Source organism: Xanthomonas sp. NCPPB 3583 (assembly GCF_041475715.2).
Classification (GTDB): Bacteria; Pseudomonadota; Gammaproteobacteria; order Xanthomonadales; family Xanthomonadaceae; genus Xanthomonas; species Xanthomonas euvesicatoria.
Map to the genome: position 1 here is coordinate 4,400,001 of NZ_CM191263.1, position 461,373 is coordinate 4,861,373.

Annotated in this window: 365 protein-coding genes, 2 tRNA genes, 1 other RNA gene, 8 pseudogenes and 1 riboswitch (1 of these 377 cut by a window edge); of the genes and pseudogenes, 170 read left to right on the forward strand and 206 right to left on the reverse strand. The window is 65.9% G+C overall.

The window, feature by feature from the left end; genetic code table 11:
* On the reverse strand, window positions 1-952 hold the 5' portion of the coding sequence (gene tyrS, locus ACCQ07_RS18910) for a tyrosine--tRNA ligase (protein WP_122272238.1). 260 nt of this gene lie to the left of the window's left edge; 952 of the gene's 1,212 nt are visible here — the first part of the coding sequence; it begins with the start codon at window positions 950-952; its stop codon lies beyond the left edge, outside the window.
* A 170-nt stretch (window positions 953-1,122) separates the two neighbouring features.
* Here tyrS and ACCQ07_RS18915 point away from each other — a divergent pair, with 170 nt between their 5' ends.
* Complete coding sequence (locus ACCQ07_RS18915) at window positions 1,123-2,541, forward strand: M23 family metallopeptidase (protein WP_071118582.1); 1,419 nt, start codon at window positions 1,123-1,125, stop codon at window positions 2,539-2,541.
* Window positions 2,542-2,921: 380 nt separating this feature from the next.
* A complete protein-coding gene (locus tag ACCQ07_RS18920) occupies window positions 2,922-4,055 on the forward strand; it encodes an anhydro-N-acetylmuramic acid kinase (protein ID WP_029820812.1) in 1,134 nt (377 codons plus the stop codon).
* A gap of 41 nt (window positions 4,056-4,096) precedes the next feature.
* Here ACCQ07_RS18920 and ACCQ07_RS18925 read toward each other — a convergent pair whose 3' ends face one another.
* From ACCQ07_RS18925 to ACCQ07_RS18935, 3 genes are all read right to left on the reverse strand, one after another.
* Entirely contained in the window at window positions 4,097-4,324 is a 228-nt protein-coding gene (locus ACCQ07_RS18925) for a hypothetical protein (protein ID WP_003489057.1), read from the reverse strand.
* A 58-nt stretch (window positions 4,325-4,382) separates the two neighbouring features.
* Window positions 4,383-5,678, reverse strand: a complete 1,296-nt coding sequence (locus ACCQ07_RS18930) for an AmpG family muropeptide MFS transporter (protein WP_011348849.1) — start codon at window positions 5,676-5,678, stop codon at window positions 4,383-4,385.
* A gap of 319 nt (window positions 5,679-5,997) precedes the next feature.
* Complete coding sequence (locus tag ACCQ07_RS18935) at window positions 5,998-6,798, reverse strand: exodeoxyribonuclease III (protein ID WP_014091280.1); 801 nt, start codon at window positions 6,796-6,798, stop codon at window positions 5,998-6,000.
* Between the two features lie 126 nt (window positions 6,799-6,924).
* Here ACCQ07_RS18935 and pyrE point away from each other — a divergent pair, with 126 nt between their 5' ends.
* From pyrE to ACCQ07_RS18980, 9 genes are all read left to right on the forward strand, one after another.
* The gene (gene pyrE / locus ACCQ07_RS18940) at window positions 6,925-7,584 is read left to right on the forward strand and encodes an orotate phosphoribosyltransferase (RefSeq protein ID WP_011348851.1); all 660 of its coding nucleotides are present in this window, start codon (window positions 6,925-6,927) and stop codon (window positions 7,582-7,584) included.
* Window positions 7,585-7,633: 49 nt separating this feature from the next.
* On the forward strand, window positions 7,634-8,284 hold the full coding sequence (locus ACCQ07_RS18945) for a hypothetical protein (protein ID WP_122272236.1): 651 nt from the start codon (window positions 7,634-7,636) through the stop codon (window positions 8,282-8,284).
* 113 nt (window positions 8,285-8,397) lie between these two features.
* Complete coding sequence (locus ACCQ07_RS18950; RefSeq protein ID WP_008571190.1) at window positions 8,398-9,195, forward strand: ParA family protein; 798 nt, start codon at window positions 8,398-8,400, stop codon at window positions 9,193-9,195.
* Entirely contained in the window at window positions 9,195-10,121 is a 927-nt protein-coding gene (locus ACCQ07_RS18955) for a ParB/RepB/Spo0J family partition protein (RefSeq protein ID WP_122272235.1), read from the forward strand. Before ACCQ07_RS18950 ends, ACCQ07_RS18955 begins: the two co-directional genes overlap by 1 nt.
* 33 nt (window positions 10,122-10,154) lie before the next feature.
* Complete coding sequence (locus tag ACCQ07_RS18960; protein WP_008571192.1) at window positions 10,155-10,463, forward strand: helix-hairpin-helix domain-containing protein; 309 nt, start codon at window positions 10,155-10,157, stop codon at window positions 10,461-10,463.
* A gap of 204 nt (window positions 10,464-10,667) precedes the next feature.
* Window positions 10,668-11,633, forward strand: coding sequence for an SDR family NAD(P)-dependent oxidoreductase (locus tag ACCQ07_RS18965; protein WP_008571193.1), 966 nt, complete (start codon window positions 10,668-10,670; stop codon window positions 11,631-11,633).
* Window positions 11,634-11,985: 352 nt separating this feature from the next.
* On the forward strand, window positions 11,986-12,708 hold the full coding sequence (locus ACCQ07_RS18970) for a glycosyltransferase family 2 protein (protein WP_008571194.1): 723 nt from the start codon (window positions 11,986-11,988) through the stop codon (window positions 12,706-12,708).
* On the forward strand, window positions 12,708-13,049 hold the full coding sequence (locus ACCQ07_RS18975) for a lipid-A-disaccharide synthase N-terminal domain-containing protein (RefSeq protein WP_008571195.1): 342 nt from the start codon (window positions 12,708-12,710) through the stop codon (window positions 13,047-13,049). The genes ACCQ07_RS18970 and ACCQ07_RS18975 overlap by 1 nt, the downstream gene beginning before the upstream one ends.
* 379 nt (window positions 13,050-13,428) lie before the next feature.
* Window positions 13,429-14,001, forward strand: coding sequence for a hypothetical protein (locus ACCQ07_RS18980; protein WP_033478400.1), 573 nt, complete (start codon window positions 13,429-13,431; stop codon window positions 13,999-14,001).
* A 106-nt stretch (window positions 14,002-14,107) separates the two neighbouring features.
* Here ACCQ07_RS18980 and ACCQ07_RS18985 read toward each other — a convergent pair.
* From ACCQ07_RS18985 to coaBC, 3 genes and pseudogenes are all read right to left on the reverse strand, one after another.
* Window positions 14,108-16,410, reverse strand: a pseudogene (locus ACCQ07_RS18985) (phosphomannomutase/phosphoglucomutase).
* 13 nt (window positions 16,411-16,423) lie between these two features.
* A complete protein-coding gene (gene dut / locus ACCQ07_RS18990) occupies window positions 16,424-16,891 on the reverse strand; it encodes a dUTP diphosphatase (RefSeq protein ID WP_007964142.1) in 468 nt (155 codons plus the stop codon).
* Window positions 16,888-18,162, reverse strand: coding sequence for a bifunctional phosphopantothenoylcysteine decarboxylase/phosphopantothenate--cysteine ligase CoaBC (gene coaBC / locus ACCQ07_RS18995; protein WP_046932101.1), 1,275 nt, complete (start codon window positions 18,160-18,162; stop codon window positions 16,888-16,890). Before coaBC ends, dut begins: the two co-directional genes overlap by 4 nt.
* A 96-nt stretch (window positions 18,163-18,258) precedes the next feature.
* Between coaBC and radC the strand changes: the two genes are divergently transcribed.
* The 5 genes from radC to ACCQ07_RS19020 all read left to right on the forward strand — a co-directional run bounded on the left by radC (window position 18,259) and on the right by ACCQ07_RS19020 (window position 23,107).
* A complete protein-coding gene (gene radC / locus ACCQ07_RS19000; RefSeq protein ID WP_011348857.1) occupies window positions 18,259-18,936 on the forward strand; it encodes a RadC family protein in 678 nt (225 codons plus the stop codon).
* Window positions 18,937-19,023: 87 nt separating this feature from the next.
* A complete protein-coding gene (gene argS / locus ACCQ07_RS19005; RefSeq protein ID WP_071118584.1) occupies window positions 19,024-20,712 on the forward strand; it encodes an arginine--tRNA ligase in 1,689 nt (562 codons plus the stop codon).
* Window positions 20,713-20,890: 178 nt separating this feature from the next.
* Window positions 20,891-21,775, forward strand: a complete 885-nt coding sequence (locus ACCQ07_RS19010; RefSeq protein ID WP_011348859.1) for an SPOR domain-containing protein — start codon at window positions 20,891-20,893, stop codon at window positions 21,773-21,775.
* 6 nt (window positions 21,776-21,781) lie between these two features.
* The gene (locus ACCQ07_RS19015; protein WP_071118585.1) at window positions 21,782-22,315 is read left to right on the forward strand and encodes a hypothetical protein; all 534 of its coding nucleotides are present in this window, start codon (window positions 21,782-21,784) and stop codon (window positions 22,313-22,315) included.
* 36 nt (window positions 22,316-22,351) lie between these two features.
* A complete protein-coding gene (locus ACCQ07_RS19020) occupies window positions 22,352-23,107 on the forward strand; it encodes an SDR family NAD(P)-dependent oxidoreductase (protein WP_008572040.1) in 756 nt (251 codons plus the stop codon).
* A gap of 247 nt (window positions 23,108-23,354) precedes the next feature.
* On the opposite strand, the gene ACCQ07_RS19025 is transcribed toward ACCQ07_RS19020, so the two are convergent.
* The 5 genes from ACCQ07_RS19025 to speA form a co-directional block, all read right to left on the reverse strand.
* Window positions 23,355-24,485, reverse strand: a complete 1,131-nt coding sequence (locus tag ACCQ07_RS19025) for an acyltransferase family protein (protein ID WP_372164517.1) — start codon at window positions 24,483-24,485, stop codon at window positions 23,355-23,357.
* A gap of 137 nt (window positions 24,486-24,622) precedes the next feature.
* Window positions 24,623-25,954, reverse strand: a complete 1,332-nt coding sequence (locus ACCQ07_RS19030) for a glycosyltransferase (protein ID WP_372363548.1) — start codon at window positions 25,952-25,954, stop codon at window positions 24,623-24,625.
* Window positions 25,947-29,888 (reverse strand): non-ribosomal peptide synthetase, encoded by a 3,942-nt coding sequence (locus ACCQ07_RS19035; RefSeq protein WP_372364168.1) that lies wholly within the window; start codon window positions 29,886-29,888, stop codon window positions 25,947-25,949. The genes ACCQ07_RS19030 and ACCQ07_RS19035 overlap by 8 nt, the downstream gene beginning before the upstream one ends.
* A 620-nt stretch (window positions 29,889-30,508) precedes the next feature.
* Complete coding sequence (locus ACCQ07_RS19040; RefSeq protein ID WP_008574856.1) at window positions 30,509-30,679, reverse strand: hypothetical protein; 171 nt, start codon at window positions 30,677-30,679, stop codon at window positions 30,509-30,511.
* Window positions 30,680-30,816: 137 nt separating this feature from the next.
* Window positions 30,817-32,703 carry an arginine decarboxylase gene (gene speA, locus ACCQ07_RS19045; RefSeq protein ID WP_218502886.1) on the reverse strand — a complete coding sequence of 629 codons (1,887 nt, stop codon included), beginning with the start codon at window positions 32,701-32,703 and terminating at the stop codon, window positions 30,817-30,819.
* Window positions 32,704-32,940: 237 nt separating this feature from the next.
* Between speA and speE the strand changes: the two genes are divergently transcribed.
* Complete coding sequence (gene speE, locus ACCQ07_RS19050) at window positions 32,941-33,798, forward strand: polyamine aminopropyltransferase (protein ID WP_029820829.1); 858 nt, start codon at window positions 32,941-32,943, stop codon at window positions 33,796-33,798.
* A gap of 368 nt (window positions 33,799-34,166) precedes the next feature.
* On the opposite strand, the gene ACCQ07_RS19055 is transcribed toward speE, so the two are convergent.
* Together ACCQ07_RS19055 and ACCQ07_RS19060 are read right to left on the reverse strand one after the other, a co-directional pair.
* Window positions 34,167-34,778 (reverse strand): PH domain-containing protein, encoded by a 612-nt coding sequence (locus tag ACCQ07_RS19055; protein ID WP_104613791.1) that lies wholly within the window; start codon window positions 34,776-34,778, stop codon window positions 34,167-34,169.
* A 184-nt stretch (window positions 34,779-34,962) separates the two neighbouring features.
* Window positions 34,963-35,781, reverse strand: coding sequence for a hypothetical protein (locus tag ACCQ07_RS19060; RefSeq protein WP_041469861.1), 819 nt, complete (start codon window positions 35,779-35,781; stop codon window positions 34,963-34,965).
* Window positions 35,782-36,326: 545 nt separating this feature from the next.
* On the opposite strand from ACCQ07_RS19060, the gene ACCQ07_RS19065 reads away from it, so the two are divergent.
* Complete coding sequence (locus ACCQ07_RS19065) at window positions 36,327-36,983, forward strand: RIO1 family regulatory kinase/ATPase domain-containing protein (protein ID WP_014091297.1); 657 nt, start codon at window positions 36,327-36,329, stop codon at window positions 36,981-36,983.
* A 203-nt stretch (window positions 36,984-37,186) separates the two neighbouring features.
* Here the strand turns inward: ACCQ07_RS19065 and ACCQ07_RS19070 are convergent, their stop codons facing one another.
* Both ACCQ07_RS19070 and ACCQ07_RS19075 read right to left on the reverse strand, forming a co-directional pair.
* The gene (locus ACCQ07_RS19070; RefSeq protein WP_008574843.1) at window positions 37,187-39,172 is read right to left on the reverse strand and encodes a glycoside hydrolase family 84 protein; all 1,986 of its coding nucleotides are present in this window, start codon (window positions 39,170-39,172) and stop codon (window positions 37,187-37,189) included.
* A gap of 477 nt (window positions 39,173-39,649) precedes the next feature.
* Window positions 39,650-40,024 carry a P-II family nitrogen regulator gene (locus ACCQ07_RS19075; protein ID WP_008574841.1) on the reverse strand — a complete coding sequence of 125 codons (375 nt, stop codon included), beginning with the start codon at window positions 40,022-40,024 and terminating at the stop codon, window positions 39,650-39,652.
* A 153-nt stretch (window positions 40,025-40,177) separates the two neighbouring features.
* On the opposite strand from ACCQ07_RS19075, the gene ubiK reads away from it, so the two are divergent.
* From ubiK to ACCQ07_RS19090, 3 genes are all read left to right on the forward strand, one after another.
* Complete coding sequence (gene ubiK, locus ACCQ07_RS19080) at window positions 40,178-40,456, forward strand: ubiquinone biosynthesis accessory factor UbiK (protein WP_008574840.1); 279 nt, start codon at window positions 40,178-40,180, stop codon at window positions 40,454-40,456.
* 15 nt (window positions 40,457-40,471) lie between these two features.
* Window positions 40,472-41,992, forward strand: a complete 1,521-nt coding sequence (locus tag ACCQ07_RS19085) for a YifB family Mg chelatase-like AAA ATPase (RefSeq protein ID WP_008574838.1) — start codon at window positions 40,472-40,474, stop codon at window positions 41,990-41,992.
* 336 nt (window positions 41,993-42,328) lie between these two features.
* Complete coding sequence (locus ACCQ07_RS19090; protein ID WP_008574836.1) at window positions 42,329-42,838, forward strand: lipocalin family protein; 510 nt, start codon at window positions 42,329-42,331, stop codon at window positions 42,836-42,838.
* 223 nt (window positions 42,839-43,061) lie between these two features.
* Here ACCQ07_RS19090 and ACCQ07_RS19095 read toward each other — a convergent pair whose 3' ends face one another.
* Window positions 43,062-43,238 carry a hypothetical protein gene (locus ACCQ07_RS19095; RefSeq protein WP_008574834.1) on the reverse strand — a complete coding sequence of 59 codons (177 nt, stop codon included), beginning with the start codon at window positions 43,236-43,238 and terminating at the stop codon, window positions 43,062-43,064.
* Between the two features lie 379 nt (window positions 43,239-43,617).
* Here ACCQ07_RS19095 and ACCQ07_RS19100 point away from each other — a divergent pair, with 379 nt between their 5' ends.
* Window positions 43,618-45,180, forward strand: coding sequence for an EAL domain-containing protein (locus ACCQ07_RS19100; protein WP_071118211.1), 1,563 nt, complete (start codon window positions 43,618-43,620; stop codon window positions 45,178-45,180).
* Window positions 45,181-45,243: 63 nt separating this feature from the next.
* Here ACCQ07_RS19100 and ACCQ07_RS19105 read toward each other — a convergent pair whose 3' ends face one another.
* Together ACCQ07_RS19105 and ACCQ07_RS19110 are read right to left on the reverse strand one after the other, a co-directional pair.
* The gene (locus ACCQ07_RS19105) at window positions 45,244-46,365 is read right to left on the reverse strand and encodes a fatty acid desaturase family protein (protein WP_122273153.1); all 1,122 of its coding nucleotides are present in this window, start codon (window positions 46,363-46,365) and stop codon (window positions 45,244-45,246) included.
* 9 nt (window positions 46,366-46,374) lie between these two features.
* Window positions 46,375-47,451 carry a ferredoxin reductase gene (locus tag ACCQ07_RS19110; protein WP_014091301.1) on the reverse strand — a complete coding sequence of 359 codons (1,077 nt, stop codon included), beginning with the start codon at window positions 47,449-47,451 and terminating at the stop codon, window positions 46,375-46,377.
* A gap of 92 nt (window positions 47,452-47,543) precedes the next feature.
* On the opposite strand from ACCQ07_RS19110, the gene fabR reads away from it, so the two are divergent.
* From fabR to ACCQ07_RS19130, 4 genes are all read left to right on the forward strand, one after another.
* On the forward strand, window positions 47,544-48,191 hold the full coding sequence (gene fabR, locus ACCQ07_RS19115; protein ID WP_008574825.1) for an HTH-type transcriptional repressor FabR: 648 nt from the start codon (window positions 47,544-47,546) through the stop codon (window positions 48,189-48,191).
* Window positions 48,192-49,854: 1,663 nt separating this feature from the next.
* Window positions 49,855-50,979, forward strand: a complete 1,125-nt coding sequence (locus ACCQ07_RS19120) for a slipin family protein (RefSeq protein WP_008574821.1) — start codon at window positions 49,855-49,857, stop codon at window positions 50,977-50,979.
* A gap of 54 nt (window positions 50,980-51,033) precedes the next feature.
* The gene (locus tag ACCQ07_RS19125) at window positions 51,034-52,257 is read left to right on the forward strand and encodes an RtcB family protein (RefSeq protein ID WP_008574819.1); all 1,224 of its coding nucleotides are present in this window, start codon (window positions 51,034-51,036) and stop codon (window positions 52,255-52,257) included.
* 205 nt (window positions 52,258-52,462) lie between these two features.
* Window positions 52,463-53,263 carry a hypothetical protein gene (locus ACCQ07_RS19130; RefSeq protein WP_008574817.1) on the forward strand — a complete coding sequence of 267 codons (801 nt, stop codon included), beginning with the start codon at window positions 52,463-52,465 and terminating at the stop codon, window positions 53,261-53,263.
* Window positions 53,264-53,530: 267 nt separating this feature from the next.
* On the opposite strand, the gene ACCQ07_RS19135 is transcribed toward ACCQ07_RS19130, so the two are convergent.
* Together ACCQ07_RS19135 and ACCQ07_RS19140 are read right to left on the reverse strand one after the other, a co-directional pair.
* Window positions 53,531-54,400: an alpha/beta hydrolase family protein gene (locus tag ACCQ07_RS19135; protein WP_057681258.1), complete on the reverse strand. Its 870-nt coding sequence runs from the start codon at window positions 54,398-54,400 to the stop codon at window positions 53,531-53,533.
* Window positions 54,400-55,494, reverse strand: a complete 1,095-nt coding sequence (locus ACCQ07_RS19140; RefSeq protein WP_011348882.1) for a DUF3182 family protein — start codon at window positions 55,492-55,494, stop codon at window positions 54,400-54,402. Before ACCQ07_RS19140 ends, ACCQ07_RS19135 begins: the two co-directional genes overlap by 1 nt.
* 657 nt (window positions 55,495-56,151) lie before the next feature.
* Here ACCQ07_RS19140 and ACCQ07_RS19145 point away from each other — a divergent pair.
* The 8 genes from ACCQ07_RS19145 to ACCQ07_RS19180 all read left to right on the forward strand — a co-directional run bounded on the left by ACCQ07_RS19145 (window position 56,152) and on the right by ACCQ07_RS19180 (window position 61,902).
* Window positions 56,152-56,433, forward strand: a complete 282-nt coding sequence (locus tag ACCQ07_RS19145) for a hypothetical protein (protein ID WP_003486531.1) — start codon at window positions 56,152-56,154, stop codon at window positions 56,431-56,433.
* 43 nt (window positions 56,434-56,476) lie between these two features.
* Window positions 56,477-56,752 (forward strand): hypothetical protein, encoded by a 276-nt coding sequence (locus ACCQ07_RS19150; protein ID WP_008574808.1) that lies wholly within the window; start codon window positions 56,477-56,479, stop codon window positions 56,750-56,752.
* Between the two features lie 75 nt (window positions 56,753-56,827).
* On the forward strand, window positions 56,828-57,421 hold the full coding sequence (locus ACCQ07_RS19155) for a DUF4142 domain-containing protein (protein WP_011348885.1): 594 nt from the start codon (window positions 56,828-56,830) through the stop codon (window positions 57,419-57,421).
* A gap of 206 nt (window positions 57,422-57,627) precedes the next feature.
* Entirely contained in the window at window positions 57,628-58,515 is an 888-nt protein-coding gene (locus ACCQ07_RS19160) for a TIGR01777 family oxidoreductase (RefSeq protein ID WP_057681257.1), read from the forward strand.
* Window positions 58,516-58,661: 146 nt separating this feature from the next.
* Window positions 58,662-59,327, forward strand: coding sequence for a response regulator transcription factor (locus ACCQ07_RS19165; RefSeq protein ID WP_372363549.1), 666 nt, complete (start codon window positions 58,662-58,664; stop codon window positions 59,325-59,327).
* Window positions 59,324-60,508 carry an ATP-binding protein gene (locus ACCQ07_RS19170; RefSeq protein WP_372363551.1) on the forward strand — a complete coding sequence of 395 codons (1,185 nt, stop codon included), beginning with the start codon at window positions 59,324-59,326 and terminating at the stop codon, window positions 60,506-60,508. Before ACCQ07_RS19165 ends, ACCQ07_RS19170 begins: the two co-directional genes overlap by 4 nt.
* A gap of 376 nt (window positions 60,509-60,884) precedes the next feature.
* A complete protein-coding gene (locus ACCQ07_RS19175) occupies window positions 60,885-61,175 on the forward strand; it encodes a hypothetical protein (RefSeq protein WP_122273157.1) in 291 nt (96 codons plus the stop codon).
* A gap of 64 nt (window positions 61,176-61,239) precedes the next feature.
* Window positions 61,240-61,902 carry a DUF3313 domain-containing protein gene (locus ACCQ07_RS19180; RefSeq protein ID WP_014091311.1) on the forward strand — a complete coding sequence of 221 codons (663 nt, stop codon included), beginning with the start codon at window positions 61,240-61,242 and terminating at the stop codon, window positions 61,900-61,902.
* A 278-nt stretch (window positions 61,903-62,180) separates the two neighbouring features.
* Here ACCQ07_RS19180 and ACCQ07_RS19185 read toward each other — a convergent pair whose 3' ends face one another.
* Entirely contained in the window at window positions 62,181-63,032 is an 852-nt protein-coding gene (locus ACCQ07_RS19185) for a hypothetical protein (RefSeq protein ID WP_029820622.1), read from the reverse strand.
* A gap of 243 nt (window positions 63,033-63,275) precedes the next feature.
* On the opposite strand from ACCQ07_RS19185, the gene ACCQ07_RS19190 reads away from it, so the two are divergent.
* The 7 genes from ACCQ07_RS19190 to ACCQ07_RS19220 all read left to right on the forward strand — a co-directional run bounded on the left by ACCQ07_RS19190 (window position 63,276) and on the right by ACCQ07_RS19220 (window position 70,014).
* Entirely contained in the window at window positions 63,276-64,712 is a 1,437-nt protein-coding gene (locus tag ACCQ07_RS19190) for a Do family serine endopeptidase (RefSeq protein WP_005914355.1), read from the forward strand.
* 116 nt (window positions 64,713-64,828) lie between these two features.
* Window positions 64,829-65,191 (forward strand): hypothetical protein, encoded by a 363-nt coding sequence (locus tag ACCQ07_RS19195; protein ID WP_008574792.1) that lies wholly within the window; start codon window positions 64,829-64,831, stop codon window positions 65,189-65,191.
* Window positions 65,192-65,194: 3 nt separating this feature from the next.
* Complete coding sequence (locus ACCQ07_RS19200; RefSeq protein WP_372363553.1) at window positions 65,195-65,680, forward strand: phage holin family protein; 486 nt, start codon at window positions 65,195-65,197, stop codon at window positions 65,678-65,680.
* A complete protein-coding gene (locus ACCQ07_RS19205; protein WP_008574790.1) occupies window positions 65,677-66,060 on the forward strand; it encodes a hypothetical protein in 384 nt (127 codons plus the stop codon). The genes ACCQ07_RS19200 and ACCQ07_RS19205 overlap by 4 nt, the downstream gene beginning before the upstream one ends.
* 597 nt (window positions 66,061-66,657) lie before the next feature.
* The gene (locus ACCQ07_RS19210; RefSeq protein WP_029820624.1) at window positions 66,658-67,764 is read left to right on the forward strand and encodes an AI-2E family transporter; all 1,107 of its coding nucleotides are present in this window, start codon (window positions 66,658-66,660) and stop codon (window positions 67,762-67,764) included.
* Window positions 67,765-67,864: 100 nt separating this feature from the next.
* Window positions 67,865-68,602: an HAD family hydrolase gene (locus ACCQ07_RS19215; protein WP_372363554.1), complete on the forward strand. Its 738-nt coding sequence runs from the start codon at window positions 67,865-67,867 to the stop codon at window positions 68,600-68,602.
* A 41-nt stretch (window positions 68,603-68,643) separates the two neighbouring features.
* Window positions 68,644-70,014, forward strand: a complete 1,371-nt coding sequence (locus ACCQ07_RS19220; RefSeq protein WP_218552702.1) for a leucyl aminopeptidase family protein — start codon at window positions 68,644-68,646, stop codon at window positions 70,012-70,014.
* A 55-nt stretch (window positions 70,015-70,069) separates the two neighbouring features.
* Here ACCQ07_RS19220 and ACCQ07_RS19225 read toward each other — a convergent pair whose 3' ends face one another.
* Window positions 70,070-70,822: an anti-sigma factor family protein gene (locus ACCQ07_RS19225; RefSeq protein ID WP_057681253.1), complete on the reverse strand. Its 753-nt coding sequence runs from the start codon at window positions 70,820-70,822 to the stop codon at window positions 70,070-70,072.
* Entirely contained in the window at window positions 70,819-71,334 is a 516-nt protein-coding gene (locus tag ACCQ07_RS19230) for an RNA polymerase sigma factor (protein ID WP_372363555.1), read from the reverse strand. The genes ACCQ07_RS19225 and ACCQ07_RS19230 overlap by 4 nt, the downstream gene beginning before the upstream one ends.
* Window positions 71,335-71,494: 160 nt before the next feature.
* Here ACCQ07_RS19230 and ACCQ07_RS19235 point away from each other — a divergent pair, with 160 nt between their 5' ends.
* On the forward strand, window positions 71,495-72,586 hold the full coding sequence (locus ACCQ07_RS19235; protein ID WP_011348897.1) for a catalase family peroxidase: 1,092 nt from the start codon (window positions 71,495-71,497) through the stop codon (window positions 72,584-72,586).
* Entirely contained in the window at window positions 72,583-73,125 is a 543-nt protein-coding gene (locus ACCQ07_RS19240; RefSeq protein ID WP_372363556.1) for a cytochrome b, read from the forward strand. Before ACCQ07_RS19235 ends, ACCQ07_RS19240 begins: the two co-directional genes overlap by 4 nt.
* Before the next feature lie 224 nt (window positions 73,126-73,349).
* Here ACCQ07_RS19240 and ACCQ07_RS19245 read toward each other — a convergent pair whose 3' ends face one another.
* The 3 genes from ACCQ07_RS19245 to ACCQ07_RS19255 all read right to left on the reverse strand — a co-directional run bounded on the left by ACCQ07_RS19245 (window position 73,350) and on the right by ACCQ07_RS19255 (window position 76,228).
* Complete coding sequence (locus tag ACCQ07_RS19245) at window positions 73,350-74,138, reverse strand: ThuA domain-containing protein (RefSeq protein ID WP_209261442.1); 789 nt, start codon at window positions 74,136-74,138, stop codon at window positions 73,350-73,352.
* A gap of 227 nt (window positions 74,139-74,365) precedes the next feature.
* On the reverse strand, window positions 74,366-74,968 hold the full coding sequence (locus ACCQ07_RS19250) for a response regulator transcription factor (protein ID WP_008574779.1): 603 nt from the start codon (window positions 74,966-74,968) through the stop codon (window positions 74,366-74,368).
* 84 nt (window positions 74,969-75,052) lie between these two features.
* Window positions 75,053-76,228 (reverse strand): sensor histidine kinase, encoded by a 1,176-nt coding sequence (locus ACCQ07_RS19255; protein WP_014091321.1) that lies wholly within the window; start codon window positions 76,226-76,228, stop codon window positions 75,053-75,055.
* A 460-nt stretch (window positions 76,229-76,688) separates the two neighbouring features.
* Here ACCQ07_RS19255 and ACCQ07_RS19260 point away from each other — a divergent pair, with 460 nt between their 5' ends.
* The 5 genes from ACCQ07_RS19260 (at window position 76,689) to ACCQ07_RS19280 (ending at window position 82,787) form a co-directional block, all read left to right on the forward strand.
* Window positions 76,689-77,933, forward strand: coding sequence for an efflux RND transporter periplasmic adaptor subunit (locus tag ACCQ07_RS19260; RefSeq protein WP_029820628.1), 1,245 nt, complete (start codon window positions 76,689-76,691; stop codon window positions 77,931-77,933).
* A gap of 375 nt (window positions 77,934-78,308) precedes the next feature.
* Complete coding sequence (locus tag ACCQ07_RS19265; protein ID WP_014091323.1) at window positions 78,309-78,998, forward strand: ABC transporter ATP-binding protein; 690 nt, start codon at window positions 78,309-78,311, stop codon at window positions 78,996-78,998.
* A 12-nt stretch (window positions 78,999-79,010) separates the two neighbouring features.
* On the forward strand, window positions 79,011-80,171 hold the full coding sequence (locus ACCQ07_RS19270; RefSeq protein ID WP_014091324.1) for an ABC transporter permease: 1,161 nt from the start codon (window positions 79,011-79,013) through the stop codon (window positions 80,169-80,171).
* 7 nt (window positions 80,172-80,178) lie between these two features.
* Complete coding sequence (locus ACCQ07_RS19275) at window positions 80,179-81,504, forward strand: ABC transporter permease (protein WP_029820629.1); 1,326 nt, start codon at window positions 80,179-80,181, stop codon at window positions 81,502-81,504.
* 167 nt (window positions 81,505-81,671) lie between these two features.
* Window positions 81,672-82,787 (forward strand): alpha/beta hydrolase family protein, encoded by a 1,116-nt coding sequence (locus tag ACCQ07_RS19280; RefSeq protein ID WP_008574769.1) that lies wholly within the window; start codon window positions 81,672-81,674, stop codon window positions 82,785-82,787.
* A gap of 78 nt (window positions 82,788-82,865) precedes the next feature.
* Here the strand turns inward: ACCQ07_RS19280 and rarD are convergent, their stop codons facing one another.
* Complete coding sequence (gene rarD, locus ACCQ07_RS19285) at window positions 82,866-83,774, reverse strand: EamA family transporter RarD (protein WP_218505233.1); 909 nt, start codon at window positions 83,772-83,774, stop codon at window positions 82,866-82,868.
* The gene (gene yedA, locus ACCQ07_RS19290; protein WP_031424669.1) at window positions 83,771-84,715 is read right to left on the reverse strand and encodes a drug/metabolite exporter YedA; all 945 of its coding nucleotides are present in this window, start codon (window positions 84,713-84,715) and stop codon (window positions 83,771-83,773) included. The genes rarD and yedA overlap by 4 nt, the downstream gene beginning before the upstream one ends.
* 31 nt (window positions 84,716-84,746) lie before the next feature.
* Between yedA and ACCQ07_RS19295 the strand changes: the two genes are divergently transcribed.
* Window positions 84,747-85,220, forward strand: coding sequence for a Rap1a/Tai family immunity protein (locus ACCQ07_RS19295; protein ID WP_057681246.1), 474 nt, complete (start codon window positions 84,747-84,749; stop codon window positions 85,218-85,220).
* A gap of 336 nt (window positions 85,221-85,556) precedes the next feature.
* Here the strand turns inward: ACCQ07_RS19295 and ACCQ07_RS19300 are convergent, their stop codons facing one another.
* The 7 genes from ACCQ07_RS19300 to rocF form a co-directional block, all read right to left on the reverse strand.
* Window positions 85,557-87,209: a M28 family metallopeptidase gene (locus tag ACCQ07_RS19300; protein WP_425510583.1), complete on the reverse strand. Its 1,653-nt coding sequence runs from the start codon at window positions 87,207-87,209 to the stop codon at window positions 85,557-85,559.
* Window positions 87,210-87,610: 401 nt separating this feature from the next.
* Window positions 87,611-88,555: an MBL fold metallo-hydrolase gene (locus ACCQ07_RS19305; RefSeq protein WP_228729717.1), complete on the reverse strand. Its 945-nt coding sequence runs from the start codon at window positions 88,553-88,555 to the stop codon at window positions 87,611-87,613.
* Between the two features lie 128 nt (window positions 88,556-88,683).
* Window positions 88,684-89,973 (reverse strand): tryptophan--tRNA ligase, encoded by a 1,290-nt coding sequence (locus ACCQ07_RS19310; RefSeq protein ID WP_031424672.1) that lies wholly within the window; start codon window positions 89,971-89,973, stop codon window positions 88,684-88,686.
* Between the two features lie 166 nt (window positions 89,974-90,139).
* Window positions 90,140-90,349: a CsbD family protein gene (locus tag ACCQ07_RS19315; RefSeq protein ID WP_003486601.1), complete on the reverse strand. Its 210-nt coding sequence runs from the start codon at window positions 90,347-90,349 to the stop codon at window positions 90,140-90,142.
* A gap of 227 nt (window positions 90,350-90,576) precedes the next feature.
* Window positions 90,577-90,711, reverse strand: coding sequence for an entericidin A/B family lipoprotein (locus ACCQ07_RS19320; protein WP_005914328.1), 135 nt, complete (start codon window positions 90,709-90,711; stop codon window positions 90,577-90,579).
* 74 nt (window positions 90,712-90,785) lie between these two features.
* A complete protein-coding gene (locus ACCQ07_RS19325) occupies window positions 90,786-90,938 on the reverse strand; it encodes an entericidin A/B family lipoprotein (protein ID WP_011348912.1) in 153 nt (50 codons plus the stop codon).
* A 106-nt stretch (window positions 90,939-91,044) separates the two neighbouring features.
* Window positions 91,045-91,968 (reverse strand): arginase, encoded by a 924-nt coding sequence (gene rocF, locus ACCQ07_RS19330; protein WP_071117706.1) that lies wholly within the window; start codon window positions 91,966-91,968, stop codon window positions 91,045-91,047.
* A 320-nt stretch (window positions 91,969-92,288) separates the two neighbouring features.
* Here rocF and ACCQ07_RS19335 point away from each other — a divergent pair, with 320 nt between their 5' ends.
* From ACCQ07_RS19335 to tmk, 5 genes are all read left to right on the forward strand, one after another.
* Window positions 92,289-92,741 (forward strand): roadblock/LC7 domain-containing protein, encoded by a 453-nt coding sequence (locus ACCQ07_RS19335; protein ID WP_008576438.1) that lies wholly within the window; start codon window positions 92,289-92,291, stop codon window positions 92,739-92,741.
* A gap of 63 nt (window positions 92,742-92,804) precedes the next feature.
* Window positions 92,805-93,164 carry a roadblock/LC7 domain-containing protein gene (locus tag ACCQ07_RS19340; RefSeq protein WP_003486613.1) on the forward strand — a complete coding sequence of 120 codons (360 nt, stop codon included), beginning with the start codon at window positions 92,805-92,807 and terminating at the stop codon, window positions 93,162-93,164.
* A 96-nt stretch (window positions 93,165-93,260) separates the two neighbouring features.
* The gene (locus tag ACCQ07_RS19345; protein ID WP_008576439.1) at window positions 93,261-94,178 is read left to right on the forward strand and encodes a hypothetical protein; all 918 of its coding nucleotides are present in this window, start codon (window positions 93,261-93,263) and stop codon (window positions 94,176-94,178) included.
* Window positions 94,175-94,717 (forward strand): GTP-binding protein, encoded by a 543-nt coding sequence (locus tag ACCQ07_RS19350; protein WP_003486615.1) that lies wholly within the window; start codon window positions 94,175-94,177, stop codon window positions 94,715-94,717. Before ACCQ07_RS19345 ends, ACCQ07_RS19350 begins: the two co-directional genes overlap by 4 nt.
* A gap of 470 nt (window positions 94,718-95,187) precedes the next feature.
* Window positions 95,188-95,868, forward strand: coding sequence for a dTMP kinase (gene tmk / locus ACCQ07_RS19355; RefSeq protein WP_071117707.1), 681 nt, complete (start codon window positions 95,188-95,190; stop codon window positions 95,866-95,868).
* A 307-nt stretch (window positions 95,869-96,175) separates the two neighbouring features.
* Here tmk and ACCQ07_RS19360 read toward each other — a convergent pair.
* The 4 genes from ACCQ07_RS19360 to birA form a co-directional block, all read right to left on the reverse strand.
* Window positions 96,176-96,251 (reverse strand) — tRNA-Thr (locus ACCQ07_RS19360).
* Between the two features lie 30 nt (window positions 96,252-96,281).
* The gene (locus ACCQ07_RS19365) at window positions 96,282-97,193 is read right to left on the reverse strand and encodes an SPOR domain-containing protein (RefSeq protein WP_083347927.1); all 912 of its coding nucleotides are present in this window, start codon (window positions 97,191-97,193) and stop codon (window positions 96,282-96,284) included.
* 9 nt (window positions 97,194-97,202) lie between these two features.
* The gene (locus ACCQ07_RS19370) at window positions 97,203-97,931 is read right to left on the reverse strand and encodes a type III pantothenate kinase (protein ID WP_029820639.1); all 729 of its coding nucleotides are present in this window, start codon (window positions 97,929-97,931) and stop codon (window positions 97,203-97,205) included.
* Window positions 97,928-98,893 (reverse strand): bifunctional biotin--[acetyl-CoA-carboxylase] ligase/biotin operon repressor BirA, encoded by a 966-nt coding sequence (birA, locus tag ACCQ07_RS19375; protein ID WP_071118149.1) that lies wholly within the window; start codon window positions 98,891-98,893, stop codon window positions 97,928-97,930. The genes ACCQ07_RS19370 and birA overlap by 4 nt, the downstream gene beginning before the upstream one ends.
* 355 nt (window positions 98,894-99,248) lie before the next feature.
* Here birA and ACCQ07_RS19380 point away from each other — a divergent pair, with 355 nt between their 5' ends.
* Both ACCQ07_RS19380 and ACCQ07_RS19385 read left to right on the forward strand, forming a co-directional pair.
* The gene (locus tag ACCQ07_RS19380) at window positions 99,249-99,563 is read left to right on the forward strand and encodes a hypothetical protein (protein WP_008576447.1); all 315 of its coding nucleotides are present in this window, start codon (window positions 99,249-99,251) and stop codon (window positions 99,561-99,563) included.
* Between the two features lie 8 nt (window positions 99,564-99,571).
* Window positions 99,572-100,327, forward strand: a complete 756-nt coding sequence (locus ACCQ07_RS19385; protein ID WP_029820641.1) for a M90 family metallopeptidase — start codon at window positions 99,572-99,574, stop codon at window positions 100,325-100,327.
* Window positions 100,328-100,464: 137 nt separating this feature from the next.
* Here the strand turns inward: ACCQ07_RS19385 and ACCQ07_RS19390 are convergent, their stop codons facing one another.
* The 13 genes from ACCQ07_RS19390 to aroE form a co-directional block, all read right to left on the reverse strand.
* Window positions 100,465-101,649: a DUF1501 domain-containing protein gene (locus tag ACCQ07_RS19390; protein WP_029820642.1), complete on the reverse strand. Its 1,185-nt coding sequence runs from the start codon at window positions 101,647-101,649 to the stop codon at window positions 100,465-100,467.
* Between the two features lie 119 nt (window positions 101,650-101,768).
* The gene (locus ACCQ07_RS19395; protein WP_127167734.1) at window positions 101,769-103,358 is read right to left on the reverse strand and encodes a DUF1800 domain-containing protein; all 1,590 of its coding nucleotides are present in this window, start codon (window positions 103,356-103,358) and stop codon (window positions 101,769-101,771) included.
* A gap of 118 nt (window positions 103,359-103,476) precedes the next feature.
* On the reverse strand, window positions 103,477-104,847 hold the full coding sequence (locus ACCQ07_RS19400) for an ATP-binding protein (RefSeq protein ID WP_008576455.1): 1,371 nt from the start codon (window positions 104,845-104,847) through the stop codon (window positions 103,477-103,479).
* Between the two features lie 74 nt (window positions 104,848-104,921).
* Window positions 104,922-105,605 (reverse strand): response regulator transcription factor, encoded by a 684-nt coding sequence (locus ACCQ07_RS19405; protein ID WP_002808458.1) that lies wholly within the window; start codon window positions 105,603-105,605, stop codon window positions 104,922-104,924.
* 71 nt (window positions 105,606-105,676) lie between these two features.
* Complete coding sequence (locus tag ACCQ07_RS19410) at window positions 105,677-106,042, reverse strand: hypothetical protein (RefSeq protein WP_029820643.1); 366 nt, start codon at window positions 106,040-106,042, stop codon at window positions 105,677-105,679.
* 274 nt (window positions 106,043-106,316) lie between these two features.
* A complete protein-coding gene (gene dusA, locus ACCQ07_RS19415; protein WP_008576458.1) occupies window positions 106,317-107,321 on the reverse strand; it encodes a tRNA dihydrouridine(20/20a) synthase DusA in 1,005 nt (334 codons plus the stop codon).
* A 460-nt stretch (window positions 107,322-107,781) separates the two neighbouring features.
* The gene (locus ACCQ07_RS19420) at window positions 107,782-108,006 is read right to left on the reverse strand and encodes a hypothetical protein (RefSeq protein WP_008576462.1); all 225 of its coding nucleotides are present in this window, start codon (window positions 108,004-108,006) and stop codon (window positions 107,782-107,784) included.
* Between the two features lie 564 nt (window positions 108,007-108,570).
* Window positions 108,571-109,176 carry an ankyrin repeat domain-containing protein gene (locus ACCQ07_RS19425; RefSeq protein ID WP_218211802.1) on the reverse strand — a complete coding sequence of 202 codons (606 nt, stop codon included), beginning with the start codon at window positions 109,174-109,176 and terminating at the stop codon, window positions 108,571-108,573.
* Between the two features lie 58 nt (window positions 109,177-109,234).
* Window positions 109,235-110,740, reverse strand: a complete 1,506-nt coding sequence (gene katB, locus ACCQ07_RS19430; protein ID WP_031424697.1) for a catalase KatB — start codon at window positions 110,738-110,740, stop codon at window positions 109,235-109,237.
* A 557-nt stretch (window positions 110,741-111,297) separates the two neighbouring features.
* Complete coding sequence (gene dinG, locus ACCQ07_RS19435; protein WP_014091343.1) at window positions 111,298-113,433, reverse strand: ATP-dependent DNA helicase DinG; 2,136 nt, start codon at window positions 113,431-113,433, stop codon at window positions 111,298-111,300.
* A gap of 264 nt (window positions 113,434-113,697) precedes the next feature.
* Window positions 113,698-113,934 carry a hypothetical protein gene (locus ACCQ07_RS19440; RefSeq protein ID WP_029820647.1) on the reverse strand — a complete coding sequence of 79 codons (237 nt, stop codon included), beginning with the start codon at window positions 113,932-113,934 and terminating at the stop codon, window positions 113,698-113,700.
* Window positions 113,931-114,305 (reverse strand): hypothetical protein, encoded by a 375-nt coding sequence (locus ACCQ07_RS19445; protein ID WP_029820649.1) that lies wholly within the window; start codon window positions 114,303-114,305, stop codon window positions 113,931-113,933. The genes ACCQ07_RS19440 and ACCQ07_RS19445 overlap by 4 nt, the downstream gene beginning before the upstream one ends.
* The gene (gene aroE / locus ACCQ07_RS19450; RefSeq protein WP_011348929.1) at window positions 114,295-115,146 is read right to left on the reverse strand and encodes a shikimate dehydrogenase; all 852 of its coding nucleotides are present in this window, start codon (window positions 115,144-115,146) and stop codon (window positions 114,295-114,297) included. The genes ACCQ07_RS19445 and aroE overlap by 11 nt, the downstream gene beginning before the upstream one ends.
* A 64-nt stretch (window positions 115,147-115,210) precedes the next feature.
* On the opposite strand from aroE, the gene ACCQ07_RS19455 reads away from it, so the two are divergent.
* On the forward strand, window positions 115,211-116,092 hold the full coding sequence (locus tag ACCQ07_RS19455; protein ID WP_071118144.1) for a TolB family protein: 882 nt from the start codon (window positions 115,211-115,213) through the stop codon (window positions 116,090-116,092).
* Window positions 116,093-116,556: 464 nt separating this feature from the next.
* On the opposite strand, the gene ACCQ07_RS19460 is transcribed toward ACCQ07_RS19455, so the two are convergent.
* Window positions 116,557-119,091: a PepSY domain-containing protein gene (locus tag ACCQ07_RS19460; protein ID WP_372363557.1), complete on the reverse strand. Its 2,535-nt coding sequence runs from the start codon at window positions 119,089-119,091 to the stop codon at window positions 116,557-116,559.
* Between the two features lie 229 nt (window positions 119,092-119,320).
* Between ACCQ07_RS19460 and ACCQ07_RS19465 the strand changes: the two genes are divergently transcribed.
* A complete protein-coding gene (locus tag ACCQ07_RS19465; protein ID WP_029820651.1) occupies window positions 119,321-120,073 on the forward strand; it encodes a DNA/RNA non-specific endonuclease in 753 nt (250 codons plus the stop codon).
* A 374-nt stretch (window positions 120,074-120,447) separates the two neighbouring features.
* On the opposite strand, the gene hemB is transcribed toward ACCQ07_RS19465, so the two are convergent.
* On the reverse strand, window positions 120,448-121,440 hold the full coding sequence (gene hemB, locus ACCQ07_RS19470; RefSeq protein WP_014091349.1) for a porphobilinogen synthase: 993 nt from the start codon (window positions 121,438-121,440) through the stop codon (window positions 120,448-120,450).
* A 224-nt stretch (window positions 121,441-121,664) separates the two neighbouring features.
* On the reverse strand, window positions 121,665-121,907 hold the full coding sequence (locus ACCQ07_RS19475; RefSeq protein ID WP_017156266.1) for a hypothetical protein: 243 nt from the start codon (window positions 121,905-121,907) through the stop codon (window positions 121,665-121,667).
* Window positions 121,908-122,130: 223 nt separating this feature from the next.
* On the opposite strand from ACCQ07_RS19475, the gene ACCQ07_RS19480 reads away from it, so the two are divergent.
* Complete coding sequence (locus ACCQ07_RS19480) at window positions 122,131-122,601, forward strand: hypothetical protein (protein WP_008576484.1); 471 nt, start codon at window positions 122,131-122,133, stop codon at window positions 122,599-122,601.
* Between the two features lie 99 nt (window positions 122,602-122,700).
* Here ACCQ07_RS19480 and ACCQ07_RS19485 read toward each other — a convergent pair whose 3' ends face one another.
* The 4 genes from ACCQ07_RS19485 to ACCQ07_RS19500 all read right to left on the reverse strand — a co-directional run bounded on the left by ACCQ07_RS19485 (window position 122,701) and on the right by ACCQ07_RS19500 (window position 128,494).
* The gene (locus tag ACCQ07_RS19485) at window positions 122,701-124,491 is read right to left on the reverse strand and encodes a DUF885 domain-containing protein (protein ID WP_039418136.1); all 1,791 of its coding nucleotides are present in this window, start codon (window positions 124,489-124,491) and stop codon (window positions 122,701-122,703) included.
* 31 nt (window positions 124,492-124,522) lie between these two features.
* On the reverse strand, window positions 124,523-124,951 hold the full coding sequence (locus tag ACCQ07_RS19490; RefSeq protein WP_372363558.1) for a cytochrome c oxidase assembly factor Coa1 family protein: 429 nt from the start codon (window positions 124,949-124,951) through the stop codon (window positions 124,523-124,525).
* A gap of 283 nt (window positions 124,952-125,234) precedes the next feature.
* The gene (locus tag ACCQ07_RS19495) at window positions 125,235-127,472 is read right to left on the reverse strand and encodes a S9 family peptidase (RefSeq protein WP_372363559.1); all 2,238 of its coding nucleotides are present in this window, start codon (window positions 127,470-127,472) and stop codon (window positions 125,235-125,237) included.
* A gap of 332 nt (window positions 127,473-127,804) precedes the next feature.
* Window positions 127,805-128,494 (reverse strand): glutathione binding-like protein, encoded by a 690-nt coding sequence (locus ACCQ07_RS19500; RefSeq protein ID WP_008576488.1) that lies wholly within the window; start codon window positions 128,492-128,494, stop codon window positions 127,805-127,807.
* Between the two features lie 383 nt (window positions 128,495-128,877).
* Here ACCQ07_RS19500 and ACCQ07_RS19505 point away from each other — a divergent pair, with 383 nt between their 5' ends.
* From ACCQ07_RS19505 to ACCQ07_RS19525, 5 genes are all read left to right on the forward strand, one after another.
* The gene (locus tag ACCQ07_RS19505) at window positions 128,878-131,892 is read left to right on the forward strand and encodes a TonB-dependent receptor (RefSeq protein WP_011348939.1); all 3,015 of its coding nucleotides are present in this window, start codon (window positions 128,878-128,880) and stop codon (window positions 131,890-131,892) included.
* A gap of 187 nt (window positions 131,893-132,079) precedes the next feature.
* Complete coding sequence (locus tag ACCQ07_RS19510) at window positions 132,080-132,781, forward strand: SapC family protein (protein WP_008576490.1); 702 nt, start codon at window positions 132,080-132,082, stop codon at window positions 132,779-132,781.
* On the forward strand, window positions 132,771-133,784 hold the full coding sequence (locus ACCQ07_RS19515; protein ID WP_136732944.1) for a cupin-like domain-containing protein: 1,014 nt from the start codon (window positions 132,771-132,773) through the stop codon (window positions 133,782-133,784). Before ACCQ07_RS19510 ends, ACCQ07_RS19515 begins: the two co-directional genes overlap by 11 nt.
* Before the next feature lie 10 nt (window positions 133,785-133,794).
* Window positions 133,795-135,360, forward strand: a complete 1,566-nt coding sequence (locus ACCQ07_RS19520) for a tryptophan halogenase family protein (RefSeq protein WP_218499331.1) — start codon at window positions 133,795-133,797, stop codon at window positions 135,358-135,360.
* A gap of 139 nt (window positions 135,361-135,499) precedes the next feature.
* The gene (locus tag ACCQ07_RS19525) at window positions 135,500-136,510 is read left to right on the forward strand and encodes an energy transducer TonB (protein ID WP_046932079.1); all 1,011 of its coding nucleotides are present in this window, start codon (window positions 135,500-135,502) and stop codon (window positions 136,508-136,510) included.
* 154 nt (window positions 136,511-136,664) lie between these two features.
* On the opposite strand, the gene ACCQ07_RS19530 is transcribed toward ACCQ07_RS19525, so the two are convergent.
* The 5 genes from ACCQ07_RS19530 to ACCQ07_RS19550 are packed head-to-tail and all read right to left on the reverse strand — an operon-like array spanning window position 136,665 to window position 141,073.
* Window positions 136,665-137,858: an ABC transporter permease gene (locus ACCQ07_RS19530; protein WP_008571232.1), complete on the reverse strand. Its 1,194-nt coding sequence runs from the start codon at window positions 137,856-137,858 to the stop codon at window positions 136,665-136,667.
* On the reverse strand, window positions 137,855-138,601 hold the full coding sequence (locus ACCQ07_RS19535) for an ABC transporter ATP-binding protein (RefSeq protein ID WP_218533311.1): 747 nt from the start codon (window positions 138,599-138,601) through the stop codon (window positions 137,855-137,857). Before ACCQ07_RS19535 ends, ACCQ07_RS19530 begins: the two co-directional genes overlap by 4 nt.
* A gap of 31 nt (window positions 138,602-138,632) precedes the next feature.
* Window positions 138,633-140,234, reverse strand: coding sequence for an alpha/beta hydrolase (locus ACCQ07_RS19540; RefSeq protein ID WP_046932077.1), 1,602 nt, complete (start codon window positions 140,232-140,234; stop codon window positions 138,633-138,635).
* Between the two features lie 54 nt (window positions 140,235-140,288).
* The gene (locus ACCQ07_RS19545) at window positions 140,289-140,489 is read right to left on the reverse strand and encodes a helix-turn-helix transcriptional regulator (RefSeq protein ID WP_008575151.1); all 201 of its coding nucleotides are present in this window, start codon (window positions 140,487-140,489) and stop codon (window positions 140,289-140,291) included.
* Window positions 140,486-141,073 carry a hypothetical protein gene (locus ACCQ07_RS19550; protein WP_008575149.1) on the reverse strand — a complete coding sequence of 196 codons (588 nt, stop codon included), beginning with the start codon at window positions 141,071-141,073 and terminating at the stop codon, window positions 140,486-140,488. The genes ACCQ07_RS19545 and ACCQ07_RS19550 overlap by 4 nt, the downstream gene beginning before the upstream one ends.
* A gap of 461 nt (window positions 141,074-141,534) precedes the next feature.
* Between ACCQ07_RS19550 and ACCQ07_RS19555 the strand changes: the two genes are divergently transcribed.
* Window positions 141,535-143,097: a GH39 family glycosyl hydrolase gene (locus ACCQ07_RS19555; RefSeq protein WP_372363560.1), complete on the forward strand. Its 1,563-nt coding sequence runs from the start codon at window positions 141,535-141,537 to the stop codon at window positions 143,095-143,097.
* A gap of 118 nt (window positions 143,098-143,215) precedes the next feature.
* On the opposite strand, the gene ACCQ07_RS19560 is transcribed toward ACCQ07_RS19555, so the two are convergent.
* Complete coding sequence (locus ACCQ07_RS19560; RefSeq protein ID WP_008575145.1) at window positions 143,216-143,488, reverse strand: metal/formaldehyde-sensitive transcriptional repressor; 273 nt, start codon at window positions 143,486-143,488, stop codon at window positions 143,216-143,218.
* Window positions 143,489-143,640: 152 nt separating this feature from the next.
* On the opposite strand from ACCQ07_RS19560, the gene ACCQ07_RS19565 reads away from it, so the two are divergent.
* Window positions 143,641-144,192, forward strand: a complete 552-nt coding sequence (locus ACCQ07_RS19565; RefSeq protein ID WP_057681749.1) for a 3'-5' exoribonuclease — start codon at window positions 143,641-143,643, stop codon at window positions 144,190-144,192.
* Between the two features lie 92 nt (window positions 144,193-144,284).
* Window positions 144,285-144,387 (forward strand) — tRNA-Ile (locus ACCQ07_RS19570).
* Window positions 144,388-144,390: 3 nt separating this feature from the next.
* Here the strand turns inward: ACCQ07_RS19570 and ACCQ07_RS19575 are convergent.
* Both ACCQ07_RS19575 and ACCQ07_RS19580 read right to left on the reverse strand, forming a co-directional pair.
* A complete protein-coding gene (locus ACCQ07_RS19575) occupies window positions 144,391-145,017 on the reverse strand; it encodes an SEC-C domain-containing protein (RefSeq protein ID WP_081029745.1) in 627 nt (208 codons plus the stop codon).
* 45 nt (window positions 145,018-145,062) lie between these two features.
* A complete protein-coding gene (locus ACCQ07_RS19580) occupies window positions 145,063-146,115 on the reverse strand; it encodes a DNA-binding protein (RefSeq protein WP_057681750.1) in 1,053 nt (350 codons plus the stop codon).
* Window positions 146,116-146,494: 379 nt separating this feature from the next.
* Between ACCQ07_RS19580 and ACCQ07_RS19585 the strand changes: the two genes are divergently transcribed.
* From ACCQ07_RS19585 to ACCQ07_RS19615, 7 genes are all read left to right on the forward strand, one after another.
* The gene (locus ACCQ07_RS19585; RefSeq protein WP_372364170.1) at window positions 146,495-146,836 is read left to right on the forward strand and encodes a CopL family metal-binding regulatory protein; all 342 of its coding nucleotides are present in this window, start codon (window positions 146,495-146,497) and stop codon (window positions 146,834-146,836) included.
* A 126-nt stretch (window positions 146,837-146,962) separates the two neighbouring features.
* Complete coding sequence (locus tag ACCQ07_RS19590) at window positions 146,963-148,867, forward strand: copper resistance system multicopper oxidase (RefSeq protein WP_372363561.1); 1,905 nt, start codon at window positions 146,963-146,965, stop codon at window positions 148,865-148,867.
* A 5-nt stretch (window positions 148,868-148,872) separates the two neighbouring features.
* Window positions 148,873-150,009, forward strand: coding sequence for a copper resistance protein B (locus tag ACCQ07_RS19595; protein WP_372363562.1), 1,137 nt, complete (start codon window positions 148,873-148,875; stop codon window positions 150,007-150,009).
* A 65-nt stretch (window positions 150,010-150,074) separates the two neighbouring features.
* Window positions 150,075-150,896, forward strand: a complete 822-nt coding sequence (locus ACCQ07_RS19600) for a c-type cytochrome (protein WP_372363563.1) — start codon at window positions 150,075-150,077, stop codon at window positions 150,894-150,896.
* A 32-nt stretch (window positions 150,897-150,928) separates the two neighbouring features.
* Window positions 150,929-151,423, forward strand: coding sequence for a YybH family protein (locus ACCQ07_RS19605; protein WP_372363564.1), 495 nt, complete (start codon window positions 150,929-150,931; stop codon window positions 151,421-151,423).
* Between the two features lie 14 nt (window positions 151,424-151,437).
* On the forward strand, window positions 151,438-151,962 hold the full coding sequence (locus ACCQ07_RS19610) for a DUF411 domain-containing protein (protein ID WP_372363565.1): 525 nt from the start codon (window positions 151,438-151,440) through the stop codon (window positions 151,960-151,962).
* 80 nt (window positions 151,963-152,042) lie between these two features.
* Window positions 152,043-152,399 carry a four-helix bundle copper-binding protein gene (locus ACCQ07_RS19615; RefSeq protein ID WP_372363566.1) on the forward strand — a complete coding sequence of 119 codons (357 nt, stop codon included), beginning with the start codon at window positions 152,043-152,045 and terminating at the stop codon, window positions 152,397-152,399.
* A 119-nt stretch (window positions 152,400-152,518) separates the two neighbouring features.
* Here ACCQ07_RS19615 and ACCQ07_RS19620 read toward each other — a convergent pair whose 3' ends face one another.
* Window positions 152,519-152,671 (reverse strand): hypothetical protein, encoded by a 153-nt coding sequence (locus tag ACCQ07_RS19620; protein ID WP_372363567.1) that lies wholly within the window; start codon window positions 152,669-152,671, stop codon window positions 152,519-152,521.
* 129 nt (window positions 152,672-152,800) lie between these two features.
* Here ACCQ07_RS19620 and ACCQ07_RS19625 point away from each other — a divergent pair, with 129 nt between their 5' ends.
* From ACCQ07_RS19625 to ACCQ07_RS19700, 16 genes are all read left to right on the forward strand, one after another.
* A complete protein-coding gene (locus ACCQ07_RS19625) occupies window positions 152,801-153,199 on the forward strand; it encodes a heavy metal-responsive transcriptional regulator (protein WP_372363568.1) in 399 nt (132 codons plus the stop codon).
* Between the two features lie 116 nt (window positions 153,200-153,315).
* Entirely contained in the window at window positions 153,316-155,625 is a 2,310-nt protein-coding gene (locus ACCQ07_RS19630) for a heavy metal translocating P-type ATPase (protein WP_372364171.1), read from the forward strand.
* Between the two features lie 26 nt (window positions 155,626-155,651).
* Window positions 155,652-155,966 carry a hypothetical protein gene (locus tag ACCQ07_RS19635; protein WP_372363569.1) on the forward strand — a complete coding sequence of 105 codons (315 nt, stop codon included), beginning with the start codon at window positions 155,652-155,654 and terminating at the stop codon, window positions 155,964-155,966.
* A 65-nt stretch (window positions 155,967-156,031) separates the two neighbouring features.
* Window positions 156,032-156,730: a hypothetical protein gene (locus tag ACCQ07_RS19640; RefSeq protein WP_372363570.1), complete on the forward strand. Its 699-nt coding sequence runs from the start codon at window positions 156,032-156,034 to the stop codon at window positions 156,728-156,730.
* A 51-nt stretch (window positions 156,731-156,781) separates the two neighbouring features.
* Entirely contained in the window at window positions 156,782-157,285 is a 504-nt protein-coding gene (locus ACCQ07_RS19645; RefSeq protein ID WP_372363571.1) for a DUF305 domain-containing protein, read from the forward strand.
* A 216-nt stretch (window positions 157,286-157,501) separates the two neighbouring features.
* Window positions 157,502-157,906: a hypothetical protein gene (locus ACCQ07_RS19650; protein ID WP_372363573.1), complete on the forward strand. Its 405-nt coding sequence runs from the start codon at window positions 157,502-157,504 to the stop codon at window positions 157,904-157,906.
* A gap of 71 nt (window positions 157,907-157,977) precedes the next feature.
* A complete protein-coding gene (locus ACCQ07_RS19655) occupies window positions 157,978-159,285 on the forward strand; it encodes a TolC family protein (protein WP_372363574.1) in 1,308 nt (435 codons plus the stop codon).
* Window positions 159,282-160,793 carry an efflux RND transporter periplasmic adaptor subunit gene (locus ACCQ07_RS19660; RefSeq protein ID WP_372363575.1) on the forward strand — a complete coding sequence of 504 codons (1,512 nt, stop codon included), beginning with the start codon at window positions 159,282-159,284 and terminating at the stop codon, window positions 160,791-160,793. Before ACCQ07_RS19655 ends, ACCQ07_RS19660 begins: the two co-directional genes overlap by 4 nt.
* The gene (locus tag ACCQ07_RS19665) at window positions 160,790-163,954 is read left to right on the forward strand and encodes an efflux RND transporter permease subunit (protein WP_372363576.1); all 3,165 of its coding nucleotides are present in this window, start codon (window positions 160,790-160,792) and stop codon (window positions 163,952-163,954) included. Before ACCQ07_RS19660 ends, ACCQ07_RS19665 begins: the two co-directional genes overlap by 4 nt.
* Before the next feature lie 56 nt (window positions 163,955-164,010).
* Window positions 164,011-164,355 carry a hypothetical protein gene (locus tag ACCQ07_RS19670; protein WP_372363577.1) on the forward strand — a complete coding sequence of 115 codons (345 nt, stop codon included), beginning with the start codon at window positions 164,011-164,013 and terminating at the stop codon, window positions 164,353-164,355.
* Between the two features lie 95 nt (window positions 164,356-164,450).
* Window positions 164,451-164,861 (forward strand): copper-binding protein, encoded by a 411-nt coding sequence (locus ACCQ07_RS19675; protein WP_372363578.1) that lies wholly within the window; start codon window positions 164,451-164,453, stop codon window positions 164,859-164,861.
* 119 nt (window positions 164,862-164,980) lie between these two features.
* Window positions 164,981-165,328 carry an ArsR/SmtB family transcription factor gene (locus tag ACCQ07_RS19680; protein WP_130531482.1) on the forward strand — a complete coding sequence of 116 codons (348 nt, stop codon included), beginning with the start codon at window positions 164,981-164,983 and terminating at the stop codon, window positions 165,326-165,328.
* The gene (locus ACCQ07_RS19685; protein ID WP_372363579.1) at window positions 165,325-165,855 is read left to right on the forward strand and encodes an arsenate reductase ArsC; all 531 of its coding nucleotides are present in this window, start codon (window positions 165,325-165,327) and stop codon (window positions 165,853-165,855) included. Before ACCQ07_RS19680 ends, ACCQ07_RS19685 begins: the two co-directional genes overlap by 4 nt.
* A gap of 10 nt (window positions 165,856-165,865) precedes the next feature.
* The gene (gene arsC, locus ACCQ07_RS19690; protein ID WP_130552997.1) at window positions 165,866-166,279 is read left to right on the forward strand and encodes an arsenate reductase (glutaredoxin); all 414 of its coding nucleotides are present in this window, start codon (window positions 165,866-165,868) and stop codon (window positions 166,277-166,279) included.
* Window positions 166,276-167,001 (forward strand): arsenical resistance protein ArsH, encoded by a 726-nt coding sequence (gene arsH, locus ACCQ07_RS19695; protein ID WP_372363581.1) that lies wholly within the window; start codon window positions 166,276-166,278, stop codon window positions 166,999-167,001. The genes arsC and arsH overlap by 4 nt, the downstream gene beginning before the upstream one ends.
* 18 nt (window positions 167,002-167,019) lie before the next feature.
* Window positions 167,020-168,324, forward strand: a complete 1,305-nt coding sequence (locus ACCQ07_RS19700) for an arsenic transporter (protein WP_372363582.1) — start codon at window positions 167,020-167,022, stop codon at window positions 168,322-168,324.
* Between the two features lie 29 nt (window positions 168,325-168,353).
* Here the strand turns inward: ACCQ07_RS19700 and ACCQ07_RS19705 are convergent, their stop codons facing one another.
* From ACCQ07_RS19705 to ACCQ07_RS19730, 6 genes are read right to left on the reverse strand one after another with little or no spacing between them, the layout of a single operon-like run.
* The gene (locus ACCQ07_RS19705; RefSeq protein WP_074052285.1) at window positions 168,354-168,632 is read right to left on the reverse strand and encodes a hypothetical protein; all 279 of its coding nucleotides are present in this window, start codon (window positions 168,630-168,632) and stop codon (window positions 168,354-168,356) included.
* Window positions 168,629-171,826, reverse strand: coding sequence for an efflux RND transporter permease subunit (locus tag ACCQ07_RS19710; RefSeq protein ID WP_372363583.1), 3,198 nt, complete (start codon window positions 171,824-171,826; stop codon window positions 168,629-168,631). The genes ACCQ07_RS19705 and ACCQ07_RS19710 overlap by 4 nt, the downstream gene beginning before the upstream one ends.
* Window positions 171,827-171,834: 8 nt before the next feature.
* A complete protein-coding gene (locus tag ACCQ07_RS19715) occupies window positions 171,835-172,785 on the reverse strand; it encodes an efflux RND transporter periplasmic adaptor subunit (RefSeq protein WP_021201906.1) in 951 nt (316 codons plus the stop codon).
* Window positions 172,782-174,062 (reverse strand): TolC family protein, encoded by a 1,281-nt coding sequence (locus tag ACCQ07_RS19720; protein ID WP_372363584.1) that lies wholly within the window; start codon window positions 174,060-174,062, stop codon window positions 172,782-172,784. The genes ACCQ07_RS19715 and ACCQ07_RS19720 overlap by 4 nt, the downstream gene beginning before the upstream one ends.
* 56 nt (window positions 174,063-174,118) lie before the next feature.
* Entirely contained in the window at window positions 174,119-174,475 is a 357-nt protein-coding gene (locus tag ACCQ07_RS19725) for a hypothetical protein (RefSeq protein WP_057681760.1), read from the reverse strand.
* A complete protein-coding gene (locus tag ACCQ07_RS19730) occupies window positions 174,472-175,089 on the reverse strand; it encodes a cation efflux transmembrane domain-containing protein (RefSeq protein ID WP_057681761.1) in 618 nt (205 codons plus the stop codon). The genes ACCQ07_RS19725 and ACCQ07_RS19730 overlap by 4 nt, the downstream gene beginning before the upstream one ends.
* Window positions 175,090-175,194: 105 nt before the next feature.
* Between ACCQ07_RS19730 and ACCQ07_RS19735 the strand changes: the two genes are divergently transcribed.
* The 4 genes from ACCQ07_RS19735 to dmeF all read left to right on the forward strand — a co-directional run bounded on the left by ACCQ07_RS19735 (window position 175,195) and on the right by dmeF (window position 181,037).
* Window positions 175,195-175,608, forward strand: a complete 414-nt coding sequence (locus ACCQ07_RS19735; protein ID WP_014159616.1) for a MerR family transcriptional regulator — start codon at window positions 175,195-175,197, stop codon at window positions 175,606-175,608.
* Complete coding sequence (locus tag ACCQ07_RS19740) at window positions 175,605-176,876, forward strand: site-specific integrase (protein WP_081029750.1); 1,272 nt, start codon at window positions 175,605-175,607, stop codon at window positions 176,874-176,876. The genes ACCQ07_RS19735 and ACCQ07_RS19740 overlap by 4 nt, the downstream gene beginning before the upstream one ends.
* Before the next feature lie 23 nt (window positions 176,877-176,899).
* Window positions 176,900-179,893, forward strand: a complete 2,994-nt coding sequence (locus tag ACCQ07_RS19745) for a Tn3 family transposase (protein WP_057681762.1) — start codon at window positions 176,900-176,902, stop codon at window positions 179,891-179,893.
* Between the two features lie 142 nt (window positions 179,894-180,035).
* On the forward strand, window positions 180,036-181,037 hold the full coding sequence (gene dmeF, locus ACCQ07_RS19750; RefSeq protein ID WP_008575143.1) for a CDF family Co(II)/Ni(II) efflux transporter DmeF: 1,002 nt from the start codon (window positions 180,036-180,038) through the stop codon (window positions 181,035-181,037).
* A gap of 85 nt (window positions 181,038-181,122) precedes the next feature.
* Here the strand turns inward: dmeF and ACCQ07_RS19755 are convergent, their stop codons facing one another.
* Window positions 181,123-181,950 (reverse strand): ferredoxin--NADP reductase, encoded by an 828-nt coding sequence (locus ACCQ07_RS19755; protein ID WP_031424729.1) that lies wholly within the window; start codon window positions 181,948-181,950, stop codon window positions 181,123-181,125.
* A gap of 36 nt (window positions 181,951-181,986) precedes the next feature.
* Here ACCQ07_RS19755 and ACCQ07_RS19760 point away from each other — a divergent pair, with 36 nt between their 5' ends.
* The 4 genes from ACCQ07_RS19760 to ACCQ07_RS19775 all read left to right on the forward strand — a co-directional run bounded on the left by ACCQ07_RS19760 (window position 181,987) and on the right by ACCQ07_RS19775 (window position 185,548).
* Window positions 181,987-182,982 carry an ABC transporter ATP-binding protein gene (locus ACCQ07_RS19760; protein WP_011348950.1) on the forward strand — a complete coding sequence of 332 codons (996 nt, stop codon included), beginning with the start codon at window positions 181,987-181,989 and terminating at the stop codon, window positions 182,980-182,982.
* Entirely contained in the window at window positions 182,979-183,791 is an 813-nt protein-coding gene (locus tag ACCQ07_RS19765; protein ID WP_029820666.1) for an ABC transporter permease, read from the forward strand. Before ACCQ07_RS19760 ends, ACCQ07_RS19765 begins: the two co-directional genes overlap by 4 nt.
* Window positions 183,791-184,735: a 2-dehydropantoate 2-reductase gene (gene panE / locus ACCQ07_RS19770; RefSeq protein WP_031424732.1), complete on the forward strand. Its 945-nt coding sequence runs from the start codon at window positions 183,791-183,793 to the stop codon at window positions 184,733-184,735. The genes ACCQ07_RS19765 and panE overlap by 1 nt, the downstream gene beginning before the upstream one ends.
* Window positions 184,736-185,032: 297 nt before the next feature.
* Window positions 185,033-185,548 (forward strand): hypothetical protein, encoded by a 516-nt coding sequence (locus tag ACCQ07_RS19775; protein WP_029820668.1) that lies wholly within the window; start codon window positions 185,033-185,035, stop codon window positions 185,546-185,548.
* Between the two features lie 146 nt (window positions 185,549-185,694).
* On the opposite strand, the gene ACCQ07_RS19780 is transcribed toward ACCQ07_RS19775, so the two are convergent.
* The 9 genes from ACCQ07_RS19780 to mgtE form a co-directional block, all read right to left on the reverse strand.
* Complete coding sequence (locus tag ACCQ07_RS19780; protein WP_003487309.1) at window positions 185,695-186,096, reverse strand: acyl-CoA thioesterase; 402 nt, start codon at window positions 186,094-186,096, stop codon at window positions 185,695-185,697.
* Window positions 186,097-186,133: 37 nt separating this feature from the next.
* Window positions 186,134-186,586, reverse strand: a complete 453-nt coding sequence (locus ACCQ07_RS19785; RefSeq protein ID WP_057681230.1) for a hypothetical protein — start codon at window positions 186,584-186,586, stop codon at window positions 186,134-186,136.
* Window positions 186,587-186,623: 37 nt separating this feature from the next.
* The gene (locus ACCQ07_RS19790; protein WP_008575126.1) at window positions 186,624-186,950 is read right to left on the reverse strand and encodes a thioredoxin family protein; all 327 of its coding nucleotides are present in this window, start codon (window positions 186,948-186,950) and stop codon (window positions 186,624-186,626) included.
* 4 nt (window positions 186,951-186,954) lie between these two features.
* On the reverse strand, window positions 186,955-187,407 hold the full coding sequence (locus tag ACCQ07_RS19795; protein WP_008575123.1) for a flavodoxin: 453 nt from the start codon (window positions 187,405-187,407) through the stop codon (window positions 186,955-186,957).
* Window positions 187,408-187,977: 570 nt separating this feature from the next.
* Entirely contained in the window at window positions 187,978-189,021 is a 1,044-nt protein-coding gene (locus ACCQ07_RS19800) for a ribonucleotide-diphosphate reductase subunit beta (protein WP_005914812.1), read from the reverse strand.
* A 176-nt stretch (window positions 189,022-189,197) separates the two neighbouring features.
* Entirely contained in the window at window positions 189,198-191,696 is a 2,499-nt protein-coding gene (locus tag ACCQ07_RS19805) for a ribonucleoside-diphosphate reductase subunit alpha (protein ID WP_008575121.1), read from the reverse strand.
* 602 nt (window positions 191,697-192,298) lie between these two features.
* A complete protein-coding gene (locus ACCQ07_RS19810; RefSeq protein ID WP_008575120.1) occupies window positions 192,299-193,342 on the reverse strand; it encodes a DUF475 domain-containing protein in 1,044 nt (347 codons plus the stop codon).
* Window positions 193,343-193,447: 105 nt separating this feature from the next.
* Window positions 193,448-196,156, reverse strand: coding sequence for a bifunctional acetate--CoA ligase family protein/GNAT family N-acetyltransferase (locus tag ACCQ07_RS19815; RefSeq protein WP_078590409.1), 2,709 nt, complete (start codon window positions 196,154-196,156; stop codon window positions 193,448-193,450).
* A 115-nt stretch (window positions 196,157-196,271) separates the two neighbouring features.
* On the reverse strand, window positions 196,272-197,639 hold the full coding sequence (mgtE, locus tag ACCQ07_RS19820) for a magnesium transporter (RefSeq protein ID WP_008575115.1): 1,368 nt from the start codon (window positions 197,637-197,639) through the stop codon (window positions 196,272-196,274).
* Between the two features lie 626 nt (window positions 197,640-198,265).
* On the opposite strand from mgtE, the gene ACCQ07_RS19825 reads away from it, so the two are divergent.
* Together ACCQ07_RS19825 and ACCQ07_RS19830 are read left to right on the forward strand one after the other, a co-directional pair.
* Window positions 198,266-199,093: a carbonic anhydrase gene (locus tag ACCQ07_RS19825; protein WP_014091373.1), complete on the forward strand. Its 828-nt coding sequence runs from the start codon at window positions 198,266-198,268 to the stop codon at window positions 199,091-199,093.
* A 216-nt stretch (window positions 199,094-199,309) separates the two neighbouring features.
* A pseudogene (locus ACCQ07_RS19830) lies at window positions 199,310-201,120 on the forward strand (monovalent cation:proton antiporter-2 (CPA2) family protein).
* Between the two features lie 104 nt (window positions 201,121-201,224).
* On the opposite strand, the gene zwf reads toward ACCQ07_RS19830, so the two are convergent.
* From zwf to ACCQ07_RS19855, 5 genes and pseudogenes are all read right to left on the reverse strand, one after another.
* Complete coding sequence (gene zwf, locus ACCQ07_RS19835; protein WP_181388219.1) at window positions 201,225-203,075, reverse strand: glucose-6-phosphate dehydrogenase; 1,851 nt, start codon at window positions 203,073-203,075, stop codon at window positions 201,225-201,227.
* Complete coding sequence (locus ACCQ07_RS19840) at window positions 203,072-204,871, reverse strand: glycoside hydrolase family 15 protein (RefSeq protein ID WP_127167708.1); 1,800 nt, start codon at window positions 204,869-204,871, stop codon at window positions 203,072-203,074. Before ACCQ07_RS19840 ends, zwf begins: the two co-directional genes overlap by 4 nt.
* A 63-nt stretch (window positions 204,872-204,934) precedes the next feature.
* Window positions 204,935-205,232 (reverse strand): annotated as a pseudogene (locus tag ACCQ07_RS19845) (phosphotyrosine protein phosphatase).
* A gap of 26 nt (window positions 205,233-205,258) precedes the next feature.
* Window positions 205,259-208,579 carry an ankyrin repeat domain-containing protein gene (locus ACCQ07_RS19850; protein ID WP_372363587.1) on the reverse strand — a complete coding sequence of 1,107 codons (3,321 nt, stop codon included), beginning with the start codon at window positions 208,577-208,579 and terminating at the stop codon, window positions 205,259-205,261.
* On the reverse strand, window positions 208,572-208,832 hold the full coding sequence (locus ACCQ07_RS19855; protein WP_005914803.1) for a YcgL domain-containing protein: 261 nt from the start codon (window positions 208,830-208,832) through the stop codon (window positions 208,572-208,574). Before ACCQ07_RS19855 ends, ACCQ07_RS19850 begins: the two co-directional genes overlap by 8 nt.
* Before the next feature lie 219 nt (window positions 208,833-209,051).
* Between ACCQ07_RS19855 and ACCQ07_RS19860 the strand changes: the two genes are divergently transcribed.
* The 4 genes from ACCQ07_RS19860 to ACCQ07_RS19875 are packed head-to-tail and all read left to right on the forward strand — an operon-like array spanning window position 209,052 to window position 213,461.
* Window positions 209,052-210,251, forward strand: coding sequence for a beta-ketoacyl-[acyl-carrier-protein] synthase family protein (locus ACCQ07_RS19860; protein WP_057681279.1), 1,200 nt, complete (start codon window positions 209,052-209,054; stop codon window positions 210,249-210,251).
* Entirely contained in the window at window positions 210,251-211,024 is a 774-nt protein-coding gene (locus ACCQ07_RS19865) for a beta-ketoacyl synthase chain length factor (RefSeq protein WP_014091382.1), read from the forward strand. Before ACCQ07_RS19860 ends, ACCQ07_RS19865 begins: the two co-directional genes overlap by 1 nt.
* On the forward strand, window positions 211,021-211,842 hold the full coding sequence (locus ACCQ07_RS19870) for a glycosyltransferase family 2 protein (protein ID WP_031424756.1): 822 nt from the start codon (window positions 211,021-211,023) through the stop codon (window positions 211,840-211,842). Before ACCQ07_RS19865 ends, ACCQ07_RS19870 begins: the two co-directional genes overlap by 4 nt.
* On the forward strand, window positions 211,839-213,461 hold the full coding sequence (locus ACCQ07_RS19875) for an NAD(P)/FAD-dependent oxidoreductase (RefSeq protein WP_372363588.1): 1,623 nt from the start codon (window positions 211,839-211,841) through the stop codon (window positions 213,459-213,461). The genes ACCQ07_RS19870 and ACCQ07_RS19875 overlap by 4 nt, the downstream gene beginning before the upstream one ends.
* Before the next feature lie 722 nt (window positions 213,462-214,183).
* Here the strand turns inward: ACCQ07_RS19875 and fabG are convergent.
* A complete protein-coding gene (fabG, locus tag ACCQ07_RS19880) occupies window positions 214,184-214,915 on the reverse strand; it encodes a 3-oxoacyl-ACP reductase FabG (RefSeq protein WP_372363589.1) in 732 nt (243 codons plus the stop codon).
* A 182-nt stretch (window positions 214,916-215,097) separates the two neighbouring features.
* Here fabG and ACCQ07_RS19885 point away from each other — a divergent pair, with 182 nt between their 5' ends.
* The gene (locus ACCQ07_RS19885) at window positions 215,098-215,637 is read left to right on the forward strand and encodes a hypothetical protein (protein ID WP_008571166.1); all 540 of its coding nucleotides are present in this window, start codon (window positions 215,098-215,100) and stop codon (window positions 215,635-215,637) included.
* Between the two features lie 9 nt (window positions 215,638-215,646).
* On the opposite strand, the gene ACCQ07_RS19890 is transcribed toward ACCQ07_RS19885, so the two are convergent.
* From ACCQ07_RS19890 to xanC, 8 genes are all read right to left on the reverse strand, one after another.
* Complete coding sequence (locus ACCQ07_RS19890) at window positions 215,647-216,078, reverse strand: hotdog family protein (RefSeq protein ID WP_029820681.1); 432 nt, start codon at window positions 216,076-216,078, stop codon at window positions 215,647-215,649.
* Entirely contained in the window at window positions 216,065-218,431 is a 2,367-nt protein-coding gene (locus ACCQ07_RS19895) for an MMPL family transporter (RefSeq protein ID WP_372363590.1), read from the reverse strand. The genes ACCQ07_RS19890 and ACCQ07_RS19895 overlap by 14 nt, the downstream gene beginning before the upstream one ends.
* Before the next feature lie 138 nt (window positions 218,432-218,569).
* Window positions 218,570-219,217, reverse strand: a complete 648-nt coding sequence (locus ACCQ07_RS19900; protein WP_033837365.1) for a LolA-related protein — start codon at window positions 219,215-219,217, stop codon at window positions 218,570-218,572.
* Window positions 219,141-220,115: a lysophospholipid acyltransferase family protein gene (locus ACCQ07_RS19905; RefSeq protein WP_008571161.1), complete on the reverse strand. Its 975-nt coding sequence runs from the start codon at window positions 220,113-220,115 to the stop codon at window positions 219,141-219,143. Before ACCQ07_RS19905 ends, ACCQ07_RS19900 begins: the two co-directional genes overlap by 77 nt.
* On the reverse strand, window positions 220,112-220,399 hold the full coding sequence (locus ACCQ07_RS19910; RefSeq protein ID WP_011348971.1) for an ApeI family dehydratase: 288 nt from the start codon (window positions 220,397-220,399) through the stop codon (window positions 220,112-220,114). The genes ACCQ07_RS19905 and ACCQ07_RS19910 overlap by 4 nt, the downstream gene beginning before the upstream one ends.
* A gap of 11 nt (window positions 220,400-220,410) precedes the next feature.
* On the reverse strand, window positions 220,411-221,160 hold the full coding sequence (locus ACCQ07_RS19915; protein WP_218540109.1) for a lysophospholipid acyltransferase family protein: 750 nt from the start codon (window positions 221,158-221,160) through the stop codon (window positions 220,411-220,413).
* Window positions 221,161-221,213: 53 nt separating this feature from the next.
* A complete protein-coding gene (locus ACCQ07_RS19920; protein WP_008571156.1) occupies window positions 221,214-221,897 on the reverse strand; it encodes a COG4648 family protein in 684 nt (227 codons plus the stop codon).
* 37 nt (window positions 221,898-221,934) lie between these two features.
* Complete coding sequence (gene xanC / locus ACCQ07_RS19925; protein WP_005914783.1) at window positions 221,935-222,204, reverse strand: xanthomonadin biosynthesis acyl carrier protein XanC; 270 nt, start codon at window positions 222,202-222,204, stop codon at window positions 221,935-221,937.
* Window positions 222,205-222,507: 303 nt separating this feature from the next.
* Between xanC and ACCQ07_RS19930 the strand changes: the two genes are divergently transcribed.
* Both ACCQ07_RS19930 and ACCQ07_RS19935 read left to right on the forward strand, forming a co-directional pair.
* Window positions 222,508-223,857: an NAD(P)/FAD-dependent oxidoreductase gene (locus ACCQ07_RS19930; protein ID WP_014091388.1), complete on the forward strand. Its 1,350-nt coding sequence runs from the start codon at window positions 222,508-222,510 to the stop codon at window positions 223,855-223,857.
* Window positions 223,854-224,861, forward strand: coding sequence for a chorismate transformation FkbO/Hyg5 family protein (locus ACCQ07_RS19935; RefSeq protein WP_164738772.1), 1,008 nt, complete (start codon window positions 223,854-223,856; stop codon window positions 224,859-224,861). Before ACCQ07_RS19930 ends, ACCQ07_RS19935 begins: the two co-directional genes overlap by 4 nt.
* Before the next feature lie 308 nt (window positions 224,862-225,169).
* On the opposite strand, the gene ACCQ07_RS19940 is transcribed toward ACCQ07_RS19935, so the two are convergent.
* Window positions 225,170-226,513: an AMP-binding protein gene (locus ACCQ07_RS19940; protein ID WP_372363591.1), complete on the reverse strand. Its 1,344-nt coding sequence runs from the start codon at window positions 226,511-226,513 to the stop codon at window positions 225,170-225,172.
* Between the two features lie 592 nt (window positions 226,514-227,105).
* Here ACCQ07_RS19940 and ACCQ07_RS19945 point away from each other — a divergent pair.
* From ACCQ07_RS19945 to hemF, 4 genes are all read left to right on the forward strand, one after another.
* Complete coding sequence (locus ACCQ07_RS19945) at window positions 227,106-229,466, forward strand: S9 family peptidase (protein ID WP_372364172.1); 2,361 nt, start codon at window positions 227,106-227,108, stop codon at window positions 229,464-229,466.
* Window positions 229,467-229,899: 433 nt separating this feature from the next.
* The gene (locus ACCQ07_RS19950; RefSeq protein WP_057681220.1) at window positions 229,900-230,616 is read left to right on the forward strand and encodes a hypothetical protein; all 717 of its coding nucleotides are present in this window, start codon (window positions 229,900-229,902) and stop codon (window positions 230,614-230,616) included.
* A complete protein-coding gene (locus ACCQ07_RS19955; protein WP_372363592.1) occupies window positions 230,613-231,197 on the forward strand; it encodes a hypothetical protein in 585 nt (194 codons plus the stop codon). Before ACCQ07_RS19950 ends, ACCQ07_RS19955 begins: the two co-directional genes overlap by 4 nt.
* 402 nt (window positions 231,198-231,599) lie before the next feature.
* Complete coding sequence (gene hemF, locus ACCQ07_RS19960; protein ID WP_372363593.1) at window positions 231,600-232,499, forward strand: oxygen-dependent coproporphyrinogen oxidase; 900 nt, start codon at window positions 231,600-231,602, stop codon at window positions 232,497-232,499.
* Window positions 232,500-233,348: 849 nt separating this feature from the next.
* Here the strand turns inward: hemF and polA are convergent.
* On the reverse strand, window positions 233,349-236,150 hold the full coding sequence (polA, locus tag ACCQ07_RS19965; RefSeq protein WP_372363594.1) for a DNA polymerase I: 2,802 nt from the start codon (window positions 236,148-236,150) through the stop codon (window positions 233,349-233,351).
* Window positions 236,151-236,226: 76 nt separating this feature from the next.
* On the opposite strand from polA, the gene ACCQ07_RS19970 reads away from it, so the two are divergent.
* Window positions 236,227-236,517, forward strand: coding sequence for a DUF2782 domain-containing protein (locus ACCQ07_RS19970; protein ID WP_008571145.1), 291 nt, complete (start codon window positions 236,227-236,229; stop codon window positions 236,515-236,517).
* A gap of 355 nt (window positions 236,518-236,872) precedes the next feature.
* On the opposite strand, the gene tssA is transcribed toward ACCQ07_RS19970, so the two are convergent.
* From tssA to ACCQ07_RS20030, 12 genes and pseudogenes are all read right to left on the reverse strand, one after another.
* Complete coding sequence (gene tssA / locus ACCQ07_RS19975) at window positions 236,873-237,916, reverse strand: type VI secretion system protein TssA (RefSeq protein WP_008571144.1); 1,044 nt, start codon at window positions 237,914-237,916, stop codon at window positions 236,873-236,875.
* 49 nt (window positions 237,917-237,965) lie between these two features.
* Window positions 237,966-242,789, reverse strand: a pseudogene (locus tag ACCQ07_RS19980) (beta strand repeat-containing protein); the annotation flags it as partial.
* A gap of 57 nt (window positions 242,790-242,846) precedes the next feature.
* A pseudogene (locus ACCQ07_RS19985) lies at window positions 242,847-246,257 on the reverse strand (beta strand repeat-containing protein); the annotation flags it as partial.
* Complete coding sequence (locus tag ACCQ07_RS19990) at window positions 246,161-247,837, reverse strand: ShlB/FhaC/HecB family hemolysin secretion/activation protein (protein ID WP_029820696.1); 1,677 nt, start codon at window positions 247,835-247,837, stop codon at window positions 246,161-246,163. The gene ACCQ07_RS19990 and the pseudogene ACCQ07_RS19985, both read right to left, overlap by 97 nt.
* Window positions 247,834-248,295, reverse strand: coding sequence for a hypothetical protein (locus ACCQ07_RS19995; RefSeq protein WP_071118119.1), 462 nt, complete (start codon window positions 248,293-248,295; stop codon window positions 247,834-247,836). Before ACCQ07_RS19995 ends, ACCQ07_RS19990 begins: the two co-directional genes overlap by 4 nt.
* A complete protein-coding gene (locus ACCQ07_RS20000) occupies window positions 248,292-251,975 on the reverse strand; it encodes a protein kinase domain-containing protein (protein WP_372363595.1) in 3,684 nt (1,227 codons plus the stop codon). The genes ACCQ07_RS19995 and ACCQ07_RS20000 overlap by 4 nt, the downstream gene beginning before the upstream one ends.
* 4 nt (window positions 251,976-251,979) lie before the next feature.
* Window positions 251,980-252,696, reverse strand: a complete 717-nt coding sequence (locus tag ACCQ07_RS20005; protein ID WP_031424802.1) for a PP2C family protein-serine/threonine phosphatase — start codon at window positions 252,694-252,696, stop codon at window positions 251,980-251,982.
* Window positions 252,693-253,268, reverse strand: coding sequence for a type VI secretion system-associated protein TagF (tagF, locus tag ACCQ07_RS20010; protein WP_317719041.1), 576 nt, complete (start codon window positions 253,266-253,268; stop codon window positions 252,693-252,695). The genes ACCQ07_RS20005 and tagF overlap by 4 nt, the downstream gene beginning before the upstream one ends.
* Window positions 253,265-256,795: a type VI secretion system membrane subunit TssM gene (gene tssM, locus ACCQ07_RS20015; RefSeq protein ID WP_372363596.1), complete on the reverse strand. Its 3,531-nt coding sequence runs from the start codon at window positions 256,793-256,795 to the stop codon at window positions 253,265-253,267. The genes tagF and tssM overlap by 4 nt, the downstream gene beginning before the upstream one ends.
* Window positions 256,792-258,069 (reverse strand): type IVB secretion system protein IcmH/DotU, encoded by a 1,278-nt coding sequence (icmH, locus tag ACCQ07_RS20020; protein WP_372363597.1) that lies wholly within the window; start codon window positions 258,067-258,069, stop codon window positions 256,792-256,794. The genes tssM and icmH overlap by 4 nt, the downstream gene beginning before the upstream one ends.
* Window positions 258,051-259,385, reverse strand: coding sequence for a type VI secretion system baseplate subunit TssK (gene tssK / locus ACCQ07_RS20025; RefSeq protein ID WP_372364175.1), 1,335 nt, complete (start codon window positions 259,383-259,385; stop codon window positions 258,051-258,053). The genes icmH and tssK overlap by 19 nt, the downstream gene beginning before the upstream one ends.
* Before the next feature lie 499 nt (window positions 259,386-259,884).
* Window positions 259,885-260,775: an aldo/keto reductase family oxidoreductase gene (locus tag ACCQ07_RS20030; protein ID WP_372363598.1), complete on the reverse strand. Its 891-nt coding sequence runs from the start codon at window positions 260,773-260,775 to the stop codon at window positions 259,885-259,887.
* Between the two features lie 237 nt (window positions 260,776-261,012).
* On the opposite strand from ACCQ07_RS20030, the gene ACCQ07_RS20035 reads away from it, so the two are divergent.
* Entirely contained in the window at window positions 261,013-261,894 is an 882-nt protein-coding gene (locus tag ACCQ07_RS20035; RefSeq protein WP_209261785.1) for a LysR family transcriptional regulator, read from the forward strand.
* Between the two features lie 58 nt (window positions 261,895-261,952).
* Here the strand turns inward: ACCQ07_RS20035 and tagH are convergent, their stop codons facing one another.
* From tagH to ecfK, 7 genes are all read right to left on the reverse strand, one after another.
* Window positions 261,953-263,284, reverse strand: coding sequence for a type VI secretion system-associated FHA domain protein TagH (gene tagH, locus ACCQ07_RS20040; protein WP_277570873.1), 1,332 nt, complete (start codon window positions 263,282-263,284; stop codon window positions 261,953-261,955).
* Between the two features lie 319 nt (window positions 263,285-263,603).
* Complete coding sequence (locus ACCQ07_RS20045; RefSeq protein ID WP_008573306.1) at window positions 263,604-264,152, reverse strand: DUF6931 family protein; 549 nt, start codon at window positions 264,150-264,152, stop codon at window positions 263,604-263,606.
* Window positions 264,149-266,116, reverse strand: coding sequence for a type VI secretion system Vgr family protein (locus ACCQ07_RS20050; RefSeq protein WP_046935129.1), 1,968 nt, complete (start codon window positions 266,114-266,116; stop codon window positions 264,149-264,151). Before ACCQ07_RS20050 ends, ACCQ07_RS20045 begins: the two co-directional genes overlap by 4 nt.
* Window positions 266,117-266,265: 149 nt before the next feature.
* Window positions 266,266-267,597, reverse strand: a complete 1,332-nt coding sequence (locus tag ACCQ07_RS20055; protein ID WP_372363599.1) for a tetratricopeptide repeat protein — start codon at window positions 267,595-267,597, stop codon at window positions 266,266-266,268.
* A 232-nt stretch (window positions 267,598-267,829) separates the two neighbouring features.
* Window positions 267,830-268,144, reverse strand: a complete 315-nt coding sequence (locus ACCQ07_RS20060) for a PAAR domain-containing protein (protein WP_014091406.1) — start codon at window positions 268,142-268,144, stop codon at window positions 267,830-267,832.
* Between the two features lie 43 nt (window positions 268,145-268,187).
* Window positions 268,188-270,707, reverse strand: coding sequence for a serine/threonine-protein kinase (locus ACCQ07_RS20065; protein WP_008573299.1), 2,520 nt, complete (start codon window positions 270,705-270,707; stop codon window positions 268,188-268,190).
* Window positions 270,686-271,225 (reverse strand): ECF-type sigma factor EcfK, encoded by a 540-nt coding sequence (ecfK, locus tag ACCQ07_RS20070; RefSeq protein WP_014091408.1) that lies wholly within the window; start codon window positions 271,223-271,225, stop codon window positions 270,686-270,688. Before ecfK ends, ACCQ07_RS20065 begins: the two co-directional genes overlap by 22 nt.
* Window positions 271,226-271,576: 351 nt before the next feature.
* Between ecfK and ACCQ07_RS20075 the strand changes: the two genes are divergently transcribed.
* From ACCQ07_RS20075 to ACCQ07_RS20095, 5 genes are all read left to right on the forward strand, one after another.
* Window positions 271,577-272,104 (forward strand): RNA polymerase sigma factor, encoded by a 528-nt coding sequence (locus ACCQ07_RS20075; RefSeq protein WP_011349002.1) that lies wholly within the window; start codon window positions 271,577-271,579, stop codon window positions 272,102-272,104.
* Window positions 272,095-273,171, forward strand: a complete 1,077-nt coding sequence (locus tag ACCQ07_RS20080) for a FecR family protein (RefSeq protein ID WP_136732974.1) — start codon at window positions 272,095-272,097, stop codon at window positions 273,169-273,171. Before ACCQ07_RS20075 ends, ACCQ07_RS20080 begins: the two co-directional genes overlap by 10 nt.
* Before the next feature lie 461 nt (window positions 273,172-273,632).
* Window positions 273,633-276,518: a TonB-dependent receptor gene (locus ACCQ07_RS20085; protein ID WP_372363600.1), complete on the forward strand. Its 2,886-nt coding sequence runs from the start codon at window positions 273,633-273,635 to the stop codon at window positions 276,516-276,518.
* Between the two features lie 103 nt (window positions 276,519-276,621).
* Window positions 276,622-277,923, forward strand: coding sequence for a histidine-type phosphatase (locus ACCQ07_RS20090; RefSeq protein WP_372363601.1), 1,302 nt, complete (start codon window positions 276,622-276,624; stop codon window positions 277,921-277,923).
* Between the two features lie 71 nt (window positions 277,924-277,994).
* Window positions 277,995-279,299 carry a jacalin-like lectin gene (locus ACCQ07_RS20095; RefSeq protein ID WP_008573286.1) on the forward strand — a complete coding sequence of 435 codons (1,305 nt, stop codon included), beginning with the start codon at window positions 277,995-277,997 and terminating at the stop codon, window positions 279,297-279,299.
* A 619-nt stretch (window positions 279,300-279,918) separates the two neighbouring features.
* On the opposite strand, the gene ACCQ07_RS20100 is transcribed toward ACCQ07_RS20095, so the two are convergent.
* From ACCQ07_RS20100 to tssB, 14 genes and pseudogenes are all read right to left on the reverse strand, one after another.
* Window positions 279,919-280,653, reverse strand: a complete 735-nt coding sequence (locus ACCQ07_RS20100) for a hypothetical protein (RefSeq protein WP_014091413.1) — start codon at window positions 280,651-280,653, stop codon at window positions 279,919-279,921.
* 60 nt (window positions 280,654-280,713) lie between these two features.
* Window positions 280,714-281,373, reverse strand: a complete 660-nt coding sequence (locus ACCQ07_RS20105) for a CPBP family intramembrane glutamic endopeptidase (protein ID WP_338338595.1) — start codon at window positions 281,371-281,373, stop codon at window positions 280,714-280,716.
* 51 nt (window positions 281,374-281,424) lie between these two features.
* Complete coding sequence (locus tag ACCQ07_RS20110; protein WP_372363602.1) at window positions 281,425-281,814, reverse strand: DUF4124 domain-containing protein; 390 nt, start codon at window positions 281,812-281,814, stop codon at window positions 281,425-281,427.
* 459 nt (window positions 281,815-282,273) lie between these two features.
* Window positions 282,274-283,029 carry a hypothetical protein gene (locus tag ACCQ07_RS20115; RefSeq protein WP_372363603.1) on the reverse strand — a complete coding sequence of 252 codons (756 nt, stop codon included), beginning with the start codon at window positions 283,027-283,029 and terminating at the stop codon, window positions 282,274-282,276.
* Between the two features lie 310 nt (window positions 283,030-283,339).
* A pseudogene (locus ACCQ07_RS20120) lies at window positions 283,340-283,456 on the reverse strand (IS5/IS1182 family transposase); the annotation flags it as partial.
* An 89-nt stretch (window positions 283,457-283,545) separates the two neighbouring features.
* Window positions 283,546-284,427, reverse strand: coding sequence for a LirA/MavJ family T4SS effector (locus ACCQ07_RS20125; RefSeq protein WP_029820715.1), 882 nt, complete (start codon window positions 284,425-284,427; stop codon window positions 283,546-283,548).
* 43 nt (window positions 284,428-284,470) lie between these two features.
* Window positions 284,471-287,233 carry a type VI secretion system ATPase TssH gene (gene tssH, locus ACCQ07_RS20130; protein WP_372363604.1) on the reverse strand — a complete coding sequence of 921 codons (2,763 nt, stop codon included), beginning with the start codon at window positions 287,231-287,233 and terminating at the stop codon, window positions 284,471-284,473.
* Window positions 287,234-287,286: 53 nt separating this feature from the next.
* A complete protein-coding gene (gene tssG, locus ACCQ07_RS20135; protein WP_071118575.1) occupies window positions 287,287-288,327 on the reverse strand; it encodes a type VI secretion system baseplate subunit TssG in 1,041 nt (346 codons plus the stop codon).
* Window positions 288,291-290,174, reverse strand: coding sequence for a type VI secretion system baseplate subunit TssF (gene tssF, locus ACCQ07_RS20140; protein ID WP_372363606.1), 1,884 nt, complete (start codon window positions 290,172-290,174; stop codon window positions 288,291-288,293). The genes tssG and tssF overlap by 37 nt, the downstream gene beginning before the upstream one ends.
* A 4-nt stretch (window positions 290,175-290,178) precedes the next feature.
* Entirely contained in the window at window positions 290,179-290,682 is a 504-nt protein-coding gene (gene tssE, locus ACCQ07_RS20145; RefSeq protein ID WP_372363607.1) for a type VI secretion system baseplate subunit TssE, read from the reverse strand.
* 6 nt (window positions 290,683-290,688) lie between these two features.
* Window positions 290,689-291,483, reverse strand: coding sequence for a type VI secretion system accessory protein TagJ (locus tag ACCQ07_RS20150; protein WP_071118576.1), 795 nt, complete (start codon window positions 291,481-291,483; stop codon window positions 290,689-290,691).
* Window positions 291,484-291,694: 211 nt separating this feature from the next.
* Window positions 291,695-292,198 carry an Hcp family type VI secretion system effector gene (locus ACCQ07_RS20155; protein ID WP_008572542.1) on the reverse strand — a complete coding sequence of 168 codons (504 nt, stop codon included), beginning with the start codon at window positions 292,196-292,198 and terminating at the stop codon, window positions 291,695-291,697.
* A gap of 82 nt (window positions 292,199-292,280) precedes the next feature.
* Window positions 292,281-293,774 carry a type VI secretion system contractile sheath large subunit gene (gene tssC, locus ACCQ07_RS20160; protein WP_057680777.1) on the reverse strand — a complete coding sequence of 498 codons (1,494 nt, stop codon included), beginning with the start codon at window positions 293,772-293,774 and terminating at the stop codon, window positions 292,281-292,283.
* Window positions 293,775-293,778: 4 nt separating this feature from the next.
* Window positions 293,779-294,288, reverse strand: coding sequence for a type VI secretion system contractile sheath small subunit (gene tssB / locus ACCQ07_RS20165; RefSeq protein WP_008572540.1), 510 nt, complete (start codon window positions 294,286-294,288; stop codon window positions 293,779-293,781).
* A 313-nt stretch (window positions 294,289-294,601) separates the two neighbouring features.
* Between tssB and tagK the strand changes: the two genes are divergently transcribed.
* Complete coding sequence (gene tagK, locus ACCQ07_RS20170) at window positions 294,602-295,273, forward strand: transcriptional regulator TagK (protein WP_008572538.1); 672 nt, start codon at window positions 294,602-294,604, stop codon at window positions 295,271-295,273.
* A gap of 96 nt (window positions 295,274-295,369) precedes the next feature.
* Here tagK and ACCQ07_RS20175 read toward each other — a convergent pair whose 3' ends face one another.
* Window positions 295,370-295,816, reverse strand: coding sequence for a universal stress protein (locus tag ACCQ07_RS20175; RefSeq protein ID WP_008572535.1), 447 nt, complete (start codon window positions 295,814-295,816; stop codon window positions 295,370-295,372).
* Between the two features lie 250 nt (window positions 295,817-296,066).
* On the reverse strand, window positions 296,067-296,648 hold the full coding sequence (locus ACCQ07_RS20180) for a sugar O-acetyltransferase (RefSeq protein ID WP_031424849.1): 582 nt from the start codon (window positions 296,646-296,648) through the stop codon (window positions 296,067-296,069).
* 449 nt (window positions 296,649-297,097) lie between these two features.
* Here ACCQ07_RS20180 and ACCQ07_RS20185 point away from each other — a divergent pair, with 449 nt between their 5' ends.
* A complete protein-coding gene (locus tag ACCQ07_RS20185; RefSeq protein ID WP_218497530.1) occupies window positions 297,098-297,322 on the forward strand; it encodes a hypothetical protein in 225 nt (74 codons plus the stop codon).
* Between the two features lie 182 nt (window positions 297,323-297,504).
* On the opposite strand, the gene uvrD is transcribed toward ACCQ07_RS20185, so the two are convergent.
* Window positions 297,505-299,691, reverse strand: coding sequence for a DNA helicase II (gene uvrD, locus ACCQ07_RS20190; RefSeq protein ID WP_127167800.1), 2,187 nt, complete (start codon window positions 299,689-299,691; stop codon window positions 297,505-297,507).
* A gap of 331 nt (window positions 299,692-300,022) precedes the next feature.
* Window positions 300,023-301,426, reverse strand: coding sequence for an FAD/NAD(P)-binding protein (locus tag ACCQ07_RS20195; protein WP_372363608.1), 1,404 nt, complete (start codon window positions 301,424-301,426; stop codon window positions 300,023-300,025).
* Window positions 301,427-301,595: 169 nt separating this feature from the next.
* Here ACCQ07_RS20195 and ACCQ07_RS20200 point away from each other — a divergent pair, with 169 nt between their 5' ends.
* Window positions 301,596-301,991, forward strand: coding sequence for a VOC family protein (locus ACCQ07_RS20200; protein WP_029820723.1), 396 nt, complete (start codon window positions 301,596-301,598; stop codon window positions 301,989-301,991).
* Between the two features lie 10 nt (window positions 301,992-302,001).
* On the opposite strand, the gene cls is transcribed toward ACCQ07_RS20200, so the two are convergent.
* Both cls and ACCQ07_RS20210 read right to left on the reverse strand, forming a co-directional pair.
* Window positions 302,002-303,420 carry a cardiolipin synthase gene (gene cls / locus ACCQ07_RS20205; RefSeq protein WP_008572527.1) on the reverse strand — a complete coding sequence of 473 codons (1,419 nt, stop codon included), beginning with the start codon at window positions 303,418-303,420 and terminating at the stop codon, window positions 302,002-302,004.
* A 16-nt stretch (window positions 303,421-303,436) separates the two neighbouring features.
* Entirely contained in the window at window positions 303,437-304,741 is a 1,305-nt protein-coding gene (locus ACCQ07_RS20210) for a LysR family transcriptional regulator (protein WP_372363609.1), read from the reverse strand.
* Between the two features lie 101 nt (window positions 304,742-304,842).
* Between ACCQ07_RS20210 and ACCQ07_RS20215 the strand changes: the two genes are divergently transcribed.
* The 3 genes from ACCQ07_RS20215 to ACCQ07_RS20225 all read left to right on the forward strand — a co-directional run bounded on the left by ACCQ07_RS20215 (window position 304,843) and on the right by ACCQ07_RS20225 (window position 307,813).
* On the forward strand, window positions 304,843-305,514 hold the full coding sequence (locus ACCQ07_RS20215; RefSeq protein WP_031424863.1) for a 4-carboxy-4-hydroxy-2-oxoadipate aldolase/oxaloacetate decarboxylase: 672 nt from the start codon (window positions 304,843-304,845) through the stop codon (window positions 305,512-305,514).
* Window positions 305,507-306,562 (forward strand): 4-oxalomesaconate tautomerase, encoded by a 1,056-nt coding sequence (locus ACCQ07_RS20220; protein WP_372363610.1) that lies wholly within the window; start codon window positions 305,507-305,509, stop codon window positions 306,560-306,562. The genes ACCQ07_RS20215 and ACCQ07_RS20220 overlap by 8 nt, the downstream gene beginning before the upstream one ends.
* A gap of 228 nt (window positions 306,563-306,790) precedes the next feature.
* On the forward strand, window positions 306,791-307,813 hold the full coding sequence (locus ACCQ07_RS20225) for an amidohydrolase family protein (RefSeq protein ID WP_008572519.1): 1,023 nt from the start codon (window positions 306,791-306,793) through the stop codon (window positions 307,811-307,813).
* A 323-nt stretch (window positions 307,814-308,136) separates the two neighbouring features.
* Here ACCQ07_RS20225 and rpmG read toward each other — a convergent pair whose 3' ends face one another.
* The 10 genes and pseudogenes from rpmG to rsmG all read right to left on the reverse strand — a co-directional run bounded on the left by rpmG (window position 308,137) and on the right by rsmG (window position 319,625).
* Complete coding sequence (gene rpmG / locus ACCQ07_RS20230) at window positions 308,137-308,304, reverse strand: 50S ribosomal protein L33 (RefSeq protein WP_002809462.1); 168 nt, start codon at window positions 308,302-308,304, stop codon at window positions 308,137-308,139.
* A gap of 13 nt (window positions 308,305-308,317) precedes the next feature.
* On the reverse strand, window positions 308,318-308,554 hold the full coding sequence (gene rpmB / locus ACCQ07_RS20235) for a 50S ribosomal protein L28 (protein ID WP_002809459.1): 237 nt from the start codon (window positions 308,552-308,554) through the stop codon (window positions 308,318-308,320).
* Window positions 308,555-308,813: 259 nt separating this feature from the next.
* Window positions 308,814-309,461, reverse strand: coding sequence for a cation diffusion facilitator family transporter (locus ACCQ07_RS20240; RefSeq protein ID WP_008572494.1), 648 nt, complete (start codon window positions 309,459-309,461; stop codon window positions 308,814-308,816).
* Window positions 309,458-312,670 carry an efflux RND transporter permease subunit gene (locus ACCQ07_RS20245; protein ID WP_372363611.1) on the reverse strand — a complete coding sequence of 1,071 codons (3,213 nt, stop codon included), beginning with the start codon at window positions 312,668-312,670 and terminating at the stop codon, window positions 309,458-309,460. Before ACCQ07_RS20245 ends, ACCQ07_RS20240 begins: the two co-directional genes overlap by 4 nt.
* A gap of 534 nt (window positions 312,671-313,204) precedes the next feature.
* A complete protein-coding gene (locus ACCQ07_RS20250; protein ID WP_057680784.1) occupies window positions 313,205-314,476 on the reverse strand; it encodes an efflux RND transporter periplasmic adaptor subunit in 1,272 nt (423 codons plus the stop codon).
* Window positions 314,477-314,658: 182 nt separating this feature from the next.
* Window positions 314,659-315,930, reverse strand: coding sequence for a TolC family protein (locus ACCQ07_RS20255; protein WP_008577210.1), 1,272 nt, complete (start codon window positions 315,928-315,930; stop codon window positions 314,659-314,661).
* Between the two features lie 55 nt (window positions 315,931-315,985).
* Window positions 315,986-316,369 (reverse strand): DUF2946 family protein, encoded by a 384-nt coding sequence (locus ACCQ07_RS20260; RefSeq protein WP_372363612.1) that lies wholly within the window; start codon window positions 316,367-316,369, stop codon window positions 315,986-315,988.
* Between the two features lie 87 nt (window positions 316,370-316,456).
* A pseudogene (locus ACCQ07_RS20265) lies at window positions 316,457-316,733 on the reverse strand (hypothetical protein); the annotation flags it as partial.
* 120 nt (window positions 316,734-316,853) lie between these two features.
* Window positions 316,854-318,671 (reverse strand): DUF885 domain-containing protein, encoded by a 1,818-nt coding sequence (locus ACCQ07_RS20270; RefSeq protein WP_008575963.1) that lies wholly within the window; start codon window positions 318,669-318,671, stop codon window positions 316,854-316,856.
* Window positions 318,672-318,986: 315 nt separating this feature from the next.
* Window positions 318,987-319,625: a 16S rRNA (guanine(527)-N(7))-methyltransferase RsmG gene (gene rsmG / locus ACCQ07_RS20275; RefSeq protein WP_008575964.1), complete on the reverse strand. Its 639-nt coding sequence runs from the start codon at window positions 319,623-319,625 to the stop codon at window positions 318,987-318,989.
* A gap of 223 nt (window positions 319,626-319,848) precedes the next feature.
* On the opposite strand from rsmG, the gene ACCQ07_RS20280 reads away from it, so the two are divergent.
* Window positions 319,849-321,477 (forward strand): alkaline phosphatase D family protein, encoded by a 1,629-nt coding sequence (locus ACCQ07_RS20280; protein ID WP_372363613.1) that lies wholly within the window; start codon window positions 319,849-319,851, stop codon window positions 321,475-321,477.
* A 171-nt stretch (window positions 321,478-321,648) separates the two neighbouring features.
* Window positions 321,649-323,220 carry an alkaline phosphatase D family protein gene (locus ACCQ07_RS20285; RefSeq protein WP_372363614.1) on the forward strand — a complete coding sequence of 524 codons (1,572 nt, stop codon included), beginning with the start codon at window positions 321,649-321,651 and terminating at the stop codon, window positions 323,218-323,220.
* A gap of 16 nt (window positions 323,221-323,236) precedes the next feature.
* Here ACCQ07_RS20285 and ACCQ07_RS20290 read toward each other — a convergent pair whose 3' ends face one another.
* Complete coding sequence (locus ACCQ07_RS20290; protein ID WP_372363615.1) at window positions 323,237-323,833, reverse strand: 4'-phosphopantetheinyl transferase family protein; 597 nt, start codon at window positions 323,831-323,833, stop codon at window positions 323,237-323,239.
* A 126-nt stretch (window positions 323,834-323,959) separates the two neighbouring features.
* Between ACCQ07_RS20290 and ACCQ07_RS20295 the strand changes: the two genes are divergently transcribed.
* A complete protein-coding gene (locus ACCQ07_RS20295) occupies window positions 323,960-324,211 on the forward strand; it encodes a GlsB/YeaQ/YmgE family stress response membrane protein (protein ID WP_005914591.1) in 252 nt (83 codons plus the stop codon).
* A gap of 61 nt (window positions 324,212-324,272) precedes the next feature.
* On the opposite strand, the gene ACCQ07_RS20300 is transcribed toward ACCQ07_RS20295, so the two are convergent.
* From ACCQ07_RS20300 to ACCQ07_RS20320, 5 genes are all read right to left on the reverse strand, one after another.
* Window positions 324,273-324,710 (reverse strand): GFA family protein, encoded by a 438-nt coding sequence (locus ACCQ07_RS20300; RefSeq protein WP_008575974.1) that lies wholly within the window; start codon window positions 324,708-324,710, stop codon window positions 324,273-324,275.
* Complete coding sequence (xth, locus tag ACCQ07_RS20305) at window positions 324,707-325,486, reverse strand: exodeoxyribonuclease III (RefSeq protein WP_122272141.1); 780 nt, start codon at window positions 325,484-325,486, stop codon at window positions 324,707-324,709. The genes ACCQ07_RS20300 and xth overlap by 4 nt, the downstream gene beginning before the upstream one ends.
* Window positions 325,487-326,174: 688 nt before the next feature.
* On the reverse strand, window positions 326,175-327,902 hold the full coding sequence (locus tag ACCQ07_RS20310) for a cation acetate symporter (RefSeq protein ID WP_008575981.1): 1,728 nt from the start codon (window positions 327,900-327,902) through the stop codon (window positions 326,175-326,177).
* Window positions 327,899-328,216 carry a DUF485 domain-containing protein gene (locus ACCQ07_RS20315; RefSeq protein WP_008575982.1) on the reverse strand — a complete coding sequence of 106 codons (318 nt, stop codon included), beginning with the start codon at window positions 328,214-328,216 and terminating at the stop codon, window positions 327,899-327,901. The genes ACCQ07_RS20310 and ACCQ07_RS20315 overlap by 4 nt, the downstream gene beginning before the upstream one ends.
* Before the next feature lie 86 nt (window positions 328,217-328,302).
* Window positions 328,303-329,685, reverse strand: coding sequence for a DcaP family trimeric outer membrane transporter (locus ACCQ07_RS20320; protein WP_008575984.1), 1,383 nt, complete (start codon window positions 329,683-329,685; stop codon window positions 328,303-328,305).
* A gap of 296 nt (window positions 329,686-329,981) precedes the next feature.
* On the opposite strand from ACCQ07_RS20320, the gene acs reads away from it, so the two are divergent.
* Together acs and ACCQ07_RS20330 are read left to right on the forward strand one after the other, a co-directional pair.
* Window positions 329,982-331,925, forward strand: coding sequence for an acetate--CoA ligase (gene acs / locus ACCQ07_RS20325; protein ID WP_008575986.1), 1,944 nt, complete (start codon window positions 329,982-329,984; stop codon window positions 331,923-331,925).
* A 182-nt stretch (window positions 331,926-332,107) separates the two neighbouring features.
* Complete coding sequence (locus ACCQ07_RS20330) at window positions 332,108-332,776, forward strand: response regulator transcription factor (protein ID WP_008575987.1); 669 nt, start codon at window positions 332,108-332,110, stop codon at window positions 332,774-332,776.
* A gap of 285 nt (window positions 332,777-333,061) precedes the next feature.
* Here the strand turns inward: ACCQ07_RS20330 and ACCQ07_RS20335 are convergent, their stop codons facing one another.
* Window positions 333,062-333,970 carry a DUF4424 domain-containing protein gene (locus ACCQ07_RS20335; RefSeq protein ID WP_372164664.1) on the reverse strand — a complete coding sequence of 303 codons (909 nt, stop codon included), beginning with the start codon at window positions 333,968-333,970 and terminating at the stop codon, window positions 333,062-333,064.
* 210 nt (window positions 333,971-334,180) lie between these two features.
* On the opposite strand from ACCQ07_RS20335, the gene ACCQ07_RS20340 reads away from it, so the two are divergent.
* From ACCQ07_RS20340 to ACCQ07_RS20350, 3 genes are all read left to right on the forward strand, one after another.
* Complete coding sequence (locus ACCQ07_RS20340) at window positions 334,181-334,453, forward strand: hypothetical protein (protein WP_155767301.1); 273 nt, start codon at window positions 334,181-334,183, stop codon at window positions 334,451-334,453.
* A gap of 70 nt (window positions 334,454-334,523) precedes the next feature.
* Window positions 334,524-335,087, forward strand: a complete 564-nt coding sequence (locus tag ACCQ07_RS20345; RefSeq protein ID WP_014091440.1) for a peroxiredoxin family protein — start codon at window positions 334,524-334,526, stop codon at window positions 335,085-335,087.
* 3 nt (window positions 335,088-335,090) lie between these two features.
* On the forward strand, window positions 335,091-335,294 hold the full coding sequence (locus tag ACCQ07_RS20350; protein ID WP_005922076.1) for a hypothetical protein: 204 nt from the start codon (window positions 335,091-335,093) through the stop codon (window positions 335,292-335,294).
* 208 nt (window positions 335,295-335,502) lie between these two features.
* Here the strand turns inward: ACCQ07_RS20350 and ACCQ07_RS20355 are convergent, their stop codons facing one another.
* On the reverse strand, window positions 335,503-337,125 hold the full coding sequence (locus ACCQ07_RS20355) for a family 43 glycosylhydrolase (RefSeq protein ID WP_011349044.1): 1,623 nt from the start codon (window positions 337,123-337,125) through the stop codon (window positions 335,503-335,505).
* A gap of 72 nt (window positions 337,126-337,197) precedes the next feature.
* Between ACCQ07_RS20355 and ACCQ07_RS20360 the strand changes: the two are divergent.
* The 6 genes and pseudogenes from ACCQ07_RS20360 (at window position 337,198) to ACCQ07_RS20385 (ending at window position 343,037) form a co-directional block, all read left to right on the forward strand.
* Window positions 337,198-337,435, forward strand: a pseudogene (locus ACCQ07_RS20360) (hypothetical protein).
* Window positions 337,432-338,442, forward strand: coding sequence for an aldo/keto reductase (locus ACCQ07_RS20365; protein ID WP_008576000.1), 1,011 nt, complete (start codon window positions 337,432-337,434; stop codon window positions 338,440-338,442). The pseudogene ACCQ07_RS20360 and the gene ACCQ07_RS20365 overlap by 4 nt, the downstream one beginning before the upstream one ends.
* The gene (locus ACCQ07_RS20370) at window positions 338,439-339,311 is read left to right on the forward strand and encodes an amidohydrolase family protein (RefSeq protein ID WP_372363616.1); all 873 of its coding nucleotides are present in this window, start codon (window positions 338,439-338,441) and stop codon (window positions 339,309-339,311) included. The genes ACCQ07_RS20365 and ACCQ07_RS20370 overlap by 4 nt, the downstream gene beginning before the upstream one ends.
* Window positions 339,308-340,078, forward strand: coding sequence for an SDR family oxidoreductase (locus tag ACCQ07_RS20375; protein ID WP_008576004.1), 771 nt, complete (start codon window positions 339,308-339,310; stop codon window positions 340,076-340,078). The genes ACCQ07_RS20370 and ACCQ07_RS20375 overlap by 4 nt, the downstream gene beginning before the upstream one ends.
* Before the next feature lie 169 nt (window positions 340,079-340,247).
* Window positions 340,248-341,105, forward strand: a complete 858-nt coding sequence (locus ACCQ07_RS20380; protein ID WP_008576006.1) for a fumarylacetoacetate hydrolase family protein — start codon at window positions 340,248-340,250, stop codon at window positions 341,103-341,105.
* Window positions 341,106-341,714: 609 nt separating this feature from the next.
* Window positions 341,715-343,037, forward strand: a complete 1,323-nt coding sequence (locus ACCQ07_RS20385) for an L-fuconate dehydratase (RefSeq protein ID WP_372363617.1) — start codon at window positions 341,715-341,717, stop codon at window positions 343,035-343,037.
* Window positions 343,038-343,262: 225 nt separating this feature from the next.
* Here ACCQ07_RS20385 and ACCQ07_RS20390 read toward each other — a convergent pair whose 3' ends face one another.
* Both ACCQ07_RS20390 and fucP read right to left on the reverse strand, forming a co-directional pair.
* Window positions 343,263-343,622, reverse strand: coding sequence for an L-fucose mutarotase (locus ACCQ07_RS20390; protein WP_008571727.1), 360 nt, complete (start codon window positions 343,620-343,622; stop codon window positions 343,263-343,265).
* 2 nt (window positions 343,623-343,624) lie between these two features.
* Window positions 343,625-344,926: an L-fucose:H+ symporter permease gene (gene fucP / locus ACCQ07_RS20395; protein ID WP_218533370.1), complete on the reverse strand. Its 1,302-nt coding sequence runs from the start codon at window positions 344,924-344,926 to the stop codon at window positions 343,625-343,627.
* 180 nt (window positions 344,927-345,106) lie between these two features.
* Between fucP and ACCQ07_RS20400 the strand changes: the two genes are divergently transcribed.
* A complete protein-coding gene (locus ACCQ07_RS20400; protein WP_218490343.1) occupies window positions 345,107-345,856 on the forward strand; it encodes an IclR family transcriptional regulator in 750 nt (249 codons plus the stop codon).
* 265 nt (window positions 345,857-346,121) lie between these two features.
* A riboswitch (yybP-ykoY riboswitch) is annotated at window positions 346,122-346,282 on the forward strand.
* A gap of 12 nt (window positions 346,283-346,294) precedes the next feature.
* Window positions 346,295-346,879, forward strand: coding sequence for a manganese efflux pump MntP (locus tag ACCQ07_RS20405; protein ID WP_008571731.1), 585 nt, complete (start codon window positions 346,295-346,297; stop codon window positions 346,877-346,879).
* A 96-nt stretch (window positions 346,880-346,975) separates the two neighbouring features.
* On the opposite strand, the gene ACCQ07_RS20410 is transcribed toward ACCQ07_RS20405, so the two are convergent.
* Entirely contained in the window at window positions 346,976-350,428 is a 3,453-nt protein-coding gene (locus ACCQ07_RS20410; RefSeq protein WP_372363618.1) for a NahK/ErcS family hybrid sensor histidine kinase/response regulator, read from the reverse strand.
* A 723-nt stretch (window positions 350,429-351,151) separates the two neighbouring features.
* On the opposite strand from ACCQ07_RS20410, the gene ACCQ07_RS20415 reads away from it, so the two are divergent.
* A complete protein-coding gene (locus tag ACCQ07_RS20415) occupies window positions 351,152-353,794 on the forward strand; it encodes a glycosyl hydrolase 115 family protein (protein ID WP_071117871.1) in 2,643 nt (880 codons plus the stop codon).
* A 93-nt stretch (window positions 353,795-353,887) separates the two neighbouring features.
* Here ACCQ07_RS20415 and ACCQ07_RS20420 read toward each other — a convergent pair whose 3' ends face one another.
* Both ACCQ07_RS20420 and ACCQ07_RS20425 read right to left on the reverse strand, forming a co-directional pair.
* A complete protein-coding gene (locus ACCQ07_RS20420; protein WP_218556131.1) occupies window positions 353,888-356,287 on the reverse strand; it encodes a GH36-type glycosyl hydrolase domain-containing protein in 2,400 nt (799 codons plus the stop codon).
* Between the two features lie 2 nt (window positions 356,288-356,289).
* Window positions 356,290-357,672 carry an MFS transporter gene (locus ACCQ07_RS20425; RefSeq protein ID WP_008571735.1) on the reverse strand — a complete coding sequence of 461 codons (1,383 nt, stop codon included), beginning with the start codon at window positions 357,670-357,672 and terminating at the stop codon, window positions 356,290-356,292.
* Between the two features lie 157 nt (window positions 357,673-357,829).
* Between ACCQ07_RS20425 and ACCQ07_RS20430 the strand changes: the two genes are divergently transcribed.
* Both ACCQ07_RS20430 and ACCQ07_RS20435 read left to right on the forward strand, forming a co-directional pair.
* A complete protein-coding gene (locus ACCQ07_RS20430) occupies window positions 357,830-358,414 on the forward strand; it encodes a gluconokinase (protein WP_008571736.1) in 585 nt (194 codons plus the stop codon).
* An 835-nt stretch (window positions 358,415-359,249) separates the two neighbouring features.
* The gene (locus ACCQ07_RS20435) at window positions 359,250-360,980 is read left to right on the forward strand and encodes an outer membrane protein assembly factor BamB family protein (protein ID WP_008571737.1); all 1,731 of its coding nucleotides are present in this window, start codon (window positions 359,250-359,252) and stop codon (window positions 360,978-360,980) included.
* A 339-nt stretch (window positions 360,981-361,319) separates the two neighbouring features.
* On the opposite strand, the gene ACCQ07_RS20440 is transcribed toward ACCQ07_RS20435, so the two are convergent.
* The 5 genes from ACCQ07_RS20440 to ACCQ07_RS20460 all read right to left on the reverse strand — a co-directional run bounded on the left by ACCQ07_RS20440 (window position 361,320) and on the right by ACCQ07_RS20460 (window position 368,319).
* The gene (locus ACCQ07_RS20440; RefSeq protein ID WP_005914565.1) at window positions 361,320-361,547 is read right to left on the reverse strand and encodes a hypothetical protein; all 228 of its coding nucleotides are present in this window, start codon (window positions 361,545-361,547) and stop codon (window positions 361,320-361,322) included.
* The gene (locus ACCQ07_RS20445; RefSeq protein ID WP_031424894.1) at window positions 361,528-361,977 is read right to left on the reverse strand and encodes a type II 3-dehydroquinate dehydratase; all 450 of its coding nucleotides are present in this window, start codon (window positions 361,975-361,977) and stop codon (window positions 361,528-361,530) included. Before ACCQ07_RS20445 ends, ACCQ07_RS20440 begins: the two co-directional genes overlap by 20 nt.
* Window positions 361,978-361,987: 10 nt before the next feature.
* Window positions 361,988-362,416, reverse strand: coding sequence for a hypothetical protein (locus ACCQ07_RS20450; RefSeq protein WP_008571740.1), 429 nt, complete (start codon window positions 362,414-362,416; stop codon window positions 361,988-361,990).
* Between the two features lie 270 nt (window positions 362,417-362,686).
* Window positions 362,687-366,541: a translocation/assembly module TamB domain-containing protein gene (locus ACCQ07_RS20455; protein ID WP_071118401.1), complete on the reverse strand. Its 3,855-nt coding sequence runs from the start codon at window positions 366,539-366,541 to the stop codon at window positions 362,687-362,689.
* Window positions 366,538-368,319, reverse strand: coding sequence for an autotransporter assembly complex protein TamA (locus ACCQ07_RS20460; RefSeq protein ID WP_033482001.1), 1,782 nt, complete (start codon window positions 368,317-368,319; stop codon window positions 366,538-366,540). The genes ACCQ07_RS20455 and ACCQ07_RS20460 overlap by 4 nt, the downstream gene beginning before the upstream one ends.
* Window positions 368,320-368,556: 237 nt before the next feature.
* Between ACCQ07_RS20460 and ACCQ07_RS20465 the strand changes: the two genes are divergently transcribed.
* Window positions 368,557-371,247 (forward strand): TonB-dependent receptor plug domain-containing protein, encoded by a 2,691-nt coding sequence (locus tag ACCQ07_RS20465; protein WP_208596952.1) that lies wholly within the window; start codon window positions 368,557-368,559, stop codon window positions 371,245-371,247.
* A gap of 253 nt (window positions 371,248-371,500) precedes the next feature.
* Here ACCQ07_RS20465 and ACCQ07_RS20470 read toward each other — a convergent pair whose 3' ends face one another.
* The 3 genes from ACCQ07_RS20470 to glyQ form a co-directional block, all read right to left on the reverse strand.
* A complete protein-coding gene (locus tag ACCQ07_RS20470) occupies window positions 371,501-373,090 on the reverse strand; it encodes a tetratricopeptide repeat-containing sulfotransferase family protein (protein ID WP_218556129.1) in 1,590 nt (529 codons plus the stop codon).
* Window positions 373,090-375,318: a glycine--tRNA ligase subunit beta gene (gene glyS / locus ACCQ07_RS20475; RefSeq protein WP_372363619.1), complete on the reverse strand. Its 2,229-nt coding sequence runs from the start codon at window positions 375,316-375,318 to the stop codon at window positions 373,090-373,092. The genes ACCQ07_RS20470 and glyS overlap by 1 nt, the downstream gene beginning before the upstream one ends.
* 318 nt (window positions 375,319-375,636) lie before the next feature.
* Window positions 375,637-376,545, reverse strand: coding sequence for a glycine--tRNA ligase subunit alpha (glyQ, locus tag ACCQ07_RS20480; RefSeq protein WP_008577775.1), 909 nt, complete (start codon window positions 376,543-376,545; stop codon window positions 375,637-375,639).
* Between the two features lie 89 nt (window positions 376,546-376,634).
* Here glyQ and ACCQ07_RS20485 point away from each other — a divergent pair, with 89 nt between their 5' ends.
* A complete protein-coding gene (locus ACCQ07_RS20485) occupies window positions 376,635-378,449 on the forward strand; it encodes a GspE/PulE family protein (protein WP_071117935.1) in 1,815 nt (604 codons plus the stop codon).
* Window positions 378,450-378,842: 393 nt separating this feature from the next.
* Here the strand turns inward: ACCQ07_RS20485 and xopAD are convergent, their stop codons facing one another.
* On the reverse strand, window positions 378,843-387,497 hold the full coding sequence (xopAD, locus tag ACCQ07_RS20490; RefSeq protein ID WP_372364176.1) for a XopAD/skwp family type III secretion system effector: 8,655 nt from the start codon (window positions 387,495-387,497) through the stop codon (window positions 378,843-378,845).
* Between the two features lie 469 nt (window positions 387,498-387,966).
* Here xopAD and ACCQ07_RS20495 point away from each other — a divergent pair, with 469 nt between their 5' ends.
* Both ACCQ07_RS20495 and ACCQ07_RS20500 read left to right on the forward strand, forming a co-directional pair.
* Window positions 387,967-388,719, forward strand: a complete 753-nt coding sequence (locus ACCQ07_RS20495) for a glutamine amidotransferase (RefSeq protein WP_003484963.1) — start codon at window positions 387,967-387,969, stop codon at window positions 388,717-388,719.
* Window positions 388,720-388,778: 59 nt separating this feature from the next.
* Window positions 388,779-389,678: a BPSS1780 family membrane protein gene (locus ACCQ07_RS20500; protein ID WP_372363620.1), complete on the forward strand. Its 900-nt coding sequence runs from the start codon at window positions 388,779-388,781 to the stop codon at window positions 389,676-389,678.
* A gap of 184 nt (window positions 389,679-389,862) precedes the next feature.
* On the opposite strand, the gene tatC is transcribed toward ACCQ07_RS20500, so the two are convergent.
* From tatC to ACCQ07_RS20520, 4 genes are all read right to left on the reverse strand, one after another.
* Entirely contained in the window at window positions 389,863-390,600 is a 738-nt protein-coding gene (gene tatC / locus ACCQ07_RS20505) for a twin-arginine translocase subunit TatC (protein WP_057680805.1), read from the reverse strand.
* Window positions 390,597-391,223 (reverse strand): Sec-independent protein translocase protein TatB, encoded by a 627-nt coding sequence (gene tatB / locus ACCQ07_RS20510; protein ID WP_122272124.1) that lies wholly within the window; start codon window positions 391,221-391,223, stop codon window positions 390,597-390,599. The genes tatC and tatB overlap by 4 nt, the downstream gene beginning before the upstream one ends.
* Before the next feature lie 15 nt (window positions 391,224-391,238).
* Entirely contained in the window at window positions 391,239-391,466 is a 228-nt protein-coding gene (gene tatA, locus ACCQ07_RS20515) for a Sec-independent protein translocase subunit TatA (RefSeq protein WP_003484969.1), read from the reverse strand.
* A 72-nt stretch (window positions 391,467-391,538) separates the two neighbouring features.
* Window positions 391,539-392,447 (reverse strand): lipid-binding SYLF domain-containing protein, encoded by a 909-nt coding sequence (locus tag ACCQ07_RS20520; RefSeq protein ID WP_057680807.1) that lies wholly within the window; start codon window positions 392,445-392,447, stop codon window positions 391,539-391,541.
* A 154-nt stretch (window positions 392,448-392,601) separates the two neighbouring features.
* On the opposite strand from ACCQ07_RS20520, the gene hemH reads away from it, so the two are divergent.
* Genes hemH through ACCQ07_RS20535 form a run of 3 tightly spaced genes read left to right on the forward strand, consistent with a single transcriptional unit; the run spans window position 392,602 to window position 394,746 of the window.
* A complete protein-coding gene (hemH, locus tag ACCQ07_RS20525; RefSeq protein ID WP_057680808.1) occupies window positions 392,602-393,567 on the forward strand; it encodes a ferrochelatase in 966 nt (321 codons plus the stop codon).
* Between the two features lie 2 nt (window positions 393,568-393,569).
* The gene (locus ACCQ07_RS20530; RefSeq protein ID WP_057680812.1) at window positions 393,570-394,430 is read left to right on the forward strand and encodes an alpha/beta fold hydrolase; all 861 of its coding nucleotides are present in this window, start codon (window positions 393,570-393,572) and stop codon (window positions 394,428-394,430) included.
* Window positions 394,431-394,479: 49 nt separating this feature from the next.
* Complete coding sequence (locus ACCQ07_RS20535; protein ID WP_503256001.1) at window positions 394,480-394,746, forward strand: hypothetical protein; 267 nt, start codon at window positions 394,480-394,482, stop codon at window positions 394,744-394,746.
* Window positions 394,747-394,881: 135 nt separating this feature from the next.
* Here ACCQ07_RS20535 and ACCQ07_RS20540 read toward each other — a convergent pair whose 3' ends face one another.
* The 3 genes from ACCQ07_RS20540 to ttcA all read right to left on the reverse strand — a co-directional run bounded on the left by ACCQ07_RS20540 (window position 394,882) and on the right by ttcA (window position 398,116).
* Window positions 394,882-395,667: a YgjP family zinc-dependent metalloprotease gene (locus ACCQ07_RS20540; protein ID WP_008577754.1), complete on the reverse strand. Its 786-nt coding sequence runs from the start codon at window positions 395,665-395,667 to the stop codon at window positions 394,882-394,884.
* A 562-nt stretch (window positions 395,668-396,229) separates the two neighbouring features.
* Complete coding sequence (locus ACCQ07_RS20545; protein WP_003484983.1) at window positions 396,230-397,135, reverse strand: recombination-associated protein RdgC; 906 nt, start codon at window positions 397,133-397,135, stop codon at window positions 396,230-396,232.
* Window positions 397,136-397,198: 63 nt separating this feature from the next.
* Entirely contained in the window at window positions 397,199-398,116 is a 918-nt protein-coding gene (gene ttcA, locus ACCQ07_RS20550) for a tRNA 2-thiocytidine(32) synthetase TtcA (RefSeq protein WP_057680810.1), read from the reverse strand.
* A gap of 623 nt (window positions 398,117-398,739) precedes the next feature.
* Between ttcA and xylA the strand changes: the two genes are divergently transcribed.
* Entirely contained in the window at window positions 398,740-400,077 is a 1,338-nt protein-coding gene (gene xylA / locus ACCQ07_RS20555; RefSeq protein ID WP_372363621.1) for a xylose isomerase, read from the forward strand.
* Window positions 400,078-400,289: 212 nt separating this feature from the next.
* On the opposite strand, the gene ACCQ07_RS20560 is transcribed toward xylA, so the two are convergent.
* On the reverse strand, window positions 400,290-401,363 hold the full coding sequence (locus tag ACCQ07_RS20560; protein WP_014091472.1) for a LacI family DNA-binding transcriptional regulator: 1,074 nt from the start codon (window positions 401,361-401,363) through the stop codon (window positions 400,290-400,292).
* A gap of 176 nt (window positions 401,364-401,539) precedes the next feature.
* Here ACCQ07_RS20560 and ACCQ07_RS20565 point away from each other — a divergent pair, with 176 nt between their 5' ends.
* The 6 genes from ACCQ07_RS20565 to ACCQ07_RS20590 all read left to right on the forward strand — a co-directional run bounded on the left by ACCQ07_RS20565 (window position 401,540) and on the right by ACCQ07_RS20590 (window position 412,993).
* Window positions 401,540-403,735: an alpha-glucuronidase family glycosyl hydrolase gene (locus ACCQ07_RS20565; protein ID WP_372364178.1), complete on the forward strand. Its 2,196-nt coding sequence runs from the start codon at window positions 401,540-401,542 to the stop codon at window positions 403,733-403,735.
* Entirely contained in the window at window positions 403,732-405,696 is a 1,965-nt protein-coding gene (locus ACCQ07_RS20570; protein ID WP_372363622.1) for a sialate O-acetylesterase, read from the forward strand. The genes ACCQ07_RS20565 and ACCQ07_RS20570 overlap by 4 nt, the downstream gene beginning before the upstream one ends.
* Window positions 405,697-405,707: 11 nt before the next feature.
* On the forward strand, window positions 405,708-406,967 hold the full coding sequence (gene manD, locus ACCQ07_RS20575; RefSeq protein ID WP_109291755.1) for a D-mannonate dehydratase ManD: 1,260 nt from the start codon (window positions 405,708-405,710) through the stop codon (window positions 406,965-406,967).
* Window positions 406,968-406,990: 23 nt separating this feature from the next.
* Window positions 406,991-408,661 carry a glycoside hydrolase family 43 protein gene (locus tag ACCQ07_RS20580; RefSeq protein ID WP_039416556.1) on the forward strand — a complete coding sequence of 557 codons (1,671 nt, stop codon included), beginning with the start codon at window positions 406,991-406,993 and terminating at the stop codon, window positions 408,659-408,661.
* A gap of 2 nt (window positions 408,662-408,663) precedes the next feature.
* A complete protein-coding gene (locus ACCQ07_RS20585) occupies window positions 408,664-411,372 on the forward strand; it encodes a glycoside hydrolase family 3 protein (protein ID WP_372363623.1) in 2,709 nt (902 codons plus the stop codon).
* Between the two features lie 148 nt (window positions 411,373-411,520).
* Window positions 411,521-412,993, forward strand: coding sequence for a mannitol dehydrogenase family protein (locus ACCQ07_RS20590; RefSeq protein WP_372363624.1), 1,473 nt, complete (start codon window positions 411,521-411,523; stop codon window positions 412,991-412,993).
* A gap of 81 nt (window positions 412,994-413,074) precedes the next feature.
* On the opposite strand, the gene ACCQ07_RS20595 is transcribed toward ACCQ07_RS20590, so the two are convergent.
* Both ACCQ07_RS20595 and ACCQ07_RS20600 read right to left on the reverse strand, forming a co-directional pair.
* Complete coding sequence (locus ACCQ07_RS20595) at window positions 413,075-413,464, reverse strand: bleomycin resistance protein (RefSeq protein WP_011349093.1); 390 nt, start codon at window positions 413,462-413,464, stop codon at window positions 413,075-413,077.
* A 108-nt stretch (window positions 413,465-413,572) separates the two neighbouring features.
* Window positions 413,573-413,983, reverse strand: a complete 411-nt coding sequence (locus tag ACCQ07_RS20600; RefSeq protein WP_008577812.1) for a hypothetical protein — start codon at window positions 413,981-413,983, stop codon at window positions 413,573-413,575.
* Window positions 413,984-414,222: 239 nt separating this feature from the next.
* Between ACCQ07_RS20600 and ACCQ07_RS20605 the strand changes: the two genes are divergently transcribed.
* The 3 genes from ACCQ07_RS20605 to ACCQ07_RS20615 all read left to right on the forward strand — a co-directional run bounded on the left by ACCQ07_RS20605 (window position 414,223) and on the right by ACCQ07_RS20615 (window position 416,714).
* The gene (locus tag ACCQ07_RS20605; RefSeq protein ID WP_011349095.1) at window positions 414,223-414,381 is read left to right on the forward strand and encodes a DUF2256 domain-containing protein; all 159 of its coding nucleotides are present in this window, start codon (window positions 414,223-414,225) and stop codon (window positions 414,379-414,381) included.
* A 224-nt stretch (window positions 414,382-414,605) separates the two neighbouring features.
* Window positions 414,606-415,139: a hypothetical protein gene (locus ACCQ07_RS20610; protein ID WP_372364179.1), complete on the forward strand. Its 534-nt coding sequence runs from the start codon at window positions 414,606-414,608 to the stop codon at window positions 415,137-415,139.
* Between the two features lie 552 nt (window positions 415,140-415,691).
* Window positions 415,692-416,714 carry a Kelch repeat-containing protein gene (locus tag ACCQ07_RS20615; protein ID WP_008577993.1) on the forward strand — a complete coding sequence of 341 codons (1,023 nt, stop codon included), beginning with the start codon at window positions 415,692-415,694 and terminating at the stop codon, window positions 416,712-416,714.
* Window positions 416,715-416,846: 132 nt separating this feature from the next.
* Here ACCQ07_RS20615 and ACCQ07_RS20620 read toward each other — a convergent pair whose 3' ends face one another.
* From ACCQ07_RS20620 to ACCQ07_RS20705, 18 genes are all read right to left on the reverse strand, one after another.
* Window positions 416,847-417,593 (reverse strand): TetR/AcrR family transcriptional regulator, encoded by a 747-nt coding sequence (locus tag ACCQ07_RS20620; protein ID WP_029820776.1) that lies wholly within the window; start codon window positions 417,591-417,593, stop codon window positions 416,847-416,849.
* A 211-nt stretch (window positions 417,594-417,804) separates the two neighbouring features.
* The gene (locus ACCQ07_RS20625) at window positions 417,805-419,241 is read right to left on the reverse strand and encodes an aldehyde dehydrogenase family protein (RefSeq protein WP_218499241.1); all 1,437 of its coding nucleotides are present in this window, start codon (window positions 419,239-419,241) and stop codon (window positions 417,805-417,807) included.
* Between the two features lie 102 nt (window positions 419,242-419,343).
* On the reverse strand, window positions 419,344-420,483 hold the full coding sequence (locus tag ACCQ07_RS20630; RefSeq protein WP_033478785.1) for an MFS transporter: 1,140 nt from the start codon (window positions 420,481-420,483) through the stop codon (window positions 419,344-419,346).
* Window positions 420,484-420,561: 78 nt separating this feature from the next.
* Window positions 420,562-421,203 (reverse strand): hypothetical protein, encoded by a 642-nt coding sequence (locus tag ACCQ07_RS20635; RefSeq protein WP_008573857.1) that lies wholly within the window; start codon window positions 421,201-421,203, stop codon window positions 420,562-420,564.
* A 4-nt stretch (window positions 421,204-421,207) separates the two neighbouring features.
* The gene (locus ACCQ07_RS20640) at window positions 421,208-422,656 is read right to left on the reverse strand and encodes an aspartate aminotransferase family protein (RefSeq protein ID WP_029820780.1); all 1,449 of its coding nucleotides are present in this window, start codon (window positions 422,654-422,656) and stop codon (window positions 421,208-421,210) included.
* Window positions 422,657-422,667: 11 nt separating this feature from the next.
* Window positions 422,668-423,348: a class II aldolase/adducin family protein gene (locus ACCQ07_RS20645; RefSeq protein WP_372363625.1), complete on the reverse strand. Its 681-nt coding sequence runs from the start codon at window positions 423,346-423,348 to the stop codon at window positions 422,668-422,670.
* Window positions 423,335-424,981 carry a xylulokinase gene (locus ACCQ07_RS20650; RefSeq protein WP_008573852.1) on the reverse strand — a complete coding sequence of 549 codons (1,647 nt, stop codon included), beginning with the start codon at window positions 424,979-424,981 and terminating at the stop codon, window positions 423,335-423,337. Before ACCQ07_RS20650 ends, ACCQ07_RS20645 begins: the two co-directional genes overlap by 14 nt.
* On the reverse strand, window positions 424,981-425,898 hold the full coding sequence (locus tag ACCQ07_RS20655; protein WP_029820781.1) for a TorF family putative porin: 918 nt from the start codon (window positions 425,896-425,898) through the stop codon (window positions 424,981-424,983). The genes ACCQ07_RS20650 and ACCQ07_RS20655 overlap by 1 nt, the downstream gene beginning before the upstream one ends.
* An 82-nt stretch (window positions 425,899-425,980) precedes the next feature.
* Window positions 425,981-426,427, reverse strand: coding sequence for a DUF2147 domain-containing protein (locus tag ACCQ07_RS20660; protein ID WP_029820782.1), 447 nt, complete (start codon window positions 426,425-426,427; stop codon window positions 425,981-425,983).
* Window positions 426,428-426,938: 511 nt separating this feature from the next.
* The gene (locus ACCQ07_RS20665; RefSeq protein WP_218505726.1) at window positions 426,939-427,976 is read right to left on the reverse strand and encodes an SMP-30/gluconolactonase/LRE family protein; all 1,038 of its coding nucleotides are present in this window, start codon (window positions 427,974-427,976) and stop codon (window positions 426,939-426,941) included.
* Window positions 427,977-428,189: 213 nt separating this feature from the next.
* On the reverse strand, window positions 428,190-429,374 hold the full coding sequence (locus ACCQ07_RS20670) for an endo-1,4-beta-xylanase (RefSeq protein WP_071117571.1): 1,185 nt from the start codon (window positions 429,372-429,374) through the stop codon (window positions 428,190-428,192).
* Between the two features lie 47 nt (window positions 429,375-429,421).
* On the reverse strand, window positions 429,422-432,193 hold the full coding sequence (galB, locus tag ACCQ07_RS20675; protein ID WP_338339817.1) for a beta-galactosidase GalB: 2,772 nt from the start codon (window positions 432,191-432,193) through the stop codon (window positions 429,422-429,424).
* A gap of 84 nt (window positions 432,194-432,277) precedes the next feature.
* Window positions 432,278-433,696, reverse strand: coding sequence for a glucuronate isomerase (gene uxaC / locus ACCQ07_RS20680; RefSeq protein ID WP_218489040.1), 1,419 nt, complete (start codon window positions 433,694-433,696; stop codon window positions 432,278-432,280).
* Window positions 433,697-433,736: 40 nt separating this feature from the next.
* Window positions 433,737-434,714 carry an endo-1,4-beta-xylanase gene (locus tag ACCQ07_RS20685; RefSeq protein WP_008573839.1) on the reverse strand — a complete coding sequence of 326 codons (978 nt, stop codon included), beginning with the start codon at window positions 434,712-434,714 and terminating at the stop codon, window positions 433,737-433,739.
* A gap of 100 nt (window positions 434,715-434,814) precedes the next feature.
* Window positions 434,815-435,216, reverse strand: coding sequence for a hypothetical protein (locus ACCQ07_RS20690; RefSeq protein WP_372363626.1), 402 nt, complete (start codon window positions 435,214-435,216; stop codon window positions 434,815-434,817).
* Window positions 435,213-436,205, reverse strand: a complete 993-nt coding sequence (locus tag ACCQ07_RS20695) for an endo-1,4-beta-xylanase (protein ID WP_057682258.1) — start codon at window positions 436,203-436,205, stop codon at window positions 435,213-435,215. Before ACCQ07_RS20695 ends, ACCQ07_RS20690 begins: the two co-directional genes overlap by 4 nt.
* Before the next feature lie 9 nt (window positions 436,206-436,214).
* The gene (locus ACCQ07_RS20700) at window positions 436,215-437,528 is read right to left on the reverse strand and encodes an MFS transporter (RefSeq protein WP_011349110.1); all 1,314 of its coding nucleotides are present in this window, start codon (window positions 437,526-437,528) and stop codon (window positions 436,215-436,217) included.
* Window positions 437,525-437,653, reverse strand: a complete 129-nt coding sequence (locus ACCQ07_RS20705) for a hypothetical protein (RefSeq protein ID WP_372363627.1) — start codon at window positions 437,651-437,653, stop codon at window positions 437,525-437,527. Before ACCQ07_RS20705 ends, ACCQ07_RS20700 begins: the two co-directional genes overlap by 4 nt.
* A 335-nt stretch (window positions 437,654-437,988) precedes the next feature.
* On the opposite strand from ACCQ07_RS20705, the gene ACCQ07_RS20710 reads away from it, so the two are divergent.
* The 4 genes from ACCQ07_RS20710 to ACCQ07_RS20725 all read left to right on the forward strand — a co-directional run bounded on the left by ACCQ07_RS20710 (window position 437,989) and on the right by ACCQ07_RS20725 (window position 444,448).
* The gene (locus tag ACCQ07_RS20710; RefSeq protein WP_109291767.1) at window positions 437,989-440,922 is read left to right on the forward strand and encodes a TonB-dependent receptor; all 2,934 of its coding nucleotides are present in this window, start codon (window positions 437,989-437,991) and stop codon (window positions 440,920-440,922) included.
* A 98-nt stretch (window positions 440,923-441,020) separates the two neighbouring features.
* Window positions 441,021-442,508, forward strand: a complete 1,488-nt coding sequence (locus ACCQ07_RS20715; protein WP_109291770.1) for an MFS transporter — start codon at window positions 441,021-441,023, stop codon at window positions 442,506-442,508.
* Between the two features lie 32 nt (window positions 442,509-442,540).
* Complete coding sequence (locus ACCQ07_RS20720; RefSeq protein WP_372363628.1) at window positions 442,541-443,575, forward strand: glycoside hydrolase family 43 protein; 1,035 nt, start codon at window positions 442,541-442,543, stop codon at window positions 443,573-443,575.
* 339 nt (window positions 443,576-443,914) lie between these two features.
* Window positions 443,915-444,448: a lipocalin family protein gene (locus tag ACCQ07_RS20725; RefSeq protein WP_011349113.1), complete on the forward strand. Its 534-nt coding sequence runs from the start codon at window positions 443,915-443,917 to the stop codon at window positions 444,446-444,448.
* A gap of 58 nt (window positions 444,449-444,506) precedes the next feature.
* Here the strand turns inward: ACCQ07_RS20725 and ACCQ07_RS20730 are convergent, their stop codons facing one another.
* The 3 genes from ACCQ07_RS20730 to ACCQ07_RS20740 all read right to left on the reverse strand — a co-directional run bounded on the left by ACCQ07_RS20730 (window position 444,507) and on the right by ACCQ07_RS20740 (window position 446,102).
* Window positions 444,507-444,860 carry a ribonuclease E inhibitor RraB gene (locus ACCQ07_RS20730; protein ID WP_011349114.1) on the reverse strand — a complete coding sequence of 118 codons (354 nt, stop codon included), beginning with the start codon at window positions 444,858-444,860 and terminating at the stop codon, window positions 444,507-444,509.
* 213 nt (window positions 444,861-445,073) lie between these two features.
* Entirely contained in the window at window positions 445,074-445,472 is a 399-nt protein-coding gene (locus ACCQ07_RS20735; RefSeq protein ID WP_011349115.1) for a DUF5076 domain-containing protein, read from the reverse strand.
* Between the two features lie 57 nt (window positions 445,473-445,529).
* Window positions 445,530-446,102, reverse strand: coding sequence for a hypothetical protein (locus tag ACCQ07_RS20740; RefSeq protein WP_008573822.1), 573 nt, complete (start codon window positions 446,100-446,102; stop codon window positions 445,530-445,532).
* Window positions 446,103-446,254: 152 nt separating this feature from the next.
* On the opposite strand from ACCQ07_RS20740, the gene ACCQ07_RS20745 reads away from it, so the two are divergent.
* Window positions 446,255-446,458, forward strand: a complete 204-nt coding sequence (locus tag ACCQ07_RS20745; protein WP_169306459.1) for a YdcH family protein — start codon at window positions 446,255-446,257, stop codon at window positions 446,456-446,458.
* 297 nt (window positions 446,459-446,755) lie between these two features.
* On the opposite strand, the gene ACCQ07_RS20750 is transcribed toward ACCQ07_RS20745, so the two are convergent.
* Window positions 446,756-447,736 carry a zinc-binding dehydrogenase gene (locus tag ACCQ07_RS20750; RefSeq protein ID WP_218534432.1) on the reverse strand — a complete coding sequence of 327 codons (981 nt, stop codon included), beginning with the start codon at window positions 447,734-447,736 and terminating at the stop codon, window positions 446,756-446,758.
* A 259-nt stretch (window positions 447,737-447,995) separates the two neighbouring features.
* Here ACCQ07_RS20750 and ACCQ07_RS20755 point away from each other — a divergent pair.
* A non-coding RNA gene (locus ACCQ07_RS20755) (sX9 sRNA) lies at window positions 447,996-448,071 on the forward strand.
* A gap of 4 nt (window positions 448,072-448,075) precedes the next feature.
* Here the strand turns inward: ACCQ07_RS20755 and plsB are convergent.
* Window positions 448,076-450,742 (reverse strand): glycerol-3-phosphate 1-O-acyltransferase PlsB, encoded by a 2,667-nt coding sequence (plsB, locus tag ACCQ07_RS20760; RefSeq protein WP_011349118.1) that lies wholly within the window; start codon window positions 450,740-450,742, stop codon window positions 448,076-448,078.
* The gene (locus ACCQ07_RS20765; RefSeq protein ID WP_031424928.1) at window positions 450,742-451,713 is read right to left on the reverse strand and encodes a hypothetical protein; all 972 of its coding nucleotides are present in this window, start codon (window positions 451,711-451,713) and stop codon (window positions 450,742-450,744) included. Before ACCQ07_RS20765 ends, plsB begins: the two co-directional genes overlap by 1 nt.
* Before the next feature lie 410 nt (window positions 451,714-452,123).
* Here ACCQ07_RS20765 and ACCQ07_RS20770 point away from each other — a divergent pair, with 410 nt between their 5' ends.
* The 4 genes from ACCQ07_RS20770 to ACCQ07_RS20785 all read left to right on the forward strand — a co-directional run bounded on the left by ACCQ07_RS20770 (window position 452,124) and on the right by ACCQ07_RS20785 (window position 461,360).
* On the forward strand, window positions 452,124-453,176 hold the full coding sequence (locus ACCQ07_RS20770) for a LacI family DNA-binding transcriptional regulator (RefSeq protein WP_008571910.1): 1,053 nt from the start codon (window positions 452,124-452,126) through the stop codon (window positions 453,174-453,176).
* A 167-nt stretch (window positions 453,177-453,343) separates the two neighbouring features.
* Window positions 453,344-456,382, forward strand: a complete 3,039-nt coding sequence (locus tag ACCQ07_RS20775; RefSeq protein WP_372363629.1) for a TonB-dependent receptor — start codon at window positions 453,344-453,346, stop codon at window positions 456,380-456,382.
* A 316-nt stretch (window positions 456,383-456,698) separates the two neighbouring features.
* The gene (locus tag ACCQ07_RS20780) at window positions 456,699-459,734 is read left to right on the forward strand and encodes a TonB-dependent receptor domain-containing protein (RefSeq protein WP_218197012.1); all 3,036 of its coding nucleotides are present in this window, start codon (window positions 456,699-456,701) and stop codon (window positions 459,732-459,734) included.
* Between the two features lie 105 nt (window positions 459,735-459,839).
* Window positions 459,840-461,360 carry a tryptophan halogenase family protein gene (locus ACCQ07_RS20785; protein ID WP_372363630.1) on the forward strand — a complete coding sequence of 507 codons (1,521 nt, stop codon included), beginning with the start codon at window positions 459,840-459,842 and terminating at the stop codon, window positions 461,358-461,360.
* Window positions 461,361-461,373: the final 13 nt, after the last annotated feature.

Here is a 461,373-nt window from a genome sequence, read left to right on the forward strand (position 1 = left end):
CCACCGCGTGCCAGCCGGCAATGGCCTGCTCTGCGGTTGCGGCATCGTGAAACCGGGTGGCCAGCTCGCGTGCCAGGCGCAATTTGACCTCGCGCGGATGCAGCTCTCCCGCAGCGACCTGCTCTTTCAGGCGCGCCGCTTCGGCCAGGCTGATATCGAAGGACAGCAAGTCGATCCAGCGCCAGGTCAGCTCGTCGCCGATCTTCATCGTCTTGGTGACGATGTCGATGGCCGGCTCGTTGATGCCGATGTAGTTGCCCAACGACTTGGACATCTTGGCTACGCCGTCCAGGCCTTCCAGCAGCGGCATGGTCAGCACGATTTGCGGCGCCTGACCGTAATGCTCCTGCAAGCCGCGCCCCATCAACAGGTTGAACTTCTGATCGGTGCCGCCCAGCTCGACGTCCGCCTTCAGGGCGACCGAATCGTAGCCTTGCACCAACGGGTAGAGGAATTCGTGGATGGCGATCGGCTGCTGGCTGCCGAAGCGCTTGGCGAAATCGTCGCGTTCGAGCATGCGCGCGACGGTGTGCTGGGCAGAGAGCTTGATCATGTCGGCCGCGCTCATCTGGCCGAACCATTCGGAGTTGAAGCGCACCTCGGTGCGTTCGCGGTCCAGGATCTTGAAGACCTGCTCTTCGTAGGTCCGTGCGTTGGCCAGCACATCCTCGCGGCTGAGCGGCTTGCGGGTGGCGTTCTTGCCGCTCGGGTCGCCGATCATTCCGGTGAAGTCGCCAATCAGGAAGATCACCTGATGGCCAAGCTGCTGGAACTGCCGCATCTTGTTGAGCAGCACGGTATGGCCCAGATGCAGATCCGGCGCGGTGGGATCGAAGCCGGCCTTCACCCGCAGCGGCTTACCGGTGGCGAGCCGCGCCTGCAGCTGATCGAGCTTGAGGATCTCTTCGGCACCACGGCCGATGAGTGCGAGGGATTCTTCGATAGTGGCCAACCACAGACTCCAGCGGCGCTTGCCGTCAAAAACGTGAATGATGTTAAACGCGGGTTAATTCCGCGCCAAGTGAAAATAATGAACAGGCTCAATGGTTTGACGCGCTGTTACAGGCTGTCTATGGTACCGGCGATTGGGCTCGCACTTCGAGCCAGCGAGGAATTTGAACGATGCAGAACTCAGAGCAGGGCCGTGCACGCAAGCGGCGCTTTCACGAACGCCTCCACGTCCTCCACGATACTGCACTGCATCGCAAGCTCAAGGCGCATCTGCCGGCGGCATTCAATGACCGCTGGACCCGCCGTCACTGGATTCACGCCAGCCTGTTCGCCACCATCGGTGCGCTGGTCGCCACGATCGTGCCGGGTTTTTCCAACGCCATCGACGCACCGCTTTCCAGCCATTCCACGCTGGCATTGCCATTGCCGCCGCTGGTTCCCAGCCGCAAGCAGCTGGCACCGAGCACCGATTGGGAAATTCTGCAGGTCAAGCCGGGCCAGACCCTGAGTACCTTGTTCAGCGAGCTGGGGATCCCGACCACGGTGATGTACCAGGTATTGGCGCACCCGGGGACCAAGGAGGCGCTGACCAAGCTGCGTCCGGGTACCGAGATCGCCTTCGACATGCCGACGCCGGGGCAGCTGCGCGCACTGCGTTTTGATCGCGACGACAGTCATCGGGTGGAACTGCGCCTGCTGGGTGACGCCGTGCGCGAGAACGTGACCGAGCGGGCGACGACCACGCGCACGGTAGTGGCCAGCGGGGAGATCAGCAGTTCGTTGTATGCCTCGGCCGGCAAATCCGGACTGTCGCCGGCGGCGGTGGCGATCATGACCGACGAGATCTTCAAGTACGACATCGACTTCGACAAGGATCTGCAGCCCGGCGACCGGTTCAGCGTGGTCATGGATGAGACCTGGCGCGAAGGCGAGCGGATCAGCACCGGCGACATCCTGGCGGCGACGTTCACCACTGGCGGCAAGACCTATACGGGGTTTCGCTTCGAGCGCGCCGGCAAACCGGCCGAGTACTTCGACATCACTGGGCGCCCGCTCAAGAAGAGCTTCATCCGCATGCCGGTGGCCTATAGCCGGATCAGCTCCACCTTCGGTGCGCGCAAGCATCCGGTGCTGGGCACCATGCGCATGCACAAGGGTGTGGACTATGCGGCCGCCTCGGGCACGCCGATCATGGCAGCCGGCGATGCGCGGGTGGTGTTTGTCGGGACCCAGCGCGGTTACGGCAACGTGGTGATCCTGGATCACGGCAAGAACTACAGCACGCTGTACGGGCACATGTCGCGCTTTGGCAAGATCAAGGCCGGGCAACGCATCAACCAGGGCACGGTGATCGGCTATGTCGGCATGACCGGCCTGGCGACCGGCCCGCATCTGCATTACGAATTCCGCGTGGGCGGGCAGCAGCGCAACCCGATGTCGGTGACGATGCCGCCGCCGGAGCCGCTGCAGGGCGCCGAACTGGCGGCGTTCCGCGCGCAGACGGCGCCGGCCATGGCCCGTATCGAGGGCATGGAGAAGCTGATCTACGCCGACGCCGGCAAGCCGGCCAAGGGCAAGTCGCGCAGTTGAGGCCTGCGGCTGGTCACTGCCTCAGCTGCGTTGCGGCTGCGCAGGTGGGTGGCGGGCGGGTTCGGCGCTGCCTCCAGCCGTGTCGCCTGGTAGTTGCCGTGCAGCTACGGGTTGCGGTGCACTGCAGGTGCTGAACGCTGCGATGTCCCCATGCGGCACCTGGTCTTGGCTGTCGACCGACAGCTTCTGAGGCGACTGCAGACCTTGACGATGCCTGAAGTGGGCGGGGAATCTCGAGGCGTGGGTCATTCTCGCGGCAGCGATTGCAGCACGTGGCCCGACGATGACGCGCCCACTGCACGGCTGCCACCGGGGTAAGACCGGTTGACGGACCCGGCCCGGCTGCACAAGCTGGCCGGCCGTGTCTTTCTGGCTTCGGCATGTCTGTCTTGGAACACGTTGACTCCCCCTTGTATCTGGGCCTGATGTCGGGAACCAGCGCCGATGGCATCGATGCCGCGCTGGTGCGCTTTGCTGATGCCACCCACCGCCGCTGCGAATTGGTGGCCGGGACGACGGTGGCGTGGGAGCCGCAACTGCGCGAGACCTTGGTGGCGCTCGGCCAGGGCGCCGAGACGGTGGCCATCGATGCGCTGGGCCAGCTGGACGCGCAGGTGGGGCTGGCATTCGCGGCGGCGGCCAATCGATTGATCGGCGACAGTGGCGTGGAGCGCCGGCAGATTCGTGCGATCGGCTCGCATGGGCAGACCATCCGCCACCGGCCCAACGCCAATCCAGCGTTCACCTGGCAGATCGGCGATGCCAGCCGGATTGCAGAGCACACCGGCATTACCACGGTGGCCGATTTCCGCCGCCGCGATGTGGCCGCCGGTGGCCAAGGCGCGCCACTGATGCCGGCCTTCCATCTGGCCATGCTGGGCGCAGGCGATGAAGACCGCGCGGTGCTCAATCTGGGCGGCATCGGCAACCTGACCTTGATTCCGCGCGACGGCGCGGTGCTGGGATTCGATACCGGCCCGGCCAATGCGTTGCTGGACAGCTGGTGCCAACGCCATCACGGCACGCCGTTCGATGCCGAGGGTGCGTTTGCCGCCAGTGGGCGCGTGGATGCGGTTTTGCTGCAGGCGCTGTTGGCCGATCCGTGGTTTGCGTTGCCGCCGCCCAAGAGTACCGGCCGCGAGCAATTCCATCTGGACTGGGCCGTGCAGGCGATGGGCAGCGCGCGGTTGGATGCTGCCGATGTGCAGGCGACCTTGCTCGAACTCACCGCTGCCAGCGTGGCCGATGCCTTGTTGCGGCTGCAGCCAACCACGCGACGGGTCCTGGTCTGCGGCGGCGGCGTGCGCAACCCGGTGCTGTTGGCGCGACTGGCGGCGCGGCTGCCGGGCATGGTGGTGGAATCCAGCGCGCGATACGGACTGGACCCGGATTACCTGGAGGCGATGGGCTTTGCCTGGCTGGCGGCCGAGCTGCTGGCCGGACGCGCGGCCAACCTGCCCGCGGTGACCGGGGCGGCCGGACCTCGGCTGTTGGGGGCGATCTATCCGGCGTGAGCCCGTTGGCCTGTGCTGGCCGGGATGAAGCTGCGGCAGCGCTAGGGATTATTTCCCGCCGGCAGCGCCTTGAGCGCGGCAATCGCCTCGGCCAGGGCATCGACCTCCGGGTGCTGCAGGCCGCCGGTGACTTCGTATTCGCTGGCGAACAGGCCTTGTTCGAGCAGATGCATGACGGTCTGGTGCTGGGTCCAGCCCCGTGCGACGGAAATGCGGCGAATACGGTCCACCAGCACCGGGTCGATGTCACGCAATACCAGATCGGTCATGCCCTGCCTCGTGCAATGCGCTGCTCCGCGCGCATCATCGGCAACCTTGGCGGACGTTTCAATCCGGCCGCCTGTCGTGCGCCAATAGCCGCGGCCATAGCCAGGCCAGCAGCATTAACGTGGGAATGACGGTCAAGGCGCTGAGGATGAAGAAGGTGCTGTAGGAGGTCGCCTGGACGACGAACCCGGACACGCCACCGGCAAACTTGCCCGGCAGGTTGGCCAGCGAGACCAGCAACGCATACTGGGTTGCGGTGAAGTTGCGGTCGGTCAGCGAGGACATGAAAGCCACCAGCACCGTGGCGGCGAACCCCTGGAAGAGATTATCGGCACTGAGCGCGGCATAGAACGCCCACAGCTTGCCGGGGTTGTGCGCCATCAGCAGGAACGCCAGGTTGGACAAGGCCACCCCCAGCGCGGCCACCAGCAACATGCGCCGGAACCCGAACGCGGCAATTGCCGCGCCGCCAGCGAAGGCGCCGACAATGCCCATCCAGACGCCGAACAGCTTGGAGACGGTGGCGATATCGGCCTTGGTGAAGCCCGAATCCAGATAGAACGGACCGGCCATGACGCCGATCACCTGGTCGGGAAACTTGTACAGGCCCACGAACAGCAGCAGCACGATGCCCAGCGCCAGCCCATTGCTGGAAAAGAAGCTGGAAATCGGTTGCCAGAACGCACCGGCGACGTCCACGCGGCGCACGACCGTCGCCTCGGGCCGGTCGGGCTCGCGGCATAGCAAGGTGGTGACGATCGGCACCAGCATCAGTGCGGCCATGCCGACGTACGCCCACGTCCAGCCGAGGTATTGGGCCATGTACAACGCACCGGCACCGCCCAGGATCAGGCCGATGCGGTAGCCCAGCGTGTAGGTCGCCGCCAACGCGGCCTGCGCGGCATCCGGAGCGATTTCGATGCGGTAGGCATCCACCACCGAGTCCTGGGTCGCGCCCCAGAACGAGGCGAACAACACCCAGCCCACCAATCCCGTAACGCTCAGGTCCGGGCGCGAAAATGCCAGCGCAAACAGGCCGATGGTGACGCCGATCTGCGCCACCAGCAGCCAGGAGCGACGGCGCCCCAGAAACGCGGTGAGCGGAAACGCATAGCGGTCGATCAGCGGCGCCCACAGGAACTTGAGCAGATAGAAGAAGCTGGCCAGGCTGATCAAGCCGATGCTGCCCAGGTCCAGCCCCACATCGCGCAAGCGGGTCGACAAGGTCTGCGAGGCGATCAGCAGGAACGGCAAGCCGCTGCCGAAGCCCAGCAGTGCCATGGTCGCCGCCGATGGCGTGGCGAAGGCGCGCTGGATACCACGCCAGCCCTTATAGCCCGGTGCAGACGTGGTCATGCGTCACTCCGGCGAGCACGAACGCCAGTGGTCGTGGCCGGCGCGGCCCACGGCACCGCTGCATGCAGCCCGCCGCGGAGGGCCGTCATGGCGTCACGCGTCCTGTCTTGAGCGGTCTGTGCAGGACCGTAACGACGCACTCCCGTGCCGAAGCAGAACGTTGCGAAAGGCATCGGCCGACTGCGTAAGGGCCAATGAGAGCCGCCGCGCGTGCTGCAGTGGCCGAGCTGCCGCCGGATGGCGATGTTGCCGGCGAAGTCTTGGCCCCGTTCTGCAACATGCCGGCGCGCTATGACCGAAACCATAGCCTTGGCCTGCCTCACTGCGCGTAATCCACGATGTACGGCGCGTGGTCGGAGAAGCGCTCTTCGCGGTAGATCGAGCAGGCCTTCAAGGTGTCGCGCAGGCCGGGGGTGACCAGTTGGTAGTCGATGCGCCAACCGACATTGTTGGCGCGCGCCGCGCCACGGTTGCTCCACCAGGTGTAGTCCTGGCCCTGCGGATGCAGTACGCGGTAGCTGTCGACCCAGCCGCGGCCTTCGGCGGGGTTGGCGTCTTCTGGCGCGTCGGCGCACAGGCCGTTGAGCCAATCGCGCTCGGGCGGCAGGCAGCCGGAGTTCTTCTGGTTGGATTTCCAGTTCTTGATGTCCAGCGCCGTGCGCACGATGTTCCAGTCGCCGCACAGCACGTACTGGCGGCCACTGGCCAGCCACTGCTCCAGGATCGGCCGTAGCCATTGCATCACCTGGAACTTGTAGTCCTGGCGCAACTCGCCCGAGGAACCGGAGGGGATGTAGAAGGACACCACGCTGAGGTTGCCGAAGCGCGCTTCGATATAGCGCCCCTCTTCGTCGAACTCCGGCCAGCCCAGCGCGGTGCGCACCTCGTCGGGCTCGTGCCGGCTGTAGATCGCCACGCCGCTATAGCCCTTCTTGGTGCTGGCGTCGCGAAACCAGGCCTTGTAGCCGGTGGGCAGGAAGTCTGGCCCGGCCAGCTGATGCTCCTGGGCCTTGGTTTCCTGCACGCACAGCACGTCGGCGTCCTGGGCGGCGAACCACGCGAAGAAACCCTTGCTGGCGGCCGAGCGCAGGCCGTTGGCGTTGAAACTGATGATGCGCATGGATGAAGAGCCGGGATTCGGGAATGGGGATTGGAGATTCGTGAAAGCGTACCGCATCAGCGGATGCCGCAAGGCGCGACCGGCTATGCTTTCCAATCCCGAATCCCTACTCCCCAATCTCGTCACATGACCGACCACCGCACCCGTTTCCTGCAGCTGGCCCTGGACGCCGATGCCCTGCGCTTTGGCGAGTTCACGCTCAAGTCCGGGCGGCTCAGCCCGTACTTCTTCAATGCCGGGCGCTTCGATTCGGGAGCCAAGACCGCGCAGTTGGCGCAGTGCTATGCCGATGCGATCGATGCGGCCGGGCTGGACTTCGACCTGTTGTTCGGGCCGGCCTACAAGGGCATTCCGTTGGCAACCGCGCTGGCCTGCGCCTACGCGGGGCGCGGACGCGACCTGCCGCTGGCGTTCAACCGCAAGGAAGCCAAGGACCATGGCGAAGGCGGCACCCTGATCGGCGCGCCGCTGGCCGGCCGTAAGGTATTGATCGTCGATGACGTGATCACCGCCGGCACCGCGATCCGCGAGGCGCTGGCCATCATCCGCGCCGCCGGCGGCATGCCGTCGGGAATCGTGGTGGCGCTGGACCGGCAGGAGATCGCGTCCGATCAGGACCGCCGTTCCGCCGCCCAGGCGGTGGCGGCCGAGGCCGGCATACCGGTGATCGCGGTGGCCAACCTGGGCGACCTGCTTGCTTTTGCGGCAGGAAACGCCGACCTTGTGGGCTTCCAGGAACCGCTGCTGGCCTATCGTGGCCGCTACGGGACCGACACCACAGGCTGACGGCAGGCGACAGGGGGCTGCGATGATGCCAATACATACACGTTCGGCATTGTTCGCCGTTGCGGCGGCTGTCGCTGCGACCTTGGTCATGGCGGCGCCGGCCGGCGCGCAAGACAAGCCGGCCGGCAAGAAGCTGTATTGCTGGAACCAGAACGGCGCCCGCGTGTGCAGCGATACGCTGCCCCCGGAGGCGGTGAACCAGGCGCGCGACGAATTCAACGTCAAGAGCGGGATGCGCAGCGCCGAGGTGCAGCGCGCCATGAGCAGCGACGAGCGCGCTGCCGCTGCGGCCAGCGAGCAGCAACGCCAGGCCGATCTGGCCGCCGAGCAGATGCGCCAGCGCACCGACCAGGCGATGCTGATGTCCTATCAGAGCGAGGACGACCTGCGCCGGGTGTTCAAGGAGCGCATCGCCATCGTGGACAACAACATCCATACCGCGCGCTTCAACGTGACCAGCCTGCGCGAGGGGTTGGCCAGCCTGCTGCGCAGCGCCGGCGACCGCGAGCTGGCCGGCCAGGCAGTGGCTGACAAGCTGGCCGGCGACATCCAGCAGCGCCATCGCGATCTGATGGCGCAGTTGCGTCTGCAGATCAGCTTCGAGCAGCAACGGGTGGCGCTGGATGGCGAGATCGCCGACATCCTGCAGCGCTACCGGGCCATGAAGGAGCCACCCGCCGGCGCCCCGCCCGCCGGCTGACCGGCGCTGCGTCATCCCGGCCGTGCGGCGCACCGCCGCGGGCGGCATTTCCCGATCCGACGCCCTGCCCGCATAATGGCCGGTCTTACTCTTTGCCCACGAGGCTCTCCCGCATGGCCCGGATCATCGCCATTGCCAACCAGAAAGGCGGCGTCGGCAAGACCACGACCGCGGTCAATCTGGCGGCCGGCCTGGCGCGCGCGCCCAAGCGTGTGTTGCTGGTGGATCTGGACTCGCAGGGCAACGCCACCATGGGCAGCGGCATCGACAAGCGCGATGTGGCCGCCTCCACCTGCGACCTGTTGCTGGGCGAAAACACCGCCGCGCAGATCCGGGTGGCCGCGCCGGAAGGCTTCGACCTGCTGCCAGGCAACATCGACCTGACCGCTGCCGAGATCCAGCTGATGGACCAGGGCGAACGCGAACAGCGGCTCAAGCGCGCCCTTGCGCCGATCCGCGACGAGTACGACTTCATCCTGATCGATTGCCCACCAGCGTTGTCGTTGCTCACGCTCAATGCGTTGACCGCGGCCGATTCGATCATCGTGCCGATGCAGTGCGAGTACTACGCGCTGGAAGGGCTGACCGCGCTGCTGGAAACCATCGAAGCGTTGCGCGCCAACCTCAACCCGACGCTGGAAATCGAAGGCGTGCTGCGCACCATGTTCGACATCCGCAACAACCTGGCCAATGCGGTATCGGCCGAGCTGACCGAGCATTTCGGCGACAAGGTGTTTCGCACCATCGTGCCGCGCAACGTGCGCCTGGCCGAGGCGCCCAGCCATGGCCAGAGCATTGTCGGTTACGACCGCACCTCGCGCGGCGGGGTGGCCTACCTGGGCCTGGCCGGTGAGATCGTGCGCCGCCAGAACGACCGCAACAAGGCCGTCCGGCCCGTGGAGACCGTCTGATGAGCAAGCCGCCGCTGGCAAAGAAGCGTGGCCTGGGCCGTGGCCTGGAAGCGCTGCTGGGGCCCAAGGGCGCGGCCGCCGCCGCACCGGCCGGTGCCGACGAACAGGCCTTGCAGCCCGGCGATACCCTGCGCACCTTGGTGGTGACCCAGCTGCAGCCGGGCAAGTATCAGCCGCGCCGGGAGATGGACGAGGTCAAGCTGGCCGAGCTGGCCGAATCGATCAAGGCGCAAGGCGTGATCCAGCCCATCGTGGCGCGCGAGCTGATGCCGGGGCAGTTCGAGATCGTGGCCGGCGAACGCCGCTGGCGCGCTTCGCAGCTGGCTGGGCTGACCGAAGTGCCGGTGGTGGTGCGCGAGTTGGACGACCGCACCGTCATCGCGATGGCGCTGATCGAAAACATCCAGCGCGAAGACCTCAACCCGCTGGAAGAAGCGCAGGCGTTGCAGCGGCTGATCGACGAATTTTCGCTGACCCATGCCGAGGCCGCCGGCGCGGTGGGACGCTCGCGTGCGTCGGTCTCCAATCTGCTGCGGTTGCTGGAATTGCCGGTGGCCATTCGCGTGTTGCTGGAAACCCGCCGGCTGGAAATGGGCCACGCGCGCGCGCTGCTCACCCTGGCGCCGGAGCTGGCCAGCAAGCTGGCCCAGGAAGCAGCCGACCAGGGCTGGTCGGTGCGCGAGGTCGAACACCGCGCGCAGCAGTTTGCCGCCGGCAAGGTGCCCGGCTCGCTGCGCAAGGGCAAGCCGGCGCCGGTGGCGCCACAGGCCGATATCGCCTCGCTGGAAACCGAACTGTCCGAGTCGCTGGGCACCAAGGTGGTGTTCAATCACGGCCGCGGCGGCAAGGGCAAGCTGGTGATCCATTACACCGATCTGGACACGCTGGACGGCGTGCTCGAACGCCTGCGCATGCAGCGCAGCTGATCGCTTGCACATCCAACAGGATCCTCGTCGGCCATGAATCCCGCCAAGGTGGACCGCCAGCATCTGCTGCAGCTGACCGACCTGCCCAACGTCGGCCCGGCCTGCGAAAAGGACCTGCGCCTGATCGGCATCCGCGTGCCTGCGCAGCTGCGCGGTCGCGATGCCTACGACATGCACGCACAGCTGTGCCTGCGCACCGGCGTGCTGCACGACCCCTGCGTGATCGATGTGTTCCTGTCGATCGTGCGCTTCATGGACGGCGAGGCGGCGCAGCCGTGGTGGAAGTTCAGCGCCGAGCGCAAGGCCAAGCTTGCCAGCGAAGCGCCGCTCGCGCTGCGGTGAACGAAGACGCGTGGCGCGCTGCAGCCTTGATCTCGAGCACCGCATGCGCGGCGGCCGCGGCAAATCGCGCCTGGCACGCCGCGCACGGCAGGCGCGTTGGCAGCATAGAGATGCCGAACCCGCTCGCAGCGGCGCCTGCAATGCGCCGCGCATGCGCAGCCGGAGCGCCAGCCTTTTGTTTCCGCATTTCCCAGGATCACAGCCATGACCATTCTCGTCACCGGCGCTGCCGGTTTCATCGGTGCCTATACCTGCCGCGCGCTGGCGGCCCGCGGCGAGACGGTGGTGGGGCTGGACAACTACAACAGCTACTACGACCCGCAGCTCAAGCACGACCGGGTGGCGGCGCTGTGCCCCGGCATCGATATCCGCACGCTGGACCTGACCGATCGCGAGGGCCTGGCCGCATTGTTCGATGAGATCCAGCCGACCCGCGTGGTGCATCTGGCTGCGCAGGCGGGCGTGCGGTATTCGCTGGAAAACCCCCACGCCTACGTGGACAGCAACCTCGTTGGCTTCGTCAACATGCTCGAGCTGTGCCGGCACCGCGGCGTGCAGCACCTGGTGTATGCCTCGAGCAGTTCGGTCTACGGCGATTCGGCCACCCCGCCGTTTTCCGAAGACCAGCGCGTGGACCAACCGCGTTCGTTGTATGCGGCAACCAAGGCCGCCAACGAATTGATGGGCTACACCTATGCGCAGCTGTATGGCCTGCGCGCGACCGGACTGCGCTTTTTCACGGTGTACGGGCCGTGGGGCCGGCCGGACATGGCGCCGCTGATCTTCAGCCGTGCGGTGCTGGCGGGGCGGCCGATCGAGGTGTTCAACCACGGCAAGATGCAGCGCGATTTCACTTTCGTCGACGATATCGTGGCCGGTGTGCTGGGCGCGCTGGACACGCCCAGCACCGCGCCGGTGCCGCACCGGGTGTTCAACCTGGGCAACCACACGCCGGTGGAGCTGGAGACCTTCATCGACGTGATTGCGCAGGCCGCCGGCCGTGCAGCCGAAAAGGTCTACCGGCCGATGCAGCCGGGCGACATGATCCGCACCATGGCCGATACGCAGCGTGCGCAGGCGGCCTTCGGGTTCGATCCGGCGACCCCGGTTGAGCGTGGTTTGCCGCAGGTCGTGGAGTGGTGCCGGCAGTATTTCGGCGAGCGCACCTAACGCTTGGCGAGGCTTACGGGGGAGGTGCGCAAAGGCGTCGATGGGAGCGCGGAGCGCCGAGGCTGCCATGCGAGCCAGATGCAGGGCCTACCTTCCAGCAGCCGCCCGGGCGTACGACCGCATGGCAGCCACGCAATGCATGGCGATGTGCCAGCTGATGCACCGGAAGAGGACGCGTGATCGGCCCGCTGGCCCACGCCTTCGCAGCCCTGCCACGTTCCCACCGTACGCTACAGGCTGCTTCCAACCGGTCCAATGCGCATAACGCGTGCATGCTTCATGCCTGACTCAGAGAGTCAGGGCACAATGCCCGATCTTTTTCGCTCAGCCTTCATCCGGCTACCCCGCATCCATGAGCCAACCTCAGCTGTCCGTCGTCGTCCCGGTATTCAACGAGCGCGATAACGTCGCCACGCTGGTGGGCGAAATCGTCCGCGCCCTGCGCGGCGTGGTGGCCTTCGAAATCGTGTATGTCGACGACCATTCGCGCGACGACACGCTCGCGGTGCTGCAAGACCTGAAGAGCACCACGCCGGAACTGCGCGTGCTGCATCATGTGACCCAGAGCGGCCAGAGCACGGCGGTGCGCAGCGGGGTGAAGGCCGCGCGCGCCAGCTGGATCGCCACGCTCGATGGCGACGGCCAGAACGACCCGGCCGACATCCCCAAGCTGCTCATCGCGCGCAGCCAGGCCGAGCCGCAGGTGAAGCTGTTCGCCGGCTGGCGGGTCAACCGCCAGGATTCCGGCTCCAAGCGCTGGGCCAGCAAATGGGCCAATGCGATCCGCTCGCGCATGCTGCGCGACAACACGCCCGACACCGGCTGCGGCATCAAGTTGTTCGAGCGCGAGGCGTTCCTGGACCTGCCGTACTTCGACCACATGCATCGCTATTTGCCGGCGTTGATGCAGCGCGCCGGCTGGCGCACGGTGAGCGTGCCGGTCAACCACCGCCACCGCACCGCCGGCGTGTCCAAGTACAACAATCTCAATCGCGCCCTGGTCGGCATCCGCGACCTGCGCGGCGTGGCCTGGCTGATCACCCGCAGCAAGCGCACCGTGGTGCAGGAACGCTGATGGACCCGTCCTTGCTCGACCAACAACTGACCTGGCTGTACTGGACCGGCATCCATGTGACCGGGTGGAAGCTGATCGGCTATGTCGGCGCACTGATGTTCGGTGGCCGCTGGCTGGTGCAGTTCGTTGCCTCCAAGCGCGCCGGCAAGCCGGTGATTCCGCGCCTGTTCTGGTACATGAGCGTGGTCGGCAGCCTGATGACGCTGAGCTATTTCGTGTTTTCGGCCAAGCAGGATTCGGTCGGTGTGCTGCAGAACCTGTTCCCGGCGTTTACCGCGTTTTACAGCCTGTATCTGGATGTGAAGCATCGCGGGTGGAAACGCGACCGGGCCGGTCATTGAGGCGGGGATTCGGGATTCGGGATTCGCATTGCCTGGTCCGGATGGTTGCTGGTGATCGAACGCCGTTGGTGAGCCGTGGCGGGTTGAGATGATCCCGGTGCGCTGCAAAGCGCGTTGCTGCATCCGATGTTCGGTGATCCATCGTGGTTGGCGATGCCTCAGCGTACGCAAGCGATACGGCTGCACTGCATCTCACTGACAAGGTTTTGGGCTGCGATGCAGCGTGATTGATGTGCGCCTACGCGCCTTGACGCCACCTGCGGCATCCACCCCATGCAGCGCAGCTTGCCGGAGGCGTGGCGATAGCGCTGACCGCTGATGCCCGCTTTTCGGACACGCCATTGCGCGCGCGGCCGACGCGATGATGGACTGCCCGCCGATGTTGCCGCTCTCGCGCCGCGGGCAACCTGTGACCATGTCCACTGCGCTCCGTCATCGCCTCCTGTCCACGCCGACGCTTGAAGCCACGTATTGGCATCTGCGGCTGCCCACGCATCAGCACGTGCCGCTATTCGCCGATTGGCGCTGCGCTCGCGCCGCGGCGGCCAGCCTGGCGCTGCCACGCCATTGGCAAGGTGCGCAGTTGCTGTGCTGGGTGCTGTTGCCTGAGGCGTGGTGCGGGTTGCTGCAGGCACCGAGCAAGGCGGTGTTGCTGCAATTGGCCGCGACGGCGCGACTGAGGACCGCCGATGCAGTCAATCGCGCACGCGGGCGTGGTGGAACGGTGTGGCAGCCGCAGATGCAGGTCTCGGCGCTCCCGCAGCAAAGCGATCATCGACAGTTCGCGCGCACGCTGGTCGCATTGCCCCTGCGGGCGGGCCTGGCCGAGCAGGTGGGCGAGTATCCGTACTGGGACGCAGTCTGGCTATTGACGGACGGTCACGACGCCGCGTCGATCACCACGCACTGCGATCGTGCCGAGCCAACCGGAACAGGCGCAACACACGGTTGATCGCGTACACCGAAGCGAGCCGGATAACGGCCCGCCGCGTCGCCCGCCGGCCCAGCTGCGCTGCCCCTGCCCAGGCAACGCAGCGGACGGTCCGCGCATCCGGCGATCAAAACGCCAATGGATGCTCCGGCAACAACGTCTGCAGTTCGTTGCGGAACAGCGTGCGAATCCGCTGCAATGCGGCCTCGCTGTCGGCTTCGAACCGCAGCACCAGGATCGGCGTTGTATTGGAGGCGCGTACCAGCCCCCAGCCGTCGATGAAGTCCGCGCGCAGCCCGTCGATGGTCGACAGCCGCGCCGATTCGAACGGCGATTCTTCGCCGGTCTGCGCACGCGCGACAAAGCGCGCCACCAGCGCATGCGCATCGCCTTCCACCGGCACCTTGATCTCCGGCGTGGAGACGCTCTCGGGCAGGGCGTCCAGCACGTCGGAAGGGGTTTCCTCGCGCTGGGCCAGGATTTCCAGCAGGCGTGCGGCGGCGTAGATGCCGTCGTCAAAGCCGTACCAGCGCTCCTTGAAGAAGAAGTGGCCGCTCATCTCGCCGGCCAGTTCGGCATCGGTCTCGCGCATCTTGGATTTGATCAGCGAATGCCCGGTCTTCCACATCAGCGGACTACCGCCGTTGCGCAACACGTAGTCGGACAGCTTGCCGGTGCACTTCACGTCGTAGATGACCAATGCGCCAGGATTGCGCTGCAGGACATCGGCAGCGAACAGCATCAGCAGGCGGTCGGGGAACACCATCGCGCCTTCCTTGGTCACCACGCCCAGGCGATCGGCATCGCCATCGAACGCCACGCCGATATCCGCATCGAAACGCTGCACCATCTTCACCAGATCGTTGAGGTTGTGCGGCTCGCTCGGATCAGGGTGATGGTTGGGGAAGGTGCCATCGATGTCGCAGTACAACGGCACCACTTCGGCGCCGATCGCTTCCAGCAGGCGCGGTGCGATCTCACCGGCCACGCCGTTGCCGGCGTCCACCACCACCTTGATCGGGCGATCGAGCTGGACGTCGTCGGCGATACGCTGGATGTAGGCATCGCTGATGTCGCGCTGTTCCAGTTCGCCAGGCGTGGCGGCGGTATGCAGGCGACCTTCGTTGATGCGCTGGTGCAGTTCGGCGATGGCGGCGCCGGACAAGGTCTCGCCGCCGATCACGATCTTGAAACCGTTGTAGTCCGGCGGATTGTGGCTGCCGGTGACCGCCACGCAGCTGCCGGCACGCAGCTCGTAGGCGCCGAAGTACACCACCGGCGTCGGTGCCAGGCCGATGTCGGTGACATTGCAGCCGGCGCGGCGCAGGCCTTCGATCAGGCCGTTGCTCAGCTCCGGCCCGGACAGCCGGCCGTCGCGACCGACCACCACATCGCGCAGTCCCTGCGCTTGCATCACGCTGCCGATGGCCTGGCCCACCAAGGCGGCAACGCCGGGGTTGAGGTCCTTACCGACCACGCCGCGGATGTCGTAGGCACGGAACATCTCGGTGCCTCGGCGTCCAGCGCGCGTGCCTCGCTGGCAACGCTGGCGTCGTGCTGCAGGCTCTGACTGAAGGTGGGTTCATCGGCGCCGGATTGGTCGGCAACCCGGCGCCGTGGCAAGGCCACCTGACCCCGGCTGGCCAGCACCAGCAGTACCGCAATGATCAGCAGCAATGCCGCCACGATGGCGCAACCGACGGCGCCCAGGCCCAGTGGGCCGCTGTCGCCTTGCGGCACCGCCGCAGCCACGCGCAAGCCGCTGGTCCCAAGCGGCCTGGCCAGCGTTTCGGCCGCATCGGCCAGTGCCATATCGCCCTGCTGGGCCACGTTGTAGCTGCCCTGGCGCACGGCCAGGTAGGCGCTGTCCGGTGCCGCGATTGCATCCAGCGGGCCGGTCAGGCGCAGTAACGGCAACCGCGCATACGCCACCGCCGGCTGCCCGCCAAGGCGCACCGCGGCAGCCACGCCCAGGCGGACTTGTTTGGCCTCGCGTACCACCCGGACCTGCGCCCGGTCGGCCACCTGCGCCGATTCGAGCAGGCTCAGACGCGCGTAACCGAAATCCTTGGGGTTGGCATAGGCCGCGGCAAGGTCGCCAGGCAGCACCTGCACATCCTCGGCGCCCTTGAAGCGCTCGCGGATGGCCGATGCGGCCGCCAGCGCGTCGCCACCGGCCAACGCAGCGATGACCGGCGGCTGCTTGAGCACCGCGTCGAGCTGGCTGGCCTGGGTGGCCATGGCCTGGCCCACGTCCTGCACCGCGCGGTCGCGCGCCTGCTCCAGCCCTTGCGCCACCGCGTCCTGGCGCCATTGCGCATAACTGTTCCAGCCGAACCAGGCAGCCAGCAGCAGCAATATGCCTCCCAACACCGGACCACTCGTACGCACGCTGGACATCCCCTGCCTGCGCTCGTTCGCCTTGCTCATGTAATTTCCCCTGTCAGCGCACGCCGGTGTGGCCGAATCCACCCGCTCCCCGCGCGCTGTCGACGAAAGTATCCACCACTTGCAAGCCCATACGCACGATCGGCAGGATCACCAGCTGCGCGATGCGGTCGCCCGGCTCGATGGTGAAGGCCTCGCGGCCGCGATTCCAGGTGCTGATCAGCAGCGGCCCCTGGTAATCGGCATCGATCAAACCGGTGCCGTTGCCGAGCACGATGCCGTGGCGATGGCCCAACCCCGAGCGCGGCAGGATCACCGCGCACAGCTGCGGGTCGGCCAGATGGATCGCGATACCGCTGGGGATCAGCGCCGCATCGCCCGGCTGCAGCGTCATCGGCGCCTCCAGCGCGGCGCGCAGGTCCATGCCGGCGCTGGATTCGGTGGCGTAGGCCGGCAGCGGCCACAGATCGCCGAAGCGCGGGTCGAGCAACTTCACCTGCAAGGACTGGGTTGGGGGGCTCATGCCTGCAATCTCTCCGCGATCAGGGCCAGCAGTTGGTCTGCCAACTCGGTCTTGCTGCTGCTGGGGAACACACGCTCGCCGCCCTGCCAATAGGCCGTAGCTGCGTTGTTGTCGCTTTCGAATCCGCCGCCTTCGATCCCCACCTGGTTGGCGATGATCAGGTCCAGCCGCTTGGCCGCCAGCTTGCCACGGGCGTAATGCTCCACATCGTGCGTTTCGGCAGCAAAACCGACCACCAGTTTCAGCGCCCCGGTCTGCGCGGCGACCTCGGACAGGATGTCCGGGGTGCGTACCAGCTCCAGGGTCAACGTTTCGCCAGTCTTCTTGATCTTTTGCGACACCACCCGCTTGGGGGTGTAGTCGGCCACGGCGGCAGCGCCGATGTAGATGTCGGCCGGGAATGCACCCAGCACCGCGTCGCGCATCTGCGCGGCCGAGCGCACGTCGATGCGCTGCACGCCCTCCGGGGTGGTCTGATGCACCGGCCCGCTGACCAGCACCACATCGGCACCCTGCCTGGCAGCGGCGGCGGCCAGGGCGTAGCCCATCTTGCCGCTGCTGCGGTTGCCGACGTAGCGCACCGGGTCCAGGTCCTCGAAGGTGGGGCCGGCGCTGATCACGATGCGCAGGCCTTCCAGCTGGGTGCTGCTGGGGATGAACACGGGCGCGGCAACGCTCTTGGTGCCCTCCGGGGCTGCGCTGGCGACCGCCGCGCCGCCGGCCAGCGCCGCAAGGATCGCGGCCGGTTCGGCCAGCCGGCCGGGGCCGGATTCGCCCTCCGCCAGCGGGCCGTCGTCAGGGCCCACCACCGCCACCCCCCGCGCACGCAGGGTGGCGATGTTGGCCTGGGTGGCCGGATGCAGCCACATGCGGTGGTTCATGGCCGGCGCCACGGTCAGCGGCGCGGTCGTGGCCAGACACAGCGTGGTGACCAGATCGTCGGCCAGACCATGCGCCAGACGCGCCAGCAGGTCGGCGGTCGCCGGGGCAACGATCACCCGGTCGGCCCAGCGCGCAAGTTCGATGTGGCCCATCGCCTGCTCGGCGGCGCTGTCCCACAGCGTGGTGCGGGTGGGCTGCCCGGACAATGCCTGGAAGCTCAGCGGGGTGACGAATTGTTGCGCACCGCCGGTCATGGCGACCTGCACCTGCGCACCGGCGTCGCGCAGGCGACGGACCAGTTCGAGCGATTTGTAAGCGGCGATGCCTCCGCCGACGCACAGCAGCAAACGCTGTCCGTCCAGGGGGCGGGCCTGAGTGGAGCCGATCACGTCGGGGTCGTCCTACGGTTACAAGGACAACTAGATTAGCCGATGCCTCCGCTTGGCCTGATGGGCGTCGGCGATGAGCACCGGCAATCTCGCCATATGCACATACACGACTGGCCCACCCACGAACGCCCGCGCGAGAAACTTCTGGCGCGCGGGGCCACCGCCTTGTCCGATGCCGAGCTGCTGGCGATCTTCGTCGGCTCCGGCCTGCGCGGCCAGGATGCGGTGCAGACCGCGCGCGATCTGCTGCACCGGCACGGCCCGCTGCGTCTGTTGCTGGACCGCCCGGCCAAGACGCTGGCGCGCCTGCCCGGGCTGGGCCCGGCCTCGGCCTGCAAGCTTGCCGCCGCGATGGAGCTGGCCCAGCGGCACCTGATGAGCGCGCTGGAGCGCGGCGAGGCGCTCAGCGACCCGCCCAGCGTGGGCCGCTATTTCTCGCAGCGGCTGCGCGCGCGGGCCTATGAAGTGTTCGCCGCGCTGTTCCTGGACAACCGCCACCGCGCCATCGCCTTCGAGGAACTGTTCACCGGCACCATCGACGGGGCCGACATCCACCCGCGCGAAGTGGTCCGGCGGGCGCTGCTGCACAACGCGGCGGCGGTGATCGTCGGGCATAACCACCCGTCGGGTAATCCGGAGCCCTCCGAGGCCGACCGCGCGGTCACCAAGCGGCTGCTGGACAGCCTGGAGCTGGTGGATATCCGCCTGCTGGACCATTTCGTCATCGGCGATGGTCGACCGGTGTCGTTCGCCGAGCGCGGCTGGCTGGAATGAGCAGTGGTGCGCTGACCTGAACCATCGGTCGGACCCTGCGCCGCGCGGTCGGGTAAAATCGCTGGTTTGGTTCCAAGCAGATCCCACGTGAAAGCCCTACTCCGCGCACTGATCGGCCAAGGCATTGAAGCCTTGCGCGCCAATGGCACCCTGCCCGCCGACACCCTGCCGCCGGATTTTGTGGTCGAGCGACCCAAGACCCGCGAGCACGGCGACTTCGCCACCAATGCCGCGATGCTGCTGGCCAAGGCTGCGCGCAGCAATCCGCGCGCACTGGCGCAGGCGCTGGTTGCCGCGCTGCCGGCCAGCGACGACGTGGCCAAGGTGGACATCGCCGGTCCGGGCTTCATCAATTTCCATCTGGCCCCCACCGCGTATCAGCGCGAAGTGGCGCATGTGATCAAGCAAGGCCACGACTACGGCCGCGGGCTGGCCGGCAACGGCCGTTCGGTGGGCGTGGAATACGTCTCGGCCAACCCGACCGGCCCGCTGCATGTCGGCCACGGCCGCGCCGCGGCGATCGGCGACAGCCTGGCGCGCGTGCTCGACGCCAACGGCTGGAACGTCAAGCGCGAGTTCTACTACAACGATGCCGGCGTGCAGATCGAGAACCTGGCGCTGTCGGTCCAGGCACGCGCGCAGGGGCTCACCCCCGACAGCGACGGCTGGCCGGAAAACGGCTATCGCGGCGACTACATCGCCGATGTGGCCAATGCCTATCTGGCCGGCGACACCGTTGACCTGGAAGGCCATCTGGTCACCGGCACCAAGGACCCAGCCGATCTCGAATCGATCCGTCGCTTCGCGGTGGCGTACCTGCGTAACGAGCAAAACCACGACCTGGCCGCGTTCCGGGTCGATTTCGACATCTACTTCCTGGAAAGCTCGCTGTACAAGGACGGCAAGGTCGAAGAAGCGGTGCAGAAGCTGATCGCCTCCGGCCATACCTACGAAGAAGGCGGCGCGCTGTGGCTGAAGTCCACCGACTTCGGCGACGACAAGGACCGCGTCATGCGCAAGTCCGACGGCACCTACACCTACTTCGTGCCGGACGTGGCCTATCACCTGACCAAGTGGCAACGCGGCTACGAGCGCGCCATCACCGAACTGGGCGCCGACCACCACGGCTCGCTGACGCGCGTGCGCGCCGGCCTGCAGGCGATGGAACTGGGCATCCCGCAAGGCTGGCCGGAATACGTGCTGCACCAGATGGTCACGGTGATGCGCGGCGGCGAGGAAGTGAAGCTGTCCAAGCGCGCCGGCAGCTACGTCACCCTGCGCGACCTGATCGAAGAAACCAGCGCCGACGCGGTGCGCTGGTTCCTGATTGCGCGCAAGCCCGATTCGCAGCTGACCTTCGATATCGACCTGGCGCGCGCGCAAAGCAACGACAACCCGGTGTTCTACGTGCAGTACGCGCATGCGCGGGTGTGCAGCGTGCTGCGCCAGGCGCAGGAAAAGGGCTACAAGTACGACCAGGCCCACGGCCTGGCCGAGCTCGCATGCCTGGACGACGAACACTCGCTGGCGGTGATGCTGGAGCTGTCGCGTTACCCGGAAGTGGTGGAAATCGCCGGCCAGGCGCTGGAGCCGTACCAGATCGCGCAATACCTGCGTGAATTGGCGCACGCCTTCCACACGTGGTATCACAACAGCAAGGTGCTGGTGGACGATGCCGCCGAGCGCGACGCTAAGCTCACCCTGGCGGTCGCCACCCAACAGGTGCTGGCCAATGGCCTGGAACTGCTCGGCGTCAGCGCTCCGGAAAAGATGTAGACAGGCGGCAGCTCCCGGGTGCCGGCGCAGGCAGCGGCGCAGCGCATGGCACTGCGGCAGGCGCCGCCCTGCCACCTCGGGCGCCGATGGCGCCACCGGGCAATCAGCGCAGCGGCGCGCATTGCCACAGCAAGCCGGGCCAGCGGGCCCGCAACGACACGATTCGGAGAAGTGGTAGATGGCAGCACGACGCGGTAAGAGTCAGGCCCGGCGCAACACCAGCAATGGCACCCCCGGTTGGGTGTGGCTGGTGGCTGGCGCCGCGATTGCGGCAGTGATCTTCCTGGCCGCACCCAACCTGTTCAAGAAGGACGGCGACGGTTTCCTGCGCGTGGGCCCGCGTGCCAATCCGGATGCGCAGCCCGAGCCGGTGGCCGATGCCGACGTGGACACGCCGGCCGAACTGCCCAAGCCCAGCGCGCAGCCGCCCAAGCCGCAGGCCAAACCCGGCGATGCGCAGACCCAGTACGACTTCTACACCTTGCTGCCCGGCAAGGAAGTGCAGATGTCCGATGCCGAACTGGCGGCCAGCGCGCGCGCCGAAGAGGCCGCGCGTGCGCGTGCGGCGCTGGAAGGCAAACCCGTGCCCCCCGCACCCGGCGCCAGCGTGGCAGCCGCCACACCGGCGGCCAGCGTCCCGACGCCGTTGAAGGAAACCGCCGCCAGCGCACCCAAGCCGCTGCCGGAAACCGCACCGGCACGCCCGGCCGCCACGCCGGCTCCGGCCAGCACCGCCGCACTCACCACACCGGCCGCTGCCGCGCCCAAGCCCGCTGCAACCGCCGCCGCTGCAACAGCGCCCGCGGCTGCAGCGCCGGCGGTCGCCGACAACACCCGCTACATCCTGCAGGCCGGCTCGTTCGGCGCCTCCGGCGATGCCGAATCCACCAAGGCCAAGCTGGCGATGATGGGCCTGGCCGCACGCGTGGAATCGGCCGACATCAGCGGCAAGACGGTCTACCGCGTGCGCATGGGGCCCTATGGCAGTGCCAGCGAGCTTGCCGAGGCCAAGCAGAAGCTCACCGGCAGTGGCCTGTCCGCCATCGCGATCAAGGCGCAGTAAACGCCCGTGTTGCGACGTAGCGCTGGCGTGTTGCTGGGCGTGCTGGCGTGGGCCGGCCCGGCGCAGGCCACCGCTCAACTTCCCGACCTGATCCAGATCGACGGCCAGCAGGCGACGCTGCTGGCCGAACCCTTGTCCGGCCCACTGGACGACCCAGCCACCTGGAAGCGTTTTGTGGCGCACGCAGGCAGCGCGCTGGGCAGCTGCAGCGCCAACTGGCGCGGCTACCGCGCCCACTGGCGCCTGGACGGGCAACAGCTGGTGCTCGACCGCGTGGTCCTGGGCGCCTGTAACGACGCGCCGCCCACGCTGCCGCTGGATGTGCTGTTCCCCGGCCAGGCAGCGCCCGTGCCCGCCGTCTGGGTGGATGGCGAATTGCTCGTCGCGCTGCCCGCCACCGCGACGAGCGCTGCGCACGCACCGGCCCCGTACGTGGTGCTGCAGCTGCGGCGTGGCCAGGTCGTCGCACGCCAGACCCTGACCGAAGAGCGGCTGCGTGCGCGGCATGCGGCAACGGCGAAGCCGCGGCCTGCTCACTGAATCTGGTTCCCGCCCCCTGTCCCCCTGGAGTTCCCCATGTCCAAGACCGTCCTGATCACTGGTGCCACCTCCGGATTCGGCAGCGCCGCCGTGCGCCGCTTCGCTGCAGCCGGCTGGAAGGTCATCGCCACCGGCCGGCGCGCCGAACGCCTGCAGGCGCTGGCCGCTGATCTGCCGGCCGGGCAGGTCCACACCGCCGCGTTCGACATGCGCGATGCACACGCCTTGTCGGATGCGATCGACGCGCTGCCGCCGGCCTTCGCCGACATCGACGTACTGGTCAACAACGCCGGCCTGGCGCTGGGCACCGCGCCGGCGCAGCAGGCCGACCTGGCGCAGTGGCAGCAGATGATCGACACCAATGTCACCGCCCTGGTCACCCTCACCCACCGCCTGCTGCCGGCGTTGATTGCGCGCCGCGGCGCCATCATCAATATCGCCTCGGTGGCGGCAACCTACCCATACACCGGCGGCAACGTCTACGGCGGTACCAAGGCCTTCGTGCAGCAGTTTTCGCTGGGCCTGCGCTCTGACCTGCACGGCACCGGCGTGCGCGTGACCTCGATCGAACCGGGCATGGCCGAGACCGAATTCACCCTGGTGCGCACCGGCGGCAACCAGGCCGCGTCCGACACGCTGTACCGTGGCGCCACCCCGATGACGGCCGAAGACATCGCCGAACAGATCTTCTATGTCGCCAGCCTGCCGGCGCATTTGAACATCAACCGCCTGGAAATCATGCCGGTGACGCAGTCTTTTGCGGGGTTCCAGGTGGCCCGCGACGCGCAGTGAGGCGTGCACCGAAGCAAGGGCTTAGGCGGTGAGCGTGCAGTGCGCCAGCCGCACCCCCCGCTGCGCCGCGCAAGCCCTACCGAGCATCGAACGAAGCATCGAAAAGCCGCGTACTGCGCGGCTTTTCGTTACATCAGCGCTGCATGGTCGCAGCAACTGCGCAGACCGGTTGCCCGACACCAGGTGCTGCAGCGGCGGCCGCCACGCCGCCACCCGTGCACGCTCGCCGTTCTCCGCAACCATCGCATCACGCAAGTTCGGCATCGCGGCGCACGGCTGCGCGCCGCCGCAGCAACGCGCCGCGCAGCTGCAGGAACGGACGTTCCACCACGTAATGCAGCAGCGCACCCGCCGCCAGCGCCACCACGCCATACACTGCAAAGGCCAGGACACCACGGCCGTCCAGCGTGGCGCCGAGCCAGCCCTGGGTCACATGGAACATCGCCTTGTGGGTCAGATACACGCTGTAGGAAATGGCGGCCAACCAGGCGGCACCCGGCACGCGTAGCCGGCCCAGTGCGCTGTCGGTCGCGGTGCCTGCCAATACCAGCAAGGCCAGCCCCAGCGAAAGCACCGGCCAGCCCACCGCGTTGCCGATCAAACCGGTGCGCTCGCGGAACAACCACATCGCCAGTGCCAGCATGGCCACACCGGCCAGCGCCCAGGTGTTGCCGCGCTGCTGCAGCCATTGCCATGTGCGGGGGCGGAAGACCTTCGTCATTGCCAGCACGACACCGGCCAGCAAACCGTCCAGCCGGTTCCAGGTGGGGTAATAGAGATCTTCGACAAACCAGTTGCGCTGCTGGCCGCTGCCGATCTGATCCAGCGCCGTGTTGTGCAGCCACACGCTAGTGCGCAACGCGATGCCGGCGACCACCACCGCCACGCACACCGCGACCACGCGTGCCGCCGATGGACGCCGCAACAACAACAACGTGGCCAGCAACGGAAACACCAGATAGAAATGCTCTTCCACACAGAGCGACCATGCGTGCGAGAACGCCGCCTGCTCGGCGTAATCGACGAACAGATTCAAGGTGAAGGTGAGGAACATCCACCATGGCGCCAGCCCGGGCGATTCGCGAAAACCCGGCCATGCCATGTAGATCGCCAACACCACCAAAAACGCCGGCAGGATGCGGAATGCGCGGCGCAGGTAGAAATCGGCGAAGTCCAGTGGCTTGCCGCGCGACAGCGGGGTCAGCACCTGGGTGCCGATCAAAAAGCCGCTCAGCACGAAGAACAGGTCCACCCCCATCCAGCCGTAGCGCGACAGCCATTCCCAGTCCGGACCCAACCCGCCGACCACGAACGAATGGAACAGCATCACCCAGACGATAGCGATGCCACGCAACAGGTCCAAAGCGGGATAGCGCATGCGGGCCAGATCAACCGAGGGAGCCCGATTGTGCCGCATGCAGGCAGCGCGCAGGGCGTCGCCGCCAACCACGCACTGCTTCCACCGCGCCGCAGTGCGCGCATCAGCGCTGCGGCGGATGCGCAGCATCGCCATGCTTATGCGATGGCGTGCTGTGTGGTCCGTACGGCCGCCGCAGGCGTCACTGCCGCGGGTTCAAGCAATTGCCAGGCTTCCAGCTGATCGACCGCATTGCGGACGCCGTCTTCCTGGCCGATCCGTTGACCGAGTGCGCGCGCAGCCGCACGCATGGCCGGCGTGCCCGCCTGCCGGATGGCAGCGGCCAGGGCTTCGGGCTGCAGCCCGGCACGCGCCAGCGCTGGCGGCGCAACGCCGCGCTGGGCCAGGCAATGGGCCCAGAACGACTGGTCGTAGCCAAAGGGCAGCACCACCGAGGGAATGCCCGCCGCCAACGCGGCACCGCTGGTGCCGGCGCCACCGTGATGCACGGCCACCGCCACGCGCGGGAACAGCCAATCGTGCGGTGCCTGTTCCAGATGGAAGAAGCGCTCGGCATCATCGGCGACAGCGGCGTCCCCGGCCCCCAGACCGCCCCAGCCGCTGGCCAGCAACGCGCGCTGCCCGGTCAGTCGCACCGCTGCCTTGACCGTGGCAGTGAGCTGCGCGACCGCGCTGCTGGTCATGCTGCCGAAGCCGATATACAGCGGCGGCGGCCCGGCCTGCAAAAACGCCTGCAGCGCGGCCGGCGGTTGCCACTGCGACGGCGGCAGCTGCCAGAAGCCGCACACCTGCGCGCTCTCCGGCCAGTCCGGCGGGCGCGGACACACGTGCGCGCTATAGCCGTAGATCACGCGTAGTGCGCTGCGATCCGGACCGCTCCACGGATATCCCGGCAGCCCCAACGCCGGACGCACGATATCGTTGAAGGCCGGCCGCATCAGCTGCCAGCCGACAAAGCGCATCAGGCGATGCAATGCCACGTTGACACGTCCCGGCAGACGCAGGTTGGGCATCAGCATCAACGGCAGGTGGCGCGACTCGGTGAGCGGCTGCAACTGCGCAAACGCCACCGGCACGCCATACGCCTCGCCCAGGCTATGGACGAGGAAACTGGCACTGCCCACGCCCAGGATCAAGCCGGCATCGGCACACGCCGCGCGGCCCTGCGCGGGCCAATCGCGCGCCCACTCCAGCAACTTCTTGCGCAAGATGCCAGGGGCACCGCGCATCTCGGCAACGTCCGGATGGTCGTGCAACAGTTGCTGGAGATCGCCGCTGAGCGGGAAGAATTCCAGGCCGTGCGCACGGATCAACGACTCGAAGTTGGAACTGGTCAGCACCCGCGCCGGATAACCGCGCCGCTGCAGGCCAAGGGCCAGCGCAATGATCGGGCGCACGTCCCCATGCGTGCCAAGGGTGGCGATCACCACCGGGCGCTGGCGTGACGGATCGGCGCTGGACTCAGGCATATTCGGTCACTCCGTCGCCGGCGACCGCGCCACGGCCGGCCTGTCCCACCGGCCGCACAGCCCGGGTGGCCTCTGCGGTGGCCGCGTGCAGCAAGGTGCTGAGCGTGGCCGCATGCGTCGGCGAGAGCATTGAATGGTGGTCGCTGTCCAGAACGTGCAGCTGCAGGTTGCGCACGTACGGGTGCCACGCCTGGGGACGGTAATCCACCCACAGCGCATCGTCGCCGCCGGAGCTCATGCGCACGCTCGCTTCGACAAAGACCACATCCTGGTCCAGCTGCCTGGGCCGATGACGCCGCGCCAGCTGCAGGTGATGCTGGGTGAGGGCGCCCAGATCGTCCAGCAAGGTGGGACGTTGCTCCAGCAACTGGCGCACCGCAGGCAATTCGTTCAGCCCGTAGTGATCGCACAACAGGCTCGCCAGCTCGGCGACCGTGGTCGGCATCGACTGGCCCGGCGCCAGATGCAAGGCCAACGCGTGCACCGAGGCGCGCACGTTCTCCGATTCCGACAACGCTGCGGCCTGTTCCAGATGCGGGTAACTGTCGAGCATGGCCAACACCTCGACCTCTTCGCCCAGTGCATGCAATTCGGCGGTGATGGCGTGCGCGATCAAACCGCCCAGCGACCAGCCCAGCAGACGGTACGGCCCCCTCGGCTGCACGCTGCGCAGACGCGCCAGGTAATCGCGCGCGATCGCCTCGATGCTCTCCGGACGGTGCTGCGGGTCGCTCAAGCCCGGCGATTGCAGCGCATACACCGGCCACTGCGGATCCAGCTGACCCAGCAAGGTGAGATACGACCAGCCCAGACCGATGACCGGATGGATGCAGAACAACGGCGTGCTGCCGGCGGTGCCTGCACGCAGCGGCAGCAGCACGCTCAACGGGTCGTTGGGCGTGTGTGCGCTGCGCTTGATCACCTCGGCCAGGCCGGCGATCGTCGGCGCATGGAACAACGTGCCCAGCGGCAGTTCCACCCCGAACATCTGCGGGAAACGCGCGGCCATTTCCGCCGCACGCAGCGAATCGCCGCCAAGCTCGAAGAAATTGTCGTCCACGCCCACCACTTCGATGCCCAGCACCTCCTGCAGCATCGTTGCCAGCTGGCGTTCGAGCGCATCGCGCGGCGCCAGGTGCGCGCGTTGCGGCAATGCGCCAGGCGCCGGCAACGCACGCCGGTCCAGCTTGCCGTTGGGGGTCAGCGGCAACGCCTCCAGCGGCACCCACAGGGTAGGAATCATCGATGCCGGCAGGCGCTGCTGCAGATGCGCGCGCAACAACTCGATCGACGGCGCATTGCCGTGCTTGCCCACCACATAGGCCAGCAGTTGCAAGGCATGCTCGCCATCGCCGTGGCCCACCACCACCGCCTGCGCCACCTGCGAATGCAACAGCAGTGCGCTTTCGATTTCGGCCGGCTCCACTCGATGTCCGCGGATCTTCAGCTGCGCATCGGCGCGCCCGATGAATTCCAGCAGGCCATCGCTGCGTTGACGCACGCGGTCGCCGGTGCGGTACATGCTGCTGCCGTCGTCGGCGAACGGGTCGCGCATGAAGCGCTCGCTGGTCAGCTGGCGCTTGCCGCGATAGCCCTTGGCCACGCCTGCGCCACCGATATACAGCTCGCCGATCGCACCGGTCGGCAGCGGTTGCCGCTGCGCATCCAGCACATAGACGCGCGTATTGAGCAGCGGCCTGCCGATCGGCGGTGCGGCGGCATCGGTCAACTGCAACGGCATGATGGTCGACCAGATCGTGGTTTCGGTAGGCCCGTACAACTGGGTCAGGCGCCCCACCCGGCTGAGCAGTTGGGTGGCCAGTTCCGGCACCAACGCCTCGCCGCCGATCAACGCATGGATGCGATCCAGCACCAGATCCTCATTGGCCAGCAGGATGCGCCACAGCGATGGCGTGGCCTGCACCACGCTGATGTGTTCGTCGGCGATCAACCGCGACAGGCCGCGCGGGTCGTGGCTGATACCGGCCGGTGCAATGACCACGCGCGCCCCCACCAGCAACGGCAGGTACAACTCCAGCCCGGCGATATCGAAGGTGATGGTGGTGACGGCCAGCACACGGTCGCGCGGGCGCAATGCCAGCTCGTGCTCCATCGCATGCAGGAAATTGAACAGGTTGCGATGGCTGATCTCCACGCCCTTGGGCGCACCGGTGGAGCCGGAGGTGTACAGCACGTACGCGGTGCCGTCGGGCGTCGCCAGCGGTGCGATTGCCTCCGGCAACACGGCCGGGCGCGGATCCAGCCAGACCATGCCACCGAGCAGATAGCGCTCGCACAGCGCTGGCTCGCAGACCAGGCCAATGGCACCGGAATCGTTGAGCATCTGGCGGTTGCGTGCAGCCGGGCTCTCCGGATCCAGCGGCAGATACGCAGCCCCGCTCCACATCACCGCCAGCAACGCCACCAGCAATTGTTCGCTGCGCGGCAACGCCACCGCGACCACATCGCCAGGGCGCACGCCATCGGCCACCCATTGCGCAGCGATGCGCGAGGCAAGCTCGCACAGCGTGGCGTAGTCGAGCGTGCGGTTGTCGTATTGCGCAACCACGGCCGCAGGCATCAACTCGGCGCGTTGCAGCATGCCGTGCAACAGCGTGGCCGGTTCCGGCAGCGGCGCTGCGGTGTTGTTCCATGTATGCAGCAAACGCCGGCGCTCGCTATCGCCGAGCACATCGACCTGGCCAAGCTCGCATTCCGGATCGGCCAATACCGCGTCGGCCAGATGGGTCAGACGACGGCAGTGTTCGGCCAGCTCCTCGCTGTCGTACAGCGCCGGGTTGGCATCCAGATCGAAACGCAGCGCTGCCCCATCGCCGCGTTCGTAGCAGAAGATGGTGAGGTCATCGGCCGGGCCGTTGGAAAGGTTATGCGGCACCGCGTACGCCTCGCCGAAGCGCAAGGTGTAGTCGAAGGCCTCGATGTTCACCGCCAGGCGTGCGAACTTCTGCTCCATCCCGAACATGCCCAGATCGCGGCGCACGTCCTCGAAGCGATATTGCTGATGGCGCAATGCATGCCGAACCACCGACGACACCTGCGCGAACAAGGTATGGATGGGCTGCTGCGGGTCCATCTTCAGGCGCAGCGAAATCACGTTGGCCACCAGGCCTGCGGTTTGCCGGTAGCGCGCATTGATGCGGCCGGTCACCGGCATCGCCAGCACCAGATCCTCGGCACCGGTGCAGCGGTAGTAGTACGCGGCAATCAGCGAAATCAGCATCTGCGGCAGGCTGGCGCCGTACTCCTTGCCCAGCGCGCGCAGACGCACCACCTGCTGCGGCGAGAACTGCCCGGTGCCGCGCAACAACCCGGTGGACAGCTGATTGCCCGGCCGCGCCAGCGTCGCCGGCGGCGGCAGATCGGCCAACTGCTGCATCCAGTACTCGCGATCGCGCTGGAACCGATCGGAGTTGCGATAGTGCTGTTCCATTTCGAGCAGCGACAGTGCACTGCCGTACTGCGCAGGCGCAGGCTCCACGTCGGCCAGGTAGGCGTTATAGAGCACGGCCATGCGCTGCATCATGATCGACGCGCAATAGCCGTCCATCACCAGATGACTCACGCATTGCACCCACAAATGATGATCCTCGCCAAGACGGAACACCGCGCAATGCCATAGCGGCCCGTTCTGCAGGTCTTCCGGCTTGCGGATTTCTTCGTCGATCCAATGTTCGGCAGCATTACGCGGAGCAGGATCTGAGCTGACGTCGAAGTATGGAATCGTGCCGTTGTACGCGGGCAAGACCACCTGCGAAGGCACGCCCTCGCGCTCGACGATACACAGGCGCAGCGTATCGAACTCGTGCGTCAGCTGCATGCTGGCGCGGATCAGCACCTGGGGATTGAGCGGGCCGAACATTTCCAATACTTCGGCCAACATCAAGGTGTTGTCGGTATGCAACTTGTTGGCCACCCAAAGGCCACGTTGCGCCTTGGTCAGGGGAAAAACGGGAGAGGCGTCAGCGTGCATTGCGTGCATCCTTCTGGTGTGGCGCGCAGTCCGTCGACACCCCTCAACCGTCATACGGTCGATGGACGCCGAATCAGCACCTGGCCTAAGAAAACGAGGGGTAAGAAACACCGCCGACCACCGACAATTGCCGGTAATACGCGATGGAAACGCATGATGAAGACGCACAGCACAGCGACTCGCACAATCGAACCCCGGTGTGCGGGTGACTCGTTGAAGCACTTGTATCCCGACAAGTTAAACGAACACTAACAATTCGCGCGGGGCCGAAACCGTGCAAAAAATCACGGAAATCGCGTGATACCTAAAATTTTTTCACTGAAGTGTGATTTGAACTAGTGTTCTGCATGCATACATCCGATCAATTTCCGCGCCGCATCCGGCGTAGGGCATGGCCGACGATACGCATGGGCTTCAAGGCGAATATGCGCGCACCACGGCAGATAAAAAGCCGCATTGAATAAGACCAATTCCAAATCAGCGTTGCCGGAATTAGGGTATTCGGCAAATCACTTCAGGAGAAAAAAGACGCGTTCAACGCGTCTGCCTCGACAAGCGCACGATCACGCGATGGTCGCCTGATTGTCATCGGCATGCAGCACAAACGCGCGAAAAGCGTGAGTCGAACCGATCGACGGCGTCGCGCAAGGTAAGCGCAGGCGCTCTTGCTCGATGCGACGAAGCAGGTCGACTTGAAGTGCGAGATCGCACCCGACGTCGGCGCGATGGCGCATCGACGTGTTGCAGAACCTGCAGCGTCCATGCCGGTGATGTCCCTGCTGCTGCAAGCGGCGCTCGCGGCAGGAGCGCGTGCAAGATGGGCCATGTCGCGCACAGCCAGCGCTGCGGCCCAGCCGCAGCGCACTGCGGATCAGCTCAGCGGCTCGTCGGACAGATAGGTGTAGCCGGTCAGCCCCGCTTCCAACGCAGCGCCGAGTTCCTGCGCCCGCTCGGGCGACAGATTTGCGGCAGCAATGCGCTCGGCATAGGTGGCACGCAGCGTGTCCAGCTGATAGCCCACGTAGTCCAGCATCACGTCGGTGGTATCGCCGCGGCGCTGCTGTGCGATGCGATAGCCATCGCGATTCACCACGACTTCCACCGCATCGGTATCGCCGAATAGGTTATGGATATCACCCAGGATTTCCTGGTAGGCGCCCACCAGGAAGAAACCGATGCGATAGCTCTCGCCGGCATTCAAACCATGCAGCGGCAGCGAGCTGTCCAGGCTTTCGTTCTCGACATAGGTCTTGACCATGCCGTCGGAATCGCAGGTCATGTCGGCGATGATGCCGCGCCGCTGCGGCGCTTCGTTCAAGCGCTCGATCGGCACGATCGGGAACACCTGATCGATCGCCCACACGTCCGGGATCGATTCGAACACGCTGAAGTTGACGAAGTACTTGTCCACAAGCCGCTCGTTGAGCTCATCCAGCACCGGGCGATGGCTCTTCTCATCGAAGCTCAGGCGTGCGCGCACGCCATGTGCGATGGCGTAGAACAGATCGTCGATGCGCGCGCGCTGCGGCAGGTCGATCTGGCCCAGCGCATACGCGCTCAAACCTTCGGCATGGAAATGCTGGGCTTCCTGGAACAGCTCCACTGCCGGGCGCACATCGAGCTCGTCATGGATCTCGCGCAGGTGGCGGATCGCGGCCGGCTCATCGTCGTGCGCATCCGGCACGCGGCCTTCAGGCGCCTGCTCCACTTCCGACACATTGGCGATCAGCACCGCATGGTGCGCCGTCATTGCGCGCCCGCACTCGGTGACGATGCGCGGCGGAGCCAGGCCATGCTCTTCGCAGGCGCTGGCCAACGGCTGCACGATGTTGCTGGCATACGAGTGCAGGCCGTAGTTGATCGAGCAATAGCTGCGCGAGCGCGTGCCTTCGTAATCGATGCCCAGGCCGCCGCCCACGTCCACATGGCTGATCTTTGCGCCCAGGCGCGAGAGCTCTACGAAATAGCGCGTGGCCTCGCGCATGCCGTTGGCGATGTCGCGCACGTTGGAAATCTGCGAGCCCATATGGAAATGCAGCAGGTTCAGGCTGTCGGCGTACTCGGTGTCGCGCAGCGTCTTCCACAGGTCCAGCACCTGGCGCGGCGAGAGACCGAACTTGGCCTTGTCGCCACCGCTGTTCTGCCACTTGCCCGCGCCCAGCGAGGCCAGGCGCATGCGCACGCCCAGGCCGGGCTTGACGTCCAGCGCGCGTGCTTCTTCCAGCACCAGGGTCAGTTCGGAGGGCTTTTCGATGACGATGAAGGTCTGCAGGCCGAGTTTGCGGCCGATCAGCGCCAGGCGGATGTATTCGCGGTCCTTGTAGCCGTTGCACACGATCAGCCCGCCCGGACGCGACAGCGCCAGCACCGCCATCAGCTCGGGCTTGCTGCCCGCTTCCAGCCCGAAGCCCTCACCGTGGTGACCGGCCAGGGTGCCGGCCACGCCACGATGCTGGTTGACCTTGATCGGATACACCGCCGTATAGCCGCCGGCGTAATCCCACTCCGACTGCGCCTGCGCAAACGCTGCCTGCAGCTTGCCCAGGCGCTGGCCCAGGATGTCCGGGAAGCGCACCAGTAGCGGCAGCTTGGCACCGGCTGCGCGCGCGGCATCCACCACCTCGGGCAGCGACACCGCCGGGCCATCGGCGGTCGGGGTGACCACCACGTGTCCGGCAGCGTTCACATCGAAATACCCGTCGGCCCAATGCGGGATCGAATAGGTCTTGCGGGCTTGGTCGAGGGACCAATCGCTCATTTCGCTGTCTCGGCTGGAATAAAAAAGGGCGTGAAGTGTAACGCCTGGCATGCGCAGGGTCCGTTACAATCCGCGCCGACTTCACGCCCCTCTCCTGGTTGGAGCGGGGCCGAGCAAGGGTCAGCCGCCGCGCAGTTTGACTGCACGGGGCTGCGTCCAACCCTCATCCGGCGCTTTGCGCCACCTTCTCCCGCCGGGAGAAGGAACTGCCCGCTTCTTTTCGATTAGGACGTCCGCATGAGCACCAACGACAACTGGTACATCGAACACTTCCAGCCGACCGGCTCGGCGATCGGCTTCCGCGTCAGCGGCAAGCTGGACGAGGTGCAGTCCCCGTTCCAGAAGATCGAGATCTACCAGACCACCGATTGGGGCAAGCTGATGCTGATCGACGGCGCGGTGATGCTCACCAGCCGCGACAATTTCTTCTACCACGAGATGATCAGCCACCCGGCGCTGTTCACCCACCCTGCGCCCAAGCGCGTGGTGATCATCGGCGGCGGCGACTGCGGCACGCTGCGCGAGGTGCTCAAGCACCCGGGCGTGGAAAGCGCCACCCAATGCGATATCGATGAGCAGGTCACCCGCATGTCGGAGAAGTATTTCCCCGAGCTGTGCGATGCCAACCACGACACGCGCGCCGAACTGCTGTTCGACGACGGCGTGGCCTATATGGCCAATTGCCCGGCCGGCAGCGTGGACATCGTGATCGTCGATTCCACCGACCCGGTCGGCCCGGCCGAGGGCCTGTTCAACAAGGCCTTCTACGAAAGCTGCTTCAAGGCCTTGAAGGACGACGGCATCCTGGTGCAGCAGTCCGAATCGCCGCTGGCGCTGCTGGACCTGATCAACGAAATGCGCACCGAAATGGGCAAGGCCGGCTTCCAGTCGTTCAAGACCCTGCCGTTCCCGCAGCCGTGCTACCCCACCGGCTGGTGGAGCGTGACCATGGCCAGCAAGCAGGCCAACGCCGATTTCGCCTTCCGCCAAGCGGACGCGCAGGCCAAGGGCTTCGACACCTTGTACTACACCGCCCACTTGCACACCGGCGTGCTGGTTGCCCCGCCGTTCGTGGCCAAGGCGCTGGGCGAGTAATCGCGGTTGGCCGAGCATCGCCGGCAAAAAGCGCAGACGACATTCGTTGAATCGCGGCGCTCGGATGGACGTGGCGGGTTACGGCAGCCGGCCGCGTCCGCTTGGCGATAAGCCCGGCCGGTTTGCTAGTTTTTTTCGCGTGACATGGCCTGCGTGCTTACAGCGCGCGGGCTGATGCATTCGCACCGATCAGGCTGCCGTGGTCGCGCGGCGCTGCTGGAGCGTGAGGCCAGTGCGCGGCCAGCAGCCTCCTGGCGCGGCGATCCACCGACAGCGCCGCCGTGCAATGGACGCGTCAGTTGCTGCGTCACTGCGATCCATGGGCCGACGTAGTTGAAGCCGCCCGATGCGCGGATGTCCTGCGCACGCTATAAGCGCGCCAGCACCTCTGTCTTCTTGGCGTCGAATTCGTCCTGCGTGATCAGCCCCGCATCCAGCAATTGCTTGAGCTTGCTCAGCACCTGCACCGGATCGTCGATTGCAGGAACGGCACTGGCTTGCAAGGGCACTGCTGCGCCATGCGCACCAGGCGCATGCACCACCACGCCACCGGCCGCCGCGCGCAACTTGTCGATCTCCAGCTGCTGGCGCTGTTCGTAGGCGGATTCTTCCACCTGCTGCGCATAGGCGTACACGCGTCGCGCCTGTTTCTTGGGCAGGCTGTCGATGGATGCGTAGGCGCCCTGCGTGGTGCGGCACATGATGGTGGCTCCGAGCATCTGTTCGCTCATGTGCACATCGAGCACCTCGCGCCAGGGGAAATCGCGGAAGGTCATGCCGAGCAGCTTTGGGTAGACCACGATGAAGCGACGGTTGGTCAGCACCACCGCATCCGGCGACAGGTTCATCACCATCTTCTTCTGCACGGCGATGTACTCGACCTGCTCGTCGCGGGTCAGCAACTCGGTGATCTTGGGCAGGATCTTGCCCACCGCCACCGGGTCCTGTTCGTCTGTCAAGAACTGCGCCAATGCGTCCATCTGCCCTCGCCCATGGCTGAATCAGTGCGTTGACCAAGACACTACAGCAAGCCGCATGGATGGCTGTGCAATGCCGATGACCGTTTGCGGTGCAGCTTCAAATGGATTGCCGTCCGCGGCATCGCGCTGCATGCCGCGTGACGGGGAAGGGTGAGCGCTGCTGCCCGCCCTTCGACATCGCTAGTTAAAAGCGGACTTCCACTACTGCGTTCAGTACCTCTGCACGGTTGATGGTGGTGTCTTGAGCATAGTCGTAGTAGTCATTGGCGTAGACGTAGTTGGTGTACATCGCGCTCACGCTCGCATGCTTGCCGATATCGACGCCCAGGCCGAGGCTTGCGTAACCACCAAAGATTTCGTCGCTCATGTCTGCGACCTCGGCATACCATGAGCCGAGGCGGACTACCGCGAACAGCGGAGTGTCACCAAAATTGAAACGTGCCGTACCCCCGATGCCGCCAAACTTCACTGCGGGGATAAAGACATCGTCGGTTGTATCGCCGCGTTCCAGGCGTCCAATCGATCCCTCAAGTCCGATCAACGTGACCGAGCCAGCACGCCAGCGATAGCCGGCGCTGAGGCCAAGCATGTCTTGCTTATAGCCACTGAAAACCTCACCTCGACCACGCTGCACGCCGATGAACGCGCCCCTTTCAATGCGCGATTCCTCCACCCGTGTGTAGCGCGCTGCGGGGACAGGCGCTGCAGGGTAAGCAGCGGCAGGCTGAACTGCCACCGCCTCAGTCTGCTCGGTCACCGTAGTGAACCCGCCGGACGCACCAGGTTGGCTGCCGCTTCCACCGACAGCGGCCGGCGCTCCGCCAACGCCCGCTTGCGCCGGGCGCGAGGATGGCGCTGCAGGCGCGGTGGCGCCCTGGGTGCCGGTCTGCTGCTTTTGCTGTTGACGGTAGCTGTCCCAGCCGCGCGACAACGACTGCGCCGAGGCCTGAGCCGTGACGCCGAACGCCGTGCAAGCCAACAGCACTGTTGCGGTCCTTTTCATTGCATCCCCAATGAGTCGTACTCCATCGTTTCCGCATCCTTGCGCACGCAGGTGGCACCTGACGGCGTCTGGAAGTGGCGCAGTTGCGGTCGCATTCGGAGGCGCACCCGGCATCACCTGGATGTCGTACGACATCGATGCAGGCGACGCTCGAAGAGCGTGCCCGTGTTAACGCGTGCTGCAGCCCCCTGACCGCAGCCGGCACAGTGTCTGGAGTCTCAATCGCTGTCAAGAAGCGGCGTGACCGCTACCGCACGCCGGGTTGCGCTAACAGTGCCTGTCTTGAGGGAGGACGCAACGCTGGCGGGACGACACCATGGCCTGGAGTGGCAGGTCTGCATGCATTCGCTGGCACATGCCGATTCTGATGGGGTCCGCCAAACACCTGATTCCAAAAGCTGTTCCACTCCCGGAACATTTCATTTGTTAAATAAATATAATTTCCATACTCACAAGTTCTAAAATTGGGCAGACCGATCCTCGCGATCACCGTGAACCTGCGCAACGCGTGACAGCTCCGCGCCGCCAAGGTCTGGAGAACTGCCATGCACTACCAGCCGCTGGACGTGTCCAGCCTGCACCTCGTCACTCCCGTTCTGCTCAAGCAAGGCACCCGGCTGCTCGAGCCGGACGTCTACCGCACCCATGTGAACGGGCAACCGGCAGTGGTCAAGGACTACGGCCGCTATCGCCGCACGCTGTTGTCGCCGATCGCCCGGCTCATGGTGCGCCACGAGGCCAGGATGCTGCGGCAGTTGCAGGGTTGGCGGCATGCACCGGCCTTGCTCGGCACGCTGGGCGGGCTGGCGCTGGGCATGGAATTCATTCCAGGCGACACGCTCAGCGCCAGCACCGTCGTGGGCCAGGAGGTCTTCCAGCAATTGCAGCAGGCGCTGCGCAGGCTGCATGCGTTCGGCATCACCCATAACGATCTGCACGGCACCAATGTGGTGGTCAGTGCCGGCGTGCCGGTGCTGATCGATTTCACCTCCGCGTGGCGATTTCCGCGCTGGCTGCGGCGCGGCACGCTGGCGCGTCAGCTGCAGCGCAGCGACGTGGCCAATTTTCAGAAAATGCGCCAGCGCCTTGCCGGCATCGCACCGACTGCCGACGAATCGGCCCGCAGTGCCGAACCGCGCTGGGTGCAGGCGATTCGCAGCGGCTGGAAGCGGCTATATCGGCGTTTGAAAGGCAAGGCGTGATCAGCGCTGCTGGCTCACGGCGACTGGGCACACCGTTACGCCCAGCTACTGCGCTGATGTCTTCGGTTTGATCTGCAGCACAGACGTCCTTCCAGCGCGCCATGCCGGGTGCTGCGATGCAGTGGCAATGGCGCTCCCGCATTTGCAGGCACAGCGACGCGAGCAATTCCCGATGCGCGTCGCTGTGTTATTGCACTCCCCCATCACTTTGCTGCTGCCGAGTCGGCAACCGCCGGCACGCGATAGGCGATCAAGCGCGGCGCTTGCGCGATGAAGCGGTCGAGCACGCCGTCAGCGAGCTTGACCGGGCCGCCGAAGCGCGTGGCGCCGGGAATCGTTGGGATCTGGCTTGCGACGGCGGCGATCGCAGCCGCCTCGGCAAACAAGGCCGGCGCCTGCGTGTGGCCGCGATTTGCCGCATCCAGCCCGGCTGCCGTCTTCTGCAGGGCCTGGCCCCAATCCTCCATTGCCTCCAGCCAGGGACGCGATTGCTCGGCAAAGCCCTTGTCGGCGACGCCGTCGCGGATGATCTGCGGTGCCGCAGCCAGTTCGTCGGCAGCGCGTGCCAGTTCGGCAATCGCCTGCGTGCGCGTTGCCGCATCGCCAAGCGCGATTGCCTCGCGCACATGATCGAGCACGGCCTTCAAGCGTGGAGCCTGTTCCTGCCACGGCTGGCTGCCAAAGGTTGGCGCCAGATGCTGGGTGTCGAAGAAGGTCAGCAAGGCCGCAGCCACGCGCGCATCGCCGCCGGCCAGATCGCGCGCCGCCGCATGCCAGGTGCGTTGCGCGTCGTAGTCTTTGTCGTTCCAGGCGAACGCGGTCACACCCATCACCGCGACGCGGCTGGGCGCTTCCTGGTTCATCGGGTTGGAGACGATGCCCGACAACTCGGCCGACAGACCCGCCTCGCGCCGCGCATACGGCGCCATCAGCAGGCGCCCGGCCGACGTTTCGAAATCGTTGACCGGGTAGTTGTCCCACAACAGCGTCTTGCGACCGAACGCCTTGGTGGCCGCACGCGCATCGGGGATGGAAATGGCCGGCGGCACCACATCGGTGCCGGTCCACTGCACCACGATCTTCGGATCAAGATGCTTGCGCAAGGCTTCCTTGTACGGACTCTCTTTGGCGTCGTAGTACTCGGTCGGCACCATGATGAGTTCAGCGGCCGCATCGTGGCGCGCGACCAGATCGGCCTGCACCAGATTGAGCAGATGCGACTGCGCGATACCGGCCGCCTGCGCGCCGGACTCGCCAAAGGTGGTCTTGTCGCGTTCGCAATTCCACTTGGTGTATTCGATATCGTCCAGCGCCACGTAGAAGCTGCGCACGCCCAGCGCACGGAACGCATCGAACTTGCGCAACAAGGCCTTGGCATCGGCCGGATCGGAGAAGCACACGGTGGGGCCAGGCGAAATCGCATAGACGAAATCGACGTGATTGCGCTTGGCGGTAGCGGCCAGCTGGCCAAGCGCCTTCAAGGTCGCCCTCGGGTACGGCTCGCGCCAGCGATCGCGCGCGTAAGGGTCGTCCTTGGGGCTATAGATGAAGGTGTTGGCCTTGGTGCGGGCGAGGAAATCGATGTGCTTGCTGCGATCGCTCATCGACCACGGCGCGCCGTAGAAGCCTTCGATGGTGCCGCGGATCGGCATGGCCGGGTAATCCTGGATCGTCAACGTCGGGATGGCCGGCCGCTCGACCAGCTGCCGCAGCGTCTGCGCCGCATGGAACAGGCCATCGTCGTCGTGGCCGGCCAGCGTGATCAGGCTGCCGCGATCGAGCGCAACGCTGGCCAACGTGTAGCCTTCCTTATGGGTGTCCTGGGTCGCCTTGCTGCGCGTCAGCGCATCGCGCACCACTGCCGCATCGCCGGTGCCGAGCACGATGTGCGGGCGGTCCAGCGCGGCAGGCAGGCGTGTGGCGGTCGCAATCTTGGTGACGCCGGCGCTGTCGAGAATGCGGCGCACCAGCGCCACCGTGGCCTTGTCCGCGCCAGGGGCGACCACCAGCACCACCGAGCGGCCCAAGGTCACGGTTGCGCCATCCAGCGTGATCGAGACCGGCGTCGGATAGATCGCCGGCTGGGTGACCGGTTCGGTCACGGCCTGTGCCAACGCCGGAGCAGCCAGGCCCAACGCCACCAATACCGAAAGCAGGCGCACGCCCGGCGTACTGTTGCGTGGCTTCATCTCGAACTCCGGTATTGGAATGGTATTACGCCCTAGAGTAGGCAAGTCGGGCGGCGGCGACAAGCGCGGCCGGGATTTCCATCCTGGCCAGCGCTAGGCTGCCGCGCGGTGACTTCAGCCTGTTTCTGGATCGCAATCCAGAAAGGTGCGGCAGCGATACATGGCGGTATTGAAATGGTATGAAAAGTGGGGCGTTTGCGCCTGAGAGCGGCCTGGCGCGGATGCACCCAGCCGTGCATCAGCCGCGGTGATGCGCGCCACAGCCGACGCAGTCAGCGCAGGTGGCGCGCCGCAGGGCTTGGGCGGTCGGGTTCCTGTGAGCCGTGCAATGCCTGCAATGCGCCTGATCCAGCGCCACTAGCTGCGGTGCTGGATCAGCAATACGTGGCCCGGGCATCGTCGTTGCGCCGGCAGAGGGCAGCAAACCCCTCACCACCCACCGCACATCCGGCAAGCAGCGGGCGCCGCGTTGCGAACCTACAGCGCGTCGCTATCCAGCTCGCCGGTACGGATGCGTACCACCGTGCCCAGGTCGTACACGAACACCTTGCCGTCGCCGATCTTGCCGGTACCGGCCGCCGCGACGATCGCCTCGACCACACGCTCGGCCTGGTCGTCGGTCACCGCCACTTCGATCTTCACCTTGGGCAGGAAATCGACCACATATTCGGCGCCGCGATAGAGCTCGGTATGGCCTTTCTGCCGGCCGAAGCCCTTGACCTCGGTCACCGTGATGCCCGCCACCCCGCAGCCGGCGAGCGCTTCGCGCACATCGTCGAGCTTGAACGGTTTGACGATGGCCATGATCATTTTCATCGGTGCAGGTCCCAGGGCATGACGGCCGCGCAGCATACCGTGGACGGGCGCAACACTCATCCAACCGCGCGCCGCCATCACCGCGGACGACAGCCGAATGGGACTATCCTTACCGCCTGCCGACTGCCTTGCCGATGTCCCGCGTGTCCCGGCCTGCACTAGGCTTCCTACGGACCTGCGGAGAACACCATGATCGATTTCAACCAGCTCGACGACCTCGCCCGCCGCCTCAGCGACCTGGTGCCGCCGGGCCTGCGCCAATCGCGCGAAGAACTGCAAAGCACCTTCAAGGGCGCGCTGCAGGCCGGCCTGGGCAAGCTGGACCTGGTCACCCGCGAAGAGTTCGACGTGCAGCGCGCGGTCTTGCTGCGCACCCGCGAAAAACTCGACGCGCTGGAGCAGACCGTCGCCGCACTGGAGGCGCGCGCGCCCGGCACGCCACCCGCTGCACCGCCCACCATCCCCTGAGCGAAGGCCACCACCATGAGTCTGGCGCTGGTGCACAGCCGTGCCCGCGTGGGAGTGCATGCGCCTGAGGTTCGGGTGGAAGTGCATCTCTCCGGCGGTCTTCCTTCCACCCAGATCGTGGGCCTGCCCGAAGCGGCAGTGCGCGAATCGCGCGAACGCGTGCGTGCCGCCCTGCTGTGCGCACAGTTCGAATTTCCCGCCCGGCGCATCACCATCAACCTGGCACCGGCCGATTTACCGAAAGAAGGCGGCCGGTTCGATCTGCCGATCGCCCTCGGTATCCTGGCTGCCAGCGGGCAGATCGACCGCCAGGCCCTGGCCGATTACGAATTCCTCGGCGAGCTTGCGCTGACCGGGGAGCTGCGCGGCGTCGACGGCGTGCTGCCCGCGGCGCTGGCGGCCGCGCAGGCCGGACGACGGCTGATCGTCCCGCTCGCCAACGGTGCCGAAGCGGCCATCGCCGGACACGTCGAAGCCTTCACCGCGCGTACCCTGCTGGATGTCTGCGCGACGCTCAACGGCAGCCAGAAAGCGCCCGCCGCCGAGCTGGCAGTGCAGGCGCTCGGCGCCCGCGCCCTGCCCGACATGGCCGACGTGCGCGGGCAACCGCACGCCCGCCGCGCGCTGGAGATCGCCGCTGCCGGTGGGCACCACCTGTTGCTGGTCGGCAGCCCTGGCTGCGGCAAGACCCTGCTGGCCTCGCGCCTGCCCGGTCTATTGCCCGAAGCCAGCGAAGCAGAAGCACTGGAAACCGCTGCGATCACCTCGATCAGCGGCCGTGGGCTGGATCTGGCCCGCTGGCGGCAACGCCCCTACCGCGCCCCGCACCACACCGCCAGCGCAGTGGCCCTGGTCGGCGGCGGCACGCACCCGCGCCCCGGCGAGATCTCGCTGTCTCACAACGGCGTGCTGTTCCTGGACGAATTGCCCGAGTGGCAACGGCAAACCCTGGAAGTGTTGCGCGAGCCCTTGGAGTCGGGCGTGGTCACGATCGCGCGCGCGGCACGCAGCGTGGATTTTCCGGCGCGCTTTCAATTGGTCGCCGCCATGAATCCGTGCCCGTGCGGCTGGGCAGGCGATGGCAGCGGGCGCTGCCGCTGCAGCAGCGACAGCATCCGTCGCTACCGCAGCCGCATCTCCGGCCCGTTGCTGGACCGTATCGATCTGCATGTCGAAGTGCCGCGCCTCCCTCCGCAGGCGCTGCGCAGCGGCAACCTCGGTGAAGACAGCGCCAGCGTGCGTGCCCGCGTGGTCGCCGCGCGACAGCGACAGCTTGCACGCGGTGCGCTGCCCAATGCGCAACTGGACCAGGCCGACACCGACCGCCATTGCCGCCTGCAACACGACGATCAGGTGCTGCTGGAGCGCGCCATCGAACACCTGCAGCTGTCCGCACGCTCGATGCATCGCATCCTGCGCGTTGCGCGCACCATCGCCGATCTCGACGACAGCCCAGACATCGCCACACCCCATCTCACCGAAGCGATCGGCTACCGCAAACTGGATCGTGCGCTTGGCACCGCCAGCGCGGCGTAGCGTGCTCGGCAGGTCGACAGGCGCGCGCGATTCGCACGCCATCCGCTGGCGTGACACCTTGGTACCGCAAAGCGCCCGCATTGTCAGGGCATCGTTTCGGTTTCGGTGTCGATGTCGGTGCGCAACCTCATTCGCCACGGAGTTCATCGGATGCAGCCAATTGATCGCTCGCGCGGCATCGGCCCACGAGCGACATCGTGCCAACCGGCCGTGCGCACCGAGCCGGTGCCCTCGCGGACGCCCGCCCTCGCTGCACGACCGCTGGCGCCACATCCCAACATGCATTTCATGGCGCTACACGTACAACAGGCGCCACTCCATTGTGCAGAGGCCTGTATGAGCCACCATCCCGAACTCGCCACGGTCCCTTCGCTGGATCTGAATCGCTACCTGGGCACGTGGTACGAAATCGCCCGCCTGCCGACCCGCTTCGAGGATGCCGACTGCACCGATGTGTCGGCGCACTACACCCTGGAAGAGGACGGCAGCGTGCGCGTCCAAAATCGCTGCTTCACCGCGGAAGGCGAGCTGGAAGAAGCGATCGGCCAGGCGCGCGCCATCGACGACACGCACAGCCGCCTGGAAGTGACCTTCTTGCCCGAAGGTCTGCGCTGGATCCCTTTCACCAAGGGTGACTATTGGGTGATGCGCATCGATGCCGATTACACCGCTGCACTGGTCGGCAGCCCGGATCGCAAGTACCTCTGGCTACTGGCACGCTTGCCGCAGCTGGACGAAAACATCGCCCAGGCCTATCTGGCGCATGCGCGCGAACAGGGCTTCGACCTGGCGCCACTGATCCACACCCCGCATACCGGGCGGCTGACCGAGCAACCGCTTCCGTAGGCGACCCCGGCTGGTTGGGGAACTGGTCAAACCGGCAACGGCAGCACCGTCGCGCCTGCGACCCCGGTCGCATCGAGGCACCGACCAAGGGACGACAGGCACGCGATGCTCTCAACGACCAGCCAGACGACAGTCGCCCACCGACGCAATCGCCATGTCCACGGCCATGGCGACCCAGCGCACTGGCCTAGCCGTTCCATCGCGCAGGCCAGCGCTCGTCCTCTCAATCGTCGAGCGTGCCGAGATCCCTGGCAGCGGCCTGTGCACCTTCCAGGCTGTCGAAGGCCACGCCGGTATCGCCGACCACGTACTTGGTCAGCTCGCCGTCGCGTGTTGTTTCCTGCATCTTGAAGATCGGCACCGCATCGGTGCCGCCGACGCGTTCTTTCTGCGTTGTCATGCGTGATTCCTCCAGTGAAAGCGCCTTGCGTGGGACCGTTGTCCCGCCGCTCCCGGGCGGGAGCGCAGACGATCCGACCGTAGCGCGGTAGTGCGTGCAGTGGCGTGAATCCGCAGGCGGCCCCGACTGCCAGGATGCGACGCAGGACGATCGGAAAAAAATCACAGCCGCTTCGCTCCGCAAACGCGCGCAATGCACGCGTGTGTCGTACATTCGCGACGTGCAGCCTCATCAATCAATGCCGTGCGTCACCAATCGCTACGTGCGCCGTTCGCGCGTACCCGGTTGGCGTGCACCTTCCATCTGCCCAAGCCTGCGCTGGCGGCACTTCTCCAGGGGCCATGCGTGAACCGGCAGCACAGCCGTCGCAGGTGGTGAGGTGAAGCGCCAACGCATCATCAGTGTCACCGTGCTGCTGGTGTTGCTGAGCGCAACGCTGCCGATCGGCCTGTCCTACTACCTGGCCTGGCGGCTGGCCTTGGCGCGCGAAGAGGGCAGGCTGAGCCAGCTGGCTGCGCTGTCGATCCGGCGCACTGAAACCGCCTTCGACGAGGCGCATGGGGCATTGTTGAGCATGGCCGCCTCGCGGTTGCCACCGTGCTCGCCTCCGCACCTGGCACAGATGCGCGCCCTGGTGCTGACCAGCCACTACATCGTCGAGCTGGGACGGTTTCAACAAGGTCGCCTCAGCTGCACCTCATGGGGCCAACTGCGCAATACCATTCCGCAGCGCACCGCCGATTTCGTGGTCAAGCGCGGCATCGCGGTGACCACGCGGCTGCTGCCGTTGGCCAATCCGCAGCGTCCGCTGATGGCGCTGCAACTGGGCGACTACAACGCCCTGATCAACCCCGACACGCTGGCCGACATCAATATTCCGCCTGGCCTGCAACTGGCGATCGGCACGCCGGACGGGCAGATCCTCAGCAGCACCGGTACCGCCGCCGAACGCTTGCTGACCGCCCCCCCAGCCACGCGTGAGCCGGGCGACCTCTTGCTGTCGCAGGTGTTGTTCGGGCGCGACCGTCGTGGCGACTGGGCCGCGGTGGTCACCGAACCGGTGGCCTATCTGCGCGGGCCGCTGGCGGCGGCACGGTTGCAGCTGGTACCGGTCGGCATTGCAGTGGCGCTGCTGCTGGTCGGTGCAGTGCTGTGGGTCTCGCGGCGGCGGCTGTCGCCACTGGCGCGGCTGGAGATCGCCGTGCAGCGTGGCGAGTTCATCGTGCACTACCAACCGATCATCGCGCTCGACAGCGGTGCCTGCGTCGGTGCCGAAGCGCTGGTGCGCTGGCAGCAGCCCGACGGCGTGCTGGTGCCGCCGGACGCCTTCATCCCGCTGGCCGAACAAAGCGGGCTGATCCTGCCGATCACCGATCTGGTGGTGGCCGAAGTCATCCGCGAACTCGGCCCCACCCTGGCCGCCGATCCAGCGCTGCACGTGGCCATCAATGTCTCCGCCGACGACATCAAGAGCGGCCGCGTGCAGGGCGTGCTGGCGCAGGCGTTGCGGGGCACCGGCGTGGACAGCGGCCAGCTGTGGGTGGAGGCGACCGAACGCAGCCTGATGGACATCGATGCGGCACGCACCACCATCACCCATCTGCGCGGGGCCGGCCACACGGTCTCCATCGACGATTTCGGCACCGGCTATTCGAGCCTGCAGTATCTGCAGGGCCTGCCGCTGGACGCGTTGAAGATCGACAAGTCGTTCGTGGATACCATCGGCACCCACTCGGCCACCAGCGCCGTGACCGCGCACATCATCGAGATGGCCAAGACGCTACGGCTGCGCACCATCGCCGAAGGAGTCGAGCGGCAGGAACAGCTCGATTATCTGCGCGCCCATGGCGTGGATCTGGCGCAGGGCTGGCTGTTCTCGCGCGCGTTGCCGGCCACTGGTTTCATCGCCTACTACGCACAGGCACGCAGCGCGACGCAGTGAACCGGCAACAAAAAGGCCGCCATTGGCGGCCTTTCGATGTCGATCATGCGTTGCGCAATCCGATCACGCGCCCTGCAATGCAGCGCTGCTCTGCCGCACCGGCTTGGGCCGGCTCGGGAAGGCATGGCGCACGATTCGCCACATCACCTGGCCGAACTGGCGCGGCAGCGAGCCGGTGTTGTAGTGCTGGCCGTAGCGCGCACAGACCTGCTTCACTTCGACAGCGATCTGCGCATAGCGGTTGGCCGGCAGGTCCGGATAGAAGTGATGCTCGATCTGGTGGCTCAGGTTACCCGACAGCACGTTCATCAGCTTGCCGCCGGTCAGGTTGGACGAACCACGCAGCTGACGCAGATACCAGTGGCCACGCGATTCGTTGCGGATGGATTCCTTCGGAAACACTTCCGCATCGGCAGTGAAGTGGCCGCAGAAGATGATCACGAAGGTCCAGATGCTACGCAGCACGTTGGCCGCCAGGTTGCCCAGCAACACCGTCAGGAAGAACGGGCCGGCCAGCAGCGGAAATACGATGTAGTCCTTGAGCATCTGGCGGCCCATCTTGCGGCCGACCGGCAGGAACGAGGCACGCAATTCGGCCGCCTTCATCTTGCCGGCGAACCAACGGCCCAGGCGCAGGTCCTGGATCGCCACGCCCCATTCGAACAGCAGCGCGAACACCACCGCGATGAAGGGCTGCAGCAGATAGAACGGGCGCCAGCGCTGCTCGGGGAAGATGCGCAGCAGGCCGTAGCCGATGTCGTCGTCCATGCCGCGCACGTTGGTGTAGGTGTGGTGCTTGAAGTTGTGCGTCTTGCGCCAGTTGTCGCCGGTGGCAACGATGTCCCACTCGTAGGTGTTGCCGTTGAGCTGCGGGTCGCCCATCCAGTCGTACTGGCCGTGCATGACGTTATGGCCCAGCTCCATGTTCTCCAGGATCTTGGACAACGCCAGCAGCAGCACGCCGGCGATCCATGCCGGAATCAGCACGCTGTGCACGAACGCACCCAGGAACAGCAGCGCACGACCGGCCACGCCGGTCCAGCGCACGGCGGCCACGATGCGGCGGATGTAGCGCGCATCGGCGGCGCCCACCTGGCTCAGCACGCGCGCGCGGATGGCATCGAGTTCGTCGCCGAAAGACTGCAGTTCGGCAGCGGACAGGGCACGGTTATGGACTCGGCTCATGAAGATTCCTTACAGATCCAGGATCAGGTCAGTGCTTGGCGCACTAATGCACAGGCGCACCTGTGCGGTGGGTTCGTTACTGCGTTCACCGGTGAGCAGGTGCCGGGTGGTGCCGGATTGGCGCGGGCAGGCGCAGGTGTTGCAGATGCCCATGCGGCAGCCATGTTTGGGCCGCAGGCCTTGCGCTTCCAGCCCTTCCAGCAGCGACTGGCCGCGCGGCAGGGTCAGGGTACGGCCGCTGCGTGACAGTTGGACCTGCACCTGGCCGGTCTCGGCCTGGTCCAGTGCCGGCACGCTGAAGGCTTCGGCCTGAAATGCAGCCACGCGTCCCTGCAGCCGTTCGCGCGCGGCCTGCACAAAACCACCCGGCCCGCAGGCCATCACATGGCGCTGCTCCAGCGCGGCAATGTGGTCCAACGAATAGGTGTCCACGCGTTCTGCAGGAGTCTCGCCTTCGCGGGTGGTCAGCAGTTGCACACGCAGGCGCGGATGCGCCGCGGCCAGCGCGGCGAATTCGTCGACGAAGCAGGCTTCGTCGCGCTGGCGCACCCAATACAGCAGGTCCACGTCCATCGGCATGCCGGCTTGCGCGGCGGCCTGCAGCAACGCACGCATCGGCGTGATGCCGGAGCCGGCGGCCAGCAGCAGGAGCGGGGTAGGCGTGGTCGGCAGCAGCATGTCGCCGAAGGCCGGGGCCAGCGAGACCACCGTGCCCAAGGCCGCATCGTGCGCCAGGAAGCGGCTCACCAGCCCACCCTCGATCGCCTTGACGGTGATCGCCAGCCGGCCGTCGGCCTGCACCGTGGGGCTGTAGCTACGCAACAGCCGGCGGCCGTCGATCTCCACGCCCAGGCTCACGTGCTGGCCGGCCTGCAGGCCGCGCCAGTGGCCGTTGGGCTGCAACACCAGGGTCACCGCGTCCCGGCTGGCCGGGGTGCGCTGGACCAGCCGCGCCATCGGCTGTTCCAGCGTCCACAACGGGTTGAGCCGGGTTGCCCAGAAATCGAACAGTTGCGGCGACACCAGTCGGCGCGCCAGGCGTGCCGGCAGCGGGGACTTGGACTTACGAGGAGATGCCAGGTTCATGGGCCGCACTATACGCATGCATGCACACCCGTGTATACACTTGTATATTGCCAGAGGGGCTATGATTCAGGCCCACGCCCGGCTGCAGCCCCATGACCTCTATCGCCCTGCCTTCCCACGACGCGCCGCCGTCCCGCAAGCCGGCGATTTCACGGGAGGATCTCATCGCTGCAGCGCTGTCCTTGATTGGCCCGCACCGTAGCCTGTCCACGCTGAGCCTGCGCGAAGTGGCACGCGAGGCAGGCATCGCGCCGAACAGCTTCTATCGCCAGTTCCGCGACATGGACGAGCTCGCCGTGGCCTTGATCGATCGGGCCGGGCGTTCGCTGCGCACCATCATCGGCCAGGCGCGCCAGCGCGCGACCTCTACCGACCGTAGCGTCATCCGTGTCTCGGTCGAAGCCTTCATGGAACAGCTGCGCGCCGACGACAAGCTGCTGCACGTGCTGCTGCGCGAAGGCGCGGTGGGCTCGGACGCCTTCAAGCAAGCGGTGGAGCGCGAACTCACCTATTTCGAAGACGAGCTGCGCGTGGACCTGATTCGCCTGGCCGCGGCCGACAACGCCAAGCTGCACGCGCCTGCCCTGGTGTCCAAGGCGATCACCCGGCTGGTATTTGCGATGGGCGCGGTGGCAATGGATTCGCCACCGGAAAAAGATCCCGAGCTGATCGAGCAGATCTCGCAGATGCTGCGCATGATCCTGACCGGCGCGCGCACGCTGGGCACCCACGCAGGCTGATTGTCTGCACTGACGTTTGCGCGCGCGCTGGCGTGCGGGCGGAAGGAGCACCGCAGGCGGTCAGCGTCGTGCCGAATCACGGATCTTCAAAGACGTGGCGGGCGCGGCATCGCTCTTGCGAGCCACTCTGATCCAACACTTCAGGCCATCCTGCGTGACTGGCGACATGCGGGCGCACACAACGCGCGGTGACGTGTCGTCCCTCTGTCATCGGCACAGAGGCGAAACGGCCCGCAGCATCGATGCGCGACGAGCGATGCCTCGCCCAATGCGACGCATGCGGCATCTGGGCAAAAACTCTAGCTGCCGCCCCATTCTCTCGAAGCGATGGAAGCGCTGCAGGCGAAGGCTTACATGGCCTACAAGTCCACAAGGCTGCAGGCCGCGTGAGCGCGTCCAGTGTCCGCGTGGACATGGGGCGCGGGCTGCACCGGCCAACAGCGCGCCGCTTGAATTGCATGTCGATTGCTCGCCGCGCGCCGCGTCGGCTCGCCTGGTCCTGAATTTCGAAATCGTGGCATCGCTTGTGCCGACCATTCCACGCAATGGCTCTCGCCTGCTGCCGCGACGCGATTTTGATTCTGTTTCCGACGACCGACTCCGACCACCAGAGAGATAATCCAGAACATAATTGCATAAAGTGCTTGCATCGCTAAAAAGACACGGGTAATGTTCGCGCCCTCGGCAGCCACGTCTGCACTTTTACCCAATCGGCCTCATGTCCCTGCTCAACTCCGCCACACTCAACCGACTGCCCAGCGCCCACCGCGCGGCATCGTGTGTGCGCACGAAGAAAGCAGACGTGCGCATCACCCTCTTCGACTGATGTCCTGACAAGGAGATCGGTCACCCGATCTCCGAGGCAAGCGAACGCCCTCGGATGCAGCATCCGGGGGCGTTTTCGTATGCGTTCGCACCGACTCTTGTGGATGACCCTCCAGGTACCCGGGCATGGATTTCCCGACAGCACGGACGTTGCACGCGAACAGGCGTCAAAGCGCTATGTGCCGGGCACGGGTGGCGCGTGGTCATGCGCATACAAGAATTACCGTTTGAATAAAACGGTAATCAGAAACATTGCGAAAGATATTCAGCGGCCTGGAATTTATTCCAGCTGGTGCGCGCGGCAATGCCGTGGCGTATACCGAACTCTTTTTCGTGTTTCTCGCTACGGGTATCGGCTCCTGGTGGAGCGGCGGCGCAAGCCGTAGGCCTGGTTCAATTCCGGAATACCCACCACTGGATAGCTCAATTGGTAGAGCAGCAGATTTGTAATCTGTTAGTCGCGGGTTCGAATCCCGCTCCATGCATGACCTTTTCGGTCATTCCTCGGGACGCAAGTCCCTTTACGGAAACGCCCATGCCACAGGCAAACAGGCAAGCCATCGCCTGACTGCCTGCAGCAGCGGCGCCCCTGCCGGGCCTTTGTCCTGAACGCGCGTGCTGCGCCGTTCGCTGCCGTTGTGCAAGACATCGCACCGCATCAGCCACGCACCTGCAGGCGCCAACAGCGCATTGCGCCCCGCACGGCCGCCGTCACGGGCGTTTCCACCCTTCAACGCCGCGTTGCATCGGCACACGTTCCGCCAGCAGTCCGATCCGGGCGGCGGAACGCTTGCATTCCCGGATCGGACCACCAGAGCCAAACCTAAGGAGAAGTGCCATGTTCTGGACCAAGAGGGTCGTGATCGGTGACGGCGAGCGCGGCCTGGTGTATCGCAATCGTCGGTTCGAGCGGGTGCTCGTCCCCGGCGTCTATCGCCTGTTCGACCCGTTGGGTCGCAGCGAGGTCATCGTCCACGCCATCACGCAAGGCGCCTATGTGGGCCGCGATGCGGAGATGCTGATCGATACGCTCGGCAACACCCTGCCGCAACACTTCGTGCTGGCCGACATCGGCACCGCGCAGGTCGGCTTGCTGATCCGCAACGGCAAGCTCGAGGACGTGCTGCCACCGGGCACACGCACGCTGTACTGGCGTGGTCCGGCGGCAATCGAGGTGCAGACCCTGCCATTGGGCGATGGGCTGCAGGTGCCCACCGATGTGCAGCGCAGGCTGCGTCAGCTCGGCACGCTGTCGCGTGTGGCGGTCTGCATGGACGTGCCAGCCGAGTCGCAAGGGCTGGTGTTCGTCGACGGCAAGCTGTTTGCACCGTTCGGGCCGGGGGCGTATGCGTTCTGGAATTTCCAGAAGAACATCACCACCGACGTGATCGATCTGCGCGTGCAGTCGGTCGAAGTGTCCGGGCAGGAGCTGTTGACGCGCGACAAGGTGTCGTTGCGCGTCAACCTGGCCGCCAGCATGCGCGTCACCGATGCGGTGGCAACGCGCACGCGCGTGGCCAAGGCCGGCGATTACCTGTATCGCGAGTTGCAGTACGGCTTGCGGCGCGCGGTCTCGTCCAAGACGCTTGACGAGTTGTTGGGCGACAAGGCCTGCCTGGATGCGGATATCTTCGGGTATGTGCGTGGCAGCGTGAGCGGCTTCGGCATCGAGGTGCTTGGCGTCGGCGTCAAGGACGTGATCCTGCCGGGCGAGATGCGCGAGATCCTCAATGCGGTCGTGCAGGCGGAGAAGCAGGCGCAAGCCAACGTCATCCGTCGGCGCGAAGAGGCCAATGCCACGCGCTCGTTGCTCAACACCGCCAAGTTGATCGAAGACAGCCCGGCGCTGATGCGTTTGAAGGAACTGGAGGCGCTGGAAAAGGTCACCGAAAAGATCGACAAGCTCACCGTGTTCGGCGGCCTGGATGGCGTGCTGAAGCAATTGGTGACGATCAGGCAATGAAGGCTGCGCGTGGCGGAAGGATCTGCCACGCACTGCCGCAAGGCAATGACAACAATGAGTACATCACAACACTTTGAATTTCTGCATGCCGAGGGCAGCACCACCCCGATCAAGGGCTGGGTGCGCGGCGTGCCCCTGGAAGAGCAGGCGCATGCGCAGCTGCGCAATATCGCGGCGGTACCGTTTGTCGGTCCGTGGGTAGCGGTGATGCCCGACGTACATCTGGGTAAAGGCGCAACCGTGGGCTCGGTCATTCCAACCCGTGGCGCCATCATCCCGGCAGCGGTCGGCGTGGATATCGGCTGCGGCATGGCTGCGGTGCGCACCACGCTGCGCGCCAACGACCTGCCCGACAATCTGGCGCAATTGCGCTCCAGCATCGAGCGCAGCGTGCCGGTGGGTAATGGACGTGGCGGCGAGCATCGCAAGCTGCCGGACAGCATTGAGACCCGCATTGCGCAGTCCGGGCTGGTGCAGCGTCTGGATGCGATCAAGCAGCAGCACAAGCGCATCCGTACCGACAAGCTGGACTGCCAGATCGGCACGCTGGGCGGCGGCAACCACTTCATCGAGATCTGCCTGGACGAAACCGATGCGGTATGGGTGATGCTGCACAGCGGTTCGCGCGGCACCGGCAACCTGATCGGCACGTACTTCATCGAGCGCGCGCGCGAACAACTGGCGCATCGCGTGTTGGGTTTCCATCTGCCCGACAAGGACCTGGCCTTCTTCATGCAGGGCGAGCCGTTGTTCGACGAGTACGTCGAAGCGGTGTCGTGGGCGCAGGATTACGCCCGCGAAAATCGCGAGGCGATGATGGCGCGCGTGCTGGCCGAGATGCGTCACCGCTTGCCCAAATTCCAGCTGGAAAAGCTCGCAGTCAATTGCCACCACAACTACGTGCAGAAGGAAACGCACGCTGGTGAGGAATTGTTGATCACCCGCAAGGGCGCAGTGAGCGCTCGTGTCGGCGAGCTGGGCATCATTCCGGGCAGCATGGGCACGCGCAGCTACATCGTGCGTGGGTTGGGCAACGCCGACAGTTTCCACAGCTGCAGCCACGGCGCGGGGCGTGTGATGAGCAGGACCGCTGCACGCGCGCAGATCACCCTGGCACAGCATCGTCAGGCCACCGCACATGTGGAATGCCGCAAGGACGCGGCGGTGCTCGACGAGTCGCCTGCAGCGTACAAGTCCATCGATGCAGTGATGGCGGCGCAGCAGGACCTGGTCGAGGTGCTGCACACCTTGCGCCAGGTGGTGTGCATCAAGGGATAGAAAAGGGCCGCACCAGCGGCCCTCTTCGCTACAGACACGTTGCAAGTGCGAGTGAGCAACCTCATCCGCAATGCAATGCACAGTTCAGTCATGTCGCGATCGCGCTCACATCAAAGCACGCACGTTTCACTCTTGCGACGCCATCGTTGCGCCTCGTTCGCGGTCTGATCTACAGGGCGCATCCATCAGATAATCCGGAGGCGGTATGAGCAATCTTGACAAGCAGGAACGCAAGGAAGAAGCAAAGGACTTGAACCGCGACCCGATCTCCGGTGCGCCTGGTTCGCATCCGGTTGGCGTCGGTGTGGGCGGCATCGCCGGCGGTGCGGCGGCAGGGGCGCTTGCAGGCACGGTGTTCGGGCCGCTCGGCACCTTGATTGGTGCAGCGGCCGGCGTGGTTGCTGGCGCAGCGGCTGGCAAGGGCGTGGCCGAACGGCTCGACCCCACTGTGGAGACCGAATACTGGCGCCAGGAGCATCGCAACCGCCCCTACTACAAGGAAGGCACCGACTACGATCGCGACTACGCCACCGTCTACGGATTCGGTTTGCAGGCACGCGAAACCCGCCCGACCAGCACCTGGGAAGAAACCGAAGCCACGCTGGCCGGCGAATGGCCGCGTAACCGCGGGCAATCGCGCCTGGAATGGGATGAAGCCCGGCTTGCAGCACGCGATGCATGGGAGCGTGCGGACCGTACCCACACTGTCTATCGCGACAGCGACACGCATTACGCAGGCCGCTTCGACAGCGCCAGCTACCGCGATGTCGACTATTCGTACGACGACTATCGCCCGGCCTATCGCTATGGCATGCAGGCACGGCAGCAGCACGCCGGCCGCCAGTGGGACGACCACCTGGAACGCGATCTGGGCGATGGCTGGGACCGCTTCAAGGCCAATTCGCGCCTGAGCTGGGAAAAGGCCAAGCATGCGGTACGTGAGGCATTCGACTCGGATCATCACGATGCAGCGGCGCGCCGTCACCCGACCGACCCGCGCGTCTAACGCGTGATCGCAGCGGCGCGGTCACAAGTGCCGCGGCCAGCGCACGACGTTGAACCAGAACGGGCCCACTCGGGCCCGTTCTGCGTTATGGAGTAATGCGGGTTCCTGCTCACTCGGCGGCGCTCAGAAAAAAAGCAGTACCGAGATGATCTCAGGCTGACGAATCCACAAGGCAATCCGCGGGCCCACCGGGTCTTCAACACGCAGAAAGAAAAGAGCGACGCGTGCGCGACCCCATGGCTTTGCACGCCACGTTTTCCCGGATCACTACCCTGCGGTCTTCTCCACCGCACGGATGTCGCCGCGAAATACCGCAGTGGTCTGTTCCGACGGGGTCGCAGCAGCGCCCTGCTGATCCTTGAGCAGCTGCTTGCGCGTGGCCACCACCTCCTTGGCCAATGCAATGCGCCGGCCGACGACCATTTCGGTCAGCCAGTCGATCAGGGCACGCGTGTATTGCTGCTGGTGTTCCTTGATGCTGAGCGCATGGTCCGCGCCAGCGATGACACGCGATGTGAGCGAACGCGCCTGCACGAACGCGTGCGCATAATTGTGCAGCACCGGCTGCGGCACGATCGCATCGTGCTCGGCTTCCACCAACAGCACATCGCCCTTGTACTCGGCGCAGGCGGCCAAGGCGATGTTGTCTGCCGGACGCAGGCGCTGCTGCCGGTATGCCATCAGGTCCGGGTCGGCGTTGAGGCTGACCTTGGGTTGGTCCCAGTGGGCATCCTTGTAGAGCGCAGGCGAACGCAACGCCAGCCATTCCACCGAGCGCTCGCGCGTCAGCAATGCGGATAGATACCCACCGTAGCTCAGGCCGACCACCGCGATCGACTGCGCATCCACGTAGGGCAGACCTGCCAGTTGATCGTACGCAGCCTTGATGTCGTCCAGGTTCTGCGCGCGTGTCACGGTCTGGCGCATCGATGCGTAACCCTCATGCCCACGCAGATCGAAGGTCATGCAGATGCAGCCCAGGCCTGCTGCCTCGCGCGCACGTACCAGGCTGTGGTGCTGGCTGCCGCCCCAGCCGTGCACGAACAACACTGCAGGCATGCCTGAGGGCGTGAGCAAGGTGCCGCTGAGTGCGTCCTGGCCGACCGGAATGTCGATGCTGGAAAGTTTGGCTTCCATTACGTCGCAGAGATCCTCCTGTATTTGTAGCGCGGCCCTGGACCGGATTGGGTTGCGCGATAGTAGACCTGCGCATCGGCCGGCGGCTGGCCCTGATAGATTTCGTGTGTGGACGCCCTTACCCACTGCAATGCGGGATCTTGCTGAAAGGCGGCGATTGCAGCGAGTTCTGCCGGGGTTGCGCCACCGATTCGCCAGGATTGTTCCAGCACGCCGCATACCGGGACATCGCCAGCATCCTGACCGCTGACCACATCGTAGTTGCGGCGGGAAATCTGCAGCTCAGGATAAGCGGCGGTGACGCATCGATCGTACCTGCACGCCTGCTCGACCACCCGTCGCTCCAGCGAAGGTAAAGCTGTCGCCATCAGTGCCTCCAACGACCCGCGGTACACGCACAGCGACGAGCCGCCATACACGTCGCTGCCGTCCGCATCGGGCACGCTGCATTGCGTGCCGTAATACGCAATCTGGACGCCGGCAAGACACAACTCGCCTACGCTGTGCGTCGTTGGCTGCAAGATATTGCGTTCCAGCACGCCGCCATGCGTGCCTAGATAGGTATCGGGCAGGCTATCCAGTACCTGCGCCAGCTGCGATGCGTCGGCAATGCGCCATTGGTCGTTGCCGCCCACGCCGGTGGGCAGCTTCAGGCGCACGTCTCCACCATCAGACAGCGCCTCGAACGCATGCATCGCATCCGGGCGAGAAAACGCGGTGTAGCCCGGCAGCGTGGCGGGAATCAGCGACATGGCCAGCGCCTGGTCCCAGCCCGCAGTGCTTGCCGCGTCGTCAGAAACCAGTGGGTGACCGATGACCTTGGTGGCCAGAAACGCATGCGGCACGATACCGCCGAGCAAGTCACCGACGCCGTGGATGCCCAGCCCGCGCGCTTGCGCGGTAGTGAGCGTGTCATCGGGTACGTGGAATGTTCCAACTTCGATCACGCCATCGCCAGCGACGCCGGCATCGGGCACGCCCAGCAAATGCGCGACCTCGCGACAGACCCATGCGTGCGTTGCACGCTCATGACCATGCTCGGGCACCACGCGCGTGGCATGCCCAAGCACCTGCCGATAGTGCGTCTGTGCCATGACATCTCCCCTGCGGCGTGATCGCGCGTCGTTGCTGGCCTCGGTCGCAGCTGAGGGACGAGTCGTGGCAGTGGGTATCGCTGGAGCCTTACTTCAGTGCCAGATACAAGCCAAGCACAATCAGGAACACCACGATCAAACTGATGGCAATACGCCCGCCGCGCAACTCCAACAGGGCATGCCACCACACGCGCGCTTCAGGTGTGCCGCTTGCATGATGCGGCTTAGGGCTACGGGTCTCGCTGTCCTGCATCCTGGGTACTCTCGCTCCATTACGTCGCCGCCTACCTTAATGATCAGACGTTACACAGGTGTGGAGCGGTTCAGAATCTTCCGTGAAATGCGGCATTGCGAAAGCGATTTTGCCCGATCGGCGATCACCTGCCTGGTGTGATCAGGCCACGTTGCAGTCGTGACATCGAAACGCATGCGAGACCAACGCGTCGCTTCGACCACACGGGTTCAAACGCGTCACTTGGTACGCATTGACCACATGCACGCACCTGCATGCATTGCGTGTAGATGCACTCGAACAATCTGACCAGTTAAGCGTGCAATGCACCGAAGTGCTGCAATGGTCGGGTTCGATGATCAATCGTTGACATACCCGCAGTTACTCTGCAGGTCAAGTTTGTTTATACCGGAACACCCCAAGTCATGAGCAGAGATCCATCCGTCATCGATGTACAGGCCGAAATCGCGCATTGGCAGGCGCGGCATGCCCAGGGCAACCTCGGCGCAGGCAAGTTCAGCGAGTTGTCCCCGGTGGTGAAAATGGCCTGCGATATCTACCTGCAAGCCCCGCGTTCGAGCGACCAGGAACGTCTGCGCCTATTTCGGGACCGCTTGGAGCACCACTTCATTTCATCCAGCACGCAGTCCAACTACGAACAGTTGGCAACCGATTGCTGGCAGCGCTTGGGCGCGCGCAATAGTTGAGTCCGCAGTATCGAGCAACATCTGTTTTTCATTGGAGATCGTCATGAAAACCCCGTATCAAGTGCAGCAGGAGCTGGAACGACTGGAGCGGTTGGTACCGCACATCGTCAGCGACCAGGGCGACCGCGCGGAGGAAATCCTTGGCTTCCACGTGGCCAGTCTGTTGGGTAGCGCGCCGATCAGCGAACATGCGCTGATTCGCGAACGCACCGCTCGCATGGCACGTACCTGCCGCAGTGCGCAGGACGCCGTGCGCGCACCCAAGGCGCCCGCCAGACCATTGGGCATGGCGCCCGTTGCCCAGCCGCAGTGGGCCTGACCGACCTCCCCGGAGCCGCCTAGCGGCTCCTTTGCATTCCACCCCCGGCAATTGCCGATTCATTCCAGGATCTTCATGAAAGTCACGCTTCTCACCGCTTCGCTGTTGGCCATGCTCTCTCTGACTGCCTGCGACCGCCCCGGCGGCGATGCTTCGCGCACCGCGCCAGCGGTGTCGCCCGAGCCGACGGCTGCGCCCGTCAGCGGAAGCGGCGCGACCGAGCTGGCCAAGGGCGATGGCGCGGTGCTGGGCGTGCTGGCTGCGATCGACGACAACGAGATCGCACTCGCCAAGCAGGCCATCGAACAGGATCTGGGCGGTGCCACCGGCGAGTTCGCGCAGCAGATGCTGCACGACCACGAGGCCAACCTTGAAAAGACCAAGTCGCTTGGCGCAACCGAGAGCCCGCGCGCGCAGGCCATACGTGCCAAGGGCAAGGCGGCAGTGGAAGCGCTGTCCAAGACGCTGACCCTGCCGGACGGCAAGGATGCCTACCGCAATGCATTCATGCGCAACATGGTCATCGACCATGGCGACACCATCAAGATCATCGATTCGGAACTGCTGCCCGCCGCCGAAAGCGCGCCGGTCAAGCAACATCTGGAAGAGACGCGTCGCGTGGTCTCGGCGCATTTCGAACGCGCCCACGCGGTGTCTTCGTCCAAGTAAGCAGCAGATCAGGCGCTTGCCCTGCAAACGCGCCGGCCAGTCCGGCGCGTTTGCGTTGGGTGGACAGCACATGCGGCTGTCCTCGAGGTCGTTGGGCCACGCCGCAGGCTGACCCTGCAGCGCACGGCCGCATGCGCGCGCTAGCTTCACCTCGCTTGGCGTGATCCTGGCCTATCGTGCCGCATCGATTCGGCCAGGAGCCCTCCATGCATCTGCTCATCACCGGCGGCACCGGCTTCATTGGCCAGGCCCTGTGCCCGGCATTGCTGCAGGCCGGCCATCAGGTCAGCGTGCTGACCCGCGACCCGCACCGCGCCAAGCGCATCCTGCCCGGCACGGCCGCCGTGCATACGCTGGATGGAGTGCAGGCCGATGCGGTCATCAACCTGGCTGGCGAGCCGCTGGCCGCCGGCCGCTGGACCGATGCCCGCAAGCAGCGCTTCCGCCAATCGCGCCTGGGCATCACGCGCCAATTGCATGACTGGATTGCGCAGCAGCCGGCCGCACAACGCCCCTCGGTGCTGATTTCCGGCTCGGCCGTGGGCTACTACGGCGAACGTGGCGATACGGCGTTGACCGAGGCCGAGCCCGCCGGCGATGACTTCTCTGCCGTGCTGTGCCGCGACTGGGAAGCCGAAGCCAACACCATCGCCGCACTCGGCCCGCGGGTGAGCTGGGTGCGCACCGGGATCGTGCTGGATCGCGATGGCGGCGCACTGGCCCGCATGCTGCCGGCATTTCGATTCGGCGGCGGTGGGCCGTTCGGCGATGGCCGGCACTGGATGAGCTGGATCCACCGCGCCGATATGGCTGCGCTCCTGCTGTGGCTGCTGCAGCACGGCCAACCCGGCGCCTACAACGCCACCGCGCCCAATCCGGTGACCAATGCCGACTTCGCGCGCACGCTGGCGAAGGTGCTGCACCGCCCTGCCCTGCTGGCGCTGCCGGCCGGCGTGCTGCGGCTGGGCTTCGGCGAGATGGCCGACCTGCTGCTGATCAGCCAGCGCGTGCTGCCGCAACGCGCGCTCGATGCCGGCTTCCGCTTCCAGTACCTGCACCTGGACGCTGCGCTGCGCGCCATTCTGCAGCGCTGAGCGGCGGCCAGGGCCTGACCAGACGGGATCGAACGGCATGCATGGCCTGGCCTGCATGCGGTTCGGCCATGCCCTAATATTTGCCCAAACTTCATCACCGACAGTGCTGCGGATCTCGGACTGGCCCTGCGCACGGCAGAACACCTATGCATCTGCTCCTCGTCGAAGACGACACCATGCTGGCCAGCGCCATCTGCGACGGTGTGCGTCAGCAGTCATGGACCATCGATCATGTCGGTCATGCCAATGCCGCCAAGACGGTGCTGGTGGACCACCGCTACAGTGCGGTATTGCTGGATATCGGCCTGCCGGGCGAGTCCGGGCTGAGCGTGATCCGCTTCATGCGCAGCCATTACGATGCCACCCCGGTGATCGCGCTGACCGCGCGTGGCCAGCTCACCGACCGCATCCGCGGCCTGGATGCCGGCGCCGACGATTATCTGGTCAAGCCGTTTCAGTTCGACGAGCTGATGGCACGGCTGCGCGCGGTCACCCGGCGCAGCCAGGGCCGCGTGGTGCCCCTGCTCAGCCACGGCGACATCTGCATGGATCCTGGCAGCCGCAAGGTCACCAAGGACGGTAAATGGGTGGCGCTGAGCGCACACGAATATCGCCTGCTGCTGGCGTTGATGGAACGTGCCGGACGCGTGGTCACCAAGGATCAGCTGGAAGAAGGCGTCTATGGCGGCCCGTCCGAAGGCGGCAGCAACATGATCGCGGTGTATGTGCACCAGTTGCGGCGCAAGCTGGGCGATGCGCTGATCTCCACCGTCTACGGCCAGGGCTACATGGTCGGAAAGACCCCGGAATGAAGTCGCTGCAGGCACGCATGCTGGCGGCGCTGGCCGCGATCGTTCTGCTGAGCTGGTCCACCTCTCTATGGATCCTGGTCGCACTGGTCACCCAGGGTCATCACAGCGTGTTCGAGCAGGAACTCAACCTGCTCGGCGATCGACTGATGGCCACCTTGCCCGACGCGCTCCAGCACCGCTTCGATACGCAGACAGAGACGCCCGGCGCGGCAGCCACGTCGACCCCGATCGGCAACCCATCCTCGCGCATGAGCGTCAAGCAGACCCTGATTGCCGTGGTGCTCAACACCGTGCAATTGGGCATCCTGGGGCTATTGATGTGGTGGGCCGTGCGGACCTCGCTGGGGCCGCTACGCGCCCTGTCCGGCGCCATCGCGCAACGTACCGGCCTGGATACCGAGCCGGTGCCGCTGGCACAGGCGCCCGACGAAGTCCGCCCGTTGATCGCCTCGTTCAACACCTTGCTGGCGCGGGTGGAACAAGCCGTCCAGGCCGAGCGCGATTTCGTCGCCGATGCCGCGCACGAACTGCGCACCCCGCTCTCGGCACTGCATGCCTACGCCGAGGTCGCATTGCGCGCGTCCACACCGGAGGCCAAGGACGCCGCGCTGGGCCAACTGCTGGAAACCGCGCGGCGCAGCAACCGGCTGGCCGAACAATTGCTGGATCTGGCGCGACTGGATGCCGGCATCAGTTCAGCCGCCTATCATCAAGTCGAAATGGGCGAGCTGATCTCGCATGTGCTGGACGAATTCAGCGTGCAGGCCGACGCACGCCAGCTGCAGTTGCAGGTTGAGGCATCGCCCTGCCTGCTGCGTTGCGATGTGGATGCAGTGGGCATTCTGATCCGCAACCTGGTCGACAACGCCATCCGCTATGGCCGCCTGCATGGCAAGGTGGAAGTGAGCTGCGGCTATTGTGTGCGCGCTGACGTACTGCACCCGTTCCTGCAGGTCAGCGATGACGGTCCCGGCGTGCCCGAAAGCGCGCAGGCTTCTATTTTCGAGCGGTTCTATCGCGTGCCCGGCAGCGCAGTACAGGGCAGTGGCATCGGGTTGTCGCTGGTCGCCGGCATTGCGCGCCTGCACGGAGCAACGATCGAAGCCGGCGACGGCAACGATGGACGCGGCCTCTGCGTGCGCGTGGTGTTTGCCGGCAACCGCCCTGCCGGCGCGGCCTGAAGCCGCCTGCGCTGCAGCGCGAGAGCACTACGATACGCGGCCAACCAAACGACTGCGCAACCACGGGCTGGCGCGGCCAGTGCGCGGTGCGCGATGGACCAGCAGGGGTACGTGAAATGCGCGACTGCGCACGCACACGCCCAGCGCCCAGCGCGCAGCGCGAGACGGCCCATCTGACGCGTACATCGCGGCTCCCGAGCGCCGTCCACACCACCTGCTCGCTACATTTTGGTGGTCGCTCTGATGCCGACACCATTGCGTGCTGCAAAGAAATGTCGCGCTTTCGCCAAGCGGTGCGTTCGTCGCGTTGATCCAATAAGTTCCCAAAATCGCTTGCCTACAGTGCACTCACCGCACGCATCAAGGATGCCTGGTGATGCCTCATTCGATCCGTTTCACGCAACACTTCCCCACCGCGCCGTCGCTGCCGGTCGGGCAGTGCGCTGCCAACGACCCCGTCGCTGCGCATCCGCTGCCACTGCCTCTCGCGCCGGAATTTCGCTGCGGCTCTGCCGGCACGCGCAACCGCGACATCTGGTGCGCGTTGCCGGATATCCGCAGCGCGCGCGCTGCCCGCCGCCTGCAGCACCTGGCCAGGCGCGGCGTGTTGTTCACTGCCGCAACGGCCGTTCTGGCCTTGGCCGCTGCCAGCGTTCTACTGCACTGAACATCAGGTCACGCCAGCGCGCTGGAACTGCGCCCACTCGCCTTCTTCCACCAGGTAGTTCTCCATGTCGACTTCTTGCTTCGTTGGATACTGCGCACTCGCCGTCGTCAGCGTCAGCCTGATCGGCTGCGCCAGCACCCGCCCCACGCCCTATCGCCAACTGCCATCTTCGAGCTACCTGCGCCCCCACGATGGCAGCCGCGGCGGCCGCATGCCGTACGCGTATCACGGCCAGGTCGATTGGTCGCGGTATCGCACCGCATTGGTCGAGCCGGTGAGCATTTACCGCGGCGCGGACGCGCAATTCGAAGGGGTACCCGAGCAGGACAAACGCATGCTCGCCGATCTCATGCAACGCGAGTTCGGCGACGCGATTGGCCAGCGCTGGCAGCCCACCACCGCCATCGGGCCCGACACCTTGCGTGTGCGGCTCACCTTGACCGGCGCCAAACCCAGCAAGCGGGTGCTCGGCACCTTCATGAAGGTCGATATCGGAGGCGGCGCCTACAATGCCGTGCAGGCCGCGCGTGGCAAGGAGGGCGCATTCTCCGGCTCGGTCAGCTATGCGGTGGAAATCTTCGACGCGTCAAGCGATCGCTTGCTGGCGGCCTATGTCGAAAAGCAGTACCCCAATGCAATGAACATCAAGGCCAGCCTTGGTGCTTATGACGCGGCCAAGGCAGGGATCGGCCTGGGTGCGCAACAGTTGGTCGATGGCATGCGCTAGGCCCTGCTCCTTTTATTGCATGCGTGATGCCTGTACGTATCGAAGTGCGCGCACGCGATACGTTCGGGCAATCCTCCCGCGCAGTGCAGGGTCATCAGCGTGTTGGCTGCAGACGGGGAGCGCTGGCCAAAGCCGCTGCAGCAAAAACGCCGACGCTATGGAACAGCGCCGGCGTCTTCACCATTGCACAGGTTCGGTGACACCTATCGCGTGCGTTGCACGCCTTCCACGCTACCTGGCGACCCGCACATCGCACCCTGCGCCGCAGCGTGACAACCTCAGCGCGTGACGCGCTTTGCCGCTTTCTTGCCCACTGCCTTGCGCGCGGCGGTGGTCTTTGCCACGGCACGCGTGGCCGGGGTCTTGGTCACCTTGGCGGCTTTCTTCAACGCGGTCTTGGTCGCGGCCTTCTTGAGCGGGGCCTTCTTCACTGCGGCCTGCCTGGTCGCGGTTTGCTTGGCCACCGGCGCCTTCTTCGCTGCAGGCTTGAGCAACGTCTTCGTCGCTGCCGCCGGCTTGGCCACTGCCTTCTTCGCTGCCTTCTTCGCCGCCGTGCGTGCGTTCACCGTTGCGACGGCGGTCTTGCGTGCGGCGCTCTTGGCAGCCGTCTTGGCACTCAATGCGGCCGCTTCGGCCTTGGCATTGGCCTTGGCGGTTTCCAGCTTGCGCCTGGTAGTGGCCTTGGTGTCGGTAATCTTCTTCCTGGCCGCGGCACTGGTGCTGCTCAACTTCTGCTTGGCGGCCTGCGTGGTCGAGGTCAACGTTTGCTTGGCCGCGTCCTTGGTGGCGGCGAGCTTCTGCTTGGCGGCTTCCCTGGTGGCGACCAGCTTGTCCTTGGCAGCGTCCTTGGTGGCCGCCAGCGAGCGTTTGGTCTTGGCCACGCTGCGTTTCACTGCGGTGGCCGCAGTGCCGGCGTTCTTGGCCACGTTCTTTTCGACCTTGACCACCGCCTTGCGCGCTTTGGCCACCTGCGTCTTGACCTCTTCCACCGCCGTGCCTGCGACCTCCTGCACGCTGGCGACCGCCTCGCTGGCGGTGCTGGCGATGGTCTCGGTCAATTCGGTGGCGGTGCTTTTTACGCTATCGACGGCGTCGGACAGGGTTGCCGTTACGCCATTGCCGTTGCTCATAGACCCTCCTTAAGGGCGTCAGTGCGGGAAACTCAGGCGATGCGCGACCGCACGCAACATGCTGAACAGGCATCGGATCAAGCGGACGCTACGCCCGGCCCGTCGGGCTGTCAACGCAATCAGGGCAAGGGATGTGCGGCACTTTCACCGGCAGTTAAATTGCGCGCAGGCACTCTCGTTCAGCTTGATTTACGCAGTCAAACGCCCTATTCCTCATCCACCGCGTAACCCGGAATCCGTTCCATGCGACCGCTGCCTACCCTGCTGACTCTTTCGCTGGCTGCTGCCTTCGGCGGATTTGCCGCCACCGGCATCAACGCCTGGCTGGACAATCGCGCCGAAGCCACGCCCCCCAGCAATGCCGCCTTTACCCTGCCGACGGCCGCCGCATTGCCGGCTGCGGTGGCCGGCCAGCCAGTGCCATCGCTGGCGCCGATGCTGCAGCAGGCCATGCCCGCGGTGGTGAGCGTGAACACCAAACAAGTGGTGCGCGTCCGCAATCCGTTCTTCAATGACCCGATCCTGCGCCGGCTGTTTCCGCAGGTGCCACAGGACCGCATCAACGAATCGCTAGGTTCGGGCGTGATCATCGATGCGCAAAAAGGGTACGTACTGACCAATCACCACGTCATCGAAAACGCCGACGACGTGCAGGTGACGCTCGGCGACGGACGCACGGTCAAGGCCGAGTTCATCGGCTCCGATGCCGATACCGATATTGCGCTGATCCGCATCAAGGCCGACAACCTCACCGATATCAAACTGGCCGACAGCAACGCGCTACGCGTGGGCGATTTCGTGGTGGCCATCGGCAACCCGTTCGGCTTCACCCAGACCGTCACCTCCGGCATCGTCTCGGCGGTGGGACGCAGCGGAATTCGCGGCTTGGGCTATCAGAACTTCATCCAGACCGACGCCTCGATCAACCCCGGCAACTCGGGCGGCGCGCTGGTCAACCTGCAAGGCCAGTTGGTGGGCATCAATACCGCCAGCTTCAATCCACAGGGCAGCATGGCCGGCAATATCGGCCTTGGGCTGGCGATTCCGTCCAACCTGGCGCGCAATGTCGTCGAGCAATTGGTGACCAAGGGCGTGGTGGTGCGCGGCACGCTCGGCCTGGAAACCCAGAACCTCACCCAGCAGATGTTGCAGGGCCTTGGCGTGGATTCGTTGCGCGGTGCCTTGGTGACACGGGTGTTGCCGGGCTCCGCAGCGGCGGCGGCAGGCGTGCAACCGGGCGATGTCGTGGTAGCGGCCAACGACCAGCGCGTGGACAGCGCCGAGGCGCTCCACAATTACGAAGGCCTGCAGGCGGTTGGCAGTGCGGTGACCCTGGACATCCGTCGCGATGGCAAGCCGCTCAAGCTCAAGGCCACGCTGAAAGAGCAGGACCGCGCCGTCACCGGCGATATGCTGGACCCGCGCCTGACCGGCGCGACCTTCGTCGATCTCCCCGAATCGCTGCGTCAGTCAGGCATCACCGGGGTGATGGTGAGCGAGGTCAAGCGCGGCGGTCGCGCTGCCGCCAACGGCCTGGTCGCCGGCGATGTGATCGTGGCCAGCAGCGTGGGCGAGTTCGCCGACCTTGCCAGCTGGCGGGCCAATTTCCAGCGTAAACCGCAGCAGCTTGTCGTGCGCATCCTGCGTGGCAACGCGCAGTACGACGCGCTGATGCGTTGACGCGATGTGTACCGGGCGTTGCTTCCACTAACGCCTCCTACACCCCCCCGATGCTATTGCTACTGCTCGACCGCACGTGAGTGGCGGCTGCCATCAATGACCGAAGGAGATATCGCATGAGCCCCACCAATACCGATCAGCTGAAGGAAAACCTGAGCGAAGCCGGCACCCACCTGAAGTCGGCAGCGAGCGCCGCTGGCGAAGCAGTCAGGGGCGCCACCAGCGCCGCTGGCGATGAGCTCAAGCTCGGTCGCGCCAACGTCAAGGCCGAGCTGTCTGACACCGCGCTGGCCGGCATGGCCGCTGCCGAGTTCGGCGGTGCCGCTGCCAAGGAGCAGATGGACGTCCTGGTTGCCAAGGGCAACGATCTGCTGGAAAGCGCCACCGATCTGATCCGCGAGCGTCCGCTGGCTGCCTTCGGCGTTGCCTTCGCCGCTGGCTGGGTCATCGCCAAGCTGGCACGCAGCAACGACAACTAAGTCGTGAGCGATCAGGCCTCTCCCGCTGCCGGAACCGACGCGCCAGACGCGCGCGCGCAGACGCCAGGACTGGACGAAAGCGTACGTGCGGTCGGCGCAGCCGGCCGTGCAGCGCTGGGCTCGGCCAAGGACACCAGTCGCGCCTTGCGCCGGCTGGTGTCGGCCGATCTGCAACTGGCACGCAGCGCATTCGGGCGTGGCCTGGCCTGGGCCTGCGTAGCCGTGGTGTTCGGTGCCTCGTCGTGGTTGCTGCTGGCCGGTGCCATCATCGCCCTGCTGCAACGTGCCGGGTTGTCGTGGTTCCAGGCGATGTTTTTCACTGCGTTGGCGAGTCTGTTGGTGACCGGCATCGCGGCATGGCGCGTGTTTTTCTACTTCGACCACACCGGCATGAATGCAACGCGCCGTCAGCTCATCAAGCTGGGAATTTTCGATGACCCGAGCAAGGACGATGATGCGGCAACCTCTGCCAGTGGAGCACGTCCATGAAGTTTGGAACCCTGCGTCAACGCGTCGAACGCGCCGAGTTTCTGGTCGAAGGACGCGCGCAAGAAACGCGTTTGCACTGGAGCGAACTCCGCCGGACCTGGCGTGCCGGGTGGTCGCCACTGCGGATCGTGACGGTGGGCTTCGGGCTCGGCTTTGTCACCGGCCGCAACGAACCGCAGGCGGCATTGGGCAGCATCGCCAGCAAGCTTGGCGGTATTCCCAAGCTTCTGCAGATGATCAGTACCATCTCTGCGCTGTTCACTGCGCACCGTGCGCAGGAAGCTTCCGAGCAGGCCGAACGTGCGGCAGACAATGCCGAGGAAGTTGCAGCCGACCCGCCGGTGACCGTGGTGCAGGTCCCTGCAGATCGCGCCGCCTGAGCGCGGACGGTATTCACGGCGGCTAGCGCTTTGCCAGGCCGCCGTCGACAGCAGCGGATTACCTGTGCAAGGCATCGACATACCAGTGCCGCTTTGAAGAGGTGCCACCGCCACATGGCCATGTCTGGCCCTGGCGCTGCGTTCTGATCCCGGCGCTGCATGCAGTCCGCGCGTGCCGCGCTGGGTGACTGCTTGAAAGACCGCTGCACGACGGGCCCGCAATGCTGGCATCCGCGTTGTCTATTTCCGCTGGATAACTGCTCGCTGCGAAGGCTGACGGATATCAGCGCTGAAATGCGGGAATCGTGCGACGAATGGTCCTTTCCTCGCCAAGAGCTCTGACGCCTGACGGCTAATTCCGCACGGCATGCGTGCTGTCGCAGTCAGCAGCATGCGGCAGGATCCTGCGGTCGATGGCAATCCCACTTCGACAACCGACTCTGCGCCCCGCGACCTGCACAGGGGCGCTGCTGCCGAGTCCGCCAGACTAGCGTTGGTTCGCTGACATCCTGCCCACAGGCTCTGTGCGCGCCGTTGACGCATTGCGCCGATAATGGCGCACCGCTGGCAGCACGCCAGTCTGCTGCCAGGGCGCGCATGTCTCTTCCCGTCGACTCACCGGATGCCGTCACCGCGGCAGATTCGCTTCCGCCCGCACCGGCGCCCCGCCCGCGCGCGCCGGCCTCGCTGGTGGTGCTGGCCACGCTCGCCGTTGGTTATACCCTTTGGGCGGCGCAGACGATCATCCTGCCGATCATGCTGGCCGCGTTTTTCGCGCTGATCGGCAACCCCATCCTGCGGGGTCTGCGCAAGCTCTACATCCCGCGGTTTCTCGGCGCTTTGCTCATCCTGTGCCTAGGCCTGGCCGGCACCGTCACGTTGGCCACGCAACTGGCCGGCCCTGCCGCCGAATGGGTGCAACAGGCACCACGGCAGATGCGCCAGATTGCGCGCGATGTGCGCGATCTCACCAAGCCGGTGATGCAAGCCAACCAGGCAGCGGAAAACTTTGCACGCGCAGCCGGTGGCGAAGGCCAGCGCGGCGTGCAGATCGTACGCACGCAGATGGACGACCCTTACAAGGCGCTGGTCCGCACGCCCAAGCTGGCGGCTTCGGTGCTGGCGGTGGTGCTGCTAACGTTCTTCTTCATGGTGTATGGCGAAAGCCTGCAGCGGCATGCGATTGCCTTGCTACCGAACCGGCAGCAGCAACGGTTCACCACCGAGATCATGCTGGACATCGAGCGCGAGGTCTCGCGCTACGTGCTCACCATCAGCGTGATCAACACCCTGGTCGGGCTGGTATTTGCCGGCATTTTGTCTGTGCTGCAGATTCCGCTGCCCGAAGCGATCCTGTGGGGAACGGTGGTCGCATTGCTGAATTTCGCACCGTATGTCGGCCCGTTGATCGGCGTGATGCTGATGCTGCTGATGGGTTTTGTGGAATTTCGCACCACCTTGTCCTCGCTGCTGCCAGCGATCCTGTACCTGGCCCTGCACACGATCGAAGGCCAGGTGGTGACGCCGATCGTGCTGGGCCGACGCATGGCGATCTCGCCGCTGATGCTGATCCTGGCGCTGATGCTGTTCGGCTGGCTGTGGGGCATGGTCGGCCTGCTGCTGGCGGTGCCGTTGCTGGTCTGCATCAAGATGGTGCTGAGCCGGGTGGACGGGATGCAGCGCTGGGCGCGGTTGCTTGAGTAGCCGCGAATGGGGAATCGGGAGTTGGGAATCGCAAGCGCAGAGGCGCTGCTCTGCCCATTCTCGATTCCCGACTCTCTATTCCCGGCATTACAATCGTGCGATGAGCTTCCACATCCGCGCCATCACCCTCGACCTTGACGATACGTTGTGGCCCTTTGCGCCGATCGGGGCGCGGATCGATCAGGTGCTGTACGACTGGATGCGCGAGCACAGCCCGGTGACTGCCGAGCGCTTTCCGGTGGAGGCGATGCGCCAGTTGCGTGAGCGCAGCTTTGCCGACAACCCGCACCTGCATCACGACCTCAGCGCGCTGCGCCGATTGACGTTGGAAATGGCGTTGCGCGTGAGCGGCGGCGATCTGGCGTTGCTGGAGCCGGCCTACGAGGTGTTCTATGCGGCGCGTAACCAGGTGGAATGCTACCCGGATGCGCTCGACGCGCTGGCGCGCATTGCCGCCCATGTGCCGGTGGCCGCGCTCAGCAACGGCAATGCCGATTTGCAGCGCATCGGGCTGATGCACCACTTTGCGTTTCAACTGGGCTCGCGCGAACACGGCAGCGCAAAGCCCGACCCGAGCATCTTCCTGGCCGCCTGTGCCCGGCTCGAGGTGCCGCCTTCGGAAGTGCTGCATGTGGGTGACCACGTGCGCATGGACGTGCTGGGCGCGCTGGATGCCGGCCTGCGCGCCTGCTGGATCAATCGCGAGGGCGCGGTGTGGTCGCATCCCACCCAGCAGCCGGATCTGGAATTCGACAGCATGACCGGGCTGGCCGATTGGCTGGACGCGCAGCAGCCGCATCCAGGCCCGATGAACGCCGGCATCACCCTTCCCGCCTGAGCCACTCTGCGCGGCGCACGGCGCTGCACTCGAGGATTTCCATGTCGCACCTCACCGGTTTCACCGATCCCCATGCCGCAGCCTTGCCGCTGTATGTGCTCGACCGCGAGAACTTTACGCGCTGGTGCGCGGAGCAGCCCACCCGTGTGCTGTCGTGGGCGCAGGCACAGCGTTTCGATGCCGCGCCGGGCAGCGTGCTGTTGTTGCCGGGCGACAACGGGCTGGCCGGCGCGGTCCTGGGGATCGGCGACCGGGCCGATGCCTACGCCTACGCGCATGCGCCGATGGCCCTACCGCCGGCCAGCCGCTGGACGCTGGCCAACCCGCTGAGCGATGCCGAGCAGGCGTTGCTGCATCTGGGCTGGGGATTGGGCGCTTATCGCTTTTCGCGTTATCGCAAGGTGCCGCGCGCGCCGGCCGAACTGGCTGCAACGCCCTCGGCACAGACGCATGCACTGATCGAGGCGTGCCTGCGCGTGCGCGACTGGGTCAACACGCCCACCGAAGACATGGGCCCGCAGCATCTGGAAGAGGCCACACGCACGCTCGGACAGGCGCATGGCGCACAGGTCGATGCGATCGTCGGCGACGCGTTGCTGGCGCAGAACTTCCCCACCATCCATGCCGTGGGGCGCGCCTCGCATCGCGCGCCGCGACTGATCCAGTTGCAGTGGGGTGACACGGCGCATCCGCATCTGGTGCTGGTCGGCAAAGGTGTGTGCTTTGACACCGGCGGGCTGGATCTGAAGCCGGCCGATGGCATGCGCAACATGAAAAAGGACATGGGCGGCGCGGCGCATGCGTTGGCGCTGGCCGGTCTGGTAATGGCGCAGCAGTTGCCGGTGCGGCTGACGCTGCTGATTGCGGCAGTGGAGAACGCGGTGGGCCCGGATGCATTCCGCCCTGGTGAAGTGATCACCACCCGCGCCGGCGTGACGGTGGAAGTGGACAACACCGATGCCGAAGGCCGCCTGGTGCTGTGTGATGCGCTGAGCTATGCCACCGAGCAGCACCCGGATCTGATCCTGGATTTCGCCACGCTTACCGGCGCGGCACGCATCGCGCTGGGCCCGGACCTGCCTGCGCTCTTTGCCAACGACGATGCGCTGGCGCAGGCCTGGATCAGTGCCGGCGAACAGACCCGCGACCCGGTGTGGCGCATGCCGCTATGGCGCCCATACCTGCGTTATCTCAACAGTCATGTGGCCGACATGGCCAACGCCGGCTCGCGCATGGCCGGCGCCGTCACCGCCGCGCTGTATCTGGAACGCTTCGTGGCACCCGGCCGGCCGTGGGCGCATCTGGACGTCTACGCCTGGAATGACAGCGACCGTCCCGGCCGCCCCGCCGGCGGCGAAGCGCTGGCACTGCGCTCGGCGTTCGCCATGCTGCAACAACGCTACGGCGGCTGAGCGCGGGCAGCGCTGCAATCAGGCTGAGGCCAGCACAACGCTTGCGCTGCGCTGGTCAGCCCTGGCGACGCAACAATGGCGCGATCGTGCGCATGCGTGTCTGCGTCGCGGGGCCGACCAGCGCGAATGCGGTGTCGCCTTCGGCCCAGTACTGCGCCAACAGCCGGCCATCGCGGCGCTCGCCGGTCGGCATCGGGCCGCTGCGTGGACGCAGATACAGGCCAATGCGTGCGCCGTCGGCATCGCTGTAGACCAGCATTGCGGCCGCGCCTTCCGGTGTGGACAGCAATTGCCCACCGCGCAACGTATACCCCTGCGCACGCAGATCCGGCACCACGCCTGCGTTGCCGAAATGCGCGCGCAACCACGGTTCCAACTCGGCGCGGCGCTGCACGTCCAACCCAACGCCCCGATGCGCGTCCGCATCGGCGAACAGGCGGTAGGCGGCCACTGCATCGGCCATCGGCACGCGTTGGCTGGCGATCCGGCTCGCATGCAGCTGCCAGCCCAGCCCGGTACCCAGGCCAAGTGCCAGCACGCAACTGGCGGCCACGGCAAACGCGGCACGACGGCGCTGTTGCAGGCCACGGCGAATCGCCGCAGGCGTGAAGGCTACGGCGCCAGTCTCCGCCATCAGGCCGGCGTGTGCGGCACGCAGCGCTTCGGCATCGCGCTTCCAGCCCGCCACGCGCGCGGCCTGGGCGGGATGTGCCTGCAGCCAGGCTGCCACTGCTGCATGTTGCTCCGGCGTCAGGCGGCCATCGACGTAGGCGTGCAGCGCGTGTTCGTCGGGCGGTATGGTGGTCATTTCAGGATCCTCAATGCAGGTGCGTGATTCACCTGGCCTTCGTTCACGGCACGCAGGCGTTCGCGCGCACGCGACAGGCGCGACATCACGGTGCCGATCGGGATGCCGAGGGTATCGGCCACTTCGCGATAACTGAAACCGCCCACGCTGACCAAGAGCAACAACGCGCGTTGTTCGGCCGGCAATGATGCAAGGCTGGCCAGCATGGCACGGCCGTCGTGCACCTGCTCAGCGGACGCGGATTGGCTGGGCTGCTGCGGCGCGAACAGGCCCACGACCCGCTGCCAGCGCGCGGCACGCCGCTGCCCATCCAGAAACTGCCGGTACAGGATGGCGAACAGCCAGGGCTGCAGGGCTTCGGCGGTATGCCGGGTGTGCCACCGCCGCAGCGCGCGCTCCAGTGTGGCTTGCACCAGATCGTCGGCGCTGGCGGGCTCGCCGCTCAGCGAGCGCGCAAAGCGGCGCAGCGCCGGCAGCACGGCGCGCAGTTGGTCATCGTCCAGAGCATCCATTGGCGGGCGTGGTGGTGGCATCACACGGTAGACGCACTGGAGCGTGGATTATTCCCGCGATCGGTGCGTGCCACCGTCGTTGGTGGACGAGGGAATAACGCGGCTCGCATGTCGTCTCACTCGTATCAACCACTCACAGTATCGACCACCGGAGCCAGCCATGACGTTGCCACCTCCCTCGCCCCCGCGCGCGCGCCGCCCCGTGCTGCCATTGTTGGGGATTGCCGCCATTGCCGGCGGCGTTGCGCTTGCGTTTGCCTGGACGGCCGGCTGGATCGGTGGCGACCGGCTCACTGCCGCGCGCATGACCGACACCATCGAATCCAGCGGGCCGCCGCATCCGGGCTTTCGCCGCGCGCATACCAAGGGGGTGTGCGTGAGCGGGCAATTCCAGTCCAGCGGCAAGGCCACCTGGCTGTCGTCGGCACGCATCTTCAGCCAGCCCAGCACGCCGGTGCTGGGGCGCATGTCGATCGGCGGCGGCGACCCGCACGGGCCCGACGGGCAGGCGCGCGTACGCAGCATGGCGCTGCTGTTGCGCAGCGACGATGGGCAGGAATGGCGCACGGCGATGAACAGCTTCCCGTTCTTCGTGGTCGCCACGCCGGCCGGCTTTCAGGCGCTCAACGTGGCCTCCAAGCCAGACCCGGCCACCGGCAAGCCGGACCCCGAAAAACTGGCGGCGTTCGGCAAGCAGTATCCGGAAGCGGCCAAGTTCCAGCAGTGGGCCAAGACCGCGCCGTGGTCGGACAGCTGGGCCAATACGCAATACAACGGCGTCAATGCGTTCCGCGCGATTGCCGCCGACGGACGCGAACGCTACATCCGCTGGTCGATGCGCCCGCATACGCCATTCAAGGAACTGAGCGCCGCGCAACGCAAGCAGGCCGATGGCGATTTTCTCGCCACCGACCTGGACGCGCGGCTGGCGCACGGGCCGCTGCGTTGGGACATGGTGCTGACCATCGCCGAGCCCGGCGATGCGGTGGACGACCCGTCGCAACCGTGGCCGGAACGCCGCAAGCAGATCGTGGCCGGCACGCTCTCGATCGAGCGTGCGCAGCCGCAGGCCACCGGCCCGTGTCGCGATCTCAATTACGACCCGTTGATTTTGCCCAAGGGCCTTGCCGCATCGAATGACCCGATTCTGGCAGCGCGCTCGTCGGTGTATTCGCAATCGTTCAACCGCCGCGAGCGCGAGATCGCCAACGGCACGGGCAGCGCCGCCACCGGCCAGGGAGCACGCCAATGAGCCGCCGTACCCACTTCAATCTGCCAGCGCGCGTGCTGCACTGGCTGATGGCCGCGATGATCCTGACCATGCTGTTCGTCGGCGTGGGCATGGTGGCCTCGGTGACGCAGCGGCCGTGGTTGATCGATCTACATCGCCCGCTGGGCATCGCGATCCTGATCCTGGCGGTGCTGCGCCTGATCAACCGCTTGCGCCATCGCCCGCCGCCGCTGCCGGCCGATCTGCCGGCATGGCAAAAGGCTGCCGCGATTGCCTCGCATTGGCTGCTGTATGCATTGATGCTGGGCATGCCGTTGATCGGCTGGGCGATGCTGTCGGCCGGCGCCTACCCGATCGTGCTGTGGCCAGGCGCGAACCTGCCGGCGATCGCACCGCACGATCCTGCACTGTATGCCTGGCTGCGCAGCGCGCATGGCTGGCTGGCGTATCTGTTATTTGCCACCGTGCTGGGGCATCTGAGCGCGGCGTTGTTTCACGCCTGGGTACGCCGCGACGGGGTGTTTGCCAGCATGGCGCGTGGAGAGCGGTCTGCGCGGTGATGGGGTCGCGGTTGATGGTGGGCTGACGCGGCTCGGCAGATGATCGGCACACAGTGGCAGCACGCAGTTCCTTCTCCCTGGGACATCGTCTGCCCTTCATGGGGAAGGAGGTGCCCCGCAGGGGCGGACGAGGATGCGGGTGCAGCCGATTGAAGTAGGCCCACGCGGCTGGCCTCGCCCGTCGCCTTACCCACCCCTCTCCCGCCGGGAAGAGGGGCTGGTGCCTAACGCTGGCGTTTTGTTTTGGCCGCTGGCGCCGATGATTCGATGCCCTTGCCGGTGGCCGCCCAATAAATTCCACCGTACAAATGCTCCAGATAGCGCGGGTCGTTATAGGCTTCGGCCAGATGGCCCAGCGCAGTGGCGAAGATGCGGCCACCTTCGAAGTGGTGGTACCACGCCACCGGGTGCTGTTGGCCCATGCCCTTGGCGACCTGTCCTGGCCAGATCAAGGTGGGGTCATAACTGCGTTCGTCGACGGTGAGTAGCGTGACCAAGTCGTCGCTGTAGGGCGGATCGTATTCGTACCATTCGTCGCTCCATACCCAGCGCTTGGGCAGGCCGGCAGTGGCCGGGAAATTGGCGTCGGCCACATCCACCATCGCCGTTTGCATGTACGGATGGGTGCGGAACGAGCGGCCGATCATGTGGTCGTACCACTCCCATTCACCGCGCTTGATCGCAAAGGCCTTGTGCACCGCGACCACGCCGCCGCCGTTACGCACGTATTTTTGGAAGTTGGCCCGCTGCGCCGGGTCGAGATCGGTGGCCGGCGTATTGAGCAACACGATGGCCGCGTATTGCGACAGGTCGCCATCGAACGCCTTGGCATTCCACGCCCACACCATCTGGACATAATGCTTGCGCGCCATCGCTTCGAATTGCGGCTTGGCCACGGGGATATAGTCGTGGTGATACTGGTTGGGAATGGCAGCCACCAATATCTTGAATTGCTCGGCGGACGCGTTGAAGGCGCATATCCACAGCAGGCCCGACAGCCACAGAGATTTCATGCATCGCTCGCCGTGTTTTTCGATGCTGTGCAGTGTACCTGGGTGCAAATCGCATGCCTTCGCACGCGTTTGGAATAGCTGCAGATTGGCGGATGAAGCAACCGATGCACCGTCGTCGATGGCGGCTTTGTAGTGCGGTCGCGTCGATTAGGCGCGGCGCACCTGCATGCAATCCCGCACCCCGAAAACGTCAGCTTCCCGCACACGCAAACCACCGACTGGCTGCACTACAACCAGCCCTTCTGCCGCGCCAGGCGGTAGGCTTCGATGCGATTGGCCACGCCCAGTTTGCCGATGCATTCGGACAGGTAATTGCGCACCGTGCCGTGCGAGAGCTGCAACTGCTGGGCGATCTCGCTGGCGGAGCGGCCTTCGCCGGCCAGCCGCAGCACAGTCCGTTCGCGTTCGCTCAAGGGGTCTGCTTCCACCCACGCATCGAGGGCCAGCTGCGGGTCGATCACCCGCCCGCCGCGGTGCACCTGCCGCAACGCATCGACCAGCTGTTCGGCCGGCGCATCCTTGAGCAGATACCCGGCCACGCCGGCATCCAGGGCACGGCGCAAAAATCCCGGACGCGCGAACGTGGTGACGATCATGACCCGTACCGGCAACGCCTGGCGCTGGATCCGCTGCGCCAGTTCCAGCCCGGTCAGGCCAGGCATCTCGATATCGGTGACCAGCACGTCCGGCTGCAGGCGCTGCAGTTCGCGCCACGCACTTTCGCCATCGCCGGCGCTGCCGACCACCGCAATATCGTCCTCCAGCCCGAGCAAGGCCACCAGCGCGCCACGCAGCAAGGCTTGGTCTTCCGCCAACAACACCCGGATCATCGGTCGCGCTCGCATGCATGCAACGGTTGCGCACGATAACAGCGCCGACGCATGCCGTGCACTTGGCAGCGCAACCGGGGCGCGTTAGAGCGGCTGCGGCATCACCGGCGGCGTTGCGGGGACAACCGCAGGCCGCGGCAACGGCACACTGGCGCGCAATCGCATGCCGCGCGGCAAGGCCTGCACATCCAGCGCGCCACCCAGGCCGTGCAGGCGTGCGCGCATGCCGTCCAGGCCGTTGCCCGGCACGATCACGCCGCCGCGGCCGTCGTCGGTGATCTCCAGCACCGCCTGATCGCCGTGCGCGCGCAGTTGCACACGCACGCGTCTTGCCTGCGCGTGGCGCTGCACATTGGTGGCCGCCTCGCGCACCACCAGCGCAAGCGCGGTTTCGTGCTCGGGCGGCAAGGCCAGCGGCTCCAGCTGTTGCTCCAGCGCAATGCCGTCCAGGTCCAGCAGCACCCGCGCCGATGCCAGTTCGGCAACCAGGCCGGCAGCACGGATGCCGGTGACCGCGCGCCGTACCTGCGCCAACGCCTCGCGCGAGACCTGCGCCACCGCGTCGATCTCGTTGCGTGCGGCCTGCGGGTCGCGCTCGATCAGGCGCGCAGCCAGATCGGATTTGAGCGCCACCAGCGACAAGGTATGGCCAAGCAGATCGTGCAGGTCGCGGCCGATGCGCTCGCGTTCGGCAGTGGCCGCCAGACGACGAACTTCGTCCTGCGACAAGCGCAGCAACGCGTCCTTGCGTTCGTTGATGCTGTACACCGCGCCCACGGCGGCCATGCCCAGTACCGTCACCGGCATCCACACCAGCGCCTGCATGCTCAACCCGAGCCAGTGCGCCCAGCTCAGGTACAACGCGTTCATCAGCAGCAACATCGCAAAGTGCCGCCACAACCCAGGCCGCGTGGAGGGACGCAAGCTCAGGCAGGCAAAGATGAAGTAGCTGATGCCCGACGAATACACCGGCAACAAGGCAGCACTCATCACCGCCATCGCCCAGGCGTAGCGATACAAGGTGCCGCGTGGCGCCAGCAACATGCGTGCGTACAGCAGCAGGAAAACCGGATACGAAAGCAGCGTGCACAACAGCCAGGTCCTGTCGTAGCCCCGCGCAGAAAACACCGGCACCACGAATACCCAGGCCGACCACAGCAAGTGCACGCTGTCCATCCACGGCGATTGGCCCTGCGCCAGCCGCGCGGCAACCTGCGAACTGGCGGCGGGGCGAAGCCATGCGGGAAACCGGAGGCGCATCAGCAAAGGTCCGTGTGGATGAGCGGATTCTGCCACTGCCGGGCCCGCCTGCGTGCGGCTGCGTGCGGCTGCGTGCAGGACGATACGGGTGAGCGGCCTCATGCATGCTCCCGGTGCTTGCTGCGATGCGATCGCCCACCGGGGTTGCGATTGGCCTGCGCAAGCGCAAGCCAGATACGTGCAGTCTGCAAATGCAAAGGAAAGCATGCCGTTAGCGGATTGCCGGAGGAGCCGCCAGCATGGCCTGCCGCAGCGCTGGTGCACCAGTTGCCGGTGTCATGGTGTGCAGATGACAGCTGTCACTGGTGAGCGCGCCGCGCTGACTGCATGCTGCGCACCATCTGGCGGTGGCATCGGCGCATCGACCGTTCGTCGCCGCACCGCAGTTGGTGACTTCCGGCAGCTTGCGGCATCGCCTGCAGACCGTCACATTTCGCTCAGCCTTCCGTCCTGGTCATCGATGAACACTTCCGCCGATCTGCTCAAGCAACTCCGCATCGACCGCCAGCGCCCTGCCACGCCGCCGCCCGCCCGCCGTACCGGCTGGATCCTCGCCGCAGTGATCCTCGTCATCGTGCTGGCCGCCGCCGCGTGGTGGTTCACGCGCCGCCCGGTGGTGCAGGTGCAGACCGCGCCGGTGGTGGCGATCAGCGCCGGCAGCAGCAGCGCATCGGTGCTGGACGCCTCCGGCTATGTGGTGGCACGACGCATGGCCACGGTGTCGGCGCAAGTCACCGGCAAGGTGCGCGAGGTGATGATCGAAGAAGGCATGCGCGTCGAACAGGGCCAGGTGATGGCCACACTCGACCCGCTCGATGCCGATGCGCAGCGCAGCTTGTCGGCCTCGCAGTTGTCGGCCGCACGCAGCCAGGTCGACAACATGCAGGCGCAACTGGCGGTAGCCAACGCCGATGCCACGCGCCTGCAGTCGTTGGTGGGTGCGCAGCTGGTGTCGCGCTCGCAATACGACCAGGCCATTGCGCAGCGCGATGCCTTGCGCGCCCAGCTGCAGAACGCGCAGCGCAATGTGCAGGTCGCCTCCGACCAACTGGCCATTGCCGGTATCCGCTCTGACTTCAATGTGGTGCGCGCGCCGTTTGCCGGCGTGGTGACCGCCAAGGCGGCGCAGCCGGGCGAAATCGTCTCGCCGTTGTCGGCCGGCGGCGGGTTCACCCGCACCGGTATCGGCACCATCGTGGACATGGAATCGCTGGAAATCGAGGTGGAAGTGGGCGAGTCCTATATCGGCCGCGTGCAACCCAAGATGCCGGTGGAAGCGGTGCTCAATGCCTACCCGGAATGGAAAATTCCGGGCGAGGTCATCGCCATCATCCCCACCGCCGACCGCGGCAAGGCCACGGTGAAAGTGCGCGTGGCGCTCAAGGTCAAGGACCCGCGCATCGTGCCGGAAATGGGTGTCCGGGTCAGCTTTCTGGAGCAGGCCAAACCGCAGCAAGCAGCCAAGCCGCAGGGCGTGCGCGTCCCGGCCGCCGCACTGGTGGAGCGCGACACGCGCACGGTCGCGTTCGTGGTCGGCGAGCACAACACCGCCAGCGCGCATGCCGTCACTACCGGCACGGTGATGGGCGAAGACAGGCAGGTGCTCTCCGGCCTGGCCGCAGGCGACAGCGTGGTACTCAATCCGCCGCAAACCTTGAACGATGGCGACAAGGTGACCGAAGCAGCGCCGGACGCTGCCGAATAACGCACAACCAACACAGCGCAGGCGGTCACCACTCAGGGGAATACGGAAAGCGCGTTTGATGGAAACGGCAGCGACGCAGGCGCCTGCATCGCGCTGCGAGGGAACGCCGGTGAAATCCAGTAACGCGGCATCGGCTGTGCTTGCGTATCTGCAGTTGCGATGTTCGTCGATATCTCAGCCGTTGTCGTCGCAGGCACGTTTCAGGCATCGGCAGCGTGTGCCGCACAGGTGTCGCCACAGCAGTCGATGCCTTGCCTGCACTCGCCCCATCGCTTCATCGCATTTCAGCTCATCGTGTTACTGCAGTGCCGCACCACATCCGCAGTCGCTCTGCGCACTGCTGTCACCTCTTCCATCGCACCGCCAGGAGTTGCCATGTCCGCTCTCGTCAGTTTGCGCAACATCACCAAGACCTACCAACGCGGCCCCGAGCAGGTGCAGGTGCTGCACGGCATCGATCTGGACATTGCCAGCGGCGACTTCGTCGCACTGATGGGGCCGTCTGGCTCCGGCAAGACCACCTTGCTGAACCTGATCGGCGGGCTGGACAGCCCCAGCGGCGGCGAGATCGAGATCGAAGGCGAGCGCATCGACCGCATGAGCGGCGGGCAGCTGGCGACCTGGCGCAGTCACCACGTCGGTTTCGTGTTCCAGTTCTACAACCTGATGCCGATGCTCACCGCGCAGAAGAACGTGGAGCTGCCGTTGCTGCTCACCTCGCTCAATGCCGCCCAACGCAAGCGCAATGCCGAGATCGCATTGACCCTGGTCGGCCTGCAGGAGCGTCGCAACCACAAGCCCAGCGAATTGTCCGGCGGCCAGCAGCAACGCGTGGCGATCGCGCGCGCGATCGTCTCCGATCCCACCTTCCTGATTTGCGACGAACCCACCGGCGATCTGGACCGCCACAATGCCGAAGAAATCCTGCGCCTGCTGCAGGAGCTCAATCGCGAACACGGCAAGACCATCGTAATGGTCACCCACGACCCCAAGGCCGCCGAATACGCCACCCATACCATCCATCTGGACAAGGGCGAGCTGGCCGACGCGCCGCTTGCACTGTAAGGGAGCGCTGCCATGAAGTATCTCTCGCTGGTATGGGCGCAGTTGTTCCGCAGCAAGACCCGCACCTTGCTGACCTTGCTCTCGGTGGTCGCGGCGTTTTTATTGTTCGGCATGCTCGATTCGGTGCGCGTAGCCTTTACCTCCGGCGGCAGCGTCAGCGGCGTGGACCGGCTGGTGGTGGCATCGCGCTTGTCGATCACCCAATCGCTGCCGATCAATCTGGAAAACCAGATCCGCAGCGTGCCGGGCGTGCGCGATGTGACCTCGGCAATGTGGTTCGGCGGCATCTATCGCGACCCGAAGAACTTCTTCCCGAATTTTTCGGTGGCGCCCAATTTCTTCGATGTGTACAGCGAATACCAGTTGCCCAAGGACCAGCTCAAGGCGTTCCAGACCACACGCACCGGCGCGATCGTTGGCGAAAGCCTGGCCAAGGAAAATGGCTGGAAGATCGGCGACACCATTCCGCTGCAGGCCACCATCTTTCCGCGCGGCGGCAGCAACGACTGGCCGCTGCAACTGGTCGGCATCTTCCGCATGAAAGACCGCACCGTGGCCGCCAACCAGGAACGCCAGTTGATGATGAACTGGAAGTACTTCGACGAGTCCAACGACTACATCAAAAGCAGGGTGAGTTGGTACACGGTGACGCTGCGCAACGCCGACCAGGCATCGCGCGTGGCGCAGGCCATCGATGCGTTGTCGGCCAACTCCGACCATGAAACCAAGTCGCAGACCGAATCGGCATTTCAGCAAGCCTTCGTCAAGCAGTTTGCCGATATCGGCTTGATCGTCACCTCGATCATGGCCGCGGTGTTTTTCACCTTGCTGCTGCTGACCGGCAACACCATGGCACAGGCCGTGCGCGAGCGGATTCCGGAGCTGGCCACGCTCAAGACGCTGGGCTTTCAGGACCGTACCGTGCTGAGCCTGGTGATGGTGGAGTCGATGTTGCTGATCGGCCTGGGCGGGCTGATCGGCATGGGGCTGGCGGCGCTGGTGATCCCGGCGGTTGCAGCGCGCAGCGGCGGCCTGATGCCGACCCAGACCGTGCCGCTGCAGACCTGGCTTGTCGCGGTCGGGCTGATGGCCGGCATCGGCATCGTGGTGGGTGTGCTGCCGGCATTACGCGCGCAGCGCTTGAAGATCGTCGATGCACTCGCCGGCCGCTGACAGGAGCATGCACATGCAACGCAAATGGAAAGATCGTGGGGTCAACGCGCTGTCGGTCGTGCTGCTGGCAATCGGGCTGGCGGCCTGGATCGCACTGCCGTGGATGGTGCTGCTGCCGATCGGTGGATTGCTGGCGGTGTGGCTGGTGGCCACACGCAGCGGCAGGCTTTCGCTGGCGGCCGCACGCATCGGCATCGCCACGCTGCCGCAGCGCTGGGGGTCCAGCTCGGTGATCGTGGTCGGCATTGCCGGCGTGGTCGGCGTGCTGGTGGCGATGCTGGCAATGGGCCAGGGCTTTCAGGCCACGCTCAACAGCACCGGCGACGACACCACCGCGATCGTCCTGCGCGGCGGTTCGCAGGCGGAAACCAACTCGGTGATTACCCGCGACCTGGTGCCGCTGATCGGCAGCCTTCCCGGCATTGCCGCCGATGCCAATGGCCGCCCGATGCTGTCGCCGGAATTGTCGCAAGTGGTGAACATCGCCTCCCGCTCCGACGGCACCGACGTCAACGCACAACTGCGTGGCGTGGGCGAACAGGCCTGGGCCGTGCATGACAAGGTCAAGATCGTGCAGGGCCGCCGCTTCAACACCGGCCTGCGCGAAATGGTGGTGGGCAAGGGCGCGTTGAACCAGTTCCGCGGACTGGAGCTGGGCAAGACCCTCACGCTTGGCAGCCAGCAGTGGACGGTGGTGGGCGTGTTCGCCTCCGGCGATGCGCACGATTCGGAGTTGTGGACCGACGCGCAGACGCTGGCCACCACCTACAACCGCAGTGCCTATCAGTCGATCAGCGTGCGCACCAACGGCAAGGCAGGCTTCAGCGCGTTCAAGACCGCCATGGCTGCCGATCCGCGGCTCAAGCTGGATGTGGAAACCACCCGCGCCTACTACGGCAAACAGGGCGGCGGCCTGAACAAGCTGATCAACATCCTGGGCACGGTGATCGGGGCGATCATGGCAGTGGGCGCGGTATTCGGCGCGCTCAACACCATGTATGCGGCGGTGGCCACGCGCGCGCGCGAGATCGCCACCATGCGTGCGATCGGCTTTCGCGGCACGCCGGTGATCATGGCGCTGATGCTGGAAACCATGCTGCTGGCATTGCTGGGCGGGCTGCTGGGCGGCGCGATCGCCTGGGCGGTGTTCAACGGCTACACCGTCTCCACGCTGGGCAGCAACTTCAGCCAGGTGGTCTTCCAGTTCAAGGTCTCGCCGGAGCTGCTCTGGAGCGGGCTGAAGTGGGCGCTGGGCATCGGCCTGGTGGGCGGACTGTTTCCCGCGCTGCGTGCGGCGCGTCTGCCGATTACCACGGCGCTGCGTGAGGTGTAGGCGGGCCTTGGCCCGCCGGGAATCGGGAATGGTGACAGCCGCGGCAAAGCGCACGGCGGCGGCTGAACGTATTGCAGGCTGTCATGGTTCTGTCACCGCAGTGCGGTAGATGCGCCAGCCGGGCAGGCCGTAGCCTGCTCGGCCGTTTGCTCCATCGATCGATCGCCATGACGCGCCTGCTTCTGCTGGTCTGCGCCTGCCTGTGGCTGGCCGGCTGCTCCTCTTCTTCGACCTCGCTCAGCGAGCGCCTGGTTGCGCCCGGTGGTACCTCGCCGCTGCTGGACGAAGAACGCATTGCCGCCACCATCGCCACGGTGCCCAATCGCAGCGGGCATGTGGTGACGCGCGATGGCGTGCCGATCTTCTGGCGCGCGATCGACCCCGGCCAGTACGCCATGCACTATCGCTACACGGGGCAGCGCAGTGACCCGGCGCATGCGCTGGATGTGGATTTCAGTTTCAAGGCACCGACTGCCAAACCGCCGGCGCCGCGCGGCACCGTGGTGCTGCTGCACGGCTGGATGATGGATGGCGACTCGCTGCTGCCCTGGTCGCTGCAGCTTGCGCAGGCCGGCTACCGCGTGGTCACCATCGATCTGCGCAACCATGGTCATTCCGGCGGCGGGCCGTCCGGCTACGGCACGCGCGAGTCCGACGACGTCATCGATGTGCTCGACGCCCTGCAACCACGCGGCGAAATCCGCGGGCCGCTGTATCTGTTCGGCATTTCCTACGGCGCGGCCACCGCGCTGTTTACGGCCGACAAACTCGGCCCGCGCGTGACCGGCGTGGTGGCGATGGAATCCTTCGCCAATGCCGGGCGCGGCATCCGCGACATGGTGCCGCACCTGCTCGCCAGCCAGCCGCACGGGTGGCGTGGGCGGGCGGTGGCGGCGTATGCACGCTGGCGCTATGCCGACCAGAATATCGACGCGGTGATTGCAGCGGCCGACACCCAGCTCAAGCTGGACCTGGACCGTGTCGATGTCGCGCACGCCCTGGCCGACACGCGCAGCTGCGTGCTGCTGTTGCACGGCGATGCCGATCAACACATTCCGGTGGCGCACGGCCGTGCACTGGCCCTGGCCAGTGCGCGTGCGCATTACCTCGAACTGCCGGGCGAAAACCATTTGAGCCTGCCGCTACGGCTGGACGTGCTCGGCGGGCCGATCGACCAATGGCTGGCACAGGTGCACCAAGACCCCAGCCATTGCCCTGCACCGCAGGCGCTGCCCGCGTCCACGCTGGCCGTAACCAACCCCCTGGCGATGCCGCAGAGTTGAGCACGGCAATCGCGCACGCTGACGCGAAGCAATCGCACTGATGAATGCCACACGCACAGCGTGCAGGGTGGCGCTGACTCAGCGCGTCACCACCGGCTGCCGCGACCGCACCACGCTGTCGCCGACAAACAACAGCAAACCCACCCAGATCGCGGCAAAGCCCATCGCGCGCCCCTGATCGAACGGCTCGTGGAAGAACCACACGCCCAGCAGCAACTGCAGGCTCGGCGCGATGTATTGCAGGATGCCCACCAACGACAGCGGAATGCGCCGCACACCGTAGGCGAAACCGATCAACGGCAGCGCCGTCACCACGCCACCGAAGATCAGCATCGCGTCGGTCCGCAGGCTCCAGCCGCTCAGGAACGCGCCGCCGTGGCCCTGCTCGCCCCACGCCGCCAGCAGCAACGCCGGCACGAACAGGTACACGCTTTCCACGCCCAGCCCGGCCACCGGATCCACCGCCACCAATTTGCGCAGCAGCCCGTAAATACCGAAGGACACCGCCAGCCCCAACGCAATCCACGGCGGCGCGCCGGCATCGATGGTCAGCCACAGCACGCCCGCCGCCGCGCAGGCCACCGCCACCCACTGGATGCGACGCAGGCGCTCTTTCAACACCAGCACGCCCAGCAAGACGCTCAGCAGCGGGTTGATGAAGTATCCCAGGCTGGCCTCGATCACATGCCCGGCGTTGATCGCCCAGATGTACAGGCCCCAATTGAACGCGATCGCCACGCTGCTGCCGGCCAGCATGCCCAGCGCGCGGGGCTGCGCCGCGATGCTGCGCCACCAGCCCAGGCCCGAGCTCGCCAGCAGCCAGGCCACCACCAGCACCGTGCTCCACACGATGCGGTGGGCGATGATCTGCAGCGACGGCACCGCCTTGAGCAGATGCCAGTACACCGGCACCAGCCCCCACAGCACGAAGGTGGAGGCGGTGATCAACAACCCGCGGCGTGCTTCCTGCGACGACACCGCGCTCATCGCCGCGCCTTGGCGAAGGTGACCACCAGCACGCCGGCCAGAATCACCGCCATCGCACCGATGTCCTGCGCGCTGAAGCGCTCATGGCCCAACCAGGCACCCAGGCTGACCGCAATCACCGGGTTGACGTAGGCGTAGCTACCGGCGAGCGCAGGACGCACGTGATGCAGCAGCCACACGTAGGCGGTAAACGCCACGATCGAGCCGAACACGCACAGGTACGCCACCGCCAGCAGTCCTTGCGGGCTCGGCCACACCTGCGGGCGCTCGCCGATCAGCAGGCCGGTACTGACCAGCAGCACGCCGCCGCACACCATCTGCCCGGCAGCGGTCATGAACGGCGAAGGCAGATCGCGCCCGCGCGACCACACCGACCCGAATGCCCAGCCGATCGGTGCGATCAGCAGCAACACCAGGCCAACCGGCGTCGCGGTCAGGCTGCTGCCGGCGTTGAGCCACACCACGCCCACAAAGCCAATCACGATGCCCAGCCATTCGCCGCCGCTGGCATGCTGCCCGCGCAATGCGCCGAACAAGGCCATCCACAACGGCACCGACGCCACCGCCGTGGCGGCCAGCCCGGACGACACGCTGCGCTCGGCCAGCACCACCATGCCGTTGCCGAGCAGCAGCAACGCCGCACCCATCAGCGCCACGTTCTTCCACTGCGCGCGCGTTGGCGCCGCCACGCCGCGCCAGCGCAGCACGCTGTAGAGCACGCTACCGGCGACGATGAAACGTGCCCCGGACACCATCGTCAGCGGCTGCGCGCCACCTTCCAGCGCAAAGCGGATCGCCAGATAGGTCGAGCCCCACACCACGTAGACCAGCAACAAGGCGAGAACGACTAACCCGCTGCGCGCAGGCGCGGCAGCATCGTGAGAGGAAGACATCGGAACAGTGCCAGGCAGTGCAGCGGAACCTTCGATTCTAGAGCACATGCCAAAGCCCACGCCGCACCTCGGTCGCGCTATGGTGCACTTCCCACCGCATCCGAGCGTGCAGATGCAGCACCCTCTTCGCTGGCTGGCCCTGGCCGCCTTGTTCGCAACGTCCGCCACGGCATCGGCGCGTGCCCCCGAGCCGTGGGAACTCAGCGGCCGCAAGCTGATCGACGCCGGACTGGACGGATCGCTTGCGCCAGAAATCACCGCGCCGGAGCAACGCGAGTTCAAGGTGCTTGTTTCGGCCAGCCGCGCCGGTGCGTATCTGCTCGGCGTCGCCAGCGCCAGCTATCGCACCGGCTGGTGCATGCCGGCGGGCAGCACCGGCTCGCCCGATCTGCAGGCGGTCATCGCCGATATCGGCGCGCTGCCCGATACACGCCAGGACCAAGCCGCACCTGACTTGATCGTCCAGGCGCTGGCAAAGCGCTATCCGTGCAGCGGCGGCGACAAAAGCACGCGTGCCGGCGGCGGCAACTCACCCAACGCCGCCAAGCCGTAGGCACGCCTATGCGCAGTCGTTCAATGCCATGGCATTGATCACAATGCCAGCCTGTGTACCGAGCAACGACAAACGTCCCGAGCGGCCGTCTGATGAGCGTGGACGGCGCGCGGGATCCGCACACGCACAAGCAAATGCAGGCCACCGAGCAGCGGCTGCGTTCGCTTGGCGTCGCGCTCAGTCATCCGATGCGCATGGACAGCGTGCAGGACCCCGAATGTACGAGCGCACAGGCCGCATCGAATCCAGCTGCGCCCGTCTGGCGATCAGCGCAGTCGTCTTGGTCGCTGCGCTTGGCCTCGCTCGAGGGCACGGCGCCCTCTCGCTCCTGCGCGCTTACTTGCGCACCGCATCGCTCTTGGCACGGATCGCCTTGAATTCCGAGCCATCCTGCCAGCTCGGCCACTGCCGGCCATTGGCCAGCGCCACGCCCACGTCGTACACCAGCGTGGTATCGGCGGCATGGCCGCTGGCATCCCATTGCGGGGTCCAACGATCGCACGGCTGGTGGTAGCAATCGGCGAAATACTTTTCGCGCAGTGCCTTGCCTGCCGCGACGCCGCCGTCGAGCATGTCCAGGCCGGGGCCGGCGGTGATCGCCGGCACACCCATGCGCGCGAACGCGAAATGATCGGCGCGGTAGAAGAAGCCTGCTTCCAGATTCGGATCCGGCAAATAGCTGCGACCACGCGCCTTGGCGGCGGTTTCCAGATCGCCCTCCAGCGACACCCGCCCACGTCCCCACGAGGCGATGTCGCGGGTCGGGCCATCGGGGCTGAACATTTCCATGTTGAGCACGGCCACGGTCTTGTCCAGCGGCGCCAGCGGATGCGCGGCGTAGTAATTGGCGCCGAGCAGGCCTTTTTCTTCGGCAGTCAACGCAATGAAGTACAACGTGCGCTGCGGCTTGGGGCCGGCTGCGAACACGCGCGCCAGTTCCAGCACGCTGGCCACGCCGGTGGCGTTGTCCACGGCGCCGCGTCGAATCGTATCGCCACCGGCATCGGCCTTGCCGATCCCGAATGCATCCCAGTGCGCGGAGAAAATCACCGTCTCATCCGGATGCCGGCTGCCGGTGAGTTTGGCCACCACGTTATGCGTCACCACACGCTCGCGCTTGAGCTTGAAATTCACCGACAACGCCGCATCGCCCAGTGCCACGGGCGCGAAGTCGCGCTGCTGCGCACGCGCCTTGGCCTGTTCGAAATCCAGGCCGGCCTGCTTGAACAACGACACCGCCAATGCACGCTGCATCCAGCCGCGTACCGGCACGTGCTGCGCGCGGGCATCGGCATCGCTGCGCTCGATGTCGAACAACGGCGACATGCCCGAACTCTGCACCGTGGCCCAGCCATACGCCGCCGGCGCCGTCTCGTGCACGATCAATACCCCGGCCGCACCGCGCCGCGCCGCCTCTTCGTACTTGTAGGTCCATCGGCCGTAATAGGTCACGGCCTTGCCGTCGAATGCGTCCGGCTGCGGCGATTCGAAATCGGCATCGTTGATCAGCACCACCGCAATCTTGCCGCGCAGGTCCACGCCCTTGTAGTCGTCCCATTGGCGCTCTGGCGCACTGATGCCGTAGCCGACGAAGACCAGTGGCGCGTTCTTCAACGCGACCGCCTGCTGCGGACGCAGGCTTTGCAGGGTCACATCGTTGCCATTGACCAGCGCCTGGGTCTTGCCCCCGACGCGCAGGCTTGCGCGCACCGGGCCATCCACCTGCGCGCGCACCAGCGGCACGGCCTGGGTCCAGCTGCCCTGCTCGCCGCCTGGCTCCAGGCCAGCCGCCTTGAATTGCTCGACCAGGTAATCGACCGTGCGCTGCTCACCGGCGCTGGCCGGCGCGCGCCCTTCGAATTCGTCCGACGCCAGCAAGCGCACGTGACGCGACAATGCCTCGGCATCGATGCCACCGCCCGGCAGATCGTTGGCGGCCTGCGCCACACCTCCTACAAACAGGCAGGCAGACAACAGCAGGATGCGCATCGGATTCACGGTGAGGCCTTGCAACGGTAGATGACACATAGTTTACAAGCGTGCGACCAACACCGGAGCGCAATGACACGAGAATGCAGTCGATCGCATGCATGGCCAAGCGCGGATGATCTCCGGTGTGGCTGCAAGGCGCTTGCGCGTGCGCCATCAAGATGGTCGATGTGCACTGCTTTCAACAACACCACCAGCCAACGTTCTGGTGCGGTGTCCTCACCGATTGCGGGACCGTTGGCGGCATGGAGGCTGCCATCGAGCCCCCATGGACGGGTTCACGGCGTATCCCGCGAGCGGTGAGGGCAACCGCGCACCCGACTGATCCGGCCTTAGCTGCCCCAGAACGACGCGACCACGCACTACAGCGTTCGAGAGGGTGTGTCACCCCTCAACCAGCGCTAATGCATGCGCGCTGCACGATCCAGCCAACATCCCAACCCCTGTGCATTGAGCTCGATGTCCGTTGCCAGCAGTTGCTCCACGGCGGCATCGTCCAACCGACATCCATGTTGGCGTGCGCGTTCCAGATACAGTTCGGTCAATGCCGCCACCATGCAGCGATGCCGGTCCGGACGCTGCGCGCAGCCCAGCGCAATGTCGGTCATCGCATGAATCTGCTCGCCCAGCGCCCGCGCCAACGGTTCTGGCGAGGTGACACGGCCGTAATGGGTCAGATACATCGCCTCTGGTGCGGCGTCCATCAGGCGCGCGATCGACTGCAGCATGGCCTCGGGTTCGAATTGCACCGGCGAGGACGTCGGCACGATGAAAGCGCCACGCGCACTGTCCAACTGGCGATACGACAGGCCGAAGGTGTCGCCGGTGAACCAGCTGCGGCTGCGCGCATCCCACACGCATAGATGATGGCGCGCATGTCCAGGCGTCTCGACGGTGCGCAGCGCGCGCTTGCCCAGCATCACGGTATGACCCTCGCCGGCCGCGACCACACGCTCGGCCGGCACCGGCTCGATAACGCCGTAATGGCGCGCCATGTCCGCCTCGCCATACACCGCGGTGGCGCCGGCAATCAGCCGCGCAGGGTCGATCAGGTGCGGTGCACCGCGCGGATGCACCAGCACCTGCGCATTGGGCAAATGCCGCAACAAGGCTCCTGCACCGCCAGCATGATCCAGATGCACATGGGTCAGGATCAACCACTCCACCTGCGCTGGCGCCAACCCGGCCGCCTGCATCGCGGCCAGCATCTGCGGGACCGACAGCGAGGTACCGCAATCGATCAAGGCGGCCTGCTGCGCTTGGACCACCAGATACGCCGCATCGAATTGCACGCCGCCAAAGCCGGTATCGATGGTATGGATGTTGAACTCGGCTGTCGCTGTCATTCGCACCCCGCGGCGGTTGTCGGAACTGCAGTGTAGGCCCAAGCCTGGCGTCGCGGTCGCGCATGTCGCCACAGGCAGGACCTACGCAACCACAACAACCCACCTCGACGCCTGTTGCGCCGCGCAGCTCACGCCTCGCGCAAGGCATCCATCGCGGCAACAATCACGTCGGCATCCACCTGCGCATGCACGCCCGGCAGCTGCAGATCGCTGGCTTGGGTAGCCTGCTTCAACCGTGCGATCACCTGTCCGGCATCGCGTGGCGAAGCGAAGCCATCGCTCTGCAGCAGCAATGCACCCGCGCCATCGTTCAACTTGAAATAGAACTGCCCATCGCTTTCACGATATTGCTTGAACACCGGCAGTGCGACCTTTTCGCTGGACTGCACCGCCGCGGTGGCGGCCTGGCTGGACAGATCGCGCAAGCCCACCGCATCGCGCAACTCGGCCAGCAGGGGAGTGGCATAGCGCGCGCGCAGACGTGCACCACCGGCGCGCAGGATCGCTTCAATCTTGGCTGGCTCTGCCATCAACGCCTCGTAGCGCATACGCAGCGGCGCAATTTCTTGATCGATCCGCTCGAACAACTGCTGCTTGGCATCACCCCAGCCGATGCCGTCGGCAAACGCCTGCGCAAAGGCGGCAGATTCCTGCGGTGTGGCAAACGCCTGGTACAGCTGAAACAACGCCGACCCCTGCGTGTCCTTGGCTTCGCCCGGCGCGCGCGAATCGGTCAGGATGGAAAACACCAGCTTGCGCAATTCCTCGCGCGGTGCAAACAGTGGAATGGTGTTGCTATAGCTCTTGCTCATCTTGCGGCCATCCAGGCCTGGCAAGGTGGACACCTGCTCGTCGATCACCGCTTCGGGCAAGGTGAAAAAGTCGCGCCCGTAGACATGATTGAAACGCTGCGCGAAATCGCGCGCCATTTCGATGTGCTGGATCTGGTCGCGCCCCACCGGCACCTTGTGCGCATTGAAGATCAGGATATCGGCCGCCATCAGCACCGGATACATGAACAAGCCTGCGGTGACGCCGGCATCCTCGTCCTCGCCATCGGCGCGGTTCTTGTCCACCGCCGCCTTGTAGGCATGCGCGCGATTGAGGATGCCCTTGCCGGCCACGCAGGTCAGCAACCACATCAACTCGGTGGTCTCGGGCACATCGGACTGCCGGTAGAACCACACCTTGTCCGGGTCCAGGCCGCAGGCCAGCCAGGTGGCGGCGATTTCCAGTGTCGAACGCTGCGTGCGCGCCGGGTCCTGCGCCTTGATCAGGCTGTGCAGATCGGCCAGGAAATAGAAGCTCTCCGTATCGGCACCTGCACTGGCCTGGATGGCCGGGCGGATTGCACCGACATAATTGCCCAGGTGCGGGGTGCCGGAGGTGGTGATGCCGGTAAGGACACGGGTGGTCATCTACGTCATGCCAGGGTGGGGTAGCCCCCAAGTTTAGCGGTTCCGCACTTTTGCCACCGCCGCAGGCGCCGGGGAGTTGGCTCCACGCTCGAACGCAGAACGGGCCGCACCGGGCGGCCCGTCGTCTGCAAGCTGCTCGCCTCAACGGCGGCAGACCGGCGCACCCTCAGGTGTCGTCGCGCAACGACTTTTCGAACGCGCGCACTTCGGTCTGGGCGCGATCGCGGTCCCAGCCATAGCGCTCCTGGAGCTTGCCCTGCAGATATTCGGCATTGCCTTCGGCAACCTTGAAATCGTCGTCGGTAAGATCGCCCCACTTCGCCTGGGCCTTGCCCTTCAACTGGGTCCACTTGCCGGAAATGATGTCACTGTTCATGCGATGACTCCGCTGATGCGGTCGCGATTGACCGTGGCGCCAGCCTGCCCACGCGGGCGTTGGTCCGGGATCAAAAGGTGTCAAACCGCCGATCACCGCACTGAACCGTTGCCTACTCCCGCCGCTGGTCGCACTGCATGTTGCATGCGTCGACAGAAGCCGCCTTGTACGTAAAGCACGCACAAAAAACGGGCCTTGCGGCCCGTTTGTTTGCATGCGGCGTCGGATTACTTACGCGCTGCGTCTTCCACCTTCTCGCCAGCGCCCTGCACGTCCTTGCCGGCGCCTGCGACGGTGTTGCAACCCGCCAGCATTCCCACCGACAACATCGACAGCACCAGCAGCACAATTGCACGCTTCATAACACACTCCTCAGGGGTAAAGCGGCGCGTTGCCGCAGATCGATCAATTCAACAGGGCCACGCGATGTGACGGATCAGCACTTACCGTCGCTGCATTTTTCGGCCGTTTTCTCGACCTTGTCGCCCGCACCCTGCATGTCCTTGCCGGCGCCGGCCACGGTGTTGCAGCCCGTCATCACGCCGGCCGAAAACAGGCCCAGCACCATCAGTGTCAGCAGTCGCTTCATCGCTTGTCCTCGTTCTATCACGGTGCCAGCGCACCTGGCTTGGCGCCAAATCTGACTGCGCGGCCGTGGATTTGATGTGAACGCGTCCCGGTGCGCTCGGTCCGGATCAATCCCGCATCAGCGTCGACTTGCCGAACAGGCTCTCGACCAGATCCACCGCCAGTTCGGCGGTCGCATTGCGGTTGTCCAGCACCGGGTTGAGTTCGACGATATCCAACGAGCCCATGCGCCTGGTGTCGGCAATCATTTCCATCACCAGTTGCGCCTCGCGGTAGTTGGGGCCACCGGGCACCGTGGTGCCCACGCCCGGCGCGATGCTGGGGTCGAGGAAGTCCACATCGAAACTCACGTGCAGGTGCGTATCGGCGCTCATGCCCTGCAACGCAGCTTCCATGGTGCGCTTCATACCGGCTTCGTCGATGTAGCGCATGTCGTACACATCGATGCGGTGCTGCTTGATCAGCCGCTTTTCCTCCGGGTCCACCGAGCGGATGCCGATCTGCCGCACCTGCTCGGGCAACAACGCCGGCGCACTGCCGCCCAGGTGGGTCAGCGACTCGGGCCCCAGCCCGCACAGGCAGGCCACCGGCATGCCGTGCACGTTGCCCGAAGGAGTCACCTCGCTGGTGTTGAAATCCGAATGCGCATCCAGCCACAGCACCCGCAACGGCCTGCCCTGCTCGCGGCAGTACTTGGCCACCGCCGTGATCGAGCCGATACCCAGGCAATGGTCGCCACCGAGCATGATCGGCATGCGCCCGGCACGCAGTTCGGCGTAGCTGGCGTCCATCAGCGCCTGGTTCCACGCCACCACTTCGTCCAGATGCCGGTAGCCGGCCTGCGGCGCCTGCCAGGGATTGCGCGGACCATCCAGATTGCCCAGATCGCGCACCTCCACGCCGCGGCCGACCAGCGCCTCCTGCAAGCCGGCGATGCGTAGCGCCTCCGGCCCCATGCGCGCGCCGCGGTGGCCCGCGCCGATGTCGGTGGGAACGCCAATCAAGGAAACCGGCACGTACTGCGTTGCCATGCATTGCTCCAGTATCGATAAAGCCGTGCAGTCTAGTTGCCCGCCCGCACAGTGACGCGCGGCAGCGCAGCACGCATGTCGCCCGTACTGAACAGTGCGAGCAAACGCGAGGTTTAGATCTGCCTCTTCGCGCCGCTATCGTGACGTACCAAGGCACTTTGTGGCGCACCGGACTTTGCCGATTCTGCCTGTCTGACCGCCCAGTTAAGCACCACGGGCGAGCGTGACAGCCTGCTCGGATCCGGGTGGTATGGTGCGCCGCCCGGCGCGGCACACCACGCACGTACGCGCCCGGGCTATCACGCAACAAGGGGATTTTCATGCCGCACAACGCCGTCAACCAGGTCGTCAAGGCTGCCGTAGGCGAAGTCCCGCGGGCGTTGCATTTCTACGATCTGCAGCGCATCGGTCACGAGTTTGCGCAGACCATCGAACGTGAGCCGGGCATCCGCCTGTTGATGCTTTCCACGGCCGACGGGCGCGCCATCACCGAGCGTTCCAGCCTGGACGTGGACAGTCGCCGGCTTGCCGCGATGGCCAATTCGTTCCTGACCCTGGGCGAGACCCTGGCGCGCGAATCCAGCCTGAAAGAGGCCGATTACGCCACCGTCAGCACGCGTGCCGGGCAGCTGGTGCTGATCCGCATCCGCGCCGACAAGCCGCTGACGCTCACCGCAGTGGGCAGTGGCGACATCAATGCCGCTGCGCTGTTGTTCAATGCGCGCGATTGCGCCGGCCGCCTCGCCACCGTGTTGACCCCGCCGCAAGGCTGAGCACCTGGCACTGTTCGTGCATGCCGCAAGGCACCCATTCCTCATCGTTTCCAAGGACCACACGTGTCAAAACTCAATCTGGAACACCTGCATTCGCTGGCCGGCTTCGTCGGCGCGGCGCTGGTCGATAGCGACAGCGGCATGGCGCTGGGCATGACCGGCGGTGCCGAGCTCAACCTGGAATTGGCGGCGGCCGGCAACACCGAAGTGGTGCGCGCCAAGCGCCGCATCGCCGAACAGCTCGGCCTGAACGACACCATCGAAGACATCCTGATCACGCTTGCACGCCAGTACCACCTGCTGCGCCCGCTGGAAAGCAACAGCACGCTGTTCCTGTACGTGGTGCTGGACCGTGCCAAGGCCAACCTGGCCATGGCCCGTCACGAGCTCAAGGCGTTCGAAAAGACCCTCGATTTCGGTTGATGCCGACAGCGCGGTGCCAGCGCATCGCCTGATCCAGCCTGCCGGTGCAGACCGGCAGGCATCTCGTAATCCAATGCGCCGCTACGGCGCCAGCTCATGACCACACCCATCAACGCCATGCGGGTCGCCACGGCCGGCCTGGACCTGCTGCACACCACACGCCTGAAACTGGCGTGCTCGCTGCTGCTCGCCGACCGCATCGACGTGCAGTTGGGCCAATGGCCGCAGCACGCGGCCGATGTGGTGGTACTGGGCCTGGACAGCGCCGATGGCTTGGCCGCCTGGCAGGCATTGCAGGGTCAACCGGTGCGGGTGCTGGTGGTGTCGCGCACGCCCGTGGCTGGCGCGTGGATCAAGCACGGCGCCACCGTGCGCGAACTCAACGAACACATGCGCCTGCTGTTGTCCTCGCCGCACGCTACCCCGGTCGCGGAGCCGGCATTGCTGCTGCGGCACTGCCGTGGCGAATTCGGTGCCGGCGCAGCGACGCTGCAGCATGCGCAGTTGCAGGTGCGTGTGGACCCGGGCAATGGCTGCGTGCAGTTGCCCGCTGGCGTGGCGCTGGCGCAGGTCATCGCCGCGCTGGACCGCTCGGGCTGGCACGTCGTGCCCGACCTTGCCGCGACCGCGTTGCCCCAACGCATTTCCTTCGAAGCGCTGTTTTTCGCCCTGCCCGAGCATCTGCGCCAGGCGCTGCCGGCAGTGGAACCCGGCCATGCGCTGCAATTGCGCCAGTGGCCGGAATTGACTGCAGAGACCAGCTCGCCAGCCCAGTTGCTGGCCATCGCCCACCTGCATGCACGGCCCTGGCGCCCGCAGGCGCTGGCCAATGCTTGCAAGCTGCCGCTGCAAACGGTGGAATGCCTGTTCGCCGCTGCACTTGCCAGCGGCCTTGCCCAGACTGCGGAGATTCCCGTGCCTGCAACGCAGCGCCGCCCAGATGGCGGCAACACGCGGTTCTTTTCCTGGGTCGCACGTCGGTTCGGCCTTTCCCTCTTCCAGGCGCAGTCATGAGTCTTCCAGCCAACAAGCTGGTGTTCGTCGGCGGCATGGGCGCCGGCAAGACCACCGCAGTGCGCTCCATCTCCGATGTGGAGCCGGTCAGCACCGAAATGCCGCTCAGCCAGGACGCCTACGGCGACAAGACCTACACCACCGTCGCGCTGGACTACAGCTCGATCGAGCTGGAAGACGGCGAGCTGCTGCATGTCTACGGTGTGCCAGGCCAGAAATACCTGGATTTCATGTGGCCGCTGGTGTGCGACGGTGCGCTGGGTGTGATCGTGCTGACCAACGCACGCGACCCGCAGATGCTCACAGCCACGCTGGAGTTGTTGCGCGAGTTTTCGCAGATCGCACCCGAGGCCAGCCTGGCGGTGGGCATCACCATGACCGATGAAGTCGAGGATTTCCTGGTGCCGCCCTTTCGCGAGGCCTTGGTGGCCGAAGGCTTCCGCGTACCGGTCATGCGCGTGGATGCGCGCTCGGCCACCCAGATCACCTTCCTGGTGAAGTCGCTGCTGTCCTATCGCTACACCTCGGCGACCAGCTGATCGAAAGCGCGCCTGGCGCCGGCGCCGGGTACGGCCAGCAAGACAAGGAATCTGGTCACGACGGTGCCTGAGCGGGCGTCACGCGGGGGATGCCGCCTCTAGGGTGGCGGCGACGCGTCCGTCTTCCTTGAAGCCAAAAACACGACTCAGTCGCGAGACGCGTGTGCAGTGTGTCTGACTTGTTCAGTATGGCCCGCAGCCAGAAGTCAGGATATCGGGACATTTCCGACATCGCGCAGGACATACCGGCGATAAGTCTTTGGCAATATCCGCCACAGCGCACGTCAACTCATTCTGTTTCCTCCCATCGCGCGCCGCCGGGCGCGTCACCGCAACGCTGTCGCTGCATCGTCGCGTATGCCATGTGCTCCTGCGGCTGACTTTTGCCAGGCGCGTGTCGCGCAGACTGCACGCTCTTCATCGCCCTGCTGCCGGTTAGGTTCATCGCCACGATCAGCTAAAGTAGCGCGATGACAATCGAACTGAAGCCCGGCGGCTTGCTGATCGCCATCGAAGGCATCGACGGCGCCGGCAAGACCACGCTCGCTCGCCGCCTGGCCGCCACCCTGGACGCGGCCGGCGCGCGTGTCGTGCTGAGCAAGGAGCCCACCAACGGCCCATGGGGCACCCAGTTGCGCCAGTCCGCCGCCACCGGCCGCCTGAGTGCAGAGGAAGAAGCCGAGCTGCTCATCCGCGACCGCCACGAACACGTGGACACCCTGATCGCGCCCGCGCTGGCACGCGGCGACATCGTCATCCTGGACCGCTACTTTCCCTCGATGGTGGCCTACCAGGGCGCGGCCGGTCTGCCGCTGGACGAACTCCTGGAGCGCAACGCCTTCGCGCCGCGCCCGGACGTACTGCTGCTGCTCGACCTGCCCCCACCTACCGGCCTGGCCCGGATCCGCGCCCGTGGCGATGCGCCCAACCACTTCGAAACCCAGGACAACCTGGAACGCTGCCGCACGATTTTTGCCGCGCTGGACTTGCCCGGCAAACACGTGGTGGACGCCAGCGCCGATGCCGACAGCGTGCTGCGCCAGGCCCACGCCATCATCGTGGCCGCATTGGCCGACCGACTGAGCGGCGATGCACACACAGACACCGGCAAGGCCGCGCTGGAACTGCTCTCGGCCGGCCGCCCGGCCTGAGTGCTGCACCTCGCATGGCGCGATCAACATCGCGCGATGCGCGTGCCATGGTGCACGCCACTTGAAGCGGCGACCGAACGGGGCGAGCAGCCTTCAAAGTGAGCGTGGATAGCACGCTCAAAAACCGGAGCGCGACGCACCCTCCGGCTTACAAAACGCTGGGCACGCTAACGTACGTTGGGACAGATGGCGGCAGGCAACGCGCCATCGTGCCTGGTAACCAGTTGATGCAAAGATTCCACACCGCGTCGCGTGCCCGAACCGCAGCAACGTCAACTGTGATTGCCACGTCTGCGTGGATCGAAGATGGTGCCGACACCCGGATTCGAACTGGGGACCTACCGCTTACAAGGCGGTTGCTCTACCAACTGAGCTATGCCGGCGAAGGCAGGCGCGTCGCGCCGGTGCGCATTCTAGCGCAGCGCGGCGCAATCTAGCGAACGCTGACGGGCGGCACCGGCAGCCCCTTGCAGGGCGTTGGTGGCCGCACTGGTGCGGACATCGATCCACCACCGCGATTGCCCGTTGCCGCTGGGCACCAGTTGCGCCGGGAATCCTGCGCCGACCAGGCTGGCCTGACGCCGCTCGGCGCGCTCGCGGCTCTGGTACTGGCCCAGCGCCACGGTGTTGTCCTCGCCCTGCGCGATCACGTAGTAGTCGCCCATCCCGGCCGCGGCAATGCGCTTGACCAGGGCCTGCGCGGCCGCGCGATCGCCCACGTTGGGCAACATCACCCGAAACGTGCTGATGCCGGCGTCCTTGTCCTCGCGCACGTTGGCGCGACTGGCCTGCCCACGCACGCGTGCCAGCGCCGCATCGGCATCGGCGCGTGCCGCAAAAGGTCCCAGGCTGGCGCAGCGCTCCGCGGCAGGCGGGGATGGGGCGGGCGATGGTTGTGCCGCCGCCGCGGCGACGCCTTTGGCCGGTTTCGCAGCAGCGTTCGCCGCTGCCGACGTCTCAGCTGCACCGCGCGGCGCTTGCGCTGCGGCAGTGGTGGCCGATGTCGGCGCTGCAGACGTTGGCGCGGCGGGACCGGCAACTGCCGGCGTGGTCGGCGTGGGTACCGATGCAGGCCCGGATGCTGTCGATGGCGATGGCGCCGGTGCTGTCGACGCACTCTCTGCCGCAGACCCCGATCCCGTACGCGCTGCAGCCGGCAGCCCAGGCCCGCCAGCACCGGTCACTGTCGGCAGCAATTCCAGCCGCGCCACACCGGTCGGCTGCAGCGGCGCCGGCGGTGGTGCCGGTGGCGGCTGCAAGGCCCACCACAACGCCACCCCGGCATTGAGGACGATCAAGACGACGATGAGCGCGCGGACATACATGCGCCGATTCTACGGGGACGCCGCAGCGGTCGCCCACGTCGCCAGACCATCCAGCACCAGGGCCGCGCGGAACGAGGCATCGGGCAGCAGCGGCAGCAACGGCGGCGCGCCACCGCCATGCACCAGCAGCCGCACCGGAACGCCCAGGCTGCGTTGGGCGTGCTGCAGGCTGCGCTCGATCAGCGCCACCGCCGCGCCATCGCAGCCGGAGGTCAAGGCATCGTCGGTGTCGATGGCCAGCTCGACGTAATCGCCGCCGCTGGCCGGCAGTTGCACCGCGCGCGCATGCAGCGCTTCGCGCATGGTGGTCGGCGAGGCGGCGATGCGGCCGCCGTGATGCAGGCCATCGGCGCCGAGCACGTCGATGGTCAGTGCGGTGCCCACGCCGGCCACCAGCACCGGCGCATCGCCCCGCGCACCCAGCAACGCCAGAAAGCGGTCCACGCCGAAGCGGCTCGGGTCGGCATAAGCAATCCGGACGCCGGCGCATTCGGCGGTGGTCCGCACGATGCGCACCTGCGTAAAGCGCTCCTGCAGGCAGGCGATCATGCGTTGCGTCAATGCCGGCGCGGCCACGCTGGCAACATACGCAATACGCCCGGACGGCAGCGCCGCCAGCGCCGCCGCGTCCATCGCCTCGGCGCCATGCGCCCACGCCTGCACCTGGCCGGCACGGTTGCCGTGCAGTGGCGCGTACTTGAAGCGCGAATTTCCCAGGTCGAACAACCACTCGCTCATGCAGGTCTCACGCTCACTTCTCCGGAGTGGAACAGGCGCACTGTCTCGCCCAGTTGCACCCGCAACGCGCCGTCGGCCGCCAGGCCGAGCGCGACGCCACGATGGTGGGTGCCGGCTTCCTCGACTTGCACCGTACGCCCGTGCAAGACATCCAGGTCTGCATAACGCCCCAGGAACGGCGCCAGCCCCTGCGCCTCGAACAGGTCCAGCGCCGGCAGCAACCCGGACAGCACCGCTGCCGTCACCTGGTCGCGCGACACCGGGCCGCCGGCCAGGGTATCCAGGTCGATCCAGGGCTGGTCGATGCTGGCCGCTGCGGTCGCCGGCATGTGCACGTTCAAGCCCAGCCCGATCACTGCACGCGCGTTGCCGGCCATCTCGCCGCCGCCTTCGATCAACAGGCCGCCCAGCTTGCGCTGCCGCGCCAGCAGATCGTTGGGCCACTTCAGCCCGACATCGGCAAACCCGCAACCACGCAAGGCTTCGGCCACTGCGACCCCCACGGCCAAGCTCAGGCCTGCGAGTTGGCCCAGCCCGCCATTGAAACGGCGCGACGCCGACAGATAAATGTGCGCGCCCAGCGGCGAGGTCCATTGACGCCCGCGCCGGCCACGGCCGCCGGTCTGACGCTCGGCCAGCAGCACCGCCACGCCCTGTTCGGGCGCCGGCTGCGCCAGCAGGCTGGTGTTGGTGGATTCCAGCGTCCAGGCCACATCCAGCGCCGCCAGCCCAGCTGCCGCACCGGGGGCCATGCCGGCGCGAATACGCGCCGCGTCCAGCAGATCCAAGGGCGTGGCCAGGCGATAGCCGTCACCGGCCCGCCCTTCGATGTCGACGCCGGCCGCACGCAGATTCTGGATGCGCTTCCACACCGCCGCGCGGGTCAGCCCGGCATCGCGCGCCAACGCATCGCCGGACAACCGGCCACCGGCGAGTTTGGCCAGCAACGCACGGTCATCCACGGCTGCGGCGGGCGATGCGGCGTGAGGTGGCAACGGCGCGGGCTGCAGCACCCGGAAGAAATGCCTGCGCGACGCGGCCGGCGCGCCGCCGAGGCAACGCGTGTGATGCAGCATCGACAGCCCAGACCAGGCGTGCGGTGGGCTCGGTGACCGACCGCACCGGGCATGCGCCCTGCGGCTGACCGGCGCGCGCGCCCGACCAATCTCCCGCAGCGCCGGCGCCGCACTGCCGGCCGCCGGCGCCTTTCATCTCACAGTGCATTGCGCGCAAAGTCCCCGAATCCATCCGCCAAAGTATGCGCCAAGCCCTCCCGGGCGCCCAGCGCGGCTTGCGTGAGGGAGTGAAAAGCGCGTTATGATCGGCGACTCACGCCGCTTGCCCTGGATGTGGACGATGCGCCGAATCACGGTTTGCCTGCTCCTGTTGTTGGCTCCGCTTGCCGCCCTGGCATCGGACCAGCTGATCGACGGCGATCATGACAGCTGCATCAGCACCAACTCGGCCGCGCGCGGCAGGACACCGGCGCCCGAAGCCGCACCGGCACGCAACAGCCCGCACAAGGCCACGCCGTCTACCGGCGGCGGCGGCGGCAGCGATGGCGATTCGTTGTTCCCGCGCATGCGCACGATGCCGCGCTGGCACAGTTTCCTGCCGGGCATGTTCCGCTGATCCAGTGGTTGATGCGCTGGCTGCGCCGGCCGCCTCCAGACATTGCTGATGCGCTGTGGCAGCGGCTGTGCGGCAGTTGCGCCTGGGTCGCCGCGCTCGATCCACTCCGCCAGCAACGCCTGCGCGCATTGACCGCGCAGTTCCTGCAGCAAAAGACCATTTCGCCTGTCGACGGGCTGCAGCTGCAACCGAACGATCAACTCGTGCTGGCCGCGACCTGCTGCCTGCCGCTGCTGGAAATCGGCGCCGCCGGTTGGCGCGGCTGGTCGCAGCTGATTGTGTACCCGGATGCGTTTCGCGTGCAGCGCACCCACATGGATGCGGCCGGGGTGATGCATGCCTGGGACGACACCCTGATCGGCGAAGCCTGGGAGCAAGGTCCGTTGATCGTCAGCTGGGCCGATGTGCAAGCCGACCTGGACGACCCGCAGGCAGGCTTCAACGTGATCGTGCATGAGATGGCGCACAAGCTCGATGCACTGGATGGCGCGCTCGACGGCACACCGCCCCTGCCGCGCGATGCGCAACGCGCCTGGGCGCGCGATTTCCAGCATGCCTACGATCTGTTTTGCCAACGCGTCGATGCGGGTCAAGACACCGAGATCGATCCGTATGCCGCCGAAGCCCCGGAGGAATTCTTCGCAGTGGTCAGCGAATATCATTTCTCCGCACCGCGCGTGCTTTTGCGCACGATGCCGCAGGTCGCCTTGCACCTGGAACGGTTTTACGGGCGCTCACCGTTTGCAGATTCAATGCAACGTTGATGTGCCGCGTCGCGGAGCGGCGTGCGGTATCGCACTTGGCAGGAGCAACCTGCAGCCGTCGCCCGAAGCAGACGCCGCGGGATCGACACAAGCCGGCTGTCGATACCACGCACGGTGCGATCGCTCGCCATGCACACTCACACCAATCCAAGATCGCGTGGCTTGGCACCTGGGAATACCCGTTCCAACTGCGCTGGCGACAGCCCCCACAGACGGCCGAGCATTCCGCCGAACAGGCTGCGGTAGTTGTTGAGCACCGGGTAATCGCGGTTTTGCAGCAGCTGCGCCTGTTCGACCGCCACCTGCTCGCCAGCGATGCGGCCGCCGCGCACGCCACCGCCCAGCACCCAGTACGTTGTGCCATGGCCATGATCGGTGCCCTTGCTGCCATTCTCGCGGAAGGTGCGGCCGAATTCGGAGATGACCACCACCACGGTATCGTTCCAGGCCGGGCCCAACGCATCGGCATAGGCAGCCAGCCCTTCGCCGAGATTGCGCAGGTTGTTGGCCAGGCCACCTTCCACACTGCCCTGGTTGGCATGCGTGTCCCAGCCACCGACATCGACGAACCCCAGGCGATAGCGCTCGCGCATCAAGGTCGCCATGCGCCGGGTTTCATCGGCAAACGTGCGTGCACTGGCGGCGCCACGACCGGCTTGCTCCATCTCTTCGCGCAACTGCGCGGTGACCTGCTGACGCAATGCAAGACCATCGCGCGCAGCGGCGGCCAGCGGCGTGCTGTCGTACATCTGCGACAGGATCTGCGCCTGCCGCGCATCCAGCCCGCCTTTGCCGATACTCCGCAACGACACGTTGGGTAAATCGCCACCGCCCTGGAACGTCAGCGGCAACGAATCGGTGAACGCGATGGCCGGCACGCCACTGAGTACGCCAGACAGGCGCGCCATGAACCCGGAGCGGTAATCGCGGTGCTTGCCGGCCTGGCCGGATTCGATATCGTCCTGGGTTTCGAAGTGGCTGCGCGACAGATCGTCGGTGCCGGCAAACGGCACGAAGGCCACTTGCTTGCGTTCCCACAGTGGCAGCAGCGTCTGGCCTACCACCGGGTTGAGACCCCACTGCGCATCCAGCGCCAGGGCACTGTTTGGATTGGCGGCATCTGGCCGCGCAATCGCCAGGCTCGGCCGCGACTGGTAATAAAAATCGCTGCCATGCGGTACCAGCAGATTATTGCTGTCGTAGCCGCCACGCAAAAACACCACCAGCATGCGCGCGCTATCGCGTGGCGCAGCGAACAGACGGCCGGCCCACGGCATGCTTGCAGCGGCGGCAGAGGCAAGCAGAAATTGACGTCGTTGCATGGTGTACTCCCGCGGCATTGAGCGCCTGGCATTCGTTGGATCGCTGGATCGGTTGTTGTTGCATCTGCGAACGTGACGCGTGGGCCTTGAATCGGCAGATCCGACTCGGCGCCATGGCCTTAGCGATAATTGAAGTCTGGTGACGACAGCAAGAACCCATTCCATTCGACAGGCGAGCGCGCCTGCTCCAGCGCCTGCCGTGTGGCGGCCGACAGTGATGGCGCCAACCAGCGGTACGAGGGGTGCGTATCGATCTGCACCGGCGCAGGAATCGGCGTCTGGTTGTCGCCCTCCAGACGAAACAACTGCTTCGGTGCGCCGCCGATCGAACGCGCCACCTCGAACCTGCGTGCCAGCTGCCCGGAACTGGTCCAGGCCTGCGACTGCAGCGACCAACCATCGGGCGTGATGCGACCAAACAACGGTTCACCCAGCTGCTGCACCCAACTGGCCATTGGCGCGGCGTTGATCACCGGTTGACCCTCGTACGCCACCCGCATCGCCGACACCACGAACCGGTTCGGGTCCTTGAACTTGCGCGGTTGCGCCTGCGCAAACTCCGGCGACGCCAGCATGGTCTGCATGACCTTGGCGATATCGCCATCGCTGTGCTGGAAGGTATTGGCCATGCGCGTCACCAGCGCCGCAGGCGGGGCGTCGCTGACGAAGTACTCGGCCAGACGCTGCGAAATGAAATGCGCACAGGCCGGCTGGCGCACCAACACCTGCACGGCGTGTTCGATCTCATCCAGCCCACCGCTGGCAATGCGCTGGCCAAGCAGTATCTTGTCGCCGGGTTGGTGACGCGCCGGATTGAATTCGAACAGACCCTTGCGCACGACCTGCGCCTGCCCTGGCGCTGCAGGCGGCAACGGCGGCGCGCCATTGGCCTTGATCGGCACCAGGCCCGCGCCGGTGAGGATCAGCGCCAGTTGCTGCACATCCTGCTGGCCGTAGCCGCCGTGCACGCCCAGCGTATGCAGTTCCATCAACTCGCGTGCGTAGTTTTCGTTGACCTTGCCCTTGGCGTTCTTGGCGTTGTCCAGGTATTCCAGCATCGCCGGGCTTTCCAGCGTGGCCATCACCAGGTCGGCGAACTTGCCGGTGGCATTGGGGCGGATCGCATTTTCCATGTAGTCGGCCGCCATCCACTTCACCCGGGCCTTGTCGGCATACACGCTGAAATGATTGAGCCAGAACCACACCAGTTGCTCGCGCAGTTGATCCGGCGCGTACACCGCGCGCAACAGTTGCGCCTGCCGCGCCTGCACCAGCATCTGACCACCGCGCGCCTGCCATTCCTTGCGCAAGGCAACCTTCTCATCGCCATCGGGCATGGATTGCAGGCGGACCTTGTCGGCTTCGTACTGGGTCAGCAATGCCACCAGCGGGGTATGCAATGCGTCGAAGCGCTGCAGCTGCGCGCCTACCGCCGCGGGCAACGCAGCGTCGTCGCTGGGCTGCAACAAGAACGCACCAAAGCGCTTGGGGCCCAGCCGTGTCAGCTGCGTCGCGCTGCTGGCATCAACCCCATAGGTGGCCCGCTGCAGCCAGCGCATCTGCGATGGTGTCAGCGGCGTTTCGGCAGCCGTGCAGGTGAGCGCGTAAAGGCTGCCGATCAACAGCGGCAGCACACGCCATCCTCGCGTGCGCCGCACGTGCGCGACGCGCGCATCCACGCCTACGGCCTGGCCAACTTGCTCGAACATGCAGCCCCTCCATCGCAACGGCTTGCCCGCCCAGTATGGGTAAGCCAACGCGTGAGGCGTTAAACGGTTGTCGGAACGCCAGCGCACATTGGCCACGGGTTCATCGGCCCTGCGGCGGTCACAATCCAGGCGGCAGGGTCACATCGAAGCGGGCACCGCCCAGTTCCTGCGAGCGCACCACCTGCAGCTCGCCGCGATAGCCCTTGATCAGGTCCTGCACGATCGACATGCCGATGCCATGCCCTTGCACACGCTCGTCGCCACGCACACCGCGCTGCAGAATCTTGGCCACGTCTTCCGGCGCGATGCCGGGGCCATCGTCTTCCACCGACAGAATCAGCCCGGCACGACGGCTACCGGTGGTGGGTCCCGGTTTTGCGGTCAGCAGCACCCGGCTGCGCGCCCACTTGAAGCCGTTTTCCAGCAAATTTCCAAGCAGTTCCTGCAAATCGCCCGGCTCGCCGTGAAAGCGTGCTTCGGGCGAAATATCGAATTCGCACAACACGCCTTTGACCGAATACACCTTCTCGAGGCCACGCACGATTTCTTCGGCGGTCGGTTCGATGGGCAATGGTGCCGCGAACAATTTGTGCCCGCTGGACGCCGCACGCGCCAGCTGGTACGACACCAAATCGTTCATGCGGCGCAGCTGCACATCCATCTCTTCGTGCAGGTCGCGCTCGGACGCACCGCTATCGAGTTGTGTGCGCAAGACGGCAATGGGCGTCTTGAGGCTATGCGCAAGATCGGCCAGCGTGTTGCGCTGACGCTCCAGGTTGTCGCGCTCACTTTCGATGAAGGCATTGATGCTGTCGGTCAGCGGCTCCAGTTCGCGTGGATGCTGCTCGCTCATGCGCTGGATCTCGCCGCGCTGCACCTTGGTCAACTCGTTGATGACCCGCCGCAGCGGACGCAGGCTCCATTGCAGAATGAAGGCTTGCAATACCAGCAACACCACACCGGCGCTGCCAAGGTAGAACCACACTGCACCACGGAACACGCGCAGCTGCGCACCCATCGAGCGCGCGTCCTCCATCACGTAGATGGTGTACGGAATCTCGCCGCCGTGCTCGCGTTCGACATAGCTCACGCCCAGCCCGTAGCGATACAGCTGGCCCAGGCTGCCGTCGATCTGGGTCATTTCCAGCGGGCCGATGAATTCTTCCTGGCGCGGCTCCAGCATGCGGCCATGCGGAATGTTCGGGCCTTCGGCCGACATCGAGGTCCAGCTTTCGTCCGGGCGTACAACTTCAACATAGAGCCCGCCGCCAGGCACATCGAAGCGCGGGTCGGGCGGTTGCCCGCCGATGTACAGCGACCCGTCGCGTACGAAATCGATATTGGCCGCATACGCGGAGGCGTAGTTCTTGAGCCGCTCACGCAGGTTCTTCTCAGCGGTGTCGGCAAACGCCACGTCCAGCGCGTAACCCGCCAGTGCCAGGAACGCCACCAGGCTGAGGCTGGCGGCCAGCAGCTGGCGGGCCTGCAATGAGCGCGGCCGCCAGCGTCTATACCACTTGGAGCGGCCCGGCACTTGGTCTTCCTGCTCGCTGACGCGCTGACTCAGCCTTCGGTACGCGGAATGGCGAAGCGATAACCACGGCCACGCACGGTTTCGATCGGCTTGAGTTCGCCATCGGGGTCGAGCTTCTTGCGCAGGCGACCGATGAATACTTCCAGCACGTTCGAATCACGGTCGAAGTCCTGTTGGTAGATGTGCTCGGTGAGATCGGCCTTGGAGACCAGTTCGCCGGCATGCATCATCAGATACTCGAGCACCTTGTACTCGTAGCTGGTCAGATCGACGTTGGCGCCGTTGACGCTTACCGTCTGTGCCGCCAGGTCCAGCGCGACCGGGCCACATTCCAGCGTGGGCTTGCTCCAGCCAGCAGCACGCCGCAGCAGCGCGTTGACGCGCGCCAGCAACTCTTCGACATGGAACGGCTTGACCAGATAATCGTCGGCACCCTGCTTGAGGCCTTCGACCTTGTCCTGCCAGCTCGAGCGCGCGGTCAGGATCAGCACCGGAAACTTCTTGCCTTCATCGCGCAGGGCCTTGATCAGCTCCATCCCTGACATCTTGGGCAAGCCAAGATCGATGATGCCGACGTCGAATGGCACCTCGCGGCCCATGTAGAGACCTTCTTCGCCGTCCTGTGCAGCGTCGACCGCAAAGCCTTCGCGCTTCAGACGCGCCGCAAGGGTTTCGCGCAGCGGAGCTTCGTCTTCGACCAAAAGGATACGCATGCACTCTCCCTAGTTACGTTGTCGGCCAGCGGCCGGGGAATTTATAAGACTGAACGCAGAACTATCTACGTTCAGTGGTTATCGTCGCGTGGTGGCGCGTCGGGCGGCGGCAAGTTACGCGCAGGCGCAGCCTGCGTCTGCTCCGGCTCATACACGGTGTGCACGCGCCCATCTTTCATGTACTTGACCCGATTGAGATTGCCGCCATCGAACGGCACACGCTCGGCACCCAGGATCTGTCCACCGGTAGACCGCTGCACATGCCGAATGGTGTCCGACAGCGTGCGGCTATTGCCGCGTGCCGAGGGCGGCATCGCCTCGCGTCCGCTCTGCACCATCGGATAGCCCTGGCCCCAGGCCGACGGCGCGGCCATGGCAACCCAGAGGGCAACCAGAGCGACTTGGCGAGCGCGGCAGTGCATTTGGGTCACAAACAAATCCTAGCGGGTTGTTCAGAAACATTCAAAATTCGTGAAATCGACCACGCATACCTGAGGGTCGAGCATCGGAATCGAGCCAAATTCTTGATTTTTCGGGGTGAATCCGATCTGAACTTTTTAGCTTCACGTTAACGGCATTCAGTGAAATGAATGCCGATCAGAGTGGCCGACACGGCGAGCACGCGGTATTACGGACGCGCCTGCTGCGGCAGCCACCGAAACGCTCGGAGATCCAGGCAGCCCGTTCAGGAATGCAAGCGGTGGGCCAACGTCAGGCAACCACGCGCCAGGACCGGGTGTCGGTGCGCTCCAGGGCCTGCTCGACCAGTTCCCAACCGGCGCCCGGGCGATGGGCGCCCTCGCTCAGGACCTGCCGGAACGCCCTGCCTCCAGGCTGACCATGAAACAGACCGAGGACGTGCCGGGTCATGTGCTTCAAGGCCAGACCCTGTGCCAGTTGGGATTCCACGTACGGCTGATAGGCGCGCAGCAAGGACTCGCGCGATTGCTCGGGCCGCTGGTTCAAGGCTGCATCCAGACAATGCAGGACGTACGGGTCATGGTAGGCGGCGCGGCCGAGCATGACGCCGTCGGCGTGCTGCAGATGCGCCATGGCCGTGTCCACGGCCACGATGCCACCGTTGAGCACGACCGGCAGACCGGGCCGCTCCTGCTTGAGCCGGTAAGCCCAGTCGTACCGCAGCGGCGGCACTTCGCGGTTTTCCTTCGGCGACAAGCCCTTGAGCCAGGCGTTCCGGGCATGCACCACCACCATGGCCGCGCCGGCTGCGACCACCTGGTCGACAAAGCGGGCAAACAGCGTGTAGTCGTCATCGTCGTCCACGCCCAGGCGGCACTTGACGGTGATCGGCACGTGGGTGGCCGCGCACATGGCCGCGACGCACTCGGCCACCAGCGCCGGCTCGCGCATCAGGCAGGCGCCGAAACGCCCGGCCTGCACACGGTCGGAGGGGCAACCGCAGTTGAGATTGATCTCATCAAAGCCCCACTCCTGCGCAATCGCCGCCGCCTGCGCGAGCAAGGCGGGATCGCTGCCGCCCAGCTGCAGCGCCAGCGGATGTTCCACCGCATCGAAGCCGATCAAGCGGGCGCGATCGCCGTGGATCACCGCGTTGGCGTGCACCATCTCGGTGTACAGGCGCGCGGACGGCGCCAACAGGCGGTGGAAGACCCGGCAATGGCGGTCGGTCCAATCCATCATCGGAGCGACGGACAGGCGCAGGGAGGCGGCGTAGCGATCGGCGGAAGCGGTCATCGACGAAGTGGCCGCAGCGAGCAGCCATTAGAATGCGAAGCAGGATCAACAGCTTACACGGGCGTCGATGAATCTGCGGCGGTGCGGAGTGGGCGGCTGGAGCGGCTGCTTTGGGACTTAGCTGCAGGATCGCCTACTCGTTGCGCCACGGGATCGCCCCCTATCAGCTGGCCGGCGACGAGCATGACGCGCGATTGCGAGTGGCGCTGGTGACGCGCTTGGGCGGCCAGCACCACGGGTGCGTTTTACTGTCGGAAACGGCAACAGCGCCGAAGATCGCGTTGACGCTGTTTTAGTTTCCCTCGCTCGCCAAGTGCGGGCGGTAACGGAGGCAGCGCTGCAGGATGCGCGGTGCCTGTCTGCGTTCGCCTCTGCGGCGAACGCCTTGCATCGTCAGTGACGAGCGGAGCTTTCCAGGTCCGGTGCCGCGGTGACCGCTGCGCCCGGACGAACCCGGAACTTACGGGTTACGGACACCGACACGCTCTTCGGCGCTCAGCGGCTTGCCCAGTGCATGGTAGGAGGCAACCAGCGTGATCAGGGCAGTGCCCATGACCGTGTAGAAGCTCCACGACTTGGCCAGCACATGCACCTGGCCGAACACCAGCGCAACCACGGCAGCGGCAGTGCACAGCACCATGGCCAGCAGCGACATCAGGAAGGGAATGGAGGGATCGAGCTTCATGGTCCGGGGGTTCCAAGGTGCGATGCGATAGCTGCAGCATCGGCGTTCCCGGCGCTTTCTTGAACTGTTTTCTGCGATTTTTTCCAGGCGATTTAAAGCAAGTCAGCAAGTACTCAGTTTTCTGTCAAAGCCTTGGCGCACAAGGGTTTGCGCGTCAGAAAAATCCTGACGCAATGGCGAAGATTTCACCGCCACTGTCAGAGATCCAGCGCGGCCGTGGCGGAAAACCGACGGCGCTGCAAGGCGCGGTTTGGGGGTACCAGACAGCGGTTAGGAGTGCGGCGATGGATGCGGCGATCCCGATCGACGCCGTCGACATGGCAGGTGCAGCAAGAGCTGGAGGATGTGCAGCGACCGGGGGGCGGCGTGCACCTACAAGCGTGGCGTCTTCGCGAGAGCCGGGGCGTTGCGACAAGAGCGCGCGTGACTACCCACCTGCCGCACCCACAGCCGTTGCCACGAACAGCGTCCCGTTGCTTCTAGTGAGTGAAGCGCAACCACGGACACATCGCGGCCGGTGCGGCACGCTGTCAGGGGCGCGCCTGGCAGGCAAGACTGGCGCGCTCAGCGCGCCGGCACGGTGGCAAATTCGCCGCGTTGTAGCTTGGTCACATCGTTGCCCTGCCCGTCCTTGAGGCTGAGATCCGCGCCCTTGGCGGCGAGGTCCTTGAGCACGTCGGTGCGCTGGAACAACGCCGCATACATCGCAGCGGTCTGGCCGGCGTTGTTGCGCTGGTCCGGCGCGCAATCGGCCTGCATCAGGCGCTTGGCGATGCCCAGCTCGCCCTTGAAGATGGCGCCCATCAGTGCGGTGTTGCCGCGCTTGTCCTGCGCACAGGGATCGGCGCCGGCGCTCAGCAATTGCTCCACCGCCGGCCGCTGGCCGTGGTATGCGGCCAGGATCAGGGCCGTATAGCCCTTCTCGTCACGGGTATTGAGGTCGTAATGCGAACGGATGAATTCGGCCAGCATCTCCTGGCGGCCCTCACGCGCGGCGTCGAAGAAATACTCGCGCAGTTGCAGCTTGATCTGCTCAGGCGTGGCAGTGGCAGTGGCCGTTGCGCTGGCAGCGGATGCAGATGCAGATGCAGATGCAGATGCAGATGCAGGCGACGCAGCGTTGGCAATCGCAGACACGCTGCCAAGCATCAGAAACAACAGGGTGCGCATAGGGATCTCCCGAAGTAAAGACGACACCGCGGCGCAGGCCGCGATGTCGTCGGGCGGATCAGTCCTGCAGGCTGGAGGCCAACTGCTTGACCCGCGCCAAATCGCCCTTGGCCACGCGGGTGACGCCGGTACCGTACTCGGGGTCGGCCTTGTACAGGAACGACAGCATCAGGTGCTTGCTTTCGGGGTCGGTGGTGGCCAGCGACTCACCGAAGCTCTGCACCAGATCGGCACGGTCCTTCTTGCTGTAGGAGCGATACAACTCGCCGGCCTGCTTGAAGTTCTGCTCGCGGGTGATCTTGGCCTGCTGGGTGGTGCCCGACAGCGGCAGCTCGCTGTAGCGCGCAGCGGTGTCCTGCGGACGCGGCTCCAGGCGGCTCGGCTCGTAGTTCACCCCACTGGTGGTCTGGCCGATGTTGCCCTGGCCGTCCTGGTTGCCGTTGTTGACAGCTACACGTGGGCGATTGACCGGCAGGCTCAGCCCATTGGCACCGATGCGATACAGCTGGGTGTCGGCGTAGGAAAAGATACGGCCCTGCAACAGGCGGTCTTCCGAAGGTTCGATACCCGGCACCAGATTGGCCGGCGCCATGGCCACCTGCTCGGTTTCCTGGAAGAAATTATCGACGTTCTTGTTCAACACCATCTGGCCGACCTTCTGCTCCGGCACGTCCGGCCAGATCTTGGTGGCGTCAAGCGGGTCGAAATCGAACTTGGCCAGGTCTTCCGGCTTGAGCACCTGCACGTACAAATCCCATTTCGGGTAATCACCCTTCTTGATCGCAGCGACCAGATCGTTGGTCAGGTGGCTGTAGTCCTTGGCCTGCACCGCGGCGACCTGCTTGGGATCGAGGTTCTTGATGCCCTGCAGCGTCTTCCAATGGAACTTGACGTAGTGCACTTCACCCTGCGCGTTGACCAGCTTGTAGGCGTGTACGCCATTGCCGTCCATGAAGCGATAGCCGGCCGGAGTGCCCTCGTTGGAGTACAGCAGGGTCAGCGTGCGCGTGGCTTCTGGCACGTGCGAGAAGAAATCGAAGCGACGCGAATCGTCATCCAGATTGGTGCGCGGGTCCGGCTTGAACGCGTGCACCATGTCGGGGAACTTGATCGCATCGCGAATGAAGAAGGTGGGGAAGTTGTTGCCGACCAGATCCCAATTGCCTTCGCTGGTATAGAACTTGGTAGCGAAACCATGCGGGTCGCGCAGCGTCTCCGGCGAATGGTTGCCATGGACTACCGAAGAAAAGCGCACGAACACCGGAGTTTTTTCGCCGGCGCTGAAGACCTTGGCCTTGGTCAGGCTGGAGAGATCGGCAGTGGCGGTGAACTCGCCTTTGACGCCAGTGCCGCGCGCATGCACCACGCGCTCGGGAATGCGTTCGCGATCGAAACGCTGCAGCTTCTGGATCAGCTGCACGTCCTGCAGCAGCGTCGGGCCAGTGGCACCGGCTGTCTGCGAATTCTGGTTATCGCCGACCTTGGCCCCATTGTCGCGGGTCAGAACGGATTGGGCGAAGACCGGCGGAGCGATCAACGTCGGGGCTAGCAGGGCTAGCACCATGAGGTGTCCAGGGCGCATGGCGTCAGCTCGTTTGAGGAGGCTGAATCATCGCTAGCAGGCCGGAGTGTGAGAAGTCGTTAGTTATGATCGCTTCGATAGGGGAAGATGATGATGACTGCGTTGCGTGATATGCATCGCCAAACGCGCGAGCGGTACATAGCAAATAACCGCATTATCGAACGCTACGTGCGTCATTGCGTTTTTTTGCGCGACCTGAGTTTCAATCGCGCGCAGCCAATGTTGCGTTGCAGGATCGTGCGCAGTGTGGATGACGCGAGTGGCCCATTGCGCATCGCGCGATGCAGGACTGGGCCACGTATGCAGCGCCGATTATGCAGAGCCGCGGCACGAGATCCTCCAACGCTGCAGCTACACCATCGCGCGTATGCCGATGCGGTACGACTGGCCATGCTCCCTGTGTAGCTGCACAGCGCGGCGCTGGCTTGCATCGCGCAACATCCGAACCGGCGCGCTACATCCGTATCGGCTGCGCCATCACCGTCGCACGCGAGATTGCACGATGCGATGATGATGGCACTAGCATCGCCAGGCGATCTTCAACGCCCAATCACCCGCTTGAACGGCGGCAAGGCATCGATGATGCGTTTACCGTAGCGACGGGTGAGCAGGCGCGAGTCGAGGATGATCACGCGGCCGTGGTCGCTGGAGCTGCGGATCAGGCGGCCGGCGAATTGGGTGAGCGTGCGCAACGCATGCGGGATGGCGATCAGGTTGAAGGCGTTGTGCCCGCGGCTTTCCAGCCATTCGCTCAAGGTGGAGGTTTGCGGATCGGTGGGCACGGCGAACGGCACTTGGGTGATGACCACGGTGGTGCAGGCTTCACCGGGCAGATCCAGGCCTTCGCCGAAGGAATTGAGGCCGAACAATACCGAGCCTTCGCCGGCGCCGATGCGGCGCAAATGTTCGGTGATCAGTTGCGACTTGTTGCCTTCGCCCTGCACCAGCACGCGATTGCGTTGCGCCAACGGCATCAGGTCGGCCACCTTTTCCATCTTCCAGCGCGAAGTGAACAACACGATGCTGCCCTTGGCGTTCCAATCCAGTTCGCGCACCAGATACTTGGCCACTTCCTTGGGATGGCCTTCGCGGTCGTCGGGAGTGACCGGAAAATTGGGGACGATCAATTCGGCCTGGTTGGGCAGGTCGAACGGCGAGGCCAGCGATGCCATTTCGGCGTGATCGGGCAAGCCATTGTCGATGGCGAAGGATTGGAAATCGCCGCCACCGGTCAGCGTGGCCGAGGTCATCACCACCGAATCCACCTCGTTCCAGATCATCGTGCGCAGCACCTGCGCGGCCGACACCGGCGAGCAATGGCAGATCAGGTCGCCATCGCGCGAGAGGGTGATCCAGCGCGCCATCGGCGGCTGACCTTCCTTGTCTTCGCGGCGCCAGCCACTCCACAGATTGTGTTGCTGCTCGGCCATCTCCAGCGCCAGGCCGAGACTGCGCTGCAGACGTTCGCGCGCGGAATCGTCCTGTTTTCCCTTGGCAATGGCGCTGTGTGCGGCATGCACCCAGTTGAACAGTGCGCGGGTTTCTTCGCCAAGCTCTTCGATGGCCGGGCCCCACTGCGGCGGCAACTTGCCATTGGCCGCGCGCCACAGCGGATCGCGCTCGCCGGGCTCGGGCTTCCACACGCGTTCGACCTCGGCGTGGAAGGCCTTGAGCAGTTTGGACACGCGCGCAGCCACCTCGATGGCTTCGTTGGGCAGCAAGTTGCCCAGCTTGTCCTTGTCCACTGCGCGATAAGCGGCCGCGATGAGGAGCTGCAGGCGCCCGGTGCGCCTGGCCATCTCATCCAGCGGCAGGTTCGCCGCGCCCTGGTCGATCGCCACGCCGGCGATGTGGTGGCCTTCGTCGAGTACCAGCAGCATGTCCGCTGGCGGGGCGATCAGCGGCTGGCCGTTTTCGGCATCGCCCAGCGACAGCGACGACAGCAGCAAGGCGTGGTTGGTGACCACGATCTGCGCCTCGCGTACATCGGTGCGCGCCTTGAGTACCGGACATTGCGCCGCGTAGCTGCAGCGGCGCCCCGCACAGCCGGAGGCCGGCGTGGTGATGCGCATGCGCAGCGGCACGGAGATCGGTTCCGGCGCATCGTCCAGATCGCCATTCCAGGTGCGGGCGGCGTAGGCCTTGGCCAACCGTTTGGCCAGATCCGCATCGACGGGGCTGAGCGGGCGGTCGTACAGCGCCTGCTCGTCTTCGAACATGGCGTTCTGACTGGTGTCGCCTTCCAGTTCGGCGGCATTGCGGGTGCACAGATAGCGGGTACGGCCCTTGGCCAGCGCCACGGTCGCTTCCAGTCCGGTGGCCTTGAGGAAGGCCGGGATGTCGCGTTCCACCAGCTGCGATTGCAGCGCCACGGTGCCGGTGCTGATGACCAGTTTTTTCTTGGTCGCCAGTGCGATCGGCACGCCGGCGGTGAGATAGCCCAGGCTCTTGCCCACGCCGGTGGGCGCCTCGGCGATGCCGATGCCGCCGGAGGTGGCCAGGGCACGGGAGACCAGGCCGATCATCTGGCTCTGTGCGCGCCGCGTGGCAAAGCCCGGCGTATTGGCCTGCAGCTTGGCGTAAGCGTCGCGGATGCTGGCCTTGATCGGGTCGGTCAGGCTGCGCTGGGTGGAAACGGGCGCCGACGGCGCGGCCGGTGGGGCAACTTCACTCATCGCGCTATTTTCGCACGGACCGGCGCAGTGACTGCGACCGGCGCGCCGCAGGGCTGAACAGGTTGCCTGCCTGCGGCGGCCACCCGGCCACTCCCACGCTGGTGCGACTGCTACGCGGCCGAGGGCATGGTTCGATTCTCCGATCGTGGCCCAGCACCGGCCGCCTGCAGGCGCCCGCCGCCGGCGCGACCCGGAAGGCGGCGCAGTGAATGCCGATGCACGAAACGTCGATGTCTTTAACGCGTAGGCAGGATCGATGCGCGCTCAGTTCCGCTGCCGGCGTACCGGCCACGCATGGCGCGCCCACACCAGGCCGATGGCCGCCATGGCCACGCCCATCAACAGCATGCCGGCGCCGACGCCATTGGGCCCGAAACGTTCGTACAACAGGCCGCCGCGATTGACCGCCGCCAGCGCCTGCGGATGCAGCAGCGTCCACACGCCCTGCCCGGCACAGACCAGTCCAACGATCACCAGCAAGATGGCTTTGAGCGGGATCACGGGCGCGGACCAGTGCCAGCTGGCAAACGCTGCAGGCTGGCTGCCAGCGTCCACACCAGCAGGCCGATGCCGACGGCCTGCATGGCCATCAGCACGAAGTGGGCGACGCCGACCACCATGCTGATCTGGCGCACGTTGCCTTGCTGCAGCAACACCATCGGAATCGCCTGGACGGCGACCTCGGCGAACAGGCAGCCCAGCAGCAACCAGAGCGCGGCCAGCCCGGCGCGCCGCAGCGGGCTATGCGGTGCGCGCCACAACAGAGCCAGCCCGAGCAGCACCGCAATCAGCATCGGCACGCGCGACAGCAGGCTGGTGACCAGGGTTAGCAGGATCGCGGTGGCATCGGCGCTGCCCACGTCAGTCGGCACTGACCAGCACGGCCTCGCGCGCGCGCAGCGCGGCATAGACCGGGTCGGTGTCCGGGCGCACGCCATGCCACAGCGCGAAGCTCTCGGCAGCCTGTTCCACCAGCATGCCCAGTCCATCGATGGCGTACCGGCATTGCGCCGCGCGCGCCCAGGCCAGAAACGCAATGGCGGTGTCGCCGTAATTCAGATCGACCGCGGCCGTCAGGCTGTTGACCAGACCCAGTGGCAATGCGAACGCACCGGCATCGCGGTCGCGACCGGCGGCAGTGGCATTGACGATCAGTTCGAAGTCGCCCAGCTCGCGCAGGTCTTCGATGTAACGCGACGTCACCCGCGCCGGCTCGCCCAGCGCATCGCACAAGGCATCGGCGCGCTCGGGCGAGCGGTTCACCACCACCATTGCGGTGATGCCCGCCTCCAGCAGCGCCGGCGCCACACCGCGTGCAGCACCACCGGCGCCCAGCAGCAGCACGCGGCGGCCACGCAGATCCAGGCCCTGGCGTTCGGTGAGATCGCGCACCAGGCCGGCGCCGTCGGTGTTGTCGCCCTGCCACTGGCCGTCATTGCGCACCAACGTGTTCACCGCCCCGGCCAACCGCGCGCGATCGCTCAGACTGCTGGCCAGCGCATAGGCGGCTTCCTTCAACGGCAGGGTGACGTTGGCGCCCTTGCCGCCCTCATCGGCGAAGCGTTGCAACGCGGCGCTGAAATCCTCCAGCGGCGCGTCGATGGCGGTGTAGTCCAGCGCAATGCCGGTCTGCTTCCCGAACTCGGTGTGGATGGCCGGCGACAGCGAATGGGCGACAGGGTGACCGAACACGGCATAACGGGATACGGGCATGAAACGCTCTCTGGTTGACTAGACTGTGCGCGACTTGGAGCCGCTCTTGAGGCAGGAACACCGCATGCACTATCGATGGACGCTGCTTACGCTGGCGGCAAGTTTACTCTGCGTCCCGTCTGCTTCGGGGCTTGCTGAATTCGGCATCGAGGGCATGGGTGTGGTCTCCACGCCGGCCAACGAGGCGCGCGCCACGCTCAGCCCGGACGGGCAGCGCATCGTGTGGGCCAGCGACCGGGCCGGTGGCACCGGCGGCTGGGATCTGTGGCAGGCGCAACTGCGCGGCGGGCGTTGGCAGGACGCGCAGCCGCTGCCGATCAATACCGCGCAGGACGAGACCACCCCATTGTTCAGTGCCGACGGCCGCTGGCTGCTGTTCGCCTCCACCCGGCCCGGCGGCGCGGGCGGCAGCGACCTGTACCGTGCACCGGTGGGTGCGCAAGGCGCCGTGGGCCCGGTGCAATCGCTGGGCGCGGCGATCAACAGCGCCGGCAACGAGCGCGCACCGACGCTGTCGCTGGACGGCACACGCCTGCTGTTCGCCAGCGACGGTCATGGCGGTGCTGGCGGCATGGATCTGTTCGTCGCGCGCTGGGATGGGCAGGCGTTCACCACGCCGGTGGCCCTGGTCGACATCAATAGCGCAGCCGACGAGCTGGACGCAGCCTGGCTCGGCGACGGGCGCGCATTGGTCTGGGCCCGGGGGAAGACCGATGGCCCCAGCCAGTTGCTGCTGGCCATCTGCAAGGACGGTCGTTTTGCCCAGGGCTTGCCGCTGCCACTGTCGTTCAACGGGCCGCAGGAGCGCACTTTCGGCGCGGTCGTGGATACCGCCAAGCCGGGCGAATTGCTGGTGACCGGCAGCGCCCGTGCGCCGCGCGCAGGGCAGTTGGACATCTACCGGATGAAGGCACCGGCAGCCGACGGCGATGCGAGTTGCCGTTGAGGTGGATGGGTGCATCGGTCAGATCGAGACCATGTTGTCTGGGCATTCGCCGCAGAGCTGCTGATCGCTTCCAATGCGGGGACTAGCAAACCGTGCGACGCGACGTGCTCATTCTTCGATAAACAACCCGCGAACTGACTGGCGTGGTGCCTGCGCCGCTTGCGGGACCGTTGGCGGCATAGCTGCCGCCGTTGAACCACAGGAATGGGTTCATGGCGTGTCCCGCGCGCGACGAGGACAGCGCACGCTCGACCGTCGAGGAGTTGTTGATAGGTCCAACAGGTCATCAGCCGACACAACGCTGCACCAATGCCATACAAACGTAGAACGCCAGCCACTCGGAGTGGGCGCGTATCCGTCGTCCACGGTGGTCTGCGGCTCTCTACTCTGCGCACCCGCACAATGCTCACTGGCCAGGTTCTGCTAGCCGATGTAAGGCGGGGCTGGCGCCATCAGCGCCGCGCTCAATACACATCGCGTCGATAACGGCCGGCCGCGGTCAGCGATTCCAATCGCATGTCGCCGAGCAGTTCTCGCAAGGTTGCATCGACCTCGCGCGCCATGCTGTCCAGACTGCCGCAGACGTAAATGACCGCGCCGCGGTCGATCCAGTGTCGCAGCGTGTCGCCGGCGTCGCGCAAGTGATGTTGCACGTAGCGCTTTTGTGGTTGATCGCGCGAGAACACCCACTCCAGCTGCTGCAGATGCCCACTCGCCTGCCAGGCCTGCAGCTCGTCGGCGAACAGGCGGTCGTGCGCCGCATGCCGTTCGCCGAACAACAACCAGTGCCCATGCACGCCGGCCAACTCGGCCTCGCGTAGCAGCGCGCGCAGGCCCGCAATGCCGGTTCCGTTACCGATCAAGACCATCGGCATCGTTTCGAGCCGATGAAACCCGGGATTGGTGCGCAACCGTGCGCGCACCGGCGTGCCGATCGCCGCATGGCAGATCAACCACCCCGAACCCAGACCGGGACTGCCATCGGCACGCGTCGTCAGCCGCACCACTACCATCGCGGTGCCGTCAGCCGGTACGCTGGCGAGCGAATAATCGCGTGTGGGCAGCCAGGCACATGCATCCAGCCAGGTCTGCGGATCAGGGCGATGGGCAAGCGGCGTTGCGGGCGGCTCGGGCAGGACGCGCTCGGCGGCAGCCTGCTGCAATGGCAGCAGCTGCGCATCCACGTGCACCAGTGCGTCCGGCGCCAGGCCCCATGCCGCCAGACAGGCGCGCACTTGTGCTTGGGCATGCGCAGGCTGCACTTCGAGGATGTCGCCGGCCTGCCACTGCGCATCGGCAGGCGGCTGCAGATCGACGCGCCAGATCGGCGCCCCCTCGCTGCCCGGATTCAGATGCATGCGCGAGGAAAGGGTCCATTCGGTCAATTTGGTCCGTGCCAGCGGCGCCACGCGCATGGGTGCACCGGCGATCTGGCCCAGCTGCGCATGCCATTGCGCCAGCGCCTGCGGGTCGACGTTATCCAGTTCCACCGCAGGAAACAGCGCGCGTGCACCTTGCGCATCCAGCCACTGTTCGACACGCCGCGAGAACCCGCAGAACTGCGCATATTGGCGGTCTCCCAGCGCCAGCACCGCGTAGGTCAGGTGCGGCAATTGCAGGCGTTGCCGCAGCAGCCCACGCTCGAAACCGCGTGCCGCATCCGGTGGCTCGCCATCGCCAAACGTGCTGATCACAAACAGCGCATGCCCGGTGCGTTGTAGCGCCTGCGCATCCAGCTGCGCCAGCGAGCACACCTGCACCGGCAAGCCGGCGGCCTGCAGATGCCCGGCGGCCTGCCACGCCAGGCGCTCGGCAAAACCGCTCTGGCTGGCAAACGCAATCAACCACGGCGCCGCTTGCGAGGCCGGTGCTGCGCCTTGCAACACCTTGCGCGCAGCGCGCAGTTCGCGTTTTTTGCGGCGCCGATCCAGATACAGCATCCAGCCGGTGACGAAGAACACCGACATGCCCAGGCTGGCGAGCATCACCACGATGCGCCCGGGCAACCCGAAGAAACTGCCCGAATGCAGCGGGAACATGCTCGCCGCCAATTGCTGCCCGCGCGGCAGCAGCGCGTAGTCCAGGCGCTGCAGCAGTGCTCCGCTGTCCGGCGCGATATCAAGACTGTTGTAGGCGCGATCGTGAGCGGGATGGTCGGGCAAGAACCGCACATTCAACGGCTGCCCGGCGCGCGCGGGAATGCGCAGATCCAGGGCGGCGCTGCGCGTGGCGGGAATGCCATCGAGCGTGCGCTGCACGCGTGCAAGATCGACGGTGGCCGGGCGGTTATCGCCTTTGTCGCCGCGTATCGCAGGCAGGCCGCCAAGCAAGGCCATCATGCCATCGCGATACCAGGGGTAGGACCAGGTCAGCCCGGTCAGCGCGACCAGAAAATACACCAGCAAGCACCAGGTGCCGAACACCGCGTGCAGGCTCCACAAAAAACTGCGCCCCTGCCGCCGCCATTCCACCACCCACCAGGTGCGCGGGCTCCACCACCGTCGCGGCCAGCGCAGATACAGCCCAGATGCGCAGAAGAACAGCAAGATGAAGGCGCTCGCACCGGTGACCGCCTGCCCGCGTTTGCCGGCCGTCAGATTGCGGTGCAGGTCTTCGATGAAGGCAAACGCAGTACTCAGCCGCGGCGGCGCGACCCGCTCACCCGTATAGGGGTCGAAATACACCCGGCCCGCGCCCTTGCCGGAGAGGCGCGCGGCAGACGGGCGCGCACCAGTGGGATCGATCAACAGGCGCGTCACCGTCTGTTTCTGCCCGGCACCGGCTGGCGCCAGATCGAGCCGTTGCAGCAACACATCCACCGGCAAGGGCTGCTCGCCCGCCGCATGCCGTTGCGCCAGTTGCGCAATGGCCGGATTGGCCATGCGCACGATCTCGTTTTCGAACGACATCGCCGCGCCGGTCAACCCCATTACCGACAGCACCAGCCCGGCAGTGATGCCGAGCAGCCAATGCAGCTGGAACAGGAGCGTCTTGATCAAGACCTGGACACGAAACAGGACGGCCGCCCATTGTAGATGAGAATGAGTCTCGCATCCGATCTGCATCGATGCCGACGGCGTTCTATGGCTCGCTGCACGCCGCGCCCGGCAGCGGTCTGTCTGGTCTGACGCGTGCTGCCGCGCCGTCATCTGCCGCACATGGCGCGGTCATCGTTTGGACATCGCGCCTTGCCACCTTCCTCACTTCCCTTGGCAAGCGAGCTCTGCAATGTCCTTCCTCCTGCGCGGTTGTGTGGCCCTGGCAGTGTTGTGCACGACCTCCGTGGCGATGGCCGCCACCCGTTGTCCCAGCCTCTACGCGAATGGCACCCCGCCGAGCGTGGGCAGCAGCACGACCCGCGCCACCGAGGTCTGCCACACCGAATACGTGTTGCTGGCCTCGGGCGTGACCAAGGACCCGGTGTATTCGGCCGAGCACCTCACCGACCAACAGGTTGCCGGCGCCGAGGCGATCGGCCGGGTCGGCTCCTTCCACGACGAAACCGGCATCCCCGCCGCTGATCGCTCGAAAAGTTCCGACTACACCAATACCGGCTACGACCGCGGGCACATGACGCCGGCCGGCGATGCATCGACCGAAAGTTCGGAAAAAGAAACATTTTCCATGGCCAATGTCGTCCCGCAGGACCACAAGCTCAACACCGGCGAGTGGGCGCACATCGAAGAGCAGGTGCGTCAGCTGGCCAAGCAACACGGCGAGTTGTACGTGGTGACCGGCCCGGCATTCGACAGCGGCACTGCAGCGACGATCGGCACCGACAACGTCGCCGTCCCGACGTATGTGTGGAAGGCCATCTACGAACCGGGCGTGGGCGCGGGCGCGTATCTGTGCGTCAACGACAGCAGCATCAACTGCGACGTGGTGTCGATCGACGACCTGGTCGTGATGACCAACGTCGACCCGTTCCCCTCGCTCAGCGCCAGCGTGAAGTCGCAGGCGATCGCGTTGGTGCTGCCCTGAGACGGGATTTGGGATTCGGGATTTGCACCACTATCAGTTGCTGGCTCGGCACTGCGCCGTCGCCAGGCGCGTTGCGCGGCTGACCCGGAAATTTCAAGCGTAGCGCGCCGGTCCTGTTGCGGCGTACGCAAGCCATACCATCAAAAGGTTTGAACGCTAGTGCATGGGAGCGACGTGCCGTATTGCATCTGATGCAGGCGGCACGTCGACTCCCCGCGATCCAGCGGGCGCTGGCGCATCTGTCAGGCTAACGACGCCCATCGAACCAGGCCGCCCGCTCCAGACCCCATTGCACGCAGGCGACTGCCTGGCCGACGCGAGCGGCCCTCATTCTTGCGCAACTGAGTGGCAGCGTCGTCGCACCGTGCTCGCGCTCAGCGTGTTTCGCGCAACCAGCGCGCCACTTGCGGCGCGAAATAGGTCAACACGCCATCGGCGCCGGCACGCTTGAAGGCCATCAATGCTTCGAGCACGCACTTGCGCTCGTCCAGCCAGCCGTTGGCTGACGCCGCCTTGAGCATCGCGTACTCGCCGCTGACCTGGTACGCAAAGGTCGGCACGCGGAATTGATCCTTCACCCGGCGCACCACATCCAGATACGGCATGCCCGGCTTGACCATCACCATGTCCGCGCCTTCTTCCAAATCCAGGGCGATCTCGCGCAAGGCTTCATCGCCGTTGGCCGGGTCCATCTGGTAGGTGGTCTTGTCGGCCTTGCCCAGATTGCCGGCGCTGCCTACCGCATCGCGGAAGGGGCCGTAGAACGCCGAGGCGTACTTGGCCGAATACGCCATGATCCGCACGTTGAGATGATCGTCGGCATCGAGCGCGCGGCGGATCGCACCGATGCGGCCATCCATCATGTCCGAAGGCGAAATGATGTCCACGCCCGCCTGCGCATGCGACAACGATTGCTTGACCAAGGCCTCGACCGTGATCTCGTTGAGCACATAACCCTTCGCGTCGATGATGCCGTCCTGGCCGTGGGTGGTGTACGGGTCCAGCGCCACGTCGGTCATGACGCCCAGCTCCGGGAAGCGCGACTTCAACGCCCGCACCGCGCGCTGCGCCAGGCCGTCCGGGTTCCAGGCTTCGGCCGCGTCCAGGCTCTTGCCGGCCGGGTCGATCACCGGGAACAGGTCGATCACCGGGATGCCCAGTTCCAGCGCGTTTTCCGCCTCGCGCAGCAGCTCGTCCAGCGACAGGCGTTCCACGCCGGGCATCGACGCGATCGGCGCGCGGCCGGACAGTTCGTGTACGAACACCGGCCAGATCAGGTCATCGGTGGTCAGCGTGTTCTCGCGCATCAACCGACGCGAAAACCCATCGTGGCGCATGCGGCGGGGGCGATAGTGCGGGTGGGCCATGACAAGGCTCCTGTAGACAGCGCATCAGTTTACGCCCGCCATGATGCGCAGAACGCGCTGCGACGCAGTGTCGCAGCGCTGCAACGGCACGCGGGTTCTTGCTCGCTTTCTCTCAGCCACAGGTCGAGCAAGGCGCCGACGTCTGGCGATGCAGACCCTGCCGGACGCGCGCGCACCCGACACCTGCACACGCAGGTGCGCATCGCCGCCTTGTCGAGAGCCCGTTAGATAATCCCGCCGCCCAGGGTCAGGCGCATCACCCCGACCACGATCACCAGGCCGTTGAGCACCAAGCCGGTCTTGGCACGGCCACGGTTGCCTGCCGAGGTGAACAACAGCGCGATGGCGGCGATCAGCGCGCCCACCGCCGCGAACGGAATCAGGAACCAGTTGCCCCAACCCAGCAGCGGAATGAAGGCCAACACCATCCAGAGCAGCGCCACGATGCCCCACAACAGGCTGATCAGTCCCACGTGCCACCTCGTCTTGAAGAAAGCACGAGCTTACCGGCGCGGCCGTCCTCACGCCGTGGGCGGGTGGTCATCATGACCAATGGCGGTTTGGCGGCAGCCTCACACCGGCATGGCTAGGGTGCGCCAAAGTGCGGCGCGATTCAGTCCAGGCGCCGGATCATCGCTGCCACTACGCGGATTTCATTACCCAGCTTTCATCACCCGAGGGGGGTCCACCATGCACAAGCAATCGCTGATCAGGAACGTCGCCATCGCCGCGGCGACCGCCGCCTTGCTGGCCGGTTGCGCCAGCAGCTCCAAGGTGATGCTGGGCCAGGCGCGCGCGCCGATCGACCCGGCGCAGGTGCAGGTGTATTCCAACGCCCCGGTCGGCTCGGTGGAAATCGCCCAGCTCGAATCGACGAGCGCCGCCGGCTTCGGCACCCAGGGCCAGACCGACGCTGCCGTGCAACGCCTCAAGCGCGAAGCCGCCAAGCTCGGCGCCAACGGCGTGGTCATCGTCGGCGTGGGCTCCGAACGCTCCGGCGGCGGCCTGTCGGTGGGCGGTGGCAGCTACGGCGGCCGCGTCGGCGGCGGCTTGGGGATCGGCATTCCCACCACCCAAAAGCGCGCGGCCGGAGTGGCGATCTGGGTGCCGGCGGGGGCACAGCAGCGTCCTGCACCGGACGTCTCCCCAGCGACGCGGTAAAGCCCGCAAAGAATCACCCGCATCACTGCGCCAGGGCGCGACGGAAGGCTGTTTGCGGCCTTTTATCGCGCCCTGTTTTTTTGAACTCCACGGAGCTGGTCAGCGCTTGGCCTGTTGCGCCGGAATGAACTGCGTCTCCACCGCCTTGGCCAGCTGATCCGGTGGCAGCAGGCCCTGGTCGAGCAGGAAGTTGTTGAAGGCCAGGCGGTCGAACTTTTTGCCCAGGGCCAGTTCGGTGCGCATGCGCAGTTCGAGGATGCGGGTATAGCCGTAGAAGTAGCTGCCGGCCTGTCCGGGGGCGCGGACGGTGTAGCGGTCCAGTTCCTGGCGGGTCATGGCCGGCGAGAGGCCGACGTCGTCTTCCAGTACCTGGCGCGCGCGTTCGCGGTCGATCAGGCCCAGGTTGAGCATCGGGTCGAGCATGGCGCGGGCGGCGCGCAGCAGGCGGAACTGCAGGGCGATCAGCTGGCCGTCGAGCGGTTCGTACGGCACCATTTCCGCTTCGGCATACAGCGCCCAGCCTTCGACGTTGACCGAGTTGAAGGCGAACATGCTGCGCGCCAGCGAGACGCCGCGTTCGACCATGGCGGTGAACTGCAGTTCGTGGCCGGGGCGGCCTTCGTGGGCGCTGAGCGTCCAGGCGGCCGAGCCGAAGTTGAAGTCGTCGTATTGCTCTTTCTTGGCGCCATCGGCGGTCGGGTTGCCCAGCGGCAACACGAACTGGCCCTGCTGGCCGGTATTGCCGATCAACGGGGCCGGCAGGAAGTGCGGCGCCGGTTGCGCGGCGCTTTCGGCGGCGCTGCCCAGGCGCATCTGCATCGGGCGGTTAGGCACATCGACGATGCGCTGCTGGCGGATGATCGGGTCGATCTGATCGATCACGCCGCGGTAGTGGGTTTCCAACTGGTCGTCGGCGATCTTGTTGCCCTTGAGGGCGCGGATCACCTGCACATAATCGCCGCCCTGCACGCCCTTGGCCTTGGCCACCAGCGGCGCCAGTTGGCGCATGGCCGAACGGGTCTCCATGAACTCCAGTTGCGCGCGCTGGATCAGCTGCTGCGGCGCGATATCGATCCCGACCTGCTTGAGCTGGAAAGCGTAAAGCGGCTCGGGCAGGCGAGTGTCCTTGCGCGCCTTGGGTAGCACGGTGGCGCGGGTCCACGCGGCGTAGTCCTTCAGTTGCGTGGACATGGCCTTGAGCGCCTCGTCGGCGCCGGCGATCTTGTACTTGGCGAACAGCTCGCCAATACCGGCGACGTAGGTGTCCACATTGGCCAGCGCCTGCTCTACTTCGCGCTGGGTGGGCTGCAGCAGGGCCTTGTTGCTCAGTTTTTCCTCGTAGCGCTGGCGCGCCAGCGTGGTGGTGGGCGTGCTTCCCGGTACCAGGCCGACGTAACGCTTGAGGCGATCCAGCGCCTTGGCGCGGCGCTCGGGCACGGTCTGGTCGGAGAGCAGACCGTTGAGACCACTGAAAACCGCCTCGGGAGCATCGCTCCAGGGCAACAGATACCGTTCGTTGAGCTCGCTGCCTTCGATGTTCTGCTCGGCCGCGCCGATCATGATCTGCAGGTCCTGGCGCACGTTGGCATCGCGCTCGGTGGTCAACTTCGTTTGCAGCGTGGCGCGCGCCTTGCGCATGGCATCGCGATAGCGCGCGGCGTTGTCCGGGCCGAGGTCGACGACCTGATCGTCGTAGCCGGGCACACCGAAGAAGCTGGCGTATTCGGGCTGGAACGGCGCCTGCGCATTGAGCAGGATCTGCGCATAGCCGTTGCTGGTCTGCACCCAGGCCGGGCTGGCGGGTTGTGTCGGCGCAGTCTTGCCGGTCTGTGCCTGCAACGGCAACGAGGAACCGAGCGCCAGCGCAACGGCGAGAACGAGTGGCTTCATGAGGCAGATCCGCGAATTGAGTAGCGCGACCCTACCCATCTGCAGCGGCCGCGGCAATCTGCCTTAGGTCATGGCCGGCGGGCGGCGGCGGCGGCGAGGCGGCAACAGGTAACACATCGATCCGGGCGCCATCGACGCCGGCGAAGGTCAATGTCCGGTAGGTCCAGCGGCCCTGCCTGCGCATGGCATCCACCTGCACACGGCCCTTGCCGTGCGGGCCGTGCAGCCCGACGCTGAAATGCGCTTCGCCGGTAGGACCGGAATAACGAATGCTGCCGTTGATCGAGACGTCTTCGTTGATTGGCATGCCCAGCCGTTGCACGACCTGCGCGTCGGTCTTTGCGATCTGCAGCGCGTCGCGATACACGTCGCTGGATTTCAGCGCTGCAGTGATCACGTAGAGCACACCACCGATCAGCAACGCCAGGAGTACAGACAGCGCAATACCGATGCCAGGCACGGCCCACTTCCAGTGCCGGTTCTCCAAAGGTCGGCAGCACGCGAGCGTTGCGGTGCTGCTTGAGGAAGCGGTGGTGGCCGGGACACGGCACTCCTTGTGCAAACGCTGAAAACGCGGATGATCGGTACCGCCCATTGTGAGCGATGCACAGCAGTGGACAACGACTGCACAGCCGCCGGCGGGCGCAGGAGATGCTCAGAAGCGGCGCGCTACAGGTACGCTTCGGTTGCTGTGCGCCGCCCTCACCCAGCTGGCTACTGTTGCTTGCGCCTGCTGGGCACGCTCAGTCGTGCACCGGCATCAGGCAGCGCTGCAAGAACGCTTCGGCAGTCTTGTAACGATGCAGCGCCGTGGCACCCGACAACCCATGCTTCGCACCGGGATACGTCATCAATTCGAATGGGGTGCCGCGTTGCTGCAGCGCGCTCATCAGCGCGGTGGAATTGGTGAACAGCACATTGTCGTCGGCCATGCCGTGGATCAGCAGCAGCTTGGCGCGCAGGCCATCCAGATGCGTGGCGATGCGTGCCTCGCGGTAGCCTGCGGCGTTGCGAGCCGGCAGATCCATATAGCGCTCGGTGTAATGGGTGTCGTACAGGCCCCAATCGGTGACCGGTGCGCCGGCCACGCCGCAGGCATAGGCGTCGCTGTGCTTGGCCAGCAGCATCAAGGTCATGTAGCCGCCGTTGGACCAGCCCTGCACGCCGATGCGCTTGGTATCCACCCAGGGCTGTTGCTTGAGCCAGGCCACGCCTTGGAACTGGTCGTCCACTTCCACCGTGCCCTGCCTGCCGTACAGCGCGCCACCGAACGCGCGCCCGCGCCGCGGCGTGCCACGGTTGTCCAGCGAAAACACCACGTACCCGCGCTGGGCCAGGTATTGGTCGAACAAGGCATCGCCGCGGCTGGGCCAGGCATCGAGCACGGTCTGCGCCGCCGGGCCGCCGTACACGTAAACGATGACCGGGTAGCGCTTGGCCGGGTCGAACTTGTCGGGCTTGGTCAGCCGGTAATGCAGCGGTGTCTTGCCATCGGCAGCGGTGAGCGTGCCGAATGCGATCGGGCGCTGCGCATCGCGGTAGGTGGCGTACGGATGCTGCGGATCGCTCAGGTCGTTCTTCAGCAGCGTGGCGATCTTTTCGCCACTGGCGCGGAACAACTCGATCTGCGGCGGCGTGGTGGTGTTGGACCAGGTATCGACGTACACGCTGGCGTTGCTTGCGAAACTGGCCGCATGCGTGCCGTTGGTGTTGGAGCGCTTTTCGATCGCGCCACCGGCCAGTGGCACGGCGTAAATATGCGTTTGTGTGGGCCCGTCCTTGCTGGCGGCGAAATACACGTTGCCGGCCTGCTCGTCGACGGCGAGCAGGGCATCGACCACCCAGTTGCCGGAAGTCAGTGGCGTCAACGTGCGGCCGTCTTCGGATGCAAGATACAAATGCTCGTAGCCGCTGCGTTCGGAGTTCCAGAGAAAGCGGCCGTCCTTGAGAAACCGCAGGTCGTTGCTGAGCGGCACCCAGGTGGGCGAGGTTTCGGTGATGAGCGTGCGCTGCACGCCGCTGGCCAGCGTGGTTTCGATCAGCTCAAGGGTTTTCTGGTCGCGCGACTGCCGCTGGAAGGTCAGCCGCTGTGCATCGCGCCAATCCACGCGCGCCAGATAGATGTCCGGGTTCTTGCCCAGGTCGATCCAGCGCGGGGTGGCCTTGGCGCGCGGCGCGATCACACCTAGCTGCACCGCTACATTCGGCTGGCCGGCCTGCGGATAGCGCTGGCTGATCACTTCGGTATGGTCGGCATACACTTCCGGGCGCTTTTGCACCGGCACTTGCGATTCGTCGATGCGCGCAAAGGCGATCGCCGAGTCGTCCGGCGCCCACCAATAGCCGGTGTGACGATCCATTTCTTCGTCGGCGACGAATTCGGCCACGCCATTGCCGATGGTCTCGCTACCATCGTGGGTGAGCTGCAGCGCGTTGCCGTTGGCCAACTCGATGGCCCACACGTTGCGCTCGCGCACGAAGCTGACGAAGCCGCCCTTGGGCGAGAGCTTGGCGTCGGTGGCGAAGCCTTCGCCGTGGGTGAGCTTGCGTACCGCGGCCGCGCCGGTCTTGCGCAGGTCGTACAGATACAACTCGCCACCGAGCGGGAACAGCAGCGCGTGCGCATCCGGTGCCCATTGGTAATCGACGATGCCGGTGAACGCGGCGATGCGCTGGCGTTCACGGCGGGCTTTTTCGACATCGCTCAAGACCTCGGTGCCGGGCAGCACGACCTTGGAATCGACCAGCAGGCGCGTCTGGCCGCTGGCGATGTCGTATTCCCACAGATCCAGCTGATTGCGATCATTGTCCTTGCCGCGCAGGAAGGTCACGCGCGAGCCATCCGGTGCCACCTTGGGCTTCATCAGCGTGGGACCGGCAAGCGGCAATGGGCCGGTGATGGCCTCCAGGGTGAGTTTTTCGGCATGGGCCATGGGAACGGTGCTGAGCATGAGGGCAAGGGCTACGAACAGGGCGCGCATCGATGATCCTGTCTGACGACTGCGCACAGGATGCGGCGGCGTTGTGGATTTGAGAAGCGCGGCGATCCTGGCGTTGGCCGCTCAGGCGTGCGCGCGTTGGAATTGATGGGGCCGGGGATGCGCATGCATCGCAAGATGTCTGTGGACGATGGGGACTAACGCGCCGCTACGTATGGCGAGGGAGCGCAATTGGGGTCGCTGTCAGTCTCCGGCGATGCCGTACCCTCATCCCAACCCCTCTCCCGTGGGAGAGGGGCGCATGCCGCCCCGTTGATGTGCCGCGCGCGTTTGATGCGCGTGTACTGTTACGCATCCGCGCCTAAGACGTTGCTTCAACGCTTGCCGAACAGGTGCTTGCGCTCTTCATCGCTGAGCGGCTGGCCCGCATTGGGATTGACCTGCTCCTTGAGCGCGTAGGCGCGCTGGGTGGCGGGGCGGGCGGCGATGGCGTCGTGCCAGCGTTTCAGATGCGGGAAGGCCGAATAGTCCGGCTTGAGGTCGCCATACACTTCGATCCACGGATAGCTGGCCATGTCGGCGATGCCGTAGTCGTTGCCCGCCAGGAAGGCGTGGTCGGCTAGGCGCTTGTCGAGCACGCCATGCAGGCGACGCACCTCGGCGTTGTAGCGCTCGATCGCGTAAGCAATCTTTTCCGGTGCGTAGACGTTGAAGTGACCCATCTGGCCGCTCATCGGGCCCAGCCCGCCCATCTGCCAGAACAGCCATTCCAGTGCAGCGATCCGGCCGCGGGCATCGCGCGGCAGGAAGCGGCCGGTCTTCTCGGCCAGATACAGCAGGATCGCGCCGGACTCGAACACGCTCTGCGCACCGCCGCCATCGGCCGGTGCATGGTCGACAATGGCCGGCATCTTGTTGTTGGGCGAAATCTGCAGGAATGCCGGTTCGAATTGCTCGCCCTTGCCGATGTTGACCGGCTTGAGGGTGTACTGCAGCCCCGCCTCTTCCAGAAACAGCGTGACTTTGTGCCCGTTGGGCGTGGGCCAGTAGTACAGATCGATCATCGTGCGCTCCAGTCAAAGGTGGTCGTTGCGGCAGGCCTGACTCAAGGGCGGCTGCCTGGCGTGCAGGCGTCGGGCCGGCAACGCACTCGCACCTGACGAATCCGCTTGCCAGGTGCGCATCCAAGGCGTGTGCCCGCTACCTCAGTGCCATCGCATCTTGAGAGAGGTTGCCATCCAAGCGCGATGGTAAGGCCAAGCGTTTGCCTATGGCGGCATGACACACCTGGCTCGGTGGAACGATGTGTGACGCGACAGGGTCGCGGCCGATGCTGCAGTGCAAATTGACTTTGTTAAGGCTGCACTAACAAATGCTCGATTGTTCCGTCGACCTTTGCCTGCCCCCGTGGGGCCGGCCTTATCTTCTGTTTGGGGAAGCAATCACCGTGAGAGAGACTCGCACCCTGCCGCGCACGCGGCGCTTGACGTCTGCCCTGCTGTTCGCCTTGTCGACTCCGCTGGCCGCGCAGACCGCGCCGGCGCCGCAATCGGCATCCACTGTCCCGGGTTCCAGTCAGGCCGACCCCGCCACCCTCGATACCGTCCAGGTCAGCGGTATTCGCGGCAGCCTTACCTCGTCGATGAACGTCAAACGCGATGCGCAAGGCATCGTCGACGGCATCGTGGCCGAGGACATCGGCAAATTCCCCGATACCAACCTGGCCGAGTCGTTGCAGCGCATCAGCGGTGTGTCGATCGACCGCTCGCTGGGCGAAGGCTCGCGCGTCACCGTGCGCGGCGTCGGCCCGGACTTCAACCTGGTGCTGTTGAACGGCCGCCAGATGCCGGGCGCCAGCATCGAAGAATCCAATGCCTCCAACTCGCGTGCGTTCGACTTCGCCAACCTGGCGTCCGAGTCGATCTCCGGTATCGAGGTGTTCAAGACCAGCCGTGCCAGCACGCCCACCGGCGGTATCGGCGCGACCATCAACATCAAGACTGCCCGGCCGCTGGATAATCCCGGCATGCATGCCAACGTGGGCCTCAAGGGTGTGCACGACTCGTCCAACGAGAACCTGCCCGGCCGCTTGCAGGGCGATTCGCTGACGCCGGAAATCTCCGGCATCTTCAGCAACACCTCGGCCGACGGACGCTTCGGTGTGTCGCTGAGCGGCAGCTACCAGGAACGCGACTTCGGCTACAGCCAGGTCGGCGTCCCCAATGGCTGGCGCGCATTCCGCGGCGATTCCACCGCCTACGGCACCATTCCGCAGCCGGGCGCACCGGGTTCGGAAAACATCGTCAACCGCCCCGGTCCGAACGATATCTATTCGGTGCCGCAGAACCTCAACTACCGCGTGGTCGGCGTCGAACGCCAGCGCACCAACGGTCAGCTGGTGCTGCAGTACAAGCCGCTGGACAACATCACCACCACGCTGGATTACACCTACTCGGAAAACAAGATCCAGCAGCAGCGCAACGAGATGTCGGTGTGGTTCAACTACGGACCGTCCGCCAGCTCCTGGACCAAGGGACCGGTCGCCGGCCCGATCACCTATTCGGAAATCGTCAATCCGCCCACCAGCGATCTGGCCACCGCCGGATCCAATGCGGCCACGCGCAACCAGAACAAGTCGCTGGGTTTCAACGTGGATTGGGCGGTGAACGACCAGTTCAAGCTCAACTTCGACATCCACCGCTCCACCGCCGAAGCCGGCGCAGACAGCCCGTACGGGTCGAGCAACTCGCTGGGCGTGTCCGGCTTCTACCGCGGCACCTCGGTGGTGGATTTCAGCAAGGATTTCCCGGTGCTGCAGCAGCAGCTGGGCTTCGGGCTGAACGGCCTGGACCCGTCGCGCACGCTGGTCACCGGCTCGGCGTTCCGCAACAGCTACATGAAGTCGGAAATCGATCAGGCGCAGGTCAACGGCGATTTCACCTTCGAAAACTATTCGCAGTTGAAGTTCGGCATCGGCAGCACCGAGGTCAAGAACCGCTCGGCGTTTTCCAACGTGCAGCGCGACACCTGGGGCGGCAACGGCACTGCGGCCGATTATCCGGACGACCTGTGGATTCCCAGCTCGTTCGCGCAGTACTTCGATGCGATCGACGGCAGCGGCAATCCGGCGCAGTTCAACCAGCTGTTCCTGTTCGATTTCGAGCGCGCGCGCCAGGCCGCTGCGCAAGCCGCTGGCGACGAGTCGCTGTACCGCATCTCGCCGGTGTTCACCACCGACCGCCGCGTTACCGAAAAATCCAAGAACGCCTACCTGCAGTGGGGCAATAGCTGGGACGATCTGCGCGTGCCGATCAGCCTGGCGGCCGGTGTGCGTTACGAAGAAACCAAAGTGGAAGCGCGCGCGCTGGTGCCGGTGGCCGTGGGCATCGACTGGGTCGCCAACAACGAGCTGCCGATCCGGCTGGCCGACTCGGCGTTTTCCGGTGGCAGCGGCAAGTACGAATACTGGCTGCCCAGCCTGGACCTGAGCTTCAAGCTGCGCGAAGACCTGGTGCTGCGCGGCAGCTACGGCGAAACCATCGGCCGGCCCGGCTGGGGCGACATCCAGGGCGGGCAGACGCTCAACCAGATCGGCCGCATCGAAGGCGGCTCGGGCCAGGAAGGCAATCCGGGCCTGAAGCCATTGCTGTCGCACAACATCGACCTGTCGCTGGAGTGGTATTACGGCGAAGCGAGCTACGCCTCGGTGGGGTTCTTCCGCAAGAACATCGACAACTATGTCGGCGTCACCACCCGCAACGACACCTCGCTCGGCCTGCACACGCCGGTGGGCGGCGCCTACTGGAACCAGGCGCTGGCCAATGGCTGCGCCACTGCCGACCTGACCTGCATCCGCAACTACATCTTCCGCAACTTCGCCGGCCAGCCGGGCGTGGTCCGCGGAACCGACGACACCAATGGCAATGCCACCGGTACGATCAGCGGTCAGCCGGGCGACCCGGTCGCCAACTTCTCCATCACCGCGCCGGCCAACCAGCGCTCGGCCTCGCTGGATGGTTGGGAATTCAACGTGCAGCACATGTTCGGCCAGAGCGGCTTCGGCGTGTCGGCCAACTACACCAAGGTCGACTCCGGGTTGACCTACAACAACTACGTGATCGGCGAGCAGTTCGCGCTGGAAGGCTTGAGCGATTCGGCCAACCTGGTCGGTTTCTACGACAAGGGACAATGGCAAGTCCGTGCGGCCTACAACTGGCGCGACGAGTTCCTGGCCGCGCGTTTTGACGGCAGTGGCCTGCCCAACCCGGTCTACACCGAAGCCTATGGCCAGCTGGATCTGAGCATTGGCTACCAGTGGACCGAGAACCTGTCGCTGAGCCTGGAGGCGATCAACCTCACCAACGAAATACAGCGCCAGCACGGCCGGCAGAAGAACGAGATCATCTATGCCACCCAGACCGGCCCGCGCTACATGCTGGGCCTGCGCTACAAGTTCTGGTGATGCCGCTTGGGCGATGCAGGACTGACTGCATCGCTACAGCAACCCACACGTTTCCCGGCAGCCTGGCTGCCGGGAAACGTACACGGCCGTTGCACCGCCCGGGGACGTGAAGGCATCCGGGGCTTGCCGTGCAATGGCGATTCGTTGAAGCATGGGCCACGCGCCCCCGCGTGCTGTGCCAATCCCCATGACCAATGCCGTGTTGTTGAACAATCTCGATCACCGCGATCTGCGGGTGATCACCGCGCACGGCGCCGCCTACGGCGATGACGTGATGTCGGCTGCGACCTTTCCGCAGGAATTTCGCCAGTTGCAGGCGCAATACCCCATCGTGTTCCATCGCAGCGGCGAGCGCAGTTTCCAGCCGCTGGCATTGCTGGGATTACGCCTGGGCGAGAACCTGTTCCTGGATGGCGCGCGTTGGGATGCGCCCTATGTTCCGCTGGCGATTCAACGCCAGCCGTTCCTGATCGGCGAACAGCCCGATGGGCCGATGGTGCATGTGGACCTGGACAGCCCACGCGTCAGCACCACCGAGGGCCAGTTGCTGTTTCGCGAACACGGCGGCACCACCGAATTTCTGGACCACATCAGCCAGGTGCTGCGCACGCTGCACGATGGCCTGGCGGCCAGCACGGCATTCGTCGAACGTGCGTTGCGTTACGACCTGCTCGAACCCTTCGTGTTCGAAGCCACCTTGAACAACGGCCTGGAATGCCGCCTGGCCGGGCTCTATGTCGTGCACGAAGAACGCCTGCGCGCACTCGATGAGGCGGCGCTGCTCGAACTGCACCGGCATGGCGATCTGGAACCGCTGTACATGGCGGTGGCCTCGATTGCGCAATTGCGCCATCTGCTCGAACGCATGAACCGCCGTCATGCCGGCTGAGCCACGCCCCATCCAAGAGCGTCACGGCCTGGACCGGCAACAGCTGGACCCGGCCATCCTTCGCTCCACCAGCCCGCTGGTGCTGCGCGGGCTGGTGCGCGACTGGCCGCTGGCCCGCGCCGGTGCCAGTTCTGCGCAGTCTGCTGCCGCCTACCTGCGTGGTTTCGACCGCGGCGAGGCGGTGGTGGCGCAGGTTGGGCCACCGGAGATCGGTGGGCGCTTTTTCTACAACGCAGACATGAGCGGCTTCAATTTCCGCCCCGAACGCGTGCCGTTGGGCGTGGTGCTGGACACCTTGCTGCGCGACCTGCACGCCTCCCAGCCGCCGGCGATCTACGTCGGCTCCACCACGCTGGACACCTACCTGCCCGGCTTGCGCGCGCACAACCCGATCGCGCTGCCACAGGGCGAGCCGCTGGCCAGCATCTGGATCGGCAACCGCACCCGGATCGCCGCCCATCAGGATCTGCCCGACAACCTGGCCTGCGTGGTTGCCGGGCGCCGCCGTTTTACGCTGTTCCCGCCCGATCAGCTGGCCAATCTCTACATCGGCCCGCTGGATCTCACCCCGGCCGGGCAGCCGGTCAGCCTGGTGGATATCGCCGCACCGGACCTGCAGCGTTTTCCACGCTATGCGCAGGCGCTGGACCACGCCCTGGTCGCCGAGCTGGCGCCGGGCGATGCGCTGTTCATTCCCAGCATGTGGTGGCATCACGTCGAGGCACTGGAGAGCTTCAACGTGTTGGTGAATTTCTGGTGGCGGCAGAGCCCGGCCTACATGGATTCGCCGATGAACGCGCTGATGCTGGCGCTGCTGACCATCCGCGACCTGCCGGCCGAACAACGCGCCACCTGGCAGGAAGTGTTCCGCCACTATGTCTTCGAGTCCGACGACAGCACCGCCGCGCATCTGCCTGATGCCGCACGCGGCGTGCTGGCCCCGATGGACGACGCCAGCGCGCGCAGCCTGCGTGCGCGGCTGCTGCAACGCTTGAATCGCTGAGGATTTGACCATGCCCGACACCACGCCTTCGGACCCGCAACAGCGCCCGGTACGCCGCGTCGTCATCGCCGGTGGCGGCACGGCCGGCTGGATGGCGGCTGCAGCGCTGTCGAAACTGCTGGGCCGGCACCTGCAGATCACCCTGGTGGAGTCCGACGAGATCGGCACGGTGGGGGTGGGCGAAGCCACCATCCCCAGCCTGGTCACCTTCCACCGCTTGCTGGAAATCGACGAAGCCGCCTTCATGGCCGCCACCCAGGCCACCATCAAGCTCGGCATCGCCTTCGAACACTGGCGCGATGTGGACCAGCATTACATCCATTCCTTCGGGCATGCCGGAACCGACCACTGGAGCGCCGGGTTCCAGCATTTCTGGTTGAAGGGGCGCCAGCGTGGAGTGGCGCGCGACTTCGGCGACTACTGCCTGGAACTGCGTGCGGCGCAGGAAGGCCGCTTCGCGCACCTGCCCAATGGCGGCATGAATTACGCCTACCACCTGGACGCCGGGCTGTACGCGCGCTTCCTGCGCCGCTTCAGCGAAGGCTTCGGCGTCACCCGCATCGAAGGCCGCATCGGCCAGGTGGAGACCGATGCGCAAAGCGGCTTTCTCACCGCACTGACGTTGCAGGACGGCACGCGGGTGGAAGGCGACCTGTTCCTGGATTGCACCGGCTTTGCCGGCCTGCTGATCGGCAAGACGCTGGGCGTGGGCAGCGACGATTGGTCGCGCTGGTTGTTCGCCGACAGCGCGCTGGCGGTGCAGACCGAATCGGTGGGTCCGCCGGTGACCTACACCCGTTCGCGCGCCGACCAGGCCGGCTGGATGTGGCGCATTCCGCTGCAGCACCGGGTGGGGAACGGCATCGTGTATTCCAGCCGCTACATGGACCAGGATGGCGCCCGCGCGGTGCTGGAACGCAACCTCACCGGGCGCGCGCTGACCGAACCGCGGCCGCTGCGCTTCACGCCCAACCAGCGCCACCGCGTGTGGGAGAAGAACTGCGTGGCGCTGGGCCTGGCAAGCGGATTCCTGGAGCCGCTGGAATCGACCAACATCCATCTGATCCAGCGCGGCATCATCCGCCTGCTGCAGACCTTTCCGCAGGTCATCAACGCTGTCGACATCGCCGAGTACAACCGTCAGGCGGCCCAGGAGATCACGCACATCCGGGATTTTGTGATCCTGCACTACCACGCCACCGATCGCCGCGACACGCCGTTCTGGCGCGACTGCGCGGCCATGGACATCCCCGATTCGCTGCGCCACCGGGTGGAGTTGTTCCGCCAGAGCGGGCGGGTCTTCCATCAGGCCAACGAGCTGTTCGCCGAGAACTCGTGGGTGCAGGTGATGCTGGGCCAGGGCGTGGTGCCGCAGCAGCACCACCCGGTGGCCGACCTGATGGGCGATGCGGAGCTGGGCCGCTTTCTGGAGACCATCCGCGCCCGGGTGGAGGCGGCGCTGGTCCGGTTGCCTGCGCACGCGGACTTCCTGCAGCGCTACTGCCCTGCCCCGCCGCTGCCCGAACCGGCCGCTCGCGTGCCGGCCCCGCCGGTCATGGCGACCCCGGCGGGATAAATTTCGGCGATCTGCAGCGCAACCCTTGGCTTAGACCGCCCCAGCAATGCTAGATTGCGGCATTGCCGTCCATTGCGGGAACAATGGCCGGCGCTCGCCGCAGCAACGTTATCTTTCGCACTCGGGGTAAGGGGGACGCATGTTGGATCTGACACAGGGCCGTATGGCACGCCGGATCGCGCCGGTCATTTTGCTGGTGGGCCTGGCCGCCTGCTCCAAGCAGGAAGACAAGGCCGCCACCACCACGCCGGCGACCGGGGCCACACCGGCGGCAACGGCACCCACGCCGGCCACGGCGGTCTCGCCGCAGGTGCAGTCGATGGCTGCCGAACAATTGCGCGAATCGGCCACCAAAGCGCTGCAGGACAACCGCATGTACGCCCCGGCCGGCGACAACGCGGTGGAGTACTACCTGGCCTTGCGCGAGAAGCAGCCGCAGGATGCCACCGTCAACAGCGCACTGACCGATCTGCTTCCCTATACCCTGATCGCCGCCGAACAAGGCATCAGCCGCGAAGAATTTCCCGAAGCGCAGCGTTTGATCGCGTTGATCGAGAAGGTCGACCCGCAGGCACCGGCATTGCCGCGCCTGAAAAGCGGCCTGGAAACGGGCATGAAGACTGCTGCCAACCGCTCCGAGCAGGATGCCGAGCTGGCCAAGAAGCAGGTCGAGGACAAGGCCAAGCAGGCGGCCGAGCAGAAGCGTCTGGCCGAGCAGCAGAGCCGCGAGGCGGCCGCTGCCCAGCAGATTGCCGCCCAGCAGGAAGCGGCGCGCCAGCAGACCGCCGAGGCCGAGCGCCAGGCCGCTGCACGGCGCCAGGCCGAAGCGCCGGCTCCCACTCCGGCGGCACCGCGTCCGGCGCCGGCAGCCGCCGCTGCAGCCGCACCGGCCGCGCAGTCGCTGCGTCCGATCAGCACCCCGGCCCCGCGCTACCCCGCCGAAGCACTGCGCTCGGGTACCTCGGGCGAGGTGCTGGTGGAACTCACGGTCGGTACCGACGGCTCGATCACCGCCTCGCGCGTGCTGCGCGCCAACCCGCCGCGCGTGTTCGACCGCGAAGCCCTCAACGCGGTCAAGCGCTGGCGCTTCGAGCCGGTGGCCGCACCGGTGACCACGCGGCGTACGCTGTCGTTCAATCCGGGCGATTGATGCCCGCGTCGTTGATGACATGGAAACGCAAAAGCCCGCAGCGATGCGGGCTTTTGCGTTGTGGCGGTGGTGCGTTGTAGCGGTGGTGCAACTCTGGTGTTGCGCGTTGCAGGTGCCGCCGGAACTTGCCGCAAACAGCCGCCACCCAATACCCTCAGCCCGAAATCGCCAGACGCTCCTGGTGATACCGGCGCACTGCCGCATACCACAGCAATGCCGCCACCCCGAAACCGGCCAGCAGATACACCGCCCAGGTCTGCAGGTTGATGGTCTCGTGGCGGATCACCTTCAACAGCATCTGGTTCTGCGCCAGAAACGGCACCGCAAAATGCCACAGCTGCGTCTTCAGCGGATAGGCCATCAAGGCGTAGCCCGGCAGCATCGGCAGCAGCAGCAACCAGGTCATGTGCGCCTGCGCTTCCTTCATGCTCTTGGCCGCGGCGGCCAGATAGGTCAACAGCGAAGTGCCGACAAACAGCATCGGTACCAGGATGAAGAGCATCTGCAGCATCGGCACGAAGCCGACGTTGAGCTGGCGGCCCAGGTTGGATGTGGAGAGCTGCGCGCTCAGCTTGAATGCCAGCAAGGTGAGCAACAGCGACACCATGCCGATCACGCAGGCCGCAGCGATCTTGCCGCTGACAATGGCGCTACGCGGCGCAGGCGTGGCCAGCAAGGGCTCCAGCGACTGGCGTTCGCGCTCGCCGGCGGTGGCGTCCAGAATCAACGAGGCGCCGCCCAGAAACGAGGTGATCACCAGCAACACCGGCAGCAGCATCGCCATCATCTGGCCGCGCTTGGCTTCGGCAGTGGCCAGGTCCTGCGCGGCCACTTCCAGGGGCCTGGACACCTGCGCATCGATACCGCGCGCCAGCAGCCGCAATGCGCCGACCTGCTGGCTGTAGCCGGTGAGCGCGGCCTGCAGGCGCATGCTCGGCACATCGGCCTCGCGGCGGGTGCTGTCCTTGATGATCTCCACCAGCGCCGGCCGGCCTTCGCGCCAATCCTCGGCGTAGCTGTCGCTGATGCGCAGTGCCACATCCACATCCTGGTTGCGAATGGCCGCGGTCAGATCGGCTGGCGCATCCACGGCATTGAGCCCCTGCGCGGCCAGGAATCGCACCAGATTCGGTGCGTTGCTGCGCCCGAGCGTGGGGATCTCCAGCGGCTTGTCGATCTGCGTGCGCACGCGGCTTTCGCTCAACGCGCCCATGCCCAGGATCAGGATCGGGTACAGCAGCGGCGACAACAGCAACGCCAATGCCAGGGTGCGCCGGTCGCGCGAGATGTCGCGCAATTCCTTGCGCAGCACGGTCCACAGCGTGGACAACAACGATGTGGTGCTCATGCGTGCAGTCCCTCGTCCGAGCCGATCGCCTTGACGAAGGCGTCTTCCAGGTTGGGTTCACCGGTGGCAGCGCGCAGTTCGTCGGCGCTGCCGGACGCCACCACCTTGCCCTTGGCGATGATGACGATGCGGTCGCACAGTGCGGCGACCTCTTGCATGATGTGGCTGGAAAAAATCACGCAGCGCCCCTCCGCACGCAGTTGTTGCAGGAAGCCGCGCATGGCGCGGGTGGTCATCACGTCCAGTCCGTTGGTGGGCTCGTCCAGGATCACGTTGCGTGGATCGTGCACCAATGCGCGCGCAATCGCGGTCTTGGTGCGCTGGCCCTGGCTGAAGCCTTCGGTCTGGCGGTCGAGAATATCGTCCATGTCCAACGCGCTGGCCAGCAGGTGCGTGCGCTGTGCGATCTGGCTGCGCGACAGGCCATGCAACTGGCCGAAGTAGGCGATGTTCTCGCGTGCGGTCAGGCGCTTGTAGACGCCGCGTGCGTCCGGCAACACCCCGAGTGCGCGGCGCACCGTCACCGGGTCGCGGGCGGCATCCACGCCATCGACCGTGACGCTGCCCTGGTCGGGCGTCATCAACGTGTAGAGCATGCGCAAGGTGGTGGTCTTGCCGGCGCCATTGGGGCCGAGCAGCCCGGTGATCTGGCCGTCGGCAGCGCTGAAGCTGACCCCGTCGACGGCTTTCACCAGACCGGTCTTGGTCTTGAACGACTTATGCAGGGTATCGACGACAATCATGCGAGCGCCTCCGTGGCGTGGTCGATGCGACTCATGGTTCCCATCCGTTGAACGAGGTGAAGGCAGGCACGGTGTTGAGGCTGGCAACGCAGGTGGTATCCAGCGCCTTGGCATCGGCGGTCTGCATGAACTGGCTCAGCACCTTGGGCATGCAGCCCAGCCGGAACACGCCATGCCCCTGCCCGGGCGCGATCACATGCCGGCCGTTGGGCAGCCCCTGCAGCACGCGCTCGGCGTAGCGTGGCGGCGTGACCGGGTCGAGCGCGCCGGAGAGCAGCAACACCGGCAAGGTGGAGCGGAACGGCGCGCTTGCGGCGGCCGGCGCCGGCTTGGACGGCCACACCTTGCACGGTGCGAAGAACATCTCGGCGACCTCGTTGCCCAGTAACGTGGTGTCCTGGTGTGCGGGTGGGTGATAACGCCCGGCATCTTCGCTGCACAACACCGACCATTGCATCAGGCGATTCATCTGATCGGACATGCCCGATGCGCTCATCTGCGCCAAGGCCATCAACGAGGCGTAACGGCCTGCGGCAGCTTCGTCCAGCACCAACGGCAGCAACGATGCGGTTTCCGGCGCATACGAGAAACCGAACGCCAGGCCGGCCACGGTGTCGGCAGTGACCTGCTCGTGGCGTAAGCCACCGGTGCGCGGGTCGCGGTAGTCCACCGCCACCGGTGCCTGCCGCAGCCGCTCGACCACCTGGCGCAACTGCGTGGCGGTATCGACTGGAAAGCGCCTGGCGCATGCAGGCTGCTGGCGGCATTGCGCAGACTGCAGCGCGATCGCATCTTCGAAGGTGCGCGCGAACTCGCCGCCGATCACCAGATCGTTCGGCGCCACGCCATCGATCACCACGGTGCGCGTGTGCTGCGGATAACGCGCGGCATAGTGCTGCGCCACGCGCGTGCCGTACGAGGCACCGATCAGATTCAGCGTCTGCACGCCCAGCGCTGCGCGGACCGCATCCAGATCGCCGATGGCTTCGCTGGTGGTGTAGTAGCGCGGGTCGGCGTCGTTGCGCAAACCGTCGGCACATCGGGCCGCATACGCAGTCAATTGCTCGGCGGAGGCCTGGCTGCTGTTCTCCAGCGCCAGCGGCTTGCCCGCCGCGTCGCGACACTCCAGCGGATGCGAGCCGCCGGTGCCGCGCTGATCGACCAGAAAGATGTCGCGCTGCTTGCGCACTTCATGCAGGCCCATGTCCACGATCGCCGCGACCTCAGTGGCCGATTGCCCCGGTCCACCGGCGATGAAGAACACCGGGTCCGGCGTGCTGCCGGCGCCGGCTTCGCTTTCCAGCCAGGCAATCTTCAACGCGATGCTGCGCCCGCTCGGCGCGGCCGGATTTTCAAGCACGCGCAGGCTCGCGCATTGCGCTTCGATGTTGCCGGCAGCACCACCAGCGCTCAGCGTGCACGGCGTGAACAGCAGCGTGCCGTAACGATTGCCCGCGGCAGTGCCGGGCGGCATTTTTGAGGCGGACTGCTGCGCAGTCGTACCCGGCGCTGTCGCGGTGGATTTTGCTGCAACGTCGTTTGCTGCGGCCGGCGCTGCGGCGCGCTGGCATCCGGCAGCCAGCATCGCCATCAGCACTGCCGCCACCATCGTGGATTGCTTGACCATCGTCATCCTGTCTCCTGGCATTGCCTGTCCCCCGACGCTGCATGCGGCCACACGTGACCGTTACTGCCCGTCTTCGTAAAGAAAAACGTGCTCGATCGATTCCCCAAACAGGCGTGCGATCCGAAACGCCAACGGCAGGCTGGGATCGTACTTGCCTGTTTCCAGCGCGTTGATCGTCTGCCGCGACACACCCAGCCGTTCGCCGAGTTCTCCTTGCGACCACCCATTGGCCTCGCGCAATTCGCGCACGCGGCTATTCATTCAAAACGACGCGCGTGGATGCTTTTGGTGATGCCGTAGATGGCGCACAGCAACGGAAACACCCACAGCATCGCCGCGCTCGCCGGAACATCGATCAGCGCGGCGGCCTGCAGAAATCCGGCCGTCATGTACGCACCGCTGACCAGGCCGGCGGCAATGGCGATCGCTTCCAGCTCGATCCGTCGTTGCATCTCGTCCGAATCGCGCACGTAACGCGCCACCGCACGAATGACCAGTACCACCAGCACCGCCGGCAGCAGGGCGATCAATACGCGCGCCCAGTGCGGCCCGACATGCCCGAGCAGATAGCGCCAGAACAGCATTACCAGCACGTACAACAGCATCGGGATGCCGAATTCGCGGTAGTACCGCCGCGCCAACGCCGGGCGGGTGCTATCGCGCGGATTGCCGCGCGCCAGCCACATCGGCACCGACAGCAGCATGCATGAGCCACCAATACCGGCACTGACCCCGGCTAGGTAGTTGTTCAACGGCAGCACGTGCCACAGACCCAGCAGCCCAATGCCGAGCAAGACCAGCCCCACGCAGAACACCAGCAGCGCCTTGCGCTTGCAGCTAGTCATCGCACGGCCTCGGTGAAGCCATGACGCGCTGCCCGATCGCTGCGCGCACGCCCGGCGACCGTGCGCACAGCGCATCGCGTTGCGCGGTGATGCCTGCATTCCATGTGCCTATGCTGCCACCGCATCTCAGTCGCCTGTCAAGTACGCTTGACAGGCAAGATGCGCCCACTGGCGCTTGCTGTCAAGCACCCTTTACACATTCGAATGCGGTCTTTTTGCGTCCGCCGTCATCGCCTGACCCAAGCGGCGAACACCCGTCGCGGGATGTCGGCAGGTAAGACAGACGACACACAGCCGCCGCAGCGTACGCACGGCACATCCGATGCCAAGCCGCGGCAGCGGCCGCGTTCGCATGGCCGCTGCCTAGCGATGTTGTTGGCCCCGCGACATCACTCCGCATGTCGGCAGTGGTCTGCCGCATATGCGTTAGGCTGCCGGCTGGCACTTCAGCAGGAGCGACGATGCGTTCACATGTCTTGTTGGCGGCGGCGCTGTGCTGCGTGACGGCTTCTGCACCGGCGCAGCACGCAGCGCCGCGCACGATCCAGCTGGATCTGGCCACGGCTGGTGCGCCGGTCGATCGTTTCTACGACCTGTCGGTTGGCTCGGATTTTCCCGGCACCTTGATTCGCAGCGACACGCAGGCGCATCTGCTGCCTGCCGTGCAGGAGTTGGGGTTTCGCTACATCCGCTTCCACGATGTCTTCCATGATGTGCTCGGCACCGTCAAACAGGTCGACGGCAAACTGGTGTACGACTGGACCAAGCTGGACCAGTTGTACGACGCACTGCTGGCCAAGCGCATCCGTCCCTTCGTCGAACTGGGCTTTACCCCAAGCGCGATGAAGACCTCCGAGCAGACGCTGTTCTACTGGAAGGGCAACACCTCGCATCCGGATCCTGCCAAGTGGAGGCAGTTGATCGATGCGTATGTGCGCCACATCCGCGCGCGCTACGGTGCCGAGGAAGTGCGCCAGTGGTATTTCGAAGTGTGGAACGAGCCCAATCTGAAGGATTTCTGGGAGAACGCCGACCAGCAGGCGTACTTCGATCTGTATGCGAACACGGCGCGCACCATCAAGGCGATCGACCCGCAACTGCGCGTCGGCGGTCCATCCACGGCAGGCGCCGCCTGGGTACCCGGGTTACTGGCCTTTGTCGCCAACAACAAGCTGCCGATCGATTTCGTCACGACACATACCTATGGCGTGGATGGCGGGTTTCTCGATGAAGACGGCAAGCAGGACACCAAGCTGTCTGCGTCGCCGGATGCCATCGTCGGCGATGTGCGGCGCGTGCGCGCACAGATCCAGGCCTCGCCGTTTCCGGACCTGCCGCTGTACTTCACCGAGTGGAGCAGCAGCTATACGCCGCGCGATTTCGTCCACGACAGTTACATCAGCGCGCCGTACATCCTGACCAAGCTCAAGCAGGTGCAGGGCCTGGTGCAGGGCATGAGTTACTGGACCTATACCGATCTGTTCGAAGAACCCGGCCCACCGCCCACGCCCTTCCACGGCGGATTCGGGCTGATGAACCGCGAAGGCATTCGCAAGCCGGCCTGGTTCGCCTACAAATATTTGAATGCACTCAAGGGCCGCGATGTGCCGCTGAGCGACGCACACTCCCTCGCCGCAGTGGACGGCACGCGTGTCGCCGCGCTGGTGTGGGATTGGCAGCAGCCCGTGCAGGCGGTGAGCAATACGCCGTTCTACACCAAGCAGGTGCCCGCCACCGATAGCGCACCGTTGCAGATGCGCATGACCCACGTGCCTGCCGGCACCTACCAGTTGCAGGTGCGCAGGACCGGCTATCGGCGCAACGACCCCTTATCGCTGTATATCGACATGGGCATGCCCAAGGCGCTTGCGCCGCGTCAGTTGACGCAGTTGCAACAGGCCACGCGCGATGCGCCCGAACAGGACCGGCGTGTGCGTGTGGGCGCCGATGGCGTGGTTGCCATCGCGGTACCGATGCGCAGCAACGATGTGGTGCTGCTGACGCTGGAGCCGGCGGCGCACTGACTGCAAGCGCCAGGGTGCCGCGCATCAGGACGACGGCGCGCGACACGCCCATGCAGGCCGTCCCGCGCGCCTGGACCACAACCGGCCGAGAGTGAGCGCAATGGTGCGTCGGCCGCGCTTACTTCAGATAGGTCTTGAGAATGGCCGTGATGTCATCCACTGCCAGCTCACGCTCACCCAATGCATCCGGCGCGGCCACGTGATGCTTCAGGTGCTCGCTGAGCAACTCGACCATCAAGCCCTGCGCCGCGCCGCGAAATGCGGCCACCTGGGTCAGCAACGCGGTGCAGTCCACGTCTTGCGCCAGGGCTTTTTCCAGCCCTTCCACCTGCCCGCGGATCCTGCGCACGCGCGCGAGCAGTTTCGATTTGTCCTGATTGAGATGTGCCATGCCATATACCCCCTGGGGGTATTTGAGGGTTGGCAGGGAATCGTTACGAACACGGCCAGATCTTCGCTAACCGATTGATGGATCGCTGAATTCTACCCTCGGCCGCACGTCCAGGCTCGGCCCTCCCCGGGAAGCTGTGGCACCATTCAATCATGGCCACCACGTACTACTTCTTGGACACCGAGTGGGCCGATGTAACGGGCAGCGAGCTGGTGAGTCTGGCGCTGGTGAACGAAGGTGGAGACCGCCTTTTCTACGCTGAGCGAGCCAGCCTGCCCGAGGCTCCCACCGACTTCGTTCGTCAAAGCGTCTACCCGCTGCTAGACCGCGGCGACGCAGCCCTGCCGGATGCCGCCCTGACGACCGAGCTGCGCGCCTTCCTCAGCGAGGCCGACGCGCCGGCGGTGATGGCGGATTTCCCGAACGACCTTCAGCTGCTGCGGTATGCCTTGGATGGGTTTGAGCTCCCTGATGCCCAGGTTGCTGCGTGCGGCCCCCGGCCGGCCCCGGTCATGACGCGCATGTCCAAGGAAGGCCTTCCGGGATTGCTGGTGGAAGATTGGTTCGCGGCCCATCCGGAACATAGGGCCAGGCGCCACCATGCCTTGGTGGACGCGCAGGCCTTGCGGATGGCTTGGCTGGTGGCCACCGACCGCATCCCTGCTCCGGCGTGGGCCCACTCCTATCGCCGCGCCCGGGGATAGCGGCATGGCGTCCATCCCCGGTATGCTTGCCCCATGAACCGCCTGTGCCAGCTCGACCCTCGAATACCGGCGTGATCGCATCGATCGATCACGCCCCTGTTGCTCATGTTGGTCAGAGCGCCGGCCTTATACCCCGGTGAGAGCACGCGCCAGATAAGCGCGTACACGTCGGTTCGATTCCGACCAGGGGCACCACCGTCAACGACGGAAGAATGCTTCTACTTGCGCGCCATGACAGCGCTTGTACTTGCTGCCGCTGCCGCACAGGCACGGTGCATGCTCGCGCAATCCCGCACCGAGTGACTGGCCCAGAAAGTCTCTGGCCTGCAGAAGAGGCTGGATTTCATTGGCGGGCACGCTGACCTCGCCATACTGGGATGATCGCTCGCCGCGGTTCATCACCTGGACAATCGCTTCGGACATCTGGATGAAGTGCTTGATCAGCAGGTCATCGCGTAATGGCATGCGGACGTTGTCGATGGCCAGGCCCTCGTAGCGTCTTCGCGGATCCGGCACAAAGAGAATGCGTGTCTCACCTTCAGGCTTTGGCGTGATGTCGACCATTTCCCCTGCGGGACTGACCCACACGGCATGGAATTCTGCCTCAACCAGCACGTGCGGCCATTCCCACAGCTGCCACCCGCACAGCATCTGACCACCGTCGCGCGCGACCTTGGCCTGCACGTTGGGAAAGCACTCGTGCACGATCGCGTCGGCTTCCGGCTGTACATCAAGATAGACCGGCTCTGCGCCGCGCACGACGGATTCGGTCAGGCGCCGCACGGCACGGGTGATTTCCGGGGGTGTGGTGGTTATTCCGCTCATGCCAAAGCTCCTTGTGATCGTTGCGCCGGGTGTTCTCTTCGCAGGCTATGGCGCCGGCGTCTCTTCCGATGAGATCCGCTTGGCGCCTTTGCCGCCGGCACTGGCCGGCTGTAGCTGGGCCAACAGCGGCTCCAAGGTGCTCAGGCGCACGGTTGCGCGCAGCGTTTCCGCCTCGGCCTGCTCGCGTCGTTCGCGCTCCTGGGCCAGCTCGGTTCTGGCTTGTGCGAGGTCTTGCCGAGCGGTGTCCAAACTCTGAGCGTCTTGGCCCCAGCGCACCTGCACCGCCTGGTGTTCGGCCGCCGTCAGGCGCAGCGTATCGAGCTCGCCCTGTTGCGTCTGGATGGTCTGACGCAGCTGCGCCACCTCCTTTTCCAGTCGAGTATGACGCTCCAGCCACTGGCCGTTTTCCCGGTTGAGCTGCACAAGATCATGGTTCTTGGCGGTCAATGCCTCGTTGGCCTGGCGCAGGCCGACCTGTAGTTCCTGCACTTGGTGCTCGTGCCGGCGTTGCTCCTGCTCGCGCTGGTCTTTGACCGATGTGCGGTAGTGCTCAAGGGCTTCCCTGGCATGCTCATGCTTCTGCTCCAGGGAGCGCGCGTGGCTTTCGTGCTCTGCCAGCCGCGCCGTGAGGCCGGCAATGCGCTCCTCCAGCTGGGCCAGTTCGGTGGTGCGGCTGGCCACTTCGCCCCTGGCCACTTCACTCGCCTGGCGTTCTGTCTGTAGCAGCGTCTCGGTGCGCTGAAGCTGCGCGCTGAGATTGCCGGTGTCCTGCCGGGCCTGCTCCAAGGCTTGGGTGCGCTCGTGCAGCTCGGCCTGGAACCGCTCTTGCGCTTGAGCGACCACGGTTTCGGCCTCGGCGTGCAGCCGCTCGGCCAGACGAGCCACCAGGTCCTGCAGGGCGTCGCTGACGGCAATCTTGGCGCCTACGCCTTGCCCGTCCTCCTCTTCCAGCTCCTTCAGGTAGCGGTGGATGGTGGTTTTGGACCCCGTGTTGCCCAGCGCCACGCGGACGGCGTCTACCGAGGGGTTCTTGCCTTCGGCCCGGAGGCTGTCCCGGGCACGTTGCACATCGCTTTTGTACAAGCCAGACCGAGCCATGCGTCCTCTCCGGTTATTTCGTAATGTATTACATACCATGTAATTACGTACTACTCAACGCCAAAGAAGGCCGAGCCAGCGACCCAAACATCAAGCGGGATAATATTGAATTATCCCGCCTGAGGCTCGATTTCTGGGTTTCGTGGCCGCAGCGCCGTACATATGCGCCGTGGGAAGGCACTTTGCCGAACCGCAGGAAACCGGCAGTCAACCAGCGACCACAGTTGCTCAGGACTCTCGAATGTCGCCGCCGGCCTATCACGCTGCCTATACCCAGACCGTCGAGTCGGAGCGTAAAGTACGCGGCATGTCGCTCTGGGCCGTCCTGCTACGTGTACTGCTGAGCGTTGCTCTGATTCTTAACGGGGCAACGACGGCGATGGCATCCGTGCAGATGACACATGGATTCGCATCGCTAGCGGCAGCGCCCGTGAAGACAGCATCGGTCGAAATGCCATGCCACCAGCACCAACAGTCAGCCACGGCGACTGCGGAAGCGCCTGCGGCCGTACCCGTCTCGCTACCCAATTCCAAACAACCGGCCCCTGACTGCTGCAAATCCAGTGCTTGCCGCTGTGCCTGCATGCACTCCGCACCCGCAACCGTGGCGATGATGATCTTTACGCCGGCGTTGGTTGGGCATTCCCAGAGCGTGCTGCCAATCGCCCTGGGGCACGCGGCCCCCGCCTTACCGCATCTGATCCGACCTCCGATCGGCTAAGCGTCCTCTGGCGCCGTATGGCGCCACTTCGTATGCGTCCCGTCTGTCGGCCTTGGCCGCTGCGGCACCGCATGGCGCACGGTTCAGCGTAGGGCTGGCCGTTATTGACGCTTCCATGGAGTTCTCATGTCATTCGATTCTTTCGGCCCTGATGCCGACAGGCTGCGTAAGCCGTCGCGGCGCCGTTTTGTGCAAGGACTGGCCGCCGGCGGCGCCGTCGCCGGCCTCGGCCTGTGGCCGCAATCCAGTTGGGCCCTGAAAGGCCCCGGCAATTCCAACGTCCTGTCCGGGACCGAGTTCGACCTCACCATCGGCGAAACGCCGATGAACTTCACCGGGCGCACTCGCCCGGCCATTACGGTCAACGGTTCGATTCCAGCACCACTGCTGCGCTGGCGCGAAGGCACGACCGTCAATCTGCGCGTATCCAACGCGCTGCCGGCCAACTCGATTCATGGCCACGAGACCTCGATCCATTGGCACGGGATCTTACTGCCGGCCAATATGGATGGCGTTCCCGGCTTGAGCTTTGCCGGCATTCATCGCGGCGAAACCTATCACTACCGCTTCACGGTGAAGCAAGGCGGCACCTACTGGTACCACAGCCATTCGGCGTTCCAGGAACAGGCGGGTCTGTACGGGCCGCTGGTGATCGATCCGCTGGAACCCGAACCTTTTGCTTTTGATCGCGACTACGTGGTGATGCTGTCCGACTGGACCGATCTGGATTCGGCGGCATTGTTCTCGCGGTTGAAGAAGATGGCCGGTTACGACAACTACTACAAGCGCACCGTCGGCGACTTCATCCGCGACGCGCAGCGCGACGGACTCGCGGCGACCGTCGCTGACCGCAAGATGTGGGGACAGATGCGAATGACGCCCACGGACCTGTCGGACGTCAACGCCAACACCTATACCTACCTCATGAACGGCACGACAGCGCTCGGCAACTGGACCGGGCTGTTCCGCTCTGGCGAGAAGGTGCGCGTGCGCTTCATCAATGGCTCGGCGATGACGTATTTCGATGTACGCATCCCTGGCTTGAAGATGACCGTCGTCGCTGCCGATGGCCAATACGTGCATCCGGTGACGGTGGACGAGTTCCGCATTGCGGTGGCCGAGACCTTCGATGTGATCGTCGAGCCGTCGGGCCTAGATGCCTTCACCATTTTCGCGCAGGATTCGGGCCGTACCGGTTACGTCAGCGGCACCTTGGCCGTGCGCGAAGGCCTGCGGGCTCCCGTTCCGGCGGTCGATCCGCGTCCTATCCTCACCATGGCCGACATGGGCATGGCGGGGATGGATCATGGCAGCATGGGCGGCATGGACATGTCCGGCAGCAAGGGCATGGAAGGCGGCTGTGGCGCCAATATGGGCATGGCCGGGATGGGCCAGGACAACGCACCGAACGCCCAGGCGCCGGCCGCACCGGACCCGCATGCCGGCCACGACGACATGAGCGCGATGCCGGCCGGTCCGATGGCCGGCATGGAACACGGCAGCGGTATGCAATCGCATCCGGTCAGCGAGAGCAAGAACCCGCTGGTCGACAACCAGGCCACGACCCCAACCTCGCGGCTGGACGATCCAGGGAACGGCTTACGCGACAACGGTCGCACCGTGCTCAGCTACGCGATGCTCAAGAGTGCGTTTGCCGACCCCGATGGCCGCGATCCGGGCCGCGAGATCGAACTGCATTTGACCGGTCACATGGAAAAATTCGCGTGGGGCTTCAACGGTCAGAAGTTCTCCGAGGTCGCGCCACTGCGGCTGAACTACGGCGAACGCCTGCGCATCGTGCTGGTCAACGACACGATGATGACCCACCCCATCCACTTGCATGGCATGTGGAGCGACGTAGAGGACGACCAGGGCAACTTCCTGGTGCGCAAGCACACTGTCGATATGCCGCCCGGCAGTAAGCGCAGCTATCGAGTGCGCGCCGACGCGCTGGGCAGCTGGGCCTATCACTGTCATCTGCTGTACCACATGGAGGCCGGCATGATGCGGCAAGTGCGGGTGGACGAATGAAAACCATGACCGCCTCCAACATCCTATTGCGCGCCGGCTTACTGGGCGCTGCCGTGGCGCTTACGTCGTTGTCGCCATCGGTCTGCGCACAGGAAATGGACCATTCCCAGATGCAAATGCCGATGCCGACGGAGAAGCCAGCCCCGGACAAGAAAACAACCAAGAAACCAGCCGCGAAACCTTCAGCCAAGCCAGTCGTGACCGAAGCGCATGAGGGTCATGACGCGGCCACTGCGCCTGCTGACAAGCCAAAACCGGACGCGTCGATGGACCACTCCGCGATGGGCCATGACATGCCGATGCCTGCCACACAACAGGCGCCCGTCGATCACGCCACCATGCAGCACGACATGAGCACGATGCCGAGCGAGGCCGCCCCGATGGATCACGCGGCCATGGGGCACGGTGCTAAAACGACCGCCCCTGCCGAGCCGCGGACCCCGATTCCCGTCGTCACCGACGAAGATCGGGCCGCAGCCGTGCCGCCGCCGAACGACCATCCCGTTCACGACAATACGATTCAGCACTATGTGTTGCTCAATCGGCTCGAAGCCTGGAACGCGGATCCGGGCACGGGTTTGGCATGGGAAGGACAAGGCTGGATCGGCACCGACCGCAATCGATTGTGGCTGCGCAGCGAGGGAGAACGCGCCGACGGGCGTACTGAGGCGGCGGATCTGGAAGTGCTTTATGGCCGCAGCATCGCGACCTGGTGGGATTTGGTCGCCGGTGTCCGCCACGACTTCAAGCCCGGCGATTCGCAGAGCTTCGCTGCCATCGGTGTGCAAGGCCTGGCCCCGCAGAAGTTCGAGGTCGAGGCCACCGCCTACGTGGGCGAACGTGGCCAGACTGCCGCGCGGTTCGAGGCTGAGTACGAACTATTGCTCACCAACCGCTTGATCCTGCAGCCGCTGGTCGAAGTGAACCTGTTCGGCAAGGACGATCCCGCCCGTGGCATCGCATCGGGATTGAGTACCGCCGAAGCCGGGCTGCGCCTGCGCTATGAGTTCACACGCCAGTTCGCGCCGTATATCGGTGTGGTCTACGAGCGTGCTTTTGGAGGCACGGCTGATTTGCGCCGGGCCGAAGACGAAGACATCAACGACATCCGCGTGGTTGCGGGCTTCCGTATCTGGTTCTAACTAGGGGACATCACACCATGCCTATCGTCACACGCCATTCGCTCATCACCGTCGCCGTACTTGCGGTGGCCTCGCTGCTGATCATCGGCCTTTTCGTCTGGTCCGGTCTTTACAACATCGGCGCCGACGACACGCATACGCGGCCGGTGTATTCGGTTCTGCAAACCTTGCGTGAGCGCTCCATCGCCACCCGCGCCAGGACACTTCAGCCACCCGACCTGACCGATCCGGCCCGCATCAAGCAAGGCGCCGGCAACTACAACGCCATGTGTACCGGCTGCCATCTCGGTCCGGGCATGGCCGAAACCGAACTGAGCAAGGGGCTATATCCCATGCCGCCGAATCTGGCCCAGCATGCGGTCGATCCACAGGAAGCGTTCTGGGTGATCAAGCACGGCATCAAGGCTTCGGGAATGCCGGCATGGGGCAAGAGCATGGAAGACGAGTACATCTGGAACATGGCGGCCTTCCTGCAACAGCTGCCCAAGCTCAACGCCGAGCAGTACCAGGCGCTGGTAGCCAGCAGCGGCGGCCATTCGCACGGCGGCGGTGAGACCGGCGGTCATGCGCACGCGGCAGGCGAAGCGGACGATCATCATGACGACGGCGATGAACAGGACGAGGCCAAGCCGCACTCGCATCCACCGGGCACGCCGGCGCATCAAGACAAAGCCGCTGATCCGCATGCCGGCATGGACATGGGGGCTGACAAAACCATTGATGAGGCTAAGCCGCACTCACATGCCCCCGGCACACCGGCCCACGACGACAACGCGCCTGCAGCGAAGAAGCCTTCTCAACCGTCGCCGCCGGCCGACGACCACGCTGGCATGGCGATGCCTGAACCGGCTCCGGCCGAGCATGCCGACGATGGTCATCAGCACTAGTTCTTTCTCCCTACAACGACAGGATCGTTCCAATGAAATTCCACATCAACGGCTCGTGGCTGGCCACCCTGATGATCTTGCCGATGCTCGCATCGGCACACGAACCGAAACCCGCGACACCTGCGACGCCGATCGCCACCGTCAGCGATCAAGCCAAGCCGGCGGTGGCCGTGGTCGAGCAGTTCTCGGCGGCGATGCTAGCCGGCGACCTGGATCGTGCCGGAAAGCTGCTGACCGAAGATGTGCTTATTCTCGAAAGCGGCGGTGCAGAACGTTCACGGGCCGAATACCTCGGCGGACACGCCCTCCACGACGCGGCCTTCCTCAAGACCGCGCACAGCCAGGTCAAGCAGCGCGCCGCGCATGTAGACGGCAACACGGCCTGGGTGGGTACCGAGAGCGAGCTGCACACCACCAAAGAGGGGAAAGCCCTGACCCTGCTCAGCACGGAAACGATGGTGCTTAAGCAGACCCCGGCCGGGTGGCGAATTGTGCATATCCATTGGTCTTCACGGCCCAAACGTTGAACGAAGCAGGCGCCATGAACATTCGATCTTCTCTGTTGATGTTGGGAGCCCTGACCGGAACTACGACCATGATGGCCTGCACGCGATCGCCTCAGCCCATCAATGCCGCGGCGCCTCCATCATCGCAACCGGCCGCGGCCAAGGCGGCCACGGCATCACTCGCACTGCCGCAGGTCGTCGTGCACAAGAGTCCGAGTTGCCGCTGCTGCGCCCTCTGGGTCAAGCATTTGCGCGATGCCGGTTTCGTGGTCGACGTGCGCAATGAGGACAATCTCAACCCTATCAAGGAGCGTGTCGGCGTGCCCTACGGCAAGGGTTCATGCCACACCGCGCAAGTCGGCAGCTACTTCGTCGAGGGTCATGTGCCGGCCGAGGACATCAAACGGCTGCTGGCGCAACGGCCCGATGCCAAGGGCTTGGTACTGCCGGGCATGCCGATGGGTTCACCCGGCATGGAGATGCCGGACGGGCGAACGCAGCCGTACACGGTCGGGCTTGTCGAGCGTGATGGGAGGACGACAGCGTTCGCATCGCATTGAGGGGGGAATTGGTCCCGGGGACGGTGTTGCGGGCGCGCCGATTATTCGCCCGCTTTCCGAAACGAGAATGGAGAACACCCATGACCCATCATTCCGCCGCCCATCGGCCCCAGGCCATGAACGATTGCATCGACAACTGCACCCAGTGTCATGCGATCTGCTTGGAGACCATCAACTACTGTTTGGGCAAGGGTGGCGCACACGCGGCGCCCGAGCACATCGCATTGCTGGCTGCGTGCGCCGATATTTGTACCACCAGTGCCGACACCATGCTGCGCGGTGCGGCCGTGCACACGGTTATCTGCGGCGCCTGTGCGGAAGTCTGCCGACAATGCGCAGCGGCTTGCGAAGCGATGGGCGATGACGCGCAGATGCAGCGCTGCGCCGAGATTTGCCGGCGTTGTGCAGACAGCTGTGCCGCGATGGCCAGCCATTAGCTCGTGAGGTCCCGCCGGGCCGCCGGCGAGATGACCATCTGGAGAACATCATGAACGCATCAAATCCAACCCAACTTTCGGTCCGGCATGCCCGGATCGCGTTGCGCGTCAGCCGGGCTTTATTGCTGCTGGCAGCATTGGCGTTGCTCGGCGCGTAGCTGAGCGAGTGGCGCGGCGGTGAGCTGTTCGGCCTCAGTCAGCAGCACTTGTTCAACGACGCCACCGTGCTGGCCTTGCTCGGTATCGGCGGCCTGATTGACACCTGGTTCCATGAACGCTGGCCGTCCACGCTTTAGGAGATCGCGCCCGAGCGTCAATGATTGGCGCTTGGGGCTTGACTCTGGACGTAGGTCCAGGCTGCAAACTCGTTCCAGGCCAGGAAAGCAGCAATGGAGGACGCGATGAAAATCGGTGAGCTCGCCCAACGTGCCGGTGTCCGCATCGACACCGTACGCTACTACGAACGGCAAGGTTTGTTGCCGCCGCCCGCGCGCCAAGCCTCCGGTTATCGCAGCTACGCGTCACCTGACATATCGCGCCTGCACTTTGTGCGTCGCGCCAAAGCCCTCGGCTTTACCCTCGAAGAAATACGCGACCTGTTGGCGCTGTCGGGGCGACGCGAGGACGACATGGGTGGCCTCAAGGCGGCCGCAACGGAGAAGCTGGCCGACGTCGAAACCAAACTGGCCGAACTCACACGCATCCGCGACGGCCTGCAAGCGTTGATCGCCTCTTGTCCCGGGCATGGTGCCCTGGATCGGTGTCCCATTCTCAATGCCCTCGACGAGGATCTGGCATGAACGCGCATTCGCACGGATCTGACGCATCCGCTAAGGACACCGGTCCCAGTTGTTGTGGGTCCGCGAACAAGCCGGAAGCCGATACGATGGCGAAGGTGATTGACCCGGTGTGCGGCATGCAGGTCGATCCGAAGACCACGACGCACCATGCCACGCACGCAGGTCACGACTATCACTTCTGTTCGGCGCGCTGTCGAGAGAAATTCGTCGCCGATCCAGTGAAGTATCTGTCGCCCGAAGCTGCCGCAACGACACCGCCGGCGCCGGCCGGCACGATCTATACCTGCCCGATGCACCCCCAGATCCGTCAGGAAGGCCCCGGCACCTGCCCGATCTGTGGCATGGCGCTGGAGCCGGAAATGCCGAGCCTGGAGGACGAAGACAATCCCGAACTGCGCGATTTCACCCGGCGCTTCTGGTGGACGCTGCCGCTGACGGTCATCGTGCTCACCTTGGCGATGCTCGGCCATCGGATTGCATTCCTGTCGACCGAAGCGCGCACCTGGATCGAGCTGGCGCTGAGCGCGCCGGTGGTGCTGTGGGCCGGCTGGCCGTTCTTCGAGCGCTGCGCGGCATCGATCCGCAATCGCAGTCCCAACATGTGGACGCTGATCGGCATCGGCGTCGGTGCCGCCTTCGGCTACAGCGTAGTGGCGACCATCGCGCCCGATCTGTTCCCGGCGTCTTTCCGGGAACATGGACGCGTGGGCGTCTACTTTGAGGCGGCGGCGGTCATCGTCTCGCTGACGCTGCTGGGCCAGTTGCTGGAATTGCGGGCGCGCTCGAAAACATCCGCCGCGATCAAAGCGCTGCTCGGCCTGGCGCCGAAAACGGCACGACGCGTGAACGACGACGGCAGCGAGGAAGACATCCCGCTCGAACATGTGCACGTCGGCAACCGCTTGCGGGTGCGCCCCGGCGAAAAGGTGCCGGTCGATGGGGTGGTGCTGGAAGGAAGATCTAGCATCGACGAGTCGATGCTGACCGGCGAACCGATCCCGGTGGAGAAGACCGCCGGTGCCCAGGTCATCGGCGCGACGCTCAACGGCACCGGCAGCCTCGTTGTCCGGGCCGAGAAGATCGGCGCGGAGACCGTGCTGTCGCAGATCGTGCAGCTGGTAGCCCAAGCCCAGCGATCGCGTGCACCGATGCAACGCATGGCCGACAAGGTCGCATTCTGGTTCGTATTGGCTGTGCTCAGCGTGGCCCTGATTACCTTTCTTGGTTGGGGCCTGTTCGGGCCGGAGCCGGCGTGGACCTATGCCGTGTTGAATGCTGTCTCGGTACTGATTATTGCCTGTCCGTGTGCGTTGGGACTGGCTACGCCGATGTCGATCATGGTCGCCACCGGCCGTGCCGCGCAGGCCGGCGTGTTGTTCCGCGATGCCGAAGCGATCGAGCAGCTGCGCAAGATCGATACGCTGATCGTCGACAAGACCGGCACACTGACCGAAGGTCGTCCTGCGTTCCGCGACGACATCGCCGCGGAAGGATTCGCGCCGGATCAGGTGATCCAGCTAGCGGCGAGCTTGGAACAGGGCAGCGAACATCCACTGGCCGAAGCGATCCTGGCCGAGGCCAAACAGCGCAATCTCGCGCTGGATCGGGCGGAGGATTTTGACTCGGTCACCGGCATGGGCGTACGTGGACGTGTCGGCGGCAAGGCGCTGGCGCTGGGAAACAAGGCCCTCATGGTCCAGGTCGGCGCCGACATCACGCCGTTGCTGGGCAGCGCCGAACGGCTGCGCAAGGAAGGCGCCAGCGTGATGTTCCTGGCGGTCGATGGCCGTTTGGCGGGCGCAGTGGCCGTGGCCGATCCGATAAAGGCCACGACATTGCCTGCGTTGAACGAATTGCGTGCCGCCGGCCTGCACCTAGTGATGGCCTCCGGCGATGCCCAGGCCACCGCCGAAGCCGTGGGCCGAACGCTTGGCATCGACGACGTGCGTGGCGAAGTGCGCCCGCAGGACAAGGCGGAACTGGTGCAACAGCTCAAGGCCCAGGGCCGGCGCGTGGCGATGGCCGGCGATGGCATCAACGATGCGCCCGCCTTGGCCGCAGCCGATGTCGGTATCGCCATGGGCACCGGCACCGATGTCGCCATGTCGAGCGCGCAGGTCACGTTGGTCAAGGGCGATCTGCGCCGGATCCTGCAGGCCCGCGCGATTTCCGAGGGTGCGGTGACCAACATGAAGCAGAATCTAGGCTTTGCCTTTCTCTATAACGCCATCGGCGTGCCGATCGCCGCTGGCGTGTTGTATCCGGTGTTCGGCCTGTTGCTCAGCCCGATGATCGCGGCGCTGGCGATGAGCCTGAGCTCGGTTTCGGTGGTCACCAACGCCTTGCGCCTGGCCAAATCACCGCTGCCACAACCTCAAACCGACGGCCCCCGCGCTGAGCCCGCAAAGGCCGCCTCCTGTCATTAGGCTCATTTTCCCACTGGAGTAATTTTATGAAACTGAAAGCACATCTCGCCCTCCTGCCACTTACGTTGGTCGCCGGAATGGCGCTTGCTCACGATCCGCCGAAGACGGCCGATCAGGAGGACAAGGTCGACCACAGCAAGATGGACATGTCCGGCAAGCAAGCCGATCACAAAAAGATGGCCGCCGACGAATTCGCCGCCCTGGATAAGAACAAGGACGGGAAGCTGACCAAGGCCGAACTCCCGAAGGATTCACCGGTTCGGCCACACTTCGAGATGCTGGATGCCGACAAGGATGGCAGCCTGAGCAGTGCGGAATTTGCCGGCCATCACGGCATGTGAGGGCGCGTCAGACCGCATAGGATGAGTACGTAGAAACCACACGACCTGGCAAGGAGTCACCGACCATGATCATGGCACCGCGTCTGCGGAAATTCGCGCTCACGACACACGTCACTTTCTCGGTCGGTTTGCTCGGTGCGATCGCTGCCTTCCTGGCCCTGGCCCTCGCGGGCCTGACAACCGAGAATGCAACGATCGTCCGTGCGGCCTATTTGGCGATGGATTTGACCGCACGGTTCGTCATCGTGCCATTGGCGTTCGCTTCACTGCTCACGGGACTTATCCAGTCGCTGGGTACGCCGTGGGGCTTGTTTCGACATTATTGGATCCTTGCCAAGCTGTTGCTGACTGCCTTTGCCACCCTCATCCTGTTAGCAAAGATCAAGCTCATCGGCTACGCAGTCCACCTGGCCGCAGAGACGATGCTGCCCCGTGCAGATCTCCGCATGGTCGGGATGGAACTCGCGGCTCACGCGGCTGGCGGGCTGCTGGTATTGCTCGTGCCTGCAATACTCTCGGTGTACAAGCCGCGGGGCCTGACCGCGTATGGGCGGCGTAAGCAACAGGGCGCATCATCGCAAACACCATACCGCTCACCGAAACGCCCTTCCTTTGGTCCCAGCGGCGACATCGGCGCTGGCAGCCGCAGCGGTTCGATCACCATCACGCTGCGCCGTGGGCATATATTCGGAATCACTGCCGCTGTTCTGGTTCTGCATGCCTTCATTCTGCACTTGACCGGCATCGGGCTCGGTAGGCATTGAGGCAGTCTCCTAGTTATCTATCGTCCTGGCACGACATCGGAGTTCACGCACATGCAACAGCACGCACAGCATCAGGGATCAACGAAGAAAACGCACTACGGGCGTCTGCTGCTGATGGTGGTCTTGTCGTTTGTCGCGATGTACATCTTGATGTACGCGATGGCCGATCGGCTGGAGAACGTCTATTCCAACTTCAACCAGTTCTACATGGCCGGGTTGATGGCCGCCCCGATGTTGGTCCTGGAATTGGTGTTGATGGGAGGCATGTATCAGAACAAAAAGCTCAATGGCGCGTTGATTGCGCTCGGCATTGTGCTGGCGCTCGTCTTTTGGGCGCTTATCAGGCAGCAGGCCGCGATCAATGATCGCCAATTTCTCAAGTCGATGATTCCGCACCACGCCGGAGCGATTTTGATGTGCGAGCAAGCGAGCATCCAAGACCCGGAGATCCTGCAACTCTGCCAGGGGATCATCGCCTCTCAAAGCGCCGAAATCGCACAGATGAAGTCGCTTCTACAAAAGCAGGGCCGTGAGGGTCACGGCCAAGCTGAATGATGTCCATGCCCGCCTGTGCACCCTTGGAATACGTTTCGGCCGCCGAGGAGGGTCGGATAGCGAGCCGACTCTGGCAGAGATCGGGAAGGAACTTCTGATGCACGGCATGCATCCAATCGTCAATCGCAATAGACTAGCCGGTATGCCATTTTCCTTCAGCCCGCTCTATGTTTCCGCTATCCGGGGTGCTCGTGCCCACGGCGGGAGTGGGTGCCCATGAAAGGATCAATGCGCCTGGCGAGATTTCGCACGCGCCGTCAGCGGCTGCGCTTCGCGTGGTTGGCGTTGCTGGCCTTGCTGTTCCAGCAGGTCGCCTTGGCCGCCTACAGTTGTCCGACGACAGACGTGCCGCCTCAGCCGCAGGCCCTGATGGCCGGTTGCGAAGGCATGGAGATGCCCGATGCGGATGCGCCCGCGTTGTGCGACAAGCACTGCCAGCGGGATCACTTGACCACCCCGGATCTGCGTCTTGCGCAAGTGCCGCCGCTCGCTTTGCCGCCGCCGCACTTTGATTTAGCTGCGTCGCTGCTACCACTGGCACCGGCCCAGAATTACGAGGACGTGCCGACGTGCCGTTCCGATCCGCCGCCTGCGCAGCGCTTCTGTAGCCTGCAAATCTAGACCCTGACCCCGCTCGCAATCGTGCTGCCGTGCTTCGGCGGCGCGCTCGTTTCTGCGTGTTCGGAGGTCTCATGTCTGTCTTGTTCTCGCTGCGCCGCAGGCGCAGCCCTCGTTGTTTGGCGACGCTTGCGCTCGCCCTGTGGTTTTTCGCTGCTCCGAGTTGGTCCGCGTCGACCGGGGTGTCTTTTACCGAGGCCGTTCGCCTGGCCGTGGAGCGCGCCCCCGCATTGGAGGCGCGGCAGGCGCAGACCGCGGCGGCGCGTGAAGAGGCTGTGCGGGCAGCCGCGTTGCCCGATCCCAAGCTGACGGTCGGCATCGCCAACTGGCCGGTCACCGGCGGTGATGCGTTCGATTTTCGCGCTGACGACATGACCATGAAACAGGTCGGCGTGATGCAGGAATTCCCGGCCCGTGCCAAGCGCCAGGCGAGGCAGACAGTGGCCGATCGCAGCATCGAACAGGCGCAGGCCCTGTCGGTAGCCGAGCAATTGACGGTGCGCCGGGCCGCCGCGGACGCCTGGATCACGCTGTGGGCCGCACAGCGCGAAGTGGACGCCTTGAAGGCGCTGCGGGAACAATCCGCGCTCGCAGTGCGGCTCGCCAAGGCGCGGTTGGCCAACGGCGCGGGCACGGTGGTCGATACCCTGGCCACGCAAGCGGCGGCTCTCGAACTGGAAAACCGCATCGATGCGGCCGAGGCATCGGTGGAAGCCGCCCGCGGCACGCTGGCTCGCTGGCTGGGCGTGGAGCCTGCCGACCTTGCAACGGACGGTATGCCTCCGGAGTTGACGGTCCTGCCGGTCGGCGAGGCGGCGCTGCTGGCGTCGGTCGATCGCCAAGGGCCGCTGCTGCCCTGGCGTTCGCGCGAAGCCGTCGCGGAGGCCGAAGTCGCGTTGGCGGCGGCCGAGAAGCGGCCCGACTGGAGTCTCGGCGCGTCCTATGGGCAGCGTGCCCGCTCCCCCGATGGCATGCCCCGCAGCGACATGCTGATGATCGAGTTCGCGATCGATCTGCCGTTGTTCACGCGCAATCGCCAGGACCGCGGCATTGCGGCCCGCCGCGCCGAACTCGACGCCGTGGTCGCCTCGCACGAAGACGCACGACGAATGCAAATCGAAGCCGTTCGCCGTGCTTTGGCGGAATGGAACGGACTCAAGCGGCAGGTCGCGCGCAAGGAAGACGAGATGCTGCCGCTGGCCCGCGACCGGGCGCAGACCGCGGTGGCGAGCTACGGCGGCGGCGGCGAACTGCAACCGTGGCTTGATGCGCGGCGCGATGAGCTCGAACTGCGCCTCGAACATGCCCGTCACCTGGGCGACCTCGGCCGCGTCTGGGCCGCGCTGGCCTATCTGTTACCCGATCAGGAGATCACGCCATGACCCGTCCCATGACCCGCATGGCGCTCATCGCCTCGGCCGTTGCATTGCTCGCCATCGGTCTGGCTGGTGGCTACTGGTGGGCCCAACGCCACGCCGCCGGCAGCACGGAGGTGCCGCCCCCCGTCCCCTCCGCACCACCGGACCGCAAGGCACTGTACTGGTACGACCCGATGGTGCCGGACCAGCATTTCGACAAACCCGGCAAGTCGCCCTTCATGGACATGCAGTTGGTGCCCAAGTACGCCGACGAAGCGGCAGCCTCCGGCGTACGTATCGACTCGGGCACACAGCAGAGTGTCGGCATTCGCACCGCGGTGGTGGAAACCGGGCGCCTGGCGACCGAGATTCGCGTGCCGGCCACGCTGACCTGGGATCTGCGGCAGGAATCGGTGGTCAGCGCCCGCGTCGATGCGATCGTCTCGCGCCTGAACGTCAAGGCGCCGTACGAATCGGTTCGTCGCGGTCAGCCGCTGGCTTCGCTGCTGGCACCGGACTGGAGCAGCGCGCTGGCCGAGGCGCAAGCACTGCGGCAGACGCAGTCGGCCTCGGCGCGGGAGCTGCGATCGGCGGCGCAGCAGCGGCTGCGTGTACTCGGCGTGCCCAGTGACATGGGCCGCGACGGCAGCGTGACGTTGAGCGCCCCGAGCGACGGCGTGGTCAGTGAGATCCTGGTCCGCGAAGGTCAGACGGTGATGGCAGGCATGCCGCTGTTCCGCATCAACAGCACGGCCACGTTATGGCTGGAAGCGGCGATTCCACAGGCCGGCATCGGCGGTGTCGGCCCGGGGACGAAGGTCGAGGCGACGGTCAGCGCAGTGCCAGGGCAGACGTTCGCGGGCGAAGTGGAGACGCTGCTGCCGCAGATCGATTCCACCAGTCGCACCCAGCGTGCCCGCATCGTGTTGCGCAATCCGGACGGCGTGCTGGTGCCCGGCATGTTCGCTGAGTTGAGCCTTCAGCCTGAAGAGGGTGCCGCGGTACCGCTGGTGCCGAACGAGGCTTTGATTGCGACCGGCACCGACAGCCGCGTCATCGTGGTCGGCGACGATGGCCGGTTCCAGCCGGTACGCGTGCGCAGCGGGCGCAGCAGCGGCGGACGCACGGAGATCCTCGCCGGCTTGAAGGGCGGCGAGCGTGTGGTGACCTCCGGGCAATTCCTGATCGATTCCGAAGCCAGCCTGTCGGGTGCGCTGCAGCGGCTGCGGGCGCCGGCCGCTTCATCACGTCCGGCAGAAGCGCCATCGACGCACGAAATGACCCCCCCGATCGAAACTCCGTCGCCGGCAGTCATGCCGAAACCGGCGGCGAAGCCAAAGGCCACCTCAGCGCAGCGAGCGTGCCCGGTGTTGTATTGGTACGACCCGATGGTGCCGGATAAGCATTTCGAGCGGCCGGGCAAATCGCCCTTCATGGACATGCAACTGGTGCCCAAGTTCGGGCCGGACGCCGCCCCCGACTGCACCGTCCGCGATGTCGGGGCTACTGCGCCCAAGGAGCCGCGGCCATGATCGCCCGGATCATTCGCGCGGCCATCGCCAACCGCGCCCTGGTACTGCTGGCGGCCGTGCTGCTCGCGGTCGCCGGCCTGTGGTCGGTACGGCATACGCCGCTCGATGCGCTGCCCGACCTGTCCGACACCCAGGTCATCATTCGCACCGAGTGGCCCGGGCAAACGCCGCGCATTGTCGAGGACCAGGTCACCTATCCGCTGACCACGACCATGCTCTCGGTGCCCGGTGTGCGCACGGTGCGCGGCTATTCGTTCTTCGGCGACTCGTTCGTCTACATCCTGTTCGACGACGACACCGACCTGTACTGGGCGCGCTCGCGCGTGCTCGAATACCTGAGCCAGGTGCGCGATCGCTTGCCCGAAGGCGTCAATCCCGCGCTCGGCCCCGACGCCACCGGGCTGGGCTGGATCTACGAATACGCCCTGGTCGATCGCACCGGCCAGCACGATCTAGGAGAACTGCGGGCGCTGCAGGATTGGTTCCTGCGCTACGAGCTCAAGACCGTGCCCGACGTGGCCGAGGTCGCCAGCGTTGGCGGCATGGTGCGGGCGTGGCAGATCGTGCCCGACCCGCAGGCGCTGGCCGCCCGCGGCCTGACTGTGGCGCAGCTGATCGATGCGGTCGACGCGGCCAACGGCGCTACCGGTGGTTCGGTGATCGAACAGGGCGAGGCCGAGCTGATGGTGCGCAGCGAAGGCTACCTGCGCAGCGCCGAAGCCTTCGAGCAGGTGCCGGTGACGACCGCCGCCGACGGCGTGCCGGTGTTGCTGGGTGAAGTCGCCACGGTGCAGCGCGGCCCCACCTTCCGACGTGGCATCGCCGAGCTCGACGGCCAGGGCGAGGTTGCCGGCGGCGTGGTGGTGCTGCGTACCGGCAAGGATGCGTTGGCCGCGATTGCCGCGGTCAAGGCGCGCCTGGAAAAATTGAAGGCCAGTCTGCCGGCGGGCGTCGAGATCGTCCCGACCTACGACCGTTCCGAATTGATCCATGAAGCGGTGCGCAACCTCACCCACAAACTGGGCGAGGAGTTCCTGGTCGTCGCACTGGTGTGTGCGTTGTTCCTGTGGCACCTGCGTTCGGCGCTGGTGGCGGTGATCACCTTGCCGTTAGGTGTGCTGACCGCTTTCATCGTCATGCGCTACCAGGGCATCAGTGCCAACCTGCTGTCGCTGGGCGGCATCGCGATTGCGATCGGCGCGATGGTGGATGCGGCGGTGGTGATGATCGAGAACGCGCACAAGCACCTGGAGCATTGGCGCGACGCGCATGGCAGCGAGGCCGCCGGTGAAGACCGCTGGACGCTGATGGCAAAAGCGGCCAGCGAAGTCGGCCCGGCGCTGTTCGCCAGTTTGCTGGTGATCACCTTGTCGTTTGTGCCCGTGTTCGCGTTGCAGGCGCAGGAAGGCCGCTTGTTCTCGCCGCTCGCCTACACCAAGACCTATGCCATGGCGGCGGCGGCGGGCTTGTCGATCACCCTGATTCCGGTGCTGATGGGCTACCTGATCCGTGGGCGGATTCGGCCGGAAGCGGACAACCCGCTCAACCGGGTGCTGATCGCCGGCTATCGGCCGGTACTGGACGCGGTACTGCGCTTTCCGCGACTGACGCTGGCGCTCGGCGGCGTGATGCTGTTGCTGACCTTGATCCCGTACGTGCGGATCGGCAGCGAGTTCATGCCACCACTCAACGAGGGCACGCTGCTGTACATGCCGACTGCTTTGCCGGGGCTATCGTCCGGCAAAGCCGGTCAATTGCTGCAGCAGAGCGATCGTATGATCAAGACGGTGCCCGAGGTCGCGCACGTGTTCGGCAAGGCCGGCCGTGCCGACACCGCAACCGATCCGGCGCCGATCGAGATGTTCGAGACTACGGTGACCTTCAAGCCGCGCGATCAGTGGCGGCCGGGCATGACCATGGACAAGCTGCGCGCCGAACTCGATGCGGCGGTGAAGGTGCCCGGCCTCACGAACCTGTGGGTGCCGCCGATCCGTAACCGCATCGACATGCTCGCCACCGGCATCAAGAGCCCGATCGGCATCAAGGTGTCCGGGCCCGATACCCAGGTCATCGAGCAGGTCAGCGAACAGGTCGAGCGCGTGGCCAAGACCGTGGACGGCGTCAGCTCCTCGCTGGCCGAGCGCATCACCGGCGGTCGCTATGTCGATGTGCGGATTCGCCCCGTAGTCGCAGCCCGCTACGGACTGAGCCAGGCCGACCTGCAACGGTTGATCGCCACCGTGGTGGGTGGCGACGCCATCGGCGAGACCATCGAAGGCCGCGAACGCTATCCGATCGTGCTGCGCTACCCGCGCGGCCAACGCGATTCGCTCAGTGCCTTGGCGCAACTGCCGCTGGTCGCGCCCGGCGGCGTGCAACTGACCTTGGGGCAAGTGGCCGATGTGTCGCTGAGCCCGGGCCCGCCCATGCTCAAGAGCGAAAACGGCCGGTTGGTCGGCTACGTGTTCGTCGATGTCGCCGGGCGCGATCTGGGTTCGGTCGTGGCCGACCTGCAGCAGCGCATGGCCCAGCAGGTGAAACTGCCGCCGGGCTACGGCCTGGCCTGGTCGGGGCAGTACGAATACCTGGAACGGGCGCTGGCCCGATTGAAATGGGTGGTGCCGGCGGCGCTGGCGATCATCTTCTTGCTGATTTACCTGGTGTTCCGTCGCTTCGGCGAGGCGGCCATCATCATGCTCAGCCTGCCGCTGGCCCTGGTCGGTGGCCTGTGGCTGATCTGGATGCTGGGCCATGCGGTGTCGATCGCCACGCTGATCGGCTTCATCGCGCTGGGCGGCGTGGCCGCCGAATTCGTCGTGATCATGCTGCTGTACTTGCGTCAGGCGTGGGAACGCCGCCTGGCGGAAGGCGAGCCGGCCACCACCGCCACGCTGGAGGCGGCGATCCGCGAAGGCGCGGTGCTGCGCGTGCGGCCCAAGGCGATGACGGTGGCCGTGATCCTGGCGGGCTTGTTCCCCTTGTTTATCGGCTCCGGTGCCGGTTCGGAAGTGATGCAACGCATCGCCGCGCCGATGATCGGCGGCATGGTCACTGCGCCGCTGCTGTCCATGCTGATCATTCCGGCTGCGTATCGCCTGCTGCGCGGTCGCACCTTGTCTCGAACTACGTCCGCGGCAGCGCCGCCGGACGTCGCGACGTGAGAGGCGCGTTGAGTCCACTCACTTATTTTTACCGGAGAATTGTCATGAAACGTCAGTTGATCATCATCATGTCGTCAGCCATCAGCGTGCTGCTCGCCGCATGCACGACCTTGCCAACCGACCAGCGTCTGGGCACCGTAGCAAAGGTGTCGGATCACGAACTGCAGCTGTGCTTCGATTCACAGGTGGCGGCACCCGCCGCGGGTCAACAGGTTCAGCTGGTGCGTCGCCAGCAGGTAGGGAATCCCAAGTTCGCGCCCACCTTCCGCGAACGCCCCGTCGGCACGGCTCAGATCGGTGCTGACATGTCCGGACGCTGTGTGACCGCCACGCTGACCCAGGGCAAGGCACGCCGCTTCGATGAGGTGCACCCGGCCTTGGCCGATCGGCGGCCCCGCTGAATTCGCCCCCCTCAGAACCAACGACAGCAGCCCGACTGCGCTGCAGCCGTACCGACCTGCAGTCGACTCAACCTTCAACCCACTAGGAGATCCATATGAAACTGACATTTTTCGTTCCCGTCCTGACCGCACTGCTACTGGCCGCGTGTTCGCAGTCCCCCAGCAACAATACCGCTACCGCCCCGAAGGACGCGGCAACGGATGACATGGCGATGTCTGCCACCGAGCACGCGCAGATGGCCCAACAGGCGACGCCCGCATCATCGGATGCCGCCCCATCGACCACGGCCTCGGCGACGGGCACCGTCGAAGGCGTCGACGCCACTGCCGGCAAGATCACCATCGCTCACGGACCAGTGGATGCACTGGACTGGCCAGCAATGACGATGGGCTTCAAGGCCACGCCTGAACAGATCGCTTCGGTGCAGGTCGGTCAGAAGGTGAATTTCGAGTTCCAGTCCCAGGGTATGGACGCGACGATCACACGAATTACGGCGATCCAATAAGACGAAGAGGCGGCGCATGGCAATGATGATTGCCATGCGCAACCTACAGCAACACCTGCTGGGTAGAGGCCGAAGCGGCTTAGGATTGCATTCTACAAGGATCGTTGTAGAATCGCCGAATGAACGATGATTCTGCCGTCTCGGCGCTCTCTGCGCTTGCCCACTCCGACCGCCTGGCCGCATTCAGGATGCTGGTCCGCGCAGGTCCCAACGGCATGCCGTCGGGTGAAATTGCCGAAGCGCTTGCGATTCCGCCACCGCGCATGAGCTTTCACCTTGCGACCTTGGAGCGGGCGAGCCTACTGCGCTCTTGGCGCGACGGGCGGCGTGTGCTGTACGCCGCCAACTACGAAGACATGCGCCAGCTTCTTGAATTCCTCACCGAGGACTGCTGTTCCGGAAATCCGGACATCTGCGGCGCCCTCAATAACCTCGTCACTCCTTGTACCACGGAGACCTGCGCATGAGCTTTCCTCAGCCGTTTAACGTCCTGTTCCTCTGCACCGGCAATTCAGCGCGCTCGATCCTGGCCGAGAGCGTCCTTCGCAAGATCGGCGATGGCCGTTTCAATGCGTTTTCCGCCGGCAGCCATCCAAAGGGTGAGGTCCACCCGCTGGCAATCGAAACGCTGCGTCAGGCCGACTACCCAGTCGAGGGGCTGCGCTCCAAGGCGTGGGACGAGTTCGCCGTGCCCGACGCCCCAGTGATGGATTTCGTTTTTACCGTCTGCGATCAGGCTGCCGGCGAGGCCTGCCCATTGTGGCCAGGACAACCGATTACCGCGCATTGGGGTATCCAAGACCCGAGCCGTGAAGCACGCGGGGACATGTGGCAGCGCGCCGCCTTTCGGCAGGCGCTTGTGTACATGGAGAACCGTATCAAGGCGTTCGTCGCACTTCCGATCCCCACACTGACCCGGACGAGCTTGGCCGCCCAGGTAGGCGAAATCGGGCAGTTCGACGGCACCTCATCGTCGCGACCCGACGTGGCGTAAGGGGATCATGATGACACTGACGATTTACCATAACCCGGCCTGCGGCACGTCCCGGAATACCTTGGAAATGATGCGCCAGTCCGGTGAACACCCGGAGGTCATCGAATACCTGCAGACGCCCCCAACGCGCGAGAAGCTGGTCGAGCTGATCGCCGCGATGGGCATGGCGCCGCGTGAACTCCTGCGCCAGAAGGGAACACCGTACGCGGAGCTGGGCCTGGATAATCCCGCGCTCACCAACGAACAACTGGTGGACGCGATGATGGCGCATCCGATCCTGATCAACCGTCCCATCGTCGTTTCCGACCGGGGGGTGGCCCTGTGCCGACCGTCCGAGAAGGTGCTCGCGCTGCTGGACAACCCGCTGTCCTCCTTCACCAAGGAAGACGGCGAAATTGTGACGGTAGCCGGAGCGTCGACATGATCGATCGCATCGCCGCAGATCTGCCGAGCATCGACGCAACGCAACTTGCACCAATCGACGTTGACGCGCTAGCTGGGCCCGGCGACCCCAGGCACCCGCCCCGGATCCTCATCCTCTATGGCTCGCTGCGGGAACGCTCTTATTCGCGGCTGCTGGCAGAGGAAGCCGGCCGGCTCTTGCGCTGGTACGGTTGCGACGTACGAATCTTCGATCCGCATGACTTACCACTGCCTGACGGAGCCACCCCGGATCATCCGAAGGTGAGTGAGCTGCGCGATCTCGCGTACTGGTCCGAAGGCATGGTCTGGGTCAGCCCCGAACGCCACGGCGCCATGACCGGGATCATGAAGGCGCAGATCGACTGGATTCCGCTGGCCGACGGCGCCAAGCGCCCAACACAGGGAAAAACCCTGGCGGTGATGCAGGTGTCCGGCGGTTCGCAGAGCTTCAACGCATTAAACCAGCTGCGTGTACTCGGCCGGTGGATGCGTATGGTCACCATCCCGAACCAGTCCTCGGTGGCCAAGGCATTCCAGGAATTTGATGAGGCCGGGCGCATGAAGCCGTCCGCGTACTATCAGCGAGTTGCAGACGTATGCGAGGAGTTGGTGAAGTTCACTTGGCTGGTGCGTGGTCGCTCAGCGTATCTGACCGATCGCTATTCCGAGCGCGTTGAGAGCGCCGAAGAACTGTCCAAGCGCGTGAATCAGCGCTCCATCTAACCTTTGTCGGAGCGCGGCATGCTTGCCCTCGCGATATTCATCGTCACCCTTGTATTCGTCATCTGGCAGCCGCGCGGATTCGGTATCGGTTGGTCGGCACTCGCCGGCGCCGCAGTAGCGTTGGCCACCGGCGTCGTCGGGTGGGGTGACGTCGCCACGGTGTGGGGGATTGTCTGGGATGCGACGTTCACTTTCGTCGCACTCATCATCATCTCGCTCATCCTAGACGCAGCCGGCTTCTTCGAATGGGCTGCCCTGCATGTGGCCCGCTGGGGCGGCGGCAATGGCCGGAAGCTCTTCCCGCTGGTCGTCTTGCTGGGCGCTGCGATCGCGGCAGTATTCGCCAACGATGGCGCTGCACTCCTGCTGACGCCGATTGTTCTTGCCATTCTGCTGCGCTTGAACTTCCCGCCTGCAAGTGCGCTGGCGTTCACTGTGGCTTGCGGCTTCATTGCTGATACGGCCAGCCTGCCGCTCGTTGTCTCGAACTTGGTCAACATCGTCACCGCGAACTTCTTTGACGTCTCATTTGGACGCTACGCAGCGGTCATGGTGCCGGTGAATTTGGTGTCGGTCGGTGCCACGCTGATCGTCCTGTGGCTCTGGTTCCGCCGCGACATTCCGCGCACTTACCCGCTCCACGATCTTGAAGCGCCGCATGAGGCGATCCGCGACAAGGCAGTCTTTCGCGCCGCCTTGCCCCTTCTTGCATCGTTGCTCGTTGCGTACTTCGTAACCGGGCCGCTCGGCGTCCCCATCGCCTTGGTGACGGGTGCGGCTGCGCTGGTGCTGATGGCAATTGCAGGTCGCTGGACGAGAGGCGGCCGAGGCGCCACCGTGGCCCTGACCAAGATTCTGCGCGGCGCGCCTTGGCAGATCGTGCTGTTCTCGGTTGGCATGTATCTTGTGGTTTATGGGCTTGGCAACGCCTGGCTGACAAAGGTGGCAAGTGCGGTGCTTGAGTGGCTGGCAGCGCAGGGAACCTTTGTGGCCACGATCGGTACCGGCTTCGCGGTGGCGGGTCTCGCATCGATCATGAACAACATGCCGGCAACCCTGGTGGGCGCGCTGGCCATCGACGGGGCCAATCTTCCGGCCGCCACCCGCGAACTGATGATCTATGCCAACGTCGTGGGCAACGACCTTGGCCCCAAGCTCACTCCGATTGGGTCGCTCGCGACCCTGCTGTGGCTGCACGTCCTTGCCGGCAAGGGCCAACGGATTACGTGGGGGCAGTACATGAAGGTGGGGCTGATCCTCACGCCCCCCGTCCTGTTGGCCACGCTCATCGCGCTCTGGATCTGGCTGCCGCTCGCGCAATGACCGCGTGGACGCAAGGCCGCCGTCAGTGATCACAATTTCTTCAGGGGTGCTGCGGTGGGTGGCGGCGGCACCGGTCCCGGGTCGTTGAAGCACAGCATGACCTGATCGATGCCGAATTGGTCGGCAAGCACCCGCGCGGTCACCGCGTGCACCAGGTCCAGGTCGACCGAGGGCGCCGCGACAGTGATGGTGGCCGCGATCGCACGACCGTGCTCTTTGGCGGGGACCAGGCGCAGGTCATCGACCGCTTTCACGCCCGGGTCGGTAAACATCGCCGCACGCACCTGTTCCAGGTTGATCTCGTTCATGGTGTCGAAGATTCCAAAGCAGTGCCACCGGCGCGGGGAGCTCGGTCGCGATGCAGCCAACGATAGAGCACCGGCAGCACCAATAAGGTCAATGCGGTGGATGAGACGATACCGCCGATGACGACAGTGGCCAGCGGCCGCTGCACTTCCGAGCCAGCACCGACATTCAAGGCCATGGGCAGGAAGCCCAGGGAGGCCACCAGGGCGGTCATCAGCACCGGCCGCAGGCGGCCAAGGGCGCCGTCGCGCACAGCGTCGTCCAGCGGATCGCCTTGCTCACGCAGGCGGCGGATGAAGGCGATCATGACCAGCCCGTTGAGCACGGCCACGCCCGAGAGCGCGATGAAGCCCACGCCGGCAGAGATCGACAGCGGAATCCCGCGCAGGGCCAGTGCCAGCACACCGCCGGTCAGCGCCAGTGGCACGCCACTGAACACGATGGTCGCATCCTTGGCCGACCCGAAGGCCATGAACAGCAGAGCGAAGATCAACGCCAGTGTCACCGGAACGACCACGCCGAGGCGTTGAGTGGCCGAGATCAGCTGCTCGAAAGTGCCTCCGTAATCGATCCAGTAGCCCGCTGGAAGCGTCACATCTTGGCCGATGCGCGTGCGCAGCGCGCCGACGAACCCACCCAGATCGCGTTCGCGCACGTTGGCCGTGATCACCACGCGCCGCTTGCCGTTCTCGCGATTGATTTGATTGGGCCCGCGCTCCACCTGGATCTTCGCCACTTCCCGCAGCGGCACCGTACGAGGCCCGCCATTGGCGCCGGCGGCCAGACGGCTGGACTCATCGACACTGGTGCTTGCCGGCAGCGGAATGGGCAGATCTGCCAGCACGGCCGGGTCTTGCCGCTGCGATTCGGGCAGGCGCACGACCAGGTCGAAGCGGCGGTCGCCCTCGATCAACTGGCCGGCGACACTGCCCCCAATGGCGGTGGCCACCGTTTCCTGCACATCGCCCGGGTTCAGGCCATACCGTGCCAATGCCGCCGGATCTGGCGTGATGGTCAACAGCGGCAGGCCCGAGACCTGCTCGGCCTTGACGTCTTCGGCGCCGGGGACGCTGCGCATGACCCGCTCGACCCGGCTGGCCAGGCGCGTCAGCTGGTCCAAGTTGTCGCCATAGACCTTGACGGCCACGTCGGAACGGACGCCGGAGATCAACTCGTTGGTGCGCATCTGGATGGGCTGGGTGAACTCGTAGTTGCTACCCGGGATTTCCTTGGCCGCCGCCTCCAGCTCTTCCACCAGCTCGGCCTTGGGCTTGCGCGGATCGGGCCACTGGTCGCGGGGCTTGAGCATCAGGAAGGTGTCGGCCATCGACGGCGGCATCGGGTCGGTGGCCACCTCGGCGGTGCCGATCTTGGAGAAGATGTTGGCCACCTCCGGGAACTGGGCCAAGCGCTTCTCCAGCGTTTCCTGCATAGCCACCGACTGCTCCAGGCTGGTCCCGGGAATACGCATGGGCTGCAAGGTGATATCGCCCTCATCCAGGCTCGGCACGAACTCCGAACCCAAGCGGGTGGCCAGCACGCCACAGCCCACCACCAGCACGGCCGCGCCGGCCAGCACCACCACGCGCCGACGCAGGGCCCAATCCAGCAGCGGCGTATAACGGGCACGCGACCAGCGCATCAGGCGGTTGTCGTGCTCAGCCACACGGCCGCGCAGGAAGCTGGCGATCGCCGCCGGCACGAAGGTCAGCGACAACACCATGGCGCCGGTCAGGGCCAGCACCACCGTGATCGCCATCGGGTGGAACATTTTTCCTTCTACCCCGGACAGCGCGAAGATCGGCAGGTAGACCGCGGCGATGATGCCCAGGCCAAACAGGCTGGGACGGATCACCTCGGCGGTGGCCGAGGCGGTCAGGTCATAGCGCTCTTCATCGTTGAGCTGGCGGCCCAGCGCGTGCTGCGCCTCGCCGAACCGGCGCAGACAGTTCTCGATGATGATCACCGCCCCGTCCACGATCAGGCCGAAGTCCAGCGCGCCCAGGCTCATCAGGTTGCCCGACACGCCGCCACGCACCATGCCGATGATGGTGAACAGCATCGCCAACGGGATCACCGCCGCGGTGATCAACGAGGCGCGCACATTGCCCAGCAGCAGGAACAGCACCACCACCACCAGCAGCGCGCCCTCGATCAGGTTCTTGGACACCGTGCCGATGGTGCGATCCACCAGCGCGGTGCGGTCATAGACGGCCTTGGCATGGACGCCGGCAGGCAGGCTGGCGTTGGCGGCATCCAGCTTGGCCGCGGCCGCCTGGGAGACTTCCCGGCTGTTGGCGCCGAACAACATGAAGGCGGTACCGACCACGACCTCGTGGCCATTCTGGGTGGCCGCGCCCGTGCGCAGCTCCTTGCCTTCGCCCACGCTAGCGACGTCGCGCACCCGAATGGGCACGCCATCGCGCCGGTCCAGCACGATGTTGCCGATTGCCTCCAGATTGGCTAGCTGGCCCGGCACGCGCACCAGGAACTGCTGTCCGTTGCGCTCGATGTAGCCGGCGCCGATGTTCTGGTTGTTGCGCATGACCGCGGCGACCACGTCGTTCAACGTGAAGCCCAGCGCCACCAACTGAGCTGGATCGGGAGTGATGTGGATCTGCCGCTCGAAGCCGCCGATGGTGTTGACCTCGGTGACGCCGGGCGTGGTGCGCAGCTGCGGCCGGATCACCCAGTCCTGCAGGGTGCGCAGGTCCGTGGCCGTGTACGGGGTGCCGTCGGGCTTGCGAGCGTTGGGCTCGGCCTCCACGGTGTACATGAAGATCTCGCCCAACCCGGTGGAGATCGGCCCCATTTCCGGGTCCAACCCTTCGGGAAGCTGGGAGGCGATCTGCTGCAGGCGCTCGGCGACCTGCTGGCGGGCAAAGTACAGGTCGGTGCCGTCCTTGAAGACGACGGTGACCTGCGAAAGCCCGTAGCGCGACAGCGAGCGGCTGTAGTCCAGCTTGGGCAGACCGGCCATGGCCGTTTCGATGGCAAAGGTGACCCGTTGTTCGGCCTCCAGCGGCGAGTAACCCGGGGCCTGGGTGTTGATCTGGACCTGGACGTTGGTGATGTCGGGTGTGGCGTCAATGGAAAGGTGACGGTAGCTCCACACGCCCAGCGCAACCAGCGCAGCGGTGAGCACTAGCGTCAGCCAGCGATGGCGGATGGACAGCCCAATGAGGCGTTCGAGCATGGCGGGCCTCATTCTTCTTCCACGGTGGACTTTTCGATGTCGGCCTTGATCAGGAAGCTTTGGGCCACCACCACCTGTTCACCGGCCTTGAGGCCTTCCAGCACTTCGGCGCGTTCGGCGTCGCGGCGCCCCAGCTTCACCGGCCGGGTGTGGTAGGTTTCGCCCTGCTGCACGTAGACCACGTCCTGGTCTTCTGCGGTCTGCAGCGCCGTGATCGGCACCACCAACGCTGCCGATTGGCGATCCACGGTGACCCGCGCCTTGACCGCCGACCCCGGCCGCCACAGGCCATCGGTGTTGGCCACCGTGCCGCGCGCAATGGTGCTTTGGCTGGCGGTGGCGGTGCCGGGCAGGACGCGCTCCAAGGTGGTCTGTGCGGTGACGCCATCGCTCAAGCGGGTAACCGTCACCGGCACGCCAGCACCGATGTGCTGGGCGTCGGCGCCGAAGATGTGCAGGTCCACCCACAGCGTGGACAGGTCGGCGACCTCAAACAGCGGCGCGCCCTCAGCGGCGGCCATGCCTACGGCGGCCGTGCGCGCCATGACCACGCCACTGATCGGCGCGGTGACGGTATAGGTGGTCAGGCTCAGGTTGCTCTCTACCGTGGCCAGTGCCTGGCCGGCCCGTACCTGATCACCCACGCCCGCACGCACGGAGCGGACCGGTCCGGGGAAGCGTGCCGTGACCTGCGCGATGCGACCGTCAATCGGGGTCAACAGCCCTTGCACCTCATGCTCGTCAGCAATCTCACCGGGGCCTGCCGGTGCGACCTGGATACCCGCTGCCTGCGCAGCTTTGGCGGCAATCTTGGTTTCCAGCGGCGCTTCCTCGTGCTCGCCGTGCTCTTCGCCCTCAGCGGCGGCGCCGCCTTCGGACGCTTCGTTGGGGGCCGACGCGTTGCAGGCGGCCAGCATCATCAGGGCCATGCCCAGTGCGGTCCAGGAAAAGCGATTCATGGGGTCTCTCCGGTGGAAGCAGCCGCCGGCGGCGCGACAAGCGCCTGGCCGGTCAGGCGTTGAATTTCGATCAGGGCGCGCTGCGCATCGAGCGCCACGTCCAGCTGCTGCTGGGCCATGGCCGTGCGTTCGGACTGCAGCTGTGCCCATTCCAGGTAGCTGATCGCGCCGGCGCGATAGGCGCGCTCGGCGGCCTGCTCAGCCCGGGCCAACTTCGGCAGCACCTCGCCTTGCAGCCGTGCCACCTCGGCCTGCGCCACGGTGTAGCGACCATGGGCTTCGACCAGCGTGGAATACAGCGACAGGCCCTTGGCCTCGCGCTCGATCGTCAGAACCTCCAGCTCGGCTTCGCCGGCGCGGATCTCCGGCTGCGCGCGGCTGCGGCTGCCCAGTGGCATGGACAGGCTGGCCACCAGCGCGGTGTCGTCAGTCTCCTGCAGGCGGCGCACGCCCAGCTGCCACGACAAGTCCGGCGAGGCCGCCGAACGCGCCAGCTGCAGTCGTGCCTGCGCGATCCGGCGGGCATCGGCAAACTGCGCCAACTCGGGAGTGCGCTCCAATTCCTCGGCCAGCGACTGCATGGACGCGATCGCCGGCAGGGTCATGGGATCCGCCGCGGCCACCTCGAAGCTCGGAGCACGTTCGCCCCAGAGGGCAGCAAGGTGCTGCCGGGCGGCAATGCGCTGCTGCTCGGCCCGATCACGGGTCAATTCTGCTCTCGCCAGTGCTGCTTGTGCGGTGAGCATCACCGATTCGGGAGACGCGCCAGCCTGCAGGCGCTGCCGGGCAGCGGCGACGGTCCGCTGGCGCTGGCCGACATCCATGTTCGCCAGGCTGCGTTGCCGGTCGGCACCGACAACGGCCAAATAGCGCTGCGCCGTCTCGGCGAGCAGGTCCAGCCGGCCGGTCTCCCGGTGCACGGCCAGCGCATCAATCCGGCTTTGGGCCAGGGTTCGGCGCGCATCGAGCTTGCCGCCGCGCTCCAGGACCGAGCTCAGGCTCAAGGTCAGCTCGGCGCTGTCCAGACCACGGGCCACGCCCGTGCCCAATGCATTTTCGACCTCGGCACCGACCGTCCACGGTGGGCGCTGCATGGCCTGATCGCGCTCGGCAGCGAGCACGGTGGCCCGCGCATCGACCAGGCGCAGCTCGGGGTGGGTTTGGGCCACACGCGCGAACGCGTCGTCCAAAGTCATCAATTCGGCCGCCGCCGCCGGCGTCGTCACCGCGCCGCCCAACAGCAGCCATGCGGCTATAGCCGCCAATCGCACATGCATGGAAGTACTCCGAAGGTTCTCGATATCGACAGGGCGCCGGCGCATGCCAGCCGACCTCACCCTGCGATCGGCGGTCGGAACGGCGCGATCAGGTGCGCGGGCGGATACCGGGGCGTATCGGCGTCCAGCGCGTGCAAATACCGGCCGATGTCCGCCACGGCCAGCAGGATCTCAGGGGCCGGCGCGGCTTGGCTGCAACACAGCACCAGCTGCTGAAGCCGATGCAGGGCGACGTCTACGCCACGCTCGGCAGCTGGTGGCGCCACTGCCGGGCCACGGTCGGCAGCGGCCAGATGGGTCTGGGCATGCAGCTCGCCGACCAGTGCCAGCACCGGCTGCGCCACCAGGCCCACGGCCAAGTGCGCCAGCAGGAGCCAGCGCAGGCCAGAACCCAGCCGGCCAAGCCTGGTCATGCAGCCGTCTTGCGCGCGTCGGCACGTGCCCGGCGGGCATCACCCAAGATCTCGAAGGCTTCCTTGATCACATACAGGCCGATCAGGGCGCCGATCACGAAATCTGGGTACGGGCTGGCCAGCCACCACACCAGGAGGCCCGCCAGGATTACGCCAACATTGGCGACCACATCAGCCCGGGTGAACAGCCAGGTCGCCCGCAGATGCACCTCGCCGGACTTCAGCGGCGCCAGCATGCGCAGTACCGTCACGTTTACCACCAGCGACAGCAGGGCGGTGCCAATCATCCAGCCGCTGACCGGCTCGGCACCGAACATTACGCGGCGGCCGACCTCGACCAACACGCCCACACCCAGCACAAGCAGCACGCTGCCGCTGACCCACGCGGCATTGGCCTTGAAGCGCGCCGTGCGCCCGATAGCGACCAAGCCAATGGCATAGGCGGTGGCATCGGACAGCATGTCCAGAGCGTCGGCCAGTAGGCCAGTGGAATGAGCAACCCAGCCGGCGATGCCGCCGATCACGGCCATCGCCGCGTTCAACGCCAGGGCGATCCAGAGGACGCGCCGCTCCTGCGCGTTCTTAGCCTCGTGGTGGCAGCCGCAATCACTCATCGGAACATCTCCATTCGCAGGGAAGCCGGGCCCGGGCGGGCCGCTGGCATGACACAGCCGGTGAGGGTAAAGTCCGTAGCTACTACGGAGTCAAGCGTACTACGAATGAAAATCAGTGAGGCTGCCGACGCCAGCGGGTGCCATCTGGAGACCATCCGCTATTACGAGCGGATCGGCCTATTGCCGCGCCCTGGGCGCTCAGGCAATGGGTACCGGGTCTATGGCCCGGCCGACATCGAGCGGCTGCGCTTCATTGCGCGTGGCCGGGATCTGGGTTTCAGTCTGGAAGAGGTCCGCAGCCTGCTGCAGCTGGCCGGCGATGAGGAGCTTTCGTGCGGGGACGTGGATCGGCTGGCCCGCAGCCATCTGACCGACGTGCGGGCGCGCATGGCTGACCTTCAGCGCATGGCCAGCGAGCTGGAACGGGTGATTGCCAGTTGCCACGGCGGTCAGCGGGCAGAATGCACCATCCTGTCAACGCTGCGACAGCCGGCCTCGGTGGAGGCCACGCGCCAGTGACCGAACTGGACCGCTACCTCGATGCGGCCACGCGCCAGAACACGGTGCGCAGCTATGCGTCGGCGCTGCGGCACTTTGAGGTTGAGTGGCAAGGCCACCTCCCAGCCACACCTGACAGCGTGGCGCGGTACCTGGCCGCCTATGCGCAGACCTTGGCCACCAGCACCCTTCGCCACCGGCTGGCCGCCATTGCCTCCTGGCACCGCGACCACGGCTTTGTCGACCCGACCCGGTCGCCGCTGGTGCGCAAGGTGCTCAAAGGCATCAAAACCCTGCACCCGGGCCAGGTCAAGCAAGCCGCGCCGCTCCAGATTCGGCGGCTGGTCGAACTCGATGACTGGTTGGCTGCAGCGATCGCTGCGGCACAGGCGCGGGGCGACGGAGCGGCGGCGCTGCGCCACCAACGGGACCGAGCGTTGGTGCTGCTCGGATTCTGGCGTGGCTTCCGCGGCGATGAACTGCTGCGTCTGGACGTGGCCCATCTCACGCTGGTGCCGGGACAGGGGATGACCTGCTTCCTTCCGCGCAGCAAGGGCGATCGGCAGGCGGCCGGCGTCACCTACAAGGTGCCGGCGTTGTCGCGATTGTGTCCGGTGGAGGCGACCCAGGTGTGGCTGCAGGCGGCCGGCCTGCAAGAAGGGCCGGTATTTCGGGCGGTCAGCCAATGGGGCCAGGTGAGCGCCGAAGGCCTGCATCCCAACAGCTTGGTGCGCCTGCTGCGTGAGTTGCTGGCCAGTGCTGGTTTTGCCGATGCTGGGCTCCACAGCAGCCATTCGCTGCGCCGCGGCTTTGCCAGCTGGGCCAACGACCAAGGCTGGGACATGAAGGCGCTGATGGAGTACGTGGGCTGGCGCGATGTGCAGTCGGCCATGCGTTATCTGGACGGGCGTGACCCGTTCGCCCGGGATCGCATTGAAGCGAGCCTGCCCAGCCCAACCTCGCCAGCTCCGACGATGGCGCTGCCGGCGCCCGAGGGAAAATCTGCCCTGCAGCTGCGCCTGCGCATGGTGCTGACCCCGTTTGCCCGCGCCGGCCGCGGCGCGGCCAAGGCCCGGGGGCGAATCGAAGAGATCTGCTTGGCCCCGTTCCAGGCTGTGCGGCTGAACACCGCCAGCAGCGAGTACCGGTTGACAGCTCCCACCGATCCCGACCGGGATCTGGATGAAATCCTGGCCACGTTGCTCGATGACATGCACCGCATGGCCGATACGCACCAGTGTTTCCTGGAAGCGTCTCTCAATACAGACGATGGCCGGCACTGGGATTGATCCCCTCATAACCTTCGGATCCAATGGCTACCCTTCACGAGACCGCCTACCCGCGACTGAAGCCTGATCCCACCGCCAAGGAACTGGAGGAGATCTACACTCCGACCGCCGCTGAGATTGCATTCGCCAAGCAGCTGACCACCCAGCCGGGACCGCAGCTGGCGGTACTGATTCATCTCAAGCTCTTCCAGCGCCTGGGTTACTTCACGGTGTTGGCCGAAGTGCCCGAGCGGATCCGGAAGCACATCGCCAAGGCCGCCCGACTCGGGCGCGTATTGGACACCGACCAGCTCGAACGCTACGACGCCTCCGGCAGCCAGCGCCGGCATATGCCGCAGCTTCGGAAGTTCATTGGGGTACGTCCCTTGGACAAATCAGGCTTGGCCTGGCTGGACACGGTGGCCACCGGAGCAGCCCAGACCAAGCACACCATCCCGGACATCGTGAACGTCCTGCTCGAAGAGCTGGTGCACCACCGCTACGAACTGCCAGGCTTCCGCACCCTGGAGCTGGCCGCCATTGGCGCGCGTGAGAGGGTCAATCTGGGGTACTACCGCAGCATCAGTCACGCGCTGACGCCCGCAACGCGCACGCTCATTGACGAATTGCTGCGCGCACCGGAAGGCTCCAGATTTACTGGCTGGCACTCACTCAAGCGCGAGCCTGGCCGGCCGACCAACAAGGAAGTTCGTTTTTATCTGCAGCACATCCGCATGCTGCAGCAGCTGGCCGACCAGCTGCCTCCCATCGATGTGCCGGTGCCCAAGCTCAAGCAATTCCGTGCAATGGCTCGGGCCTATGACGCCAGCGAGCTGGCCGAATTGGCTCCGGACAAGCGCTATGCGCTGGCCACCATCTTCATTCGCGCCCAGCATGCCAAGACGCTGGATGATGCAGCCGAGTTGTTCATCAAGCAGGTGCGCGGGCTGGAGAACACGGCCCAGCAGAAGCTGCTGGCCTACCAGCTCGAACATGCCAAGCGGGCCGACTTCCTCATCGGCCAGCTCAAGGAAATCCTGCAGGCCTATCAGCTCGACGGCAGCGATAGTCAGCGCGTGGATGCCATCGACAACAGCCTGGAAGCGGAAGTATCGACCTTGCTGGCCGAATGCGAAGAACATATGGCCTATGCAGGGAAAAACTACCTGCCTTTCATGCTGCAGCCCTACGGCGCGGTCAGGCCGCTGCTGTTCAATGGGCTGGAGCTGATGAATCTACGGGCAACCAGCCACGACGCCGGCATGGAGCCGTTGATCGCGGCCGTGCTGTCACTGCGCAACCAACGGCGTGAGTTGATCGAGGTTGCTTCCCTCGGCCTGGACCCGGAGAAGGATTTTGACTGGATGTCCAAGCTCTGGCGTCAGCACGTGTTTGGCAAGCGGGCCAGCGCGGCAGGCGCCGGCTGGATGCACCGTAAGTACTTCGAGCTGGCCGTGCTGGTGCAGGTCAAAGACGAGCTGAAGTCCGGAGATCTCTTCATTCCCAGCAGCGAACGGTTTGATGACTACCGCGAGCAGCTGGTCGATGAAGCCACCTTGGCCCAGGAGCTGGAAGCCTATGGTCAGGTGTCAGGCCTGCCCACCGACGCCGAGTCGTTCGTGGCAGGGTTACGCGCACAATTGACCTCCCTGGCCGACGAGGTCGACGCGCGTTTCCCGGAGAACGTGCATGCGGACATCCTGGAGGGGCGCCTGGTGCTGCGGAAGGGGCAACGCGCCGAAGTCTCCAGCGCGATTACCACCGTGGATCGCCTCATCGCCGAACGGCTCCCGGAATCCAGCATCGTCGATGTCCTGATCGACGCCAGCCGATGGCTGGATCTGCACCGATTCTTCCGTCCGATCGCCGGCACCGAGAGCCAGGTTGAAGATCTCCCTCGACGGGTGATCACCACGCTGTTTTGCTATGGCTGCAACCTGGGGCCGACGCAGACGGCGCGGTCGATCAAGGGCTTCAGCCGGCGCCAGGTTGCTTGGCTGAACCTGAAATACGTGACCGAGGATGTGCTTGAGAAGGCCATCGTGGAGGTCATCAATACCTACAACAAATTCGACCTGCCGGGCTATTGGGGCAGCGGGAAGAGCGCCTCCGCAGATGGCACCAAATGGAGCGTCTACGAGGACAACCTGTTGTCGGAGTACCACATCCGCTACGGCGGCTACGGCGGCATTGGCTACTACCACGTGTCCGACAAATACGTGGCACTGTTCAGCCACTTCATTCCCTGTGGCGTGCACGAGGGCATCTACATCCTCGACGGCCTGCTGGCCAACACTTCCGACATCCAGCCTGAGATCGTCCATGGCGACACGCAGGCCCAAAGCTACCCGGTCTTCGGTTTGGCCCACATGCTGGGCATCCAGCTGATGCCCAGGATACGAAACATCAAGGATCTGACATTCTTCCGGCCCGAACCTGGCAGAACCTATAAGAACATCCAGGCATTGTTCGGAGACAGCATCGACTGGCAACTGATCGCGACCCATCTCCACGACATGCTGCGGGTCGTGATCTCAATCCGTTTGGGGAAGATCACCGCGTCCTCGATCCTGCGCCGGCTGGGCACCTACAGCCGGAAGAACAAGCTGTACTTCGCCTTCCGGGAACTTGGCAAGGCCGTCCGAACGCTGTTCTTGCTGCGCTACATCGATGACAACGAGATTCGGAAAACGATCCATGCTGCGACCAACAAGAGCGAGGAGTACAACGGCTTCGTAAAATGGGTGTTCTTTGGCAGCCAGGGGATCATTGCTGAGAACGTCCAACACGAGCAGCGCAAGATCATCAAGTACAGCCAGCTGGTCGCCAACATGATCATCCTCCACAACGTAGAAGGCATGAGCCGGACCTTGGCTGAGATGCGGAAGGAGGGGATTGAACTGACGCCCGAGATCCTGGCCGGCCTGTCGCCTTATCGGACCAGCCACATCAATCGCTTCGGCGATTACCACTTGGATCTTGAAAGGGAAGTAGCGCCGCTGAGCTATACCGCCAAAGTCCTTGAGCACGCCCCATAGATGGGGAGATCCGCTACCGGGACAAGGTGATTATCATTGCGTTTCAATCGCTTAGGTGGCTTTTGGCCCTGTACGTAACGATTCCCTGCCGACCCTCTATTTAGGATACCCTCTGGGGGTACCTTAGCCAGAGCTACCGCCGATGTCGACCACGCACGCTGCGCCGCATTGCGCGCAGTCGCATACCTTTGCCAGCGCCAACCCGATCGCCGAGCGCAGCACCCGCAAGGCGGTGATCCTGACCGTGCTCATGATGGCGGTGGAGATCGTGGGCGGTTGGACGCTCAATTCCATGGCCCTGCTCGCCGACGGCTGGCATATGAGCTCGCACGCGTTGGCGCTGGGACTGGCGTTGTTCGCCTACCGCTTTGCGCGGCAGCATGCCGGCGATGTGCGCTTCACCTTCGGCACCTGGAAGGTGGAGGTGCTGGGCGGTTACACCAGCGCGGTCCTGTTGCTGGGGGTTGCCGCGCTGATGGCATTCCAGTCGGTGGAACGCTTGTTCACGCCCAAGCCCATCCAGTATCAGGAGGCCACCGTGATTGCGCTGATCGGCCTGCTGGTCAATCTGATCTGCGCATGGTGGTTGCGCGACTCGCATGGGCATGCGCACGGTCATCACCATGGTCACGTGCACGCGCATGACAGTCACGGACATGCGCACACGCACGAGGGTCATGGTCATGGCCAGGAGGCGCACAGCGATCTGAATCTGCGCGCGGCGTATCTGCACGTGGTGGCCGATGCCGCGACCTCGGTGCTCGCCATCGTGGCACTGGTGGCCGGCATGCACTGGGGCGTGACCTGGCTGGACCCGCTCATGGGCATCGTCGGCGCGGTGCTGGTCACCGCCTGGGCCTGGGGGCTGCTGCGCAGCACCGGCAGCGTGTTGCTGGATGCGGAGATGGACGCGCCGGTGGTGGCCGAAGTGAAACAGGTCATCGCCGAGCTTGGGCATGCGATCGACATCGCCGACCTGCATGTCTGGCGGGTCGGCAGCGAGCGTTATGCCTGCGTCGTCAGCCTGGTCACTGCAGCCGATATCGATGCGGAGCTGGTGCGCCGCGCACTGCAGATCCATGAAGAACTGGTGCATGTCACGGTGGAGCTGCAGCGCCCGGCGCTTCTAGACGCTGCCGGCTAAAACCGCAGCAACTTGGCGTCACACGCTACAGGCCACAGCACGCCTGCAGACACAGGCGGCATCGATGCGCCGCCTGCATGCCACCTCAGACCTTGGGCGGCGTGGAGCTGACGTACTTCTCGCGGCGAATCTGCGCACTCGGCAGGCCGGCGGCTTTGAGCGCGTCCAGGCAGGTGTCCACCATGTCCGGGTTGCCGCACAGGTAGGCGATGTCGTGCGCGGCATCGGGCGCGAACTCGGCCAGGTGCTGCTGCACGTAACCGTGCCGCACATCGGCATGCGGCTGGGCGGGCACTTCGCGCGAGAAGCACGGCACGTAGCGGAACTGCGGGTGCGCATCGGCAAACGCGCGGAAGTCGTCGCCGTACAGCAGCTCGGTCGGGGTGCGTGCGCCCTGCAGCAACACCACCTGCACACCGCGGGTGGCGATTGCCTCGGCCAGCAGCGGCAGCATCGAGCGGTACGGGGTGACGCCGGTGCCGGTGGCGATCAGCACGTAACGCTGGTTGTGATCGCCCGGCTGCAGGCAAAAGCGCCCGTAGGGACCGCTTGCCTGCAACTGGTCACCAATCTCCAGGCCTTCGAACAAGGCCGTGGCCGAGCCGCCGGGCACGAAGCTCACCGCAATCTCCACTGCCTCGCCCGGCCCCAGCGCATGATCGTGGATGGTCGCCAGCGAATAGCTGCGCTTGGTCGGCGTGCCATCGGCATAGTCGAAATGGATCTGGATGAACTGGCCGGGCTGGAAATCCAGCGGCTGGCCGTCGTCACGGACGAACTGGCAGTGGGCCACGGTGGGCGCAATCATGCGCCGGTCGACAAGCTTGAGGGGGAATTGAACGGGCACGAACGTATTTGGGACAGTCTGTGATCGGGGCAAGCCCCAACGGGCTTCTATAATAACGGGCTGCAACTCGCTGCGCCGTCACCCTGGCGCGAAGGACCCGGCTTGAATTCCCCATCTCCCCGTGCGCCCGCCCTGCGCGTGTGCGATCTGCGCAAGACCTACGACAACGGCACCCAGGCGCTCAAGGGCGTCTCGCTGGACGTGGCGCCAGGCGATTTCTTCGCCCTGCTCGGCCCCAACGGGGCGGGCAAGTCCACCTTGATCGGCATCATCAGCTCGCTGGTGAACCTGTCCGGCGGCCAGGTGGAAGTGTTCGGCACCGACCTGGTCGCCCACCGCAGCGATGCGATGCGCCTGATCGGCCTGGTGCCGCAGGAAATCAACTTCAACCTGTTCGAAAAGCCGTTCGACATCCTGGTCAATTACGCCGGCTTTTACGGCATGCCGCGCAGCCAGGCGCAAGCACTGGCCGAAGTGGAACTACGCCGCGCCCACCTGTGGGAGAAGGCCCAGGTGATGAGCCGCACGCTCTCCGGCGGCATGAAGCGCCGGCTGATGATTGCCCGCGCCATGATGACCCAGCCGCGCCTGCTGATCCTGGATGAACCCACCGCCGGTGTGGATATCGAAATCCGCCGCGACATGTGGCGCGTGCTCAAGGACATCAACGCCGCCGGCACCACGATCATCCTGACCACGCATTACCTGGAAGAAGCCGAGCACCTGTGCCGCAACCTGGCCATCATCAATCATGGCCAGATCGTCACCCAGGGGCCGATGCGCGAACTGCTGGCCAAGCTCGACGTGGAAGGCTTCCTGTTCGATATCGACGGTGAGCTGCCCACGCAGTTGCCGGTGATCGAAGGCACCACGCTCACCGCCATCGACGGCCACACGCTGGATCTGGACATGCCGCGCGCGATGGACCTCAACCGCGTGTTCGCCGCGCTGGGCGATGCCGGTATCCGGGTGCGCTCGATGCGTACCAAGAGCAACCGGCTGGAAGAATTGTTCGTTCGTCTGACCGGGCCTGGCGAGACCGTCGCCGCCCCGGCTCCTGCCGCAACGGCGCCCGTGCGCCCGGCAGGCCACCCATGAGTCCTTCGGAGCCGTCGATGTCCGCCACGCCCGCCACACCCCGCCAACGCAACTGGATTGCGCTGGGCACCATCGTGCGCCGCGAAGTGCAGCGCATCCTGCGCATCTGGGGCCAGACCCTGGTGCCGCCGGCCATCACCATGACGCTGTACTTTTTGATCTTCGGCGGGCTGATCGGCTCGCGCGTGGGCGAGATGGGCGGCTACAGCTACATGCAATTCATCGTGCCGGGCCTGGTGATGATGAGCGTGATCCAGAACAGCTACGGCAACATCTCTTCGAGCTTCTTCGGCGCCAAGTTCGGCCGCCACGTCGAAGAACTGCTGGTGAGCCCGATGCCCAATTGGGTGATCCTGTGGGGCTACGTGTCCGGCGCGGTGCTGCGCGGGGTGATGGTCGGGGCGATCGTGCTGATCATCGCGATGTTCTTCACCCCGGTGCGGATCCCGCATCCATTGGTCACGCTGACCACGGTGCTGCTGGGCGCGACCATCTTCTCGCTGGCCGGCTTCGTCAACGCGGTCTACGCCAAGAAGTTCGACGACGTGGCGATCGTGCCCACCTTCATCCTGACCCCGCTGACCTACCTGGGTGGCGTGTTCTACTCGGTGAAACTGCTGCCCGGCTGGGCCGAAGCGGCCACCCACGCCAACCCGATCTTCTACATGGTCAACGCGTTCCGCTACGGCCTGCTCGGTAGCTCGGACGTGCCGATCTGGGTCGCCTACGCATTGATGCTGGGCTTTGTCGCCGTGCTCAGCGCGTTGGCGCTGTGGTTGCTGCGGCGGGGTGTGGGGCTGCGGAGCTGATGGCCATGCGCATCCTGATCCTGGGCGCCGGCGGCACCGGCGGGTATTTCGGCGGACGTCTGGCGCAGGCCGGCGTGGATGCCACCTTCCTGGTGCGCGAAGCGCGTGCGGCGCAGCTGCAGGCCGACGGCTTGCGCATCCGCAGCCCGCTGGGCGATGCCGATCTGCAGGTGGCGCATGTCACCGCGCAGGACTTGCCGGCATTGGTGGCGCAGCGGCCGTTCGATCTGGTGATCTTGAGCTGCAAGGCCTACGACCTGGACAGCGCGATCGAGGCGATTGCGCCGGCGGTGGGCGAGCACACCACGGTGTTGCCCATCCTCAACGGGCTGCGCCATTACGCGGCCCTGGACGAGCGCTTCGGTGCAGCGCGTGTGTTGGGCGGGCTGTGCTTCATCAGCGCGACCAAGGGCGAGCACGGCGAGATTGTGCACCTGGGCAAGCCGGCGGCGATCACCTTCGGCGAGCGTAGCGGTGACGCACATTCGGCGCGGGTGCAGGCATTTGCCGCCGCCTGCGCGCAGGCCAGCATCGACCACGTGGCCAGCACCCAGATCGCGCAGGAGCAGTGGAACAAGTACAGCTTCCTCACCGCACTGGCCGCGGCCACGTGCCTGATGCGTGCGCCGGTCGGCGCGATCGTGGCCACCGACGACGGCCGCGCGTTGATCAACGGCCTGTACAACGAATGCCTGTGGGCTGCCGATGCGGCCGGGCAATCGATTCCCGAGCCGGCACGCGCCAAAGCGTTGCAAACGCTGCTGCAGGTGGATTCGCCGCTCAAGGCCTCGATGCTGCGCGACCTGGAAGCCGGCCAGGACGTGGAAGCGGCGCAGATCGTCGGCGACATGCTGGCGCGCGTGCGCGAAACCGGGCGCAACGCGCCGCTGCTGATGGCGGCCAATGTGCACCTGCAGGCGTATCAGGTGTTGCGGCATAGTTGATCATGGCGGGCAACTGGGGCCGCCTGCGCGTGTGAGCCGTCTGCGCCATCCGCCCTTCGGGCACCTTCCCCGCAGGCGGGGGAAGAGCGCCGGACAAAGGATGCGGGTCGCTACACGGCAATGGGCCAAAGGCCTGCATATCCATTCCACCGCGTTGCTCTGGGACGTCACTTCTCCCGCTCGCGGGAGAAGGTGGCGCAACGCGCCGGATGAGGGTGCGCCGGGTTGGCGCAGCCTTCGCGCTGCAACGACGCAGTGCACACGATGCTCTGCTTCCCATCGCCCACTTCGCCCCTGATGAAAGCGCTCAGCCACCTGTTTCGTGCCGGTCATTTCGTGATCCTGGCGTTCTTCGTGCTGTGCGCGGCGGGCCTGGTGACGATGGCCGGGCTGGAGCTGTGGCACGGCTTCACACCCGGCGGCGACATGGTGGTGCGCGACCGTTTCAACGTCGTGCTCGAAGCCATCGGCCTGCTGACGGTGGCGCTGGTCACGCTCGAACTGGGCCAGACCATCTTCGAAGAAGAGATCCTGCGCGACGTCAAGGTCAGTGGCCCGACGCGCGTGCGGCGGTATCTGTCGCGCTTTTTCGTGGTCATCGTGATCGCGCTGGCAATCGAAACGCTGGTGTCGATCTTCGAACTGATGCATGCCGACCCGGCCAAGCTGCCTTACGCGGCTGCCGTTGGCTCCTGCGCGGCACTGCTGCTGATCGCCTGGGGTGTGTTCGTCAAACTCAATCGCAGCGCCGAAGAGCTGGAACCGGAGGCGATGGAAGAAACCAAGCGCGAAGACCGCGAAGTGCAGGAGTAAGCGCGCTCACGGCGGCGAACACCACGTCGCGAGCGGTCGTCAGGCGGGTGTGGATGAAGCGCAGCAACCGCAGTGCACGTGATACTTACCGCACCGAGCACTGGCTGCGCTCACATGGCGCAGCGCAGTCGTCTTATTCGCTGCTCTTAGTCGGCTGCCGGCAGCGGCGGCACCGCAGTCGGCTTGCCATCGGCATCAAGCGCGATCATCACGAACTGCCCGCGCGTGCACAGCTCGCGCGCGCCGCTGAGCAGGTCTTCGGCGATCAGTTCCACTTCCACCGTGATCGAGCTACGCCCCACCAACACCACGCGGGCGATGGTTTCCACCATCTGGCCCTGGCGGATCGGCAGCTTGAAATCCACCTGATCCGAACGCGCCGTCACCACGGTGCGGCGCGCATAGCGCGAGGCGGCCAGGAACGCGGCCTTGTCCATCCACGCCAGCGCCTGCCCACCGAACAGCGTGCCCAGATGGTTGGTGTGATTGGGAAACACGATCTCGGCCATGCGGGCTTCGGTCGGTGCAACGGGCGTGGAACTGGTCATGAAGAAGTGCCGTAAGAAGGAAGGAAAGCCAGCCCGATCATCTGCGCAGCGTCGGCAGGAAGCTCAGGTCCAGGTGGTAGCGCAATGGCCGCTGCGGATCGACGAACACCCGCAGCAGTTGTCCATCGGCCATAAACGGCTGCGGATCGACCCACAGATTATCGCTGCGATACTCGGTCAAGGTGTCGTGCGTGCGGTCGTGGCGATGGGCCAGGATACGGAACGGGTGCACGCCGTTAACCTGCAAAGACGCATTGCGTTCAACGCACACAAAACGCGCCTCCACCACCGTGCCATGCCGGCGCAACCACGCAGCACGGCGCGCATGCCAGACGCGATAGCCGAGGATGCCACCACCCACGCCGCCGAACGTCACGCCCAGCAGCAACAAGATCCAGCGCGCCTGATCCGGCAGCAGCGCCGCACCGGTCAACAAGCCCAACCCCGCCAGCAGGAAGCTCCAGGCGACGATGGTAATCGTGGTGTTCATCGCAGGGCGCCTCGCATCGACCGGGCGCCCGTCGCCATCACAGGCCGCTGCGGACCGCCGCTTCCACCTGCGCCGGCGACTGAAAGCCGGGCAGACGCGCCACTTCACTGCCGTCGCGGTAGAGCGCCAGGGTCGGCGTCTGGCGCAGGCCCAGCTCGCGGAAAAAATCATGCCCTAATACTTCAAGCTTGACCTTTAACAACGCTAAGCCGCCTGCGGCATCGCTCTTCGCGAACCTCTCCAGAGACATATCGAGCATCCGACATCCAGGACAGTCGTCCTTATAAAAATCCACGAGCGCGCGCGGGTGCTCGGCCAGCGCGGCAATGTAGTGTTCAGGCGAGGTGACTGTAATGGTCTGCATCGTGTCAATTGTGTTGGCATTGGGCCAGGACTTGATCGGTCCAGGTAGAGATGATCTGCGCATCCGTTGCACCGTGGGGCATCTGCTCGATGGTCAAGCGCGCAAAGGGACTGGAGAAGAACTGTGCGATGCGGTGTACGGCACCGCAATAGTACTCCTCACCCCACTGTGTTTCGCCGGTGCCGAACACGGCTACGCGTGGTGGCTTCCCGATCATCTCCACCAAATCGACGATGAAACGTTTCATTTCGGCAGGCGTACGCCCTCCGTTGGCCGTCCAAGTGCCAAGCATGAACAAGTCATACTGATCTAGCGTCAGCGATGCGTTCGCCAGAGTCTGCATATCGGTTTCAATCCAATCCAATGACAAGCCATGCTCTACACAGCGAGCACGAATCATCCGCGCAACATCGCGCGTGTTGCCGCTAAGCGATGCAACCGCAAGAAGGATTTTCATGTGACGTATTCATGAGATTGCAGCTCGCGTCTTGAACGTCGCAGAGCCCTGATTGATATCTATAAGTAGCATCTTAGTTCCATGCCAACATTTCACTCAGTTAGGGCGCCGGCACACCGGCGCCCTTCCCATTTCCCCAGAGATCACGCCTGCAAATTAATGGCTAGGCAGTGAACGAAAGTGTTGACACACATTCTCCAGGCGTCCATTTCGGAACCTGGTGTACGAATGCACGAACACACTCTTGAAGAGAGTTTTCATGTTGACCTCTTGATCAAAAGAGGCGCAATGAACCGGTGGAAATGGATCTGGCTATCCTACGGAATGCGACCGGCGGCACTAGGCCTAGCGGCCAACTCTCTGTAGGATGCTCGTTGTCAGCGAGTGCAATTGTTGACGAAGCTCCAAATCTGGTGTAGTGCGGATCGCCTCTAGCATCCGTCTATCCCGGGCATCGAGTGGCTACTGTGCGTTAGCGCGCACACAGCCACTCGTTTGATCTGAATCAACTAAGTTGTAAAAGATCAATCTAGAACCCGCCCACAGTGGCGGGTTCTTTTTTGCAGCGCTTTACAAGTCGTCGAAGCCGTTATCCGAATTGGTCTTCTTGTACGAGGCATTGCGCATCTCGAAGAAGTCGGTCTTGGTTTCGGTGAAGTTGTCGGCGTAGGCCTTGATCCACGGCATCACGTTGTCGTTAGCGCCTTCGTACAGCTTCTCGATGCCGAGCATGCCGGCCATCTTGTTGGCGCGGTACTTCACGTAGCGGATCATCTCGTCCACGTCGATGCCGTCGATGCCGTCCAGCACTTCGGCGGTCCACTGGGTTTCCAGGTCGATCGCGTGCTCGAAGGCCTTGTGCACGTAGTCGGTAAGCTCGTCGCCCTGCAGCGCCTGGTTCTCGCCGATGATGGCGCGGATCAGCTCGCTGATGAACTTCGAATGCGCCAGTTCGTCGCGGTTGATGAAGCTGATGATCTTGCCGGTGCCGGTCATGCGGTTCTGGCGGACCAGATTGTAGAAATACGCAAAGCCGGAATAGAAGTTGATGCCTTCCAGGATCGAGGACTGGATCAGCGAACGGATCAGCGTTTCGGCCGTCTTCTCGCGCATGAAGTCTTCGTAGGCGCCCATGATCGGCGCGTTGCGCTTGATGATGGTCGGGTGCGTGCGCGCGATTTCGAACACGCGGTTCTGGTCGGCCAGGCCGGTGATCGAGGCCAGCACGTAGCTGTAGCTCTCGTTATGGATCACTTCCTGCTGGCCGATGATCGCGGCATTGGCATGCGCGGCCGGGTCGGTGATGTATTCGGCGACGTTGTAGATGAAGCGCGTCTGCGGCGAATCCAGCGTGGCCAGCAAGCCGATGATCGAGTCGTAGGCGTTCTTTTCGCGCGCCGACAGCTCGTTGTACTGGCGCGCATCGCCCTTCATGTCCACCTCGTCGGGGATCCAGAAGTTGGTCGACAGCTCCTTGTAGGCCCGATAGAAGGACGGGTACGGAATATCGTTCCAGTTGAGGATGCCCGAGGTCTGGCCGTTGATGATGCCGGTCGAACGGTTCGGGTTGCGCGGCTCAAGGATCTTGATGCGGTCGAGCGGTGTTGCGGACATGGGTTTCTACTCGTGTTTCAGGCGCCGCGCGTACAAACAAAAACGGCGGCGCAACAAATCAATCTGGAGGAAAGCCCCCTGAGTCAGGGGGCGCGCCAAAGGCGCGGGGTGTGGGAGCTGGTGAAGCAGGGTCCACGGTTCGCAACGCGAACCGTGGAAGCGAAGCGCGAATGCGCTTAGCTACTGCACCACTCGCACTCACTGATGTCGATATCGTTGGAGCGCACGTAGTACGTGGTCTTCAACCCTTCGCGCCAGGCGGTCATGTGCAGGTCCAGCAGCGTGCTCGCACGGATGGTGCTGGGCACGTAGAAGTTGAAGCTGATCGATTGGTCCACATGCCGCTGGCGGCGCGCGTTCTGGCGCACGCTGGCGAACTGGTCGACCTTGTAGGCACCCTTTTCGTAGTACGGCCAGGTCTCCAGCGACAGGCCGGGCGCGGCCACCGGGCGACGGAAGTCCTTCTTTTCTTCGTAGTAGAACGCGCTGTAGATCGGGTCGATCGAGGCGGTGGAACCGGCGATCTGCGCGGTGCTCATGTTCGGCGCCACCGCCAGCATCCAGGCATTGCGCACGCCATTGACCGCCACCTGCGCCGACAGCTCCAGCCACTGCGGACTGTTGTAGTCGCGTGCACGGAAGTACTCGCCGTTGTGCCAGTCGCTGCCGCGGAACACGCTGTAGGTGCCCTTTTCCTTGGCCAGCTCCATGCTCGCCTGGATGGTCAGGTAGTTGATGCGCTCGTACAGCTCGTCGCTGTAGTCCTCGGCTTCCTTGGCATTCCAGTGGATGGACTTCTGCGCCAGCAGATGATGCCAACCGAAGGTGCCAAGACCGATCGCGCGGTACTTCTGGTTGGTGATGGTGGCCTGCGGCACCGGCAACTGGTTCAGATCGATCACGTTGTCGAGCATGCGCACCTGGATCGGGATCAGCCGCTCCAGCACGTCGGCGCCCAGCAGATCGGCCTGGTCGGCCTGCACGGTGATCGCGCGGCCCAGGTTGATCGAGGACAGGTTGCACACGACGAAATCGCCCGCCTTCTTGGTGGTGACGATCTGATTGCCGCTGATGATCTCCTGCATCATCCGCGTCGGGCTCATGTTCTGCAGGATCTCGGTGCACAGGTTGGACGAATAGACCATGCCCTCGTGCTTGTTCGGGTTCTTGCGATTGACTTCATCGCGATAGAACATGAACGGGTTGCCGGTTTCCAGCTGGCTGACCATGATGCGCTTGAAGATCTCGATCGCCTTGACGGTCTTGCGCGTGATGCGCTCGTCGGCGACGACTTCTTCGTACTTGCGACGGAAGCTGCCGTTGGCGTCGCCCTTCTTCTCGTCATAGAAGTCCTGCAGGTACCAACCCTTGATCCGCTTCACTTCGTGCGGGTCGAACAGGTACCAGTCGCCGCGGCGCTCGACCGCTTCCATGAACAGGTCGGGGATGCACACCGAGGTGAACACGTCGTGCGCGCGCAGGCGCTGGTCGCCGTTGTTCAGGCGCAGGTCCAGGAACGCTTCGATGTCGCGGTGGAAGATGTCCAGGTAGACCGCGATGGCGCCCTTGCGCTGGCCCAGCTGGTCCACCGACACGGCGGTGTTGTTGAGCTGCTTGATCCACGGCACCACGCCGCCGGACGAGTTGGACACGCCGCGGATCGCCGAACCTGACGAACGCACATAGCCCAGGTAGGCGCCCACGCCGCCGCCGTGCTTGGACACGCGCGCCACGTCGGTATTGGAGTCGTAGATGCCCTGCAGGCTGTCGTCGACGGTGTCGATGAAGCAGCTCGACAGCTGGCCGCCGACCTTGCCGGCATTGGCCAGGGTCGGGGTTGCCACCGTCATGTACAGGTTGGACAGCGCCCAGTAGGCCTCGCCCACCAGCTGCATGCGGCGCTCGCGGCTGCCCTTGCCGGTGCCGATCTCGTCCTGCATCAGGTACAGCGCGATCGTCAGCCAACGCTCCTGCGGCAGTTCGAACACACCGCGCGAGCTATCGGTGGCCAGGTAACGCGTGGCCAGCAGGTACAGGCCGTTGTAGGCGAACAGCTTGTCGCGCTCGGGCTCGATCATCTTGCCGGCTTCGATCAGCTCGTCCTTGGAATAGCGGCGCAGGATGTCGTTGGAATAGACATTGCGGTCGGCCAGGCTCTCCTGCAGGCCGACGAACGAGCCGTACTTCTGGCTGGCGTCGTAGAAACGGTTGCGGCTGGCGCGCTTGTACAGGCGGCGCAGATACAGACGCGCAGCGAAATGCTCCCACTCCGGGGTGGTCAGGTCGACGCGGGCTTCGGCCTCGCGGATCAGGTGGTCGACCAGGTCGTCGGCGTTGACGCTGTCCTTGCGCTCGACAAACCCGAACACCGAGCGCTTGTAATCGGCCACGTCCAGCTGCGGGAACTCGGCATGGATCTGGTCGATGGCGCGATTCAGGCGCTCCGGCTCGAACGGAATCTTGCGATTGCCCGCTTCTTTCGTGATCCAGGTGGAGACGTTTTGTTCTTCGATGGTCTGTGCGTGCATTGCAATGGCTTGGCGGGGAGGCGGCACGATGTCCGACGGGTCGGTCAATTCCGGCGCGCCGCAGGCGGGCGCGGCAACGCTGGCGGGAACGCTGGTGGGTGTTGCGGTACCGGCGGCGATCGCGGAAAGGGTGTCGTTGGTGGTCATGCGTCCTCCATGCGTAGGCACACGAACCTGCCGGAGCAGGCAACGACCGAGCGGCGTCCAGGGTGCACTGGCGACACAGGACGCACAGCGCGCAGGCCATGGCCTGCGGCGGCATCACCCACCAATTTCCCTCAACTCCCACGGCCGCCATCACGCGGTGTGCTGTCGCATGATGGTGTTCGGTGGCAACGCGCTGCCGTCATCGGGCCGGAAGCGACCGCGGCAATGCCGGGGCGCGTACAGGTCGCTGAGATGGGAGCCGCAGGCAATGTCGCACTTGCGCATCGCCTTCGTCTGATCGGTGCCACTTGGGGGCGGTCACCACCGAACCCCAAGATAGTGGGGTACCCCCAGGGGGTCAACACCAAATGTGCCCAAATTGCGCCGAGCCTTGCGGCACAACGGGCTGCGCTGACGAGCGGTCGCCTCGCGCGGCGGGAGGACGAATCCGACTGCGCAGGTCAAGTCGGGAGGGTCCTGATTCGCTCGCCGCACTCACCCGCCGTCGACACCAGGCGTGCTATCGGTCGCGTTTTTTTACCCGCCGGGCGACCCACGCGCCACCAGCCGTTCAGCGACCGCGCAAGCTCGCCGGTGATCGCTCAGATCTCGGTCGGCCCGAGATGGTGGCGCTTGCGGTAGCGGATCGACGACCACACCGAGGCGGCGATGAAGGCCACGCCGATCAGGCCGGTCAGCACTTCCGGCACGTGGTAGACGGTGCCCACCAGCATGATGATCGCCAGCACGCCGATGGCGTAATGGGCGCCGTGCTCCAGGAACACGAATTCGTCCAGGGTGCCCTTGTGCACCAGGTAGACGGTCATCGAGCGCACGAACATCGCGCCGATCGCCAGGCCCAGCATGATGATCACCACGTCGCGGGTGATGGCGAAGGCGCCGATCACACCGTCGAACGAGAACGAGGCATCCAGCACTTCCAGATACAGGAACGCGGCGATGCCCGAACGCTTGGCCGGGCCCATGCTGCCGTCTTCGCTCTCTTCGGCCTCGAACAACGCATCCACGCTGCCGACCAGCAGATACAGCAGGATGCCGCCCAGGCCTGCGAACAGCACGCTCTGGAAGATGGCCTCCGGCAGGAACAGCTTGGTGCCCAGCAGCACCGACACCGCCACGATCACCGACATCGCATCGGCCTTGCCCAGCTTGCCGACCAGCCGCTCCACCGGGCCCAGCCAGTGCAGCTTGCGTTCCTGGTCGAACAGGAAATTCAGGAACACCAGCAGCAGGAACATGCCACCGAAGGCGGCGATGGAAGGGTAGTTATCGGTCAGCACCTGGCTGTAGCGGTCCGGCTCCTTCAGCGCCATCTGCATCACCGGCACCAGGCCCATGCCGGTGGCCACCGACACGATCACGATCGGGAACACCAGGCGCATGCCGAACACGGCGATCAGGATGCCCACGGTCAGAAACAATTTCTGCCAGAACGCGTTCATGTGCTTGAGCACGCCGGCGTTGACCACCGCGTTGTCGAACGACAACGACACTTCCAGCACGCTCAGCACCAGGCACAGCCACAGCGCCTGCCAGATCCCCATCGATGAGGTATGGCCCCACCACGCAGCCAGGCCCAGGCAGATGGCGGTGACCACGAACGACATTCTGAAATCGCGAAACATTGACACTCCCAGGCGGGCCGAGACGACAGCCGGAGCAATGGGCCAGATCGAGGCCTGGCAGCCCGGCGTGCAGTGGAGGATGGGGGACCGCGGCGTGACGCAACGTCAGGCCGGGCGCGGCTCGCCCATTATAGGGAGTGTCACCGCCATCAGGGTCGCATCGTCCGGATCCGGGCGCACGCCAAAGCCCAGGCTCTGGCACATCGCCAGCATGGTGCGGTTCTCGCGCAGCACCTGGCCTTCGATCTGTTTGAGGCCCAGCCAGCGCGCGTACTCGATCATGATGCGCATCAGCTGCCAGCCGATGCCATGGCCCTTGAGGTCCGAGCGGATCAGGATGCCGTACTCGCCGCGCTGGTAATCGGCATCGGCGTGCAGGCGCACCGCGCCGAGCATGTCGCCGGTCTTGGGGTCGATGGCCACCAGCGCGATGGAGCGGGCGTAATCGAGCTGGGTCAGCCGAGCAATGAATTCATGGCTGAAATGCTTGACCGACTGGAAGAAGCGCAGGCGCAGGTCTTCGTCGGTGACGCGGGCGAAGAAGGCGCGGAACAGCGCGTCGTCTTCCGGGCGCACCGGGCGCACCAGCGCATGGGTGCCATCGCCCAGGCCGATCTGGCGCTCCCATTCCTTGGGGTACGGGAAGATCGCAAAGCGCGGATGGCCGCGGCCCTTGTGCAGCTTGCGCGCCGGCGCCACCGCCACGCGGGCGTCCAGCGCAATCACCCCATCGCGGTCGGCCAGCAGCGGGTTGATGTCCAGCTCGGTGATTTCGGGGATGTCGGCGGCCAGCTGCGCCAGCTTGACCAGCACCAGCGCCACCGCACGCTCGTCGGCGGCCGGCACGTCGCGGTAGGCCTTGAGGATGCGCGAGACGCGGGTGCGGCCGATCAGTTCGTGGGCCAGGCGCAGATCCAGCGGCGGCAGGGCCAGCTCGCGGTCGTTGATGACTTCCACTGCGGTGCCGCCGCGCCCGAACACGATCGCCGGGCCGAACACCGGGTCGTCGGCGATGCCGGCGATCAGTTCGCGCGCCTTGGGCCGCAGCACCGTGGGCTGCACGATCACCCCTTCGATCACTGCATGGGGATGCGCGGCGCGCGCACGCGCCAGGATGCCGGTGGCCGCTTCGCGCACCGCCGCCACGCTGGACAGGTTCAGGCGCACGCCATCCACGTCGGACTTATGCGCGATCTCGCTGGACAACACTTTCAATGTCACGGTGCGGCCGACGGCCAGCAACGGGTCGGCCAGCAATGCGGCCTCGTTGGCGCTGGCGGCCACCTGCAGCGGTACGACCGGGATGCCGTAGGCGGCCAGCAGGCGGTTGGTGGCGACCGGGTCCAGCCAGCGCCGGCCGGCCGCCAGCGCCTCTTCCACCAGCGTGCGCGCGATGCCGGCATCCACGACGAAGTCTTCCGGCAGGCTGGGCGGGGTTTCCATCAGCGCCGCCTGCGCCTCGCGGTAGCGCACCAGGTGGGTGAAGCCACGCACCGCATCCGATTCGGTGGCATAGGTGGGCACGCGTGCGGCGTTGAGCGCGGCGATCGCCGCATCGTCCTGGCCCAGCCACACCGCAAACACCGGTTTGTCGCGCTGGTAGCGGTTGCGCTGGTCCAGCGCGCGGGTCAACGCCTTGGCCGCATCGGCCGAGGAGGTGAACGCGGTGGGCACATTGACCACCAGCAGCGCGTCGTTTTCCGGATCGTCCAGCAGCGCTTCGATCGCTGCGGCATAGCGCGCGCCGTCGGCGTCGACAATGATGTCGACCGGGTTGCTGCGCGACCAGCCTTCCGGCAGCGATTGATCGAGTTTTTCCAGCGTCTTGGGCGACAACTCGGCCAGGGTGCCGCCACGCAACACCAGCTGGTCCACCGCCAGCTGCCCCACCCCGCCGCCGTTGCTCAAAATGGCCAGGCGCCGGCCCGGGAAACTGCCGAGCCGGCCCAGCGTTTCGGCGGCGGCGAACAGCTCGTCCAGCGCGCCCACCCGCAACAGCCCGGCGCGTGCGAACGCCGCGCCGTACACCGCGTCCGAACCGGCCAGCGCCTGCGCGTGGGTGTCGGCATTGGGATTGATGCGGTACTGGCGGCCGGATTTGACCACCACGACGGGCTTGGCGCGCGCGGCGGCACGTGCGGCCGACATGAACTTGCGCGCATCGCCGATGCGTTCGACGTACAGCAGGATCGCGCGAGTGCGGTAGTCGGTGGCGAAGTAGTCGAGCAGATCGCCGAAATCCACGTCCAGCGTATCGCCCAGCGACACCACCGCCGAAAACCCGACCGAGCGCGCCACACCCCACTCCACCAGCGCGGCGGCAATGGCGCTGGATTCGGAAATCAACGCCAGGTCGCCGGCCTGCGGGCAATGCGCGGCGATGCTGGCATTGAGCCGCGCATGCGGGGCGATCACGCCCAGGCAGTGTGGGCCGAGGATGCGCATGCCCTTGGCGCGCGCGGCCGACTCCATGCGCGCGGCCGGCGAGCCGGGGCCGCTGCCCAGGCCGGCGGTGAGGATGATGGCGGCCGCCACACCACGCCGCGCGGCGATGGAGACGATGCGCGGCACGATGCGCGCCGGCGCTGTAATCACCACCAGGTCCGGTACCCACGGCAGATCGGTCAACCGCGCCACCGTGCGCACGCCATCGATCTCGCTATAGCGCGGGCTCACCCAACCGATCCGGCCGGGAAACCCGGCCGCGCGCAGGTTGCGCACCACCGCCCGCCCGGCCGAGCGCTCGCGCGGGCTGCCGCCCACCACCGCGACGGTGCTGGGACGAAAGACCTGCTGCAGGTGGTACGTACTCATCGGACGGGGGACGCGAATGCCATCGCGCTACGGTACACGCACTGGCGTTTCAGGGCATGGGGTGACGGATGCATGCGCACGTGCATGCATCCGTGATTACCCGAGCGCGAGGCCTCTACAACAGCGTGCCGCTCAAGATCAGCGCGGCGATGCTGAAATAGATCACCAGGCCAGTGACATCCACCAGCGTGGCGACGAAGGGCGCCGAGGCGCTGGCCGGGTCGAAGCCGAAGCGTTGCAACACGAACGGCAGCATCGAGCCGGACAGCGAACCGAAGGTGACGATGCCGATCAGCGCCGCGCCGATGGTCAGCGCCACCATCTGCCAGTGCGGGCCATAGTCGTACAGGCCGGCGGTCTGCCAGATGGTGATGCGCACGATCGCCAGCACGCCCAGGATCGCGCCCAGGGTCAGGCCGGTGGGCAGTTCGCGCAGCGCCACTTTCCACCAGTCGCGCAGGCGGATTTCGCGCAGCGCCAGCGAGCGGATCAGCAGCGAGGTGGCCTGCGAGCCGGAATTGCCGCCCGAGCTCATGATCAGCGGGATGAACAAGGTCAGCACCACCGCCTTGGACAGCTCGTCCTCGAAGTGCTGCATCGCGCTGGCGGTGAGCATTTCGCCCAGAAACAGCACGCTCAGCCAGCCGGCGCGTTTCTTGATCATCTGGCCGAAGCCAATCTGCATGTACGGCTTGTCCAGCGCTTCCATGCCGCCGAACTTGTGCACGTCTTCGGTGGATTCGGCGATGAGCGCATCGAGCACATCGTCCACGGTGACGATGCCGAGCACGTGGCCGCGCGCATCCACCACCGGGATCGCCAGCAGGTCGTGGCGACGGATCAGCCGTGCCACTTCTTCCTGGTCCAGTGCCGGGTCCACGGTGACCGGGGGATTGACCTGCGCCACGTCCAGGATCGGCGCCTCCGACGCGCCGGTGATCAGGCGGCGCATGGTCACCACCTGCTGCAGCACGCGGGTGTGCGGGTCGAGCAGATAAATCGCGTAGACGGTCTCGCGGCTGCGCTCCACTTCGCGGATGTGCTGCAGGGTGCGGCCCACCGTCCAGTCCGACGGCACGGCCACGAACTCGGTGGTCATCAGCGCGCCGGCGGTGTTGGGCGGGTAGCGCATCAGCGCCTGGATCGACAGCCGCGCCTCGGCACTGAGCAGCCACAGCAGCGGCTGGCGCTGCTCGGCATCCAGGCCATGGAAGATATCGGTGGCGCGGTCGTCGGCCATCTGGCCAAGCAGCGTGGCGGCCTGCTCGGCCGGCAGCGACGCCACCAGCATGCTGGCATCGCGCAACTCCGGCTGTTCGAGCAATTTCACCGCGCGCAGCAAAGGCAATGCGGCCAGCACCTGCGCCGCGTCGTCGCGGTCGAGGGTGTTGAGATATTCCACCGCATCGGCCGTGTTGAGTTCGGCCAGGGGTGCGGTCAGTGCATCGACGCCTTCGGCAAGGCGCAGGGTTTGGTCGTACATGGTGGTTCGCCTGGTGACGACCGTCGTCGATGACAGCCGGCGAAACCTGGGCCTCAGGCGCGCGCCAGCTGGGTCATCGACCCGGGTCTAGGGTGACTGTCGCTGGACATGGGGAAGGGCTCCAAAGGTGCGTACCGACCGGTGATCCGGGCGATGGCGCGGCGCAGTCTGCGCGCCTGAGTCGGCTTGGTCAATGCCCTGCGCGCAGGCCGCTTAAAGCGCGTTATGCACGTTGAGACGAGATGCGTTGGCGGGCAGCGGTGCGGAGCGGGTGCTGCGTGGCCGGCTTGACTGCCGCCAAGGCCAGCGGCACGGCGCCCGCTGCGTGCCGCTGGCGGCCAACCCTCCGGGAAGCGCCCTGTGGCGTGCCGGCGCAGGGGGGTTGCGCAGCGTTGCGGAAAGGCTGGGACGCTCGCGCGGCGATACGCCAATGCGTGCCGGGCAGGCGGGTTGCCAGGTGCCGATGCACCGCCGAGATGGCGCCGCGCAACCGCCTGTCGCCGCGCCGTGCTGACCGTCACAGTTCATTGCTACAGTCCGCTTCCCGCAGCGCCCGATGCGTTGCTCTTACGCGATGGCATCGGCCATCGCATCCACGCAGTGCGTTTTCCTTCCGGAGTTTGTGCATGCCCGTTTCAAGGTCGCTTCTGTTACGTCGCATCAGCCCGCTGTGCCTGTGCATCGCCGCCGGATGGGGCGCGGTGGGCATGGCGCAAACCGCACTGCCCGAGAGCACTCCGGTGCAGGCGCACGAGACCGCGCCGCACAGCGGGCACGAATGGGGCTATACCGGCCCGGAAGGTGCCGAGCATTGGGCCGAGCTGGCCAAGGAAAATGCGCTGTGCGGCAATGGCCAGCAGAACAGCCCCATCGATCTGAAAGGCGCCATCGACGCCAACCTGGGCACGCTGCTGTTGAGCTACAGCGCCGTGCCGCTGGTCGTGCGCAACACCGGCCATTCCATCCAGCTGGATCTGCACGACGGCGGCACCATGGCGACCGGCGGCAAGCAGTATCAAGCGTTGCAACTGCACTTCCATCACCCCAGCGAGCACCTGTTGAACGGCCGGCGTTTCCCGATGGAGGCGCATCTGGTGCACCAGGGCCCGGACGGCACGCTGGGCGTGCTGGCGATCTTCTTCGAAACCGGCAAGGCCAACCCGGCGTTCCAGCGGGTGCTCGACGCCATGCCCAAGGACAAGGACCAGACCCGGCAGGTCGCCAACGCAACGGTGAGTGCCGAGGCGTTTCTTCCGCCGAGCAATCAACGCAGCTTCTATCGCTACGAAGGCTCGCTGACCACGCCGCCGTGCAGCGAAACGGTGGACTGGGTGGTGCTCAGCCAGCCGGTGCAGGTGTCGGAGGCACAGATCAACGCGTTCGAACGCGTGTACCCGTTCAATGCGCGCCCGCTGCAGCCGCTGGATCGGCGTTTTCTGCTTAAAAGCCGCTGATTGCTCGCACGGAGTGTCGACCGTGTGCGGTGCCATGCACTGCATGCGCACTGACCGTGCAGGCGCAGGCGGTGCCGGACTGATCCGCGCGCGCATCCGCAGATAGGTGCCGGGCCGCATCGCGCAGCCGCGCGTCGTCGCCGTGCAGATGGCACACGCGTGCGCGCAGGCCAACGGAACTGCGCGTCATAATGCGTGCCTCAATGGAGAGTACGCATGCATAGCGGTGGTCTGGAACTGGCCTTGGTGCTGATGCTGGCCGCCATCGTGGCAGTGCCGGTGTTCAAGCGCTTCGGCCTGGGTGCGGTGTTGGCCTACCTGGTCGCCGGCGTGGTGCTCGGGCCCGATGGCGTGGGCGTGGTGCAGGATGCCGAACGCATCAGCGGCGCGGCCGAGATCGGCGTGGTGATGCTGCTGTTCGTGATCGGGCTGGAACTGTCGCCGGCGCGCCTGAAGGTGATGCGCCATTCGGTGTTCGGCGCTGGCGCCACCCAGGTGCTGGTGACGGCGGTGATCCTGGGCGGTTTGTTGATGGCAGCCCAGCTGGGCTGGAAGAGCGCGTTGATCGTCGGCGTGGCGCTGGCGCTCTCCTCCACCGCGGTGGGGCTGCAATTGCTGGCCGAACGCAAGGCGCTGAGCAGCGACTACGGGCGGCTGGCGTTTGCCATCTTGCTGTTCCAGGATCTGATTGCGATCCCGTTGCTGGCGGCCATCCCGCTGCTCGGCGGCAGCAAGAATGCAACGCTTCAATGGCAGGACGTGGCCAAGGCGATGGCGGCCCTGGCGCTGGTGGTCGTGTGCGGGCGCTTTGTGTTGCGTCACCTGTTCAACGTGGTGGCGCGTACGCGCATGCCGGAGGTGTTCACCGCCAGCGCCTTGCTGGTGGTGCTGGGCACCGCCTGGATCATGCAGGAGGCCGGATTGAGCGCCAGCCTGGGCGCCTTCATCGCCGGCGTGTTGCTGGCCGATTCGGAATTCCGCCACGAACTGGAATCGCAGATCGAACCGTTCGAAGGCTTGCTGCTGGGCCTGTTCTTCATCTCGGTGGGCATGGGGATCGATCTCCACCGCGTGGCGGCCGAGCCGTGGTTGATCGCAGCAGGCGTGGCGATGTTGCTGGTGGTGAAGTTCTCGCTGCTGGTGGGTATCGGCAGCGTGGCCAAGCTACCGCTGCGCAGCAGCCTGATGCTGGGCAGCGTGCTGTGGCTGGGCGGCGAATTCGCCTTCGTGGTGTTCAACGAAGCCGACCGCGTGGGCCTGCTGGAGCCGGCCAATCACGACCGGCTGGTGGCCATCGTGGGCGTGTCGATGGCACTGACCCCGCTGTTGCTGCTCGGCATGCAGCGCATCCTCAACGGGCCGCTGCGCGTGCGCGCGCCCAAGCCTGATCGCCCGTACGACACCATCGATGCACAGACCCCCAAGGTGCTGGTCGCCGGCATGGGCCGCTTCGGCCAGGTGGTCGCGCGCCTGCTCACCGCACGGCATGTGCCGTTCGTCGCGCTGGAACACAACCCGGACACGGTGGAAGACCTGCGTCGGTTCGGCAGCCAGCTGTATTACGGCGACCCCACCCGCCCCGAGCTGCTGCGCGCTGCCGGTGCCGAGCGCATCAAGGTGTTCGTGATCGCGGTGGACGACCCGGACACCAACATCAAGACGGTGCGGCTGATCCGTCGCCTGTACCCGCAAGCCACCGTGCTAGCGCGTGCACGCAACCGCCAACATGCCTGGAAATTGATGGACCTGGGCGCAGAACCGTTCCGCGAGGTCTTCGCCTCCAGCCTGGAACTGAGCGAACGCGTCCTCACCTCGCTCGGCCTGGGCGAAGCCCTCGCACACGATCACGTCAACGCTTCCGCCAGCACGACGAAGACCTGCTACGCCGCCAGCACCTGGTCTACGACGACGAAGCCAAGGTCATCCAGACCTCGCGCGATGCACGTGCCGACCTGATGAACCTGTTCGAAGCCGACGTCAAGGCGGATGTGGATGGGGAACCTGCACCCACCACGCAGGACCGCTGAGCTCTTCCGAAGGAACGCGCCCGCGCGCGAACAGGCGTTAACGGAAAGCCCGCCGCGCGCGGGCATGCTCCTACATTTGCAGCGAGTGCATGCCGCTCGCATCCTCAGCGGCGTGGCGTACGCGCTGCGGTTCTGCTCACCGATTTCTTCGCTGCACCGTTGCCCGCCGCAGTCTTGCTAACCGTCTTGGCGGCGGTTTTTGCGACCTTGCTGGTGGCGCGTTTGCGCACCGCTTTCTTGGCCGCGCTGCCAGACAACGTCGCCGCATCCTGCGAGGACTTCGCTGTAGCGGCGGACGCGCGTCTGGCAGACGCCCTGGTGACTTTCTTGGCCGGTGCCTTGCCGACCTTGCTTGCCGTCTTCCTGGTGGCGTTCTTCACCGGCGTCGCAGCACCAGCACGCGCTTCTGGGGGGCGGCGCGGCGGCGGTTTGCGGCCGGGCGTGAGGGCGCGCCAGGCGTGGCCGCCGTTCATGGCCAGCAGTGCGTCGGCGGCCGAGGGGCCGGCGCTGCCGGCGGCATAGTTGGGGAAGTCGCTGGCCGGTTGTTTCCAGGCGTCCAGGATCGGCTGCACGATGCGCCAGGCGCCTTCCACCATGGCCGCGTCCTGGAACAGGCCGGCTTCGCCGTTCATGCAGTCCTGCAGCAGGCGTTCGTAGCCCACGGTGTATTCCTTGGGAAACCAGTCGCGATAGCGGAAATCCATGCGTACCGGCGCCAGTGCGACCTGCGCGCCGGGGCGCTTGACGTCGAACTGCAGCGAGATGCCCTCGTCGGGCTGGATATGCAGCACCAGCCAGTCGGGGCCATAGCCGCCCACTTCGGTGCTGCGGAACGGGGCCAGCGGTGCGGGCTTGAAACGGATCGCGATCTCGGTGGTGCGTTCGCGCAGGCGCTTGCCGGTGCGCAGGTAGAACGGCACGCCGGCCCAGCGCCAGGTGTCGACCTGCAGCTTCATCGCCACATAGGTTTCGGTGTCCGAATCCTCGGGCACGGTGTCTTCTTCGCGATAGCCCGGCACCGCATTGCGATTGACCGCGCCGGAGGCATATTGCCCGCGCACCACATCTTCGGGCCTGATCGGGCGCACCGCCTCGATCACTTCGGCGCGACGGCGATGCATCGCCTCGGTAGTGAACGCCGCCGGCGGTTCCATCGCAATCATCGCCAGCAACTGGAACAGATGGTTCGGCACCATGTCGCGCAGGCAGCCGGTAGGGTCGTAGAACCGCCCGCGCCCTTCCACGCCGATGGTTTCGGCCGCGGTGATCTGCACATGGTCGATGCGGTCGCGATTCCACACCGGCTCGAACAAGCCGTTGGCGAAACGGAACGCGAGAATGTTCTGCACGGTTTCCTTGCCCAGGAAATGATCGATGCGGAACACCTGATCTTCGTGCAGCACCTTGGCAACCGTGGCATTGAGATGCTGGGCGCTGGGCAGATCGTGGCCGAAGGGTTTTTCCACGATCACCCGGCGCCAGCCTTCGCCTTCGCGTTGCCTGACCAGGCCAGCCTCGCCCAGGTTAAGCAATACCGGCTCGAAGAAGCGCGCGGCGGTGGCCAGATAGAACAGCACGTTGCCCTGCGTGCCATAGCGCTTGTGCAGCTTGTCCAGCACGCCGCCCAGCGATCGGTAGGCTCCCTGATCGGTGAAGTCGCCGCGCAGGTAATGCATGCGCTCGCGCAACCAGTCCCAGGTGGCGGTATCGAATTCGTCGGTCTGGAATTCGGCATCGCGACTGCTGAGCAGCTGCGTCATCGACTGCCCCATGTTGGTCCGCCACGCGCGTTCGCTGATGTCGCCATGGTCCATGCCGACAATGGCGAACTCATCGCCCAGCGCACCGGAACGGCGTAGGTTGTACAGCGCCGGCATGACCAGGCGCTTGGTCAGATCGCCGCGTGCGCCGAACACCACGATGATGCACGGCGGTGTGGTTGCTTGCTCACTCATGGATGCGTTTCCTTTTCGCCCATGCGTCCATGCAGGCGCAATGCCGCATTGACCAGGGCCACGTGGGAATACCCTTGCGGGAAGTTGCCGAGCATGCGTTTGCTGCGCGGGTCGTATTCTTCGGCGAGCAGACCGACGTCGTTGCAGAGCCCGAGCAGACGTTCGAGCAGCGCACGCGCCTGGTCGGTGCGGCCGAGCAATGCATAGTTTTCCACCAGCCAGAAACTGCAGGCCAGGAAGGTGCCCTCGCCGGCCGGCAAACCGTCGGCGCTGTCGTCGGCGCGATAGCGCTCGACCAACCCGTCGATGGTCAGATCGCGTGCGATCGCATCGGCAGTTGCGGCGATGCGCGGATCGTCCGGCGGCAGAAAACCCACGATGGGGATCAGCAGCAGCGAAGCGTCCAGCCGGTCCGAGCCATAGCTCTGCACGAAGTGACCGTCCGGATGCACGCCTTTTTCCAGGACTTCGGCTCGAATCTCTTCGGCAATGCGGCCCCAGTGCGCGCGTTTTTCTGCGTCTGCATTGGTGATGCCATCGCGCGCGCCGCAGTCGAAGGCCAGCCAGGCCATCACCTTGGAATGCACGAAGTGGCGGCGCTCGTCGCGGATTTCCCAGATGCCCTCATCGGGTTCGCGCCACAGGGTTTCCAGCGTTTCCAGAATCTTTTCCAGCAGCGACGCAGACGATCCGTCGTCGTCGGACGGCAGGCCCACGCCCTTTTCGCGGGCGTAATGGAACGCGCCGATCAACTCGCCATACACATCGAGCTGGAACTGATCCACCGCGCCGTTGCCGATGCGCACCGGGCCGGAATGTTCATAGCCGGGCAGCCAGTGCGCTTCCCATTCCTGCAAGCGGCGCTCACCGGCAATGCCGTACAGCGCCTGCAATTGATCCGGCGAACCGGCAATGGTGCGTTGGACCCAATCGCGGAAGGCTGCCGCTTCGTCGCGGTACCCGGCCTGCAACAACGCGATCAGCGTGAACACCGAATCGCGCAGCCAGCAATAGCGGTAGTCCCAGTTGCGGGTACCGCCCAGGTGCTCGGGCAACGAGGCAGTGGGCGCGGCGACAATGCCGCCGGTGGGCAGATAACTCAGCCCCTTCAACACCACCAGCGAGCGGCGCACCTGCTCGGTCCACGGCCCGACATCGGTACAGCGGCGCGCCCAGCCGTGCCAGAACGCGGTGGTGCGTTGCAGCGCCTGTTCGGCGTCGATCAAGGGCGGCGTGGCTTGATGCGAGGCGCCGTGGCTGAGCAGAAACCAGGTGCTTTCGCCCTCACGCAGGGTGAAGTCGGTTTCGGTGCCCATGTCCTGGCCGCGCAGCGTTTGCGGCGAACGCAATGCAAGTTGGTCGGGGCCGGCGATGGCGCGGATGCCATCGACGATGCGCGTCACCCATGGCACCGTGCGGCCGTAGTTGAAGCGGAAGGTCAGGCGCATGTGCATCGGCACGCTGCCCTGCACGCAGCGCACGATACGCACCAGATGCTGATGGACTTCGCCGTTTTCGCTGGCGACCATGAAATCGATCAGTTCCACCGCGCCGCTGTCGGTGATCATGCGCGTGCACAGCACCAGGCTATCGTCCTGGTAGGCGCGCTCGCTGCGGAAGTCGGCAGCCGGCGACAACGCCCATTGCCCGTGTTGTTCCTCGCCCAGCAAGGCAGCGAACACCGCATCGGAATCGAAGCGTGGCAGGCACAGCCAGTCGATGGTGCCGCGATGGTCGACCAGGGCCGCGCTGTGGCAGTTGCCCAGCATTGCGTGGTCCTCGATACGCACGCTCATTGGTTGGGCGCTTCCTTCCGGCGAAAGAACGCGCAGTCTTGCATGGGTCGTGTCGGGATCAGGTTACGACTGCGCCGGTAAACCCAGCAGCGGTGGCACCGTGTGTTCCAGGCGGCGTACCAGTGCCGGGTGCATAGACGCATCCTCGTCGGGACGCTGCAGGCAGATCACCCGGCGATGGCGTAGGTGCGCGGCGACGCTCCATGACCAGCACCACCTGCGTCCTGCAGGAACTCCGGGTTGACCTGCACTTGCGCATCGGCCGCCAGCCGGCCGATTGCGCCTGCACGCCGGGCCAGTCGGCGAAGACGCGCTCGGCGGTGGGGCTGCGCAGGCGGGTGCGGCTGCACACGAACGGCACCCGCAGCGGTTACCCGACGCGCTGGTTCAGCGGCCTTCGCGCAGGAAGCGCGCCATCGAAGAGACGCCTGGCAGCGCGGGTTCGAACTGGCCGGCCACGTCGATGAAGCCGCGCATGACGGCGATCTCGCGCGGGGTACGGTTGAGCGCATCGCGGCGGTCGGCATCGGCACCGGCCCGCAGCAGGCGCTGCACCAGTAGCGGCAGGCCGTGCAGTGCAGCCAGATGCAGCGGGCCGAAGCCGCGCTGGTCGGCCACATCCAGCGAGACATCTTCGTCGAGCAGGCGTTCGACGCCGGCCAGCACCACCTGCTCGTCGCAGGAGGTACCCGGTTCGGCACGCGCGCCCAGCAACAGCAGCAACGGGCTGACCCGGCCACCGGCCAGGTAGTCCGGGTCGGCACCGGCCAGCAGCAAGGTGTCCAGCAGGGCCAACAGGCGGTTCTTGTCGCGCGCGGTGAAGCCGTACAACGCCGCGCAATGCAGCGGCGCCAACCCCTGATTGTCGGTGGCGTGCACGTCGGCCGCAGCGGTGAGCAGGCGCGCCACGATGTCCGGCAGGCCCAACGCGCAGGCCAGCATCAGCACGGTCACCCCGCCCGGCAGGCGGTGTTCGATCTGCGCACCGGCCTGCAGCAAGGCGGCCACGATCTCGGTCTGGCGCATGCTCACGGCCGCCGACAACGGCGTGGCGCCGCTGTTGGCCGCGCGCTGCGGATCGGCGCCGCGGCCGAGCAGATGCGTCACCACGCCAAGATGGCCACCACCGGCAGCACGCAGCAGTGCGGTGCAGCCTTGCGCGTCGACGGCGTCGACGGCGAGGCCGAGATCGATCAGGCGACGCACCGCATCGGTATCGCCGGTCATCGCGGCGGCCGGCACATCCGCTTCGCGCAGCGTGCGGCGCGGCAGCGACCAGATGCGCCAGTCCAGCCAGTCGGCCAGATCGCGGCGGCCGATCGACAGCGCCACGCCCAGCGGGGTCTGCCCGTCGGCAGCGCGCGCTTCCGGCGAGGCGCCCTGCTTGACCAGCAGTTTCAGCGAGGCATCGCGGCCCAGCGCGGTGGCCAGATGCAGCGCGGTCATGCCGTGGCTGTCGCGCGCTTCGCGGTCCACCCCATGTTCCAGCAACCACTGCTGCAGGCGCAGCCAGCCCAGCCGCACCGCCAGCGACAACGGCGGATCGCCGGCAGCCGACGGAGCGAAGGGGTCGGCGCCACGTTCGAGCAGTTCCAGCGCGAACTGTTCCAGCCCGCGCGATGCCGCATCGTGCTGCACGCAGGCACTCAGCAGCCGGGTCAGGCCACCGGCGCCTGCCGGCGAGACGCCATGCCGCAGCAACGCCTGCAGCGCCGGTACCGCCTCCACGCCGCGCGAAAGCAGCGCAAACATCGGGACATCGCCGCAGGCGTCGCGCACTTCGGCATCGGCGCCATGGCGCAGCAGCCAGTCGACCGCCTCGGCGTTCAAGGCCAGATGCGCATCGTGCAGCAGGCCGCCCAGTTCTTCCGGGGCGCATAGCCGCGCCAGCGCGACCAGACCGTCGCGCTGCCCGAGCTGCAGGCCTTCGCGCAGCAGCACCAGCGGCGGGCGATCGGGCAGCACGGCAACGCCAGGCGCCTCGCCCTGCGCGTCGCTGACCGCGGCCGGCAACGGGTAAGCGGGATCGAGCAGCTGCACGATCGCCCAACGTCCGGCCTCGGCGGCCACATCCACCGCGCGGCGACCGTGCGCATCCACGCTGTCGGCAGGTACCTGCAGGTCCAGCAGGCGGCGGATCAGCGCCGGCGACACATTGTCGGCGGCGCAGGCCAGCATCAACGCGTTGCGGCCGTCGCCATCGATGGCCAGCACATCGGCCTTGCGCGCGACCAGGCGTTCGAGCACGGCGCTGCGTGCCTGGCGCGCGGCATCCAGCCACGGCGTGCGGCCCAGCAGATCACGCGCTTCCAGGTTTGCTCCGGCCGACAACAGCGCCTCGACGATGTCGCCGTGGCCGGCCAGCGCGGCTTCGTGCAGCGCACTGCGACGCTGGCGATCGCGCGCATCCACACGCGCCTTGTGCTTGAGCAGCAACTGCACGCCGGCCGGGTCGTCTTCTTCGGTACCGGCTGCCGCCAGCAGCACCGGGGCGCCGCCCTCCGGTTCGGACTGCGCGCCGCGCTCCAGCAGGAATTTGGCCAGCCGCCAGTTGCCGACCTGGCAGGCCATCGCCAACGGCGAATGGCCTTCGTTGTTGAGCGCGTCGAGCTCGGCGGCGGCATCGCGCAACAGCGCGGCCACGCCCGGGTCGGAACTGCGCACGGCGTGATGCAAGGGGGTGTTGCCGTCGTTGTCGCTGGCGCGCGGGTCGGCGCCATTGGCCAGCAAGGTCATCACCGCATCCGGGCGGCCGTGCCAGCTGTCGCGGGTGGCGGCCAGCAAGGGGGTCATGCCGCGATGCGGTTGATTGACGTCGACGCGGCGCACGATCAACTCACGCAGCAGGCGCAGATCCGGCAGTACGGCCGCCAGCGCCGGCAGGCTGCGTTGATCGCGCCATTCCGGCAGCGGCAACGCCTGCGGGTCGGCACCGGCCTCGAGCAATTGCAGCGCGCGGTCCACCCGGCCACTGCGCGCGGCCTCGAAAAGTTCGGGCACCAGCTGATGCCGGGCCACCGGTTCCAGCGGGCGCGGTTCGGCGGCGGCTTCGGAGAAGAAATCGGCGGCCTGGCGCGTATGCGGCGCATCGCTGCGCATGGGTGCGGCGGTGCGTTGCAGCAGCAGATGGGCCACCGGCAGCAGCACACCGGCAGCCACCGCCAAGCCCCAGCGCAGGCCGCCGGACAACCAGCCCGGCCAGGCCAGCACCACGGCCAGGGTGCACACTGCCAGCACCAGTGCAGCCGTCAGCAGGCCGCGCCAGGCATGCAGTTCCTGCGCGGCCAATGCCTGCCAACGTGGCGCCAGCGCACCACCGTCGCGTTCCACCTCGCCCCACAACGGCCAGGTCCGCCACAGCCCCAGTAAGGCAGCGCTGACTGCGACGCTCAGCGCCAGCGCGGCCGCCAGGCTGCCGCTGTCGCGCAGGGCGGTCAGCGGCCAGCTGATCAGCGCAGCCAGTGCCAGCAGGCCCACGCCCCAGATGGCCAGCAACGGCGGCAGCGCCTGCGCGACCGCGCGCGGCTGGCCCGGCACTGCGCGCGTCCCACGTGCCCACGACACCGCCAGCGCGAACGCCGGCTGCGCCAGCCACAAGCTCAGCGCGGCAACCACGCCGCCAATGCCACCGAGCAGGCAGAGCACCACGCCAGCCGCACCGGCCAGCGTTGCGGCGCGCATCCGTGCGCCACGCACAGGCTCAGTCATGGTCGCACTCGCCTGCGAGCACGATGGTCTTGGGCAATTGCAGATAGAAGCCGTGCTTGCCCAGCGCCTCGCGCACCGTGGCCGCGTCGGCCTGCGCCAGCCGGCGCTCCGGCGTCAACGCCACATCCAGCACGAACGTCAACGGCGCCAGCTGCGCCTGCACGGCGGCAGGAAGACCGGAGAAATCGTCACGTGTGGCGAGATAGACGAAGGTGTCCTGCTTGCGTTGGCTTTTATAGACGTAGGCGTGCATGCGCGCGTGGTCGCGCTCGGAAGAGAGATGTGTCGCGCCGATTGTGTCGCAATTGCGGCGACGGCGAAAGCGCGGCCTGTGCGAAAAATCCCAGCCGCGTCAGCGACATGACGGTGACGTTCAGTTGCGCCGTCCACGGGACCCACGCGCGCCATCGATATACTGACCGCACTTTTTGCCAGCCAGACCATCGTGAGCCAAGCGCAGCATTCGTCCCAGATGGCCCCGGTTGCCGTCACCGCGTTCACTTCCACCACCGCACTCGGTGCCGGGCTTGCCGCCCAGGCCGCCGCGTTGACCGCCCGACGCAGCGGCCTGCGTCGCAACGATTTCGGGCCGCAACCGCTGCTGCCCTGCTGGGTCGGGCGCGTCGATGGCGTTGAAGAGGTTGTGCTGCCCGATTCTCTGCACGCGTGGGATTGCCGCAACAACCGCCTGGCCTGGCTGGCCCTGCAGCAGGACGGGATGGCGCAGGCCGTGCAGGCCGCCGCGCAGCGCTACGGCGCCGAGCGGGTAGCGGTGATCATCGGCACCTCCACCTCCAGCATCGGCGCCAGCGAAGAAGCGTATACGCGGCTGGTCGACGACGCCGACGGCGCGCGCTTCCCCGAGGATCTGAATCGCCCGATCGTGCACACCCCGCATTCGCTGGGCGACTTCGTGCAGCACGCCACCGGCCTGCGTGGCCCGTGCGTGACCGTGGCCACGGCCTGTTCGTCCAGCGCCAAGGTGTTCGCCCAGGCGGCGCGGCTGATGGAGGCCGGTGTGATCGACGCGGCGCTGGTCGGCGGCGTGGACACCTTGTGCGGCAGCGTGCTGTTCGGCTTCAACTCGTTGCAGGTGGTGGCGCCGGAAATGTGCCAGCCGTTCGACGCGCGCCGGGTCGGCCTGAGCCTGGGCGAGGCCGGCGGATTTGCGCTGCTCGAACGCCCGGCCGCCGCACCGGATGCCGCGCTGCGGCTGTACGGCTACGGCGAATCCAGCGACGCGCACCATATGTCGGCGCCGCATCCGCAAGGGCTGGGCGCGCAGCTGGCGATGCGCGGTGCGCTCGACCGCGCCGGTCTGGAGCCGGCCGCAGTGGGCTATCTGAATCTGCACGGCACCGCCACGCCGGCCAACGACAGCGTGGAAGCCGCCGCCGTGGCAGCGATCTTCCCCGGCACCTTGCACGCCAGTTCGACCAAGGCCTGGACCGGCCACACCCTGGGCGCGGCCGGCATCGTCGAATCGGTGATCGCACTGCTCGCGCTGCGCGACGAGGTGCTGCCCGGCACGCTCAACAGCGACATCCCCGACCCGGCCTGTGGCCCGCAAATCCGCTTCGACAACGCCCATGCCCGCATCGATTACGCCATGAACAACTCCTTCGGCTTTGGCGGCAACAACTGTTCGCTGCTGTTCGGGCGGGCCCGCTGATGCTGACCGCGACCATCGAAGGGATCGGCTTCTGGACCCAGGGTCTGCCCAACTGGGACGCTGCCAGCGCCTTCGCGCGCGGCGGCGCCCTGCAGGAAACCCCCGCCCGCCCGGCGCCGCAGCTGCTGGCCGCCAACGAACGCCGGCGTGCGCCGGATACGGTGGCCGTGTCGCTGGAAGCCGCGCTGGCCGCCTGTAACGCCGCAGGCCGCGACCCGGCCAGCCTGCCGTCGATCTTTACCTCGACCTACGGCGACCTGGCCATCTCCGACTACATGTGCACCACGCTGGCCAGCGATCCGTTGGCGATTTCGCCAACCAAGTTCCACAACTCGGTGCACAACGCCGCCGCCGGCTACTGGACCATCGGCGCCGGTGCGATGACCCCGGCCACGGCGATGAGCGCCAGCCTGGGCAGCTTTGCGCAGGGCCTGCTGGAAGCGCTGGTGCAACGCGCTGCCGGCGCCCAGGCCGTGCTGCTGGCCAGCTACGACGCCCGCTCGGTCGGGCCGCTCGGGCGTGTCGCCCCCAGCCAGGGGCTGCTGGGTAGCGCGCTGGTGCTGGGCGCCCCCGGCCAGGCCGGCAAGCCGCAGCTGCACGCACATCTGGACGACGGCGCGCCCTCGCCCGGCGATGGCGCGCTGGCGCGCCACATCGCCGGCAATGCAATGGCGCCGATGCTGCCGCTGCTGGACCTGTTGGCCGGCAATGGCGGCAGCGTGGCGCTGTATGCCACGCCGGGCCGGGTGCTGCGCGTGGAGGTCCGGCAATGAGCCGGCAACCGCTGAGCCGCGAGGACACCGCCATCCTGGTGCCGGCCTTGAACGAGGCGCTGCGCATCCGCGAAGTGGTCACCGACGCGCTGACCTATTGCGCGCACGTCATCGTGATCGACGACGGCTCCGACGACGGCACCGCCGAGTGCATCGCCGGCATGCCGGTCACGCTGATCCGTCACCCGCAGCGCATGGGCAAGGGCGCGGCACTGCGCAGTGGCTTTGCCGAAGCACAGCGGCTTGGCATGCGCGCGGTGATGACCATGGACGGCGATGGCCAGCACAAGGCGGCCGATTTCCCGCGCCTGCTGGCCGCCGCCAACCGCCACCCAGGCTGCGTGATCATCGGTGCGCGCATGCGCAAGCGCGCCGCCCAGCCCACCATCCGCCGCATCGGCAATGATTTCGGCGACTGGGGCATTGCCTGGGGGTGCGGCTTCGGCCTGATCGACAGCCAAAGCGGCCAACGCTTGTATCCGGCCTCGGTGTTCACCCTGCCCAACGTGCCCGGCGAGGGCTTCGTGTTCGAAGCGCAGCTGCTGATTTCGGCCGCGCGCCAGGCTGGCGCGCGCGTGGTCGCCGTGCCGATCGAGACCCGCTACGCCGGTACCTCGCCCGGCACCTTCCGCAAGAGCCATTTCCGGCTGGTGCGCGACCTGTGGAATATCACCTCGCACGTGGTCAAACAGGTGTGGGCATACGGCCATGTGTGGCGCGAATATCGCCGCGTGCGCGCCAACCCGGTGATCGTTGACGATCCCGATGGCGAATTTGCTACTGTCCCCGCGGTCACCAAGAGCAATCACTCCTCATGAATGCACAGCGCGCCGATGTCGTGATCACCGGGGGCGGCCTGGCTGGCCTGAGCCTGGCCCTGCAACTGAAGCAGCGCGATCCGCAGCTTGCCATCACCGTGCTGGAACGGCGCGCGCATCCGGTCCGCGAGGCCGCGTTCAAGGTCGGCGAATCCACGGTGGAAATCGGCGCACATTATTTCGCTGACGTACTGGGCCTGCGCGAGCATCTGGAGACCGAGCAGATCCGCAAGTTCGGTTTCCGGTTCTTCTTCTCCGACCAACGCCACGACATCGACCGCTGCACCGAACTGGGCGTGAGCAAGATCCTGCCCACGCCGTCGTGGCAGATCGACCGCGGCCGCTTCGAAAATTTTCTGGGCGAACGCGCGCGTGCACAGGGCATTGCCTTCATCGACAGCTGCAGCGTCAAGGGCGTGGACCTGTCCGAAGACGACAGCGACCACGCCGTGCGCTTCGAACGCGACGGCACGCCAGGCACGCTGGGTGCGCGCTGGGTGGTGGATGCCAGCGGACGTGCCGGCCTGCTCAAGCGCAAGCTCGGCCTGGCGCAGGACAACGCGCACAACGCCAATGCAGTGTGGTGGCGCGTGGAAGGCCTGATCGACCCCAACGGCTGGTCGCAGGACAGCAACTGGCTACAACGCTGCACGCCGCCGGACCGCTGGCGTTCGACCAATCACATGTGCGGGCCGGGCTACTGGTTCTGGCTGATCCCACTGTCGTCGGGTGCGCATTCGCTGGGCATCGTCTGCGATGCAGACCTGCATCCGCTGGAGAGCATGAACACCCACGAGAAGGCGATGACCTGGCTGCGCACGCATCAGCCGCAGGTGGCCGCCACGCTCGACCAGGCCGATTACCGGCTGCAGGACTTTCTGTTCCTGCGCAACTTCTCGTATGGCTGCAAGCAGGTGTTCTCGTCGCAGCGCTGGGCACTGACCGGCGAAGCGGGCGTATTCCTGGACCCGTTCTATTCGCCGGGCAGCGACTTCATCGCCATCTCCAACACCTACATCTGCGAATTGATCGGCCGCGACCGCGCTGGCAAGTCGCTCAGCCCGTACGTGGAGCTGTACCAGCAGCTGTATTTCTCGTTCTACGAAAACACGCTGACGCTGTATCAGGATCAGTACGCGCTGTTCGGCGACGAGCAGGTCATGCCGGTCAAGGTGATCTGGGATTACACCTATTACTGGTCGTTGCTGGCACCGCTGTTCTGCAGCGGGCGCATCGCCCATCTCAGCCTGCTCTCGCGCATGAAGAACGACTTCCTGCACGCGCGCGACATGAACCTGGCAATGCAGCAGGTGCTGCATGCATGGGGCGTGCGCAATACCGCCCAGGGCATCGCCGCCGGCAGCGGACGGCTGCTGGACCAATACCTGATCGGCTGGTTCAACGAACTCAATGGCGCCTTGAACGACACACTCGACGATGATGCGTTTGTCGCACGCATCCACGGCAATGTCGCGCAGATGGCGGTCCTGGCGCGCGAGATCCTGCAACAGGCACGTCAACGCTACCCCGACCTGCCCGACTACGGCCTGGATGCGCTCACGGCCGATGCCAGCGGCGAGGCGATTCTTACGGCGCCGTGGTATGCCGACGCGGCGTGAGGCTGTGGAACGCGCCAACCCTGGCGCTTTTCCCTAGAAACGCATGTTCTCGAGCGGCACGTGCTTCACGCAGGCGCGCTCTGATCATGAAGAGAAGAAGAGTCCGGCGGCCAAGCCGGCATGCCTTGCTCGCAGTCCTGCATACCGACACTTTCGACTGGTCCTCGCCGGCCCACGCAGCGCGACCTGACGCGGCATCGACACCACGGGAGAGCTACAGGGACATAGTGGCAGCCTGTCCCGCCATGATGGGCAAGCAAGAACCAGCAGCAAACGCACGGCGTCGAGCGCGCGGTGCCCTCACCGCTCGCGGGACACGCCGTAAACCCGTCCATGGGGGCTCGTTGGCGGCATCCATGCCGCCAACGGTCCCGCAATCGGCAAGGACACCGCACCAACAATTGGCTGGTGGTTTTGTTGAAGAGCGAGGACACCGCGTCGCGCGGTTCGATGCTCGCTTGTTGAAACCTGCGCGCACCAACCATCCCAACTGGTCCTTGCCCGCTCGCCGTCGCGGGACCTTTGGCGGCATGGATGCCGCCAAAGAGCTTACAAGGACGTACTTGCAGCGTGTCCCGCGATGGTGAGCGGGCAAGGACCCTGCAGCAACTCAAAGCTTCGACTACATGGTGCTCTCAACTGCCAGCCTAGCCGTGTACTGATAGCGACCCCAAAGCAGGCCGCGCCCGACTGGCACTACGCACTCGTTTTGTTGGTCGTCCTCAGCCCATCCCACCATTGACGCCAATCACTTGGCCATTGATGTAACCGGCCGGTTCCGAGCACAGAAAGGCGACCAGCGCGGCCACTTCATCGGGTTTGCCGACGCGGCCGGCCGGCACCAGTTGCTTGATCACCTCCGGCGCAAAACTGTCGCCGACCATGTCGCTTTCGATCACGCCCGGCGCGACCACATTCACTGCGATACCGCGGCTGGCCATTTCGCGCGAGAGCGACTTGCTGGCGCCGTGCAACGCCGCCTTGGCGGCGGCGTAGTTGGTCTGCCCGCGGTTGCCCAGCACGGCCGCCACCGACGACACGCTGACGATGCGGCCCCAACGCGTGCGCGCCATCGGCAGCAGCAACGGCTGGGTGACATTGAAAAAACCGTGCAGCGACACGTCGATGACGCGGTGCCACTGCTCGGCATTCATGCCTGCCATCGGCGCGTCGTCATGGATGCCCGCGTTGTTGACCACGATCTGGATCGGGCCAGCGTCCAGCAAGCTCTCCAGCGCCGCCGAACTTGCCTGCGTGTCGGCCACATCGAAGGCCACTGCCTGTGCGCTGCCGCCATCGGCCACGATCGCGGCAACCACCTCGTCCGCACGCACCAGGTGGCGGTTGGCGTGCACGATGACATGCCGGCCCTGCGCAGCCAGGTGGCGGCAGATCGCACCGCCAAGATCGCCGCTGCCGCCGGTAACAAGTGCGCGTCTTGCAGCTGAGTTCATAAGCCACGAACCATATGAGCAGAGAAGGAGCGTTATCGTAGATCAAGCTGCCCGTTGAAGGACGGACTCTTGGTACTTCTCGCGTATTTGCCTGACCATGCCGCAAATCCGATCGCTGCCGCTTGAGCGCTTTCGAATCCGGCTGGTAGCTTTCGAACACGGGCGGCGATGAACGAAACGAGATGAATGCAGTGAACTTGGCGGGCCTTGGCAAGCAAGGCGAGGACGCGATGAATGCATGGCTGCAGCTGCATGGCTTCAGCTATGTGGCCATTTGCCAAGCGCCGGACACCTTCGCGCCGTTGTTCGGCACAGCGGTCAAACGGCCGGATTTCCTGCTGCTGCTGGAGTCGATCGGCTTGATCGCCATCGATGTCAAGAACCGCAACAGGTACAAGAAAACCTGTTACAGCCTGCCCTATGAGGATGAACTCAGACGCGCGGTGGCGTTTGAGCGGCTGTTCCGCATTCCGGTCTGGTACGCCTATTTCAATCGCGAAGACGCTGGCCAGTCCTTCCATTGGATCAGCGCCTTGAAGGCACTCGAAGTCGGCGAGATCAAGACGCCGCACGATGGCAGTGCGGAATTCCTGTCGATCGGTCTGGAGCATTTCGAGCATCTGCACAGCGGCAGTGACATCGCGCGGCTGTATGCGCACCGCCTGCCCGGCGTCGGCAATCTGAGCGCGCTCATCGCGGCGAAGACACCCGTCAATCCCTGAGCGCAGGCCTCAGGCGGCACCCAGCATCACGGTGGCGCGTCCTTCGGCAAGCAATTGCTCGCCATGGGTCAGGCGAAAACTGTATTGCTGGCTGTCGTCGCCCTGCATCAACACCTGCGCCTGGCAGTGGATCGCATCCGGCAAGGTGTCCAGATACACCACGTGCAATTCCACGCTACGCAGCGCGACCAGCATGCCCGGGCGTACCGGCATGCCGGATTGGCGACCCAGCAATCCGCCATGCACGGCCATGGCCTGCGCGCCGTACTCGCACAGATGCAGCGCGCGCAAACGCCCGTTGCACCGCAGCGGATGCGTATCGCTGCGGTGTGCGTGACTGCGCAGCACAATGCGCTGTGCATCCCACTCAATCACTTCTTCCCACAGGCACATGCTGCCCTGATGCGGAATCAGCGCAGCGATTGCGTCACGTCCCTGCATGCGGCTCTCCGTTCGCGGTGCGTTCCAGCGCCGGTTCGCGCGACACCAGCAAGGCCAGAATGAAATTGAACAACACGCCCAGCGCCACCGTGCTGCCGATGGCACGCAAGACCGGGATACTGGAAGCGGCCAACAGCGCAAACACCAGCAGTGTCATCAGGCTGCAGACGATCAACGCGTGCAGCGTGCGCAGCTGGTCGGCGTGATCGTCGCCGGCATGATCGAAGAACAGCGCGTAATCCAGGCCCAGACCGGCGGCCAGGATCAGCGCGATCAGATGGAACAGATTGAGCTCCACCCCGGTGCCGCGCAGGATCGCCAGGATCAGCACCGTGGTCAGCGCCATCGGTAGCAGCACCCGCACGATGCGGCGCGGGCTGCGCAATGCAATCGCCACGGTCACCGCCAGCAACAAGGCAGCCAGGACCAGCGCACCGAGCACGCGTCCGCGGTAGGCGGCCACCAGCGATTCGGAGGCGTCCTTCAGATCCAGCAATTGCGCGCCGCTGCCCTGCACGGCGGCCGCCAACACCGCCGGATCGCGCAGGCCGGTCAACGACACCAATGCGGTGCTGCGATCGCCACGGCCGAGCAGCAGGCCACCGACCGACGTGGCCAGCGGCGAGCCGCTCAGATCCTTCGGCAGCAGCGGTGCGGCGCGCTTGGCGGCGTCCAGATCCTGCAGGAACGGCGCAAACGCATCGCTGCGGAATGGCGTGGTGGCCACGGCGCGCTCGGTCAGCGCGCGCGCCTGGGCGGCATCGGGCAATGCGGCCTGTCGCGCACGCTGGGTCTTGGCACTGGGCAGATAGCGTGCCGCCATGTCGTAACCGAGCAACGCACCATCGCGCACCAGCGCATCCAGACGCGGGCGCAACTGCTCGCTGGCCTGCAACGCCGCTTCATCGCTGGCTGCCGGCAGCGCCAGCACGTAACGCACATCCGGCGCGCCCAGCTCCTGACGCAGATGGGTGTCCTGCGCCAAGGCCTTGGGTGGCACCGGGGTCAGCTTCGACAGATCGTTCTGCCAGAATTGCCCGGGCGCGAACACGATCACCGCAATGCCGATCACGGCCATCACCGCCAGGCTGATGCGTGGCCGCGGCAGGCGCGCAATGCCACGCCACAGCACCGCCAGCAGGCGCGAGTCCGCGTAGTCGCGCGGGGCCGGATCGATCAAGGCCGGCAACAGCCAGCGCGTGGTGACCGCGGCGGTGGCAAGTCCGGCGATGGTGAACACCGCCAACTGCCGCAGGCCGTCCACGCCGGAAAACAGGAAGGTCACATAGGCAATGCAGGTAGAGACCACGCCGGTGGCCAACGTCGGCCACAGGTGCCGTGCGTTCTCGCGCGGATCCAGACCGGGGCGCTGATGACTGAACAGGTGGATCGGGTAATCCTGCACCACGCCGATCAGCGTGAAGCCGAATGCCACGGTGATGCCATGCACGCCGTCGAACAGCAGCGCCACCGCACCCAGGCCGGCCAGACCGGCGCTGGCCAGCGGCAACACGCCAAGCACCGGAATCTTCCAGCTGCGGTAGGCCACCAGCAGCAGCAACACCAGGCCTACCGTATCCAGCGTGCCGATCCACTGCGCCTCGCCCTGCGTGCGCGCGGTGATTTCCACCGCGAATGCGCCCGGCCCGGTCAGCGTCAGCCGGGTGGCGGTGCCCTTGCTGACCTTCGCGAACGCCGCTTGCACGGCGTCATAGGCCAGTTGCTGGCCGGTGGGGTCGAAGCCGGCCGCGCGGGTCTGCACGATCAACAGCGCCGAAGTGCCGGCGCGATCGAACCACACGTCATTGCGCGTGCGCGGCATCGCTGCCGGCTGCAGGGTTTCGGCCAGATGCAGGATTTCCATCGTGGGGTCGCGCGGCAACAACGGCTCCACCATGGCCGCTGCCGGCGAGCCCAGATCCTGCACGCGCGCCTGAAACGCCGCTTCCAGCGTCGGCGCGTCGAGCGGGGTCTTGTCGAAGCTGTCGCTGAGCAGATAGCGGTATGGCAGCAAGCGCTTGGGAATCGCCTCCAATCCGGCATTGCCGCCATTGCTGACCAGTTCGAACAACGCCGGCTGCGCGGACAGCGCCTGGTGCAGTTGCTGCGACTGCTCGGCCAAGGTGACCGGATCGTTGTTGGACAACGCCATCAGCAGCAACCGCGATCCAGGGCCTTCGCCGAGTTCTTCGATCAGCAGTTTTTGCGCCGGCGTGCGCGGGGCGGGCATGAACTTGCGCAAGTCCCCAGTGACCTTGAGCGTCTCGCTCAACCAGAAGCCAGCCACTGCCAGCAAGGCCAGCCAAAACAGCGCCAGGCCGATGCGGCGGTTTGCGTTCAATTCAAGCGCCATGGCATGCATATCCTGCTGCAGCGGCCGAACGCCCGCCGGCCGCACGCGCGACATCGGTCGTTATTGGCAACGTGCGCGTTTCAGCTGCGAAGGGTGTGATGTGTTTAGAGACGACCGGCGCAACCATCCCGCGCGCGGTCACGCGCCCGAACCGTGGCAGAGCGCGGTCAGCGCGGCGGCATCGGTCACGCCGGCGGCCGCGCGCGCGGCACCGGCCAGCAGGGTGCGCTGCATGTCGCCCTTGGCGGGCACGCTTTCGATACACCGCAGTTCGTCGTTGCCTCCGTACAGGCGCAATTCGTGCACCTGCTTGGCCACGGCAGCATCCTTGGGCTGCAGCGTCAGCTGCCAGGCCTGCGGCTGGCCCTGCCCACTGACGCGATAGTGCTGCTCCAGCAGCGCGCGGTCGCCGGACAGCAACGCGCCGAAGCCGGACTTCAAACCGGCCAGCTCGGGCACGCGGCTCAACGAGAAACGGCGTGGCGATTTGCCTTCGCGTTCCAGCACGCCTTCGTCGCCGGTCAGCGTGGTGGTTTCGTGGTACGGCGCACTGACCTCGCGCACCAGGGTCTGCGCGTCCGGGCGACGGTAGTGTCCTTCCACGCGCAACGGCGTCTTCAGCAAGGCCGAGCCGCGCAATTCGACGAATTCGGTGCTGACCGGTGCGGGGCGCGCCAGGCGCTGCAGCACCTGCCCGACGTCCAGCGTCTCAGGCGGTGCGGCGCATAGCGGTGCGGCGCTGAACAGCAGTATCAGCATCCACGGCAGGGTGCGGCACATCGGCATGGTGGGTGTTCCAGAAATCGTAGAAGTTGAACCAGTTGTACGGCGCGTAGCAGGTGTAATGTTCCAGCCTGGCAGCGTAATCGCGCATGAGTACCGCAAGCACCGGGGCGCGCTGACGACGCGGCACGTCCAGGCCTTCGCTGAAGGTCTCGAACGCCAGCTCGTAGTGATTGCCGCCGTGATACAGGCCGAACGCCAGCACCACCGGCACCTTGAGCGCCGCGGCGATCAACCACGGCGAGGTCGGGAACATCGCATTGCGACCCAGGAACATCGCCGGCAGCGCCGGGTCGCCTTCGCGCGGACGATCGATCAGCAGCGCCACCAGCGCACCGGCATCGGTGGCTTCCTTGATCGCCATGACGATCGAGGTCGCATCCATGCCGGCGTCGATGATGTTGGCGGCCAGCTGCGGGTTGAGCGCCCCCAGCAGGTCGGTCATGGCGCGGTTGTGCGCCTTGTCCAGCACCACCTTGACCTGCACGTCCGGGCGCTCGGTGGCCAGCACGCGCAGCGCATCGAAGCTGCCCAGGTGCGAGCCGAAGATCAGCACGCCGCGGCCGCGGTCCATTTGCGTGTGCAGTTGATCCAGGCCGGTGATGTCCACGCGGAAACGCTGCATCTGCCCGCACAGCATGTACACCCGGTCCAGGATGGTCGAGGCGAAGGTATGGATGTGCCGCGCCACATCGCGCAGCGTGGCTGGGCGGCCCAGCACCCGCGCCAGGTAGGCACGCGAGGCGGCGCGCTCGGGGCCACGCACCAGCAGGAAGTACAGCGTGATCGGATACAGCAGCGCACGCCCCACCGCACGTCCGGCGTGCCGTGCAATGCCGCGGATCAGCCACAACGCAAAGCGCCCGCCACCTTCCGGACGCTGTTTCCAGTGCTTGCTCATGCCGCCGCCTCGGCCACCAGTTCGCCGCTGACCAGCAACGCCTCGGCGCGCTGCACGCGGAAGCGCCAGCGCGGGCCATCGCCTTCCAGCGTGACCGACGCGGTCTGGCCGGGCAGCAAGGGCTGCACGAATTTCACCTGCGGCAGGCGCATGGCCGCGCGCGGACCATGCAGGGCTTCCACCGCCTGCAGCACATGGTCGAGCACGACTACGCCAGGCACCACGGGACGGCCCGGGAAATGTCCGGGCAGGCAGGGATGATCATGCGGCACAACGAAATCCATAAGCGCAGAACTCAGATCCTGGGTTGAAGCATTGCAGCCACGGCCTTGTGTGCCTGCTCGGTCAATTGTTGGCGATCAGGCGCATCCGGCCCGGTCACCGCGATCGGCGCACCGATCCGCACGCGGATGATGCCCGGCCTCACCCTGAACAGGCCATCGACCGGCAAGACCTTGCCGCAGCCATCCAGCGCCACCGGCACCACCTGCACGCCAGCATCGATAGCGGCCTGCAGTAGCCCGGCCTTGAATGGCAATAATGCGCCGGTACGGCTGCGGGTGCCTTCGGGAAACAGACACAACTGTTTGCCCTCGCGTAGCAATGCGGCCGCCTGGCGCCGCACCAACGCCCCTGCCCTGCGGCTGTCGCGGTCCAGAAACAGCATGCCGGCGGCGCGCGCATACCAGTTCACGAAGGGCACCTTGCGCATTTCTTCCTTGAGTAAAAAGCGCAGCGGCACCGGCAAGGCATGGAACATCGCGCAAATGTCGATGATCGACTGGTGGTTGCTCACGAACAGATAGTTCTTGGACCAATCCACCCGCTCGCGCCCTTCCACGATGACGGTGGCGCCCGCACCGCGGAACAGCACCGGCGCCCACATCCAGCTGCCCATGCGCAACATCCGGTCGGCATCGCGCGTGATCGCCAGCGATGCCAATGCGTAGACGATCCCGCCAGCGGTAAAGGCCAGCGTGAACGCCAATTGCAACAGGTTGAACACAGCCCACGCCAGGCGCGACGGCATCCTTGCCAACGGCATTTTTGTCTTGTCCCCGAAAATATGCACGTCCGTCGCTGCCCTAGGCCACGCACTCAGCGCAGCAGATCGCGCCAGAAATCCGGCCCAAGCCGCGCCATCTGACGCAAGAAGTCTGGCAGATTACGATAGGGGCGCTGTGGAAACCAGCGGCCACGCAATAGATATTCCCCAACGAAGAAGCCGCCAATCACCCCATAGGCGAGCAGGTTGGCGAACAACGAGGCGCGCGCGTCGCTGATCGGCAGCGGCGAGGCATGACCCAGCTGCGCGAGCACGCCGCTGGGCTCGGCGCACAGACCCAGCACCAGATTGGCCAGGGTCAGGCCGCACAGCAGCACTGCCCAGGCCAGCGTGAGGCGGCGCGTATAGCGGCGTTGTTCGGGCGTGATCAGCATGCCGGCCTGGCCGTACAGGCCCTCGACGATGCGCGTGATCAGCGGCGTGCGTCCGGCCCGCAGGCTGCGCCCGAAAAACCAGGCCACCCAACCGGTAAATACCACCGGCGGCGCCGCCAGCACCAACATCGCATACGGCGAATGCCACAGCGCGCCCAGCCCGGCAAGCAGCAACAGCGCCAACGCCCAGGCCCAGGGCCGGCGTGCAACCATCGGTTCGATCAACACCATCAGCACCAGCAAACCACCGGCGATGACGGCCAATTCCGGGCGGTGACTGGCATTGGCCCAATGCGCCAACGGCGAATACGCCACCGCCAGCAGAACGCCCAGCCCCAGCACCCACGCGGGTGCGTCGGGGGATGGCGCAGTTGGCAGATCAGACGGTCTTGTTGGCTTGGACATGCGCCGACAGTGCGCGCAGCGACGCGAATATGCGACGGTTTTCGTCGTTGTCAGAGCGCAGCTGGAAGCCGTAGCGCTTGCTGATCGCCAGCGCCAGTTCCAGGGCGTCGATCGAGTCCAGCCCCAGCCCGGTATTGAACAGCGGCGCCTCCGGATCGATGTCGGCGGGTTGGACGTCTTCCAGGTTCAGACTTTCGACCAGGAGTTCGGCCAGTTCACGTTCGGCAGCGGTTTGCGAGGACATCCAGGATTTCCACAGGTCAGGGTCGGGCAACAAGAGTGAGAACAAGCAGGAGCAGCGCGGACGAGCATCGGCATGCATGAGCGTCGCGCCGGGCCGTAGTGTACGTTGCCGCCGCTGCCAATCCGAGCATCTGCCGCGCGGCTGGCCGGTGCCTGCACGTGCTGCCGGTCGTTCTTCACATATGAATCGGCGGGCCGCAAGCTGGCCGGGCCGCCGGTCAGGCTATCATGACTGCATGACGCTCGCCCGCCGCAGGTTCGTTGCAGGATGACTTCCACCGCTGTTCGCCTTACCCCGACCGCCATGCCGGCAGCCGGGCCGGCTCCCGGACCGGAGTGTCCGGATGTCCTGATCGTCGGCGGCGGCCCGGCTGGCTGCACCGCGGCCATCGCACTTGCCGAGCTCGGTTGGTCCGTGACCCTGCTCGAGAAGGCGCAGCACCCGCGCTTTCATATCGGCGAGTCCTTGCTGCCGATGAACATGCCGATTCTTGAACGCCTCGGCGTGCTGCAAGACGTGCGCGCCATCGGCGTGCTGAAGCGTGGGGCGGATTTTCCCAACGACAGCGGCGGCTACAACACGTTCCGTTTCTCCCACGCGCTCGATGCCAAGGCCGATTTCGCCTTCCAGGTGCCACGTGCGCAATTCGACCACGTGCTGTTCCAGCGTGCGCGTGCGGTGGGCGTGGATGCACGCGAGCAGGTCTGCGTGGAGCAGGTCGCATTCGACGGCGAACAACCGGTGCTGCAGGCACGCACGGCAGACGGTGGCGTGCAGCAGTTCCGCCCGCGCTATCTGCTCGATGCCAGCGGCCGCGACACCTTTCTGGGCAACCGCCTCAAGCTCAAACGCGCCAATGCAACGCATCAGTCGGCCGCGGTGTTCAGCCATTTCCGCGGCGTGACGCGACGCCCGGGCGAGGATGCCGGCAACATCAGCATCTACCGGCATGCGCACGGCTGGATGTGGCTGATTCCGCTGCCGGACGACATCATGAGCGTGGGCGCGGTCTGCTACCCGGAGTACATGAAGACCCGCAAGGGCGACAGCGAGGGCTTCTTGATGCGCACGCTGGCGCTCAATGCCGAGCTCAACGCGCGCATGCTCGGCGCCGAGCGCGTGGCGCCGGTGCATGCCACCGGCAATTACGCCTACGAATGCACGCGCATGGCCGGGCCGCGCTGGTTGATGCTGGGCGATGCCTACACTTTCGTCGACCCGATGTTTTCCTCTGGCGTGTTCCTGGCCATGCACAGCGCCGAACGTGGCGCGGCGATGGTGGATGCGGCACTGCGCGCACCGCAGTCGGAGGCGAAACTGCAGCGTGCCCTGCAGCGCGAACTGACGCGCGGTGTGGATGAATTCAAGTGGTTCATCTACCGCTTCACTTCGCCCACCATGCGCGCCTTGTTCGCGCACCCGCAAAACACCTGGCAGGTGGAACAGGCGGTGGTGGCAATGCTGGCCGGCGATGTCTTCGACGCCCCCAAAGTCCGCATCCGCCTGCGCGCCTTTCGCGCCCTGTACGCACTCACCACCTTGTCGATGATGCCGCGCGCCTGGCAGTCGTGGCGCCATCGCCGGCGTCAGGCCAAGCTCGGCTTCGACGGCGACACCTTGCAATGCGACACGCAACAACGAGACGCTCAATGACCGCTTCCCAGGCCCAGACCGCGCACGCCGTGCGCCATCCCCGGCTGCAGGTCGACTATGTCGACCAGACCGACCCTGCCGTGCTGCTGACCGACCCGCAGGTGCTGGCCGTGTTCGGCTTCGGCGATGCGGCGCCGCGCCTGCACGACCCGCGCTATCTGCGCGTGCCGCTGCAGCCGTACCAGGCCAGCGTGCTGGAAGTGTGGCGCACCGATGCGCCGGTGAGCAGCGGCCGCGATGGCAACATCGCCTGGTCCAGCGATGGGCACCTGCAGTTCGGCGTGATCGAGATCGACGAGCAGGATGTCGATATCGAAGAAGCCGCTGCCAGGGCATATGCGGAAATCACCGCCTTCGTCAGCAACGGCCAGACGCCGCGGTTGCTGCGGATCTGGAATTACCTCGACGCCATCACCCTGGGCAGCGGCGATCGCGAACGTTACCGGCAGTTCTGCGTGGGCCGTGCACGCGGGTTGGGCGCATTCGACACCGCGCAGTTGCCGGCGGCCACCGCAGTGGGCCGTTGCGATGCCGAGCGCATCATCCAGATCTACTGGCTGGCCGCCACCAATGCCGGCACGCCGCTGGAAAACCCGCGCCAGGTCAGTGCCTACCATTACCCGCGCCAGTACGGCCCGCAGCCGCCCAGTTTCGCCCGTGCCATGCTGCCACCGGCCGGCAGCGACATGCCGCTGCTGCTGTCAGGCACCGCTGCGGTGGTGGGCCACGCCTCGATGCATACCGGCCAATTGCTGGCGCAGCTGGAAGAAACCTTCGCCAACTTCGACGCCCTGCTCGGCGCCGCGCGTCAGCATGCACCGGCGTTACCGGCGCAGTTCGGCGCCGGCACCCGCCTGAAAGTCTATGTGCGCGAGCGCGACGACCTGCCCCGGGTTGCGCAGGCACTGGATGCCCGCTTCGGCGATGCGGTCCCGCGCCTGCTGCTGCACGCCGTGATCTGCCGCGATGAGCTGGCGGTGGAGATCGATGGGGTGCATGGGTGATGCCACGTGCCGCGGAGGCCATCTGCGGCGATCGATCGAGCAGCGCCCACGGATGGCGCGATGCGGGCTGACCTGATGCGAGCATTCGTGCCGCGCATCTGTGACCCCGCATCGAAGGCGCCACACAGGTGCCGATGAACGCCGACAACACCACCGCACAGATGACGACCAGCAAGGCGGCAACGCTCTGTGGCCTGCGTCGACCATGCCTGCCCGCGCGTTCTTCGCGCTGTGTCTGCGGCCATTCATCGCCACGCTGACTGCCGCGTCCATGACGCCTGCCGTTGCGCACACGTGGCAGGTCACGCTCAGCCGTTGAGCAATCCCAGCACCACATCGCGCGGCAGCTTGCCGGTTTCGTTGCGTGGCAGGGCGGCGACCTTGCGCAGGCGGCGCGGCAGGAAGACCGGGTCCACGCTGACGCGGAGCGCGGCCAGCACCTGGGCTTCGTCGAGGGTGGGGGCGACCACCAGCGCGGCGATGCGGCCGACCGCCTGGCCGGGGTCGGGCGCGAGCTGCACGATGGTCCCGTCGATGACGCCGGGAATGGCGAGCAAGCGCCGTGTCAGATCGGCCAGCGATGCGCGCTTTCCGGCGATTTCCAGCAGGTCGGCCTGGCGGCCGCGCACCTGGAAGCGGCCGTCGTCGGCCACGTCCATCATGTCGGCCAACAGCACCGGCGTGGCCAGATGCGGCGCATGCACCAGCGTGCCAGAGGCCTGCGTTTCCAGGCGCACGCCGGGCAGAGGCGTCCACGCCGCTTCCAGCGCCGTACGGCGCACGGCGAACACGCAGGTTTCGGTGGAGCCGAACATCTCGCGCACCTCACCGCCAAAACGCGCTTCGGCGGCAGCGGCGATCTCCGGCGCCAGCGGCGCGGTGGCCGACACGATGCCGGCCAGCGGCGGCAGCGCCACGCCGGATTCGACCAACGCACGCAGATGCACCGGTGTGGTCACCAAGACACGCGGCGCGGGAATATCGGCCAGTGCACGTGCCACGTCATCCGGAAAGAACGGGCGCCCGGCGTGCATCGCCAGCGTGGTCACCATCGGCAGCAGCACCGACAACTCCATGCCGTACATGTGCTGCGGCGGCACGGTGGCGACCACGTGCGGGACGGCATCGGTGTGCGTCCACAGACTTTGCAGCGCGACCAGATCCTGGCGCGTGCTGGTCAAAAAACTGCCCCATGTCTTGGGGTTGGGTTGCGGGCTGCCCGTGCTGCCGGAGGTGAAACCGATCGCCACCAGCGCATCGTCGGCCAGCTGCGGAATCGGGCCCTGAGCCTGCGGCAACTCGGCCGGCAGCTGCCAGTACCGCGGCGGCGCCAGCTCCAGCGCCAGGTCGCCCAGACAATACGTATCGGCGTAACGCGCCTGCACTTCGCCCACGACTGCCGGCGCGCGCGAGGACGGCAGCAGCGAGACCTGCCCGCGCAGCGCACATGCATAGAACGCCACCATGAAACGATAGCGGTCCTCGCACAGATTCACCGCATGGCGGCCCGCGGGCAGCTGCTGCGCCAGGCCGTGCACGTGCGCGATGAAGGTCGCCAGATCGACCGACTGCCCCGCGCGCCAGGCCAGCGGCCGGTCGGGCGCACCAACAGCCATCGGATGGGAAATAGCGGGGGCAGGCAGGCTGGACATGGAAACCGACGGTCGCAAAAGCGCGCTAGCTTGGCCGCCACCTGCGCCGCTGGCAAGTCAGGGGTTTTCCTCTGCGACGCGCGAAGTGGATCGCCGCCGGGGTGTGGCATGCGGGTGGCCGGGCCAGTTGGTGTGCGACGCGCGCCTTATGCGGCATGGCACATCATCGTCTCTGCACGCGGCAAGTCTTCACCAGTGCGTGGTTGCGCTGGGCAGTGCGATACGCCGACGGGCTGCAGGTGTGCAGGGCACTCGTGCGGCGCCTCTGCGCAGGTGCGCTTCCATACGAGATTTTCGTTGCGTTCGTCGGCGCGTGTGCCAGTTGAGCGCGTGGCGTTACCAGTGCCGTGGCGTTGAAGGATTCATTTGCGCTGTCGTGTCGTGCAGCGCCGATGCCGCGCACCGCTCTCATCTGCGAGTGCATGCTTGCGCAGCGCCGGCCCATGGTCGCGCCCGCTCATTGCGCGCTTACAGGTGCTACCGGGCGCTGCATGCAGCCACGCACGCATGACCTGTGGCCCAAGCCTGCTGCGAAGGCGAACTGCTAGGCTTGCGCGCTCTCCTTTGCGTCCAGCCGTGTCCGATGCCTAGATTGTTGCCGTTGACCCTTCTGCTGCTGGCCACCACTGCGCATGCGCAGTCTGCCGCCCCGCTCACCATCGAACAGGCGATGGCCGACCCGGACTGGATCGGGCCGGCGGTGGACCAGGCCTGGTGGCAATGGGACGGCAAACAGGTGCAATACCTGCTCAAGCGCGATGGCAGCCCGGTGCGCGACACCTATCGCCAGGGCACCGGCGGCGGCACCGCCGAGCGTGTGGCCGATACCGCGCGCGCCGGCCTGGATGCGGCAAACCCCAGTTACGATGCCACCCGCCAGCGCATGCTGTTCGCACGTAACGGCGACATCTTCCTGCGCGATCTGCGCACAGGTGCGCTGACCCAGCTGACCCGCAGCAACGAGACCGAATCGCGTCCGCAGTTCGCCAGCGACGGCGGTGCGATCTGGCGCGCGGGCAACAATTGGTACCACTGGCGCGCCGACGGCGGCACTGCGCAGGTGGCGGTGGTCAAGGCCGAGCGCGACCCCAACGCCGCTCCCAAGGCCGATGTGCTGCGCGAGCAGCAACTGGCGACGCTGGCCACCTTGCGCCGCGACAAGGAGCAACGCGACGCGCTGCGCACGCAGGAAGACGCCTGGCGCCGCGCCGATGCCACGCGTGCGGCGGCGCCGGTGTATCTGGGCGATGAGGTGGAGATCGTCGACAGCGCGTTGTCGCCGGACGGCCGCCATCTGTTGGTGGTCACACAGGCCAAGAACGCCGACGAAGGCCAGGCCGGTAAGATGCCCAGATACGTGACCGAATCCGGTTACGAAGAATTCCAGGAAGTGCGCACCCGTGTCGGCCGCAACGCCCCGGCAGCGCATGCACTGTGGCTGGTGGATGTTGGCGCGGGCACGGCCAGATCGCTGTCGTTCGACCCATTCCCCGGCATCGCCACCGATCCGCTGGCGGCCTTGCGCAAAGCCGCCAAGCGCGACCCCCTCAAGGGCAACCGCGCGGTGCGCGTGGAAAGCGATGGCGACGGCAGCGGGCCGGCCGTGCACTGGAGCGATGACGGCCGCAACGTGGCTGTGGAAATTCGCGCGGTGGACAACAAGGACCGCTGGATCGCCAGCGTGGACCTGGACAACGCCAGGCTGCAGCCGCGTCACCGTTTGAGCGATAGCGCGTGGATCAACTGGGACTTCAACGATTTCGGCTGGCTGCCCGACAACCGTACGCTGTGGCTGCTGTCGGAAGAATCCGGCTATTCGCAGCTGTACACCGTGGAAGGCAACGGCAAACCGCGCCAACGCACGCGCGGAAAGTGGGAAGTGTCGATGCCGGTGGCCAGCGCCGACGGCAGCGGCATGTTCTTCCTGTGCAACCAAAAATGGCCGGGCGATTACGAAGTCTGCAAGCTCGATCTGCGCAACGATCAGCTCACCGAGATCACGGCGTTGAACGGTGTGGAAGGTTTCAGCCTCTCGCCCAACGGGCAGCAGTTGCTGGTGCGTTACTCCGGCAGCTATCTGCCGACCCAGCTGGCCGTGGTACCGGCCACAGGCGGTCAGGCCACCGTGCTCACCGACACCCGCACGGCAGCCTTCAAGGCGCAGCCGTGGATTGCGCCGCAGTACGTGCAAATCCCGTCCAAACACGGTGCCGGCACGGTCTGGGGCAAGTATTACGGCCCCAAGACGCCCGAGCCGGGCAAGCAGTATCCGATCGTGATGTTCGTGCACGGCGCCGGGTATCTGCAGAACGTCTCCGAACGCTACACCCCGTATTTCCGCGAGCAGATGTTCCACAACCTGCTGGTGCAGCAGGGCTACATCGTGCTGGACCTGGACTATCGCGCCTCCGAAGGCTACGGCCGCGATTGGCGCACGGCGATCTATCGCAACATGGGCCACCCCGAGCTGGAAGATTATCTGGATGGCCTGGACTGGCTGGTCGCCACCAAGCAGGGCGATCGCGCACGCGCCGGCATCTATGGCGGCTCGTACGGCGGCTTCATGACCTACATGGCGCTGTTCCGCAGCCCTGGCACGTTCAAGGCCGGGGCGGCGCTGCGCCCGGTCGGCGACTGGATGCAGTACAACCACGAGTACACCTCCAACATCCTCAACACGCCCGAGCTCGATCCGGAGGCCTACAAGATCTCCTCGCCGATCAATTACGCCGAGGGCTTGCGCGACCACCTGCTGATCGCCCACGGCATGATCGACGACAACGTGTTCTTCAAGGATTCGGTGGACATGACGCAGAAGTTGATCGAGCTGCACAAGGACAACTGGCAGGTGGCGCCGTATCCGCTGGAGCGCCACGGCTTTACGCGCGCCGATTCGTGGCTGGACGAGTACAAGCGCATCCTCGAGCTGTTCAATGAGCAGGTGAAGCCTTAGAGCATGTCAGGTACTTTAAGGTGAGTGCGAAGCGTCCTGTGGCGCGTCGAGACAGGGCGTGCGCCTTGCCCACGGGTTGGCCGCCAGCGGCACGGAGCGGGCGCCGCGCGTCTTACACGCAGATGCCGGGGTCAGGCCATCTCGCAGTCACGATGCGCCCTCACCAACCGCGCAGAACGTGACCGATCCGGCCAATCGCAGCGACGACGCTGCGATCAGGATCAACGATGCGGCACGTGCGCGGGCAAAACCAACACCGGCGTCTGGGTTGCTTCCCGCTCACCTGTTGCTACGCCAGTGGCTCTAAGCTTGGCGCAGGACCGGTAACGCGCCATCGCTGCACGCGTGCTGCTGCACCGGTCCGCCACATGACCGGTGCGCCGCCGGCATGATGGCGCTTCCACTCACCACGGGCGCAGGGAAGGGAGACGCGATGGGCCTGTGGGACCGTTTGTTTGGACGCAAGAGCACTGCGGCAAACACGCCGCGCACGGCACCGACGGCTGCGCCTGTCGCTGCCGCAGACGTGTCGGAAGCGGCGGCCGAGATCGATCCCGCACTGCAACCGGCGCTGAGCGCGTTTCAGCGCGGCGACCATGTGGCTGCCTACAACGCTGCGCAGACGCAGCGCCACCTTGGTGCCGATGCGCAGCGCCTGTGCGCGCTGTCGTTGAGCGCGCTGGACCGCTATCGCGAGGCCTACCCGTACTGGCTGGCGCTGTACGCGCTGGAGCCCACCGCACACAACGCACTGCAGCTGGCAACCACCTCGGTGATGTGCAACGAGATCGCCCAGGGCGAGCAGTGGTTGCTGACCTTCGACGATCTCAATGCGCAGGAGCGGTCCACCTCGCCGGCGACCGCGCGTACCAGCTTCCTCACCGCGCTCACCCGCGCCGGCCACGGGGCGCACGCGCTGCCGCACCTGGAATGGCTGCGCGAGGCATACGCTGGCATGTCCATTACCGACAGCCATTTCCTGTACGTGCGCGGGCTGCCGTTTCTCGAAGCCTTTCTTGAGCGCAGCACGCCGTTGTTGCGCCAATGCCTGCCAGCCGACGCAGTGCCCGAGTGGTACGCGCACCTGCAACCTGCGCTGGATCCGCCCGGGCAGGCGATGGTGGCCGCCCACATCGCATCGCTGCAATGAGCGCCGTCCGGCCAGCATCGGCGCGCCAGCGCGGTGGCTTCGTCACTCCGCTGGCGGGGGTTTCCCTGTTGCTGGGGGCGGTCAGCGTGCTGGCCAATCTGATGCAGATCGCAATGATCGCACTGGCGCCAGGTGCGGCATCGCTAGGGCTGCCCGAAGGCATCACCCTGCCCCCCTCCTGGCAATGGCTGATCGATCACGCGCTGTCGTTATCGGTCGCCGGCGTGGTGCTCTCGGCTGCGTTCTGCTGGTTGAGTTGGGCGCTGCTGCAGCGGCGCGAGTGGGCAAGGCGTGGCTTCGTGGCGGTGTTGCTGGTGACCGGGCTGCTCAATTTCGGCGGACTGGCGTTGATCGGGCCCTTGTTCGACGGCGTGCAGACGCTGCTGCCCGCCGATGTGCTGCAAAGCCCGGAGTGGCCGCAGATGCAGGCACGTTTGCAGGCCACCCAGCAAATGGCACTGGTCCTCACCGGCCTGGGTGCGCTGGCGATCGGCTGCGTCCACGCAGCATTGGCATGGCGGCTATGCACGCCCGCTGTCCGCGCGGAGTTTTCGCAAGCTGAGCGACCTGATAGCCGGTAAGGACGTTGCAGCCTGCAGCAGTTCAGCTGCCTTGCAACGAAATACGCCTCGCTCGCCAGTTGCGCATCGAAAACTGAAAGCTTGCGTGTGCGGTTGCCTGGCTGTCTTCAATCCCAGCTCGAATGCACGGCGCCCGCATCGCTCGCGGCACACGCCGTGAACCCATCCTTGCGGCAAGGACACTGCACCACACGTTGGTCGGCAGTTTATGAAGTAGCTCCTGATACGGAAACGGCGCTGTAGAACAAGCGAATCTCGCCGGTCGGTAGCACTGGCATACGACCATCTCGACTGGTCATTGCCCAGCGGTGATCACTGCGCCGTCATCCCGCATCGCACTGCGACAAACGGGCGCGCTTGCGCGGGATGCACCGCGCGGAGCGCACGGCTTAGAATTGGGACATGAATGAATTCGACCGTGTACGCGATTATCTGACCGACCTGCAGGACCGCATCTGCGCCGCTGTGGAAGCTGCCGACGGTAAGGCACGCTTCGCCGAGGACCTTTGGAAGCGCGAGGAAGGCGGCGGTGGCCGTACCCGCATCCTGCGCGACGGCGCGGTGTTCGAGCAGGCCGGCATCGGTTTTTCGGATGTGTCCGGTACGCGCCTGCCGCCGTCGGCCAGTGCGCACCGGCCCGAGCTTGCCGGTGCGACCTGGCGTGCATGCGGCGTCTCGTTGGTGTTTCATCCGCACAACCCGTATATCCCGACCACGCACATGAACGTGCGCTACTTCCGCGCCGAGCGCGATGGCGAGGTGGTGGCCGCCTGGTTTGGCGGTGGCTTCGACCTGACTCCGTTCTATCCCTTCGATGAGGATGTGCAGCACTGGCACCGCGTTGCACAGGCGCTGTGCGAGCCGTTTGGCCAAGAGCGCTATGCCGCGCACAAGCGTTGGTGCGACGAATACTTTTTCCTGCGCCACCGCAATGAAACGCGTGGCGTGGGCGGGCTGTTCTTCGACGATCTGGGTCAGGATTTCGAGCGCGACTTCGCCTACCAGCGCGCAGTGGGCGATGGCTTTCTGGATGCGTACATACCAATCGTGCAGCGGCGCAAGGACACACCCTACGGCGAGCGCGAACGCGAGTTTCAGTTGTACCGTCGTGGGCGCTACGTGGAATTCAATCTGGTCTACGACCGCGGCACCCTCTTTGGATTGCAGAGCGGTGGGCGCGCCGAGAGCATCCTGATGAGTTTGCCGCCGCGGGTGCGCTGGGAGTACGGCTTCACGCCGGGGCCGGGCAGCGCCGAAGCGCGGCTGGCCGATTACCTGATTCCACGCGACTGGCTCGGTTGATCGAACCGCCGCCATAAGGCGCGGCGTGCTGGCGGGCGTCCACGCAGGCGGTGGCACTGGCGGGCACGTTACAGCGCGTCGCGAGCAAGTGCGTTGCCTGCTGACGGCTCGATCCACTGCGCGTCATCGGTGGGCCACGCTGCCCGGCGACAGTGGCCGCACAGGCGCGGATCGCGCGACGCGACGGCGCCCTGTTCCTTGGCAGAATGAAACTCGCCCACCAGCGCCGGTAGCGGTAGCGGTAGCGTGCATGGCAGGCGCGCGCAAACGCAACAACCGTAAATCGATAGATGAATACGCGTGCTGCCCGCCCATAAACTGAATAAGCAGCATGGCCTCGTACCGCCGGCGCAGCATTCCCTCTGCATCGCCGCACCCGACGATGAGCGGGCATTTACGCTGCAACGCGGCATGCATTGGGGCTTGGCGCCAAGCGAATGCGTTGCCTGCGCAGGGTCTTGGAGTGGTGTCGCTACACGCCACGCGCCCTGCGCACACCGAAGGCACCTGCAGCATCGCTGTTAACGCTGCAGCGCTTGCGCATAGTGGAAGGACACAAATAAAAAGCCCCGCAGACCAGGGGGAGGTCGGCGGGGCCAGGGAACGGAAACTTGGGGAGGAGTTTCCGCTCCGAGATCTGCTCCAGGGGATGGGAGAGATCTACCGACAGGCGTTGCGCCCGTCGAGGGATATAACAACATTTTCTACATTGATGGATCGTGAAGATAACTGTTAAAAAAATGTAGAATTTAGGGGGTATTCATTCCATTAACTCAGCTGAATTCACATTATGTTTGGAACGGATTATTGCTGATCTGCGTATTCAGCATATCGCAGCCATTCACCGCATCAATGCGCTTGGTCCCAGTTATCGCCAACGCCCGAATCCACCACCAACGGCACGCGTAATTCGGCTGCGCCCGCCATGCGCGTGGTGACCTCGCTCAGTAGCGTATCGACGAAATTAATATCGGCTTCGAACACCAGTTCGTCGTGCACCTGCAAGATCATCTTCGCGCGTTGCGCGTGGTTGGCGATCCAGCCGTCCACGTTGACCATGGCGCGCTTGATGATATCTGCGGCGGTGCCCTGCATCGGCGCGTTGATGGCGGCGCGCTCGGCACCGGCACGCTGGCCCTGGCTGCCGGCATTGATGAAGTCCAGATACAGCCGGCGCCCGAACACCGTTTCCACATAGCCCTTGTCGCGCGCCTGCTGGCGGGTGGTTTCCATGAAGTCGCGCACGCCCGGGTAACGGCTGAAGTACAGCGCGATGTAGTCCTGCGCCTCGCCGCGGCCGATACCGAGCTGACGGGCCAGGCCGAAGGCGCTCATGCCGTACATCAGGCCGAAGTTGATGGCCTTGGCGGCGCGGCGCTCATCGCCGCTGACGGTGTCGATGGTGCGGCCGAACACTTCGGCGGCGGTGGCGCGGTGGACGTCGGCGCCGGATTCGAACGCGCCCACCAGTCCGGGGTCGCCGGACAGGTGCGCCATGATGCGCAGCTCGATCTGCGAATAGTCGCAGGCGATCAGCTTGCGTCCGGCCGGGGCGACGAAGGCGCGGCGGATGCGACGACCGTCTTCGGTGCGGATCGGGATGTTCTGCAGGTTCGGATCGGACGAGGACAGCCGCCCGGTGGCGGCGCCGGCCTGGTGGTAGCTGGTGTGCACGCGCCCGGACTGCGGGTGGATCATCTCCGGCAGCTTGTCGGTGTAGGTGCTGCGCAGCTTGGCCAGGCCACGGTATTCCAGGATGACCCGCGGCAGCTCGTGCTGGTCGGCGATGGCTTCCAGTGCTTCTTCGTTGGTCGAGGGCTGGCCCTTGGGCGTCTTGACCACGGCGGGGAGCTTGAGTTCGTCGAACAGCAAGGCCTGCAGCTGCTTGGGCGAATCCAGGTTGAAGCTACGCCCGGCCAGCTCGGTGGCTTTCTGCTGGGCAGCGAGCATGCGCTTGGACAGGTCCGCACTCTGGCGGCGCAGTTCGGCCGCATCCACGCACACACCGTTGGCTTCGATGCGGGCCAGCACGTCCACCAGCGGCATTTCGATGTCGCGGTAGACGCGCTCCAGGCCCGGTTCGCTGGCCAGCCGGGGGCCGAGCACGCGATGCAGGCGCAAGGTGATGTCGGCGTCCTCGGCGGCGTAGCGGGTGGCGTCTTCCAGGCTGATCTGGGCGAACGGGATCTGCTTGGCGCCCTTGCCGCAGACGTCTTCGTACTTGACGGTGTCGTAGCCGAGATAGCGCTTGGCCAGGCTGTCCATGTCGTGGCGGGCACTGCCGGAATTGAGCACGAAGCTCTCCAGCAGGGTGTCGTCGGCATAGCCGGCCAGCGCCACGCCATGCCGGCGCATCACGTGCAGGTCGTACTTGCCGTGCTGGCCGAGCTTGCGCACGGCCGGGTCGGTGAGCAGTGGCGCCAGTTGCGCCAATGCCTGGGTGCGGTCGAGTTGGGCCGGCGCACCGGGGAAGTGATGACCGAACGGCAGGTACGCCGCCTGGCCGGGCTCGGCCGCCACGCTCAGGCCGATCAAATCGGCTTGCAGCGGGTCCAGGCTGTCGGTTTCGGTATCGAAGGCGAACTGCCCGGCGGCACGCAGCCGCGCGATCCAGCTGTCGAGCTGCTCCTGGGTCAGGATGGTCTCGTACTGGCCGGGCGCCGACAGCGACGGATCGGGATCCACCGCGGCGTTGACGGGGCCGGAGACGAAGCCGGTGCCGCGCGCGCGGCCCGGTTCGGTGCGCGCAGTGGCAGCAGCAGCGCCCAGCGCCACCGGCTCGGCCAGCAGGCCCGCCTGGGCGGCCGCACCACCGAGTTCGCGCAGCGCCTGGGTGAAGCCGTAGCGGGCGTACAGCACCGCCAGCGCCTCGGCGTTGGGCTCGCGCAGGTCCAGCGCGCGCGGGCCGCTGGCCAGGGTGACATCGGTCTTGATGGTCACCAGCTCACGGTTGAGCGGCAGGCGTGGCAACGCGGCGCGCAGGTTGTCGCCGATCTTGCCCTTGATCTTATCGGCGTTGGCGATGACGCCGTCGAGCGAATCGTATTCGGCCAGCCATTTGGCAGCGGTCTTGGGGCCGCACTTTTCCACGCCGGGCACGTTGTCGACGGTGTCGCCCATCAACGCCAGCAGGTCGACGATCTGATCGGGCCGCACGCCGAACTTGGCGATCACCGCCGCGTCCGAATCCATGCGGCTGCCGCTCATGGTGTTGACCAGTTCGATGCCCGGACGCACCAGCTGGGCGAAGTCCTTGTCGCCGGTGGAGATGGTAACGCTCAACCCATCGGCAGCGCCCTGCAGCGCCAGCGTACCGATCACATCGTCCGCTTCCACGCCATCGATGCGCAGGATGTCGATGCCCAGCGCATGCACGATGTCGCACATCGGCTGCACCTGCGCGCGCAGGTCGTCGGGCATCGACGGTCGGTTGGCCTTGTAGTCGGCATACAAGTCATCACGGAACGTTTTACCGGGCGCATCCACCACGAAGGCGATGTAGGCCGGGCGCTCCTTCAAGGTGGCGCGCAACATGTTGACCACGCCGAACAAGGCACCGGTGGGCTCGCCCTGGGCATTGGTCAGCGGCGGAAGCGCGTGGAACGCGCGATACAGGTAACTGGACCCGTCGATCAGGACTAATCTGCTCATCGGGCGATTCTACGCTGCACGCCCAGGGCACACCGCGCCAGCGCATACTGGCTGGCGATCAACACGGATAACGACAATGAACAAAGCACGTCTTTTGCTGCTGCCGTTACTGCTGCTCGGCGGCTGTGCCACCGGCGGCGGCGACCGCGCCGGTGGCGATATCCCGGCTGGCGCCGATGTCACCAGCAAGACCATGGGCAACGGCGACAAGGTCGACGAATACCGCGTCAACGGTCAGCTGGAGATGGTGCGGGTGACGCCGGCGCGCGGGGCGCCCTACTTCCTGTACGACCGCGACCATGACGGGCATACCGACGCGGAAAAGGACAAGGTCAACAAGGTGTATTGGCAGCTCTATAGCTGGTGATTGGGGAGTTGGGATGCGGGATTCGTGGGGCATGCGTCGGGCGTTGAAACGCCCGGTGGCGTTGCGTTTTTGATCTGCGGTTCATTGCCTTGGCCGCTTTGCCGCCGTGCCCGGAGATGTCCCCTTGCGCACAGCGCGCCGCACACCCGCGTGGTGCGCTTGCGGTAGCGCTGACGATGGGCTGCCGGCATGCAGCGGTGCCCGGCGCTCTTTCACACGATTGGGCGCTACTCAACCGTGTTCACGATCGCTGGGCGCACCGCTCAGGTGCCCTGCCTGTCCAGCGCAACCGCTGCTCGGCGTTCCCTGCCCGGCGGGACACCAAGTGCGCGGGTTTCTTGCCTGGCGATGCGGCTCAGGTTTCTTCCAGCGGGCCGGTGACGCGTTGCAGTTCGTCGATGCCGGCCGGGGCCAGCTCCTTCATCAGCGCCAGGAAATCGCAGCCGACCAGGCGTTGGGCGCGGCGCAGTAGCATCGGCACCGGGCTGGATGGTTCGTGCCGGGCGTAATAGGCGCAGATCTCTTCTAGCCGCCGCTTCACATCCTCGGGGCCGGCGATCTCGTCGTTGCGGCGGGTGGCACTGGTTGCCGTGGCGGCGGCGTGGCCCTCGCCGGCAGCCTGCTCGCCATCTTCGGTGACCGCAAGGACGCCCTGCCGCGCTTGCCAATGCGGCAGTACGAAGCGCTCCAGATCGCGCAGGTCGGTCAGCAGCGGCCGCAGGTCCGGCGCAGCGGTGCCGACGCGCTCGCTCAGCAGCGCATCGATCGCGCGCGCCTGCCGCAGCGCCTCGGCAATGGCCTGGGCGGAGGTGGCCAGCGTTTCCGGCGCGCAGTCCTGGCAGCAGGCTTCGATTTCGGCCAGGCTGGGGCCGCTCTGGCCGTCGGGCAGCTTGATGCTGCCGTTGGCCACGCGCAGATCGCGCAGGCTGAAGCGACCCAGCCGCGGTGACTGCACGAACGCGGTGGTGCGCAGCGCACCGAGCAGGCCCATCGGGTCGCTGAGGCCGACCAGCGCATTGATGCGCGAGGTCGGGTCGTTGTCGTCGTCGGCATCCAGCTGCGGATGCACGCTGTCCCAATGACGCTCGAGCAGGCCGTGGATCAACGCCAACGCATCGGCCCAGCCCGGCAGGCCGCGCAGGCGCAACCAGGCGGCGCCGAGCTTGCCGGCCACGCGCAGGTCGCGGCTGCGCCGGCTCAGCTCCAGCGCCAGCGCCTGCACCTTGTCCCAGTCCGGTTCTTCGGCGGCGATGACGCTCTCGCCCAGCGAGCGCTCGGCGCGGGCCGACGATTCGCGCTCCAGGCGCAGGAATTCCGGGTCGTATTCCAGATCCGGTCCGGCCGGGGCGTCGTCGCCGAGCGGCGCCAGCAGGGTCTCCAGGGAACTGTCGTCTTGCATGGCACGGCCTCCATCGGGGAAGCCGCCGCGGTGAGCGGCGGCAGGCAGGTCACTCGGGATTGCAGACGGCATCCGGGTCGCCGGCGTCGCAGGCCGGCTGCTGGTCGTCGGGCAACCGCAGGCCGGGGCGGACCAGGCCGAAGGCGCGGTACGGGGTACCGCTGGCCGACAGGTCCACGAAGGCCACGGTGCGGCTGGCCGAACTCTGCGCACGGCCGGCAAACGCCGAGGCCGGCACATTGAAGCCGGAGCCGCCGGCCAGATCGAGCAGGCTGCCGTCGACCGTCGTGGCGTTGAAATAGGCCGGCGGCGCGCCGATCGCCGCCACGGTCTGGGTGCCGGTGCCGATCACATAGATCGGGTTCTGCTGCGTACCGATCTGGCCGGTGGCGGCGAAGGTGCCGGTGCCGTTGCGCAGCGGCGCACGGCCGTCCTGGAACAGATTGCCGCGGACCGACAGGAACATCGCGCTGTTGCCGGCATCCACGCTGTAGCTGCTGCCATTGGCCAGCACCAGCAGCAGATCGCCGCCATTGGTGAAGCTGAACCCATTGCTGGCGACGAAGTCGCCCAGGCGTACGACACGGTTGTCGACGAAGCCGGCCGCATCGCCCAGCACCACCGCGCCGCCTGCGCTACCGCTGAGCAGGCCGGCGGTGATCGAACTGCCGGCGCGCTGGCGGATGCCGGCAGCGGCCTGCAACCAGCTGGTGGCGCCGCTGAGCTGGCCGCTCAGGTGCAGCTCGCCGCCGCTGCGCAGGCGCAGCGAGGGGCCGCCGTCGACGCGGCCGCTGACCAGCAGCGAACGATTGCTGACCAGATCCAGGCCTTGCGCGCTGAAGTCGCCGAGCGCGTCGATGGCGTTGCCGCTGCCGGTGAGCGTGACCGCCCCGGCGACATTGCCGCTGAGCTGACCGGCGCGCAGGTTGCCGGCGTTCTGGGTGATCGCCCCGCCGCTGCTCAAGGCCACGCTGGCGCCTTCAACGTCGTGACCGAGCACGACGCCGGTGCCGCCGCGCAGGGCGATGGCGTTGGCGCTGAGCGCGCCAGCGGTGGTGAGCTGGCCACCGGCCTGCAGACGCAGGGCATCGCTGGCTTGCGCAGTCGCCGCCAGGTCGTTGCGATCGACGATGGCGATGCTGCTGCCGCGCGCCTGCACCGTGCCCTGGAAATCGTTACCGGCCGCATCCAGCACGATCGCACCGGTGCCGGCATCGAGCACGCTGCTGCCCGCCACGGTCAGCGCACCTTGCTGGGTAATGCCGGCAGCGGTGGCCGCAGGCACGGCAATCGCCTGGGCAACGATCGTGTTGGCCTGGGCCGTTGCTGCACTCCCGCTGCGTGCCACCAGCGCACCGCCGACGCGCCCCTGGCCCAGATCCAGGCCGGCGCCGCTGGCGACATCCAGTGCATCGACCTTCAGATTGCCCAAGACCAGCGCATTGCGATCGCGCACGCTGGCCGCGCCGCCGCTCAGGCTCACCGCCGCCTGGAAATCGTTGTCGGCATCGGTCAATGCAATGGCAGCGCCACTGCTGTTGATGCGGGTAATGCCAGTGACGGTCAACGCGCCGCTCTGGGTGACGGCGCCGCCACTGCTGGCCGCATCCAGATCGCCATCGACCAGGCCAACGCCCAGATTCAGCGCGCCGCTGTTACGGACCTGCAGGTCGCCGGTGTTGAGCGTGCCCAGGGTCAAGGCATTGGCATCGCGCACGCTGCTGGCCCCGCCGCTCAGGGTGAGCAGGCCCTGGAAGTCGTTACCCGCCGCCTCCAGGGTGATGGCGCCGCTGCCGGCATCGACCGTGGTGTCGCCTGCGACGAGCAACGCGCCACCGGTCTGGGTGATGGCGGCATTGGTGCTGTTCAAGCGCAGCGCGTTGCCTGCCGTGAGCGTGTTGCTCAGCGCGATGCCATTGGCGCCGGTCAGTTGCACCGTGCCACCGCGCAAGGCGCCGGCGGTGCGCAAGGTGCCGCCGTTGGCTGTCAGCGTCAGCGCGCCGGTGCCGGTGTCGATCTGGCTGGCCGGCATGTTCAAGTCACCGCCGGCGACCAGCGAGATCGCCGCGTTGGCACCGCTGCGCACCGCAGCGATGCTGAGGTCGTTGCGATCCTGCACGGCGATGGCATTGCCGGTGAGCGCAACCGCGCCGACGAAGTCGTTGTTGGCATCGGTCAAGGCGATGTCGCCACTGCCGGCATTCAAGCTGGATGCACCGCCGACCGACAAACCGCCGCTCTGGGTGATCGCTGCATTGCCGCTGGTGCCGTTCAACGCGCCACGCACCACCCCGTTACCGAGATTCAATGCGCCACTGCTGTTGGCGGTGAGTGCATTGGTGGACAGCGTGCCGAAACTGAGCGCGTTGCCGGCGATCTGCACGTCGCCTGCCGTGAGATTGACCACGCCGTTGAAGGTGTTGCCCGCGGTATTGAGCGTGACGTTGCCACTGCCTGCATTGACGGTGGTGGTGGTGCCAACGTCGAGTGCCGCGGCGGTCTGCGTGATCGCGGTGTTGTTGCTGCTCAGCGACAGCGCGTCTGTGGTGGTGATGGTGTGGCCGATGGTGAGACCGTCGCGCGCGGACAGGGTGACGTTGCGGCCGCGCAAGTCGCCGCCGGTGCTCATGCTGCCGCCATTGGCGATCAGGGCAAGATCGGCGGTGCCGGTGTCCAGGTTCTGCGCGGAGAGGTTCAGTGCGCCGCCGGCGGTCAACGCGATGGTGCCGTTGGCACCGGCGTTCAAGGCATTGATGGTGAGGTCGCCGCGATCGGCCACCGTGATGCCGGTGCCGGTGAGACGGATGCCGGCGCCAAAGCGGTTGCTGCCGTTGTTGAGCGCGATGCTGGCGCTACCGGCATCGACGGTGCTGGTGCCCACCACGTCGAGTGCGCCGACGTTCTGCACGATGGCGGCGTTGGTGCTGCGCAGGGCGAGCGTGTTGGCGGTGACGGTGTGGCCCAGGGTCAGGCCGTCGCGTCCGAACAGCGTCACGTTGTTGCCACCCAGGGCTGCGGCCGTGCTCAGTGCGCCGCCGTTCGATGCCAGGGTCAGGTTGCTGTTGCCGACCGCGATAGCCTGCGACGGCAGGCTCAAGGTACCGCCGGCGGTCACTGCAACACTGCCGTTGCCGGTGCTGGTCAATGCGGCAAGGCTGAGGTTGTCGCCGTCGATCACGCCAATGCCGTTGCCGGTCAGGCTGACGCTGTTGAAGTGATTGCCGGCTTGCAGCAACGAAATCGCACCGGTGCCCGCATCGACCGTGGTGGCGCCGCTGACCAGCAGTGCGCCGCCGCTTTGCGTAATGGCGGCATTGCTGCTGGCAAGCGACAACGTGCGCGCGGTGATGTTCTGGCCCAAGGCCAAGCCGCTGTTGGCGCGCAGGCTCACTTCGTCGCCAAGCAGTGCGGCAGACAGGCTCAGGCTGTTGGCGATCAGGTTGATATCGCCGCTGCCGTTGTTCAACGTCGTGCCTGGCAGGATCAGGTTGCCGCCGGCGGTCAGCGCGATCGTGCCGCCGTTGTTGCTGGTCAGCGAAGAGAGCGTGAGATCGTTGCTGTCGCGCACCGCGATGCCGGCGCCGGTCAGGCTCATGCTGCCCTGGAAGTCGTTGCTGCCGTCGATCAGCGCGATGGCGCCGCTGCCGGCATTGAGGGTGGTGGCGGCATCGACGATCAGTCCGCCGGCCTGGCCAATGGCGCCATTGCCGCTGCTCGCAGCAAGGGTGCCGGCAACGCGGCCGCTGCCCAGGTTCAATGCGCCGTTGCTGGTGGCGGTGAGGTTGGCGGTGTTCAGCGTGCCCAGCGTCAACGTGCTGCTGTCGCGGATCGACACCTCGTTGCCGGTCAGGCTCACTGCACCGCCGAAGTGATTGCCGGCACTGCCCAACGCGATCGCGCCGGAGCCGGTGTTGAAGCTGGAGGTCGAACCGATGCGCAAGGCGCCTGCGGTCTGGTTGATCGCGCTGTTGCTGGTGGACACCACCAAGGTGCTGCTGTCGATGCTGGTCGCCAACGTCAGTGCGTTGGCGCTGAACAGCGAGACCGCATTGCCGGCGAGATCGCCGCCCAATGTCAGCGTGCCGTTTTCTGCGCGCAGCGTCAGGTCATCGCTGCTGGTCAATCCGCTGCCGGGCAGCGTGAGCGAGTTGCGTGCGGTGAGCGCGATGGTGCCGGCGCCACCGTTGTTGAGCGAGACCACGCTGAGATCGTTCGCATCGACCACCGCGATATTGCGGCCGGTCAGTGCAAGGCCGTTCCTGAAGTCGTTATCGCGTGCGAGCGAAATGGCGCCGTTGCCGGCATCGACGGTGGCAAGGCCGCCGACGTCGAGCACCCCTGCATTCTGGAAGATCGCGTTGGTGGTGGCAGTCAGGCCCAGGCTGCCACTGGCGGTGACGTTGTGATTGAGCACGATGCCATCGCGGCCGCTCAGGCTCACGTTGCCGCCATTCAAGCTGCCGTTCGTGCTCACTACGCCGCCATTGGCGATCAGGCTGAGCGCGCCGGTGCCGGTGCTGAGGTTTTGCGTGGGCAGCGTGAGCGCGCCGCCGGCTGTCAGGGCGATGGCGCCATTGGTGCCGTTGCTGATCGAGGAGATGCGCAGATCGTCACGATCGACCACGCTGATGCCGGTACCGGCCAGGCTGATACCGCTGCGGAAATCGTTGCTGCCGTCGGTCAGCGCAATGGCGCCGCTGCCGGCGTTGAGGGTGGCGCTGCCATCGACGATCAGCCCGCCGGCCTGGCCGATGGCGCCATTGCCGCTGCTCGCAGCCAGGGTGCCGGCAACGCGGCCACTGCCCAGGTTCAATCCGCCGTTGCTGGTGGCAGTAAGGTTGCCGGTGTTGAGCGTGCCCAGCGTCAGCGCGCCGCTGTCGCTGATCGACACGCCGTTGCCGGTCAGGCTCACCGCGCCGCCGAAGTGATTGCCCGCGCTGCCCAGTGCCAGCGCACCGGTGCCGGCGTTGAAGCTGGAGGTCGAACCGATACGCAACGCGCCTGCGGTCTGGTTGATCGCGCCGTTGTTGGTGGACACCGACAAGGTGCTGCTGTCGATGCTGGTCGCCAGCGTGAGTGCGTTGGCGCTGAACAGTGACACCGCATTGCCGACCAGATTGCCGCCCAATGTGAGGGTGCCGCTGTCTGCGCGCAGCGTCAGGTTGTCGGTGCTGGTCAATCCGCTGGCAGGCAGCGTGAGCGAGTTGCCTGCCGTGAGTGCGATGGCGCCGGCGCCACCGTTGTTGAGCGAGACCACGCTGAGATCGTTCGCATCGACTACCGCGATATTGCGCCCGGTCAGTGCAAGGCCGTTCCTGAAGTCGTTATCGCCTGTGAGCGAAATGGCGCCGTTGCCGGCATTGACGGTGGCCAGCCCGCCAACGTCGAGCACGCCCGCGTTCTGAGTGATTGCGGCGTTGGTGGCAGTCAGGCCCAGGATGCCGCCGGCGGTGACGGTGTGATTGAGCGCCACGCCATCGCGCGCGCTCAGGCTGACGTTGCCGCCGCTCAAGGTGCCGAGCGTACTCAAGGCACCGCCATTGGCGATCAGGCTGAGCGCGCCGGTGCCGGTGGAAAGATTCTGCGTGGGCAGCGTGAGCGCGCCGCCGGCTGTCAGGGCGATGGCGCCATTGGTGCCGTTGCTGATCGAGGCGACGCTTAGATCGTCGCGATCGACCACGCTGATGCCGGTACCGGTGAGGCTGACGCCGCTGCGGAAATCGTTGCTGCCGTCGGTCAGCGCGATGGCGCCGTTGCCGGCGTTGAGGGTGGCGCTGCCATCGACGATCAGTCCGGCGCTCTGGCTGATGGCGCCATTGCCACTGGTTGCATCCAGGGTGCCGCGGACGCTGCCGCTGCCCAGGTTCAACGCACCATTGCCGGTGGCGGTGAGGCTGCCGGTATTCAGCGCACCCAGCGTCAGCGCGCCAGTGTCGGCGATGCGCGTGTCGCCGCCGGTCAGCGTCACCACGCCCTGGAAATCGTTGGTCGCTTCATCCAGTTCGATGGCGCCGGTTCCGGCATTGACGGTGCTGGTGCCGGTGGCGGTCACGCTGCCGGCGGTCTGGGTGATCGCGCTGTTGGTGGTGGTCAGTGCCAGCGTGCCGCTTGCGGTGACGTCATGCCCCAGAGTCATGCCGGCAGTGCCGGTGAGGTCCACGTTCGTGCCGGCCAACGCGGCGCGCGTGGTGAGGCTGCCGCCGCTGGACAGGGTGAGGTTGGCGCTGCCGGTGTTGATCGCCGTTGCCGGCAAGGTCAATGCACCGCTGGCACGCAGCGACAGCGCGCTGTTGTTGCCAAGATTCAGGGTGCCGATGGCCAGATTGCCGGCAGCGTTCAACGAGATACCGCGACCGGTGGCGCTGACCAGATCGCCAAAGGCGTTGCCGCTGTTGTTCAGGGTGATCGCACCGGTGCCGGCAGTGAGGTTGCTGGTGCCGACGATGGTCAGGAAGTTACCGGCCGACTGGGTGATCGCGCCGTTGTTGCTGGTGGCGAGCAAGGCACCGCCCACCCGGCCGCTGCCCAGGGTCAACGCGCCGTTGCTGATGGCGGTGAGATCGTTGACGTTCACCGCACCCAGTGTCAGCGCGCCGCTGTCGCTGATGCGCGTGTTGCCGCCGGTCAGCGCCACCACGCCCTGGAAGTCGTTGCCTGCGCCGTCCAGCGTGATGGCACCGGTTCCGGCATTGATGGTGCTGGTGCCGGTGGTGGCCACGCTGCCGGCGGTCTGGGTGATCGCGTTGTTGGTGGCGGTCAACTTCAGCGTGCCGCTTGCCGTGACGTCATGCGCCAGCGCGATGCCGCCACGACCGGTGAGGTCCACGTTCGTCCCGGTCAGCGTGGCGCGCGTGCTGAGGCTGCCGCCGCTGGACAGGGTGAGGTTGGCGCTGCCGGTGTTGATCGCCGTTGTCGGCAAGGTCAATGCGCCGGTGGCACTCAACGACAGCGCACTGTTGCTGTCGAGGTTCAACGTGCCGATCGAGAGATTGCCTGCCGCGCTCACGGCAATGCCGTTGCCGCTGGCGCTGAACAGGCCACCGAAGGTGTTGCCGCCGTTGGTCAGCGAAAGCGCACTGCCGGACTGCAGGAATTGGCTGGTGCCCGTCACCGCCAGCGCACCGGATTGTGACAACGCGACCGTGTTGGTCAGGCTGAGGTTGCCGCCTACATCCAGGTTGCCGAGGCCGCTGATCTTGTTGGCGCCGCTGAAGGTGGCACTGCCACCGATAAAGCCACCCAGGCTGCCGGCGGTGTAGATGCCGGTCTGTTGCACGCCGCGACCGGTGCTCAGGGTGATCGCCCCGGTGCCGGCATCGATGCTGCCGCCGCCGGCGACGTCGAAGCTGCCACCGCCGGAGGCGATGAGCGACACGCTGCCGTCGGGGCCATTGGACAGCGACGCCGCACGAATGGTGCCGCTGTTGTTGATGAGTCGATCGAAGATGCCTTGCGCCGCGCGCGCCTGCAGCTGGATCGCGCCGCCTGGCGCGCTCAGGGTGCCGGAATTGTCCACCGCTTCGGTCGCCAGACTCAGCTGCAGCGGCTTGTCGATCAGCACGCCGAAGCCGCCGCTTTCGAACGTCAGCGTGGCTGCGTCGGCACCGGCGAGCGTGATGTTGCCGGCGGTGGCGGTGATGGTGCCGCTGTTGGACGCCCGGCCGCCGATCAGCACGGCCGACCCGGCAGCGGCGTTGATGGTGCCGCTGTTGATGACCTGCGCCACGGTCGTGCCGCCGGCATCCAGGCTGTAGTCGCCGCTCATGAACTTGGACACGGTGGTGCCCAGCGTACTGACCACCAGGCCGCCGACATTGATGTTGGCGGTGTTGCCGATCAATACGCCGTTGCTGTTGAGCAGGAACACCTGCCCGTTGGCGTTGATGTTGCCGTAGATCTGCGTCGGGTTGCCGCTCTGCACCAGGTTGAGCACCACCGAACTGGCGCTGGGCTGGTTGAAGATCATCGTCGCCGACGAGCCGATGTCGAACGCCGACCAGGTCAGCGCCATGCGCGAGGAGGTCTGGTCGACGGTCCGGCTGCTGCCGTTGACGGCATTGATGGTGCCGGTGCCGCCGGCGATGCTGCCGCCGGTCGGCAGCTGGTTGGCCGCCACCTGGGCCAGGCCGCTGACCGGCATGGCCATCAGGGCAGCTGCCAGCGCAACGGCCAGCGGGCAGTGACGCAACGGGAGCGTGCGCGGCGAGGTCGCGGTATGGATGGTGGCGTGCATGCGCAGATCCCTCAGAAAGTGAAGCCGAAACGCGTGTAGATGCGGGCGTCGTCGCGTCCGTCGGAGGCGTCGCGCGCACCGGTCGGAAGCGCGGCGCTGATGCGCCACTCGAAATTGGCGTACTGCGGCAAGCGGAAGGTCAGGCCCACGCCGGCGGCATCGAAACTGGCCGGCGCCAGGCGGCCATTGGCGGCGAACACGCGGGCGTGGTCGGCGAAGACATCCAGCTCCAGCAGCTCGCGCCAGGGCCGGCCATTGAACGGCGATGCGGCATCGGCAAAACCGGGGGCATCGATGTGGTATTCGAGCGCGGTGTAATACCCGCGGTCGCCCAATGCATCGGAGACCGGATAGGCGCGCACGCTGTCGGGCCCACCGACAGCGAACTGCTCCATCGGGGTCAGCGTGTCGTCGCTGTATTGGCCGTTGAACTTGAAGTACAGCCGCTGCGTGCGGGTGAGGTATTGCAGGCGCGTGTAGGCCAGCCGCGCGATGGTGAAATAGCTGTCGCGACCGGGGCTGATCTGGTCCACCGGCGCCGAGCGGTCGCGCAAGGATTGCCGCACGCTCCCCTGCAGCAGATCCACACCGCGCCAGCGCAGGTCGGTGCGCCGCAACGACAGACCCAGTTCGGCGACATCGAACTGCTGGTCGGACAACTGCATGCCCAGCGCGCTGAGCTTGGATTGCTCGCGCAGATAGCGCGCCGAGCCCTGCAGCTGCAGCGTTTCGGTGTTGATGAATTTCCAGTCGGCGCCGGTGTAGACGATGGAGGTCGGCCCCTTCAGGCCAAGCCGGGCGAACACGCCGTTGCGCACTTCCAGTTCGCTGCGGCTGGCGCCGATCACCGCGCTCAGGCCGGACACGCTGCCGATCGGCAGGCCATAGGACAGCGCGCCGATCTGGCTCTGCCGCGGCGCCAGCGAATAGGCGTAGTTGGCGGCGAACACATCGCCCAGGCCAAGCGGGCTATTCCAGGTGATGCCGGCCTGGGCGCGATAACGGCCGGTCAGCTCGGTGCCGTAGTTGTTGCCGCCCAGGGTGATCACGTACGGGCGGGCGGCCTCGCTGGCGACCAGCACCACGTCGGTCTCGCCTTCCTTCTGGCCTGGCTGCAGCACCGACGACACCGACACGCCCGGCAGATCGCGCGCATACAACAGCGCGGTGTCCACGTCCTGCTTGCGTAGCGGGCGGCCCTGCAGCTGGCGCAGCGGCGCCGACAACGCATTGCCGCGGTAGCGTGCGGCGCCCTGCACGCTGATCTGGCCGATGCGCCCTTCCAGCACGCGGATTTCGATCAGTTGGTCGGGCCCTGGCGTCTGCGCCGGCAGATAGGCCGTGCTGACGATGAAGCCGGCCTGCCGGTAGGCGCGGGTGACCGCATCGGCGACTGCCTGCAATTGATCGAAGCGCAATGCCACCACCGGCTGGCCCTGGGCCAGCTCGGCGAAGGCAGCGTCGGCCACGGCCTGCATGCGGGCCGGGTCGATGCCGGCTTCCGGGTAGTGGCCCACATCGCGCACGCGAAAGCCGCGCACCTGCACGGTGACCGCCTCGGTCCGGTCCCTCATGGCCGGCACCGCCGCTGCCGACTGCGCAGCAGCCGTGGCATCGGTCGGCGACTGCGCCCACCCAGGTGCGGCCAGCAGTAGGCACGCGGACACCGCCGCGGCCAGACACGTCATACGCATACGTCCATTTCCCCTGAGACCATCCGGTGTTGCGCATGGCCGACGTGTCCCGCTGCACACGCAGGCGCCACGGCGGCGACTGCACGGCGATCGGCGTGTCTGACCTCGCCCCTTGCTGAACGTCGATCAAACCCCGACGTACATTTATGCAATGTTAGCAAGATTATTGCGATGAGCATCACGATTATGAAGACCGCTGCCACCTGACTGCGCAGTTTGCGTGCGACCGGATGCCCCGACAGCGGGCCCGGCCGGGCATCAGGCGAACTCGGCAAGGCGTTGCGCAGGGTCACCCCCTGGGTCTGGCGGGCGGCGTCCAGTACGCGCCGACGGCGTGCGCGGTATTGCTCGCGGTCGAGTTGGCCCTGCTGATGCGCCAACGCCAGCGCCTGCAGCTGCGCATTGGCCGGGTGCGCAGCGGCAGCGGTGGGCGACGGCGGGGCGGCGCTCACGGCAGCTCCCGCAGCACGCGCAGGCCCACGTCCGGTTGCGCCGAGCCGTTGTCGGCACGGCTGGCCTGCACCGTGCAATCGGACCAGTAGCTGGAAAAACTTCCGCCGCGCGCCTGCACGCCTGTTCCGGTCGATACCCATTCCCAGACATTGCCGGTGAGATTGATCAGGCCCCAGGGATTGGCATCGCGCCCGCGTGCCGACACCGGTGCGCGCGCGGCATCGCCGGCACTGGCGTTGGGCGGCACGCAATTGCTGTCTTCGGCCTGCCGCCAGTTGCTGGCCGCCTGCGCGGCATGCAGCCACTCGGCATCGCTGGGCAGCCGGTACCGCCAGCCGCCACTGCCGATGGTGAGCCAGCGCAGATAGGCGCGCGCCAGGGTCAGGCTGATATTGCGCACCGGCGCGCGCGCCAGCTCCGGGGTGGCGGCGGCCTGGGCGGTACAGCGGCCGGTGGCCTGGCAGAACAGGTTGAAATCGGCCACCGCCACTTCGCCGCGCGACAACGCGTACGGCTTGCCGCCGGCGATGGCCGGGATCACCACCAGCATCGGCCCGCGGGTCTGCCCGAGTGTGTCGAAGCACGCCGCAGCACGCCCGGCCAGGCCGGCGCAGGGATCCGGGCCGGTAGGCACCGGCGGCAGGCTGTCGGTATCGTCCGCGTTGGCGGGCAATGCCGCAGCGGCGGGGTCGCGCGCAGTCGTTGGGGTGGCGGCGGGCTTGGCAGCGGATTTGCCGCGCGCCGGTCTTGCGCCGGCGGCCGGCGCAGCTGTCTCGGTGGCGCCGCCCGGCGACACGCTGGCGTCGGCCGGCGCATCGGCGGCGGGCGCGCGTTGCAGACGGGCCGACAACGAGCCTTCCGGCAATTGGCCGGCCGCCTTCATCTGCGCCTCCAATTGCGCCAGCGCGGTGGCGTCGGTGCGATAGAGCGTTTGCAGGCGCCCGGCAAGTTGCTGGCGTTCGCCGGGCGCCAGCGTGCCCGCGGTCATCACTGCGGCGGCCACCGCATAACGGGTTTGCGCGCTGCGCAGTTCGTCGCGCTGGCCGAGTGTCTGCAGCCCTTGCCTCAGCAGGTCGGCCGCCTGGGCGTATCGCCCGTGTGCGAACGCATCGCCGGCGGTGTTGCGATACACCTGCGAGAGCAGTTGCGGGCCTTCGCTACGCAACAACGGATGGTCCGGTTGCAGGGTGCGGATGCGCGCCAGCGCATCGCGGGTCTTGCCCAGATCGTTGGCGGCGGCGGCGCGGCGCAGCGACTCGATCCGCGCGGCCAGTTCGGACTCGGCGCTTTCGCGCGCCAACGCTTGTTCGAGCTGGTGCTCCAGCGTCTGCAGGCGTGTGCGCTGGGCCAGCAGGCTGGCCGATTGCGGGGCCACGCGCAGGCCGACATCCACCAGCGCCTGCGCGCTAGCCAGCTGTGCGGGGTCGCTTTGTGCGGCAACCGCCGTGCTGATGGCCTCGGCCAGCGCGCTGCCCTGGCTGCTGCGCTCGGCCGCCGGCAGTGCGGCCAGTGCGGCGTCGATACGCGCGCGCCAGGCCGGGTCGGTGCTGGGGTTGGCCAGATCGGCAGCCAGTGCCTTGCGCGCGCTGTCGGCATCGCGCGGCGCGGCGGTAACCGGCGTGCGTTTGGCTTGCTGCTCGGCCACGCCGACCTCGGCGCTGCGCAACTGCAGGCGCAACGAGTCCGGAAACGCTGCGCGCGCCTGTTCTACTTCGGTCCGCGCGGTGGTGAGTTGCCCGGCCGCCACCGCCTGCGCGATGGCCGCGTCCAGGCGTACTTCCAGTGCGGAATGGCGCAGCAGGCTGCTGCCCGGATCGATGCGGCGCACCTGGTCGAGCGTGGCCAGTGCGTTGTCGGGCCGGGTGCGGAACAACAGCCCGGCATCGAGCTGGCGATTGAGCGTGGTGTCGAGCGCGTTGAGGCGTTGGTTCTTTTCGCGCTCGATGGCCTGGCGACGCGCATCCAGCGCGGGCGAATACAGCCGCAACCGGTCGCGCAAGGCGAACACCTGCAACGCGCCGCGGTAATCGTCGCGGCCGTTAGCCGGATTCCACAGCGCGTCCAGGCGACGCAGCAGGAAATCTTCGATGAGGTCGCTGCGGTCCATCAGCACGCGCCGGCGGTCGTCTGCGCTCAGGCTGGACAGCGCCTGCATGACCTGGGTTTCGTTGCGGTACTGCTGCGGGTCCTGCGCACCGAAGCGTGCGATGACCTCATCCAGATGGCGCTGATGCAGATAACGCGATGCGCCCCACCCGCCCACGCCGACCAGCGCGAGCGCGGTGGCGCCATAGCCGATCAACGGCAGCGCGCGCTCGCGCAGCGGCACCTGGCGCAGGCCGTCGAGCAGTTGGTCCACGCGCGTGAGCCGCTGCGCAGCCGGGAATGCCACGGCCGCGCACAACGTGGCGCACTGGCGACGGGTCAGGCCCGGCACCGGCGGCGGGCGGCGGCCTTCGCGTAGCGCCACTTCGGCACTGAGTTTGTCGAATGGGTGCTTGCCGGTCAGCAATTCGAAACACACGCATCCCAGCGCGTACAGATCGTCGGCCGGGGTGGGCGCCTGTCCGCGGATCATTTCCAGGCTGGCATAGGCCGGTGTCAATGCACCCAGGGTGGCCGCATCGAACACGGTCTGTTCGCCGGCGACATCGGCCGCATGCTTGCCGGCGCGTGCGATGCCGAAATCGAACACCTTGGCCACGCCATCGCGGGTGACCATGACGTTGCCGGGCTTGAAATCCGAATGCACGATGCCGGCCGCGTGCGCGCGCATCAGGGCCCGGCCCATGCCCTCGATCAGCGGCCAGGCCTGCTTGAGCGGCATGCCATTGTAGGCCTGCTCGCGGATCAGCGTTTTCAGGTCGCAACCGTCGATGTATTCCATGGTCATGAAGACCAGGGTGCGATCCTTGTCGAAGTCGTACACGCGCACGATGTTGTCGTGGGCCAGCTTCTGCGAGCGGCGCGCTTCGCGCTGCAGGGCGACCAGTGCGTCGGGATGGCGGCGGAACTCGTCGCTGAGCACTTTGACCGCCAGCCACGGGTCGCGGTCGCGTGCTTCCACCTTGCGTTCGTCGCGGGCCAGATACACCACCCCCATGCCGCCGCGGCCGAGTTCGCGTTCGAGCTGGAAGCGGCCCTTGAGCAGGCTGCCGACACCGGCATGATCGCCACCGGCGGCTTCGGCCAGGTGCTGCCAGCTGGACAGACTGGCGGTACCGGCCGTGCCGGTGCCGGTGCCGGTCTGCGTGCCGAGGTGGGTGGGCGTGCCCAGCCCCAGGCTGGTGAGGCTGGGCGCATCGCCGGGCAGGGGCTGCGCCGGTTGCACGCGGGTGATGTCGTCTTCGACCACGCGCGCCGGGCCGGGTCGTGGCATCACCACGGTGGCATCGTCGTCGACCATCGTTGGCGTGGGTGTTGGCTGCTGCGTTGGCGCAGGCGCAGGCGCAATCGCACGATCGCGCAACGCATCCAGCCGGCTCATCAGCGTGGTCACGGTGGCATCGTCGAGCAGGTGCTGGCGTTGCAGCGTCCACAGCGTTTCCACCCCGGCACGGTATTCGGCCTCCGGTACCGCGGCGCGCTTGCCCAGCGCGGCCAGAACGGCATTGAGGTCGAGCGCGCCGCGGCGCATGGCGGTGACCAGTTCGGTCACGGTGGCGGTGTCTTCGTGCATGCACTCACTCCTGCAGGCGGACGACGACGGCGGTGACGTTGTCGCGTGCCGCCCTCCCCATCGCCAATTCGAACAGACGCGCCAGCAGCGCGCGTGGATCGCCGAAGCGATGGCATTCGGCATCCAGCTCCGGGTCCGGGATTTCCTTGTTGATGCCGTCGCTGCACAGCAGAAACTGCGTGCCCGGCAGGCTCGGCGTCAGCACCCAATCGACGAACAGCGGCTCTTGCGCACCCACCGCGCGCGTGAGCACGCCGGCCGCCGCGGCGCTGGCGTGTGCGCTGCCGAACTGGGTGACATCCTCGCGCACGCCGTGCACGTGGTCGCGGGTGAGCTGGCGCAGCGGGCCGCCATGCTGCGCGTAGATGCGGCTGTCGCCGACCCAGCCGCACAGCATGAAATCCGGGTCGTGCACCAGCACCACCACGGTGGTGGCGATCATGTCCACGCGGCGCTCGCGCGCAACCTGCAGCAGCTCGCGATTGATCTGCGCCAGGGTGTCGTCGATGGCATCCAGGAAATCGCACAGGTCGGCCGGGCGCACCAATGCGCTCAGCCGCTGCACCAGCAGCTGGCTGGCGTAATCGCCGGCGCTGTGGCCACCCAGGCCATCGGCCACCACCCAGAGGCCGGCGTCTTCGCGCAGCAGCAAGGCATCTTCGTTGAGCCGGCGCACCTTGCCGGTCTCGGTGTGCCCGGCCGATTGGTAGGGCGCGCTCATCGGGTCACCTCGGTGATGTCCTGCTCGGCCAGCAACCACTCCAGATACATCTGGGCGGCGGGCAGCCCGTCGATCGATTGCGCGGCCGCGCCCAACCGCCACCACAGCGATTGGCCGGGCGCCGGTACATGCGTGCTGGAAGGCGCGGCCGGCACGCCGAGCGCGCGCAGCGCGGCATCGAATCCGGCCGCATCGGCGCGTGCGCGCAAGCTGCGGCCCAGGCACGCAGCCACCGCGCCGAACCATGCCGCCGACGGCAGGCACAGGTGCGGCAACGGCATTGCCACGGTCAACGGAAAACAGCGCCCTACGCGGTCTTCGCCCGGGCCGAGCAGGCCGGCCCAGGCCTGCGCTCCGCACACGCCCGGCCCCAACGCAAACGCGCGCAGGCCGCTGTTGCGATACGCGCCAGGCCAGTGCTGCCCGAGTTGCTGGCGCGCCGTGTCCAGGCAGTTGGCGAACTGCAGGTCCCACGGCTGCACGAAGCTGGCCGGCAGGCGCCGCTGCACGAAGTCGCCCACGCCGGGCAACTTGCCGTGGAAACCGAGTGGTTCGTGCGCCGGCATGCTCATCGGCCGCACGCGAAGTGCTGGACGTCGCTGTCCAGAAACGGGTGGCGCAGGTTGCCGGCACGCAGCGGCACCTGCACGTCGTGGCCGCCAAGCGCGAAGCGGGCGACAAAGCGCAGGTCCGACGGGTTTTCCAGGTGCCCGGCCTGCAGCGCGCGGAACAGCGCCCAATCGCCCTGGTAGTCCAGCGTACCCAGCGCCACGCCATCGGCGCCGAAGGCGGCGATGGACACATGCCCCGGCACCGGCCCGGGCCAGATCATCGGCATGCTTTGCGCCGCGCCGGGCTGGTAGTCGTAGCGCTGGCCTTCGATATCCAGCGTCAGCCGGGTCACGCCTTCGCCCAGCGTGGGCGCCAGCACGGTAAAGCCGATCTGCGGCGTGGGCCCGCCGCGAAAATATTTCTGCCGGATCCGCTGCGCCAGTTGCAGTTGCACCGGCAGACCGGGCGCGCCGATGACCGCGTCCGGGCCATCCTTCCAGCGCCATTGCGGGGACTGGGTGTCCAGCAGCGGTTTGACGGTGCCGGTATACAGCGCATCCAGACGCCCGCCGCTACCGAACAACTCGCCGAAATTCTGCAGCGGGATCTCCACCTGCGCCTGCGGATCGAACGGGTAGCGGCCGCGCACGAAATCCGTGCACACCTCGCCCACCGATTGCCTGACCTGCGCATCCAGCGCGGCGCGTGCGCCCTGGGTCATCAAGGTGGCGCTGCTGCCGGCCAGGCTCTGCAGCCAGTCGGTCACCGGCGGCGGCAGTTGCGCCATTTCCTGCCGGGCCAATGCCAGTTGCGCGTTGGCCGCCGCGGCATCGCCGCCGCCCTGGGAAATCACTAGCAATTGCTTGCCGAGCTGATCGAGCACGCTCAGCAGATGGTCCAGCGGCGTGCTGCCAGGCGCGCCTGCGGCCAAGGCGTTGAGCGCCAGAAAATGCTCGCTGATCGCCGCACCCGGTGCCGGCGCTGCAGCTGCGCCACCCTCGGCGGGCGTGGCCAGCGCGGCGCTCATCGCCGCCCCGCCGGGGAGTTTGGCCGCGGCGGCAGTCGCCTTGGTGCCTGCCGAGTTGGCGGCAGCCGCCAACGCGCGCTGCGCGGGGTCTACCGGTGGTGCGCGGTCCATTGCCTGGGTGTGCTCGCCGACCACGCCCAGCAGCAGCCGCAGCGGCGAACTGGGCCCGGCCAGCTTGGCGGCCGTGGCGCTGGCACCGGCCAGATCGGCCGACGGGCGCAGTTGCAGATCGGCCAGCAACGCATCCCAGTAACGGATGTAATCGGCCGTGTAGCGCTGCCCCACTTCGCGCACCAGCGTGGCCTTGGCGGACGCATCCAGCGCCGCACCGCCGAAGACCCAATCGTCGCGGCCGAAGCGTTCCACCGCCTGGCCGATGCCATCGCGTTGCAACGCGGCGAATACCGGCTGGGTGTACAGCGCCGGCACCGGGGTGGACAACGCCGTGCCACTGCGCCGCACGAAGGTGTCGGCCAGCAGGCCCAGCGCTTTATCCAGCCGCAACGGCGTGCCGTCCGGCGGGGTCAGCAACAGGTTGCCGTAGATCAGTGTCGATAGGTCGGCGGCGCGCAGGCTGGCGCGCGCCTGGGCGATGCGCTGGTTGTCCAGCGACAGCGCACGCACGCGCGTGGGCGAATCGAGCACGGCCTGCAGATGCGCACCCAGCGCCTGCTGCAATGCCGGCTCGCGCGGGAACAATTTTGCCGCTTCGATGGCGGCCAGCGCGCTGAGTTGCGCCGGGTCCAGATGCTGCGGCTGGCCCAGCATCAGATAGCCCTTGAGCGTGTAGTACAGCGCCTGCGGTGCCTGTGCGTTATCGACCAGACCGGTGCGCAGGCGCACCGCCAAGGCCGGCAACAAGGTGGCGTTGAGCTGACGCAGGTAGCCGGCCTGCACTTGCTCGCCCACCGCCTGGCCCTGGAACAACCCCATGCGCAACGACCACGGCGCGCCGGCGTGATACTGCTGCGCCACCTTCACCACCGCCTGCGTCGCATCGGCTTGCTGCAGGGTGCGCGCGACGTACTCGGGCATGCCGGTGGCGGCATTGGGATCGGGCAATGCCGGCCGCGCGTCCAGCGCAGCGCGTACCTGATGCAGGTACGCACGGTTGCCCACGTAGCTGAGCCCCAACCCGGCCAGCACTGCGCCGGTCAGCAGCGCCACACCCGCGTACGCGGCGGCCTGCAACCACGCCCTGCGGCGCTGCCGGGTGGGCGGGGTATTGGCCAGGCCGGATTCGCGCAGCACCACCTCGCGCAGCAGCCGCTCGACGAAAAAGGTGCGCCGTTGCGCGCCTGGCGCCTGCACGCGCGCTTCTTCCAGGCCGAAGGTGCGCGCCACCGCGCCCATCATGCGGTCGATCGGCGTGCCGTCCTGCGTGCCGGAGGTGAAGTACACCCCGCGCAGCAACGGTGCCGGGCCATACGCATTGCCGGCGAAGGTGCCCTCGACGAATTGCCGCGCACGCTCGCCGAGTGCGGCAACCTGTTGCGGAAACGACAGGATTGCCGCACGCCGCAGACGGTCGCGTTCCAGGTGCAGGCGTTCGAACAGGCGAGCGCTCAGCTGCTGCTGCAGCACGCCGAACTCGTCGGCGAACCTGCGCGCCGCCTGCCCGTCCAGGGTCTGCGCCAGCGCAAACGTCATGCCCCACACCTGGTTGCGCTGCGCCGGCGTCAGATCGTCGAAGAACTCGCCAAAGCCGCCGATCAGATCGCACTTGGTGAAGATCAGATACACCGGCACGCTGGCCTGCAACTGCTCGGCCAGTTCGTCCAGGCGGCGGCGGATCGCCTGCATGTGGGTGTCGCGCTCGGCATCGTCGAGCAGCAACAGGTCCGACATGCTCATCGTCACCAACACGCCGTTGAGCGGACGGCGCGGGCGATAGCGTCGCAGCAGGCGCAGGAAATCGCGCCACGCGCCGGCATCCACCGCCTGGTCCGAATCCTGCGTGGTATAGCGCCCGGCGGTGTCCAGCAACACCGCTTCGTCGGTGAACCACCATTCGCAATCGCGGGTGCCGCCGACGCCGCGCAACGCCGCATCGCCCATGCGCGCAGCCAGCGGAAACTGCAGGCCCGAATGCTGCAGCAAGGTGCTCTTGCCCGAACCGGGCGGGCCGATCAGCGCATACCACGGCAGCGTGTACAGATCGGCGCCGCCGCGCCGCTTGCGTAGCAACTGGATCGCCTGCTGGAAGCGCGCCTGCAGCTGCGCGCGTTCCTGCCCGCTGCGCAGCTCACGGTCGTCGTCGCGACCCGGCGCCGCCAGCGCGCTGGACAAGGTCGCCGCACGTGCCTGCGTGCGCCAGCGGCGCAGCGCCAGCACGCCCACCCACGCCACCACCAGCAACACGATCGCCAGCAGCCGCGCCGCCACGCTGCTCAGCGGGCTCCAGCCGGCCAGCGCCACATACGGCCCACCCACCCACAGCAGCACCGACAGCAGGCACAGCGCCAGCAGGCCAACCACTACCGTTGCGCTCAGCTTGGACAACAGCGTCTTCATCGTCATTCCCCAGGCTGGAACAGGATCTCCACGCGGCGATTGCGCGCGCGGTTGGCCGGCAATTGCACTGGCCGTGCGATCGGTTGCGAATCGCCAGCGCCGATGGCGTCCACCCGCCCCGGCGTACTCAGCTGCGCCTGCAACACCTTCGCAAGCGCCTGCGCACGTGCGGCCGACAAGGCGTAGTTGTCCTGGAAGCGCAGCGAGCGCACCGGCACGTCATCGGTGTGCCCGACCACGATCACCCGCCCTGGCAATTGCTCGATGGCCGCTGCAATCTGCGCGATCAAGCCGCGCTGCTGCGGCTCCACCTCCACCCCGCCGGAGGCGAACATCGCCGCGCTGCTCAGGCGCACGCGCGTCTGCCCGTCGGCCTGTTCGTCCACGCGCAGCAGGCCGGCGCGTTCCTGCGCGGAGAGCAACTGCTTGAGCCGCACCGGCGGCGGCACGGGCGCAGCGTCCGGCGGCGTGGCCGGCGCAATGCCCCATTGGGCAGCCTGCGCACTGATCGGTGCGGACAGGCTGTTCAAACGCGCCTGCAACCACACGAACGCCACCACCACCACGCTCACCCCCAGCAACGCAGCCGCCCACACCGGCAGATAGCGGCCCAGCCGGCGGCGGTCTTCCACCCCGCGCCAACGCGGGGCCAGGCTGTCCGGCGCCGGGCCGCGCGCCGCACGGATGCGGCGATAGACATCGTCCTGGATGGCCGCCAGCGTCACCATGCCGCCGGACTCGATCTGGTAGCGGCCGACGAACCCCAGCGCCAGGCACAGGTACATCAGCTCGATCAAGTCCAGATGCCGTGGCACATCGGCGCACAAGCGCTCCAGGATCTGGAAGAACTTGGCGCCGCCGTACGATTCGCTGTGGAAAGTCACCAGCAAGGTCTTCTGCGACCAGCCGCTGCGCTCGCCCCACGGCGCATTGAGCACCGCTTCGTCCAGCAGCGCGCACAGCACGTAGCGCGCGGCGGTGACCGCCTCCACTGGCGCGCCGCCATCGCGTGCACGTTGTTCGAAGCGGCGCACCTGCGCCATCACCTGCTCGCGCAGGCGGGCCACATCGGGCGATTGCGCGCTGTGGCGCAACTGCACCGCCAACAGCAGCAGCGGCGTGGCCGCCTGCACCAACGGGTTGACGCTGCGGCCCAGCAGTTCGCTGATGTCGGTATCTTCGCTGGGCACGCCGCTGCCCTCGGCGGCCGGCAGCGGTGCGGCGTAGGCAGGCGCCAGATCGGCAACAGGTCGGCTCATGCTCAGCTCCGGATCGCCCACAGTTGCAGGTCCAGCCCGGCGAATTCGCTGCCGAAGTGGAATGCGATACCGCCGGAGGTCTTCAGCGTTCGCCACAACGCTGCGCTCTTGTCGAATTCGAAATACAGATAGCCGGCGTGATACGGAATCTGTCGCGGCGCCACCGGCATGGGCGTGGCCACGATGCCGGGCAACTGCAGATTGACCAGATCGCGAATCTGCTCCACCGGCCCGATCTTGGCGTGCGCGGGCAATTGCCGGCGCAACTCTTCGCTGGGCATGTCGGCCTTGGCCGCGAGCACGAACGCTGCGCTGTCGAGCAGGCCCGGGTCCGGCACCATCGCCACCCACACGCCGAACTTGCGCGCCTGGATCGGCAGCGGCGTGGCGGTCTGTTCCAGCACTGCGCTCAGGCTGCTGCGCAGGGCGCCGATCACCGGCTCGAAACTGTCCTGCTGCGATTCGTGCCGATAGGAGGGCCATGCAGGGGGGCGCTTGCCGGCAGCGGTGAACGTGCTCAATTCGCCGGCCAGCGCCACCAGGGCACGGAACAGCTCTTCCGGATGCGCCAATGGCGCGGCGGCCCAATGCGCCATCTGCGGCTGCCAACGGTTGACCAGCTGCAGCAGCAGAAAGTCTGCGATATCGGCAGCACCGCCGCGATCGGTCAGCGTCACGCGCGATGCCAGCGCTTCACCGCGCTGATGCAACAGGCCGAGCAATTCGGTGAGAAACGTGGTCAAGCGCGGCGCCGCCTGGCACACCATCGCGCTGGGAATGAAATGCGGGTCCAGCACCACCTGGCGGTCGGCGCGCGTCTCGATGATGCGCGCCACCGCGATGCGGTCCAGCCCTTCCAACGGCTGCGAGTGCGGCAGCAACCGCGTGCTCAACCCGCCGACTTCCATCAACACCGCTTCGCTGGTGCTACCGGAGGCGTCGTTGCTCTCGGTCTCGCGCACGCGGTAGCGAAACAGCTGATCGGCCGGCGATTCCGGGCGCCCCAGTTCGGGTTGCGCCGGCACCCGCAGCGGCACGGTGAGATAGACGATCTGGTCGCGGCAAGTGGGCTCGACCTCCAGCGCCACCGGCAGCGGGTCGTCGCCCGGCATGGCGAAGGGCGTGCCATCGGCGAACACGCCACGTGCACGACGCAGGCCCAGCTTGCCGACTGCCAGCAGATCGGTCTCCCATTCCAGCTCGCTCATGCCCCAGGCATGCGGCCGCAACCGCGCCGCACGCAGGTCGACGTAGCGCTCCAGGTAGCGTTCCTGCTGCTGCAGATGCTGCGGGCGCAGGAACAGCCCTTCGCTCCACACGACCTTGTTGTTCTGCATGATCCACCCGCTGAGAAAAAGGTCGGCCACCGATGCAGCGCACAGGCGTCCACACCGCGTTGCATGCGACTGCCAGGCATGCCTGCAGGAACGCCTGCGCGCTGCGTTGTCGGGTGCATTGAGCTGCGTTGCACGCGGCACGCCCGGCGGTCATTGCCGACGCAAGCGCCGCACCGCCGATGCGTGTCGGTGGAGCGATTCTGCGGCGCACCCAAGGTGGTCACCCGTCAAAACGTCTCAGGCGCCGTGCCCCGTCGGACAGGCGCCAACGCCTGCGCCGCTGCTGTCAGCCGGTCACGTTGCGGTCATTGGGCGAGACGTTGGGCTGTGGGGCGCTGGCCGTGAGAGCAGGCCTGCGGTGTCGATGCGGCAGGCGCATCGTGGAGCGGCCAACAAGACCTCGCGAGTCGTCTGGTCGGCCTGGATGGTGCGTAGGCACCCGCCTGGCGATTGCGCGGAGACGGGTTGGCCGACCATAGGCATGTTGCCACCCACCTTCCTATTGAGCGCCACTGGCCTCGGCAGCGATGCCATCGAGCGTTGCGACCTGCTCGGCCGACAGGCTCAGCTCGGCGGATGCGAAGTTCTCGCGCAGGTGCGTCACCGACGATGTTCCCGCGATGACCAGGATGTTGGGCGAGCGCTGCAGCAGCCATGCAAGTGCAACCTGCTTCGGGGTCGCGCCTACCTGCCTGGCAACGCCCGACAGCAGCTCCGACTGCAAGGGCGAAAAGCCGCCGAGCGGAAAGAACGGAACATAGGCCACACCCTGTTGCGCGAGCATCTCGATGAAGGCGTCATCGTCACGCTTGACCAGGTTGTACTGGTTTTGAACGCAGACGATGCTGGCCAGTGTTTGCGCTTGTTCGAACTGTCGCGCAGTGACGTTGCTCAAGCCGATGTGGCGTACGAGGCCCTCGCGTTGCAGCTCGGCCAGGCACGCGACCGGTTCGGCGATCGAACGCTCGTCGGTGTCCATTGTCGTGCCCAGCCTCACGTTGACCACGTCCAGTGTCTCCAGGCCGAGGCTCTGCAGGTTTTCATGCACCTGCCGCCTCAGGCTTGCAGGCGACACATCGATATTCCACGAAGCATCGGGGCCGCGGCTGAAACCGATCTTGGTCACGATGACCAGATCGCTGCGATAGGGATGCAGTGCTTCGCGGATGAGTGCGTTGGACACATCGGGTCCGTAGAACTGCGCGGTGTCGATGTGGTTGGCGCCCAGGGCGATTGCTTCGCGCAACACCGACAAGGCCGATGCCTTGTCGGCCGGCGGTCCCCAGACATGCGGTCCGGGTAACTGCATGGTTCCGTAACCCATCCGCTTGATGCCAAGGGTGGTGCCGGGCAGGGTCAATGTGCCGCCAAGGGGCTTGCCGCTGTTCATGGGAATCCTTCTGGTGTGTGTGCCAAACCGCCGCGTGTGTTGGGACACGCCGAGATTGCGACGGGATCTTTGCGTGGCTTAAGGAAGCAAGAAGCAACGCGGGACGTGCGCTGCGGCAACTGCGTGGCCGCTACCGCGGCGCAAGGGAACTGTACGTAGGCCGCCCTTGTGCGACAATCCGGTACAAAGCGGACGGGCCGTACGGATTGCCGAACAATGAGCGGCCACCTGGCAGACATGGAGGCCTTCGTGCGCGTGGCGCGCGCGGGAGGGTTTCGAGAAGCGGCAAAGAGCGCGGGTGTGAGCGCATCGACCTATAGCGATGCGATCAAGCGCATGGAAGCATCGCTCGGCGTGCGGCTGTTCAACCGCACCACACGCAGCGTGGTGCTCACCGATGCAGGCAATGCGTTGTTGGCACGCATCGCGCCCGCCTTGCTGGAACTGGAGAACGCCAGGGAGGTGGTCAGCGCCTTTCGTGATACGCCGACCGGCACGCTGCGGCTGAACGTGCCGGTCAGTGCCGCGCGCCTGGTGCTGCCGAGGATCCTGCCGGCGTTTATGGCGGCGTACCCGGACATCACGCTGGAGATCCTGACCGAAGAAAGTTTTGTCGACGTGATCGCCGCACGCTGCGACGCCGGCATCCGCTATGGCGAACGGCTGCAGCAGGACATGGTGGCCATCCCGATCGGCCCGCGCGTGCAACGCATCGCAACGGCGGCTGCGCCAGGCTACCTGGACCGGCGCGGACGCCCCACCCACCCGCGGGAACTCGTTGCCCACGACTGCATCCGCGGGCGCTTCCCAAGCGGCGTCATTGCAGAGTGGGAGTTCGAGCGCGACGGTGAAGTGGTCACCATCGTTCCGCAGGGGCAATTGCTGGTGGAGATCGGCGGCGGGATCGAGCTGGCGATCCAGGCGGCGATCGCCGGAAGCGGCATTCTGCATCTGTTCGAACAATGGCTGCAGCCGCAGTTCGACACAGGTGCGCTTGAACCCATCCTGCGCCCGTGGTGGCAGCCATTCCAGGGCCCGTACCTGTACTACCCCAATCGCACCCTCACACCGCCGGCGCTGCGCGCCTTCATCGAGTTCGTCAAGACTCTGCCTGACTAGCGCGCTGGCAACGCCGCCGGTGTGCCCGTGCAGACGGCACGCGATTGGATGAAGCGTTCTAGATCCCGCGCCCCGCCGGCTGCCGCCGTGCCGATTTCAGGCGCGCCAGTTGCGCTTCGTAGGCACGCGCGAACTCATCGCCGAACAGGCGACGGAAGCATTCGTCCGGGTCGCTGCGTAGCTGCTCGAAGTTGTCGCGGTAACGCTCCCAGTAACGCCCCTTGCCACCGAAACTCAGGCGCTTGCCGCCGGCGTCGGCTTCCTGCTCCAGGCGGTCCGGGCTGAAGTGGAACAGCATGGCGTCGAAGGCTGCGCGCATGCCGGCCAGCATCGCCATCTGATGGCAGCGGATATCGTCGAAGGCATCTTCGAACGCTGGCACGCCGGACAGAAACGACGCGCTTGGCGGTGCGAGCAACTTCTGCAGCGCATCTTCGGCGGTGGCGGCGAACTTGAGCGGATTGTTCTCCGAGCGCTGGATCACCGTGACCGGCAGCCGGAAGGTGTTCTTGATCTCCGCGCGTGCACGCAGCACGTCCATGACGCCGTCGACCACGATGGCGAAGATGCGATCCAGCTCCGGCGGCACCGTCGTTGCCGCCGATGCTGCGGCTGCAACCGGCGCCGCCGGCGACGTGAATGGCGAAACCACCGGCGCGGCCATGGGCGATACCGCAGGCAATGGCGCGGTTGGCGCAAAATCGCCAAGCGTCATGTCCCAGTTTTCCGGCAAGGTGGCACGCGCATCGGGACTGGCCGGCGGACGGAAATGGTCGTGGCGGGCGTTGCTCTGATTCCACGCGCTGGGGCTGGCATCGCGCGCCGGCGCAGGCAACGGGTCGAGCAGGCGCAACGGATCCAGCTCGCGGGGTGCGCCGCTCAGCAGCAGATCGTCCAACACTGCGTCCACCGCAGGCCGCGCCGCAGGCGGCGTGCCGAACTCCAGCAGATCGAAGCCCGCTGTGGCGGAGGGGGCACGCAGCGTCGACGGCGGTGGCGCAACCTGGGTGCGGTCGTCCATCGCATCTGGCAGCGGGTCGAATACCGGTGTTGCCGGCGATGCTGCGGCCAGCGATTGGACCTGCACCTGGATCTCGAAGCTGTCCAGCTGCAGGCGGTCGCCATCGCTGAGCGCGGACGGGTCCGCACGCGTCAGCGCAGTGCCGTTGAGCGACATGCCGTTGGTGCTGCGGTCTTCGATGAAATACATCCCGTTGAGGAAGCGCACCACCGCATGCGTGCGCGAGACACCGGGCGCGGCCAGGATCCAATCGCTTTCGTCGGAGCGGCCGATGCTGCCGCCGGTTCCGGCAAAGCGCTTCTGCGCGCTGGCGCCGAACTGCGCGGCCTGCGCGCCGCTGACGGTGAGAATCAACTGCGAACTGGACACGCCATGGACTCCTGCATACGGTGATCGGAAGGTGCGACTGGCATGGGTGTATGTCGGCAGAAAACGCTGCGTGCGTCATTGCCGGTGGAGTGCATGCGGCAAACGGACATCGCCTGCGCTGGAGCACAGTCGCAAAAGCTGATCGCCGTGCGCCCCCGCGCTGTCGGTTCGGCACCGAGGCTTCTTCTGGTGCTGCAGCTTGGCGTGTGTGCCGCATCCAACCATGCTTTGGAACACCAGCTGCGTCTCGCGCAGTTGGCGCCGATGCCGCGCCCACGATGTGCCGCGCGCGGATCGCCACTCCGACAATTAGTCAACTTCATGGCGCCCCCACACTGGTCAGCAACTCCATGGCATGCGCTGCATAGCCGCTGCGCCGCGCCTCCAGCTGCGCCGGCTCACGCGCGGCCAGCAAGGTGATGGCCGCGGCCACCGCGCGCGCCGTGAGATGGTCGGCCGGCGGCACCGGCGTGGTCTGTTGCGGCGGCGCCAGGCTGCCGCCGGACCAGGCCACTGCCGCAGCCAGCCACGCGCCCAGCGAGACATAATCGCCGGCATGCGCAAATGCCTGCGCGGCGCGACGATGCGCCTCGCTGGGCTCGCGCACCCACTTCTCGGCCAGTGCCGCGCCGGCGCGGTCTTCCTCGTCCAGGGTTTCGCCGCGCACGCATTGGCACAGCCAGGCCACCGCGTAGCGCTTGGGCAGCAGGCGCGCGAGCAGCTTGATGGCATCTTCGCCATGACCGCTGGCCAGCAGCGCGCTGACCGCCGCCTGCGGCGTGATCGGCGTACTAAGCTGTGCGCAGGCCGGCGCAGACAGCTGCATCTGCGCACAGGCCTGCGCCAGCGAGAGCGTGGGCGCGCTCATCCGATCATGATCAGGCCACCGCCGACCTGCACCAAGGCGTCGGCCTTGATGCTGACCAGCGGGCCCTTGAGCGTGGCCGAGGCACCGGCTTCGGCGCTGAGCATGCCGCCGGAGGTCAGTTTGAGCGTGGCATCGCCAGCCACCTCGGTGGCCGGCGATTTGGCCTGCAGCTGTGCATTGGCCAACAGCTTGATGGCCGTGGAGGTGATCTTGGCTTCCGAGCTGGCATCGACCAGGATCTTGATGCCGCTCAACACGATCTCGCCGTTGTGTTTCATCACCAGCCGCGCGCTGCCGGTCACCAATTCGATCTCTTCGCCGGCTTTCAGCAGCAGCTTCTTGCCGACCTCCACGCTGTCGTTGTTGTCGATCCGCGCACGACGGTCGTGCTTGACCGCCAGTACCCGATCGTTGTCGATGGTACTGGTGTGGTCGTGCTGCACCTCTTCGCGCAAATCGCGCTGCGCGCGCAGGTAGAGTTCTTCCGCGCCGGCCTTGTCGTCGAAACGCAACTCGTTGAAATCGGCAGCGCCGCCCAGCAGGCTGCGGCTGCGCACGCCGCTTTGGGTCTTGTTGTCGGGCAAGGAAAACGGCGGCGCATGGTCGCCGTTGTAGACGCTGCCCACGATCAACGGGCGGTCCGGGTCGCCTTCCAGAAAGCTCACCACCACTTCCTGCCCCACGCGCGGCAGGCTCATTGCGCCCCAGCCCTTGCCCGCCCACATCGAAGCCACACGCACCCAGCACGACGGCGCGGCATGCGGGCGTGCCGCAGTGGCCCAGTGAAAGGTCACCTGCACGCGGCCATGCGCATCCACCGCAATGTCCTCGTCGGTGTCGCCGGTCACCACCGCCGTCTGCAGGCCGGCAATGGTCGGCGTTGCGGTGCGTTGCAGGCTACGGAACGGCAGCCGGCTTTCCATCACCTGCACGCTGCTGGAAAACGGCGGCTCGCCGCTGCCGTGTTCGGGCGCGGCCAGCGTGGTGTGCGCCGACAGCACCAGATATTCCTGATTGAGTTCGGCGCGCGGAAACCCGCGCAAGTGAAACAAGGCACCGACCATCAGGCCGCAGGCATTGGTGGTGGCTGCATGGCTGGCGCGCTGCACGTTGTGCGCCTCGGTGCGCACCTGCATGTAGCGACGACCGTCGGCCTGCACGGTATGCGCGCCGGGGTAGTCGAAGGCAATCAGACCATCGACGGTGTGCAACTGTTCGCCGCCGGCATCGGCATCGGCGGCCAGCGATGCACGCGGCTGCAGCGGGTCGTAGTCGGTGCTGCCATGCTGGCTGGAATGCACGCCGCGCGCACTGCGCCAATGGCTCACCACCGAGCGCATCAGGCGCCGGTCGTCGGTTCCCGGCGGCACATAGGGCAGGCTGTCCACGCCGTTCTTCGTTGCATGCGCACCCAGTGCATCGGCCAGCACCAACGTATGCGCACTGCGGGTATGGGTGAAGTAGTAGTAGATGCCTTCGCGTTCCAGCAGCCGGCTGATGAAGCTGAAATCGTCCTCGCGGTATTGCACGCAGTAGGTGCGCTTGGCGTACTGCGCGCTCAACTGCTGCTGCACATCGCCGTAGCCGATCTCGCCCAGCACGCTGGTGACGATCTCCGGCACGCTCATGTCTTGATAGATGCGGCAATCGCGGCGCTGGGTCAGCAGCCAGGGTTTGGGCACCACCTGCAGTTCAAGCACGGCGTAATCGAGCGCATCGACCACGGCGTAGCCGTTGTGCGCGCAACTGGCCACCATGCCGTGATACCAGCGCTGTTCGCCCTCGCCATCGGCCAGTTGCACCGCCACTGGCGTGCCAAGCAGATCACGCAGGTTGGGCTGCAGTTCGGTGCACAACGCATCGATGCGGTAGTCGAACAGCTGCCCCAACGCTTCGCTGGCCTGCATGCGATGCAGCAGCAGGCGCTCGCCAAGGTCGGAGTGCAGCGTGATGGTGCGCGGCATCGAAGCATCCACAGGTGATGGGGCAACGCACGTTGCGCTGACCGACGGCGCCGTGTTGCGCCCGCGCGTGCAACGGCAGGCGGCTAAAGGCACGGCAACTGTCACGCGCATGCTCACATGCGTGCGTGCAGCAAAGCCGACATTTCGTCTCAGGCTGGCCCAGGCGTGCGCGCGGTCACGACCCAGCCGTGCACCGGCTGGCCGCGTTCGCTGCGCAGCACGTCCAATTCCAACGCGATCGGCTGCAAACCGGCGCCTCGCAATGCGGCGCGCACGTGCGCATGGCTGTGCCGATAGCGCCCGCTGGCATCGAGTTCGACCCGGTCGTCCGGCTCGTCCAGCGCTTCGACCGTGAAACCCAGCACGCCCCCTGGCGTGAGCGCGCCGGCAGCGGCAGCGAGCACCGGCTGCAGCGCGCCGAAGTACACCAAGGTGTCGGCCGAGCCAATCACATCCCACTGCGCGTGCTGCGCGTGCAGGTATGCGGTGAGTTCGGCGACCTCCAGCCGATCGTAGCCACCGCGTTGGCGTGCCTTGGCGACCATGCCAGGCGACAGGTCCACGCCCACCAGTTGATGTGCATACGGGCGCCACAGCGGCGCACACAGCCCGGTGCCGCAGCCGGCATCGAGCATGCGCAGGCCCGCATGCGGTGGCGCAAGGCAGGCCGCCAGTGCCTCGGTCAGCCGTTGCGGCGCGCGGTACTCCAGGTGATGCAGCAACTGTTCGTCGAAACTGTCGGCAAAGCCATCGAACAGTTCACGCACATAGGTATCGCCGGCACGCGGCGGCGGTTCGGCGCCGCCACAGGCCGCCAGCATATGCGTTGCCACCGGGTTGCCCGGCTCAAGCGCCAGCCAGTCGCGATACACCGTTTGCGCCTGCGCATGCTCGCCCAACAGGTAGAGCCCGGTACCCAGCGCCTCGCGGGCGTGCAGGTGGTCCGGTGCCAGCGTGCAGGCCTGCTGCAGGCACTGCACCGATTGCTGCAGATGCTCGGCGGCCTGCGCGTTGTTGCGCAGGAACAGGCCGAGCAGGTAATGCGCATGCGCGGACTGCGGATAGGTGTGCAACAGCGCCGCGTAGGTGACGAAGGCTTCTTCGCTGCGCCGCTGCGCTTCCAGCACCGCTGCCAGATTCGCCAGTGCATCAGCATGTGCAGGCGCCAGCGCCAGTGCGCGGCGATAGCAGTGTTCGGCATCGCGCAGGCGGCCGCATTCGCGGTGCACGTTGCCCAGGTTGTTGCAGGCATCCGGTTGCGCGGGCGCCAGCGTCAACGCCTGGGTGATGGAGGCCACTGCTGCGGCGCTGTTGCCGCGCTGATGCAACAGGATGCCCTGGTAATGCAGCGCGTCGGCATGCGCGGGCTGATCGTCCAGCAGCTGCGTGTACAGCTGCGCGGCATGTTCGAGTTGGCCACTGCGGTGCGCGGCGATCGCCTGCTGCAGTGGCTCGGTATGTGGCTGTGGCGCAGTTTGCATGAGCTTCTCCAAAAACACGGCAACCGGTGGTGCGGGTACGAATGTGAGCGCGCAGGGGCACGGCGTCATGTCTGCAACGAGCCGCCAACACCCCGACCGTGGTGCCGATGCGCCGGGGCGGCCACCGCCTGGCATCGCCGCGGGCGCCGGCAGGCTCGAGTACCGGCGCATGCGCGCCATGGGCAGACAACTGGCGGCGGCCTGCCACCGGCCACCAGCCGCCACGCAGTACTCACCCGATCAGCACGGTGAAGCAGCCCAGGGTGATCACCCCGCCATGCGCGGTGCTGTCGCCCAGTCGCGCGGCAGGCTGGCCTGCGATCAACACGGTCGGTGCGCCGGCCACGATGCTGTCCGGCGGGCCGACGCATACGGCCATGTCGCCCAGCCGCGCCGCCGGCAGGCCACCGATCAATACCGTTGGCGCGCCGGGGCTGACGATCGGCCCGCCCACATGCGGCACCACTCCGGTCACCATGGGGCAGACATGCAAATCGGTCAGGCGCGCGGCAGGTTGCATCGGCACGCTTCGGTCGTGGCCATGCACGGCACTATCCCGCCAGGCCGCAGCGGTCACCCGACAATTCGTCTCAGCGCTGCGCCACCGAGGTGGTGGTCTGTGCCTCGCTGGTATCCACCGGCGGCGTCGCCAACGCCAGGGTCTGGCGCGCCGCGCGCAGGGGCTGGTCTGCATTGCCGAAAATGCCGGTAAGAATCTGCAGGGCCTGCTGCGCGTGGTCGCGCGCCGCCACGGTCTGGCCCAGCCTGCGCTCGGCTTCGGACATGCCGCGCAGGATCTCGGCCGTTTGCGGATGCGCGCGGCCCAGCACACGCTCCGAGGCAGCAAGCGCGGCGCGCTGTTCGGCCAGCGATGCTTCCACCTGGCCGTCGTCCAGCAGCCAGAACGCATGGTTGCTGCGATAGGCGATGGTGGCCGGTGCATCGTTGCCGAAGGCCGCGCGTGCGCGCTCCAGCGTCCTGCGGTAGTACGGCCCGGCTTCGGCCAGCTTGCCCTGCTGGCGCAACGCGCCGGCCAGGTTGCCTTCGACCATCAAGGTGTCGGCGGCACTCTCGCCATACAACGCGCGTGCGACCTGCAGCAGCGGGACGAGTTCGGCTTCGGCACCGGCAAAGTCGCGCTGCATCAGCAGGAACACTGCCAGGCTGTTGCGCATCGACACCACCAATGGATGCTCGGGCCCGTGCATGGCCATGCGCTCGCGCAACAGGCTGCGCTGCAAGGCGATCGCCGGTACCAGCTGGCCGTTATCGGCCAGCATGGCGGCGTAGCTGTTGCCGGCGTCGATACGCTGGTCCGCGCTGCTGGAGGCATTGGCCAGCGCGGCGACATAGGCATGCCGGCTCTCTGCCAACGCATCGCGCATGCGGCCCTGTTCGCGCAGGGCCCACGCCAACCAGGCACGCAGCTCGTTGCCCATGGCCTGCTGTTGCGCATCGCCGCGTGCTGCCTGCGCAATGCCCTGGCGCAAGACGCGCTCGGCGTCGCCTGGTTTGCCGTCGCCAGTGAGCGCCTGGCCCAGCATGGACGTGGCCTTCAAGGCCGGCAGGCTGCCCGCACCGGCAGTCTGCTGCGCCAGGGTCTGTGCGATGCGCAGATGCTCCACGGCCTGCGCAAAATTGGCCAGCGCAATGAGCGTGCGGCCCAGCGTCAGTTCCACCTGGGTGCGCGCATCGGGCTGGTCGGCCAGTTCGCGCGCCGCACGCTGCGAGGCCTGCTGCAGCACGCGCAGCATCAGGGTCTTGTCCAGGTCGCGCGCCACGCCAGGGTCCACGCTGGACAACACCGAACTCATGAAATCGCCGGTGACCTGCGCACGTTGCGCATCGCGCGCGGCCTGCTGCAGCGACCACAGCGTGGCCCCCAGCCCGGCGACCACGGCAATCGCAGCGAGGCCGGCGGCGGCGACGCCGCTGCGATGGCGCTGGGTGAACTTGCGCAGCCGCAGCCAGCGGCTCGCCTGCAGGGCGCGCGGCGGGTAGCCGTCCAGCCAGCGATGCAGATCGTCCAGCAATGCGGACACCGATGCGTAGCGCGCGCCCGGCTGCGGCTCCAGCGCGCGCAATACGATCGCATCCAGCCCGTCGCGCAGGTGCTCGTGTAGTTTCTGGTAGGTGGTCGCGCGCGCCGCGCAGATGCGTGCACGCGCATCGGCCGGCACTGTTGCCAGCCGCTGCGACGGCGGCTGCGGCACCCCGTCGCGCCCGGCCACCGGCGCCAGCCCGCAACTCAATTCGTAGAACATCGCTCCCAAGGCATAGATATCGCTGCGTGCATCCACATCCGGCGCGCCGCGTGCCTGCTCCGGGCTCATGTAACCCGGCGTGCCGCGATCGTGCGCGTAGGTCATCCCCGGGTTGGTCGCATCGATGGCGATGCCGAAGTCGATCACCCCTGGCATCGGCCGCCCGTCGATCTCGCTGACCAGTACGTTGCTGGGTTTGAGGTCGCGATGGATCACGCCCTTCTGATGCGCGTGCTGGACCGCCTCGCTGACACGCAGCATCAGCAACACGCGCGCATGCAGCGACAGGCGGTGTTGGTCGCACCACCAGGTGATCGGCTCGCCGCGCAGGTATTCCATCACCAGGTACGGCTGGCCGTGGGCATCGGTGCCCACGTCGTGGATCTGCGCGATCGCCGGGTGCACCATCTGCGCCAGCAGCCGGCACTCGAATTCGAACAGTGCACGGCCCTGCGCATCCAGCGCATCGGCGGCCACCAGCTTGATCGCCACCTCGCGCTCGTACGCGCCATCGGCACGGTGGCCCAGATACACCTGGCCCATGCCGCCGGCGCCGATCAGGCGATCGATCGCCCAGGCACCGAAGCGCGTGCCGGCCGGCAGTTCCGGTAACGGCGCACGCAATGCGGCGGCGGCCTGTTTCAACGGCGCCCGCACGCGCAAGGTGGCCTGCGATTCCACTGCCAGCATCGCCAGCAATTGGTCGCGCACGCTGGCGTCGTCGCCGGCCTGCGCGCGCGCAAATGCCTCGCGCTCGGCGGCAGGCAACTGGCAGGCCTGATGAAACAAGGCTTCCAGACGTTGCCACGCGGTGGCGGCCAGGCTCACAGCTGCGCCGCCAGCCACACCCTGGCAAAGCGCAGATCGCGCTCCAGCGTCGGCACCGACACCTCCAGCTGTTCGGCGGCCTCGGCCACGCTGAAGCCCACCAGCTCGGTCAATGCGAATGCACGGGCCTTGCGCTCGTCCACCTGGGCCAGCTTGTCGAAGGCATCGGCCACCAGCGTCAATGCCTCCGGCCGTGCGGCGCCGTCGGACAGGCTGAGGGTCAGCGTCACCGCCTGCCCCAACCGCTTGGCGCTGGCCTGCTGGCGCGCCAGGTCCACCAACAGGTGGCGCATCTGCAGCGCAGCCACCGAATAGAAGTGCGCCCGCGAACGAAAACCCTGCTGGCCCTGTTCCAGCCGCATCCACGCCTCGTGCACCAGCTCGGTCGCCTGCAAGCCAGCGCGCCCGTCGCGACGCAGCTCGCGCATGGCGGTGGCGCGCAGCACGTCATAGACCTGACGCGCCAAGGCGTCGCCCGCGCCGGGTTCGTCGCGCTGCCAGGCCTGCAACAACTCGGTGATCGGCAGCTCGGACATCCAAGCCCATCTCGCCTGCGTGGACACGCAGTATCCCGCATTGGCACCGACGCGGAACACGCCGCCGATAATCAATCGGCCCCCGATCACCGTGCCCCGACAGCGCGGAGCAGCCCAGTCAGGTAGCGAGGGTGCCGCCGGCAGCCGGGTCCGCCTCAGGTACGCCCAGCCTGTCCCCGGCAGGGCGCGGTCCCAGGACGCGGCGGTCTCGGGTCGCGGCGGCTGCATGGGCAGGCATGGGCCTGGTGCCGGTCGTGCGCACCCCGCCGCCACGTCATCGGCAGCCAACGCGTCACCGCCACGTCATACGACGCCGCTAGCCTGCGCCCCTGCAATCGGCCGGAGGTCGGGGTGTCGGCACATCCAAAGCGCGCCTGGGCACGTTTGTTCACCGAACATGGCCCGGTGCTGCGTGGCTTCTTCGTGCGCCGCGGGGCGAACGAGGACGCCGAAGACCTGGTCCAGGAAACCTATCTGCGCCTGCTGCGTGCGCATCAGCAGCCGGGCCAGGCCATCGCCAACCCGGAAGCGTATCTGTACACGGTGGCGGTCAATCTGGCGCGCGAGCAGGCGGTGCGGCGCAAGCAGGCGCCGCTGCGTATCGAGGACATGGAACGGTTCGCGCAACGGCTGGTGGCCGGTGACGATGTCGAAGACAGCGCCCAGCGGCAACAGCGCCAGCAACGCCTGCAGACCGTGCTGGCGGGACTGCCCGAACGCGTGCGCGCGGTGCTGGTGATGCAGTACCGCGATGGCCTGAGCTACAAGCAGATCGCCGAACGCCTGGGTGTGTCTTCGCACATGGTCAAGAAATACGTGGTGCGTGGCCTGTCGGCCTGTCGACAGGCCTTGGCCGACGAGGGAGCGCAATGGTGGTGAGCGTCGCGTCGCTGGCGGCGCGCCGCCTGACCGAGGAAGCGGCGCACTGGCATGCGCTGCAACGCATGCAGCCGCTGGATGCCGACCAGCAGGCGCGCTTCATGGATTGGCTGACCGCCTCGCCGGCGCATGTGCGCGAATACCTGGCAGTGACGCAGGTGGCCGGTGCGCTCGGTGAGGCGTTGGATGCGATGGCGCTGGATGTCGACACGCTGCTGCAGGCCGACCGCCAACACGACACCGGGACGGCGCGCAACGTGATCGCACTGCCGTTGCCGCCACGGCGCACCGTCGCTGCGAGGGGAACCGCTCGCCCGCAGTCGGCGGCACGCCGGCCGCACTGGCATGTCGGTCTGGCCGCCATGCTCGGTCTGCTGACGGTGCTCGGCAGCTGGGCCTGGCCGCGCACCTCGACCTATGCGACGGCGCATGGCGAACAACGCCGCGTGCAACTGGCCGACCGCAGCGTGGTGTTCCTCAATGCGGACACGCGCATCCAGGCCACCATGACGCCGTGGTCGCGCCGCCTGCAGTTGCTGCAGGGCCAGGCCAGCTTCGCTGTCGCAGCGGACCGGCGCCCGCTGCAGGTCCGGGCGCTGGACCTGCGCGTGGAAGACATCGGCACCGCGTTCGACATTGCGCTGCATGGGCAGCAGGCACGCATCGACGTGTCTGCCGGTCGCGTGCATGTCTGGCGCGCCGACCGCCCGGCGCAGCCGATGCTGGCCAATCTTGGCGCAGGACAAAGCGCGCGCATCGACGAGGCCGGCCAGGTCGCATTGAGCAATGAAGATGTCGCCACCATGCATGCATGGCAGCAGCAGCGCATCGTGTTCCGCGACGAACCGTTGCGCAACGTGGCCGAAGACTTCAATCGCCTCAATCGCATCCAGCTGCACATCGACGATGCGCGCGCCGGCGCAATGCGCCTGACCGGCAATCTGCGTAGCGACGACCTCGCCGGCCTGCGCGCGTTTCTCGCACGGCAGCCCGGTCTGCGGCTCGAACAACACGCCGATGCGCTGCACATCGTCGGCGGTGCACCACCGGCGACCACCGACCGGTAGCGCACGCGGCCGACGCGACCGACCCGCTGGCGCTGACGTGCGCGCAGAAATCGCACGGCAGGCACCACGGCATTGCCCGACGTGTGCTTGCCATTGGCCGGCACGCCGCGGTGTCGCACGGCCATGCCTGTTCGCATCGGGTGTTTGCGCCGACGCATCTGCGCAGCGAATGGCTGGCATCCGGATCGGCGCATTCGATCTAGGCGCACGCGTTGCGCTGCATGGTGCCGCGTAACGCAACGATCGACGCGATCGGCGATCGGAGGGGCAACGTGCTTTTTCCCGCGCACCACCGCTCTGCGCGTAGCCACGGCACGCGCACGCCATCGCCCTTGCACGTGTCACAGAAAATTCATCGAAAAACGGTGCCCGACTCGGCTCGTCGCCCCTCGTAGAGGGGGTAGTCGCCGCAGCGATCCGCGTGGATCGGTGCGACGCCCCTCTCCCTCTGCCTGGAAGTGATGATGCGCTGCTGCCTGTTCCTGTCCGTTGCCCTCGCCCTGCATGCCGGCGCTGCCGGCGCCCAGACGCCACCCGTCGCAGTCGACGCCATTCCCGCACAACCGCTGGCGCGCGCGCTCAATACGCTGTCGCGCCAGACCGGCCTGCAGTTCGTCTATGCGGCCAGCGTCGGCGGCACGCAGCAGAGTCGCGGCACCACCGCCGGCGCCGCGCCCGAGCAGGCCTTGCAGCAACTGCTGCAAGGCACCGGATTGCGCTATCGCTATCTGACACCGACCACGGTGACCATCGAGCCGGCAGAGACGGTGAGCGATGCGCCCGCAGCAACGCTGCCTGCCGCGGCCACCACCCCGGCCGCCGCCGGTGCACCCGTGCGTGAACTGGACAGCATCCAGGTGCTGGGCAGCTATGCCGGCAGTCTCAGCGCCGCGCTGCGCGAGAAGCGCTATGCCGACAGCGTAGTCGACGTGATCGCCGCCGAAGACATCGGCAAGCTGCCGGCGCAGAACGTGGCCGAAGCCTTGCAGCGCGTGCCCGGTGTGTCGATCGTGCGCGACCGCGGCGAAGGTGTCTACGTGCGCGTGCGCGGCCTGGGCCCCAACTTCCAGGTGACCACGCTCAATGGCCAGACCATGGCGGTCAACGAGAACGTGCGCACTTCCGGCCAGACCGGCCGCCAGTTTCGCTACGACACCTTGCCGGCGGAACTGGTCTCCGGCCTGGACGTGATCAAGAGCCCCACCGCCGATCTGGACGAAGGCGCCATCGGCGGCATCGTCAACGTGCGCACCTTCCGCCCGCTGGAATTGGGCAAGACCTTGCTCAACACCTCGCTGGAATCCAGCCAGGCGCAACGCACGCATGCCAACGACCCGCGCGTGTCCGGCCTGTTCAACTGGGTCAATGCCGAGGGCACCTTCGGCATGCTGGTGTCCGGCGCGTATGCCCAGCGCAGCCTGCGCCAGGACCGCGTCAACGAAGTGAGCTGGGATTACTACCCCAACGGCGTGCCGGGTGCGCCGGGTGCGTCCTACCTGCCCACCGGCCTGCGCCCGACGCTGGAACTGGAACAGCGCGAGCGCACCGGCGTGGCCGCCTCGCTGCAATGGCGCCCCAGCGCCGCCTGGGAAACCAATCTGGACCTGCTGTATGCCAAGCAGACGGTGCATTACGACGAATACAGCCTGGGCGTGGGCTTCGACGGCGTTGCCAAGATGAGCAACCTGCAGGTGGACCACGGCGGCGTCACCGGCTTCGACTATCGCAATGGCCAGGTGCAGGTGTCGCGCGAAACCTCCGGCATCACCGACGACAACCGCAGCGCACGCCTGTCCAGCACCTGGAATGGCGATCTGTGGACACTCGGTGCGGTGGCCTTCCATTCGCAGGCACACAGCTACGACTCCGACCCGATTCGCCGCACGCGCCTGCGCAGCGGGACCAACCTGTCGATGCGGGTGGAGATGCCGCAGGCCGACGACGACAACGTGCCCAACTGGAGCTTCACCAATGGCTTCGATCCGACCAATCCGGCCAGCGTCAGCGGACGACGGCTGGAATGGCGCGAGATCGATGCGCGCGACAAGGAAGACGCACTGCAGCTGGACGCCAAGCGCACGCTCGGCGATGGCTGGCTGCGCGACATCAAGTTCGGCGCCAAGTACCGCGAGCGCTCGCGCACCTACGACCGTGCCGACCTGCTGCTCAACCGCATCGCCGGCGTGCGCTTTCCGGGCAGCTATTTTACCGCGCTGCCGGTGAGCGACATGCTGGTCGACGGCAAGGGCCAGCTGCCACGGCAATGGCTGGCGCCGATCGAGGCGCCGTTCTGGGGCGACTGGCCCACCGCCGCCGACCTCAGCGGCACGCCCAATAGTGCCGACCTGCAAAACTCCTACGAAGTGCGCGAGAAGATTGGCTCGGCGTATGCGATGACCGACTTCGGCGGCGCGCTGGCCGGGCGCGACCTGCGCGGCAATCTCGGCGTACGCCTGGTGCGTACCGAGCAAACCACCGACGGCCATGCCGATCTCGACGGTGCCGCCCAGCCGGTGCATTTCGAGCGCAGCTATACCAATGCGTTGCCCTCGTTCAACGCCGCCTGGGACGTGCGCGAGGACATGGTGCTGCGGACCTCCGCAGCCAAGGTGATCACCCGCCCGGATCTCACCGACCTCTCGTCCAAGCTCACCTTCAACTCCAGCGGCGAAGTACTGACCGCCAGCGGCGGCAACCCGGCGCTACGGCCGTTCGAGGCCTGGCAGTACGACCTGACCTTCGAGTGGTACATCGACGGCACCTCGGCACTGACCGGCGGTGTGTTCTACAAGGACATCTCCAGTTTCATCCAGACCCAGCTGTCCTACCTGGATTACCAGGGCCAGACCTACCTGCTCTCGTCCAAGACCAACGGCAGCCAGGCCAGCGTCAAGGGCGTGGAGCTGGCCTACCAGCAGGTGTTCACCGGCCTGCCGGCGCCGCTGGACGGCTTGGGCATGCAGCTCAACTACACCTTCACCGACAGCCAGGCGACCTACCGCGACGGCACGCGCCGCTTCACCGACAGCCTGGAAGGCGTGGCCAGGAACACCTACAACGCCGTGCTGTTCTACGAGAAGGGCCCGCTGATGGCGCGCGCCAGCTACAGCTGGAGCGACAACATCGTCAACGCGGTGGGCACGGCCAATGTCGCCACGCTCAACAGCGATGCCTTCGGCAGCCTGGATGCGAACGTGGCATGGAAGGTCAACGACACCCTGTCGGTGTTCGTCAACGCCATCAATCTCACCGGCCAGGTGCAGCGGCAATACGTCGGCGATCACCTGTTCGGCGGCTACACCGATTACGGCCGGACCTGGTCGCTGGGTCTGCGCGCGCGGTTCTAAGCGCGCCTGCACGCTTCGCTGGCGGTCGTCGCGTTCGCGCGCGGCCGTCACTGTGCTGCGCCGTTCTTTTCGCCCCACCGTTTCATTCGCACTGGATTTGCCGATGCTTCTGCGTTTTTGCCGCCGCGCCACCGCCCTGCTCGGACTCGCGCTCGTACCGCTCTGCCCCGCACACGCCACCGCCGCCGCGCCCGACACGCTGGAAAAGGTGGTGATCCTCAAACGCCATGGCGTGCGTGCGGCGATGTCGAGCCCCGAACAGCTGGGCCGCTATTCGCTGCATCCGTGGCCGCATTTTGCCGTGCCGGCCGGTCATCTCACCGCCAACGGCGCGCAGCTGGAGCGCCTGTTCGGCGACTACTACCGCGCGCGCTACACCACCCTGGGCCTGTTGACCGGCGATGGCTGCGGCCAGGCCTATTACTGGGCCAACCGCACCCAACGCACCATCGCCTCGGCGCAAGCGCTGGCCAGCACGTTGACGCCTGGCTGCGCCAACCCCGTCCATCACGTGCCGACCGGCACTTCCGATGTGCTGTTCGATGGCACCGCTGCGCTGCGTCAGCCCGAAGCGCGTGCGCGCATGCAGGCCGCCATCGCCGGCCGCATCGGCGGCGACGCCCACGCCTGGAACGCCGCACAGGCCGATGCGATCGACACGCTCGAACTTCTGCTGCTGCAATGCGCGCAACGTCCCTGCCCGCCGCAGGCTGCGCCCGGCAAGCTGCGGCTGACCACGGTGCCGGCCGGGCTGGATGATGCCGGCCCGTCGATTCCCGGTATCGATGGCCCGGCTACCGCCGCTTCAGGCATCACCGAAAGCCTGCTGATGGGCTGGGCCGATGGACAGGACTTCGCTGCGCTGGGCTGGCAAGGCCTGGACGAAACCACGCTGTTGCGCGTGTTCGCCCCGCACCAGGCCGAATTCGCCCTGCGTCTGCGCACGCCCACCGTCGCCCGCCTGGCCAGCACGCCACTAGCCGCACGCCTGCTGGCAACCCTGCAGCAAGGTAGCGATGCACACGCCGCGGCCGACGCCATCGGCGGCGATGCGCGTCTGGTGGTGGTGTCCGGCCACGACGGCACCCTGACCCTGCTGGCCGGCATGTTCGATCTGCATTGGCAGTTGCCCGGTTACCAACCGGACCAGACCGTGCCCGGTGGCGCGCTGGTGTTCGAGCGCTGGCGGCGTGCCGACGGTGAGCGCGTCATCCGCCTGCGCTACACCGCGCAGAGCCTGACGCAGCTGCGCGAACGCGTGCCATTGACGCTGCAGGCACCGCCGCCGAGCGCGGCCATCTTCATTCCCGGCTGCAGCGCTGCTACGCCGGCGTACGACTGCCCATTGCCGCAGTTCGCCCGCATCGTCCAGGCCGCACTCGACCCGCTCGCCATGGACCACTGATCCCCTCCACGCGGCGCGCTGGGCCCAACGCGTCGCGTCCATCCGCTGTTACCCAACCGCACGAGGTCATCATGCTTCAGCATCTGCGTTCTCTGCTCAGCGTCGGAATCGGTGTGACCCTGGCCTGCGCCGGTGTCGCCCACGCCCAATCCAGCGTCGGCGTCCTCGACGTGCTCACCTACAACGTCGCTGGCCTGCCGGAGGGCATCTCCAGCAGCAACCCCGCCACCAATACGCCGCTGCTGGCACCGAAACTGGCGCCGTATGCGCTGGTTCACGTGCAGGAAGACTTCAACTACCACGCGGCGCTCTACGCCGGCGACAACCATCCCTACCGCACGCCCACCAGTGGCGGCGCCGCCATCGGCGATGGCCTCAACACGCTGAGCAACTATCCCTTCAACGACTTCACCCGGGTCACATGGGACAAGTGCAACGGCACCGACTGCCTCACGCCGAAGGGCTTCAGCTACATGCAGCTGCGGCTGGACAACGGCGTGCTGCTGGACGTTTACAACGCCCATCCAAATGCCGGTACCGAAACTGCCGACCTGGCCGCCCGCCGCGCCAACATCAGCCAGTTGTCGCAATTCATCGGCACCTGGTCGGCCGGCAACGCGGTGTTGGTGATGATGGACTCCAACACCCGCTACACCCGCAGCGAAGACAACATCCGCGAGCTGATCGCCAGCAACAACCTGATCGATCCGTGGGTGGAACTGATCAAGGGCACCGCCCCGGCCGCCGGCGCCGCGCCGCTGCTGTGCGGCACGCCGCCGACCAACACCTGCGAGGTGGTGGACAAGATCCTGTACCGCGCCGCGCCGCAGCTGACCCTGGCCGCCAATCGCTACCAGCTCGACCCAGGCAACTTCTACGACAGCGCCGGCAAGCCGCTGTCGGATCACTATCCGCTGTACACGCAGTTCGGCTGGGCGGTGGGCACCGACGTGCGCACCAGCGACAGCTTCGGCGGACCGCATGGCGTACCGTTCAACGACGTGGCCGGCGGCGCGCACCAGCGCCAGCTGCGCAGTGTCACCCTGCGCGGTGCCGAACGCCTGGATGCAGTGGCCGCCAGCCTGGACAACGGCGCCACGCTCGCTCACGGCGGCAGCGGCGGCACCGCCACCACCCTGGCCCTGCGCAGCGGCGAAACGCTGACCGCGGCCACCGTCACGCTCGGTCAGTACAACGGCCGCACCCGGCTGTTCTCGCTCAGCCTGACCACCAACCAGGGCCGCAGCATCGCCGCCGGCACCCCGACCAGCGAGCGCTACACCCTCACTGCTCCCACCGGCTGGCATATCGCCGGCTTCACCGGCCGCGCCGGCGATGCCATCGACAAGCTTGGGGTGATTTACCGGAAGAATTGAGCGAACGGTTGTACCGCTGCAACGGAGCGGCGTCGGTCTGGCGCCGCTTTTCTTGTCTGCGGCAATCACGACGAGGCTTCGGCCGGCATCCTCGCAGCGCGCGATGGCGTACTTCTGCAACGCTCCGCAATTGCGTACCGCCTAAAATCCCGTACTCCATGCGTGCACGGGCTTTCAACTTCGTGCAGTTCCGGCGCCACTTCCAAGATCAAACAGCACCGCAGATGCCGGCGCTTTCGGGACAGATCCGCGCTGACGCTCGGCAGTAGTTGCGCGGCAAGGTAACGGGTTTCAGCCGGTTGCGAAGATCGAGAATGGTGGTTCTGTCTGCAGCGGGCTCCAGGTCATCTCGCTAGGCAAGACGCTCTAGTGCGATCAGCCGCAGCGTTGCGGCGATGGACGATCGGGAACGGCATGACTGCGTATTGGCAAGAATCCAACGATGAACTCGATTGTCCATCCTTCGCGGGCTGAAGTGGCGATACTGTTATGAGTACCAGCGCGCGCGGCTGCAAGCGCCCACTCTCTTGCACATCACGTTGATCAACCACGAGCGACGCTCCGTGCGACGCCGCGCGCAAGGGCTTCCCTGCGTGCAGCAAGGCAAGCCATCTCCCATTCAACGCTTGGCCGCCTCGCAGAGCTTGCGATTGAACCAAGTGGACTTGGCGATGGGCAGGTACGCATCCCAGTCGCTTGGCGGTAGCATCGTGCTGTCCTTGTCCATCTCCGCCTGGAACGAGGCCTCGTCGCGGCTGCGACCGGCCATGGTCTGATCAAGCGCCTTCAGGCACTCCTGCGGACGGTTCAGGCGCAGCAGGGTGAGCGCGCGGTCGTTGGCGAAGCGGTCGCGATCGAGCCAGTTGAAAAACTCGCCGCACTCGCCCGCGAACGCCTGCATGCCGGCGAGTGCTTCGGCATAGCGCTTGCCGCGATAGTCGCGCAGGTACGCCTCACGTCGTCGGCTGCTGGCCGCGGAGGTGCAGCCGGCAGGCAACTTCAGATAGTCGCCTTCGAAGCTGGCGCGCATGCCGCAGTAGTCGCGGCAACTGTCTTGCGTCAGTGCGGCGATGCTGAAGCCACCGGCCACCGGCTTGAACGCGAGCTTGCAAGGCGTGTCGCTGGCATCGCGCACTTCCGCCTTGTCGCCTTGCAGCGTGCCCTCCAGCGAACAGGTGTGGCCGTTGGCGCCCACGGCGAGAATCTCGAAGTGGCGCGCCCCACCCTTGTCGCTGACCTGCAGGCTGCCCCAACCTTGCTTGGTGCCGTATTCGCCGGGCGTCGGGCCAGCCGCCACCGCGCCGAACGCCACCAGCCACACCAGCATCCCGCTCCATCCATATCGCCGTGCCATTGCTTCGTCCTGTGTTCGGTTAAGCGGCAAGTGTGCGGCATCGCGGCTACGCCAGGCCACTCAGGTGTAGGCCATCAAGCCCAGCAAATCCAGCGCGCCATGCGCCAGGATCGCCGGCCACAGCCGCCCGCGTCGGGCCACCCACCAGCCCAGGATCAGCCCGAACATCAAGATATTGATGGCACCAATCGGACCCTGATACAGGTGATACGAGGCGCGGACCGCCACGCTGACATTCACCGCAACTGCAGGGCCATAGCGCGGCTCCAGCGCGCGGATCACGTAACCGCACACCAATACTTCCTCGAAGATCGGATTGATCAGCGAGATCGCCAGCACAGCCGCGATCGATAGCCGCCCGGCGACCATCGCATCGAATGGATTCGTGTTGCTCCCCGAGCTCCAGTTCAACAGCGTCAGTGGATAGGTGAGCAACAGACACACCGCCAGCAAGCCGAGTCCCGCCGCCAAGTCGCGTAGTTGCCACTGCAGCCCCAGCGACTGCGGCCTCCATCCGCGGAACCACAGCACTGGCAGCAAGATCGCCAGAACGAGCAGTTCGTAGACCACCATGCCCCACAGGCTAGCGTCGGAGAAGACCGGCTCTATGGCATCGCGCGCCACCGCCGAAAGGCTGGACCAGATCAGCAGACCGAAGGCGATCGTCACCACGATCAGCAACTCGCACCATTTGGAAAAAGCCCCTTCACGTCCTTGCATCGATCTTCCTTGCCGTGCCTTGATTGCAGATGCGCGACTTGAACACCCTTGCTAGCGACAGGCCTGCACGACCGCTCGCTCAAGAGCATGCATGAAATCCGGATCGCCACGCATCGTAGTATCGGCGCGGGCGCTGTCGCGCACATGGGTGGCGCGCATACACGCCTCCGGGCTCGGCTGGCGCTCGTAGCTGATCAGGCGTAAGCCCAGGTTTGACTCCTGGCCCGTGGCAGACACCGTGTTCGGGCCAGCCTGCGTCGCCGCAACCGTTGCGGTCGGAGCCGGCCCGGCTTGCTTGTTCCAACGCTTCTGCTCGGCGCCGTCGGCGCACGGCGTGGACTGGTAAACGGTCCCCAGCTTTGCATCGCTGCACTTGTAGGCCGACTGCGCCGCTGCCGGTAACGACAACACGCACATCACCACCGCAAGACTTATTTTCATTTACGCCCCCCAAACGGCATAGCTTACCGATAGCGGAGAACGAAGGTTGTCTCTTGGAGCACGCGTTCTCTTCTTCAGTGACGAAGATGGATAAAGCGCGCCTGGCGGCTTGTTAGAGACCGGCTTGGACCGGCTTGGACCGCCATGAACCCGGCACATTGCCGATGACAGCGCCAAGCAGACGCACAGTGCTCGCTGACCGATGTCGCATGCAGCCCTTTTTTTTTGCGCCGGACACAACTCTGGCCGGCGATGGAAGTGCAAAGAACTGCAGTTTCCGCCGACGCGCAAGCACAGCGGCCATAGACGCATCTTTTTGCGGGCATTCAGCGGCTCGTCGGCATCTCAAGTCGCTGTTGTCGACCGATAGGTTAGCCTGGCCCGGTTACCCCGGCTTTGTGATACCAGTTACCTATTTTGCACTTTCGTTCGTTCCGGCACATTGCTGACAAATGGTTTTCAGAACGTCACAATGATTGGACAGTGATCTGATATGTCGTCGAGCGGGTTGATGCTTTTAGAAAAGTTGGCCACTGCGGGAGCAATATTAAGCACTTCAACATTGGTCGCAACATTGCTTCCGGAGATTGCATAATCGTACGTCTTGGAAACTCCAATCTCAGCGTTATGCGTGTCTCCATTAAAAGCAACATTGAAATAATTAAGATCGGAACCACTCTCTTGCATGGCGAGGATGAGACCTGCGGGCTCACAATTCAGATCTCCCATTAACACAAACGAGCCGTTGTGCAGCTGATGCAGTGCCTCGGCTACCCACCCAACTAAAAAGGCCGCCTTCCCGCTAGCATTGGCATGGTAAACATACAAACTTATCCCGTTCAAAGCCCCCAGACACGCAACATGACGCTTGCTTTGCTTCGTGAATTCACCTCCGCCTTTTTTCCAAGGCGAAGTTCCGAAAACGTCCCTGAAGCTTGGAGGATTAAAGCGCATCAATACACTTTCATCGAGGTCATCATCGATAGCTGCATAGCCAAGCTGAGCCTTGGTCCCCTTTGCGGTCCGCTTAGCAGTGACTACTTGCTTGTTGATGGCCACACCTCCAAGCTCAAGGTCGCTTGTAACTTCACATAGGACAGCAAATTCTGCGTTGTGCAGATGGAAAGCCTCAGCGACAACTTGCTCCATTATTTTTTGCTTGCTGCCTGGCGTTCCAGCACCAAGCCGCTGGACATTCCAGAATAGGATCCTCATTGCAGGCACCCTGTCTTTAAAAAATTCGACTGATAGCAAAGCCACCGCCTTCTGCCACTGGTGTCAATCATCACAGTTCTCCAATCCGATTAGGCGTCACCAAATCCCGAAAATCTGGGGAAACAAAGAATTCGACAAAATCGCATCGATCATTCGTTCCGTTTCACTACCGCGGCAAATCGAATCATCACTAGTTCCATCAGCGCATCGTCATGCTTGAAAATAATCCTGTAACGCTCCTGGACCGGGAGACGGGGTCAGATTCACTTCTAAACCGAACCTGATCCGATTTTTTATTAAAGTGTTCCTAACGCTGTTCCCGAGCACGCTCGCGCTTGTTGCCGATGGCTTGGATCGTCGAGGAAGTGGCGGCGATGAAGAATGCAGCTTCGCAGTTCTGCAGTTCTTCGTTTTTGCCTGCACCGGTCTAGCTCGGAATTCATATGCTCTGCGCTCCTTTTAGTTCTTATCGGGCATTACGGAAATCTTGGCCGCGCACCCGACAATTCCAAAAGTTCAGTTCTTCCTCGCCTCAATGACAGACTTGTAATAGATGTTTTCGCGCAGCTGGGTATAGGCCCGAATTTCTTCCCCGTCGTTTGTCCAGACCGTCCTGTTGATGTGGGGTGGCTTCATGTTGATGGTCCGCCCATTCGTGTAGTGTGCGTCTACGTAGGGTTCCTCCCCATTTTTCAAGCCCTTGTGCCGGCGAGCGTAGAGGAATTCCCCCAACCACGATTGAGTCGGGAGCAGCGTCCGCAGGCGTTCGGTAGCGATCTGCGGGCACCTGAATGTCTTAGCGTAGATGTTCTGTCGATAGTCCTCCGCACCGTCGAAGCAGTCCACCAGGAAATTCCACATATAGGCTCGCTGTGGCCCGCCTTGTGCGAGAAACGTCCGGGTGGAACGGTACTGGACTGACTTGGCGTAGTAAACGGCCGCCACCTCGCCGAATCGCTGGACCAGCAGAAGCCACTGTATCGCGTGCGTGAACTCGCCATGGGCGCGGGTGAAAAGGTCGCGAAACATGATCTTCGCCCCCACTACATCGTTGAAATCAGCAGGGCTAATCTGGCCATTGAGAATGACCACTTTCCTACTGAACCCGTAATAGGATGCATATTTTCCAAGCGCACAGGAGAAGGCGCCGAGACGGCGATAATTGACGCCATCGCGCTGTACCTCACGGAACTTTGCGTATTCCGTGCCCAGCTCAAAGGACAGGTCCTTGACCGCCGACGCAAGCGCTTCGTTGTCGGAAAGGAAACTGGCCATGCGCGCGAAGACGAGCATGTCCCTCATCCGCTGCGTCGCTTCGATCTGGACACCATCGACAACCTGGAAATTCTCATCCAGGAACAACACCATTTCCAATTCCGATGCATCACTGATCTTCATCGAAGTCCTCTCTTTGGATTCTGTCCGTGCGCGCCTGCGCCTGTCAGTGGAACAGGTACGAGAAGCCGTCTGGATTCGTGCTCATTCCTACGCCTCCGATGGATGCCTGGTGTGCAAGCCGCCCCAGGAATTCCCTCGACATCGCCGGCAACATCGAATTCGTCAAAATCGCATCGATCATCCGCCCACCCGATTCGCTTTCGGTGCACCGCGATACCACTAGCTCCACCACCGCATCGTCGTACTCGAACGGAATCCTGTAGCGCTCCTCGATGCGCTTCTTGATGCGGTTCAACTGCAGTCGCACGATCTGCCCGAGCATGGCGTTGCTCAGCGGGTAGTACGGAATCGCCACCAAGCGCCCGAGCAATGCCGGCGGAAACACCTTCAACAACGGCTCGCGGATGGCCTTGGCCATGGCTTCCGGGTCGGGTATCAGTTCCGGGTCCTTGCACAGGCTGGCGATCAGGTCGGTGCCGGCGTTGCTGGTCAGGATGATCAAGGTGTTGCGGAAGTCGATGCGGCGGCCTTCGCCGTCTTCCATCCAGCCCTTGTCGAAGACCTGGAAGAACAGTTCGTGCACGTCCGGGTGGGCTTTTTCCACTTCGTCCAGCAACACGACCGAGTACGGCTTGCGTCGCACCGCTTCGGTGAGCACGCCGCCTTCGCCGTAGCCCACATAGCCCGGCGGTGCACCCTTGAGCGAGGAGACGGTATGCGCTTCCTGGTACTCGCTCATGTTGATGGTGATCAGATTTTGTTCGCCGCCGTACAAGGTTTCGGCCAGCGCGAGTGCGGTTTCGGTCTTGCCGACGCCGGAGGTGCCGGCGAGCAGAAACACGCCGATCGGTTTGTCCGGGTTGTCCAGGCCGGCGCGGCTGGTCTGGATACGCCTGGCGATCATTTCCATGGCGTGGTCCTGGCCGATCACGCGCTTGGCCAGCAGGTCGGGCAGGCGCAGCACGGTGTCGATCTCGTTGCGCGCCATGCGCCCGACCGGGATGCCGGTCCAGTCGGCGACTACGGCGGCAACCGCTTGGTAATCGACGGTGGGCAGGATCAGCGGCGATTCGCCTTGTAATGCTGCCAGTTCGGCCTGCACCAACTGCAGGCGCGCTAACAGCGTGTCGCGATCAACTTGCACCGGTGCGTCGAGCACGGCAGTGTCGCCAGACGCCGACTGCGCCACAGCGGCATCTGCGTCGGTGTCGGCCTCTGCTTCCAACGCACTGCCGGTGCCTTCCACCGATGAATTACCGCTACGCAGTTGTGCGCGCAACGACAACAGCTCGTCCACCAATGCCTTCTCGCCAACCCAGCGCTGTTCCAGCTCGCGCAGGCGGGTATGTTCGCTTTCCAGCAGGTTGGCGCAAGCGGCAGCACGCTCCTCCACCACGATGCCAATCGCACGCTCGCGTTCGATGATGGCGTGTTCGGTCTCCAGCGATTCGATGCGGCGGCGACTGTCGTCCACTTCCGCAGGCGTAGCGTGCAGGCTCACCGCCACGCGGGCGCAGGCGGTATCGAGCAGGCTCACCGACTTGTCAGGTAGTTGCCGCGCGGGGATATAGCGGTGACTGAGCTTGACTGCCGCTTCCAGCGCTTCGTCCAGGATCTGCACACGGTGGTGCTGTTCCATCATCGAAGCGACGCCGCGCATCATGCGCACCGCCTTGGCTTCGTCCGGCTCGTCCACCTGCACGGCCTGGAAACGCCGCGTCAGTGCAGGGTCTTTTTCGATGTACTTCTTGTACTCGGCAAACGTAGTTGCACCCACCGTACGCAGCGTGCCGCGTGCCAACGCCGGCTTGAGCAGATTGGCGGCATCGCCGGTACCGGCCGCGCCACCGGCGCCGACCAGGGTGTGGGTTTCGTCGACAAACAAAATGATCGGCTTGGGGCTGGCCTGCACTTCGTCGATGACTGCGCGCAGGCGTTGCTCGAATTCGCCCTTCATGCTGGCGCCGGCCTGCAGCAGGCCCACATCCAGCGTGCGCAGCTGCACGTCCTTCAACGCGGGTGGCACATCGCCGCGCGCGATGCGTTGTGCGAAGCCTTCCACCACCGCGGTCTTGCCGACACCGGCCTCGCCAACCAGGATCGGGTTGTTCTGGCGGCGCCGCATCAGGATATCGACCACCTGGCGGATCTCGTCGTCGCGGCCGATGATCGGGTCCAGCTTGCCCTCGCATGCCTGTGCGGTGAGATCGGTGGTGAATTTCTTCAGTGCTTCCTGCTTTCCCAGTGCGGCCGGCGCGATGGCGCCGCTAGCCTCCCCAGGTGCAGCGGTCTGACCGAGTGAGAAACCATCGCTGGGCAGCAAACCATCTTCCGGCGAGCCGGCCACGATCTGCGCAAAGTCTTCGCTGAGTACCGCGGGCTTGAGCTTGTCGAACTCCTTGGAGATCGCCAGTAATGCATTACGCAAACCGCGCACGCTCAGAATGCCAACCACCAGATAGCCGGTGCGCACCTGCGCTTCACCAAAACTCAGTGAGGCATACACCCAACCGCGCTCCACCGCTTCTTCGACATTGGCCGACAGGTCGGTGACGGCAGTGGAACCGCGCGGCAAGGCGTCCAGGGCCGACGTGACATCACGCGCCAGCGTGGAGGGGTTGAGCTGAAAGTGTTTGATGATGCGGTGCAGGTCCGAGTCCTGCAGCTGCAGCAACTGATGCAGCCAATGCACCAGCTCCACATACGGGTTGCCGCGCAGCTTGCAGAACACGGTGGCGCTCTCGATACCGCGGTAGGCCAGCGGATTGAGCTTGCCGAACAGGGCACTGCGGGAGATCTCGGCCATGGTGCGTCCTTGAATCGAATAGAGAGTCGTAAGCGAATCGGCAAGGCGCTGCGTCACCCCGAGGGGCGCAGCAGCACCTCGTCGGCGTCGGCAATGCTCCAGGCACGGCGGCCGAGCCAGGTATCCAGGCCCAGCCGGCTATTGCGCGCCAGGTGCGGCGTGGGGACCTCGTCGGCCTTAAGCAACAGCTGCAGTTCCCAGCCAAATTCGTCGCCCAGATAACTGCGCACCGCAGCGGTGAGTTGCCTGAGCGCTTGGCCGCCCGGAAGAAAGCGTTGAAACGCCAGGCGCGGCAGCGGCCCCAGGCAGATGCGCACGCGTTGCTGGGCGCCACGCACGTGTGCGCCCACCACGCTGTCCACGCCCAGCCGCGCGTTGCGCGGACCCAGACCAAGTTGCAGGTGCGCATCGGCCGGCAGGCGCATCCATTCGGCGATGAATTCCTGTACCTGCACCGGCCATTCGAACAACTGCTGCAGCAGGGCACGCAAGCCTTCCGGCGTGCGCGTGGCGGTACCAAGACGGCCGGCGTAGTAACGACGTGCATCGTCCGGCAACGCGTCGCGGTCGCGCAGATGCGGGCTGGCGATGCCGACCAGTGCATCCAGCCAGGCACGGAACTGGTCGCTCGCCGGGCGCTCGGCCTGCACGCTGGGCTGTGCCTGCGCCCAGGCGCGGTAAAACAGGCTCAGCATGCGGTGGTGGAACACATCGGCAAATGCGGCAAAGGTGCCATCCTTGGCTTGCTGCGCACGCTCGATGGCGTATTCGGTCAGGTGCAAGGGCAATGGTGCATTGGGACCGAACAGGCCTAAAAACAGACCGTACAGCGCGGCAGGCTGATCGTGCGTTGCCGGTGTGTAGCGGTCCAGCGCATGGGGTGCGAATGCCAGTGATGGCGCATGCCGCAGCCGCAGCACATCGTCGCTGGCGCGCGTGGATTCACCCAGGCGTGGCTGCAGCGGATGGCAGCGCTCGATCGCGCGCAAGGCCGCGAACGGGCTGAAATCCTGTGGCCGGGTCTGCAGCGCCTGGGCCAGCGCCGCAGCCGCCGCGCTCACAGGCGCGGGCGCGTGCCGGGCTGGGCTGGCCATCGGGCCACCTCGTTGCGTTCGGTGGTGCGCAGCACGGTCTCGGTGAAGGAATTCACCGAGACATAGCGCGCGAAGAAGTGCCGCAGCACCGAAGCCAGCAGGAAGGCGCCGGTGCCTTCGAAGGCGGCGTCCTCGCAGGTCAGCGTGATCTCCAGGCCGCGACCGAAGGTGATCGGGCCAGGCACCGGGATGCGCCGCACGATCGGTGTGCCGCTCACCTGCTTGACGCCTTCGATCTGCCGCTGCGCGGATGCGTCGAACGGGTCGCAGTACAAGGTGAGGATCTCGCGTAGCGCAGCGGCGCCGTCGGGGCCGTCTTCGAAGAGCGAGAGATAATTGAGCTGCAATTGGCTGAGCAGGCGCCACGCAGTCTGCCCAGCCGACAACGCCGGGCGCGGCTTGGTCGGCCCGGCCACGCAGCGCACGCTCTGGACCGGCACGCCGCTGTCCATGGTGAAATCGGTGGTGCCCTTGCCTACCGGCATATGCAGCGGCAGATCGCGGTTGCTGCACCACAGTTGCAGCCCAAGCTGGCGCAGGCGCGTGCTGTGCGGCTGATCGTCGGCATCGACCAGGCTGACGAACACTTCGCTGCCTACATAACTCGACCGCGCGCCATCGCGGCGCTGGCGGGCCGATAGCATGCGCGGTTCGCGGCGCATGCTGTAGAACGCGCCATGCCGCGCATGCCAGGTGCGTGCGTCGCCACCATAGAACGGCGCGAAGCGTTGCTCCGGCTCCTGACGATCGCCGAAGCCTTCCACTTCGCCCAAATGATGGACCTCGAAATCCATCGGCCGGGTGCGGTCGGCCAGCACGTGGTATTCGTGCAGGCCGGCGTGCAGATGGATGCGATCGGCACGCCGTGGGAACAGATTGATTGCCGGGGTGCAGAACAATTTGAAATGCTCGGCGCCCACTGCCGCAGCCAGGCTCGGCAGGCTGCGTTGCAGCAACACCACCACCTCGAAGCTGCTGCCGTGCAACCGCCGCAATGGCGCGCGCAGCCCGGTGAGTTCTGCGAACAGAAAGCGCTCCGGACAGGCGAAGTATTCCTGCAGCAGGCGGTAACCACTGAACGAACGGCCGTCGTACGGAATCAATGCATCGTCATCGGCAAAGCCGCGCATCTGCACGGTATCGGCGCCCAGCGTCATCTCCAGCATGCCACCGCTGGCATTACTGCCACGCACCACCACGGCGGTGGTATCGGCATGCAGTTGTTCGTAAAGGCGCTTGGGCAAGCCGTCGGCGCCGGCCAGAAACAGCGGCAGCCGATCCAGCGCCAGCGCTTGCGTCTGCGCGCCACCCACCAGCTCAAAGCGCAGACGCACGCCGGCACGCACCACGCGCCCGGGCGGCAAGGCGATGCCGGCAGCCGCCAACGCGGACGGCGATTCAAGATACTTGACCTCGGCCAGCTGCAACGGCCACAAGCTCACTGCATGCGCGGTGCGAAATTCGCAGGCGGTGCGCTCGCCCGGGCCGACCAGGCTGCGCAGCGCACTTTGCCGCGGCACCACCACGCCTGCTGCCAGCCCGCTGTCTTTCAGATCCGGCTGCAACTGCACCACCGCCATCGACGGCAGCGGCGCCAGATAATGCGGGTAGACCATCTCCAGCAGGTGCTGGGTGAACACGGGGTACTGCGCGTCCAGCTTGAGTTGCACGCGCGCGGCCAGGAACGCGAAGCCTTCCAGCAACCGCTCGACATACGGGTCGGCACATTCGAACGCGTCCAGACCGAGCCGTCCGGCGATCTTGGGATACTCGCGCGCAAACTCCGCGCCCATGTCGCGCACGTGCTGCAATTCGCGGGTGTAGTACGGCAGCAGGCGCGGGTCCATGGCGTCAGCCGTGCCCTTCGACGACATCGAGCCGGCCGGTTTCCAGGTCCAGCGCGGTCTTCAGATACAGATTCAACGGCAGCGGTTGCGCCCACATCTCCGATTCGATGGTGAACAGCAGCGAGCGCCGGTCCATGCGTGCGGCATCGGCATGCACACTGACGCGCAGCGTCTCGGGTATCAGCCGCGGTTCGAAGGCCAGAATCGCCTCGCGGATGCGCTGTTGCAGCGCTGCCGCATCGATGCCGGCCACTGCAACACCGGCCAGGTCCGGGATGCCGTAATTCAGTACCGAGCTGCGCACCTGCGGGTGCGCTTCCAGCGGGCGGCTGGTTTCCAGACTTACGGCATTGAGCAACCACGACAGATCGCGGATCACGCATTCGCGCAGGCGCGTGGCCGAGATCACGCGTTGCTCGCGGCTCTCTTCGCGCTGGCTGGGCGCGGCATCGGTGAGCCGGTCCAGTAGCGAAGGCTGCAAGCGTTCGGTGGTGGTGAGTTCGGCCATGGCGCGTCAGCCCGCGTCGAACTGCACGTCACGCACATCGAGCAGCGCAATCTCGTGCGACTCTGTGCTCCACATGCGCTGGCCCAGGCCGATTTCGCCTTGCGCACCATGCGTCCATTCGGTGCGGCGCGCCAGTTGCAGCTCGCCGGCATCCAGGTGCTCGCTGCCGGGGTAACGCACCGGCAGGTAGCCGAAGGCCTGGCCGCCGTTGCGCCATAGCACGCTCACCGGCGCCCACACGGTGTCGCGCAGATCCAGCGGCGCTTGCATGCGCAGCTGCTGGATCTGACTGAGCGGGGCCCAGGCATAGCCGCTGTCGAGCATGAGCTCGATGCAGGGTCCGAAACGGGTATCGGCATCTGCAAGCCACTGGAAGCGTTCGCCATCGAGCACGCCGGCACTGGTGGGTGCCCGTTCGAAGGCCTGCGCCCGCAACGCCGCAGCTTGTTCGCCATGGCCCTGCGCCGCCAGTTGCAGCGCCTGCAGATGCATTGCCAGCCACTCGGCCGGTTCGCCAATCACATGCGGTAGCCGCGTGCCGGCAAACACCTCGGCGCGCGTCTGTTCGCCCTGCAGCACTGCAAGGTACGTCTGCACCAAGGGCAGCGTGGCGGCATCCAGTTCAGCGCAGGCGCGCAGCTGATCTGCGGCGCGCGACCACTGCCCGAGGACGGCCAGCAACTGAAACAGGAACACGCGCTGCGCTGCATCGGCCGGTTGCCGGCGCACCTGCTGGATCAGTTGCTGCAACGCCTGCGCCGGCTCGCCTTGGGCAAGCAGGGTCTGTGCGGTGGCATCCATCGCGTGGTTCCTTATCGAAGAAGGTGGCGGTGCCGTGCGCGGCACCGCCCGTCATTGCATTGCCGCCATCGGAGGCAGCCAACGTCACAGCGCCAACATCCGCTGGGCGGCTGGGGCGGCGCAGCGCGCGCGTCTACACGCGTGCTGCATGCCGCACTGCCTCGCCAAACTCTCCTGCGTGGCGAAGGCGTCGTGGTTGCCTGCGTTCGTGCTAGGCCTTGGCCACACCCTGGATGTCGTAGGTGAATTCCTTCGCGCCACCCTGGGCGGCACCCTTGTCGTCCTGCGGCTGGAAGCCGTACTTGAACTTGCCGAAGTGCAGCGTCACGTTTTCGGTCAGGCGGTCTTCGCCGCCGGAACCGCCGGTCGACAACGAGGTAATCAGCACGCCTTCGCTCAATTCCAGGGTGAGAAAGTCGCTCTGCTCGCCAGTGGCGTTGGTGACATACAGCCAGGCGTTTTCCACACGCGCCCCGGTGCATACCGCATCGAGCAATGCGTTGGAGCAACCATCCACGTACTTGGTGATGGAGATGTCCTGGATATGCGCCTTGCCACCACTGGCCGAGCCGCCACCGGTGTGCAGGTCGCCGGAATTGCTCGCGCCCCAAGACCAGGCCAGGATCGGAATTTCGCCCTTGTGCTTCTTGTGGTTGGACGCGCCTTCGATCTTGACCTTGCCGCTGCCGAACTTGATGTGCATGTCGAACGCCATGGAACTGCTCCTTCAATGAGAGTGACAACACGAGGTGGCGCGACGCGCATTCGCGTCGTGCCCGTGACGCGAATGCGTCGGATCAGGCCTTGGCGGCCGAGGGAAGGCGCGAGACCAACCGCAACGACACGGTCAGGCCCTCCAGCTGGTAATGCGGCTTGAGGAAGAACTTGGAGCTGTAATAGCCCGGCGCGCCTTCCACTTCTTCCACCACCACCTCGGCGGCAGCCAGCGGCTTGCGCGCCTTGGTTTCTTCGCTTGAGTTGGACGGGTCGCCGTCGATGTACTGGGTGACCCAACGCGTCAGCCAGCTCTGCATCTGTTCGCGATCGGAGAACGAACCGATCTTGTCGCGCACGATGCACTTGAGGTAATGCGCAAAGCGGCAGCACGCGAACATGTAGGGCAGGCGCGCGCCCAACGCTGCGTTGGCGGTGGCATCCGGGTCGTCGTATTCGTCGGGCTTGTTGAGCGACTGCGCGCTGATGAAGGCGGCCATGTCCGAGTTCTTGCGATGCACCAGCGGCATCAGACCCATCTTGTCCAATTCGGCAGAGCGGCGGTCGGTGATCGCCACTTCGGTCGGGCACTTCATGTCCACGCCACCGTCGTCGGTGGGAAAGGTGTGGGTGGGCAAGCCTTCCACTGCGCCGCCGGATTCGATACCGCGAATGCGCGAGCACCAGCCGTACTGCTTGAACGAGCGATTGATGTTCACTGCCATCGCATAGGCAGCGTTCTGCCAGGTGTACTTGGACGAGTCAGCGCCGGCAGTGTCTTCTTCGAAATCGAATTCATCCACCGGGCTGGTGGCCGCACCGTAAGGCAGACGCGACAGCGTGCGCGGCATCGCCAGACCGATGTACTTGGAATCCTCCGATTCGCGCAGCGAGCGCCATGCGGCGTAATCGGGCGTGGAAAAAATCTTCGCCAGGTCGCGCGGGTTGGAGAGCTCGCTCCAGTTGTCCATGCCCATCAACTTGGGCGCGGCCGCGGCAATGAACGGTGCATGCGCGGCAGCGGCCACCTGCGCGATGCCGTTGAGCAGTTCCACATCCGGCGGGCTCTGGTCGAAGTAGTAATCGCCGACCAGGCAGCCATACGGTTCGCCACCGAGCTGGCCGTATTCCTGCTCGTAGACCTTCTTGAAGATCGGGCTCTGGTCCCAGGCGGTGCCCTTGTAGCGCTTGAGCACCTTGCCCAGTTCCTTCTTGCTGATGTTCAGCACGCGGATCTTGAGCTGCTGGTCGGTCTCGGTGTTGTTGACCAGATAATGCAGGCCGCGCCAAGCGCCTTCGAGCTGCTGCAGATCGGCGTGATGCAGGATCTGGTTGAGCTGCTCGGTGAGGGCGCGATCGATCTCGGCGATATAGGCCTTGATGGTCTGCGACACGTCTTCGCTGACCACATCGCTGCGGTTGAGCACCTGCTCGGCCAGCGTGCGCACGGCCGATTCCACTTCTTCCTTGGCGCGTTCGCTCTTGGGGCGGAACTCGCGATTGAGCAGCGCGGCAAAGTCGCCCTGTTCGGTTGTTTCGGTGCTACTGGTGGCCAGTGCGGCTTCGGTCGCGGACATGGCGTCAGGCTCCTTCCGGTTCGGAGGCAGGCTTGGCGGCCGACACCAGCGACTGCAGCAACGCCGGGTCGCGGATGGCGTTGGCAATCAGCTGCTCTGCACCGGCCTTGCCGTCCATGTAGGTGTCCAGGTTTGCCAGCTGCGTGCGCGCTTCCAGCAACTTCGCCAGCGGCGCAACCTTGCGCGCGATGGCGGCCGGCGAAAAGTCGTCCATGCTTTCGAAGGTGATATCCACCGCCAGCTCGCCTTCGCCGGTGAGCGTGTTGGGCACCTTGAACTGCGCGCGCGGCCGCATCGACTGCAGGCGGCTGTCGAAGTTGTCGACGTCGATCTCCAGTGCCTTGCGCTCATCCAGCGAGGGCAGCTCACCGGCATTGGCGCCGGACAGATCGGACATCACCCCCATCACGAACGGAATCTGCACCTTCTTCTGCGCGCCGTAGACCTCCACGTCGTATTCGATCTGCACCCGTGGCGCCCGATTGCGGGCAATGAACTTCTGACTGCTGGCCATGCCTGATCTCCGATTGAGCTTGCCCGTTGCGCCAGCGTGCGGTGCACGTGCGCTGCCATGTGGCTTGGATGTCGCCGGCCCGGCGGAATGCCTGCAGCCTGCGTGCGACGCCGCTGCCGCGGGCTAGCCCGCAACCGCCGCGCACCACGCGGACCGAAGCGGCGGGCCGTGCGATGACGCTTCCTCAGCGCTGCGGCGAGGATAGAAATGCGCCCGTGGGCTCACCCGACAAATCGTCTCAATCGCCGCGATCGTGCGCAGGCAGGCACCGATGCGTGATCCAGCGCCGACTTTGTGAAAGAGGCGTGATGGGTTGGCGCTGCTTTTCTCGGTTGACCAGGGGACAGGCCCCGGGGAGTGGGCCGCAGGCAGCATCCGCATGAGCAGCACCGGTTACTACAGCGCCATCGTTCCGCACGTATCCACGGCCGGGGAGGCACACACGCCGCTGATGATCGACCTGCTGGCGTATATCGAGCAGCACATCGGCGAGGCGGAGTTGGGCACCGAGTCGTTGCAGCACGCGTTCGCGTTATCGCGCGCATCGCTGTACCGCCTGTTCCAGTCGCGCGGCGGCGTGGCCAGCTATATCCGCGAGCAGCGGCTAAGCACCGCGCACCGCTACCTGCAGGCCTATCCGGACTGCAGCCTGACCTGGTTGCTCTACGAAATGGGCTTTGCGTCCGAGCGTCAGTTTCAGCGCGCGTTTCAGCAGCGCTTCGGCATGCCGCCCATGCAGTGGCGTCGCCAGTGCCGCGCTGCGCCGCATCTTCCTGCGCCACGGCGTGGTCACTACGTGCCGATGTGGCGCTTCATGCGCGAACTGAGCCAGCACGTACAACCCGAGTACGCATCCATGCGTAGCGGCGCGGCCACACCCACGCACGGCTCTCCGCTGGTGCATACCGAAGCACTGCGCCGGCTCGCCCGACCGGTCCGGCGCTTTGCGGCACAACTGGAGCCGATGGAGAGCGAAGTACCTTGAGTTGCGTAGGAGCGCGCCTGGGCACGAGGTGCATGACCTGGGCGCCACATCGCGCCCAGGTACGCGCCCAGGTGAGGCAAGGCACTGGCATCGGCATCAGCGAATGACCAGTACCGGAATCGCACTGTGGGTCAGCACTTCCACCGTCTGGCTGCCGAGCAGCATGCGCTGCATCCCGCGGCGGCCGTGCGAGGTCATGATGATCAGATCGCTGTTGCAGTCCTTGGCGGTCTGCACGATGCCCTCGGCCGCGAAACGATCCAGCACATGCCGCGGCGTGGCCTTGATGTTGGCAGCGGCGGCCAGCTCCAGCGCCGGGCGCAGGATCTTTTCGGCGGCCGCTTCGCGCTCTTTGCGGTATTCGGGGCTGGCCTCGTAGCCCACGCTCCAGCCCATTGCGTCGTACATGCCCATCGCCCACGGCTCGGACACGGTGACGATATCCACTTTCGCACCGGTCGCCTTGGCCAGCTCCAGGCCTTGAAACAGGCCGCGATGCGACAGCTCGGACGCATCAATGGCGATCAGGATTCGTTTGTACATGATGACCTCCCGGATGGACCGGCAGCGGCGCCGGCGATTTGAGATTGACAGCACTCAACAACGCAGACCTTGATACAAATCAATCTTGCACGTCACGGACTGTAGCGCTTCAAGCCGCTCATCTGGCTGACGAGCCACCATCACCTCGGCGCCAGTAACGCGCTCAAAACTGCCCTGTTTGCGTATGAGCTGCATTGCGCAGCGGCCACGTCCGCCTGACAGCTTCGGTCGCGGCGCTTCTTGGTTGCCTTCAGTCGGTGGGCGCTTCATCGGCAGCACCCCGGGGTACGCGCACGCGCGCCGGATTGCCCACGGCGGTCGCGCCGGCCGGCACATCGCGCGTGACCACCGCACCGGCACCGATCACTGCGTCGTCGCCGATGCTGACGCCCGGCAGGATGATCGCCCCGCCACCGATCCACACATTGCGCCCGACGCGAATCGGCCGTCCGAACTCCAGCCCGCTGGCGCGTCCGGCCGCATCGCGCGGATGATCGGCAGCGTAGAACTGCACGGCGGGCCCCACCTGCGTGCCTTCGCCGATATGCACCTGACAGATATCCAGAATCACGCAATTGAAATTGAGGAACACGCCCGCGCCCAGATGGATGTTGTAGCCGTAATCGCAATGAAATGGCGGCCGGATCACCGCACCGGCACCCACCTCGGCGAGCCGCTCGACCAGCAATGCATGCCGCTGTGTGGATGGCTGCGCGCCAGTGGCGTTGTAGCGCTCCATCCACGCCGCAGCCGCCGCTTGATCGGCCTGCAGTTGCGCATCGGTGGCTTTGTAGAGCTCGCCTGCCAGCATCTTCTGTTTTTCGGTTTGCATGCCGCCGGGTACCTGTGCAATGAACTGCTGACAGGGTGGCATGGATGCAGCGCGCTACGCATCGAGCGATGCACCAATAGCCCCGATTGCCGGCTCAAAGTGGCTTACAGAACCTCACGATCTGCCTATTCGCTAAAGCGATTGACGCGCTCACCACCGGAAACCGCCAATGGGAGTTCGAGCACCGGCCTCACCCGCGAGGTGACTGTGTCGCCATTTCACCGCTTGTCGCATCCGTTGCAATGCCGCGGCGCCGGCATCGATACTCCAGGCCGTGCCCTTCCGGTGCGACCACGTTCAAGGATGACGTCATGACACGATTTGTAGCCGCTTGCATTGCGTTGTTGCTGTCGGCCTACCTCAGCACCTCTGCGCACGCAACTTCCTCACTTTCATTCGAAGGCGGCGGATACTGGATAGATTTCGAAATCGGTCACGTCACCCGACCAGTGATCGCCAGTCTTCGTTTCTACGCCCCCGGCGACAGCAAGGCCGTGTTGTTGCGAGGCAATTTCCAGGTCAGGACGTTCGATACCAAACGCAGAATCCTGCGCCTGATTTACACAGGCGACGACACGCGCGTGCCGCCCTTTACCCTGGTCGTGCTCGCCAACAAGTCGACACTGGCCGTGAACGGCAAGCAGATCAACTCAAGCTTCAGCTGGGAAATGTAGGCGCGCAACAGCGCAGCGGAGGCGACACTTCATCCATCGATCATCTGTCACGGATGGTCATGCGATCTCGCTCGACGTATGAAGTGCAGCAGCGGTCGGCTCTGCTTGCTGCACGCACAATGCAACGGCACGACGCCCTCGCCTGCTGAACAACGCGCAATCGCTGACGAGTGCCGAGCCGCCTACACCACAGTCAGATTGGCGTAGGCCATCACCAGCCACTTGGCGCCGACCTCGTCGAACTGCACCTGCACGCGCGCATGCGCGCCAGCGCCTTCGTAATCGACCACCACGCCGCCGCCGAACTTGGGGTGTTCGACGTTGGCGCCGAGCTTGATCGGCGCGGTCTCCACGATGCCATGTACCGGGCCGCCGCGGGCCGCGCCCAGCGATGCGGTGCGCGAAACCTGCACCTTGGGGCGTACTTCGTTGAGCAGGTCGCGCGGAATCTCGCGCAGGAAGCGCGAGGGCACGTTGTAGTTGTCCTGGCCGTGGATGCGGCGCGATTCGGCGTAGCACAGCACCAGCTTCTGCCGCGCGCGGGTGATGCCCACGTACGCCAGGCGACGCTCCTCTTCCAGCCGGCCGCTCTCTTCCAACGAGCGTGCGCTGGGGAACAGGCCGTCTTCCAGACCGACCAGGAACACGATGGGGAATTCCAGGCCCTTGGCCGAATGCAGCGTCATCAGCTGCACGCCTTCCTCGCCAGCCTGGGCCTGGCCTTCGCCGGCCTCCAGCGAGGCATAGGCCAGGAAGGCGACCAGCTCGGTCATGCCCTGGCTGTCTTCGTCGTCGGGGCGGGTGAAGCGCGAGGCGACCGACACCAGTTCGTCCAGGTTCTCGGTACGCGATTCCGAATCCAGCCCGCCACGGCTTTCCTTGGCCCAATGCTCGCGCAGACCCGAGCGCATCAGCACATGGTCGATGCGTTCGGCCAGTTCCATCTGCCCGGTTTCGGCATGCAGCTGGCCGATCAGGCTGAGGAAGGTGGCCAGGGCATTGCGTGCGCGTGCGGCCAGCGTGTTCTGCTGCGTGCACAACATGGCCGCTTCCCACAACGACAGCGCACTGGCACGCGCCAGCCGGCGCACCTCATCCAGCGTCCGGTCGCCAATGCCACGCGTGGGCGTGTTGACCGCGCGTTCGAACGCCGCGTCGTCGCTGCGGTTGGTGAGCAGGCGCAAATAAGCCAACGCGTCCTTGATTTCGGCACGTTCGAAGAAGCGCATGCCGCCATACACGCGGTACGGCAACTGCTCGGAAATCAGCGCTTCTTCCAGCGCGCGCGATTGCGCATTGCTGCGGTAGAGCACCGCCACTTCGCCATAACTGCCGCCGTCGCGCACCCACTGCCGTGCACGCTCGACCACGTAACGCGCCTCGTCCACTTCGTTGTAGGCCGCATACAGATCGATCGGATCGCCATCGCCGGAATCGGTCCACAGCTGCTTGCCGATGCGGTCCGGGTTGTGCGCGATCACCGCATTGGCCGCGCCCAGGATATTGGCGCTGGAGCGGTAGTTCTGCTCCAGCCGCACGGTCTGCGCGCCGGGGAAATCTTTGAGAAAACGCTGGACATTCTCGACCTTGGCACCGCGCCAGCCGTAGATGGCCTGGTCGTCGTCACCCACCACGAATACATTGCCCGATTCGCCGGCCAGCACGCGCACGAAGGCGTACTGGATGGCGTTGGTGTCCTGGAACTCGTCGACCAGAATCTCGCGGAAGCGCGCACGGTAATGCGCCAGCAAGGCCGGGGTGTCGCGCAGCAGTTCGTGCGCGCGCAGCAGCAACTCGGCGAAATCCAGCAGCCCGGAGCGGTCGCAGCGTTCCTGATAAGCCGCATACACCTGCCGGCGCACTTCGGTCCAATCGTCGTTGGGCTCGGGCTGGATATGCTGCGGACGGCGGCCCTCATCCTTCTGCTCGTTGATCCACCAGCTCATCTGCTTGGGCGGATACTTGCTCTCGTCCAGCTCCAGCGCCTGCACCACGCGCTTGACCAACCGCAACTGGTCGTCGCTGTCCATGACCTGGAAGCCTTCCGGCAACCGCGCGTCCTGCCAGTGCAGACGCAACAGGCGATGGGCCAGCCCGTGAAATGTACCGATCCACATCCCGCGGCTGCCATTGCGCAGCTGCAGGTCGGTGCGGTGACGCATTTCGCCGGCCGCCTTGTTGGTGAAGGTCACCGCGAAGATGCCGTGGTTGGGCACGCCCTGGACTTCGTTGAGCCAGGCGATGCGATGGATCAGCACGCGCGTCTTGCCGGAGCCGGCGCCGGCCAGCACGAGGTAATGCCCCGGCGGCGCAGAAACGGCCTCGCGCTGGGCGGGGTTTAAATGATCGAGCAAATGAGAGACATCCACCGGCGCATTTTACCGGTTGTGGCGTCGCTGCGGCTGAGATTGCGATGAAGCGGTTTGGGAAGAGGGCCTTCCTGGACATGTCAGCATCGAGCAGGGACTGCACTCGCCCCTCTCCCCTCGGGAAGAGAAGGCACGGCTTACGTGCCGAAGGCGCGCGTGCCTTTGAGCGGCCGCGCCGCTGGCGCGGGCTGGGCGCGGAGCGCGGAGCGGGGATTGGGGTGAGGGTACGGGGCGAAGCCACTGCGAGTGATGGGTAACACGAGGCTTCGCTCGCACCCTCATCCGGCGCTTCGCGCCACCTTCTCCCAGCGGGAGAAGGGAACAACGCCCATCACCGCCCCAGCACTCCCAACACATCCCGCGCAATCGCCGCAGCCTGCTCGCGCAACTCCGGCACCGCCAGGCTTTCCCACAGCGTGCCGATGCGCAGGCTGCCGATCACCCGCAGCTGCGGCTGCGTACGTCCATCGGCATCGATCAGGCTGCCATCGGCAGTGGTGTCCACGCCGATCCCATGCGGCCCGGCCACGGCAATGCCCTGCCCCAGCAGTTGCTGCAGCAGCCGGTTGCGCATCGCCTGCACGCGCATTTCCACCCCAGTGGCATTGACCAGCGTCTGCACATCCAGCTGCAAGGCATGTCCGGCGTTGGCGGCGCTGGCGGCCCCGGCGCTCACGCGCACGCAAGCACCCACCTCGAAGGCCACGTCCAGCCGTGCGCGATGCACCTGCAGCTGCCCGCTTGCCTGCATGGCCTGCAGCTGCGCATGCACCGGTGCGGCGATGCGATGCCGATGCACGTCCCAGTAGCGCACCACATGCCGCAGAAAACGGCGCTGATCGGCAACCGACAGCGTCTGCCATAACGCCTGGCTCAACGGCCGGATGCGTTCCATCACGCTCTGCCATGGCAGGCCATGCGCGGCGGCGGCACGCGCGTGCTGGCGCAGTGTGCGCATGCGTGCGCGCAGCGGCATGGTCAGCAGCGGCTGTGGATCGAACAGCGCCACGCCGCCGTGCGCCTGCGGTAACGGCAGCAAGCCATGCCGCGACACCACGTGCACGCTTGCCCGATGCGCCTGCGCTGCCAGCGTCATCACGGTATCGGCCATGCTCAAGCCCGAACCGACGATGCACACGGCCGCGTCCGGTGGCAGCGCTGCCACCGCCTCGGTCTCCCAGGCTTCGACACGCTGCGCGTGCGACAGCCCGGTGGCACCCCGCAGCGGCAGCGGTCGCAGCGCATTGCCCACTGCCAAGACCACCACGCTCGCCTGCAGCACCTGTCCATCGTCCAGCTGCAACAGTGCGCCACCGGCATTGGGCTGCAGCGCCTGCACGCGTGCGGGGTGGACGCGCAGCGTCGCCGGGCTGTGCGCACGCGCCGCCTGCAGGCGGTCGCGCAGATACGGCGCGTAGTGCCGACGCCCCACGAACTGCTGCGGCAACTGCGCATCGTCCAGTTCGGGGCAACAGGCGTTCGCGCGCAGGTAATCGACAAAGTCGTGGGGCAGTTCCGGCAGCGCACTCATGCGCGCAGCCGGCACATTGAGCAGGTGTTCGCCGCGCGCGGTGGAATACGCCACGCCTTCGCCAAGCGCCGCATGCGGCTCGATCATGACGATCTGCAACGGCGCTGCGGCCTGGCGCAGCAGCTGCAGCGCCACCAGCACACCGGACGCGCCACCACCGACGATGGCGATGACGGCATCGCCGGGATCACGCAGTGTATTCATGTCGACATTGTAGGCGATGCATGCGCAATACCAGCAGGCCGTCGCCGGCAGTGATTGTCTTCACGGCATCACCAGCGCGGTGTGTGTCAACGCCTCCCACACGCACTGCATGCCAGGCGCTTACGATTGGTTGATCAGCATCGGCACGCGCCCTTGGGGAATCTGCAACATGTCCATCACCCTGGTCAGGCTCATCCTCTACGTCCACGATGTGGCGGCAATCAAGGCGTTCTACCAGACCCACTTCGCGCTCCCGGTCACCGAGGAAATTGCCGACGAGTGGGTGGTGCTCGCAGCTGGCGGCATCGAGCTGGCGCTGCACCGGGTGGGCCAAGCCTACCGGCAGCGGCCATCGACGCATGCGCTGGCTCCTGTCGCGGATGCGACACACGCGACCACCAAACTGGTGTTTGCGATGACCAGCGATCTGGTCGCGCATCGTACGCAACTGCAGCACGCAGGCGTGCATGTGGGCGAGCTCAAACGTTACCCCGGCTTTGCGTACCAGATGTACGACGGCCGCGACCCGGAGGGCAACGTCTTTCAGGTCATGCGCCTGGATTGACCCAGGCGCCCTACATCAACGCGTCGGCCAGCCGCGCAATGCCCTCGCGACTGCGGCGCCAGGCCGGGCGGCGACGCCACTGTTCCAACGTCAATTGCCGCGCGTTGGCCAGATAATCCTGCTCGATCTCACGCAACCGCTGCACCACCCCGGTGTCGTAGCAGAGCATGCCGATCTCGGCGTTGAGCGCGAACGAGCGGATGTCCAGATTGATCGAGCCCACCAGCGCGATGTCTTCATCCATGCTCAGGTGCTTGGCGTGCAGAAAGTGCGGGCGATACAGCGAAATCTTCACCCCGCAACGCAGCAGTTCTTCGAAATAGGCTTCCTGCGCCCACGCGGCCAGGCGTTGGTTGTTGTGCTCGGACAGGATCAGTTGCACGTCCACGCCCGAGACGGCGGCGATGCGCAATGCGCTCAGCAAGGCTTCGTCGGGCACGAAGTACGGCGTGACCAGCACCACCTTGCGCCGCGCTAGATGGATTACCGCATTGATCGCATCGCGCGCATTTTCGAACGGGTACGCCGGCCCGCTGGGCAGCAACTGCGTCGCGATATTGGCCTCGCACACCGGTGCATCGGGCCACACGTCCAGCCGCTCTCCGGTTTCGGTGAACCAGTCGCTGGCGAAGACCGCTTCCAGATGATTGACCACCGGCCCGCGCACGCGTGCCACCAATTCGCGATTGGGCACGCCATGGATGAAGCCGGCTTCGGCCAGGTTCTGCGAACCGACAAATGCCACCCGGTTGTCGAGCACCGCAATCTTGCGATGGTTGCGCAGATCCATGCGGCCGCTGCGACGCCAGCGCAGGCCGCCCGGCAATACCGCCAGCACCTGCACGCCGCCGTCCTGCAGACGCTTGCGGTAACGGCGCAGGCCGCGCTTGGCGCCCACCGCATCTAGCAGCACGCGGCAACGCACGCCGCGCGCGCTGGCGCGTTCCAGCGCCGCCACCACCGCCTCGCCCACCGCATCGTCGAACATCAGGTAGTACAGCAGGTGCACACGTTTGTCGGCCGCGTCGATCGCCGCGATCAGGGCCTGCAACGACTGCGCGTAGTCGTCGAGCAATTCCACCGCGTTGCCCAGGGTGGGCATGAAATCGCCCTCGCGTTCGATCAGCGGCACCACCTCGGCACTGCTGGTGTCTGCCTGCGGCATCCAGCGCAACGCATGCAAGGGCAGTTGTTGTTCGCGAATCACCTGAGAAGCGGTGGCTTGCCGCTCCACCCGCAGCCGCGACAACCATGGGTGGCCGAACAACAGGTACAGCGGCAGACCAACCACTGGCACAAAGCCGATCAACAGCAGCCAGCTGCGCGCGGCACCCGGCGTGGTGCGGGCGGGAATCCATAGCAGCGCGGCCAGGCGGATCGCCCAGTCCAGCGCCAGCAGCCAGGTACCTGTGACCCAATCGGGCAGCATCAGTGGTCCGTTTTCATCAGGAATCCGATTCTGACTTGGCCGCGCGCAAACGCAACGGCGGCGCACAGACAGGGGGGCAATAACGAAACGGCCCGCCCTGCGCATCGGCCGGCTGCACGCGTTCGGCGCAGACCTGCCGCAACGTCTGCACGAAGGACGACTGCATCCGGGTGGGATACCAGTCGCTGCGCGTGGTCATGCCGATCTGCCGGCGCAGCAACGGCCCGGCGCTACCGATCTCCTCGAGCAGGCCGGCGCGGCGCTCGAACAGGAACTGGTCGCGCGACATCAAGGTCAACCAGTCGCCTTCCAGCAGCAGGCCACGCACGGTCAATTCGGCGCCGCATTCGATGCGCACCGGCGGCGGCTCCAGCTGGTGGTCGCCGAACAGCTGCTCCCAGCGCGCACGCACCGGCGTGCCGGCGGCAGCGATCACCCAGGGGTAATCGCGCAGTTGCGCAAACGCGTAGCCCTGCCCGGCCAAGGGGTGGCCGCTACGCGCCACGATCACCGGTTCGTCGTCGAACAACGGCTCCTGCAGCACATCGCGCACCGGCAACGGGGCGCGCAGCGCACCGATCAACAGATCCAGGCCGCCCTCGCGCAGACGCGCCAGCAATTGCTCGTACGGGCCCTCGACCACCTGGACGCTGGCCCCCGGATGCGCACGCGCAAACCGCGCCAGCACCTGCGGCAACAGGATGGCGCGCGCCAGCGGCATCACCCCCAGGGTGAGGCGCCCGGCGTGCTGGGAACGCAACGCGGCCACCTCGTCCAGCCCGGCATGCAACTCGGCCAGCGCCAGACGCACCTGCCGCAGCAGCCGCAGCGCCACCGGCGTGGGCTGCATGGTCTTGCCGCGGCGTACCGTCAACGGCACTTCGATCACATCGGCCAGCGCTTGCACCGCGCGATAGATCGCCGGCTGCGAAACGCCGGCGCGCACCGCCGCCAACGCGTAACTGCCTGCCACATCCACCGCCACCAAGGCCTGCAGCTGGCCCAGCGACACCCGCCGCTCCAGGCCAGGGCGCGCCGGCAGGCGCAGCGCACGCCGCGCGACCCCGATCCCCCGAGCCAGATGCGCCAGCACCCGCTCGATACGCGGCACCAGCAACCCGGCAGCCTCGGTGGCCGACATGCCCCCTGGGTGCCGGTCGAACAGGCGCACGCCCAGTTGCTGCTCCAATCGCGCCACCGCCTGGGTCAGCGCCGGCTGCGACAGATTCACCCGCGGCGCCGCCGCGCTGATGCTTCCGGCCTGGTGCACCACGACCAGCGCGTAAAGGTGACGCAGATTCGGTTCCGGGATCGGCTGCATGCTCTAACTATAAGCAAAACCAATATGCATACCTCAAATGAATCTTGAGCCAGCTGGCTTCGGCCAGCCAGACTCGGCGCACTCTTAACGAGGATGGATGGATGAGCCAGGTCGTTACCCGGATCGAGCGGACGCCGTTGGCCATCGTCGACGGGCTGGCGCAGGCCGGCGTGGCCACCGCGCACGAAGCGCAGGGCCGCAGCGGCCTGCTGCACCATCGGCTACGTCCCATCTACGCCGGCTGCCGCATCGCCGGCACCGCGGTCACCGTGTCGATTCCGCCCGGCGACAACTGGATGATGCATGTGGCCATCGAGCAACTGCATGCAGGCGATGTGCTGGTGGTCGCGCCCACCAGCGACTGTTGCGACGGCTACTTCGGCGACCTGCTGGCCACCTCGGCGCAGGCGCGCGGATGTCGCGGCCTGATCATCGACGCCGGCGTGCGCGATGTGCGCGATCTCACTGCCATGCAGTTCCCCGCCTGGAGCCGCGCCATCTGCGCGCAGGGCACCATCAAGGAGACGCTCGGCTCGGTCAACGTGCCGCTGGTGTGCGCCGGGCAACTGATCCGGCCCGGCGATGTGGTGGTGGCCGACGACGATGGGGTCTGCGTGGTGCCGCGTGCCACCGCTGCCGAGGTGCTGACCGAGGCACAGGCGCGCCAGGCACGCGAGCTGCGCAAGCGCGAACGCCTGGCAAACGGCGAACTGGGCCTGGACATCTATGCAATGCGCGAACGTCTGGCCGCCAAAGGCCTGCGTTATGTCTGAGCGCGTGCGCGCGATGTGGATGCGCGGTGGCACCTCCAAGGGTGGATTCTTTCTGGCCGACGATCTGCCCGCCGACACCGCCGCGCGCGACGCGTTTTTACTGCGCGCCTACGGCTCGCCGGATGCGCGCCAGATCGACGGCATGGGCGGCGCCGACCCGCTGACGTCCAAGGTCGCCGTGGTGTCGCGCTCGGCGCGTGCCGATGCCGACGTGGACTATCTGTTCCTGCAGGTCGCGGTGGAACACGCGCAGGTCAGCGATGCACAGAACTGCGGCAACCTGCTGGCCGGCGTTGCCCCGTTCGCGCTGGAACGCGGCTTGCTGCCCACGCGCAATGGCCAGACCCAGGTGCGCATCTTCATGCGCAACACCGGCACCCTGGCCACCGCCACCGTGCAGACGCCCGGTGGCACGGTGCGTTACGACGGCGATGCCCGCATCGACGGCGTCCCCGGCACGGCCGCGCCGATCGCGCTGGCATTCGCCGATATCGCCGGCTCTTCGTGCGGCGCGCTGCTGCCGAGTGGGCATGCGGTGGACACCCTCGACGGCCTGCAGGTCACGCTGATCGACAACGGCATGCCCTGCGTGGTGCTACGCGCCAGCGATGTCGGCATCAGCGGTTACGAAGACCGCGCCACGCTCGACGCCGATGCTGCGCTCAGGGCGCGCCTGGAAACGCTGCGTCTGCAGGCAGGCCCGTTGATGCATCTGGGCGATGTAGGCACTGCCACGGTGCCGAAAATGATGCTGGTCGCCGCCCCGCGCGCCGGTGGTGCCATCAGCGTGCGCTCGTTCATCCCGCACCGCTGCCATGCCTCCATTGGCGTGCTGGGTGCGGTCACCGTCGCTACCGCCTGCCTGCTGCCCGGCTCGCCCGCCCACGCGCTGGCACAGGTGCCTGGCGGGCGCAGCCAGCGGCTGGACGTCGAACACCCCAGCGGTGCGAGCAGTTGCCTGATCGAGCTCGATGCGCAGGGCAGCGTGGTCGGTGCCGCGGTGGTCCGCACGGCGCGCAAATTGTTCGATGGTGAGCTGTATGGCTGAACGTGCCGTTGCATCGCCGAGCTGCCGCGGCCGCCATCGCAGCGGCACGTGTGCGTATGGACCGCCTGAGCAGGCCATCGACACGCAGCGCGTCGTGATCCGTGCCGATCTGCGCATCGGGACCGCCACATCCGTCGGGACCTGCAGCGTCCGTGCCCCCGGCCGCCCCACCTTGCGCGCAGGCAATCGCTGGCGCACCGCTTCCGCTGCAACGCACCCACCATCGCCATGATCATCGACTGCCACGGCCACTACACCACCGCGCCTGCCGCGCACGATGCGTTCCGCAAGGCGCAGATCGCGCATTACAACGATGCGCAAGCGCCTGTGCCGGTGTATCCGCACATCAGCGACGATGCGCTGCGCGAAAGTGTGGAGATGCACCAACTGCGCCTGCTGCGCGAGCGTGGTGCCGACATGACGATCTTTTCGCCACGCGCCAGCACCATGGCGCATCACATCGGCGACGAAGCCGTGAGCCAGGCGTGGACGCGCCACTGCAACGACCTGATTGCCCGCGTGGTACAGCTGTATCCGCAGACCTTTATCGGCGTATGCCAGCTGCCGCAATCACCGGGCGTGCCGATCGCGCACGCGATCGCCGAACTGGAACGCTGCGTCAACGAGCTGGGTTTCGTCGGCTGCAACCTCAATCCCGACCCATCGGGCGGGCACTGGAACGGTGTGCCGCTGACCGACCGCGCCTGGTATCCGTTCTTCGAAAAAATGGTCGAACTCGACGTCCCGGCGATGGTGCATGTCTCCGGCAGTTGCAATGCCAATTTCCATGCCACCGGCGCGCATTACCTCAATGCCGACACCACGGCCTTCATGCAGTTTCTCGAAGGCGATTTGTTCACCGATTTTCCGCAGCTGCGCTTCATCATTCCGCACGGCGGCGGTGCGGTGCCGTATCACTGGGGCCGTTTCCGCGGCCTGGCCGACATGCTGGGCAAGCCTGCGCTGTCCACGCATGTGATGGGCAATGTGTTCTTCGACACCTGCGTGTATCACCAACCCGGCATCGACCTGTTGTTCAAGGTGATCGACATCGACAACATCCTTTTTGGCTCGGAAATGGTCGGCGCAGTGCGCGGCATCGATCCGCAGACCGGCCACTATTTCGACGACACCAAACGCTACATCGATGCGCTGGCGATTTCCGATGCCGACAAGCACAAGGTGTTCGAGGGCAATGCGCGGCGGGTGTATCCACGGCTGGACGCACAATTGCGTGCGCGTGGGCTGTAGCCGTGTCCCCTTCTCCCGTCGGGACATTGTCCTCCTTTATGGGGGAGAAGGTGCCCGTAGGGCGGATGAGGGTACGGGCGAAGCCTCGTGCAGTCAGAATAATTGCGAGGCTTCGCCCCGTACCCTCACCCCAACCCCTCTCCCGAGGGGAGAGGGGCTTTATCACGCACCTTTGTTTCTCTTGGGCTTGGCTGGCAACCCGATAGTGGAAATCACACTGCCATCGGCACCTGCACGCATCAACACCATTCCCCAACCCCACAAACGCAAACACCCGCCTTGCGGCGGGTGTTTGCTTGAAAGCGGATCCAGCGATCAGTCGATCACTTGATCTTGCCTTCCTTGTACATCACGTGCTTACGCACGACCGGGTCGTACTTCATCATTTCCATCTTCCCCGGCGTGTTTTTCTTGTTCTTGTCCGTGGTGTAGAAGTGGCCGGTAGCGGCCGAGGAAATCATACGAATCTTGTCACGCTTGCCTTTTGCCATGACTGCTTACTCCTCAGACCTTTTCGCCGCGCGCACGCAGCTCTTTCAGAACGGCATCGATGCCGTTCTTGTCGATGGTGCGCAATGCATGCGCGGAAACACGGAGCTTCACCCAGCGGTTTTCGCTGGCAACCCAGAAGCGACGCTCGTGCAGGTTGGGCAGGAAGCGGCGACGGGTTCTGTTGTTTGCGTGGGAGACGTTGTTACCCGTCTGCACACGCTTGCCGGACACTTGGCATACGCGGGACATTACGCACCTCGATAAATGAATTGCCACCCATAGCCTGGGGAGCGGCGGCCCCGACAGCGCAGGGCTGTCACGCAACGTTGGGAATCAAGAACTTACGCTGGAACAGGCCGGAAACCCCATTGCGCTGGGTACCGCCATCCGGAGCGATCCGGGCACAGCGAGCCGCGCATTATGCACGGCTTTCCTATGTGCCGCAAGCACTTACGCTACCTGCCCGGACGCGGTCGGCGGTGCACCCGGCAACGGTGCCAACGCGCGATCACCCGCCTCCGGCTTGCGCTGGCGCAGCGACCCGGCGCAGTTCCGCCCAGGCACCACGCGCCACCTGCCAGGCCGAGCGCAGAAACAAGAGCAGCAAGACCCCTGCGATCAGCAGGTCCGGCCAACCACTGCCGAACGCCCACACCGCTGCGCTGGCCGCCAGCACCGCCACGCCCTCGTAGACATCGTTGCGCGAGCAGGCCCAGGCCGATGCCAGGTTGATGTCGCCGCTACGGTAGGGCCACAACAGGCGCAGGCAGACCAGATTGGCCGCGAAGTTCAGCCCCGCCACCACCCCCATGCTCTGGAACAGCGGCAGCTGTGGGTGGGCCAGTTTCCAGCCGATCTCGGCTGCCACCGCCAGCGCCGCCAGCAGGATCATGCCGGCCTTGAGCAGGGCCACCCGCGCCTTGGCGGTCAGGCTGGCGCCAACCACAGCCAGGCTGAGTGCATAGGTGAGTGCATCGCCCAGATTGTCCAGGCTGCCGGACAGCAGCGAGGCCGCGCCGCTGTGCAGCGCGCCGGCCAACATCAGCGCAAAGCTGCCGATATTGATCGTCAGCACCCACCACAGGACGCGCCGTTGGCGCGCCTGCATGGCGGCCACATCCAGGGTCTTGCCGCAGCCGCAGCAGGCATCGCTCATGGCGTGCCCCCGTGCGGCTGCGTGGGAAGCGATGCGACGCGTGGCGCCCGCTCCCGATGCAGCCAGCGATACAGCACCGGCAATACCAGCAGGGTGAGCAGGGTGGAGGAGACGATGCCGCCGATCACCACCGTGGCCAGCGGGCGCTGCACTTCGGCACCGGCACCGACGTTGAAGGCCATCGGCACAAAGCCCAGCGCGGCCACCAATGCGGTCATCAGCACCGGTCGCAGCCGCGCCAGCGCGCCTTCGCGCAATGCCTGCTCCAGCGGCATGCCGTCAGCGCGCAGGCTGCGCACGAAGGCGATCATCACCAGACCGTTGAGCACCGCCACCCCGGACAACGCGATAAAGCCCACACCGGCGGAAATCGACAAGGCCAGCCCGCGCAGCGCCAACGCCACCACGCCGCCGGTCAGCGCCAGCGGCACGCCGCTGAACACCACCACCGCATCGCGCAACGAACCGAACGACCAGTACAGCAGCGCGAAGATCAGCACCAAGGTGCCCGGCACCACCCAGGCCAGGCGCTGGCTGGCGGAGATCAGTTGCTCGAAGGTGCCGCCGTAGCCGATCCAGTACCCGGTCGGCAGTTTGACCTGTGCCTTGACGCGCTGCTGCACCTCGGCCACGAAGCTCCCCAGATCGCGATCGCGCACGTTGGCCGTGATCACGATGCGGCGCTTGCCGTCTTCGCGGTTGATCTGGTTGGGCCCCAGCACGGTGTCGACCTTGGCGACCTCGCGCAGCGGCACGGTGGTCGGCTCGCCACTGCGCCAGCCTGCCGCGCGGCTGGACTCGTCCGCATCGGCACGTTCGCCATCGCCACGCAGCGGGATCGGCAGATCGGCCAGCGCCGTCGGGTCCTGGCGCAGGGCTTCGGGCAGGCGCACCACGATGTCGAAGCGCCCGTCGCCTTCGAACAATTGCCCGGCCTCCTGCCCGCCTACGGCCGCCGCCACGGTGTCCTGCACCACGCCGGGATTGAGCCCGTAGCCGGCCAACGCGGCGCGATCGGGCACCACCGCCAGCATCGGCAAACCGGTGGCCTGTTCCAGACTCACATCGGCCGCACCGGGCACCGCGCCGGCGATTTCCTGCACGCGCTGCCCGAGCTGGACCAACGTGTCCAGATCGTCGCCATAGACCTTGATCGCCACATCCGCACGCACGCCGGAGATCAGCTCGTTCATGCGCATCTGGATCGGCTGGGTGAACTCGTAATTGTTGCCGGGCAGCTGCTTCACCGCCTCCTCGATCTCGGCCAGCAACTGCGCCTTGGGCTTGCGCGGATCCGGCCACTGCGCACGCGGATGCATGATCAGGAAGGTATCGGCGACCGATGGCGGCATCGGGTCGGTGGCCACTTCGGCGGTGCCGAGTTTGCCGAACACATGCGCCACCTCCGGAAACTGCTTGATGCGTTTTTCCAGCGTGGATTGCATGGTGATGGCCTGCTCCAGGCTGGTGCCGGGAATGCGCAGGGCATGCAGCGCAATATCGCCTTCGTCCAGATTGGGGATGAACTCGCTGCCCAGGCGCGTGGCCAGCACCGCGCACAGCGCCACCGTTGCAAACGCTGTAATGCCGACCCACCGGCCGTGGCGCAGCGCACGTTCGAGCAATGGCGCGTAGACGCCGCGCGCCCAGCGCATTGCGCGGTTGTCGTGCTCGGCCACCTTGCCGCCGAGCAGCAACGCGATCGCTGCCGGCACGAAGGTCAGCGACAGCAGCATCGCGCCGGTCAGCGCCAGCACCACGGTGATCGCCATCGGGTGGAACATCTTGCCTTCGATGCCGGTGAGCGCGAACACCGGCAGATACACCGCGGTGATGATGCCCAGGCCGAACAGGCTGGGGCGGATCACCTCGGCAGTGGCTTCGGCAGTGAGCGCGAAGCGCTCATCGCGTTCGAGCACGCGCCCCAGCCGGCGTTGCGCTTCGCCGAAGCGGCGCAGGCAGTTCTCTACGATGATCACTGCGCCATCGACGATCAGGCCGAAATCCAGCGCACCCAGGCTCATCAAATTGCCGGACACGCCACCACGCACCATGCCGGTGAGGGTGAACAGCATCGCCAGCGGAATCACTGCGGCCGTGATCAGCGCTGCGCGCACGTTGCCCAGCAACAGGAACAACACCACGATCACCAGCAATGCGCCTTCGATCAGGTTCTTGGCGACGGTGACGATGGTGCGGTCCACCAGCGCGGTGCGGTCGTACACCGGCACTGCCTGCACGCCGGCCGGCAGGCTGGCATTGGCCACCTCCAGCCGCTGCGCTGCGGCCTGCGCCACGGTGCGGCTATTGGCACCGACCAGCATGAACACCGTGCCGAGCACCACTTCGCTGCCGTCCTGGGTGGCGGCACCGGTGCGCAACTCACGGCCCTCGCCCACCTGCGCCACATCGCGCACGCGGATCGGCACGCCGGCGCGCCGATCCAGCACGATTGCGCCGATCTGCGCGATGTCGTCCACCTGCCCCGGCACCCGCACCAGAAACTGCTGGCCGTTGCGTTCGATATAGCCGGCGCCGATGTTGCGGTTGTTGGACTCGACCGCCTGGGCAACGTCGTCCAGCGTGAAACCCAGCGCAACCAGGCGCGCCGGATCGGGCGTGATATGAATCTGCCGCGCATACCCGCCGATGGTGTTGACCTCGGTCACGCCCGGCACATTGCGCAACTGCGGGCGCACCACCCAATCCTGCAAGGTGCGCAGATCGGTCGCCGTCCATGCACTGCCATCGGACTTGCGCGCATGCGGCTTGGCCTCGACCGTGTACATGAAGATCTCGCCCAGGCCGGTAGCAATCGGTCCCAGCTGCGGCTCCAGATCGGCAGGCAATTGCGACTTGACCTGCTGCAGACGCTCGGCCACCTGTTGCCGCGCGAAATACAGATCGGTGCCGTCGGCAAAGACCGCCGTGACTTGCGACAAGCCATAGCGCGACAGCGAGCGGGTGGATTCCAGACCCGGCAAGCCCGCCAGCACTGTCTCCAACGGAAACGTCACCCGCTGCTCGGATTCCAGCGGCGAATAGCCGGGCGCTGCGGTATTGACCTGCACCTGCACGTTGGTGATGTCCGGTGTTGCATCGATCGGCAAGCGCGAAAAACTCCACGCCCCGATCGCAATCAGCACACCGGTCAACGCCAGCATCAACCACCGCTGCGCGATCGCAAAGCGAATGATGTTGGTCAGCATGACACGCTCCTCCGTGCACACCCGGCACCGCGCCGCGCCGGTCGTTGCCCTCGCCCTGCCCCCGATCGAGAGCACCGCTTCCCTACCGCGCAGTCGCGCAACACGCCGAACAAACCACCACCCACACAGCAGCGCTGCTGCTGTTGCTGTTGTTGTTGTTTGCTTTCGGGGCCCCATACCGCAGCGGCAAGGCTGGCAGATACAACCCGCAGGGCGGCGCGCATGGATGCGCGACGTTTTTGTAAGGGACAGGGACGTCCCTTACAAAAATTTCTGCCGGCCTTGCGAACCCGCAGCGCCGCAGGCGCGGAGGGCGCGAGGACGGGGTGTGCTTTCTTTTGGTTACTTTTCTTTGCACAAGCAAAGAAAAGTGACTCGCGCCCGACAGGGCGTGAAAGCCTTTGCCCTAGCCCGAAGGGCCGCGAAAGCCCCCGCCCTAGCCCAAGAGGGCGCGAAGGCCTTGGACGTGGCACATCCCCCTGCACCCAACAAACGCCCCCACTCGACAACGCACTGCCACACAAACCAACGCGATCAATGATCATGCGAAGCCCCCGACTTTTCGATATCGGCCTTCACCAGATAACTCTGCTCCACCACCACCGCATCGCCTACCGCCAAGCCCGATAACACTTGCACCTGCTGCGCATCGCGCGCCCCCAGCTTCACCGGCCGCACTTCGTAGACATCGCCCACCCGTACAAACACCACGTCCCAGTCGCGGAACCGCTGCAACGCCCCCACCGGCACCACCATCGCTGCCGGTTGCTGCGCCACCGTGACCCGCGCCTTCACCGCAGAGCCAGGCCGCCATAAACCATCGCTATTGCGCAGCACCGCGCGCGCCACCGTGCTCTGGCTCGCCGTCGCCGTGCCGGGCAATACACGCTCCAGGTTCGTTTGCGCCACGACGCCATCGCTGATGCGCGTGACCGTCACCGGTGCGCCGGCGGTGATATGCCCGGCGTCGGCGCCGAAGATGTGCAGATCCACCCACAAGGTGGACAGGTCGGCGATCTCGAACAAGGCCTGGCCTTCGCTGGCATTGCTGCCCAGGCTGGCATTACGCGCCAGCACGGTGCCGCTGATCGGTGCGCTCACCGAATAGGTGGTCAGGCTCAGATTGCTCTCCACCGTGGCCAGCACCTGACCGGCGCGTACCTGGTCGCCCACGTTGACGCGCAGGCTGCGTACCGGGCCGGGAAAACGCGCGGTCGCCTGTGCTTGCGCGCCTTCTGCCGGCGTCAGTAGCCCCTGCACTTCGTGCTGGTCGGCAATGCTGCCGGCGCCCACCGGCGCAACACGAATGCCGGCGTCCTGCGCGACTTTCGCCGCGATGGTGGTGCGGCCTTCATAGCTGGGATAGGCCCAGCGATGGGTCTTGCCCTGCACGGTGGCGCGCACCTCCACATCGAACGAATGCGGCTCGCCGACCGTGCTGTCGGCCAGCAGACTGCCGTCGTCGCGCGGCCGCAAGCGATGCACTTCATTGATACCGCCGAGCCGGGTCAGATGCACCTCCACCTTGCCGGCGGTGGCCGGCAATGGTTTGCCATCGCGGTACAGCCAGGCCTGGTACGTAGGCGGCGTGCCGTCTTCGGCGATGGCCAGCTCCACGCTGTCGCCGTCCTGGCTGAGCAACCGCCCGCCGTGCGTGCCGGTCTGGGCTTCATCAGCGTGCGCATCGGCGCCCGCCTCGCCTTCGGCGGCGTGCCCTGTGTGGTCTTCGTGCGCTGCGTCGCTGTTGCGGCTGCAGCCGCTGAGCACCAGCGCCAGCAGCAGCGGCGCAATCATGAAACGTGTCATCGAAGGTGGTCCTGGTTGGCGCCGACGCACTGCGTCGGGCGAACGAATGGAAGTGGGTTGCGAAGAAGGTGCGCCTGGGGTGGGCACCGTTTGGCGAGCGCTGGGTGCCGACATCGCTGCAGATGCGGCGATTCCGACAACGCCCTCACGCGCGGCATCAAAACGCAGTACCGAAACAGCAGTCATGGCGTCACCTGCGCGGCAGGCTCGCGCACGAACGGCTGCCCGGTCAGGCGCTGGATTTCGATCAGCGCGGTCTGTGCTTCCAGTGCGGCGGCCAGTTGCTGCTGGCGTGCATCGCTGCGTTGCGCCTGCAGCTGCGCCCAGTCCAGATAACTGGTGGCGCCGGCGCGATAGGCGCGCTCGGCGGCGGCATCGGCGCGTGCGAGCGCCGGCAGTACATCCTCGCGCATGCGCGTCACTTCCAGCTGTGTCGCGCGGTAGCGGCCATGCGCATCGGCCAGCGTGGCGTAGAGCACCAACGCCTGCGATTGACGTTCGATGTCCAGCAACGCCAGTTCCGCTTCGGCGGCGCGAATCTCCGGCTGCGCGCGTGTAGCGCTACCCAACGCCAGCGAGACGCTGCCGAGCAACGCAGTGGCCTCGTTGCCTTCGAGCCGACGTACGCCCACCTGCCAGTCGAGATCCGGGCGCGCCTGGCTGCGTGCCAAGTGCACCCGTGCTTCGCGCACGCGTTGCTCGCCGTTCAAGCGTGCCAGTTCCGGCGTGGCGTCGAGCAGTTGCGCCAATACCTCGAACTCGGGAATCGCCGGCAGTTGCAACGGGTCGCCGGTGATGGCGCCGAAGTCCGGCGTGCGATCGCCCCACAACACCGCCAGCTGGCGGCGTGCGGCCAGCAGCTCCTGCTGCGCGCGATCGCGCTCCAGTTCTGCGCGCGCCTGCAGGGCTTGGGCGGTCAGCAGCACCGATTCGGGCGATGCGCCGGCCTGCAGCCGTTGGCGCGCAGCACTGACGGTGCGCTGGCGCTGGGCCAGCGCTTCGAGTGCCGCCGCGTGCCGCTGCGCGGCCATGCCGATGGCCAGGTAACGCCGTGCCACCTCGGCCAAGACGTCCAGCCGGGCCAGGGCGCGTTGCGGTGCCAGCGCATCGATGCGGGCCTGTGCCAGGGTGCGGCGGGCGTCGAGCTTGCCGCCGCGTTCCAGCACGCCGGCCAGGGTGACGGTGAGTTCGGCCTGGTCCAGCGCGCGGGTGGGGCCGGTGCCGAACACGTTTTCCAGTTCGGCACCGATCCGCAACGGCGGACGCAGTGCGTCGCGCTCGGCTTCGGCGCTGAGGACCGCGCGTTGGCCATCGGCCAGGCGCAGATCGGGGTGCTGGCGGGCGACGCGTGCAATGGCGTCGTCCAGGGTCAGCACGGGTTTGGGCGGCAGGTCCTGCGCCTTGGCGCACGGCACCACCGCGAAGACGGCAAGCGCCGTCAGTCGCAACCACATGAGGGTGTCTCCGGAATCGGGATCGATGGACAGGCCGGCAGCTGCCGGCGATGCATCAGGCCGCGATCGGAGGACGCAATCCGGTCTCGCTCAGATGCGAGCGGTAGGCGGTGGTCAGCACGGGCGGCTGCCCGTGTGCGCCTGCAGGCAGCGGGCCCCAGGCCAACGCCGGCAGCATGGCCGGGCTGTGCCCGTGGCAGTAGCCGCTGTGCATCAAGGCATGCAGCAAACCGGCACCGTCGCGTTCGCCGGCATCGCCTTCGTCGGCACCGTCATGGCCATGCGGTGCGGTGTCGTCCAGATGCGCCTGATCGTGCGCCAGCGCATGCACATCGCCCAGTGCGCAGGCGACCGGTGCAACCAGCACGCCCATGACCAGCACCAGCAACGCCATCAGGCGGAGCAACGGGTCCGACAGGCGGGCGCGAGGAAGCAGCATGGGCGCAGCGTATAGGGGCCGGGGTGGTTACACAATTGCACGGGGTGTTGCGTTGTTTGATGCTCGGTGGCTTTCAAAGCTCGGTGGTTCGAGCGCGCGATGCCCTCGCCGCTCGCGGGACACACCGTCAACCCGTCCATGGGGGCTCGATGGCGGCATCCATGCCGCCAACGGTCCCGCAAGCGGCGAGGACACCGCACCAGACAGTTGGCTGGTGATTCTTACTGAAGAGCGAGAGCCACGTCCGGTGGTCTGCTGGTTGCTTGTTGAAAACGCTGCACACCAACGCGACTGGTCCTTGCCCGCCTACCGTCGTGGGGCCCTTGGCGGCATGGATGCCGCCACGGAGCCTACATGGACGCACTTGCGGCGTGTCCCGCGATGGTGGGCGGGCAAGGGCCCTGCAGCAAACGCGAAGACCTTGAGGGCGCGATGCCCTCACCGCACTAGAAGGTTGGCCGGCGGTCGGCAATGCGACCCAGCATCACGGCGCCGCGCGACCGGCCGATTTGGCGTCTATCGGGCGTGCCTTGCTCTCGGCGATAAAGGCGCGCACCTGCTGCTCCAGCACCGGCAAGGTGACCGAGCCCTGGCGCAGCACCACATCGTGGAAGGCCTTGATGTCGAAGCGGTCACCCAGCGCCTTTTCTGCCTCGGCGCGCAGCTTGACGATGGTGATCTCGCCCAGCTTGTAGCTCAGCGCCTGGCCTGGCCAGGAGATGTAGCGGTCCACTTCGGTGGTGACTTCGTGCTCGCTGAGCGCGGTGCGGTCGCGCAGATAGGCCAGTGCCTGCGCGCGGCTCCAGCCGTCGTGATGCACGCCGGTGTCGATCACCAATCGGCAGGCGCGCCACATCTCGTAGGTAAGCCGGCCGAATTCTTCGTACGGGGTTTCGTAGATGCCCATCTCCTGGCCGAGCTTTTCGGTGTACAGCGCCCAGCCCTCGCCGTAAGCAGAGATGTAGTTCTCGCGCCGGAACGCCGGTTGCTCGCCCTGCTCCAGCGCCAGCGACCCCTGCAGCGAATGACCCGGCGAGGACTCGTGCAACGTCAGCGCCGGCAGGTTGTACAGCGGCCGCGATGGCAGGTTGTAGGTGTTGACCCAATAGGTGGTGGCGCCGCCGCGGCCGGCGGTCCAGAACGGGGCGATATCGTCGGGCACCGGCTTGATGGTGAAGCGCCCGCGCGGCAGCGTGCCGATGAACTTGCCCACCTGCCCGTCCACGCGCTTGGAAATCCATGCGGCGCGATCGAGCAACTCCTGCGGGGTCTTGGCGTAGAACTGCGGGTCGGTGCGCAGGAAGGCCAGGAACTGCGCGAAGCTGCCCTTGAAACCCACCTGCTGGATGATGGCGTTCATCTGGGTCTGGATGCGCGCCACTTCGTCCAGGCCGATCTGGTGGATCTGCTCGGGCGTCAGTTCCAGCGTGGTGTATTCGCGGATCTGCTGACGGTAGAACGCCTTGCCGTCGGGCAGTGCTTCGGCCGCCAGCGTGGTGCGCGCCCTGGGCATGTAGTCGTTGCGGAAGAACGTCAGCAGCTTGCTGTAGGCCGGAAGGACGGCGGTGCGCAACGCGGCCTTGGCCTGTTCGCGCAGTTGCGCCTGCTCGGCCGCCGGGATCTGCGCAGGCAGCTGCTTGAACGGCGCGTAGAAAGTGGATTCGGTGGGATCTTTGACATCGGCCACGGTGGCGATGGAGACATCGCGCCCGTCCAGCACGGCACGCGGCACGCTGAATCCGCGTGCCAGGCCGGCGCGCATGTTGACCGTCTGCTGGTCGAAATAGCGCGGTACATCGTTCAGGCGCGCGATGTAGGCGCGGTACTCGGCCGCGGTCTTCATCGGCCGCTGCGCCATGAAGCCCAGATTCGACCAGAACGAGCTATCCGAATTGAACGGCATTTCGTACAGGCGCAGGCGCACTTCGGCGGCCAGGTTTTCCACCTGCGGGCGGTAGATGGCGAAGTTGATCTGGTTGGCCGGCGAGAGCTGCTTCGGGTCGATGCCGTCGAGCTGCTTGAGTACGCCGTCCCATACCGCCAGACGCGCCTGCTGCGCGGCCGCGCTGACATCGGGCAGATGCGTGTTGTCGCCGGTGGTGTCGCTGTCTTCGTCGGCCTGGCCGGTCTCGGCCTGGCGCCAGGCCCACTCTTTCTCGTAGATCGCGCGAAAGCGTGCATCGGCCGGTGCCTCGGCGGTGAGCGTGGCCGGGGCCGGTGGCGTGGCGGCCTGCGCCGAGGGGGCGGCGAAGCCTGCGCCCAGCAGGGCGAGCGAGAGTGCGGCGGCGAGCGGAGAGGTCACGTGCGGAAAGCCTGATCTGGAGCGAACGCCCGATCATGGCAGCACCCGGGCGTGCTGCCATGGGCCGGAAGTCCCAACACGGGCTGGTGCAGGGGCATGGCTGGAGTGTCGGTGCTGCCCTGTTATTGACGGGCGTGTCAGGGGGACTGCCCCCATCCGCCCTTCGGGCACCTTCCCCCGCAGGCGGGGGAAGGGACTTTTAGGTTTGTCAGGGAAGGACGAGACGCTCTTGGTGAGTGCGGTATCGCCCCCTCTCCCGCTTGCGGGAGAGGGTCGGGGTGAGGGCCGCTTGGGACCGGCCGACGCGGCTTCGGCTCAGCCCTTGCGCACCACCACCAGGTGCCGCTCGCCCTCCAGGCCGGGGACCTGCAGCGGGTGCACCTCGCCAACGGTCCAGCCGGCCGGCAATGCGGCGATTTCCTCGTGCGGGTACACACCCTTCATTGCCAACAGGCTGCCGCCCGGGCGCAACAGGTGGCCGCCGACGGCGATGATGCCGGCCAGCGTGTCCAGCGCGCGCGCGGTGAGGTGGTCGTAGGCGGCCGGCTCGTCCAGCGCTTCGGCACGGGATTCGGCCACGCGAGCGTTGCCCAACTCCAGATGGCGCAAGGCCTCGCGCATGAAGCGCGCCTTCTTGCCATTGCTTTCCACCAGCGTCACCTGCAGCTGCGGGCGGGTGATCGCCAGCGGGATGCCGGGCAAGCCGGGGCCGGTGCCAAGGTCGGCCAGGGTACCGCTGGCGATGTAGGGCTGCATGGCCAGCGAATCGAGCAGATGGCGGGTGACCATCTCGCGCGGGTCGCGCACGGCGGTGAGGTTGTAGGTCTTGTTCCAGCGCACCAGCAGGGCCAGGTAGCGCAGCAGCGGTGCGGCGAAGGCCGCATCCAGGGATTGGGCCTGCAGGCCGCGTTCGAGCGCGGCAGAGACATCGGGGGCGAGTGCGGCATCGTTCATGGCGCGATTATCGCAGCTGGGCTGGCGGGCATGCGCGCACCGATCTTTGCATGCGGCTGGGAATGGCGTGGTTGCCTCGGCAGGCCATTGCCCTGCCGCATGCTGCCCGGCCGCGCCGTGGCTGGCTGTGCTGAACCACCGGCAGTGACGCTGCAACACGTGACACAAAACGGACATGCCGTGGCCACAGCATGGTCGTGTCTGCTTGCCTGCCGTTTTGACCATGCCTGTGATCGACCCGTCTGCCGCCTCACCGCTGCCTGATTGCGCTGCCACGCTGGCGCCACCGGATCCGAGCCGGCGGCGCATCCTCATTGCCGGCGCCGGCCTGGCCGCGGCGGGGCTGCTCAGCCCGTTCGCACGCGCCAGCGGCAGTGCCGATCCCTTCACGCTGGGCGTTGCCGCCGGCGACCCGTTGGCCGATGGCTTCGTACTCTGGACACGGCTGGCACCCCGCCCGCTGGACCCGGACGGACGCGGCGGCTTGCGCGCAGCGGTGCCGGTACGCTGGCAGGTGGCCAGCGACCCGCAGATGCGCACCATCGTGCGCCAGGGCGAGACCGTCGCCAGTCCCGCCTGGGGCCACGCGGTGCACGTGGAGCTCACCGGTTTGGCGGCCGATCGTCCCTACTGGTATTGCTTTCAGGCCCTGGGTGCACGCAGCCCGATCGGCAGTGCGCGCACCCTGCCGGCGGCACATCGGACCCCGGACGCAGCGCGGTTCGGGTTTGTCTCCTGCTCGCACTGGGAACTGGGGTATTTCAGTGCCTACCGCCACCTGGCCGCGGAACAGCCGGACCTGGTGTTCTTCCTCGGCGATTACATCTACGAGTACAGCAACCACGGCGAGGCGGCGCACAAGATCGTGCGCCCGCACGGCAGCGGCGAATGCCTGGATCTGGCCGGCTACCGCAACCGCTACGCGCTCTACCGCACCGACCCGGACCTGCAGGCGCTGCACGCCGGCAGCGCCTGCGTGGCGACCTGGGACGACCACGAGGTACAGAACGATTACGCCAATCGCTGGTCGCAGGACCCCTCGATTCCGGTCGACACCTTTCTGGCCCGGCGCGCTGCCGCCTACCGCGCCTTCTACGAACATTTCCCGCTGCGAGCGCGGCATCGCCCGCACGGCGCGGACATGCGCATCTACCGCTCCTTCGATTACGGCCAGCTGGCGCGTTTCTATGTGCTCGATGGCCGCCAGTACCGCAGCGAGCAGCCCTGCCCGCAAGCCAATGGCTGGCGCGGCGGCCATGTGGTGGCCGACAGTTGCCGCCAGCGCACCGACCCGCAGCGCACCATGCTCGGCTGGGAGCAGGAGCGCTGGCTGCATGGCGGCTTCGCGCAGTCGCCCGCGCGCTGGAATGTCATTGCGCAGGATCTGCTGGTGGCACCGATGCGCCAGGCAGGGCGCGACGGCGTGGTCGGGCACTGGACCGATGGCTGGGACGGCTACCCGGCCACGCGCGAGCGCATGCTCGATGCGATTGCCAAAACGCGCCTGCGCAACCCGGTGTTCTGGGGCGGCGACATCCACTCGTATTGGGTCACCGACCTGAAGGCCGATCCGGCCGACGACGCGTCGGCAACGCTGGCTACCGAATTCGTCGGCACTTCGATCACCTCCGACGGCCAGAGCAACGACGAACTGCACGCGACCATGGCAGCCAACCCGCATGTGCACTACGTGGACGGGCAAACGCGCGGCTATGTGTCGGTGACGCTTACGCCGGGCCAGATGGAAACCCGGCTGCAGGGCATCTCCGATCGGCGCGACCGCAACGCCACGGTGTCGACCACCAAGCGCTTCGTGGTGGAGGACGGCAGACCCGGCGCAGTGGAGGCCTGAGCCGGGGCGGCAGCCGCGGACGCACTGCCCCGAGGCTGGTGCGCGCGGCATCCTGCTCGCGGCGCACTGTGCGGCCCATCGCGTTAACGCGCCCGGGGGCGGTCACGGACACGTGGCGGTAAGACGGCGGCGCTACACCTGCACGCAGCCGCAGCCGCCTGAAGGACACGCATGACCGTCTCCGATCCCGCCCGTCGCCGCATCCTGCAAGGCTTGGGTGCCGGTGTGTTGCTGCCGGCCACTGCCGCTTGGTCTGCGCGCAGCCTGGCCGCGCCGTCGGGACGACCCACCATCACCGACGGGGTGCAGAGCGGCGATGTGCTGGACGACCGCGCGATGCTGTGGAGCCGTGCCGACCGCCCGGCGCGGTTGCGGGTGGAATGGGACACCCGCCCAAGCCTGCGTCAGGCGCGGCGCGTGGACGGCACGATCGCATCGGCGGCGCACGACTTCACCGCACGTGCGGACCTGAGCGGCCTGCCACGCGACCAGGACATCTTCTATCGCGTGCGTTTCGAAGATGCCGACAGCGGTGTGTTGAGCGCGCCCGTCCACGGCCATCTGCGCAGCGCACCGCAGGCGCGTGGCGATGTGCGCTTTGTCTGGAGCGGCGACACGGTTGGCCAGGGCTTCGGCATCAACCCGGACATCGGCGGCATGCGCATCTACTCGGCGATGCGCGAGCGCAATCCGGATTTCTTCCTGCACAGCGGCGACACCATCTACGCCGACAGCCCGATCCCGGCCGAGCTGACGGTGGAAGACGGCAAGCGCTGGCGCAATCTCACCACCGCGGCCAAAAGCAAGGTGGCCGAGACGCTGGACGAATTTCGCGGCAACTATCGCTACAACCTGCTCGATGCGCACGTACGCCGCTTCAATGCCGAGGTGCCGCAACTGTGGCAATGGGACGACCACGAAACCACCAACAATTGGTCGCCCGGCAAGCAACTGGATGCGCGCTATCAGGTGCGCGACATCGACGTGCTGGCCAGGCGCGCCCGCCAGGCGTTCCTGGAATATGCGCCGATGCGCGGTGTGCGTGCCGACGGCAGCGGGCGTATCTACCGCAAGATTGCCTACGGCCCGTTGCTGGATGTGTTCGTGCTGGACATGCGCAGCTACCGCGGCGCCAACAGCGACAACCTGCAACCGCGGCCCGGTCCCGATGCCGCGTTTCTCGGGCCGGAGCAACTGGCGTGGTTGCAGCGCGAACTGGCCGGCTCGCGCGCGCAATGGAAGGTGATTGCCGCCGACATGCCGATCGGCCTGCAGGTGCAAGATGGCGAAGATGGAAACGGGCGCCCGCGCTGGGAGGCGATTGCCAATGGCGACCCCGGCGTGCCACGTGGCCGCGAACAGGAAATCGCCACGCTGTTGCGCTTCATCAGCCGCGCACGCATCCGCAATACGGTGTGGCTCACCGCCGACGTGCATTACTGCGCGGCGCACTACTATCACCCCGATCGCGCCGCGTTTCAGCAGTTCGAACCGTTCTGGGAATTTGTCGGCGGCCCACTCAATGCCGGCAGTTTCGGGCCCAATGCACTGGATGCCACGTTCGGCCCGAGCGTGGTGTTTCAAAAAGCGCCACCTGCGCCCAACACCTCGCCGCTGGCCGGTTACCAGTTCTTTGGCGAAGTGGACATTGATGGCCGCAGCGGCGTCCTCACGGTGACGTTGCGCGACCTGGATGGGGTGGCGCAGTTCCGTCAACCGATTCTGCCGCACGGCGTGGCGTAGGAACGCGGCGGACGGATTACGCGTCCGCCAACGGATGGAACGCCAATGCGGCGCGGCACTCTGGAGTGGCCCACCATTCGTGCAGCTGCCAGTGTTCGGCCTGGCCAAGTTCCGGATCGCACCACTGCAGGCGCAGTGCGCCGTCGGGCGCGGGCGCATACGCAAGCCGGTGCAAGCCGAACGACAGGCCATGCCCATGGGCCTTGAGCAAGGCTTCCTTGGCGCACCACAGCCGGAAGAACAACGCGTGCTGTGCGTCCGGCGCCAGCGCAGCGAGCAAGGCGATTTCATCGAAATGGAAGAAGCGTTGCGCGATCTCCAGCACACGCGGGCGCGCACGAATGCGCTCCAGATCCACGCCCAGTCGCACGCCCTGGCCCAGCCCTACCAGCAGATAGTCGCCGCTGTGGCTCCAACCGGTATCGCGGTCGGGCAGCGCCGGCTGCAACGAGGGACGCCCGCGTGCATCGCGCTGCAATGGCACCACTGCCGGGTCGATGCCCAAGGCCGGGCCGAGCAACTGACGCGCCTGCGGCTCGCCACGCTCGCCGGGGCGGTGCGGGCGTAGCCACAGCTGCACCGGGCCAACCTGCCAGCTCGCATGCGCTGTCACGCGCCGTGCACCAAGCCGAACATTCGGCCACACCGTTCATCGCGCTCGACAGCTGCTTCACGCGCAGCTGCGTCCAATGGCGCCCATGCACCACTTCCGGTGCACGCGAACATGGAGATCAGCAACATGGGCATCATCATCTGGTTGATCGTCGGCGGCATCGTGGGTTGGCTGGCCAGCATCATCATGCGCCGCGACGCGCAGCAGGGCATCATCCTCAATGTGGTGGTGGGCATCGTGGGCGCACTGATCGCCGGTTTCCTGTTTGGTGGCGGCATCAACCAGGCCATTACGCTGTGGACCTTCGTGTGGTCGCTGGTGGGTGCGGTGATCTTGCTGGCCATCGTCAATCTGGTGACCCGCGGCCGCCTGCGCTAACGCAGCGCCTCACACCGCTCTCGCGTCGCGCAACGCCCGGGCCTGCCCGGGCGTTGTCGTTTCAGCCTTTCGCGGCAATGCGATCGGCCGGGTGGTGCACGCCGTCTTCCACCGGCACGGCGATGTTCAACGCATACGGATTGACGCCTTCCAGGCAGCCGACGTTATAGCCGTATTCGTTGGGATTGGAGCGGCGCCGGTGATGGGTGTAGATGCCGCACACGCCGCAGAAATAATGCGCTGCGGTCTGCGTGTTGAATTGATACAGCTGCAGCACTTCCTCGCCCTGCACTACATGCAGGCCATCGAGGGTGACCGACGCGACGATGGCGCCGCGCCGGCGGCACATCGAGCAATCGCAGCGGCGTGGATCGAGCAGGCCATGCGGCAGATCCAGATCGATTTGCACTGCACCGCAGTGGCAACTCAGGCGATGCACCGGCCCCAGCGTGACATCGCCCACCTTGTGCGTGCTACGACGCAGATGCCGCTCGCTCATGCGCCGACCTCCGCCAGCCGCACCCACGCCGGCGCATGGTCGCTGGGCCGCTCCCAGGTCCGCGGTTCGCGGTCGATGCCCGATTCCACCGCGCGCGTGCGCAACGCGTCCGAGACCAGGGTCAGGTCGATACGCAAGCCCAGATTGCGGCGGAAACCGGCCTGGCGGTAATCCCACCAACTGAAGTGCTCGGCGTCCTGGTTGTGCAACCGGAATGCGTCGTGCAAGCCCAGCGCCAGCAGTTTGTCCAACGCGGCGCGCTCGTCGGTCGAGGTGAGGATGTGGTGCTCGTTCCACACCGTTGCATCGTGCACGTCGCGCGCGTCCGGGGCGATGTTGAAGTCGCCCAGCACCACCAGCTGCGGGTACCGCTGCAGCTCCTGCGCGATCCAGTCGTGCGCTGCGGCGAGCCAGCGCAACTTGTAGGCGTACTTCTCGGTGCCCACGTCCTGGCCGTTGACCACATACAGATTGATGATGCGCACGCCATCCACCGTGGCGGCGATGACGCGCTGCTGCACATCGTCGAGCCCGGGGATGCCCATCTGCACGTCAACTGCCGGCGAGCGCGACAGGATCGCCACGCCGTTATAGGTTTTCTGCCCGCAGAACACGCTGCGGTAGCCCAGTGCCGCCAGCGCTGCATCGGGGAACTTGTGGTCTTCCAGCTTAGTTTCCTGGATGCCCACCACATCCGGCGCAAACGCGGCGAGCCACTGTTGCAGGTGCGGCAGGCGCACATTGAGCGAGTTGACGTTCCAGGAGGCAATCTTCATGGCGCGGACCGTGGTTCAAACCACCAATGGTACCGCGCCATGCGTCGCCCTCAGGACGGTGGAGCCCGGCGTGGCGGAACCGGGCTATTCCGCCACGCGCTGCCGTGCCGTGTGTGGGAAGGCGCGCGTGCCGGCCTGGCGTGCGTCATCGGCGCCACCCTGTGAGCTGGCGCAGTGGATCAGCGCAACTGACGCGCTTGCCGCCGACCGTTGGCGAGCGGCCTGCGCCTATGCGCGGGCGCTGCCGGTCGGGCGCCGCCGCCCGTGAGCGAAGGCACGAGGCGGGCACCTGCACCGGACAGCCGCCATCATTCAATCACTTGGCGTGAAGCAACCCGCCCGGTCGAAGTGGATAAGTTGGCCTGACCCCCATGAGACCGCCGGCCATGCCGTCATCCGCCGCAGTCGCGTCGCCACCGCAGTCGCCTGCCTTCCCCGGCCTGAGCCTTGACGAGCGCGACATGCTCGACCGCCTGCGTCTGGCCGGCCTACTCACCCGTGCCGACCTCAGCCGTGGCACCGGATTGTGCACGCACCACCGCGAACACGCAGCCACCTGGGCCAGGTCCGTGCGGGCATCTCGCACATGTCCCTGGCCGGGCCGCCCCAACAGCGGCCGCATCGCCAAAACGCAGAACGCCGGCACTGGGCCGGCGTTTTGCGATCACAGCAACCATCAACCCGTCGATCAATGACCGGAGGCGCCACTGGCACCCAGGCCGGTTTCGGCACGGATCTGCTGCGCCTTGAAGGCAGCGCGTTCGTTGGCGGCCTGCGGGCTGCGATCCAGCACCGAGAACAACCAGATGCCGACAAAACCAATCGTCATCGAGAACAGCGCCGGCGAGGTGTACGGGAACGGCGCCGAGCCGGCCGCGTTGCCCAGCGTGTCCACCCACACCGACGGCGACAGGATCGTCAGCACCAGCGAGGAGATCAGGCCGAGGAAACCACCGGTCACTGCACCACGGGTGGTGCAGTTCTTCCACAGCAACGACAGGATCAGCACCGGGAAGTTGGCCGAGGCGGCGATGGCGAAGGCCAGCGACACCATGAAGGCCACGTTCTGCTTCTCGAACACGATGCCCAGCAGCACCGCGATCACGCCCAGCACCAGGGTGGTGGCACGCGAGACCTTGAGCTCCGAACCAGGCGCCGGGTTGCCCTTCTTGATCACCGTGGCGTACAGGTCATGCGACACCGCCGAGGCGCCGGACAGGGTCAGGCCGGCCACCACCGCCAGGATGGTGGCGAAGGCCACCGCCGAGATGAAGCCCATGAACACGTTGCCGCCCACCGCGTTGCCGACCAGCACCGCCGCCATGTTGGCCGCGCCCTTGCCGCCGTGGATGGTGCCGGTGGCGACATCGGCGAACTGCGGGTTGGTCAACACCAGTGCGATCGCACCGAAGCCGATGATGAAGATCAGGATGTAGAAGTACCCGATCCAGGTGGTGGCCCACAGCACCGACTTGCGTGCCTGCTTGGCATCGGGAACGGTGAAGAAGCGCATCAGGATGTGCGGCAGGCCGGCGGTACCGAACATCAGCGCCATGCCGAAGGAAATGGCCGAAATCGGGTCCTTGACGAAACCGCCCGGCCCCATGATCGACAAGCCTGCTTTTGCTGCATCCTCGGGCGAAGCGCCACCGCTGGCCGCGACCGCGGTTTTCACCCGCACGCCTTCGGCAAACAGCGCCTCGAAGCTGAAGTTGAAATGCCACATGATCGCCACGGCCATGAAGGTCACGCCGGTCAGCAGCAGCACGGCCTTGATGATCTGCACCCAGGTCGTTGCGGTCATGCCGCCGAACAACACGTAGATCATCATCAGCACGCCGACCAGGGTCACCGCCACCCAGTAGTCCAGGCCGAACAGCAACTTGATCAGCGCACCGGCACCGACCATCTGTGCGATCAGATAGAACAGCACCACCACCAAGGTGCCCGACGCCGCAAAGCTGCGGATCGCCGTCGGCGCGAAGCGGTAACCGGCCACGTCGGCGAAGGTGTACTTGCCGAGGTTGCGCAGGCGTTCGGCCATCAGGAAGGTCAGGATGGGCCAGCCGACCAGAAAGCCGATCGCATAGATCAGGCCGTCGTAGCCGTTGGCCATCACCGCAGCGGTGATGCCCAGGAACGAGGCCGCCGACATGAAGTCGCCAGCGATCGCCAGGCCGTTCTGGAAACCGGTGATGCCACCGCCAGCGGTATAGAAGTCGGCGGCCGACTTGGTCTTGGCCGCCGCCCATTTGGTGATCCACAGTGTGGCCAGCACGAAGAAGCCGAACATGGCGATCGCCACCCAGTTGGTGGGCTGCTTGTCGACCTGGCCCAGGTCGCCGCCGGCGGCCAGCGCGATGCCGGCAGGCACCAGGCCGGCCAGGATCAGGAGAAGGCGCGAAGTCTTGCTCATTTGCGGGCTTCCTCCAGGATCTGCGCGGTCAGCTGGTCGTAGGTGTTGTTGGCGCGACGCACGTAGATGGCGGTGATGACGATGGTGAACACCATCACCCCGATCGCGATCGGGATGCCGATCGAGGTCACGCCGGCACCGATCGGCTTGGCGAGGAATTCCTTGTCGAAGGCAATCAGGCCGATGTAGCCGTAATAGGCCAGCAACATCAGTATGGTGAGCGTCCAGCCCAGCGTGTTGCGCTGACGCTTGAGTGCGTGGTACTTCGGATTGGCATCGATCTTGGCGATCAACGCGTCATTCGAGACGGTCATGGTCTGTCTCCTGGTAGAGCGCTGGTAAGACATAAGGCGGCGATGCCCGCTCCACCGCAGTGGAGCAGGCCGCCAGTGGCAGAACGCTAGAAGCTGTACTTGGTGGTGAACTGCAGCCGCGAGATATCGCCGCTGTCGCCGTTTTCGGCTTCGCGACGGCCGTACATCAGCTCGGCGCCCACATCCACCTTCGGCAACGGCGAATAGAACACGTTGGCGCGAATGCTTTGCTGGGACTTGCTGGCAAGCCCACCGGTATTGGCCAGCGAATGGTCGTAATTCACGCGCGAGTACATGAGGGTGCTGCGCAGCTTGGCGTTGTAGTCGTGGCGCCAGGCCACCCAACCGGCAACCGTGGTGACGGTCTGGATATTGCCGTCGATGTCGATCTCCACATCCGAGCCGTTGCCCAGGCCCAGATAGCGTCCCAGGCCCTCGCCGTAGCTGAGCTGGTAACGCAGATCGTTCTTGGAGTTGATGATCCAGCGGCCGCCGCCGGCGATGGCACCGCCGAAGTCGGTGTCGTTGGTCAGCGCGCTGCGGGTGCGGTACTGGCGCGCAATGGCCGACAGACCGAAGGTGCCCCAGGTGCCCTTCCAGTTGTAGCGTGCAGTCAGGTCCGGCATCGCGCCATGGTCCGAGGCCAGGATGGTGTTGCCGCCCTGGTACGGGGTGGTCAGCGTCTCGGGGTTTTCGGCCGACACGCTGAAAGCGCCGCGGGTGTACCGGATCTGGGTCTGACGGCTGAACAACGCACCGTCGGTCGGCCCGACGATGTCGGCCGCTTCCGGCAGGATGGTGGGATCGATGAAGTTGGACCAGGTCTGACCGGCCAGCCAGTTGTTCCAGCTCATGTAGGCGTGCCGCAAGGTACCGCCATACAGATTGTTGACCTGGTTGGCCAGCGCGTTGCCGAAGAAATCCAGTTCGATGAAGGCGGTGAGCTTGTCGCCGTTTTCGGTGACGGTGTCCACGCCCAGATTGAAGCGCGAGAACTTGGCATGGAAGTCGGTATCGGTGCTGGACGCCTGCCCGCCGACCGGCGTCTGGGTCGGGATATACAGGTAACGCCCCACCGCACCCTCAGGCAATGCGCCGTCGCTGGTACGGGTGGTCATGAAGTCGGCCTTGATGAAACCACCGTAACGGAACGTTGTCCCCGGCAACGCGTTCGGCGTGATGCTGGTCAGCTGGATCGGCTTCTTGCCGGCCGGCACCGCCGGTGCAGGCGGCGTCTGCGCCTGCAAGGTGCGCACTTCGGTGACCTGCGTCTGCGTCTGCGCGATCTGGCCCTGCTGCTGTTGCTGCGCAGACACCAGCATCTGGACCTGGCGCTCGAGCTCGGCGATACGCGCTTCCAGTGCCTTTTCCTTGGACGTCTGGGCGAACGCAGCGCCCGGCAAAATGGTGGCCACGAACAAGGCGGCCGCCAACGGATGGCGCACCAGCGGTGCAATACGGTGTTTCATGGAACCCTCTCCCCAATGAAGGCCTCGCGCTTGATGGCGATGCTGTGCGGAGCGTGAGGCAGTCCGCGCTTCGGAGCCTATTCGCCTTTGGTCGTAGCTGCAACGCAGCATTGCGCAAGATGACCGATGGTCGCACCGCAGCACGTCTGGCATGTGCGTTGGCGCACTCACCCCGGTTACGACCATGGTCTAAGGCGCCGTTGACCGCCGGGACAGAATGGATGCGGCACACTGATTGTCTACCGAGGGCAGCCGCAACGCCCTCTTCCGACAAGTTCATCGCAAGTGAGGGTGCCATGGCTGATGTTTATCCCGTCGATCCCGCGTTCGCCGCCGATGCGCGCGTGACGCGCGAGCAGTACGCCGCGCTGTACCGCGAATCGATCGAACACCCCGAACAGTTCTGGGGCAAGGCCGCGCAGCGGCTCGAATGGTTCAAGCAACCCACCCAGATCAAGGACGTCAGCTACGCGCTGGACGACTTCCATATCCGCTGGTTCGGCGATGGCGAGCTCAACGCCAGCGTCAACTGCCTGGACCGCCAGCTGGCCACACGCGGCGACAAGACCGCACTGCTGTTCGAACCCGACAGCCCGGATGCGGCCTCCTACCCGGTCACCTACCGCGAGTTGTACGAGCGCGTCTGCAAGCTGGGCAATGCGCTGCGCAACCTGGGCGTCAAGAAGGGCGACCGGGTCACCATCTATCTGCCGATGATCGTCGACGCCGCTGTGGCCATGCTCGCCTGCGCGCGTATCGGTGCGGTGCATTCGGTGGTGTTCGGCGGCTTTGCCGCCAACTCGATCGCCGACCGCGTGATCGATTGCCAGAGCAAGCTGATCATCACCGCCGATGAAGGCCTGCGCGGCGGCAAGAAGATTCCGCTCAAGGCAAATGTCGATGCAGCGCTGAAGATTCCCGGCACCGATACGGTGGAAACCGTGCTGGTGGTGCGCCATACCGGTGGCGCAGTGGAGATGCAGGCACCGCGCGATCGCTGGTTCCACGATGTGGTCGACGGCCAGCCGGCCGAGTGCACACCCGAGCGCATGAACGCCGAAGACCCGCTCTTCATCCTCTACACCTCCGGCTCCACCGGCAAACCCAAGGGCGTGTTGCACACCACCGCCGGCTATCTGTTGTTTGCCAGCTACACGCATGAAGTGGTGTTCGACCTGCGCGAGGACGACATCTACTGGTGCACCGCCGACGTGGGCTGGGTCACCGGCCACAGCTACATCGTCTATGGCCCGCTCGCCAATGGCGCCACCGCGGTGATGTTCGAAGGCGTGCCCAATTACCCGAACGTGTCGCGCTTCTGGGAAGTGATCGACAAGCATCAGGTCACCATTTTCTACACCGCACCCACCGCGATTCGCGCGCTGATGCGCGACGGTGCGGAACCGGTCAAAAAGACCTCGCGCAAGAGCCTGCGCCTGCTTGGCAGCGTTGGCGAGCCGATCAATCCGGAAGCCTGGCGCTGGTATTACGAGGTGGTCGGTGACAGCCGTTGCCCGATCGTGGATACGTGGTGGCAGACCGAAACCGGCGGCATCCTGATTTCGCCGCTGGCCGGCGCGGTCGATCTCAAACCGGGCTCGGCCACCTTGCCGTTCTTCGGCGTGCAGCCGGCGCTGGTCGATGCCGAAGGCAAGATTCTGGAAGGCGCCACCGAAGGCAATCTGGTGCTGCTCGATTCCTGGCCGGGCCAGATGCGTAGCGTGTACGGCGACCACCAGCGTTTCATCGACACCTACTTCCGCACCTATCCGGGCAGCTACTTCACCGGCGACGGCTGCCGTCGCGATGCCGACGGCTACTACTGGATCACCGGCCGCGTGGACGATGTGATCAATGTTTCCGGGCACCGCATCGGCACCGCCGAAGTGGAAAGCGCGCTGGTTTCGCACCCCAAGGTCGCCGAAGCGGCCGTGGTGGGCTTCCCGCATGACGTCAAGGGCCAGGGCATCTATGCCTACGTCACCCTGATCGCCGGGCAGAGCCCGAGCGAAGACCTGCACAAGGAATTGGTCAGCTGGGTGCGCAAGGAGATCGGCCCGATCGCCTCGCCCGACCACTTGCAGTGGGCGCCCGGCCTGCCCAAAACCCGCTCGGGCAAGATCATGCGCCGCATCCTGCGCAAGATCGCCGAGAACGCGCCTGACCAGCTCGGCGACACCTCCACGCTGGCAGATCCGTCGGTAGTGGATTCGCTGGTCAACGAGCGCCTGGCGCGCTGACGCGCCGAAGGGCCGGGATTCGGGATTCGGGATTGGGGATTGGGGATTCGCAGAAGCGGCTTTCCAATCTCTTTCCATTTTCATCTCCGGATCTGCATTGTCGAACAGTAATGCGTGCGGGCAGTTACGAATCCCAACATCCCTGCTTTTACGAATCCCCAATCCCCAATCCCGGCCCCACCATGACCACCCTGCTCATCGCCGACGACCATCCCCTGTTCCGTGAAGCCTTGCGCGGGGCGGTGCAGCGCGTGATGCCGGGGGTCGAACTGTTCGAAGCCGATAACGTGGATGCGCTGTACACCCTGGCCGATGCGCAGCCGGACGCCGATCTGCTGCTGATGGATCTCAACATGCCCGGCGCACAGGGATTCAGCGCGTTGGTGCACATGCGCTCGCTGCATCCGCAGTTGCCGGTGGTGGTGGTCTCCGCACGCGAAGAGCCCACGGTGATGCGGCGCGCGATCGACCACGGCGCGTTCGGCTTCATTCCCAAATCCGCCGATTCGGACACCATCGGGCGGGCGCTGGCCACCGTGCTCGATGGCGAGCGCTGGATCCCGGCCGAAGCGCAAAACCTGCCGCCGACCGACAGCGAGGAACGCGAGGTTGGCCAGCGTCTGCGCGATCTCACGCCACAGCAATTTCGCGTGTTGCAGATGCTGGGCGCGGGGCGCCTCAACAAACAGATCGCCTACGACCTGGGCGTATCCGAAGCCACCATCAAGGCCCATGTCACCGCAATCCTGCGCAAGCTCGGCGTCACCAATCGCACCCAGGCAGTGCTGATGGCCGGCAAGCTCGCCATCGATGCCGACGGCATCGTGCTGCCGCCGCCGGAAGAAGACTGACGCGCGCAGGTGTAGGACTGCGTGCGTTGGGGTTGATCGGTGAGGCTTGGTCGCGTCCGGGTGCGCTCGTGCCCGTGCTCCCGCCACCTCGGCCGTCATCGGTGGTGGGCAATCGACGGACGTGCCATGCAACGCAGCGTGGCACCAACGTAGAAGCGCACCTGGGCACGATGCGCGTTCTCGGCAACGCTTTACAGAAGACAACCGATGCGCGTTGGCGCATACGATCGTGGTGAGCGTTGCAGAACGCTTCGTCGCGCCCGGCTACCCTGCTGCTTGTCCGGTTTATTCCGGTGCGCGCACGAACAACACGTTCAAATCGCGCATCGGCACGAAGTTGGCCTGCTTGAACTGGAAGGTCAGCGGGTCGATCTTTTTCAGGTCGCCGTCGAAACACAGGCTCAGGATGTCGCTGGCCGCCTGCTTGCGGATGGTCAGCTGGAAGTCCTTGATCGGGCCGTTCCAGTTCTTGCCGGTCGTGAGCACGTAGCGCAGGTTGGCCCATCCCAACCCGTACTTGCCCTCACGACGCTGCATGCTGACCTTGGTCGCCGGTTCGATGCAGGTGTCTTTTGCATACGCCTTCAGCAAATAGCTGCTGGGCTGCGGGACGCCGGTAGACAGGCTGGGTGTATAGGTGTGGCGGATCTGCACGCTTGCCTTGGCAGGAAATTTCTGCTGCCAGACGAAGTAGGCGTTGAGCGTGAAACGCGGTTGCCCATCGCCATCGACCCAGCGCGCGGGCAGCGGCTTGCGCCCCGTCGGCGGCGTGGCCGATTCGGTGAACGCGGCAACATCGTCCTGGGTCCAGCCGGTGGCGGCGAACGCGGTGGAGATGTCGCTGCCGTCATCCAGCAGCACCACCAGCTTGCGCGTGGTGGCAACCGGTTTGCCGTCGGCCCAGAGCTTGAAATCGCTCAGCGCATTATGGTCGGCCATGCCGAAGTACATCGGCGGCATCGGGAAGGCCACCGGCACGCTCAGGTCGCGCTCGCTGGTGTTGGTGAACACATAGTCCACTTGCACGCGTTCTTCGCTGAGCAACAGCGCTTCGCGGTCCATGCTGATGTCGGGCTGATGCAGCAGGCGGATGGTGCCATTGTCGTCGCCGAAACTGCTGTCATTGGCCTGTGCAGCACTGCAGGCACACAGTGCCAGCACACATAGCCAGACGGAAAACGCCATTGCGCGCATGAGGTGATCCTTGAAAGGCCGGCGTACCCGCGCGCCGGGCCGCACAGCATGCCACGCGCGGGCTCGACCGAATGGTGGGCAGCGCGTCGCGCAACGCGTGCGGCAATGGCGCAGGGTCTGGTGTGTTTGTGGTGCTGTCGTGCTTGCTGGTGGCGTTGGCCTGGCCTACGGATCAGCCTGCACGCGAGGCGACGCGCCTGGACCGTCCATATGCGCTCGCTCGCCTTGGTGGCGGCGTTGCTGTGGGGCCCGCTTAGCGTGCTGGGTGATTTGAACGCGCCAGTGCGCTCGCACCGTCATCCGGCCTTCCCTACGCTTGCCACGCCAATGCCGCATGCACGCTTCCATGGCGCGCTGATTGCGCAAATGCCAATCGCGACACCACGCGTCAGTGACAAGCCCAAGCGCGGGGGCGTGATCGCATCCACAACCGCAGACCGTGCGACATCGCAGTTGTCGATATCACCATTGACCATGAGCTGATGCCTGGGCAAGGCTCGAGCACCAAGGACGCTTTGGAGCTGGCATGGCGCGACGTTTCCCCTGGCTCTGGATGGGCCTGCTGGTGGCCTGTGCATTGATTGCGGTGCTGGCGTGGCAGAACCGGCAGCTACGCGTGCAGCAACACTGGCTGCAGACGCGCATCAGCACGCCGTATGACGGCATGTACGTGCCGCGTATCGAAGCGACCGATGGCGATGGCCGACGGCATCTGCTCGGTGCGCCGCATGGGCCGGCGCAGGTGCTGTTCTTTTTCACCACCACCTGCCCGTACTGCCAGCGCTCGGCACCGACCGTGCTGCGGGCAGCGCGCGAGCTGCAGGCCAACCTGCCCGGCCGGCCGCAGCTACTGGGCGTGTGCCATTGCGATGCCGCGCAGGCTGCGCGCTACGCACATGTGCACGGTTTCGATTTTCCGGTGGTCACGTTGACCGATCGTCGCGCGTTGATGCTGTTCCGCGCACGCAACGTGCCGCTGCTGATGGCCATCGATGGGGAGGGGCGCGTGCGTCATTCGCATCTTGGCGTTTTCGATACCACGGAGCGGGTGCAGGACCTCGTTGCCGCCTTGCGCCGCACGGACGCGCCAGCGGCTTTTGCAACGGTGAAGGAGTAATGCATGAAGAAGCGTTGGGTAAGCTTGCGTAGTGCGTTGATGGCAGCGACCTTTCTGGCCAGCACTGGCTTCGGTGCCTTCCAGGTGATGGCGGTCGATAACGCACAGCCGAAAGTCGAATCGTGTAGTGCATGGGCCTGCAAAGCCGAGTGTCCGGAATTCGGCGGCGACCTGGGCCAGGGCAACGTCTGCTACTGCTGCGGTTAACTGCGATCGATAGAGCGACTGCGTGGCTGCCAGATGGAACAGGCCGGCGTACGGAATCGGCATGTACCGCGTATCCATGTCGATTCTTCGCGCCGTCCGCATCCCGCTGACGCTGTGCGCAAGGCCTCGATGGTTGCTGTTACGCCTGACGGCGAGGTCCCCCCGGGCCTCGCCGTTTGACTGTCACGCTGGGTGGCATGATGCGCGCTCAGCTCAGCGCGCGATAGCGGAAATCGCGCAATACCACCTCGCCTTGCTGCGCGGCATACACGCCAAGCTGCAGGCTGAGAAAACCGCCGAACACGTTGTGATGGAATCCGGAGACTTCCATGCGGGTGGGGTGGCGCGTCCATTGCCGGCCCTCATCGACCGAATACTCGAACCCTACGACCTGGTGATCGTTGGTCAGCCGCACGCGAATGCGCCGATGCGTGTTGGGTGCGCGCGCCCAGACCAGTTCTTCGGAATATTCGTAGGTCTTCATGCTGTCGGCGGTGAAGCCGATGCCGACGAAGGCCTTGTGGTTATAGAACAACACAATGCCGCCTTCGGCATTGCCGACCAGTTCCAGCGTCACCTCTGCCATGTAGGCGCGATCGGGCACGCCGCAGGTCAGTGGCGTGCTGTCGATCGGCGAGCTGCCCGCACAGGCCAGCGTCAGCGCCTTGTTCGCGCGCCGCACCCGCGCCTGTTCGCCGGGCTTGGGCGCATGCAGGCTCCATTGGGTGCCGAACCTGTCGCTGGAAAAATCGTCGGACAACGCCAACCCCGTCGCCGGCGCCATGCCGGCGGCAGGCACGCGTGCCGGTGTGCGTAATGGTTTGGACAGATCGCCGCCAGTGGCGCGAAACCAGCCGTCGGCCGTCCACTCGATCGGCTCCAGCAAGGTCTGCCGCCCCAGCGTGCGAAAGCCGTTTTCGTAGCCGTGATAGACCATCCACCAGTCGCCGCGCGGCCCTTCCACCAGCGTGGCATGCCCACGCGACCACCACGGCTCCTGGTCCGATTGGGTGCGCACCAGCGGGTTGCGCGGGCAGTGTTCCCACGGCCCATGCACCGAGCGCGAACGCGCGGCGATGACCATGTGCCCGGTCACCGGCCCGGCAGTGCCGCCAACGGCGGTGACCAGGTACAGCCACCCATCGTGCCAGGTCAGCTTGGGGCCCTCGGGCGCGAAATTCTCCACCACCCAGTGGTCGGGATAGCGCCACGGCGCGTAGGCCGGTTCCAGCTGTCCGTCGGTGGCCAGGCCGTCATCGCGCAGGCGTACCTTGCGGATGCCGTTGACGAACAGATAGCGCTTGCCGTCTTCGCCGACCACGTGACCGGGATCGATGCAGCCGGCGATCTTCAGGTCGATCGGTGCGCTCCACCGCCCGCGGATGTCGTCGGCCCAGATCACGAAGATCGACCAGCCGGTGTCGTCCGGATTGGCCGGGATGTAGATGTAGTAGCGACCGTTGTGCTTGCACAGGTCTAGCGCCCAGATCGTGCCCAGCCCCTGATGCAACGCCGGGCCGATCGGGGTCCAGTTGACCAGATCGGTGGAATGCCACAGCACGATGCCCGGGTAGGAAAAGAACGACGAAAACGTCATGTAGTAGTCGTCGCCATCCTTGAGGATGGTGGGGTCGGGGTGATCGCCGGCCACGATGGGGTTGAGATAGGTGCCGTTGCCCAGATCCGCCTTGCGCTGCCCCTCCACACCGCGCGCCCACGGCGGGGTGCCTGCGCACTGTGGCGTCGACGCCTGGGCCGCGGCCGCCAGCGGTGCGACCAGTGCGCCGGCAGCCAGTCCCTTGAACAAGTCCCGCCGTGTCGTGTCTGCCATGCGTCAGCTTCGTCGAAGAAGGCAGGTATCTAGCCGCACCGGCTTTCATGCCGCAACCGCAGGCCGGGCGTTATAGGAACTGGTCATGCCAGTTGCGAAATCCGACATAGCGCCGCCGGCCTCACGACGGTGTGCAGACCCGGGCACCGCAATGCTGCACTGCAGCGTGATCTGTTCATTGATGATTGCCATATTCATATGCGAACAGTCCGGCACCTGCCGGATGGTGGACGTTGCAATGCTCAGCTTCTGCTCGACGGATTCTTCAAGCCCCCGCACCTGCGCCCTGCTCGCGGAGCGGCGCGCATGAGCGGCGTGGCGCGGCAGCGTCTGGGCGGCACGGACGTGCAGCTTTCTGCACTGGGCTTCGGTGCCGCCCCGATCGGCAACCTGTACACGGAAGTGGACGAAGCAGACGCACTGGCAGCGGTCGCAGGCGCGTTCGAGGCCGGCATTCGCCATTTCGATACCGCGCCCTACTACGGCTACGGGCTGAGCGAAGCGCGTCTGGGTCGTGGCCTGGCCGGTGTGCCGCGCGCGGACTACACGCTGTCGACCAAGGTTGGCCGTTGCGTCTACGACGACGCCCACGCCGTTGCCGGGCGCGACGGTTTTGCGGTGGCCGGGCGGCGTGCCGAGTTCGACTACAGCGCCGACGGCGTACGCCGGGCGTTCGACTCCAGCCTGCAGCGCCTGGGCACCGACTACATCGACGTGCTGCTGCTGCACGACATCGGCGCGCTGACCCACGGCGACAACCACGCCAACGTGCTGCGCCAGGCCTTGGAGGAGGCCTTGCCGGCGATGGCGGAGCTCAAGGCGGCCGGTGCCTGCGGGGCGATCGGGCTGGGCGTCAACGAGCAGGACGTGGCACTGGAGGTGTTGCCGCGTTTTCCGCTCGACTGCGTGATGCTGGCCGGCCGCTACACCCTGCTGGAACAGCACGGCGCGCGCGCGTTGCTGCAGCAGGCGCAGCAACGCGATGTGGCGATCCTGTCGGCCGGCCCGTACAGCTCCGGCCTGCTCAGCGACGCACGCGGCCCCGGCGCCACCTACAACTACGCCCCGGTCGATACCGCCACGCTGCAGCATGCGCAGCGGCTGTACGCGGCCTGCGCGGCGTTCGGGGTGGATATCGGCGCGGCCGCCTTGCAGTTCCCGCTGGCGCACCCGGCGGTGACCACGGTGGTGGCCGGCATGCGCACCGTGGCCGAAGTGCGATCGGCTGCCACGCGGCTTGCGGCTCCGGTGCCATCGGCACTGTGGCAACGCCTGCGCAATGAGGGCCTGCTCGCAGCGGAGTTGCCCACGCCATGAGCCGGGTCGACGCGCACCTGCATTTCTGGCACCTGGCCCGTGGCGATTACCACTGGCTGACGCCCGAGCTGGCACCGCTGTACCGCGACTTCGGCCCGGATGACGTCAGCGCTGCGCTGGACGCGGCCAATGTCGGTCACGTGGTGGTGGTGCAGGCGGCCGCCACCGAAGCCGAGACCTGTTACCTGTTCGAGCTGGCCCGCGACGATGCGCGCATTGCCGGCGTGGTGGGTTGGGTGGACTTCGCTGCGCCCGATGCCCCTGCACGCATCGGCGCACTGGTGCATGCCGGCGGCGGCGTACTCAAGGGGCTGCGCCCGATGGTGCAGGACATCACCGACGTGCACTGGCTGGCCAGTCCCGCCCTGGATGCCGCCTTCGATGCACTGCTGGCGCACGATCTGGCCTTCGATGCGCTGATTCGTGCCGTGCACGTGCCGGCACTGCAGGCGCGCTTGAAGCGCCATCCGGGCTTGCGCGTGGTGGTCGATCACGGCGGCAAGCCGCAGATTGCGGCCGGCGAGTTCGTTGCCTGGGCCGCCGGCATGGCGGCCCTGGCGCAGCATCCCACTGTGCATTGCAAACTCTCCGGCCTGCTGACCGAAGCCGCGCGCGGCGCGGGCGTGGACGCGCTGGAGCCGTATGTGGCGCACCTGTTCGCCCGCTTCGGCGCGCAGCGGCTGCTATGGGGCAGCGACTGGCCGGTGCTGACCCTGCGCGCCGACTACGCGCACTGGTTCGCGCTCGCCCAGCAACTCGTCACCCGGCATGCCGCCGAGCACGCGGCAGCCATCTTCGGCGACAACGCACGCACGTTCTATCGTCTGCCACGGCCGGCGGCCCCCACCCACGGAACCTCATCGGTATGACTGTCTCGATCTCCACCACACCCAACACCCGCCTGCAGGGCAAGCGCTGCCTGATCACCGCCGCCGGCGCCGGCATCGGGCGCGAAAGCGCGCTGGCCTGTGCACGCGCCGGTGCACAGGTGATTGCCACCGACATCGACGCCGCGGCCTTGCAGGCGCTGGCCGCCGAATCCGATGCCATCACCACCCAGCTGCTCGACGTCACCGACGCCGCCGCGATCAACGCATTGATCGCCGCACACGGCCCGTTCGACGTGCTGTTCAACTGCGCCGGCTTCGTGCATCAGGGCAGCATTCTCGACTGCGACGAGCCGGCATGGCGCCGCTCGTTCTCGATCAATGTCGATGCGATGTACTACACCTGCAAGGCGGTGTTGCCGGGCATGCTCGAACGCGGCCGCGGCAGCATCATCAACATGTCCTCGGTGGCTTCCAGCATCAAGGGCGTGCCCAACCGCTTCGTGTACGGCGTGACCAAGGCCGCGGTGATCGGCCTGAGCAAGGCGATCGCGGCCGACTACGTTGCGCAGGGCGTGCGTTGCAACGCGATCTGCCCGGGCACCATCAAGACGCCGTCGCTGGGCGAACGCGTCAAGGCCCTGGGCGGCGACGAACAGGCGGTGTGGAAGAGCTTCACCGACCGCCAACCGATGGGCCGCCTGGGCGACCCACGCGAGATTGCGCAGCTGGTGGTGTACCTGGCTTCGGACGAATCGTCGTTCACCACCGGCCAGACCCACATCATCGATGGCGGCTGGTCCAACTGAGCACGGCAACGACGCATGCGGCCGCCCGCCACACACGCAGGCGCAGCGATCGCGTGACGCGATCTGTCGCATGTGTCTGCGTCAGGATGCGCACACCGTCCTTACCCACCCGATGCATGCGCGCTAGGTTTGCTAGCCGCTCCCCTTCTCATCTGCAAAGGAAGACCGCATGAAACTCGTACGCATTGGCGCCGAAGGCCACGAACGCCCTGGCCTGATCGACAGCGAAGGCCGCATCCGCGACCTCAGCGGTGTGATCGACGACGTGGCCGGCGAGCATCTCACCAACGCCGGATTGGACAAGCTGCGCGCGCTGGATGTCTCTGCGCTGCCGGTGATCGAAGGCGAGCAGCGTTACGGCGCCGCCGTGGGCCGCATCGGCAAGTTCATCTGCGTAGGCTTGAACTATGCCGACCACGCCGCCGAATCGGGCATGGAAGTGCCCAAGATGCCGATTCTTTTCATGAAAGCCACCACGGCGGTGTGCGGCCCCAATGACACGGTGATCATCCCGCGCGGCTCGGTGAAGAGCGATTGGGAAGTGGAGCTGGGCGTGGTGATCGGCGATGTGGCGCGCGATGTATCGGTGGAGCAAGCGCTGAATCATGTGGCTGGCTACGCAGTGATCAACGACCTGTCCGAGCGCGAGTTCCAGCTCGAACATGGCGGCCAGTGGGTCAAGGGCAAGAGCGCGGACACCTTCGGCCCGATCGGCCCGTGGCTGGTCACCCGCGACGAAATCGCCGACCCGCAGAACCTGTCGATGTGGCTGGAGGTCAACGGCCACCGCTACCAGAACGGCAGCACGCGCACGATGGTGTTCGGCGTGGCCGAACTGGTCAGCCACATCAGCCGCTACATGACGCTGATGCCGGGCGATGTGATCAGCACCGGCACGCCGCCGGGCGTGGGCCTGGGCCAGAAGCCGCCGGTCTACCTCAAGCCCGGCGATGTGATGGAGCTGGAGATCGAAGGCCTGGGTCGTCAGCGCCAGCCGGTGGTGGCGCACCCGCGCGATGCGGCTTGAGGTTCTCTAGAAGGATTGAGGTAGCACTGCACTACATTGCGTACCACCCCTAAGAATTTTTCTTGCGCGAAAGCCGAAGGACTCACGCAACTCGAATCGCACGACAACGCAAAGCCCCTCTCCCATCGGGGCGCCAAGGCACAGCTTGCGCGCCATTGGCGCGCGTGCCTTGAAGCGCCCGCGTTGCTGGCGCGGGCCGGGGCGCGGAGCGGGGGTTGGGGTGAGGGTACGTAGCCACGGAGTCGCGCAATTCGATGTCATGCCGTCTGTTGTTTGGTCTGACATGTAGACGCTCATGCTGACGCATCACAAGCACGTTGCTCTTGCGGAGTTTGCCGCCGCGTTGCATTTCAAAAACGGTGTAGCGCTTCGATGGCAATACACAGCTGGTTGTGCGATCAATTCATTGGGCTGCGTTGCAAACGCATGAGTCACTGCAGCGCCTCAACATCCCTGGCGCTGCGCATTCGTACCCTCACCCCAACCCCTCTCCCAGGTGGGAGAGGGGCTTAAACGCACTTCTCCGCTCACGTATTTCTTCGTCACTTAGTTCTTCCAGCCACTTTTTCCCATCCGTTCCATTTCCCGCCATCCATCGCCAGGACTTTCATGCGCACCATCATCGCCCTCGAAACCCATGACGTCCGCTTCCCCACCTCGCGCGAGCTCGATGGGTCGGACGCGATGAACCCGGATCCGGATTACTCGGCCGCCTATGTGGTGCTGCGCACCGATGCAGCCGATGACCTGGCCGGTTACGGCCTGGTGTTCACCATCGGCCGCGGCAACGACGTGCAGACCGCCGCGGTGGCGGCCCTGGCCGAGCATGTGGTTGGCCTGTCGGTCGACGAGGTCATCGCCGATCTGGGCGCATTCGCGCGCCGGCTCACCAACGACTCGCAGCTGCGCTGGCTGGGCCCGGAAAAGGGCGTGATGCACATGGCCATCGGCGCGGTGATCAACGCCGCCTGGGACCTGGCCGCACGCGCGGCAAAAAAGCCGCTGTGGCGCTTCATCGCCGAACTCACGCCCGAGCAGTTGGTCGACACCATCGACTTCCGCTACCTCACCGACGCGCTCACCCGCGACGAAGCGCTGGCCATCCTGCGCGCTGCGCAGCCGAAGCGCGCGCAGCGCATCGCGCAGCTGATCGAGCAAGGCTACCCCGCCTACACCACCTCGCCCGGCTGGCTCGGCTACTCGGACGAGAAGCTGGTGCGGCTGGCCAAGGAAGCGGTGGCCGACGGCTTCCGCACCATCAAGCTCAAGGTTGGCGCCAACGTGCGCGACGACATCCGTCGCTGCCGCCTGGCGCGCGAAGCGATCGGCCCGGATATCGCCATGGCGGTCGATGCCAATCAGCGCTGGGACGTGGGCCCGGCGATCGACTGGATGCGCCAGCTGGCCGAATTCGACATTGCCTGGATCGAAGAACCCACCAGCCCGGACGACGTGCTCGGCCATGCCGCCATCCGCCAGGGCATCGCGCCGGTGCCGGTTTCCACGGGCGAGCACACGCAGAACCGCGTGGTGTTCAAGCAACTGTTGCAGGCCGGCGCGGTGGATCTGATCCAGATCGATGCCGCGCGCGTGGGCGGGGTCAACGAGAACCTTGCCATCCTGCTGCTGGCCGCCAAGTTCAACGTGCGCGTCTTCCCGCATGCCGGCGGTGTCGGTCTGTGCGAGTTGGTGCAGCATCTGGCCATGGCCGATTTCGTGGCCATCACCGGCAAGATGGAAGACCGCGCGATCGAATTCGTCGACCACCTGCACCAACACTTCCTGGACCCGGTGCGCATTCGCCACGGCCGCTATCTGGCCCCGGAAGCGGCTGGTTTCTCCGCGGAAATGCACGCCGCCTCGATCGCGGAGTTCAGCTATCCGGGTGGACGGTTCTGGGTGGAGGATCTGGCGGCCAGCGCGAAGACCTGAGCCCGCGTTCCTTCATCCGCCCTTCGGGCACCTTCTCCCGCGCGCGGGTGAAGGAAACGGTACGGGACCGCTCGGCAATTCGGATTGACACATCTCGGCCTGAACTTTCGGCCATGCAGAACAGCCAACGGCTGGCTGCCTAAACCTGCCACGCCTGGATCAACGCGGAGCATGCCCTTCTCCCGCCTGCGGGAGAAGGTGCCCGCAGGGCGGATGAGGGCGCTCTTAGCGCTGCGCGTGGATCGCCTCGCCCAGTGCGAAGATCCGCCCGGCCTGCCGCCATTTCTCGCCTGGAGCACTGCCGGGCAGCGGTTTCTGAAACCGCCACATCAACTGCTCCCACGCCTGGATGCGCGGGTCGGCGGCATCGCGCGCGGCTTTGGCGGCCGGGTCGTAGTCCTCGCTGACCTCCATCAGCATCACCAGCCGGTCGCCGCTGCGAAAGATCTCCAATTCCAGAATGCCGGCCTGCTGCAGCGAGGCCACTACCTCCGGCCACACCTCGGTGGGCTGATGCCAGCGCTCGTACTCGGCGATCAGCGCTGCATCGTCGTGTAGATCCAGCACATAACAAAGACGCGGCATGCTCAGGCTCCTGCAACGACGGGCGCCGCGCGACGTGCGCGCAACGCGAACGACAAAATCACCGCAAAGCACGCACCCGGCACCACCATCGCCCAGTGGATGCCGGCCATATCCGATACCGCGCCCATCGCCGCCGTAAGCAAGGCACCGCCGATGATGGACATCACCAGCATGGACGAGCCCAGCTTGCGGGCATCGTCGTGCATGCCGTCCAGGCCCAGCGCAAAAATGGTCGGGAACATCACCGACATGAACACGCTGGCCGCCACCAGCGCGTACAGCCCGGTCCAGCCGGGTAGCGCGATGGCCACCGCGCACAAGACCAGATTGATCACGGCAAAACTTGCCAACAGCTTCGCAGGCGCCAGGTAACGCAACAGCGCAGTGCCGATGAAGCGGCCGGCCATGAACAGCACCAGCGAGATGGTCAGATAGGTCGCAGCGGTTTTCTCCGGCGTGCCAGGCACTGCGTCCTGCAGATAGCGGATCAGATAACTCCAGATGCCGACCTGCGCGCCCACGTAAAAGAACTGCGCCACCACCGCAAACACGAACAAGCGGTTACGCAGCAGTTCGCCGAAGCGTGCGCGCCTGGGCGCAACGCCGGTGTCTGCCTCCGGCGCGCCGCTGGGAAAACGCACCAGCGCGATCAGGATCGCCCACAGCACCACCACCGCACCGATGATCAGGTAGGGCATCTGCACGGCCGCCGATTCGGTGGCGAAGAACGCCTCGCGCGCGGCCGGCGCCATCGCTGCCAGTTCGGCCGGGGTGTGCTCCACGCCGGAGAAGATGAAGTGCTGGCCGACCAGCACGCCGGTAATCGAGCCCAGCGGGTTGAACGCCTGCGCAAGGTTCAGGCGTCGCGCCGCGCCATCGGCCGGACCAAGGACGGTCACCAGCGGGTTGGCCGTGGTTTCCAGGAACGCCAGGCCGCTGGCGATCACGAACAGCGCCAGCAGGAACAGCCAGTAGGTGTGCACCTGCGCGGCCGGATAGAACAGGAACGCACCGCAGGCGTACAGCAGCAGGCCCAGCACCACCGCGGCCTTGTAGCTGTAGCGGCGCATGAACATCGCCGCCGGCATCGCAAACACGAAATAGCCCATGTAGAACGCGCTCTGCACCAGCCCGGCCTGCAGGTCGGTCAGCTCGAACGCCTTCTTGAACTGCTTGATCAGGATGTCGTTGAGGTTGTTGGCCATGCCCCATAGAAAGAACAGGCTGACGATCAACAACAGGGGAACCATGGCGGTGCGCGCCAGGTTGCCGCGCGGCGACGCGGCAATGTCACTGTGATGCATGCGACCGTTCCCCTCCCAAGGCTGTGGCGCTTGCGTTGCAATCGGGCGAGCGTACTGCGCAGACCAGCGCCATGCAAATATAAAATCTTTGTTTATATTTGCACGAAGAGACCTCCACCGCCGCCGTGCCTGCGATGCCTGTACCCTGGCGCGCCGCACCTTGCCTGGACCCGCAAACGGATGAGCACCGAACCCGCCAAGTACCGCGCACCCGCCCTGGACAAGGGGCTGGACATCCTGGAATTGCTCGCCCGCCAGGCGCAGCCGATGAGCATGGGCGCGATCTCGCAGGGTATCGGGCGCTCGCGCGGGGAGATCTTTCGCATGCTGCAGGTGCTGGAAGAGCGCGGCTACCTCACGCGCGATGGCGAAGGCGATTACGTGCTGACCAACCGGCTGTTCATGCTCGGCATGCAGCAGCCGCACGTGCAGAGCATCAGCGAGGCCGCGTTGCCGGTGATGCGGCGGCTGTCCGATGCGATCTCCCAGCCCTGCCACCTGGTGGCGCCGTCCGGCGACCAGATCGTGGTGATCGCGCAAATGGACGTGCCCAGCGACCTGGGCCTGGTGGTGCGCCCGGGGCATCGTCGCCCGTTGACGCATTCCAGCTCCGGGCTGGTGCTGTTCGCCTTCCAGCAGCCGGAGGTGCAGGCGCGCTGGCTGGACATGCTCGAAGCCAGCGACGTGCCATTCGAGCGCGCGCAGTTCCTGGCCGCCGCCGCGCAGGCGCGCCGCGATGGCTATGCCATGCAGCCCAGCGAGGCAGTGGTGGGCGTGATCGATCTGACTGCACCGATCCTGCAACGCGGCAGCGCCAGCTACACGCTCACGGTGCCCTTCATCGAACGGCGCCCTGCGCTGGTGAGCCCGCAAGCGGCGTTGCAGGCCCTGTGTGCGGCAACCGCCGAGATTTCCAGCGCGCTGCACTAGCCACTTGCACGCCCGGCGCACGCGCGCCGTCGCCTGCCATACGCGTTTCCAGGCGCCCGGCTCCTGCGCGATGCCGCATCGCCCGTGCTGCCACTGCGCCGCACGTCGATGCCTGCGATGTAAGAAATACACACTTGTTGGGCAGCTCGAAGAAGCGGGCAGGCCGCACGCATGGCGCCCGGATAGCCACGGCTATAAAGATCAGACCGACCTTCGCGTGCAGTGCAAACGCACCGAACGCGGCAATGCGTTGGTACACTGCGCGCCCCTTGGGGAGTAGCCTGCTTTCGTGCATCGAAAGCGCCTGCATCAACATACTCGGCCAGTGCGCCGTGGTGCAGGCAACCAGTTCGGTTTGGCGAGACCAGCGGCATGCGTGCACGACGACGGTTGGCGCGGGCGCATGCCGTTGTGACCGTGCCCAACCCGAGAGTGTCGATGTCTCCTTTTTCCATTGTGTTGATCGGTTTTGCGATGTCGACCGATGCGTTTGCCGCGGCGATCGGCAAGGGCGCGGCGATGCGCAAACCGCAGTGGCGCGATGCGCTACGCGCCGGCCTGATCTTCGGCTGCATCGAAGCCATCACTCCGGTGATCGGCTGGCTGCTGGGCCGTGCCGCATCCAGTTATGTGTCTGCCTACGATCACTGGATCGCCTTCGTGCTGCTGGGCGCATTGGGCACGCACATGATCGTTGCCGGCCTGCGCGACGGGCCGGATGATGCCGAAGACGCAGCCTCCGACACGCCAAAACGGCATGGCGTGCTGGGCTTGGCCACCACCGGCTTTGCCACCAGCATCGATGCGATGGCGGTCGGCGTCAGCCTAGCGTTTCTTGATGTGCATATCGGCGTGGTGGCGGTGGTGGTGGGCCTGTGCACCTTCAGCATGGTCACTGCCGGAGTGATGCTGGGCCGCGCGCTGGGCAATCTGATCGGCAAGCGCGCTGAAATGCTGGGTGGACTGATTCTGGTGATCGTCGGCAGCGTGATTCTCTACGAGCACCTGAGCGGCGCGGCGTAAGCACCTCTCCTCGTAGGAGCGTGCCTGCGCGCGACGGAGCGTTATCGGTAATGCCCAATCGCGCGCAGGCACGCTGCTACGCTGCAGTCGCACCTGTCAGCGTGTCTTTGCATCGTGGTAGGCGCTCAGGAACGCGCGTAACGAGGCCGGTTTCACCGGCTTGGTCAGCAGCCGGTAACCGCGTTCGCGCGCAAGCTGCTTGAGTTCGTCGCGGCCGTCGGCCGTGAGCAGGGCGCCGGCGATCGGCGCCGGTGCGGCGGCTTGCACGGCATCGAGCGTGTCCAGGCCATCCATGCGGTCGTGCAGGTGGTAATCCACCAGCATCAGGTCCGGCTGTTCGCGCGCACGTTCCAGTGCCTGGTCCACGGTGCTGGCGGTGATCACCTCCACCTGCCAGCGACCGAGCAGCGCGCGCATGCCATCGAGAATTTCGCGGTCGTTATCCACGCACAGCACGCGCAGGCCGGCCAGCGAATCGCCACTGGGCGATGCACGTGCGGCCGTCACCGGCAACAGCGGTGCCACCGGAACCGGCGCCACACGCGGCAACAGGATCGAGAACATGCTGCCTCGGCCGACCTGGCTACGCGCGCTCAGGTCGTGGTCGAGCAGGCGCGAGATGCGTTGGCAAATCGACAGACCCAAGCCCAGACCCTGCTCGCCCCAATCGAAGGGCTGCTGATAGCGGCGGAATTCTTCGAAGATCTGCCGCATGTGGTGCTCGGGAATGCCAGGGCCGCTGTCCCACACCTGCAGCTCCACCTGCTGCCCACGCCCGCGCATGCCCAGCACGATGCGGCCCTGGCGCGTGTAGCGCAGCGCATTGGCCAGGAAGTTCTGCATCACCCGGCGCAGCAGGCGGCGGTCGCTGCGCACCCAGATCGGGCGCACATGCACCTGTAGCTGAAGACCACGGCTGGCCGCCACCGGCGCGTATTGCGCGGCCAGCTCGTGCATCAGCGCGCTGGCGTCGAAATCCTCGACCGTGGGACGCAATCCACCGGCATCCAGGCGCGAGACGTCGAGCAAGCCGTCGAGCAATTCTTCGGCCGCACGCAGCGAGGCATCCACGCGTTCGGCCAGATGCCGCTGCTCTTCGTTGTTCTGATGGCTCTCGCGCAAGGCCGAGGCGAACAGGCGCGCGGCGTTGAGCGGCTGCAACACGTCATGGCTGATGGCCGCCAGAAAGCGGGTCTTGGATTGTTGCGCCAGCTCGGCTTCGCGCGAACGATCGGCCACGCGTTGTTCCAGGTTTTCGTTGGCGTCCAGCAACGCGCGTTCGGCGCGCTTGTAGTCGGTGATGTCGTTGTAGCTGGTGACGTAGCCACCGCCCGGCAGCGCCTGGCCACGCATCTCGATCACCTTGCCGTCGCTGCGGGTGCGTTCGAACACATGCGGCGAGCCGGCGCGCATATGCCGGATACGCCGGTCGATCTGGTCTTCGATATCGCCCTCGCCCAGTTCGCCGCGCTCGGCGTTGTAGCGGATCAGATCGGCCACCGGCCGGCCCACATACAACATGCCATCGGGATAGCCGAACAACTGCTGATAACGCCGGTTCCAGGCGGTCAGGCGCATGTCCGGGTCGACCACGCTGACCGCGGCGCTGATGTTTTCCAGCGTGGTGGACAAGATCTCGCGATTGAAGCGCAGCTCCTGGCCGGCTTCGTCCAGCACTGCCACCACTTCGCCCAGTTCCATGCCCGAACCGCGCAACAGGCTGGTCAGCACCAGGCGCGCGGAGGCGGCGCCGATGGAGGCCGCGAGCAGGCGTTCGGTGAACTGTACCCAGGCGCGGTCGGCCACCACGGTGGGCTGCAGCTCGCGTTCCAGCAGCACCGCCTGGTCGACGAAAGCGCGATGCGCGTGCCGCTCGCCCACCACACGCTCGGCCAGCGCCTGCAGATCGGCCACGCGCACATGCCCCGGCCAGTCGCCGGCCACCGCCGGGCGCTGCGCGTACGGGTCCAGGAACGGCGCTGCACGCAACCGTTCGTCCACGCCGGGACGCCAGCGCGCAGAGACGAGCATCATCGCGCCCACGTTGATCAGCAGCGACCAGAACGTGCCATGCGCCAACGGGTCCCAGCCGCGCATGCCGAACAGCTGCTGCGGCTGCAGCCAGGCGATACCGAACGGCCCGTCCACCAGCCAGTCGGTCTGCAGCCAGCCGGCGCGCGTGGCCGCCGGCAGCAGCAGCGTGTAGATCCAGGTCATGAAGCCGAGCGCCATGCCGGTCTCCACGCCCTTGCGGCTGGCACCGCGCCAATACAGCCCGCCGATCACACCGGGCGCAAACTGCGCCACCGCGGCAAATGCCATCAACCCGTACGCAGCCAGCGTGGTGTCGTTGGCCACGCTGCGGTGATACCCATAGGCAATGAGCGCCAGCAGCAAGATGGCAACACGTCGGATCCACAACACGCGCGAGGCCACCGCCGCGCGCGCATCGGCGCTGCCGCGGCGACGCAGCAGCACCGGCATCACCAGGTCGTTGCTGACCATGGTGGCCAGCGCGATGCTGGCCACGATCACCATGCCGGTGGCCGCCGAGAAACCGCCCACATACGCCACCAGCGCCAGCACCGTGTTGCCCTGGCTCAGTGGCAGGGCCAGCACCACCGCATCGTCGACCACCGCACTGCCCTTGCCGAACAATGCGATGCCTGCCGAGGCGATCGGCACCACCATCGCCGAGATGATCACCAGATAGGCGCCGAAGAACCAACGCGCACGGCGGATATCGCCAACGTCGCTGCATTCGACCACCGCCACATGGAACTGGCGCGGCAGGCAGATCACGGCCAGAAAACTCAGCAGCGTCTGCGAAATGAAGCCCACCGACGGCGTGTGCTCGAACAGCGTGCGCGCCGAATCGGCGATATGCAGTTGGTGCTCGCTCAACCATAGCCACGCGAACAGCCCCACCGCCACGATGGCGACCAGCTTGATCACCGACTCCAGCGCGATCGCCAGCATCATGCCGCGGTGGTGTTCGGTGGCGTCGACCTGGCGGGTGCCGAACAAGGTGGCGAACAAGGCCATCAGCAATGCCACATACAACGCCGGGTCGGCGAAGATGCCGCGCCCGGCGCTGCTATGCCCGGTCAGCACTTCCAGGCTCATCGCCACCGCTTTGTATTGCAGCGCCAGGTACGGAACGATGCCGATCAGTGCGATCACCGCCACCAACGCGGCCAGCCGGCGCGAACGGCCGTAGCGCGAGGAGATGAAATCGGCGATGGACACGGTATTTTCGGCGCGCGCGATCAGCGCCAAGCGCTCGATGATGCGCCAGCCGAACAGCAGCAACAGCAGCGGGCCCAGATAGATCGGCAGGTAGCCGATGCCATTGCGCACCGCCGAGCCAACCGCGCCGTAAAAGGTCCACGACGAGCAATACACCGCCAGCGCCAGGCTGTAGACCGCCGGCCGCAGCCACGGCCGCTCCGGATACAGCGGGCGGCGGTCGCCCCACCACGCCACCCCGAACAGCAGGGCTGCGTAACCCAGGGACACCAGCAGCAGGATCCAGCTCGAGACCAACATGTCCTCCGACGTGGCGCAGCGCCAGCGGTGGAGTTTACGCAGTCGCGCCCATCGGCGTTGCAGGCGCGGCATCCGGGCCGGGCGGCTCTGCGGTGTGGGTGCATCGGCATGCGCGTTGCGTCCTGCCGGGCTGCGCAAGGCCTTGGTGGCCTGCACTGCGCCCCGCCTTGCCGGGCATAGGCATCGCAGATTGCGCAAACATGCCCGCGCGGACTGGGGGCATATCTGCGGTTGGTGTGCGGCCACCGGCGCGGCGCCCGTGGCCATTCACACATGCCGCACGGTTGAGCCACACAGCGACCATCGCCGCGCTCGGCGAAACCATCGCCGCGCAAGACGCGACCTGCGCAGGGCTGCGGAGCGTCTACCGAGCAGCCGCGCTTGCCGGCGGGCTTGATGTTAGCGCTAACACAACATACTGTCTGTCCACCTTGAATCGGACGATGTACCCAAAGCATTTCATTGCTCGATGGCGTCTTGCATGACAGCAATGCCAGGCACAAGGTCATCGCTTGCGTCACTGCGCCAGTGCGATCGACTGTTGCAGTGCAACGACGGCAGTCAACGCACCCAATTGCGCGTTCATCACCACGCGATGGAACGCGCCCCCTCGTGCAGGCGTGGCGCAGACCGGTGCGGTGCATCGGCCGCGACCGCCGCTTGGCAGTGCCATCGATCCGTGTGTCGCACCATCCAGAAATCAGCACCGCATGTGGAGAGCCCATGTCCGTTCAAGCAAGAAGCCAGATCTCGTCTAGTGCGCCGTCGGGCGTGCGATCCCTGCTGCTCATCGTGGCCGGCCTTTTCGCCGCCGACGGTGCCTGGGCCTGTCGCACGCCGGTGTCGGTGTGCGAACGCGACAGCGTCGGTGCGTTTGCGCTGATTCGCTCGGACGTACCCGCCACGGTCGTGGTCGATGCCTCGGCCGATTCCGCCGTGCGATCGGTGGCCGACAATTTCGCAGCCGACCTGCAACGGGTTGCCGGCCGCACCAGTGGCGTGAGCACCGATCTGGCAGGCGTCCGCGGAACGGCCGTGATCGTGGGCACGCTCGGCCAGAGCCCGATCATCGATGCGCTGATCGCCGCCGGGAAAATCGACAGGCGCGCCTTGCTGCAACGCTGGGAGGCGTATACGCAGATTGTCGTCGATCGCCCCACGCCGCAGATCGATCGGGCGCTCGTCATCGTCGGCGCCGATCGCCGTGGCGCGGTCTTCGGTACCTACGATGTCTCGGAGAAGATTGGCGTGTCGCCGTGGTACTGGTTTGCCGACGTCGCAACGGCGCATCGATCCAACCTGTTCATCACCCGCGGCAGCGTGTCCGATGCGCCGAAGGTGCGCTACCGCGGATTCTTCATCAACGACGAAGACCCTGCCTTGAAGGGCTGGGCGACGAAGAAATTCGGTGGCGTCAATGCGAAGATGTACGCGCATGTCTTCGAGCTGGGCCTGCGCATGAAGGCCAACTATCTGTGGCCGGCGATGTGGGGCAAGGCATTCAATGTCGATGACCCCAACAACATGGTGCTGGCCGATCAGATGGGCATCGTCATGGGTACCTCCCATCATGAGCCGATGATGCGCGCGCAGAAGGAGTGGCATCTCAAGAGCATCCCCAACAGCGGCGGCGCCTGGGACTACACCCGCAATGCCGCCAACCTGCGCGCCTTCTGGAAGGGCGGCATTGCGCGAATGATGTCCAAGGGCGGCGGCCAACGCTACGACAGCCTGGTGACCGTCGGCATGCGCGGGGATGGCGACGAACCGATGGCGGAGAGCACGGCCAGCCATTTGCTGGAACAGGTTGTGACTGACCAGCGCGCCATCATTGCCGATGTGACGAAGGCGCCGGCCGCGCAAACGCCGCAGGTGTGGGCGCTCTACAAGGAAGTGCAGGACTACTACGACCACGGAATGCAGGTGCCCGACGATGTCACGCTGCTGTTTTCCGACGACAACTGGGGCCAGATCCGCCGCCTTCCGGTGACCGACCTGCAGCGCGCCGGTGGGTATGGCGTGTACTACCACTTCGATTATGTGGGAGTGCCGCGCAACTACAAATGGATCAATACCAATCAGGTCGAAAAGATCTGGCAGCAGATGGATCTGGCCTATCGGCGCGGCGCACGGCAACTGTGGGTGGTCAACGTCGGCGATATCAAGCCGATGGAATATCCACTGAGCTTTTTCCTGAAGATGGCCTGGAATCCGGAAGCGATGACGCCCGGCGCACTTGCGGCGTATCCGCAGCAATGGGCACAGGAATCGTTCGACGCGGCGCATGCCGCGCGCATCGGAGAGCTGATCACCCGCTACAGCATGCTGGTTGCGCGGAGAAAGCCGGAATTGGTCGATCAGGACAGCTTCGCCCTGGGCGAAGGTGCGCCGGCCAAGCTGGATGGCGGCGAGTTCGGCGCAATGGTTGCGCAGTGGCAGGCGCTCGAGCAGCGCATGCTCGGCGTCAAGGCGAGCCTGCCTGCCGACCAGCAAGATGCCTATTACCAGTTGATCGAATACCCGATCGCGGCAGTTTCCAATCTGTACCAGCTCTATTACGCGGCCGCATGGAACAAGCGCCTGGCCGCTCGCAACGATGCACGTGCCAATTACTTCGCCGACATGGTCGAAACCACCTTCGAGCGCGACAAGGCCCTGACACAGCGCTACCACGCGATCAACGGCGGCAAATGGGACGGCATGATGAATCAGGTCCACATGAGCTATGTGATCTGGAACGACCCGACCCAACAGTCCATGCCCTCGATCAGCCGCGTTGGCGGCGATACGCCGCCCGACCGGATCGCGCGCTCGATCGCATTCGCCCCGCCTGCCCCGCAAACGCCAGGGGTGCTTGCGCTCGAAGCGCCCATGTTCTCGCGGGTCATCGCCAACAAGGGGCTGCAATGGACGGCGATCCCCGCGCTGGGACGAACGCAAGGCGCCCTGGTCGCGCTGCCGCAGGGACAGCCTGCCACCACGGCCGAAGACCGTGTCGCAGTGGAGTACGACGTGGTGGTCACCACGCCGGGCCCTGCGACGCTCGGCCTGTATCTTGCGCCCACACTGGATACGTCCAACCGCGGGCCGCTTCGCCTCGGCGTCTCCATCGACGACGGTCCGGTGACCACCGTCAATTGGGAGCTGCACCCGACCGGCGGGGCACAGAACACGCCCGCCGAAAAAGCCTGGGCAACCGCGGTACGGGACAATGCGGTGTTCGTCTCGGCGCAGATGGGCGCGTTGGCGAAGGGTCGGCACACGATCAAGGTCTTCAGGATCGACGACAACATCGTCCTGGAGAAGCTCGTGCTGAGCACCGTGCCGGTGCCTGCCTCCTATCTGGGGCCAGCGCCGACACGCTGACGCAAGCCAGCTGGAGGGCGTCGCAAGCGCGCTCCAGCCGCTTCAGCCGTCCATTGCCGCCGCCAACGCCGAGGCGGCGACCGGCCCGCGGACTCATCCGGGCAACCGGACCTCGACCCGATACACCTGCCCGCGCGCGATGTTGCCGATGCGCTGCTCCGGACAGAGCGCGCCATCGACCAGTACCTCCATCGCGGTGCGACCCGGCTCGCGCGTCAGCGTGACGTCGAAGTCCGCACCACGGAACTGGCGCCTCGCACGCGCGTGCGGCCAATGCGACGGCAGCTGCGGACGGATCGCCAGCGTATCGCCCTGCCCGGCCAGTCCGAACAAGCCCTCCAGCACGCAGCGATACACCCATGCCACCGTGCCGGTGTTGAACAGCTGGCTCGAACGCCCGGCCGTGCGCGGGTATTGATGCCACGCGCCACGGTAGTAGTTGGGCAGCGACACCGGCAGGTGGCCGCGTTGCAGCACATCCTCGCGGGTCGGCCCCGGCAGCAATGCGCGCAGGATTTCCCAGGCGCGGTCGGCCTCGCCAATCTGGTACAGGCTGTACAAATAGAATGCCGCCGCGTGGTTGTACACCGCGCCGTTTTCCGCCGCGCCCGGCCACTTCTGGGTCAGCCGTCCTACGTCATCGCGCATGTGCGTGTACGCCGGCGCCAGCATCACCGGGCCATACGGCGTGTGCAGCTGCTCGCGCACCGCCTCCAGCAGCGCCGCACGTTGCTGTGCATCGGCAGTGCCGGCCAGCAGCGCGAAACTCTGCGGATTGAGATAGATGCGCCCCTCCACATCGTCGGCGATGCCGAAGCGCACCCCGTCGTCGGTGATGCCGCGCGCGTACCAGTTGCCGTCCCACAGCTCACGGTTGGCGTCGGCGTTGATGACGGCAACCGCTTCGCCGAATGCCTGCGCCTGCGCGCTGCGCCCTTGCGCGGTGCAGATCTCCGACCACAGGCGCACTGCATACGCGGTGGCCACGGTAAGCCAGCCGGACACGCCCTTGCCGCGCCAGCCGACCATGTTCATCGGGTCGCACCAATCGCCCTGCGCGATGAAGCTCAACCCACGTGCATCGCGCGCATCCAGTAGCCACTGCATGGCCGCATCCAGGCGCTCGGCCACGCTCAGGCGCTGCCCGTCATGGGTTGCCACGAGCGCGTCCAGGATGCTGGTATCGCCGGTTTCGGCCAGATAGGCGCTCAAAAAGATCGGCAACCACACGCAATGATCGGTATGCGGCACCTGGTTGATGTATTTCAGCTCGGCGCCTTCCACCAACAAGATGCCGTCCGGCATTGCGCCGCTGGGCTCCTGCTGCGACAGGGCGTGCAACAGCGCCGCGCGTGCGGTGGCAGGCTGCAGGTAGGCCATGCCCATATGGTCCTGCAGATAATTGCGCGTCTGCGGATCGGTGGTCAGGCGATTGACGTCGCCGTGATAGAACACCTGGCGCGGCAACCAATGGTTGACCAGATTGTCCAGCGCCGCATCGGGTGTTGCGATCTGCACGCAGCCACGGCCGGCCTGCAGATACTCCGCATATTCACGCGCCGCCTGGGCGAAACCGGCTTCGGAGAGATAGCGCGCACGCAGCGCAGCGATTTCGGCATCATCCTTGGCCGGCCCGAATGCGAAGCGATACACGCTGGCCGCATCGGCGTCCAGTGTCAGCCGGTATTGCAACGCGGCGGCAGGCGTTTCGTAGTGCGCATCGTGGTTGCCCAGCTGCTCGGCCTGCACGGCCGAAGGCGCGTGCAACCCGCCCTCGCCTTCGAATGCCATCTGCTGCGCGTCCCAGGCCACCGGCGTCTGCTCGTGCAGCAGGAAGGTGCAGTCCTTGAAATCGCGCTGGCGGAAGTAATCGTCCACCTTTTGATACGGCGCCACGCTACGGCAGACGATTGCGCCCAAGGCCGGCTCGTAACCGCCGGACTGATGCATCCACGACATGTAGCCGACCGGGAAATAGGCATACAGGCTCAGCCTGCGTGCGCGCCCGGACAGGTTGTGCACACGACATTCCCACAGCTCCACCGCATCGTCGGTGGGTAGAGACACGCACAACTCCACCACGATGTCGTCGTGGCGCACCCGCCAGCGCACATCGTGCTTGCCTGCAGAGAATTCAAACGCCTGCGGCTGCGCGCGCACCGGCTCGTGCGGCACCGAGTACAACGCGCCGGTGTCTTCGTCCTTGAGATAGAAAAAACGACCGGGATGATGCGCGTAGTACGGCTGCTCGGGCATCATGAAATTGCGCGCTTCCAGCATCGGCGCATGCGCGTATTTCGATGGCTCCGGCTGCATGAACTGGCCGGTGGCATAACCGCGGCAGGTCAGCTGCACCATCATGCGGCGGTTCCACAGGAAGCCGCCGGCATTGGGCATTGCAGTAGGGCTATAGAGCGCATAGCGCGCACCATCGGCGCTGGGCGCCATCAGGCTGGACAGCGCATCGGACGTGGCGGGGGGCGTTGCAGACACGGTCAGGGGTGCTCCGGTTCGTCGCGCTTGCGCGCGGCCAGTTCGAGCTGGATGCGGTTCAACAGCCCGTCGTCCAGCGGATAAAAGCGCATGGTCCAGGCCGCCAGCAGCGCAACCGCGCCTGGAATCACTGTCAGCAACAGCACGATGCCGGTCAACGACCCGGTGGACTGCGCGGTATTGGCGACATAGCCCATTGCAGCCAGCACCCAGGCAATGCCGGCCGAGGCCAATGCCCCGCCGAGCTTTTGCGAAAACGTCGCCGCGGCGAACGTCATCGCCGTGGCACGGCGGCCGGTGCGCCATTCGGTGTAGTCGGCGCTATCGGCATACATCGAAAACGCCAACGGCGATTTCGGCCCCAGCGCCAGGCCGATCAGCATGTTCAAGACAAACACCGCCCACACCGCATCGGCCGGCACGAAAAACATCGCACAACTCAGCAGGCCGACGAGCACCATCAGCCAGAACATCAGCTGGCGCTTGTCCCAGCGCCGCGTCAGCAGCGGCGTGATGGCCGCACCCACGCCCAGGGCCACCGAGTAGCTGCCCAGAAACAGGCCGACCAGATCCGGACGTTGTACGTAGTACTTGAGGTAGTACACGCCCGCACCGCCGCGCATGGTGATCGTGATCATGATGATCAACGACAGCACGAACAGTACGCACCACGGTTTGTTCTGCAGCAGGTCGGCGATGTCACGACGAATCGGCGTGCGTTGTTGCGGCGGCGGCTGCACGCGTTCGCGCGTGGTCAGCGCCACGGTGACGAACAACGCCAGCGCCACTGCGCCATACAGCAGCATCGTGCGTTGCCATCCTAGCGCATCGTTGCCTGCGCCGAACCAGCGCACCAGGTCCATCGTGAAGTAATTGACCAACGTGGTCCCTGCAAATGCACCGATGAAACGCAGGCTGATCAGACCGGTACGCTGCTGGCTGTCGGCGGTGATCACGCCGGATAGTGCCGAGTACGGAATGCTCACCACCGTGTAGGCCAGCATCATCACCAGGAAGGTGATCGTGGCCCACCACATACGCCCATGTTGGTCCAGATCCGGCGTGGTGTAGGCAAGCACGCCGGCAGCAGCCATCGGCAACGCACCCCACAACAGGTACGGGCGGAACTTGCCCAGCCGGCTGCGCGTGCGGTCGGCCAATGCGCCCATCGCCGGGTCGGCGATCGCATCGGCGATCTTGGTCAACAGGATCATGGTGCCGACTGCAGCCGCCGGCAGGTGCATGGTGTCGGTGTAGAAGATCAGCAAGAACGCCGAGATGTTGGCCCAGTACAGATTCAGACCCAGATCGCCGGCACCATAGCCCAGCTTTTCGCGCCAGCGCAGGCGCGCCGATGCAGGAGACGTTGCGGGCGATGACGTCATCGACACACCTTCAAATGCGTTGTACCCGGCCGAGCACGCCGTTACGCTGGGTGCCCGCGCACCTGGCGAGGAGCGCCGACGCTACACCACGCATCGGCTGCCGCCAACGTGAAATCCATTCGAATGCCGAATCGATCCAGAGATATAACCTGACGTGATGGACACCGCCACACATGCCACGCCCGCGTCCGCTTCGCCGCTTGCCATCGTGGTGATGGGCGTGTCGGGCAGCGGCAAGACCACCATTGCACACGCGCTGGCAGCGCATTACCGCTTCCGTTTTCTGGATGCCGACGACTACCACAGCGTGGCAGCACGCGCGCAGATGGCGGCCGGCCAACCGCTCACCGACGCGATGCGCCTGCCGTGGGTCGAACTGCTATCGGCCACGCTGCGCGATTGCGTACAGGCCGGCGAATCGGTGGTGCTGGCCTTCTCCGGTTTGCGCAGCGCGCATCGCCAACTGCTGCGCAACAGCGGCGTGCCGATGCGCTTTGTGTTCCTGCATGCGGCCCCGCACGTGATTGCCGCCCGCCTGAGCAACCGCGCCGGCCACTTCATGCCACCCACATTGCTCGACAGCCAGCTGCAGACATTGGAGCTGCCGTTGGACGAAGCGGACGTGGTGTCGGTGGACGTGGACGCCAGCGTGCCAGCGGTTGTGCAGGATGCGATCGCACAGCTAGCCGCGATCGATCCCGCTGCAGTGCAACACGCTTCGCGCGCGTCGGAGCGGGTGTAAGCGGACGCAGACCATTTGCGTGATGCGTGCAGTGGGTGCCGTCTAGGCGTCGTGCGTTGTGCGTTGTGCGTTGTGCGTTGTGCGTTGTGCGTTGTGCGTCGCGAGGCTGCCGCTTCCGTGTCGAGATGGATACCTGCAGCGATGCGCGGCGCGCAGCGTTACCGCAGTGCAGATCGGTGGTACCCATCACGGCGTAGCGCGCGAAACATCTGCTGTCGCGCTGGCTTGCGTATCCAGCGCGCAGCCGCACGGCCGCACGCCGCTGCGAAGTGCGCGCATCTGCAACGCGCCATGCCCTTCTCCCGCCGGAGAAGGTGTCCCGAAGCGACGGATGAGGGTACGGCCACCCGCATCGCGCATCCCGCCACCGCCGCACGACAAGCAACGCGCAATGCAATCGGCCACAGCGCCGATCCCAAACGCCCCATTCGGTACATACCGCAGGACGCTGCCATCGACCGCCACGCTGCGCACCGGGTTCTCTTCGCGCCCTTCCCCATCGCGGCCATCCGTTGCAAAGGCCCACCACACAAGGTTGCGCAACATTTCCTGGTTACTTCTTGCAAACCGCCGTCATCGGCGCATCCTGGGCCAAGCCCGCATCAATCATTTTTTCTATCGCAACCCAGGAAATAGTGATGAATCATCACGATTGGTGCGAATAACGAACCGATTGAACGTAAATTTTTCAAGCTGGTCGCACCAGATGCAAACGGACCCGACCGCTGTCTGAATGCAGCGCCGCGCAGGTGTTGCGCAGTCACGTCAATCGTCCATCGTTCGGTCAGCAGATCCGGGGGGATCCAGCGCTTCCTTCCATCTAGGACATGCCGTGATGACCAATCCCAAACGCCGTTTGCGATTTTGCAGTTTGACGCTCGTTCCTTGCCTGCTCGTCAGTGCCGTGGCTTTCGCGCAGTCTGGCGCCACCACCGCGCAACAGCCGGTATCGTCCCTGGATACCGAGGCATTCGCACGCTCCGGCCAGGTCTGGCGCAGCTTCGGTCAAGACCTTCCCTTCGCCAGCCCCACCAACTGGACCACCGCCGGTGGCGGCTACTTGAACTCGCGTTTCGCACCGGGCGAGTGGAAGATCAATCGCACCACCGCCAAGACGCTCAAACCGGCGTGGACGCTGACCACCACCGGCGACATCTCGGCCACGCCCAGCGTCGAAGGCGGCACCCTGTATGTGCCCGACTGGGGTGGCACGCTGTATAGCGTGGACACGCAAACCGGCAAGCCGAACTGGCAAGCCAAACTGTCCGATTACACCGGCAACGCCAACTCGGTGACGCGCAACACGCCGGCCATCAGCGCCAAGAGCATCATCGTTGGCGACCAGGTCGCCGGCACCTTGCTGGCGCTGGACAAGAAGACCGGCAAGCTGCTGTGGAAGACCACGGTGGAAGCCAACCCGCAGGCGCGCATCACCTCCTCGCCGGTCATCTACGGCAACCGCATCTACGTCGGCGTCTCCTCCGGCGACTGGGGCAACCTGGCGGCCAACCACACCTTCAGCTTCCGCGGCAGCGTGGTGGCGGTGGATCTGAACACCGGCAAGAAGGTATGGCAGTTCTACAACGTGCCCGAGGGTTACACCGGCGCATCGGTGTGGGGCCAGGTGGCCATCGATCCGATCAACCGTCGCCTGTATTTCGGCACCGGCAACAACTACAACATTCCGCAGGGCGTGGGTAACTGCATTTCAAACGCGCGCTCCTATCGCGGCAGCGAACTCACCGTGCAGGATGAGCTCAACTGCATGGCGCCGGACAACTACGTCGATTCGGTGATTTCGTTGAATCTGGATACCGGCAAATTGATCTGGGCCAACCGTGCACAGGGGTACGATGCGTGGAACCTGTCCTGCATCGTGGCGCCGACCAACGGTCTGTGCCCCAACACGCAGGCAACCAACCTGACCGGCCCGGATTACGACTTTGGCGGTGCCGGCGTGCAACTGTTTGCCGTGCCGCGCAACGGCAGGTTGCAGCAGTTGGTAGGCGCTGGTCAGAAGAGCGGCATCTACTGGGCCTTCGACGCCAAGACCGGCGCCAAGGTCTGGTCGACCCAGGTCGGCCCCGGCGGCACCACCGGTGGCGTGGAATGGGGTACCGCGTTCGACCCGTACAAGTCGCAGATCTACGTGGCCATCAACAACAACTCCAACGCGACCTATACGTTGGGGCCGGCGAACGTGCAGACCCATAATGGCGGTTCATGGGCCGCCCTTGACGCGGCAACCGGCAAGATCAAATGGCAGGTCAAGGTGCCCGGCGTCAACCCGGTGAATCCGACCGTGCCGGCGGGCGGCCAGGGCTCGCTGACGGTGTCGCCGAACCTGCTGTATGCCGGCTCGATGGCCGGCAATATGGTGGCACTGGACGCCGACACCGGCGCCACCGTGTGGAACTACAACGCCAGCGGCTCGGTGATCAGTTCGCCGGCCATCGCAAACGGCGCGCTGTATTGGGGCGCCGGCTACGGCCGCTTCAACTTCGGCACGGCGGCCACCGGCAACCAGCTGACCAAGTTCGTGCCGGACAACGCAGCAGCCAAGTAAGCGGAGTCTGCAGGACGGCAGTGGCGCGTCCTGTCTGCAACACGACACTGCCGCCTTCGGGCGGCAGTGTCTTTCAGTGATTGTTGTTGGGCTGGTATGGCTGCAAGCGCTGAACGGCGTGAGCCGCAATGCGGTGCGGGATCGTCTGCAGCGATGACGCTGCGTCCACGCGCCAAACACAGCGCGGCAAACAGAACGTCGCCAGTGGTTGCCAGGCGGGTACGGACGGCGTGCAGCAACTGCAGCGTCCACATGCCATGCCGGACGAGCAGAGGCCGCACCCGCCGAGTGGCTGCTAGTGGCTGCGCACACGCGGTTGTAGCTGCTCCAAGCTCCCAGCTACAACCGCGTGACCTGGCATAGGCGAATCTGCCCTGCTTCCAGGCCGTGCGCCTCGGCCGCACGCCGGCGCAGCGCGCGCACCAGCGCGGCTGCGTCCAGTTCGCCATCGGCCGGCACGTCCACGCTATGCGCCAGTTGCCCCCATAGCACCGGCCGACCATCGCAGTAGCCCTCGTAGTCGGCGAAGTAATGCAGCTGGCGCCGCTCAGGTCCCGACGTGGACATCGCCTTGAATCTCCGTGCAGCCCAGATGTTCCAGCGCGATCTCCAGCCCCAACAGATAGCTCTGCGCGCAGTAGCCACGCACCGTGGCGATGCACTGCCCCAAACCGTGCGGCAGGCAGCGTTCCGGACGGTCCACGCTGTCGTCGTGCGTTTCGACATAGGGGTAAGGCAATTGGCTCAACACGCGATGCAACCGCGTACTGTCCACGCAGCTGCCCGGATCGATCAGCGCAATCTCCATCCGCGCCTGGCCGGCCACACGCAGCGCATCCAGCAGTTCCTGTTCCGAGCCACAGGCACGCAAGGCCACCGTCTTGCCCGCGTCCCCGGCACACGCCACCAATTGGCGAATGACGGCGCGCGGCAACGGCTGCGGCCCACGCACCTGCGGCATGGCCGCCTCCGGCCCACGCATGATCATGATCGACATGGCGACCTCCTCAGGCAGCAACGCGCAGTGGCGCGTGTATCGGCGGCAGACACCGCGCGGCAATGCCGAGCGACATCGCATATGCACGCGGCGCATCGTGCGGCGTGATCACCACTGCCAATGGCGCATGCTGCGCATGCAGCCACGGCTCCAGTTCCTGATCGGCATCGGTATGCAGCTCGATATACGGCGTGGGCAACGCGTCCACGGCAGCACGCAAGGCTCGCGCACAACTGCGCTCGGACAAGGGCAGATCGCCCGAATCCAGCAACACCAGCTCCACCTCGGCATCGCCACCGGCCGCATGCAGCTCGGCAATCAAGCGATCCACATCGGCACACGCCAACGTGCGCAACGCACGGCCAGCACACTCAGGCAACTGCATCGTCACCGACGGTGCCGGATCGGCCTGAGGACCGCGCAAAATCAGGATACACATCGTGTTCGACTCAACGCACCACAGTGCGGGAGTGCCAAGGTAGGCCCGGCGGGCATAAAGGAGCTATTCGCGCGCCGGGACGCGAGCATAAAGAGTGCGTAACGGCGTGTTTTCCATCAGTAGACACAACCCAACGCGCCATCGATGCCGATGCGCAGCGCAGGTAAAGCAGATGCAACCGATGTAATCCTCTACCCATGCAACGAGCGCTGCACGCGAACGGCGGCAGAGATCATCGGTCGCCAGCAGTTTCTGCCAGTTCACCGTCGCCTACTTCTCCCGCCGCCAGTTCACCGACCCCTTGGTCTCGATGGTGCTGGATTCGGCTTCGATATCGAAGCCGCGGCTGAGCAGGTACTTGAGCGTCAGTACCGAGCCGCCGCCGACCATCGACACGCCGTAGCCGACGTAGAGTTTGGGCGAGAGATATTTGCCGAAACCCACCACCGAGCCCAGCGTGCTTGATTGACTGACGCCGGCTTCGTCCAGGCCGAGCTTGGCGCCGATCTGCGAGGCGATCAGGCTGCTGCCGGCCGATAGCGCGGCCGAGGCGGCGCTGACCTGCTGAGTTTCGTCGCTGCTGGCAGTGGACAGCCCGCGGCCGAGGACCAGGTACGAAAGCGCCTCCGATTGCGACATCGCCGGCTCGGACCACACATCGGCACGCGGCGATTCGGCGCGGCCGCTGACGTCGATGCCGGCGGTGACATCGCCGATCTTGCGTTCGGCGCGCAGGCTCACGCGCGGGTCGGAAACGATGTTGTTGTTCCAGGTCAGCTGGCCACGGGTGATGGTGAGATCCTGGCCATAGGCCTTGTAGCGCCCACGCACATCCAGCCCGCCATTGGCGGTCATTTCGCGGCCAGGGCGCGCGCGGATCTGCATCTGCCCGCTCAGTCCACCCTTGAGGCCGAAGCCGCTCATGTTGACCTTGTCGCCGAGCACGATGGCCAGGTCCATGTCCAATGGCGATGCAGGCGTTTGTTCCGGGTCCACCGGGTCCAGCACCACCACGTCTTCGGACACCGAGGTGCCACGGTCCAGGCGTTCCAGGTCGATGTCCGCTTCGGGCACGGTGACCTTGCCGCGCAACTGCATGGTGTTGTCGGTAATGCCGAACTGCATGTCCGGGTTGGCGATGATGCGCAACTCGCTGGTGTTGTAGGCCAGCACGTTGTCGCCGCGGATATTGAGCAGCAACGGGGTGCTGGTTCCGAACCACGACAACCCACCATCGACGGTGAGCGTGCCGGGGCCGGACTTGGCCGAGGCGGTGATCTTGGCCGAGCCGTCCGGCAGCGCATCGAAGCGGCCCTTGCCCTCGCTCAGCGTCAAACCCATCGACGGGTATTCGGCAGTGAAATCGCTCAAGGTGGCATCGCCGCCGAGCAGCGGTTTGTCGCGGGTGCCGCGCAGGCTCACGTGGCCCTCGACCAGCCCCTTCGGCCGCACCACGTCGGCAATCACCAGCTCCAGCCAGTACAGCCGCGACATGTTCAGATACAGCTCGCCGTTGAGCGGCGCGTACGCATCCCAGCCGGTATTGAACTTGGCATCGACAAAGCCGGCGCCCTGGAAACCGATACCGAGCTTGCCCTGGATCTGTTGCTGGGTGAAATCGGCCTGCACGCTGAATTGGTCGTAGCGCAGCAACTCGCCGCGATTGGGATTGCCGGCCACTGCCGCGTAGCGGGTTTCGCCCAAGCGAATGCCGCCTTCGGGCGAGGCGATGCGCAGGCTGCCTTCCCAGGCGTTGCCGCGCGGCTTGAAGCTGCCGTCCAGCGACAGTTCGCCGCGCAGATAGATCTGCCGACCTTCCTGCTTGGGCAGCCACGGCTGCACCAGCGACAGCGGCAATGCGTCGCCGTGCACCACCATGCCCTCGCGCGGCCAGTTGGCGCTGGCGCACAGCGCGCCGCCGGTGGCCGCGCCCAGGCAGGTGTCGGACAAGGTAAACGCGGCGCCATCGGTGCTGAACTGCGCCGGTTTGCGCAGCGCCCAGGCATCGCCCTTGGCAGGTGCGATGCGCAGCGTGGCGACCTGCCCCTGCCAGCGCTCGCCGTTGCGCCGCACATCGCCCTGCAGGGCGACGCTGGCCATGCTGTTGGCGATGTCCGCATCCAGTCGCAAGGCCTCCACCGCGCCACGCGCCTGCACGCGCACGCTATCCAGCACCACACCGGCTTCGATGGCGGTGCCTTGCAAGGCCAATTGCCCGTCGCTGCCACGCCACGGCAGCCGGCCACGCAGGCTGATGCTCTGGGCGCTATAGGTGTCCCAACGCAGGCCGTTGCCGGCAATGTCGGCGGTGATGTCGGGTGCGTCGCGCTTGCCGCTGACCTGCAGCTGCCCGCGCACAATGCCGGTGGCGCCAGGCAGCACGTCGTCCAGCTGCAACGGCTGCAGCTGCGCGGCGATATCGAGCTGGTCGCCCAGCTTGCCCTTGGCGTTGATGCGGCTATTGCCCAGCGCCAGTTGCAATTCGCCTTCGCCCTGTTCGCCGCGCAACGCGAACTTGCCGTTGCCCGACAGCGCGCGTTGACGCAGCTGCCCGGTCAGGCTGGGTATCTCTGCAGTGGCCTCGAACCCCGGCGAGACACCGCCGGCAGGTGCCGGCAATTGGCGACCCTTGGACGCGATCTTGCCGGACAGGTTGCCGTTCCAACCCGGCGCGAAATAGCCCGGGTCGAACTTGGCCAGTTGCGCGCTGACATCCCATTGCAGCTCCGGCGCCCAGGCCACTTCACCGGTGAGATCCAGCGCGCCGCCCGGCGTTTTTGCCTGCACCTGCTTGAGCTGTGCACGTTGGTCGTTGCCGCGGCTGTCGAAGACCAGCTCGGCCTGCTGACCATCGCGCTCCAGGGAGGCGCGGCCGATCGCGGCCCAGGCCTTCAAGGTGCCGGCCACGCCCAGGCGTGCGTCTTGCAACTCCACCGGCACCAGCGGGGCGTCCGGCGTGGCCGGATCCGCGGCCGGGGTGAAGCGCAGGCCGCTGGCGTTGACCGCAAACCGGAAACTCGGATTCTGGGTGTCGCGGAAATCGGCGGTGCCACGCAGTTGCGTGCGGCCTTCGAAGGTGTCGATCACCAACGGTTCGACAGTGAGGACCTGCTCGGCCAGGCGGACATGCGAGGGTTGCAGCGTGGCGCTCAGCTCTCCTTGCTTGAGGCTGCCGTGCAGATCGGCGTTGCCGCCCTTGCCGGACGCCTGCAGGTTCAGCGCGATCGGCGTGGCCGGCGGGTTGGCTTGCCCCTCCGCGGCCGGAATCAACAACGAGGTATCCAGCGCCTCGGTCACGGCCTTGAATGCCCAGGTCGGGTCGTCGCGGCCGGTGAACACCAGGCTGGCCTGCAGCGGCGCCGGCGCCCGGCCGGCAATGGCCACTTCCATCTTGTCCAGATCCCCGCGTGCCACCAGCCCCAGGCTGGCCGGGGTACGCCCGCGTGCGGCCGGCAGCACGGCAGTGGCAGTCAGATCGGCACGGTAGTCGTCGTTGGGCAGGTAATCGCCGTGCAGGCGGAAGTCGCCCATGTCGGTGTCGATCACCAGATCGCGCGTGCGCAGCTCGCCGGTGGCGACCTCGAGCCCGCCCTGCACCTTGTGCAGCACGATCATCGGCTGCTGCAGCTGGGTGATGCGCAGGTTCTGCACATCGATCCTGTCGGCCTGGATCGCCAGCGGCACGTTGATCTGCGGCAGCGACTCGGGCCAGCTGGGCAGGGTGAACGGTTCCTCGCTCTTGCCCAGGTTCAACGTGGCATTGCTGACCTGCACCGCGTCCAGCTGCAGCTTGCGCCCCAGCAGCGGGCGCAGGTCCGGTTCCAGATACACGCGTTCTGCAGTGAAGTGGATGTCCTGATAATGGAAATCCACATCGCGCAAGGTCAGCGGGCCGGCCACCGGGCCTTCGACGGTGCCGTAGGTAAACGTGGCGCCCACCGGCAGGCGCGCCACGACCTGCGCCAGCAACACGTCACGCCCGGCCACGGTCTGCAGCAGCCAATAGACCGCGATCAAGGCCAGCAACACCAGCCCGAGCACGGTCAGGCCCGAGCCCACCCAGAACCGGCGCCGGTGATAAAAGCGCGGACGCGGTGCCGGCGGCGTAGGGGAAGGTGCGCTCACAGGTTGGCCCCGATATCGATGTAGAGCTGAAACTGCGAGTCGGGATCGTTCAAGCCATGTGCGATATCCACCCGCACCGGGCCCACCGGCGAGCGCCAACGCAGGCCAAAGCCGATACCGGTATGCCAGTCGGGCCGGTCATCGAAGGCGCTGCCGCCATCGACGAACACTGCCCCGCCCCAGGGGCCGCCCTTGAGGTAATGCTCGTACTCGGCACTGGCGGTGACCACGTTCTTGGCACCCAGCGCGAATTCGTCGGGCTTGGGCGTACGCGGGCCGACTTCGCGAAACGCATAACCGCGGATGCTGTTCGCGCCACCGGCGAAAAAGCGCAGGCTCGGAGGCATCGCCACCAGGTCGCTGGTCCAGGTGGTGCCACCTTCGCCGCGCAGGATCAACCGGCTGTTGTCGCCGGCGCCCAGAAACCAGCGCAGCTGGCCGTACAGCTGGCCGAAGTTGGTATCGGAGCCGGCACCTTCGGCGCCGCCGCGGATGAACATCTGCGCCGACACGCCGCTGCGCGGAAACAGCCGGTCGTCGACATTGACGTAGTTGGCCTGCAACTGCGGATAGATCAGGGTGGAGGTCTCGTACACCGCGCCTTCGAAATCGTCGCCGCTGCTGAAACGCCACCGCTCGCGCAAGGCGTTGATCGAGGCGATCGCGCTCCAACGCTCGTTGATCTGGCCGCTGCGGCTGCCGGTGAGTTTGACGTTGCGCAGGTCGATGTAATCGGTCTGCTCGTCGTACAGCCGCGCCGAGGCGGTGTACCAGCCATCCAGCCAACGGAACGCCGGCACGCGATAACTTGTCGTCAGGCTCTTGCGGTTCTGCGCGTAATCCAGCTGCGTGTCCATCTTGTGGCCGCGCGAGTTCACGTAACGCCGCTCCACGCCACCGCGCACACCGGCACCGCTTTCGCTGCCGTAGCTCAAGCCGGCGGTGTAGACCGTGCGCTTGGCGCGGGTAAGTTTGACGTCCACCGGCACGCGGCCCTGGTCGTCGGCTTCTTCGGGCTTGGGCTGGATATCGATGGTGCTGAAGTAATCCAGCTTGGTCAGCGACTCGCGTAGCCGATCCAGCTTGCCTTCGTGGTAGTAGCTGCCCTCCTCCCAGTACACCAGCGGGTCGAACAGGCCGTCGCGGAAGTAGTCGTAGTCGAAGCGCACCTTGCCCATGTCGTAGCGGCGGCCGCTGTCCCAGTTCAGATCGATGTCGGCCGCATGCTCGGCACGCGTGATCGCAACGCGGCGCTGGGTGAAGTCGGCATCGAAGTAGCCACGCTCGGCCAGGCGCCGGGTGATGCGCACCTTGCTGGCTTCGTATTGCGGATGGCTGAAGACCTGGCCCTCGCGCGGCTCGAACTGCTTGAGGTCCTGGCCCAGGTAGCGGTCCTGCTCGGCCCAGCCGGTGATCGAGATATGCGAGGTACGCACCCGCACCGGCTCGCCACGGTCCACCGTGATCACCACGGTCACCCTGTCGCCGGCGCGCGGTGCGGCCAGCGTAATGGTCGGCGAGTAATAGCCAAACGGCTCCAGCGCCTCACGCGTCTGCCGCTCGGCCTGTGCCAACAGATATTCCAGACGCGATTCGCCCTGCTCCTTGCCCACGGCCTCATACAGAGACAGGGAGACCTGGATGTTCTCGATCATCTCGGCGTCGTCGCCGCCGTCCAACCCCTTGATTTCGATCTTGTCGATGGTTGCCCGAGCAACCGCTTGCAGCGGAACGAACAGGGTGCACAGCAAGGAAAGAGCAAACGCGACTTTAAGCATCGTCAAAGGATACCCAGCCTCGGCGTGAAGGGACAAAAAATCTAGGCAAGCGCGACTATACGGGGGCCGAGTGAAGTGGTTACAGTCGGCGTGTTGTTAACGTTTCGTTGGCATCGATTGCGAGCGGCCCCCCAATTGCTGCTCGCCCGTTTACACCTTGAGAGAGAGGTCCGTTTCATGAAGCGTCGTTTGCTGGTTACCGCCGTATGCACCGCCCTGACGATGCCATCGCTTGCGATGGCACAGGAGCAAGGTGACGTGACCCAGTTGGACAAGGTCACCGTGACAGGTTCGTTGATCCCCCGCTCCCAGATCGAAACCGCGACCCCGGTGTTTTCGATCACTGCCCAGGACATCCAGCGCCGCGGCTTCAAGGACGTCTACGACGTGCTGCGCTCGCAGCCGATGGCCACTGGCTCCGTGCAGGACGGTCAGTTCAGCGGCGGCTTTACTCCGGGCGCCAAGTCGTTGAGCCTGCTCGGACTGGACCCGGGCTTCACCCTGGTGCTCATTGATGGCCGGCCCATGGCCGACTACCCGCTGCTCTATAACGGCCAAAGCAACTTCGTCGATCTGGCCAGCGTGCCGGTCGGCATGGTCGAGCGTATCGACGTTGCGCCCGGCAACCAGTCCTCGATCTACGGTTCCAGCGCCATCGCCGGGGTGGTCAACATCATCCTGAAAAAGCGCATGGACGGCGTGCAGATGAACTACCGCATGGGCACCTACGATGGTGGCGGCGGCAACAACCAGCGCTTTCAGCTCACCGGCGGCAACGAGATCGGCGGCGCCAATATCGTGTGGGGGCTGCAGCTCAATAATCAGGACCCGATCTACGGTTTTCAGCGGCGCGATTTCGATTCCACCAACGACAACCCGGACCCGACCCTGCGCTACGGCTCGCGCATCGCGCTGCACAACACACCGCGCACCTACATCGACCCCGGTGCCGACAACTGCGCCGCGCTGGGCGCGCTGTTCAACGGTTCGGTGCAATACGACAACCGTGCCAACCGTGGCAACTTCTGCAGCAGCCGTGCCGAGCCTGGCTATGCCAGCATCCTCAACAAGGAGCGCAGCGCCAGCGGCTATGCCAACCTGAGCTATGCATTCAACGACAACGCCGAACTGTATTCGACCCTGCTGCTCAACCGCACCAAGGTCGAAGTCAACAGTGGCTCGCAGTTCTGGCAGGCCTCTTCTGACACCGGCGGTCTGTTCTACAACCAGGACAGCCAGCAGCTGGAAAGCTATCAGCGCATCTTTGCGCCGGAAGAAACCGGCAATCTGAATTTCAACAATCAGCGCCAGACCGCCGATTCCTACAACATCGCAATTGGCCTGAAGGGCGGCCTGGGCGCCAGCAACTGGACCTACGATGCCTATTACGCCCGTTCGGAATACCGCATCGACAGCCGCCAGCAATGGCCGCTGGCCGATCGCATCGAAGACTTCTTCCGCGAACAATTCCTTGGTGCGCCGCAAGGCGAGTACTATGGCTACCCGATCTACTCGCCCAACGATGCCAACTTCTATCGCGCGTTGACGCCGGCGCAGTACCGCAGCTTCAACGATGAAATCCGTACCAAGTCCAGAACCTGGACCCAGAACGTCAACCTGCAGCTGACCAACACCGAGCTGTTCAACCTGCCGGCCGGCGCTGTTGGCATCGCCGGCGTGTTGCAGGCGGGCAATCAGTACTGGACCAACCCGACCGATCCGCGTGTCATCGCCGGCGACTTCTATCAGCTGACCGGCACCCAAGGCAGCGGCAAGCGCGACAACTGGGCGGCCGCCTTCGAGACGCGGATCCCGATCCTGAGCACGTTGACCGCCAACCTGTCTGGTCGCTACGACGACTACAAGAACCAGGGAGGCGGTGGGGATTCCAAATTCACCTACAAGGCGGCACTGGAATTCCGCCCGATCGACTCGCTGTTGTTCCGCGGCAACTACGCCACCGCCTTCAAGGCGCCGGACATGGCCTTCAGCTTTGCCGGCGACAGCGGCTTCTTCCAGGGCGTCAACGATTACTACCGTTGCGCGGTGGAAGAACCGGGCGTGCCGATCGCCGATTGCACCTACGCTGGCACCACGATTTCAGGACGCCGCGCCGGCAATCGCGATCTGAAGTCGATCACGGCCAAGTCCTGGGGCGCCGGCGTGGTGTGGTCGCCAAGCGCACGCTTTAGCGTCAATGCCGACTACTACAACATCAAGATCGACCAGAAGGTCAGCGATCTGAGCACCGACAATCTGCTGCAGACCGAATCGGCGTGCCGCCTGGGCAGCCTGGACATCAATTCGCCTACCTGCGTGGACGCGCTTTCGCGGATCGATCGGACCGGGCCCGATGCACCGGTGCCCAATCGCCTGAGCAGCATCCGCATCAATCCGGTGAATATTTCCAACGAGGAAATCTCCGGTGTGCTCACCAAGGCGACGTACAACCTGGCGACCGAATCCTGGGGCCTGTTCGTGTTCGACGCGCAGTACAACGCGACCCTCAAGCACGAAAGCCAGCAATTCCCCCAGGACCCGGTACGCGACCTGCTCAGCGAACCGTTCTTCTCCTCCGAGTTCCGCACCATCGCCAATGCCTCGGTCACCTGGCAGAAGGATGCGTGGACGACCACCTTGTTCGGCCAGCGCTACGGCCGCACCCCGAACTTTCTGTCGCAGCAGAGTACCGACGGCTACGCAGTGGAAGGAGCACGCAAGGTCGGCGCGTGGACCACGTTCAATGCAACGCTGGACTACGCGATCAGCGACGATATCTCGCTGACGGCAACGGTCAACAATCTCGCCAATACCCGCCCGCCGCGTGACCGCACCTATACCAGCTACCCGTACTACAACATCTTCAACTACACCGGCTACGGCCGTTCCTACATGCTGGAATTGAACTGGCGCTTCGGCGCGCACTGATTCACTGCACTGTGCATGCGCACCGCCGGCGGCAGCCAATACGGCTGCCGCCGGCGTTTTTGGGCTTGTGACGCAGCTGCGGCACTGTTGCTCGCCTGCATGCCAGCGCATGCGGTGATGACGTTGCGCAAGCAGACCCGGCTGGCGCAACCGCTGTCCATCGGGGCGACTGCTTCGGCGCGCATCGAACTGGAGGCCGATGAAACGTGCTCGCAGCGCGTCTGGTGCGCCGCCCAAGACCTAATGGCTGCTGTCAATGCACTCCAGCATCGATCAGACCCGCCTGCGACAACGCCTGCCGCAAAGGCTCCAGCTGGACTGCATAGCGGCGCCATTCCTCCACGTTGCGGCTGTGCACGCCCTCGCGCACCTGCACGCTGCTCAGCGTGGCCGACGCTGCGGCATTGCGCGTGATGTCGATCTGCCCCGGCTCGATGTCCAGCCCGCAATATGCCATCAACTGCTGCAGCACCGTGGATGGATCGCGCACCATCCGCGCGTAGTCCACATCGATCACCCGACCCGGCAAGGCAGCGCGCCATTGCGCCATCAAGCCGTGATGCGCCCGATAGTGACGCGCCAGTGTGTGCAGGTCGTAACTGTAGGCATACGAATCGCCGAACAGCGCGCGGTAATTGGAAAAACATACCGCCATCGGCTCGCGCACCAGGTGCACGATCAGTGCACCCGGCAGTGCGCGCGCAATCGCGCCGATCGCCACCGCATTGGCCGGCAATTTATCGATATACCAGCGCGCCGATCCGGCACGCCACTGCGTTTGTTGCAGATACCGCGCGCCAATCTGCGCATAATCCAGCGTGGGCAGCGCCTGCAACAGCGGCGCGTCCAGCAGACTGCGCCCGGCCTGATCGGCGCCCCAACGCAACTGATGACCGAAGTCGTTCAATTCGCCGGCCGAAACGACCTGCGAATGATTGCCCAGCATGCGCTCCAGCACCGTGGTGCCCGAGCGCGGCAGGCCGAGCACGAAGATCGGCTGCGGACCTTGTAAGGCACCGGTGCCCTGCGCTGCGAACACGCCCCGCGCAGCCAGGTCACCCAGTTGCGCGTACAGCGCTGCCTCGGCATCGGCATCGTGGCGCAGACGTGCATGCATCACTGCATTGCCGTGCTGCAGCGCGTCCCAGGCGGCAGCGGTGTCGCCTAGGTCCTCCAGCTCCTTGTACAACGCGAAGGCCAGCCCGGCACGATCTTCACTGTCGGGTTTGGCGAGCTGCAATTGCTGACGTAATTGCGCGACATGGTTGCTGCCGGTGGTCTGACGGCGCAGCCGCGCACGCGTGAGCGCTGCACGGCCGTAGCCGGGCGACAGCGCCAGGGTCTGCTCCAAGGCCTGCGCCGCCTCATCCAGGCGCCCATTGAACTGCAGTTGCACCGCAAGAAAAAAACGGAAGTCCGGACCATCGAATCCGCACGCCTGTGCGCGCTGCATCATCGCCAGTGCCTCGACGTGTTCGCCCAAGGACTGGTGCACGTGTGCAAGCAAAGCCAAGGTCGCGCCGTCGCGGCACTGCATCACCGAGGGATGCCGCAGCAGCGCATGCAGCGTGTGATGCTCGCCCACGCGCAACAGGGCCTGCGCCACACGGCAACGCATCGCCACATCGTCGCCCACATCGCGAGCGGCCAGCTGGAGTTGCGTCACGGCCTCGCGCATGCGGCCGTTGGCCAACACGGTGCCGGCCAGCAGCACGCGTGCAGCCACATGCGTCGGTTCCACCCCCAGCAGCGCCTGCAATGCAGACGCTGCCACGCCCAGGTCGCGCCGCGCCAACGCGGCCTGGGCGGCCTGCCAGTGCAGCGCGCCCGCCGACCTGGACATCAGCTGGACAGATGCTCGATGGCGGCGACGCTGCCGAGGCGGTCGCCGAGCTTCTTCAGCAGTGCGAGCCGGTTGGCGCGCAGCTGCGGGTCGTCGGCATTGACCATCACGCCGTCGAAGAACGCATCCACCTGCGGGCGCAGGCGCGCCAGGCGTGCGAGCACGGCGACATAGTCATGGCGGTGCAGCGCATCGCCGGTATCGCCGATGGCCGCTTCCACCGCTTCGGCCAGGGCTTGTTCGGCCGGTTCGCGCAGCAGGCTGGTGTCGATGTCACCGGGGATCTCGCCCTCGGCCTTGCGCAGGATGTTGCGGATGCGCTTGTTGGCTGCGGCCAGGGCTTCGGCTTCGGGCAGCGTGGCGAAGATGCCGATCGCATCGATGCGGCGGTCGAAGTCGTAGAGGGAGCCATGGGTCGCGCCCAGGTGCGCTCCTACGAGCGCTGCAGGAGCGCCCTCGGGCGCGACCGAGAACAATGCGGCGACCGCGTTGAAGTGCGTGGCAGGAACGCCCTTGTCTGCGTAGTAGCCGCGTAGGCGGTCGAGGATGAAGTCGAAGAGCTCAGCCAATTCTTCCAAATGCAGCGATCGCTGATTCGCATGTGACGTGGGGGCATCTACACCTGACGCACGTGCTTTGTCTGCAACATCTTTTTTCTGCCGCAGCACAACCTCAGACATCGACTGTTTTGCAGAGCTGTAGGCGTGATAGAGCAGATCCTTGAGGTCCAGATCAAACCCACTCTCAATCACCGTCCGCGCCAACCCCAATGCATTGCGCCGCAGAGCAAACGGATCCTTGTTGCCGGTCGGCTTCAACCCGGCCGCAAACCCACCGGCCAAGGTATCCAGACGCTCGGCAATCGCCAGCACCTTGCCCAACGGCGACAGCGCGATGTCGTCGCCGGCAAAGCGCGGCTGGTAGGCCTCGTCGATGGCCAGCGAAATCTCGCTCGGCTCGCCGGCGGCCTTGGCGTAATGGCGGCCGGCAATGCCCTGCAGCTCCGGGAATTCGTTGACCATGCGCGATTGCAGGTCGTTCTTGGCCAATTCCGCAGCACGCCGTGCCTGCACCGGGTCGGCACCGACCTGCGGTGCAATCGCCTCGGCCAGCGCCGCCACGCGCGCGACCTTGTCGGCCACGCTGCCCAGCTTGGCCTGATACGTGACGCTGGACAGGCCTTCGCCCATCGCCTGCAGGCCCTGCTTGAGATCTTCGTCGAAGAAGAACTTGGCGTCGGCAAAGCGCGGACGGATCACGCGCTCGTAGCCCTTGGCCACTTCGGCCACGTCCTTGGATTGGATGTTGGCGATGCCGATGAACTGCTCGGTCAAGGTGCCGCCGTCGTCCAGCACCGGGAAGAATTTCTGGTTGATCTCCATAGTTTCGATCAGCGCTTCCTGCGGCACCGCCAGGAAATCGCGTTCGAAACTGCACAGCACCGCCGCCGGCCATTCGACCAGGTTGACCACCTGCTCCAGGTTGTCGTCGCTGATGCGTGCGCTGCCGCCGGCCTGCCTGGCGGCCGCCTGCACTTCGTCGACAATGCGGGCACGGCGCGCGTCCGGATCCACCAGCACGTGCGCCGCACGCAGCGCATCGACGTAGTCGCCGGGTGCCGCCAGCGACACTGCGCCCTCATGCATGAAGCGGTGCCCGCGCGTGATGCGGTCGCCGCGTACGCCCAGCAACTCGGCCGGAATCACCTCGCTGCCGAACAACAGCACCAACCATTGCACCGGCCGTGCGAAGGCGTACTCGTGTGCGCCCCAGCGCATCGGCTTGGGGATGGGCATTGCGGCAATGGCCTCGCGCAGGATCTCCGGCAACAAGTCGGCCGTGCGCGCGCCCGGCGTCACTGCGCGATGCACGAAACGCTCGCCCTTGGCGTCGCTGGTGCGTTCCAGCGCGGTCCAGTCGATACCGGCCTTGGCGGCGAAACCGGCCAATGCCTTAGTCGGTTGGCCTTCGGCGTCGAGGGCGATGTTGAGATACGGCCCCAGCACTTCCGAGCGCTGCTCCGGCTGCTCGGTGGCCACGCCCGGCAGCAGCACCGCCAGACGGCGCGGGGTAGACAGCGGCTTGGCATCGCCGCGGGTGACGGCAACGCCGCGCTTTTCCAGGCCGCTCAGCACGCCATCGAAAAAGGCCTGCGCCAGACCCGGCAGCGCCTTGACCGGCAGCTCTTCGGTGCCCAGTTCGATCAGCAGGGGAAGTTGTTCGCTCATATGACATGGACCTTTGCGTAGTCCCTTCTCCCTGCGGGAGAAGGTGCCCCGAAGGGGCGGATGAGGGGACGGGCGAAGCTCTGTGGAAGGTTGGGTGCATGAGGGCTGCGCCTCGTCCCCTCACCCCAACCCCTCTCCCGAGGGGAGAGGGGCTCGCTAGTCCCTTCTCCCTGCGGGACATTGTCCCCCTTCATGGGGGAGAAGGTGCCCCGCAGAGGCGGATGAGGGGACGGGCGAAGCCCTGTGGAGGTTGGGTGCATGAGGGCTACGCCCCGACCCTCACCCCACCCCCTCTCCCGGTGGGAGAGGGGCTCTCGGTTATTTCTTCACACCAGGAAATCCCAGCTTCTCGCGTTGGGCGTAGTACGCCTGCGCCACGCCCTGGGCCAGCGCGCGCACGCGCAGGATGTAGCGCTGGCGTTCGGTCACGCTGATCGCGCGGCGCGCATCCAGCAGGTTGAAGGCGTGGCTGGCCTTGGTGACCTGCTCGTACGCCGGCAGCGGCAGGCCGACCTCGACCAGATGCCTGGCTTCGGCTTCGCAGGCGTCGAAGCGATGGAACAGCTCGGCCACATTGGCGTGCTCGAAGTTGTAGGTGCTCTGCTCCACCTCGTTCTGGTGGTACACATCGCCGTACGTCACCGCGGCGCCGTCCGGGCCGTAGGTCCACACCAGCTCGTAGACGTTGTCGCAGCTCTGCAGATACATGCACAGCCGTTCCAGGCCGTAGGTAATCTCGCCCAGCACCGGCTTGCATTCGAGCCCGCCGGCCTGCTGGAAGTAGGTGAATTGGGTCACTTCCATGCCGTTGAGCCAGACTTCCCAGCCCAGGCCCCAGGCGCCGAGCGTGGGCGATTCCCAGTTGTCTTCGACAAAGCGCAGGTCGTGCACCAACGGGTCGATGCCCAGCGCCTGCAACGAGCCCAGGTACAGGTCCTGGATGTTGTCCGGGTTGGGCTTCATCGCCACCTGGTACTGGTAATAACGCTGCAGGCGATTGGGATTTTCGCCATAGCGGCCATCGGTGGGACGGCGCGAAGGCTGCACGTACGCCGCATTCCACGGCTCGGGCCCCAGCGCGCGCAGGAACGTGGCCGGATGGAACGTGCCCGCGCCCACTTCCAGGTCCAGCGGCTGGATCAGCACGCAGCCTTGCTCGGCCCAGTACTGGTTGAGGGTCTGGATCAGGCCCTGGAAAGTGATTGGAACGCGCCGGGAATCGGACATGCAGCAAAGGCCGTACGGAAGGGGTGCGCTAGTATACCGGCCGACCCGCGGCGCTTTGCCGCGCAGCACCGCTGCTGGGGAAAACACGCATGGAACAGCGGCGCACCGCCGATCCGGATCACGCCGTGGCACTGCTGCCGCGCGGCCGGCTGATGTTCGACCCGGTGGCCGCGGCCCTGCTGGCCGACGGCATGGTGGTACCGCACGAACACGAGCGCGTGCAGTTCTCCGCCAGCGGCGCGCGCACCGCCAGCGATGTGCATCCGCTGGTGCTGCTGGCCAATCTGAAATTGCACGCCGCGCAGCCGCCGGCCGGCGAGCTGGGCCTGGAACGGCTGACCGAATGGCTGGCCACCCGCACCGGCCTGCGCTATCTGCGCATCGACCCCACCCGTATCGATGTGGCCGCGGTCACCGGCGTGGTCTCGCATGCGTATGCGCGCAGGCACCGCATCCTGCCGCTGGCGCTGGATGCCGAGCGCGTGCTGATCGCCACCAGCGAGCCGCTGGCGCTGGAGTGGCTGGCCGACGTGCAACACCTGAGCCGGCGCCGTATCGAGCTGGCGCTGATCAACCCGCTGGATCTGCATCGCTACACGATGGAGTTCTTCGGTGTCACCCAGTCGGTACGCGGCGCGCGCAGCGATGCGCGCAGCACCGAACCCAACGCCGGCCTGCCCAGCTTCGAGCAACTGGTGGAACTGGGCCGCGCCGGCGACGTCAATGCCGACGACCACCACATCGTGCACATTGTCGACTGGCTGCTGCAGTACGCCTACGAACAGCGGGCCAGCGACATCCATCTGGAACCGCGGCGCGAGGCCGGGCGCATGCGTTTCCGCATCGATGGCGTGCTGCACAAGGTGCTGGAAGTGCCGCCGTCGGTGATGACGGCGGTGGTCAGCCGCATCAAGGTGCTCGGGCGCATGGATCTGGCCGAACGCCGTCGCCCGCAGGATGGCCGCATCAAGACCCGCTCGCCGGGCGGGCGCGAGGTGGAAATGCGCCTGTCCACCATGCCCACCGCGTTCGGCGAGAAATGCGTGATGCGCATCTTCGACCCGGATTCGGCGTTCAAGAGCATCGAGCAGCTCGGCTTCAGTCCGGAAGAGGCCGCCGGCTGGAGCGCGCTGGTCGAGCGCCCGCACGGCATCGTGCTGGTCACCGGCCCCACCGGCTCGGGCAAGACCACCACGCTGTATTCCACGCTCAAGCGGCTGGCCACGCCGGACGTAAACGTGTGCAGCGTGGAAGACCCGATCGAGATGATCGCGCCGGAATTCAACCAGATGCAGGTGCAGCAGAACATCGACCTGGATTTCGCCAGCGGCGTGCGCACGCTGCTGCGCCAGGACCCGGACATCATCATGATCGGCGAAATCCGCGACCTGGAAACCGCGCAGATGGCGGTGCAGGCCTCGCTCACCGGGCATCTGGTGCTGTCCACGCTGCACACCAACGATGCCGCTTCGGCCATCACCCGTCTGCTCGACCTGGGCGTGCCGCATTACCTGGTGGCCTCCACCCTCAACGGCGTGCTGGCGCAGCGGCTGGTGCGCACGCTGTGCGTGCACTGCAAGCGCCCGCATACGCTCAGCGACGCCGACTGGGCGGCCATCCGCGAGCCCGGCGAAGCGCTGCCGGAACCGCTCAACGTGCACGCACCGGTCGGTTGCCTGGAATGCCGCCGCACCGGTTACCTGGGCCGGGTGGGCCTGTACGAACTGCTACCGGTCAGCCCGCGCCTGCGTACCCTCATCCGCCCCGACACGGAACTTGCCAGCTTCAGCCAGGCTGCCCGCGCCGAAGGCCTGCGCACGCTGCGCCGCACCGGCCTGGAGAAGGTCGCCGCCGGGCTGACCACCATCGAAGAAGTGCTGTCGGTGTTGCCGCCGCGCGAATAGACGCCTCCTTCGTCCTGACGACCACGCCGCTTGCGCGCGCATGATCCGTAGGGACCTTCGACGCGGCGAGGCGTCGAGGGCCGGCGGGATTCGTTGAAAACTCTGTGCTGGCGGCAGGACCGATCCCTGCCGGGTGGTCGTGTTCGCTCAGGTGCACGGTTGCGTGGCATGCATGCAGCAACGCCTCCGGAGTGCATGCCGGTCTCGCACACGTCGCGGTCGATCGCCATGACGGCAATCGACGCGTTCGCCTGCGCCTGCGAGCCGCACGCGCGTGATTCCCGCCCCAGTGGCACTCGGCGCTCGTGCCTTGAGGGCGGAGATATCGTCCGGCGCACAGCTAAACCGGCTTGAGAGCCGCAGATTCGCCAGGTCTTGCGCGTTGATGGGTCCTCATGCGCGGCCTCCGAGGCGCTCGATGTGGGCGGGCTTGCTCACCCTGGCCGTCATCTCGTGCATCGCCTGTCGGTGCCCTGCGATTTCCTGCGTCAGTCTTGCCTGCCTGACCGGATCGGGCCGGGGTTTTTGCCGCTCCTTGTCGAGGCGTGTCTGCGCCAACTGCATCCGCTTGTAGGACAGATGCGTTTGCGCCTTGGCGTTGAAGCTCTCAGCCGTGTGGAACTGCACTTCGAACGCGTAGCCCTCGGCATCGGTGAAGCTGGCATTGATGCCCCGGTAGGTGCCATCTCCCGAGGTAAAGTAATTCTGCAGCTTCACGCACGTCATCCCGTGCCGACGCAGTGCCTCCTGGGCCGCCTGCACCTTCGCCACGAAACCCTCGGACGGCAACTCAAGCGCATAGCGCAGCGCATCGCCCACGCGTTGCGTGGCCTGTTCTGTTGTCATGCCGGCGCGCTGATGGCGCCGGATCTTGTCCTTGATCGAGGCGACCGATTTCTGGAACGGGTCGTGTTGCACCTGCTCGATCCGGCCCTGGCTGGCGTTGTAGCGCACGTTGCCCCAGAGCCGCGCGCCCAAGCCGTCGGCCAGCGTGTCGAGCACCGGCGTCAGCGACGCCTGCTTGCGTGTGGCGGCATGGAACACGCTGTGTGCCGGCGATGCGCCTGTATTGACGGCGTTCTGTTCGGAGGCAAGCGCCGGCGGCGTGCTTGCCAACGCCGGCACGGTCTCTTCCTGCCAGTCGTCGATCTCCTCGCACCCCGGCGGCGAGGCCACACGCTTGAAGGCCTCCAGCGCAGGCGCCTGTAGCTTGCGCTGCTCGGACCGCGATGCGCCGCCAAGCGCCAGCGCATGGGCGTGCTTGTACAGATCGTGGAAGCGCTCCTTCAGCGCGAAGGTCTCCGGGGTGTGGAACTGGATCTCCCACAGCGCACCCTCAGGGCTGCGCAGCGTGACATTGATGGCCTTGAAGACTGGCGGGTATTCAGTAAATTGATTGGTCAGCTTGACCCGTGCATGGCCCTGATCGTCCAGTGCGGCCAGCACGGCGCGCAGGCCGGCGGTAAAGCCCTGCGGTTCCAGCACCACGCTGTAGCGCAGCGCGTCGTTGACGCTGGCTGCCGCCTCGTCCAACGGCTGCTTCTTCAGCGCCATCCGCTGCTTGAGCTTGTCCTGCAACGAGCCGTAGGACTTCAGTTGATGCTGCGTGCCGGCCAGTTGCCCACCATAGCGCGCGGCGATGTTCTGCAGCATGTCGGTGACCTGCGGCTCCATCTGGCGAGCGCGCCTGAGCAAGGCTTGTGCCTTGAGCGCAATGTCCTGCGGCTGCACGTCGCGCAGACGCTCGGCCGGCGGCTGCGACCGGGCGATCCAGCCGGCCTGCTGTAGTGCCTCGAGCGCGTCTTCCATGACGCCGGCGGCCATCGACGGCATGCGCTGCAGCAGCAGCTTGGTCTGTTCGGGATCGAAGCGCCCGTCCTGCATGGCCCGGGCGGTGGCCCTGCTGTAGGGCACGTTGCGGACCCGCTCGGCGAAGCCCCGCTCGGCCCGTTCGCAGGCCTCCACGATCTTGGCGAACAGCGCCGTGCCGGTGTCGGACTTCAGCGCATCGGTGCCGACCTTGATCGCGATGGTGAACAGGTTGCGCATGGTCAGTTCCGGCTCGCCGGGGACGAGCCCGGGTTGCCCGTCCGGGAACTGCGCATGCGACAGCCGGCACACCGGGTAGTTGTCCAGGATGGCGTGGATGCGCGCCTCCACGCCAGAAGCGGCGTCGTAGGCCTTGGCCAGGCCGGGAAACGCCTCCGCCAGGGCGTCGGGCAACGCCGGGGCGTCGCTGTCGGCGGCCGGGTCCGTCTCAAGCGCAAGCAGCTGCGCGTGCAGCAACTCGGCAGCTTCACGCGCCTCGGGCAGGTGGGCGCGTTCGATCGCCTCGCGCGCCTGCACGCGCAGCGTGGCCAACACCACCGGATCGCGGACCGGCTCTTCGAGCAGCTCGCGCAAACCGTTGCGCAAGCCGCGCTCGATGCCATCGTAGGTGCCGAACATCATGTCGCGCGCCATCGCTTCGCGCAGTTCGTTCGGCTGCCCCATGAAGCGCGCTGCCAGCGTGGCGGCCGCCGAGGTGATGCGCTGACCGCGCTTGAGGGCCATGATTTCCGACAGCCGCCCTGGCTGGTAGTGGCCGCTGACCGGGTCGATGGCCGGCGTGGCCGTCTTCGGCGGCTTGAAGGACTTTTGCCGACCGAGCCTGGCCTTGCGATCCATCACCCGCGAAATCAGCGCAGCCAGCTTGGGATAGCCTGCGTAGATGAAGGCATCGTCGCCGTCGGTGTCCATGTCGCGTTTGCGCAACTCCTCGATCGGCAGTGCGCCCAGGCGCCCAGGCTCCACGATGTCCTTGAGCCGCAGGCTGCCGGTGCTGAGGATGTCGCGCGGCAAGGCACCGCGGTCACGGCCGTTTGTCCAGCACGACAGCGTCTTCAGATCTTCCTTGGAGCAGGCCAGGTCGGTGTCGCTGAACTCAGCCGGCCACTGCTGATCGGGCACCACCACCAGCATGCCCTTGCTGTGCAGCATCTGCGGATCGACGCCGGAGCGATCATCGAAACCGGTGTAGCTGTACTGGATGCCGAAGCACTGGGAGAGGAACGCGGCGGTGGCGTCGCCCTGGGCCACGGTGGCGATGCGCTGCTCCGGCACCGGCAGCAGATTCTCCTTGTCGTAGGGCGGCTTGCCGAGCAGCAACGGGCCGCCCGCGACGTCGAAGGCCTGGCTGCGCTGCTGCGGCAGATGCACCTTGTCGTCGGCCGACGGCACCGCCCGCACGCGCTGGCCCTGGTAGCCACCGCCGATGAGCGGCCTGTACACCCACAGCGGATCATCGCCTGTCGGCTCCAGTGTCCGCAGCCGGTCCTGCATCGCCGCGTGCGCCTCTTCCAGCGCCGCGGCATCGCGCGGGTAATGCTGCAGCGCCTGCGCCGGCATCATCGAAGGCCCCTTGTCCTTGGCCACCAGCTCGCGCTGCTCCTCGGTGGCCTGGTTTGCCTGCACCGCGTGCCAGGCCTCGTAATGCTTGCGGAAGGCCGGAATGGCCAAGGCCACCTCCAGTTTCAGGAAGCCGCAACCATCGTTGGGGCACAACGCCAGGGCCGTGCCATCCACGGCCAACGGCTTGAACGGATGCGCAGGGCCCTCGACGTCATCGAATACGCCCAGGCGCAGCGTGCCTTCCACGACATGGTCACTGGGCACCATCTCCAGCAGCGAGCGCTGCATGCGCGACCAGTCCTCGCGTTGCGGAGCGAGCTTGGCCGCCAGATGCATCAGGCTGCTGCCCGGGGCGGTGTCGGCATAGCGGAATGCAGGCAACAGCGACGCCGACTCCTTGCGTTGGGACAGCACCAGGCTGTGGCTACCGGATTTGCCGCGCGCCGCGCGGCTGCCGCCGAACATGTCGAAGCGCCAGGGCTCGCCGTTGTAGTTGAAGGTCCGCGCGAGCATGAAGGTCGATAGCTCACCAGGCAATTGCACCTCCACCAGCGGCAGCCCGGTCAGGCGTGCAAACAGCGAATACGGCTTGTCCGATTCGGACCGGTTGGTCGACAGCTCCTTGCCCACCAGATCGACCACCACATGGGTCGTGCTGCCGCGGCCGGGCGCCGGCGCCACCGGCCGGCCGGGAACCGAGGCCATGCTCAAGCGCCCACTGTCCAGGTCGAAGCGGGTGGGTGGATGGGCCTGGGTAATGGCCGGCGCGTCCTTGGCCATGCGCAGGTCCAGGGCGTCGAACATCCGGTCGCCGGCCTCGATCTGCGCGATCAGGTTCCAGCTCATCTCGCCCAGGTCCGCCTCGATCGCCTCGCGCGTGCGCGCCAGCGTCAGGTCCACCCACTTCACCAGTTCGTCGCGGCGCTGGCGCAGTTGCTTGCGCGGGCCGTCAAGATGGCGCGCTTTCCATTGCCGGCTCACCACCACGTAGGCCTTGAGCACCTGGTAGAAGGTCAGCGCCGGGCAGCGCGTTGCATGCTGTTCGATGCCGGCCGACGCGCGCGCGCCGTCGCCGCGCAGGTACAGCTCGATCTTGCGCGCGACGATGGGCTGCAACGTATCGAACACGTGCAATGCCTGGCCCCGATGGCGAGGGGCCAACTCCGGACTGCGGATCAGCGGCAACAGTCCCATGCAGAGGCTGCCGATCCCCTCAAGGCTGGTCTGGCGTAATCCATCGTCCCCGATCAGGGCCGACACCCGTTCCAGCGCCGGTTGTCCCAGCGAACGCATCTGGCGCTGAAGCCGCGCCGAGGCAAAGGCCTTGAAGAGCACACCGATATCGCCGGCCGAAGCGGACGCAAACCGCTCGCGGTGCACATCCAGGTGCCCGGCCATCGCCTGCAGCTTGGCGATACCCAGGGTCTGGAACTGCTCATCGTCCTCTTCGTCCAGATGCGACAGCCGGGACATCGCGTTGGCCAACACCGCGATCCCCCGCATCTGGAACTGCCGCCAGGGCAGCTCGGCCGAGCCTGCACGCTCGGCGAGCAGCACGAATGCCGACTGGCACACCGGCCGGGCGAGGCATTTGCTCAGCGCGTTGAGCGCCACGGCCACGCCTTGCGGGTCCAGGGCCTTGCGCAAATCGGGATCGTCGGCCAGCGTCGCCGCCAGGACGTCGATGGCGGTCTCGCAGGCTGGCGTGCCGGGCCATTTGCTCAGGGCATTGAGCGCTTGGCTCACGTTGATAGGGTCGAAGGCACGACGCAAGCCGGCATCGTTGGTCAGCCGCTCGGCCAGCGCGCTGGCGGCGGCCGCGCAGACTGGCTTGTCGGGCCATTTGCTCAGGGCGTTGAGTGCGTTGCCAAGGCCCTGCGCTTCCAGATCCCTGCGCAACCCGGGATCGTTGGCCAGCCGCGCGGCTAGCGCGTCGACGGCGGCCGCACAGACCGGCATCTCGGGCCATTTGCTCATGGCGTTGAGCGCATTGGCCACCCCTAGCGCATCGAGGGCATTGCGCAACTCGGGGTCGTCGACCAATCGCTCGGCCAGCGCGTTGACCACCTCGCCACCGGCCGGCATGTCCGGCCATTTGCTCAGGGCATTGAGCACCTGGGGCAGGTTGGAAGCGTCCAGCGCCTTGCGCAGGTCGGGATCGTCGCTCAGCCACTCGGCCAGCGCACTGGCAGCGGCCGCGCAGACCGGCATGTCCGGCCATTTGCTCAGCGCGTTGAGCGCAGTGGCCACGCCATGCGCGGTCAGAGCGTGGCGTAACTCGGGTTCGTCGGCCAGCCGCTCGGCCAGCGCACCGGCGGCGGCCGCACAGACCGGCACGTTGGGCCACTTGCTCAGGGCGTTGAGCACGGTGGCCACGCCATGGGCGGTCAGGGCGTTGCGTAACTCGGGTTCGTCGGCCAAGCGCTCAGCCAGCGCGCCGGCGGCGGCCGCACAGGCCGCATTGTCGGGCCATTTGCTCAGGGCGTTGAGCACGGTGGCCACCTGCTGTACGTCGAAGGCCACGCGCAACCTGGGATCGTCGGCCACCCGTGCGGCCAGCGCGCTGGCGGCGCCCGCACAGGCCGGCGTGTCGGGCCATTTGCTCAGGGCGTTAAGCGCGTTGGTCATTTCTCGCGGCTTGAGCACGTCGCGCACGTCGGGCTCGCGTCTCAGTCGCTCGGCCAAGGTGTTGGCGGCCGCCGCACAGGCCTGGTTGTCGGGCCATTTGCACAAGGCGTTGAGCACGGTGGCCACTTGCTGCGCGTCGAAGGCCTTGCGCAACCTGGAATCGGCGCCCACCCGTGCGGCCAGTGCGCTGGCAGCGGCCGCACAGACCGGCGTGCCGGGCCATTTGCTCAGGGCATTGAGCGCATTGGCCACGTCCAATGGATTGAGATCCTTGCGTAACCGGGGATCGGCGGCCAGCCGCTCGGCCAGCGCACTGGCGGCGGCGGCACAGACCGGGGTGTCAGGCCATTTGCTCAGGGCATTGAGCGCGTTGGCCACGTCCAGTGCATTGAAGGCCTTGCGTAACTGGCGATCGCCGACCAGGCGCCCTGCCAGCATCCGTGCGGCTTCCGCGCAGACCTCGGTGTCCGGCCATTTACTCAAGGCATTCAGGACGTTGGTCACGTCGACCGGGCCAAGTTCCTTGCGCAGGTCGGGCTCGTCGACCAGCCGCTCGGCCAGCGCGGCGGCGGCCTCAGCACAAACCGCCGTGTCCGGCCATTTGCTCAACGCGTTGAGCGCGATGACCACACCTTGCCGGTTCAGGTCCTTGGGCAACTGGGGCTCGTCGGCCAGCCGCTCGGCCAGCGCGCTGGCGGCAACCGCACAGACCGCCTTGTCAGGCCATTTGCTCAAGGCCTTGAGCGTGGTGACAACCTGGTGTGCGTCGAGCGCCTTGCGCAACTGGGGCTCGTCGACCAGCCGCTCGGCCAGCGCGCTGGCGGCCTCCGTGCAGATCGACGTGTCGGGCCATTTGCTCAGGGAATGGAGCGCGGTGACCAGTTCCTGCGGCTTGAGGGCCTTGCGCAGGCTCCTCTCATGGATCAGCCGCTTGGCCAGCGCATTGGCGGCCTGCCCACAGATCGGTGTATCGGGCCATTTGCTCAGCGCTTCCAGCACTTGGGTCACGTTGATCGGGTCCAGGGCCTTGCACAGCTCGGGATCGTGGGCCAGCCGCCGGGCCAGCGCGCTGGCGGCCTGCGCACAGCTCGGTATATCCGGCCATTTGCCCAGCGCGTTGAGCGCGTTGGCCACACCTTGCGGATCCAGATCCTCGCGCAATTGGGGATCATCGATCACGCGTTCGGCCAGCGCACTGGCGGCGGCGGCACAGACCGGGGTGTCGGGCCATTTGCTCAGCGCGTTGAGCACGTTGGACACGCCCTGCGGGTCCAGGTTCTTGCGCAGCTCGGGGTCGTCGGCGACCCGCTCTGCCAGCGCACTGACGGCAGCCGCACAGACCTGGTCGTCGGGCCATTTGCTCAGGGCGTTGAGCGCATTGGACAGGCCTCGCGCATTCAGGGCCCGGCATAGCTTGGGGTCGTCGGCCAACCGCTCGGCCAGTGCGATGGCGGCGGCCGCACACACCGGTATATCGGCCCATTTGCTCAGCGCGTTGAGCGCCTGACTCACGTTGATCGGGTCCAGGGCCTTGCGCAAGCCGGGATCGTCCACCAACCGTTCGGCAAGCGCACTGGCCGCTGCCGCACAGACCTCGTTGTCGGCCCATTTACTCAGGGAGTTGAGCGCGTTTCCCAGTTCTTGCGGCTTTAGGTCCTTGCGCAATCTGGACTCGTCGGCCAACCGTTCGGCGAGCGCGCTGACGGCATTCCCGCAGTCCGGCGTGTCGGGCCATTTGCACAGGGCGTTGAGCGCGGTCGCCACGCTCTGGGCATCCATGGCGCAACGCAGGCGCTTGTCGCTGGCGACAAGCGCGGCAAACCAGTGCGCCGTCGCCTGGCACTCCGGGTTATCGGACCACTTGCTGAAGGCATTGAGTGCCAGGCTGATGTTCTGCGCACTCAGCCCCTGTCGTGCGTGGTCGTCACGCCGCAGATGACGTGCCAGACGCGCCACCGCGCGTTCACACCGGCCGCTGTCGAGATTCTTCGAGAAGGCATTCAGAAGCAGAACTGACGGGTAGGCCCCCAGCCCCACCAGATCATCGGCCTGCGTGAGCTCTCCAGCGATCCACGCGATGGCCTCCATGCATGCGGGCTGATTCGGGTGCTTGCTCAGCTTGTTGCCCACATGCGCCAGCTGCGCCAGCGATGCCCCTTCGAACCATCCGGTCCCAAACAGGTATTGCGCCGCGAGCTCGGTGCAACGATCCAGATCGCCGGGTGTCACGCCTGCCCTGGCGCGCCGTGCAGTGGCAATCAACTGAAGATATTTGTCCAGCCGCTGCGCGTTGACTTGCGCGTTGACACTCTCCTCCAGGAAGGGCAACGCCATCCCGCCACGCATGCGATGCGCCAGCTCGTTGTCATATGCCATCGACACGCACCGGCCCGCGTTGTGGTTCCTCCCGATTCCATGGGGCTCGCTCAACTGTCGCTGCTGTTGCTGTCGCTGCGCCTGTAGCCGTTTTTTTGCCGCCCAGTCCAGCTGATGTTCGGCCCTACGCAGATCCTCGGTCGTCAGCCCCATGCCATGGAATGGCCGCTTTGGCTGCCGGGATGCCGCCTGCTCTTCACGTGGTCGCTTTCTGGCGGACCATTCGAACGGTTGTTCGCGCGGCCGAAATGCCCTCGCCTCCACACCATGATGCTGCGACGAGCGTTGTGGCCGATGCTGCGCTGACGACGCGCCGACGTCGTCAGTCGCCCTATCCGGGTAGCCCTCGGTTTTGATGCGCGCGTTCTTGACGGCAGCCGGCTGCCACGGCCGAAAGCGCCTGTCCCATGCGCCTTCGCTGGCATCGATTTCCTCTTTCTTTAAGGCGCTTGCCGTAAAGGGCTGCCTGTCACGCGTCGAGGCCCCTGGGTCATCCGACTCCATCCTCTGCCGTTTTCTAGGCGGCCGTCCAAGCGGTTGCTGCGCGCCGCTGCTGCTGGCTGCTGCCTGATCCTCCGTTAGCCCGGACTTTTCAGCATGAGCGTAGGGCGAGTTTGTGCGGAACGCAGTTGGATTGGTGGCATGGGTTTTCATGCCCGGAAATTTAGTCAATCTGCCTGCGAGCGACTTCTTCAATACGAAGCGCCGACGACGTGTGCGACGCCCGCTGCGCGTTGGGCCAATGGCCCTACTACATTGCATGGATCGAACGCGTGGGATGCAGCACGCCGGCACGGCGACGTGCTCCGCTGGCGTCAAGCGCAGTGTTCTGAAGGGTATGCACGGTTCGATGTTTTTCCACACCAATCCCGCCGAACCTTGCGTCGACCTGACCACGGCGACGGCGCAGAGGCACTGTCATTCCAGCCGTGCGTTTGTCTGCCGATATCCAGGACATGCACCAGTCGGCGACCACCGCTACCATCATCGGCATCCCGCCGCGAGGGAATCAGGACATGTCATTCGGCAATGACCCGCAGCGCGCGTCTTGGAGTGCCGCTTGAAAAAAACGCGTCGTTGCCGCCTACAATCGGGGGCATCTGTTGTGTCCGGATCTTTGCGCATGTCCGTCTTGCCGTTCCTGATCATCGAAACCGGGCAGCCCGTGCCGGAGATGAAGCGATACGGCCGTTTTCCGCACTGGATCCGCGTGGCGGCCGGGCTGGCCGAGCAGGAAACGGTGGCCATCGACGTTGCCAATGGGGACGCGCTGCCCGACCCGGCCGACTTTGCCGGCATCATCGTCAGCGGTTCGGCCGCCTTCGTGACCGACCGCGCCGACTGGAGCGAACGCAGTGCCGAATGGCTGCGCCATGCCGCCCATCAGGGCATGCCGCTACTGGGCATCTGCTACGGGCACCAGTTGCTGGCGCACGCGCTGGGCGGCGAGGTCGACTACAACCCGGCCGGGCGCGAATCCGGCACCATCGCGCTGGAGCTGCACCCGCCGGCTGAGCAGGATCCTTTATTCGCAGGGCTTCCGCCGCAGTTCCCGGCCCATGCCACCCATCTGCAGACGGTCGTGCGTGCCCCGGACGGCGCCATCGTGCTAGCGCACTCCCGGCAGGACCGCTGCCATGCCTTCCGCTGGGGCCGGGCCACCTGGGGCGTCCAGTTCCACCCCGAATTCGCCACCCACCACATGCGCGGCTATGTGCAGGCGCGTGCCGACTGCATCGCCCGCCACGGACGTTGCGCCCGCACGGTCGCCCGCGAGGTCACCGCCGCCCCCATCGCCCGCAAGTTGTTGCGCCGCTTCGTGCATCACGCACGCCGGTTGCAAACCGTGAGCGCTCGTCCCGCCGCGCACACGTAAAAGCAGCGATAATCGCGTGACGCCGGATGGTCCGGCGCGCGTATCGATCCGGAATGGGAATGAGCGAAATTCGTAAGGTGCCGGCATCTGCCGGCGCAGAGTGGCTGTTGACCGGTTTCTCGCTGTTGAAGCGGGCGCCGCTGGCGCTTGGCTCGATGGGGGTGATCTGGAGCGTGGCCGCCTCGCTGGTGGTGTCGCTGTCGGTCCTGGTGCCGCTGTTGGGCCCGGCTCTGCAGTTCCTGCTGGTGCTGACCGGCCCGTTGTTCATGGGCGGCCTGCTGTGGGCCATCCGCGAAGTGGACGAAGGCCGCATCGCCAAACCGTCGCATCTGCTGCATGGCCTGCAGGACGGCCGCGCGCCGCATCTGCTGGTGTCGCTGCTGCCGCAGCTGATCGCCGGCCTGCTGCTGGGCGTGCTGTTGCTGGCGATGATCGGCGCCAGCGGGCTGCAGCAGCTGTCCGAAGTGATGGTGAAGATCAACCAGATCAGCCAGTCCGGCGCGCAGCCGGACCCGGTGCAGATCGAGCAGCTGGCCGCCAGCCTGCCGGCCGGGCGCATCCTGCTGTGGCTGCTGCTGACCATCGCCACCTTCGCGGCGATGACGCTGGCGCTGTTCGTGATGCCGCCGCAGGTCATGTTCGACCGCAGCACCGGTGGCCACGCGCTGCGCGAGAGCCTGCGCGCCAGCCTGCACAACCTGCCGGCGATGCTGGTGTTCTTCGTCCTGGCCTTCATCGCCATTTTCGCGATCTATTTCGCGGTCATGATCGTGGCGCTGATCGTCGGCCTGATTGCCGGCCAGACCGTGGCGATGTGGCTGGCCCAACTGCTGTTGATGGCGGTGCTGATGCCGGTGTTCGCCGGTTCGGTCTACGCCGCGTGGAAGCAGATGTTCACCCACGCCGGCGCCGCCGCCCAACCAGCCCCGCCATCGCGGCCGGATGTATTTGTTGCTTGAATTCGCGCGGCTGTAGGAGCGCACCTGGGCGCGACCAGGGCTTCTCGACGTAGGCTTGGTCGCGCCCGGGCGCGCTCCTAACGTGGACCATGGCGTCCGGGGCGATGCCGCGCAGCGACGCATGTGCCCGAAGACGACCGCACCGCGCACCTGCATGGCGGCGCGCTTGGGTGCAGCGACGGCACTAAGCGTTCTTCGGCGCTACCGCACGCGAGGCCATGATGCCCAGCTCGTAGAGCAGGCACATCGGAATGGCCAGCATCAGCTGCGATACGACGTCTGGCGGGGTGAGCACGGCGGCCAGGATGAAGATGCCGACGATGGCGTAGCCACGGCCTTCGCTGAGCTGCTTGGGGCTGACCCAGCCCAGCAGCACCAGGATCACCAAGGCCACCGGCAGTTCGAAACTCGCGCCGAAGGCGAAGAAAATGGCCAGCACGAAATCCAGGTACGAATTGGCATCCGGGGTAATGGCGATCACGTCTGGCTTGAACGTGGTCAGGAAGTGGAACACCGCCGGCAACACCAGGAAATAGGCGAACGCGCAACCGATATAGAACAGCGCCACCGCCGACGCCAGCAGCGGAAATGCCAGCTTCTTTTCGCGCTGGTACAACCCCGGCGCCACGAACGCCCAGGCCTGATACAGCAGCCACGGCACGCTGAAGAACACCGCCACGAAGAAGGTGAGCTTGAGCGGGGCGAAGAACGCGCCGGCCGGATTCATCGCGATCATCGTCTGCCCCAGCGGCAGTTGCGAGATCAGCGGTGCGGCCAGCCACGAATAGATCGCCCGCGAAAACGGCAGCAGCGCCAGCAACACCACGCCCAGACCGATCAGCGCGCGGACCAGGCGGGCGCGTAATTCGACCAGATGCTCGATCAGACTGCTTTCGGCCTGTGCGTCGTCGAACAGGCTCACGGCTGTTTCTCCTGGAGTTTGGCTGGCGCGCCCGGCGTCCACGCGGCCGGTGTGCCCGCATCGACTGGCGCAACGGCGACCGGCTCGGGCGTGCTGGCAAGATGCGCGGCATGCGGCGCGGGCACTATCGTGTCGTGCGGAGCCGGAACCAGGGTTTGATGCGGCGCTGGCGCAATGGGTTGAGCCTGCGCAATCACCGGCGCGGTATGTGCAGCTCCAGCCGCATCGGTTACGCCGGCTGTTGCATCCACATCGGGGCTGGCAGACAAATCCGCATGGGCCAGTTCCAGCGGCGTTGCCACCGGCGTGGCGCTGGCGCGGATGTCGATATCGCGACTGACGTCGTCATGCAGCGTGCGGGCGCCCTGCTCGACCTGCTGCTGCGTGTTGCGCAGCTGGTCTTCGGCCTCGCGCAGCGAGGCCTGCACGTCCTGCAGGCTGCGCTTGAGCTCTTCGGCCTCGAGTTCGCGTTCGAGTTCCTGCTTGACAGAATCCCACTGCATTCGGGCACGGCGCACCCACAATCCGGCAAATCGGGCCGCCTTGGGCAAACGCTCGGGGCCGAGCACCACCAGGGCGACGACCGCAATGAGCGTCAGTTCGCCAACACCTATGTCAAACACCGACGCCGCTCCGGATCAGCGCGCGTCGCGGTCGCGTTCGGCCTGCGCCTCACGCGCCTGCTCGGCAGTACGGGAGTCGTCGCCGAGCTTGCCGGCCGGCTTGTCGTCGTCGTGCATGCCTTTCTTGAATTCCTTGACCGCGCTGCCGAGATCCTTGGCACCGCTGGTGAGCCGCTTGGTACCGAACACCAGCAACACGATCACCAGCACGATCAGCCAGTGCCAAATGCTGAAACCGCCCATGATCTGCTCGCTTGCTTGAAAGATGGAACGCGCAGGATACCCCAGCGCACCGCGCAGGGGGATGACAGTGCGTTAGCGGTTGCCGTCCAGTGATTCGGTGCGGATTTCACCCTCCGATACCGGCTGAAAACCTTGCTGGGCGGGCGGCGTGGTGCTGGGCTGCATCGGCACGGTGCTGGCTTCGCTGGCCGGCGGCGGCACATTGGCCGGTTGCTGTGCCTGCACCGGCGGCGGGGTCTGCGGACGCGGTGCCGGCGGCGCGCCATCGGCGGCGGCATCGGTGCTGCGATTGGCGCGCGCGGTGTAGGTCGCCTCTTCCAGCCGGTCGCGGAAAGCGATCACATCGGTGGACGGGCGTTCGTTGGTGCGGCCTTCGAAAATCATGCGCGGAGTCGCGCCGCTGCCGTAGGCATTGAGGTCGGCGGCATCGTCGATCTGCAGCACCGCACCGTCCAGCGCCACGCCGGCGAACAGGCCGCGGGCACGCGACCACGACCAGATTTCGGCCTTGAGCTGGCCGTCGGTCGCCGCGGCGGCGTTGCGCCCGACCGGACCTGCGGCCACGCCGGCGTCGGCGCCAAGGGTGAACTTGCCGTTGACGATGTTGTCCAGGCTGCGGTCGTTGCGGAACACCAGCACCACGTCGGAGGACTGCACGCCGGCCTGGAAGCCGATGCTGCCGCCGGTGAGCTTGACGAACACCGGTTGCGACCAGCTGCCGTCGGGATTCTTCATCGACATCAGGCCGTGGCCGCGACGGCCGCCGATCACCAGACCGGCCTTGAGCGTGTCGGGAATGACCACGATGGCGCGCGCCTCGTCGAGCAGTTTGTCCGGAATGGCCTGCTCGGGGATCTTCATGATCTCGGTGAGCACACGCACCGCATTGCGTGCGCGCTGGTCTTCTTCCGGGCCGGCGACGGCATGGCCGGCGGCCAACGTCAGCGACAACAACAGGGCCAGGCGCAACAAACGAGGCATGACAAGCTCCAAGAGAAGAATCCGTCAAAGATAGCAATGCCGCGACGTTAGTGCCGGCGCAATGAATCGGTGGTGAGCGCAACCGGCATGGAAGAGGCGGCCGATCGCAGCGATCGTCGCGCTGCTGTCGGCAGCGGTGCCCGGCTCTGCCAGAATGGTGCGCATGAACACGACACCCGATACCGCCCTGCTGGTCGTCAACCTCGGCACCCCCGAATCGCCGACCGCCCCGGCCGTGCGCCGCTACCTGGCCGAGTTCCTGAGCGACCGCCGCGTGGTCGCGATTCCGCCACTGTTCTGGAAGCCGCTGCTGTACGGGGTGATCCTGCCGATCCGCGGGCCGAAGTCGGCCGAAAAGTACGCCAAGGTGTGGTTGCCGGAGGGCTCGCCGCTGGCGGTCTACACGCGCCGCCTGGCCGACGGCCTGCAAGCGGTGATGCCCGACTGGCATGTGGAATGGGCCATGCGCTACGGCGAGCCGGCCTTGCGCAAGACGCTGGACGGGCTGCGCGCGCGCGGCATCAGGCGCATCGTGGTGCTGCCGCTGTATCCGCAGTATTCCACCACCACCACCGCCTCGATCCAGGATGTGGTGGAGGCATGGCGCACCAGCGCGCCGGAGATCGCGGTGGAGGTGATCCAGGACTACTGCGAGGACGCCGGCTGGGTGGCCGCGATCGCCGAGTCGATTCGCGCGCACTGGCAGGCGCATGGGCGCAGCGAAAAATTGATGTTTTCCTTCCACGGCCTGCCGCAGCGCGTGGCCAATGCCGGCGACCCGTATCCGCAGCAGTGTGAACGCAGCGCGCAGGCCATTGTGGCAGCGCTGGGGCTGCGCGCGGACGAGTGGCAGATGGGCTATCAGTCGCGCTTCGGCGCCGAACGCTGGCTGCAGCCGTACGCCGAACCCACGCTGTGGGCGTTGGCCGAAGGCGGCGTGCGCAGCTTCGACCTGGTCTGCCCGGGCTTTGCCACCGACTGTCTGGAAACGCTGGAAGAAGTGGCGCTGGGTTTTGCCGAAACGCTGGCCGAACGTGGTGCCACGCTCAGCTACATCCCCTGCCTCAACGCCAGCGATGCGCATGCGCACGCGCTGGCCGCCGTGGCGCGCCGCGCGTGAAGTTGGAGCCGTTTGCGTGCGATCTGGCCATCGGCCGGGTCACCGGACTGCGCAACCAAGATCGCGGCCCGCGCCGGGTGCTGGCCTTGCATGGCTGGCTGGATAACGCGGCCAGCTTCGTGCCGCTGAGCGCGCATCTGCACGCGCAGGAGCTGGATCTGGTGCTGCTGGATCTGCCCGGCCATGGCCACAGCGCTTGGCTGCCGACAGGCGCCGAATACACGCTCAGCAGCGCGATCGCCATGTTGTTGCAGGTCGCCGATGCCCTGGGCTGGGAGCGCTTCACCGTGCTCGGCCACTCGATGGGCGGCGGCATTGCCAGCCTGCTGGCCGCCGCTGCGCCCGAGCGCGTGGAGGCCTTGATCGCCATCGAGGCGCTGGGCGCCCTGGCCGAGCCCGTGGAAAGCACTGCCACACGCCTGCGCGATGCCGTTGCGTCGGCACGCACGCTGGCAGAGCGGCCGCTGCGGGTGTTTACGTCGATGGAAATGCCGGTACGCGCGCGCATGATGGCCAACCAACTCACCGAACCGGCTGCACGGCTGCTGGTCGAACGCGGCGTACGCGTGGTGGAAGGTGGCTACAGCTGGTGCAGCGATCCGCGCCTGACCCTGCCCACCGCCATCCGCATGACCGAAGCGCAGATCGACGTGCTGCTGGCCTCCATCGCCTGCCCCGCCCAGGCGATCTTCGCCACGCCCGCCCAGGCGTATTTCCCGGAAGCATTGCGCGACCACCGCGTGGCGATGATGCGCGACGCACGCCTGCAGCTGCTGCCCGGCACGCACCACGTGCATATGGAAGCGCCGGAAGCAGTCGCGGCGGTGATCAATGGCTTCTTGGATGGTTTGCGTCACGCGTGATACGCAGATGCCAATCGCGCAGGTGAACGTGGCAGATGCCGCCCGTGTCGTGGGCGCACTCGAATCCTTCGATCGGTGGCATGCGCCGTGGACCTTCATCCAGGCGGTGCGCGCCGCTGCCCACCTGGATGCGGGCGATCGCGTCCTGTTGGAGCAGGCATGGGCAGCGGCGTGTCACGCCGACCACTGGATGTCGGCGCGCACCCTGGACGCAGGCGCTGCGGTTGCAGAACACGCCCTGTCAAAACGCTTTGCCTGGCTGTCGCCGCTGGCCTGCCGGCAACTTGCCCGGGCTGCCTCCTACGCGTGGCGCTAGCGGCGTCTTCGCTGCAGCGTTGACCACTCGCCGGTGCCAGCCGCACCGATCGCCTGTTGCTGTTGCTGTTGCCGCACCCGTAGCTGCACCACTGTCGCGAAAGGCACGTCATCGCAGCCGCGCGCTACGCCTGCGTCACTGCACGTGCAGCAACCGGCGCAGTTGCGCCTTGAGCTGGCGGCCGTGTTCGTGGAAGTAACTGCGTTCCTCGCGCCAAGTGGGAAAACGTTGCTCCACTTCGGCCCAGAACGCAGGCGAGTGGTTGGCCTGCACCAAGTGGCAGAGCTCGTGCACCAGCACGTATTCGAACGCAGAAGGGCGACCAAGCACCAGCGCCAGGTCCAACGCCATCGAGCCATCCGGTGCGAGCGAGCCCCACTGCGAGGACATCACCTTCAGCCGCAGCCGTGCCGGTGCGCGCGGTAGGCCGGGCAGATAACCCGGCAACCAGCGGCCGACATCGGCGCGTGCCTGCGCTTCGTAGAATTCCTTCAAGGTGCGACGCAGGCCGGCATCGCCCAGGCGGGTGGGCACATGGAACTGCGCCCCGTCGTCGGTGATATCGATGCGTGCATAGCGCCCTTCGTGCCAGCTCAACGGCAGCAACGCACCGCGCAACGGCAGCTGCCCGGGCACGCCACGCTCAAGCGCAGGAAACGCATCGACCTGCTGATACCGCGACAGCTGCGTGGTCAGCCAGTCCAGATGCGCATGCAGAAACCGTTCGCCGGACATCAGGCTTGCGCGCAGCGGCAAGGTCAGCCGTGCGCCGCGCTCGTCGACGCTGAGTTTGATGCGTCGCGCACGCGGGTCGCGCACGCGCAGCACCGCGATGTCGCGGCCGTCCAGCTGCACGTGCACGCAGTCGCGTTCGACAACCTGCGAGGGCGGAACAATCAGGCGGCGGACGGGCTTGAACATGCGCACAGGATACCGCCGCGATGTGTCAGGCGGTGAGACGCATTGACTGCCGCACTCGGTGAGTGCCAGACCGTGATCGGTGTCGTCCCTGGAAGCGATTGGCCAACCGATGGATCAGTGGTGAGGCAGCTGATCTGCGACGTTGCTGCCGGGCCCTTGTCCGCCACCGCGCAGGTCACATCGCACGTATGTCCTTCACGAGAGCAGCGGAAGAACGCTTTGGTGCGGTGTTCTCAAGGCCTGCGGGACAGTTGGCGGCATGGATGCCGCCATCGAATCCCCAGCGACGGGTTCACGGCGTGTCCCGCGACGGCGGGCGGGCAAGGACTCGTCGAGTTGGCCGGTGTGCAGGGCCTTCACTTAAACGATCCGCGCCTTGTCTGGTGCGGTGCCGTTGCCGCTTGCGGGACCGTGTGGCGACTTGGATACCGCCGCCGAGCCTCCACGGATGGAGTCACGGCGTGTCCCGCGTGTGGCGAGGGCACCGCGCCCTCGACGCACCGAAAGCGTTTGATTCACGCCACGCATCGCGCCTCAACGCCGCCACCGTGCGACGTTCCGGTTACTCGGCCTTGCTCAACTTCAGCGCGGTTTCCAGCAACAGGAACAGCCGGCGGATTTCCGCGCTCATCAACGCAAAGCGTGCGTCGAGTTCGGCACGTGCGCCATCGTCTTCGCTGTGTTCGAGCTGATCCAGGGCGCCGTCGAGGAACTTGAGCTTGCGGATCACCAGATCGTCGCCGAGCACGAACGACAGATTGTCGTCCAGCACCAGCGCCAGCTTGGTGACCTGCTTGCCGGCTTCCAGGTGCTTGTCGATCTCGTCGCCGCGCAGTTCCTGGTGCTGGCACTTGACCACCGCGCCGCCTTCGATGGGGTCCTTCATTTCGCACTCTTCGCCCAGGCTCAGGCCTTCGGGCAAGGGTTCGCCGGCGATCCAGCCGGTGAGGATGGCGCGCGGGGCCACTTCGGCATTGAGCGGCAGCGCCGGGAAGCTGCCGAGCGCGCCACGGATCTCGCTCATCACGTTCTCGCCGCTCTTGCGGCTGGAGCTGTTGACCGCGATGTAGCCGTGCTGCAGGTCCAGGATGGCGTCGGTGCGCGAGCTCTTGACGAAGGCGCGCGGCAGCAGCTCATGGATCAAATCGTCCTTGAGGCGCTTGCGTGCCTTGCCACCGGGGCGGCGGCCTTCCTTTTCCTCGATCTCGGCGACTTTGCGCTCGAGCAGGTCGTTGACCACCGCGCCGGGCAGGATCTTGTCCTCGCCGCCGACGGTGAGCCACAGAAAATCTTCCAGACGGTGCGAGAGCACTTCCTGCTCGTCGCGGCCGAACGGGGAAATGAAACCGCGCGAACTCATTTCCAGCGGCCCGACCGGCTTGAGCTGCACCGGCGGCAGCAAGGTGTCGATCTGCGAAAAATCCAGGGTGGTGGGAAAGCGGAACAGGGTGAGGTTGCGAAAGAACATGCGTTGGACCGAATGAAGAAAAACGTGGAGGGTGGAAGACTGCCGGCAGCCGGAGCGGCGGCGTCAGTCGCTATCGTGGGTGGCGTGGCTGGCGGACAGCCACGCGCTGGGATCGGGATCAACATCGCTCGGCGCATCGCCGCTGCGGCCCAGCGCCAGGAAATCGAACAACGTGCGATCGGCCAATTGCTCGGGGCGGACATCGCCCAAGGCGCGGGCGATCTGCTCCACGCGGCCGGGGAACTCGCGGTCCCATTGCTGCAACAGCTTGCCGACTTGCTGGCGCTGCAGGTTTTCCTGGCTGCCGCACAGGTTGCACGGAATGATCGGGAACTGCCGCGCCTGCGCGTACGCCGCGATGTCGGCTTCGCGCACATAGGCCAGCGGGCGGATCACCACATGCGCGCCGTCGTCGCTGCGTAGCTTGGGCGCCATCGCCGCCAGCCGCGCGTGGTGAAACAGGTTCATGAAGAAGGTGGCCACGATGTCGTCGCGGTGATGGCCGAGCGCGATCTTGGTCACGCCATGCGTCTGCGCGTAGGCATACAGCGCGCCGCGCCGCAGCCGCGAGCACAGCGAACACATCGTCTTGCCGGCCGGAATCACCCGGCTGACCACCGAATAGGTGTCCTGCTCGACGATATCGAACGGCACCCCCAGCCCGCGCAGGTAGGCCGGCAGCACATGGGCGGGAAAGTCGGGCTGTTTCTGGTCCAGGTTGACCGCCACCAGGCTGAACGGCACCGGCGCCTTGCGCTGCAACTGCAGCAGCATGTCCAACAAGGTGTAGCTGTCCTTGCCGCCCGACAGACAGACCATGACCTTGTCGCCGGGTGCGATCATGCCGAAATCGGCAATCGCCTGGCCGACCTGGCGCTGCAGGCGTTTGCCCAGGCGTAGCTGTTCGCGCTGCAACCGCTGGCGCAAGTCGCGCGGTGCAGGGTCGGCCAGGGGTTGCGGCAGCGGCAGGACAGCGGTCATAAGCCGGCCATTGTAGCTGCCGGGGGCTGGCAGGCGACGGGGTTGGCTGCGCGCGGGGGTGGCACGCCGACACGCAGCCCTTGTGACGCATTGGACGTTGACGCGGCAGCGGCACGGACGGCTGCAATGGCGCCGGTCGATGCAGACCTGTTGCCTGGACATGGTGTCCTGCGGCCGTTGCCAGGTAACCACGTGCCGGCAGCCCAGGTTTTTGTCCGCAGATGCATGCAGTCGTCAGCGTGCAATGCGCACGGTAGCTGCGCGCGTTGTTGCTTGCGGGCCGCCTCCATTGACCCGCGTTGCCTGGTGCGGTGCCACAGCACAGCTCGCATCTCGCAGCGCAGCAAGCCTTTCTGCGGCAGGCTCGGTACAGTCGGCAGGTCGCTTGACCCGGGACCGGCATGGCATCTTCAGCTTCGCTACAACGCGCGGCTTTTTTCAGTCGCAGTTGTGGTAGCGCTACCATTTTTTGGCTGGATGCCGATGGCAGTCGCGCGGACGCATCGGTTGCCGGTGCCATGCGCGCTGCGCAACGCGTACGTGGCCATGGCCTGTGCGCTGATGCCGATGTCCCGGTGTAACGCTTTCCCTCTCTTCCCTCCCCTGCTGCAGGAGTTCACCCCATGAGCAACACCGTGTACATCGGCGCGAAAGAATATTTCCCCGGCATCGGCAAGATCGGCTTCGAAGGCCGCGATTCGGACAACCCGCTCGCGTTCAAGGTCTACGACGCCAACAAAACCATCGGCGACAAGACCATGGCCGAGCATCTGCGCTTTGCCGTGGCCTACTGGCACAGCTTCTGCGGCAATGGCGCCGATCCGTTCGGCCCGGGCACGCGGGCGTATCCGTGGGATGCGGGCACTACCGCGTTGAACCGTGCCGAAGCCAAGGTCGATGCGGCGTTCGAGTTCTTCACCAAGCTCGGCGTGCCGTACTACTGCTTCCACGACATCGACCTGTCGCCGGATGCCGACGACATCGGCGAGTACGAAAAGAATCTCAAGCACATGGTGGACATCGCCAAGCAACGCCAGGCCGACACCGGCATCAAGCTGTTGTGGGGCACGGCCAATCTGTTCTCGCACCCGCGCTACATGAATGGCGCCTCGACCAACCCGGACTTCAATGTCGTGGCGCGTGCGGCGGTGCAGGTCAAGGCCGCGATCGATGCGACCGTTGAACTCGGTGGCGAGAACTACGTGTTCTGGGGCGGCCGCGAAGGCTATGCCTGCCTGCACAACACGCAGATGAAGCGCGAGCAGGACAACATGGCGCGCTTCCTCACCCTGGCACGTGATTACGGCCGTGCGATTGGCTTCAAGGGCAATTTCCTGATCGAGCCCAAGCCCATGGAGCCGATGAAGCACCAGTACGATTTCGATAGCGCCACGGTGATCGGCTTCCTGCGCCAGCATGGCCTGGATCAGGACTTCAAGCTCAATATCGAAGCCAATCACGCCACGCTGTCGGGCCATAGCTTCGAGCATGACCTGCAGGTGGCATCCGATGCCGGCCTGCTCGGCAGCATCGATGCCAACCGCGGCAACCCGCAGAACGGCTGGGACACCGACCAGTTCCCGACCGATCTGTACGACACCGTCGGCGCCATGCTGGTGGTACTGCGGCAGGGCGGGCTGGCACCGGGCGGCTTGAACTTCGATGCCAAGGTGCGTCGCGAATCGTCCGACCCGCAGGACCTGTTCCTGGCCCACATCGGCGGCATGGACGCGTTCGCACGCGGGCTGGAAGTGGCCAACGCGCTGCTGACCGCCTCGCCGCTGGAACAGTGGCGCGCCGAGCGTTACGCCAGCTTCGACAGCGGCGCCGGCGCGGACTTTGCCGCAGGCAAGACCACGCTGGCCGATCTGGCCAAGCATGCAGCCGGCAATGCGCCCCAGCAGCTCAGCGGCCGCCAGGAAGCGTATGAAAACCTGATCAATCAGTATCTGACGCGTTGAGCATTGCCACTGCACGCGCTTCGCCTCACCTGGCGCGTGCAATGACCGTCTGCATTGCGACGGTGGGCCAGCTACCACTGCGGCGGCCAGCAATGGCTGCCAATGTGATGCGCGGTCACCAGAAACGTGAGCGCACACCGGCAATGCTGGTGTGTTGCATGCAAGCCTGCGAGGCGACCACATCCGGCTTGCGGCATGCAGGGGTCTGATCGCTACGTTGACTCGGCCGCATCGTCCGCTGTCGGTGCGGCCACCGAATCCCGCTTGACCAGCAGGTGCGCGACCACATGATCGACCATCCTTGCCGTACGCTCCTTGGCCCGAATCGTCTTCAGCAAGATGTCCAGCGCGGCATCGGCCATGGCGGCGATGGGCTGCTGCACGGTGGTGATTTCGGGCCACACCGCAGTGGCGGCAGAGGTGTCGTCGAACCCGACCACCGACAGATCGCGCGGCACATCCAGCCCACGCCGGTGCGCGACCGAGATTGCCGCGGCGGCCATGTCGTCGTTGCTGGCGAAGATGGCGCTGGGACGGCGTTTGCGCGCCAGCAGTTTTTCCGCGGCGACCAGGCCGGATTTGTAGGTGTAATCGCCCGGCTGCACCAGGTGCCGATCCAGGCGCAGACCGGCGTCGGCCAGCGCCGCCTGAAAGCCTTCGAAGCGCCGCGTGCTGGCCGACAGGTTCGGATGCCCGGCGATGTAGCCGATGCGCGTATGCCCCTGTGCGATCAGATGTTCGGTGATCTCTTTGGCAGCAGCGAATTCGTCGATGCGCACACACGCCACATCCGGGCTGAAATGGTTGGAGGCGATCGCCACCACCGGCACCTTGGCGCGCACCAATTCCAGCACTGCGGCCCTGGATTCGCACAAGGGCGGCGGCAGGATCACACCGGCAACGCCTTTGGCGAGCTTGCGCGCGGCCTTGCGTTCGGCATCGGCGTCCAGGTCGTCCCAGCAGTCGATCACCAGCTGAATCGACGTACGCGATGCCACCCGCAGCACGCCCAGCAGCAACTCGCGCAGGTAGGCACCGCTGGGATCGCTGTAGATCAACGCAATCCGCGTGCTCTGCGCGGCCGCCAGTGCGCTGGCGGCAAGATTGGGCGTGTAGCCCAGCTTGTCGACCGCGCGCATGACCCGTTCGCGGGTGGCATCGCGCACGCTGCCGGTGTTGTTGACCACGCGCGAGACCGTCATCGGCGAGACCTTTGCCAGCGCTGCCACCTCGTCGATGGTGGTCGCGCGGCTGGTGCGGCGGACCGATTTCCTGACCTTCTCCAAGCGTGGCCTCTTCAAATGCGTGCGAAAGCTGCGGGATGCACGGGCGCTGCTGCGGTAACGCGGACGCCGGGTGCAGGTATGACGATGCGAGCCATGGTACCGGGAAGCAGGCAGAGCGGCGATATGCGCCTGCATGCGCCGGTGACGCTCGAGCATGCCGCATGAGCCGGTCTGCAATGCAGCAGCACGACACGGGTGTCGGCGCATTTACGCTGCAGGCAGTGATGTGGGCGGCGCTGTTATGCAGTGGCCTGTTGATCGGCGCCAACGCGCATGCCGAGGATGGCTACGATCTATGGTTGCGCTACCAACCGCTGGCCAATGCCGCGCAATTGCGTGATAGTGCCAGTCAATTGGTCGTCGTTGGCGATTCGCCCACCCTGCATGCAGCACGCGATGAACTGGCGCGCGGCCTGCAGGGATTATTGGCACGCACACCGCCGCGCGTGGACGCGGTGACGCAAGATGGCGCCGTCGTCCTGGGCGCCGCCAGCGCGCCACAGATTGCCGCCATGAAGCTCGATACAGGCCAGTTGGGCCGCGATGGCTATCTGATTCGGAGCGCCGAGGTACATGGGCATCGCATCACCGCCATTGTCGGCGGCAGCGATCTCGGGGTGCTATACGGCACCTTCCACCTGTTGCGTCTGCTGCAGACCGGGCAATCGCTCGCAGCGCTGGATGTGCGCGCGTCGCCACGCTTGCAGCTGCGCATGCTCAATCATTGGGACAATCTCGATGGTCTGGTGGAGCGTGGCTATGCCGGCGCGTCGCTGTGGAACTGGCAGACGCTGCCTGGCTATCTGGATCCGCGTTACACCGACTACGCACGTGCCAATGCGTCGCTGGGCATCAATGGAACCGTGCTCAACAACGTCAACGCCAAAGCCTGGAGCCTGACGCCGCAATACCTCGACAAGGCGGCCGCCCTGGCGAAGGTGTTTCGTCCGTACGGGATTCGTGTGTTCCTCAGCGCGCGTTTCAGTGCACCGATCGAAATCGGTGGCCTGAAAACCGCCGACCCGCTGGACCCGCAGGTACGGCGCTGGTGGCGCGATACCGCCGACGCCATCTATGCGCGCATTCCGGATTTCGGCGGGTTCCTGGTCAAGGCCAACTCCGAAGGCCAGCCCGGCCCGCAGGACTATGGACGCAGCCACGCCGATGGCGCGAACCTGCTCGCGGATGCCTTGGCGCCGCACGGCGGGGTGGTGATGTGGCGCGCCTTCGTCTATTCGCATGAGCAGCCGGACGACCGCGCCAAGCAGGCCTACAGCGAGTTCGTGCCGCTGGATGGCGCGTTTGCCGACAACGTGATCGTGCAGGTGAAAAACGGGGCCATCGACTTCCAGCCACGCGAGCCGTTTCACCCATTGTTCGGTGCGATGGGCAAGACGCCATTGATGCCGGAGTTTCAGATCACCAAGGAATATCTGGGCTTTTCCACCCATCTGGCCTATCTGGGCCCGCTGTTTTCCGAGACCTTGCAAGCCGACACCTATGCGCGCGGCAAGGGCTCGACCGTTGCAAAGACAGTGGATGGCAGCTTGTTCGCCGAGAGCAAACGCACACGGCTGACCGGGATCGCCGGCGTGGCCAATATCGGCGCCGATCGCAACTGGAGCGGCTCGATCTTCGATCAGGCCAACTGGTACGCGTACGGGCGGCTGGCGTGGGACCCGCAGCTGTCGCCGCAGGCCATTGCGCAGGAATGGACGCGCATGACCTTATCCAACGATCCGGCGGTGGTCGAGCCGGTGGTCGGCATGATGCTGCGTTCGCGCGAGGCAGTGGTGGACTACATGACTCCGCTCGGTCTGCATCACCTGATGGGGCGCGGCCACCATTACGGCCCGGCGCCGTGGGATGCCGGCAGCGAACGTCCGGACTGGGATCCGGTGTATTACCACCGCGCCGACCGCAACGGGATCGGCTTCGACCGCAGCGCCAGCGGCAGCAATGCCGTTGCGCAATATGCGCCGCCGGTGGCGCGCGAGTTCGGCGATGTGCGGCGCGTGCCCGAGCCGTTGCTGCTGTGGTTCCATCATGTGCCGTGGGATCACCGCATGGCCTCCGGCAGACCGCTGTGGGACGAACTGGTGCGACGTTACGACCATGGCGTGGCCGAGGTCGCTGCGATGCGCACGACCTGGCAGCATCTGGCCGGCAAGATCGATGCACAGCGCTACCAGCAGGTCGCCGATTTTCTGGCGATCCAGCAAGGTGAGGCGCAGTGGTGGCGCGATGCCAGCATCGCCTATTTCCAGAGCGTGTCCGGGCGCCCGCTGCCTGCAGGCGTCAGCCCGCCGGCGCACCCGCTGGCGTATTACCAGGCACTGACATTTCCGTATGCACCGGGGAATCCGAAGTGAGCGCATGTCGCGTAAAGATATTGATCGGCACGCTGTCGGCGTTGCTGCTGCCGCAACTTGCGCGCGCCGCGGATGCGCCGCTGCTGCATCCGGTGTTTCAGGACCATGCGGTGCTGCAACGCGATGCGCCGATCCGCCTGTGGGGCGATGCGGCGCCGGGCACGCGTGTGACCGTGCAACTGGACAGTGCGCAGGTGCAGGCGCGCTCAGACCGGCAAGGTCACTGGGAGGCGCGCTTGCCCGCGCACGCCGCCGGCGGCCCGTACAGCCTGAAGGCCAGCACTGCCAACGGTGCGATGCAGCAGATCGATGACGTGCTGATCGGCGATGTCTGGCTGTGTTCGGGGCAATCGAACATGGAACTGCAGGTGCATCGCACGCTGGATTCGCGCAGCGAGATTGCCGATGCCGAGCACCCCAGCATCCGCATGTTCAAGGTGCCCGCGCAATCCAGCCCGACACCGCAGCGCGGTTTCGGCGGCGCTGCAACCTGGCAGCGCACCACACCGGAGACAGTGAAGGACTTTTCGGCTGCCTGTTACTACTTCGCACGCGAGTTGCAGAAGAAGGTCGACGTGCCGATGGGGTTGATCAATGCGTCATGGGGCGGGTCGCAACTGCAGGCCTGGATCGGCGACAAGGCCCTGCGTGCGGCCGGCGACGATGGTCCGGCGCTGGATGTGCTGGCGCGCTATGCAACCGACCCGGTGGCGGCCGCACCGCGGTGGGCCGCGCTGTGGGAACGCTGGTGGCGTGCCCATGGCGAAGGCGAACCGTGGCAGCCGGATGCGCCCGGCCATTGGCAGGATGCGCCGCCGGCCTTGGGCGCATGGGACGACTGGGGCGTGCCGCAACTGGTCGGCTTCAACGGCATGGTCTGGTACCGCACCAGCGTCGAGCTGACCCCGGCACAGGCCGCACAGGACGCCACGTTGCGACTCGGGCCGGTGGACGAACTGGACCAGACCTGGGTCAACGGACGCGGCGTGGGCAGCAGCTATGGCGCCGATCAACCACGTCGCTATGCGCTACCGCGCGGACTGCTGCATGCCGGGCGCAACAGCATCGTGCTCAATGTGCTCAATACCTATCGCCGCGGCGGGCTGCTGGGCGACGCGCCATCGCGCGCACTGCAATTTGCCGATGGCAGCACCGTGGCGCTGGACGCGCCCTGGCAATACCGCATCGTGCCGCAGGCAGTGGGCACGCCACCGCGCGCACCGTGGTCGTCGGCCGCCGGGCTGACCACCTTGTACAACGGCATGATCGCGCCGCTGGAACACCTGGGCCTGCGCGGCGTGCTGTGGTACCAGGGCGAATCCAATACCGGCGATGCAGCGCGTTATCCGGCCTTGCTCACTGCCTGGCAGCGCGACTGGCGGCAGCGCTTCGGTGCAGGCCTGCCGTTGCTGGTGGTGCAGTTGGCCAATTACGGCGCACCGCCTACCCAGCCGACCGACAGCGGCTGGGCGCAATTGCGCGAGGCGCAGCGACGCTTTGTGGCCAGCGACGCGAACGCAGGATTGGCGGTGGCGATCGATATCGGCGACCGCTACGACATCCATCCGGCCAACAAGCAGGAGCTGGGCCGGCGCCTGGCGCGCGCGGCGCGGCATGTGGTGTATGGCGAGGCGATTGCGCCGTCCGGCCCGGTGCCGCGCAGCGTGCAGCGCGAGCGCGACAGCGTGCGCATCGGCTTCGACGATGTCGACACCACGCTACTGAGTTACGGCAACGACGCACCGATCGGCTTCGAGCTGTGCGGCGAGGCGTCCGGCACTTGCCGCTATGCCAGCGCCACACTGCAGGGCCACGATGTCAGCGTGCGCATTCCGTCCGGCATGACCGCAACGCGCGTGCGCTACTGCTGGGCCGACAGCCCGGTGTGCACCTTGTACGACCGCAGCGGCCTGCCGGCCGGCCCGTTCGAACTTCCCATCACTGCCACCTCTTCCCCCTGAGCGAGATCACGATGTCACAGACTTCCGACTCCCCTGCACCGCTGCAAGGCTCTGCCCGCGACCGCGAGATCGTCGAGGCGCGCGTCATCGTCACCTGCCCGGGGCGCAATTTCGTCACCTTGAAGATCCGCACGCGTTCGGGCATCACCGGCGTGGGCGATGCCACCCTCAACGGCCGCGAGCTGGCGGTGGCGGCGTATCTGCAGGAACACCTGGTGCCGAACCTGATTGGTCGCGATGCCGGGCGCATCGAAGACATCTGGCAGTTCTTCTACCGCGGCGCGTACTGGCGGCGCGGACCGGTGACGATGAGCGCGATCGCCGCGGTGGACGTGGCGTTGTGGGACATCCTGGGCAAGATGGCCGGCATGCCGCTGCATCAGCTGCTTGGCGGGCGCTCGCGCGAAGGTGCGCTGGTGTACGGGCATGCCAACGGGCGCGATATCGCCGAAACCAGCGACGAAGTGGGCCGTTTCCGCGAGATGGGCTTCATCGCGATTCGCGCACAGTGCGGCGTGCCCGGCATCAAGAAGACCTACGGCATTTCAGTCGGCGGCAAGCCGTACGAACCGGCCGAAAGCGAACTGCCCACCGAAACCGTATGGTCCACGCCGCGCTACCTCGGCGTCGTGCCGCGCCTGTTCGAGCAACTGCGCGCCGACCATGGCGACGAGATCGAACTGCTGCATGACGCGCACCACCGGCTCACCCCGATCGAAGCCGCACGCCTGGGCCGCGACCTGGAGCCGTACCGGCTGTTCTGGCTGGAAGATGCCACCCCGGCGGAAAACCAGCGCGCGTTCGAGATCATTCGCCAGCACACCGTGACGCCGCTGGCAGTGGGTGAGGTATTCAACTCGATCTGGGACTGCAAGCACCTGATCGAACAGCAGCTGATCGACTACATCCGCACCACGATCGTCCACGCTGGCGGCATCACCCATGTGCGCCGGCTGGCCGATTTCGCCGCGCTGCATCAGGTGCGCACCGGCTTCCACGGCGCCACCGACCTTTCGCCGGTGTGCATGGGCGCGGCCCTGCACTTCGACACCTGGGTGCCCAACTTCGGCATCCAGGAATACATGTTCCATTCCGACGAGGCCAATGCGGTGTTCCCGCACGACTACCAATTCCGCGATGGCCGCCTGCACTGCGGCGAGACACCGGGGCATGGCGTGGACATCGACGAAGCGCTTGCAGCGAAGTATCCCTACGTGCCCAAGCAGTTGCCGATCGCGCGACTGGAAGACGGCGCGATGTGGGATTGGTGATGCGCGCGTTTTCTGCCACGTGTGTGGCCCTGCTGATGGCCTTGGCGGTGCCTGCGAACGCGCAGGCGCAGGCCGCTGCCGATGTTGCGTTCGACTGGTTCGAATACCGCGGCGACGATGCGGTGTTCGCCACGCCGCTGCCGGCCGGGCACTACCGCAATCCGGTGCTGGCCGGTTTCTACCCGGACCCCAGCATCACGCGTGTGGGAGAGCGCTATTACCTGGTCAATTCGACGTTTACCTACTTTCCGGCGATCCCGGTGCTGGAGAGCACCGATCTTGTGCATTGGACCCAGATCGGCAACGTGGTCGAACGCCGCGAGCAGCTCGACTACGACGGGCTGCGCATGTCGCGCGGCATGTATGCCGCCAGCATCCGCCATCACGACGGGCGTTTTTACGTGGTGGGTACCTCGGTCGACAGCGGTGGCAATTTCATCGCCAGTGCCAGCAATGCGGCGGGCCCATGGTCGGCATTGACGTGGCTGCCCAGCATCGACGGCATCGACCCGTCCCTGTTCTTCGATACCGATGGCAGCGCGTACCTGCTCAACAACGGCCCGCCGGAAGGCACGCCGTTGTACGACGGGCATCGCGCGATCTGGATGCAGCGCTTCGATATCGCGAAGAATGCGCCTGTCGGCCCGCGCAAGGTGCTGCTCAATGGCGGCGTGGACCTGGCCAGCAAGCCGATCTGGATCGAAGGCCCGCACCTGTATCAACGCGACGGGTGGTACTACCTCTCATGTGCGGAGGGCGGCACCGGGCCGCAGCATTCGCAGGTGGTGTTGCGCAGCCGCAACGTGTGGGGGCCGTATGCACCGGCACCGAACAACCCCATCCTGACCCAACGCGACCTGCCGGCCGGGCGCGCGCATCCGGTCAGCAACGCCGGCCACGTGGACCTGGTCGACACACCGGACGGGCAGTGGTGGGCGGTGTTTCTCGCAAGCCGTCCGTATCGCGGCGATCACTACAACACCGGGCGCGAAACGTTTTTGCTGCCGGTGCAGTGGCGCGATGGCTGGCCCTCGATCCTGCCGGCGGGACAGCCGATTCCTTACATCGCCAAGGCGCCCGCAGGCATGAAGGCAGTTGCCACGCAGGCACCATTGTCGGGCAACTTCGTCTGGCACGACGATTTCGATCAGGCCACGCTGCAACGCGAATGGCTGACCGTGCGCGTGCCAAAGCACGACGTGGCCGACCTGCGCACGCGGGCAGGCTGGTTGACGTTGCATGCCAGCAGCCAGGGGCTGGACGGTACCGGCACGCCCGCGTTTCTCGCACGCCGCCAGCAACATCTGCGTTTCACCGCCAGCACCGCACTGGAGGTCCCGACCCAGGCGGGCATCAGTGCAGGCTTGGCCGCATTTCAGAATTCGACCGCGTGGTATGCACTCGGCGCCCGTCGCGATGGCGATGCCGTCCAGGTGTTTCTGGACAAGCGCGAGGGCGCGGCCACCACCACGCTGGCGCAGACCCGCATCCCGGCCACTGCACAGCTGCGGCTGCAGATCAGCGGCGATGGTGGTGCGTATAGCTTCGCCTTCGATGCCGATGGCCGCGGCTGGCAATGGCTACGCCGCAACGACGACGCCAGCTTTCTCAGCACCGAAAAGGCCGGCGGCTTCGTCGGCAGCGTGATCGGGCCATTCGCCCAATCGCATCCCGACCGCCCTTCACAGGACTGACCATGCCTTCGCATCCGCCCGCCCCGTTTCGTTCGCTCGCGCAGGGTGTCCTGCTCGCACTGGCATGTACCGCAGGCGCTGCCCATGCCGCGACACCGCCGCCGTATCTGGATACACAACGCAGTTTCGAACAACGCGCGGCCGATCTGGTGTCGCGCATGACGCTGGAAGAAAAGGCCGCGCAGATGCAGAACGCTGCGCCGGCGATTCCGCGCCTGGGGGTGCCGGCCTACGATTGGTGGAACGAGGCGCTGCATGGCGTGGCGCGCGCCGGCGGGGCGACGGTGTTCCCGCAGGCGATCGGCATGGCCGCCACCTTCGACCTGCCGCTGATGCACGAGGTCGCCACCGCCATCAGCGACGAGGCGCGTGCCAAGCATCATCAGTTCCTGCGCCAGAACCAGCACGCGCGCTATCAGGGGCTGACCTTCTGGTCGCCGAACATCAACATCTTCCGCGATCCACGCTGGGGCCGCGGCCAGGAGACCTACGGCGAGGATCCCTTCCTCACCGCGCGCATGGGCGTGACCTTCGTGCAGGGCCTGCAGGGCGAAGGCGCCGACGCACCGAAGAACGCGCAAGGTGAGCCCTACCGCAAGCTCGACGCCACCGCCAAGCATTTCGCCGTGCACAGCGGCCCGGAAGCCGATCGTCACCACTTCGATGCGCGCCCCTCCCAGCGCGACCTGTACGAGACCTACCTGCCGGCGTTCGAGGCACTGGTCAAGGACGGCAAGGTGGATGCGGTGATGGGTGCCTACAACCGCGTGTACGGCGAGTCGGCCAGCGCCAGCAAGTTCCTGCTGCAGGATGTGCTGCGCCAGCAATGGGGCTTCAAGGGCTACGTGGTGTCCGACTGCTGGGCAATCGTGGATATCTGGAAGCACCACAAGATCGTCGCCACCCGCGAACAAGCCGCCGCGCTGGCGGTCAAGCATGGCACCGAACTGGAATGCGGGGAGGAGTATTCCACCCTGCCGGCGGCGGTCCGCCAGGGCCTGATCGACGAGGCGCAGATCGACACCGCGTTGACGACCTTGATGACCGCGCGCATGCGCCTGGGCATGTTCGATCCGCCCGGGCAGTTGCCGTGGTCGACGATTCCCGCCTCGGTCAACCAGTCGCCGGCGCACGATGCGCTGGCGCGGCGCACCGCGCGCGAATCGCTGGTGCTGCTGAAGAACGATGGCCTGTTGCCGTTGTCGCGGGCCAAGCTCAAACGCATCGCGGTGATCGGCCCCACCGCCGATGACACCATGGCACTGCTCGGCAACTACTACGGCACGCCGGCCGCGCCGGTCACCGTGCTGCAAGGTATCCGCGCCGCGGCCCCGAATGCGCAGGTGCTGTACGCGCGCGGCGCCGACCTGGTCGAGGGGCGCGACGACCCCGCCGCCACGCCGCTGATCGAACCGCAATACCTGCGGCCGTCGGCCAACTCGCCCGAACGCGGTTTGCGGGGCGAGTATTTTCGCAACCGCGATTTGTCCGGCACGCCGGCCCTGGTGCGCGTGGATGCGCAAATCGGCTTCAAATGGGACCGCGGCTCGCCGACCGACAATCTGCTGGCGCGTGGCGAGGCTGGCCCGAGCGAGGCGGTGCCGGCGGACAACTTCAGCATCCGCTGGAGCGGCCAGCTGGTTCCGCCGACCACCGGCACCTACCACCTGGAAGCAGCCGCCGACGACGGCGTGCGCCTGTACCTGGACGGCAAGCCGGTGATCGACCGTTGGAGCACCAGCGACCGCCTGCACGCCGATGGCGTCGACGTGCAGCTGCAGGCCGGCCGTGCCTACCAGGTGCGGCTGGAATACTTCGAAGGCGAGCGCGATGCCGGCGTGCGCCTGGCCTGGCGCCAACCCGGTGCCAAGCCGCCCTTGCAGGAGGCGCTGGACGTGGCGAGCAGCGCCGACGTGGTGGTCTTTGTCGGTGGCCTGACCGGCGATGTCGAAGGCGAAGAGATGAAGGTGAACTACCCCGGATTTGCCGGCGGCGACCGCACCGACCTGCGCCTGCCCAAGCCGCAGCGCGACCTGCTCGAAGCCTTGCAGGCCACCGGCAAGCCGGTGGTGGCGGTGCTCACCACCGGCTCGGCGCTGGCCATCGATTGGGCGCAGCAGCACCTGCCGGCGATCCTGCTGGCCTGGTATCCCGGCCAGCGCGGCGGCACCGCGGTGGCCGACACGCTGTTCGGCGATGCCAACCCGGGCGGCCGCTTGCCGGTGACGTTCTACAAGGAAAGCGAAACCCTGCCGGCGTTCGACGACTACGCCATGCGCGGCCGCACCTACCGCTACTTCGGCGGCACGCCGCTGTATCCGTTCGGCCACGGCCTGTCGTACACGCAGTTCGCCTATTCCGGCCTGCGCCTGGACCGCACCACCATCGCAGCCGATGGCTCGCTCACTGCCACCGTCACGGTGAAGAACACCGGCCAACGCGCAGGCGATGAGGTAGTGCAGCTGTATCTGCATCCGCTCACCCCGCAACGCGAACGTGCCGGCAAGGAATTGCACGGATTTCAACGTATCGCCCTGCAGCCGGGCGAGCAGCGCGCGTTGCATTTCACCCTCGACGCAAAGAACGCGCTGCGCATCTACGACGCGCAGCGCAAGGCGTATGCGGTGGACCCTGGCGCCTATGAAGTGCAGATCGGCGCCTCCAGTGCAGATATCCGCGCCAGGCAGCGCTTTACCGTGACCGACAAGTAACAGCCGCCCACACTCTGGCCATGCGGCCGTGGATCGACAACTTCTTCGGCCACGATTGCTGCAAATCCCCTTTCCTTGCGGGAAAGGGGTTGGGGTGAGGGTTCGGCGCAGCCCTTCCTCCAAACACTCCTACCTCACAGGCGACACGATGCAAGCACCACGTCTTTCGCGCGACACCCTGGCCACATTGCCGCCGGTGGTTTCAAGGCCCAGCTATGACCTGGCAAGAACCACCATCGGCATCGTGCATCTCGGCGCAGGTGCCTTCCACCGTGCTCACCAGGCCGTCTATATCGACGACCTGCTTGCCGAAGACCCCAGCTGGGCCATCAGCGCCGTCTCGCTGCATCGCCCGCAGGTGCGCGATGCCTTGCGCCCACAGCATGGTCTGTACACCCTCGCCCTGCTCGACGAACACCCGCACCTGCGTGTCATCGGTGCCATCCGCGAAGTACTGTGCGCCGCAGACGAACACGCCGCCGTGCTCGCGCGCCTTGCAGACCCGGCAGTGCGCCTGGTCACGCTGACCATCACCGAGAAAGGCTATTGCCTGGCCGGCGACACGCTCGACCTCTCGCATCCGGACATCGCCCACGACATCGCCCATCCCGCGAGTCCACGCAGTGCCATCGGCTACCTCGTCGCCGGGCTGCAGCAACGCAGGCACGACGGCACCGCGCCGTTCACTGCGTTGAGCTGCGACAACCTCACCGACAACGGCACGCTGCTGCAGCGCGCGGTCGTGCGGCTTGCAGAACAGACCGACCCCGCGCTTGCGCAATGGATCACGCGGCACGCAGCCTTCCCGCGCTCGATGGTCGACAGCATCACGCCCGCCACCGATGACGCGCTGCGCACGCGCGTACACGATCAGCTTGGCGTGGACGATGCCTGGCCGATCCAGCGCGAGCGCTACAGCCAGTGGGTGATCGAAGACCGCTTCAGCAATGGTCGCCCCGCATTCGAGCACGCCGGCGTCACCCTGAGCGAAGACATCGCCGGCTACGCGCGCGCCAAGCTGCGCCTGCTCAACGCGCCGCACTCGGCGCTGGCCTATCTCGGCAGCCTGATGAACCTGGAAACCGTGGCCGACGCCATGCGTCACCGCGAACTTGCCGCGTACCTGGAAACGTTGATGCGCGCGGAGATCGCCCCCACCCTGCAGGCCATGCAGGGCTTCGATGCGCAACGCTACAGCGACGCCATCCTTGCCCGTTTTCGCAATCCCGCCATTGGTCACCTGCTCGCCCAGATCGCCTGGGACGGCTCGCAGAAACTCCCGGTGCGCCTGCTCGGCACGATCGGCGACGCACTCGCTACCGGCCGACCGATCCAGCGCCTATGCCTGGCCGTTGCGGCGTGGCTGCATTTCGTCCGCAGGCAGGCGCACAACGGCGTTCCGCTGACCGACCCGTTGAACGATGTCCTCAGCGCGCTTGGCCGCAACGCGACTGGCGATGCAGGTCATGATGTCGCCGACTTTCTGACATTGGAGGCGGTGTTCGGATCGTTGTCCGCAGACGCGCGTTTTCGTGCGTCCTTGCAGGCGGCCTATGCAGCGCTCGGCATGGCCACCCCTGCTGAAGTGACACACGCCCTTGGGTCGATGGGTGACGTGTAAGACGGTGCACAGCACCATCTCATTGGCGAGCGGTGGAATCAGGCGGGGCGAGCAGTGCAGTCGCCTCGCCCACGCAATGCATCACCCGGACGCGATCACCTGCCCGATCCGCAGCAGATTGCCGCTCTCATCGACGATGGCGAACTCACGCATGCCCCAGGGCTTGTCGCCAACCGGGTCGAGCCGTGGAATGCCTTGCTCGGGCAAGGCGGCAAGCTTCATCGCTGCGTGGACGGCATCCACATCGCCTACCCTGATGTAACAGCCCGCATAACAGCCGGCCGGATCCAGGTCCGGATGCGCGAAGAAGTGCAGCTCCACATCGCCACGTCGCAGGATTGCGTAACCTGCATCATGCGGATGCGCATCGCCGACAAAGCCCAGCTGCCGATAGAACGCCACCGTCTGCGGAATCGAACGGCTCGGCAGGGTCGGGATGGTTTGCGTTTCTACATTGATGCTGGTGTCCATGACCAACCTCCGTGTGTCCAAGCTTCAGAAGCGCTTATGTGAGCAGCTCGATGGAAGTGACAGGCTCGCTCCCCGCGCGCTTTAAAAGTCCTGGCGGCGGTTACGGTATCAAACCGTATTCGGTCGCGTGACGCCACGCGTCTCCGACAGACGCATCAGCACTACGATCACCAGGACCAGAAAGCTCAGCTCCCATACGTAGAAGGCTGCGCCTATCCGGTCGATCATCACTTCGTGTCCGGCTTCGTTTTTCAGATAGCGGGTGGCACGAAAGGTATCCATGCCGATCAGGCATGCCGACAGCAGCAGGCCCAATGCCGTCCTATCAGATTTGAAGAGGTAACAGAGCCACGCACTGAAGAACAGCAGGTTGCCTAACCAGGCGACGCATTGGCCGTCGAGCACCTGGATCCAGCCGAACAGGAGCAGGACAACGCCGCTCACGTGCTCGGCACCACCATGCAGTGCAGGAAGGCAGAGTGCGGCAACGTACAAAAGCGCCGACGCGACCAGCAACAATGTTTTCACGCACGTCCTTGTTTGAGAATGTGAGCGTGCCGCCTTGCGATGCCCGAGACGTGCCGCCAAACCGCTTCCTGCGAACTATAACAAAGCGTGCGCGCCGGTCTCCCCGCCCATGTACTGCTGTGTTCTGGGCAGCTGCCTGCATGAAGTCCGAGACGGCATTTTGCAGTGGACCTCGCTATGACATGCTTTGCACCCCCCTGCACCGACACGTGTCCCAGTCCTTCCAGCCTATGGCAACACGCAAAAAACAGGATCTACCGGAGAAGGTCTGCGTGCAATGCGGGCGGCCGTTTCGTTGGCGCAAGAAGTGGGAGCGTGTGTGGGACCAGGTGAAGTACTGCTCGGACCGATGCCGGGGCGACAGCAAGCGCCACCGCTCCACGGCTTAGTCGGCACTGCCTCGGACCGGGGGCATGCCGACAAGAGACGGGCCTGTGCCGCCGCACCTCCGAGCGCAGCACGCACAAACGCGCGTTAACGATACCGCTATTTCTTCCCTGCACGCTGTTTCGTGCCGCCGGACTTGGCCGCACGCTTGCTCGTGCTGCGCTTGCTGGCGACGGCCATGTTGTCCACCAGATTCGGATATGGGCGGCCTGCGGCTTTTGCGCGCTTGCGGGCCTGGGTCTTCTGCGATGCAGACAGTGGCTTGGAGCGCGAAGCGCTCTTTGGGCTGGACGTGCTCCAGGGCGCGGACGTCTTGCCTGCACGCTGTTTCGCAGCTGTGGAGGTGCTCTTCTTCTTGGCCGCAGTGCGCCTTGATGGCGCTTTCTTGGTCGCGCCTTTCTTCTCAGCCGCGCTGCTCCTTGCTGCAGCTTTCTTGCTTGCCTTGCTTGCCTTGCGTGCGACCTTGGACGATGCAGTCTTTCTGGCAGAGGCGCTTGCGGCCGCCGTTTTTTTCGTGGTGCGCTTATTCGGTGCGGTCTTTTTTGCGACTGTCTTTTTTGCTGACTTCTTGGTCGCCGTTTTTTTGGCTGCGGCTTGCCTGGTTGCACTCTTCTTTGCTTTAACCTTCTTTGCAGCAGTCTTTTTCGAGCCATTTCCGCTGCTGGCGCCCTTGGTCGCGCTTGCCTGGTGCAGGCGCGCGTACACACGCGCTGCCCAGCGCTGGCCTGCATCGCCGCCCCAGAGCAGCCAGGCGATGTAGCCGGCCGATGGCGCCTTGGCATCCGCCCAACCCTTGCCGCTCTTGTCCACGCTGTGTCGCGCGAAGTACGCATGCATGCGTCCAATGGTCTGTGCAGACAGCGACGTTTGTGCGGAGAGATCGCGCGCACGCGCCACACCAACGGCGGTACCGCCACGGCCGTGCTGCTCGCGCAGGCGCAGTCCACGCGCCGCCGCAGCGGCGACGCTCTTGGGCGGCGTTGTCGCCGAACGGGAAGTTGTCGGGGAACGCGTCACGCAGGTCTCCTGTCATTGCGGTCGCGGTAGTGTTTGCATACGCGGTGCTGTCGGACGTGAAGAGCCGGCGTCTCCCCTGGCACTTGCAAGCAGCAAAGGCACTGGGTTTGATGAAGTGCACTGCGTATCCGGCTGCAACACCGCAATGCAGATGATCGACCACTGCCATCGTCAGCGTGGTGACAGCGCTGCACTGTCGCGGTCGCTACGCGCGTCGCGGCTCTGTCCGCTTTCTGCTATGGCGGTGCGTCGACAGGTAAGTAGACTGGCCGCTCTTTGCAACCAAGGAACACCGATGCATCGCTTGGCAACGTCTTTCTGCGCGGTGTTCCTGCTCGTGGTGACCGCAAGCATGCCTGTCAGCGGGCAGGCCAATGACCTCGAACCAGCCGGATCGACCAGCAAGCAGCAATGGCGCGCGGTGCAGGCGCAGGGCGAGCCGCACGCACGCCACGAAAACAGCATGGCCGCCATTGGCGAGCGCCTGTATTTGCTCGGCGGTCGCGGCGAACGCCCGCTGGATATCTTCGATACCCGCACCCGGCGCTGGTCGCGCGGCAGCGCACCGCCATTGGCGGTCAACCACGCCCAGGCGGCGGTCTGGGCAGGCAAGCTCTATCTGGTGGGCGGGTTTACCGGCGACTATCCCAACGAAGCGGCATTGACGCATCTGCTGATCTACGACCCGGCCACCGACCGCTGGCAGACGGGCGCGGAGATTCCTGCCGATCGCCGCCGCGGTTCGGCCGGTACCGTCGCGCACGACGGAGTGCTGTATCTGGTGGGCGGCAATACGCGTGGCCACAACAGCGGCTATGTGCCCTGGCTGGACGCCTTCGACACGCGGACCCAGCGCTGGACGCGCCTGCCCGATGCGCCGCATGCGCGCGATCACTTCCAGGCCGTGGTGCTCGACGGCAAGCTCTACGCGGGCGGCGGGCGCCGGTCTTCGCACGACACCGGCGACACGCTGTCGCAAACGATCCCGCAGCTGGATATCTACGATCTGCGGCAGGCCACCTGGTCGGTGGCCGATGCCACGCTGCCCACCCCGCGCGCGGGCGCGGCAACCGTCGCGCATCACGGCCGGGTCATGCTGTTGGGCGGCGAAAGCACGACCCAGGTCGCCGGCCACGCCGAGGTGGAGTCCTACGACCCGGCCACCGCGCGGTGGGAGACCGGTCCGGCCTTGCCGCGCGGCAGGCACGGCACGCAGGCGGCACAGGTGGGCGAGGATCTGTACATCGCCGCAGGCAGCGGCAACCGCGGCGGCGGACCGGAACTGCAGGATCTGCTCATGCTGCCCTCAGTGCCCTGAGCGTTGCATGCGGCGCGGATGTGCTTGCGGCATTCAGCGCCTGCGAGCAGCCGCATTGCACCTGCCAGATGCCTCGGTGCAGGGAAGGCGCGTCCTTCGCAGGCTCTGACGACCGCGCCCGCTGCCGGCCCATCACCCAGCGCGGTTTGAACGCCGTGCCGGTGGCGAACCTCGCCGGCGCTCCACAGCGCTGCCTTTCGGCACATCGGCCGTTGCATCGCGCAACTGCTCGACGTGGCCGGCGATCATCGTGCCGACTGTCTCGGCCACCGCACGGCTGCTCAGTCGCACATCGAACAGCAGCTCCACGGTCGCATAGATCAGGTCCACCACGATGCGGCTGACCAGACGCAGTTGGCGCGGGTCTGCATCGGGAAAGAATTCGGCGAGCATGCGCACCTGCGCCTTGGTGACCTGCGCGTGCGAGTCCAGGCGCACCTGCTGCAAGGCCGGCACCGCACGCAGCGCGCGCAGGATCCAGACACCGCCCTCGGTGGCCTTGGTCACCCGGTAGGTCTCCAGCACCAGGCCGGTCAGCGCCTGCTGCACCTGTTCGCGCGAACCGGACATCGCCTGCGGCGTGATCCACTTGGGCACCAGCGCGTTCTGCCGCTGCATCAGGCGCGTGCCGAGCTCGGACAACAAGGCATATTTGTTGGGAAAGTAGCGGTACAGCGCCGGTGGCGTCAGTCCGGCATGCGCACAGACCAGATTGGTGGACAGCCGTTCCACGCCGACATCGCCGAGCAATTGCGCGGTCACCGCCAGGATATGTTCGTAGGTCTCGGTCGCGCGATGCTGGGCCGGGAGCTTGTTGCCGGTCAGCCTGGGCGCGGGCGCCTTGAGCGGCGCGCGCGGACGGGACTTGGTCGTGGACATGGGCGGGGGATTCCTCGAACACGGAGTGATGCGTCGGCCAGACCACCGCGACTGCACCTGCGCCGTTGCGTCGCTGCTGCATCGCGCCGGCCAGGCGGCGTCCATCGTCTGCAGTAGCGCCATGCCACCGCCAAGCCATGCGCCTGCACGGCCGGTGTTTGCCAGAGCCACATCATACGCGCTGCGTCGCGGGCAATCTGTGCCGCGCGCGTCATCGGCGGGCCAGCCAGGCGGTCAATGCGGTGGCCACGCGGTGCTGCCAGCCCCGATACGGCGGAAAGAAGGCCCGCGCGGTCAGCAGGCGGCCGCCGCGCAATACCGCACGTTCGTGCGAAAACGCCTTGAATCCATGCATGCCATGCGCGCTGCCGATCCCCGACTGGCCAATGCCGCCGAACGGCAAGCCGGTGTGCATGAATTGCTGCAGGCAGTGATTGACCACCACGCTGCCGGAGCTGCTGCGCGCCAGCACGCGGGCGACCTGTGCGGCGTCGTTGCTCCACAGATACAGCGCCAACGGCTTGGCGGCGGCGTCGAGCCCGGCGAGCACGGTGTCGAGATGGTCGAAGGTCACCACCGGCAGCACCGGGCCGAAGATTTCTTCCTGCGCGATGCGCGCGTGTTCCGGAACATCGGCCAATACCGTCGGGGCGATGAAACGCTGCGCCACGTCATGGTCGCCGCCGGCCACCAGCTCGGCACCGGCAGCGCGCGCTTCATCGATCAGGGCCGCCAGGCGCGCCGCATGGCCGACATGGATCATGCGCGCCAGGTCGGGGCTGGCAGCCACCGCCGCCGCGCTGCTGCCGTAGCGCTGCGCCAGCAGTTCGCGGCACCGCTGCAGCAGCGCCGTGCGGACCTCGCGATGCACGAACAGCGTATCGGGCGCGATGCAGGTCTGCCCGGCATTGACCAGCTTGCCCCACACCAGCACCTGCGCGGCGCGTTCCAGGTTGGCGCTGCGGTCGACGATGGCCGGCGATTTGCCGCCCAGCTCCAGCGTCACCGAGGCCAGCTGGGCGGCAGCGGCGGCCATGACCTGCCGCCCCACTGCCGGTGAGCCGGTGAAGAACACATGGTCGAACGGGCAGGCCAGCAAGCGCTGCGCAGTGGCCACCCCGCCCTGCACCATCGCCACTTCGGAAGGGTCGAACGCCTCGGCCAGCAGCTCGCGCAGCACCGCGTTGACCTGCGGGGTGAATTCGGACGGCTTGAGGATGGCGGTGTTGCCTGCCGCCAGCGCCGAGACCAGCGGCCCCAGCACGGTGGCAACCGGATAATTCCATGGGCCGATGATCAGGCAGCGGCCCTTGGGCTGATAGCCGATCTGCGCGTGCGTGCCCAGCGTCAGCAAGGTGGGCGACACCTTGCGCGGGCGCATCCAGCGCGGCAGCCCGGCGATGGCGGCGGCGATTTCGTCGACCACCGGCAACAGCTCGCTCAGCTCCACTTCCAGTGCCGGCTTGCCGAAGTCGCCGGCAAAGGCGGCATACAGGGCCTGCCGCCGCGCCAGCAGCGCGCTGCGCAACGCGCGCAGGCGCTCGCGCCGCTGCGCGGCGGTGGAACTGCGCCAGGCCGCGGCCACCGGCTGCTGGGCGGCGAACACTGCCGCGATGTCCTCGGCGCAGACGTCCAGGTCAGCGTGCATGACGCGCACGCCCCTGCTGCAAGCGCACACACTGCAAACGCATCCGCGACCGGCGCGCCGGACGCGCCGGCACGCTGCGGCCCATTCCGCACACGCTGTCGCTCATCGATCCCCCCTGTTCTGCTGCGCTCCGGCCGGGGCCCGGCGGCGCTGGTCGCGGCCGGCTGCCGCCGCCAGGACCGCCGCCAGCAATGCGGCGGCCAGACTGAACGCCGGTACCGGAGCCGGATCATCGTGCTGTAGCAGCAGCGAAGCGAGCAAGGGGCCGGCTGCCGATCCCAGCAACTGCACCGCCGGCACCAGCACCGCCACCCGGCCATGCGCGTCGGCACCGAACGCCAGGCCCACGTGGAAGGGCATCAGGAACATCCAGACCAGGCCGAAGCCCACGCAGGCAACCGTGAACGCGGCAGTGCCGGCCGGCGCCGCACGCGCCATGATGGCCGCCACCGCTGCCAGCACCAGGCTGCCGACCACCAGGGTGCGCGCGTGACCGAGCCGGCGCACCCACCAGATCGCCGCCAGCGCGCCGACGATCTGCATCGCCAGCACCAGCGAGGTGTGCGCCTGCACCGCCCCGGCATCCAGGCCCGCGCGCAACCCCAACGGTTCCAGGTACGCCCACAGCGCGCCGGTCGCGGCCATCTGCACGAAGGCAATCAGCAAGGGCAACAGGGTTGTCGGCGACCAGCGCACGCGGCTGGCCGGCGCGGTTGCGCTCACCGCAGACAGGGTCGCCGGCAGCAACGGTGTCAGCAGGGCCGCGCACAGCGTCACCGCGCCCAGCGCCACGAAACCGCCTTTCCAGCCGGTGGACGGCAGCACCCACAACGCCAGCAGGTTCGCCAGTGCGATCTGCGCCACCGCCTGGGTCAGCATGAACACCGCGGTGACCCGATCCGGCTTGGCCGCGCGCACGATGGTCAGGGTCGCCACCCACAGCAGCAGCCCCTCCGCCAGGCCGGCAGCTGCGCGTACCAGCACGAATGCGGTGTCGCCGACCGCCTGGGTGGTGGCCAGGTCCAGCAGTGCCGCCAACAGCGCCGCCAGCACGGCGACCTGGCGCTGCCAGCGGTGCGGCAACAGCGCATCGCCCAGCGCCACGCCCAGGCCGAGCGCGACGATCTCCCCCATTGCCACGATGCCCACGCCGGAGAGCGTGATCAGCTTCTGCTCGACCAATGTTCCCAGCAGGATCGGCTGCACGCCCAGGATGAGCAGGGCGATCGAACCGATCAACAAACCGGACGGCAACCCCTGCGAGGCGGGAACGGCCACGGCGGACAACGCGGGTGGATGACTGCTGCGCATGCGATGCCCTCAGTAGGCCGTGCTTTCGGTGGGCAGGGCGCCATTGGCAAATGCGGCGCTCGCACGTACCTGGTCCTTGCGCAAACGCCCGTTGGCGATGCGACGCACCCACCACGGCAGCTGCCGGGTGGGTCCTCCGGTGGCCGCCGCCAGCACATACGCCTTGGCGCACTTTTCGAACAACGCGATGTTCAGCGCCAGGCGACGCGCACTGGTACCCAGGCACAGCGGCCGCCGTGCCACCAGCACGGCATTGCCGATCGCCCCGGCCAGCGTGGCCGCCGCGTCGGCCGCGCGCACCGGCGGCGGCATCGGCCCCAGATGCCGCGCCTGTTCGTCGAACACCTGCGGCAACGCGCCGCCGCAGTCGGCCAGGCAGTGGCCGAAGGCACCGGCCGACCACGCCACCGCCCCCACATCGCCACGCTGCGCATAGACCTGCGCATGCAGGCGCTGCGCCGCATCCAGCGCGGCATCCTCGCGCCAGTCCAGCAGCAGCGGCGTTGACGCGGTGGCGCTGCCGATCCACATCTGCGTGGCGCCCGGGCAACGCAACGACAAGGCCGCGTCATCGTCGCCGAGCAAGTGGGAGGCCTGCAGCCGTTCGCGGGTCTGCAGCCAGGTGTCGCGCAGGGCATCGGTGGCGTTCATCGGCTCAGACCAGTGCAAAGACATCGTCGAAACGGTTCAGGGCCTCGTCGATCACCGCATCGGTGTCGGCCATGCTGGTGTAGATGCGGCTACCGGCCAGGGTGATCAGGCCGTGCGCCGAATACGCCGCGCCCATCTCTTCCATCATGTGCTTGCGCGCCTTGGCTTCGTTGCGCACGCGCCAGAGTTTGTAGAGGTTGCCGGTGTCCAGCAGCAGCACGCCGGAGGTCTGCAGGTGCACGATCGAGCCCATGTTGTAGACCACGTACGGCAATCCGCGGCGCTGGATGATCGCCTCCAGACCCGCACGCAGGCGATCGCCGGCGCGACCGGCGCGGCCGGCGGCATCGTTCTGCTGCGCTTCCAGCAACGCGTAATAGCCGGCCACGCAGGACAGCGGGTTGGCCGACAGCGTGCCGCCGACGAAGGCGCGCCGCGCGGTCGTGCCGATGCCGCCCACCAGGCTCATCATGACCTCGCGGCGGCCCCCGATCGCCCCGGCCATCGGATAGCCGCCGGCCAGGCACTTGCCCAGCACGGTGATGTCCGGCGCAACGCCGAAGTAGCCTTGCGCACCGCCGGGGCCCAACCGGAAACCGGTGACCACTTCGTCGAAGATCAGCAGCGCCCCGAACTCGTCGCACAGCGCGCGCACCTGGCGGTTGTAGTCCGCATGCACCGGGCGGGTGCCGCTCTCCGGCCCCAGCGGTTCCAGCAGCACCGCCGCGGTGCCGCCGCGCAGGCGATTGAATTGCAGCTTGCGGCGCAACGCGTCCAGATCGTTGGGCAGGCATTCCTGGGTATGCGCGGTCGCCCCACGCGGAATGCCGATCGCTTCCATGCGGCCGGTGCCGGGCAGGCGCAGGCCGTACACCAACTGGTCGCTCCAGCCGTGATACGCACCGCCGATCTTGATGATCCAGCGCTTGCGGGTATACGCGCGCGCCAGGCGCACCGCGCCCATCACCGCCTCGGTTCCCGAACCGAGCAGGCGCACCATCTCCACCGCCGGCATGCTGGCGCAGACCAGCTCGGCCAGTTTGACCTCGTATTCGTGCAGCAGTCCGGTCACCGGTCCGCACTGGTCCAGCACCTCGTTGACGCGTGCGCGCAACGCCGGCGGGTTGGAGCCGAGCAAGGTCGGTCCGCCGGCCTGCAGGAAATCGATGTAGCGGTTGTCGTCGACGTCGGTCAGGTAGGCGCCCTCGGCGCTGCGCATCGCCAGCGAGAACGGGTAATTGAAGGCCAGGTTGTGCTGCACGCCGCCGGGAATCACCCGCTGCGCGGCGTCGCCCAACTGCTTGGAGCCTTGGCAGCGCTGCTCGAAGTAGCGCATCACCTTGTCCATGCCTTCGCGCCGGACCGGCCGCATCGGCTGTTTGACCAACGCATCGAAGCGGCGATACAGCTGGTCCACATCGGGCCATTGCGAAATCGCGGAAGTCACGCTCATTGTCGGTGCCATCATGTCTGGGAAAGGGAGGACGCGCCGGACGTGTGCCGGCTGGAATCCAGCGCCGTCAGCACCCGCTGCAGGCCGGCCGCGAGGTCGGGCTCGCGCGCCGCACGCGCCTGGATCTGCGTCTGCAGGTGGCTGCGCGCGACCAGCTCCAACGCCTCGACCACGGTGACGGCCGCCTCCAGGTTGGTGCCGCAGCAGACCACGCCGTGATTGCGCAGCAGATAGGCGTTGACGGTGGGCTGCAGCTGCCGGGCCAGCAGGCGGGCCAGCAGGCCGGTGCCCGACGGCATGTAGCCGGCGATCGGAATCCGTGCACCAAGCAGCCGGCGCAACGCCGGTTGCGTCACCTCCAACGGCGCGCCCAGCAGGGTGCAGGCGCTGGCGACCGGCTGGTGGGTGTGGATGCTGCAACCCACGTCCGGGCGCCGCCGCATCACCTGCGCATGCAGGCCGGTTTCGACCGACGGCGTGCGCGTGCCGTCGAGCTGGTGCAGGTCCTTGGTGCGGACGATGCAGATATCCTCGGCCTGCATGCTCAGGTAGTCGATCGCCGAAGGGGTGACCGCGAAACACTCCGCATCGATACGCAAGGCGACATTGCCACCGGTGCCGGCCAGATAGCCGCGGCGCGACAGTTCGATGCACAGCGCGACCACGAGCTGGCGTTGTTCAAGGGCAAACATGCGCGGCGACCTCCGGGGCGGCGGCAGGCGTGGAGGGATTGAGCCGTCGGTAGATCGGCGCCAAGGTGCGCTGCAGGTCCTTGAACACCGCGTAGCGGTCGTCGTACAGCGCACGCGTGCCCGCATCCGGCTCGTAGACCCGCCGGGGGCGCTGCAATGCCGCCAGGTCGCCGAAGCCGAGCCGGCCCAGGCCGACCCCGGCGATGAAGGCCGCGCCCACTGCGTTGGCCTGGATCGGATTGTGCAATTGCCGGATCGGCCGGCCGCTGACATCGGCGATGATCTGGCACCACAGATCCGACTGCGCGCCGCCACCGACCGCGGCAATCGTGCCTGGGTCGCAGCCAAGCAGGCGCGCGAACGGCTCCATCATCCAGCGCGTGTTGAACGCCACCCCTTCCATCACCGCGCGGATCATGTCTTCGCGGCTGTGCATCAACGAGAGATTGATCAGGCCCGCACGCAGGCTCGGGTCTTCCACCGGCGTGCGTTCGCCGAACAGCCAGGGCATGTAGATCAACCCGTTGGACCCTGCGGGCACGCGTGCGGCGATGCGATTGAGCACTTCATAGACGTCCGGGCGCTGCTCGTCGCTGAGCAGTTCGTCGGCATGGAACAGGATGCGATCACGCAGAAAGGACAGGTTGGCACCGGCGGTGGTCTGCAGGGCGATCGCCAGATAGCGCCCTTCCACTGCGCACGGCACCGCGGCGATCGTACTGCGCACGTCGGTTTTCATGCGCGGCACATGCGCGCCCAACCACGACGAGGTGCCCAGGTACAGGTGCGCGGCGTGGTCTTCCACCGCCGCGGCGACCGCCACGGCCGACGTGTCGATCGCGCCGGCCACCACCACGGTCTGCGGCGACAGGCCCAGCGCCTGGGCCACCTGCGGCAGCAGCGGACCCAGCACGGCAGTGGAAGGCACCAGGTCCGGCAACTTGTCGCGCTCCACGCCGACCATGTCCAGCAGGCCCGCGTCGTAGCGAATATGGTGCGGGTCGCGATTGTCGGTGACCCAGGTGGTCAGCATCGAATCGGGAGTGGCACAGAACCGGCCGGTCAGGCGCAGGTTCATGTAATCGAGCACGTTGAGAAACTTGTGCGTGCGCTGGTAACGCACGGGCTGGTGATCGCGCAGATAGGCGATGTGGCCGGCGCAATCCTTGCCGCTGCGCGCAGGCGCGCCACCGCTCAGGCGCAACCATCGCCACAGGCGCAGGGGATCGTAGCCGCGCACATTGAGCCAACGCCCCTGCAGACGCCGGGCGATGGCCGCCTGGCCGCGCATGTCCAGCCACAGCATGGCGCGCCCGAGCGCCTGGCCGTTATGGTCCACGCAGACGGTGCCTTCGCCCTGGGTCGAGCAACACACGGCCACCACGCGTCGGCGCAGCGCCGCATCGCCCTGCACCACGGCAGCGGCGGTGGCGCTGAACGCGTCCCACCACGCGTGCGGGTCTTGTTCGGCAGCGACGCCCTGCACGTGCAGTTGCACCGGTTCGAACGCCCAGGCGAGCACCTTGCCGTCCAGCGTCACCAACGCGCATTTGCAGCCTGAGGTTCCCAGGTCCACCGCCAGCACCAGCGGCGCATTGCCGCCGGTGTCGTCTGCGAGCGTTTGGGTGCGCATCAGAACGTGTAGCCGATCGAGAACACCAGCGCATCGCCGTCGGTCTTGCGGATACGCTCGCCGTCCTGCACCCAGTACAACTGGTGCGCGTTGGTGTTGGTGGTCAGCCAGTCCAGGTTCCAGTCCAGGCCCCAACGCCGATGGGTGATGCCGATCTGGTAATCGGCGAAGTTGCCTTCGCGAAAGTTGGCCAGTTTCTGGTAGCCGGCATGCAGGCGCAGCGTCGTGGACGGCAGCAGCGAGGGCAGCAACGGCAACTGGGTATTGAGGTCGGCCAACACGGTGCCACGCGAATCCTGTTCGCCGCGCGCGTAGCACTGCAATGCGGCGGTCGGATCGATCGAGAAGCGCAGGATCTGCCCGCACACGCCGCCAGTATCGGCACCGCGGTAGGTCTTGGACACCACATACAACACGCGCCCTTCGACGATGCCGTAGCCCAGCTCCATCACGGCGAAGTCGCTGTTGTAGTTGGTCGTGCGCACGTCGCTCGGCGTGCCGGTTTCCAGGTCGATGCTGTGCGGCGCCATGAAGCGTGCGCCCGGGAATCGCTCGGTGGCCAAGCCCACGCCGGCGTGCCAGCGGTCCGGATTGCCGAAGCGATAACCGCCCGCCAGGGTGACGCCCAGGCCGTCGCCATTGACGAACTGCTTCTTGCTGACCCCGGCCACTTCCAGCAAGGCGACCAGCCCGCTGGCATGCACGAACTGGGTGCTCCACTTGGCCGAGGGCCGCATCAACGAATCGGAGATGCCGCGCGTGCGCTGTTCGCTCATCAGCTTGACCTGGTTGTCGAACTGATAGGTCGCCACGCTGCCCTCGCTGGCCGGGTCGGCTTGCTGGGCCTGCGCCGGCAGGCAAGCCGCACCTTGCAGCAACGCACACGCGACAACCGCGCCGACATGGATCTTCGCCATCTGGATTCCCCCGGTGGATGTGAGTGAGAACCGCCGCGATCGCGGCGGCCGGTGCTGCGCGCGCATGTGGCGCTGGCCGCAGCTAGTGGCTGGCACACACCGGCGTGGATGGCAGGGCCTGCACGCGGGTAAACAGCATGTTTTCGCCGAGCACTTCGGCGCCGATGAACGCGCGCAGGGTCAGGCTGTCACCCTTGCTCCGCAGCGTGGCCTTGTAGCGCTTGCCGCTGCGCGGATCGAATGCCCAACCGTCGCGCCAGGTGCCGTTGTCGTCGCGCTCCAGGCGCGCGATCTGCACACCGCAGGTGTCCTTCGGCGTGCCGGCGTCCTTGTCCCACACCACCTTTCCGCACATCGCGCTGGCGGCATCGGTACACGGCGCAAATGCGATGACGGCGTCCTTGGCCGCAGTCAGCCACAGGCCCTGTACCGGCGAGGACGCTGCCGCCAGCGCAGGCATCAGCGGCAGCGCCGCTACGACAACGCACGCCAGGGTGCGCAGCAACCGGGAAACGCAAGCTTCGTTCATTGCCGCAACCCCGCGGGCAACCCGCTCATGACAGTAGTGAAAACTACCGTATAGCGATGATTACCTTTTTGCAACAGGCTCAAGCGTGGCGATTGCCTGGACAGCTGCACGCCTTGGCGCAGCAGGCGTTGCGCGGTGCAAGAGCGATTCGGTGCACGCCTGTTTTGACGCGCCGCACCACGGTTGCGGTCGCCAACGTTGGTGCGGCGAGCCAGGTAAAAGGCCTGGCTCGCAGGCGCTGCGGCCGGCGGTCGGAGGTGCGGGCACCACGCTGCTCGGTAAGACCGGCAGCGGTGGCGCTACGGGCGAGGACGCGTCGTGCGGGCGCGATTCATGGTCGCTGGCCTTGTCTGCAAGCAAGCGGCCTGTGGCGGCTGGACGATTGACCGAGGCAGTACACAAGGCAGCCGATACAGCGGCAGTACCAGGCGATTGGCGCTGCGGTCAGACACGCATGCGGCCAGACGTGCGTGTCCATCGCGAGGCGATGCAGCGGCATCGCCGCGATCGTCTAGCGCACGAACTGCAGGCCCAGCGACTTCACGCGCACGCGCGCCAGCATCGTATGCGAGGTCATGTACAGCGTGTGGCCATCGTTGCCGAAGGCGCAGTTGGAGACGGCCTCGCCGGTGGCGATGCGACCCAGGCGTTGGCCGGCGGGATCGAAAACGATCACCCCGCCGGGGCCGGTGGCAAACAACGTGCCGTCGGCGGCAACCGCCATGCCGTCGGGCAGGCCGGGAACATCCTTGGCGATCAGGTCGGACGCATCGGCAAACACGCGCTTGCCGGTGACGGCGCCCTGTGCATCCAGTGCATACGCCATCCAGATCGGCCGTTGCGGATCGGAGTTGGAGACGTACAAGGTGCGCGCATCCGGCGACAGGGCAATGCCGTTGGGAAAGCTCAGGCCATCGTCCAGCAGATGCACGCTGCCATCGGTGTCCAGGCGATAGACGCCATTGAAGCGCAGCTCCTTGACCGGCGATTTATCCAGATCCTTCAACCCGTACGGCGGGTCAGTGAAGAACACCACGCCATCGCTGCGCCGCACGACATCGTTGGGGCTGTTGAAGCGGTGGCCCTCGAAGGTGGTGGCAAGCGGTGTCTTCTTGCGCGTGACCGGATCGAGCCTGGCCAGGATGCGCGTGCCGGAATCGGCCAGCAGCACCGTGCCGTCGGGCTCGGCATACAGACCATTGGCGCCGGCTTCGCGCAGCGTGGGCAGTTCCGGGCCGGTGTAGCCGGAGGGCGAGAGCAGGACCGACAGGCCGGCCTGTTCGGACCAGCGATACAGCTTGTTTTCCGGCACATCCGTAAACAACAGATAGCCTCCCTTGCGTACCCATGCCGGGCCTTCGGACCAGGTGAAGCCTTCGGTGAGCTTCTCGATGCGCGCATCGCTTGCCACCACATCACCGAAGCGGCGGTCGAATGTCTGCAGCTGGCCGATGGCCTCAAAACGCGGCGTCGGTGGAGTCTGCTTGGTGCAGGCAGCAAGCACCGCCAGCAACGGCACGGCCAACAGCAGATAAGACGGCAAGCGCATCGGTCAGTCCTGTCTCATGGTTGGGGGCATGATGCCATCATGCGTGTGCAGGCGACTGCGCATAGTGGCCACCAATGCATCGCGCGCACGCATCTATGAGGTGCACGGCACGCAGGAATGCGGTGTTTCGAGCCATCCATGCCGCACCGAACATCGGCCGTGCTCGCCTGTTGCCCGGGCCCTGGTTGTCAGCAGCTCTTGGGCCGGCAGCCGCTAGCGTGCAGCGGTTGCGGTGGGCACGGCCAACACCGCATCCAACGCCGGCTTGGGTTGATGATTGCGATCGAACAGCAGCGGATAGTTGGTGCGCCCAGGTACCGGGTAATCGTTTTTCCACGACATGTCATCGCTGACGCCCCACACGCTGACGCGCGCAATCTTGTCGCGCTTGCGCCAGAACAGCGCGAACAGTTCGGCATACCGGTCGCGCAATTGCGCCTGCACGTCGGCAGGCAAACCATCGCGATAGGGGTCGAGGAAGCGCTTGAATTCCGGCAGCTGAAACTGCTTGTGCGCCATGCCGGTGCCGATGATCTGGCCTTCCTTGGTGAGCGGCAACACATCGATGTCCAGCTCGGTGATCATGACCTTGACGCCAAGCGCAGCGTACGCATCGATCGCGTCTTCGATGTCGCGCAGGCTGGGGTAGTTCAGCCCCCAATGGCCTTGCATGCCCACGCCATCGATACGGACACCGGCCTGCTGCAGCATCTTGACCATGCGCACGATGCCATCACGCTTGGCCGGCCGCCATGCATTGAAATCGTTGTAGTAGAGCTGCGCATCCGGTGCATAGCGCTGTGCGAAGGTGAAGGCATTGCGGACCACCGTGTCGCCGTCGCCCACGCGCTGTACCCAGTTGGTCGAACGGTAACTGCCGTCTTCGTCGATGATTTCGTTGACTACATCCCAGGCTTGCACCTTGCCCGTGTAACGCCCGGCCAACGCTGCGATATGCGCACGCATGCGTTCCAGCTGCTGTGCCGGCGTATTGGGCCGACCATCGGCGCTGGTGAAGAACCACTCCGGTGTCTGGTTGTGCCAGACCAGGGTGTGACCGACCACGAACTGCCGATTGCGCTGTGCGTAGGCCACGAATGCATCGGCTGCACTGAAATCCTGCACCCCACGACGCGGCGCCACCACTTCGGCCTTCATCACGTTTTCCGCGGTCACCGCATTGAAGTGACAGGCCGCCAACGCAGCGGAGGCTGCGTCCTTGCCGGAGACGATATCGGCATTGACGGCAGTCCCCAGCAGAAACCCTTGCGCATACGCCTGCTTGAGCGAGGTGCCGGGCGTCCCGCACGCGGCCAGGGCCTGCAGCGTGCACACTGCACTGAGGCCGGCGATCAGCAATCCCAGGCGTTTGGTGAGGTTGGCGCGGTTGATGTGCATGAGCAGGTCCGTTGAGAGGTCACAGGTTTCGATTGCACTGGATCGCATCACTGCACCGCCACCTGGGTCTGTGCGGCTTGCAACGTGTCCGATTCCACATGCACGGTGATCGTGCCACGCGCCCCGGCCTTGGCACGCACGATCGCCAGGCACAGCCCATTGAAGGCATGACGTTGCGACGCAGCGAACGTTTCCAGATTGGTGGGGTCGCCGTTGTCGGTGGCCACCAACTCGCCAGGGCCTTCGATGCGGAAGCGCAGGCGGTCGCCCGCGGTCGGTGCGGGACGTCCGTCGCGATCGAGCAGGCGCACGGTGATGAAGCTCAGGTCTTGTCCGTCGCCGCGGATACTGCCCCGATCCGGCGTCAGCTGCATGCGCGCGGCGCGGCCTGCCGTCTGCACGCGCTCGCTGGCCCACGGCTTGCCGTCCTTGTACGCCTGCACCCGCAATTCGCCCGGCTGGTACACCACCGCGTCCCAGCGTAGCCGGTACTGCCGTGGCGCCTTGCGCTTGCGCCCCTGCGAAACGCCGTTGACGAAGAGTTCGGCCTCGTCGCCGGAGGTGAACACATGCACGGGCGTGACCTGTCCTTCGCGCCCTGGCCAGCTCCAATGCGGCAGCAGATGCGCCACCGGCAGTTCCGGACGCCAGCGCGACTGATAGAGCCAGTAACGGTCCTTCGGGAAGCCGGCCAGATCGAAGATGCCCGAGTAGGAACTGCGCGAGCTGTAATACGGGGTGGGCTCGCCCAGGTAATCGAACCCGGTCCAGACGAACTCACCGGCCACGTAAGGGTGTTGATCCAACGCAGCGAACACCTTGTCCGCGCTGGAGCCAAAGTCCACCGCATGCAGTTCGTACGCGCTGACCTGATGCGCCACCGAATCGCCGCCACGGCCATCGCGTACCGGTGCGCTGTGGTCCGCAGTGACCGGAAACAGGTACACGCCACGACTGCTCAGTGCCGAGGCAGTCTCGCTGCTGACAATGGCCTTGTGTGGAAACCGTGCATGGAACGCGGGGTATTGCGGCGGTTTACGGATGCGCTCGGTACCCTCGAACTCGGCTGCATCGCGGATGCCTTCGCCCTGGTAATTGAGGCTGACGACATCCAGCGCAGCGGGCAGCGGCATCTCGGGCGAGGCGTAGTTCATCGCCACCGTGGCCGGGCGCGTCGGGTCTTCTGCATGCACGATGGCGCGCAGCGCGCGCGCAATCGCCGCGCCCTGTTGGCCGGTGTATTGCTCGCCAACCTCGTTGCCCACGCTCCACAGCATCACCGAGGGGTGGTTGCGGTCGCGGCGCAGCATCGCGCGCAGATCGGCGGCATGCCACTGCGGAAACACCAGATGAAAGTCCAGCGGGGTCTTCTTCATCTCCCAACTGTCGAACACCTCATCCACCACCAGCAGACCCATGCGGTCGGTCAGGTCGAGCAATTCGGGCGCAGGCGGGTTATGGCTCATGCGGATGGCGTTGGCGCCCATCTGCTGCAGCAATTGCAACTGTCGCTCGGCGGCGCGCCTGTTGAACGCTGCACCGAGCGCGCCCAGGTCGTGATGATTGTTCACCCCGCGGATCGGCACGTGCTCGCCGTTGACCAGTAGGCCCTTGTCGGCGTCGAACACGATGCTGCGAATGCCGAAGCGGGTTTCGTAGCGGTCCACCACGCGTCCCTGTTGGTCGACCTCGGTGACGGCCACATAGCGATGCGGGTGCTGCGTGGGTGGAGGCCCCCACAGGCGCGGGGCATCGATCCGGGTGCTGCCTTGCACCTGCGCCGTGCCGCCGGCAGGGACGCTGATGGGCTGCGCTGGAATGCGCGCGACCGCTTCGCCACTGGGCCGGTCGCTTGCATCGTCGAGCAGATAAATCGCTGTGCGCACCTGCGCCTGGGTTGCGCCGCGGGCGGCGTTGTCCAAGGTGACGGTCAGCTGCACCTGCGCCGCATCGGCCGAGACGTGCGGCGTGGTCAGCTGCGTGCCCCAGTGCGCGATATGCAACGGCGCCGCTTTGGTCAGCCACACGTTGCGATACAGCCCGCCGCCCGGATACCAACGCGCCGACTCGGGCGGGTTATCCAGGCGAATGACCAGTTGATTGCGCTTGCCTGCAATCACATACGGCGTCAGATCCACGCGCCAGGAGCTGTAACCGTACGGCCAGCCGCCGACAAGCTTGCCGTTGAGCCAGACCGTGGCGTAAGACATCGCACCATCGAGATCCAGAAACATCGCGCGGCCGCGATCGCTGGCCGGGATGTCCAGGCTCTTGCGATACCAGCCGATGCCCCAGCTCGGCAACCGACCCATGCCACCGTAAGGCCCATCTGCCAGGAACGGCCCGGCAATGGCCCAGTCATGCGGCAGGTCCACGGTTTCCCATGCGCTGTCGTCGAAGTGCGGCTGCACATACGCCACCGTGCTGCCCGGATTGCCTGGAGGGCGTATGTGCCGTTGGGCCGGGTCTGCGATCAAACCGTTGGCGGTGGGCAGGATCCACGGCTTGAGCACGCGCACGGCGGGCGCATCGATGAGCTGCGCTTGTTCCGGCTGCGCATCGGCCACCCTGCCATCGCTGCTGCGCACCACCTGCGGGCGCACATCGTAGTCCAGGATTTCCTGGTTTGCGGGCGGGTCGCCACGATGAAAGCGCCACTGCGCATCCAGCGAAATACGTTCGCGCGAGGCGTCGCTGGCAGCGTGCGGTGCTGCGATGATGGGCCATGCACTGCAGAGCCAGAAAAGCCCCGTGCAGGCACGTACTGCATAACCTGCGCGCAGCGCTCGTGTGACGTTGTGCTTGGCGTGTGCACGCATCAGTTCACCGATCCTGCCGCTGCGCAGGATGCAGTGGCGCCGCGTGCGCACGCCTCGGCACTGCCGCCCTCCGTTTACGCCACCTCACAAGTTGTACGCTTGCTTGGGTAGGCGGTAGGCCAGGTCGATTGCCACCTCGGTTGCCTCGTCCTCTTCCAGCCGGTGCTCGGCAACGAGTTTGGCCAGGAAGGCGCTGTCCACGCGCCGCGCCACATCGTGCCGCGCGGGAATGGACAGGAATGCGCGGGTATCGTCGTTGAAGCCCACGGTGTTGTAGAAGCCGGCGCTGGCCAGGGTCTGCTCGCGAAAGCGCCACATGCCCTCCGGCGCATCATGGAACCACCACGCCGGGCCGAGCAGCAGGGAGGGGTAATGCCCGGCCAATGGCGCCAGCTCGCGGCTGTAGCTGGTTTCGTCCAGGGTGAACACGATCAGGCGCAGGCGCGGGTCGTTGCCATGCCGATCCAGCAGGGGCTTCAACGCATGCACGTAGTCGGTGCGCATCGGAATGTCGGCGCCCTTGTCGCGTCCGTACTGCCCGAACAGCTGCCGATTGTGATTGCGGAAGCAGCCCGGATGCAGCTGCATCACCAGGCCGTCGTCAAGGCTCATCGCCGCCATTTCGGTCAGCACCTGCGCGCGAAACAGTTCCGCCTGCTCCGGCGTGGCCGCACCGCGCACCACCGTATCGAACAGGCGCTGCGCTTCGGCTGGTGACAGATCGGCGGTCGCGGCGCTGGGGTGCCCGTGATCGGTCGAGGTGGCGCCATGCGCGGCAAAGAACGCACGCCGTTGCCGATGCGCACGCAGGTAGCCATCCCAGCTGAGCACGTCCTCACCGGTGAGCGCGCCAAACTGCTGCAGCGCGCCGGCAAACTGCTCGTGCTCCGGGTCCACGACCGGGTCAGGGCGATACGCCGTCACCACCCGTCCCTGCCAACCGCTGGCGGCAATGGCCGCATGGTGCTGCAGCCGATCCAGCGGCGATTCGGTGGTGGCGATCACCTCGATATTGAAGCGCTCGAACAGCGCACGCGGCAGGAATGCCGGCGTTCGCAGCGCGGCGGTGATGTGGTCGTAATAGTGATCGGCGGTGCCGGCATCGAGACGGATACGCAAATCGAAGACATCATGGAACACATGATTGAGCCATAGCGCCGACGGCGTGCCGCGCAACAACGTGTAGTGCTCGGCAAACACGCGCCATGCCGCACGCGGGTCGACTGCTGCGCGGGTTCCATCTGCGCGCGGGATGCCCAGGGCATCGAGGTCGATGCCCTGGCTGTACAACATGCGGAATACATAATGGTCCGGCACCAACAACAGTTCGGTGGCGTTGGCAAACGGTGCATTGGTGGCGAACCAGGCCGGGTCGGTGTGGCCATGCGGGCTGATGATCGGCAGCGTTGCAACCTGTGCGTACAGGCGGCGGGCGATCGCGCGCGTGCCGGGATCGGCCGGCAGCAAACGATCGGGATGCAAGGACAACACGGAAGAACGCATGATCGATATCAGCCCTATGGACAATGAGAAGGAAGCCCGGTCAGGGCCTGCTGGCAACGTAGCTGCGTAGCCAGGTCAAGGCCGGGCGTTCGCTGCCGTCGTAATTGATCAGATACGCACCTTCATTTTCACGCCATAGACCGTGACGGAAACCCCACACGTTTACGCCACGCACGGCCGGATGCTCCCAGAACATCGGGAAGAAACGCTGCCAGGCTGCCAACTGCTGAGCGTCGGTACGCCCATCCAGGTCGAACTCGGTGATGTAGATCGGCAGTCCGGTGGACGCCAACAGGTCGAGGTTGGCGCGCTGCACCGAAACTGAGGGGCCGTTGCTCGACAGGTGCCCCTGGATGCCGATCGCATCGATCAGGTGTTCTTGCTGCAGCAGCTGGATGGTGTGCAGATACTGCCTGGCTTGGTCGTTGTACTCGGTGACGTTGTAGTCGTTGATCATCAACTTGGTATGGGGGAAATACTTGCGTGCCAGGCGGAATGCCTCAAGCACCCAGTCCACGCCGGTCGCCCCGGTGCCGCCCAGTGCCCGCAGATAGTTGCCCGTATCGCTGCGGCGATTGTCCGGCTGGTTGTGACCCGGCAGCGTCTCGTTGGCCACCTGCATCAAGTCGATGTCGGGGTAGCGCTGCGCAATCGCGGCAAACCAGTGCTCGATCGCCGCAAGCTGCTCGTTTGGCGGCAGGTTGCGCACCCACGTCGGCTGCTGGGCACCCCAGAGCCCGACATGGAACTGGAATTGCATGTGGTTGCGCTTGGCCAACTGGTAAGCCTCGTCGAGCGGGCCCCAGTTCATCTGGCCGCGCACGGGCTCGACGCTGCCCCATTTGCCCGCATTTTCGGGCACGTCGGCGTTCCAGTAGTTGGTGAAGCCCTGCGCTTGCTGTGGGCTGTAGGCGCTGCCCAGGACGCGCTGCTTGCCGGCAGCGATGGGCCCGGCAACAGCGGACGCATACGCGCCCAGCAACAGCACAAGCGTGAGCGGGTAACGGAGTTTCAACATGTTGACATCCTCGATAAGTGAGCAAAGCAGTCACGGAAAGGACAGGTGCGCTGACGTGCGTCGGATCGACGCCAAAGTGCGCAGGCACCTGGAACCGCGTCTAGGCCGGTTGCTCCACTCGCGCCGGCTGCGTCGTGGCACCAGGCGGTGCACCACCGCCAGCGCCAGAATGTAGGCCGCACCCACCGTAAAAAAATTTCGAAATGTAGCCGCCGATGGCCTGCAAAACGAAACCAATGAACGGTGTGATCAGGATGGCGCCGAGGCTGTCCATTCTTGCGACTGCAGGACAAGCAAGCAGGTCAGCAAGCAGGTCAGCAAGCAGCGTAAAAGGACATGCCGACCCGCCTTGGTGTGCGGCAGTGGTCAGCGCGGTCAGCGCGGTCAGCGCGGCTATTTGCCACACGGCGCATGCAGCCAACACGATGACGTGCGCGCATCGGCATAAGGTCAGGACACCAGACAAAGGTCTGTGAGCGCGGCGCGCATCAATAATTGTCATGGCGCAGGTGCACCGGGATGGGCTGCAACGTAGTCGCGCAGCCACGCGAGCGCCGGACGTTCGGTGCGGTCGGCGCGGATCAGGTAGGCAGCTTCCTTGTCGCGCCACAAGCCGGGCCGAAAGCCCCACAGGGTGATGCCATGCACTGCCGGGTGTTCCCAGAACACCGGAAACACACGCTTATAGTCGGCCAGCTGCTGCGCATCGGTCGGCCCGTCCAGATCGAACTCGGTGATGTAGATCGGCAGGCCTGTGGCGGCCAACGCATCCAGATTGTCGCGATGCACCGACATCGCCACCTCCGGCGTGGTCTCGAAGGCATGCTCCTGCACCCCGATCGCATCGACCAGGTTCTCACGCTGCAGCAGCCGCACGATCTGCAAATACTTCTGTGTGGCCTGCGCGCTATTGGTGATGCTGTAGTCGTTGATCATCAACTTGGTGTTGGGAAAATGCTGGCGCGCAAGCCGAAACGATTGCAGCACCCATTCCCAGCCGCTATCGCCGTTACCCCCCAGCGCCTGCAGATAATTGCCGCCGCCGGTATCGGCCTTGCTGGGCGGGTCGTTGAGTGGCTCGTTCACCACCTCCAGCAGCGCGATCTCCGGGTAGCGCTGCGCAACGGCGGCAAACCATTGCTCGATCTCGCGGCGCTGCTCGGCCGGCCGCAAGGTCTTGATCCATTCCGGCTGCTGGTTGCCCCACACCATGACATGCATCTGGAATGGCATCTGATTGGCCTGGGCAAACCGGTATGCCGCATCCAGCGTGCTCCAGTCCATCTGGTCGCGCACCGCCTCCACACTGCCCCATTTGCCGCCGTTTTCCGGGGTGAGCTTGTTCCAGTACTGCGCAAACCCCGGCGCCTGCTGCGCGCCGTACGCACTTCCAAGGAATTTGGACGCCGCCGCTGCCAGCGGTGCCGCGTGGGTTGGCGCGGCCATGCCGGCCACCATCAATAACCCCAGTGCTACTGCGCGCTTGTGCATAGGCTCACCTCAGGACGATGTCGGCGCTGGATCGGCAGGCAACTGCGCCGGCTCCAGCCGCGGCACCAGCGTGTGCACGACGGCCAAGGCCAGCAGGTAGGCAGAGCCTGCCATCAGAAACACCGGCACATAGCTGCCGGTGGCTTGCAACAGAAAGCCGATGAAGGTGGCGATCAGCATGCCGCCCACCGCACCGGCAAAGCCGCCGATGCCCACCACCGTGGCAACCGCGTGGCGCGGAAACATGTCCGAAGGCAGCGTAAACAGATTCGCCGACCAGCCCTGATGGGCGGCGGTGGCCAGCCCGATCAGCGCGACCGCCAGCCACAGGTTGTCGGCGCGTGCGGCAAAGACGATGGGCACGACGGAAATCGCGCAGATCAGCATCGCGGTCTTGCGTGCGCGATTGACGCTCCAGCCACGTGCGATGAAACGCCCGGCCACCCAACCACCGGCAATGCTGCCGATGTCGGCCAGCACGAAGATCACGATCAAGGGCACGCCCAATTGCAGCAGACTCAGGCCATATTCGGCGTGCAGGAACTTCGGCAGCCAGAACAGGAAGAACCACCAGATCGGGTCGGTGATGAACTTGCCCAGCACAAACGCCCAGGCTTGCCGATGCCGAAGCACCTGTAGCCACGACAGCCGGCGCTGCACCGGCTCATGCGCATCGCTGCGGATGTGCGCCAGTTCTGCAGCAGACAACCGGGGTTGTTGCTCGGGCGGGTGATAGCTGAACCACCACACCGCCAACCAGGTTGCACTGAGCACGCCGGTGAACAGGAATGCCGCCTGCCAGCCCCAGGCGGTGGCAATCAACGGCACCAACAATGGGGCAACAATGGCCCCGATATTGGAGCCGGAATTGAAGATGCCGGTGGCCAGCGCGCGCTCACGGCGCGGGAACCATTCGGCCACCGTCTTGAGCGCTGCAGGAAAATTGCCCGATTCGCCAAGGCCCAGGAAAAACCGCGCAATCGCAAACCCCACCACGCTGGTGGCCAAGGCATGCCCCATCGCCGCCAGGCTCCACAGGCCGATCGCCAGCGCATAGCCGAGCCGAGTGCCGAAGCGGTCGATCACCGCACCGCTGCACAGCAAGCCCAGCGCATACGCCGCCTGGAATGCGGTGACGATATAGCCGTACTGGATTTCGTTCCAACCGATCTGCGTCTGCAGGAACGGCGCCAGCACGCCCAGTACCTGGCGGTCCACATAGTTGATGGTGGTGGCGGCCAGCAGCAGGGCGCAGACCCGCCAGCGCACCCGGCCGAGCCTTGCCGTTGCGGCCCCCGGGGCCGCGGCGGGCACCTCGCTCATGCGCGTGGCCTATGCTGGCGCGCCAGCGCGCCGGCTTCCTGCGCGGATTGGCCGATGTGGTGCAAGCGTGCACCCATCAGGTGCCGGCCGGGACCGTCGCTGCCGTGTTCTTCGGTTCGATTCATCGACCACTGCACCTGCACGAAGGTGGCCTTGCGCCACGGATGATAGCGCTACCATTACCACGGCATCGCGATAAATCCATCGCGCAGTGCAGCACTGCGCCCCCGTACGCAAGCGCGTCCGGCGCGACGGCGTGGGTTGGCCGGCGGCCTGCCGGCGCGTGCACGCATCTATGCTGCCCTGCAGCGTGATGTTCCGAATTTGTTAGCGCTAACATCAAATGCACTGATCGTCCGTCTCCCCCATCGCACCATCGTCGCGCCGCGCAACGGCAGCGGCACTCCCTGCGCAGGGGCGATGCGTGGGACGTCTGCTACCTGTTAGGGAAGGGATTACGGTGAAGAACAGCTACGCACGAACCGCGTTGTCCTGCGCGTTGGGATCCATCCTGCTGGGCATGTCCAGCACCGCCGCCTGGGCACAGTCCGCCGATGCCCAGAGCACGGCGCAAACCCCGCCAACCACTGCCGGCAATAACGATGCGGTGACCCAGCTGGATACCGTCACCGTGTCCGGCTACCGACGCAGCATCCAGTTCTCCACCGACGCCAAGCGCGATTCGGTCGGCTTTGCCGACACGGTGTTTGCCGAAGACATCGGCAAGTTTCCGGACATGAATATCGCCGAGTCGCTCAACCGCATTCCCGGCGTGCAGCTGGCGCGCGACGTCAACGGCGAAGGTCTCAATATCGCCATCCGCGGCCTGGGCACCAGCTTCACCAAGACCACGCTCAACGGCGCCAGCATCGCCACTGCTTCGATCGGCCTGAATGCGCAGAACCAGAACCGCGAAGTCGATCTGAATCTGTTCCCCACCGAATTCTTCACCCAGCTCACGGTGAGCAAGACACCCACCGCGAGCATGCTCGAAGGCGGCGTTTCCGGTGTGGTGGACATGCGCAGCGCGCGCCCGTTCGACCGCCCCGGCGTGCACTTCACCTATCAGGCGCAGGCCGACTGGAACAGCACCAGCGAAAAAACCACCCCACGCGGCGCTTTCATGGGCAGCTGGACCAATGAAGCAGGCACCTTCGGTGCACTGTTCGGTGTGGCGTCGGTCCGCAGCAAACTCGGCGTGCGCGGTTTCGAGAGCGTGGGCTGGACCAACCCCGGCCTCACCTACACCCAGTGCGGTCTCGCGCCGCCGGCAGGAACGCCAGCCACCAACCAACCGGCGGCGTGCAACGTCAATGGCGGCGGCAACTGGCGCATTCCAGACACTGTGCCCGCCACTGCCGGCAGCGGCCTCACCACCGGCGAGACCATCGACGCCGCCTGGCTGCTGGCGCGCAACCCGGGCCTGAGCATCGACCAGATCAGCGACGCACTGATCCCGCGTCTGGGCCGCAGCGTCTACATGAGTGGCGATCGCGACCGCGATGCATCGGTGATGTCGCTGGAATGGCGCCCTTCCGACAGCATGCATTTTTACCTGGACACGCTGTACTCCGAAGCCGAGCGCACCACCGAGCGGATCAGCATGAATCTGATCGGCCGCAACGGCAACATGATTCCGCTCGGCATGCAGCTGGATCAGAACAACGTGGTGACCAGCGCCACCTTCGCCAACGCGCAGTACTTTTTGGAAGCGCGCCCGTACCACGAAAACGTCAAGTTCTGGAGCGTCAATCCCGGTGCGGAACTGCTGTTTGGCGCCGAGCAGGACATCAAGCTCAATGTGCAGGCCAATGCCACCCGTAGCTGGCTCGCACGCGAATCGCCCAGCATCCTGGTCACCTCGCCGTTCACCACCGTGGACTACCGCAACGAAGGCGGCGACCGCCCCAGCATCACCAGCCCGCTCGATCTCAACGACCCCAACCTGGGCTGGGGCTGGACGGGTGGCCGGGTCAATATCCAGAACGAAAAGCGCCAGACCGAAACGCGCGGCGCGCGCGCCGACCTGCAGTTCGGCGAGGACAAGCGCAACGTCAAGATCGGCGCGTCCTACGACATGGCCGAGCGCACCATCCGTGGCTTCGACAACAGCACCGCCTGGGAACAGGTGGTGTGCCGCGGCAATGGCGGCAACGTGTGCAACGGCGGCGCCGGCTCGGCAATCCCGAACGCGGCCCTGGCCAGCTATCTGAAACCCGGCCCAGGCGGTTTCATCACTGCCGACTTCTCCCGCTTCCTGGCCGACACCAACTACTACGCGCTGCGCGATGCCGCACCGGAGAGCAACTCGGCCAACACCGGCGCTTCGACCGGCGGCATCCGCGAAAAAAATCTGGGCTTCTACATCGAGACCAATGCGGAAGCCGATGTCTGGAACCGCACCATGCGCTTCAACGCCGGCGTGCGCTATGTGACCACCGACCAGACCATTACCGGCCCGGTCACCATCAATGGCGTCCGCAGCGTGCAGGTGCTGGATTCGGATTACAAGGAAACCCTGCCCTCGTTCAACGTGGCATGGGACGTGGCCGACAAGGTGGTCATGCGCCTGTCCAGCTCGCGCACGCTGACCCGCCCCGATCCCAGCGCGATGCTGCCCAACACCAACTTCAGCGACCCTTCCGCGCAGACCGCCACGCAGGGCAATCCGAACCTCAAGCCGTATCTGTCGACCAATGTGGATTTCGGCGGCGAGTGGTACACCGGCGGCGAAGGCTATGTGGGCCTGACCCTGTTCAACAAGCGCATCACCGGCTTCACCGTCAACGGCATCCGCCGCATTCCGTTCAACGACCTGGGCGTGAACTACGACACGCTATTGCCGATCCAGCAGGCCGGCCTGGCCCAGCGCGGCGGCCCCAATGCGGCCACCGTGGATGTGCAGACGCAGGTCAATGCCGATGGTGTGCTCAATATCCGCGGCACCGAGGCCATCTGGGTGCAGCCGCTGGATAAGCTGTTCGACGGCCTGGGTTTCAGCCTCAACTACACCCACGTCAACCAGCAGTCCGAAGGCGAAGGCGTGCCGGCGGTGGCCGTCGGTGTCGCACCCAACCTCTGGAACGGTACCGTCTACTGGGAAAAGGACGCGGCCTCGATCCGCCTGTCCTACACCTGGAACGACGACATGGTGATCTCCGGCGCCAACCAGAACGGCATTCCGTATGCGCGCCTCAACGCCGACGCGCGCGGCCAGCTCGATATGTCGGCGAGCTACGCACTGGATTGGCTGCCGTCCAAGCCGCAGATCACGCTCAACATCACCAATATCACCAACGAGCCGTTGCGCACGACCTTCGCTTGGCCCAACGCCACCTACGACCTGTATGAGCCCGGGCGCACCGTCATGCTCGGCATCCGCGGTACCTTTTGAGTGTTGTCGTCATCGGTCGCCGTTCCTCCCAGCGGCGACCGATGGCGCAATGCGCGCCGCGGCGTTTTCCGCAGCATTCTTCGAGTCCGCCCCACCTCATGAACGATCGGTCACAGCAGCTCTGCTTGCGCGAAAAGATCGGCTACAGCCTGGGCGACCTGGCTGCCAATCTGATCTTCCAGACGCTGGTCACTTTCCTGGCGTTCTTCTACACCGATGTGTTCCGCATACCTGCCAGCGTGGCAGCGACGCTGATCTTTGTGGTCGGCATGCTGGGCGCGTTCGTGTTTACGCCGGTCATCGGTATCTTGGCCGATCGCACGCGCACCCGCTGGGGCAAGTTCCGCCCGTGGATCCTGTGGACCGCACTGCCTTTCGGGGCGTTGTCGCTGGCCGCCTTCAATACGCCCACGCTCGGCGAGCAGGGCAAGATCGCCTACGCCTTTGCCACCTACACCTTGCTGATGCTGGTGTACGTCGCCAACAACCTGCCGTATTCGGCTTTGAGCGGCGTGCTCACCGGCAGCATGGAGCAGCGCAACAGCTTGTCGGCGTATCGCTTTCTGGCGGTGACCTTTGCGCAGTTCATCATCCAGGTGCTGTTACTGCCGTTGGTCTTGATCCTGGGCAATGGCGACAAGGCGCAGGGTTTTCGCAACACCATGGCGCTGTTCGCGGCGATCGGCACGCTGTGCTTTCTGATCACCTTCTTCACCACGCGCGAGCGGGTGCTGCCGATCAGCGAACAACGCAACAGCGTGCGCCAGGACCTGACCGATCTGGTCCGCAACAAGCCCTGGCTGGTGATGCTGGCGCTCACCATCCTGGTCTTCATCAATCTGGCGATGAAGGGCGGGATGTACATCTACTACTTCAAGTACTACCTCGACGCGAATGCGTTGACGCAGTTTCTCGACCACGCCGGGTTCAACCGCTTCATCGCCGGCATTAACAGCGTCCTGACTGGCGCCGGCATGAGCGCGTTGCAGTGGCCACAGGACGCGCCGACTTCCGCATTTAGCGTGTTCAGCGCCGGCGGCATCCTGGCGATGATCGTGGGCATCGGTTTTTCCAAACGCCTGGCCGACCGCTTTGGCAAGCGCAATGTCTTCGGCGGCGCGCTGCTGATCTCCACGCTGTTCCTGCTGGCGTTCTATCTGTACCCACCGAATGCGATCGGCTGGGTGTTCGCTTCCTACGTCCTGCACGGGTATTTCTACGGCATCACCATCCCGTTGCTGTGGGCCATGATCGCCGATGTGGCCGATTACTCGGAGTGGAAGAACCACCGCCGCGCCACCGCCATCATCTTCTCGGCGATGTTGTGCGGCTTGAAGATCGGACTGAGCGTAGGCGGCGCACTGGTCGCCGGCATCCTGGCGTTTTATGGCTATGACGCAGCACTGCCGCAGCAAGGCGCGGCCGTCACCAACGGCATCCGCCTGGCCATCAGCGTGTACGCCTCGCTTCCGTTCCTGCTCGGCACTGCATTGCTGGCGCTGTACGAAATCGACAAGGCGCTGGAAACCCGCATCGAGCACGAACTGGGCATGCGCCGCCAGGCCGCACCGCTCGCCACTGTCTGACCTCCCCTCCCACTTCATGCACAGGTACGCGCATGTCCGATGAACTGCAAGCCGCTAATCTGCAGGCGCTGGCGCGCACCGCCATTTCCGCACCGCTGGTCACGCACCTCTACACCGCCGACCCGTCCGCACATGTATTCGACGGTGCGGTGTATATCTATCCCTCGCACGACCTCGATGCCGGCGTGGCCTTCAGCGACGACGGCTCGCATTTCGACATGGCCGACTACCACGTGTTGCGCATGGCGCATCCGGGTGCGGCGGTGGAAGACCTCGGGCAAGTGCTGCATGTGCGCGATGTGCCCTGGGCGCAGCGGCAGATGTGGGCACCGGATGCGGCGCAACGCAACGGCAAGACCTATCTGTACTTCCCCGCAAAACGCGCCGACGGCATGTTCCAGATCGGCGTGGCGGTGGGCGATCGCCCCGAAGGCCCGTTCGTCGCCGAGCCGCAGCCCATCGCCGGAACCTACTCGATTGACCCGGCCGTACTCGCCGCCGACGACGGCGCGCATTACCTGTACTTCGGCGGCATCTGGGGCGGCCAGCTGCAGCACTACCGCGATAATGTCTACGCGCAGACGCATCAGGAACCGGTGGGCGAGGCACCCGCACTTGGCCCGCGCGTGGCGCGCCTGCACGCGCACATGACCGAACTGGCCGAACCCAGCCGCGAAGTCGTCATCCTCGACGAACACGGCGCCCCGCTGCGCGCAGACGACCACGCCCGCCGCTTCTTCGAAGGTCCCTGGGTCCACCAACATGCAGGTCGGTACTACCTGTCGTATTCCACCGGCGACACCCACCAGATTTGCTACGCCACCAGCGACTCACCCTACGGCCCGTTCAACTACCAGGGCGTGCTGCTCGCACCGGTGGTCGGCTGGACCACGCATCACTCCATCTGCTTGTTCCAGGAGCAGTGGTATCTGTTCTATCACGACAGCGTGCTTTCGGGCGGCCAGACGCATCTGCGCAGCATCAAGATGGCACCGCTGGAACATGCTGCAGATGGAACGATCGCGACGATTTACCCGTATGGGGAAGACGCGGTATCGCCTTGGTGAGTGCCGTTGGGAAACCGCCCGCCGACATCCCTCGAGTCAGTGATCGCTGGGCAGCTGACGGTGGAAGAAACGTCCTTTCAGCTCGATGCTTCAGCGCACCTTGTCGTCATCACGGCGGCTGAGGGTTGAACAATACTCACGGCATAAATTGGGCGTTTCCGGCGTTTGAGTGGCTCTTTATTTGGCTCTTGAACGCAGATGACTCGGCAAACGGCACCGACATGTCGCACGCACTAAGGCCAGTCTTGCCCCCAGGCCGGAGCTACATCGCATGGGCTCGCATCCAGACGCAGTGCACCTACGTATTGCTTCAGACGTGCCCTCTTAGGTAGAAGTGCCATGCGACGTAGTTCGATGCTGTTGTTACTCACGCTCGCGGTCCACGGCAGTGCTGGCGCAAGCGATTCACGCGCTGCCCTGCCCCGCGCAGACACCGTTGATGTGCCGCGCTTCATGGGCGACTGGTATGTGATTGCGCATATTCCGACCCGGCCCGAGCGCAGCGCCTACGACGCGGTGGAGAGCTACGCGCTGCGACCGGATGGTCGCATCCAGACCACCTTCACCTTTCGCAAGGGCAGCTTCCAGGCGCCGCTCAAATCGATGCATCCGATCGGCCAGGTGGCGAAGGAAGGCAATGGCGCGCTCTGGCGCATGCAGTTCTTCTGGCCGTTCAAGGCCGAGTACGTGATCGCCTGGCGGGACGCAGCCTATACGCAGACCATCGTGGCGCGCAGCAAGCGCGACTACGTCTGGTACATGGCGCGCACCCCGCAGGTCTCCGATGCCGACTATCAGCAAGCGGTCGAGCGTATCGCGGCGATGGGCTACGACGTGACGCAGCTGCGACGTGTGCCGCAGTCAGCGCGCTGATGCGAAAGCGCTGATAGGAGGATCTGCACGCCGTGCAGTCCTCGAACTGGCCGAGCGCTCAGGCGTCCTTCGCGTCCCCGAAGAATTCCCATCCATCGTTCAAGCCGTCCAAGGGCTTGGCCTCGGCTGCCAGGTCTTCCTCGAACGCCGAAATCGCCTTGTACGACGGCACCATGGTCGGATACACCGTCACATCCATGGGAAACGCCGTATTTTCCGGGTAATGACAGCAGCGGACTTTCTGCTCGAAGCGAAGCATCTTCACCGAGAACTCCAGCGCCGATTCCTTGCTGGGGAAGACCACCGAAAAAGCGATTTCCCGCGGCTTTGAAAGGTCGACACCTTGCTGTGCGATATGCCAGAGCGTGTCGCCGTTATCGTCTTTGGGATACAGAATCAGATCTCGCTGCATGACACTCTCATCAGGACGCTCTCATCAGGTGTTGGTCGGGAAGGCCAGTGACGCCAGGATCTTTGCCCTTGGGCGAGAAAGCCAGCGTCGATGGTATCCAAAAGGCAGCACGGCGATGCGTCCGTGCCCGGCGCACTGCTAACCGAGTCATCGCAGTCAATAGAGGCTTGCCCGGGACGCGCGATCGCGCAACAAGGGCCTTGCACGGTGCCGCTAGTGCTCGACTGGCAGCGCTCCCTCTTGCCGACCGCTCGGGTCGGCAACGCGTCGCAAGAAGTCATCCAGCATCAGCGTGCGACATTGCGCGAGCGGCATGCCATCGCGCTGTGCGTACATCCGCGAAGCATGCTCGAACAGATCCGCAAGCAGTTCGCCGAAGTCCTCTGCACCGCCACCCAGATCGCGATTGATGCTCACGTGCAGCTGTTCATTCGCGGCCCATAGACGCAGCAGTTCGAAGGCCTCCGGATCGGCCAGTGCGTCGGGCGGGATAATCAATTCACCATCGTGCATGTCTTCCCTCGTCGGGGTCGCACGTTCAATGAACCCGCGCGGTGTCGTCGATGCCTTGCATTCGCCAGCGCGCACGCACGCGACATCAGTGATCAGCAACCGTGGGGCGATGACAGGTGCCGGCTCACGCCGGCGCCTGCTGCTCCGCTGAGTGCCTCACGGCACCCAGATCAAATTCATCACCTGCGGATCGGCGGTCACCTTGACCAGCTTGCCGCTGGGGCCGAACTGCACCTGGTACTCGGAGAAGCTGTCGCGCCAGTAGCGCCACAGCGAGGCGTCCAGGTTGGGGTTTTCGCTGCTGATCGGGTAGCCGACCGCCATCAGCACCTGTTCGCGGGTCATGCCGCCGGTTAGCTTGCCATCGTTGATCGCCTGGCGAATCTTGGGCGGGAAGGTAGCGAGCTTGAGCTTGGGGTCGGTGGTGACGACATACCGGGCGGCAAAGGCGGTGTTGTCCAGGTCGCGGCTGTAATCGTTGCCGATGGACTGCTTTTCGCCGGCGATCTTGAGGTTGACGCGGTTGCGGCCGAAGCCGGTGACGCTGACCGGGGTGCCGACCGGGAGCATGCGCTTGCCGTCTTCGGCGTAGTTGCTGTCGCTGATCCAGCTGCCGTCGGTGCGCAGGTTGCAGCACAGAAAGCCGTCGTACTTGGCGACATCGGCGGCGCTGGCCAGGTTGGCGGCGGCGAACAGGCCCAGGGCCAGCAGGGAAGGATGCAGACGCATCGAAAGACTCCTTTCTCGACGGCCGTAGCCGCGCGGCAATGATGGACGGGGCGCGCCGCCGTTTCCCCGCGGCGCGCGGGCATTGTCGCAGCCCCGGGCCGCTTGGCAAGCGCGGCTGACGCGTGCAGCCCGGGGTTGTGTATGCTCGGGGGGTGGACACCCTGTCAACCGCCGAGATCGTCGAGCAGATCGCCGAGTTGCGACGCGCCCACCGCGCGTTGGACGAGGAGATTCAGCGCGTGCCCGCGAACCTGGACGACGAGCTGCAGATGAAGCGCTTGAAGAAGCGCAAGCTGCACATCAAGGACTGCATCACGCGGCTGGAGATGGAGTTGGTGCCCGACGAGCCGGCATAGCACGCGTCTGCGGTTGGGTTTGCTTTTTGTGGTGCGCGGGCACTCGTTGCGGCGGCGCGGTCCACGCATGGCCGGCGGCGCTCCCTCATCCGCCCTTCGCCCCTTGCGCGGCATGCGGGGGAAGGGAGTGAGTTGGCGGCATTCGAGCAGCTGGCGTCCTCGATCCCGTAGGAGCGCGCCCGAGCGCGACGGGCCTTCCCGGGAAGGCTTCGTCGCGCTCGGGCGCGCTCCTCCACTAAGTTGACCGCCTGGCCTTCGACGATGCCGCGTGTGATTGTGTCCGTCGGCAGCGGGGGCTCAGCCTGCGCGCAACAGGATCTTGCCGCGACGCCCCGGTTCGGCGCTGGCGGCGGCTGCCTTGGCGGCGTCCTGCAGGTCGTACACCGCTTCCACCGGCAGGGCCAGGCTGCCATCCAAGGCCGCCTTGAGCAGTTCGCCGATCATGCGGCGCTTGTCCTCGGACTTGGTGGCGGCCATGACCTTGCTGCCCCAGAAACCGCGCACTGTGGCCTGCTTGAAGATCACATCGCCGCTGGCAATCTCCAGCGGTTCGCCGGTCATCGAGCCGAACGAGATCAACTCGCCGCCCTCGGCGAGCAGCCCCATCAGCTCGCCTGCCGCCTTGCCGGCCACCGAGTCGATCGCGCGCACGATCGGTGCATCGCCGGCCAGCGCGCGCACGCGGTCTTGCCAACCGTCCTGCGCGGTCGACACCGCATTCCCGATCCCCAGTGCCTTGAGTTCGTCCACGCCGGCATCGCGACGCACCAGATTGATCACGTTGATGCCGCGTGCCGCAGCCAGCATGGCCACAGTCTTGCCGACCGCGCCGTTGGCAGTGTTCTGCACAATCCAGTCGCCTTTGTCGACATTCAGGAACTCGATCAGCATCAACGCGCTCAGCGGCATGGCGATGAGCTGGCAGCCGCGGTCGTCATCCAGTGCGTCGGGCAGCGGGACCACGCCGGTTGCGTCGGCCAGAAAGTAGTCGGCCCAGCTCTCGTGCACGCCGGCGGCGACGACACGCTGGCCGACCTGCAGGCCCTGCACGCCTTCGCCCAGCGCATCGATCACGCCAGACCCTTCGCTGCCGCCGATCGCCGGCAGCGTGGGCTTGTAGCCGTAGTTGCCGCGCACCGTCCACAGGTCATGGTTGTGGATGGGCGAACGCCGCATCGCGATGCGGACCTGGCCCTTGCCGGGTTGCGGTGTGGGCCGTTCGCCGAGTTCGAGCACCTTGGCCGGGTCGCCGAACTGGGTGTGGATGGCTGCGCGCATGCAAGTCTCCTGTCGGCGACGCCCGTGGTGCAACGCAGCCGATCACAGTGAAAGGTGCTGCGATGCTAACGGGAACGCTGCAAGCGCCCGATGAAGCGAACGGAACCGCTGTGTGAAAGCCGCCGGCGCTCGCCTACCGCCACCTCGCCACGCGCCCGACGCGCCCTGCAAGACGTGAAGGCATTCGCCAACGGCCTAGAGCATCCAACAAAACGACTGTGCAGCCGCCAGGCGGGCGCGGCCGGTGCCCGGTATCGGCATGTACCACGCGTACGCTCCGGTTCCTGCCCGCCGTCCACACCCACCTGACGACTGCTCGCCACGTCTTGTCAGTCGCTTTTACTGCGGCGGCACAGCCACGTCCGGCTTGGCCGCTGCCGGGCTGACGCGTTCGATGGTATGGCGCAGTTCGCGGCCGAGAATGAACTTGGCGTCCTTGGCCCAGGCATCCAGGCGCTCGTCGAACATCAGCTTGCTGTTGTCGTCCGGCCACACCAGGCGCAACTCGCGCAATTTCTGGATGAAGCCGCGGAACAGGGTCTTGTCGAAGAACTCCGGCGCGGCCGGTGCATACAGCAGGCTCAGACGCTGCGCGGCCTGCTGGCACAGGCTTTCCAGTTCGCCGGCACCGAGCACGCCCGGGCCGTTCTTCACCAGCACCGAAATGGCGATGTAATAGCGCTCGAACGCTTGTTGCAGCGAATGGCCGATCGCGCGCAGGCGGAACACTTCGTCGGTCTGCCCGGTGTTGCGGGTCAGGATGCCGCCGTCGTCGTCGGTGACGTTGAGCAGCAGGCCTTCGCGCACGAACATGTCGATGGTCTGTTCGATGCGTTCGGCAAAGCGGTCTTCGCTCCACGGCAGGAACAACTCGGCCTGCAGGAACGGATACACCGTGCGGCCCAGGCGCAACAGACCGGCGCGGCTCATGCGGCGGTTGTTCTGGAAGCAGCACGCCACCCACGAAGAAGCGGTGAACAGGTGCAGCACGTTGTTGCGGAAGTAGCTCAGCAGCACCGCGGTATCGCCGCTGACGCTGAGCACATCGCCCAGCGGGTGCGACACGCGCGTGAGCACGTTGATCTCTTCGGCGTGGGTGATGATGCGCGCCGGCGTATGCGGGGTGACGGTGACGCGGTCCGAGTACGGCATCTCGGCCAGCAGCTTCTTGCACAACTCGATCTGCGCGATCAGGTCGGCCTCGCCCATGGCGTGCTTGGGCGTGGACAGCAGGGCCAGCGCCAGCAGGTTGATCGGATTGACGTCGGCGGCGCAGTTGATGCGGGTCTGGATCTGCGTAGACAGCATGTCCACCGCGGGCGCCAGCCAGGTGGGTTTTTCGTCTTCCGGCAGCGGCTGGCCGTCCCAATCGGGCGCGTGCCTGGCCAGCACGTCGTTGAGCGCGATCGGCTCGCCGAAGTTCACCACCACCTGGCCGTAGTTCTGCTTGAGCACCTTGGGGATGGACCACAGCAGGCCCCAGATGGATTCCTTTTCCTTCGGCCGGCCGGTGAGCTCGTCCAGGTAGCTGTTGCCTTCCATCAACTTTTCGTAGCCGATGTATACCGGCTGGAACAGCACCGGCTTGCGCGGCTGGCGCAGATACGCGCGCAGCGTCATCGCGATCATGCCGCCCTTGGGCTGCAGCAGACGCCCGGTGCGCGAACGCCCGCCTTCGACGAAATATTCGATGGAATAGCCGCCGGCCACCAATTGGGCGACGTATTCGCTGAGCACGGCCGAATACAGCGCATTGCCCTTGATCGAGCGGCGGATGAAGAACGCGCCGCCCTTGCGCAGCAACGTGCCGACTACCGGCAGGTTGAGGTTGATGCCGGCCACGATGTGCGGCGGCACGATGCCGCGTTCGTACAGCAGGTAGCTCAGCAGCAGGTAGTCCATGTGGCTGCGGTGGCTGGGCACGTACACCACTTCGTGCCCGGGCGCGGCCTGCTTGAGCTTGTCCAGGTGATGCACCAGCACGCCGGCGTAAATGCGGTTCCACACGTGGGTCAGCAGGAAGCTGGCCGAGCGGACCACCGGGCTGGAATAGTCGGCGGCGATTTCCCACGCATAGGCATGCGCCTTGCGCCAGGCATCGACCGGCTTGGAATTGTCGCGCTTGGCCTGGATGGCGATGGCTTCGCGCACCGACTCGGCGGCCAGCACCTGGTCCACCAGCAAACGGCGGGTAGACAAGTCCGGGCCGATCACCGCTTCGCGGATGCGCCGGAAGTGCGTGCGCAACACGCGCTGCAACTTGCGCAAGGTGCGCTCGGGCGGCAGCCCTTCGGCCATGGTCTGGCGCAACGAAATCGGCGGGGCGAAGCGCACGATGGTGGTGCGGCCGTTGAGCAAGACCGACAGCAGGCGGCGGAAGCGGCCGACCAGCGCCCAGTTTTCCGAGAACAGCACGGCGAACCAGCCGCTCTGCTTGTCCGGCGCGCGGCCGACGAAGATCGATACCGGCACCAGATGCACGTCCAGGTCGGCGCGCACGCGGTGCGCCTGCAGCAACTTGGCCAGCGAATCGGAGTGGGTCTTGCCGCCGCGCTGCTCGGGAATCAGCGAATTGCTGCTGCTGCGCCGTGAGAGCGCCAGGTAGGCCCGCTTGCGCTCCAGCGGGTCGCCCGGCAACGGCACCAGCGGCGACGGCAGGCCGACTTCGCGACAGGCCTTGTCCAAAATCAGCGCATTGGACATGCCGTAGTCTTCCAGCACGTACACCACCGGGCGGCCGTCGTCGTAGCGACCTGGTTGGTCCGGCTCGATGGTCAGGCTCAGCCAGGGGTCGGCCAGGCGGCCGAGCAGGCGCGCCCACCACGGGCGCTTGGCGCTGCGCGCAGCGGCAACGCCGGGGGCGATCGATGGCGCAACCGCTGGCGGCACCGGCTCGGCGAGCGGCAAGGCCGCCGTCGTGGCGCCGGTGTCGGCTGCGGCAGTGCTGGGCGGGCTGGGCTGGCCGTCCGGGAACGGCAGGGGATTTTGTTCTGGCATCACGGTCATTATCGCCCAGCCGGGCGTTGCCCGGTGTCGGCAGCCTTCGCCGGCGCGACCGCTGCGGTGTCGGGCACTGCAGTGGCGCTGGGTAAGGGCGCGGCCTGGGCATCGAGCAGCGCCTGCACTTCGTTCTGGGTCTGCAGCTGGTACCAGTGGCCCTCGCGCTTGATCAGCGCGACGTTCAGATCGATATCGTGGGCGGCCAGCGGATAGCGCAGCCGTACCTGGGCGGTGTCGGCATCCTGCTTGATCAAGCCGGTCCGCAGCGCGTCCAGGCTGCCGTCGATCGACAGGTCGTAGCGCTCCAGCACCTTCTTGCAGGTTTCCCAGAACGGCCCGAGCCGGCGCAGGCTTTCTTCCATGCCCAGCCGCTGCAGGTCGGCATCGGAGGTGATGCCGGTGGCACGGGCGGCGGTCACCAGGTCGGCGATGCTGGCCTTGGCGCGGGGGCGATCGGCCAGCGGCGCAGTGGCGGCCCACGCGCTCAAGGCGTCGACCAACTGCACGTAATGGGCGCGCTGCTCGGGCTGGTAGTCGTTGCGGCTACGCAGGTATTGCACGCCGAACTGGCCCAGCGATTGCGCCGCCTGCGCGATGCCCTGGGCCTGGCCGGCCAGCTGCGCATCGAAGGCCTGCTGCAGGCGGCGTTCGGCATCGGGCGCCGACAACGACCCGAGCAGCGCGCCGACTTCATTGGGCAGCGGCAGTTCGGTCAGCGGCCAACGGCTGGCACCGCTGCGCCACGCCGCCTCCAGCTGGGTGTATTGCGCAGGCGTCACCCGGATACGCGCATACGCCACCAGATCATTGCGCCGCAGCGGCAGGGTCATCGCCTGCATCGCCGCGGCCGGCTCGGCCTTGGCGCCGGGCAGTGCGGGCGCGGTCTGGTTGCGCTGGCAGCCGCTCACGCACAGCGCGGCCAGCAGCAGCCACGCGGCGAAGTGGAACCGCCCTGCACGGACGGTAGGTAGCGACATGCGCACGATGTTCCCCCTGATCGATCGGCGCATCTTGCTGTCTGGAGGCATTGGCGGCAAGGCGGGCGCAAACCGTGCGCCACGGTATGGTGGGCAGATGTTACGTTTTCGTAGTTCCTGGCACGTTGTCGACCAGTGTCCAACATTGGCTGCTGATGTCTTATTCGGACAAACTTGTCCAGCGATCGGGCTTCAGCCCTTGCGCCACTTGCGTTTGGCCCAATGCTGCGGCGCATCATGTAAGCGCTTGCAGTTCCTGCTAGCGTGCGCTGCATCTCGCTTGGGGGTCTCCATCAGATGGGGCTGATGTCATTCATGTGCCTGTGTGACACGGGCGCTCGGTGCCAGCAGGCCGTGCGCCTCACCCTGGCGCGCGGTGCCACGCGCGTTGACCTGGAGAACGCCACAGCATGAGTCGGCCACGGTCCGAAGGCGGCAGCGTCACCATCAAGGACGTCGCGCGCGAAGCGCAGGTGTCGGTGGCGACGGTCTCGCGCACCATGAACGGGCATCAGCACGTGGCCGAGTCGGTACGCGAGCGGGTCTTGCAGGTGGCGCGTGCGCTCAATTACATCCCGCACCACGCCGCGCGCAGCCTGAGCAGCCGGCGCACCCACACCATCGGGGTGGTGCTGCCGGACCTGCATGGCGAATTCTTTTCCGAATTGATCCGCGGCATCGACCAGGTGGCGCGCGAGCAGGGCTATCACCTGCTGGTGTCCAGTTCGCACGGCGACCCGCAGGCGCAGCGCCGTGCACTGGAGCGCCTGCCCGGGCGCGTGGACGGCGTGGTGGTGATGTCGCCGTCGCTGGGCGATTCGGGCGTGCATGAAGACGCGCTGCCCGGTGGCCTGCCGGCGGTGCTGCTCAACTGCGCCGGCAGCGCCAGCCAGCGCCCGGTGCTCAATGTGGACAACTACGGCGGCGCGCGGGTCATGACCCGGCATCTGCGCGACAGTGGCCACCGCCGCATCGCCTTCATCGCCGGGCCGGACGACAACTTCGATGCGCATGAGCGCCTGCGCGGGTATCGCGACGAACTGGCGCTGGACCCGGCCGCGCAGCCCTGGGTCTTGCCCGGCAATTTCGACGAAGAATCCGGTTATCGCGCCGGCCAGGCGCTGGCCCGGGACACGCGGCCCGACGCCGTGTTCGCCGCCAACGACATGATGGCCTTGGGCTGCCTGTTCGCGCTCGGCCACGCCGGGCTGAAGGTGCCGCAGGACATTGCGCTGGCCGGATTCGACGATGTGCCGATGGCGCGCTACGTGCTGCCTGCGCTGACCACGATGCGGGTGGATATCGCCGGCCTGGGCGCGCGCGCGTTGCAGTTGTTGCTGGGCCAGCAGTTGGTCGATGCGCCTGCACCGCCTTCCGACGCTGCGCCGCCGGCGTTTTCGCAGATGGTTCCGGAACTGATCGTGCGTGCGTCCAGCGCCGCCCGCAGCACATCGGGCCATTGACGTCTATGCACCCTGTCGCATCTTCACGAATTCTTTACGGTTTCTTATGTTTTTTATAACTCTATCGTTGCCGCTACCGCTGCTCGTTCGTCCTTGAAACAACGCGTCACCCTGCGCCACGCCGACCACGCTGCCGGTACGCGCCTGACCCCTGGGAGGGGGAAGTCATGAAGACCTACCGTACCGTCTCCACCCTGCCGGCGCGCAGCCTGCTGTGCTGCGCCCTTGCCGCTTCGTTGCTGGCCGCCAGCCCGGCCATGGCCCAGTCCAGTAATGCCACCCTGCGCGGGCAAGTCGCCGCGTCCCAGGCAGGCACCACGGTGACCGCCACCAATGTCGCCACGGGCACCACGCGACGCGTGGCGACCGGGCCGGACGGCAGCTATGCCCTGGTTGGCCTGCCGCCGGGCACCTACAAGGTGGATGCCGGCCCGGGTACCGAGAAGACGGTGACCTTGTCGGTGGCCTCGTCGGTGAGCCTGAATCTGGGCAGTGTCGGCGAGGCGACGACGCCCGCCGATGGCACCGCCACTACCCTGGACACGGTCAAGGTCACCGCCACCTCGCTGCAGGAGGTCAAGACCTCCGAAGTGGGCACCAATGTGTCGCTCAAGCAGATCAACACGGTGCCGCAGCTGACGCGCAACTTCCTGGAGTTCGCCGACACCGTGCCCGGCATGCAGTTCGAGACCGACCCCAACGGCAACAGCCGCATCCGCGGTGGCGCGCAGGCCAGCTCGGCGGTCAACGTCTACATCGACGGCGTGGGCCAGAAGAGCTATCTGTTCGGCGGCGTCTCCGGCCAGGAGCAGAGCGCGGGCAACCCGTTCCCGCAGCTGGCGATCGGCGAATACAAGGTCATCACCTCCAACTACAAGGCCGAGTTCGACCAGGTGGGGTCGGCGGCGATCGTGGCCTCCACCAAGTCTGGCGGCAACGAGTTCCACGGTGAGATCTTCGGGCGCACCACCAATACCGACTTCCGCGCGCGTCAGGCCGACGAGCGCGCCGGCGCGCCCAATGCCGACGGCAGCAAGCGCCAGACCCACCAGGACGAATACGGCATGGCCTTCAGCGGGCCGATCGTCAAGGACAAGGCGCATTTCTTCGTCAGCTACGAAGGCAAGGGCTTCGAGGTGTCGGCCAACCCGGTCTCGGTGCCGGACAGCTTCAGCGCCCTGAGCGACGACCTGCCGGCCGGCGTGCAGAGCCGCCTGGGTTCGGTCACCCGTCCGTTCAAGGAAGATCTGTACTTCGGCAAGATCGACTGGGACGTGGGCGAGAACGATCGCCTGGAGTTGACCGCCAAGTACCGCGACGAAAAGAGCCGCGACGACGTGGGCGACCGCAACACCGCCATCGCCGGCAAGAACAACCTCAACACCGAAGAGCGCTATGACCTGCGCTGGCAGCATTTCGGCGAACGTTACGTCAACGAGGCGCGTGTCTCCTACGAGGACGTGCTGTTCAACCCCAATGCCTTCACCCTGGGCAACCAGAACATCTATACCCGCGGCGTTGCCGAAGACGATGTGCTGATCCGCGACAACGCCACCAGCGGCCTGGCGATCCAGCGCAAGGGACAGAAAGGCCCGAGCTTCCAGAACGACCTGACCTTCAACAGCATCGACTGGCACGGCAACCACGTCATCAAGATGGGCGTGAAGTACAAGGAGGTGGAGCTGACCCAGAGCGAAAACTCGACGGTCAATCCTTCGTTCTATTACGCGGTGGCCGATGGCCTGGGAACCTCGGCAATTCCGTACCAGGTGAAGTTCAACCTGCCGTTTGCCGGTGCGGCGCCCTCGGTGACGACCAAGAGCAAGCAGCTGGGCCTGTACATCCAGGACGATTGGGACGTCAACGACAAGCTGCAATTGAACCTGGGCGTGCGCTGGGATGGCGAGAAGATTCCATCCTACCTGGACAACGTGACCCCGCCGGAAGTGGTGGCGGCCTTGAACGGCCCCGGCACCGACCCGACGGTGAGCGCCACCTACGCCGAGCAACTGGCCAAGGGCGGCGTCAACATCAACGACTACATCAGCACCGGCAATAACCGCAAGCAGGACAACAACAACTTCGCGCCGCGCCTGGGCTTTTCTTACGATTTCCGTGGCGACGAATCGCTGGTGTTGTTCGGCGGTGCCGGACGCAGCTACGACCGCAACCTGTTCGACATCCTGGGGCTGGAGCAGGTCAAGTCGGCGCTGGCGCAGTACACGCTCCGCTTCGCCGAGGCCGCGCCCGGCTGCACGCCGGCGCCGGGTACCTGCGTCAACTGGAACCCGGCCTACCTCAGCGACCCGGCAAGCCTCGGCGGTCTGGTCAATTCGGGTGTGCGCAACGGTGAGATCGACCTGCTCAACAACGATCTGAAGACGCCTTATTCCGACCAGTATTCGCTGGGCCTGCGCACGCGGCTGGGCGAGTGGAACACCTCGGCCACGGTGTCCTACATCCACAGCAAGGACGGTCTGATCCTGACCTTGGGCAACCGCTATCCCAATGGCGATTTCTTCCAGAATGGCGGCCAGCCGTGGAACGAGAATCCGCCGGGCTTCGGTTCGCTGCTGATCGGCAATAACGGCGTGGAAACCAAGACCGGACAGCTGCTGCTGTCGGCCGACAAGCCCTATACCCAGGAAAGCGGCTGGGGGCTGACGGCGGCCTACACGTTCTCGCGCGCACGCGGCAACCGCGGCAACGACGAGCGCTACGGGTTCGATGCGGCCACCATCGCCGACTACCCGTTCCTGGATCTGAACGCAGTGCCGCGCCACCGCCTGGTGCTGACCGGCATCTACGATTTGTTCTGGGGCATCAGCGCCTCGGCCAAGCTGACCCTGGCTACGGTGCCGCCGCGCAATGAGGCGGTGTCCTACGACCAGTACGGCGGCCAGCCGTCGGAGAACATCCGCATCGTTTCGGTGGATGCACCGGGCGGCAAGTTCATCGCCGGCGGCGACATCTTCGGCACGCGCCAGCTGGATCTGTCGCTGTCCAAGGACATGCATGTCACCGAGGCGTTGACCGTGCAGGTGCGCGGGGATCTGATCAATGCGCTCAACTTCCGCAACTACGATCAGTACGCCATCGACTGGGGCCAGGACGGCGTCTACAACCCGCGTGCCAGCATCAACCAGTACGGGGCGCTGTCCACCTCGCCGCGGACGCTGTTCCTGAGCGCACGCATCATCTGGTAAGTCGCTAGCACCGCCGCAGTCGCCAGCACAGGGGTGCCGCCTGTGCTGGCCATCGTGCACGGCACGCATCCTGGTGCATCGTTGGTCTTGCATTGCCCGGTGATTGCCACGGCACTGCATCGTCCACGCGTCGCCATTGCCTCACCCGTCTCGACCCGTGCCTGAAGGAGCAAGCACCCGTCACCGCAGACCCTTGTCGTTCTTGCAGCCCTTGCAGCTGCTGTTGCCTGTTGTCCCTGTGTTCCACACCAAAGCACCGACCCAACGCGCCAGTCACTGCACTGCGTCGCGCTTTACCCCTGGGAGGGGGAAAGTCATGAAGAATCACCGCACCGTCTCCACCCTGCCGGCGCGCAGCCTGTTGTGCTGCGCCCTGGCCGCCTCGTTGTTCGCCACCACTCCGGCCATGGCCCAGTCCAGCAACGCCACCTTGCGCGGCCAGGTCGCTTCCGCGCAGAACGGCAGCGAAGTCGTCGTCACCAACATCGCCACCGGCTCGGTGCGACGCGCGCCGGTCAATGCGAACGGCAACTACACCATCGTCGGGCTGCAGCCGGGCACCTACAAGGTCGAATCCAACGGCATCAGCCGCACGGTGACCCTGTCGGTGGCCTCCAGCGCCATCGTCGATCTGGGCACCGAGACGGCCGCCGCGCCTGCCGGTGATGCGACCACGCTGGATACGGTGACGGTCAGCGCGCCGATGATTCGCGACGTCAAGACCTCGGAAGTGGGCAACACCATCAGCGCGCGCCAGATCCAGCAGTTGCCGCAGGCCACGCGTAACTTCCTGGAGTTTGCCGATACCGTGCCGGGCATGGTGTTTCAGGTCGATGGCAACGGCAACACCAAGCTGCGCGGCGGTGCATCCAATGCCAGCGCCGGCAATCTGTATATCGACGGCGTAGGCCAGAAGAGCTACGTGCGTAGCGGCGGCGTCGCCGGTCAAAGCGATACGCAGGGCAATCCATTCCCGCAGCTGGCGATCGGCGAATACAAGGTCATTACCTCCAACTACAAGGCCGAGTACGGCCAGATCAGTGGCGCGGCGATTACCGCGGCCACCAAGTCCGGCACCAACGAATTCCACGGCGAAGCGTTCTATCGCTATACCGATCAGGACCTGCGCGACAAGCGGCCCGACGAAGAAGCCAATGGCAAGATCGACTCGCAGACCAAGGAATACGGCTTCGCACTTGGCGGGCCGATCATCCAGGACCGCATGCATTTCTTCGTTGCCTACGAAGGCAAGGAAAACGTGGCGCCCAAGAGCGTGCAGCCGAGCTCGGAGGCGGCGGCCTTCGTCAGCCAGTTGCCGGCCAACCTGGCCAGCCAATATGGCCCGGCCAACATGCCGTTCGAAGAAGACCTGTTGTTCGGCAAGATCGACTTCGAGCCCACCGATCGCGATCGCATCGAATTGAGCACGATCTACCGCGACGAGACGCAGACTGCCAACGTCGGCGGTACCAACACGCTCGCGCAGGCTACCGACAAGATCAACAAGGACAAGCGCACCAACCTGCGTTGGCAGCACAGTGCCGACAACTGGTTCAACGAGGTCATCGTCGGCACCGAAAATTCGGAGAACAACCCGACCCCGCGCACCCTGGGCAATGGCATCGTCTACACCTATTTCCAGCCACGTGCCGGCTCCACCGATATCGATGAGCGCACGTTCCTTACCACCGGTTCGGCTGGCGGCAAGAACGCGCAGCGCAAGAGCCAGAAAGGCTGGTTCATCCAGAACGATCTGACCTTCACCAGCTTCCAGTGGCATGGCGAACACACCATCAAGATGGGTGTGAACTACAAGGACATCGAGCTCACCTCGCAGGATGCGGCGGCGTTGAATCCGCAGTTCAGCTATCGCGTCAGCAATGGCAGCATTGACTCAACGCCGTACCGCGTGGACTTCATTGCGCCCTACACCACGCCAGGCCAGCGCGCCACGGTGGTCTCGCCGTCCAAGCAGTACGGTATCTATCTGCAGGACGACTGGGCCGCCACCGACAAGTTGATGATCAACATCGGGGTGCGCTGGGATTACGAAGACACCCCGGCCTACACCAACTTCGTCACCTCGCAGGCGTTCGTCGATGCGCTGTATGCCAACGACGCAGAAAATCCCGGCCAGCCGTGGGCAAACCGTCTGCTGCCCAGCGGCATCAACGTGGCCGACTACATCAGCACCGGCAACAACCGCAAGAACTTCAAGGATGCCTGGGCGCCACGCTTCGGTTTTTCGTATGACATCTTCGGCGACGAAGCCGCCATCGTGCATGGCGGTGCCGCGCGCTCGTACGACCGCAACCTGTTCGAACAGTTGGCGCTGGAAACCAGCAAGGCGGCGCTGTCGCCGGTGGCGGTGTATTTCGAAAACCCGGCCACCGGCACGTGCTATCGCGCCGACCGCACCTGCGTAGCGTTCGACCCGCGCTATCTCAACGGCATCGATCAGCTCAACACCATTCCCGGTGTCGCCGGCAGCGCCGAGCTCTTCATGTTCAACAACAAGCTCAAGACGCCGTACAGCGACCAGTACAGCATCGGTATCACCAACCAGGTGGGCGACTGGCTGACCGATGTGACCTTCCAGCGCATCCTGAGCTACGACGGTTTCGCGATGGGCTTGATCAACCGCTATCCGGATGGCTCCTACTTCCAGAACGGCAACGTGCCGTGGGGCGAGCCGGTGCCGGGCTATCAGAACACCATCCTGGGCAGCAACGGCCTGGAACAACGCAACAGCCAGGTGCTGTTGTCGGCCGACAAGCCGTACACCAAGGAATCCGGTTGGGGCCTGACCTTGTCCTACACCCACACCAGCGCGCGCCAGAACCGCAACATCGACGAGCCTTACGGCTTCGATAAGGCCACTATCCGCGGCTATCCGTTCGTGAAGTCCGATGCCGTGGCCGCACATCGCTTTGTCGCTTCCGGTTCGATCGATGGTCCGTGGGGCGTGACCTTCGGTGCCAAGCTGGTGTTGGCCACGCCCGAGCCGATCAACACGATCGCCTGCTTCGGCTTCACCGATCCCGATGGCGCCACCTGCCAGCAGGTCGGCGTCACCCCGCCGGGTAGCGGTAAGTTCCTGGTCGGCGGCGATATCTGGGGCTACCGCACGGTGGACTTCCAGGCCACCAAGGAGTTCACCGTGGCCGGCGACTTCAAGCTCAACGCACGTGTGAACCTGCTCAACGCGTTCAACTTCAAGAACTACAGCGCTTACGCCTACAACGGCTTCGGCAGCAATGGTCAGTTCGCTCCGGACATCGCCATCAACACCAGTGGCGAGATCAACTACGTGCCGCGCAGCGTGGTGCTGGAGATCGGCGCCAAGTTCTGATGCGCGCATTGCCACATGCGCCGGCACGGGCATGTGGTATTTCGAACGGGGCCAGCTGGCCCCGTTCGTGTGTCCGTCCGCTGTCTTGCTCAGGAATGCATCGACATGATTCCCGCTCCACTTCGCAACATCGTCATTGTCGGCGGCGGCACCGCCGGCTGGATGGCGGCCGCCGCGTTTGCGCGCGTGCTCGGGCCCACTTTCAAGGTGCAGCTGATCGAGTCCGACCAGCTGGGTACCGTCGGGGTGGGCGAAGCCACCGTGCCGCACATCAAGGCCTTCAACAACCTGCTCGGCATCGAGGAGGCCGAGTTCGTGCGCCAGACCCAGGGCAGCTTCAAACTCTGTATCGAGTTCGTCGACTGGCAACGCCCGGGAACCGCGTACATGCATGGCTTCGGCACCCAGATCGGGCACCCGCTGGGGCTATTGCCGTTTCACCAATACTGGATCAAGCAACACGCACGCGGCAGAGCGCAGCCGTTGGGCGCGTACACGCTCAATACCGTGGCGGCTGCGCGCGGCAAGTTCATGACCTCCGCCGGCGATGTGCCGGCCAACTCGCCGCTGGCCAACATCGCCTACGCGTACCACTTCGACGCCACGCAATACGCGCACTTTCTGCGCCGGTATTCGCAGCAGCGCGGCGTGACCCGCATCGAAGGGTTGGTCGAGCAGGTGCAGCTGCATCCGGAAAGCGGCCATGTGCAATCGCTGCAGCTGGCGTCCGGACAGACGGTGCACGGCGACTTGTTCATCGATTGCTCCGGCTTCCGTGGGCTTTTGATCGAAGAGGCGCTGCACACCGGCTATCACGACTTCACCCACTGGCTGCCGTGCGATCGCGCGCTGGCAGTGCCCTGCGAAAAGGTGGGCCCGCCCACGCCATACACACGCTCCACTGCGCGCGCAGCCGGCTGGCAATGGCGCATTCCGCTGCAGCACCGCACCGGCAACGGCTATGTGTACTGCAGCGCGCACATCAGCGACGACGAAGCGGCCGCCACGTTGCTGGCCAATCTGGACGGCAAGCCGCTGGCCGACCCGCGCCCGCTGCGCTTCACCACCGGGCGGCGCAAGCAGTGCTGGAACCGCAATGTCGTCGCACTGGGCCTGGCCAGCGGATTTCTGGAGCCACTGGAATCGACCAGCATCCATCTGATCCAGTCCGGCATTTCCAAGTTGCTGGAGCTGTTTCCGCGCGAGGGCATCAGCCCGGTGCTGGTGCAGCGCTACAACGACCGGCTTGCATTCGAGTTCGACCGCATCCGCGACTTTCTGCTGCTGCACTACCACGCCACCGAGCGCGACGACAGCGCGTTCTGGCGGCATTGCCGCCACATGCCGATCACCCCGGAGCTGCAGACCACGCTGGACCTGTTCCGCGACAGCGGGCGCTTCTATCGCAATGCCGAAGAAATGTTTGCCGAAATCAGCTGGGTGCAGGTACTGGTGGGCCAGGGCATCCTGCCGCAGGGATATCACCCGCTGGTGGACCAGGTGCCCGACCGCGACGCCGAAGGCTTTCTGGCCAGCGTGGCGCAGACCATCAGCCACTGCGTGGATGTGATGCCAAGCCACCAGCAATTCATCGACCGCTACTGCAAGGCGGCTGCGTTACCGTAAGTGCCTTGGTTTG

Coding starts and splice junctions, on each gene's coding strand:
- ACCQ07_RS20460 (WP_033482001.1), bottom strand. CDS start 368,319: ATGCTTAAAGTCGCGTTTGCTCTTTCCTTGCTGTGCACCCTGTTCGTT.
- dut (WP_007964142.1), bottom strand. CDS start 16,891: ATGAGCCCCCCAACCCAGTCCTTGCAGGTGAAGTTGCTCGACCCGCGC.
- ACCQ07_RS20320 (WP_008575984.1), bottom strand. CDS start 329,685: ATGAAACACCGTATTGCACCGCTGGTGCGCCATCCGTTGGCGGCCGCC.
- yedA (WP_031424669.1), bottom strand. CDS start 84,715: ATGTGCTCTAGAATCGAAGGTTCCGCTGCACTGCCTGGCACTGTTCCG.
- ACCQ07_RS20215 (WP_031424863.1), top strand. CDS start 304,843: ATGAGCCAGGTCGTTACCCGGATCGAGCGGACGCCGTTGGCCATCGTC.
- ACCQ07_RS20220 (WP_372363610.1), top strand. CDS start 305,507: ATGTCTGAGCGCGTGCGCGCGATGTGGATGCGCGGTGGCACCTCCAAG.
- ACCQ07_RS20260 (WP_372363612.1), bottom strand. CDS start 316,369: ATGCTGCTTCCTCGCGCCCGCCTGTCGGACCCGTTGCTCCGCCTGATG.
- ACCQ07_RS19065 (WP_014091297.1), top strand. CDS start 36,327: ATGCACTACCAGCCGCTGGACGTGTCCAGCCTGCACCTCGTCACTCCC.
- cls (WP_008572527.1), bottom strand. CDS start 303,420: ATGCTGCCCGATTGGGTCACAGGTACCTGGCTGCTGGCGCTGGACTGG.
- ACCQ07_RS19795 (WP_008575123.1), bottom strand. CDS start 187,407: ATGAAAATCCTTCTTGCGGTTGCATCGCTTAGCGGCAACACGCGCGAT.
- ACCQ07_RS19210 (WP_029820624.1), top strand. CDS start 66,658: ATGTCTCTTCCCGTCGACTCACCGGATGCCGTCACCGCGGCAGATTCG.
- ACCQ07_RS19860 (WP_057681279.1), top strand. CDS start 209,052: ATGGCCCCGGTTGCCGTCACCGCGTTCACTTCCACCACCGCACTCGGT.
- ACCQ07_RS19235 (WP_011348897.1), top strand. CDS start 71,495: ATGACGTTGCCACCTCCCTCGCCCCCGCGCGCGCGCCGCCCCGTGCTG.
- ACCQ07_RS20180 (WP_031424849.1), bottom strand. CDS start 296,648: ATGCAAACCGAAAAACAGAAGATGCTGGCAGGCGAGCTCTACAAAGCC.
- ACCQ07_RS20495 (WP_003484963.1), top strand. CDS start 387,967: ATGTCCGTCTTGCCGTTCCTGATCATCGAAACCGGGCAGCCCGTGCCG.
- ACCQ07_RS18950 (WP_008571190.1), top strand. CDS start 8,398: ATGGCCCGGATCATCGCCATTGCCAACCAGAAAGGCGGCGTCGGCAAG.
- ACCQ07_RS19160 (WP_057681257.1), top strand. CDS start 57,628: ATGCATCTGCTCATCACCGGCGGCACCGGCTTCATTGGCCAGGCCCTG.
- ACCQ07_RS19555 (WP_372363560.1), top strand. CDS start 141,535: ATGCGTTCACATGTCTTGTTGGCGGCGGCGCTGTGCTGCGTGACGGCT.
- ACCQ07_RS20340 (WP_155767301.1), top strand. CDS start 334,181: ATGCGCTCGCTCGCCTTGGTGGCGGCGTTGCTGTGGGGCCCGCTTAGC.
- ACCQ07_RS20670 (WP_071117571.1), bottom strand. CDS start 429,374: ATGCACATCAACCGCGCCAACCTCACCAAACGCCTGGGATTGCTGATC.
- ACCQ07_RS18935 (WP_014091280.1), bottom strand. CDS start 6,798: ATGCGCATCATCAGTTTCAACGCCAACGGCCTGCGCTCGGCCGCCAGC.
- ACCQ07_RS19215 (WP_372363554.1), top strand. CDS start 67,865: ATGAGCTTCCACATCCGCGCCATCACCCTCGACCTTGACGATACGTTG.
- ACCQ07_RS20155 (WP_008572542.1), bottom strand. CDS start 292,198: ATGGCGTTCGACATGCACATCAAGTTCGGCAGCGGCAAGGTCAAGATC.
- ACCQ07_RS19350 (WP_003486615.1), top strand. CDS start 94,175: ATGAGTCTTCCAGCCAACAAGCTGGTGTTCGTCGGCGGCATGGGCGCC.
- ACCQ07_RS20200 (WP_029820723.1), top strand. CDS start 301,596: ATGTCCATCACCCTGGTCAGGCTCATCCTCTACGTCCACGATGTGGCG.
- polA (WP_372363594.1), bottom strand. CDS start 236,150: ATGAGCAGATTAGTCCTGATCGACGGGTCCAGTTACCTGTATCGCGCG.
- tatA (WP_003484969.1), bottom strand. CDS start 391,466: ATGGGCGGTTTCAGCATTTGGCACTGGCTGATCGTGCTGGTGATCGTG.
- ACCQ07_RS19525 (WP_046932079.1), top strand. CDS start 135,500: ATGTTGGATCTGACACAGGGCCGTATGGCACGCCGGATCGCGCCGGTC.
- ACCQ07_RS20485 (WP_071117935.1), top strand. CDS start 376,635: ATGGAACAGCGGCGCACCGCCGATCCGGATCACGCCGTGGCACTGCTG.
- ACCQ07_RS20370 (WP_372363616.1), top strand. CDS start 338,439: ATGAGCCGGGTCGACGCGCACCTGCATTTCTGGCACCTGGCCCGTGGC.
- ACCQ07_RS20000 (WP_372363595.1), bottom strand. CDS start 251,975: ATGCACGAAGACACCGCCACCGTGACCGAACTGGTCACCGCCATGCGC.
- ACCQ07_RS19010 (WP_011348859.1), top strand. CDS start 20,891: ATGGCAGCACGACGCGGTAAGAGTCAGGCCCGGCGCAACACCAGCAAT.
- ACCQ07_RS20415 (WP_071117871.1), top strand. CDS start 351,152: ATGTCCGTTCAAGCAAGAAGCCAGATCTCGTCTAGTGCGCCGTCGGGC.
- ACCQ07_RS19225 (WP_057681253.1), bottom strand. CDS start 70,822: ATGACCACCATACCGCCCGACGAACACGCGCTGCACGCCTACGTCGAT.
- arsH (WP_372363581.1), top strand. CDS start 166,276: ATGATCGATCGCATCGCCGCAGATCTGCCGAGCATCGACGCAACGCAA.
- fabR (WP_008574825.1), top strand. CDS start 47,544: ATGACCTCTATCGCCCTGCCTTCCCACGACGCGCCGCCGTCCCGCAAG.
- ACCQ07_RS19615 (WP_372363566.1), top strand. CDS start 152,043: ATGACCCATCATTCCGCCGCCCATCGGCCCCAGGCCATGAACGATTGC.
- ACCQ07_RS19320 (WP_005914328.1), bottom strand. CDS start 90,711: ATGAAGCGTGCAATTGTGCTGCTGGTGCTGTCGATGTTGTCGGTGGGA.
- ACCQ07_RS19060 (WP_041469861.1), bottom strand. CDS start 35,781: ATGAAAAGGACCGCAACAGTGCTGTTGGCTTGCACGGCGTTCGGCGTC.
- ACCQ07_RS20090 (WP_372363601.1), top strand. CDS start 276,622: ATGCTTCTGCGTTTTTGCCGCCGCGCCACCGCCCTGCTCGGACTCGCG.
- plsB (WP_011349118.1), bottom strand. CDS start 450,742: ATGACCGTGATGCCAGAACAAAATCCCCTGCCGTTCCCGGACGGCCAG.
- hemB (WP_014091349.1), bottom strand. CDS start 121,440: ATGGCCCACCCGCACTATCGCCCCCGCCGCATGCGCCACGATGGGTTT.
- ACCQ07_RS19090 (WP_008574836.1), top strand. CDS start 42,329: ATGAGCCACCATCCCGAACTCGCCACGGTCCCTTCGCTGGATCTGAAT.
- ACCQ07_RS19110 (WP_014091301.1), bottom strand. CDS start 47,451: ATGAACCTGGCATCTCCTCGTAAGTCCAAGTCCCCGCTGCCGGCACGC.
- ACCQ07_RS19245 (WP_209261442.1), bottom strand. CDS start 74,138: ATGAAATCTCTGTGGCTGTCGGGCCTGCTGTGGATATGCGCCTTCAAC.
- ACCQ07_RS19510 (WP_008576490.1), top strand. CDS start 132,080: ATGACCAATGCCGTGTTGTTGAACAATCTCGATCACCGCGATCTGCGG.
- katB (WP_031424697.1), bottom strand. CDS start 110,740: ATGGTGCTAGCCCTGCTAGCCCCGACGTTGATCGCTCCGCCGGTCTTC.
- ACCQ07_RS20250 (WP_057680784.1), bottom strand. CDS start 314,476: ATGACACGTTTCATGATTGCGCCGCTGCTGCTGGCGCTGGTGCTCAGC.
- ACCQ07_RS19645 (WP_372363571.1), top strand. CDS start 156,782: ATGCAACAGCACGCACAGCATCAGGGATCAACGAAGAAAACGCACTAC.
- ACCQ07_RS19420 (WP_008576462.1), bottom strand. CDS start 108,006: ATGAAGCTCGATCCCTCCATTCCCTTCCTGATGTCGCTGCTGGCCATG.
- ACCQ07_RS18915 (WP_071118582.1), top strand. CDS start 1,123: ATGCAGAACTCAGAGCAGGGCCGTGCACGCAAGCGGCGCTTTCACGAA.
- ACCQ07_RS19550 (WP_008575149.1), bottom strand. CDS start 141,073: ATGACTAGCTGCAAGCGCAAGGCGCTGCTGGTGTTCTGCGTGGGGCTG.
- ACCQ07_RS20225 (WP_008572519.1), top strand. CDS start 306,791: ATGATCATCGACTGCCACGGCCACTACACCACCGCGCCTGCCGCGCAC.
- ACCQ07_RS19325 (WP_011348912.1), bottom strand. CDS start 90,938: ATGAAGCGACTGCTGACACTGATGGTGCTGGGCCTGTTTTCGGCCGGC.
- ACCQ07_RS19265 (WP_014091323.1), top strand. CDS start 78,309: ATGTCCGCTCTCGTCAGTTTGCGCAACATCACCAAGACCTACCAACGC.
- ACCQ07_RS20095 (WP_008573286.1), top strand. CDS start 277,995: ATGCTTCAGCATCTGCGTTCTCTGCTCAGCGTCGGAATCGGTGTGACC.
- rpmG (WP_002809462.1), bottom strand. CDS start 308,304: ATGGCAAAAGGCAAGCGTGACAAGATTCGTATGATTTCCTCGGCCGCT.
- ACCQ07_RS20585 (WP_372363623.1), top strand. CDS start 408,664: ATGCCTTCGCATCCGCCCGCCCCGTTTCGTTCGCTCGCGCAGGGTGTC.
- ACCQ07_RS19135 (WP_057681258.1), bottom strand. CDS start 54,400: ATGGAAGCCAAACTTTCCAGCATCGACATTCCGGTCGGCCAGGACGCA.
- ACCQ07_RS20750 (WP_218534432.1), bottom strand. CDS start 447,736: ATGCGCGCAGCCATCCACACCCAGTTCGGCGACCCGGCCAAGGTGCTC.
- ACCQ07_RS20210 (WP_372363609.1), bottom strand. CDS start 304,741: ATGCAGCCGATCCCGGAACCGAATCTGCGTCACCTTTACGCGCTGGTC.
- ACCQ07_RS19275 (WP_029820629.1), top strand. CDS start 80,179: ATGCACATGCAACGCAAATGGAAAGATCGTGGGGTCAACGCGCTGTCG.
- dmeF (WP_008575143.1), top strand. CDS start 180,036: ATGTCGACCACGCACGCTGCGCCGCATTGCGCGCAGTCGCATACCTTT.
- ACCQ07_RS20450 (WP_008571740.1), bottom strand. CDS start 362,416: ATGTGTATCCTGATTTTGCGCGGTCCTCAGGCCGATCCGGCACCGTCG.
- ACCQ07_RS19905 (WP_008571161.1), bottom strand. CDS start 220,115: ATGAGCAAGCACTGGAAACAGCGTCCGGAAGGTGGCGGGCGCTTTGCG.
- ACCQ07_RS19990 (WP_029820696.1), bottom strand. CDS start 247,837: ATGACGTGTCTGGCCGCGGCGGTGTCCGCGTGCCTACTGCTGGCCGCA.
- ACCQ07_RS20595 (WP_011349093.1), bottom strand. CDS start 413,464: ATGGACACCAGCATCAATGTAGAAACGCAAACCATCCCGACCCTGCCG.
- ACCQ07_RS19705 (WP_074052285.1), bottom strand. CDS start 168,632: ATGAACGAGATCAACCTGGAACAGGTGCGTGCGGCGATGTTTACCGAC.
- ACCQ07_RS19055 (WP_104613791.1), bottom strand. CDS start 34,778: ATGGACGCATTGGCGCAGTTCTTGACAGACGAACAGGACCCGGTGGCG.
- fucP (WP_218533370.1), bottom strand. CDS start 344,926: ATGCATCACAGTGACATTGCCGCGTCGCCGCGCGGCAACCTGGCGCGC.
- ACCQ07_RS20770 (WP_008571910.1), top strand. CDS start 452,124: ATGAGTCGGCCACGGTCCGAAGGCGGCAGCGTCACCATCAAGGACGTC.
- ACCQ07_RS19040 (WP_008574856.1), bottom strand. CDS start 30,679: ATGCGCCATCGCGCCGACGTCGGGTGCGATCTCGCACTTCAAGTCGAC.
- ACCQ07_RS19530 (WP_008571232.1), bottom strand. CDS start 137,858: ATGAGCACCACATCGTTGTTGTCCACGCTGTGGACCGTGCTGCGCAAG.
- ACCQ07_RS20310 (WP_008575981.1), bottom strand. CDS start 327,902: ATGAGCAAGACTTCGCGCCTTCTCCTGATCCTGGCCGGCCTGGTGCCT.
- ACCQ07_RS19725 (WP_057681760.1), bottom strand. CDS start 174,475: ATGACCAGGCTTGGCCGGCTGGGTTCTGGCCTGCGCTGGCTCCTGCTG.
- ACCQ07_RS20380 (WP_008576006.1), top strand. CDS start 340,248: ATGAAACTCGTACGCATTGGCGCCGAAGGCCACGAACGCCCTGGCCTG.
- ACCQ07_RS19840 (WP_127167708.1), bottom strand. CDS start 204,871: ATGAGCGTGCGTATCGAGGACCACGCAATGCTGGGCAACTGCCACAGC.
- ACCQ07_RS19930 (WP_014091388.1), top strand. CDS start 222,508: ATGCCGGCAGCCGGGCCGGCTCCCGGACCGGAGTGTCCGGATGTCCTG.
- ACCQ07_RS20100 (WP_014091413.1), bottom strand. CDS start 280,653: ATGGCACGGCGATATGGATGGAGCGGGATGCTGGTGTGGCTGGTGGCG.
- rocF (WP_071117706.1), bottom strand. CDS start 91,968: ATGGCAACGCAGTACGTGCCGGTTTCCTTGATTGGCGTTCCCACCGAC.
- ACCQ07_RS20540 (WP_008577754.1), bottom strand. CDS start 395,667: ATGTTCAAGCCCGTCCGCCGCCTGATTGTTCCGCCCTCGCAGGTTGTC.
- ACCQ07_RS20520 (WP_057680807.1), bottom strand. CDS start 392,447: ATGCCTCGTTTGTTGCGCCTGGCCCTGTTGTTGTCGCTGACGTTGGCC.
- rpmB (WP_002809459.1), bottom strand. CDS start 308,554: ATGTCCCGCGTATGCCAAGTGTCCGGCAAGCGTGTGCAGACGGGTAAC.
- ACCQ07_RS19815 (WP_078590409.1), bottom strand. CDS start 196,156: ATGAGTACGTACCACCTGCAGCAGGTCTTTCGTCCCAGCACCGTCGCG.
- ACCQ07_RS19745 (WP_057681762.1), top strand. CDS start 176,900: ATGGCTACCCTTCACGAGACCGCCTACCCGCGACTGAAGCCTGATCCC.
- ACCQ07_RS20030 (WP_372363598.1), bottom strand. CDS start 260,775: ATGAACAGCGGCAAGCCCCTTGGCGGCACATTGACCCTGCCCGGCACC.
- ACCQ07_RS19480 (WP_008576484.1), top strand. CDS start 122,131: ATGCACAAGCAATCGCTGATCAGGAACGTCGCCATCGCCGCGGCGACC.
- ACCQ07_RS20425 (WP_008571735.1), bottom strand. CDS start 357,672: ATGACGTCATCGCCCGCAACGTCTCCTGCATCGGCGCGCCTGCGCTGG.
- ACCQ07_RS19105 (WP_122273153.1), bottom strand. CDS start 46,365: ATGAGCCGAGTCCATAACCGTGCCCTGTCCGCTGCCGAACTGCAGTCT.
- ACCQ07_RS19665 (WP_372363576.1), top strand. CDS start 160,790: ATGATCGCCCGGATCATTCGCGCGGCCATCGCCAACCGCGCCCTGGTA.
- tssF (WP_372363606.1), bottom strand. CDS start 290,174: ATGGACCCGCGCCTGCTGCCGTACTACACCCGCGAATTGCAGCACGTG.
- ACCQ07_RS19915 (WP_218540109.1), bottom strand. CDS start 221,160: ATGCCGTTGGCAAGGATGCCGTCGCGCCTGGCGTGGGCTGTGTTCAAC.
- ACCQ07_RS19495 (WP_372363559.1), bottom strand. CDS start 127,472: ATGCGCGCCCTGTTCGTAGCCCTTGCCCTCATGCTCAGCACCGTTCCC.
- ACCQ07_RS19730 (WP_057681761.1), bottom strand. CDS start 175,089: ATGAGTGATTGCGGCTGCCACCACGAGGCTAAGAACGCGCAGGAGCGG.
- tssH (WP_372363604.1), bottom strand. CDS start 287,233: ATGGCCGAGATCTCCCGCAGTGCCCTGTTCGGCAAGCTCAATCCGCTG.
- ACCQ07_RS19085 (WP_008574838.1), top strand. CDS start 40,472: ATGAGTCTGGCGCTGGTGCACAGCCGTGCCCGCGTGGGAGTGCATGCG.
- ACCQ07_RS19485 (WP_039418136.1), bottom strand. CDS start 124,491: ATGAAGCCACTCGTTCTCGCCGTTGCGCTGGCGCTCGGTTCCTCGTTG.
- ACCQ07_RS19295 (WP_057681246.1), top strand. CDS start 84,747: ATGGTGCACTTCCCACCGCATCCGAGCGTGCAGATGCAGCACCCTCTT.
- ACCQ07_RS20285 (WP_372363614.1), top strand. CDS start 321,649: ATGACCGTCTCCGATCCCGCCCGTCGCCGCATCCTGCAAGGCTTGGGT.
- ACCQ07_RS19610 (WP_372363565.1), top strand. CDS start 151,438: ATGAACATTCGATCTTCTCTGTTGATGTTGGGAGCCCTGACCGGAACT.
- ACCQ07_RS19455 (WP_071118144.1), top strand. CDS start 115,211: ATGCACTATCGATGGACGCTGCTTACGCTGGCGGCAAGTTTACTCTGC.
- ACCQ07_RS18960 (WP_008571192.1), top strand. CDS start 10,155: ATGAATCCCGCCAAGGTGGACCGCCAGCATCTGCTGCAGCTGACCGAC.
- ACCQ07_RS20400 (WP_218490343.1), top strand. CDS start 345,107: ATGAGCACCGAACCCGCCAAGTACCGCGCACCCGCCCTGGACAAGGGG.
- ACCQ07_RS20700 (WP_011349110.1), bottom strand. CDS start 437,528: ATGAGCGAGGTGCCCGCCGCGGCCCCGGGGGCCGCAACGGCAAGGCTC.
- ACCQ07_RS19865 (WP_014091382.1), top strand. CDS start 210,251: ATGCTGACCGCGACCATCGAAGGGATCGGCTTCTGGACCCAGGGTCTG.
- tssK (WP_372364175.1), bottom strand. CDS start 259,385: ATGCAGAACAACAAGGTCGTGTGGAGCGAAGGGCTGTTCCTGCGCCCG.
- ACCQ07_RS20775 (WP_372363629.1), top strand. CDS start 453,344: ATGAAGACCTACCGTACCGTCTCCACCCTGCCGGCGCGCAGCCTGCTG.
- ACCQ07_RS19635 (WP_372363569.1), top strand. CDS start 155,652: ATGAAACTGAAAGCACATCTCGCCCTCCTGCCACTTACGTTGGTCGCC.
- ACCQ07_RS19205 (WP_008574790.1), top strand. CDS start 65,677: ATGAAGTTTGGAACCCTGCGTCAACGCGTCGAACGCGCCGAGTTTCTG.
- ACCQ07_RS19150 (WP_008574808.1), top strand. CDS start 56,477: ATGAAAACCCCGTATCAAGTGCAGCAGGAGCTGGAACGACTGGAGCGG.
- manD (WP_109291755.1), top strand. CDS start 405,708: ATGTCACAGACTTCCGACTCCCCTGCACCGCTGCAAGGCTCTGCCCGC.
- ACCQ07_RS20725 (WP_011349113.1), top strand. CDS start 443,915: ATGCGACGTAGTTCGATGCTGTTGTTACTCACGCTCGCGGTCCACGGC.
- ACCQ07_RS20465 (WP_208596952.1), top strand. CDS start 368,557: ATGGCACAGGAGCAAGGTGACGTGACCCAGTTGGACAAGGTCACCGTG.
- xth (WP_122272141.1), bottom strand. CDS start 325,486: ATGAAGATTGCCTCCTGGAACGTCAACTCGCTCAATGTGCGCCTGCCG.
- radC (WP_011348857.1), top strand. CDS start 18,259: ATGCACATACACGACTGGCCCACCCACGAACGCCCGCGCGAGAAACTT.
- ACCQ07_RS20355 (WP_011349044.1), bottom strand. CDS start 337,125: ATGGCAGACACGACACGGCGGGACTTGTTCAAGGGACTGGCTGCCGGC.
- ACCQ07_RS20500 (WP_372363620.1), top strand. CDS start 388,779: ATGAGCGAAATTCGTAAGGTGCCGGCATCTGCCGGCGCAGAGTGGCTG.
- ACCQ07_RS19380 (WP_008576447.1), top strand. CDS start 99,249: ATGATCGGCGACTCACGCCGCTTGCCCTGGATGTGGACGATGCGCCGA.
- ACCQ07_RS19575 (WP_081029745.1), bottom strand. CDS start 145,017: ATGAGCGGAATAACCACCACACCCCCGGAAATCACCCGTGCCGTGCGG.
- ubiK (WP_008574840.1), top strand. CDS start 40,178: ATGATCGATTTCAACCAGCTCGACGACCTCGCCCGCCGCCTCAGCGAC.
- ACCQ07_RS19970 (WP_008571145.1), top strand. CDS start 236,227: ATGAACAAAGCACGTCTTTTGCTGCTGCCGTTACTGCTGCTCGGCGGC.
- ACCQ07_RS19890 (WP_029820681.1), bottom strand. CDS start 216,078: ATGCAGGGACGTGACGCAATCGCTGCGCTGATTCCGCATCAGGGCAGC.
- ACCQ07_RS19850 (WP_372363587.1), bottom strand. CDS start 208,579: ATGACTGAGCCTGTGCGTGGCGCACGGATGCGCGCCGCAACGCTGGCC.
- ACCQ07_RS19710 (WP_372363583.1), bottom strand. CDS start 171,826: ATGCTCGAACGCCTCATTGGGCTGTCCATCCGCCATCGCTGGCTGACG.
- ACCQ07_RS19885 (WP_008571166.1), top strand. CDS start 215,098: ATGAATGCAGTGAACTTGGCGGGCCTTGGCAAGCAAGGCGAGGACGCG.
- ACCQ07_RS20195 (WP_372363608.1), bottom strand. CDS start 301,426: ATGAATACACTGCGTGATCCCGGCGATGCCGTCATCGCCATCGTCGGT.
- ACCQ07_RS19230 (WP_372363555.1), bottom strand. CDS start 71,334: ATGGATGCTCTGGACGATGACCAACTGCGCGCCGTGCTGCCGGCGCTG.
- ACCQ07_RS19255 (WP_014091321.1), bottom strand. CDS start 76,228: ATGCGCCTCCGGTTTCCCGCATGGCTTCGCCCCGCCGCCAGTTCGCAG.
- ACCQ07_RS19310 (WP_031424672.1), bottom strand. CDS start 89,973: ATGACCACCCGTGTCCTTACCGGCATCACCACCTCCGGCACCCCGCAC.
- ACCQ07_RS20730 (WP_011349114.1), bottom strand. CDS start 444,860: ATGCAGCGAGATCTGATTCTGTATCCCAAAGACGATAACGGCGACACG.
- ACCQ07_RS20705 (WP_372363627.1), bottom strand. CDS start 437,653: ATGAATCGAACCGAAGAACACGGCAGCGACGGTCCCGGCCGGCACCTG.
- ACCQ07_RS20740 (WP_008573822.1), bottom strand. CDS start 446,102: ATGCGTCTGCATCCTTCCCTGCTGGCCCTGGGCCTGTTCGCCGCCGCC.
- ACCQ07_RS19540 (WP_046932077.1), bottom strand. CDS start 140,234: ATGACGATGGTCAAGCAATCCACGATGGTGGCGGCAGTGCTGATGGCG.
- tmk (WP_071117707.1), top strand. CDS start 95,188: ATGACAATCGAACTGAAGCCCGGCGGCTTGCTGATCGCCATCGAAGGC.
- ACCQ07_RS20330 (WP_008575987.1), top strand. CDS start 332,108: ATGACCACCCTGCTCATCGCCGACGACCATCCCCTGTTCCGTGAAGCC.
- tssC (WP_057680777.1), bottom strand. CDS start 293,774: ATGTCCGCGACCGAAGCCGCACTGGCCACCAGTAGCACCGAAACAACC.
- ACCQ07_RS19180 (WP_014091311.1), top strand. CDS start 61,240: ATGTCGACTTCTTGCTTCGTTGGATACTGCGCACTCGCCGTCGTCAGC.
- ACCQ07_RS20780 (WP_218197012.1), top strand. CDS start 456,699: ATGAAGAATCACCGCACCGTCTCCACCCTGCCGGCGCGCAGCCTGTTG.
- ACCQ07_RS20390 (WP_008571727.1), bottom strand. CDS start 343,622: ATGCCGCGTCTTTGTTATGTGCTGGATCTACACGACGATGCAGCGCTG.
- ACCQ07_RS20545 (WP_003484983.1), bottom strand. CDS start 397,135: ATGTTCTTTCGCAACCTCACCCTGTTCCGCTTTCCCACCACCCTGGAT.
- ACCQ07_RS20005 (WP_031424802.1), bottom strand. CDS start 252,696: ATGAGCGCGCCCTACCAATCGGCCGGGCACACCGAGACCGGCAAGGTG.
- ACCQ07_RS19590 (WP_372363561.1), top strand. CDS start 146,963: ATGTCATTCGATTCTTTCGGCCCTGATGCCGACAGGCTGCGTAAGCCG.
- ACCQ07_RS19875 (WP_372363588.1), top strand. CDS start 211,839: ATGAATGCACAGCGCGCCGATGTCGTGATCACCGGGGGCGGCCTGGCT.
- tssE (WP_372363607.1), bottom strand. CDS start 290,682: ATGGCCGAACTCACCACCACCGAACGCTTGCAGCCTTCGCTACTGGAC.
- ACCQ07_RS19075 (WP_008574841.1), bottom strand. CDS start 40,024: ATGCTGCGCGGCCGTCATGCCCTGGGACCTGCACCGATGAAAATGATC.
- ACCQ07_RS19825 (WP_014091373.1), top strand. CDS start 198,266: ATGCCCGTTTCAAGGTCGCTTCTGTTACGTCGCATCAGCCCGCTGTGC.
- ACCQ07_RS20470 (WP_218556129.1), bottom strand. CDS start 373,090: ATGTCCAGGTCGGCGGGCGCGCTGCACTGGCAGGCCGCCCAGGCCGCG.
- ACCQ07_RS20445 (WP_031424894.1), bottom strand. CDS start 361,977: ATGTCGATCATGATCATGCGTGGGCCGGAGGCGGCCATGCCGCAGGTG.
- ACCQ07_RS19260 (WP_029820628.1), top strand. CDS start 76,689: ATGAACACTTCCGCCGATCTGCTCAAGCAACTCCGCATCGACCGCCAG.
- arsC (WP_130552997.1), top strand. CDS start 165,866: ATGACACTGACGATTTACCATAACCCGGCCTGCGGCACGTCCCGGAAT.
- ACCQ07_RS19715 (WP_021201906.1), bottom strand. CDS start 172,785: ATGAATCGCTTTTCCTGGACCGCACTGGGCATGGCCCTGATGATGCTG.
- hemF (WP_372363593.1), top strand. CDS start 231,600: ATGAATGAATTCGACCGTGTACGCGATTATCTGACCGACCTGCAGGAC.
- ACCQ07_RS19500 (WP_008576488.1), bottom strand. CDS start 128,494: ATGATCGATCTGTACTACTGGCCCACGCCCAACGGGCACAAAGTCACG.
- ACCQ07_RS19405 (WP_002808458.1), bottom strand. CDS start 105,605: ATGCGTATCCTTTTGGTCGAAGACGAAGCTCCGCTGCGCGAAACCCTT.
- ACCQ07_RS19560 (WP_008575145.1), bottom strand. CDS start 143,488: ATGGCACATCTCAATCAGGACAAATCGAAACTGCTCGCGCGCGTGCGC.
- ACCQ07_RS20660 (WP_029820782.1), bottom strand. CDS start 426,427: ATGAACGAAGCTTGCGTTTCCCGGTTGCTGCGCACCCTGGCGTGCGTT.
- ACCQ07_RS19910 (WP_011348971.1), bottom strand. CDS start 220,399: ATGGATTTCGTTGTGCCGCATGATCATCCCTGCCTGCCCGGACATTTC.
- ACCQ07_RS19605 (WP_372363564.1), top strand. CDS start 150,929: ATGAAATTCCACATCAACGGCTCGTGGCTGGCCACCCTGATGATCTTG.
- ACCQ07_RS20055 (WP_372363599.1), bottom strand. CDS start 267,597: ATGCAAACTGCGCCACAGCCACATACCGAGCCACTGCAGCAGGCGATC.
- ACCQ07_RS19565 (WP_057681749.1), top strand. CDS start 143,641: ATGGCCACCACGTACTACTTCTTGGACACCGAGTGGGCCGATGTAACG.
- ACCQ07_RS19190 (WP_005914355.1), top strand. CDS start 63,276: ATGCGACCGCTGCCTACCCTGCTGACTCTTTCGCTGGCTGCTGCCTTC.
- ACCQ07_RS19195 (WP_008574792.1), top strand. CDS start 64,829: ATGAGCCCCACCAATACCGATCAGCTGAAGGAAAACCTGAGCGAAGCC.
- ACCQ07_RS20690 (WP_372363626.1), bottom strand. CDS start 435,216: ATGACAATTATTGATGCGCGCCGCGCTCACAGACCTTTGTCTGGTGTC.
- ACCQ07_RS19630 (WP_372364171.1), top strand. CDS start 153,316: ATGCAGGTCGATCCGAAGACCACGACGCACCATGCCACGCACGCAGGT.
- ACCQ07_RS19955 (WP_372363592.1), top strand. CDS start 230,613: ATGAGCGCCGTCCGGCCAGCATCGGCGCGCCAGCGCGGTGGCTTCGTC.
- ACCQ07_RS18970 (WP_008571194.1), top strand. CDS start 11,986: ATGAGCCAACCTCAGCTGTCCGTCGTCGTCCCGGTATTCAACGAGCGC.
- ACCQ07_RS20280 (WP_372363613.1), top strand. CDS start 319,849: ATGCCTGTGATCGACCCGTCTGCCGCCTCACCGCTGCCTGATTGCGCT.
- rarD (WP_218505233.1), bottom strand. CDS start 83,774: ATGAGCGCGGTGTCGTCGCAGGAAGCACGCCGCGGGTTGTTGATCACC.
- ACCQ07_RS19625 (WP_372363568.1), top strand. CDS start 152,801: ATGAAAATCGGTGAGCTCGCCCAACGTGCCGGTGTCCGCATCGACACC.
- ACCQ07_RS20295 (WP_005914591.1), top strand. CDS start 323,960: ATGGGCATCATCATCTGGTTGATCGTCGGCGGCATCGTGGGTTGGCTG.
- ACCQ07_RS19300 (WP_425510583.1), bottom strand. CDS start 87,209: ATGCGCATCCTGCTGTTGTCTGCCTGCCTGTTTGTAGGAGGTGTGGCG.
- glyQ (WP_008577775.1), bottom strand. CDS start 376,545: ATGTCCGATTCCCGGCGCGTTCCAATCACTTTCCAGGGCCTGATCCAG.
- ACCQ07_RS19810 (WP_008575120.1), bottom strand. CDS start 193,342: ATGTTTCGCGATTTCAGAATGTCGTTCGTGGTCACCGCCATCTGCCTG.
- ACCQ07_RS20625 (WP_218499241.1), bottom strand. CDS start 419,241: ATGCACGCTGACCTGGACGTCTGCGCCGAGGACATCGCGGCAGTGTTC.
- ACCQ07_RS19595 (WP_372363562.1), top strand. CDS start 148,873: ATGACCGCCTCCAACATCCTATTGCGCGCCGGCTTACTGGGCGCTGCC.
- ACCQ07_RS19220 (WP_218552702.1), top strand. CDS start 68,644: ATGTCGCACCTCACCGGTTTCACCGATCCCCATGCCGCAGCCTTGCCG.
- ACCQ07_RS20125 (WP_029820715.1), bottom strand. CDS start 284,427: ATGAAGATCAGTGATGCATCGGAATTGGAAATGGTGTTGTTCCTGGAT.
- ACCQ07_RS19780 (WP_003487309.1), bottom strand. CDS start 186,096: ATGACCAGTTCCACGCCCGTTGCACCGACCGAAGCCCGCATGGCCGAG.
- ACCQ07_RS20300 (WP_008575974.1), bottom strand. CDS start 324,710: ATGAGCGAGCGGCATCTGCGTCGTAGCACGCACAAGGTGGGCGATGTC.
- ACCQ07_RS19070 (WP_008574843.1), bottom strand. CDS start 39,172: ATGAAGCCACGCAACAGTACGCCGGGCGTGCGCCTGCTTTCGGTATTG.
- ACCQ07_RS19640 (WP_372363570.1), top strand. CDS start 156,032: ATGATCATGGCACCGCGTCTGCGGAAATTCGCGCTCACGACACACGTC.
- ACCQ07_RS20175 (WP_008572535.1), bottom strand. CDS start 295,816: ATGTACAAACGAATCCTGATCGCCATTGATGCGTCCGAGCTGTCGCAT.
- ACCQ07_RS20405 (WP_008571731.1), top strand. CDS start 346,295: ATGTCTCCTTTTTCCATTGTGTTGATCGGTTTTGCGATGTCGACCGAT.
- ACCQ07_RS19155 (WP_011348885.1), top strand. CDS start 56,828: ATGAAAGTCACGCTTCTCACCGCTTCGCTGTTGGCCATGCTCTCTCTG.
- ACCQ07_RS20255 (WP_008577210.1), bottom strand. CDS start 315,930: ATGTGGTTGCGACTGACGGCGCTTGCCGTCTTCGCGGTGGTGCCGTGC.
- ACCQ07_RS20695 (WP_057682258.1), bottom strand. CDS start 436,205: ATGCACAAGCGCGCAGTAGCACTGGGGTTATTGATGGTGGCCGGCATG.
- ACCQ07_RS19305 (WP_228729717.1), bottom strand. CDS start 88,555: ATGACAGCGACAGCCGAGTTCAACATCCATACCATCGATACCGGCTTT.
- ACCQ07_RS19315 (WP_003486601.1), bottom strand. CDS start 90,349: ATGAACAGTGACATCATTTCCGGCAAGTGGACCCAGTTGAAGGGCAAG.
- ACCQ07_RS19855 (WP_005914803.1), bottom strand. CDS start 208,832: ATGCACGCCTACGTCTATAAAAGCCAACGCAAGCAGGACACCTTCGTC.
- ACCQ07_RS19030 (WP_372363548.1), bottom strand. CDS start 25,954: ATGCCTGAGTCCAGCGCCGATCCGTCACGCCAGCGCCCGGTGGTGATC.
- ACCQ07_RS19170 (WP_372363551.1), top strand. CDS start 59,324: ATGAAGTCGCTGCAGGCACGCATGCTGGCGGCGCTGGCCGCGATCGTT.
- ACCQ07_RS19685 (WP_372363579.1), top strand. CDS start 165,325: ATGAGCTTTCCTCAGCCGTTTAACGTCCTGTTCCTCTGCACCGGCAAT.
- ACCQ07_RS19175 (WP_122273157.1), top strand. CDS start 60,885: ATGCCTCATTCGATCCGTTTCACGCAACACTTCCCCACCGCGCCGTCG.
- ACCQ07_RS20620 (WP_029820776.1), bottom strand. CDS start 417,593: ATGTCCACGACCAAGTCCCGTCCGCGCGCGCCGCTCAAGGCGCCCGCG.
- ACCQ07_RS18920 (WP_029820812.1), top strand. CDS start 2,922: ATGTCTGTCTTGGAACACGTTGACTCCCCCTTGTATCTGGGCCTGATG.
- hemH (WP_057680808.1), top strand. CDS start 392,602: ATGGTGCGCATGAACACGACACCCGATACCGCCCTGCTGGTCGTCAAC.
- ACCQ07_RS19700 (WP_372363582.1), top strand. CDS start 167,020: ATGCTTGCCCTCGCGATATTCATCGTCACCCTTGTATTCGTCATCTGG.
- ACCQ07_RS19775 (WP_029820668.1), top strand. CDS start 185,033: ATGAAAGCGCTCAGCCACCTGTTTCGTGCCGGTCATTTCGTGATCCTG.
- ACCQ07_RS19785 (WP_057681230.1), bottom strand. CDS start 186,586: ATGAACACCACGATTACCATCGTCGCCTGGAGCTTCCTGCTGGCGGGG.
- xylA (WP_372363621.1), top strand. CDS start 398,740: ATGAGCAACACCGTGTACATCGGCGCGAAAGAATATTTCCCCGGCATC.
- ACCQ07_RS20430 (WP_008571736.1), top strand. CDS start 357,830: ATGGACACCGCCACACATGCCACGCCCGCGTCCGCTTCGCCGCTTGCC.
- zwf (WP_181388219.1), bottom strand. CDS start 203,075: ATGAGTGAGCAAGCAACCACACCGCCGTGCATCATCGTGGTGTTCGGC.
- ACCQ07_RS20240 (WP_008572494.1), bottom strand. CDS start 309,461: ATGAGCGATGCCTGCTGCGGCTGCGGCAAGACCCTGGATGTGGCCGCC.
- tssG (WP_071118575.1), bottom strand. CDS start 288,327: ATGGCCAGCCCAGCCCGGCACGCGCCCGCGCCTGTGAGCGCGGCGGCT.
- ACCQ07_RS19800 (WP_005914812.1), bottom strand. CDS start 189,021: ATGTCCGCAACACCGCTCGACCGCATCAAGATCCTTGAGCCGCGCAAC.
- ACCQ07_RS19120 (WP_008574821.1), top strand. CDS start 49,855: ATGTTCTGGACCAAGAGGGTCGTGATCGGTGACGGCGAGCGCGGCCTG.
- ACCQ07_RS20375 (WP_008576004.1), top strand. CDS start 339,308: ATGACTGTCTCGATCTCCACCACACCCAACACCCGCCTGCAGGGCAAG.
- ACCQ07_RS20785 (WP_372363630.1), top strand. CDS start 459,840: ATGATTCCCGCTCCACTTCGCAACATCGTCATTGTCGGCGGCGGCACC.
- ACCQ07_RS19680 (WP_130531482.1), top strand. CDS start 164,981: ATGAACGATGATTCTGCCGTCTCGGCGCTCTCTGCGCTTGCCCACTCC.
- tagF (WP_317719041.1), bottom strand. CDS start 253,268: ATGAGCATGCCGGCGCACGAACCACTCGGTTTCCACGGCAAGTTGCCC.
- ACCQ07_RS19545 (WP_008575151.1), bottom strand. CDS start 140,489: ATGAATAGCCGCGTGCGCGAATTGCGCGAGGCCAATGGGTGGTCGCAA.
- aroE (WP_011348929.1), bottom strand. CDS start 115,146: ATGCCCGTATCCCGTTATGCCGTGTTCGGTCACCCTGTCGCCCATTCG.
- ACCQ07_RS19585 (WP_372364170.1), top strand. CDS start 146,495: ATGGCATCCGTGCAGATGACACATGGATTCGCATCGCTAGCGGCAGCG.
- ACCQ07_RS19425 (WP_218211802.1), bottom strand. CDS start 109,176: ATGCGCACCCTGTTGTTTCTGATGCTTGGCAGCGTGTCTGCGATTGCC.
- ACCQ07_RS19395 (WP_127167734.1), bottom strand. CDS start 103,358: ATGTTCGAGCAAGTTGGCCAGGCCGTAGGCGTGGATGCGCGCGTCGCG.
- ACCQ07_RS19185 (WP_029820622.1), bottom strand. CDS start 63,032: ATGAGCAACGGCAATGGCGTAACGGCAACCCTGTCCGACGCCGTCGAT.
- xopAD (WP_372364176.1), bottom strand. CDS start 387,497: ATGAAAACCCATGCCACCAATCCAACTGCGTTCCGCACAAACTCGCCC.
- ACCQ07_RS19280 (WP_008574769.1), top strand. CDS start 81,672: ATGACGCGCCTGCTTCTGCTGGTCTGCGCCTGCCTGTGGCTGGCCGGC.
- ACCQ07_RS19390 (WP_029820642.1), bottom strand. CDS start 101,649: ATGCAACGACGTCAATTTCTGCTTGCCTCTGCCGCCGCTGCAAGCATG.
- uxaC (WP_218489040.1), bottom strand. CDS start 433,696: ATGCGTTCTTCCGTGTTGTCCTTGCATCCCGATCGTTTGCTGCCGGCC.
- ACCQ07_RS20245 (WP_372363611.1), bottom strand. CDS start 312,670: ATGCTGACCAACATCATTCGCTTTGCGATCGCGCAGCGGTGGTTGATG.
- ACCQ07_RS19735 (WP_014159616.1), top strand. CDS start 175,195: ATGAAAATCAGTGAGGCTGCCGACGCCAGCGGGTGCCATCTGGAGACC.
- ACCQ07_RS19870 (WP_031424756.1), top strand. CDS start 211,021: ATGAGCCGGCAACCGCTGAGCCGCGAGGACACCGCCATCCTGGTGCCG.
- ACCQ07_RS19130 (WP_008574817.1), top strand. CDS start 52,463: ATGAGCAATCTTGACAAGCAGGAACGCAAGGAAGAAGCAAAGGACTTG.
- ACCQ07_RS19895 (WP_372363590.1), bottom strand. CDS start 218,431: ATGGCGCTTGAATTGAACGCAAACCGCCGCATCGGCCTGGCGCTGTTT.
- ACCQ07_RS19950 (WP_057681220.1), top strand. CDS start 229,900: ATGGGCCTGTGGGACCGTTTGTTTGGACGCAAGAGCACTGCGGCAAAC.
- ACCQ07_RS19935 (WP_164738772.1), top strand. CDS start 223,854: ATGACCGCTTCCCAGGCCCAGACCGCGCACGCCGTGCGCCATCCCCGG.
- ACCQ07_RS19535 (WP_218533311.1), bottom strand. CDS start 138,601: ATGATTGTCGTCGATACCCTGCATAAGTCGTTCAAGACCAAGACCGGT.
- ACCQ07_RS19365 (WP_083347927.1), bottom strand. CDS start 97,193: ATGTATGTCCGCGCGCTCATCGTCGTCTTGATCGTCCTCAATGCCGGG.
- ACCQ07_RS20045 (WP_008573306.1), bottom strand. CDS start 264,152: ATGAGCGCGCCCACGCTCTCGCTGGCGCAGGCCTGTGCGCAGATGCAG.
- ACCQ07_RS19520 (WP_218499331.1), top strand. CDS start 133,795: ATGCCCGACACCACGCCTTCGGACCCGCAACAGCGCCCGGTACGCCGC.
- ACCQ07_RS18975 (WP_008571195.1), top strand. CDS start 12,708: ATGGACCCGTCCTTGCTCGACCAACAACTGACCTGGCTGTACTGGACC.
- acs (WP_008575986.1), top strand. CDS start 329,982: ATGGCTGATGTTTATCCCGTCGATCCCGCGTTCGCCGCCGATGCGCGC.
- dinG (WP_014091343.1), bottom strand. CDS start 113,433: ATGAGTGAAGTTGCCCCACCGGCCGCGCCGTCGGCGCCCGTTTCCACC.
- ACCQ07_RS20715 (WP_109291770.1), top strand. CDS start 441,021: ATGAACGATCGGTCACAGCAGCTCTGCTTGCGCGAAAAGATCGGCTAC.
- ACCQ07_RS20110 (WP_372363602.1), bottom strand. CDS start 281,814: ATGAAAATAAGTCTTGCGGTGGTGATGTGCGTGTTGTCGTTACCGGCA.
- ttcA (WP_057680810.1), bottom strand. CDS start 398,116: ATGACCGCTGTCCTGCCGCTGCCGCAACCCCTGGCCGACCCTGCACCG.
- ACCQ07_RS19370 (WP_029820639.1), bottom strand. CDS start 97,931: ATGAGCGAGTGGTTGTTCGACCTGGGAAATTCGCGCTTCAAGTACGCG.
- ACCQ07_RS20565 (WP_372364178.1), top strand. CDS start 401,540: ATGCAGCAGCACGACACGGGTGTCGGCGCATTTACGCTGCAGGCAGTG.
- ACCQ07_RS20335 (WP_372164664.1), bottom strand. CDS start 333,970: ATGCGCGCAATGGCGTTTTCCGTCTGGCTATGTGTGCTGGCACTGTGT.
- mgtE (WP_008575115.1), bottom strand. CDS start 197,639: ATGTACGACCAAACCCTGCGCCTTGCCGAAGGCGTCGATGCACTGACC.
- galB (WP_338339817.1), bottom strand. CDS start 432,193: ATGCGTGCACACGCCAAGCACAACGTCACACGAGCGCTGCGCGCAGGT.
- ACCQ07_RS19125 (WP_008574819.1), top strand. CDS start 51,034: ATGAGTACATCACAACACTTTGAATTTCTGCATGCCGAGGGCAGCACC.
- tssB (WP_008572540.1), bottom strand. CDS start 294,288: ATGGCCAGCAGTCAGAAGTTCATTGCCCGCAATCGGGCGCCACGGGTG.
- ACCQ07_RS19515 (WP_136732944.1), top strand. CDS start 132,771: ATGCCGGCTGAGCCACGCCCCATCCAAGAGCGTCACGGCCTGGACCGG.
- ACCQ07_RS18930 (WP_011348849.1), bottom strand. CDS start 5,678: ATGACCACGTCTGCACCGGGCTATAAGGGCTGGCGTGGTATCCAGCGC.
- ACCQ07_RS20590 (WP_372363624.1), top strand. CDS start 411,521: ATGCAAGCACCACGTCTTTCGCGCGACACCCTGGCCACATTGCCGCCG.
- ACCQ07_RS20385 (WP_372363617.1), top strand. CDS start 341,715: ATGCGCACCATCATCGCCCTCGAAACCCATGACGTCCGCTTCCCCACC.
- ACCQ07_RS20605 (WP_011349095.1), top strand. CDS start 414,223: ATGGCAACACGCAAAAAACAGGATCTACCGGAGAAGGTCTGCGTGCAA.
- ACCQ07_RS20345 (WP_014091440.1), top strand. CDS start 334,524: ATGGGCCTGCTGGTGGCCTGTGCATTGATTGCGGTGCTGGCGTGGCAG.
- ACCQ07_RS18965 (WP_008571193.1), top strand. CDS start 10,668: ATGACCATTCTCGTCACCGGCGCTGCCGGTTTCATCGGTGCCTATACC.
- speA (WP_218502886.1), bottom strand. CDS start 32,703: ATGAGCGATTGGTCCCTCGACCAAGCCCGCAAGACCTATTCGATCCCG.
- speE (WP_029820829.1), top strand. CDS start 32,941: ATGAGCACCAACGACAACTGGTACATCGAACACTTCCAGCCGACCGGC.
- ACCQ07_RS19790 (WP_008575126.1), bottom strand. CDS start 186,950: ATGCAGACCATTACAGTCACCTCGCCTGAACACTACATTGCCGCGCTG.
- ACCQ07_RS20105 (WP_338338595.1), bottom strand. CDS start 281,373: ATGCAAGGACGTGAAGGGGCTTTTTCCAAATGGTGCGAGTTGCTGATC.
- xanC (WP_005914783.1), bottom strand. CDS start 222,204: ATGTCCTCGCAAACCGCTGCCGAACGTGAACTGGCCGAACTCCTGGTC.
- ACCQ07_RS19250 (WP_008574779.1), bottom strand. CDS start 74,968: ATGATCCGGGTGTTGTTGGCGGAAGACCAAGCCTTGCTGCGTGGCGCG.
- ACCQ07_RS19240 (WP_372363556.1), top strand. CDS start 72,583: ATGAGCCGCCGTACCCACTTCAATCTGCCAGCGCGCGTGCTGCACTGG.
- ACCQ07_RS20365 (WP_008576000.1), top strand. CDS start 337,432: ATGAGCGGCGTGGCGCGGCAGCGTCTGGGCGGCACGGACGTGCAGCTT.
- ACCQ07_RS20150 (WP_071118576.1), bottom strand. CDS start 291,483: ATGGATGCCACCGCACAGACCCTGCTTGCCCAAGGCGAGCCGGCGCAG.
- ACCQ07_RS19720 (WP_372363584.1), bottom strand. CDS start 174,062: ATGCATGTGCGATTGGCGGCTATAGCCGCATGGCTGCTGTTGGGCGGC.
- fabG (WP_372363589.1), bottom strand. CDS start 214,915: ATGAACTCAGCTGCAAGACGCGCACTTGTTACCGGCGGCAGCGGCGAT.
- rsmG (WP_008575964.1), bottom strand. CDS start 319,625: ATGAACGATGCCGCACTCGCCCCCGATGTCTCTGCCGCGCTCGAACGC.
- ACCQ07_RS19765 (WP_029820666.1), top strand. CDS start 182,979: ATGAGTCCTTCGGAGCCGTCGATGTCCGCCACGCCCGCCACACCCCGC.
- ACCQ07_RS19675 (WP_372363578.1), top strand. CDS start 164,451: ATGAAACTGACATTTTTCGTTCCCGTCCTGACCGCACTGCTACTGGCC.
- ACCQ07_RS20720 (WP_372363628.1), top strand. CDS start 442,541: ATGTCCGATGAACTGCAAGCCGCTAATCTGCAGGCGCTGGCGCGCACC.
- ACCQ07_RS18925 (WP_003489057.1), bottom strand. CDS start 4,324: ATGACCGATCTGGTATTGCGTGACATCGACCCGGTGCTGGTGGACCGT.
- ACCQ07_RS20640 (WP_029820780.1), bottom strand. CDS start 422,656: ATGAGCGTGACTTCCGCGATTTCGCAATGGCCCGATGTGGACCAGCTG.
- ACCQ07_RS20350 (WP_005922076.1), top strand. CDS start 335,091: ATGAAGAAGCGTTGGGTAAGCTTGCGTAGTGCGTTGATGGCAGCGACC.
- ACCQ07_RS20085 (WP_372363600.1), top strand. CDS start 273,633: ATGATGCGCTGCTGCCTGTTCCTGTCCGTTGCCCTCGCCCTGCATGCC.
- ACCQ07_RS20440 (WP_005914565.1), bottom strand. CDS start 361,547: ATGTCCACGTCGGGACCTGAGCGGCGCCAGCTGCATTACTTCGCCGAC.
- ACCQ07_RS20615 (WP_008577993.1), top strand. CDS start 415,692: ATGCATCGCTTGGCAACGTCTTTCTGCGCGGTGTTCCTGCTCGTGGTG.
- ACCQ07_RS19655 (WP_372363574.1), top strand. CDS start 157,978: ATGTCTGTCTTGTTCTCGCTGCGCCGCAGGCGCAGCCCTCGTTGTTTG.
- ACCQ07_RS20050 (WP_046935129.1), bottom strand. CDS start 266,116: ATGCCGCGCACCATCACGCTGCACTCCGACCTTGGCGAGCGCCTGCTG.
- ACCQ07_RS19465 (WP_029820651.1), top strand. CDS start 119,321: ATGTCCTTCCTCCTGCGCGGTTGTGTGGCCCTGGCAGTGTTGTGCACG.
- ACCQ07_RS20765 (WP_031424928.1), bottom strand. CDS start 451,713: ATGTCGCTACCTACCGTCCGTGCAGGGCGGTTCCACTTCGCCGCGTGG.
- ACCQ07_RS19020 (WP_008572040.1), top strand. CDS start 22,352: ATGTCCAAGACCGTCCTGATCACTGGTGCCACCTCCGGATTCGGCAGC.
- ACCQ07_RS19345 (WP_008576439.1), top strand. CDS start 93,261: ATGACCACACCCATCAACGCCATGCGGGTCGCCACGGCCGGCCTGGAC.
- ACCQ07_RS19900 (WP_033837365.1), bottom strand. CDS start 219,217: ATGCCGATGTGCCGCACCCTGCCGTGGATGCTGATACTGCTGTTCAGC.
- panE (WP_031424732.1), top strand. CDS start 183,791: ATGGCCATGCGCATCCTGATCCTGGGCGCCGGCGGCACCGGCGGGTAT.
- ACCQ07_RS20665 (WP_218505726.1), bottom strand. CDS start 427,976: ATGCGCTTGCCGTCTTATCTGCTGTTGGCCGTGCCGTTGCTGGCGGTG.
- ACCQ07_RS20080 (WP_136732974.1), top strand. CDS start 272,095: ATGGTGGTGAGCGTCGCGTCGCTGGCGGCGCGCCGCCTGACCGAGGAA.
- ACCQ07_RS20435 (WP_008571737.1), top strand. CDS start 359,250: ATGACCAATCCCAAACGCCGTTTGCGATTTTGCAGTTTGACGCTCGTT.
- ACCQ07_RS20645 (WP_372363625.1), bottom strand. CDS start 423,348: ATGTTTGCCCTTGAACAACGCCAGCTCGTGGTCGCGCTGTGCATCGAA.
- ACCQ07_RS19025 (WP_372164517.1), bottom strand. CDS start 24,485: ATGCGCTATCCCGCTTTGGACCTGTTGCGTGGCATCGCTATCGTCTGG.
- ACCQ07_RS19620 (WP_372363567.1), bottom strand. CDS start 152,671: ATGGAACCAGGTGTCAATCAGGCCGCCGATACCGAGCAAGGCCAGCAC.
- ACCQ07_RS19805 (WP_008575121.1), bottom strand. CDS start 191,696: ATGACCACCAACGACACCCTTTCCGCGATCGCCGCCGGTACCGCAACA.
- tssA (WP_008571144.1), bottom strand. CDS start 237,916: ATGCAAGACGACAGTTCCCTGGAGACCCTGCTGGCGCCGCTCGGCGAC.
- ACCQ07_RS19940 (WP_372363591.1), bottom strand. CDS start 226,513: ATGTCCAGCCTGCCTGCCCCCGCTATTTCCCATCCGATGGCTGTTGGT.
- dusA (WP_008576458.1), bottom strand. CDS start 107,321: ATGACCGCTTCCGCCGATCGCTACGCCGCCTCCCTGCGCCTGTCCGTC.
- glyS (WP_372363619.1), bottom strand. CDS start 375,318: ATGAGCGAACAACTTCCCCTGCTGATCGAACTGGGCACCGAAGAGCTG.
- tssM (WP_372363596.1), bottom strand. CDS start 256,795: ATGACGATGAAGACGCTGTTGTCCAAGCTGAGCGCAACGGTAGTGGTT.
- ACCQ07_RS19140 (WP_011348882.1), bottom strand. CDS start 55,494: ATGGCACAGACGCACTATCGGCAGGTGCTTGGGCATGCCACGCGCGTG.
- ACCQ07_RS19165 (WP_372363549.1), top strand. CDS start 58,662: ATGCATCTGCTCCTCGTCGAAGACGACACCATGCTGGCCAGCGCCATC.
- ACCQ07_RS19270 (WP_014091324.1), top strand. CDS start 79,011: ATGAAGTATCTCTCGCTGGTATGGGCGCAGTTGTTCCGCAGCAAGACC.
- ACCQ07_RS19095 (WP_008574834.1), bottom strand. CDS start 43,238: ATGACAACGCAGAAAGAACGCGTCGGCGGCACCGATGCGGTGCCGATC.
- ACCQ07_RS20410 (WP_372363618.1), bottom strand. CDS start 350,428: ATGTTGGTCTCGAGCTGGATCCTGCTGCTGGTGTCCCTGGGTTACGCA.
- ACCQ07_RS20650 (WP_008573852.1), bottom strand. CDS start 424,981: ATGCGCACCCAAACGCTCGCAGACGACACCGGCGGCAATGCGCCGCTG.
- ACCQ07_RS20685 (WP_008573839.1), bottom strand. CDS start 434,714: ATGTTGAAACTCCGTTACCCGCTCACGCTTGTGCTGTTGCTGGGCGCG.
- ACCQ07_RS19335 (WP_008576438.1), top strand. CDS start 92,289: ATGCCGCACAACGCCGTCAACCAGGTCGTCAAGGCTGCCGTAGGCGAA.
- ACCQ07_RS20115 (WP_372363603.1), bottom strand. CDS start 283,029: ATGAGGATCCTATTCTGGAATGTCCAGCGGCTTGGTGCTGGAACGCCA.
- ACCQ07_RS19650 (WP_372363573.1), top strand. CDS start 157,502: ATGAAAGGATCAATGCGCCTGGCGAGATTTCGCACGCGCCGTCAGCGG.
- ACCQ07_RS19660 (WP_372363575.1), top strand. CDS start 159,282: ATGACCCGTCCCATGACCCGCATGGCGCTCATCGCCTCGGCCGTTGCA.
- ACCQ07_RS19580 (WP_057681750.1), bottom strand. CDS start 146,115: ATGGCTCGGTCTGGCTTGTACAAAAGCGATGTGCAACGTGCCCGGGAC.
- ACCQ07_RS18955 (WP_122272235.1), top strand. CDS start 9,195: ATGAGCAAGCCGCCGCTGGCAAAGAAGCGTGGCCTGGGCCGTGGCCTG.
- ACCQ07_RS20315 (WP_008575982.1), bottom strand. CDS start 328,216: ATGACCGTCTCGAATGACGCGTTGATCGCCAAGATCGATGCCAATCCG.
- ACCQ07_RS20035 (WP_209261785.1), top strand. CDS start 261,013: ATGGAGGCCTTCGTGCGCGTGGCGCGCGCGGGAGGGTTTCGAGAAGCG.
- ACCQ07_RS20635 (WP_008573857.1), bottom strand. CDS start 421,203: ATGAACGCCACCGATGCCCTGCGCGACACCTGGCTGCAGACCCGCGAA.
- ecfK (WP_014091408.1), bottom strand. CDS start 271,225: ATGTCCGAGCTGCCGATCACCGAGTTGTTGCAGGCCTGGCAGCGCGAC.
- ACCQ07_RS19145 (WP_003486531.1), top strand. CDS start 56,152: ATGAGCAGAGATCCATCCGTCATCGATGTACAGGCCGAAATCGCGCAT.
- ACCQ07_RS18980 (WP_033478400.1), top strand. CDS start 13,429: ATGTTGCCGCTCTCGCGCCGCGGGCAACCTGTGACCATGTCCACTGCG.
- ACCQ07_RS20655 (WP_029820781.1), bottom strand. CDS start 425,898: ATGGCGAAGATCCATGTCGGCGCGGTTGTCGCGTGTGCGTTGCTGCAA.
- pyrE (WP_011348851.1), top strand. CDS start 6,925: ATGACCGACCACCGCACCCGTTTCCTGCAGCTGGCCCTGGACGCCGAT.